Genomic DNA, 461373 nt, shown 5'->3' with positions numbered 1-461373 from the left:
AGATGGTTTTGTTCATCGAATACGTCCAGCCATTGCAGTAACTGACGTCCGGCAGCCAGCGCCGGAGCCGGTGGTTTATCCAGCAACAACAGATCTTCCGGAGCACTGCCCCACAGAGCAGCCTCCAGTAACAGGGAGGCGAGATCACTGCGCAGAATTTCCGCCGGTGATTGTTCATCCAGCCGATCCTGCTGTTCTTCGTTCCAGAGCCGGTAACAGACCCCCGGCCCCAGACGCCCGGCACGTCCGGCGCGCTGTGTAGCCGATGCTTTGGCAATCTGGCGGGTCTCCAGCCGGGTGACGCCACTTTTCAGATCAAAGCTGCTGCGCCGCTCCAGACCAGAATCAATGACGACATGAATACCTTCAATCGTCAGCGAGGTTTCCGCCACATTGGTCGTCAGTACAATTTTCCGTTTGCCTGCCGTGCAGGGCAAAATAGCGCGTTGCTGCTCAGCAAAAGGTAAGCGGCCATACAGCGGTAATACGGCAATTTCAGCCGGCAAACGTGATTGCAACCATTCTGCAAGACGATCAATCTCGCCCGCACCGGGCAGAAACACTAACAGACTGCCGTTTTCATTTTGCACGGCATCCAGCACCACCGAACCCCATTGTGGCACCAGCGGTTGCTGACGATTCACCGGCCGGTAATGATAGGAGATGGGATACGCGCGTCCGGGACAACTGAGCAACGCCGCTTCCGGCAACAGTTGCTGCAGCGGTAACCCTTCTAGCGTGGCTGACATCACCAGAATTGTCAGATCCGGACGTAATGCCGCCTGACTTTCCAGCGCAAACGCCAGTGCCGTATCTGCCTGCAGACTGCGCTCATGGAATTCATCAAAGATCAGCAAATCAATGCCGGAGAGCTCCGGATCGTGCTGCAGCATCCGCGTCAGAATACCTTCGGTGACGATCTCCAGTCGTGTGGCTTTGCTGGTTTTTTGCTCGCCGCGCACCCGGTAGCCCACCTGCTGTCCGACCGGCTCACCGAGTTGCTGCGCCAGATAAAGCGCGATATTCCGGGCTGCCAGCCGACGCGGTTCCAGCATAATGATACGGCCGGAACCAGACAGCTGTTGCAGTAAAAACAGCGGAACAACCGTAGATTTCCCCGCTCCCGGCGACGCCTGCAGGATCAGCTGGCCAGAGGTCTGACAGGCCTGCGCTATCTGCGGTAACAGCTCATGGATTGGCAGCTGGGACAAAATGATTCTCCGTTACAGTGAGTGGCAGCATTGTGCCAAAGGCGGAGCAGAAATGAAAAGCGAAAGAAAAAGAGAAAGCCCGGAGCCGGGCTTTCATTGAACGGAATATACCTGATGAATCAGAGCAAACCTTCAGCTTCCAGAGCTGCATGTACGGCAGGGCGTGTAGCAACGACCTCGCGGAAACGTTCGAGATGCGGCCACTTTTTAAGCGGAATATTCATATGACCAAACCAGCCGGTGACAACAAACAGATAAATATCAGCCACACTGAACTCGGTTCCCAGCAGATAGCGACCTGTCGACAGGGTATGCTCCACTGTATCCAGACGGGCAGAGAGACGTTCAATGATCGGTTTGCGCTGTTCTTCCGTGATGGCCGGAGAAAACAATGGTGAACAGGTTTTATGCAGCTCGGTAGCGATAAAATTCAGCCAGCCGATACCCCGGTAGCGGGCGATGCCTTCAGTCGGTAACAATCCTGCGGCCGGTGCGTGATCAGCAATAAACTGCATGATCGCCGGCCCTTCCGTGAGCACGTCACCATTATCGAGTTGTAAGGCCGGCACATACCCCTGTGGATTGATCTGACGATAATCTTCGCCGGAAGCGGTGACCTTCTTGCGTAAATCGACTCTCTCTAACTGAAAATCCAGACCGGCTTCGCGTAATGCAATATGGGAAGCCTGAGAACAGGCACCAGGAGCGTAATACAATTTCATTGAATCTCCTTAATGGAAGGCAAATTACCCCAACACTGCCGATAATGAAATGGTTAGCTTCCGGCGTCAATCACTGCACGAATCACGGTACCGACTTTGATTATCTAAATACGGATCTGTCATAACGAGGATGCATCTATTAGTAAAAATGATTATATTTAGTCAATTAATCCAAAAAAATGATAACAGTATGAATATTACCTTACGACAATTAGAGGTCTTTCTGGCCGTTATCGACACGCAATCCACCACCCGGGGCGCAGAAAAACTCGCGTTATCGCAGTCAGCCGTCAGCAGCGCTCTGGCCGATCTTGAAAATCAGTTAGGTGTGCAGTTGTTTGAACGTGCCGGTAAGCGACTGATAGTTAATGAGAATGCCCGATTACTGTTTCCCCGTGCACAGGCACTGCTGGAACAGGCGCAGGAACTGGAAAACCTGTTTTCTGACGGACGGAGCATACTGCGGATCGGTGCCAGTACGACGATCGGCAACTATCTGCTACCCGCCGTAATCGCACGTTATCGCGAAAAGTTTCCCGGCATACAGTTGGAACTACGCGTGGCCAACAGTGCCGATATTGCAGAGGCCGTGGCAAATTTTAACGTAGACATTGGTTTTATCGAAGGCCCCTGCCACCGGATGGATCTGGAGAGTCAGCTCTGGCGACAGGATGAAATGCTGTTGTTTTGTGCCGCCCATCATCCACTGGCCGGAAAAACGGTCAGCGCAGAAGAACTGGCTGCATGTCAGTGGATTTTACGTGAAAGCGGCTCCGGTACACGCGAAGTCGTGGAACAGCTCTTGCTGCCACAACTGCACCAGTTAAATCTGGTCATGGAACTGGGTAACTCCGAAGCAATCAAACACGCAGTCAGCCATAGTCTGACGGTCAGCTGCTTATCCAGCGTCGTCATTTCCGAACAGCTGGACAGTGGTCGTCTGGCCACACTGCAACTGAAAGGCATGGACAGAATGATGCGGCCGCTCTATCTGATCCGGCACAAACAGAAACACATCTCGCGCAGTCTGAAAGTGTTTCTGGAAGTGGAACAGCAGGTAGCCGCGGAATTAAAGTCCTAACGCATACCGCAGCGCTTTTTGTTTCAGCCAGCCGGCATTTTCAGCGGCCAGCAGCGCGATATTGCGCAGTACTTTAACTGGCGTGTGCTGCAGGCTGAAACCGGCATAAAACAGATCCATCGCTGACTGCATGAGGGTGTTATCACACAGGCGCGCACGCTCATACTGCTTCAGATGTTCAACGCTGAACGATTGCTGTTTTTGCTGTGCTGTCTGCCACAGATTGACCAGACAGGCGACATCCTTAAAGCCTAAGTTCACCCCCTGTCCGGCCAGAGGATGAATCGTATGTGCCGCATCGCCCAGCAAGATCACCCGTCCCTGATAATACTGCTGTGCATGCCGGCGCGTCAGCGGAAAACTGCCGCTGTGCGTGACCTTGCAAGCCGGTAGCTGCTCCGGAAAATGGCGCTTAACTTCCTTATCCAGCAACGCCGGTGGCATCGCCGCCAACTGGGCTATCCGCGCCGGTTTGTCATACCACACCAGTGACGCTTTGTTACCAGCTAACGGCAAAAAGGCCCGGGGACCATCCGGATAAAACTGTTGCCAGGTAATAGCCGGAGCCTCATCGTCTAAATCGACATTGATCAGCAAACAATCCTGACGATAGTCCCAGCGGTTGATGCCGATTTTTGCCAGAGTGCGAAGTTTGGAATTAGCTCCGTCTGCCGCCAGCAGCCAGGATGCCGTAATAATCCGGCCATCACTCAGTGTGATAGCGGCATTCGTCTCACTTTGTGACAACGCCGTGACTTGTGCCGGACAAAACAGCTGCACATTCGGTAACGACTGCAATTTCTGCCACAACGCCAGCTGGATCAGCCGGTTCTCAACAATAAACCCCAGTTCGGAGACACCCGCTTCTTCTGCTCTGAAGTGGGTTTCCAGTCCGGGCACTTCCCAGGTAGCCAGTTCCGTATACGCGCGCAGACGCATCGTGGTGACCGCCTCCCAGACCTCTGCCTGCTGCAATACTCTCACCGATGCCGGACTGATCGCCGATACCCGCAAATCCATCGCCTGATCCGGGGCATAGCTTTCCGGCTCCGCCTGCTCAACCACTGCTATCCGCCAGCCTTGCTGTGCCAGTAAACAGGCGGCAGCCGCGCCGACCATGCCACCACCAACCACCGTGATATCGAAATGCGTTTTATTCTGTTCCACGCGTAACCCTGTCTTTAAAGACGTCATAACCTATCTTAACGATAACCTTAGATAACGTCATGGGATAACACTGACCTTCCGGCGCGATATCTGCTAACATGCGCGGCAATTTCGCTTTCTGTTTTGCTCCGGTTTTTTCACCATGAAAGATCAATTGTTCGCCGCCCCTATCGATCAGCTGGGCGATTTTTGCTTTGACGAAAAAGTCGTCGAAGTCTTCCCCGATATGATCCAGCGCTCCGTGCCGGGCTATTCCAATATTTTATCCGCCATCGGCATGATGACCGCCCGCTTCGCACAACCCGGTTCCAATCTGTATGACCTGGGCTGTTCACTCGGTGCCGCCACCCAGATGATGCGGCGCAATGTGCCACACACCGATTGCCAGATCATCGGTATTGATAATTCAGCGCCGATGGTAGAACGCTGCCGTCAGCATCTGGCGGCCTACAAAAGTAGCGTGTCAGTTGAAATACGCCAGGATGACATTCAGAACGTTGCTATCGAAAATGCATCGGTGGTCGTGCTGAACTTTACCCTGCAATTTATTGAACCGGCAGAACGGCTGACACTGCTGAAACGTATTTATAACGGATTACGTCCGGGCGGAATTCTGATCCTGAGTGAGAAATTCCGTTTCGAAGATGCCGAAGTCAGCGACCTGCTGGTTGAACTGCATCTCGATTTCAAACGTGCCAATGGTTACAGCGAACTGGAAATCAGCCAGAAACGGACCATGCTGGAAAACGTACTGCGTGCCGACAGCATTGAATTGCATAAACAGCGCCTGCAACAGGCCGGATTTGAACATATCGATCTCTGGTTCCAATGCTTTAATTTCGGTTCCATCGTCGCCATCAAAGATAAGGAAGCAAACGCATGATCGATTTTGCCTCTTTCTATCAGGTGATTGCCAAAAGCCGCCTCAGCCACTGGCTGCACACCCTGCCAGCACAATTGAATGCCTGGGAAAACAGTGAACGGCATGGCAACCTGCCGAAATGGCAGCGGGTACTGACCAAACTGGAACATTACCAAAGCAGCCATGTTAATTTGAGTGATCGGGTAGAAATCGGTCAGCCGGGCGAAATCAGCGCTGGCGAAACCAGAAAACTGGAAAACCTGCTGCAGCATTTCCATCCATGGCGCAAAGGCCCGTTCTACCTGTTCGGCATTCACATTGATACCGAATGGCGTTCTGACTGGAAATGGGATCGCGTGCTGCCGCATATCAGTCCACTCAAAGACCGTTATGTGCTGGATGTCGGTTGTGGCAGTGGCTATCACCTGTGGCGTATGCGCGGTGAAGGCGCAGAACTGGCTGTTGGGATCGACCCGGCTGCATTGTTTCTTTGTCAGTTCACCGCAGTGAAACAATTAGGTGGTAATGATCCGCAGGTTCATTTTTTACCATTGGGTATTCAGGAACTGCCGCCACTGCGCGCATTTGATACGGTGTTTTCGATGGGCGTGCTGTATCACCGCCGTTCTCCGATCGATCATATCTATCAGTTAAAAGATCAGCTGCGCGATGGCGGTGAACTGGTGCTGGAAACCCTGATTGTCGATGGTGATGAAAACACGGTTCTGGTACCGGACGATCGCTATGCACAGATGAACAATGTCTGGTTCCTGCCATCGCCGGCGGCCATGATCAAGTGGCTGAAAAAATGCGGTTTTCAGGATGTACGTATGGTGGATGAAGATGTCACGACCACTGATGAACAACGTAAAACCGAGTGGATGCAAAATGATTCTCTTGCGCAATACCTGATGCCGGATGATCCAACCCGCACCATTGAAGGCTATCCGGCCCCGAAACGCGCCGTTTTTGTTGCGACCAGAGGCTCAGAGGACTAGTCCCCTGATCGTTATCTGATATAAACTTACAGCAAATTTTTGTTAACCAGATCGAACCTATACCATGATTACAAAAGCGTTACCGGGTTTAGCCCTGCTCACCATGAGTCTGTTTTCTGGATATGTGTTAGCTGATGAAGCTAGCAGCGCCAGTTGTGAAGCTGCCGTACAACAACTATTAAAACAACAAGCTGAAACGAATAACCAGCTGAATACCCGTTTGAGCATCCTGCTTGATCAGCAAGGGCACAGTGCTAAACAACTGAACGACATTAAAAATCTGCAACAGCAGCTTGGTAAACAGGTAACCCCTCCGGCACAGCCTCCGGTTTTCAAAAAATCATCGAAAAAAGACGCCTCTAATTTATGTATTCCGGCAGAACCGGGCAAAACCACACCTGATGGCAAAATGATCCTCGGTGAAACGGAATGGATTTACGTTGAAGAAGCCAACGGCAACTTTATGAGCCGTGTGGATACCGGTGCTACCACCTCCTCTATCAGCGCACAGGACGTCACCGTATTTGAACGTGAAGGTCGCCGCTGGGTTAAATTCGTAATGCCGGTTGATGGCGGACAGGAAGTGCATGTTGAAGCACCTTTCGTTAAATATATCCGTATCCGTCAGGCCAACGGGATGGAAGACCGTCCGATTGTCCGCATGACTATCCGTCTGGGAAGCGTCATCGAAAAAGCCGATTTCAGCTTGACCGATCGTTCCAATATGGATTTTCCGGTACTGTTAGGTCGTGAATTCATTAAAGATGTGGCCGTGGTAGACGTAGCCCGTGAAAATGTACAGGGTAAGTCAAAAGTAGAAGGTGCGGTTCAGGCATCGGAACAACAAAAAACCAGCAAAACGGTTACTAACGGTAAAAATGGCAAAAAAGAAACCTCTGCACCTGCTCAGGAATCCAAAACCATAAAGAAAGTACCAGTTAAAGATGAAACCAAGCCAGCAGTACAACCCACTGCTGATTTGGCAAAACCAGTCAAACAAGAAGTAAAAACCGCCACCCCGGCAGATGTAGAGCCTGTTAAGACAGGTTCCGCGGCCGAGGCAACTTCAGATAATAACAAGGATAAGTAGTCATTATCATGGTCTCACGCCGCCCGTTTTATATCGTAGTTGCGTTGCTCTATATCCTGGGCATCGCACTAGTTGTGTACCGTCATGTTGCGTTTGATGTTCCTATGTGGCCGGGAGAATATCGCAACGTCTGGTCTGCCGAAGCAAAAGTCGAATTTGATGCGAATGGCGGTCCGGTCATGGCATCGCTGGCATTGCCTGATACCCAGGAAGGCTTCACGCATGTTGACGAAAATGCCGCCAGCCCGGGATATGGTCTTTCTTTCATTACCAAAGACGGAGTAACCCGTGCCGAATGGTCGATCAGCAGTGCGACCGGTCATCAGGAGCTTTACTATCGTACCGATATGCTGAGCGACCCGTATGCCAAGGCATTGCCGGTCACCATACCGACTATTGATAAATCGCTGGAAAAAGAGCCGATTGCTTCCGCGATTAATCAGATCCTAGCTTCAGCAAAAACCCGTTCCGCCGATGCATTTACGCTGACTCGCGAAATTCTTAAAGAATTCAAGAATCAGGAACAGAATGCGGCGCTGCTGGCCAAATATAAAAAACCGGCTTATCTGCTGGTGGAAATTCTGAATCAGGCTGACATTCCGGCCCGTGTGGTACGCGCTCTGAACCTGGAAGACGGGCGTCGTCGTCAGCGGGTAATTGATTATGTTCAGGTCTTTAACGGCGACAAATACGATCTGTTCGATCCGAATACCGGGGTGCAGGGTCGTCCGGAAAATCTGCTGCTGTGGGAATACAACACCACTCCGCTGCTGGATGTGGCTGGTGCCAGTAACTCTCAGGTAACGTTCTCGGTTATCAAGAAGCTGGTACCTGTCAACAAAGCGCTGCAGGCAAAATTTGAACATACAGATATGCTGAACTTCTCGGTAGATATGCTGCCGGTAGAAGAGCAATCACTGTTCAAAGGCATCCTGCTGATCCCGATTGGGGTGATGGTTGTGGTGTTCCTGCGTGTCATCTGCGGTCTGAAAACCTCTGGTACCTTTATGCCGGTATTGATCGCGGTTGCGTTCCTGCAGACTCAATTACTCACTGGTCTGGTTGGATTCCTCAGTATTGTCGGGGTCGGTCTGGTCATCCGTTCATGGCTGTCGAAACTCAACCTGCTGCTGGTCGCCCGTATATCAGCCATCATCATTACCGTTATCTGCATCATCGGCGGTTTGTCAGTGCTGACCTATAAACTGGGTATCACGCAGGGTATGCGGATCACCTTCTTCCCGATGATTATTCTCTCCTGGACTATCGAACGTATGTCGATCCTGTGGGAAGAAGAAGGTCCGAAAGAAGTCGTCAAGCAAGGTGGTGGCTCACTGCTGGTAGCCGTAATCGCTTATCTGGCGATGAGCAGTGGTATGGTTCAGCATCTGACCTTCAATTTCCTCGGGTTGCAGCTGATCATTATGGCAACCGTGTTGGTGATGGGTAACTACACCGGCTATCGTCTGTCTGAGCTGAAACGGTTCAAACCGTTAGCTGACGAACTGCATAAGAAGTAATGCCATGTGGCTTTTAGAGAAGTACACCTCACCCTTTAAGCTGGCTCAGCTCGGCATCATGGGCATGAATCAGCGAAACGTAAGTTATATCGGGCGCTATAATCCGCGCTCGCTATATCCGTTAGTCGATAACAAGCTGAAAACCAAACGCATTGCGGTTGATGCGGGTGTTACGGTGCCGAAACTGATCGGCACCATACAACATCAGCATGAAGTGACCAAGATTGCCGAGATGGTTAAGGATTGGCCGGGATTTTGTATCAAACCGGCACGGGGTTCCGGTGGTAAAGGGATCCTGGTCATCATGCGCCATGCAGATGGCCTGTATTACAAACCGAATGGCAGTGGCTGCACCGCAAACGATCTGGAACGTCATATCACGAACATTCTGGCCGGGCTGTTCTCGCTGGGCGGTAAACCCGACTTCGTACTGGTGGAAGATCTGATCCAGTTTGATGACGTGTTTGACGGTTACTCCTATGAAGGCGTTCCGGATACCCGCGTGATCATCTTCAAAGGTTTTCCGGTGATGGCCATGATGCGTCTCTCGACGGCATCATCAGACGGTAAAGCGAACCTGCACCAGGGCGCCGTCGGTGTCGGTATCTGCCTGCGTACGGGTAAAGCTCTCCGTGCGGTGCAGTACAATGCCCCGATGCGTTATCATCCGGATACCGGCCGCGATCTGTATGAACTGCAGGTTCCGCACTGGGAAAAGCTGCTGAACCTCTCCGCCGCTTGTTACGAGATGTCAGGTCTGGGCTATATCGGTACTGATATCGTGCTGGATAAAAAACGTGGTCCACTGTTGCTGGAACTGAATGCCCGTCCGGGACTTTCGATCCAGATCGCTAACGGCGCCGGCTTATTGCCCCGCCTGCGGAAAGTCGAAAAGATGACTGAGAGTGAGATCAAGAAAATGTCTGTGGCAGAACGGGTAAAATTCGCCATGGATAACTTCGGCGTTTTTTAAACACCGGGTTTACATTTCAAATAATTGGAAGTGAGGCAGCTCTGATGAGCTGCCTTTATTTTATAGACTATTCTTTGAGACGGTATAAGCGGGGCAAATCAGCAGATACCGGCTGATAGGCTTCGTTGATGTAATTGTAATAAGCAATAAATGACGGCGTGCTGTCTCTGTCTTTACCACCCAGCACCTTCTCCATCCGCGTCAGTTTTACGATGATGAATTTGGGTTTATTCCGTTTCAGATCATCCATCATCCGGGCCCGGACATCATACGGCGGCGTCACGTTATCAAAGAACAGATAAGCCGATGCCGGACGACGCTCAGTCCAGACATAATATTGCGGAATAATGCCATCCACCCAAATCAGGTCATCATAGCTGGTGTTTGCGTTGATATGTTCCACCATCTGTTCTGACACCTCATCAAACGGGCGCCCTTTGGTCAGCCCGCGCTCCAGCGGTAACAGCACCATCAGCACAGACAGTACGACGAGCAATGACATCGCCGGCAGATATAACCGGTGGCTTCGGGTCACCAACCAGATCCCCACCAGAATAGCCGTCGTAATGACGCTTGCTGTCAGACTGACCAGCAACTCATATGTGAGTTTCGGCATCGGTGATTCAAAGCGTGACCAGGTAAAGATGATGTGCTGTGCCAGCAAATAACCGACCACCAGCAACAGCGTTAAAATACCGGCCCGTTGTATATGACGGCAGCCTATCTGTCCTGTCAACCCACCACTGCGCGCAGCCTGAATAACAACAGGCAGCATCAGTATTGCGGAGGTAAAGAACAGAATTTCGTAATGTTCATAGGTGTGACCAGAAACGGAGTTTGCCACAATTCCCATGACGATTCCGGTCAGTTGGGTTGCCAGCAAGATGCCCCATGGACGGGTATTATCAGCTGAGCGCTGTTGTTGCCAGACAACGGCAATAAACGCCGGCAACAATAACAGCAGACCGGTTCTGGCCAGGCCGAGGAAACCCACCATCAGTGAGTGACCGCTGCCGTAGCTGCTGCCGAAGAAAATGCCGAATGAATAGAACCAGAAATCACTCAGCACACCATGCCAGACAAAATAAGCCAGCAGTGGCAGAGCAATCACCAGTAAACCGGCAACCCCGCTGATCGTCAGCTTAAGCGCATCCTGCCAGCGACGCTGCCATGCCCAGTAAACAAACAGTGCCAGATAGTAACCACACCACATCGCTGCGTTATTCATGCGCAACATGGCAATCAGCCCGAATGTCACCGCCGGAATGACTGCATCCTGCCAGCGGAAACGTTCTGCCAGCAACATCCGCACAAAATGATACTGCGCGATTAATCCCAGACAGAAAGTGTAATCCTCTGTCATGTTGCCGTAGTAATAACGATAGGCATACAGGAATAACCAGGCCAGCATACCGGCAAGCCGGCTTAAGGGCGCAATCCCCCACAGGGCAAGGGTGCGGTATAACGCGTTGAGCCCCCAGATCAGCAGTACTGTTTCCAGCAGCCAGATCCCCTGAAAACCGCCGATGGCATAACCAATCGCATCCAGCAGGAAGATGACCGGCCCCTTAATATCGATCATGTCGCGATAGAGCACAGCTCCGTCCGCCCACATCTTGCCCATGGTAGCAAACAGCGAGGCGTCATAAGCCGGCGCCATACCGTAAAGCAGCGGGTTCTGCAGCGCAAATAACAGACCAAGCAAAGTGGGCAGTAACCAGGCCTGCCAGTTATATACTTTATCTTTCTGCTGCAGCGTGTTTTCTGCAGCCAGCAGACTATCACTCCAGTCCGCGAGATATTGGCTGACTTGCTGCCAGCGTTGCATCAATTGCGTCTTCATCATTCCACCCGGTGGTTATTATTCTGTTTGCTGACGGGTCAGCCAGACCGACTCAATACGATGAGCCCGGATATCAGTCACAGTAAGCTGCCAGCCTTCATACTCGATGACTTCATCGGTAGTTGGCAGGCGTTGCAGCCACTCCAGCAACCAGCCAGCCAGCGTATGATAATGCTCCGTTGCTGCGGCAGGAAATGCCAGTTCCCGCTGCAAATCACTCAGCAGCATGTCACCACTGACACGAAAGCTGCCCGGCGCCAGCATGACATATTCAGACTCTTCTTCGCCTGTTTCCGGCAGCTTACCGGCAATTTCTTCCATAATGTCACGGATAGAAACCAGCCCTTCAAAGTTACCAAACTCATCAACCACAAAGGCCAGATAAGTCTTGGCCTGACGGAACTGTTCCAGTGCATTCAACACCGAAATAGTTTCCGGCAGACATAATGCCGGCTGAATCAGCGAGTCCATATGCAGACTCTTATCTTCCAGCAGCTGAGCAAGTACATCCCGCTTACGAATAATTCCCAGCGGGGCATCACGATTGTTATCGCGGGTGACCACCAGTCTGGAGTGCGGGGTTTGAGCCAGAAGTTGCAAGGCTTCTTGCTGCGGCGCTGTCAGATCCAGCATGTCAATATCACGGCGTACCGTCATTACTGCCCGGATAGGCAACGACGAAAGCTGTAATACCCGGGACACCATATCTTTTTCTTCTTCGCTGAAGACGGCGACCTGCGACTGCGGCACTTTGACTGATTCATCATCGCGATGCTGCGGCATTTCCTGCTTAACACCGAGCAGACTCATCACCATCTCAGCGGTACGCTCGCGGCGACGCAGTTTTCCCTTAAACAGTTTTTCCTGATTCGCACGGGCCAGCTGATTAAAGAACTCGATCAGGATAGAGAAACCAATTGCGACATAGAGGTAACCTTTCGGTACATGGAAACCCAAACCATCCGCCATCAGGCTGAAACCGATCATCAGCAGGAAACCAAGACACAGGATCACTAATGTCGGATGACGATTGATAAACAACGTCAGTGGTTTGCTGGCCCACATCATGATCAGAATGGCGATCGATACCGCAATCATCATCACCGTCAGATGATCGGACATACCGACGGCGGTGATCACGGCATCCAGTGAGAATACCGCATCCAGCACGACGATCTGTGTCACGACAACCCAGAAGCCCAGATAGACTTTTTTCTGTTCATCACTGTGTAAGGCACCTTCTATTCGCCCATGCAATTCACGGGTTGCCTTAAACAGCAAAAAGAAACCACCGGTCAGCAGGATCAGATCCCGGCCGGAAAGTGGTAATGACCAAAGAGTGAATAGCGGCTGCGTAAAACTGACCAGATGCGACAGACTGGCCAGCAGACCAAAACGCATCAACAACGCCAGTGCCAAACCATAGTAACGGGCGCGGTCACGTTGTTCAGGCGGCAGTTTTTCTGCCAATATGGCGATAAAAAGCAGGTTGTCGATGCCGAGAATTATTTCCAGTACAACCAGTGTCAGTAAACCCAGCCATGCGGTGGGATCGACCATCCATTCAAACATTTTGCTCCTCCGGATCAACAGAGTAAGCATTCTGTTTTACAGGCAAATGATCAATATCTGACATTATTTCAGCCTTTGTGGCTGAAGCTTCTGAATAATGGGAAAGAAAATTTAAAACGCGGAAATTAGCTGAATAGTAGTCAGAGTGGCGACTGCTATCGTCCATATAGGGCCTCATTGGTTAACCAGACGGCACTAGCGTATTGATAGAACAGGCTTGGGTCAAGCAAGAGAAGGAGCATCCACTGACGGATGCTCCAAAATATGCGTTAAATCAGATCATATTGCTCAGAATCAGGGTGCCAGCCAGTCCGCAAACCGCAATCAGGGTTTCCAGAATTGACCAGGATTTGAAAGTTTCCGGAATTGACAGGTTGAAATACTCTTTGAAGATCCAGAATCCCGGATCGTTTACATGAGAGAAAATCACACTGCCCGCACCGGTTGCAATCACCATCAGTTCAGGGCTGACACCGGTGGTCGCAATGATTGGTGCCACAATACCGGCTGTAGTCATGGCTGCAACCGTTGCAGAACCCAACGCCAGACGTAATGCCGAAGCAACACCCCATGCCAGCACCAGCGGCGAAATACCACTGCCATTCATCATCCCGGCAATGTATTTATCCACACCACTATCAACCAGCACTTGTTTGAACGCACCACCGCCGCCGATGATCAGGATAATCATCGCAATGGCACTGATTGATTCAGCAATCGTACCCATGACCTCTTTCATCTCTTTGCCACGTTGCAGGCCAAAAGTGAAGATAGCAACCAATACTGACAACATGGTCGCAATGACCGGGTCACCGAAAAAGCCGGTATATCCCAGAATTGCTGAACCAGCCGGCAGTGTCATTTTAGCAATTGCCTGAACAGCCATCAGAATAACCGGGATCAGTGCAGTGAATACGCTCACACCAAAACCAGGCATTTCTTCTTCTGTGAATACTTTCGGGTTATATAAACCAGCAGGGATTGGTTTATCCATTTTCTTTAATGTCATCGCAAACAGCGGACCGGAGATAATCACGGTCGGAACTGCCAGAATGATACCGTACAGCAGGGTTTTACCCATATCAGCGCCATAAATACCGGCAATCGCGGTTGGGCCAGGATGTGGTGGCAAGAAGCCGTGCGTTACGGATAGTGCCGCTGCCATCGGGACACCGATATACAGCAGTGGAATACGTGCTGATGCCGCGATGGTAAATACCAGTGGGATCATCAGAACAAAGCCAACTTCATAGAACAGTGCGAAACCCACCACAAAGCCGGTAATCACCACTGCCCACTGAATCCGCTTAACACCAAACAAGGCAATCAATGTGGTCGCTATACGTTGCGCACCACCACAGTCAGCCATCAATTTACCCAGCATGGCACCAAATGCCAGAACCAGTGCCAGACTACCTAACGTGCCACCCACACCGGCTTTCACCGATTTCATCACGTCCGCAATAGGCATGCCTTCCATCAAACCAACGGCCAGAGCAACCAGGATCAATGACAAAAAGCCATTCAATTTAAAACGCAACATCAACAAGAGCAGCAGTGCCACCCCAACAGCAACAATAATTAACGGCATGATTGAACTCCTGTAAAAGCGCTGGACACACACACTGAAAATGAGCTCAGGATGCACGGTGGCGGCGATATTGGCATAATGACGGTCTCTGCAAACATAGTTGTCTCTCGTATTGGTGATGGTTCATTTTGAATTTGTGGCGCGCTTCACAAATCAACTTGTTACCGGTAACATGATACCGGTAACATGCTAAGGTACAAGCCATCATCCACGTGCAATTATCAAATTTGAGACTGAGGTCAAATTATGGCAGGACATAGCATCATCCTGATGGGAGTATCTGGTTGCGGTAAATCATCTGTAGGCGCCGCTTTGAGTAGAGCATTAAACGCCAAGTTTATTGATGGTGACGATCTGCATCCCCGCGCCAATATACAAAAGATGGCTGGCGGTTCACCGCTGAATGATGACGACCGGGCACCATGGCTGGAACGTCTTAGTGATGCGGCTTATAGCCTGTGCCACAAAAACGAAACCGGCATCATTGTCTGTTCAGCACTGAAACGCCGTTATCGCGATCGTCTGCGTGAAGGTAATCCGACCATGCGTTTCATTTACCTTCATGGCAGCTATGAGTTGATTGAAGCCCGCATGAAAGCCCGCGCAGGTCATTTTATGCCCACCGGCTTACTAAAAAGCCAGTTTGAAGCGCTGGAAATGCCGGACGAGACAGAACCAGATGTCTTACACGTCAGTATTGATGGCGATTTAACCACTGTGGTCAACCGTTGCGTGGCCGCATTACAAGGGGAATTAACATGCACCCAGTGATTCAGCAGGTAACAGAACGCATTCGCGAACGTAGCGCTGCCTTACGTGCAGACTATGTCGCACGTATGCAGGCACAAGCCGCAGCCGGACGGCCACGCGGCACTCTGGCCTGTGGCAATCTGGCGCATGTGCTGGCAGCCTGCTCACATGCTCAGAAAAACACACTGATGGACATGACCCGCGTCAACGTCGCTATCGTTACTGCTTATAACGATATGCTGAGTGCCCATCAGCCTTATCAGCAATATCCTGATCAAATAAAAGCAGTGCTGGCGGCAGAAGGTCACAGTGCGCAGGTCGCCGGTGGCGTTCCGGCCATGTGTGATGGCGTCACACAGGGTCAGGCCGGTATGGATCTGTCGCTGTTTTCCCGTGATGTGATTGCACAGTCCACGGCTGTTTCCCTGAGCCACAATGCGTTTGATGCAACACTGCTGCTGGGGATCTGTGACAAAATCGCACCCGGTCAGCTGATTGGCGCGCTCTCTTTCGGACATCTGCCAACCGCATTTGTACCAGCCGGACCGATGAGCACGGGTATCAGTAATGATGAGAAAGTGCGGATCCGTCAGAAATACGCAGCCGGCGAATTAGGTAAAGACGCACTGCTGGAAATGGAAAATCAGGCTTATCACAGCCCGGGTACCTGTACTTTCTACGGTACCGCCAACACCAATCAGCTAGTGTTTGAAGCAATGGGGCTGATGCTGCCGGGTTCTGCGTTTGTGTCACCGGACTCTGAATTACGGCATGCACTGACCAATGAAGTAGCCGCGCTGCTGCCAAGTCTGGTTTCCGGCTCAACCAACTATCGTCCGCTGTATCAGCTGGTGGATGAAAAATCACTGGTGAATGGTCTGGTTGCACTGCTGGCTTCCGGTGGCAGTACCAACCATACCATGCACATGGTCGCTGTCGCCCGTGCCGCTGGTCTGATTCTGACGTGGGATGATTTCCGCGATCTGTCCGATGCCGTACCTTTGCTGGCGAAAGTGTATCCGAACGGCCCGGCTGATATTAACGCCTTCCACCAGGCTGGCGGTGTACCGCTGTTGTTACGTGGTCTGGCTAATCGTGGTCTGCTGCATATGGATGCTACCCCGCTGACTGGCAATATGCAGGACTATCTGCAACATCCGCTACTTGATAATGACAAGCTAAGCTGGCACCCCGTCACCGAGTCGAAAGATCCGGCAGTGTTATCCGACAGCGAAGCGGTCTTCAATCAGACTGGTGGCCTGAAAGTGCTTTCCGGCAACCTGGGTCGCTGTGTCATTAAAGTCAGTGCGGTCGCAGAACAGTATCACTACATCGAAGCAGACGCTGTGGTCTTCGACTCTCAGCATGATGTCGAAAAAGCCTATAAAGCGGGTGAACTGAACCGTGATGCCATCATCGTCGTACGCTTTAACGGCCCGGCAGCAAACGGAATGCCGGAACTGCATAAACTGATGCCGATACTGGGTAATCTGCAAAAAGCCGGTCATAAAGTGGCGCTGGTCACTGACGGCCGTTTATCCGGCGCATCCGGCAAGATCCCTGCTGCTATCCATATCACTCCGGAAGCAGCAAAAGGCGGCCCGCTGGCACAACTGCAGACAGGAGACCGTATCCGTCTTGATGCCACTAACGGCACACTGCATGTACTTGATGATGTTCGTCCGCGTCCGCTGGCTAAAGCCAATCTGACAGCACAGCACTATGGCCTGGGCCGTGAACTGTTTGGTGCCTTCCGTCATGTGGTTACCAGTGCGGAACAAGGTGCTTCAATTTTATTTTCTGATAACGATTTTTAATGAAAGGATGACTTCAACATGAACTGGACACTTTCTCCTGCTACCGTATTCGCCGCATCACCGGTCGTACCGGTCATGGTCATTGATAATGTTGCCGATGCAGTGCCAATGGCAAAAGCATTGTCAGCGGGTGGTATTAATGTATTTGAAATCACACTGCGTACTGCCGCGGCACTGGATGCCATCCGCGCTATTCGCGAAGCGATGCCGGAAGCACTGGTAGGTGCAGGTACTATTCTGAACCCGGAACAATATGATCAGGCGGTTGCGGCAGGCGCGCAATTCATCATTTCTCCGGGCTTTACCGACAAACTGCTGGCTCATGCCGCCGCAAATGCTGTGCCACTGATTCCGGGTGTGAGCACACCATCAGAAATCATGACAGCTCTGGATATGGGTTACACCCATCTGAAATTCTTCCCGGCAGAAGCCAACGGCGGCGCACCAGCGTTAGCCGCGATCTCCGCTCCGTTGCCGCAGATCAAATTCTGCCCGACTGGCGGTGTCAGTCCGAAAAACGTAGCTGCTTATCTGGCACTGAAATGTGTCGCGACTGTAGGTGGTTCCTGGATGATCCCTGCTGACAAAGTAAAAGCCGGTAATTGGGATGAAATCACCAAGCTGTCTGCTGAAGCGGTAGCGCTGATTAAAGGCTTACAAGGCTAATTAGGCCAAAGACTGCCGGAAGTAAAACGCAGACACGCGGTGAATCCATCCCTGGACGCTCGACGGCGGCATCCATGCCGCCGACGGTCTGCTAATTTACTCCCGGCAATCTTCTTTATAGCGAGCGCTAAAACCAGCCAGCGTGTCCGTGTTTTATTACCTACAGCTGGCTTTAAACAAAAAACTAAATACTCTGCCCCGCCGACAACTCAAACCCCAAATCAATAACCGGCTCGGTTAATTCAGCACCATTAATCCGCGCTAATAATTGTTCCGCCGCAACGCGTCCCATCGCTTCACGCGGTGTGATCACACTCGCCAGTTTCGGCACCATTGCCTGACCGATATCATGACCATGGAAACCTGCAATACCTATCTCTTCCGGGATCGCAATCCCCTGCCGCTGACATTCAAAAATAGCGCCAACCGCCAGGTCATCGTTAGTACAGATAATACCGTCCATATCCGGATAACGAGCCCGCGCATCCAACAGTAATCTGGCACCCAGTGAAAATGAAGATGCGGCATCTGTTGCCATACTGAGCGGTTCCAGCCCATGCGCCTGCATTGCTGCGGCATACCCCTCCATCTTCAGTCTGGTCCGCACGTCCATCCGCGCGCCGAAATAGACAATCCGGCGATAACCTTTCTGCAGCATCAATTCGGTCATCGCATAACTGGCCGCCGCGTTATCAAAGCCAACAGCTTGTTCAATCACCGGGGAACGCGAATCCATGATTTCCACCACCGGAATACCCGCCGTCTGGATCATGCGCAGCGTACGTTCTGAATGATAACTTTCAGAAAGGATCAACCCATCGACATGGTAAGAAAGCAGAGAGGCAATGCGCTCCTGTTCAACTTCCGAGCTGTAACCATAATGCGCCAGCATAGTCTGATAGCCCGCAGGCTCTGTTATCGCTTCAACACCACGGATCACTTCGGCAAATACCTGGTTAGTCAATGAAGGCAGTAATACGCCGATGGCTTTGCTTTTCGCATTCGACAGCAGATCCGGAGCACGGTTAGGTATGTAGCCCAGTTCATCCAGCGCAGCAGCAATTTTTTCCTGCGCGGCAGCAGAAACCAATGCAGGATCCTTTAAATAGCGGCTTACCGTCATTTTGGTAATACCTACGCGATCAGCAACATCCTGTAACGTGGGACGGCGGTGTTTCTGGCTCATTCTCTTCAATCCGGCATTTCAATGTTACAGTAACATAGCAAATTCCGGTGTTTGCTACCACGGGATTCAAATAAATCATCCACAGGTTGTTTTTTTGTTACAAAACATTAACAACATAAGCTTATTGTGGTTATATTGTGATCCAAAGCACAAACAACGGCCGGAACATAATATGCGACCAATAAATAATCTGATCAAAACAGCACTGGAGTGGATGCAGGATATCGGACTGGTAATCATTGCCATCGCCAGTATTTTCGCTATCGGCACAGAAGTATTATCGATGATCAGTCTGCAAAAAGTCGCGCTGGCTGACTTGTTACTGATGTTCATCTATCTGGAAGTACTGGCAATGGTGTCGATGTATCTGGAATCAGGAAAAATGCCGATCCGGATCCCACTCTATATCGCGATTGTCGCTCTGGCGCGTTATCTGATTCTGGATATGAAATCGATGGATGCCTGGCAACTGGTTGGTGTCTCTGCCAGTGCTTTCCTGATGGCGGTCACCGTTCTGGTGATACGTTATGGCCATTTGAAGTTTCCTTACGAATCTGATGGCAAAGATAAAAACTCCTGACACTGAACGATCTTCCGTTGCGGTAACCGCCAATATTCTTTCTGTCGGTTACCGCAATTAACCTGTCTATTGATAGGTTATTCCTATTAAAAGATTCCGTGTTATCAATTGGATATGCTGCTGGTTTCTGCCTACTATGTATACATAGCAAAGGCTATAACCTATAAATGATTTGAAAAATCAAATGCAACCAAGGAGCACATCATGCCACATCAACCTATTAATATTGGTATTGCTGAAAATGATCGTCTGGAGATTGCGGCCGGCCTCGCCCGCTTTCTGGCTGACAGCTACACGCTTTATCTGAAAACGCATTACTACCACTGGAACGTTACCGGTCCAATGTTCAATACATTGCATCTGATGTTTGAAACCCAGTATACCGAACTGTCACTGGCTGTTGATTTAATCGCAGAACGTATCCGTGCGCTGGGTGTTTTTGCTCCGGGGACCTACCAGGAATTTGCCAAACTGACGGTGATCCCGGAAGACAACCATGTGCCTAAAGCTCAGGATATGATTAAAAATCTGGTAGCTGGCCAGGAAGCTGTCGTACGCACCGCCCGTTCCCTGTTCCCGTTAATTGAAAAAGCCGGTGACGAAGCCTCTGCTGATCTGCTGACCCAGCGAATCCAGCTGCATGAAAAAACAGCGTGGATGCTGCGCAGCTTGCTGGAATAACAGGTAAGAAAAACGTAAACGGCCTGAATAAACCGATTCAACAGGAGTATGAATGAATCAAGCTATCTGGGCCGGATTACTGGCCAGTTTTATCGCCGGCGGGATCGGTACTGCTGCCGGCGCCGGTGGCGTTTTTATCTTCCGCCAACTCTCCGCCAGACTGGAAGATGCATTACTGAGTGTCGCAGCCGGGATCATGTTGGCTGCCACTTTTTTCTCGCTGTTATTGCCGGCACTGGAACATGCTGAAGCACTGCTCCAGTCCCGGTTTCCCGCTGTATTGCTGGTGAGTAGCGGTATATTGCTCGGGGCTGTTGGCCTGTGGTTTTTACATCAGCATCTGCCGCATGAACATTTTATTATCGGCAACGATAATCAGATGAAAACAAAAATCCGGAAAATCTGGCTGTTTATCATGGCTATCACACTGCATAACTTTCCGGAAGGTATGGCGGTAGGCGTTGCGTTTGCAGGCAGTGACCCGGCAAATGCGATCACGCTGGCAACCGGTATCGGTTTACAAAATATCCCGGAAGGATTAGCCGTAGCGGCTTCTCTGCTGTCAATCAATCATAGCCGGCTGTCCGCGTTTGTTATTGCGGCATTAACCGGTATGGTTGAACCGATTGGCGGATTAATTGGTGCATCATTAGGGATCGTTTCAGTTGCCATGCTGCCCTGTATGCTCGGACTGGCAGCGGGAGCCATGCTGTTTGTTATCAGCCATGAAATTATTCCGGAGACTCATCGGCGGGGTTATGAACATTTGGCGACGTTCTCTCTGATTGCCGGATTTATCGTGATGATGATACTGGATGCCTCTCTCGGCTAACGCAGTTTTAACTGGCACAAATTACGCAATAACCCGGTGTAATCATGTGCCAGCCTCTCTTTGTTATATTTGAATTGTTACTTTTACTGCATTTTTACTGAGATGCGACAATTCACATATCATCCGCTGGCAATTCCTTTCCCATTCATCAGAGGAATGACCTATGCCTTGCAGTTGTAAACAGAAAAAAGCGACACCATCCGATATCACTACAGATCGGTATATTACTTTTGATGGCATTGATTGTGATGGCAATGCGCGCATCTTAATGTCTTATATCCATAAACATATCGATGATCCACAAAAGACCAATAAGTTCTGGGACTATTTCAGGAAAAAGGCAGAAGGCGGGAATGGTCCGAAACCGGATGATCTGTTTCTAATCCACAGCAATCTGAATCAGATCCGGGAATTGTTTGAATTATATGAAGACAGTGAAGCGCTGGCACTGCTGGATGTTGTCGAAATAGAGTGTTGCTGAAATAACAGAGCCCCTTTACGGGGCTCTGTTTACTCATCAATTTTCGCCGTTATACAGCTCTAAATCGGCGGTGGCTTCACTCCACTCCCGATCGGCTTTGGCATCGTCATTCCGCAGGTTATTCAGGAACGCCAGGTAATCATCATTGATATCGCCGGTAATGTATTTGCCATTAAATACGGAGGTTTCAAATTGTTTGATTTCCGGGTTACATTCACGAACAGCCGCTTCAAGATCGTTCAGATCCTGGAAAATCAGGCCATCGGCACGGATCAGCTGACAGATTTCATCAACTTCGCGACCATAAGCAATCAGTTCGCTGGCTACTGGCATATCGATACCGTAGACGTTCGGGAAACGAATTTCCGGTGCTGCTGAGGCGAAGTAAACTTTCTCGGCACCCGCTTCACGCGCCATATCTACGATCTGAGCAGACGTGGTACCACGAACGATAGAGTCATCCACCAGCAGAACGCGTTTACCCTTGAATTCAGAAGAGATCGCATTCAGCTTGTTACGTACTGATTTCTTACGCTGGGTCTGACCCGGCATAATAAAGGTACGGCCGATATAGCGGTTTTTCACAAAACCCTGACGGTATGGCTTATTCAGGATCTGCGCAATTTCCAGTGCGATATCACAGGATGTTTCCGGGATCGGAATAACCACATCGATATCCAGATCTTTCCACTGACGGGCAATTTTAGCACCCAGTTTCTGTCCCATATGCACACGTGCAGCATAGACAGACACTTTGTCGATGAACGAGTCAGGACGGGCAAAATAAACGTATTCGAAGATACATGGGCAGTGATTGGCTGTAGCGCATTGCTGAGTAAACAATTCACCCGCAGAAGAGATATATACCGCTTCACCCGGTGCCACATCACGCAGGATTTCAAAACCCTGTACATCCAGAGCAACACTTTCTGAAGCTACCATGTACTCATAGCGATCAGCGCGATCTTCTGCTTTACGACGACCTAAAACCAGCGGACGAATACCATTCGGATCGCGGAATGCCAGCAGACCATGACCAATAATGACCGCAACCACCGCATACGCACCACGGATCTGTGCATGAACGCGGCTTACTGCTGCGAAAATCTCATCAGCAGAGAGATCCGTTCCTTCTGTTTTATCCAGTTCATAAGCGAATGTATTCAGCAGAACTTCGGAGTCAGAAGTGGTATTGATATGACGGCGGGTTTGTCTGGTTTGCAGATCACGCAGTTCTTTAGCGTTGGTCAGGTTACCGTTGTGAGCCAGTGCAATACCGAACGGGGAGTTAACATAAAACGGTTGTGCTTCCGCGGCACTGGAACTGCCGGCAGTCGGATAGCGCACATGACCGATACCGATATTGCCTTTCAGACGTTGCATGTGACGTGTCTCGAACACATCTTTCACAAGACCATTGGCTTTACGCTGCTTGAACGTGTTATCACTGATAGTCACGATCCCTGCGGCGTCCTGCCCGCGGTGTTGTAACACCGTCAGTGAATCATATAAGGCCTGGTTGACAGGACCTGTGCCAACAATGCCGACAATACCACACATCTCTTTTCTTCCTCGAAATGCCAATAATCACTTAATAAAACTTGATGAGTGTTTCATGAACTCAAAGAACCAGTTCACCACTACACCAAATTCTGGAATAAGTATGGATTGTTTCCACCAGATTGCATCGTGTGCACTGGTGAAAGTATCCATAAAAAACAGCAACGCACTAACAATCAATACGCCACGAATTGCACCGAAACAGACACCTAAAACCCGATCTGTTCCGGATAAACCGGTTTTGTTCACCAAGACACTGACGACATAGTTAACAATGGCACCAACGACCAGCGTTGCAACAAACAACACGGCTATCGCCATGCCATTACGAACCATGCTATCGGAAACGGAAGTGAAGAATACGGCCAGATCACCAAAAAAACGGCTGGCGACAAAGAATGCGGCAAACCAGGTGACGAGAGAAAGGGCTTCTTTGACGAAACCACGGATCAGACTGATCAGGGATGACAAACCAATCACCGCCAGAATTGCATAATCAATCCAGACCACATGAACTCCCAGTATCCACTAAACTGGCGCGCATTTTAACAGAGAGGCCATAGCATTGCTTGCAAAAAAACGGGCTGTTCACGACGACAGGCATCCCTCAACATGAGGAATGCCTGTTTGGGAGATGACGCCCCTTAACGGGTACGTGATCCACCGGTTTGCGGACGTTTAGCCGAAGGCCGGGCTGCAGCAGATTTCCCGTTCGCCGACGGTTTGCCATGTGCTGGTTTTCCGGCGTCCGGTTTTGCCAGCACCGGTTTTTTATTCGATGCCGGACGTGCCTTACCCGCCGCACTCCTGGCCTTTCCGCCTTCTGCCGGTGAACGCTTTTGCTGTTCCATCGGTAAATGCCGGGTTAACGCGATCTGTCCGGTTTTCTGCATCGTTGCGACTTTACGCTGTCTGCTCGGTGTTTTGCTCTCTTCCGGCACCAGACAGCCAGGACCTTTACCAATCAGGTGTCCCCAGCCGCGCTCCAGAAACGCTTCGCGCAATTTCGGCCAGTTGGCCGGATCGTGATAACGCAGCACCGCTTTGTGGAAACGGCGACGGATCTCACCTTTAGCGACGAACATTTTTTCCGACTTGTAATCCACCTTATGCAACGGATCCAGTTCGGTGTAATACATGGTTGTCGCATTCGCCAGCGGCGACGGATAGAAGTTCTGTACCTGATCCAGACGGAAGTTATTTTGTTTCAGCCACAGCGCCAGATTCACCATGTCTTCATCGGTGGTGCCCGGATGTGCAGAAATAAAATACGGGATCAGAAACTGCTCTTTTCCTGCCTCTTTCGAGTACTTATCAAACAGCTCTTTAAATTTGTAATAGCTGCCCATACCCGGCTTCATCATCTTGGATAACGGGCCTTCTTCGGTATGTTCCGGAGCAATCTTCAGATAACCACCGACATGGTGTTTCACCAATTCACGCACATAACGCGGATCCTGCACCGCCAGATCGTAACGCACACCGGATGCAATCAGGATCTTCTTGATACCTTTCAGATCACGTGCCTTACGGTACAACTCAATGGTTGGCGTATGGTCAGTATCCATATGCGGGCAAATACTCGGGAACACGCAAGAGGCACGGCGACAGGTTTCCTCTGCACGCGGACTCTTACAGCGCAGTTTATACATATTCGCGGTCGGGCCACCCAGATCGGAAATGACACCAGTAAAACCGGGCACTTTATCGCGGATCTCTTCAATCTCAGTCAGGATCGACTCATGCGAACGACTCTGGATCTGACGACCTTCATGTTCGGTAATCGAACAGAAAGAACAGCCGCCAAAGCAACCGCGCATGATGTTAACCGAGGTTTTGATCATGTCGTAGGCGGGAATCTTCGCGCCTTTATAGGCTGGATGCGGCACACGCTGGAATGGCAAGGCAAAGACCCAGTCCATCTCTTCGGTGCTCAATGGCAGTGCGGGCGGATTCACCCATACGGTCTTATCGCCGTGCTGCTGCACCAGCGCACGGGCACAACCCGGATTCGTTTCATGATGTAAAATACGTGACGTGTGTGCATACAGCACCCGGTCAGCTTTCACTTTTTCATAGGAAGGCAACAGCACATAGGTCTTTTCCCATGGCTTTGGTTTCGCTGGCTGCACGACCACCGCTTTCGGTGTTTCAGGCTCGGCAGTAGCATCTGTCGCGCAGGGCGCACCTTCCATATATGGATTCGGGATCGGATCAATATGACCAATCTGATCCAGACGGGATGAATCTACGCCTTTCCAGCCCGGAAGAGGACCTTTGCGCATCACCGCTGTACCACGGATATCCTGCATTTCTGCAATAGTTTCACCACGGGCAAAGCGATGCGCAATTTCAGTCAGCGGACGTTCCCCGTTACCGAATACCAGAATGTCGGCTTTCGCATCCACCAGCACCGAGCGGCGGATAGTTTCCGACCAGTAATCGTAATGGCCGATACGACGCAGTGAGGCTTCAATCCCCCCGAGTACGACCGGCACATCTTTATAGGCTTCTTTACAACGCTGAGAATAAACCAGCGTGGCACGATCCGGACGCTTCCCGCCTTCATTATTCGGGGTATAAGCATCATCGTGGCGTAATTTTTTATCTGCGGTGTAGCGGTTGATCATCGAATCCATGTTGCCGGCACTCACGCCGAAAAACAGGTTCGGTTTACCCAGCTTCATGAAATCGTTTTTGTTGTTCCAGTCCGGCTGACAGATCAGACCGACACGGAAACCCTGCGCTTCCAGAAAACGGCCGACGATCGCCATACCGAAACTCGGATGATCCACATACGCATCACCACAGATAATAATGATGTCACAACTATCCCATCCAAGTTGATCCATCTCACTGCGGGACATCGGCAGAAAGGGCGCAGGCCCAAAACATTCAGCCCAATATTTCGGATAATCAAACAGTAAGGTTTCTGGTTGGATCATAGTATGTATTACATCACTGATAAAAATGGCGGCGGATTATAGCCCGTGTGGCCTGCCTTGGCGATGGTTATTTTTTAACCATACCAGGCAGATGGATATTATGAACGCATCAGCGAACCGGATTTTTCACTACAGAAAATTCGGCCCACAGCGGATTATGGTCAGAGCTGTGTGTGCTCTTGCTTTCGCTCTGTTGTAAATTCAGTTTGCGGTAAAAAATATGATCTACCGGCTCAGAAAGTACCCGCAGCCGTACATCAGGCGCAGGGATCACTTCGTCAAAACCACTCTGTTGCGCCAGCTGTAACAAATAATGACTCCGCTTATTACCCCAGGCCGCAAAATCCCCCGCCAGAACCGTGGGTCCCGGATAACGTTTTGCCAGGTGGAATAAACGTGTCATCTGACGACGATAAGCTGCCATTCCCAGTTCAAAATTAACGCCGTGAACATTAACCACCAGCAAAGGATAACTGCTGCCATCCAGTGGATAGAGCGTCAGCAGCGTGGATTTCGGGAGCCGGCTGACGGGTTCAGGTTCCCGCAAGGAGCAATTATATAACGCCGCTGCCGGTGCAGCATTCACCACACCGGTCGCCTCGCCTTCCAGCCGGAACGCCTGTAACTGCAGCCAGTTAAAATGTGATTGTTGCAGCAGCTGATGCAGCGCGGGCCGTTCCATTGCTTCCTGAAGCAACAACAGATCACTGCGCTTTGCCCACGCATTCAGTTCCTGCTGCCAGCCAGCACGCTGGAATTTATTCATATTCCAGCTGGTGATACGGAAGGTTGTTTTTAAATCCCCTCCCTGCTGCCGGATTGCCGGTACCACCTCCGGACAATGATCCACCAGCCGGGTTCCTTCATTGGTCGACAGAGTTTCCTGCGGCGGGATCTCCAGACATCCGCTTAATAACACAGCCGTAATGACGCTAAAGAAAGTAAGGAATCTCATCATTCACCTGCTGTTGTTTGTTGCAACCACTGTAGAAGATCACGAACCTGATATTGATAACCCGGTACTGATTCAATTTTGCCGGCATCAATCTGCTTGCCATCATCACTCATATCACTGAACAGTGGCAAAGGTAACCCGGCCAACTGACAGGCCAGGTTATAAAACACCGCCCGGGCAGGATGATCAGGCGCCGCCAGATTAAAGATGTCACTGCGGGGATGAGTCAGTAATGCCATGATGGCGCCAATCACATCACATTGATGGACCAGATTAACCACCCGGCCACCACTCTCCAGTGTTTTACCGCTAAGAAAACGTCCGGGATAACGACCCGGGCCAAATAATCCGGATGGCCGCAGAATATGCCAGCAGGGAAAACCCGCGCTCTGCACCAGTTGTTCAACCTGTATCAGTGTTGCTGCCTGCGCTGTTTCCGGCATCAGCGGTGAAAACTCGTCACAGCGCCCCGTTCCGCCATACACCGATGTCGAACTGATATAAATCAGATGGTTGACACCACCTTGCCGGGCCTGAGAAATCAGCATCTGCAGTGCCGCAAAGTAATGACTGAGCTTCCCCGGCGGAATGGTAATGATCATAACCGGCGCGAGTAATGACGCCGGTAGTTGCGCCTGCTCTCCGGCCTGCCAGCATTGCACATCAATGGCCGGCATCTCTGTGATCAGCTGCTGTTGTTTCGCTGCTGTCGTGACAGAACCGGTCACCTGATAACCATTAGCCACCAGGTGTTTTGCCAGAGGCCACCCCAGCCAGCCGAGACCAATAATCGAAATATCGTTCGTCGTCATGCCGGCTCCGGATAGTTAGTAACGCAGGCGACGTTCGCTGTCTGTCAGGAAATTAACCGGTCGGTTAAGTCGATCCTGATAGATGGCATTAAACACCAGAACGTTCTGTACATAATTCCGCGTCTCTTTATACGGAATATTTTCAACCCACAGATCTACCGGCTGACCACTACTTTCTCTGCGCCATTTACGTACCCTGCCAGGTCCGGCATTGTAAGCGGCGGTAGCCAGCACCCGGTTACCGTCATATTGATCGAGCAGCCCTTTAATATAGGCACTGCCCAGACGCACGTTGGTTTCAGCATTCGTCAGCGCATTCGGTGATGGCGGGATTTCACCTAATTTTTGTGCCGTATCGGCTGCCGTTGCCGGCATCAGTTGCATCAGACCCGAGGCACCGACAGGCGACTGTGCCCGCTCATACATCGCGCTTTCCTGACGTGCCAGTGCATACAGCAAGCTGACATCCATATCGCGCGCTTTGGCATAACGACTGAATACCGCTTTTTTTGGCGTCGGGAAACGCAAAGCCAGTACATCTTTCGCTTTCGCCCGGATACTGGCCTGAATACCTAAATGTGCCCAGCCACGTTGTTGTGCTACCAGCCCCAACTGCAGTTTGCTGTCATATTTTGACTGATCCAGCAGATATAACCATTCGCTGCGCGCCATAGCGGTTTCATCCAGCGCAATCAGCTCTTCAATACGCTGTAATGCCGGCCACATACGCACGGCTTCTTTCCATTTGTATTCCGGCTGCAATACGTCTTCCGTGATACGAATAGGCATGCCGGACTGAATTGCCGCCATAAAACCGTAATAACTACGATCGTAGCTGGCCTGCTGGAACAGCGCTTTGGCATGACTCTTATTACCTAACTGCTGTTCAGCACGGGCCAGCCAGTAGGACCAGTGAATATCATCCCGTCCGGATCTTGGCATCAGGTTGATCCATCTTTTGATACCGCGCCAGTCCATTTCAGCCAGTGCAAGACGAACACGTAATTCCAGCAATGAATTATCACGTGACTGCAGCAAGGTGTTATCCAGCCACACACGGGATGTTTTGATCCGCTCCAGCATCATATCCCGGGCAATCTCGGCCTTCACCGGCACCAGATCCGCCTCGCTCAACTGATAACGGGCTTTAATTGCCAGATAGCGCGCCAGAACGGCTTCTGTATCTTTATCAGCCCAGCGTTGTAACGCCAGACCGGCAATCTTGCGGGTTCGGTCATCACTGGTAACCGGCAACAGGGTTTCAAGATTTTCCGGTTGCGAGTAAACAGAAATCAGCTTGCTGGCATGATAAATACCATTAGAGCTGGTCATCTGTTGCAACAGATGATTCATTAAACGAGGATCGTCCGCGTTGAAAGCCAGTACCATGCGCTTCCAGATATCATTTTCTGTCAGACCGCCAGCCTGCTTCCACAACGAGAATAACCCGTCACAGGTTGCCGGACGGGAATGACCATAAAACCAGATTTTGCGTGCAAAACTGACCGCTTTATCCGTTTTTCCGGTCTCGTATTGCGCCATATGCCAGGCACAACGCAGTGTCATGGATTGCGGTTCATCGGGTTGTAGCTGCAAATACTCCCGCCACATATTGTTCTGCATCAGCAGATAGGCATAACGCTCTGTCAGACGACTGGCCAGATAGCTTTTCGGATATTGCGCAACAAACCGCTGAACCGCATTAAGACGATTAATGTCCGGCTGATATGAGAGTGCGTAATAATCCAGATAAGGTAGCAGAGGATAATCATCCAGCTCATCTTTCGCAGAGGCCATCGAGCTGAAATTACCGTCTTTAATTTGTTGCGTTACAGCAATAAAACGGGCGCGCTGAGACGATAAAGATGATGCCGCTGTATTGAATGCCATCAATCCACTGAGTAATAGCACAACTATTCGCGTTTTCATGAAAATGCAATCCATTCTGGGTATAACAAGACGACAGCACCACTCCGGCTGTAACCTGAGAATTATAAACACAGCTTGGCGGTGCTGACAGCGAATTTACCGCTCAGCACAACAACTAACACATTCTTTGTATGTTTATAAGACAACCCGCCGGAGCGGCGCAAGCGAATAGAATGTTCGCATAATGACCTGTTGCGCACAGGGATCACACATTGATAAATACTGAAATGTCTCTCTTTTATTAAGGTGATCCCGGTCGCAAATTTACTTTATCAAAACAGTATTCTTAATTCGTGGGTTGTAGAAAACAAAGCAGGAGGATGCGACTATGCTGATCGAAATTACCAGCAAAATTATTGATGTAACCCCATCCATCCGCGAGTATGTGGTATCCAAGTTTGAGAAACTGGAACGCATGCAGGTACCGATGATTTCTCCACATGTATATGTTGGCAAGGAAGGTGAACGTTACGTTATCGAAGCAAAAATTCAGATCCCGTTTGGCAAATTATTTGCCGAAGCTGAACATGAAGATCTGCACGCGGCAATCAATGCATTAGAGCAAAAACTGGAACGTCAGATCATCAGACATATTCATCGTCCGGATGCTCGTCGCCACAGAGATGTGCAACGCCAGAATTCTATGACAGCCATGTTCTGATACTATATCCTTATTCTCAGGCGCGTCTTAATGACGCGCTTTTTGTTTCCGCTTTTTCTACGCCGGACTGTCTGATACCTGACTGCCCAGTACAGACAAATACAATTCCTGCCGTAGCGTTTCATAGCGTGCATCCGGCCGCAGCAACAGCATCTTTTCACACCACAACAGACTCACCATGTCCACCACCGGCAACATCTGCATAACCCGCGCAGCGTCACAATCACCACCGGCCGACTGATAAGCCGCCACCAGCTGGTGCCGCTGACTGTCATTAAACTGTCCGGCACGGCAGATCACCGCCAGTTCAAAGGCAGCATCGCCCATCGCGGCATATTCCCAGTCAATCAGCCAGGGTTTTGTCCCCAGCAGATTGGCCGGATTTATATCGTTATGACAGAGCACCAGAGGTCTTGCCGGTAAAGCCTTCAGCATCATTTGCAGACGGCAGACATGACGGCATAAATCTGCCGGGAGTGAAGGCAGGCTATTAATGAAACGTTGCAGGTAATCTGAGAGATCCAGGACTTTTAATCTGGCCGGAAACGCATGCACCCGGGAGACCAGTTGCCCCAGCAGTGAAATGCCGGCAGATGAGGAAAAACAGGCCGGACTCCACGATGGCTCATCACACCATGCAAGCACCAGCTGCTGTCCGTCAGCGGAGTGGTAATGAATTTGGGGATGCAATCCCGCGGCTTCCGCGATCGACAGCGCCTGACGTTCCTGCTGACGATCGATAAACAGTGTTTCAGGCTGCGCGATACCCTGACGCCAGAAATAACGTTTACCCTGAAGTTGCAGACGGTAAGCGCTGTTGGTTAACCCCTGCCCCAACAGCGTTACGTCTGCCTGATCATACGGTGCCGGTAACGCAGGCGTGATCATTTACGTACAGATTGTTTATCACTAAACAGCAGTTCGCCTGATTTCAGCTCCATCAGATGCGTCGTCAGTTGATAGGTATTACTCTTTTTGATCCGGCTGACATTGCCGTAAAGAATCAGATCAGCCCCGGTCTGTTTTCCTAACTGCACAGCAGTAGAAGGGTTCATTGAGCCTTCGCTTTGCTGATAATCCAGTGATTGCTGATACGCCGCATTTTTCTCCAGCGGGATCAGCTGAAAACGACCGGAACGGGCCAGTTCCTTATGTAATACCGACGTGATTTTTGCAGTATCCTGTGGACGCCCCGTGCTGTTACGCAGCATATCCACATATAAGGTTGGCTTTTTACCCAGATCGAACGCAGCACTGCGCTTTATCACCGATTTGGCGGTGCGTTTGGCCAGCGGCTGCAGATCAACCGGCTTGACCTGTTGCGGTTGTGCTGTACCTGTGCCTGTTGTCACGGTCTGCCCAGATGGACGAGTCCCGGAGGATTTATACATCGTGGTATTACAACCCGTCAGTACAAATGCCGTCAGCCATAGCAGCCAGTGATAACGGGCCATGCGGGGAAAAGTCAGTACTGTCATTATGCGTCTGCCTGAACCAGACGACCGATCCGTTTTCCGCCCAGCAAATGCATATGCAGGTGGAATACTTCCTGACCGCCATCGCGGTTACAATTTACAACCAGACGATAGCCTGACTCATCAATCCCCTCTTCTGCGGCCAGTTTCCGGGCGACGGTAAACAAACGACCCAGTGCAACTTCATCTTCCGTCGTCACATCGTTCACGGTTGGGATCACTTTGTTCGGCACAATCAGAATATGCGTTGGTGCCTGAGGATGAATATCGCGGAAGGCGCTGACCAGATCATCCTGATACAGTAATTTCGCGGGAATTTCCTGACGGATGATTTTGCTGAAAATAGTTTCTTCGGCCATGATGCTTCCTTAGTTCAACAGATAGACAAAAAGAAAAAGCTGCACCTATTCTGGCACAGCCCTTTTTTCAGTTCAGCCCCAAAAATCGTTTATCGGGTTAAAGAACTTCAATCGCGCCTTTACCCACACCTTCATAAGCCACCACTTTCAGCTCTTTTTCACCTAATTGCGGTTTGAGCTGGGCAGCAATATAAGAAGCCAGCAATTCAACGGTGGTATCGGTATCAATGATTTCACAGCTTTCTTTCGGAATTGCCAGCTGGAAATCACCCTGCGCCGAGGTATAGCGGAAACAATAATGCTGCTGGTCACTGACCAGTTCCTGTCCGGTTTCGCTCAGTTCCAGTTCAGCCACAGAGACCAGATCCTCTTCCGTACCCAGATAGATATCCTGCCAGCGGGTTGCCCAGTATTGTTCCAGAGCATGATCACGCGCACCATCGACCCACAGTTCAATCATCGAACGATGACCATGCGCAATACGCTGACAGTTGCCATCGTGCTTTTTCAGACCATGCGTATAGTGATAGTTCGGTGTCGGAATATGTTCATGACGCAATGTGATTTTCAGACCATCAATGTTGCCGGGCAACTGATGACGGATCAGCGTCAGCAGATAATCGGTGACGGTTTCGGTACTGATCTCAGCCGCCGGAATGACCGCAAACGCCTGCTCCGGACAGTTCAGATGAATGGTATGTTCTTCGGAAAGAAAATCGACAAACAGATAACCGGCTGCAGCGGGTTCAATCATGGTTTCTGATGCTTTTTGCGGGATAAGCAGGCGGTGATCGACTTCAGCATCAATAATGGCTTTCAGCTGTTTTTTTACCCGGGAAAAGTCGAACAGCATACTCATTTCATTGAGTTCACCGGTTAGCTCGACATCGACCAGCCAGCTTTCACCCACCACACCGCGGTGAGGACATAGATAAGCAGCATCAATTACAGTGAGATCGCGAACAAATAATATCATATGAAAAACCTTATAAATCCTGTGTATCTGACTGGCATATTTGCGTTTATTATTACTACAACATTCCTGCAAATAAGTATGTGACTTCCATGGACAGACTGTTAATCAAAAATGCCACCCTGGTCAATGAAGATCGTCAACAACAGGCCGATGTATTGATCGTCGGGCAGCGCATCGAAAAAATTGCTGCTGATATTCCTCATGATGGTCAGTCCCGGTTGCTGGATGCCACAGGTCTGCATCTGCTACCCGGCATGATCGATGATCAGGTGCATTTTCGTGAACCAGGTTTAACACACAAAGGCACCCTGGCCAGCGAATCGCGCGCAGCCGTTGCCGGCGGTACGACCAGTTTTATGGAAATGCCAAACACCACGCCGCAAACAGTAACAGTGGAAGCGCTGGAAGCCAAATATGAACTGGCCAGCCAGAAGGCCATTGCCAACCACAGTTTCTATTTCGGTGCTACGAATGACAACCTCGAACAGATCAAACTGCTGGATGCCAACCAGACCTGTGGTATCAAAGTGTTTATGGGCGCATCCACCGGTAATATGCTGGTAGATAACACCGACACACTGGCTGCGATCTTCCGTGAAGCGCCGATGCTGATTGCCACGCACTGCGAAAACACACCGATGATCAAAGTATTGGAAGACGCGGCGCGTGAAAAATACGGTGAAGATGTACCAGCCCGTGAACATGCCAATATCCGTTCTGCGGATGCCTGTTATGCCTCTTCCAGTATGGCAGTTGAACTGGCGAAAAAATACAACGCCAAGCTGCATGTATTGCACATTACTACCGCCAAAGAGCTGGAACTGTTTACCGCCAGTAAAGATCTCAGTGAACTCGCTGGCAAAAATATTACCGCTGAAGTCTGCGCGCATCATCTGTTCTTCAATCAGGCTGATTACGACCGTCTGGGTCACTTAATCAAATGCAACCCGTCGATTAAAACGGCCGCGGATCAACAAGCCTTACTGGCCGCCGTCAACAGCGGTGTGATTGATATCATTGCGACTGACCATGCACCACACACCTGGCAGGAAAAGCAAAATACCTATTTCAAGGCGCCGTCTGGCCTGCCACTTTGTCAGCACGCGTTAGTTTCACTGCTGGAACATTACCACAACGGTATTTTCTCGCTGGAAACGATCGTAAAACGCACCTCACATGCCGTTGCTGAACGCTATCAGATCAGTGAACGTGGCTATATCCGTGAAGGCTATTTTGCGGATCTGGTGCTGGTGGATCTGAACAGCCCTTATCTGGTAACACCGGAAAACACGCTGTATCTGTGTGGCTGGTCACCGTTCGAGGGATATCAGTTCCGCAGCCGCATTCACACCACGCTGGTTAACGGCACGATTGCTTATCAGAATGGTCAGATCCAGACTGCACAGTTTGGTCATCGCCTGCAGTTTAAACGGACTTAACTGTGCGGAACGTCATCAATTGATGACAGGCTAAACAGACACGGTTGACAGGGTCAAAGGCGGCACATAGACTCTGCAACCGTTAAGCAATGATTTTGTTTAATAATCCGGCGCGTAGCGCAGCCTGGTAGCGCACTGTCATGGGGTGTCAGGGGTCGGAGGTTCAAATCCTCTCGCGCCGACCAAATTCCTCCGAAAAGCCTGGAAATATTTCCAGGCTTTTTTGTTTTCTGACTCTTAAACTTTCCTGCCGTGAGGTTACGCTGATGGGCTATTTAGTGATTGTAACTGTAGCCCGCCGCGAAAATTGTCATAAGCATTCGCCGATATTGTCACAAGCCGGAATATAGAAAGCTGACAGTTTAAGTGACACGCAAATGACAGTTTAAGTGGCATAAAAATTACACGTCGATTTCATAAACCGGAAGGTTAGGTGCAGTCCCTTCAAGTAAGCCCCCCTTAAAGAACGCCTTATCACCTATCGCAACACCAGTACCGACAACAACGATAGAACCACCGCCAAATGTAGAAAGCGTTGTGGTGTTAGCCGTTGCATTAACAGCTATCACCTCCCCTATGTTTCGTTGGTCCCTTTCTGGCAATAACGCTACAAACTGTTTAAACAGATTAGGCATAAACACTCCTTAAACAATTAATGGCCGCTCAATCTCAATGCTCTGACGAACGACCATTTTATGATCGCTGTTCTTTTGCGCGGTGGCTTTAAACCCTCTGGCATACGATTTCCCATCAGGGATATCCAATATCATGCCGGGTAGTATTAAGCCGGTGTCGGTGCTGGAAATTGGCAGCTCAATGGTATCGAGGCTTCGGTTCAAACTCTCGGCCAGCAGTTTGGTGCCTAATGCTCTGGCACCATCAACATGGGTCATTAGTGCATTATTGGTGTCAGCCAGCAGTCGTTCTGCTCCGCTGCCTGTGCGTTTCACTCGCGCGGTGATCCCTGCATTCCCGCCAGTTAACCAAACCCCATTCGCATTCGTACCATATTCCCGCTTACGACCACGGTTGATCATGATGTCTGCCGGTATTTGAACATCGGCCAATACCCCATCTAAATGCCAAGGTGCGGTCTTATATTTTGGTAAAATGGTCATGTGACGATTTACGCGATCTGGCATCACAAAGGCCCCTGCCGCTTCGGCCAGTTCGGTGATGATATCCATTGGTGCTTTGTTGCTGTAACTCCATGCACCACCCGGCACTAACCAATCAGCCGCCTGCCAGTCTATCGTCCAACCGGTGATCAGCTCCTGTTCGGCAAGCTGGATAATGGTGCGATCTTGTGTTTCTGCATAACTGGCAGGAAGCAGGATGGAACTGGACAGCTCTTTCGTCCGACTACGGCCTGTGACTGTCGCACTTTGACTGTTCCAAGCCTTGTTATCGCTCCAGCCATCGACTGACATGCGCCATTCATAACCATTGATAGTGATGATCACCTCTTCGCCGTCCAGTGCTTCAGCAATGGAAATCAGCGGCACGGTGGCCGAGAACTGCCATGCCCAGCTATCATCGTCGTAATCGATGCTGACGCTGGTTGATGGAATTTCTAATCCGTCGCGGGCTCTGACGATAGATGCCGTGTTACTCACCAGATATACCCTCCGGATTGGAATGATGCGGGCAGCACCGATATCGATCCAGAATTCCAGATCGGTATTTAACTGACGTTCGCGGTAAAAATTGAGGTTAACATCGCCAATATTAAGCGGTAGCGTGATGGGTGGCAGTGTATGGTCACTGACACCGGGCAATGGCCATACAGCTTCTTCATACAGCGCGAATGATTGTTTTGCTATCCAGCGCCCTTTGCGGATCAACTGACGTTGCAATGACACATCCAGCCAGCCCGGCGCTTGCGATTGTTCTGTTCTATCTCGGTGGTTTCGTGGCAATAACAGCCAGAACGGAGCAGATGCTGAGTGACCACAACTAATGGCTTCTGCGTGTTTCTCTATCCGACTTTTATGCGCTTTTGGCAAGTCGCGATATAACCATTCTGGCCGCAACTCAGATCGCGCGGCTTCGGCATAGCGCTCGGTTTTTTGCGACTGCGCTCTGGGTATTAAACCAAACGGATAAGCCGATTTGGCATTGATGCTGCTGGCTTCCTGCCATTCAACTGGCTTATCCGATGGCGTTCTGGCACCCATGTGCCAATCACTAATGCCCGGCTCATGGTGAGCAGGTTCCGCCTGTTTTGCCCAGACATTGCCGCCGTAACCGGCGGGGTCACGATAGACATTGATGTCGTAATTACCACTGCCATGAAAATGCATCTGGTTCGAATCAGTCGATATAGCACCGGTAATAATGTAATCAGCAGGAAGATGACCGGAGACCGAATTACTATGAGCACTAACCGTTGAGGTTAGAATTAAGTCAGGATTGAGATCAGCCTGTGGGGCTGCACTATTGCCAGATAGGTTCGCACTAAGGATGATGGTGCCAGCAATAGCCGTTACCGATGGGCTTGACCCTGCTGCGATTAAACCGCCATAAATGACAGTGGCATTGATATCAGCAGATGCCGGCTGATTGGTTGCGGCAATAGTCGCGACATAGATTGTTGCGACATCAGGGCTGGCCCCTAAATCAAGGTTAACCGGCCCCTGTTCTGCGGCAGATTGCCATAGGTCGAGATTGACCGGTTCAGACATGAATTAGGCCTCGCTGATTTGCCCTGCCGTGATACGAACGTAACTGCCCTGAATGAGAGAAACAGTCGGCAATTCAATATCAGCACCGCTGCCTGCCAGCCCCACCGACATATCAGCAATGGCTACACCATCCCCATTTTTCAATCGTGCCCAGGCGGCTTGTCCAGTCGCTTGCACCATCTGTTCAGTAATGTTGGCCAGCGTCAGAGTGCCGTTCGCAATCGTTGCCGAACATGGCTTTTGCAATTGCATTGCTACTAAGGCTGTCTGCGTTGTTATAGCGCCAACCCCAACAGGTGCGGACCCAGTAAAAATAGTCAGTGAACCGGCAGAACTACTGGCATCAATCTGGTTCGCCAATGCCTGTGCGCGGGCGTTCTTCACCGCCACCGTGTAAGTCATGGTCATGGGTATGCCTCCGGTGTGCGGCGGTCAGCACCAACCGGTGCATATTTGTATTCGTTATTGTCATAGGCATGAATGGCATAAAGCCCATTGATGGGTAAGCTATCAAAACGATAATACCCACTGGAACCGGATAACGTTTCAGCAACCAGATTGAAACGGTCATCGAGGCAAATGACATGCTGACCAACAGCGGGTGCTGTTTTACGGGTGATAACACCTTCAATAAATCCGAAATCTTTACGCAGGGGTGGTGAATTCAGCATGGCGGCAGTAGTTACGCCATAGGCTTTTTCGGCAGTTTGTGAATCGAGTTGTTTACAGCTGTTTTCTCCAGGCCAAGCCTTGTCTTTGGTTTCACCATTTGCAAACGTCAGTCGCATTGGTAGTGATTTTGAATATATATTTAATCCATCTATTTGATACGAAATGGAATGTACATTAATAGAACCTTGGTGCGAGAAAATGCCTGGCAATGACAAGCGATATGATGCATTTGTAATATCAGCTACTAATGAATCATTCACATAGAACTTGTAATTATCAGCTGTTTTTATACATTTAACTCTTCTGCGCTCTCCGACGTTAAACGATGGATTGGATAACTGAGTGAAAGAACGCACAACCTGAGAACTCATACCGGAAAATTCCATCACTTGCCAGCCACTATATAGGTGTGCAAATCGCAACCCATATAGTCCTTCACCGTTAGTAACTATAAAAATACCTGTATGTTTTAGATTCATTGGATCACTAACTAATTCAATGTCTGCCTCAAAAGTCATCACATAGCTATTATCAGCAATCGGTAATCCAGTAAATATCCATGCAATGGTTTGACTAGTTGGGGAGGTTATAGTGACAGCGCCTAATGATTGGCTAAAAACTACACTAGCGTTATTTGAAAACTCGCAAATGGTAGTAGTTACAATAGATGGGGCGTCATTAAAACTATCTAAATATTCGTAACTCATCGCCATGGCCCCTTGATATCGAAGCCAATTAAGCGAGGATTTCCGCCAGCCTCTTCACGATTAACCAATAACAGACGAATTAATTTTCCTGTCAACCCAGGTAAATTATTCAGATTAGTTTTGTCATAAGCTGACGGTGATGCATAAGGAACAACGATGCCGGGTAGATTCCCACGATATGAAAGATCATCATACACAGGCACGGGGTCAGTGCTGACATAGAAACCATTATCAGCAGGGTTAGGGAATGACATCCCTTCACCAAAATAAGTGTTTAATCCTTTCCAATATGCCGCAACGCTACCCGGCATCTGGTGATAACTTCGTGCGATATGTTTATGGTTTGAATTTGAAAATGACAAAGCCTGATTATGAAATGTATAACCACCATTTTGCCAATAACGATCATTGGTCAGCACGGGATACCGTGTCATTAAACAGAAGTAATTATCTCCGGGTCGAGTGCTGTTGCCATCTCCGAACATATAAAAACCCCGGTTGTTATTCACAGCATAGGCAGGGAGGAAATAAATCATCCGGCTGTCACCAATTAATTCCCAGCGTGGTGTTGCATAGCTGTGCGAACAAGGCCATCGATAATCATTTACTACGGTAAATGTGTTGATATCTGCAGGGTTTTCAATCATCTGCACTTTAGCCAGATAACCGTTGTAATTATTCCAGCCACTCCAAGCACTGTTATCGATATACATCCGTAATGGCGTTGATGCAGGGGCCGTACGTTTAAAAATGATTTTATAGTTAGCCGCATCTTCAAATTCAACCGCCCATCCCAGTGACGGTATTTTCATGCTGAGCGTACCGGTCGCATTGGCTGCTGATGGCGTGCCGTTATCTAACCCCATGACCACATTCGTACTGGTTATCGACAACACGCGGAATTCACCGTTAAAGCCTGATTCGTTGGCGCCCGATAATTCAACTACTTGATCGACTAAATATTTATGCCCAGCAGCCACCGTAGCCGTAATGGTTTGCGTTGCACTGCTATAAACCAACGATGACACTGATTTAATACCAAACCCTGTGACTAACACCGATTTCAATAAGGCAATCAGCGAACCGGCAACTGTGGTATGGGCAGCGCCAGCCGCACCGGATGACAAGAAAGCAGCACCTTCCATATCAGAGGAATACCATTTAACGGGAAACGTCATTATGTTCTCCTGTGCTTATGCAGCACTTGTTTGATGTTGTTCAGTCAGAATGGTTAGTGCAGATTGAATTTCCGGCGTAGTAATTGCGTGTTCACCGTAAAGCCGGCGCTGTTCCTGCAATAACCACAACTCAAAATCTCGCCCTAACCACCATCCGTCATGGCCGGTATGAACCATGTATCCGATGGCGATCAGCTTCTCGTACATGCCCATGACCGGCTCCGGTTAATCTTTATTTATGTTGCCGCGCAGCTGCAGGGCAAACTCATCGCTGTCCACCGCCGCTTCCGATTGCAAAATGGTGCGGGCTATCCAGAACGGCGCGTTTGCGCCATGCAGGTTAAAACGCAATACGTTGCCATTACTCCATCCAGCACCCCACGCCAGCGGATTGATACTGAAATAGGGTGTCTGGGTGTTTGGATTTATCGGGGCGCAAATTTCATTGATAGAGCCGATAGCAATCAGGCCAAGGTGCTCACCGATCACGTTAAAGCCGGTGCTGCTGGTGAAAATCAGCGCGAACCGCTCTGTAATAGCACCTCGATTTTTAACGGTGATTGGATAATCAGTGGCATTGAATTGCGCAGTAGACTGGCTACCAATAAGTGTGTCACTCCAGACACTTGTCCAGGTTTGTTGGTCAAACACATCACTGATACGTGCCCACAAATCATCGATAATGAGCGCGGAACTGACGTAGGTATCTGCCGGGTCGTAGTTATGCGATAACGGTCTAGCCAGTGTGAGGCGACCACTGATTTCCACATCGGTGATCATGCTCATGTCTTCGACACGGTGAACGGCTTCCAGCGGTTGTGCATAGCCGGTTAAATCCAGCGGTGTTGCCAGCGTGACCTTGCCATGATCCAGATCGACACTGTATTTGCTGGTTGGCACGGTCAGGCCGTTGGCATCTTCCAGCCAGCATTTCGCCAGACGAGTACGGCCCACATCCAGCAAATAACCGGCAGTGACATTGTTTGGAAATGGGGTGCGCTTGGTGCTGTGAATGATACCAATGCCGCCTTTGCGCAGGATGGGCACTTTCCCATCAGTCGGCAGACGCACTGGGTCAAGTTTGATGATGTCAGCATCAAGCGGCAGGTAAGAGTAGGTCACACAGTTAAAGCGCAGGCTATCCGCTTTAACCTGCAACGGCATCCAGATATTGCCGTTCACATCGACCAAGTCTTGATCGTACCATTCCGCCGTCAGGTTCTCTGACGCCTTCACCAGATAACCGAATTTGATGTATGCAACACCAATTTCCGCGTCGAATGTTCCCTCAAAAATATCTGAGTTTATCCGGCCATCTGCGGGCACTGTGACATCATGCAAAACACCAGCCGCATCCAGACACTGGATATACAGTGAGCCGGCACGAACCGGTGCGCCCGGTGTGCGGAAGGTAATATCCGAAACGGTATGATCATCGAGATAAGTCAGCATCGATTGCACGACCACATTGGTATTGGTCGCGCCAGCCGTCCATGCGGTTATTTTGGCAATACCGTTGTTGTAATCAAACGTGCCGGACTGCTCACCACTGCCGGTCAGTGGGTCGATGTTGCTGTAGAGATAACCCAGACGGTCAATATAGGTTCGACCACCAAAGGCCAGTCGCACCGAGCCGGTCGCCACGGTTTCACGGCTGTTCGGTGTAAAATCAAAAGTCAGGTCATCCAGCGAAACAGTCAGATCATGCTGGTTTTCATAACGAATGGACAGATAAGCACATTTGGTTAATCCGGGAGCGCGCACACTGCAGGCATGGTTTTCGGTGGCGGTTGATGTCCAGACCCACGTCCATGATCCGCTATCGCGCTGATAGTCGGTGCCCGTCCAGCGATATTCGTATTTTTTAACACGGAATGCGGCAGACGTAGGCGCATTGATCACAAACGCACCGGTGCTGTAATTGATAGTGCCGAGCTGTGCTTTCGTCACTGAATTAAGCAGGTGACCATTACTATCATCAATCAGGCTGATCGTTACCGGATTGACTATATCAACCCCATCACCCACATCAAGGATCAGTGTAAATACCGCTTGCCCAGGAATAAGCGGCACATCGGGAATAATACCGCTCACGGTATTACCGACCACGGATAGAGAAATATTGCTCAGATCGGCGATGGTCTTATCACCGACCTTGATCCACTGATAGCGGATAGGCGTACCAACCGGCGGCAACAGCTTCGGAAACATGGAAAATCGACCAGTGACATGATCAACGTTGCCGGTTGCATCGCCACTGAATACCCCATTCACATCCGCTGCCGCTGTTTTAGTGACAGCATCAACCACCCATGAGGCAGTGACGGAGCCTGCAACAATCGACCCCTGCTTGGTTATCGTCATTTATAAAATCCTTACGCAGATATAGCCAGCAGCGGCCATTCGTTAAAGGTGATGCCGTCGCCCAATACGCCGGACACCCCCGCTTGTGTTGTTGGTGTGTTCGCTCGATTAAACGAGGTGGTTGGGCTGCCCCAGGCAAACAGAATGGATGAACCGGTATCGGGTAATGCGCCCAAGGTCATCATGAGAGAGCCGGTCGAGAAGCTGATGGTGCCAGAGCCGTAAGATGCATCGGCGCCGTACAATTCCCCTTTCCCGTTATCAACCAGGTCGTACCATTTCCCCTGCGCCATGAAGCTAACAATCAGTGAGCCCGGATCGGGTATAGGTCTCAGCGTGGCGGTGTAGGCATAACCACGCGTGTTCTCATTGATGGGAATATTCATGGTGTCGCTGATGCGCGACACGCTGCCGGCGGGTTTGAAGGCAATCGTTTTGGTAGCGGTGCCGTAATCAGGACATTGAGAGTTGAACGACACGACGCCGCGCTGATATTCAATGCTGCCGACGACTGTGCCGCCCAATACCATCTCGCCACCGGAATCTTTTATGGTGGCCGAACCAATGACAAAACTGACACTGCCCGGTTGTGCGGCATTGCCGAGATACCATGATTTGTTTGGGCCAATGGCTACTACAGTCTGGGTGGTCACCACGCCGTTATCGGATGGCGTCAGCGTACTGCTCTGCCCGCCGGCCGTCAGATCAATAGCTGGCGTTTCGGTGCGGGAAGATGGCACCAGTTGGGTAAAAATCGTTTCGGCATAACACTGCATGCTGCCAAATGCCGCTGCTGATTTTAATGGCACCGTGCCGAAGTATTCCGCCGCATCGGCAACCACAGTTTCTCGGAAACCCGTTTTCTGGGCTTCGTTGTCATACGGCGTTGGCGTGTTACCTTCAAACGTAAAGCGCAATGGATCAGAGATTTCAGCAGTAACGACAGTGCGAACAAAGGACTGACCGTAACCGGACACCAAAAATTCACGCTCTTCTGAACTGACTTTGGTGATGCGAACATATTGCTCAAACTCGGTCGATTTACCTTCATCTCCGACCAGATCTAGCGTCTCACCAACTTCCGGAAGGCGTTGTTGTTTGCGCTGAAAGAAACGGATCGCACGCTGACCTTTAATTTGCGTGTCATACAAATAACCCTGCCAGCGCGGCCCGCGCGCCAGATAGCGCTCCATAAAATCACGTGCAGCAGCCCGTTCGTCAAAGTGGTCTTCGGTAGAAAACAATGTGATCGCCACATTGGGATCAGCCGGCGGTTTCAACACGGCGACATACGAACCGTAATAGACATCAACATTATCGGTATCAATATCCAGAAAGGCTTTACGCAGATTGACGCGACCATATGAGCGATCGAGGTCGGAGATATCAGGAAACAGACTGTTATGCTGACCGGTCACGACTTCCGTGCCAGTCATGCGCCCACCGCCGTCATCGGTATCGGCTAATCGTTCAGAGGCAAGGAGCTTGATGTCGCCTTCAAGGATAGTCATACCGCAACCTCCATGAGGTTCAACGTAAACTCATACGGATCATTAATATCCGGGTCGGATACGTCGCCAATTAACGAATTTGCGGAAACACCAGGGCGTTTAAAAATGACGGTCTTAGTCTGTCCATCAGATAAAACCAGCGGCATTTGATGATTAATCAGCGCTTCAGTTGTTTTTAACTGTTTAACCAAAGCAAGAGTTGCGATCCCTTTCAACGTTATTGGGCGGCCAGCCGGCACTGCGTTTTCTTCAACAATAATCGCGCCAGTCAGCGTTGGGGTTATTGTCTGAGCAACAGGCGAAAAATCTAATTCATCAGTCCAGACAACATCGTCCGGCAGGATTAAATTATCTAAAGTTGGTGTCGTCACAATAAAACTCTGGTGAACATATTTGCTCACTAGTTTGCTCGCGGGCGCGCGTGGTTCGTGTTTATGCTGGGTTACATATAAATCATCTTGTTCTCATTCCATGCTGTTTAATTAAATTTAAAAGGGCATTTAAATCAGATTCACTATTTACACTAACCTCTGCATTTCCAGCTGCACTGGTTAATTCAACGGTTATCTTTTTATTTGATTCAGATGTGGAAGAGCTGGCAGTATTTGAATTATTTGATGAAGTCGTATTATTTGAAGCCGCATTTCCCGCAGCTGCTGCTTTCTCGGCAGAAATGGTTGCCAGCTTCTGGTTGTGGATTTGCTGCGCCAGCTGCAGTGCTTCTCTCATATCTGCGATAGATTTTGAGTCTTTTAGCGCGCGAGCTTCTTCCAATTTAGCGTTCAGATCTGCGACTTGTGCCTGGTAACGTCGGTTTTCGATAGATACCTGGTTGTTGCTCATTTGGTCCATTTCATCACGCAAACTGTTCAGCGTGGATTGGACGGATGAATTCAGGCTATCCATCTGCGATCTGGCAGCAGAGATAGCAGAACGCAGTCCAGACAGATTTTGCTCACCAAGTTCTTTGTATTTTTTGACTGCGCCTTCAGCTCTGTTTATCAGAGTTTCTGAAGGGTTTGAAGCTAATGCTGTTTGCAGTTTTTTAATCTCAATGGTTCCACGAGCTGCATTCTCATAAAACTTATATGTTTCTATGGATGCTTTATTAATTGACAGCATCCATTGTCCAAAGGAATCAGGGATCACGCCAACAGTGTGTCGCAGCCTTTGAATTGTCGCGTCCTGCTTGTTAACTTCTTTATTCAAATCCGAAATTGACATGCCCATATATGTAGACGCTTTACCGGCGTCAATCATCTCTGATTTAAATAATGCCGTTTTAGCCGTAGCAGTTGTGACAGCAGTTGATGCCCCTTCAGCGTTACGCTTGGTGTCGTAAGCAAAAACATCTTGCTGTTTAGCTGCGGTTTCTGCTGCCGCGCCAGTTTTATTTAAATCACTTTTTAATTTTTCGAGCGCACCACTTAAACCCACCGCCGCCGCTTTTGATGCCAGCAATGGATCTGGCAATTTGCCTGCGGCATTAGTTGCATTTAAAGACGCAGCCGCGTACTTCATGAACGCAGCTTGTTGCTGCTCTAGCGATGCATCACCAGAGTTTGCTATTTGGTCATAGGCTGCTTTGGCTTCTGCTTCCATTTTTTCAAATGCAGCGGTTGATGTGATACCCAGCTTATTAAACGCATCTTCCAAGTTGTTAGACTGAAGTTTGTTTGCTTCGAGCGTTTTGAGGGTTTTATTAAGTTCTGTATTTACCTCACCGACTTTAACGGCGTACTTTTCAAGACCGGTTGTTCTGTATAAATCCTCATATGCTGCTTTCTGCTGATTCAATAAATCAACATACATTTTCATGCCATCGGCATTTGTCGTTGATAGTTTCTTTGCAGCGTCTGTGGCTTTGCCTAATGATTCAGCATATGCATCACCAACCAGTTGTCCGGCAGAATGCATTTTTTCCATGTCTGCCAGTAACAGTTCTATTTCTGCTTTGTTCTTTGAGCTGCTGAATCCCTTTGATAAAGCTTCAGCAATGGCAGAACCCGCAACATTCCCCTTTTCCATGACTAAATTTAAACCATCATGAATTTCAGTTACCGCGGTCCCCACTCTTCCAGACGCTTGTTCAGCATCAATACCTAGTTTTGAAAAAAACTCGCCGACCTTATCTGTAGAACCAGCCGCCGCGTCTTGAACGTCATTTGAATTACTTATTATTTTTTGGGATGTTTGATCTGACTTGTCACTAGCATCCTGCATTGAGTCTTTCATGGCATTAGTCGCGGTTTTATGTTCCCCGGCTAATTTCGACGATGCGTCCGCAATGTCTCCCATATCTTCTTTTGCTGCTGCAGCAAATGCATCAAACTCAGCTTTGATCGCGCCCGAGGCGAATCGTAACTTTCCCGCCAGACCATCTAAATGAAGCGCCTCGGCAGCGGCAGCCATACCATCCAGCATTTTGGCAAAGCCCAACAAGGGAACCATAGCCGCCGTGGCCGCAGCTTTAATCGACAAAGTAAAGGTATTAAATAGGATCCTTAAACCTTGAATAGTAAAAGTAGTGGCATTAATTAACCCATCAAAGCTGCCACCGATATTTAATATGAACCCTTTGGTGCTCTCGCCCGTTTTTACTAAGAAATCGGAAATCTGCTTTGCATATTTATCAAGGCGACCATCATCAACCATTTTCTGAACTTCGTTGTTCAGAGAAGATAACTGATCTTTCAGCCAATCTAACGCGCCAGATTCGGCCACCTTTCGGTAGAAAAGGTCAATGTTATCTCTAGCATTTGAGACCAAACCAGACAGAGTTCCCATATTGGCTGCTGCGGAACCTGCAGCCCCTTTCCCAATTTCATCCATGAGCTGCTTGATAACATCACGGCCTAGAGCCCCCTGCTCTGACAATCGCTGCAACTCATACGTGTTTTTACCGGTAGCTTTAGAAAGCAAATCCCATGCAGGAACGCCGGCTTCAACTAATTGCAGAATTTCATCACCCTGCAGTTTTTGTTTTGCCCACGCTTGTCCCAATGCAAGCGATACCTGTTGAACACCTTCGAAACCTTTACCGAGCTTATATGATTGGTCAACTACGGCCTGCAGCGAACCATCCATAGGATCAAGGCCAAACGCTTTCAGCCTGGTAAATGTTTGTGTCACTTCATCCAATTGAAGCGGTGTTTTACGGGCAAATTCCTGGATCCATTTTGTTGCAGCTTCGCCAGACTCTATGCTTCCCATCACTGCATTCATCTGTGTTTGCAGTAATTCAGCTTTATCACCCTGGCTGAACATTTCCTTAATACTTTCGGTGATTTTATTAATACCGAAATAAGCTCCAGCCATCGCCAGCAAACGGGTGGTTATGCTTGCCACCTTACCGCCAAATGTTTCAGCCGATGAGCTGACGCCGGTCATGCGCTGACCGAGCTGAGCCGTTCTATCTACTGTCTGATTGATTTCCAATTGCAGACGATTTTGCTCAGATGCCAGACTACTTACATTGATATTATTTTGGCGGAGTGCCGTGTCCAGTTTGGTATGTGTTGCGGATTGCCGCATCAGCTGAGACTCCAGCTGCTTCACTTCACCGGCCAGCATCCGTTCTTTTTCAGCGAATTGATCAGAGGCCGTTCCGGCACTATCTTCACTTTGCTTTAGTGCATCAAGCTTAGCTTTGCTTGCTGCAGTAGCCACTTCAAGCAGTCGCAGAGCAGCTGCTGACTTATTGAAGTTATCAATCAAGTCACGCTTCGACGATAACTCATCCAGCTTTTCAGCCAAGACATTAGCTTTCTGGCTCACTTTTTCAGAGACCGGGCCAATATTACTGACCTCTTTGGTCATTGCTGAAATATCGTCTCGACCAGAAACTTTAGCCGCGATTTCTAAGGCTAATTTTAAATTCTGATTACTCATTGAATGCTCGATAAACGGGGTTTACCGCCAATTTAACGAACGTTTAAAAGTGGGTGGGGTTATGGTGGCTGATACAAAAAAACCCGCCGAAGCGGGTTAAAAGTTCACACGGGATAAAGCTGTGTGGCAGTAGTTTATGCAGCAGCCTCAGGCTGATCAACATAAAACGGTGCAGTTTCACCTGGAACAATCAGCAGTTCACCTTCCAGGGTGACTTCAATCGGGTTGTCAGACATAAAATCGACACTGGATGTTGGCGATAAAGACGCCATTGGCACGGTCAGCAAAGTTTTTTTGCCATCCACCAGGCTTTCACCGTCCAGAATCAGCTTAGCTTTAACTTCCGGTTTGATGTTGCCATTAAAGCGTGTGCCGGTTACTGCGTTATACGTTGCAGTAACAGTAATTGCACCGCCATCAGCAATAGCAGCACCAGCTTTAGCGCGGATCAAGCCCAACGCATAATTGATTTCAAAGTCAGTACCAAGCACCAGCGGCGTGACGCCTTCGGTAACAGTCAGCCCGGTTGTTGCGATATTAGTTTTACCAAGCGGTGCCCACTTTGGATATGCCGGCAATGTCACCGCAACCTCGGTCAGTGTGCCACTGCCCTGGGTGATAGTGCCAACGTCGGCCATAAACGCGATGGCTAACATCACCGGCGGGATCTCAGTTGTCTTGATACTGATGGTAGCAGCTTTAGCTGTGAAATAGGTTTCGCGCGTCTGACCATACTGACCACGACGTTTTGATGGGACAGTGATTTTATTGCTGTCTGGTTTAACTTCCAGCGAATCAACATCGATGGGGCCGATGATCCCACTTGATACGCCGTTTACGAACGGCTCAAGATAGAAGTCACCTGATAGATGGATAGTGTCACTCATTGCCGCTCTCCTTTAACTTTAACAGTAATTTCAAAAGCCAGCGGCAGATAAACAAAGCCGCCTGAATATCCCGGAGCAACGGGGGCCGTTACTCGTCTGAATGTTGTGTCGCCGTGCGTTTGGCCTGCAACGGCTGAGATAATCTTTGCCAGCAACACACCGGCGGTTTGTTGATTTGGCTGCGACCGATGGATCAGTATCAGCAGCCATGTCTGCGTTGATTTAGTGACTCGCCCCGATTGCGTGTTTTCGTCAAGCCGGTCACCCCGGTACATAATGTGCACTGCCGGAGCAACCTGGCTTTGCTGTTTGGCATTATCAACATCAGTGGCTATAAACACTTCTCGCAACCCCTGCGATTTCAGAGGCTCCAGCAGTGCTTTCAGCCGGTTACCTGCGGATAAATAATCGAGTTCTTCACTCATATAAACCCGCCTGAACTTCTGCCAAACACACGACCATCAGAGGTCAACTGAGCCAGATTCTGACTCTCCAGCGTTTCCCCATCTGCCGCCAACCCCAGCGCCAGTTCGCCTTTACCAACTGATTTCAGAAATGCCAGGGCGGCGTCATAGCGTTTTGCAATTTGCTCCGGCGCTTGCTCGCCATACAAGCGATGGCGGGCAATATCGCAGCAGATCGGCACCAACGCTGTTGGCACATGCAGCAAAGGCAATGGATAACGCCCAGCCAGATAACCATCAATCAGCGCACTGGCATCATCCAGTGCAACGTTACAAGCGGCAGTATCAACCACACCAGAACCGGTTAAATCAGTCAGGCGTAGTAGTTCCGGCTCCCCGTAACGTAATGTCAGATCAGTAGCTTCGGCGTATCGCATTAGCGTTTACCACCCTTTTTAGGCTTTTCAACATCTGTTGGTTCAGGTTCGGGTTCTTGAACAGCGTCTGTCACGCTGCCTGATACCAACTCTGACACCACGTCCCCACTCGTATCACCACATGTATCTGCCGTTTCGGGTTGTACGTCAGATACGGAAATGATCGTAATTCTGGGGTCGGCTTCCAGCTGCGCGAGTTCGGCAGCAGTGACTTCAACCATTTGCTCACCTTTAACCAAACAGCGTTTAGCTCGTAAATAACCGTCATGAGCAGTGTTGAGTAATCGAACGCTAAATAACGACATCGCATAACTCCTCCATAGCCCTCATTGCGAGGGCTATCCGTTACAGGTAATCGCCGACAACCAGTTCCAGGCGACCTTTCAGCTCGTTCGAGCTGTTGCTGTCCAGTTCGCGTTCAAGCAGGCGCGTTGCCAGTTTTTCCAGCGATGGAGGCACAACCAGCATGGTCGGTGCGATACCAAGTTTGCGGCCACCGTCTGACTCAAACTGGCGCATCTTCTGAATACAATCCCAGAGGTTATCTGCATTCAGCTCGCGCTTGTTCGCGTAAGCCATCTGCCAGAAGCCATAGCCAGCAGCATCACGGCAATCGACGCCATAACGGAACTGCTTGGAGGTGAACACGGCTTCATCGTCAGTTTTGGTCATTGCGACCAGCTCTGGCTTTTTGCGTTCTTGGAAGATGAATGGCTTCAGTGCTTTTTTGCAGTCCAGCACATACCACGGTTCGCCGGTATATAAGCCATCGACCACTACGTTCGCGGTTGAAACAGCGGTGCCGGTGCCATCAGCGTTTGGATAAACCGGATGGTCGGTATCAAAAAAATACTGGCCGTCATAGCATGCAGTCGTAAAGCCAGCCGGCAACAACGCGAAGACGCTTTCATCAGGATGGATGGCGGCAGCGCGGCCCATCTCAGCAAAAATCGGCGAGTAAATCCCGATCTCATCATCTTCGATGTCGGTACGATCAACACCGACGGTTGATTCATAATCTTCGTTGACGATGTTGTAGCCGTGCGCTGCCATGGAATTAATGACACGATCACCAATCCATTTACGCAGAGACGGGAACTTGCCTAACCAGCCGTAAGTGTTGCTTTTGGTGGTGGACTGAATGACAGTCGCGATCTTTGTGTACTGGCTCGGCGCTTCCGACTTGCCGTCCTCAAAGTTCTTCTTGAAGCCTGTAAACAATGCCTGCACTAATGCAGCGGTTACCATAGCCATTATTTAGTCTCCTTTAATTTTGCGAAGTCAGCGTGAGCGATCCCCAACTGGTCGGCGGCATACTTGTCTTCGGCAGTAAGAACGGCCAGACCTTTATCCTGGTCAGGTTGTTTTACCGTATCGGTTTGACGGGCGGTCAGTGCAGCAATCGCCGGGCGGGCATCCAGCAGGGCTTTCAGTGCAGCGACGCCTTTTTGCTGGGCAAACTGGTGCAAATAACTTTCTTCAGCGGCCAGCACCTTGCCCTGGCCTTTAGCATCTTTCAGCAGCGTGGCTGCATCCGTGGTTTCCACTTTTGCACTTAATGCTGCAACCTGAGTCACCACTGCGTTGTAGGTTTCGACGGGCACGTATTTAGCCAGGTCAATTTGCTTTTCATTAACCTGGGCAGTCAGCGCCGCAACAGACTGTTCCAGTTCCGGTGCTTTCTTTGATTTGTTCAGTGCTTCATCCAGCGCATCGAGCGCTTGCTTAGCCTGGTCTTCTGATACCTGACCGTTTTCAGGCGCAGAAATACCCAGCTTCGCCAGCAATTTGGCAAGCAGTTCATTCATTGGGTTTATATCCTCTGGTTCAGTTTGCGGGGTGGAAGTTAATTCGGCAGAAAGTGCCGCTAACGCCTGCATCCCAACGACACCGGGGTCGTTGGTGATTGCAGCCATTCGGAGTTCAAGCGGGGTGCCATTTTCGTCATACGGAAAGACGGCTGACATGAATCGGTATTCGCCATTGGCAACCAATGCGGCTGCGCGGGCAGTCCAGCGGGGTTTAATGAACAGCCCTTCGTCATTACGCCACTGGATTTCATCAGCATTGAACCAGCCAGCGGCAGGTGCGGGTTGGCCGTTCTGGTCGGTGCGTAATGTCTGATGGTCATAATCGATCAGGATGTCCTGCCCTAGCCCCTTTGCCTTAGCAATGAGCGCGGCAGCAATCTGACCGTCCAGTTTCCAGGTGTGTTCAGGTACATCAAAAGGGCGGCCATCTCTGGCGGCAAATGCACCAGCAGGTAAAAGCTGCTGCCAACCATCGGCAGCGAAGGCCAATTCCGCATCAAGTACGGCAATTCGCGGCTGCTCAATAGCAGTCAGGGCTTGCAGGAGAGCCAGCCCCTGCGGCTGTGAGTTGGTGCGATTTAATGTTTTCATACCGCCAGTGTGTGGCGGAGTGAATGAAGTGCGGGTTTATGGTGTATTACAGAAAAATGAGAGGGGATTTAGCCAGAAAACAAAATACACACGAGCAGCAATGCTCACAATCATTTAAACCGCGTTTAAAAACGACGGTAGGTGTTTAAGAATATCACAACAATACATCGCCAGCTTAGAAGCGACCAGAATCCATTACAGGCGGTCTGAGCTGATGTTAGATCTTCATGCCAGATAACCGCTGATAATAGAGAGAACGTCCTCAGAATCCTGATCGCTAAGGCCAAGATAAGGACGGGCAGGAAGGTTAATGTCATCACGACCAAACTGATGTGCCGCCCCGTACTCTAGCGGAGTCCCGAAATAGAGCGCCAACGGATCAGCATGGTAATTCAGGGTATCGCGCAAATCGTCATTCAGCCGGAGGATTTCATCAGCATGGCGCTGCTTTCTGGACTGATAGCCCGGAGACAACGGAGCCCATGCCGCGCCATCCGGCGATTGTTGATCACTCCACCGGTCACGGTGAGTTAACAACAAGTGCTCGCCAACATCAGCGAGTGGTTCACTGAGATCGCCGGTTTTCTCATAGAGATTTTGAAGTATGGAATACGCATCCTTTATTCCCTGATGCGTAATAACAACGAAGCTTCCCGCCATTAGATAGCGTCATCCTGTAGTTTTTTCAGTAGCGATTCATCCGCCAGTGCATAGACGGCTTCCCATAACTCAGCGATCAGTTCAGCTTCGTCACCTGACGCCTGAGCCTCAAGACGCTGCAGTTCTCTGACGTCATCAATACTGAGGCTGTCAGTGTTGAGTAACGCCTGAGCTTGTTCCAGTAACGTGACCATTACACTTTCTCCTGTGACTTAATGGCATCTGCAATAATAGCTTCTATCCGTTCAACCAACTTTGGATTAAACAGCGCCACTTCATCACGCGCTAACGCCCAGGCTGAAAACCATTCCGCGAAAGATTCCAGCTTATTGGTTGCACCATACCGTGATACTAACCCCATCGCGGATATATCCGGCGAGCCGGCATAGAAATGGATCTGATGACCAATCTCATGCAACCAGGTTGATAACCGCCTGGCTGACTCGCCCGCCTTTTCTTCTACGTTCGCAGATATACTCCAGTGCCGGTTTAGTTGTTCACCACTTGTGCCTCTTGGCGACCAGCTGCGGGGGCCGGAATTGTTCTTTGCATCACGAACAACTTCACTTGCGGCCAGCTGCACTTTTTGAATATCTACTTCTTTAAGCTTATCACTGGCCTTCACTTTTACCACAACGTGGTCCCAGCTTTTCGAGGTAAACCCATTCGAGGTGCTGGCCTTCCGATGATAGTAACAATACCGCGCCTCAGTTGCGTCTTTCCCCAGGTAGTCACCCACGGCTTCGGCAATTTTTGCACCAGCTGCGGTATTCCCCATCTCAGTCTGTTTAATAAACAGCGTCTTTGGTTTATGAGCTACCAGGAACTTGGCGATAGGCTCTTTTTGTACGGCTGGTAACTGTGACAATAAGTCGCTCAATCCCTGTGCCGTTACGCCCTTCGACGTTGAAAGTGCACTATCCACCATTCGGCCTGGTAAGCGTTCTGCCAGTGGCAGCTTTGCCGCTTCCAGCTTTTCGACCTGTGCAGTTAACTGCTTTGGCGTAGCTGGCCGGTAATCAAATCCGGGGTCGATCCCTTTTGGTATTTCATGAACTTCCCCTGTCTTTTTATCAACCCAATCATATGTGCCATCGTCAGGGGCGGTTCCCACTTCCAGCCCACGACGTTTAACATCATCCTCTGACAACAGAAACTTCTTACATTTGCAGCCATAGCCATTAGCCGGTGAATGTGTTTCCCACCATGGGTCATCGACCGGCAACACCATGTTGTTCCACTTTAAATGCAACTCTCTGGGGTGCTCAGAATCACCATGGCGATATAAGGCAAATGGCCGTTTATGCTTTATCTTCTCGATCTGTTCTTCACGGCCAGCGTTATAGCTTTGACGTAAATTAGTTTCAAAAATCACTTCGCTCCGCCAGCTGGCGGGGCCGGTATGCTCCCAGCCATGCTTGGCGACAATATTTTTAAACTCTGTTTTAAACCAGTTTAAAGATTTCCCTTCACTGATTGCCTTATCAACTGCGCCTCTCAGATCGCCCAGTAAATCGGTCTTTGTTGCACCAGCAACCATGAATGCCCTGTTATGGGCGTCACGCCACAAATCATCCCAGTGTTCAGCCGGCATATTCAGCTTCTGCCGGAAAAACAGAATCTGCTCTTTAAACGGTAACGAACCATAACGGACAGGCATCAACGGCCCTCCTGCACTTCCAGCATGCCCAGCAACTCACTGGCAGTGATAGCCTGAGCCAGCAGCTCACCAAGTTCATCAGGGCTGATATCCGGTTCAATCTCCAGTAAGCCATCTCTGATTTCATCCAGGCTGGTCGCATTCATTACAAGCTGCTGTACCTGCTTTGTCATGCCAGATAAAACCGTGCTGGCCTGTTTCGATAACTGCAGTATTTGCAGATCTGTATTGTCGGGCTGAGCCGCAGACAACGCGGCTATACCTTTGACCCGCGCTTTCAGCATTGCCTCATTCTGATTGTTCTGACCGTCAACGATTTTTAAAACCTCGTCAGTATCCTTGGCTTTAGGAATTTGCAGTTTTTCCTGAACCCAATATGCCGGGATCTTCATTCCCATAGAAACCAGAGAACGTAACGGATAGGCCAGATCACGCATATCTTCCGGCTCTGTCGTATCAAATTCGATACGGGGCAACCGGCGGGTACTCTGGAACGATTTGCCGTTTAACGCATACAACGGATAAATCAGATCACGGGTTAACGTGGCGGCCAACTGGTGTAAGTCAGAATCTCGCACTTCCATGCGGACCTCATTATGAACATTGCCCAGGGCATTGGTGCTGCTCTTGCCATCCGCCTGGCTGGTGAGCGTGCCACCAAGAATGGCTTTACTCATTGAGCGTTCGCACCAATCCATCATCACCACAAACGGATCAGCCTGCCCCGATGCGGCATTCTGGAATTCAATTTCCATTCCACGCGGAATAATACCGCCCGCGTTATGGCCGATAGACAGCACGGCGTTGAGTAATGTGGTTTTCTCTTTATCCGTCGCCCCTTCCGGGTATTTACCCAGGCGAACCGGTAACCCGTAGATTTCCAGAAACTCAGCCAAATCACGCACGCTGTAGTTCTTAAACAAAAACGGCCAGACCAGCGTTCGTATTAAACCCGTCCTGGCCAGATAGCCGGATTTAGACTTGGCATTATGAACAACCCAACCGAACGGGTTTAACACAGCCCCTTCGTAGGTGCCATCACGTAATCGCAGCTGATTGCGATCATCCGGGTGAGTTTGAAACCATGCTGGGTCTCGCCACTCCAAACCTTTTGGCAGCATCAGACCTTCTACCTGTTCCCAGCCCGTGAACTCCTGAGCCGAAAACCCCTTCAGGATTGCGTCGGTTGCATCAAAGATACAATCCTCGAACCAGGTGAAGTCTTCCAGCAGTTCCGTCAGCAGATCAGCATCACGCTGTTCCTCGGCACTGGGGTTGCGCGGTGGCTTAATTGTCCAGGGCACAGATAACAGGGAACGGCGGCGCTTCCCAAGTTCGCTTTGCAGGTGTGCGTCTTTCTCTTCCATGTCTTCCGCCAGCTCGCACTGGGAAATCATGTTCCCCAGTTCAGCTTCCAGCAGTGCCGCAGCCGCCTTGCCCGGAGTTAAACCGACCGTTGGATGCTCAGAATAGTGACGACGCAACAGCCCGAGCATACTGTCATTTTCAGTTTGTGGTTCCCGTTCCAGACGAATTGGGGATCCGTGAATATCTACGATTGACATTACCAGCCGCCTCGCTCAAATCTGTGATAGTTATCGTCATCGGCAGGATGTGTTCCACGCTTGCCGGGTAACGGGGTGAACTCAATAGCGCCACCGTCCATCCAGCTGGCGCGGATCGCCATGACCAGCGAGACCGCAAAATCTCCGTGGCGCTGTTGGCCTGTTTGACCAGTGGTTCTGCCCTTGTCGATTTTAGGAATACCGTTCACAACCTGAATACGCCCCAAGTCATCCTGAATATCCGCATGACGAGGAATGCGGATATTGCCGTCTTCAAATTCAGCCTTCAGCTTTGGCATCCATTCCCGATACCACGGGTCATTCAGCATTACGCATTCAATCATGCTAGCCCCGTATTTAAGCCGTGCGGCTTCAGCCAGATAGCCGCCGTTACCGGTCGCATCGAACGAGGCAGCACTAAATCGTGGCAATCCGGCAAGCAGATAAAACAGGATCTGGCGCTGTGCCTCATAGGGCGCGTTCGCCAGCTCGACAACAAACGGGGTTTGCTTTGTCAGATTTGATGCAATCGCCAGCGGCGTAAAAACAGACAAGTCGCCTTTGCGGGCAAAGTCCTCACCCAACACATGACGGCAAGCTGTGTCACACTGCTCCAGCCATGGTTTCAGATTGTCTGAACACCAGTCATCAACATACGCTTTGCGCTGCTCATCACTTTGCAATTCAAAGTCTTTAGGGGCAGTAAAGCGCACAATCGGGATATCCGCTTCCATAGCCCGGTCAACCAGAGTTCGTTTGATGTAGACGCCACCGCCCTGTTTAGGTACGCAGAAATATTCTTCCAGTGCATCTTCTTCAGTGGCCGTAGCTTTTAACAGGGCCGCCTTCCATTCGTCTTCTGCCTGCTGGGTCCAGTTCGACCCTTTGATTTGGCAGATGCGGCGATAAAGCCCCTGACGACAAGCATCGTCGAGCGTGATCGTGTGAACGCTGTAATCTTTTTTGCGTGCCCGGCTATCATTAACAAGCTGGTTAAACAGGTTATCAACACCATTATGTGTGCTGATAATTCGGATCTTGGCACCCCACATGGTGAGTGCTGTTGCAGCTTTTAGCACCTCGGCTAATCGCTCGTGAAATGCGGCCTCGTCGATGGTAACATTGCCTTGCATACCACGCAGGTTAGACGGGTTACTCGATAACGCCTGTACCTTAAAGCCACTTGAGAAATAGACGACAAAGGTCAGAATGGATTTATCTTCATCTTCAAAAACCTCTTCCTGTATTTCTCCTGCAGCCTTATTAAAGGCTTTGGCCCACATGGCAACAGCGTCGATAAATTCCCGCGCCATCTCTTTGTTTGAACCAACATAAAAGTGATGACAGCCACCCGCTGATTTCTGCAGTGAACAGGTCAACGCAGCATCAGCAGCTTCTGCCCAGGTAAGCCCCGTCCGCCGGCTTTTTTCAGCGATTTTTAATTGTGAATCATCGGCCATCCAGCGGCGCTGATAAGGAAGCAGTACCTCTTTTTCGTCATAAATATCGGATATCTGAGCGAAGGCAGTCATTATGCGATCCCCAATATTTCACGGCGGATCTGTGCTGCGGTGTCTTTTGTTAACCCTGCTTGCGTCACAATCTGCTCCGCCTTGGCAGCAACTTCTTCTGCAAACGCCTGTCGGATTTCTTTTTCCCGCTTATGGCTTGCCATAGCTGTAGCTTCAAGGCGTTGAGCAGACAGCATCGCCTCTTTCAAAAAGCCGATATCCACTTCTGCTTCAGGGTCTTCCGCCTGCTTCATAAAGGCTTTGAACAGCTGGGACCGGGCCAACTCAAGAATGATTTTTGTAGTTTCGCCCTGAGGCTTATCACCCAGTTGAGCTGTTAGCGCGCTACTCATTTCACGCATTTCACGCAAATGAGTGCCGACTTTTTCAACTTTGCTGGCGTAGCGATTCAGGCCTGAGCGGGATAACTTCAAATCATCCTCAAGCCCATGTTCATCTATCAGCGCATTTATCGACTCAAGAATTTCCTGCTGCGTGATTTGCTTATCGCGCAACATTTCATGAAGCTGTGAGCGGATGTTTTCCGGCAGCAAGTCGACTTTACTGGCTCTGCCGCGAGTTGGTTTGTCGTCCACATTGTTCTCCTGCAAAGCTGTAGCCGGTGCCGATAGTGTCAACCGCATAAAGGAATAAAACGGTTATATAAGCCAGGATCAAAAATTTCATACTCACCCCCGAGGCCGAGGCTTTTTCACACCAGGAACAGCTGATCGGCCCTCAGATACGTCCTGTCCACGCCCTGTCAGATTTGCGACCATATAGCTGCCAATGTTTTCGATAACAACCAAACCTTGCTCTGCCAGCCAGGTGATATGAGTACGAACCTGATCACGGCTGACCCGATGCCCAAAAACATCCAGGCAATCCTGCAGAATTGATTCATTGGCTTCACCACCGGCATCAACCAGAGAACGCAGGATCACAAGGCGCTGGTCAGCATCCAGTAAATCTTTCATCATGATTTTTCCTTCAGTTCATTTTCCAACAGCAAATCACTGAGACGTCGCAGCTGTGCCAACTCCGGGCGAACCTCTCTTAACTCACCGCGCAGCTCACTGATTTCCAGTTGAAGTTTGTGTAAGTCGCCTTCACTGGGCAGCCCGGATATCTTCTGCTCCGCCGAAGTCATTCTGTTTTGCAGCAGAATCACGTCTTCACGTTTGGCGTAGGTCTTAACCAGCAATGTCTGAATAACCAGTGACAAAAGCGACACGGCGGCAGCAATCAGAGGCCAGAATGTTTTAACGACGTCCAGCACGGATGGCCTCCTGCTCTTCAAATAACGCCTGGCATTCAACACATCGTTTCGCAGACTGAATTGATGCAAGACGTTCGGCAGGGATCGGCTGTTCGCAATCGAAACAAAACCGATGGATCACTAATGGCTTCTCTACATCCCGATGTCGCCGGGCCATCTCATCATCCAGCCGTTGCTGAACCAGATCGTTTGCTCTATCAACCACATCAGACATCAGCGGCCCACCTTATGCTGGGCCTGTAAACGGCCAATGATTGCCAGCAAACCGCCGACCCCACCACCTAACACACACAAGACTTCAACCAGCCCCTGTTGTGTTGCCGGGTCGAGCGGCAAACCAAACACACCACCAATCGCAGCACCAACCGCAACCGCACCACCCCAGATGGTTTTTGACTGATACCAGGGTTTACTTTCAGTAAATGCAGTGGTTGTGGTGGATACAGCATTGGCTACCGTTGCCGCTGTTTTCATGATTTCTTTAGTGTCCATGTTCCTGCTCCTTCTGTTTCTGACGGCGGCGGAGCAGGTCGATTTCAGTCACACTGTTCCACCCTTTGGTGAAAAGGGATTGCCGGGTTTTGTCGTGGCTATATAACGGAATGGCATCGGCTGATTCGGCAACAAACCGCGCCTTTCTGCCGGAAATAAAACAATCGAGGTAATACTGATTCTTCAGTTCCGGAACGTTAAAATGAATAGCGTATTCAGCAGGCGTTGGCATATCAGCCTTCCTGCTTCACTGAGAGAATGAATTTACTGAGGTCGCCTAAACGTTTAAGCCAGCCGCGTAGAAAGCGGCTTTGTGATGGGTTATTGACGACGATGGCACGATAATATGATTCCCGGACATCAAGCAGAATGCCCGCCAGAACGTCACCACGTAGCGCAATAACACCGATGGTTTTCGGGCCGATCACGCCGTCTTCTTTGACCTTAGCTGCTCGTTGCAGTAATCGTTTTGCTGTGACAACGCCATGATTAACAGCAGCATCCATCATCACGATCGCCAATTTTGGGGCAGCAACAGCTATTTCATCGCAATGAGCCGCCAACCAATAATCGCGGTAATAAATCTTCTCTGCCTGCTGTTTAGTCAGCTGTTTAATAGCCGTATCAGGCCGGCAATCACCATCAACATCGGTCAGGCCATCTGCCAGACCATCACGTTTATCTGATATGCCGTATTTTGTTTCACCACCACGGTCTATTGAGTCGTTCCCATAGCCGCCTTCGGCACTAAACAGGAAATCCATTGCTGACTGAAACATAAAAAAGCCCCCGATACGCTCGATAGTGACAGCGTAACCGGGGGCTTGATTTGGGCGGGTTTATGGCGGGTTACATGAATTTTTTAATTCCAGCCGGTAACAACACCGTTAGTAACATAAACATATTGTCGGCCGTTTGGTGTGAAATATACCCATTGCTGACTTGAGCCAGCATTAGTTACTGTTTCATTAATATGGTCAGGGCTCCCCCACGATTTAATAACATCGCTTTTGGTCATCCCCATAACAATTTGATTATTCCTAACTGCTTTTATCGACTTCGTATATTGATAAGATGCGGCTCTGGATTTTTCAGCTGCGGCTACTTCTGCATCATAACGAGCCTTAATATCCGCGTCTGTTTGTTGTTCTAATTTATTTAGCTCTTCCTGTTTGGCCTTAATTTCTTCTTCTGACATTTTTTCAGGCTCATACTCGCCAACGACTTTCGCGGGGGCAGATCCCGCACAAGGTCTATCCTGAAATGAATTACCACACTGATATATTTGACCCGCTGATACAGGTAATGACAAAAGAGCTAACGCGAACAAATACACTTTCATATTCAATCATCCATAACTGAGTGCAAATTAATGTAAGTTTTATTCGCTATTGGATAAAAAATAAACCCCGCCGTAGCAGGGTTTGATGTTCATTTGACACGGATCATTATTCGAACATATCTGGCTGGTGCCGTTTACGATGCAACACCCGCTGTTCGGCAATAATGGCATAGATCTGCGGGTTGCTCAGACCATATTTACGTGAAAGGTCATCAATATTATTCCCCTTCCACTCGTTATAAATCGCATTGTTACGCAATGCCTGGAAGAGCGTGTCACCCGTCGGCAGATAAACAGCACGGCCGCCCATGTAATGGGCCAGCGCCGCCGCCAGTTTACCGGCCAATAATCCGGCCTCATCCTTGGTGTGTTTCTGCCTGATAAGTTCATGGGCCAGCACATCACATAATTCAGCCAGGCTCTTCGGCCACTTTGCCTTTAGTTCAGGCGTTGGGATCTGCCCCATCTGATCCAGCAACTGACTCACCGAATCATGGTCATGAGCAAATAAATCGTTTTGTGTATTCATCTCCGCACCTCACTGATCTTTTATACAGTCAGTGAGCACATTATAAACAAAATCCCGCGTAAAAGCGGGATTGAAGTTATGACAGTAAGGTTTAGTTAATGCGTTCGTGACAGTTCAATAATCATCACATCATAGACATCGCAGATTTGCTCATAGCCTCCTGCTCGTCTCTTTATTGGGTCAAATGGGATCGCTCTGCCAGCAGATTTGATAGCGTCAATCATTAACCGGCGGTGCCAGTTTTTAAGCGATTCCAGAACCTTTACGGCCAAATAGCTATTTAGCCAGGCGACATCATCAACACCGGCACCATTGTTTAATTGAATGGTCATCCGTTTAACGTAGCTGTTTAAAGCGGATTCACTCCCATCACGCAATAATTTCTGTTTAAACATAGTTATCCAGACAGCCCTGATTTTGCTGATCTCATCCGTTTTAACCCGGGTGTCGCCTTTAGGGCTTAAACGTTTTTGATTGCGCTTTAACTGGTGTTTAAATCCTGCATTTTTCAATACGGTCATTACGGCTTCCAGCTCTTTCAGATTCATATCTGCGCTGCTTTCCTTGCCGTTCGCCGCACCAGCCAGCGCAGCACGATACGCATCATCAGTCAGTTTTAATTCCCGCTTGGCGACATGGATCAGCCGGATAAGCTGCTGACGTTTCTCACTCAATGTCATTGTCATCAGGCACAATCTCTATCTGGTTAACAGTCACGACCGCAGGTGCCGGGCCAAGGTGTTCTTTGGCGTAGGCAACTGACTGCTCTTTGTTAAATCCGCAATACATTTTCATATACGCGTGAAAAGCATGATGTTCTTCCCATGTGCTGGGAACTTGGCGGACATAACTTCCGCGATCTACTACCTGGGCCATATATCAGCCCTCAATTCGATATTCTGTTTCATCCTGGTTGTCTCCTATTTCCGGATGGAGAACAACACGGCCGTGGCTGCTCATCAGTGCCCGATCACCACATCGGGCAGACCGCCTTTTCAGGCGGTTTCGCGGATCAATCTTTCCAGGCTAACTCCTCTTCAAGCGAAGAAATCCTTTCCTCCAACTTCGCGTTTTCTTCAGATAAGTCACTGAATGAAGCAGATACTATTTTCCCATCTAAGTAGGTCATCCCTGCACTGATTGATGGTTCCTGACCATCAGGATAATCAAATACAAACGTCATCTTGCTCATGAATGGCTCCCAATTTTTATTTGCTCACAACCAGAAACACCTGCATTCAATCTAACTTGCCGACCCGCCTTATACCCATCAGCAACAGCGCCGGTATCTCTGGATGTTCCATTGGCTTCACGAACCTTGCCCGTTTCAAGATTTGGGATTTTTTGCTCTTTAAACAGCCGAATTAATTCCCGCTCTTTTTCATTAGGTGATAAATCGGTCACCTGCTGATATACGCCGCTCACCCAACCTTCACAAAACAAATCTGCACGAGCTGTTTTAGTGCTGGCTTTCAATCGTTTATTCAGGCTTCCTGAGTATTCACGACGCGCTTTAAGCAGCTGTCTTGATAAAACTGTGTAGCAATATGCTGCTATCTCAACGTTGGTATTCAAACCAATGAAATTGCAGCGACAACCATCAAAAATATCGTGACGCATATAAGCTTCAACACCAAATGCCCGACAAATTAGTGTTGTCAGCATTACGCTCCACTTCGGCTGTTTAATGCTTTTATTTGCCATCTTGGCGCCATGTTCTGCAATTGAACTTAAATCAACATCTGACTGTGAAAGCTGATGTTCATTCATCAATGCCTGAGCCTTACGCATCGCATTAGCTGCTTCATGTGGGTTGCTGCTATTAGCCAGCGCCATGAGTTTTTTAATTTTGTCTAAGATCCGTTGATTACTCATGCTGCCTCCTTCATTCCGATGTACTCTTTCAGTCCTTGTTGAACTGCGACAATGATTCGACACAGATAGACGTATGATGGATTTAGCTTCTGGGGGAAGCTTATTTCATACCAAGGTCCTTCAAATAACTTCTGGCAAACATCAAAATCAACCATGGATAAGCCATCCTTAAGCATCTCAATGGATGCGTTTTCCCAGATTTCTCTGGCATCAAATTCACTGATATCACCATTGCGACGAGATTTAAGAACGGCTTTCCAAATCATTTCCTGCACAGCATCTTCATCATCAATATGGCTTTGCATACTCTGAAGATTGTTAGCTAAATAATCTTCACCACAGTCAATGAAGAACTGCTCAACACTGCGACCGGACATGGCAGGCCAAAATGATGACCAGCTTTTACCGTAACATTCGATGATTATTTTCCCTTTCCCGGGCTCATAATTTTCGAGAATTACGGTTATTGGATCTAATTTGTCCAGCTCAGATAGGCGTACCTTTGTGACCGTTGATTTTTCAACTTTCATGCTGCAGCTCCAAACCGATGGCACAGAACCTGATGCCAGAGCGGGTTGTGAGTTCTCAATAAATGCTGAACACTCCCGTCTGATACCCCAATTGCCGGCTGTTCATCACTCCCTTTGCGTACCACGATTTTCGGTGCGCGGGGATAGATTGCAAAACACCGGTAATACGTGACCATCGGGACCCCTTTTGTATAGGTCGGATTCGGCATCGGCTTGCTGTCAATGTCGAACCGTGGGTCATGTACCACATACGACATGACGGATTGCACCATGCGTTTATGAACCCCGATCACCTCAGCTATTTCAACTGCGGACATCCAACGCCCAGCGTCTAACAGCGTTTGGGCTATCAGCGCTTTCTTCGTTACTTTCTTAGTTAATATCTCCATAATCACCTCGTACTTTTGACTGCTTGCTAGGCTGCTCATCAGTACCGGAGCACCACCTCCGGCAGACAGGCCCTCCGGGGCCTGTTTCGCTTATTCGTTTACTGCATCAGCCAGGGCTTTAGCCGCCTTGAACTTCACCGTCTTCTTAGCCGCAATCTCAACGGTTTCACCGGTTTGCGGGTTACGCCCCAAACGTGCCGCTTTATTCAGGATGGAGAACGTTCCGATACCTGGTATCAATAACGGCTCACCCGCTACCAGCTGGCGCTGCAGCACTTTACCCAGCGCAAATAGCGCCTCATCGGCAATGTGTTTAGCGGTATTCATTTCTGTAGCAACGGCATTGATTAACTCTGCTTTTTTCATGGTTTAACTCCTGTTTAAATTTCTTTTGGTGGTCTTGGTTTACTGCAAAAATCGGCACGGTTAATTGCCCATGTCCGGTTAACTTCACTGGCGGTGGCATCAGCTGCAAGCAACCAGAATTTACGAGCCCACTGATAGTATTCATCGCGTTCAAACTGAGCGGCTTGCTCAGCTAACTCTCTGTATTCCTGGCTCATGGCTACACCTTCGCTGAATCAAGGGGGATCTGGACATAGCGCCCGTCCTGCTGACGTTCATACAACCGCAGATATTGGCTGGTTCCGGTGATCTGAATCGCGTCTGCAATGGCATCCATCGCGGATTTCCAATCTGGATCGTCGATGCTGATCTGGCGTAATGACAGCACCTGATTCACATCAATATGCCCTTGTTTACTGACGCGAAACGCATGCTCTACCAAGGCTTTCAGCTCTGACTGAGCGCCTTCCGACCACTTAGCGATGCATTCATCAATCAGTGTCTTTGCAGCCTGGATCCGTTCATCAAAAACACGGTGCTCACCGACCGCGCGGATTAGTTTGTAACGGCCATCGAATGACATCATGGTCACGTTGCCTTTAACACCACCCCATTCGACGCCATATTCAGCCGCGGAAAGGTCGCAGAAATCGGCAATTTTCTGCATGGATTGCAGCTTGAATGAAGCCAGTGCATTACGTTGTTCGATAGCCTTGGCAATGATGTCGCGCACGACGTCATCACGCAGTTTGTCTACCGGAGAAATCAGGTCTTCCGGAACCAGATGGCCAGCCGAATTAACCCGGTGACCGGCTGGGATGCTTGCTTGTAAATTCATCGTTTTATCCTCGTTAATTAAGTAACTGACCAACCGGAACGGCGGCACTTGGCGGTTCAAGAAGTTCAACACCAGCCTGTTCCGCTGCCTGCTCAATCAACCCTGGCAACAGAGCAGCCAGATTCGTTTTCAACATAACTCCCAGATCGTTCCAGGTATCGTCGCCATCATGTCTTGATGAGATCAGAACCCCTTCGCCATCCGGGCAATCTCCCAGGAGAATGCGAATTTCATATGCCATTACATGTCCCTCCATTTCACGCAAACACCCGCCATCCGAGCCGCATAGGTTGTGCGCCATAAGCCGTTAACGCGCTCATGAACCATGACAGCCTCATCAACCAATCCAGACACAGGTCGGTCAACAGTGATAACCGGTGTCGGAGCCAAAAACTTAGATACAATGTTTGCCCCCTGGCTTTTGATGAACAGGAGCACTTCGGCAAATTGAACTTTTTCAGCTGTTGTCATTTCCCGTCCCTCTGCAGTTGTTTCAGTAAGCGGTTGTATCTGACTGCCATGGCATCAAGTTCAGACTTAAGCAGGTCATTCATAATCTTTTGCACAGAACCACTGGTCCCTGCATCTGAATTGGCCTGCCGCTCAAGACGGCGAATAACCGCTGATGCGTCATATAATGCGACGGCTGCTTTTTGCTCCCCAACATCAGCGACATGAAGCCGGATCGGCTGGCGTAACAACTCTGTTTCATCAATCTGGCTATAAGGGCATCCGGAACGGCATGCCTTATAAAGCTTTATTGCCATCGGGTTATCACCCAATTCACCAGCCTGCTTTTTCTGGTGAGCCATGCACAAGTGCTGTGGAATTTCACCGAGGATCGGGCAGTTAACCTTTGCCCCCATGAAAACGCTTTCCACTACCTGGCGAACACGTTCTAAATCGCCGGGATATTTGTCGTTACAGGTCTGACTAATAAGAGTTCTTGATAAACCCGTCTTGTCAGCGACTTTTTGCAGTGAGGTTTTTTTGACCTCGGAGCGCAACACTTCAAGCCACGCGCTGCTCATCACCTGCCCCCTTAGTAAATGGATAAAGGACCAGTTCATTTTGATCCCAACATCCTGTCTTTCGGACAATGGGTGACATCCGTCCGGTATCTCGGGTCAACCTGTAACTGCTTGATTGACCTTTGACTTCATCGTTTGGTTTTCTGGTATCAACCCTTTTAACAGCAGACACATAACCAGCAGCGACCAGTTTCCTGATAAATTCATCCGCTGTTTTTTTGCATACGCCAGCTGTTATACACAGGCTGTCAGCCGTAAAAACCCGTGAGATTTTCATGGAGTTCCACATTTTCTGACGTCCGGTTTTTGTCTTCTGATTTCGAATCAAATCACCGGGATTCCCGCCTTTGCCAATTCGAGGTTGGCTACCAGGCACCATTGCAAATCTTTTAGGTCGCCCTGGAACACCAGGGCTTCCGATATGTCGCAAATAGTTCTGTTTAACCCAGCGATTAACTGTTGTTCTGCATTGCTCCAGATCCATTTCAATTGCGTTGGATAACTCTGGAACTGTGAACTGCGGATGAGCCTGGATAAACCGCCAGGCATCTGCCCTTTTGTTGTTTTGTTCTTCCGTCATTACCAGTTTCCCCGTTGCTTTTGTTTTTAATTACTGGCGAACACGACGAACGTCGTGGAACAATTCACGTTCATCAACATCACCAATACCGATGATGTCGACATCCGATGCCATTGCCATTTTTTCAATCTTGTCGAGAGCGCTGACGATGGTACGTACCATGCCGTTGGAACGACGACGGATCAGATCCAACAGTTCCTCATCAATATTGACTGGCACTTCCAGCATTTCTTTGGCAATCAAAGCAACGTCATCCAGATCAGCTGGTTTAAATTCAATCCATTGCGAGATCCGGTTAAACAGCTGTTTGCGTTGACTTATACGGCGGGCGATTTCCTCCATCCCGACCAGGACAAGAGGTTGTTCTGTGGCGTCATAAATATCGCGCAATGTTTCAAGAATGCGGGAGTTACCGACGATGTAATCGGCCTCATCAATGAACAGGCACATCTGATCACGACGAACAACTTCCACAATTCCGTCAACCATGCTGCGCAATGTATGACGTGGCGTAATGCCAATTTCACGGCAAATCTGTTCCAGCAGTGAAGTTACGGTGTCCGTTCTGTAGCAACGGATGTAGATCCCATTCACCTCATCCTGGTTAAACAAATATTCGACCGCGGTGGTTTTACCAAACCCACTAGGACCGTGGATCAAACCGATACCAGGTACCATGGTTGAACGGTTTAAAAGACTGTCCAACAGATGCTCTGTTCTGAGCATATTTTTGACTTCAACAATTTTGTGTTTCATGATGTTTATCTCCTGTTTAAAGGGGTTGCGCGCCGGTTATCCATTAGCCTTGGACTGGCGCGCTGTTTTCAGCTCGTCCAAATGACGTGTGATCCGTTTAGCCATTAATTTGTGGCTTCTCATGTATTTGTTTAACCATTGTTTTTCGCGTTCAGGCAGTGGTTGATCCAACTCCTTCTCAGCAAGAATCAATGCCTGTTCATACTCTGTTTTAAGCACCTTCGATTCCTGACCTGCTTTCAATTCCTGCTCAGCCTGTTTAGCCAAACGGCGAGCCTCCAGCGCAGCCAGCTCCTCATCGCTAAATGCTTTTTGTTGGTCAATGGCAGGGATAGCATTTGTTAATGCTGATAACGCTGGGTTATCCAATTCGATATCGCTTTGTTTGAACTGGAGAGTGTCTTTAGCCTGTTCCACAAAGTGGTTGATAACGTCCTGGTGCAAGGTATCGACACCCCATGTTTTAGCCAGGTTGCGCATTTCACGACGAAACGAGGCCAGTGCTTTTGCATCCGCTTTTTTCGCAGCACGGAATGCATCCGGACTAACACCATTTCCAAGAAGATCGAGATTGATAGCTTCAACCCGTTCACTCCAATCACCGGCGCGGTACAGAACGGCACGACCAACATCACTTGGGTCGAGGAATACACTGACTCGCTGTGCTTTCCATGAGTGTTCCATCAATTCAGGCGCTGAATACTTAACACCACCTGCTTTAATAAACCCTTTAGATACCGTGGCTTCTCCAATGTGATTCAGCAGCAGATCAAGTGCTGACTCGTCAACAATGGCTGACCGTTGATAGCGGGCATCCTGATATTTCTCGTTAGGGGTTTTACCCAGAGTGCTGTGCTTTTTGTTGTGATAACGGGCATCCAGCCAGTTATCGAGCAATTCCTGCAGCTCACCCGCAGTCATTGCAAGTTGATAGACATCGCGTTGATCATCAGGCTTGCGTTTATCAGCCAGGCGTTCAGCAAAACTTTTTCTGGCTTCAATCACTGATCGATCTGCAACGCAGTGACCGATATAGCTCGGAAGTAACTCAATCATTCCGTGTGATAGCGTTCTGAAAAAACGCTCGATATGGGGTTTTTCCCAACCCGAATAAGCGTTGGATCTGCTGACGTTGATATCCAATAAACTGCAAATAGACATCACTCGTTTACTGACATAATCAGATCCATTGTCAGTTCGCATAACGCCATTAGGATTAATGGTTCCCCAGGCAAGAAAAGTCTTTCTCAATAAGAGGCAAATGCCTTCACTGCTACTTGATTTGGCGACTAACAAGCGGACACGGCGAGTGAATACGTCGATGACAGCAATGATTGAATGACGACCATCAATCAACATTGCATCAACAGGCGTTGAGTCGAATTCCCAAACGTCATTTGGCTGACTCATCCACTGATACATGGTTTCAACAGCAGTACGATACTGGTTGTTATAGGCATCAGGATTGGTGACATAAGTGAATGCAGCTTTGTTATCACTTAACCAGCGGGTTAAATAACGACGCAGGCTGGACGCACTAGGCACGTCCCAATCAAGCTGATTCATTGACTTATATTCAGTAGCCAACTCATGCAGCGTGCTCCATTTATTTGCCAGGTGAGGTTTGCTGGTTACAACAGCAATCAGGAACTGTGCTAATGACTGATTCCTGTCCAGCTTGGTTTCGCGTTTCCCCTGGTAGTTACCTGCCAGAGAAGCAGGGCCAACGCTATCCAGAGAGTCCTGCCAACGCATCAATGTTCTGTAACTGAACGAACGTTGCTGGTCATAAACTGAGTCTGGAAGCTGTATCTGACGAGCAGCATAAGCTTCGCAAAACAACCGACGACCGACGTCGAGCTGGTTACATGCGCGGTAAGACGACAGAAACACATCAGCGACCTGCAGGATCAGCAGTCTGGAATCAGCGCGTTTCCGTTGTTCTGGCTTGAGAGCAATCAGCTTGCGGCCGTTCTCTATTTTCGCCTGGACAGATACCGCGCTTTTATCAGCAAGAGCCGCCATCGCAACCCCAGCCTTGGCATGATCCTGAATAGCTGAAGCCGTTTCAGATGCCATGGTTTTAGCCAGATAAGCGCGCGTTTCAGAAGGTAGTGAACTTATATGGTATTCAAGACCTTTCCCTGATTCTCGTTTTCTGTTTTTCCAATCCTCACGATCAGCTTTTTTACGTACACCATCTTGGTATTGCGGCAACCCAACCAATCCAGCCAATTCAGATGAGATAAACCATTCTTTCATTGGTCACCTCCAAGCAAATCGACTCCAATAGATTTTGATAAAGCGGACATAATTGTGCGCGCCTCCATTCTTTTTGGACTTACACCATTAGATGGGGCATAGCGTTTTATGCAACGTTGTACAGCGCGGGGATGGAACTTGTTTTCACGAGCCCAAGAGGCTTGTGAATAACCAAGCTTCATAAGCTCTGCTCTAATCCATTCCTGAGTTTTGACTGACATATAAACCACCTTTTGGTATCTTTAAGTGTCGCAAAGCGAACAAACACACATTCACAAAAGAATGATTTAACGTCGCACCGCGTCACATAAGAATGATTGATCAACACTAAAAGAATGGCAAGTCTTTTTGTGCTGGTATTTTTTCTATTTATCATTCTTGAAAGACGCAAAATCAGAGAAATGTAGATATGTCAGATAGTTACGATGAAAAAATACTGGCAATCAAAAAAGATACTAAGGAATCTTTTCAGGCTGATGGAATAGATACCATTCATATAAGGCTGGAAGAGCTTAAGGGTGACTTAAGTTATAAAGATTTCGGCGGCAAAGTAGGGATAAGCGAATCAGGGGTAAGGAAATATTTCCCGCCTTACTTTTCAATGCCAGCGATCGACAAGTTCATACAAATAGCGAACGCCCACAACGTAAACCTTGATTGGCTTGCTACTGGTGTCGGCCCAAAGTACCGAGGGGATGATTATCCTATTGCGGTAACAAGCGCTAAGCACAGCTGCGTTTGCAAAGATGAATTCGACGAAGAATATGCGTTGATACCTGGTTACCACATTAATGTCAGTACCGGCCCCGGCAGTGCCCTGGAAAATGAAACTGTAAAGCGGCACCTGGCATTCCGTCGCAAATGGCTGAAGTTCCGAGGCTTAGATATAGCCAGGCTGGCTGTGGTGTTTGCCAAGGGTGATTCTATGGAACCTACGATACATAGCGGAGACAGCATCCTGATTGATACAGGGCACAATCAGATAGAGGATGGGAGTATCTTCGTGCTTCGCCTGGGCGACGACCTTTACGCTAAGCGACTGCAGAAGAACTACGACGGCAGCATCACCATCATTAGTGATAACAAGGCAGACTATCAGCCCCAGGTTGTCCCGGCTGACCATCTATATAACCTGGCAGTGATTGGCAAAGTGGTCTGGGTTGGCCACGACATTCATTAACCCCGGCCGGTTAACTAATTGTTAGCGTTTAAACAGTCACTGACTTATCCAGGCGGTAATTTTAAATGCCTGGATAAACGTTTCTTGGATATGACATTTTAAATGACCCCGCGGCATTCAATGCTTTCGATGTGACATTTTAGACGGATCTCTCGGATCGCATTATTTTAAGCCCCAATCTGCCCTCAAACCCTTGCCACTGCAGAGTTTTTCCCATATGTTCCCGTTTAATATCTAGTGATCCCGGTTATGACAGATTGAGTGACTGGTTACACTTTCAGCCTGATTGGTGAATATCTGGCTGGTCAGGTTGACTCTTATTTTGCCGTGCTGACACGTACCTTCTTAGCCGCACTGGTGTTTCTTCCCTTTTTACGACGTCGCTGGCTGAACTGGAAATTGGCAATACAACTGATGCTGATTGGTGCGATCCAGTTAGGCGTGATGTATATCTTTTACTACCGGTCATTTCTGTTATTAACCGTGCCGGAAGTGCTGATTTTTACTATTTTCACGCCGATTTATATCACGCTGTATTATGACTGGCTCGCACGCCGGTTCTCGCCTTATTACCTGCTAACCGCCGTGCTCTCGGTGATCGGCGCAGCGCTGATCCGGTACGATGCCTTGACCAGTGACTATCTGCTGGGCTTCCTTGTGGTACAAGGCGCAAATATCTGTTTTGCCATAGGGCAAGTCGCGTATAAACAATTGCTCGCCAAACAGACCGAACAACCGCCCCATCTGGCAATTTTTGGCTGTTTTCATCTTGGTGCACTGCTGGTATCGGTGCTTAGCTGGTTCTTGTTCGGTAAAGCGCACTATCCTGAGCACCCGACTCAGTGGGCGATATTGATCTGGCTGGGCGCCGGGGCTTCGGGGTTAGGTTATTTCCTGTGGAATAAAGGTGCCACGCTGGTTAATGCCGGTGCTTTGGCCATCATGAATAATGCGTTGATTCCGGCTGGTCTGATAGTAAACCTGCTGATTTGGAACCGGGACACCAATTTGCTGAAATTACTCACCGGCGGCGGTGTGATCCTGCTATCGCTCTATCTGAATGAGCGCTACACCCGGCGCAGAAAACCTTAACGCACCGCACTTTATTCAGGCATTTGATCCAGATCATACGATTTGGAGCAGTTCCATTTGCCAATAATGTCCTTCATCCCGTAACCTGTGCTAATCAGAGGTAGTCACTGATAATTCTATCTGTAAAAATTTTGTTATTTCATAGAATTAAAGCCATTTAAGGAGTTTGGGGTGTCAGGAAAATATTCGGTAAAACTCTATGATGTTGTCATTGGCTACACCCAACTGGAGAAGGCTGATCCGCCACTGGGTCTGGTGTCAGGTAAAATAGAATTACAGAACCTTGATTCGGGCTATGATTTTTTCTCTGTGTACTGCAAAGAAACAGAAGCTCAAATCAACGTTGATTATCCTGATTTTAAGTTCATTGACGCAGAGTCAATCCGTGGGCTTGGCATCTTTAATAGCCTGGACATCCCCATCAATGGCACAACCACGACAATTCGTGGATTTGACAGTGATAGTTTTGAAATCGAAGTCACTGGTATTCCTAAAACGGAATATGAAACATTATTCCCTGAACACAATGCAGCGTATGAGAATCAGTTTAAAGCCCAGTTGCGCAGTGAATAAACGCTGGAATTGATCCATATCATTTCATTACAGCGGTTCCGTTTGCAAATCAACAATGACATCCAGTAACCTGTTCTCTATGAAACGCAAGGATTTGCACATCAGCAGAGGGAACAGGCCAGTGGTGCTATCAACCAAGGGCGGTAGCGTTGCTTTACAAATCAGAAAACGGACTGCGTACACCGTTCGCTCCATGCTGTAATACATGCGTGTAGATCTGAGTCGTTTTTACATCACTGTGTCCTAATTGCTCTTGTACTGTCCGAATGTCAGTACCTCTGGCCAGCAAATGTGTCGCAAATGAATGTCTTAAATTGCCACAACATGGATTTCGGTGCCGCAGGCATTTTTTGCGCTAATGCAAAAGGCATCCAGACTCCGGCATAATCTGGATGTTCAACATCTTGTTTGTGATAAAACGTAACCTGACGAATTTGCTCACGTAGTGCAGGTACTAATTCCGGCGCTAATGTCACCCTACGATGTTTTCCACCTTTGCCATTCCAGATCATCAAAGATAAATAATGGAAATCAATATCCTGTATGCGCAGTCGCATTGCCTCCATCAAACGCAATCCACTGCCATACATAAGTTGAGCTGGTAAACGCAAATGAGCTGGTAATACTGAGAGTAAATCCCGAATTTCTGCAGGAGTTAACACGGTAGGTAATTTCCTTATATAAAAACACCAATGCATTTAACGCCAGAGATTGTGTCTTTACTGCGACACTTCGTTCATTCGCCAGGAATGACAGAAACTGTTCAACCTCAATATTGCCCATCTGAGCAGGATGCTGATTACGGTGAAAACGAATAAACCAGCGGATCCAATAGATATAAGCTTCGATTGTACTTTTGGCATAATGCCGAACAACCATAAACTCAAAAACCGATGCTAAAAAAGGAGAAGAAGGTTTTTGCATTCAACATGAATCCTGTATGTAAAAACAGTATTTTGATACTACTATAACTTTTACAAACTATATGGATTTTCTCTGCCTTTGCTTTTTGATAAAACAAAATAACAGCATGATTTTATTGAAGTTTAACGGTTTTTTGTGAAAAGTTACAGGTAGATTTTATGGAACGCTCACACAGAGAAATGTGGCGTTAATCGGTAGAATAAATTGTTATGTATTTAAATCAACCACACATTAAATATGAATAGAAATCAATTTGAATTAATTTACTCGTTATCCAAGAAACAACCTTGGTTAGAGTACAAGTACGATGAGCTAATTTCATTGCTTTTCGAAGAATGTGATAGCATTGAAAAACGTGAGCTTATCGTAGAGCTATTATCTCGCTTTGTTTATATTTCTAATGATGATTACTTGAAATGTTTAGATGCTCTAGTAGATAAAATTACTAATACAGAAAATATCAGTGATGATACTACCCAAATAGTTGCACTCACAGCAGATGCTAATGCAGATAGTGCACAATATTTACTATACGGACTCAAAAGCAAGCTTGCAAAGGCAGGCTGGAATAACTGCAAACTTGTAAATACATTTGGAAGAGCATATCGTACTTATACAGACAATAAAAATAAGCATAAAAATATAATTTTTATAGATGAGTTTATTGGTTCAGGTCAAACAGTGCTTAGTCGTGTCGCCGAAACTAGAAGAGTATTTGAAAATAAAAACATAAATGACATTAATATTCATGTATATACATTAGCTGCCACCACTATTGGTTTGAAAAAAATCAGAGATAAAAATATCCACGTAGAAACAATTAGAGAGATTTCTCGAGGCATATCTGATCATTATGATGAGAAAACTAAAGAAACTAAAATAAATTTAATGTTAAGCCTTGAAAGCATCTTATTGAATAGAATATCAAACAGAGATATTCAAGAATTTTCCCTTGGTTATGGCCAATGTGAATCATTATATTGCAGAGAAGAAGGGAATACGCCAAATAACGTATTTCCTATTTTTTGGTGGCCGAAATTAATTGATTCTACAGATAGACCACACCTTTTAACAAGGTTCATGGATGATAATTGATGAAACTAAATAATATTGAAAAACTATTCATTAGTACATTATTCAATAGCAATAAGAAACTAGACCCGTTTACTATATTTAAACGAATGAAGGTTAGCTTCCCAGAGTATACAAAAACATATAATAATTTAATAGAAAAACAACTTATTGAAGAGTCTAATGATAAAATTTCTCTTTCCAAAAAAGGTATGGATGCAGCATTAATAAATGCAAACGCCCTTAGTCGACACTGGCGGGATACCCCAAAAAAATATTTAATTGATAAGCCATCAAGTGCAGATCCGTACATTCCAAATATTAATCTGCTAGACAAATTTAACTTCCCTACAGCAAAAAAACATATAGAATAGGAGCTGGCTTACAGAAGCTAGTACGTTAGAGTGTAGTCGCTCTCCGGGATAAGGCTCCCGTTAACCAACGTACAATAACTATTCAAAAAGCGAATAGTTATTGTACCGTACCAAAAGGACTCCGTCCTTTGTGGTAGCTCTTAAGTTAAGAAAATATTGCGTGTCGCAATATTTTCTTACTTGAAGAGGGGTTGCAAGTAAAGAAGGTAGCTTCTGTAAGCTTTTTATATGAAAAAAAACAACACAATAGAATACTGGATTTCATACTTAATAAGTCACGGTGTATCTTTAGATATTATTGAAGAATACACTCCATACATTACGAATTTAGTCGATAAAAATCTTCCTGTAATTTTCGAGCTTGAACACCTTTCGTTATTGATAGGCATAAAATATCTAGAGCTTTTAAAAATGATCCACTCTCCAGACTCATTTTATAGAGAGTTCGATATCCCCAAGAAAAAAGGTGGTGTTAGACATATTGTATCTCCATATCCGTCCCTATTATCTTGTCAAAAATGGATTTACAATAATATTCTGAAAAAAATATCAATTCATCCTGCTGCACATGGATTTAATCTCAATCATTCGATTGTAACTAATGCTCAATCTCATCTAAATAAAAAATGTTTATTACAAATGGATGTTAAAGATTTTTTCCCATCACTGCCAATAAATTGGGTTATAAATCTGTTTAGCTCTTTAGGATATTCTCATAATGTTTCATTTAATTTAGCGTCACTGTGTTGTTTAAATGACAAATTACCACAAGGAGCAGCCACAAGCCCATATTTATCAAATATTCTATTGGTGGGGTTAGATAAAAGATTGTCATTGTTGTCTACATCTTATCAGTTAACATACACAAGATATGCTGATGATCTCTGTTTTTCAGGTGAGTATATTCCTCACGAATTAATACAAACAATAGAATCTATAATTATTGATTACAATTTAACACCAAATAAAAATAAAACCAGATTACAACTAAATAACAACAAAAGAATAGTAACTGGCATATCAGTATCTGGCCCCAAAGCAACAATACCTCGGCAACTTAAACGTGAATTAAAACAAGAACTTTACTACATACAAAAACATGGTTATTTATCACATGTAACCAAAATGAAGATTTCAAACCCTAAATGTCTGCAATCCTTAGAAGGTAAATTTTCTTTTTGGTTACAAGTTGAACCAGATAATGATTTTGCAAAGAAATCATTAATGTTTTTAATCAAATTAAGAAAAGAAAATACATAACAAAAACTTGAAACTGGACGTGGACTTCACCCACTTTTTCGGACACGCATTGATAACTAATCCAGAGGTCATCAATGCCCGCTTATACCAATGCTAAACGTATTTTTAAGTACTCTGACGAGTTCAAAATGAAAGCCGTTCAATGGAGTTTTGACCCTCAGCGATCAGTAAAGGATGTCGCTGCTGCACTGGACATTCATCCTTTTATGTTGTCTCGTTGGCGTAAAGAATTTCGTGAAGGGAAATATGGTCCGATGAAGCCCACAACCAAACCTTCTGAGCCCAATGCCCAGCTCAAAGAGCAGGATGAGCTTAAAAAACTCAGAAAACGTATTGCTGAACTTGAAGAGGAAAATGACATCCTAAAAAAGTGGCAACGCTTTCTGGCCGAGGAACGACGGAAGCATTCCAATTCATAAAAAAGCATGCTTCTCGCCTCTCTGTGAAACGTCTTTGCCAACGCGTAGTGGCTATTATGACTGGCTAAAGCGCACTCCCAGTGTTCACACGCAACAGGATGCTGTGTTACTGACGCACATTAAGCGCGTCTTCAAGGCATCGGCGGAACGATACGGCAGTCCTAAAATTTATCAGGCATTACGCGCTGAAAGCATTGTCATCAGCCGCAAACGTGTTGCCAGATTGATGAGAGAAAATGGTTTAAAAGCCCGTGTTGAGCGGGTTTATAAGCGATTAAGTAAGCTTCGGGCTGAATTAAAAGTTCTGCCTAATTACAGGCTACAGGCTCCAAAACCAACGGGGCCGAACCAGCAATGGTCCAGCGATGTGACTTATATCCGCCATGGCCGTCGGCACGTATTCCTGGCCGTGATTGTCGATCTCTGGTCGCGAAAAATTATTGGCTGGTCGCTTCAAGAGAAGCTCAATGCGGAATTCTCGGTTGCCGCCTTGTATCAAGCATTGAAGCAACGCAAACCCAAAGCGGGATTAATTTTACATACTGATCGTGGTGTTGAGTTCAGAGCACAAGCCATGCAAATCTGGCTCAATAAATTTGGGATCCGACATAGTATGAACCGGCCAGGTCAGTGCACCGATAACGCTGAAGTTGAATCGTTTTTTAAGACGTTAAAGTCTGAACTGATTTACGAAAATTATTTTCCGACTGTATCTGCACTGAGAGATCAGATCAGCAGATACATCCGGAATTTTTATAATAAGGTGCGGCTGCACAGTAGCCTCAATTATGTATCTCCGATACAGTTTGAACATGCTGCTTAATAAACGCGTGTCCGTTTTATCGGGTGAACATCAACGGCATTGCATGCCGCCATTTAAGTAAAAGTTATACATATTGCGACATTATCAATATTTGAGGAAAATTTAGTGCCTAAAATTACCTTTCAAGTCGACACTCGATTAGCAAAGTTATTAGCCGAAAACTATCGTTCCTCAGAAAGAGCATTAAAAGAATTAATTGATAATGGTTGGGATGCTGATGCTGAACATATAAATATAAGTTTACCAGAACCATTAACAAGTGATCCGGTTATTGTATGTGATAATGGTTCTGGAATGACAGAACATGAACTGCTTAAAGAGTATTTATATATCGCTAGTGATCGCAGGCAAAGAAGAGGTGAACTGACAAGTCAAAAAAAGCGCAAAGTTAAAGGGAAGAAAGGAATTGGAAAATTTGCTGGTCTCATGATTGCAAACGCGATGCAAGTGGAGACATGGACAAGAGGTAAAAAGTGTACCTTTTCTTTAACAACCGCAGATTTAGAAAATGCAAATGATATCGAAGATTTGTCAGTAAACTTAAACATTGTTGATATTCCAGATTCTAAAAGCCATGGCACTAAGATAACATTATCAAATTTGGTTCAAAACCTATCATTCCCAAGCCCCGATAAATTAAGACAACTTTTACTACAAGAATATGGCAGAAGTGATGATATAGAAATCACAGTCAACGATAAAAAATTAGGTATTGATGATATACAAGGTAGTTATACTCAGTTAAAACACAATCTCCCTAATGTCGGCGAATTAAATATCCGATTTACAGTTTCAAACCAAAAAGGGAAATTAAAACAACCAGGAATATCAATTCGCGTAGGTGGAAAAATAGTAGGTTCCCCTACCTTCTTTGGTTTAGATAGAGAAGAAGATTTCCCAACAAAATTATTAGATAAAATCTATGGTGAAATCGAAGCTGATGGCTTATTTGACCATGTTACGGCCGATTGGGGAGCATTAATTGAAAACAGTGAACTATTCACTGAAATTCAAGAATTCATAAAACCATTACTCAAAGAAAAAGTAAAAGAAGAATATGGCAGAGAAATGAGTTTAGCTCAAGCTAGACTAACAAGAAAAATAAATGAAAGATTATCTGCCTTACCTGAATATAAACGTGTATATGCAGATAAAGCCATAAAATCCATTCTAGGTAGATATTATGGAGAGCCTGAATCAAAAGTCGAACCAATTGTAAGCGTGTTACTTGATGCCGTAGAAAAAACTGATTACAGAGCAATACTAGATTATATTCACGCGGCAGAACATTCTGAGATATCAAAATTAGCAGAAGCCCTTAGTGAATTCGGATTAGCAGAATTAGCAATAGTTGGTGAGCAAGCAAAAAGCCGATTAGAGTTTCTAGACCGATTTGAAGAGCTTTGTCAAAAAGAAGAAACAGAAGAATATGTTGTTCACTCAGCTTTAGAAAAGTGTTTGTGGGTGTTTGGTGCTAATTATTCAGTATTTAGCAGCAATAGAACCCTTAAAAGACAAGTTGAAGATTTTCTTAATAAAAACTATATTGGTGAGCGAGCTAATAAACGACCTGACTTGCTTTTAAATGTAAACTTTGCTAATGAATATTTACTTATCGAATTTAAACGCCCAAGTCATTCTTTGCAATATAAAGACTATCAACAAGCAACAGCCTATAGAAATGATTTTGTTCCATACACATCATCAAAAATTACTGTGATATTGATCGGTGGTAAACGAGGAATTGATTTGCCACCATCTCACCACATGGAGCCTAACACTAATGTTTTTATATTCGATGAAATAATTGCTAGTGCTCGACACCAATTAAATTGGTTATTAAAAGAGCTTGGTGGTGAGCAACACGCATAGAAAATATGTATAACAAAAACTTAAATTTGGACGGCACTACGTGCCGCCAATTAAGTTGAAGTTAGCCGCTTTAAGCGGTGATTTATTCAAGACTGGCGCGAATATCAGCAATTGTAAGAAACAGCTTATTAGTTGAATCTTGAAATGGCGTAAATCCAAACTTTTCATAAAAGCCAATTGCACCATCTTTCGCATCAACAATAACGACCGGAAAAGCCACGGTTTCACTGGCTTGCAGTAATCGGCTCAAAGCATCAATCAGCAACCACTCTCCGTGACCTTGTTTTGCATAGCGTTTATCTATAGCTAAACGAGCAATCAGTCCGCCTGAACTGGCATTGTGATGCTTTTTTTGCAATTTATCGGGTAATGCACTGAGGTCTATTGGTGTCATGGTTAACGTGTAATAACCAATCACCCGTTCTGAATTTTGCTCTTCTACGAGCACAAATGTTCGCGTGTTATCTTTCTGTGATTGCTGGTTGGCCATCACTTTCAAATAGTTATTCAGGCTTTCTACACCACAATCAAAATGCTGTCGGTCATGCGTTGCTTTATCCAGCTTCACCGTCATCATTATGTTTTAGCCTTGTAGCGTTCTGCGGCCTGTTGCAATCTGGCATTCGGTTTTGTTGGTGCGTCCAGCGCATCAGCTAACATCATGGCATCACGTTGAGACAGTTTTAGCGCTCTTTCACGTTCCATGATTTGTTTTGCTTTATCGATGGCTGCATTAAGTACAAATGAGTTGATACTCGTCATACCAGCAATCGCTGCCGCTTGAGCAAGTAAATCTTGTGTTTCTGCGTCAACACGCGCAGTGATACGAGGTAATGCGGTTGCCATAATCAATCTCCAATGTGTGTCATTGTGGCACAACATGATTATGGCACTTTATTAACGATTAGCCAATATGTGTCAATCTGGCACCTAGCGGCTAACAAAACTAAATGTGGGACGGCTTTCAGCCACCGTACAATTCGAAGTTAGCCCCCAAGCGAATTCACTCTCCCGCAAGGAAGTTTTCACAATGGACATCCCACGAATATTCAACATCACTGAAAGTGCTCACCGCATCCATAACCCGTTCACACCCGATAAGTTCGCCACTCTCGGCATGGCGTTGCATCTGGAGCCTGGGGCACGAGTGCTCGACCTCGGCAGTGGTTCGGGGGAAATGCTATGCACCTGGGCACGCGATCACGGCATCGTCGGCACTGGCATCGACATGAGTCAGTTGTTCACCGAGCAAGCGAAACTTCGTGCTGAAGAACTCGGCGTTGCCCATCAGGTTAAGTTCATTCATGGCGATGCAGCGGGTTACGTCTCTGATGAGAAGGTCGACGTGGCCGCCTGCGTTGGCGCAACCTGGATCGCCAGAGGAGTCGCCGGCACTATCGCGCTTCTGGCGCGAAGCCTGCGCACCGGAGGGATCATTCTCATCGGCGAGCCCTACTGGCGGCAATTGCCGCCAACAGAAGATATTGCCAAGCGATGTCTTGCCAACTCAATCGCTGACTTCCTCGTGCTTCCAGAATTTATTTCGTCTTTCGGCCACCTCGGCTACGACGTTGTTGAAATGGTTCTGGCCAACCAAGACGGTTGGGACAGATACGAAGCGGCCAAATGGCTCACTATGCGCCGGTGGCTTGAAGCCAATCCCGACGACGAGTTAGCCAACGAGGTTCGAGCCCAACTGACCTCGGAACCCGAGCGTTACGCCGCTTACACGCGTGAATACCTGGGCTGGGGTGTGTTCGCGCTGATGAGGCGGTGATGAGTTGGGGCATCCGGGATGCGGGCTTTCGTGATTTTGCCCTGCGTCAAGGCATGAGGATTCTTTAGTCTGGTACAACGTTCTTGTTTATTTGGAAATGGATGCAATGACATTACTAAGAACCAGTGCGACACATCCGCTGCAAATCGCAGAGGTGCGAGCCAATGAACATTTTGGCTTTATTGGAATTACCTTTTGTCCGGGTAAATACGATCGTTATGCGGTAACAGGAATTTGGGAAAGAGATCTTCAGGCAGATTTAGATGTTATAGAAGCATGGAATGCCAGTGTCGTTTTAACCCTGCTGGAATCTGAAGAATTTCATACTCTAAAGGTCACGGAGTTAGGCCAAGAGGTGACAAAACGCGGCATGCTTTGGATCCATCTGCCAATCAAAGATTTTTCAGTGCCCGATCAGCAATTCGAAACGCGTTGGCAGGACGAGGGAAAAGTCATTCGGCAGCGGTTGCGTGCCAGAGAAAACATACTGGTGCACTGTAAAGGCGGGTTGGGTCGGGCCGGGATGATCGCCAGTCGTCTTTTGGTGGAATTGGGAATGGATCCAGCAGAAGCAATCCGCCTGGTGAGACACCGACGTCAAGGTGCGATAGAAACACCGGGACAACTTTCTGTGGTTCGGGCAACAAAGGCCATCATGGATGAATGACCAGATTGAAAGGCCGATAGACACCACAACCATGATACGGGTTGGCGGCCAGCTTGGCAGCAATTGCGCTGGAATTTACGAAGACAATAATGGGCAACGTTATTACGTAAAAGAGTTGGAATCACCCATGCTTGCGAAGAACGAATGGATCGCGGCTCAGCTTTATCAACTCGCCGGTGCGCCAACTCTCACCTATATTCCAACCGTTAATTCGCATCAGGTCGCGACTCGGTGGGAAAAGCTGGATAAACAAAGCCTCGCTCAATTTTCTGACGACGAACGCCGGCAAGCTCAGCAATGGTTTGCCGTTCATGCGTGGATGGCCAATTGGGATGCCGTCGGATTACACGGTGATAATCAGGGTGTACTGAATGGACAAGTGATCACCATCGATGTTGGTGGTGCGTTGCTATTTCGAGCCTATGGCGATCCAAAAGGCAAGGCCTTTGGCAACGATGTCTATGAAATCATCACGTTAAGAACAAATCAAGACAATCGCCGTGCATACGATCTTTTTGGTTCAATGAGTAAATTACAGTTGATTGACGCTTTATCGCGCGTCAGCCGGCTTTCGGACGACGCTATCATTCACACCATTCAACAACATGGCGGTAGTGACAAGTTGGCCATCAAGATGGTGAATCGCAAACACTCCATCACCACTCAATTAACAACATTAATGCAGCACAGTAATGATGATTAATAAAATCTAAGCACCTGTAATACAAAGGAAACACCTGACAACGGACTGGAGCAACTTCGAATGGTTGCACGATGAGGCTAAGAGGGCTTGCTGATATGCTAACGACTCCTTTAACACCAGTGAAACCAAACCTGACTCGCTATGTTGATGCACAGATGGGTATCTTCGATTCCGCATTGGCAGAGTTGAAACGGGGCAAAAAAACCGGGCATTGGATGTGGTTCATATTCCCCCAAATTAAAGGCTTAGGCTCTAGCGCAACAAGTGAATATTTTGGAATACATGGCCGTGAAGAAGCGGAAGACTACTTATCTGATCCTATCCTTGGTAAAAGATTGATCGAATGCGCGAACACTCTGGTATCTATTGACGGAGTCACAGCGGAGGATATTTTCGGATACCCCGATGTATTAAAACTCCGCTCATCCATGACTTTGTTTGAAAGTGTATCCTGCGAGAATAATGTATTTTCACAAGTGCTCGAGAAGTATTATCAGGGCCAGAGAGATGAAAGAACGCTTGAGTTACTGGACAGGACGGTTTTCAACCGCCATTTAGCCGGAGGTTAAACTCCCGGAGGTGCTTGATGAATATTTCATCTCAAGAACTAAAATTCCACAGGATGTTGTTCTATACAATGCCAACAGTTTTATTCAACATATTGCGTCTCTTTGTGGTGTAGAAACCGGTGCTGTGATGATTTTGATGCGGGATCACCTGGAGTATCTGTTCGGACAATATGCTGAAATTTCAATGGGAAGGCCAGCCAGAGATTCGGAAACCGATACAACGCCGTTATTTTATGCGCAGTTGCTTATCTTCAGAGAATTCATGCATCATATGAAATTCCCATCATTAAAGATCATCAATTCTGCGAAATGAGAATTTAAGGATGTTTCATGTCTGGTTACAAACTCAAGGCTGGTTGTCATTGCGGTAATATCACTGCAATGGTTGAACTCACCTCCCCGCCTTCGACTCTGAATCCGAGAGCCTGTGATTGTGATTTTTGCCGTAAACACGGCGCGGCTTATGTTTCTGATCCCAAAGGCAAACTCACAATATCAGTAAGAGAACCAGAATTATTGGGCAAATATCATCAAGGCAGCGGTACTGCTGATTTTCTCTTCTGTCGTCAGTGTGGTGTATTAGTTGGTGTTTCGTTCCAACAGGAACAGAATATGTACGCCACAATTAATGCCCGTATCATTGAGAATGCTGTTTTCGGTGATACCTGCTCTGCATCGCCAAAGAAATTATCAACAGCCGAAAAAATTGCCCGTTGGCAGACGGTTTGGTTTTCTCACGTTAGTATTAACGCATAGTGTTTTTTCCCATTTAGTTAGCATTATTTTATTGTTCAGTTTGGAAAATTAAGATGTTTAAGAAAATTAGTGAAGGTTTCGGATTTGGTTTAGGTTTTTCTCTTGCAGCGCTTATCGTTTCGGGCATCGCATGGTCTGGTTATATTCAGCCTCAGGTAATGAAACACAATGCTGAACTGACTACACAAATGGAGCACTCATCGGCTCAACGAGCAGATACGCCAACAGTTTTAACTAAAAGCGACTTACAACAAAAAGAATGTAGTTTATTGATTCTTCTGTATGGCGACACACAAGATACTGAAATTGCAAATTCAATAAAAAAACTTTGCCGTTAGTAATAGTTAACAAAGATTCAAACTCGTTCGCGTTCGTTCACAGGGCAATATCACATACCACCGTTTAACTAGAAGTTAACTTCTCAGGAGAATTACGATGCTTAAAGGTAGTTGTTTGTGTAACGCCATTCAGTATGAAATTCATGGTGAATTGGGCCCGACAATGATGTGTCATTGTTCTAAATGCCGGAAAGCCAATGGCTCTGCTTATGCTGTCAATGCTGTGGTCAAAACGGATGAATTCCATTTTGTGAAAGGCAAAGAGTTTGTCGCAGAGTTTGAATCGACGCCCGGTGTATTCCGTTCATTCTGCAAACAATGTGGTTCTCCCCTGTACAGCCGCCGTCCTTCACAACCGGATGTACTACGACTCCGTATCGGCACCCTGGACACACCGGTCGATGTCAAACCACTCGCTCATATCTTTGTGGGTTCGAAAGCTTCATGGGATGAAATCCATGATGATATTCCGCAATATGAAGAACGACCTTAACAGCGAGTTGTGATAGCGTGACGACAATTTCTTGCTGATATTTCAGGTCTTATGTTTATTGTCATTTTTTATTTCATCATCAGTGTCGTCACCTACATCACTTACGCAATAGATAAGTCTGCTGCTGAACAGAACCGCTGGCGAATCCAGGAAAACACACTGCATATGCTTGCTTTAGTCGGCGGCTGGCCTGGCGCGTTGATAGCGCAGAGAACGCTGCGGCATAAAACGCAGAAAATATCGTTCCAGATAGTTTACTGGGCAACCGTGGGTTTCAATCTGGCCGGGTTGGTCTGGATCATCTCAAACCCGGAACTGATGTTTTAATCAGACTCATTGAATGAGTGTCATATGTAACGCTGTATTTGTCTTTCCTGCAACAAGGTATAATGCCGGATTACTTTCCCTTGGCTGGACACGCTCATGAATGATGAGAACAATTATAAAAATAACCCGCTGCACGGTGTTAGCTTAAAAACCCTGTTGAATGAAATGGTGGAACACTACGGTTTCGAGATCCTTTTTGCCTATTTAAATATCAATTGTTTTAAGACCAATCCGAGCATTGATTCCAGTGTGAAGTTTCTTAAAAAAACGGATTGGGCGCGGGAAAAAGTTGAAGCTTTCTATTTATATCAATTTAAAAGCCTGCCACGGGCGTCTGCTGAACAGTTTGAATTGCCACCCAGAGATCGTATTGTGCCTCAGGGGCAAATGCCGGGTGAGCCAGCCGAGTTGAGTCTGGAAGATGCTGAGCGTTTGCGTGAAAAACGAGCGCAAAAAACAGCGGCGCGAAGCCAGAATACGGGCTATCGCTCAAGCGCGGGTACGAGCTTTAACTCTCCGCGAGGTAGCGGGTATTCGGACAATCGGGCGAGTGATTCAGCTGATCCATGGGCGAAGTGGCGAAAGTAACCAGACTACGAAGGAGATACACATTAATGAAAGAAATCGAAATTAACAAAGAACCTGTTGAACTCTACAAGATATTGAAATTTGAAAGCATTGTATCCAGTGGTGGTGAAGCCAAAGCGGTAATTGATGATGGTCAGGTTTTGGTAAATGGCGAAGTTGAAACCAGAAAACGAAAGAAAATCGTTGCCGGCGATATCATTGAATTTATGAATGAAAAATTCAAAATCGTATTAAATAAAGACATGCAAGTCTGAATCAGATTTATAGAGACGGCGTTATTTTGTCCTTTCCTTAAACATGGTAATATTATGTGCATGTAAAGCAAAACCACTTATCAGACGGCAGACATGCTGTCAGGTAAGCTATTCAGTTAATCAGGAAAAGGTGCAGAATGAGCGGATTACCACAATGTCCGAAATGTAATTCGGAATACACTTACGAAGATGGCAACATGTATGTTTGCCCTGAGTGTGCCAATGAATGGTCAAAAGATGCCGCTGAAAGCACAGAAGAAACCAAAGTCTTCCGCGATGCGCACGGCAACGAACTTCAGGATGGCGATACCGTCACGGTGATCAAAGATCTGAAGGTAAAAGGCTCTTCATTAGTGGTTAAAATCGGCACTAAAGTAAAAAATATCCGTCTGATCGATGGTGATCATGACATCGACTGCAAAATCGATGGCATCGGTGCCATGCAGCTGAAAACGGAATTCGTTAAAAAAGCATAAGACCAAATCGCCTGCTACAGTGCCGGAATGCCGCCAAAAGGCTGTTTTCCGGCATTGTCTGGTGTGTCTTGTGACAAGACCGGATGGCCCTCATCCGGTTGTCTGTAAAAAACACAAATCTAACTGACAGCAACCACGCGAATATCTGTTAAAATTCCCTGACATTTTAGCAGTGGGTCAAGGTGACACTACTGCGGTTTAAATCAGGACATGTTTGTGACCAATAATGATATTCTGCGCCGTCTCCGCTATACCTTTGACTTTAACGATTCCAAAATGATCGCTGTGTTTGGCCTGGCTGATCATCAGGTAACCCGGGCGCAAGTCAGCAGTTGGTTAAAAAACGACTCCGATCCAGATTATCAATCATGTAATGACGCCACCTTTGCTCTGTTCCTGAACGGTTTGATTAATGAAAAACGCGGGAAAAGAGAAGGCGCACAACCTGCACCAGAGCAATCGTTAACCAATAACATCATCTTCCGCAAATTGAAGATCGCGTTAGATATGAAAGACGATGACATCCTGGCCATCATGGAGCTGGCTGATTTACGGATCAGCAAACACGAACTGAGTGCATTCTTCCGCAAGGCAGATCATAAGCATTACCGTGAGTGTAAAGATCAGATACTGCGGAACTTCCTGAAAGGTATTCAGCTTAAATACCGTCCTGGCGATCAATCTGAGACCTTCGAGTAATACTGATATCCTGCTTGCCACAGCGCATCCGCAAAGGAGATTGTGGCAAGCAGGATAGAAAAAGTCCGCTCATCCCCCTTCCGAAAACTCTGCCACTGCGTTTGAAGCTCTTCAGATAGTGTGTTGTCTATACTAAACAGATGACTACTACCAGCATTCCCACCATCCTGTTTGGTGCCTTTGATCGCCATAATTTTGGTGATCTGCTGTTTCCCCATATAGCCGCTGCATTGCTGCCAGATACTCCTGTGCTTTTTGCCGGACTGGCCGCGGTGGATTTACGCCAATATGGCGGTCATCAGGTTCAGTCTCTCCCGCAACTTGCCGCTGAGTGGGGTAAAAGCCCGGTCAATCTGATGCATGTGGGCGGTGAAATCCTGACATGTGATGCCTGGCTGACCGCAGTTATGCTGTTACCTCAGCAACAGGTGCAGCCTGTGATTGCCCGCTTTGATCGCCAACCGGCGGAAAGATTAGCTTGGGCACAACAGCAGTTGAGGCTTGCCGGATTAGCCCCCTATTGCGCAGATCGGGCGTTATTCCCGCAGATGCACCGCATGATTTACAACGGCGTGGGTGGGGTGGATTTTAATGATTACCCGGCTGATTTTCGGGCGGAAGTTATCCGCAAACTGAAAGCAGCAGAGGTAGTCAGTGTCAGAGATCGGCAGACATTCTCACAGCTGAAATCTTACGGTATCGACGCACAGCTCATCCCGGATCCGGCGGTGATGGTGGAGGATCTGTTCACCCCGAAAATCCGGCAACATGCTAAATCAGCTGAAATAGCCCAGATAAAAAAGACCTGCCCGCAAGGCTATATAGCCGTGCAGTTCAGTGCTGATTTCGGCGATGATATGACGCTTGCAACCATCGCCGCACAGCTGGATAAAGTCGTTGCCGGAACCGGTTATGCTGTCGTCCTCTTCCGCGCCGGGGCCGCCCCCTGGCATGATAATTTGGCTTGTTATCAGCGCGTCGCATCCCGTATGTCAGCACCAGCGGTCATCCTTTTCGAATCACTTAATATCTGGGATATCTGTGCACTGATTGCTGACAGCCGGCTCTATTGCGGCAGTAGCCTGCACGGTCGCATCATCGCGATGGCTTTTGCCCTGCCCCGCGTGAATTTGTGCCATGCTGAACAGAGAGCGTGCGTAACGAAACAAGCGGCGTTCGCGGCGACATGGGATCTCTCAGCTCTGCCAGCGACGGTGGCGCCGGAAGAGATGGCACAAGGGATCGTTGATGTGCTGGCGGTCGATCGGGACGCGTTACAGCAGAAAGCCCGCGAACTGGTGCGACGTTATCGTCAGGGGTTCACCGCTCTCTGTGCCGGACTGAAATAATAACCTCAGGGGAGACGCAGCATCATGTTAGTTTCGTCACCCACAGAACTGACCACCAGCCTCACTGATGTCATGCTGGCGATTGAAAGCATCGGTATTCTTCTGGCCTTTCGGGAGCATCGCTGGCACCACCAGATCTGGCGCTGGATATTTGGTCTGCTGGCTTTTTCTTCTCTGCTGGGAAGCATTGCCCACGGACTGGAAATGCCGGAAAACCTCCGTGAACTGCTCTGGAAACCACTCTATCTAAGCCTGGGAATTATGATGGCGCTGTTTCTGGTCGCAGCCATTGCAGACGGGGCTGACATTGCGACCGCAAAACGCCTGATCCCGTACAGTATCGCTGTCGGTATTGTCTTTTTTGCCTTAACGGAACTGTTTAACGGCATCTTTATCGTCTTCATCCTGTATGAAGCCATTGTCATGCTGAGCGCGCTGCTGATTTATGCTTTTCTTGCCTGTTCTCACCACCAGCCAGGGGCCGCCGTTATCTCGGTCGCTATTCTGATCAACCTGCTTGCGGCTGGTGTACAGAGCAGCGATTTATCCATCACCTTGCTGCTGCCGTTTGATCACAATGGTCTGTTCCATCTGATCCAGATTGTGGGCATTGGCTTATTAGCCCTTGGCGCATACCGCATCGCAGAAAACAAAAAACAGCAGAATCAGGAGGCGTATGTTGCATGACTCTGTCACCAAAATAGCCTTGGCTGTTACAGGCATTATCCTGATTGCCATTGCCCTGTGCTGGTTGCTGTTGCAACCCGGTGGTGATATCGGGAACTATAAAAACTACTACATCAATGATGCCGCAGCACCTCATCCCGGCGCGGTGAAAATTACCTTTCTTGGCGCCGCGTCACTGTTAATTGATGATGGTGAAACGCAGCTGATGGTTGATGGTTTCATCTCGCGAAAACCGCTCTGGCAGGTCGCCACCTCTCAATTATCCACCGATAAAGCAGCCACCGATGCACTACTCAGCAAACTGCAGGTGAACAGACTGCAGGCGGTGTTTGCCAGTCATTCCCATTATGATCACGCCCTGGATATTGCTTATATCGCACAGCGCACCGGGGCCAAGCTGTATGGCTCATCTTCAACACTGAATATCGGTAAAGGTGCAGGTTTGCCTTCCGGACAAATGCAGCTTTATACGCCGGATAAAGCACTGCAAATCGGCCAATTCAGCATCACCGTAATGCCATCCCGGCACACGCCGCCTATCGCGTATATCAACGATGATATCGGTGAAGAGATCACCGCGCCCCTGTCACAACCGGCCAGAGTCAGTGCGTATAAAGAAGGCGGTTCTTATGACTTTCTGATCCGGCATGGAACAATCAGTTTTTTTATTAAACCAGATACCAATTTCATCACCGGTAAATTAGATAAGATCCAGGCTGATGTCCTGTTTCTGGGAACCGCCATGTTCGGAAAACAAAAGCCGGAATTTCAGCAGGCCTTCTATGATGAAACCGTCGGGAAAGTGCGGCCAAAACGGGTCATTCCAATCCATTGGGATAACTTCTTCCAGCCGTTATCGGATCATTTAGAAGCCATGCCGCAGGTGGTGGATAATTTAGAGCAGGGCTTTGATTTTCTTATTTCCAGAACAAAAAACGACAATATCGAATTCAGCATTCTGCAGGGTTATCAGAGCCTGATAATCAGCCCGACCGGACAACCGCCGGCATAACAATTTGCAGGCCTATGAACTGCAGGACAGCATCGAACAGCCGGGTTTGTGCCGCGCCCAATCCGGCCGTTTTTGGGCATAAGCCTCTTTGCCGGACTGTTCAGTATAAGGCTGCCGCAGCACCTCCAGCAGCTCGGCGATCGGCTGATAATTTCCCTGCTCTGCGGCATCAATAACCTGTTGAGCCAGATAATTACGCAACACATAAACGGGGTTAACCTGATTCATCCGGGCAGCCCGCTCTGCCGGCAAAACACCTTCGCTTAAGACCCGCTGACTGTAATTAGTCAGCCACTGCGTAAAGGCTGGCTGATGCTGACAAAACAGATCATCCCGGTAAAAAGCATCCGCAAGCACGGTCAGATCCGGAGCCGAAACATCCACTAGAGCTAACCGGCGGAAGAACAGCGTCATATCAACTTCAGCTTGCTGCAACAAATCAAACAGCCGGTTGACCAGCTCGCTGTCTTCCGGCAACCATTGCTGCCAACCCAATTTAGCGGCCAGCATCGCCGCCATTTCCTGAGCAAACGTCTCATCAAACATCTCGATGCCCTGCGCCAGAATAGCGTGATCGGTCATCACAGTGCCTAAGGCTTCCGCCAGCCGCTCCAGATTCCAGCGCGCAATCGCCGGTTGCCGGCCAAAGCAGTAACGCAACCCTTCCGCATCGGTGGTGTTCGGCGTCCAGTTCAGATCGAAATTATCCACCCAGCCATACGGGCCGTAATCAATCGTCAGCCCGAGAATCGACATGTTGTCGGTGTTCATGACCCCATGCACGAAACCAACCCGCGTCCATTCCACCATCAGCTTTGCCGTGGTGATGCACACTTCGCTGAACCACACCCCCCGGCGCACGGTTGCTGGTTGGGCAGACAAATGCGGAAAATCACGATCAATGGTGAAATCGATCAGCTGATTCAGTAAGTCTGATTCACCACGCATCGCAGGCAGCTGAAAATGACCAAAACGGATAAAGGAAGGTGCAACCCGGCAGACAATCGCGCCCGGTTCCTGTTGCGGATTGCCGTCATAAAACATATCCCGCCAGATCTGCTCACCGGTCAGCACCAGGCTCAGTGCCCGTGTGGTCGGCACCCCGAGATGGAACATCGCTTCGCTGCACAGAAATTCCCGGATCGAAGAACGCAGCACTGCTTTGCCGTCACCACGGCGGGAATACGGAGTGACACCCGCGCCTTTGAGCTGCAGCTCCCAGCGCAGATCGTTATGGATCAGTTCACCAAGACTGATGGCCCGCCCATCACCGAGTTGTCCGGCCCAGTTACCAAACTGATGACCGCCGTAACAGGTCGCAAACGGTGACATTCCGTCCAGTAAACCATTGCCCGACAACGCGGCCACCCACGCTGGCTGCTGTAACTCAGCCAATGAAATACCAAGTAAAGCAGCAACTTCCGCTGAGCTGGCGATCAGTTGCGGTTGCGGCACCGGTGCCGGTGTGACCGCTGACCAAAAAGCCGCATGTACCTGACGAGGCTGGTTCAGTGTCAGCGGATCCCCCGGTAGTTCCCGGATAAAGCGGTTATCAAAATGCAGAAATGCCATGCAGCAGGCTCTTATGGCTGATTGTTGACTATAATCAGCAGTACGCAGTTCTCAGCTGAGCGATCAATTCATCGTGCCACTCTGCTCATTTTCAGAATGAGCCGCAGCATCGGCATCATCCTACTTGTTGCGATCAATTGATAAAAATGCGCAATTAAATATCAATAAATGGCACATTAACGCTATTATTCATCAAAAATAAAGAAAGTCATGCACGAGGTGTTTGACAAGTTTCGATAAAAAGCGTACACATAATCTAACAGTTCAAAAAGGACACGTTTATGCGCTTAATTTCTCTGCTCCTACTTCTTCTTATCGCGGACTTTCGCGCGGGAATGTAGCAGCCGGAATTAAGGCCTGAACATAAGAACCCGTGCACACAGCGCGGGTTTTTTTATACCGCCAGCGCACGAAACCAGTTACCGAGGATAAAGATATGTCAGATCGCGTCATCATATTCGATACCACCTTGCGGGATGGCGAACAGGCATTGCCAGCCAGCTTAACAGTACGTGAGAAATTGCAGATCGCGCTGGCACTGGAACGGCTGGGTGTTGACGTGATGGAAGTTGGTTTCCCGGTATCCTCCCCCGGTGATTTTGAATCCGTCCAGACTATCGCCCGTCAGATCAAAAACAGCCGCGTCTGTGCATTGTCCCGCGCCTTGCAGAAAGACATTGATGCCGCTGCCGAAGCACTGAAAGTAGCGGATCAGTTCCGTATCCACACCTTCCTGGCCACCTCTACCATTCACGTTGAAAGCAAGCTGAAAAAGAGCTTCGAAGACGTGCTGGAGATGGGTATCAACGCCGTGAAATACGCGCGTCGTTTCACCGATGACGTCGAGTTTTCCTGTGAAGATGCGGGCCGTACGCCAATCGACAATCTGTGTCGTATGGTGGAAGCGGCGATCAACGCCGGTGCCCGTACCATCAACATCCCGGATACCGTCGGTTACACCATTCCGTCAGAATTTGGTGGCATCATTCATAACCTGTTCAACCGTGTACCGAACATTGATAAAGCGGTTATCTCTGTGCATTGTCATGATGATTTGGGTTTGTCCGTTGCGAACTCAATCAGTGCCGTGCAGATGGGCGCCCGTCAGGTCGAATGTACCATTAATGGTATCGGCGAACGGGCGGGTAATACCTCATTAGAAGAAGTCGCGATGATCCTGAGAACTCGTCAGGATCTGATTGGTGTGCACACCAATATCAAGCATCAGGAAATTCACCGCACCAGCCAGTTGGTCAGCCAGTTGTGCAACATGCCGGTACAGCCGAACAAAGCAATTGTCGGTGCCAACGCCTTCTCGCATAGCTCCGGTATCCATCAGGATGGCGTGCTGAAAGCCAAGAACACCTACGAAATCATCACCCCGGAAAGCGTGGGTTTGAACCAGAACACCCTGAACCTGACTTCCCGCTCTGGTCGTCATGTCATCAAGCATCGTCTGGCGTTGCTGGGTTATCCGGAAGGTTCTTATGATTTGGATCAGATTTACACCAGCTTCCTGCAATTGGCTGATAAAAAAGGCCAAGTGTTCGATTATGATTTGGAAGCCTTGTTGTTCTTCAGTCAGATCCAGGAAGAGCCTGAGCATTTCAAACTGAATTACCTGAGTGTGCAGTCCGGTGGCAGCATCATGGCGACCGCCAGTGTGCGCATGAAAGTCGGCGACGAAGAAGTCACTGAAGCCGCGACAGGTAATGGTCCGGTGGATGCAGTGTACCAATGCATCAACCGCATCACCGGCTATGAAATCAATATCAGCAAATACGATCTGAAGAGCAAAGGCATTGGTAAAGATGCGCTGGGTCAGGTGGATATCGTGGCGGAATTCAAAGGTCGTAAATTCCACGGCATGGGCTTGGCCACTGACATCGTGGAATCGTCTGCGCAAGCCTTGGTGCATGTGATCAATAATATTTATCGTGCTTTGCAGGTCGCAGAGCATAAAGAACGTTTCGCACAAAAAACAGTCATGGAGACTCTGTAATGGCAAGTTACCAAATCGCGGTGTTGCCCGGTGATGGCATCGGTCCGGAAGTAATGGCCGAAGCGATCAAGGTACTGGACAAGGTTCAGTCCGTTTTTGGCATCGAATTCAAATTCAGTCAGCATGATGTCGGTGGGATCGCTATCGACAATCACGGCTGCCCGCTGCCAGCAAGCACACTGCAAGCCTGTGAAGCCGCTGATGCGGTACTGTTCGGCTCAGTTGGCGGCCCGAAATGGGAACACCTGCCACCGAACGAACAACCGGAACGTGGTGCATTGCTGCCATTACGTGGTCATTTCAAACTGTTCTGTAACCTGCGCCCGGCTCAGATCCACAAAGGTCTGAATGCGCTGTCACCACTGCGTGCTGATATCTCAGATCGCGGTTTCGACATCGTTTGTGTGCGTGAACTGACCGGTGGTATCTATTTCGGTCAGCCGAAAGGCCGTGAAGGCGCTGGCGATATGGAAAAAGCGTTTGATACCGAGGTGTATCACCGCTATGAAATCGAACGTATCGCCAAGATCGCGTTTGAATCAGCCCGTGTTCGTCGCCACAAAGTAACCTCTATCGACAAAGCCAACGTACTGCAGAGTTCTATTCTGTGGCGTCAGGTGGTAACTGAAGTCGCGAAAGATTATCCGGATGTGGAACTGAACCACATGTATATCGATAACGCGACCATGCAGCTGGTGAAAGATCCATCCCAGTTCGACATTCTGCTGTGCTCTAACCTGTTCGGCGACATCCTGTCTGACGAATGCGCGATGATCACCGGTTCTATGGGCATGCTGCCTTCTGCCAGCCTGAATGCCGACGGCTTTGGTCTGTATGAGCCAGCTGGTGGTTCTGCACCAGACATCGCCGGTAAAGGCATTGCCAACCCGGTTGCGCAGATCCTGTCTGCCGCACTGATGCTGCGTTACAGCTTCAAAGAAGAAAACGCAGCCCTTGCGATTGAACGCGCAATTGCCGAAACACTGGCTGATGGTTACTTCACCGGTGACCTGACACAAGGCGCAGGCAAACATCCGGTGCAGAGCACCAGCGATATGGGTTCACAGATTGCCGCACGCATCCGGGAGATCTAAGCATGGCTAAGACGCTTTATCAGAAAGTATTTGAAGCGCATGTGGTGTATGAAGCCGCAGGCGAAACTCCGATCATTTATATCGATCGTCATCTGGTGCATGAAGTAACCAGCCCGCAGGCGTTTGATGGTCTGCGTGAAAAAGGCCGTAAAGTCCGTCGTACTGACCGTACCTGGGCGACCATGGATCACAACGTATCGACCACCAGCAACGACATCAACGCTTCCGGCGAGATGGCGCGTGTGCAGATGCAGACCCTGATGAAAAACACCGACGATTTCGGTGTGCCTTTGTATGGTCTGAACCACAAGTGGCAAGGTATCGTGCACGTCATGGGCCCGGAAATCGGCCTGACACTGCCGGGTACCACCATCGTTTGTGGTGACTCCCACACTGCGACTCACGGTGCATTTGGTGCGCTGGCGTTCGGTATCGGTACTTCTGAAGTTGAGCACGTATTGGCAACTCAGACACTGAAACAGAGCCGCGCCAAAACGATGAAAATCGAAGTGACCGGTAAAGTTGGTCCGGGTGTGACTGCGAAAGACATCGTACTGGCCATTATCGGTAAAACCGGCACTGCCGGTGGTACTGGTTACGTAGTTGAATTCTGTGGTACTGCCATTCAGGCACTGACCATGGAAGAACGTATGACCGTCTGTAACATGGCGATCGAACTGGGTGCCAAAGCCGGTATGGTTGCTGCAGACCAGACGACTTTCGATTATCTGAAAGGCCGTCCGTTTGCACCGAAAGGCGCCGACTGGGATGCCGCTGTTGAATACTGGTCAACCCTGAAAACCGACGCAGGTGCCAAGTTTGATGCCGAACTGGTACTGGATGGTGCGGCGATCGAACCACAAGTGACCTGGGGTACTAACCCAGGCCAGGTGATCAGCATCAACACGCCGATCCCGGCACCGGAAGATTTTGCTGACCCGGTAGCCCGTAGTTCCGCGCAAAAAGCGCTGGAATACATGGCACTGACTGCCGGTCAGAAACTGTCTGACGTGAAAATCGACAAAGCCTTTATCGGTTCCTGCACCAATGGCCGTATCGAAGATATTCGTGCCGCTGCTGCCGTCGCGAAAGGCCGTAAAGTGGCGCCGGGTGTACAGGCACTGGTTGTTCCTGGTTCACAGCAGGTGAAAGCGCAGGCTGAAGCGGAAGGTCTGGACAAGATCCTGACCGAAGCCGGTTTTGAATGGCGTCTGCCAGGTTGCTCTATGTGTCTGGCGATGAACAACGACCGTCTGGAACCGGGCGAGCGTTGTGCTGCCACCAGCAACCGTAACTTCGAAGGCCGTCAGGGCCGTGGTGGTCGTACTCACCTGGTCAGCCCTGCCATGGCTGCGGCTGCCGCGATTACCGGTCATTTCGTTGACGTTCGTGAACTGTAAGGAGCACCGCCATGCAAGAGTTTAAACAACATACCGGTCTGGCTGTACCTCTCGACAGTGCCAACGTTGATACTGACCAGATCATTCCGAAACAGTTTTTACAACGCGTTTCCAAACTGGGTTTTGGTCAGAATCTGTTTCACGACTGGCGTTTTCTGGATGAGGCTGGCACTCAGCCAAACCCGGAATTCGTGCTGAACTTTCCGCGCTACAAGGGTGCTTCCATCCTGCTGGCTCGTGAAAACTTCGGTAACGGTTCGAGCCGTGAACATGCGCCATGGGCGCTGGCGGATTACGGTCTGAAAGCGGTGATCGCACCAAGTTTTGCTGACATTTTCTACGGCAACTCACTGAACAACGGTCTGCTGGTTGTGCGTCTGAAAGACGACGAAGTGGATGCACTGTTCAAGCTGGTGGAAGCCAACGAAGGTCAGAACATCACAGTGGATCTGGAAGCCAAAGAAGTACGCGCTGCCGATTACTGCTTCAAGTTTGAAATCGATGACTTCCGCCGTTACTGCATCATGAATGGTCTGGATAACATCGGTCTGACGCTGCAACACGCTGATGCGATTGATGCCTATGAAGCAAAACAACCGGTCTGGTTGTAATTGATCATTGCATAAATAGTTATGCCTGAAGGGAAGCCATCGAGCTTCCCTTTTCTTTTCTCTTTCTTTTTCCTCTCTTTTTTATTCTCTGTTCTCCCGGCAACACGCTTCCTGCTGACATTCTCTTGCATATCTTTTTAATTTTTACTTGAGAAGAAGACTCGTTATCCTTATCATTTATTGAGAATAATTATCAATACCACCGAAAACTCTCAACTGGAAGAGACTCATAATGCAGCAGCAATCAAAACAGATCCTGACCCGTACTCTCCTCGCTTCCTCATTATCTTTAGCTTTCTTTGGAGGACAAACCGCACTGGCTGAAGAAGCCGTGAATGAACTGGATAACATTGAAGTCACCGCCGATAAAGAAAAAGCGGTCACCGCAAAACAGCTGGAACAAAAGCAAGCGGCCTCATTGCAGGAAATATTCAAAGACAAAACCGACTTTACTGTCGGCGGCGGTTCGCTGCCTGCGGCGCAGAAACTGTATGCTCGTGGTCTGGAAGATACCATGATGAATGTGTCTATCGATGGTGCCCAACAGACAGGTTATCTGTTCCATCATCAGGGACGCGTCGGGGTTGATCCCGATATCATCAAAGCCGTTGAAGCAGATGCCGGCACTGGCGCGGCGACTGCAGGGCCGGGTGCACTGGCGGGCTCCGTCAACGTGGAAACCAAAGATGCGACTGACATTCTGCGCAAAGATGAGAAAGCCGGTGCGATAGTGAAAAGTACCTATCACAGTAACGGCAAAGGATTTAAAAATACCGGTACCGCATTCGGACGTATCGGCGAAAACAGCGGTCTGCTGGTCAGTGCCTCACAGTTAGATACAGACAGCTACCAGGACGGAAATGGCGATACCGTCAAAAACACCGACATCAAGCAGGAAGATTTTTTCACCAAGCTGAGCGGTGATATCAATGAAAAACACTACGCCAGTCTGAGTCATGAAAACCGGGTGGATGAAGGTAACCGCAACCTGCGCGCGCACATGATTGCCTCGGATTGGAATCCGGAAACCGAGCAGAAAAACGCCCGCTCGACCACCACGTTCAACCATAAATATAAATCCGGTAACCCGCTGTTTAATACCAAAACCACGGTGTATCACACCGATGCCAGCCTGGACATTACCAACGATGGTTCCCAGAGTGGTGCCGGTGTTGAGACGTGGGGCAGCGATCTGCGCAATACCATGGATCTGGACAAAGCCGATATCACCTTCGGTACCGACTACCGTCATGACCGCGCTTACCAGACTGGCGCTGGTACAGCCGGGGATGAAGATCTGACCGTGCTGGGACTTTATCTGCAGAGTGATTACCGTTTTGCACCCGACTGGATGTTATCCGCGGGTGCCCGCTTTGATCACTACGACTACAACGACAACATCGGTCAGAACTTCAGCAGTGAAGGGCTCAGCCCGAATGTGGGTCTGACCTGGTTTGTCACCGATGAGGTGAATCTGTTTGCCCGCCACTCCCGGGCATTGCGTGGCGTCGGGACGAAAGAAGTGTATGTCATGGCTCGCACCACCAATGACAGCGATATTGATCCGGAACGTGCTCATACCACGGAGTTCGGCACCGAATACGAACACGGTAACCTGCATGCCAAAGTCCAGGGCTTCAGCCAGCGGATTGAAAACTTCATCCCTAACTCAACCGGCACCCGTGACAACGAAGGTACGGTCCGGGTCTGGGGTTATTCTGCGGATGCCGGTTATCGCTGGGGGCAGCTGGATAGCCGTGTCGGTGTGACGTTAAGCCGTCCGACGCTGAACAATGAGCCGCTGAGTGACAGCAACATGTCGCTGGGCACCTCGACCGGCCGCACCTGGACAACCGGACTCGATTATCACTTTACCGAACAACGCGTTGATATCGGCTGGACTGGCCGGGTGACTGAGCGTCTGACCGAAGTGCCGTCCGGTTCAAAAGAGAAACCGGGTTATGCCGTGCATGATGCTTATGTCAGCTGGCGCCCAATGGCAAACACCGATTTTGACCTGAAATTCGCGGTCATTAACCTGTTTGATAAACAGTTTCTGGATCAGGCCAGCTATGGCTACACCTCCCGTTACAACATGTGGGCGGGTGTGCCGGAAGCAGGTCGCGACTTCCGCCTGACGGCCTCCATGCGTTTCTAAACAATACCCCCCGGAGCAATCCGGGGGCCTGTTCTTACCGTTTAGTGAGTATCCATTATGTTCCGGAAAAACAAGTTTAAAGCCTTCATCGCGGCATGGAGTTTTGCGTGGCTGTTAACCGCGGCATCAACCGTGTTCGCGGCCCCCGTCACCGTCAAACATCACATGGGGGAAATGACCCTGGCTGAAACCCCGAAGCGGGTCGTGGTGCTGGGTCACGCCAGTCTGGATTTACTGGATAAGCTGGGTATTGAGCCGGTGGGTGTGGTGAAAACACTGCTGCCTGATTACCTGAAGAAATATCAGGATGAGAAATACCAGGCGGCAGGCTCCAATCTGGAGCCGGATTTTGAAGCGATTTATATGCTGAAACCGGATCTGATTATTGCCGAGTCGCGGGTCATGCCGGTCTACGACAAACTGGCGGCTATCGCCCCGACTTATATGTTTTACATCGAAAATGGCCAGTACTGGCAGGATACTCAGCAGAACTGGCTGAATCTCGGCAAGATCTTCAATAAAAACGAGGTGACCAAGCCACTGATCGCCGAGCTGGATAAACAGATTGCGACGGTGCATGCCAAGGCAGAAAAGAGCGGCCAGTTTGCGCTGACCGTGATGAATAACGGTAGTAATCTGGCCAGTTTTGGTGCTGACAGCCGGTTCTCGCATATCTACCATGAATTCGGTCTGAAACCGTCAGTGGCCCGCAATATCAAAGCCAAAGCCGGTAAACACGGCAACCTAATCTCTTTTGAATATATCGCCGATGCGCAGCCCGATGTGCTGTTTGTCCTGGATCGGGAACAGGCCATTGGCCGCAGCACAGGCCGGGCTCAGACACTGTTCAGTAATCCGCTGGTGGCATCCACCCCGGCATTCAAAAACAAGCGTCTGATCTTTATCAATTCAGCCGCCTGGTATCTGACAGCCGGTGGTGTCACCGCCACCCGGATCATGCTGGATGATGTCAATCAGGCACTGAACTAAGATCATGCAACATGTCCGGGTTATCCTGTCTGTCGCCGTGCTGCTGATAATGGCCGGAGCCTCCTTGCTGATCGGTGTGGCGGATATCAGCGCAGACAGGCTGCTGTCCGCCGATCCGCAGGCGATGTCCGTGCTGCTCACCAGCCGTATCCCCCGCCTGCTGGCCATCTGTCTGGCGGGGGCCGGTTTAAGCATTGCCGGCCTGATCATGCAGCAGATCGTACAGAACCGCTTTGCCGCACCCTCCACTACCGGCACGATTGATTGTGCCCTGCTGGGTTACATTGTCAGTCTGGTGGCTTTTTCAGAGCTGAGTGAATGGGCGCATCTCAGCGTGATTTTTTTCTTCTCGGTGGCCGGAACGCTGCTGTTTATCCGTTTCCTGCAACGGCTGAAGTTTAAAAATACGGCTCTGGTGCCGCTGATCGGCATCATGTACGGCAACGTCGTCTCGTCGTTAACCACGTTTATTGCCTATAAATACGATCTGGTTCAGACCATGTCATCGTGGCGGATCGCGAATTTTGCTTCCGTCTTACAGGGCAATTACGAGTTCCTGTATCTGGCCATTCCGGCCTCGGCACTGGCTTATTACTATGCCAGCCAGTTCAGTGCCGCCAGTATCGGTGAGAGCTTTGCCCGCAACATCGGGCTGGATTATCAGAAAATCGTTCTGTTTGGCGTCATTCTGGTGGCCGTTCTCTCCTCTGCCGTGGTGATGATTGTCGGCGTGATCCCGTTTCTGGGCCTGATTGTGCCGAATCTGGTCGCCATCTTTATGGGTGACAATATCAGACGCAATCTACCCTGGACCGCGTACTGGGGCACGGTGCTGGTGTTGTCCTGTGATGTGTTGGGCCGCCTGATTATCTTCCCGTATGAAATCCCCATTTCGATGATCATCAGTGTTCTGGGCGGTATGGTTTTCATTGCACTGGTACTCAGGGATAAATCGAATGCGTGATTCCGTCAAAATGTGGCTCTTACTGTTCGCAGGTATCGCCTTTACCGCCTATTTTCTGGGAAAAGGTCTGACGGCGGATAACTATTCGTTTTTTCTGGCGAACCGCATTCCGAAAGTACTGGCGATCATGATTGCCTCGGTGGCTATCGCGACGTCATCGCTGGTTTTTCAGACCATCACCAATAACCAGATCCTGACACCGTCGATTCTCGGATTCGATGCGCTGTACGTGATGATTCAGTCCATCATTCTGATCATTTTCGGCAGTAGCAGTTATCTGCTCATTAACCCGCTGCTGAACTTCAGCGTCGCCACCGCCATTATGGTGAGCTTATCGATGGGGTTATTCCTGCTCTATTTTCAGCGTAAAAACACCAATCTGTTTTCCCTGCTGCTGATCGGGATTGTCTGCGGCAGTTTATTCAGCAGCATGACGAACTTCTTCACCCTGATCGTGGACCCCGCCGAGTTCAGCACCGTACAGCGGGCGATGTTTGCCAGCTTTAATAATGTCAACGGCGAGCTGGTCTACTGGTCGCTGATCCCACTGCTACTGGCCGTCGGTTATCTCTGGCGTCTGGCGGCAAGACTGGATGTGCTGTGGCTGGGGATCGATAACGCCCGAAGTCTCGGCATAGATACCCGTAAAGTGATGATGCAGGTGATGCTGCTGATCAGTGTTTTGATTTCGGTCGCCACGGCACTGGTCGGGCCGGTCCTGTTTCTGGGTCTGATCGTGGTCAGCCTGACCCGGCAGCTCTTCCGCAGTTATCACCACCGTTTTCTGATGCTGGCGTCCACGCTGTTATCCGTCGTGCTACTGACCGGCGGTCAGTGGTTTATTGAAAGCATGCTGGATCTGGAAACCACCATCAGTGTGATTATCAACTTCATCGGCGGCAGCTATTTCCTCCTGCTGCTGATGCGTAATAAAGTGCAGTAACCGTCATGATTAAATTAACCGGATTATCGAAAAAATATGGCAATACGTATGTGGTACAGAATGCCAGTGCGCTGTTTCCCCGCGGTGAAGTAACCTCGATCATCGGGCCGAACGGCGCCGGGAAAAGTACGTTACTGTCGATGGCCAGCCGTTTAACCAACACCGATGCCGGTGAGATCCTGATTGCCGGAAAACCGCTGGCACAATGGGGTACGCAGGAACTGGCGACCCGTCTGGCAGTATTACGTCAGTCGAACAATATCAACATGCGGTTTACCGTGCGGGAACTCGTCGCATTTGGCCGCTTCCCCTATTCACAGGGACGTTTAACCGGAGAAGATCAGCAGATCATTGATCAGGCGCTGGGTTATCTGGATATCACGCCGATTCAGGATCGCTATCTCGATCAGCTCAGTGGCGGACAGCGGCAGATGGCCTTTATCGCCATGGTCGTCGCGCAGGATACCGATTACGTGTTTCTTGATGAGCCGCTGAATAATCTGGATATCCGGCACTCGGTCGACATCATGTCGACGTTACGCATGCTGGCGCATGAAACGCATAAAGCCGTGGTCACGGTGGTGCACGATATCAATTTTGCATCCTGCTATTCCGACAACATTATCGCAATGAAAAAAGGGGCAGTGATAAAGAGCGGCAAGGTTGCAGACGTGATTGATGCAACGATTCTGAGTGAGATCTATGAGATCCCGTTTTCCATCCGCGAGATCGATGGGCAGCGCATCTGTCTGTATTACGGAATGCCCGCAAATACATAAGCCCTCCGGTCATTACAAACCGATACATGACATCTGATTGATTTCCCTGCTCACTCTGGCAACATGAGGCGCAATATGATGTTGTAGCGGGAGTAATACTAATGACACCTACCCCACCGGTCAGACACCTGTGGCGCAACTTCTGGATGCTGTTAAAGCCATTCTGGGCATCCAAAGAAGGTAAGACCAAGGGCCTGTTACTGTTGGTTGTTGTTCTGGCACTGACGGCAGGTTCGGTCTATCTGCAGAAAGTACTGAACAACTGGCATAACCAGTTCTACAACTCGATCCAGAGTTATGATTTTCCTGAATTCAAAAGCCTGCTGCTGACGTTCTGCTGGCTGGCGGCGATTTGGGTGCTGGTCGGTGTCCACCGGACTTACTTCAATCAGATGCTGCAGATTGTCTGGCGCCGCTGGCTGACCCAGAACCGGATCGTGCACTGGCTGGAAAATAACAACTTCTACCGGCTGCAGCTGACTGACCGGCAAACCGATAACCCCGATCAGCGTATCGCGGAAGATATCAACGAGTTTGTCGGTTCAACCCTGAGCCTCTCGATTGGCTATCTGCGTGAGCTCGCTACTCTGTTCACGTTTCTCGGTGTGTTATGGACACTCTCCAAACCCTCCGAGCTGACTATCGGTAACACCACCTTTCAGCTGGCACAGGGCTACATGGTCTGGGCGGCGCTGGCTTATGCCATTTTCGGTACGATACTGACCTTCTGGATTGGTCGCCCGCTGGTACGGCTCAACTTCAATCAGCAGCGTTATGAAGCCGATTTCCGTTTCTCGCTGGTGCGGATGCGGGAAAACGCCGAATCCATCGCCCTGTATCAGGGGGCACAGGAAGAAGGCGGCTATCTGCGCAGCCGGTTCCTGCAGGTGGTCGATAACTTCTATGCGCTGATGAAACGACAGAAAATGCTGGGCTTCTTTACGCTGGGCTTTAACCAGACCGCCGTTATCTTCCCGGTTGTGTTAGGCGCCCCGCTCTATTTCGCCAAACAGATCACGCTGGGCGATCTGATGCAGACGCTCTCCGCCTTCGGCATTGTGCAGGGTTCGATGTCAATTCTGGTTGACAGCTATACCGATCTGGCCCGCTGGAAATCGGTGGTGGATCGTCTGGCTACCTTTGAGCAGGGTTTACAACACGCCGAACAACTACCACGGCTGGAACCCGAGAAAGCCGGTGTTGCGCTGCAGTTGCAGCAGGTCAGCATCTCGCATCCGGATGGTTTCAGCCTGATGAACGATGCCAACTGGCAGCTGACTGCCGGTGACTCGCTCCTGATCCAGGGGCCGTCAGGTTGTGGCAAATCGACACTGTTGCGTACGCTGGCCGGCTTATGGCCTTTTGCCAGCGGTAAGGTGACTTATCCGGCAGACAGCCAATCGCTGTTCCTGTCGCAGAAACCTTATCTGCCACTCGGCAGTCTGCGTCAGGCCATGAGCTATCCGTTACCGGAAGTCAGTAATGCGGAAGCAATTAAAGCATTGCAGGCGGTGGGTCTGGAGAAACTGGCACCAAGACTGGATGACGTGGAATTGTGGGGACAGATGCTGAGCCTGGGTGAGCAGCAACGGGTCGCTTTCGCCCGCATCCTGCTGGTGAAACCGGATGTGCTGTTTTTAGATGAAGCCACTTCCGCGCTGGATGAACAGAGTGAAGCCCAGCTGTACCGGTTACTGCGCGCAGAATTGCCGCAGACCATCATGGTCAGTGTCGGTCATCGCAGCACCCTGCATCCGTTCCATGAGAAGAAGCTGTTATGGCAGGAAAACGGGCAATGGCAGTTCGCCTGATCCCGCTGTTTGGTTTCGCACTGGTAGTACTGTCCGGTACTGCCAGTGCGCAGCAGCAAGCTTTCGCCCGCGGCGAAGAGCAGCAACTGCATTATGTCTGGAAGCACGATACGGCATCCACCCAGGCGTTCACCCTGATCCTGCCCGCCCAAACGGCATTACCGGTGTGGACTGCCTGGCACTCCGCGCAGGCAGAAAGCGCTGTCTTCCAGCAACTCATCCGGAACGCCCAGGAACAGTTTCCGGAAGTCAGCTTCCGCGTCCGTAAAACCGCGGATGGCACCACCATTGATTATCAGGCAGCGGATCAGCAACGTTTACAACAGGCAGGCAGCTGGCTGGCACAGCAACAAAAGGCATTATTTAATACCTATCTGGAGCAGCACTATTACAAACGGCATGGTGATGACAACAGTCATCTGATCCGGCCGGATCATGTCCGCATAGCCGCCGATAGCAGTGCCGAACTGCTGGAGCTCGCCCGGACATTACAGCGCGTCATTGTTTCTTCCGCATCAGCGGAGCAGAAGCAGCGTTATCAGAATGATGAACGGTTACTGGTCGTAGCCGGGTTATTAAATTTTGTGCAGTCGATCCCGTATGATCCGTTGGTATCTGCAGATGGACAACGTGGCATTACCTTCCTGATGCCGGAACAGGTACTGGTACAAAACCGCGGGGACTGTGACAGCAAGAGTGTGCTGATGATGACATTGCTGACGGCACTCTATCCTGATTTACCGCAAGCGATTGTCTATGTGCCGGATCATGCCTTGCTGGCTGTCGCTTTACCCCGGCAGACAGGTAATGAGGAAATGATCCGCATAAACGGAAAAGCTTTTCTGCCACTGGAAGTTGCCGGACCGGCGGAAATCCCGCCCGGCGTCACAGGGGAAAAAAGCCGGTTATCTATCCGTAATAACCAATATCAATATGATCTGCTTCAGCTGGCAGAGATAAACTCCACACCTAACTGACCCAGGTTATTGTTCTTTTCTACACGGACCACTTTTGCGTCGGCAACAAACGGCGGTAACGCATTGCTGTTCGTAGACAAACTGATTTTCAGTTTTTCACCCACAACAAAGTGACTGCTGCTTTCAACTTCAATCGCCATGCCATTGGCAGCAAGCTCACGGCAGGTAGCGATCATATGTTCGGAACCGCGGACCAGAGTAACAGGCGCATCGATCACCATACGCATGAAAGTGCGTCGTTCCCGGGTGGTAGTCAGCATGGAGTTCTCCTAGACATTGTTGAAAAATAAGGTAACAACTTATATAAACTCAACCGGATACCGTTCAAACCTAACATCACTCAGCGGTGACGTCACTGGTTTTACTACAATTTCGTAACTAAAATAACAATGTTTCTCAAACGAGGTACGGGCGTCGGCTGAGATCATACTGTTGATTCAATCCGGTTCAGCAGAACCATTCAGACCCTTTATGGAGTTCAGCATGCGTCATTCCTGGTCATTTTCTCTGGCAGCCGCTTTACTGGCCGTATCTGCATTCACGCAGGCTGCGACACAGAAACCGGTATTAACCGTCTATACCTATGACTCGTTCGCCGGTGAATGGGGACCGGGTGCCAAAATCAAACTCGCGTTTGAAGCGGTATGTGATTGCGAACTGAAATGGGTGGCACTGGAAGATGGCGTGGCCATTCTGAACCGGCTGAAACTGGAAGGCGCACACAGCAAAGCGGATGTCGCGCTCGGCATGGATGAAGTCATGCTGGCGGCGGCACATGACAGCAACCTGTTTGTGCCGCATAACGTCGATCTGCAAAGTTTAACCCTGCCCGGCGGCTGGCAGGACAATACCTTCCTGCCGTTTGACTACGGCTATTTCGCTTTTGTCTATGACAGCAGCAAGCTGAAACAGCCCCCGCAAAGTCTGAAAGAACTGGTGGAACGCAACGATCTGAAAATCATTTATGAAGATCCCCGTACCAGCACGCCCGGCCAGGGTTTGCTGCTGTGGGTGAAACAGGTGTACGGCGATAAAGCCCCTGCCGCATGGGAACAGCTGGCGAAAAAAACCGTCACCGTAACCAAAGGCTGGAGCGAAGCCTATGGCATGTTCCTGAAAGGTCAGTCTGATCTGGTGCTCTCATACACCACATCCCCCGCCTATCACCGTCTGGCCGAGGACAAACAGCAATACCGTGCCGCCATGTTCAGTGAAGGCCATCTGCGTCAGGTGGAAGTCGCGGCACAACTGAAGAATGCACCACACCCGGAGCTGGCACAGCGCTTTATGCAATTCATAGTATATGAGCACTTTCAGAATCAGATCCCGGAAGGGAACTGGATGTATCCGGTCACCAGCGTGAAATTGCCCGAAGGTTTTAATCAGAATGAAACCCCGGCACAGACACTGCAGGTTGACACGCAACAGATCGCGACTCAGCGTAAAGTCTGGGTGAAAGAGTGGTTACAGGCAGTCAGCCACTGATGCAGCGTCGTTTCTGGTGGTGTTCGGGCGGTCTGGTGGCCGCCCTGATTTTATCGGCCACACTCGGTCCGCTGGCGGCATTGTTAAGCCAACCCGGCACAACCACGGTACTGCTCTGGCAGGATAGTTATCTGACGCATGTTGCCTGGTTCAGTCTCAAACAGGCGGCACTCTCCACGCTGTTCAGTTTATTGCTGGCGGTGCCGCTGGCGCGGGCGCTGTTTCACCGGCAGTTTCCCGGCAAGACACTGTTACTGCATCTGTTCGGCCTGTCGCAGGTGCTACCCGTCATTATCGCCCTGTTCGGGCTGGTCGCCGTGCATGGCGCACAGGGCTGGCTGACGCAATTAACCCGACTCGCCGGGATCACATTACCGGATTATCTGTTTGGTCTGTCCGGTATTCTGCTGGCGCATGTGTTTTTTAACATGCCACTCGCGACCCGCTGGCTGGTGCAGGCACTGGAACAAATTCCGCCAAATCACTGGCGACAAGCGGCACAACTGGACATGCCGGAGTGGAGCCGCTTCTGTTTACTGGAATGGCCGGCTATGCGCCGGTTGTTGCCGGGACTGGCCAGTCTGATATTCATGCTCTGTTTTACCAGCTTTACGATTGTGATGGCGCTGGGTGGCGGACCGCAGGCAACCACACTGGAAGTCGCAATTTATCAGGCGCTGCGCTTTGATTTTGATCTGGCCTCCGCAGGACAACTGGCCTGCTGGCAATTACTGCTCGGTACGCTGATCGTTGCCAGTTACGGCTGGCTGAAACCGGCTGCCGCTTCTTTATCATCTGCCAGCGGACAAGCCAGCCCGCGTTATCAGCCACGTGCGCTGCTTCCTGATCTGCTCGCGTTGTTACCCGGCTTAGCTCTGTTTCTGCCGCCGCTGCTGGCGATTGTCTGGTATGGCCTGCAGGCATTGTTCAATCTGGCATGGCAACAGTCGATGCTGTTACATACCACACTGCAGTCATTACAAATTGCCACCAGTGCCGGCATGCTGTCGTTAGGTCTGAGTGTCGGTTTACTGCTGAGCAGCCGCCATCTGAGCATCCGTTGTCATGCGCCGCGTGCCGGGCAATTGCTCTCCGGCACCGGCTCGCTGATCCTGCTGCTCCCGACCTCGGTACTCAGCACCGGCCTGTTTATTCTGCTGCAGGAAAAGGTCGATCTGTTTGCGCATGGCTTCTGGCTGGTCGTGCTGCTGAATGCGCTGGCGGCGCTGCCCTATACACTGCGCGCGTTGCAGGAACCAATGCAGGATCTGCTGGTCCGCTATGACCGTCTGGCCGACAGCCTGGGGCTGTATGGATTGTCGCGCCTGCGCTGGCTGGAGTGGCCATTACTCTGTCGCCCTGCAGGCCGGGCGCTGGCACTGGGTATGATCTTTTCACTCGGCGATCTGGCGGCCATTGCCATGTTTGGCAGTGATGAATTACAAACCCTGCCCTGGCTGCTGTATCAGCAACTCGGCCATTATCAGATGGATGCCGCATCAGCAACTGCGCTGGTGTTACTGCTGATCTGCATCACCCTGCTCTGGCTGATAGAATGGCTGGCAAGCCGGAATGAACATCGCGAACCGCCTTCACTACTGGAATAACAATGCTATTGGCTGAGAAGTTGCAAACCCGTCGTCAGGGGCGGTTATTTGAGTTTTCCCTGCAGTTGCAGCCGGGTGAAATCGGCTTGTTGCTGGGGCGCTCCGGCAGCGGCAAATCTACCCTGCTGGAAATGCTGGCCGGATTCCTGCCCATCAGTGGCGGGACGCTGTTAGCGGATGGGCAGAATATTGCGGCGCAGCCTCCGGCACAGCGTCCGTTTACCATGCTGTTTCAGCAAAATAACCTGTTTGAGCATCTGACCGTACGCCAGAATATCGGCCTTGGCCTGCAGCCCAATCTTAAGCTTTCGAAACCGGAGCAACAGGCATTGTTGCAGGCCGCAGAGCGGTTACAGATCAGTGAGCTGCTCGACCGGCTGCCAACCTCGCTGTCCGGCGGACAACAACAACGCGTCGCCCTGGCGCGTTGTCTGGTACGCCGTAAACCCTATCTGCTGCTGGATGAACCCTTCTCCGCGCTTGATCCGGCACTGCGTCAGGAGATGATGCAGGAAGTGCGGCAACTGGCGACCGAACATAACATCGGCGTGCTGCTGGTTTCACATCAGCCGCAGGAGGCGAAAGATCAGGCTGACTGGCTGGGCTTTGTTGAGGATGGCCGGTTGACATTCACCGCACCGATGAGCGCGCTGACACAACCGCCAAGCGAGGAATTTGCCGCTTATCTGGGGATGTAATTAAACATTTGCGCTACCGACAACCCCCGGATAAGACCGGGGGCTGAGCGGCTTAATCTTACAAATTCTCTTCGGCAAACGAGGCCAGTCGACTGCGGACCACGCCATTCAGGAAAATATTGGCGCTGCCTTCGAAGTCTTTGAAACGTTCCACGATATAGGTCAGACCGGATGTCACCGGGGTCAGATAGTTCGAATCAATCTGCGCCAGGTTACCGGAGCAGACAATTTTGGTGCCTTCGCCGCAGCGGGTAATGATGGTTTTCAGCTGGGAGGCGGTCAGGTTCTGACACTCATCCAGCAGGACAAGGGTATTCTGGAAACTGCGGCCACGCATAAAGTTCACCGATTTAAACTGGATGTTGGCCTGTTCCATGATGTATTGCAGCGAAGTTTCCCGGCTTTCATCATGTTTGTGTAACACTTCCAGCGTGTCCGTTACCGCAGCCAGCCACGGCAGCATTTTTTCCTCTTCGGTGCCGGGCAAAAAGCCGATGCTTTCGGCAATTTCAGGCGTATTGCGGGTCACGATGATGCGCTCATAAATCCCCCGCTCAATCACCAGCTCCAGCGCTGCTGCCACCGCCAGCAAGGTTTTACCGCAACCCGCCGGGCCGGTCAGAATGACCAGATCCAGCGTGGGATCAAGCAGTGCATCCAGTGCCATCGCCTGATAGATATTCTTCGGATGCACACCCCAGGCGTGGCGGTTCATCATGCGTTCATAGCCAATATCCTTGATGAACAACGAGCCCTGTTCCCGCTTCTGCACCCGGCCGGCAAAGCTTGCCGCCTCATCGATCAGATACTGGTTGATATGCGTCCCCTGCAGCACGGATTCATCCATACGATGAAACACATCACGGCCGTGCGATTCGGTTTCGCACTGCCCGACTTTATCCCAGAATGCGCCTTCGATTTTCTGGAAGCCTTTGGCCAGCAGACGGATATCATCAATCAGCTGGTCGGTACGGTAATCTTCAACCTTCGACAGCCCGGCCCCTTTGGCTTTCAGGCGCATGTTGATGTCTTTGGTCACCAGCACAACCAGACGATCTTTACGGAAACTCTGCAGATAAAGCGCCAGATTGATGATGCGGTTATCCGCTTCTTTGTTGGTAAAGACTTCTTCACCACCGGGCAGATGATGATCAGCGACAATGGAAATCAGCCCGCTGCAACCACCACCGGAAGTGTCTTTCAGACAGATGCCACTGGTAATTTGTTCTGGTGTCGCATCACGAAACAGATCTTCCAGCGTACGGATAGCCACCCGCGCTTCACGGCTGACATCTTTCTGACGATCTTTGATGTTGTCGAGTTCTTCGAGCACCGTCATCGGGATGACGATATCGTGTTCCTGAAAGGAGTAGATGGAGAGAGGTTCATGTAACAGCACGTTGGTATCAAGGATGAATAACTTACGTTCATCGCTATCCATAGGCAGCCTCCTTTGGCCTGATGCACCGGATGACAAATTCATGTCAGTGACAACACACTAAATGACTAACTACATATAACTATATGATAAATATTATATTTTTATTAAATAAAATCATTCATTTTTGTGTTTTGTGATACACCGTTAAATCTGTATAGCGAGTTTGAGCTATCAGCCTTGCCAGATCCTCAAGTTATCAGGGGCCAAACAGTGCCATACATTCAGCCATTTAATCTAACTATTACTTAGATTGCTCTGGCAAGCAAATGGAGAATGACGGGCAAAGCGGGGAAGATTTTGTGCCATGACAACGTGTTGATAGAATCACCTTTTATCTACATAACCAAGAAACATGTTTATCACATCAACATGACTTGAGTATGTGTTGATAAAGAAAAGGGTTTCTTGGATATATCTAGGTTTTGTTTCTACCCGTCTCGTTGTTAAACACCAATCATAGTAGTAGATTGAATCTAGTCTTTCCGTAAAAACGCCGTACAAAGCTTACTATGCGGAATTGTTCAACTTAATAAGCTGTTAGGCATCAAGAGGAATCTGAGAGTTGAGTAATAATCAATCGATTGAAGTAGCTTCGAATACAATCCGTAGAATGTGGGAAACGCACGGAATCAAAGAGCCAATGAGGTTTTTAGGTTTCTGCCTTAGTATGCTTCCAATTCCCGGCATTCAGCAGGCTGGCGCAGCATTGGATCGTCATCTTGGCGATAAAGCTTTTGAAGCTAAGCTAGAGGAGCTTTGGTCTGAAATCTCAGCAGCGAATGAGCTCGTCAGTAAAGTCGCAACACTCGAAGAAGCGATTCAAGAAATTGCTAAAACAATTGAAGCATCACCAAGTCTAGAAAACAAAGCCAACCAATTTATTGCTTCACTCAGTACAAGCCAACAAGAGTTCTCTGTCTTAACTGAAAACCAAAGCTATCAAGAGTTACGCAACAGTATAATTCATGCAGATATCTCGGCCTTCATCGCAAAATCTGGGAGCACAAATGTAATCCAAGGTTCCACCGTGAACTCAGAGAGAACACATTTGCATGCAACTGATAACAGTAAGAACTTCGTCGATGGCACTACGTTTCAGGGTGCTAGTGGCGCGGTATCAATGAAAGGAATAACAACACAAGGGCCAATCTCAGTACAAGGCAGTGGGATAGGCTTTGGCGCTGGCGGTTCAATCACTTTTGGCGGCAACCCTAATCTCGTTTCCGGAAACTGTCCAATTTGCAACGAGCTACTACAGGTGGATAAACGAGAACTTGCTAAATATAGCCAGATTCAATGCCACAGGTGCAAAACTGTTATTCCCTTTAAACTACCCAATGCCTAACAAATCAATCAACTTCGCGCCTACGGCGCCAGACGCAGCAAAGCTGCGCCGGTTATTGAGGCGTTAGACCGCAAGATTAGGATTAGTGGGAGCATGGAACGATTCGTATCACCGTCAATTGAGCACTTAGAGAGTCTTCGCCAGCCCCTTACGGCTGGTGAGCGGCTGGTATTCAATTTTTTCAACGAGACCCTAGCGCCTGACTGGGAAATTTACATTCAGCCACATCTGAATGGTTTACGGCCAGATTTTGTCCTGCTTAATCCGAATGTTGGTATCGCGGTGTTCGAGGTAAAGGACTGGAATCTCCAGGCGATGCGGTACTCGGTTGAGGAAAGACCTGGAAAGGTACCCAAGCTTTGTGCGAGTGATGGGATAAAATCGTTTTCAATTCAAAACCAAAACCCAGTAGAGAAAATATATAGATACAAGCAGGAAATACATGATCTTTATTGTCCAAGATTGGATGGAAAGGCTGGCTTTGCAACTATCACTGCTGGCGTGATTTTTCCGTTCGCCAAGCAGACAGAAATCAACGCTATGCTAAAGCCCTGCTTGGCCTATAGAGGAATGCTAGATTGGCCTCAATACAATCCAATTTCTGGCGCTGAGGCGATAGCAGAAAACAGAGTTGATTTGGTGTTTCCTGAAAGTCGTCGAGCCGCGTCAAAATTTATGAGTAATGAGCAGGCTGACGACATGAGGAACTGGCTTATTGAGCCGGATTACGCCACTGTTCAGCGGAAACCTATTGAGTTGGATTCAACGCAAAGATCTTATGTAACCTCGCGTACTCAATCGGGTTATAGACGAATAAAAGGACCAGCGGGCTCTGGAAAGTCTCTAATTCTTGCAGCTCGGGCGGCGCAACTACTTGGCGAAGGGAAAGAAGTCCTCGTTGTGACTTTCAATATCACCTTGCTTCACTATCTGATGGATGTGGCCGTAAGATGGCCCAATGCTCACGGCCGGACAAGGCAAGGAATCACTTGGCTTAACTTTCATGCTTGGTGTAAGCGGGTCTGCGTAGACTCGGATCACGAACAAGAGTATCTCGACCTTTGGCGAGGTAGCGAAGATCAGCAAGGTTCTGAACATCAAGTCTTAAGTACACGGCTTCCAGCAGTTGTCGCAAGTTGTATAGAAGGAGACGTTGACGAAGTCATACAGCGATACGACGCCGTGCTCGTTGACGAGGGTCAGGATTTTCTTCCAACTTGGTGGAATGTGTTGCGAAAAATATGTCGCAAGGATGGCGAAATGTTACTCGTCGCTGATGCGACACAGGATGTTTACGGAACTGCCCGATCTTGGACAGACGAAGCTATGACCGGTGCGGGATTTCCTGGTGGTAGGTGGGCGGAGCTTCAGACATGCTACCGGCTTCCGCCATCGGCTTTGGAAACCGCACGGAATTTTGCGAGTCAGTATTTACCCAGTGATACAGTGGATTTACCCAACAGCCCTCAGGGAGAGCTTGATCTCTATCCTTGCCACTTGCGGTGGGTACAAATATCCGCTGAAAAAGGCACGCAAGTCTGTGCGGAGGAAATTCTACAAATGGCCCCTAGAGCTAGTGATGACATACTGGCAATTACAGATATTACATTCCTGACGGGCAACCAAAGGATGGGGGCAGCTGTCGTTAACGCTCTCGAGTCCAAAGGTGTCAACGCAGTCCATACGTATAGCTCCGACAAAAAGGAATCGCGTCGGCGGAAGATGGGGTTCTATATGGGGGACGCCAGAGTCAAGGCAACAACGCTTCATAGCTTCAAAGGTTGGGAATCCCGCGCGATTGTTCTATTCGTGGGGGAAAATATTGATAATCAAGCCTGCGCACTGATTTATACAGGCCTGACTCGGCTGAAACGACATGAAAAGGGTAGTTATCTAACGGTTGTTTCGTGCGCAAGTACTCTTGCCGAATTTGGAAAAACATGGACGAACTACGAAGAAAGATAGCGTATTTGAGTTGCAGTCTAATAAGCTGTTAGCTGGTAATGAATCACCCAAAAGTTTGGCTGATAACTTGGTTGAAGTGGGTGGCTCAGTAATTCGAAAAAACGAACAACAACTTTGTAGTGTGCAGCACTGGTAAGGAGATTACTTATGGAATTTTTATTGTTTGCTTTTATAGGTTGGGTTATTTGGCTGCTACTCAAGTCAAAAATGACAGCCAAGGCTACTCAGACGGAGCAGAACGCCAGCAATGGAAGTGAAATCCGCACGATGGCCCTTGAGATGGGTATCCCTGAAAAAGAGTATAACAATATCGTTATCAACCAAATGGATAAGGCTAAAGAGATGGCCATGCAATTGGATGAGCCAGGTATGCCATATCACAACAAGCCATGGAACATCCGACTAGCCGTTGCGATTAATGATTTATACCAGGCTCAGGCAGCGCATGGAACACCACTGGCACAAGAACTGAATAGGGCAGTAATTACCACATTTCAAAAAATGCGTAATAATGACTGGGGACCTCACATCTACGATCTGCCAGCGCATGAGTGTTGGCAGTTTGCCTTGAGAAATGGTGGTCGGGATTTCTATACTGCACCTGATGGTGAAGAGCGGTCTGTTGCCTACCGAATTGGCTTTCAGGATCAGGATCAGGATCAGGTGATGATGCTAGAGGCAGAGCTAGCCAATTATGCTAGCACAGGCGTGATCACGGATGAGGGTGATCTTGAAACCCGACTATTGCCGCCTCACAAGATTTCCATTCGAGTATCGATTATCTAATGAGTCTATCGTCAACTAGTTGAGCGCCCAGAGTAGCGTTTGGTGATTCAGATCAAAAATGCGGAATTTGAAGTTGCTCTGTATGACAATCCATCGACGGAAAAGGTGGTTTCAGCGTTGCCGGTCGATCCCGGCAATCAGCCATCAAACGGATCTTATTGCAGAAGGTGAAGTTGCCTTATGGCCCACCGGTAACTGATTTTGTATCTTCTTCGGCCTGACACCTTCCACTTCAAATGAACCCCATTACAAACCCAATCGATCAGTCATGCCAATTTATTGGCTACGGCGCTGACAAATGCCTTATACAAAGTTGTTCAAATTTTGACTAATCAGCAAATTTGTCGAACACTATCCTCCTATTCATTTTGCACAGAAAAATGAGCCTGAAAATGCACAGAATCTTAGCGGAACACACGGTAAGTATGACTGAGCTGCGCAAAAATCCGGCGCAGTATTTCACCGATGAACCCATCGCAGTTTTATCGAACAATAAACCTGCCGGGTATATGCTTAGTGCCAGCTTGTTTGAAGCGATGATAGATCTGTTAGAGAAACAGCAAGCCAATCAGCAATTCACCGCAAAATTTCGCCCGACAGCAGAGCAATTGAAAGCCATTGCATTACATGGACAGGCGCTCATCGAACAGGCAACGGACGAAGACCTGAGTGAGTTCAGTGAATGATCCGGATTTTTAAAAGTCCGATCATTCTCCGACAGCTGATCTTCAGACAATCCCACAATCACCCTTAGTCATTCCGCCGATAGCAGTCACGTCAGCCATTTCTAAGATAAGCAGACGGAAATGGGTAAAAAGCGGGAAGCATAGAACGGACAAATAAAAAAGCCTGCAGAACAAATGCAGGCTTTAAGTCAAAGGAACAACGGATCAGGCATACGCCGGGGCAAACTCGCCCATCTTCTCCAGATCGGGTTTATTCTGCACCCAGTACGGTGACAGTGAACGCAGACGTTCAATCACCGGCGGCAGTTTTTCCAGCACGTAGTCGATCTCTTTCTGGCGGGTATAACGCGACAGCGAGAAGCGCACGCTGCCATGCGCGGCAGTATAAGGGATGCTCATCGCGCGCATCACATGTGATGGTTCCAGCGAGCCGGAGGTACAGGCGCTACCGCTGGAGGCGGCAATGCCCAGCTGATTCAGCATCAGCAGGATCGCTTCACCTTCGATAAATTCAAACGCGATATTCAGCGTATTCGGTGTACGGCTATCCACATCGCCGGTGACGATAGAACACGGTACTTTTTCCAGTAAACCGGCCTGCAGTTCATCACGCAGTTCTGCCAGATGCGACATCATCGGCATATGCACTTCCGCCAGTTCACACGCCATGCCCAAACCGACAATCCCGGCGGCGTTTTCAGTACCGGCACGACGACCGCGTTCCTGATGACCACCGCGCAGCAGCGGACGAAAACGGGTACCGCGTTTGACATACAGCGCGCCCACCCCTTTCGGTGCATGAATTTTGTGGCCGGAAAAAGAGAGCATATCGATATCGCTGCTCGCCAGATTGATCGGGAATTTGCCGACTGCCTGCACACCATCGGTGTGGAACAGAATGCCCTTCTCTTTTGCCATGGTGGCCATGGTTTGTACCGGGAAAACGGTGCCGGTTTCGTTATTCGCCCACATCACGCTCACCAGCGCCACATTGTCGCTGAGCAGTGACTGGTAGTGATCCAGATCCAGACGTCCCTGGGTATCAACCGGCAGACGATGAATAGTGTAACCACGACGTTCCAGATGTTCGCACACTTCCAGAATCGCCGGATGTTCCACTACAGAAGTAATGATCTCTTTGCGTTCCGGCAACGCTTCCACTGCCGACAGAATGGCGGTGCTGTTGGCTTCGGTAGCGCAGGAGGTAAAAATGATTTCGCTGTCGTGCGCGGCGCCTAATAAACCGGCCACCTGTTCACGGGCGCGCTCAATACCTTTGCGCACCGGTTCGCCGAAACCATGAATTGATGATGGATTACCGTAGTTTTCGGTCATAAACGGCATCATCGCTTCCAGCACCATCGGATCGAGACGGGTGGTGGCATTATTATCCAGATAGATCGCTTTCATGTTCCGTCTCCTTAAACCAGCGCGGTTTCAGCCTGAGTGATACTGACCACCTGAATATAACGACCCATTTTTTCCATCAGGGTCTGCTGGATCCAGGCAATCGTCATGTCGGTCATCATGCAGCCTAAGCAGCTGCCTGACAGCGCCACTTCCACTTTGCTTTCAGTCACACTGATCAGGGTGACATCACCACCATCGGCCTGCAGACGCGGACGCATCTCTTCCAGCACGGCAGCCACAGTACGCCAGTTTTCATCTTTCTTCGCCAGATCGACATGCGGCGCAACTTTGCTGCGTTCCATGCTGGTTGTTGCGATACGCGCTTCGTTACAAGGCTGGGTTGCCAGTACTTTCTGTAACGCCTGTTCAATCTTCTCATGACAGGCGCCGCAACCGCCGCCGGCTTTGGTGTAGTTGATGACATCGGCAATCGAGGTCAGACCGTTCTCTTTCACTGCCTTGATGATTTTGACTTCATCCACGGCAAAGCATTTACAGATCAGCGCGCCTTCTTCATGGTCGTCATGCCATTCTTCGCCACGGAAATTGGCAATCGCGGCTTGCAAGGCTTCCTGCCCCATCACCGAACAGTGCATTTTTTCCGGTGGCAGACCATCCAGATAATCGGCGATATCCATGTTGCTGATCTTCAGGGCATCATCCAGCGTTTTGCCGATCACCATCTCGGTCAGGGCAGAAGAAGACGCAATTGCGCTGCCACAGCCGAAGGTCTGGAAACCGGCATCTTCGATAATTTCGCTCTCTGCGTTGACTTGCAACATCAGACGTAACGCATCACCGCAGCTGATAGAGCCAACGTCACCGACAGCGTTCGCATCGGCAATTACTTTGGCATTGCGTGGATTAAAGAAGTGATCCTTAACCTTTTCTGAATAGTTCCACATGACTCGTCTCCTTTGCGCGTATTTTTAATTCACACTGGCGGTTGATGGGCAATTGGTTGATTTTGCTGCCGGACTGCAACTGCCGCAATTAGCAGGCTGCGGCTGAATGTTGAATCCGGGTTGCCCCTGACGTTCTGCCAGTGAGATCTGACAATCTTTTAATAAGGGCCACTGACGGCGATCGGCCAGAAAAACCAGACCACTCTGACGATACAAGACGTCGTCAGGCTGTTGCGTGGCAGTCCAGCCCATATCTACTTTGATCCCGGAGCAGGGATCACCTTTGGCAATCAGACGCAAACCGATACATTCCTGCACCAGTTGTTGCTGCAGACGTTGTAGTTGCGTCAGTGCGCTTTCTTCGATTTGAATCATGGCATTTCTCCCTGTGACCGTGATCACAAAGCTGCAAATGAAGTGCCACATACAAAATCATTATTTTTCAATTAGATGGGTGCAAGACAGCACTGTTTTGTCTGACAACGCAGCAGGCTTTGTCGGCTTTTGTCGCAGTTGAGACAGGATGTCTGATCCGGACAGAACAGACGACATATCGGATTGAATGTTACAATTCAGCTTCTTGCCCGGTATGACTGACAAACGGAGAACATGGTGGCGGCATCAGCAACAAAACAGGTAGCGATCATCGGTGGCGGTCCGGCCGGACTCATCGCGGCAGAAGTATTAAGCCAGCACAATATCCGGGTCGATCTGTTTGATGCGATGCCCTCGGTGGGACGCAAGTTTCTGCAGGCCGGCAAAGGCGGCATGAACCTGACCCATTCCGAGGCATTTCCTGATTTTGTAAATCGCTATCGGCATCGTCAGCAAGAGATGTTGCCGCTGCTGCAAGCCTTTGGGGCCGACCAGCTTCGTCAATGGGCTCACGATCTCGGTTTTGACACCTTTGTCGGCAGTTCCGGCCGGGTGTTTCCGACCGATATGCGCGCCGCGCCTCTGCTGCGGACCTGGTTACAGCGTTTACGCGAAGCCGGGGTAAAGTTTCATGTCCGTCATCGCTGGATCGGCTGGGATCAGCAACAGCAGTTAGTGTTCGCTACCCCGGAAGGTGAAACCACAGTCAAAGCGGATGCTGTCTTACTGGCATTAGGTGGCGGCAGTTGGTCACGCCTCGGCTCGGATGGTGCCTGGGTACCGCAGCTACAACAAAAGGGCATTGCAGTGGCTCCGCTGAAAGCGGCGAATTGTGGTTTTGAGTGTGACTGGTCGGCGGATTTCCGCAGCCGTTTTGCCGGGTCTCCGGTAAAAAACGTGGTTGCCAGTCTGACTGACAGTGATGGCAACCGGACAGAGCGACAGGGCGAGTTTGTTATCACCGAACGCGGTATTGAAGGCAGTCTGATTTATGTGTTCGCCGCTGAATTGCGGGATCAGCTGGAACAAGCTGGCAAAAGCACGCTGACGCTGGATCTGCTGCCGCATAAAACCGCAGAGCGCATTGAGCAGGAACTGCGTTCCCGCGGCGCAAAATCACTCTCTACACAGCTGAAAAGTAAAATCGGCATTGATGGCGTCAAAGCCGGTCTGCTGCGGGAATGTCTGTCGAAAGAAACCTTCACCAGTGAGCGCTTACTGGCACAGGCGATTAAACAGTTTCCGCTGCAGGTTTTGCGCACAACGCCGATGGATGAAGCCATCAGCACCGCCGGTGGCGTCTGTTTTTCTGCCTTAAATGAGCAACTGATGCTGCAGACTTTGCCGGGCGTGTTCTGTGCCGGAGAGATGCTGGACTGGGAAGCGCCGACCGGGGGTTATCTGCTGACCGGCTGCTTTGCCAGCGGCTTTACCGCCGGTCACGGCATTCTGCAGTGGCTGAATGCACAAGCGTAACGAGAAAATAAAAAAGCCCGGGTCACCCCGGGCAAAACGCATTCGGGTGTTGCCACCCAAGATTGCAAAGGACTCTTTTAATTACGCAGACATCGAAGCATGAGAATGACAGTTTTTCGGGCAAACCCGTGAGCAGGCGCCGCAGCCGATACAATCGTCCGCATTCGCCACTGTCATCACCATCATGGCATCATCTTCTTCATCATCCAGATCGTCATCCAGCACATCGGCTCGGTCGACCAGATTGAACACATCACGGGAACACACTTTGTAGCAACGGCCACAGCCGATACAGGTGTGTGCGTCTACCGCGGTAACAAATTCCGGTGTCCAGGCAGCGCCGCCACGAGTAATACCGGTAATAAATCCACTCATATATCTCTCCTCTGAGCTAAGTTTTTTTGTGTTGCTATCGATAATTACTCGTCCCAGCCTGCTTCTTCCAGCTGGTTAGCCAGACTGTCGGCGGATGTGGTTTTCTTCTGCTGTTTTTGCGGGATCCGCTGCGGCCACTGTTCCTGTAAGGCCTGGATCAGGCTGGTAATAGTGGTGCCCGCTTCAACACGGATAGCTCTGATCCCGTGCGCCATTAACTGACGGAACACCGCTTCTCCCACCGCATTGCAATACACCGCAAAACAGCCATCAATCACATCAATCCGGCTGGTCACTTTCGCCGGCAGATGCCCTTCGATGACCTGAAACTCGGCCGCCTGCAGCAATTCATAACCATCCGGTTCTACGCCATACACCAGCAGACTTTCACAGGAGCCAAAATGCTGATTCACGGTCTTCATATCGGAACTGGCAAACGCCACTTTCAGATGGGACATATGTTCATCACTGACACGTAAGTGTCTTTGCAAATGGATCATGCAAATGCCTCCTCAGCACCCAGTGGTGCCTGTGCAAAAGGTTGTTTCAGCGGCGAGTGATACACCGGCCGGCCATGGCAGGCCTGTTGCTGATAGTTGGCGATCTCGAACAGATTATCGCGGATACCGGCGTAACCCTGACGTACCCGGCGGAACTCACCAAAACAATCGAAGATCGGGAAACCAATCCGCATCAGCGGCAGTTTCAGTTGCTCAGCCATTACCGCGCCATGGGAATTTGCCAGCAGCAGATCACAGCCCCGCTCTTCCGCCTGTTGTTGCAGATCTTCCAGATCACCTATCAATACTTTGTCGACTGACAACGCAGCCAGACAGGGCTGATTGACCGGCGCCACGACCGATACCGGCTGCATGCCCACACTTTCGGCAAACGCCAGCCAGGCCACCAGCAGATCGGCCTCGGCACCAATCGCCACACGGGTATCGTTTACCCAGGTATGCGTATCGATCATGGTGTCGGTCACCTGCCCGCGCTGCCGGTCGATCCACTCCGGTACCTGACGATCTGAAACCTGCTGCAGGGTCTGGATAAAACGATCCATCTCCGCCAGGGTCATCAGATGCGGGAAATAAACACTCTCCACCCCGCTGCGGGAACTTAACAATTGTCCGGCACGTTGCATGGAAGGACCCACTACCAGTGTCAGACTGCTCTGACCTAACTGGCGCAGCATATTGACGTCCGTCCCACCTTGGCTGACCGAGAGATAATCCTGTTTTACCAGATGACCATCCATGGAGCGGGACAGATCCGGCACCAGGATCGGCTGCAGACCAAACGCTTCGGCATACTGACGGATCAGCTCGATATCGCCCGGTGTCAGCATGTGACTCAGCAGCAGATTGATACGTTTTTTACGGATACTGCGGATCTTCTGTTCCGGCACCAGTTGCGAAATCAGACTTTCCACCAGTGCGCTGTAACCATTTTCCAGCGAACCGTAGAAATCCGGTGTATTCACCGTGACGATCTCATTACGCTCAAATTTCGGATATTGCCGGCGAAACTCTTTCAGCGCGCGGTTCATGTCTGTGCCTTGCGCTTCCGACAAGCCGGAACTCAGCAACACCACCAGCCGCGGATTACTTTTCTCGCACAGATGCGCCAGCGCCTGGATGATATTCTCATCCGATCCCATCACCGTGGTGATCGGATCCATCGCGGTCGATTGCAGCGGGATCGGCTCACTGAAATGCTGAATAAAGAATATTTTTGCGAACGCACTGCAACCCTGAGCACCGTGGATCAACGGAATGCAGCGATCAATACCAAGGCTCGCCAGAATTGCACCCAGCGGTTGTCCGCTCTTAATGGGTTGGGTCGCCAGTGGTTTATGTGTTTTGATAATCTGAGCCATAGGGGGGTCTCCTGCGTTACTGCCACGGGGCGCGTTGTTTTACCTGCGTCCAGATTGGACTTTCCAGTGAGCGGCAGATCTGACGCGCCAGCTCGACCATGCCGTCATAACCGGCATACGCATGTTCACGTTCCTGATTGATATCGAGGAATGGCAGACGGGCCTTGTAAGCGGTAAACATGTTACGGCCACCGGCGATCATCAGGTCGGCACGATACTGGTAAGCCACGTCCAGCAGATTGCGGGCGTTGCCGTCTTCCAGCATCAGGGCGTTATCCCCCATCAGCTCACGGATACGGGCTTTGTCTTCTTCGGTCGATTTACGCGTGCCGCTGGCCACCACTTCCATGCCCAGATCCTGCAACGCCGCCACCACCGACCAGGATTTCACGCCACCGGTATACAGCAGCACCCGTTTGCCTTTCAGACGGGCCCGGAACGGCGCCAGCTGGGCTTCGGTTTCGGCTTCTTTGCGGGCAATCAGCGCTTTGGTGCGGGTGATCAGATCGGGATCGCCCAGCATCTCTGCAACCGTTAACAGGGATTTCGAGGTATCGCTCACACCATAGAAACTGCCTTCAAACCATGGCGTGCCGTATTTGGTTTCCAGTTTGCGCGCCACGTTGATCAATGCGCGGGAGCAAACCAGCATATTGAGTTCAGCGCGGTGGATGGTCTGTACTTCATGGAAACGGGCGTCCCCTGACAGTGTGCAGAGAATACGCACACCGAGTTCATCAAACAGTGGCTGAACGTTCCAGAATTCCCCGGCAATGTTGAATTCACCAATCAGGGAAATATCATGGCCCTGTTCTGCCGGAACAGAATAATCCGCAGGCCACGGTGCCGGTTCCGCCGTACCCACCACCTTATCAACCATCACCTCACCGGCGATACGGTTACCCAGATTTTTACTGCCGTAGAAACCAGCCGCATCCACCGGGATCACCGGTACACCGACTTTGATTTCTGCTGCTTTACAAATCGCAATAATGTCGTCGCCTTCCATCGCCGGCACACAGGTGTTGTACACAAACACCGCCGCGGGATGGTAACGTTCCACAATATGTTTTACCGCGTGATAGAGACGGCGTTCACCGCGCCCCATGATCACATCCTGTTCATTTAAATCAGTGGTAAACCCCATCCGGTAAAGTGCCGGACCTGAACTGCGGGCGCCCCGGTTGTCCCATGAACTGCCGGTACAACCGATTGGACCATGCACCAGATGCGCAACATCTGCGATGGGTAACAGCGTGATTTGTGCACCATCAAAAGCGCAACCACCTGCGGTAGCACCCGGTTTCGGGGCACTGCAGCCGGATTTGGCTTTACTGTTATGGCCACAGGCGGGTTCATCCATCAATGCCGCTATTTCGTTGCCTTTCATCGCTCCCTCCTGAAATGTGCGCGAGCTCTCATTTTTGAGTGGTGCAAGGAGCAGTCCAGTTGTAACCTATTGATTTAAATGGTTTTGTAATTGTCGTGATCGCAACAAACACGACAGAACAGGACGCTATCACCCCTGCTGATTTCACCCCCCAGCCAAATCAGCAAGGGTGATAGCTTTGATACCTGATGCTTATTGCCAGCCCGCGGATGAATTATTCCAGCTCGGACAATTCATCACTGAAACGTTTGCCCAGATCATCTTTGCGTCCCAGCGCCTTCGCCAGCCATGGCGGTAACTGCCCCTGCATCAGTTCCTGCAGAGCATCCAGCTGGGTGCTGATGCGGTTATCTTTCTTGATTTTTACCGGATGAATACCATGACGGATGATGCGCGCTGCTGCCGGGCCACCAATCGCCTCACAGAACAGCAAATGACAGCTGTGCAGTAAACGGGCGCGGGTTTCGTTATCTTCCTGGGTGTCATCAGGTACAAAATGGCGGATATCAATCAGCTGTGAGCCTTTCTCTGTCACCTGGTAAATGAAGAACAGATGACAGTTACCGAAATGACCATTCACGGTTAATCCATCATTGGAAGAAAACGCCACGCGCAGTGCATCCGCTTCTGCAACCGCCGGTTTCGGATCGAGATGTACCGGTAACTGCCCTTGCAGACATTCCAGCAACACCTGCCAGCGGGCATTACTTAAACCGGCCAATTCCGCCGGCGCTGACGCTTTCAGTGCTTCCAGCGTGAGTTTTTCCATCTGAGCAATGCTCAGCGGGCCTTGCAACGCCCCACTCACCCAGTCGAACAACACGGATTGTCCGACTTCCGGCACTGCCTGTGCTAAGGCGATGAGACGCCAGTAAACCTGACTTTCTAACAGAGTTTTCATCACAGCCTCCCGTAACCTGACTGAGTTATTCGCCTGCGCGCTTCAGACGCAGTGTGATTGGCAATGAAGGTTTTACCTGCGGTTCCAGGAAATAAGCTTCGCCATTGTCGAGATCAACCCGGCCACCCCAGTTGTCATCCTGCTCGAATTGCAGTTGAGCCACTTTGGCTTCCAAGTCACGTTTGGCGATGTAGCAGTACAAACCATCGTCGTGCTGACGGAACATAATGTTAGGCATGTGACAACCCTTCCCTTTGCAATCGATTGAATTTCTTATGATTGAAACAAATAAGCCCGGAACTGCAGCAAGTACGGTTCCGGGCTTATGAAGGGGCAGACCAGCTGCCCCTGATTACAGTATCGATTAACGAACCAAATCGAAGTTGTAATCTGTTTTGCCCAGTTCCATGGTTTCGCTGTCAATTTTTTCCATCACGGCGTTAACCAGTGTGGTCAGCATGTACATGGCACCTTCGTAACCGAGGGTAGTCATGCGATGCAGGTGATGACGGTCGAAAATCGGGAAGCCCAGACGGATCAATGGAACTTCAAACGCTTTGCCTTTAGCCAGGGTGTCGCGCTGAATGAATTTGCCGTATGAGTTACCAATCATGAAATCTGGTTTGTTCGTGAACATCAGTGAACGGAAGTGCCACAGATCGTGACCCACGTACACTTCGCTGCCCTGACCGTATGGTGAATCAGCCAGCATTTTCTCCATGGATTTTTTCCATTTCTTGCTGCCGTTATTACACAGGATCACGTTTGGTTCACAGCCCAGTTCGAGCAGGAATTTAACCAGACCTTCGACGAAATCAGGGTCACCGTAGACACCGAATTTCTTGCCGTGCAGCCAGGTGTGGGAGTCGGTGATCATGTCAACCAGACGGCCACGTTCCAGTTCCAGTGAAGCAGGGATCGCTTTACCAGTCAGTGCAGAGACTTTCATCAGGAAGTCATCTGTCCATTCCAGACCCATCGGGATGCTCAGATCAGTCGCTGGCTGGCCCCAAGTTTCTTTGACCATTTTCTTAGTTTTCACTAAGTGCCAAGGTTGCAGCATCAGGGTGTCGATGGCGTTAGGCGCATCTTTCATTTCGTCCTGAGTCGTGCCACCGGCATACATGCGGTATTGACCATCAGATGGGGTGTCTAATACTTCTGACGGGTCAGACAGCATAGCGAATGGCACACCCATTTCGGTCAGCATGCGTTTGATAACGCGGTAGTTACCCAGATAAGTTTCAAAGCCGGTAACGATGTTCAGTTTGCCGTTACTGCCTACTTTGTAGTCAGCTTTGTCAGCAGTGAAGGTGTTGCAGAAACCTTCGAACATGTTGTCCCAACCAGTAATGTGGCTGCCCACGAAACTTGGGGTATGTGCATAAGGCACCGGGAAATCTTTCGGTACAAAACCATCTTTCTTGGCGTTGTTAGTGAAGGCCTGCAGGTCGTCACCGATAACTTCTGCCATACAGGTGGTAGAAACCGCGATCATTTCTGGTTTGTAGAGCGCCAGGGCGTTCTGCAGACCGTCGTTCATGTTGGCGTGGCCACCGAATACAGCCGCATCTTCAGTCATGGAGTCAGATACGCAAGCTACTGGCTCACGGAAATGACGGTTGAAGTAAGTACGGAAGTAAGCCACACAACCTTGTGAACCATGCACGTAAGGCAATGTTTTCTCGAAACCCAGTGAACACAGAACTGCGCCCAATGGCTGACAAGCTTTTGCCGGGTCAATGGTTAATGCTTCACGGCTGAAGTTCAGATCTTTGTATTCCTGAGTGGTAGTCCACTCGAACACTTCACGAACTTTCTCATCGCCATGCGCTTCTTCATATTTAGCGTGTTTATCAGCGAACAGATTCTGATATTCATCCTGTTCAAACAGCGGATAACAGGATTTGATGTTCTCTATATTTTGACTCATACAACTCTCCTTCCCGCGCCACTCATCTGTGAACTAACGGGGTAATGGAATCAAATACCGGGGCCATTACGCGCTTTTTTTCCATGGCGCAGTCTGTTTTGACCAGCACGGATTGTTCAGGGTCATATCCATATCACGGGCGAAGATGGCGAAGCCGTCAAAACCGTGGTACGGGCCTGAGTAATCCCAGGAGTGCATCTGACGGAATGGGATACCCATTTTCTGGAAGATGAATTTTTCTTTGATACCAGAACCGATCAGGTCAGGTTTAACTGCCTTCACGAACTCTTCAAATTCATAACCAGTCACGTCATCAAACAACAGTGTTGCTTCAGGTAATTCTTGCAGAGTACGGTCGTAGTCATCGTTATGCGCGAATTCATAACCGGCACCGACGATTTCCATGCCCAGATCTTCATAAGCACCGATCACGTGACGTGGACGCAGACCACCGACGTACAGCATGACTTTTTTGCCTTGCAGACGTGGTTTGTACTTGGCGATAACTGCAGCAGTCTGCGCTTCGTATTTGGCGATAACTTCTTCCGCTTTTTTCTGGATAGTTTCGTCAAACTGAGCCGCGATTTTGCGCAGTGATTCAGCAATTTTGGTCGGACCGAAGAAGTTGTATTCCATCCATGGGATGTCGTACTTCTCTTCCATATGACGAGAGATGTAGTTCATTGAACGGTAGCAGTGCACCAGGTTCAATTTAACTTTCGGTGTGTTTTCCATTTCAGCCAGGGTACCGTCACCAGACCACTGAGCTACCACACGCAGACCGATCTCTTCCAGCAGGATACGGGAGGACCATGCATCACCACCGATGTTATAGTCACCGATGATAGCGACATCGTATGGTGTACCAGCGAATTCAACTTCATCACGGTTACCCAGGATCCAGTCACGAACTACGTCGTTCGCAATATGGTGACCAAGAGACTGAGACACACCGCGGAAGCCTTCACAACGTACTGGTACGACTGTCTTACCGGTTGACACTTTCGCCTGTTTGGCGACAGCTTCAATATCGTCACCGATCAGACCAACAGGACATTCGGACTGGATAGTGATGCCTTTAGACAGCGGGAACAGCATTTCCATTTCATCGATGATTTTGGTCAGCTTTTTGTCGCCGCCGAATACGATGTCTTTTTCCTGGAAATCAGACGTAAAGTTCATGGTGCCGAAGCTGTTTACACCAGTCAGACCAGTGTAGTAGTTACGACGACCAGCACGGGAATATTGACCACAACCAACAGGACCATGTGACAAATGGATCATGTCTTTGATTGGGCCGAATACTACCCCTTTAGAACCGGCGTAAGCACAACCACGGATGGTCATAACGCCCGGCAGAGACTTACGGTTAGAAGTAATACATTTGCTGGCTTTTTCCAGCGTTGGGTCGTTCACAGTTAAGTGCTTGGCACGATCCTTACGCGCTTTTTCTGGATAGGCTTCGAGCACTTCCTGAATTAACGCCAGATTCTCTTCACGAGTTCTGTTAGTCATAGCAGTAATTCCTTGAATGGGCGGACAATCCGGGCTGGCAGCATCCCTGCCAGCCGCCGGGTTAAGACCTTAAGCTGTAGCTGCAGCTTCTTCTGCTGCGGTCTTACCGATGATGGTTTCGTCTTCAACATCCATGATGCCGAATTCCATCAACAGCTCTTCCAACTCATCCATGGTTACTGGTGTTGGAACAACGAACAGTTTGTTGTTAACGACTTTGTTCGCCAGCGTGCGGTATTCGTTCGCTTGCTTACAGGTTGGGTCGTATTCGATTACAGTCATACGACGGATTTCTGCGCGCTGAACGATGTTGTCACGTGGTACAAAGTGGATCATCTGAGTGCCCAGTTTGTCAGCCAGTGCGATGATCAATTCATCTTCACGGTCAGTTTGACGTGAGTTACAGATCAGACCAGCCAGACGAACAGAACCAGATTTCGCGTATTTCACGATACCTTTGGAGATGTTGTTCGCAGCGTACATTGCCATCATTTCGCCGGAGCAAACGATGTAGATTTCCTGAGCTTTGTTTTCACGGATTGGCATAGCGAAACCGCCACACACTACGTCACCCAGTACGTCGTAGAATACGAAGTCTAAATCTTCTTCGTACGCGCCTTCTTCTTCCAGGAAGTTGATAGCAGTGATAACACCACGACCTGCACAACCAACTCCTGGCTCTGGGCCACCAGACTCAGCACAACGAACTCCGCCGTAACCGATCTGTAATACGTCTTCCAGTTCCAGATCTTCAACAGAACCAACTTCTGCTGCCATTTCCATGATGGTATTCTGGGCTTTTGCGTGCAGGATCAAACGAGTAGAATCCGCTTTCGGGTCACAACCGATGATCATCACTTTTTTACCCATTTCTGCTAATGCAGAAACCAGGTTCTGAGTGGTAGTAGATTTACCGATACCACCTTTACCGTAGATTGCACATTGACGTAAGGCCATGTCGTTTCTCCTCTGAATGACGTTGACGTATATATATATGCACGTCACATACCAATCAGGCCAAACAATTCAACACATTGAAATATAACGATTATTTTTAAAATAGTGATTTATGTCGCAGAAACGATCGATACAAACACGGACGTTTTGTATGGAAATGGACAAGGGAATGTCAGCTTTGTGAAGTGGCTCAAACTTATGGGCCAACCTCAAAGCCATAACGCGATCCAGCGCAACATTCTCTTTTCTCTCCACCTCACTGCTCCTCCGGCTAAAAACTCATCAGGGATGAGGCTGATTTAATAACCACAGGCAGACTGGATTGACCCCAATCTGTTTCTTTGCCTGAGGACACATAATGAAACGTCTCGCTTTGCCGTTGTTATTCCTGCTATCGCCTGCTGCATCAGCGCAGTGGACGCTCCCCGGTGTTCCGGTCTTTAAAGAGAACCCGGACGGCATCTTCACCAGCGTCGCAACACTGAAAAAAGGTGCTTATCCACTGCGTTTTGAAACTGACAATCAATGCTGGCAGCCGGCAAGCGCACCGAAACTGAACCAGATGTTGTCGCTGCAACCCTGTGGCTCACAATCCGCTATCGATTGGCGCTTGTATCGCGATGGTGAATATCAGATAAAAATCGACACCCGCAGCGGCACGCCGACGGTATTACTCAGTGTAAAAGTACCCGCTGTCAGTAACAGTACAAACCTGACACAGACTTGTCCGCAGTCAGATGGCAAGCCGCTCACTGTCGATGTCAGTAAAACGTTTAAGGATGGAGAAACGCTCCGGGATTATTACAGCGGCCAGACCGCCACCGTGCAGCAAGGCAAAATTACCCTGCAACCATCCAGAGAAAGCAGCGGCCTGCTTCTGCTTGAGCCGGTAAGCACTACAGAGAAAGCCCCTTTCAACTGGCACAACGCCACCGTTTATTTCGCACTGACCGACCGCTTCGCCAATGGCAACCCGGCGAATGATCACAGCTATGACCGTAAAAATGATGGTCAGCAGGAAATCGCCACTTTTCATGGCGGCGATCTGGCCGGCCTCACCGGCAAACTCGATTATCTGCAACAACTCGGCGTCAATGCCCTGTGGATCAGCTCACCACTGGAACAAATTCACGGCTGGATCGGTGGTGGCACCAACGGTGATTTCCCGCATTATGCTTATCATGGTTACTACGCGCTGGACTGGACCAAACTCGATGCCAACATGGGCACCGAGCAAGAGCTGCATACGCTGGTAGAACAGGCGCACAAACGCGGCATCCGTATATTGTTTGATGTGGTAATGAATCATGTGGGGTATGCGACATTGGCTGACATGCAGGAATTTCAGTTCGGCGCACTGCATCTGAAAGCCGATGAACAAAAGCAACTGCTCGGTGAACGCTGGACCAACTGGCAACCCGGCAAAGGCGAAAACTGGCACAGCTTCAACAACTTCATCAATTTCAGTGAGGGTACTGCCTGGGAAAACTGGTGGGGCAAAAAATGGATCCGCTCCGGCATCGGGAATTACGATAACCCCGGTTATGACGATCTGACCATGTCACTTGCCTTCCTGCCTGATGTGAAAACCGAAGCCACCCAGGCCAGCGGGTTACCTAATTTCTATCGTTATAAAAAGGATACCAACGCCAAAGAAATTGCCGGCTACGCGCCACGGGATTACATCACGCATTGGCTGAGTCAGTGGGTGCGCGACTATGGCATCGATGGTTTTCGCGTTGACACTGCCAAACATGTCGAAAAACCAGCCTGGGATCAGTTAAAGACCCAAGCCACCCAGGCATTAGCGGAATGGAAAAAAGCGCACCCGCAGGAAGCACTGGATAACGCGCCATTCTGGATGACCGGCGAATCGTGGGGACATGGCGTCATGAAGAGCGATTATTTTCAGCATGGTTTTGACAGCATGATCAATTTTGATTTTCAGGATCAGGCAAAACAGTCGTTGGAATGCTACGCCAACATTGATGGCACTTATCGTCAGATGGCAGAAAAGCTACAAGACATGAATGTGCTGAGTTATCTCTCGTCACACGATACCCGACTGTTCTTCCATGACGATGCGAAAAACGACATAGCAAAACAGAAACTGGCTGGCAGCCTGTTATTGCTGGCGCCCGGAGCCGTGCAGATCTACTACGGTGATGAAAGTGGCCGCCAGTTTGGTGCGACCGGTTCTGATCCGATACAAGGCACCCGTTCAGATATGAACTGGAATGAGCTGAAAGATGACAAAGCTGCATTGCTCACCCACTGGCAGAAAATCAGTCAGTTCCGCGCCCGTCATCCGGCAATCGGTGCCGGTCAGCAAACTACGCTGCCAGCCAGCGGTTATTACGCCTTTAGCCGTCAGTACCAGCAAGATAAGGTAATGGTGGTGTGGGGCGGCACGCCGGCTCATTGATCTTTGTTGTCCAACCGATGACGGCCCTACTGTGGCCGTCATTTTTTCTGCTCCTGAATTTCCGGCGTTTCATTTAAAACCAAATATACTTGTTGAATATCTGTTAAATCGGTTACATTTAGTTGTTAGCAATTATATTGCGCACAATCAATAATCCCTACATGCAAGGAGATAGTGACATGGCAACTGTAACTCTGGCTGGTAACCCGGTAACTGTTAACGGCGACTTCCCGAAAGCCGGTACAACCGCCAAGCCTTTTTCACTGGTCAACAAAGAACTGGCTGATGTCACCCTGGCCTCTTTCGCTGGCAAACGTAAAGTGCTGAACATCTTCCCAAGCGTGGACACCTCCGTGTGTGCGGCATCTGTGCGCCACTTCAATGAAGCTGCCGGCAAGCTGGAAAACACCGTAGTGCTGTGTATTTCTGCTGATCTGCCATTTGCTCTGGCGCGTTTTTGCGGTGCGGAAGGTCTGGATAATGTAATCACGCTGTCTACCCTGCGTGGCGCAGAATTCAAACAGGCTTATGGTGTGGATATCGCTGACGGCGTTCTGGCCGGCCTGACGGCCCGTGCAGTAGTGGTGCTGGATGAAGCAGATAAAGTGCTGCACGCCGAGCTGGTTGATGAAATCACCCATGAACCCAATTACGATGCAGCACTGAAAGCGCTGGCTTAAAACCGATAACCTACTGGCACCATGATGCTGTGTCAGTAGGTATATTCTGACTCGCTGTAAAGTTAAAGCGCTTAATGACCACTTCTACTTCCTGACCATCCGTCGGTGCCAGACCCTGTCGTAACCATAAGTTGATATGCAGCGGCATCGTTATCTGCGGGATCGCTTTCCTGTAGTTTTTGGGTGCGAATTGCCAGCTGGCAATGTTGTCACTGAGTGCAGGTTCATCACTGCCGTTATCATTGAACATCTGGAAGCAAACCGCATTACTACGCCAGCTGTAACGCTGGATCGTGTCTGTTCCGGTTGGCAGCACAGCAAAGCTCTGCGTATTTAATGGCAGCGTTGACGACGCAGGATAGACCGTAAAATTGCCGAGTGGTGCCGCAGCATCACCCCATCTGGACATTTCAATATCGATTTCATTCTGACCATCCGGCCCTGCATAATGAAACAGCCCCAGTACTACATTGGCATCCAGCTGATCAAGCTGACCGCTGACACGCCATTCATAATTACCAAAGCCTTTATTGGTCAGCTGATACACTTCCGCGCTGTACCAGGTGCCGTTCAGATAAGAGATCTTTAAATGTAACTGGCCGAGTTCATCAACCCACGCGTTATCTTCACTCCAGTTATTCGGGCCCGGTGCCGCAATGCCGTTTTTTACCTCCCATTGCTCACCGGCAAACGTCAGTGTTTTCGCAACTACGTTCCCCGCCGAACAACACAACCCGGCAAACAGCCCTAACCATCGGTATTTTTTTTCTATCAGCATTCTTATTGCCTCCGTGCATTGTCGTGAAATATGAAATTATCCGGCCATCTCATCAGAATATATTGCGGATATGCGACCAGACATTGTTTCTGGTGTAATGAAAACGAACCGATACCGATAAGCCTTCAATAACCTGTACCGGCATGTGCTCCAGTTTTAACACTACTTTTAATGCTGCTTTGTTGTTATCAAACGGGCCAGCCAGTTGTGCCGGTACCCGCTCGGTAATTTTAGTGGGTTCACTCACCGTCGCCGCTATCGTTTCACCGCCGGGCAATGTCACTGTGGCCTGTTGTCCGATACCGGAAAATTGCCCGTCAGAGGGGGTTAAATAGGCGACCACTACAGGTTGAGAACGAATGGCATACAACATTAACGGTTCACCGCTACGGACCGTCATCCCCCGCTGTACCAGTACATCTTTTACCTCTCCATCCATCGGGGCTACAACCTGCAACTCCGATTGTCTGGCTTTCAGAAGTTGTAAACGTAATTTGAGCTCATTCAGATACTGCGCCGCACTACCGCTGATCTTATCCTGATTCAGGGCGTACAGATTGCGGTTACTTTCCAGCAATAACAATTCGGCATTCATCTTCAGCTGACTAACATTGGCCCATTGTTCTAACTGCAACAATCCGTTCTGATTAAAACTCATGTATTTTTGATACAAAGTACTTTTTTCTTTCAGATCCGCAGCAGCAATATCAATTTTCTGTTTCAACAACGTTTCCTGTTTTACCCAGTCCCCGGTTAATGTTTTTTCCAATAACGAAATATTATTTTCCAGTTGCTTTATTTCTGCCTGCAGAACGGGTTTATCCAAAGCAATAAGGATATTACCCTGTTTCGCCGGTTGGCCTTGTTTGATATTTACCGCCGAAATAACAGCATCCTGACTCGCCTGAATTTTTAGTGGTTCAGTGGTCAGCAAACCAGGTGACTCCACAATTACTTTGTCTTTGGTGATATACCAGACAAAAATAAGCACCGGACTTATAATTAAGAACAAAATCAGATACCAGCGCAAACGAAATGCTATTCGTTTTCCCGCACCATAATTGATTTTTACACCGCCATGCTGTGCAGGATTTTTTTGCTTATCGAGATGAAATTTAATTTTCATATCAGAAACGTTTTCCTCTTTTCAACACCCACCACGGTGCCATGTTACTTTCTTCATGACTACGTCGAATTTGTTCATTTAATACAGCAATAGCATTCACTATGCGCATAATAAAACCGTATATCGGATAAAATGGTAACCATTTAAAATAATGGATATCTTTTGTCGGGTGCTTGGAAACAGCGATCAAAAAAACCATAAAATGTAATACAGTAAAAAACAAATAACATAAATACTGAATGGCAAATCCGGCACACACGACCTGTGCAGGATAATTAAAGAAAACCCATATGGTATAAAAAACGACCAGATATGGCAGAAGAATATTCTGAACAACACCATATAACACAGTCGAGATATAATTTCTCCAACCTAATAACCGGGGAGAAAGCCCCTGCTTATGTTTTCGGAGATAAAGAAAATAGAGATCGCCATCCCAGCGAATTCTCTGCATAAACAAAGACTTAACCGTAGTTGGCACATCCGTATAGCCCATGGCATGCGCTGCAAAAGGAATTCTTAAATCGGGGTGTCTGGCCATATACTGCTTGATACGTAACGTAATATCCAAATCTTCGCCCGAATGCGTATCCCATCCACCGATTTGCCGAACAAATTTCGTACGAAATGCACCAAAAGCACCTGAAATACTATTGATTACATTCCATTCCGCCAGCCCGGTTTTGGCTCCCTGCAGTGAAATCATATATTCCAGAGCCTGCATACGGGAAACCAGACTTACGTTGTCATTTCTGACCCGTAATGAACCGCCAACAGCAGGAACATTAGGATCGGTAAATTCCTGTACTATCTGACTGACCGTATCATTATCAAATGAAGTGTCCGCATCTAAAGCGAAAAACAACTCGCCTTTCGCAATATTCAACGCCGCATTCGACGACGAAACCCGTCCCCCACGCTGCCATTTCGGTAAAATGATTAACTTCCGGCGAGCATAACGCGCCACGATCTCCCGGCATTCTAAAGCGGCCTGATAGGTGGATTTATTAATGCTGGCGCCATCAATCACAACAATAATTTCAATATGACCACTGTATACCTGTTCGCACAGGGTCAGAATGGTCTTTTTTATATCTTCACCTTCGCTGTAACAGGTGACGCCACAGGTAACCAGCGGACTGTAATACGGTTTTTCCTGCTCATGATGTTTACGCCAGAACCAGCGGCCTATGCCCAATAGCACCATCAGACTCAGCGGCACATCAAATATCAGAAACATCGGCAGAAATAACGCAACAGCCGAAAGATCCGATAATAACGTATGTTTAAACTGCAGAAAAAAATAACTGATGATCAGCAGCTGATCACTCACGAAGTAAATTCCCCGAGTAACTGCTGGATCCAGATTGCCGCATCATCATCTAACTGTGGATCAGGCAAAGCACGCAGTCTGAAATCAAGCTGCAGATTATGCGTTATCTGCTCTTCACCTAATGATTTGAGTTTATTTGTAATCACACTCTCGTGATCCGCCGGTGTATTGGGTAAAAAGAACAGCAACACATCATCCCGGTAGTGACAACAAACATCCGTGTGCCGCATTACCGACTGCAAACGCTGAGTCAGTGCATCAATACGGGTGATGGCTTCTGCCTCGCCAAGTTGATAAATCACAGCACCTAACTCCGTAAAACGAAGTGCTGCGACCAGATGCGAGTTCCGATGACGTAACGCAAGTTTGTTTTGCCATAGCAATAACCAGTAAAAATGTTCTTCTGCGACGTGACCGCCAACCCATTCCGGGATCAGATTCCGCAGCGCACCATTACGCATATACATCACACCACTGTCTGTCAGCTTGTAATGCCGGATGGCACGCATAATCAACTGTTCAGGTGTTTGCTCATGCCCGCCTTCCAGACAGCGGACCTTCACGACACCATCTGTAAATAACGCATCACAACTATGGCAGCGATAGTTTTCCAGCGGACGATCATAATCCACACCAATATGCCGCAACTGACTCAGGCAATTAGGACAGGAAAGATGCCCGGCGTGTAAAAAATCAGCCTGAGTAGCAACATGCCCGCAAGCAAAACAATGCAAGGCCGATTCAGCCGCCACATCAATACTCCCGCACTCCGGGCAGGATTCGACATAATTCAGATGGCCGCTGTGACAAACAGAACAATAACGAACCCGATCAACCAGCGTCGCTCCTTCGATGAGTCCTTCACGTTCCAGCGAATGGAGCCAGGGGAACAGTTCGTTATCCTGATCAACCCAGAGCGCGGCCAGCGGATAATCATATAGCCGGGCACTCTCAGGGTGTGGTTTGGCACTCAGCGAACGCCCCTGCCATAGCCAGAGATAGGTCAGTAAACGTTCGGTGATCCCCTTTTCCGGATCAACCTTTAATATCTGATATCGCTGTGCAAATTGTTCTATCCTGATCTGGAGATCATCCGGGATATTGCCATCCGATAAATACGCAGACAGCTGACTTGGCTGAACGGTGAAAACCGGAAAAGCAAACCAGCGGGGGTGCTTCCTGATCTGTACTAATAACTGATCCTGCTGCGCCGGATCATCCAGATTGAGGATGAAGCAAGATGGCTCATCAACTGCATCAGGTAATGAAGAGAGATGAGACATAGCCGGCAAGCGATTCAGAATAGGATTTGACGTCTGACGTCCCAGCAGAAACAACTTCATTTTCACCTAATATAAAAGATAGATTTAAGAAACCATTAAATATATCAATAAAGGTCATTAGGAATACATTAAATATGTAAAATCATGAATGAAACTGTCGTGATGGTTATGTTTTTATAATTCAATTGATTACCCGATCATGAGGATCAGTCCATGCTCTATCTCTACTCTCCTGAGCAACAGGATCATTATCACCATCTGCTGCAAGAAGCGCTGCCTGATTGGTCAATTGCCTGCTGGCCACAAGAGATCAATGCCGAAGCGGTGACACATGTCGTTGCCTGGAAACCACCGGTCAATTTCTTCCGTCGCTTTCCTAATCTGCAGGTTATTTTTACGCTGGGTGCAGGAGTAGATAAATTTCTGCAACGGGATGACATCCCGGAACATGTCACTATTATCCGGCTGACCGATGCCGGTATGGCACAGCAGATGACCGAATATGCGCTCTATGGTTTGCTGCACTATCAGCGGCAGATGGATATTTATCGCCGGCAGCAGCAGGCCGGAGTCTGGCAGCCACAACCCACCCGTCTGGCGAAAGACACCCGGGTCACCATTCTGGGGCTGGGTCAGCTGGGTATGCAGGTCGCGCAGAATCTGGCGCAACTGGGTTATCCGGTCAGCGGCTGGAGCCGGCAACCAAGAACGATCGACAATGTCCGTTGTGTGCATGGTTGTGCCGCGCTGGATGCTTTGCTGCAGGAAACCGATGTCCTGTTCAGTGTCTTGCCTTCCACCACTGAAACACAGCACCTGCTGAATGCACAGCGTCTGGCCTTACTGCCCAAAGATGCCGCGCTGATCAATGCCGGACGCGGTACACTGATCGATCAGGATGCCCTGCTTGATTTACTGAATCAGCAGCATCTGCGCTTTGTGCTGCTGGATGTGTTTGCGGAAGAGCCGTTACCGGCAGCGCATCCATTCTGGCAGCATCCGTCCGTACTGATCACACCCCATGTCGCCGCGGATACCATCCCCGGAGAAGCGGTGGCACAAATTGCCGCCAATATGCAGGCACTGGCCAGCGGAAATCCGGTGGCAGGCAAAGTCGATCGCCACCGCGGATACTGATCCAGCAGGACAACAGCATAGAGACCACGGTGAAAATACTTTATATTCCACCGTAGTCTGATTGCACCAATCCCCCCGACCCTATTTACCGGAGAAAACAAGATGGAAAATCAATGGGCAATTTGCCACGTTGACAGCTCATTTGACGCTTCATTGCTGGGTAACAGAGGTAGCCAGTGGCATTGGTTTCATAGCCGCGATGACCTGATCGAATATTTACTGAATGAATATATCTATCTGCTGGCAGATGCCGGTGAACTGGATGAAGAGCAGGCTGAAAGTGCCCGGGAACGCTTTGAGCTGCTGATAGAACAAAGTCACGATGACACCGTTCTGGCAGAACAGTTAAACGATCTCACCGACAGCCTGCGTCGCATTGTCTGGTTCGGCACACTGGCACAACTGGCAGAAATCGATGACGAGTTTGCCAACGCACTGCGCAGCTATTTCTGGAACGACTACGGTGATAACGAAGATGATCCTGAAGCGGCGGTGCCGGAAGAGTTATGGCCTGAATTTGCCGATACTATTGATGAGTTTCTGATTGAAGGCGAATACTGCTGATATTCTGCCGATAGCCATGTTGATTAATGGCTAAGACGCTGCCCGGACGTGTTCTTGTCCGGGCAGCAAATTAAGCAGAAATTAACGAATAGCACCGGTGGCCAGGTTAACCGTACCATTCTTCCACACAGGAATGTTTGGCAGGAAAGCGCCAACATCGACCGATGCTTTCACCGCATACGGCACTTCCTGCTGCAGCGGATTGCTCAGCAGAGCATTGGCCAGCGACAGTCCATTCATCAGATCAGCCACTGCTTCGATTTCCACATCCTGCTCGCCATGAGCCGGAATAGTCGGCTGATTCTGGCTGTTACCGGATACCACCTGCTGACCAGACAAGGCCACGGTGTAATTCACACCACGGATCGGCAGTGGGATCGCATTCGGGTTCTGTACATGCAGACCAATCAGAAAACGCATATTCAGCCCCTGCCCCGGCAGTACCTTCACTGAATTCACTGCCACGGTCGGCGTTTCCAGTTTCGGCTGCAATGCGGCACAGCCCGCAAGCGTTAACGCTACTCCGGCCAGCACATATCGGCACCACTTCAACATACCACTACTCCTGTTATTACAACTTTGTTTTTTTGTTTACAACATCCCGGCCTGACTGTCACACCCGTCATGCCAGTGCTTTTGCGACCAGCGCTTTCTGCTCATCCGGCAACGGCAAACTCAGCGCTGCCTCGTGACCTGCATCTGACATTTTACGCCAGGTTTTCTGCAGAATATCAATCAGTTTGGCTTCATCATGCGCCTTGGTAAATTCAGCGAAATAATACTGCAGGAAAACCAGACAAATCACATCTTCCAGTGTCTGGCTCTCCTCATCGCTTTTCATCTTCTCTTTTTTCAGTAATGCCGCCACCCGTTCACACATCGCGGAGTCATACCCTTCCGCCAGCATGATTTCGGTTGCCCGGGCAGCATGGCGTAATTTCAGATCGCTGCGCCATTGCAGATACCCTTTGCGATCGAGCGAATAGTGATCACGGGGCAAGCTCCAGCGTTCGATATGCTGACTGCGGGCTGCCAGCTGTAATGCTTCTGATGCCTGCGGACAAAACGCCTGCAACATCCGGCTCATACGGCTGGCATATAAGACTTCGTAAGCAACGGTCTGACCGTTTTCGTCTGATTCCTGACGCGGATCATGCGCATTGGCCTGATCAAAGGCGGCGATAGTGCGCTTAAACCGTAAATCCGTATTCATTTCAGCAGACATAATAGCCTCTCATCCAACTATAAGAACCCATCTAAATAATAACGTATCTTGTTTACTTCACCTACCGGCACATGCGCCCGATGAATTCCGGATGATTACGGGATTTTTCGCTGATATGCCGATCGTTTTATGGCATAGTATTGCGCCATTATTGGTCGCGACCCTTTTCCAAGGAATACCCGGGGATGAAACGTAAGATCCTTCTGACTGACTGCCCTGATGCTCAGGGTCTGATCGCAAAAATTACTTATATCTGCTACAAGCACCAGCTGAACATCATTAAAAACGACGAGTTCGTGGATCATGTGGAAGGACGTTTCTTCATGCGTACAGAGCTCGAAGGACGTTTTAATGACGAAACGTTGCTGGGAGATCTGGACGATGCTCTGCCACCGGGTTCCAAACGCCGTTTAGTTCCGGCCGGTAAAAAACGTGTCGTGATCATGGTGACCAAAGAGGCTCATTGCCTGGGTGACATTCTGATGAAATGTTACGAAGGCGCGCTGAACCTTGATGTGGTTGCAGTCATTGGTAACTACAATGTGCTGGCCGACCTGACCGGCAAATTCAATATTCCGTTCCATCACGTCGGCCACGAAGGTCTGAGCCGTGAAGAACATGAAGCCAAAATGCGCGTCATTATTGACGAATATGCACCGGAATATGTCGTGCTGGCTAAATATATGCGCGTACTGACACCCGGTTTTGTGGCGTCATACCCATACCGTATCATCAACATCCATCACTCATTCCTGCCAGCCTTTATCGGTGCCCGTCCTTACCAGCAGGCATTTGATCGGGGTGTGAAAATCATCGGGGCAACCGCCCACTTTGTAACGAATGATCTGGATGAAGGTCCGATCATTGAACAAGGCGTGATCCGGGTTGACCACAACTTCTCCGCTGAAGATATGGCGAAAGCCGGTCGTGATGGTGAACGTTCCGTGCTGAATCAGGCATTAACATCCGTATCCGAAGAACGTGTCTTTGTTTACGGTAACCGGACTGTCGTCTTCAAATAAAAAACAACGGCGGAGTTCAAGCTCCGCCGTTTTGTTTCTGCAGCTCCCGATCAATAAGGCACTGCTACCCCATTCGCTGACAGCTTACCGTTTACCATGCGGATCTTCGTTGAGATATGCCCTGCCATATCCTGTTCCAGATACCCGTCAGAGAGTAAATCCGGCAATGTACCGGCAACGGAAGTAAACTGCTGCGCCAGTGTCTGCGCTATTTCTACCGATAGATCACCCTGCAGCAGCGAGCGCATCGACGCCACCTCATGCACCTGCGAAATATCAAATGGCCGGGTCGTCAATTCGCCATGAATTTTAACCGGCTGGCGATTCAGTTGCAGATTAAAGGGGTCTAACCGAAAATGAACACCACTGCGGGTAATCAGATTAAGTCCGGCTTTCCACTTCGCGATATTGTCTGCATCCAGCCCTGAATTCATCAGTAAAGCTTCAACCCCCTCGCGGTTAACGCCCCCCAGGGCAAACCCGGTTTTAAGCTCACTGAGCTGATAATCATTCTGCGGGCTGCTATAAGACAGGCTTTGAATATCCGAGTGACTATTCACATCAACCACACTCAGCAGGCCATCACGATTTTCCCGGATATCCGCCAGCCAGTGCCACTGTTTCAGCTGCAACTGACGATCGGGCTGACGTAACTCCAGCTGTTCCAGATCCAGTTTTGCCTGCGGCATCAGCCACAGGCCATCATTGACCGTCAGTTTGCTTTCCAGTGTCAGATTCGACAGCTTGCCTTGCTCGCTGTTTCTGTCGTCGCGCCATTCCATGCCCTGCCATACCACAGCAAGATCGATCTGTTCTGTGCCGGAGAGCTTTGCCTGTATATTCAGCGGAGAAACCAGCCAAGTCTGTTCATCACGCAACCAGTTCCACTGCTCCATATTCAGGCCGGCAACGATATCACCGGTATAGCTGTTAATTTTCCAATAGATATCATGAGGAATATTCAGTTTTTCAGGAAGATTAGCAAACGAGCCGCGTTGCATATTGATACGGGCTTTCCCCTGAATAAAACCAGGGAAAATCGAATGCTGCAATTCGATATACAACTCCAGAGTACCCTGTTGTTGTAACCAGTTCCGGAGCTGATTATCGCCGTTCAGAGAGGGGGAAATAGTGAGTAACTGCGCGGGTTCGGCAATCAGCAGATGCAGCTCCGCCTTGCGTGTGAAAAGACTCTTTTCCTGATCAAACCAGCTGGTCGCAATGCCTGGCGTTTTACCGGCACTCACCAACCAATCAGCTAACCGGCGATCAACCTGATAGCCCGTAAACCAGGTCATTGCCAGCAGGAATAACAGAGCGCCGCCAACCGGCAGAAACATCCATTTGAGGTATTTATGCATGTGCACTTCCTTTATGATGCAGAGCCAGACAACTCTTGCCCGGCAGCACCATAAAGGAGTGATATTACAAAGCTATGACATTGAGACTAAAGTCTGAAAGTTATTCACTCTGAGTCCGGAGGTCTTGCAACGGGATAACCTGACCGTTAGCCGTCAGTTCCCCGCCGCGTAACTGCATATTACTGCTCAGGCCGGTACTGGCTGTGCTGATAAATCCCTGCTGCTGGTATGTGGCCAACTGCTGGCGCATCTCTGCCGGCAAGGCAAGTACGGCCTTCGACTCAGCCGCAATAGTCAAATCACCCTGCAGCATATATCTGAGCGGATTGGGCGTATCCGCTGCACTGGCCCGCATCAGCTGTTCGACTTCAAACGGCAGTGACTCCAGTTTACCGCTGGCGGTGACCATCCCGTTATTGAGCTTCATACTGCTCGGGGCAAGTTCAAGCCGCATCGTTTTGGTCGTGATCTTATTGAGACTCGCCATCATTTTAATAAAATCCGGGGTTTCGGCCTGAGCCAGCTGAGCAAGTTCTTCCATCCCCTGCTTGTTCAATCCGGAAAAATTCAGTCCCAGCGAAAAATCATCAATATTGAAGCGTTCCTGCTGCGTATCAAGATAAAGCTTGGACAGCGAAATCCGTTGCTTCATGTTCAGCGTGATGCCAGTTTCGGAAGGTGATTCATCCATAACGGTATCAAACCGTAACTGTCCCATTTCTACTTTACCATCGGCACCAGAAGAACGTATGCCATTCAGCTGCATATGCCCCTCCGGCGAAATCCAGATGCCGGAAAAATTACGTAACAATGCAATGCCATCCAGCGGCATGATCTCCAGCTCACTCTGTCCCGGCTGTTTACTGGTGGCGGTTACCCCCTCCCAGGCATAATTGAGCTCCAGCTCTTCACGCATGTCGCCATCCAGCGATACTTCGGCAGCCCCCACATTTACGTTCTGTTCCGGCTGTGTGACAGACCAGCGATCCATACTAAGCTGCAGATTAAAATCCTGATTATAGGCTTTGTATATCCAGGTCATCGAAATAGGTAATGAAACCGGAACCGCCTTCCGTTGCACTAATTCACTTGCGGTACCACGGGACATATCCAGCGTGGCTTCACCTTTGACAATGAACGGAAACATGCTGTTGGAAACATTAATGAACAGATCCAGCGGTTTCTGTTTTTCTTCTGGCAGTGGCTCGGCCATCTGTTCCTGCACTCGCTGCAACGATTCAGGATCACCACTATCCACCGGTCCGGCTTTCAGATTTTCCTGCATTTGCTCATTGAGGACGACCAGATGCAAGACGCCACCACGGGAAAACGGCAGCGATGATTTCGGATACCAGCTGGCACGCATCACATGACTGCGGTTGATGTGCTCAACACCGGCCTGAACATATTCATCCAGTTTCTGAGCGGTATACCAGCTGGATGCCGCCGCCGCTACGCATCCGGCGACAGCCACCCCCACAACGGTAAGTATAATTTTTGAACTCATGAAGTGATCCCTCTTTTTATTTTTTCCACGATCCCAGTCTCTCTCACAGCCCCGCAAATATCACAGCAGCGGACTAAATAAATAGAAAACATTTTCCAGCATACGTTGTATCCATGACCGCTCACGCCACTCCGTCAGACGCAGCCGTTTTCCTTGTTGAATATAATCCTGTTGCAGCCCTTTTAGCATAGTTGCAAATGAGTAATCATCTATCAATAAAGTTGATTCAAAATTAAGCCACAGGCTACGACGATCAAGATTTACGGTGCCAATCAGAGCGATCTCATCATCTACCAGCACACTTTTGGTATGCAATAACCCTTTACGAAAACGGTATATTTCGACACCCGCGGCGAGTAATTCCTCCAGAAATGCATTACAGGCAAAACTGACCATACGGGAATCATTACGCTCAGGAATAATCAGCTGCACTAAAACTCCGCGGGCCGCAGCAGACTGCAATGCAGCCACCAGCGGATCATCCGGCACAAAATAAGGCGTGGTCAGAACCAGACTGTGTTCAGCCTGATAGATCGCCTGCAGCAGGATCTGCTGGATACAATCCCCGCCGACAAAAGGGCCCGACGGTATCAGTTGCACATGATGCCCTTTCTCAACCCAGTATTCAGGCTCATGCGGCCGGGCATCCAGCAACCGTTCACCCGTTTCCATTTCCCAGTCACGCACAAACAGAGACCACATAACCGAGACGACAGGCCCCATCACACGGACCATGACATCGATCCATTGCCCGACACCGCTGGACTGTTTAAACAGTTCCGGATCCACCAGATTCATTGAACCGGTATAAGCAATCTGCTCATCAATAATCACCAGCTTGCGGTGCATACGCAGATCCTGGCGATGCAGCGGCATCCGCCATGTTTTTACTGGTAACACTTCCACAATCCTGACACCGGCATCACGCAAACGTCGCGGCCAGCCGGTATCGAAAAATTCGGCACTCCCGACTGAATCCAGCAAAATCCGGCAATCTACCCCGCGCCGTACAGCCTGGATCAGTGCCTCTGCCACCGCATCAGCACGTCCGCCTTCCTGCCAGATATAGAATTCCAGATAACAGGAGATCGTTGCCTGCTGAATATCCGCTATCAGCTGATCCAGTATCGTTTCCGGCTCTGAAAGTAAGGTGACACGATTGCCGCCCAGCAGTGGCATCCCAAGCCGGGACTGAATCAACGCAACCAGAGGATTCGCTTTAGGTGACGGAATGACCGGCTGATGCGGGAAACCAGCGACCAGATTCTGCAGCCAGCTGATATAAGGGCGGTACATAGCCTGAGCCAGCTTAGCCCTGCGCCGGCCTAAGCGTATCTCTCCCAGGATCAGGTAGGCGGAGACCCCCACGACCGGTATCGCCAGAATGAGTGCCAGCCAGGCCAGCGAGACACCGATCGGACGTCGTTTCATGATAACCCGGAGCACGACACCAACGACCAGCAAGGCATAAAAACCAAACACCAGAAAACCGAATAAGTTATACAACACATCCAGCAAGGTCATCTGTGGCCGCATTTAATTATCCTTATATTTCCCGCTCTGGTATGACGTGCAACGAATGCTATGATGAGCCCGCACTTAAGTTATTTTATAAGGCGATATCATGTTGCATGCTCTTCTTTTGACTCTGTCCCTCAGCAGCCAGACCGGCGGCCCTATCGATATTACAGAACAAGAACTTACCCGGTATGTAAATCAAAAAGCCAAATATGAACAGCAATATGGCCTGCCTGGCCTGTTTGATGTCGATGTCAATATCGACACCATGCAAGTTCGTCTTGGCCGGCAAAAAGCCGGGATGGCCCAGGTGCAGGGTAATGGCCGCTTTACTCTTAGTTTACCCGGTAAACCGGCAGTAGATGGAACGATACGTGCCGATTTTGAGGCAAAGCCACGATATCATTTACAAAATGGTGCTATCTATCTCGACAATTTCACACTGACCAGCTATGAAATTAAACCAGCAGAAGTTCAGCAACAGTTTGCCCCCCTGGTTGGCTATCTGGTGCAGGGATTACAAAGCCGGTTAGAACAACAGCCAGCCTATCAGCTTAATACTCAGGATAAGGAACAGCTCTGGCTGAAACAGCATGTCACCCGGTTTGAACTTCTGCCGGGCAAATTACGACTCCACACCGATAACGCAGGATCAGTTGAATGAATCCACCGCACCACCCTCCGGCACCGTTTCTGCTGCTCTGGCTGATGTTGTCCGCGTTGCTGCTGGCAGGTTGTCAGAGTCAGATATCCGAACCTTACTCATCCGGACTGAGCGACCCGGCCTATGCACGCTCAGCACTGTATGAGCAATATCAGGAATGGAAAGGTGTTCCCTACCGGGATGGCGGGGAAAGTCGTTGGGGGGTTGATTGTTCTGGTTTTGTTCAGCTCACTTTTCGTGAACAGTTCGCCATGCAGCTGCCGCGGGATACCGGCAGTCAGGCACAGCTCGGACGTTCCATTTCCACCCGTCAGTTGCGCCCCGGTGATCTGGTCTTTTTTCATATCGGGAAACGAACCCGTCATGTCGGGGTAATGGTGGAAAAAAATAAATTCCTGCATGCATCAACCAGCAAAGGGGTGATGATTTCCGATCTGAACCAGCCGTACTGGCAACGCTATTACTGGCAGGCCCGCCGCCTGGCTCAGTAGTGATAAAAACGATCACTGCCTCCCTTCTCAGGCGGTGATTTTCAAACGAAAAAAAAGCCGCTCCAAAAGAGCGGCTTTTTCCTGGCGTGGATATACGGATTACCCGATAAACACACGTGCGTTACGGAACATACGTAACCATGGGCTGTTTTCACCCCATTCGTCTGGATGCCATGAGTTCGCAACGGTACGCATTACACGCTCCGGATGCGGCATCATGATCGTCACGCGGCCATCTGTCGTGGTCAGACCAGTAATACCCGCAGGTGAACCGTTCGGGTTCAGCGGATAACGTTCAGTCGGCACACCGTAGTGATCGACAAACTTCACCGCAACAGTACCACTGTTCTGCAATGCAGACAGGTGATCCGCATCGCGCAGTTCAACACGGCCTTCGCCATGAGAAACCGCGATCGGCATACGTGAACCGGCCATACCCTGGAAGAATACCGAAGGTGAAGGCTGAACTTCCACCAGACTGAAACGCGCTTCAAAACGTTCGGATTCGTTACGTACAAAACGAGGCCACAGCTCAGCGCCCGGGATCAGATCATGCAGGTTAGACATCATCTGGCAACCGTTACAGATCCCCAGTGCAAAGGTGTCATTGCGATGGAAGAAGCTCTGGAACGCATCACGTGCACGGCTGTTGAACAGGACAGACTTCGCCCAGCCTTCACCAGCACCCAGTACGTCACCGTAAGAGAAACCACCACAGGCAGCCAGACCCTGGAATTCAGCCAGATCAAGACGACCTTCCAGAATGTCACTCATGTGCACGTCAATCGCACTGAAACCGGCACGGTCAAATGCCGCCGCCATTTCGCTTTGCGAGTTCACACCCTGCTCACGCAGAATAGCTACTTTCGGATAAGCACGTTTCGCGATAAACGGTGCAGCCACATCCTGATTCAGATCGAAAGTCAGTTTCACGTTCAGACCCGGATCATTCACATCCAGTTTCGCCTGATGTTCAGTGTCAGCACAGGCTGGGTTATCACGCATACGTTGCATCAGATGCGTGGTTTCCGCCCAGATCTTACGGAAGTGAACACGCGGTTCAGACATCACGATGTGATCATTACGGACAAAGCACAGTGTGTCTTTCTGGTTCAGCGTACCGATCACGAAAGAGTTTGCCGCCAGACCATGACCCGCCAGCGTATTCAGCACGGCTTCTTTGTCTGCACGGGTAACCTGAATGACAGCACCCAGCTCTTCGTTAAACAGCACAGCCAAATCATCAGAAGCCAACTGATCCAGTTGTACGCTGATACCGGTTTTACCGGTAAACGCCATTTCAGCCAGAGTCACAAACAGACCACCGTCAGAACGGTCGTGGTAAGCCAGCAGCTTGCGTTCAGCAACCAGTGCCTGCATCGCATTGAAGAAGCCTTTCAGCTGAGCAGGACAATCCACATCCGGCGCTTTGTCACCCAGTTGCTTGTAAACCTGAGCCAGACAGGAAGCACCCAGACGGTTCTTACCGTTACCCAGATCGATAAAGATCAGGTCGGTTTCACCTTTGTCAGTGCGCAGCTGTGGGGTCACGGTATTACGTACGTCATCCACACGGGCAAAGGCAGTAATGATCAGCGACAGCGGTGCAATGACCTCTCTCTGCTCATTACCCTGCTGCCAGCGGGTCTTCATCGACATAGAGTCTTTACCGACCGGTACAGTCAGCTCCAGCTCAGGACACAGTTCTTCGCCCACCGCTTTCACGGCGGCATACAAACCGGCATCTTCACCTGGGTGACCTGCTGCAGCCATCCAGTTAGCGGACAGCTTGACGCGTTTCAGTTCACCAATTTGTGCAGAGGCAATGTTGGTCAGTGACTCAGCAACCGCCATACGGCCAGAAGCGGCATGGTCCAGCAACGCCAGCGGAGAACGTTCACCCATTGACATCGCTTCACCGGCATAGGTGTCGTAAGAAGCGGCAGTCACCGCACAATCCGCTACCGGGATCTGCCAAGGGCCAACCATCTGATCACGGGTTACCAGACCGGTTACGGTACGGTCACCAATGGTGATCAGGAAAGTTTTTTCCGCCACTGTCGGCAGGCGCAGAATACGTTCAGCCGCATCCTGTACCGTCACGCCGGAAAGATCCAGCGCTTTACCCTGTGCCTGCTGAGTCGTCACATCACGATGCATTTTAGGTGCTTTACCCAGCAATACATCCAGTGGCATATCAATCGGATTGTTGTCGAAATGGCTGTCATGCAACGTCAGATGCGGTGCTTCGGTTGCTTCACCAATCACGGCATACTGAGCACGTTCACGACGGCACAACTCTTCAAACAGCGGCAGCTGATCAGCAGCCACAGCCAGAACATAACGTTCCTGCGATTCGTTACACCAGATCTCCAGTGGCGTCATGCCCGGTTCATCATTCGGGATCGCGCGCAGCGAGAAGTTACCGCCACGGCCACCGTCATTCACCAGTTCAGGCATCGCATTCGACAGACCACCTGCACCCACGTCGTGGATAAACAGGATTGGGTTGTGTTCACCCATCTGCCAGCAACGATCGATCACTTCCTGACAACGGCGTTCCATTTCAGGGTTTTCACGTTGTACAGAAGCAAAATCCAGATCTTCAGCAGATTGACCGGAAGTCATCGAGGACGCAGCACCGCCACCCAGACCGATGTTCATCGCCGGGCCGCCCAGTACTACCAGTTTCGCACCAACAGAAATTTCGCCTTTCTGCACGTGCTCGCCACGAATGTTGCCTAAACCACCCGCCAGCATGATTGGCTTGTGATAGCCACGGATCTCTTCTCCGTTATGGCTTGGCACTTTTTCTTCATAGGTACGGAAGTAACCCAGAATATTCGGACGACCGAATTCGTTATTGAAAGCGGCACTGCCCAGTGGACCATCAAGCATGATGTCCAGTGCGCTGACGATACGGCTTGGCTTGCCGAAATCCGTTTCCCACGGCTGATGATGACCCGGGATCTGCAGGTTAGAAACAGTGAAACCACTCAGACCTGCTTTTGGCTTGGAACCACGACCGGTTGCGCCTTCATCACGGATTTCACCACCGGAACCGGTAGCAGCACCCGGGAACGGAGAAATCGCGGTTGGATGGTTATGCGTTTCCACTTTCATCAGGATGTGGATCGGTTCCTGATGATATTGATATTCGCCGGTTTCCGGGCTCGGGAAGAAACGACCCGCTTCGCTACCTTCCATCACAGCCGCGTTGTCTTTATAAGCAGACAGCACGTAATCGCCATGTTGTTCGAAGGTATTTTTGATCATCTTGAACAGTGATTTATTTTGCTTCTCACCGTCGATGGTCCAGTCGGCATTAAAAATCTTATGACGGCAGTGCTCAGAGTTAGCCTGCGCGAACATATACAACTCGATATCGTTCGGGTTACGACCAAGTTTTTTGAAGCTTTCCAGCAGATAGTCAATTTCATCTTCTGCCAGTGCCAGACCCAGCTCAATGTTGGCTTTCACCAACGCATCACGGCCACCAGTCAGTACATCAACCGTAGTCAGCTGACGAGGTTCATGATGTGCAAACAGTGCAGTTGCCGCATCCAGCTCGGCAAACACAGTTTCCATCATCCGGTCATGCAACAGCGCAGCGATAGTTTTTTGCTGTTCTGCAGTCAATGCATCCGCAGTAACATAGTAGGCGATACCACGTTCCAGACGGTTGATTTGCTTCAGACCGCAGTTATGCGCAATGTTTGTTGCTTTGGATGACCAGGGGGAGATGGTGCCAGGGCGGGGAGTAACCAGAACTAACAAACCTGTTGGTGTGTGTTCCGCGATGGTCGGACCATACGTTAACAATTTTTCCAGTATTACCCGTTCCGCCTCCGCAAGGGGGGCCGAGACATCGGCAAAGTGCATATATTCAGCATAAACATCATGCACAGGTAAGGATTTTTCAGCAAATGCATCCTTCAATTTGCTGATACGAAACTCGGATAGCGCAGGCGCACCTCGTAAGATTTCCATGTTGCCAGTTCTCTCACTAAGTAATAGAGGGGGGAAATTGCAGTTGGCGTATTATAGGAAGGCGGGTGGGTTTCTGTCGACCGAAAAGCAGCGTTCTGTCACGGAACAACACGATTAAATGTCAGATCGCCACTTAAACGATGTAACAAGCTGCGCTTTTCTCTTTTCATTCACATATTGGATGTGTTATCACTAATCAAATAACAACAAGACAACAATGAAAGAGGGGGAAGCCCTATGTTAACCAGACGAAGAATTCGTTTACGTAAAACTCCAAGACTGCACAGCGGCGTTAGACGTCTCGTAGCCCGTATTGCCCGGCACCGGAAGACATTACACCGCCACCGTTCGTTCTTTCTGATCTGCGAACAAGTTTGAATTCAGCAAACGCCGTTTGTCGTTAGAACAAACGGCATATCCGCTCTCTCAATCAAGGTTTAACTGGCAATACAATCCCCGTCGGATCCTGCAATAAAGCAACCAGTTCATCTTCGCCCCAGACTGGTACACCCAGTTGCTGTGCTTTTTCCAGTTTGGAACCCGCAGCTTCGCCGGCGATGACCAAATCGGTTTTTGCCGATACAGAACCCGCTACTTTAGCTCCCAGCGCCTGCAAGGCCTGTTTAGCTGCATCACGGTTTAATTGTGACAACGTACCGGTTAATACCAGCGTTTTACCATTAAGCGGTAATGCATCCACAGCCACTCTGGCTACAGGCTGCCAGCTGATCCCTGCCCCACCTTCACTGATCGGCGCCAGTAATCGCTGGATCACTTCCAGATTATGTTCCTGCCGGAAGAAGTAATAGATGTGTTTTGCCATGACTTCACCGACATCCGAGACCTTCAGCAAAGTTTCAACAGATGCATCCTGCAGCGCAGGAAGATCAGAAAAATGCTGCGCCAAAGTCTGAGCGGTGGTTTCACCGATTTCACGGATCCCCAGAGCAAACAGAAAACGGGCAAATGTGGTTTCACGTGCACTCTGTAATGCGTTCAGCAACTTATCAGCCGACTTCTCCCCCATCCGCTCCAGACCCAGTAACTGAGCCTTAGTCAGAGCAAACAGATCTGCAGGCGTGTGCACCAGTTCATGATCGACCAATTGTTCAATCAGCTTATCGCCAATGCCGTCAATATCCATTGCCCGGCGGGAAACGAAATGCTTCAGCGCTTCTTTACGTTGCGCCGCACAATATAAGCCGCCGGAACAACGGGCTACCGCTTCCCCGGGCAGACGCTCTACCTGCGAATCACATACCGGACAGCGCTCAGGAAAATCAATATCCCGGCAGGATGCATCACGTCGATCCAGCACCACATTAACGATTTGCGGAATAACATCCCCGGCACGACGCACGACAACCCAGTCACCAATTTTCACGCCCAGCCGCGTAATTTCATCCGCGTTATGCAAAGTTGCGTTGGATACTGTCACACCACCGACCTGCACCGGTTCTAACCGCGCCACAGGAGTGATCGCGCCGGTACGGCCAACCTGAAACTCAACATCATTCAGGCGGGTCAGCTCTTCCTGAGCCGGGAATTTATGTGCGACCGCCCACCGGGGCGCGCGGGAAACAAAACCCAGCATCTGTTGTTGTGCAATGGTATCAACCTTGAATACCACACCATCAATTTCAAATGGCAAAGCATCCCGTTTAGCCAATATGTCATCGTGATAAATCTGGCAACCTTCCACACCCACTACCTGACGAATTTCATCACACACCGGCAGACCGAATTGTTTCAGATATTGCATACGGGCATAGTGCGAATCAGGAAGTTCCGTCGCCTCATCTACCACACCAATAGCATAGGCATAAAAAGCCAACGGACGCTGCGCGGTGATCGCAGGATCCAGCTGACGCAGGCTACCTGCCGCGGCGTTACGCGGATTAGCAAACACTTTATCACCCCGTACCAGTGCCTGCTCATTCCAGCGTTCAAAACCCGCCTTCGGCATAAATACCTCGCCACGGACTTCAATCCGTGCCGGAATATTATCCCCGCTCAGTCGCAATGGAATAACCCGGATAGTACGGACATTCCGGGTAATATCTTCGCCGGTGACCCCATCACCCCGCGTTGCAGCGCGTACCAGTTCACCCTGTTCATACAGAATACTGACCGCTAAACCGTCCAGTTTCGGTTCACAACAGAATGTAATCGCGTCATTGCTTAATAACCGCTCCTGCACCCGCCGGCCAAAAGCGGCCAGGTCTTCCGCATTGAATACGTTATCCAGTGATAGCATCGGTTGCTCATGCTGAACTGATCCGAATGAAGTCAGAGCAACACCACCCACTCTCTGCGTGGGTGAATTTACATCCAGCCACTGCGGATTAGCTGCTTCGAGCTCCCGCAGCTCATTCATCAGCCGATCATATTCCGCATCCGGTACAGAAGGCTCATCATGCAGGTAATACTCGGTGTTATAGCGCTCAAGTAACTGTTGCAGCGCATGCATACGTGACTGGATTTCATTCATACTGGTTCGTCTCAAATTTGCAGACAACTTAAATTCACAGAAAAAAAATGCGGCCAAAGCCGCACTCAGATATAAATCAGGTAGTTATCTTATTGATGATCGTAAGCTTTCAGCTCATCACGGCACTGTGTCAGATAATATTCGCTCAGTGGCTGATGAGAAGTATCCAGCAGAATGCCGTCAACTTCACTGGCTAGCTTATCAGCCGCTTTCAGCATCAGATCAAAATGCGCCAGACCACGGCCGATGCCAGGTAATTGCATAAACAGAGAAACACCCGGCGTCATCATCCGATCCATTTGGCTTGGCTCAAACGTGCCGGGTTTAACCATATTGATCAGACTGAACAACACTTCGCCCTGCCCATCCATTTCCAGATGACGGTGATAAATATCCATCTCACCAAAACGGAAACCCAGAATACGCAACGCGTGTTTTAAATCACGGCCATAAATATAGGAACCTTCACGGGCAGAGATATTGATGACATACACATCTTTCCAATCCCCTCTGAATGATTCCTGCTGTGCTTCTTCAAATGGTTCCTGCTGTGATTCGGCTGATATCGCATCTTGTCCCGGCAATACGTCATCTTCATCACCGGCAGAGAATTGCGGTACAGAAGATATAACGGGATCATTATCCCGCACCGGAGAACCATTACGGGGTACAACCCGGACCTTGCCGATGCCATCAGCATCAAATCCATCGACATCCCGGGATTCAGAGCTCCGTTTTGCTGCTACTGCTTTCGGGGCTGTATTTTTTTGTTGCGCCCGTTTGTTACGTTGATTTGTCCACAAGCCATGAAGCACCAGTGCCGCAATTGCCAGTGCACCCACAATAACCAGTACTATTCGCAAATCCTGCATTTGTCGTTGCTCTATTATGTAATTGGTTGTCGAACTTCCCTTTATCAGTGCCGGTGCCCGCAACTGCAATGTCCCGCAGCCCGGTAAACGCACCATGGTGTCAAACACACTGATAAGAAACCATGTCAATCAATCCTGAAAAATCGATCTAAGACAGATTGAGCTGCTTTCTCCGACCTGTTCAATTATAACCCAGTTGTCATAAACGATAAGTACTTGTTCCTGATTCACATTATCCGTTTTGCGATGCTGGCTGACAACGCTTATTCACAGATAATCGCGTATTTCAATAAAATCTGTTATCTCTGACTCTACCAAAGTAACAGGCTATCTGTAATAGTCGCAATCAGTATCACCGCAGGGAAAATAATAATGGTAAATATTCAACCTCTTAGTGCTTTCGGGTATCTGCTTCGGGGATTGCACCTGATGACCCAGCCCGGAATACGACGTTATGTATGGTTTCCTTTATTAATCAATATATTACTTTTTTCTATCGGCTTTTATCTGTTATTTCAGCGTTTTGATATCGCAATGAATGCCTTAACCGCCTGGCTGCCTGACTGGCTAGACTGGCTTACATTTCTGCTCTGGCCACTTGCAGTATTAATTATTTTATTCACGTTCAGCTTTATATTCGGCATGGTGACTAACTGGCTAGCGGCCCCTTTTAACGGCATGCTGGCCTCCCGCGTAGAACAGTATCTGGTCTCTGATCTCCACCGGGTTGATGAACGCCCCTTGTGGCAAGAGATTCATCATGCATTTCGCCGGGAATGGCAGAAACTCAAATACTGGCTTCCCCGCATGCTGCTTTGTGCCATTCTGTTTTTTATTCCGGTTGCCGGTCAGTTTTTGGCGCCGTGGATATGGCTGCTGTTTTCAGCCTGGATGATGGCCATTCAGTACTGCGACTACCCATACGATAACCATCAGGTTGCCTTTCCTGATATGCGCCGGCAACTCACCCGGCACCGCTGGCGGCATCTCTCGTTCGGAGGACTGGTCATGTTGCTGGGTTCTATTCCGCTGCTGAATTTATTCCTGATGCCAATGGCTATTTGTGCCAGTACCGCCATGTGGGTTGACGATCAAAAAGCACAATAAATACGGAAGACACAATAAAAACGGGGGACATCTGGTCCCCCGTTTTTATTGTATCGGACAATCTTTAACTGTGACCAACCAGACTGTTTATCACAGCCGTGTTTGCCATTCTGGCATCATCCTCAAACTGATAGATGTCATCACGGAACTGTAGCTGGCCCTGTTTATCCACCCAACTGCGCCAATAGACGGTATATACCGGTACAGGATCCGTCATTGACAGCCATTTGGTTGTATCCTCTTTAAGCATCTGATCCAGCTTATTAATGTTCCATTTTGAATCTTTTAACAGCAGACGGGCAAAATCATCCGCCTCCTCGACCCGTACGCAGCCTGAACTCAGCGCTCTTAAATCACGTTTAAAATAGCCTGGCGATGAGGTTGAGTGTAAATAAATGGCATCGTTATTCGGCAAATAAAACTTATACCGGCCCAGAGCATTGTGATCACCCGGTTTCTGACGCAGCTGATAAGGAAAATTCTCTTCCGTTCCGTCCCACACCATGGCAGCCGGATCAACAGTTATGCCTTGTGAATCCACCAGTTCAAACTGTCCTTTATCCAGAAAGTGTTTGTCTTTCGCCAGTTTAGGCACCAAATCCTTCTGCAGGATACTGGCTGGTACATGCCAGGCAGGATTAACAACGATGCTCGATATTTCACTGGATAAAATGGGTGTCTGACGTTTTATCTGCCCGACTATGACCCGGCTGGAGAAAATCTCCTGCTTTTTATCCAGCACCCGCAGACGAAACTCAGGAATATTGACCAGTACGTAACGTCGGGAAGACATATTCTGTGGCAGATCACTGCGCAAAATACTACGAGCGAGAATCACAGCCCGCACCTGAGGCGGCAGACGCAGCCAGTTCAAGGTCCGGCGCCCAATAACACCGTCTGCATCAAGTCCGTGCCGCTGCTGAAAATGTTCAACAGCCTGAACTGTTTGCACATCATACGTTGTCAACTGCATCTGCTGCGGAGTCAGTGTATTCGCTTGTAAATCGCCGCTACGCAATAAAATATTACGGATGACCGGCAACGCGTCATGACTATCCCCAGGCCTGACTTTTAATGCCGGTAATGCAGGCCATGGTGCCTTTCTGGACTCGCTGAGCAGAGAAAGCAACACGCGGCGATTCGTCAGATAGTTTTCTGTCTGCGGACGTAATTTATTGATCGCGCTATCAGGATCAGTGCGCTGTAACAGTTCATCATAAGCATGACGGCCTGTTGCAGACGTGGAAGGGTTGAAACTTTTCAGATGAAAACGCTCACGCGAGTCCCAGTCCAGAGCATGCCATTCACGGCGGAACTGCTGTAATAAGCTATAAATCCGGTAGTAAGTTTCCGGATCCTGAGCCAGCTCCGGTTCGTTACTCAGTTGCAGCCAGGTATCAGCAAAAACCGGATGGATACCTGTCATTGCGATTTCCATCAGTTGCTGGGTCAATTCCGACCGTACGGTGACAGATGGTAACGGCAATACAGTTTTCACGTCATAACCCGATGCTGATGATATAGCGCTGTGCCCGGTATTGACGGCGAAACAATTACTGTTCCATGCCAGCAGAAGCATTACAGCTGTCGGCATAAATTTGCCACGCATCTACTTCCTCCCCATCCCTGCATTCACATCTGCAAAATTACAAGGGTAAGTAATAATCTTATTGTTCTGATTACGTTAATTATGCCTAAAACCATTCGGCATGTTCGGATTATTTTTAACAGTAGATAAATCTCATTTATCACTAAATGGGCTATATCTTGTTATTACATATGGTTATAACAAAACGGCATTTCCTATCCTGACATTTAAGATTAACCTACATCCAACAAAGACCTACCCCGCAGGAGCGAACATGAGCAAAATCTATGCAGATAACTCACTGACCATTGGTAACACCCCTCTGGTTCGCCTGAACCGCGTAAGTAAAGGCAACGTATTAGCTAAAGTTGAAAGCCGTAATCCCAGCTTCAGCGTAAAATGCCGTATCGGCGCAAATTTGATTTGGGATGCCGAGAAAAAAGGCATTCTGAAACCAGGTAAAGAAATTATCGAACCAACCAGCGGTAACACCGGTATTGCGCTGGCATTTGTAGCTGCTTCCCGCGGTTATGGCATTACTTTGACTATGCCTGCAACCATGAGTATTGAGCGTCGCAAACTGCTGAAAGCGCTGGGTGCAAATCTGGTGCTGACTGAAGGCCCGCTGGGCATGAAGGGCGCAATTGCCAAAGCAGAAGAACTGGTTAATTCCGATCCGGAAAAATACGTTCTGCTGCAACAGTTTGAAAACCCGGCCAACCCGGAAATTCACGAAAAAACGACAGGCCCTGAAATCTGGAATGACACTGACGGTCAGGTTGATGTGGTTGTGGCCGGTGTGGGTACTGGCGGTACGATTACTGGTATCTCCCGGTATATCAAGAAAACACAGGGTAAACAGATCACCAGCGTGGCTGTAGAACCTGCTGAATCACCGGTAATCAGCCAGAAACTGGCCGGCGAAGAGATCAAGCCTGGCCCGCATAAAATTCAGGGTATCGGCGCAGGCTTCATTCCGGGCAACCTCGATCTGTCACTGCTGGATCGCGTAGAAAAAGTGACCAGTGATGATGCGATTGCCATGGCGCGCCGTCTGATGGAAGAAGAAGGTATCCTTGCCGGTATCAGTTCTGGTGCTGCAGTTGTTGCGGCAAACCGTCTGGCGGAGTTACCTGAATTTGCCGATAAGACGATTGTTGTTATTTTGCCAAGCTCCGGCGAACGATATTTATCGACAGCGCTGTTCCAGGGACTGTTCACCGAACAAGAACTGCAATCCTGAGTTCAGACATAATCTGATTCACATTAAAAGCACGCTCCGGCGTGCTTTTTTCATTCCGTTCGACCTCACTTTTGCCCATAGCAGCATATTACTGCCGCCACAGGCCTGAAATAGTAACTTTTACGTTAACGAAGCAGTCGTTGTCATACTACAACTCTTTATTTTATCAATAACAACTCGGTAACAATCCATAAAAAGTCACGTTTTAATATGCAAAATCGTTTATCTCCGCTGCAGGTCGATGGTATCCTTAGCTGGCTCGACAATATGGATTTATTTAATTTGGGGTGAACAAATGTACGAGAAGTCTGTACTGATTACTGCTGAAAACGGCCTGCACACACGTCCTGCTGCTCAGTTCGTTAAAGAAGCTAAAGAATTTCAAAGCGAAGTAACCGTGATCAGCGGTGGCAAAACTGCCAGCGCCAAGAGCTTGTTCAAACTGCAAACTCTGGGTCTGACCAAAGGTACTTCCATCACTATCCGCGCTGAAGGCAGTGATGAACAGCAAGCTGTAGATAAACTGGTTGCGCTGATGGCAGAGCTGGAATAATCCGGCTCTTTCTGTTTTTGCACTTTTTTTATCCCTATTAACACAACATAGGTACGGCTATGATCTCTGGTATCCTGGCATCGCCTGGCGTTGCATTTGCCAAGGCCCTGGTGCTGAAAGAACAACACATTGTTATCAATCAGGCTCCGATTTACACTTCTCAGATTGATAGCGAAGTAGCTCGTTTTTACGACGCTCGCACCAAGTCTGCACAACAATTAGAAGCCATCAAAGAAATGGCTGGCAAGACTTTCGGTGAAGAGAAAGAGGCTATTTTCGAAGGCCATATTATGCTGCTCGAGGACGAAGAACTCGAACAGGATATTCTTACCCTGATCCGTGATGAACTGTTTAGTGCAGATCGTGCTATCCACCAGGCTATCGAGCAATATGCTTCTATGATGGCTGAACTGGATGACCCATACCTGCGTGAACGTGCTACCGATTTCCGTGATATCGGTAATCGTCTGATTAAAAACGTTCTGGGTATGGAAATTATTAACCTGAGCACTATCGATGAAGAAGTGATCCTGGTTGCTAATGACCTGACACCATCAGAGACAGCTCAGATTAACCTGAACTACGTGCGTGGTTTCGTAACAGATATCGGCGGCCGTACCTCTCATACCTCCATCATGGCGCGTTCACTGGAACTGCCAGCGATTGTGGGTACTAACGATATTACCAAACAAGTACAGAGCGGTGATTTCCTGATCCTGGATGCTATCCACAATCAGGTTCATATCAACCCGACTGACGAAGTTATTACCAAAACCAAAAATGCACAGGCTAAATTCCTGGCAGAGAAAGCTGAACTGGCTAAACTGCGTGAATTGCCTGCGACTACTACCGATGGTCATCAGGTAGAAGTCTGCTCTAACATCGGCACCGTGAAAGATATGGATGGTGCACACCGTAATGGTGCTGAAGGTGTTGGTCTGTACCGTACCGAATTCCTCTTCATGGATCGTGATGCTCTGCCTACCGAGCAGGAACAGTTCCAGGCTTATAAAGAAGTGGCTGAAGCCATGCCTGACAAGCCAATCATTGTCCGCACCATGGATATCGGTGGCGACAAAGAACTGCCTTACATGAAGTTCCCTAAAGAAATGAACCCGTTCCTGGGCTGGCGTGCAGTGCGTATCTTCTTCGATCGCAAAGACATCATGCACACCCAGTTACGCGCGATTCTGCGTGCTTCCGTTTTCGGTAAGCTGCGTATCATGTTCCCAATGATCATCTCAGTTGAAGAGTTCCGTTCACTGAAAGCTGAACTGGAAGAGCTGAAAGCAGATCTGCGTGCTGAAGGTATTCCATTCGATGAAAATATCGAAGTGGGTATCATGGTTGAAACTCCAGCTGCAGCTGTAATGGCTCGTCATCTGGCGAAAGAAGCCGACTTCTTCAGTATCGGTACTAACGACCTGACTCAGTACACTCTGGCCGTTGACCGTGGTAACGAGATGATCTCCCGTCTGTATAACCCACTGTCACCAGCGGTTCTGAACCTGATCAAACAGGTTATCGACGCTTCTCATGCTGAAGGTAAATGGACCGGCATGTGTGGTGAGTTAGCCGGTGATGACCGTGCTACCGTTCTGTTGCTGGGTATGGGTCTGGATGAGTTCTCTATGAGCGCCATTTCAATCCCACGCGTGAAACAACTGGTTCGCAATACCAGCTTTGCTGATGCGAAAGCACTGGCAGATCGCGCACTGGCAGCGGCAACAGCTGCTGAAGTTGAAGCGATTGTAGACGAGTATTTTGTGAAGAACTAAGCCGTCTGATAGAATCGTATTGATCAACATTATAATTCAGGAGCTAAACCATGGGCTTTTTTGATTTTTTGAAGAAGATGGTCTCTTCTGACAACAGTGCAACTGATACCGCTGGTATCGAAATTTTTGCACCGTTGTCTGGTGAGATTGTACCGATTGAAGATGTACCGGACGTGGTTTTCGCAGAGAAAATCGTCGGTGACGGTATTGCTATCAAGCCAACCGGCAACAAGATGGTTGCTCCATGCGATGGCGTGATTGGCAAGATCTTCGAAACTAACCACGCATTCTCTCTGGAATCAGATACAGGTATCGAACTGTTTGTTCACTTCGGTATTGATACTGTAGAACTGAAAGGCCAGGGCTTTACCCGCATCGCGCAGGAAGGCCAGCAGGTTAAGAAAGGCGATACCATTATTGAGTTCGACCTGGCATTCCTGCAGAGCAATGCAAAATCAACTCTGACTCCAGTTGTTATTTCTAACATGGATGACGTGAAATCACTGACCAAAATGTCTGGTCCTGTGACTCTGGGTGAAACTCCAGTACTGCGCATCAAGAAATAATAACCTTTCAGGTTGCTGAAAAGCCGGCTTTTAGAAGCCGGCTTTTTTATTCGCGCAATTCCCGCTTGTTTATATCCCCTGCCCGCTGTTTACAGTGTTTGTTTACAGTTTTCGCAGAGAGTGCAGATACAAAAAAACCCTCCGGAGAGGGTTTTGGATAACAATCAACAATAAAGCTTAAGCCATCAGGTATTCACGCAGCTTGGCGAAATCTGCCGGCATGAAGGTTGACAACAATGGAAGATCGGCGCGATCAGCCAGTGCTTTTGGCAGCGGCAGTTCGATCTGAAGAATATCTTCCACGCTTTCTTTGAATTTCGCCGGATGAGCGGTACACAGGAAAATACCCGTCTCATCAGCAGCCAGCTGCGATTGCAATACATCCCACGCGATAACACCGTGTGGTTCGCACAGATAGCCTTCAGCATTCAGTTTCTTCAGACTGGCACGGGTTTCTTCATCCGTACGTGCAGCGTAACCCAGCTCTTTCAGATCCCAGCCTTTTACCTTGAACAGCTCTTCAACACGAGGCCAGTTGTTCGGGCGGCTGACATCCATCGCATTCGACAGCGTTGGCACTGTTTCTTTAGGATCCCAGGTACCTTCTGCCAGATAACGTGGCACGGTATCGTTAGCGTTGGTTGCAACAATAAAACGCTTCACTGGTAAACCCAGAGCTTTAGCGATCAGACCGGCGGTCAGGTTACCGAAGTTACCGGACGGAACTGCAATCACTGCCTGTTCACGCTGTGCTTTTGGCAACTGGGCAATCGCTTCAAAGTAGTAGCAGACCTGCGCAACCAGACGGCTGATATTAATGGAGTTTGCAGAATTCAGACCAATCGCTTTTTTCAGCTCTTCATCATCAAATGCATTTTTTACCATCGCCTGACAATCATCAAAGGTGCCTTTGATAGCGATAGTACGGATATTACCACCCAGTGTGCAGAACAGCTTTTCCTGCAGCGGGCTGATCTTGCCTTCCGGATAGAGGATCACAACTTCAATATTTGGCAGACCATAGAAAGCATGCGCTACAGCGGCACCGGTATCACCGGAAGTGGCTGTCAGGATAGTGATCTTCTCGCCCGTACTGAACGCAGTCAGACATTGCGCCATGAAACGGCCGCCAAAATCCTTGAATGCCAGTGTCGGACCATGGAACAGTTCCAGTGCATAGCAGTTGTCCGCTACTTTCGCCAGCGGAGCCGGGAAAGAGAAAGCAGTCCCAACCATCTGCTGCAATTGTTCCTGCGACAGTTCATCACCGATCAAATGCTTCAGAATGGCAACTGAACGCGCAACCAAAGGCTTGTCCAGCAGCGCATCCACATCGGCTAACGGTGCGATCTGTTCCGGGAAGAACAGACCCTGACCGCGACCCAGCCCCTGTTTCACGGCCTGAGCAAAGCTGACCTGTTCTGAATGATCTTTGATGTTGTAAAGCTTCATAGTCCTTGTCCTGTAATTTGTGTTCCCTGACGATCAATTTTGCAGACATGGCAGAAACCGTCTTCATTCTGGATGAAGTTAGCTTCCAGCCAATCTTTCATACGTAATGCCTGTTGCTTATCAGTCATAGCAACAAATACGGTCGGGCCTGAACCGGAGATGCCGGTTGCCAGTGCACCAGACATAGCAGCATGCTGACGTACTTCGTTAAATTTCGGAATCAGTGCCTGACGATATGGTTCAGCAATGACATCTTTCAGCATGGCTGAGGCCAGCTTTTCCTGACCGGTATGGCTGGCATGCACAAAGGCTGCCAGACGACGACCATAAGTCAGGCAGTCACTGCGACGATATTGTGCCGGCAGAATGGCGCGTGCTTCCGCTGTGGAGATGCTGATCCCCGGATAGCAGGAAACCCAGTACCAGCTATCAAAAGTCGGGATTGACTGACTGATGACGCCTTCTTCTTCGATCATCAGCTGCAGACCGCCCAGATAACATGGCGCCACGTTATCATAGTGAACTGAACCGGAGATCTGACCTTCCAGTTCGCCCATCAGCAATAATGCTTCGGTCTGATCCAGCGCATAATCATGGAATGCGTTCAATGCGGCCAAAGCGGCAACAATACTGGAAGCACTGGAACCCAGACCGGAACCAATCGGCAGGTTTTTTTCCAGCACCATGCGCAGAGGTTTAATGCTTAATCCACGTTTTTTCAGTGCTGCGGCATAACCCAGATAGCAGTCATAAACGATGTTCTTTTCTGCTTCCGCCGGTAATTTATGGGCAAAACGGCCCTGACAACTCAGAGCGAACGGTGCATCGTGATCAGCTACTTCAACACGGTCACCCAGTAAAGCGCCATCAATAGGTGCCAGTGCGGCACCTAATACGTCAAAACCAACACTGACATTACCAATCGAGGCCGGAGCGTATGCTACTACGGTCATGAATTATACCTCTTGCTTCCAGTTCAGGGTGCGCAGCAGATCAGCGAAGACCCCTGCCGCTGTTACTTCAGTACCCGCACCGTAACCGCGCAAGACCAAAGGAATCGGTTGATAGTAAGTAGAGAAGAACGCCAATGCGTTTTCACCATCTTTTACTTTGTATAACGGATCGTTCTCGTCCACTTCTTTGATGGCCACTTTGCACTGACCATTTTCGATGCTGCCGACGTAACGGAGCACTTTGCCTTCTGCTTTCGCAGCTGCAACGCGCTCACTGAACCAGGCATCAGCTTCTGGCAGACGTTTGATGAACTCGTCAGTAGAACCGGTGGCATCAAATCCTGGTGGCAGAGCCTGTTCCACAATCACATCGCTCAGTTCCAGTGGCATACCGGCTTCACGTGCGAGGATCAGCAGCTTACGCGCTACGTCCATACCGCTTAAGTCATCACGCGGATCCGGCTCGGTAAAACCGTTGCCTTTGGCAGTCAAAGTCGCTTCAGAGAAGCTGCAGCCTTCATCCAACTTACCAAAGATGAATGACAATGAACCAGACAGAATACCGTTAAAGGCCTGTAGTTTATCACCGGCTTTGATCAGATTCTGCAGGTTTTCGATAACCGGCAGGCCAGCACCTACGTTAGTTTCGTACAGGAACTTACGACGGGTTGCCTGTGCAGTACGGCGCAGTTCACGGTAGTACTGAATAGAACTGGTATTGGCTTTCTTATTCGGGGTAACCACATGGAAACCAGCAGCCAGGAAGTCAGCATACTGACCAGAGATGGTTTCATCAGAAGTACAATCGACAATGACCGGGTTGATCAGATGGCTGTCATCCACCAGCTGTTTGATGGCCTGCAGATTGAAACGCTCAGTGGCTTTTTCTAACGCTTCTTGCCAGTTGTTCAGATCCAGCCCGTCTTTAGACAGGGCCATTTTACGGGAGTTAGCCAGGCCAACTACACGCAGACCGATACCCTGCTTGCTCAGTACTGCCTGCTGACGGCGGATTTGCTGCAGCAATGCACCACCAACGCCGCCCAGACCAACCAGGATGATATCGATGAATTGCTGGGTACCAAACAGGTTCTGGTGACACGCTTTGATCGCTTCGGTCACTTTTTTGTTGCCAACCACCGCAGAGATAGAGCGTTCGCTGGAACCCTGAGAAATCGCAACGATATTGATCGCAGCCTGAGCCAGTGATGTGAAGAAACGGGCCGCGATACCTTTCATGGTACGCATGCCATCACCGACCAGCGACAGGATCGCCAGATCATGACGGATCTCAATTTCTTCCAGCAGGTTAGCCTGTAATTCCAGCTCAAATTCCTGATTCAGCACTTTCAGTGCTTTTTCTGCATCATAAGTATGGATACAGAAACTGATGCTGTATTCAGAAGAAGCCTGAGTGATCAACACCACGGACACACCAGCACGGGATACAGCAGTAAACATACGGCCAGCCATACCAACCATGCCTTTCATGCCCGGACCACTGACGTTGATCATGGAGATACCGGACAGATCGGAGATCCCTTTGACCGGGTATTGATCATCACCGTGATCGGCACTGATCAAGGTGCCTTCACCCTGAGGATTGAAGGTGTTTTTGATCAGGCAAGGAATATGGAAGCGGGCAATCGGCGCGATGGTACGCGGGTGCAGCACTTTGGCACCAAAGTAAGACAGTTCCATCGCTTCTTTATAGGACATGCGCTTCAGCAGTACGGCATCCGGCACCAGACGTGGATCGCAACTGTAAACACCATCTACGTCAGTCCAGATCTCACAGCAGTCAGCATTCACGCAGGCAGCCAATACCGCCGCTGAATAATCGGAACCGTTACGACCCAGCAGAACCAGTTCGCCTTTCGCGTTACCGCCGGTAAAACCAGCCATCAGGTAAATGTGGCCTTCATTAACAGGTTTTGCGGCAAAGCGGGCACGGGAGGCATCGATATCGACATGCGACTCCAGGAAATTACCTTCCGCCAGCAGCATTTCCACCGGATTGATCATGGTGACCTTTTCACCACGTGACAGCAGCAATTGTTCCATGCAAGCGATAGATAGCGCTTCACCACGGCTTAAGATCAACGCCTGAACGCTGTCAGGGCACTGATTCAGTAATTGAATACCCTGCATTTTGCTACGGATGGTACCCAATTCCTGCTGCAAACGCTGCATCAGCAATTCATCAGCAAAATTGGCATAACGTGCTTTCAGTCCGGTGATCAGACGAGTGAAAATACTTTCAATTTCAGCCAATGTTGCACTGGCATCTTCACCTTTGCTGGTCTGAGCAACCAGCGCCACCAGCAGGTTAGTTACTTTGGCTGGTGCGGACAACACCAATGCCACCTGAACCTGTTGCTGATTGTTCACAACGATGTCAGAAACCCGCAGGAATCTTTCCGCATCAGCGAGTGAAGAACCACCAAACTTAAGAACACGCATATACATCTCCCTGTAACGAAAAAGCCCGTACCTGGTTAGGGGACGGGCTTCATGAATTTTTTCTGTTATTCGTGCATCAGCCCGCGCCAGTACCACCAATTGTGGTGCCGGTAATGATAATAATTGTGCGGGTAGCAATAATAGACAGCATAATCGGACTTCGAATAAAAAGTGACATAGCAATACCGGATAAGGCACATGGCTGTCAACAAAATTCTGTCACAACCCCTGCTTTCGCGTTGTTCACACAGCGGATCCGGAACCTCATTTATGCATATCGGCATGTATTGTTAATAACATTGAAAAAACAGATCTACTGTCATATGAATGCAGCGAATATGTTAAAATCAGTGCAATTTCATTTACCACAGAGAATTTCCATGCAAACACCACAGATCTTGATCGTTGAGGACGAGCTTGTTACACGGAATACGCTGAAAAGTATCTTTGAAGCAGAAGGCTATCATGTACTGGAGGCTAATAATGGTGATGAGATGCACCATACCCTGGCGAACCAGCGCGTCGATCTGGTGATCATGGATATTAACCTTCCAGGTAAAAACGGCCTGCTGCTGGCACGTGAAATTCGTGAAAAAGGCGAAATGGGTCTGATCTTCCTGACTGGCCGCGATAATGATGTTGATCGTATTCTGGGCCTGGAAATCGGCGCTGATGACTACATCACCAAGCCATTCAATCCACGTGAGCTGACTATCCGTGCCCGTAACCTGCTGGGACGCACCCGCCGCGGTGATCCGGTAGAAGAGCCCGTTGCCGGTAACGTATCAGCTTATCGTTTCAATGGCTGGACACTGGATATCAACAGCCGTTCGCTGATCAATCCATCCAATGTTGCCTACCGCCTGCCGCGTTCTGAATTCCGTGCATTGCTGCACTTCTGTGAGAATCCGGGACAGATCCAGACTCGAGCTGATCTGCTGCTGAAAATGACTGGTCGTGAACTGAAGCCTCATGATCGTACTGTGGATGTCACCATTCGCCGTATTCGTAAACATTTTGAGGATTATCCGGACACCCCGGAACTGATCACCACTATCCATGGTGAAGGGTATCGTTTCTGTGCCGATTTAGAGCAAGAAACCAACGCTTAGTTAATTTTTGTTAAGCTAACAGCTAAAAAGGCCAACCTGTGTTGGCCTTTTTATTTTCTGCACGCTAGATTGAGCAGGTTTATAGGATTAGAAGATTGGTTTCCGGACCGATTGCTGTACTGTGGTTCACCTGAGAGCACAATAAAAATAGGAGCCAGCATGAAGCACTGGTATCTGGCTTACTGTCGTCCGAAAGAAGAAGAACGGGCGAAGTTGCACCTGCGCAATCAGGGGGTGGATAGTTATTATCCGCTGGTACTGACGCGTAAAATCATACGCGGTAAAGCGATGGAAAAAATTGAACCGATGTTTCCCCGCTATCTGTTCGTGCATATGGATATAGAGGAATTTTCACCGCTCAAGGTTCGTTCTACCCGCGGGATCCACCACATCGTGGGACATGGATCGACCTGGGATAAAGTACCGGCAGAACTTGTCTATCAACTCATGCGCAATGAAGACAGTGATGAATCAAGAGACGTTGTCAGCCGCTTACCAAAAACAGGCCAGATGGTGATTTTTAATGAAGGACCATTTGAGGGGTTGCAGGCGATCTATCAGGAACCGGATGGCAATCAGCGCGCTTTTCTGCTGCTGTCCATACTGAATCAGGACATCTGCAGCAGCTTTGATAACAAAAGCTTCCGTTGCATTACCGGTTAGCCCCCGTCCCTTGTATGTGTTGCGCTGACAATGCGGTGCAACACATCATACCCAGCCATTCAGTAAACGATATTCTTCCAGTACATAGGTATCTGTCATGCCGCTGATAAAATCGAGTAATAATCTGACGCGGTAATACCACTCCTGTTCAGCCGGACGCTGAAAGAAAGGATCCGGGGTTTCCGTTGCTTTCTGGTAGGCAACCACATGTCGGCGCGATAAGCGGTGACAGAGACGCAGAGCATGCTGATACCGGTGATGACCTTCCCCGCTCAGTAATTGACGGAAAATCGCTGCCGGCAGCGCCAGCAATACACTGTACGTTAACAACACGCCCCGCACGGCAGCATAGCCGGAGAGCTCCAGACTTTCGACTTCGCGCTGGCCGAATATCGACTGGCGGGCCAGTCGTTTCAGCGCATTAAGCACATTGAGCGCCGGATGTTCCCGTTCAAGCAGATGTCCGACGAAATGCCCTGCCAGAATATCTTTTTTATGCTGCAAGTATGATTCTGCCGCCAGTTGCACCCAGTCATTGGTCAGCAGATAGCGTAAATGTGGGAAAAATCCCTGCTCATCCAGCAACGCGGCATCCAGCAAGGGCTGCAAATATGCGCGGGTATCATCATCAACCTGCTGCGTCAGAAACCGGATCACTTCATCTACCGTCAGCAGATGCCGATCCACCGCATCATCGACATCAGCAATACAGTAAGAAATATCGTCCGCCGCTTCCATGATAAACACCAGCGGGTGGCGGACTCCGGCAGGGAGTTGTAATACATCCCGGATACGCGCGATCAGGTGACGCTCACTGATAAACACGCCGATTTTGCTGTCAGTGGCGATGACCGATTCATCAATCACCCGCGGATATTTAATGATGCAGGCTAACTGGCTTAAAGTCAGGTTGAGCTTCTGCAGCGAGTGTACCAGCCGCAGACTCTGTGCATTGCCATCAAAGCTGCAGAGATCCGGTGCCAGTATTTTTTGCCATTGCTCACTGGCGGATGTAGCCAGCGAGGCTATATACAAACTGTCCAGTTCATCATGCAACCATTCACGCAGTACCGCTTCGCCAAAATGACCAAAGGGCGGATTACCCACATCGTGCAGCAGGCAGGACATCTCGATCAGATTGATGACAACCTGTTCCGGCCAGTCCGAAGGTTTCATCTGCCGGATAGCGAAGATGATCTGCCGGCCGGCTTGCTGCACTTCCAGCGAATGTGTCAGCCGGCTACGGACCGAGGCTTTTACATCCAGCGGAAAAACCTGCGTTTTCTGCTGCAGACGCCGGACCGGGGCACTCTGTACGATCCGGGTCCGGTCCACCTCGGTGGCCGCCAGTAATGATTGCGGCTCTGCCGGATAGAAACGTTCAGGCTGAAGCAAATGCTGATAATGCAACATAAACCGGTTCCTTCAGTAATGGCGGTTATCCCTGCAGACCATCCACCTGAGAGCGTTGCAATTGCAACCATTCACGCAGACGTTCCAGATCCCCCTGATACTCTGCACTGATACTATCCACCCAGTCGTGAATATTTTCCTGCCATGCCGGCAAATCAGGCGATTGCGCCTGTTGCGCCAGCTGATAAATACGTTTCAGACCAACGGCCCCGGCAGCACTTTTGATTTTATGCGCTTCTTCCACAATGCCCTGTTTATCTTTGGCCATCAGCGCGCTGCTGAGTATATTCAGATATTCCGGCATGGATTGTTCAAACAGATCAATCGCGGAGGCCATCACATCACAACCCACGACGCTGGTGAAATCCTGCAGAAAGGTTATATCCAGCAAATGCTTTTCCTGCGTATCCACAACCGGCGCGATTGGTAACGCGCAACCAACAAACAGTTCATTCAGGGTTTTACGCAGATTGCCCAGAGCCAGTGGTTTGCCAATCACGGACTGCATTCCATGTTGCCGATACTGCCGCGGATCATTGACCAGATTAGCGGTCAGAGCGACCAGTGGTGGTAGCTGTTCCGGATAACGCCGGTGCAGTTCATCCGCAATATCAAACCCAGTCATATCCGGCAGTTGGATATCCAGCAAGACCAGATCGTAACGATCAGGCATGAATTTATCCAAAGCCTCGGCGCCGCACATCGCAACATCAACCTGATGCCCCAGTTTATTGAGCATAGCCGTTGCTACGGTGACGTTCAGGGCAATATCTTCAACCAGAAGAATTCGTAAGACCGGCAGTTCCTGCGCCAGTAACTCTTCTGTTTCATCAATCTGGTCATCCGGTAAAACAGCCACATCCAGTTCAATCGTGAAACAGGAACCATGCCCCAGCTCACTATCCACATGGATCATACCGTCCATCGCGTCCACCAGCTGCTTGGTGATTGCCAGACCGATGCCGGTGCCGACAGCCCGTCTGGTCCCGGGAACCTGATAGTACATCGCAAAGATATTTTCCTGCTCATGCTCGGGAATGCCGATACCGGTATCTTCAATATCAAAGCGCAGATGCACTTTATTTTCTGCTGACGGAGAGACCTGTACGCCAAAAGTGATCCCGCCTTCAGCCGTGAATTTGACCGCATTGCTCAGTACGTTCCACAGGATTTGCCGCAGGCGGGTACCGTCCGCCACAATCCAGTGCGGAACATCGCCATCAATATCAAAATGCAGATACAGTCCTTTGGCTTCCACCATTAACGTGCTCAGCGTCTGCAGGTCGGAGAGCAACAACCGCAGATCGATTTTACTGTTGGCAATTTTCAGCCGGCGACGTTCAATCTTATCCAGATCGATAATATCGTTAAAAATATTACCCAGCGTGACCGCACTTAAGTGAATGGTATTCAGATACTGACGCTGCAGATCATTCAGTGGGGTATCCAGCAGAATATGACTTAAACCAACCACACCATTCAGTGGTGTGCGCAGTTCGTGGCTGATGGTGGAAATGAAGGTCGTTTTATCCTGACTGGCTTTTTCCAGCTCATCCTGATAGCGCTTATGTTCGGTGATATCACGGCCAAATCCGACCAGACCGAGCCGTTCGCCATTGGCGGCGAAAAACGGAACCTGACGCATTTCAAAACACGCACGGCGACCATCCGGATAGGGAAACCATAACTCATAAGTCACAGGCTGGTTCGTTTCGAATACGTCACGATCACGGCTGATGATTTGCTCCGCCATTTGCGGTTCATAAAGACCATAAGGGGTACGGCCAATGATTTCATTGCGTCCCCGCCCAAGCATGGTTTCCAGTGCCTTGTTGCAGCTTAAAAACTCTTCCCGTTCATTGCGGTAAAACACCAGATCGGGTGAACTGTCGAGGAATGAACGTAGCAGCACGCTCTGCTCTTCCAGTTCTTTCTGCGCTTTTTCGCGCTGAATAGCTTCCGCTTCCAGCTCGCTCAGCACGCGCAGCCTGGCCGCTTCCGCCCGCCGGGTTTCTTCAATCTGATTATTTAACTGACTGATATTGCTCCGCAGACGCAGGTTCAACGCCTGATCACGCTCCCGCATCACCTGCAGCTTATGCACCATGTCTGTCAGACGACGCCGGGAATCCTCCAGCTCATCAATCACCGCCGTCAGGAAATAGGCCGCCCAGGGGGTCACCAGTAAACCAAAGAAAACGGAACGCACCAGATCGACGACATCGACAACCCCGCGTAACAACAGCGTAATGGTGCCCTGAATGACGACCGCGATGGAAATAATGCAGAAGGCCAGCAGCAGACTGAACCGGATGATACCGATACGGGTGATCCAGTCTACATACAGCTGTACCCAGGTTTTGATTTGACGCATTGCCTTATCCTGTGGCGAAAAAACCAAGCAGGATCAGCATAACGGGTAATCGGGGTGCTTCCTAGCCCGGAAACTGAAAGGGTTGACCTAATGCACTGCCCTGCGGACCAAGTTGTTCCAAATGACGATAAATATCGAGCATGACACCCCAGCGACGTTCACACCATTCCGGTGCCAGCAATGTCGGCCGGCGGGCGGTCGCTGTCACCCGGTGATAAACCACCTCCGGTGGCGTATGCCGGATCATGTTCGCCGCGATTTCGGCATATTCTTTCTGCGATAAGGTCTGTAACCGTCCGGCCCGCCAGGCTTTGGCCATGGTACTGCCTTCAACCACATGCAGCGGATGCAGCTTAATACCATCCGTACCGGTTGCGACCACCTGCTGCAGGGTAGACAGACACTCATCGTTCCCTTCTTCCGGTAATCCGACAATGAGGTGGGTACAGATCTTCAGATTTCTTGCTCTGGCCCGCTCAACCGCATCGGCATAGGCGCTGTAATCGTGCCCGCGGTTGATGCGTTTCAGGGTAGCAGCGTGCGCACTCTGCAAGCCCAGTTCCAGCCAGATCTCCAGCCCCTGCTGCTGATAACTGCTCAGCAGATCGAGCACCGCATCCGGCACGCAATCCGGACGGGTACCCACGCATAAACCAACCATGTCGGCCACCTGCAATGCTTCTTCATACATTTTTTGCAGATAAGCCACTTCGGCATAGGTACTGGTATACGCCTGAAAATAGGCCAGATAACGCCGGGCCCGGGTGATCTCATCTTTACGGGCGGCCAGTTGCTCCCCAATCGATAATTGCTGAGTACCTTCATCAGCAAAAGACGCCACATTGCAGAAGGTACATCCCCCCTTCCCCAGCGTACCGTCACGATTCGGACAGGTAAAAGAGCCGTGCAAGGTCAGTTTATGGATCTTCTCGCCATAGCGATGTAACAGATCCTGACCGAAGGTATTCACTAAAAGATGTATTTGCATGACGGCTCCCGAAATTAAGCGGCGCCATTGTAAAGGAAATGCCGGGCAGCCGCATCGCTGCGACTCGTCACCAAGCATGGATATTGCTATGATCATACTTAATATTTCTTTGCCAGACCGAATGGCGAACTCTTCGAGGTAGTGATGAAAATAGGAATCATCGGCGCAATGGAGCCGGAAGTTGCCATTTTACGTGAACAAATCAGCAACATGGAAACCCTGAGTATTGCTGGTTGCGAGTTTTATCGTGGCGAACTGGCCGGACATGACGTGATCCTGACCCGTTCCGGAATCGGCAAGGTAGCAGCCAGCATCGCAACGACCATCCTGCTGGATCGTTACGCGCCGGATTGTGTTATCAATACCGGTTCTGCCGGTGGTTTTGATCCGGAACTGCGTGTCGGTGACGTGGTTATTTCGGATGAAGTGCGTCACCACGATGTGAATGTCACCGCATTCGGTTATGAGCCAGGTCAGTTACCGCAACAACCGGCGGCATTCATCTCTGATAGCAAGCTGATTGAAGTGGCAACCCAGGTGATGCATCAGCTGCCGGAATTACAGAGCCGTATCGGTCTGATCTGTACTGGTGATCAGTTCATGTGCGATCCTGACCATATTGAGCAGGTGCGTCAGACGTTCCCGGCGATGATGGCTGCAGAGATGGAAGCTGCCGCAATTGCCCAGGTATGTCACCAGTTCAAAGTACCATTTGTGGTGATCCGCTCACTGTCCGATATCGCTGGTACTGAATCGCCAAGCACCTTCGAAGAGTATCTGGAAGTCGCGGCGAAAAACTCTTCAGCCATGATCGTTGCGATGCTGAAACAGCTCTGATGACACCCCAATCTGGCCAGGGTTGCCGGCTGACATTAATTACACTTTACGGATGGAACGCGTATGTCAATCTGGCGTAATTGTCTGCTGCCCTGGCTGGCGTTACTGCTACCGGTGTCTGCGCTGGCGGCGCCACAGCGTATCGTCAGTCTGACTCCGCACATCACGGAAATGCTCTACGCTATCGGCGCCGGCTCGCAGGTCGTTGCCACCGATCAGGCCAGTGACTATCCCGACATCGTCAAAACCTTGCCTAAGGTCGCTAACTACCAGAGCCTGAATAGCGAAAGCTTACTGATGGTAAAGCCGGATCTGGTGATTGTCTGGGGTTCAACCCAGACAATGATGCAGCAGCAAGTCAAAGCATTAGGGATCCCGCTGTTATTACTGAAATCGCAACAGCTGGATGATTTGCCGCAGGAGTTACGCTTGCTGGGTGAGAAAACCGGTCATACAGAACAGGCCAATCTTCTGGCGGCGCAAATCGCGGATAAATTTGCCTTTTATCGTCAGCGAAGCCAGCAGCATCCCAGAATAAAAGCATTTTATCAGCTCTGGTATCCGCCGCTGACCACCGTTGCGAACGGCTCCTATATTCAGGAAATCATGACCATGTGTGGTGCTGAGAATCCTTTTGCTGACAGCAAGGCCCCCTATCCGCAACTCAGTGAAGAAGCCGTATTAGCGGCAGACCCACAAGTTATCTTTGCTACCCAGCATGGCAGTGATCTGCAGCACTGGCTGAAGTGGCCGCAACTTGCTGCGGTAAAACAAAAACATTTGTACCTGCTGAAAGCCGACTGGTTGCACCGTTTATCACCACGGGTATTACTGGGTATCGAACAGATGTGCGGCAAAATAGACGCTGTAGTAAAAAATTCGGAAATAACATCGCCGGTTAATTGAGTAGTATTAACATACTATTTACAATCGCAGCCCTTAAATCATTGTCAGCTGAGAGCATCATGCAGCCTTTGTTTATTGATAATCTGATCTATTTTATCGACCTGTTAGGAACAGTTGTTTTTGCTTTTTCCGGTGTACTGGTCGCCGGCCGGCTGAAAATGGATATTATCGGTGTATTAGTATTAGCTGCGGTCACTTCCATCGGCGGCGGTACGATCCGTGATTTATTAATCGGCGCCACGCCGGTGTTCTGGATCAAGGACTCGCACTATCTGCTGACCATCGCGCTGACTGCCGTTGCCGGTATGGGGATTGCCCGTGTTCAGCACCGCTTCCCCTGGTACCTGTTACCGCTGCTGGATGCCGTCGGGCTGGCCCTGTTCGTCGTGATCGGTGCGCAAAAAGCGCTGAGCTATGGCACTTCTGGCATCATTGCCGTGATTATGGGTTGTATTACCGGCGTCGCCGGTGGTGTGGTTCGCGATATTCTGGCCGGAGAAATTCCGATGGTGCTGCGCAAAGAGGTCTATGTCACCGCCTGCCTTCTGAGCGGTTCCATCTATGTGATATTACTTGATGTAGGTCTGGGTCATGTTGCGTCGATGTTTGTCAGCATGCTCAGTCTGCTGTGTGTGCGGGTACCGGCGATTTTTCTGCATCTCTCTCTGCCAACCTTTCATCTCGGCAAAGACGATTAGCCGTTATTCTGCTCTGAACAGAGCCGTTTTATTAAACCGCAGACAGTAAAAAGGCCCGTCTCATTGAGACGGGCCTTTTTATTTGGTGGAGCTACGCGGGATCGAACCGCGGACCTCTTGCATGCCATGCAAGCGCTCTCCCAGCTGAGCTATAACCCCGATATTCGGTATTTTATCTGATCTGAAATCAGAATTTGGTGGAGCTACGCGGGATCGAACCGCGGACCTCTTGCATGCCATGCAAGCGCTCTCCCAGCTGAGCTATAACCCCACAATGCTGGATGCATCCATGTACTGGAAGCGACACGAATCATAGGGATAGCCGGCAACGCTGTCAATAGTAATTAAGACATAGTCAGACTAAGTGATGAACAAATCGCCAAAAGAAAACGGCCTCGATATGAGGCCGCTTTTATATCGTTTTACCAATCAATCAGGCATGCAGCGAACGATCACCGCGGGCGATACCGCAGACGCCGCTACGCACGACTTCGACAATGTCAGTCACCTGCGCCAGCGTATGCAGGAACGCATCCAGCTTATCACTGCTGCCGACCAGCTGAACGGTATACAGTTCCGGGGTGACATCCACGATCTGGCCGCGATAAATCTCAGCCATCCGCATTACTTCATCACGGGAACCACCGGCACAGCGGGTCTTGACCAGCATCACTTCACGCTCGACATGCGCGCCTTCAGTGATGTCGCAAACCTTCAGTACATCGACCAGTTTGTGCAATTGCTTGGTGATCTGTTCAATGATCTGAATTTCACCGCTGGTAACAATCGTCATACGGGACAAAGTGGCATCTTCGGTAGGCGCTACCGTCAATGACTCAATGTTATAAGCACGCTGCGAAAACAGACCGACGACACGACTCAGAGCACCGGCTTCGTTTTCCAGCAGGACAGAAATAATATGTCGCATCAGGTACGCTCCGTTTTACTCAGCCACATTTCGTTCATCGCACCGAATTTGATCTGCATCGGATAAACATGCTCATCCGGATCAACCGCGATATCCATAAACACCAGGCGATCTTTCAGTGCGAAACACTGTTCCAGTGCTCCTTCCAGATCATCCGGATGATCAACGCGGATACCCACGTGACCATATGACTCAGCCAGTTTGACAAAATCAGGCAGCGAGTCCATGTACGAATGGCTTTGACGACCACCATAGAACATTTTCTGCCACTGTTTCACCATACCCAGCGAACGGTTGTTCAGTGCAATGATCTTGACCGGAATACCGTATTGCAGACAGGTCGACAGTTCCTGGATATTCATCTGAATGGAACCGTCACCGGTCACACAGCAGACGACCTGATCCGGATATGCCAGCTTGGCACCGATAGCCGCCGGGAAGCCAAAGCCCATAGTGCCGAGGCCACCCGAATTGATCCACTGACGCGGACGGTTAAACGGATAATACAGTGCCGCGAACATCTGGTGCTGACCTACGTCTGACGCCACAATCGCATTACCGTCAGTGACTTTATACAACGCTTCAATCACTTGTTGCGGCTTGATCACTGCAGTTTCTGTCTTGTAGCTCAGGCAACGCTGGGCACGCCAGCCGTCAATCTGTTCCCACCAATCAGCCAGACCGTCATTATCGGTATCCAGCTCCATCTCATTAATAGCATCCAGCATCTGCTCCAGCACGGTATCAACTGCACCGACAATCGGCACATCAACCGGTATGATTTTGGCGATCGAAGTTGGATCGATATCAATGTGGATGATTTTGGCATCCGGGCAGAACTTGGCGATATTGTTGGTCACACGATCGTCAAAACGTGCACCTACCGCCAGGATCAAATCGGAATGATGCATCGCATTGTTCGATTCAAAAGTACCGTGCATACCCAGCATGCCGATAAACTGATGATGTGAACATGGGAATGCGCCCAATCCCATCAGTGTTGAAGTTACCGGCAAACTGAACAGTTCGGCAATACGCATCAACTGGTCGCTGGCATTGGCGGCAATGGCGCCACCACCGATATACATCACCGGTTTGCGTGCATCAGCCAGTAATTTGGCTGCACGCTTGATCTGACCTTTATGGCCGGATTTTGTCGGGTTGTATGAACGTAAGCTGACAGATTCCGGATAGACATACGGTACTTTGATAGCCGGATTCTGCACATCTTTCGGCAGATCGACGACCACCGGGCCCGGACGGCCGGTTGACGCAATATAAAATGCTTTCTTGATCGCCTGAGGAATATCAGCTGCCTCTTTACACAGGAAGCTGTGTTTCACCACCGGACGGGAAATCCCGATCATGTCGGTTTCCTGAAACGCATCATTACCAATCAGGCTGGTTGCGACCTGACCGGACAGAACCACTAACGGGACTGAATCCATATAAGCAGTTGCAATACCAGTGATACAGTTGGTCGCTCCCGGACCAGAAGTCACCAGCACCGCTCCGACTTTACCGGTTGCACGTGCATAACCGTCCGCCATATGAACCGCTGCCTGCTCATGACGAACCAGAATATGCTCGATCTTGCTATTCTCGAAAAGGGCATCATAAATATCGAGCACAGACCCGCCAGGATATCCGAAAATATGCTCTATCCCTTCGTCTTCGAGCGCTCGTACTACCATTTCCGCGCCTGATAACATCTCCATGCTAAGCCCTCCCAGGCTTGTCTCGATTACTTGAAGTTTGCTCGCGCTGCCGCCTGAAGCGGACTTTATGCCACGCTGTTCATCCGTAACAGGTAACTAACGGGCTGCGGAGGCTCCTGGTAGCCTGTCTCTGGTCCTGCGCTACGACCCGCCTGACAGAGCAATCAGCTACCTATTCGGGTGGAAGAGATCATCCGCTTGCCGCAATAGAGTTTCTATCCTAACGATTCTTTGCCGCTACGCCAACAGGCAACGCATCTTCAGAACAGTTTCACTATATATCCAAGTGCGGCTCAGGGATCAGACAGGGCTTAAAAACGCGGGATATGTCATGAAAAAAAGCGCGGACTGAACAGACTCACCGTCAGGCACGCATCAGTTGTCCGTTGGATAAATCGGCACCCAGCCCCAACTCATGGATACGCTCCATCACCGGTTCCGGGAAAATGACCTGCCGCCATAATCTTTCAGCCAGATCAGGCACTGATTCGCTACGTCCCTTAGCCAGCCACTCAGCAATCGCCGTCGCCACATCCGGATAGTGAACCTGTCCGGCTTTTTCTGCATTCAGCCAATGCCTTACCTGACCCGGATCGAGTCGCTGCATGACATGCGCCAGACCAAGCAACTCAAGTGTCATCGCATTCGATGCCTGTTCAAATTGTCCCTGCACTGGTTTCAGCAAGAGTCGCTTACCCAGTGTCAATGCTTCAGATGCCAGTTCAAAACCGGCATTACAGATCACGCCATTACAACCGCGTAATGCTTTCACAAAGCTGTCTCTGCCCAGCGGCATAAAACACAGGTTATTCTGTTCTACCGGAATGGTGAACTGTGGATGGAAACAGATAAACCGCGCCGATTTAAAACGGGACAGCAACTCAAAAATCGCAGCAGGTGCTTCAAATGGCAGATAAACCAGAATATCGCCGCTGTCATTATCCGGCTGCAACGTTTCAATCACCGGCGGCAGGATCGGATAGCCAAAGTGATACCAGTGTAAACCCACCGCATGATGGACCGGGGCAAAATGCCGCATCGTCAGACGCGCGAACAAATTATTGCCGGTTTGCGGTATTCCGTAACGAAAAGAGGCCTGATGACTGATCCCCAGACTCGGTATGTTCTGTCTTTTGGCTGCCCATGCGGTAACCGGCTCAAAATCACTGATAATAAAATCATAATCCTGCAGCGATAACTGGCGGATATCGCGGAATAAACGCAGGGGCTGACTACGGCCGACGGTCGCCAGCAAATCAATAGCACCATTGCGGGTGACAAAAGTCAGCCCCGGCACAGCACGGTAATCGCCGAATTCCTGCATATCAAAATAGGCATGCGCCTCTCTGCCACTCAGCACATAATCAACGTCTACCCCTTCCGCCTGCAGTGCTTTCGCAATTAACCTGCAGCGGGAGATATGTCCGTTTCCCGTACCCTGTACACCATATAAAATCCGCATTCTTAATACCCTTAAGGCAGCACACACCACGCGGCAAACAGACCCAGTCCTGCTCCGGCAATCAGATCAGTCAGATAATGCACGCCAAGTAACAAACGAGAAGCGCCGATAAACCCGGCCCAGATAAACGCGATCCACAACATCATGGGATAAAATACGGCTACCGTTTCCGCCATTAAAAAAGCAGCGGCAGTATGACCTGATGGCAGACTGTAACGATCAGACGGTGTAATAAAGACCGGCAGATTACGTGGCCGTTCACGTTTAAAACTATTTTTGAGAACCCAGTACACGGGCAGTTCGACAGCGAAAGCCATCAGTGCATACAGGAAAAAATCCTGTCCACGGACACCATCACACCAGGCAAGAGTAATACCCAGTAACAGATAAAACGGGCCATCCCCGGTGCGGGAAATACAGCGACTGATTTTTGCCTGAAACTGGTTATAACAGTGAGATAAGAAGAGCTGGCTGGTTTTTTGATCCCAACGCTGAATAAATTGCATATTCTTCTCCGCCCGCAAGGTCTTACCCACCAAGGTAGAGGTAAAGAATGACAATTCGTTTAAGAAGGGATAACAGAATAGTGACAGAAGAGAGATCCGGCATTTATCGCTGATAAATGCCGGTGAAACTTACGTTATTCGGCGGATAATGCAGATTGTTCCGGTAAGCGCCACAGCAAGCTGACCACGATAGCCGCCAGTGTTGGCAGTAACCATGCCAGCCCCAGATCAAACAGTGGCAGGAAACTCAGCACACTAAGATCAACGCCTGCGGCTTTAATACCATCAAAACAGCCAAACAGCAGTGCAACACCCAGCACCAGCCGGAATGCCATACCCTGATTAAAAAACCATTCGCGCATAAAGGTCACTGCGACGAGAGCGACCACTACCGGATAAATAGCGACCAGCACCGGAATAGAAATCACCAGCAGTTGTGTCAGGCCAACATTAGCCACAATCGCGCATAAAACCGCAATCGCTGCTGCACACTGTTTATAACTGAAACGCGGCCACAGGGTATGGAAAAAATCCGCACAGGCAGAAGTCAGACCGACCGAGGTTGTCAGACAGGCCAGACCCACGATACCGGCCAGCACCACCGAACCCATCGGGCCAAACAGCATGGCAACATACGCCGCAACCAACTCACCACCATTTTGCGGGTTAGTCATCACACCACCGGCGGTCCCCCCCAATTGGAATAACGCGATATACACCAGCGCCAGTCCGCTTGCAGCAATCACGCTGGCAACTGCCAGATAACGGGTCTGCTGGATAACATTGCTGACACCACGTGATTTCAGGACATCAATGATCAGCATACCGAACATCAGAGCACCGAAGGTATCCATGGTGTTGTAACCTTCCAGCAAGCCTTTCACTACCGGATGGCCCAGATATTCAGGCGCAACAGACGGTACCGAACCCTGCGGTGCAACCAGTACCGCGATGCCTAATACAGCCAGTAATAATACCAGGATTGGCGTCAGCACTTTGCCGACGGCATCCAGCAGTTTGCCCTGATTCAGAGAGAGAAACAGTGTCAGCGCAAAATAAGCCACACTAAACAGCGTCAGCATTAACTGACCATCAAACGAACCGATGAACGGTTTTACCGCCATCTCATAAGTCACCAGACCCGTACGCGGTGTCGCAAAAGCCGGGCCAATGATGATGTAAGTTGCGATCGCAATGGATGTGCCAGCCCATGCCGGTAACATCCGGGTCATCGTGAGCAATCCGCCACCGGCAAATGCAACTGAAAGAAGAGTCGCCAATGGCAACCCCACTGCGGTGATCAGAAAGCCCAGCATCGCAAAACTCATGTTTTCGCCAGCCAGGTAACCTGCCATCGGAGGGAAAATAATATTGCCTGCCCCCAGAAAGAAGGCAAAGGTCATAAAGCCGAGACCAAGCAAGTCGGCCCGCGTCATGGTTTGTTTCAAAATTAACTCCACTTACAACGGCTTGTCAGCTCTGACTTCCTGTCAGATAACAAACCATGCCGGAGCGCATGAACCATCCATGGCAGCGAACAACATAAAGACCTGAAAAAGGGGTGCAAGCATACGTGAGCTTTAAGGCAGAATAAAGCACAGAATATGCAAAAATGGTCACATCGGAGCCATTACCGACCACAATCCGATATTTTATGCTAATAAGAAGCGAAATCAGGCAAAGAAAACCAAGGGAAACAGCAGCACCTTTCCCCGGAAATCAGTTCATCTTTGCGTCAGTGCCAGCTTTACGGCCAGAGCAGCGAAGACACTGCCCGCAATCCGGTTCATAACAACCTCGGCTTTCGGGCTCTGACTGAACCAGCTGCCCAGTTTCCCGGCCAGAACACTGATCAGACCAAAGACCAGCAAGGTACAAACAATAAATACCGCCCCCAGCTCGAGCAACTGAAGTGTCAGATGACCACTGGCCGGATTGGTAAATTGCGGCAAAAACGCCAGAAAGAAGATGGAGACTTTTGGATTGGTGATATTCATGACAATACCACGCCGGTAGAGTGCCAGCTTATCCAGTGATACCGCATTCACTGTACCCAGCCCACTGGCACCGGCCCGGAATGCACCCCACGCCAGATAAAGCAGATATGCAGCGCCGCAAAGTTTGAGAATGGTAAATGCCAGCAGCGACTCTTGAAAAATGACCGCAACCCCCAGTGCCACCGCCGACGTGTGCACCAGCAACCCCGTGCATAATCCCAGCGTCACCAGGATGCCGGATGCCGTGCCACGGAGCATTGCCTGCGTAAGCACAAAAATATTATCCGGGCCAGGTGCGAGGCAAAGCAGTAAAGAGGCAGTAAGAAATAACAGAAAGGTATCCGGACTCAGCATCACTATCTCCGTGAAATCAGAAAACTGAGTCCGATTCTAGCACTACTTTCACTCTTCCGGCGCAAAACACCCCTCGCGCTCCACACACTCATCACAACTGGGTGAGCGGCAAACATAGTTTCCACCCAGAGCACATTGCTGACGATAGAAGAATTTTTTCCAGCGCATATTCTGGCTGTTCATCTGCACTAAATCAGGAAAACAACATTGCATCAGTTCACGCAGACTTTGCCGTGTGTCCAGCCCCAGATCCTGCCACAAGTGGTTGTACCCCATGCTCGCTACCGCAATGATCCGGGCCATCGGCGCGGCATCAGGCAGCAGATAATCAGATAACCACTGTTCCAGTTCCTGACACTCCTGCTCACGCATCGCTAACAGTTCAGAAAGCAACGTCTGTCGCTGGTGCTGTAATAAACCAATCACCGCAGACGGAACATTACAGGTGACTAACAGTTGCTGATACGGCTCAGCACCTAATCCCATATATCTGGGTAGCTGACTGATCCCTGTCTGAAACCGCCAGACCAACTGCGTCAGCCATTCCTGCGGTGAACAGGGTGCTGCAGCAGTCAGTAATGAAGCCTGTAACGGCATATCACTCCGGATGGCCTGGTTCATAATAAATTGCTCCTTCAACCGGACAGATCTGGATACAACGCGGTCCGACAGTATGTCCTTTGCATTCATTGCAGCGTTTAGCCGAGATCGTAAATATTCTGTCCTGTTCACGGATCGCCCGTTTCGGACAAACCTCAATGCAGCTGAAACAGCCGACACATTTTTCCGTGATCGCGCAGCTCATTACGCCACTCCGCGTACGTGTAATTTCACCTCACTCCGGCCTTTCGGCTGTTGCTGCCACCATGCAGACAAGGCTTCACGGATTGGCTGCCAGGCATAATCCACTACCGGCTGAACCCCGGCCGTTTCCAGTTTTTGCCATGGGCCCAGTCCTAACCGGGAGCAGAATACGGCATCCATATCGGCCAGCAAATTCAGTGTGTCCGCCATCACATCGTCGTGATCATCACATTCCGTCTGACCCTGACAATATTGCGCGACATGCCGTTCACCAACCAGCGTCACACCTTCACTGCTGATACTGTAGATATGGAATCGTTTCGCATGACCAAAATGCTGATCAATCACCTGCCCTTGCTGAGTTGCGACGGCAACCAGACGGGCATCGTCATCATCAGACGCACCGGCACTGGCAATTGCAGCCTGCACTTTAGTACGTTGCTGCATCACTGCCGAATAATCCTTTTTCTGCTCTGACAATGAGCTGAGGTTAAATTCCTGACTGCGATCTTCGCCCAGCATCCCTACCGCATCAGCGCGACATTGCTGACAGTGCGCCATCTGCGGCATGAACACACCACTGCGTTCACGCACCTGGGCGACTTCTTCAGGCGTCGGTTCACGCTGACCACTCAAACCGTAATGCGTACCATGCTCCGGTTTAGAAATTAACGGCATAATATTGTGCAGGAATGCGCCCATATCACGGATCGCATGACTGACTTCCGACAGATGCAAATCGTTAACACCGGGGATCAATACCGAATTGATCTTTACCAGCACGCCGTTTTCCATCAGCTTACGCATCCCTTCGATCTGCTGATCGATCAGGATCTGCGCGCCTTCTTTACCGCGGTAACGTACGCCATCAAAATAGATCCAGTCGTAGATCCCGGCAGACACATGCGCATCAATCGCATTCATGGTGATGGTGACATGATCCACACCCAGTTCAACCAGTGAATCGACCGACTGCGGCAACGCCAGACCATTGGTCGATACACACAACTTCACATCGGGTAATGCAGAACGTAACCCTTCCAGCGTATCAAAAGTACGGGTCTGGTTAGCCAGTGGATCGCCGGGGCCGGCAATGCCAATCACTGAAAGTTGCGGGATCGCGGCAGCCACGGCACGGGCTTTCTGCAACGCCTGTTCTACATTCAGCAATTCAGAAACCACCCCCGGACGGGATTCATTAGAACAATCGTATTTACGGTTACAGTAATGACACTGCACATTGCAGGCCGGTGCTACCGCCAGATGCATACGGGCATATTTGTGATGAGCACTGGGTGAATAGCAAGGATGGTGAGCTACCTTTTCCGCCTGTGCCATGGAAAAACCAGCCGCATTGTGTGATCCACCACAACCATGTCCTTTCTGTTGGCTGTCACACTTCTGTTGCATTACCAGTTTATTATCCGTCATGTTATATCTGCCTTATCTCACCCAGTCTTTGTACTGAATGATGCAAACATCACTCCGGAGATCACATTTAATTTAATTCATTGAAAAACAAGGTTTTTTAATCAACAAAGACTGTAGCAAGATACGACAGATATGCCACACACAAACGACAATGTGATAAAGCGCACATAATTCAGTAGGATCTTCAGATTAGCTAATTCGGTTTAGCCAAATTTCAGGGCATTTGCTCAGATCTATTGTGTTAGATCAGGAAAACACTGAAAAATCGTTTCAGACATCATCAAATGTCATTATTCCCTGTATAATGCGCGCAACTTATCGTTATACCCGTTTTATATCCCTGAACTGTTGGAGTTATCCTTCCATGAAAAAAACCAAGATCGTATGTACCATCGGTCCTAAGTCTGAGCCAAAAGCTGTAATGGCTAAAATGATTGAAGCAGGCATGAACGTAATGCGTCTGAACTTCTCTCACGGTGACTTTGAAGAGCACGGTGGTCGTATCAAGACTGTACGTGAAATCTGTGCTGAAACTGGCAAAAAAGTAGCTATCCTGCTGGACACCAAAGGCCCGGAAATCCGTACTATCAAACTGGAAGGCGGTAACGACGTATCTCTGGTTGCTGGCCAGACCTTCACTTTCACTACAGACAAAACTGTAGTTGGTAACACTGAACGTGTTGCTGTGACTTACGAAGGCTTCGCTAAAGACCTGGTTGCTGGTAACACTGTACTGGTTGACGACGGTCTGATCGGTATGGAAGTTATCTCTACTACTGATACCGAAGTAGTATGTAAAGTGATGAACAACGGCGACCTGGGTGAAAACAAAGGTGTTAACCTGCCAGGCGTTTCTATCAAACTGCCAGCACTGGCTGAAAAAGACAAAGCTGACCTGGTATTCGGTTGCGAACAAGGCGTTGACTTCATCGCTGCTTCTTTCATCCGTAAGAAAGAAGACGTTCTGGCTATCCGTGACCACCTGAAAGCACACGGTGGCGAAAACATCCAGATCATCTCTAAAATCGAAAACCAGGAAGGTCTGGACAACTTCGACGAAATCCTGGAAGTTTCTGACGGTATCATGGTTGCCCGTGGCGACCTGGGCGTAGAAATCCCGGTTGAAGAAGTTATCTTCGCTCAGAAGATGATGATCCAGAAATGTAACAAAGCACGCAAACCAGTTATCACTGCAACTCAGATGCTGGACTCCATGATCAAAAACCCACGTCCTACCCGCGCTGAAGCTGGTGACGTTGCGAACGCGATCCTGGACGGTACCGATGCAGTTATGCTGTCAGGTGAATCAGCTAAGGGTAAATTCCCACTGAACGCTGTTTCTATCATGGCAACTATCTGTGGCCGTACTGACCCGGTTATGCCTTCTAACCTGGCTATCGAAAACGCTAACGATCGTAAGAGCATCACCGAAGCAGTATGCCGCGGTGCAGTAGAAACTACCGAGAAACTGGAAGCTCCACTGATCGTTGTTGCTACTGAAGGTGGTAAATCAGCGCGCGCAGTTCGTAAATACTTCCCTAAAGCGAACATCCTGGCACTGACTTCTAACGCTAAAACTGCTCAGCAGCTGGTTCTGTCTAAAGGCGTAACTCCGGTTCTGGTTGAAAAACTGGACTCTACCGACGCTTTCTATGTACAGGGTAAAGAACTGGCACTGCAGTCAGGTCTGGCAGCTAAAGGTGACATCGTAGTGATGGTTTCCGGCGCTCTGGTACCAAGCGGCACAACCAACACTTCTTCTGTTCACGTTCTGTAATTCATCAGACCGAAACAGTAAAATCGAACGCCGGTTCCCTTGGGGAGCCGGCGTTTTTTTATCAGCTTTTTTGTGCGTCAGCTCCCGTTTTGCTATATCCTCTCGCTGATTAAGTGCAAGCTGCTTACCTCTTGCCAACATTGACACAACACATAACTAACGGTGAACACAGCATATGCAGAAACAGCGAATTCTCCGCACTCTGTTATCCGGATTGCTTCTTCTGACCAGTACTGCACTCTTTGCTGCCGAGCAAACAGAGTTACCATCAAAAACCAGTCTGGACAACAAACTGGCCAGCCTGAATAAACGCGATACGCTGACCGTTGCAGAAAAAGCACAGAAAGACGATATCGAACAAACCATTTCCCTTCTGGACGCCATTGATAAAGAAAAGATCAAAGTAAAAGATCAGGATCAATCGCTCACCAGAACACCGGCCAGACTGAAAGAATTCAGCCGTCGGCTTGAACTCCTGCAGAAAAATGATGTTCAGGATACTGAACAGCTGAAAGCAGAGATCAGCCGTTTATCACAAACCCAGCTGGACAGCCGTCTTACCGATCTGCTGAATCAGCTGCAGAGTGCACAGAACGATCTTGGCAATGCCAACAGTCAGTTAACCTTCCTGCAAACGCTGCCGGAACGCGCTCAGTCAACGATGAGTCAGGATTACCAGCGCATGCAGGATATCCGCAATCGTCTGAGTGGTCTGAAACAAAACGGGGAAATCACACCGTCACTGCGTGTGAAACTGAATACCGAACTGGCGCTGTTGCAACTGCAGCAGGAACAACGTCAGAAAGATCTGGATAACAATACCAGTCAGCAGGATCTCTACAATAAGCAGCGTGATTACCTCACCGCCCAGATTGCGCAACTGAATAACTGGGTACAGCTACTGCAACAGCAGGTCAGCAATAAACGTCTGACACTGACCGAAAAAACCGTAGAAGAAAGCGGCACTGCGCAGACTGACGATTCCCAAATACTGCCCTCCTTTATTCAAAAAGAGCAGAGACTGAATCAGCAACTCAGTCAGCAATTAATTGATGCGACTCAGGGCGTTAACTCGCTGGTACAGGAAAACATCAAAGTTAAAAACTGGCTGGATCGCACCACCCAGACAGAACAAAACCTGAATGAACAGATCTCCGTACTGAAAGGCAGCCTGCTGCTTTCCAAGATCCTCTATCAGCAACGTCAGATGCTGCCGGACTCGGATCTGGTACGCGGTTCCGAAGAACAGATCGCCGATCTGCGTCTGGCCCAGTTCGATGTGAACCAGCTGCGTGATCAGTTGTATCAGCGTAATGATTACATTCAGAAACTGCTGGAAAAAAATACCAGCGATATACTGACTGCAGAGCAGATGACCATACTGAATGAAACACTGGATGGTCGTCGCGAATTACTGGAACAATTGAATAAACAGCTCGGTCAGCAGCTGAATTTATCCATCAATCTGCAACTCAACCAGCAACAACTGGAACGCGTCAGTAAATCGCTGCAATCCACATTACAGCAGCAGATCTTCTGGGTCAGCAGTAACAAACCTCTCGATATGGCGTGGCTGAGTGCGCTGCCGGGTGCGTTAATGGCACAGTGGCAAGCCGTCAGTATCAGTGCCAACCTGAACAACTGGCTGCAGAATTCGCTGAAAGTATTACCCGCTATTTTGCTGATGCTGATTATCGCAGGCATCATGCTCTGGAAACGCCAGACGATACAATCCCGCTTTGAAACACTGGCCAAAGATGTCGGCCAGTTACGCAAAGATACGCATAGTCACACCCCGAAAGCGATTCTGTTAGTCCTCCTGCGTACCATCCCAGGCGCACTGTTGATCATGAGTGCCGGTCTGGCTCTGGTCTTCAGCGGTCTGTCATCACCATTGATTATCTGGGAACTGTCTTTCCGGATGGCGCTGGCCTATATGGCTTTCGGCTCGATGCGCCGTATGCTGAAACCGGATGGACTGGCACAAAAACATTTTGGTCATGATGCCCTGACGGTTGCGCATCTGCGTAAAGCATTACGCAATATCTGGTATACCCTGCTGCCGCTGATTTTTATCGCAACGCTGGGTGAGTTAGACCCGTCCCGCTTAGCCAACGATGTGCTCGGACAAATCATCTGTCTGGTCAGCTTGCTGCTGTTATCTTTCGAACTGTTTACCACTGTGCGTAAACGGCCAAATAACCAGCAAACCAGTTTATGGCGTAATATTTCTGCACTGGCCTTTGGCGCTGTACCTCTGATACTGATCGGTTTACTGGTATTTGGTTACTACTACACCGCGCTGAAACTGAGTGCCCGTCTGATCGACAGTTTCTATCTGGTTTCAGTCTGGGTGTTACTGTACGAAACAGCACTACGCGGCCTGTCAGTTGCCGCCCGTCGCCTGGCTTATCGCCGTGCACTGGCTAAACGTCAGAATCAGCAACGCAACGAAAATGCCGAAGGTGTTGAAGTCAGCGATGACAAACCTATTACGCTGGAACAGATCAACGAACAGACTCTGCGTCTGGTCACTGTTACCCTGACGTTGGTATTCGCTGGTGCCTTCTACTGGTTGTGGTCTGACCTGGTGGCGGTCATTGCCTATATGGACAGTATCACGCTCTGGCACCATACCGTGGGTACAGACGGCGGTGCTGTACTGGAAGCGGTCAGCCTGCGGGATCTGTTGGGTGCCGTCCTCATTGCGGTCGTGACCTATATCCTGACCCGCAACTTACCCGGTTTGCTGGAAGTACTGGTATTGTCACGCCTGCAGCTGGCACAAGGGACCTCATACGCGGTTACCACGATGTTGTCCTATCTGCTGACAGCGACCGGTACCATTGCCACGCTTTCCACCATCGGTATGGAGTGGAATAAATTACAATGGCTGGTTGCTGCGTTATCTGTGGGCCTGGGTTTCGGTTTACAGGAGATCTTCGCTAACTTCGTATCCGGTCTGATCATTCTGTTCGAACGTCCGGTTCGTATTGGCGACACTATTACCGTTTCCGGTTTCTCCGGTACGGTAAACAAGATCCGTATCCGCGCCACAACGATCACCGACTTTGACCGAAAAGAAGTGATCATTCCAAACCGCGCATTTGTGACCGAGCGTCTGATCAACTGGTCTTTGAGTGATACAGTCACCCGTGTGGTATTAAGGATTGGCGTTTCTTATGGTTCCGATCTGGATCTGACCCGCCGCTTGTTATTACAGGCTGCCGCAGAGAACCCGCGCGTCATGAAAGAGCCGGAACCAACCGTCTTTTTCCTCGCGTTCGGAGCCAGCACGCTGGATCATGAAATGCGCTTCTTTGTCCGTGAACTGGGCGATCGTAACCCGGCACTCGACGAGCTGAACCGCCGCATCGACCAACTGTTTACTGAACACGGCATCAATATCGCGTTCAATCAGGTCGAGGTCACGTTGAAAAATGCACGGGGTGATGTTGTCAGCATTGATCCGGTAACTGCAGGCACTGCTGCCGGTGCAGCCGCTGCTGCGACGCTGGAAAATATTGCCGCTGCAGAAGCAGCTGCATTAGTGGCTCAGCAAGCGAAAGAACAAGAACAGAAACAAAAATAAATGCAGGCGCGAGGGATTTTAAATCCCTTGAGTCCCGAAACTAAAAAGCCCTCAGATATTTTAGAGGGCTTTTCTATTTAAAGATAACTAACTATCCCAGGTTAGGGAGCCAGACGATCAATATGCCAGAGGCTACCTTCACGCTGATACAGGAAACGGTCGTGTAAACGATGTGCTCCGCCCTGCCAGAATTCGATGCTATCAAAGCGAATACGGTATCCACCCCAGAAACTCGGCACCGGAATTTCACCATTGGCAAATTTGGCCTTTATCTCCATGAATTTGCTTTCCAGCATGCTGCGTGCAGAAATACGGCTGGATTGCTGACTCACCCATGCTGCGATCTGACTGTCTTTCGGGCGGGAATGGAAATATTTCACCACATCCAACGGAGAAAGCTGTTCCGCAACACCGGTGATATGTACTTGTCGTTCTAAAGTATGCCAGGGGAATAACAGACTAACGTGATTATTTTGTTTGATCTGTTGCGCCTTCCGGCTGCCAAGGTTGGTATAAAATACAAACCCGTTTGCATCGTAGTGTTTCAGCAACACCATCCGCTGGAATGGTTGTCCGTTGGCATCAACCGTGGCGACACTCATCGCTGTCGGATCAGGTAATTTGGCATCACACGCCTGACGCAACCATTTCTCAAACAAATCCATCGGATCATTCGGCAGCTCATCGCGATGCAAGCCCCCTTTCAGGTATTCACGACGTAAATCCGCAATTTCCATTTTTCTATTCTTCCCATCAATGCTTATCGTTCCATTGTGCGCTGCATAGATGCTGATCTCAAGTCTGTGATATTGGCTGCAAAGCGGTAATGTTGCTTGTCTCTGCGCTGATGACCTTCTATGATCTTCTCATTCAAATTATTCAGGTTTTATCATGCGCACCTATGCCCTCACTCCGCTGGAATGCGGTTCCGTACAAGCTATTCTGTCTGCCGTATTAAATGAAAAATCGCCGGTTGATCGCGCGACAGCACAGGAGTTCAAAATGGAACCGATGCCGGAAGCGGCACAGATCCATGTTATTGGTGCCGTCGGTGATATATTGCGCCATCTCAATCTGCTGGCGTTCCTCGCTGATGTGCCGATGGCGCAGGCCGGTATCGCGGTGCAATCTCTGATTTGCCAGTGGCACCTGTTGCGTAACCGTCAGTTGCCTAATCTGCGGGCGGCCGATCTTTGTGATGTAAAAATGTTTGAAGCTCGCCGTGAACTGGCTCAGCAACAACCTGCATTGTGGGATGGTTGTCCGGAATGGCTGGAACAGCTGGGACAAGAGCAGCTGGGTGAACAGTGGCCGGCAGAGCGTGAAGCACTGACCCATGCCGCCAAACGCTATATCCGCGTGAATACACTGAAATGCAATGAAACCCAGCTGCAACATCGCCTGCAGCAGGAACATATTGAAACCCGTGCCGTACCTGACGTCCCCGGTGCATTGGAAGTTACCTCCAATGGTTCTCTGTTCCGCACTCCGGCCTTCAAAGATGGCTGGTTTGAACAGCAGGATGCCGGCTCACAACACATTGCCCCTTTCCTTGGCGTTGAACCCGGTATGCGCGTGATTGATGCCTGTGCCGGTACTGGCGGCAAAACACTGCATCTCGCCGCTCTGATGGCAGGAAAAGGCCGTCTGCTGGCGATGGATGTGGAACAGTGGAAAGTAGACAACCTGCGTCTGCGTGCCCGCCGCGCCGGTGCCCACAATATTGAACCGCGTCTGATTGAGAGCAGCAAAACCATCAAACGTCTGAAAGAGAGTGCAGATCGGGTATTACTGGATGTGCCTTGCTCTGGTTTGGGCGTTCTGAAACGCAACCCTGACACCAAATGGCGTGATACCGCAGAACGTTTACCAGTATTGCTGGAACTGCAAGCCGATATTCTGCGCCGTTACAGCAAAATGGTAAAAGTGGGTGGTCAGCTTGTTTATGCAACCTGCAGTCTGTTGCCGGCAGAAAACCAGGATCAGGTCGCCAGATTCATCAATGAATGTGATGGCCAGTTCACCCTGTTGCGGGAACAGACAATCAGCCCGGCAGAAACCGGTTTTGATGGTTTCTATATGGCATTGTTACAACGGAACTAATCCGGAATCATCACGTAAAAGGGGCGCTGTTGATAGCGCCCCTTTTTTATATCTTAAATTGCTCTCGCCATTCAGCAGACGAAAAAAAACCGCATCAGCAAGCTGTGCGGTTTTTCATTTCATTCATTCAACTCAGCGCGAATTAACGGTCGCGGCGGAATTTACCACCTGCGCCACCATCACGGTGCTGCGGACGATCACCACCACGGTTGTCACCATGGCTGCTGCGGCTGTTGAATGGACGATCACCACGGAATTCGCCACGACCTTCAGTACGAGCGCCATCAGCGCGAGGTGGACGACGATCACCGAAGGATGGACGTGCACGACGAGCAGATTCCGGAACTTCACCAGAGAACAATTCAATATCCAGCGGACGCTGACAAACACGCGCTTTTTTCAGCGTATTCATCACTTCTGTTGGCATACCTTCCGGCAGATCAACGGTAGTGAAATCGTTATAGATCTCAATGTGACCGATGAATTTGCTGTCAATTCCGGCTTCGTTAGCAATCGCACCAACGATCTGGCCTGGTTTAACACCATGCTCATGACCGACATGCAGTTTATAACGGGCAGTCGGGCCTTCCGGTGCGCGTGAACGACGTTCGCTACGCTCAGGACGATCACCACCACGCTCGAAACGGTCACCACCACGGTCGTTGCGATCACGACGGGCACCACGGTCACGGTCAAAACGATCACCGCCACGCTCTTCCATACGCTGGCTTGGTTCCGGCTCATTTTCATTCATGAACAGTGGCTCGTCACCCTGAACCATCTTGGCCAGAGCAGCACACAGATCCAATGGATCAGTGCTTTCGTCTTCCAGGAACTCATTGATGATCTGCTGGAATGGCTGTAAATCTTCTTCAGAATCCAGAGTTTCACGGATCTGCAGTTTAAAGCGTTCCAGACGATGTTTGTTGATATCTTTGGCTGTTGGCATCTGCATCGGCTCGATTGGCTGACGGGTAGCCTGTTCAATCATGCGCAGCATACGACGTTCACGTGGCGCCACAAACAGGATTGCATCACCGGTACGACCAGCACGGCCAGTACGACCGATACGGTGTACATAAGACTCTGTATCGTAAGGAATATCGTAGTTTACAACGTGAGTGATACGTTCTACGTCCAGACCACGAGCCGCAACGTCAGTTGCGATCAGAATATCAATCTGGCCTGCTTTCAGTTTTTCTACAGTGCGTTCACGCAGTTTCTGCGGGATATCACCGTGCAACGCTTCACATGAGTGACCACGTGCAGACAGTTTGCTGGTCAGCTCTTCAGCGGCAGTTTTGGTACGAACGAATACCAGCAGAGCATCGTACTGTTCAACTTCCAGCATACGAGTCATCGCGTCCAGCTTATGCAGGCCGGAAACTAACCAGTAACGCTGACGAATGTTGGCCGCGGTGCTGGTTTTTGATGCAATCTTGATTTCCACAGGGGTTTTCAGATGGCGATGCGCGATACGGCGGATCTGTTCTGGCATAGTGGCAGAGAACAGCGCGATCTGACGATCCAGCGGACATTGTTCGATAACCCATTCCACGTCATCGATAAAGCCCATGCGCAGCATTTCGTCTGCTTCGTCCAGCACCAGTGTTTTCAGTGCAGACAGGTCCAGCTTGCCACGGCGCATCATGTCCATAACACGGCCCGGAGTACCTACAACGACCTGAGCGCCACGACGCAGAGCACGCAGCTGTGAATCGTAAGATGAACCACCATAGATAGGCAGTACATGGAAATCAGGGATAAATTGTGCGTAGCTCTGGCAAGCTTCAGCAACCTGAATAGCCAGTTCACGCGTTGGTGCCAGAATCAGCACCTGAGTGTCCATCTGAGTCAAATTCAGACGGGACAGGATTGGCAGGGCAAACGCGCCTGTTTTACCTGTACCGGTTTGTGCCTGTCCTAACAGGTCACGGCCTTCCAGCAACGGCGGAATTGCCGCAGCCTGGATTGGCGAAGGATCTTCGTACCCCACAGCGGCTACGGCCTTCAGAATAGGCGCAGCTAACCCCAGCTCGCTAAAGCTTGGCAATTTTTCAGTATCAGTCATATTTATTTTCACTACTCTACAAGGATGGGCACTTAGCGAGGGAGACGCTGCTGGCCCGACAAAGAAATGGGTGGCGATTATACACATTCAGCGAGATATGTCGCCAAAAATGTGATAGTTATCGCAGCAATTTCAGAAGTTTTCAGACGGGTGGGCTTACACGGTCTCTTACTCTACTCTCTGTTACGCTGGTTATTATACAACCAATTTACAACTTATGCTCGTAACTATTGTCTTACAGTTCTTTTTTTCTGTGAAAGTACCGCCAGAGTTAACCGGCTGGTGCATAACAAATGCTCACGTTCATCCTGCAGATTGATCTGCCAGACTTGCGTGGTGGCGCCCAGATGGATTGGCCGGGCAATCCCGGTCACGATGCCATTACGTTTAGCGCGCAGATGATTGGCATTGATATCCAGCCCGACACAGCAATGCGTGCGGGGAACACACATATTCCCCGCGACAGAACCTAATGTTTCTGCCAGCACCACAGACGCGCCGCCATGCAGTAATCCCATTGGCTGGTGGGTACGGCTATCCACCGGCATGGTCGCCTGCAGATAGTCGTCACCAATAACGGTGTATTCGATACCGAGATGTGCGACCAGTGTATTTACAGAGCCTGCATTTAAACTCGCCAGCGTAAAATCCCGTTGCCAAATCATCGTTATTACCTCGCCATTCGCTTTAAGATCACAGTAATGCCAGCAACGCCTGTACCGGATGCTTCAGCTTATTACCATCAATACGTTTGACCTGACTGCGGCAGGAATAACCGGTTGCCAGTGCATACGCTGCCGGTAATTTGGCTAACGCGGGTTGCCAGCTGTTTTTGTAGATCTGGCGTGAATCATCCAGATGCTTACTATCATGACCATAAGTGCCGGCCATGCCACAGCAGCCCACAGCGACCGGCTGTAATTTAGCGCCCAGACGGGTAAAGACCTTCGCCCAGTCACCATTACTGCCTGGCTCTGCCGTTTTTTCGGTGCAGTGCCCCATCAGATAGAAGGTTTCACTACCGGCTTCTTTTTGCGGTAACAAATCCAGCACTGACAACAACCACTCCTGTGGTAACTGTACTTTGAAGTCGCCGCGGGCGTCACCCAGCGCACGTACATACTCGTCACGGTAGCAGAGCACCATCGCCGGATCCGGGCCCACCATCGGGATACCCAGCTTATGCAGACGATTGAAGAACTGTGCACTATCCGCTGCGGTGCGGGCAAAACTGCGCAGGAAGCCTTTAATGTGCTGCGGCTTACCATTCGGCTTGAATGGCAGCAACAACGGACGATAACCCAGTTTTTCGATCAACAGGATCAGATCGCGCACCACATCCGCATCATAGAACGAGGTAAACGGATCCTGCACGACCAGCACGACTTTACTGCGGGCATCCGGCGACATGGCTTCCAGTTTTTCCAGCTGGAACAGTAATGCTTCGTGACCCGCCAGTTGCTGTTTCAGTGTCGGCTGACTGAGGATTGGTACATCCACCATACCGATGGTTTTTTCTGTGAGTTTCTGTACCCATTGTTTTTTCAGGAAGAAATTCACGGCACCCGGTGTTTTAGCCATCAGAGGTGCATAAGTCTCTACCGTCGCGACAAAATAATCTTTTGCCGGACGCAGGTAACGCTGATGGTACAGTTGCATAAAGCGGGAACGGAACGCAGGCACATCTACCTTGATCGGACACTGGCTTGAGCAGGCTTTACAAGCCAGACAGCTTTGCATCGCATCCATCACTTCATGCGAGAAATCATATTCCCCGCGGGCTTTCGCGAACGTATTCAGTGCACGATCAACCAGATCTTTCCAGCGGAAGACGCCATGTTCAACCGCCCCTTCTTCGCTCAGTACATCCACACCCTGTGATTCCAGCTGACGCAGCCACTCACGCATCAGACCGGCACGGCCTTTCGGTGATTCACGACGATCGCCGCTTAATTTAAAGGAAGGACACATCGGTGAGGTGGTTTCAAAGGTAAAGCACAAGCCATTACCGTTACATTCCAGCGCCTCTTTAAACGAGTCACGGATCCGGACCGGGATCTGACGATCATAAGCACCGCGTTTGGTCGCATCGACTGAAACCAGCGGATCGTTTGAATTCAGCGGGGTACAAATCTTGCCCGGATTCAGCCGGTTATCCGGGTCAAACGCGCCTTTGATCCGGCGCAGTTCAACAAACAGATCGCCGAAGAATTCAGGACCGTATTCTGAACGGAAACCACGGCCGTGTTCACCCCACATCAGGCCGCCATATTTCGCGGTCAGCTTCACGACCTGATCAGAGATCTTGCGCAGCGTCACTTCCTGTTCCGGATCGCACATATCCAGTGCCGGGCGCACATGCAGAACCCCCGCATCAACGTGACCGAACATACCGTAGGTCAGTTGATGGTCGTCCAGCAAAGCGCGGAATTCCATAATAAAATCAGCCAGTTTTTCCGGCGGAACCGCCGTATCTTCGGTAAATGCCACCGGCTTTTTACGCCCTGGTGCATTACCCAGCAGACCTACGGCTTTTTTACGCATGGCATAAATAGCTTCGACACTGGCCAGATCTTCTGTGATCTGATAGCCAATGATACCGGCTTTACCGGCAGCCATCAGTTCATCCAGTTTCTTGCACAGAGCCTGCATTTTAGGCTGCTGGTCACTCGCGTCGGCACCGGCATATTCGACAATGTTTAATCCCATCATCTCTTTATCCGGTACATCGGTGATCAGGCTTTTCACCGAATGCCAGACGATATCGGAACGCGCCAGATCAAGTACGCGGGAATCAACTGTTTCAACCGACAGCGCTTCAGCTTCCACCATCAGCGGGGCGTTACGCAATGCTGATTCAAAGCTGTCATATTTGATATTTACCAATGCGCGGTAAGTCGGGATCGGCGTTAAATCCAGCACCGCTTCGGTAATAAAAGCCAGCGTGCCTTCGGAACCGCACAGCAAGCGGCTCAGATCCAGCGTTTCAGTGGCTGGATCGTAAACGTGTGTTAAATCATAGCCGGTGAGGAAACGGTTCAGTTTCGGGAAAGTGGCTTCGATGTCAGCACGTTTGCCACGTGCGATATCCCACACCAGACGATAGATTTCCCCTTCACGATCCTGCTGTTCAAGCTTCGCCTGCAAGGCATCACCCTGTAATGGCGCTGCGTCAATCACCGAGCCATCCATCAGCACTGCACGTACACCGACGACATGCGCAGAGGTTTTACCGTATTTCAGAGAGCCCTGACCGGAAGCATCGGTATTGACCATCCCGCCGATCGTGGCGCGGTTACTGGTAGAAAGCTCCGGAGAGAAAAACAGACCGTGCGGTTTCAGCGTGAGGTTCAGCTTATCTTTCACCAACCCCGCCTGCACTCTGACCTGACGGGCTGCCACATCCAGTTCCAGCACCGATGTCATATATAAAGACAGATCCACCATGATGCCATCATTCAAGGACTGCCCGTTGGTGCCGGTACCACCCCCACGCGGAGAGAAAGTGATTTGACGATACACCGGCTCTGAGGCCAGTTTGAGCATCAGCGCAATATCTTCCGTTGTTTTCGGATGCAGCACCGCTTGCGGTAGCCATTGATACACACTGTTATCTGTGGCGACTGCCAGACGGCTGGAATAGGAAGAATCAATATTGCCGGTGAAACCAGCGCGCGTTAACGCGGCCAGAAAAGCAATATAAGGTTGTTTCAGGCTTTCTTGGGGTGTCAGTCTCGGGATCATGCTGTGTTCCTGATCATGGTGCTGATATCAAAAAATTGAGTATCCAAGCGACGAGAGTGGATATATATGCATATTACACCATTCCATGGTGTAAACGGAAAACGAAATGGTACGCAAGCCCGCCATCGCGATCAATGAATAGCGTAACTAAAAAACGAAACAATTGGTTAATACGAGGGAAATGAGGGAAAGAGATCAGGCTCACAGATCATTTTTGCCCAAAAACAGAGATTGCCAGCTGGGTCACAAAACAACAACGCCAATGGCTTGCGCATTTGCACGGCTGTCTCTAGTTAGATATGTTCAATTCAAGAAAAGTTCCCAAGAAATTAAAAAAAACTTTTCAGAGACTAACCAAGCCTGAGGTAAATCAGGCATCCCTCATAACAAGGAAAGATGACGATGAAAAAAACCTTGAATGTATTAGTACCTAGCGTACTGGCACTGTTCGTAGCTTCTGCCGCTCACGCTGGTGCAACTTTCGATACCCCTCAGGGTAAACTGAACATCGGTGGCGATGTTGAGTATGATTTGACCGCTGATAGCTTCAGCGAAGGCGCTAAAACATACAATGATAAAGGTGTTTTAATTGCTGATGCGACTGACACTCAAGCTCTGGGTGGTCGTATCCTGCTGGACATCAACGGTGAACGCGTTCTGGCTAACGGCAACTTCGCTGGTTTCAAAATCAACCCAGTATACAGCCCGAACGGTAACTACGGTAACGGTGAAGATTCATGGTTCGCTTTCGGTGTGAAAAACGACTGGGCTGTGAAAATGGGTCACTATGAAGCGTATGATCTGTCTCCTGCTGGTCAGGACACCTACGTAGTAGGTTACGGTGACAAACTGTACCGCGCTAAAGCAGCTCGTGGCCGTGCCAACTCTGGTAGCCAGGCAATGTTCAGCAAAGAAGCTGGCCAATGGCACATGGAAGTATCTACCCTGTTCGGTGACGACAACGGTATGTATGACAACATGACTGGCGTAGTTAAGAACAAAGACCCGCTGCTGGCTCGCCCAGTTGTAGCCTGGACTGGTGACACTGTAACTGTAGCTGTTGGTGCAGAACTGAACCTGATCACTGACGCTTATGTTGATGCTGCTGGCGAAGACGTTTCTGACTGGACTGGTTACGGTGCAACTGCAACTGTTAAAGCCTCTGACGACCTGAGCTTCTCTCTGCGTGGCGCATACAAAGCTGCTGACGAAGGTGACGGCTACAGCGTTGGCCCAGGCATGCAATACCAGAACTTCTATGCTGCCTACCTGTATGGTCAAAACGAAAATTCAGCTACTGACGAAGATACTGAATACAACGTAGTTTACGCTTCTTACAAAATCCCGGCAGTTATGGGTATTGACAACTTTGACATGTACCTGGGTGCTTCATGGGGTGATGAGCAAGCTGAAGGTGCTGCTGATACCAATGAACAACTGGGCGGTCGCGTACGCTTCAAATACTTCTTCTAATCTGCCTGTGCAGATGGCGTAAGCCAGAAGTAAATGCCTATTGGACCCTCGCTTCGGCGGGGGTTTTTTGTTTTGACGGGTATAGTCAGTCAGATTTGATTGCACCCCATCTTTAAAGCTTTGATAATCTGATCACCCATCTGCCGCGAAAACAGAAACAGCGCCTATGACTTTTTCACGAATTCTCCGTTTCATGTTGCTGGTGACCTCAGGGTTATTCAGCCTCCAGAGTAATGCCAGCACCGATAACTATGCGCAACAGGCTCAGCAAACCTGCCAGACGCTGGTGGCTTATCGCATGGGCTCATTGCTGGATATTCAGGTTACCAGCGTCAAACCACTGGCTGTCGCAAATAAATGGCTGGTCACCGGAGAGGTGAAAAAACAAAAACCGGCGGTTACTTTCGCCTGTCTGTTAACCCAGAAAAACAACAAGATGGAGTTGGAAAAGCTGGAGCTGTTTCAGGTGCAACAGCAAAACAAATGAATCTGCTTATTTTTAATTCATCCGAATGAATGAACTATAATCAATACAGAAAACGGAAATACCGCCTGATGACGGGAGGGGTGTTCCATGAGTATTTTTTCATTTTCACGCCGCAGTCTCTTTTTCTTCTTACTCTGCATTCTGGCCGGATCGGCAGCCTACTGGTATTACCAGCAACCCACCGCAACCTATTCCGATCTGGTTTATGGCAACGGCCGGCTGGAAGCGACCGAGGTGGATGTCGCCACCAAAATCGCCGGACGGCTGTCCTCTATTGAGGTACAGGAAGGCGATGATCTGCAGGTAAAGCAAAAGATTGCAGAGATTGAAGCAACCGAACTGCAGGCTCAGTTACGGGCAGCGGAAGCGCAGGTACAGCAAGCGCTGGAAAATACACAAGAAGTCATTGCCGGTGTGGCCAGTGCGGAAAGTCAATATAACCTGGCCCGGATCACACTGGCGCGCTCGGATAAGCTGATGAGCAAGAACTTTATCAGTAAAGATCAACTGGATCAGGATCGGAGTGCGTTACAGGTCGCGCAGGCAGGTTTAACTGCCGCCCGGACGCGGGTAAAAGCCGCCAATGCTGCCGTTGCTACCGCCAAAGCGAATGCGGAGGTACTGCAAAGCACACTGCAGGATACTACGCTGACAGCGCCCATTGCCGGACGTGTACTCTACCGTCTGGCAGAACCCGGTGAAGTTCTCGCTGCCGGGGGCAAGGTGGTAACCTTGCTGGATCTGAACGATGTCACCATGTCCGTTTACCTTTCTGCAGCAGAAGCCGGTCAGGTCACACTGGGGGCACCGGCACACATCATGCTGGATGCACTGGCCGATCCCGTTCCGGCCAAAGTCGTGTATGTGGCCCCCCGCGCTCAATTTACCCCGAAAGAAGTCGAGACCCGTAACGAGCGGGAAAAGCTGATGTTCCGCATCAAAGTCAGAGTTGATCCGGCCTGGCTGGCAACACACGCAACGTTGGCAAAACCCGGTATGCCCGGCGTGGCCTACATCAAACTGTCTGCAGATACTGACTGGCCGGCACAGTTGCCCGTGAGGTAACGCTATGACTGAACGTACAGTGGCACAGCTTTCTGCCGTTAGTCTGACTTATGGCATGCTGAAAGCACTCGATCAGATAAACGTGACGATCCCGGCCGGTGGCATGGTGGGCCTGATTGGCCCGGATGGCGTCGGCAAGTCCTCGCTGCTGGCACTGATCGCCGGTGCCCGGAAAATTCAGCAGGGGCAGATTGCAGTGCTGGATACCGATATCGCTAATCGCCGTTTACGTGAAACGTTGCTACCGCGCATCGCCTATATGCCACAGGGGCTAGGGCGGAATCTTTACCCGACACTATCTGTTACCGAAAATGTTGATTTCTTCGCCCGGCTGTTTGGTCTGAATCGTCGCGCCCGTGCAGCGCGCATCAACGAATTACTGATCGCCACCGGACTGGCCGCATTCCACGATCGACCGGCAGCAAAATTATCCGGTGGCATGAAACAGAAACTCGGACTCTGCTGTGCGCTGATCCACGATCCGGATCTGCTGATTCTGGATGAACCCACCACCGGGGTCGATCCCCTCTCCCGCCGTCAGTTCTGGGAGCTGATCCAGCGTATCCGGATACGTCATCCGGCGATGACGGTTCTGGTTGCCACGGCCTATATGGAAGAGGCGGAGCATTTTGACTGGCTGATTGCGATGGATGCCGGAAAGATCATCGGCACCGGTTCCGCTGCCGAGCTGAAAAGAGAGACGAACAGCCAGACATTAGAGGAAGCCTTTATCCGGCTGTTACCCCCGGAGCGGCAGCAAGGTCATCACGCGCTGGTTATTCCGCCAAGAGACCTCAATCACCATCAATGGGCAATCGAAGCGCAAGGATTAACGCAGCGATTCGGGGATTTCACGGCGGTCGATAATGTGAGTTTTGCCATCGGTAAAGGCGAGATTTTTGGTTTTCTCGGCTCTAATGGCTGCGGTAAAACCACCACCATGAAGATGCTGACCGGTTTACTTCCGCCGACTGAGGGTTCCGCTCGTCTGTTCGGCGCACCGGTGGATGCCGATAATGTGGCAACCCGCAGTCAGGTTGGTTATATGTCGCAGGCCTTCTCACTGTATGGTGAATTGACCGTATTACAGAATCTGGAACTGCATGCCCGGTTATTCCATTTACCGGAGGAGAAAGTAGCAGCCCGGGTAGAAAACCTGCTGACCCGGTTTGAGCTGAAACCTTATGTCAGTATCCCGGCTGCTGGTCTGCCGCTTGGGATCCGGCAGCGGTTATCACTGGCTGTGGCCGTCGTGCATGAACCGAGCTTGCTGATTCTGGATGAACCCACCTCGGGGGTTGATCCGATCGCCCGCGATCAATTCTGGGAACTGCTGGTGGAACTTTCTCGCCAGCAAGGTGTGACCATCTTTATTTCCACCCATTTTATGAACGAAGCGGAACGCTGTGACCGGATCTCGCTCATGCATGCCGGACAGGTTCTGGCCAGCGATACACCGGAAGCGCTGCGGGCAAGCAAAAAGGCGCCGACGCTGGAGGCTGCCTTCATTGCTTATCTCGAAGACGCCACCGCTACTGATGACGCACCACCAGCGGTGACTGAACCCGCGATGATGAACGGCAATAATCATGCGACCCGGCAGGCATTCAGTCTGTACCGGCTTCTGGCCTATGCCTATCGTGAAGCACTGGAATTAAAACGCGACACAATCCGCCTGGCTTTCGCTCTGCTGGGATCGGTATTGATGATGTCTGTGCTCGGTTATGGCATTTCGATGGATGTGGAGAATCTGCGGTTTGCGGTGCTGGATCAGGATCAATCGCCCGAGTCGCGCGATTATATCCAAAACTTTGCGGGCTCCCGTTACTTCCAGCTGCGCCCGCCTATTGCTACTGCGGCAGAAATGGAACAACGCATGCACAGTGGCGAACTCTCTTTGGCGTTAGAGATCCCGCCCCGGTTTGGTCATGATCTGCGACTTAACCGTCAGCCGGAAATAGCGGCCTGGATCGATGGCGCATTGCCCTATCGCGGAGAAATGACGCTCGGTTATGTTCAGGGGTTGCATCAGCAATATCTGGTTGATTTGATCACCGAAGCAACCGGTTCAGCACCACAGTTACTGCCAACCGATATGGCTTTGCGTTACCGTTACAATCAGGATTTCCGCAGCATTTACGCCATGGTTCCCGCCGTCATTCCGTTATTGCTGGTCTTTATCCCCGCCATTCTGATGGCATTGGGTGTCGTGCGGGAAAAAGAACTGGGCTCGATCACCAATCTTTATGTCACCCCGGTCACCCGGCTTGAGTTTCTGCTGGGCAAACAACTGCCCTACATCGTTGTGTCCATGCTGAGTTATGTCTTGCTGGTCATCCAGGCTATCTGGATGTTTGACGTGCCAATCAAGGGAAGTCTGGCCACGCTGACATTGGGGGCCCTGATTTTCGTTACCGTGACCACCGGGTTAGGTCTGCTGATATCGACGTTTACCCGGACACAGATTGCCGCATTGTTCGGTACCGCCATACTGACCATGTTACCGACGGTCCAGTTTTCCGGTCTGACGACCCCGGTCGACTCGCTCATCGGCATGGCGTACGGCATCGGGCAATGTTCACCGGCAACCTATTTTCTGGTGATCAGCCGGGGCGTATTCACTAAAGCGCTCGGTTTTTATGATCTGTTAGAACCGTTATTAAAACTCGCAGCATTTATTCCTGTGCTGACCTTGCTCTCGCTTGTCCTGCTGCCCAAACAGGAAAGGTAGGCCATGATGAATACACATATCAGCAATATCTGGCGCCTTGGCATCAAAGAGTTACGGAGTCTGTGGGCTGATCGGGTGTTACTGGTGCTGATTGTCTGGGCGTTCACCGGGGGGATCTACAGTGCAGCGATCGGTGTTTCACAAGAACTGAATCATGCTCCCGTGGCGATTGTCGATGAGGATCTGTCGCCCTTATCCATGCGTCTTAGCCGGGCTTTAACGCCACCTTTTTTTAATCCGCCGGAAAATATCGCTCTGCAACAGATGGATCCGACAATGGATCAGGGACGCTATACGTTTGCGATTGTCATACCGGCAAATTTTCAGCGGGATCTGAACGCCGGCCACAGACCCACGATTCAAATCAACATCGATGCCACGGTCATGAGTCAGTCGTTTATCGGCGCCAGTTATATTCAGCAGATTTTTGCTGCCGAACTGAATGAATATCTGACGGGGAAACGAGATACATCCAGTCTTCCGATCAAACTAGTCAGCCGGGTACGGTTTAATCCCAATCTGACCGGCTACTGGTTTGGTGGTGTGATGGAGGTCATTAACAACATTAATATGCTGACCATTATTCTGGTTGGTGCCGCGTTTATCCGCGAGCGGGAACACGGAACACTGGAGCATTTGCTGGTGATGCCGCTGACACCGTTTGAAATTATGATGGCTAAAATCTGGGCCAACAGTCTGGCGGTATTGTTAGGCACGACCGTCGCATTGACGGTGGTCATCCAGGGAGTATTGGAAGTACCGATTGCCGGCTCATTACCGCTGTTTCTGTTCAGTGCGGTGATCTATCTGTTTTCTGCCGCTTCCATCGGTATTTTTCTCGGCACGATTGCCCGCTCCATGCCGCAACTGGGCCTGTTAATCATTCTGACCATAGTGCCACTGGAGATGTTGTCCGGTGGCGTCACGCCGCGCGAAAGTATGCCGGAGCTGGTGCAGCAGATCATGCTGGCAGCGCCAAGCACCTATTTTGTCCGGCTGGCTCAGGCGATTTTATACCGGGGCGCAGGTATGGATATCATCTGGCCGGATCTGCTGGCGATGATAGGACTTGGAGCTATTTTCTTTCTGGTCGCACTGGTGCGGTTCCGCCGTGCCGTTACTCAGACGCAACTCTGAGGAGGTGTATGATGCTGATCCCCTCTCTGACCGATCCCCGCAGTGAAGCTACGCGGCAACGGCTGATTGATACCGGACTGGAGCTGTTCGGTCGTTATGGGTTTGATGGCGTAACCACCCGTCAGCTGGCGAATGCCGCGCAGGTGAATCAGGCCGCTATCCCGTATCATTTTGGTGGTAAGGAAGGCGTTTATCTGGCTGTGGCAGAACAAATCGCGGCCAATATCGGCCCTCAGATCCGTGAGTTACAGACACAGGCAGAATCACGGCTCAGTGCTGAATCGCCGCAGTCACTGCTACTGGAGATGACCTTAAAACTGGCGGAGATTGCCTTCGCGCCGGAACATCAGAAGAGCTGGTTTATCCTTCTGACCCGGGAACAATTTCACCCAACCGCGGCATCTGAAATTTTATATACCGGATTTATGCAGCCCGCGCATGACATGATAGGAAAACTGATTGCCCGTATCACGTCGGACGAAGCGGAGTCAGAGGATAATATCCTGCTGGCGCACGCCTATCTCGGCCAGCTGATTGGCTTTGCGATAGGGAAAGCCACGCTGAGTCGTCGCCTTGACTGGCCGCTTGAATTTACCCCCGCAGAATGGCAACAGGTCAAGGCAACCATCGCACGTTTCAGTCGTGCCACGATTGCCGGTATGACGCCAGGTGCAGATTGATCTCAGTGCGGGGCATCATGCTGACAGCACGGACTGTCTGACTGCGCCAGTTCATTGAGGATCGGACAATCCGGGTTGTCATCGCCCTGACAATGGCTGACCAGCGTTTCCAGCCCCGCCTTCATCTGGGTCAGTTCTGCAATTTTCTGCTCCAGTACAGCGATATGTTCCTGCGCCAGTTGTTTGACCTTACTGCTGGGTCGTTGTTCGTCATGCCATAACGAAAGTAACTCACCGATTTGCGGTAATGAAAAACCAAGCTCTCTGGCCTGCCGGATAAAGCGCAGTTGCTGCACATCCTGATCCCGGTAATGCCGGTATCCGGCTTCACTGCGGATTGCCGGCGGCAGCAGACCTAAACTTTCATAATGACGGATCATCTTAGCCGTCAGACCACTGCGTTTTGCCATCTCACCAATGGTCAGAAAAATTGCAGACATAACTATGACTCCCTGATAACTGCCCATGCCGGATGCCAGCGGGTCAGCCATAATGCATTCGTCACCACACTCACCGAACTGAATGCCATCGCAGCACCAGCCAGCATCGGATCCAGAAATCCCATCACCGCTAACGGTAATGCCACTAAATTGTAAATAAATGCCCAGAACAGATTTTGCCGGATCTTGCGGCTGGTCAGCCGGGCGATCATCAGCGCATCGGCGACGGCCCGCGGATCGTTACGCATCAGCGTCATGGCAGCACTGGCCATCGCGACATCGGTGCCGGAACCCATGGCGATACCGAGATCGGATTCCGCCAGTGCCGGCGCATCATTGATGCCATCACCGACCATTGCGACCGTAAACCCCTGCTTCTGCCAGCGGACAACCGCTTCGGCTTTCTGTTCCGGTAATACCTGTGCCGCCATCTCATCAATGCCAAGCAGACTGGCTATCTGCTGTACACTTTGCTGATTATCACCACTCAGCAGTGCGACCTTGATCCCTTGCTGCTGCAGCGTTTTGATGGCTGCTGCCGCTTCCGGTTTCGGTGGATCCTGAAAGGCAAACCAGGCCACCACCTGCTCCGCAGCGATCAGCCAGGAGACGGTACGCCCCTGCTGATACTGCTGTTCCGCACCGGCCTGCAATGCCGCATCCGGCGTGAGCTGACGCTGAATTAATCCCTGACCACCGACCAGCGCATAATCCAGATCCTGCCATTTCCCCTGCACACCAATACCGGCTACGGTACGGATTTCTGATAACAGCGGTAAAGCCAGCCCCTGATGCTCCGCGGCCTGCTGCAGCGCAATACCCAGCGGATGAGCACTCCCCTGTTGTAACGCCGCGGCGATCTGTAATGCCTGCTGTTCGCTGATACCGATCACCTGTTGCGCGCTTAATGCCGGATGCCCCTGTGTCAGCGTGCCGGTTTTATCAAACACCACCATGTTAATTTTTTCAGCTTTCTCCAACACTTCCGCATCCCGGATCAGAATACCGTGCCGGGCAGCAGTGCCGGTTCCCGCCATAATCGCCGCCGGTGTAGCCAAACCCAAAGCACACGGACAAGCGATGACCAATACAGAAACAGCATGAATTAAAGCCGCTTCACCTTGTCCGGTGAAAACATACCAGCCGGTAACAGTTAACAACGCCAGAACTAGCACCACCGGCACAAATACCGCACTGATTTGGTCAACTTTTTTCTGGATCGGCGGTTTTGCCATCTGCGCCTGTTCAACACGGGCGATGATCCGTGCCAGCAGGGTGTCCTCACCTAAGGCGGAAGTTCGCAGCCACAGCAAACCTTCACCGTTCATGGCACCGGTACTCACTTTGTCTCCGGCTTGCTTGCTGACCGGCAGACTCTCGCCCGTCAGTAATGATTCATCCAGATGGCTGGAACCTTCAATGATTTCACCATCCACCGGGATCCGTTCACCGGCCCGCACCCGGACCCGATCGCCCAGCCGGATCATCGCCAGCAATAACCATTGTTCCACGCCATCACGCTCGACCCAGGCCTGCTCCGGACGCAGCGCCTGCAATGCCCGGATGGCTTCGCTGGTCTGACGTTTGGCGCGCTGTTCCAGCCATTTGCCAAACCAGACCAGCGTGATCACTGTGGCAGACGATTCAAAATAGAGATGCGCGTGGTGAGCCTGCAACAGCCACTGATAGAGCGACAAGCCATAAGCCGCCGTGGTACCCAGCGCCACCAGTACATCCATATTACTGCTGCCAACCCGCAAGGCAGCCCAGGCTCCGCGGTAGAAACGCCAGCCCAGACCGAACTGCACGATCGACGCCAGCAAAAACTGCCAGAACACCGGCAGCAGGACTTGAGCGCCCCATAATCCGGCAATCATCGGCAGCAGCAGTGGTAAGGTGCAGAGTGCGCCAACGATCAGCCAGTCACGATCAGTATCGCGCTTCGGCTGCTCCGCCGCATTTGACGTGCTATCCGGAACAATACCTTCGTAACCGGCTTTGGCTATCGCCTGCAGCAGTTGCGTATCAGCCACATCAGGTAATACCTGAATCCGGGCTTTCTCACTGGCCAGATTAACCACGGCGGAAATCACACCGGGCTCCCGGTTTAATACTTTTTCCAGCCGCTGCTGACAGGCAGCACAATGCATTCCCTTGATCTGTAACGTCACGGTGCGTTGCGGCACCGTAAAGCCGGCTTTTTCCACTGCCGAAATGAATGCAGCCGGCGCTATTTTCGCGTCACTTTCTATCTGCGCCTTTTCACTGGCCAGATTCACACTGGCATGACTGACCCCCGCCACTTTGGATAACACCTTTTCCAGACGTGTCGCACAGGCGGCGCAGTACATCCCCTGAATCGGCAACATCAGCCGTTCTGTTTTCTGTCCAGTCATGATTCTGCTCTCACTTGGTTCGCTATAGTAATAGCTTCAGCCTTGACATCATGGCAAGGTCAAGGTGGATATTTAAACAATTTTTTTATTACGACCTCTTGACCTTCCAATAGAGGGAAGGTGCAAAGTAATGACAAAATCAGCGGAGGAAATACCTATGACAACACTGCACGTACCCGATATGACCTGCCAGCACTGCGTGGCGACTATCACTAAATTAGTTCAGCAGGCCGACCCGCAGGCACAGATCCAGATTGATTTAAGCCAGCATAGAGTGGCGGTGGAAGGAAAGCTGAACAACGCCGAGTTGATCAGCTTATTGGAAGATGCCGGTTATACCCCGGCTGAGCAATAGTCATATCCTGCCATAGTCTCAGGATGACATCCCCTCTTTCGGCAAGAGGGGATTGAAACAGCGCATCAGAGCTGGCGTGCAAACGCCTCCATCTCCGCCAGTTCGCGTTTCAGCTGATTCGCCAAAATCGGGAAACGGCGATAGGTTTTCGGATCGGCACTGTCAGCTTCAATATGGAAACTGGCCGCAATGCGTTCACGTTTCCACTGGTTGCGGCAATAAAGACCGAAGTAACGTTTGATCCATGCGACCAGTTGTTCCTTGGAATACATCTGCGCATATTCGCCACGCAGCAACACCTGCAGCACCCCTTTCGGCGTGACGTTCTGCGTCTGATTAATCCGGCGGATCGCATCCATCACCGGATACGGCATCAGGTCGGCTTCGTCAGTCTGTTCCACCGGGCGCAATTCTGCAGTCGGCGCCTGATTCACGATCGCTTCCATCGCCGCTAATGCCAGACGTGGCAAGTCCGGACTGTCCTGCAGCGGAATGCCCTGCTCCATGATGTAGCGGTTGATCTGCAGCACGCGGGATTTACTGACCCCGCCAATCGGTGACAGCACACCGGAGGTATCGCCATCCATGGTGCAGTAACCAACACTGGCTTCCGACAGGTTGGATGTGGCCATCAGCAGCTTGTTCTGCCGGTTGGCAATCAGCCAGATCCCCGGTGAACGCACCCGCGCCTGAATATTCTGCAGTGCCAGATCGTCGCGTTCCCAGGTCATCGGATCATCCGGTGTCAGATCGTTGACCAGCTTCAGATAACCGGCCACCAGCTCGGCAATCGACCAGTCATAGTGCAATGCACCCATCTCATCCGCCAGACCGGCAGCGGCATTACGGGTCACATTACCGCTATGCGCCGAACCCTGATAAACCGTGGTCAGCACATTTGGCATCACATCATCGTGGATCCACGCCAGCAGTGGCTTATCACCACGCAGAGCAACATTGATCCGGCCCTGCGCCAGCGTCTGAGCATACGCTTCCTCACCTAACGTCAGCACCGCCTGTACCTGCGCAAACCAGACCAGCGTACCGCACAGGGCGGAATCAGCACCGCCACTTAAGCTTAAGGCATAGCCGCTGGTGTAGGTTTTACGCTGCCAGTCCCACAGCCCCAGTGCAATGGCACGACAGGCAGCGGCATGCGGATCTTCATCGGCAAACGTCGTTTGTGGTGATAATGCGCGATGGTAATCTTCCTCTTGCCAGTCAAATGGCACAATCACAATACCGCGCTGTTCTGCCGGCTGCAGACGCTGACTGCTGATCATGCGTTGTGAACGGTTCAGGCCGATATCCACGGTTGCCGACTGCACCCGCCATGGCGCAAAACTTAAACGGTCTGAACTCATCACCAGCTCACCATTACTGGCGATCATCGCATCGCCGTCATACACCGCACGCCCGGCTTCACAGCCCAGCAGGTTGGTATAGACATACACAGCACCGTAAGCACGGGAACCTTCACAGACAAACTGACGGCGGACCTTCTGTTTACCCAGCGCGAAATGGCTGGCGGAAGGATTCATGATCACGTCGACCTGACGTTCATACAGACTGCGACCCGGCCGTGATGCGACCCAGGAGTCTTCACAGATCTCAAAGCCCAGACGAATGCCTTCGACTTCAAACACGATATCGCCGACCGGCACATGCTGACCGGCCAGTTCCAGCGTCATCACTTCACCTGCCGGCCAGGGCGTAAACCAGCGTGGTTCATAGTGAATACCATTACGCGCCAGATGCTGTTTACAGACCACACCGTGGACTTGATACTGACTCAGCAGCGCCACCGCATTAAAAACCTGTCCGCCGGTGATCAGTAACGGGAAACCGACTGCCACCATCATCGACGGCGGTAATGTCTCAGCCAGCTGACTCAGATAGGCCGGTACTCCCGACACCCAGTCAGCGGAAAAAAACATATCCTCGCAACCGTAACCGGTCAGAGCCAGCTCCGGTAACAAGAGTACATCGGCCTGCTGTTGTACCGCATCAGCGACGGCGGCGCGGATTAATGCCAGATTTCCGTCCAGATCTAACGGAGTCGTATTAATACTGGCGGTGGCGATTGTCAGTGTTTGACGCATGATTCGTTATACTCCCTGTCCGGCGCTGAGCAAGATATGCTCGCGAACGCCGGCATCAACTGCAAAGACTTCCATTAAGTAGGTCAGGAACGCCCGGTCATGGCACATCGTTTTACCGGGGCTATCAGAAATTTTCGCCACCGGTTGTCCGCCGAGACTGACCATTTTCATGACCACATTCAGTGGTTTGTTCACTTCAAAGTCGGCCATTAACCAGGTACCGATACCAAACGACGTTTGTATCCGGCCTTGAAAGTGCTTATAAATTTGTACTGCCCGGGCAAAATCGAGCCCGTCAGAGAACACCAGCGTTTTGCGGATAGGATCAACACGCAGTTCTTCCAGACGGCGGATGATTTTCTCACCCCAGACGATAGGATCGCCACTGTCATGACGAAAACCATCATACAGTTTGGCGAAATAGCGATCCAAATCGCGGCAAAAAGCATCGACACCAATCACATCGGTCAAAGCAACACCGAGATCGCCCCGGTATTCCCGCACCCAGTTTTCCAGCGCCGCCTTCTGACTGTCGACCAGACGGTAATTCAAGCCCTGATGTGTCTGCAACCATTCATGTGCCATGGTGCCCAGAAACGGCAGGTGGAGTTCCTGCGCCAGATGAATATTGCTGGTGCCGCCAAACTGTTGCGGTAACGCCTGTTTCAGCATATCAGTGACAATATACTGCGCCCGGTAGCTGAAACGACGACGGGTACCAAAATCAAAGAAACGGAAATCACTCAGGTCAACACTGTCACCGAATTGTTCCAACTGCTGAATTTTATGCCGGGTACTTTTGCGGATTTGCTCTTCATCCACTTCGGGATAAAGAGTCCTGTTGCGGATCTCGCTGACCGTTGCCATTACCGGAATTTCAAAGGGAGAGACATGCAGCTGCGGCCCCTGCACCTTGATTGCCAGACAGCCCTTTTCTATACCGACATTCAGTTGAGCCATGTTGAAACGGAACAGTCGCAGAAAAGCGAGGTAATCATCTTTCAGATAAGGTGCCCGGCTGCGCAGATAGGTGAGCTGATCTTCGGTCACACGCAGATCAGCCAGCGCAGCCAGTTGCTCGCGAATTTCAGCCACATAGGGCGTCAGATCTTCATCGGTACGACAGCGGAATTCCCAGACACCCTCGGCATTCGGTAACTGATGCAGATAGGCTTGTTGCATGGTGAGTTTATAAAAATCGGTGTCGATCAGGCTTTGAACACAGAGAGTGTCCGGCATACAGCAGCTCCCATTTTCACGCGGATTGAGCGCTTAAATACAATTTCAGTTCATCCGTACCGGTTATTTTCATTCTCAGCACGCAGAATTGGTTCCTTTAAGATACCAATGAGAGAAAAGGTATTGCAGAGGAACCAATATGTCAATTATTATTTCGGAGTAGCAAAACAAGTAAGGTTTACCGATGTCCCGAATCGCTGTGATGGGTTCCGCTTTTAATCCGCCTTCTCTGGGCCACAAAGATGTGGTCGAGCAAGCACTGACGCAGTGCGATCAGGTTTGGCTGGTGCCAGCCTTCCGTCACGCATGGGGAAAAAACATGGCGCCCTATGAATATCGCTGTCAGATGGTGAAACTCTTTACGCAGGATCTGGCGGATCCCCGTGTCAGCATGCACGCCATCGAACATAAAATTGCGACCGATAAACCGGTCTACAGCTTTGATCTGCTGGAAGCACTGCAAGCACAGCTCCGGCCGGAAGATCAGCTGTTTCTGGTGATCGGTCCGGATAACGCGGCCGCTTTTGACAAATTTTACCGGGCCGATGACATTCGCCACCGCTGGCAGCTACTGGTCGTGAAAGAGCGGGTTTCGGTGCGCAGCACCAAAATCCGGGCGGCATTACAGCATCACAAACCGGTTTCGGCCATGACCACGCCGGGCGTCGCCGCTTTTTTAGCAACACATCCTATGTACGGTGAAGCCAGCTCATGATCAGCACGATAGATACGGTATTGCTGCGGATTGCCGATAACGAACTGCAGGTTCTGCTCTGGCAACGGCCGCAGGATAGCCGGGCTTATCCCGATGCCTGGGCGCTGCCCGGCGGCTGGGTATCGGAAGAGCAGGATCAGACACTGGAACTGGCCACCTGCCGGATACTGGAACAGAAAGCGGGTCTGAAACCCGATTATATTGAACAGGTTGCCACGATAGGCAACAGAACACGCGATCCTGACGGCTGGTCAATGACGGTACTGCATCTGGCGTTGATCCGTTTCAGTTGTTCTGAATCCACGCAAACGAATACCCGCTGGATTTCGGTGGATGCGGTACGCAATAAAGCGCTGACGCTGGCATTTGATCATGCGGAACTGCTGGATAAAGCACTGGAACGGCTGAGCACCAAGGCCCGTTACAGTACGCTGCCGCTTTATCTGGCCGAACAGGAACTGAAACTGCCGGAATTACAGCGCATCTACGAGGTTGTACTGGGGAATCCGTTACATAAACGTGCTTTCCGCGAACGGATTTTAAGTGCGGAGGTACTGGAAGATACCGGCATCCGCATTCAGGGAAGAGGTTCCCCGGCGACTATTTACCGCTATCAGCCCGACTGCGCAGTGCGCCTGTTTGACCGGATGATGCAGGGCGCGATGGGCGAGTCGATCAGTGAATGAGCAGGCAAAAAAAATCCCGCCAGCCGGCGGGATTCAAGCAAACATAATTCGGCTTATGCCACAGTAATACGGGCAAATTTACGCTTACCGACCTGCCATACGGCAGTGCCAGCAGTGACCAGCAATTTACCATCTGCCACGACCTCACCATCACGCTTAACAGCATTCTGTTTGATCATACGCAGCGCTTCAGACGTGGTTTCCACCAGAGCCGCTTCTTTCAGCAGGTTACCGACAGCAATACCTTCAGCCGGTGCAGCTACGGTCACTTCCGGCATCTCATCCGGGATCGCATTTTTAGAAAAACGCTGCGTGAAATCGTTATGTGCCGCTTCTGCTGCCGCTTCATCGTGGTAACGGGCAATCAGTTCTTTCGCCAGCCAGATTTTCACATCACGCGGGTTCAGCTTGTTCGCGGCAATATCGGCTTTAAACTGAGTGATTTCCGCCAGTGGACGAGTAGACAGCAGCTCGTAGTAGCTCCACATCAGCTCATCCGAGATCGACATGATCTTACCGAACATATCGTTTGGTGCATCGTGCACGCCGATGTAGTTGCCGGACGATTTGGACATTTTCTTCACGCCATCCAGACCCACCAGCAGCGGCATCATCAGTACACACTGTGCCGGCTGACCTGCATCTTTCTGCAGCTCACGGCCCATCAGCAGGTTGAACTTCTGGTCAGTACCACCCAGTTCCACATCCGCTTTCAGAGCTACTGAATCATAGCCCTGCAACAATGGGTAAAGGAATTCGTGGATCGCGATTGACTGGCCATTGGCATAACGTTTTTTGAAATCATCACGTTCCAGCATACGGGCGACAGTCTGTTTCGCTGCCAGCTTGATCATGCCGGTCGCACCCAGCTCTTTCAGCCAGGTAGAGTTATATTCGATACGGGTACGGGCCGGATCCAGAATTTTGAACGCCTGCTCTGCGTAAGTCAGCGCATTGATTTTGATCGCTTCTTCCGACAACGGAGGACGGGTCGCATTTTTACCTGACGGGTCACCTACCAGCGCAGTGAAGTCACCGATCAACAGGATCACTTCATGTCCCAGATCCTGAAAAGTACGCAGCTTGTTCAGGATAACAGTATGCCCAAGGTGAATATCCGGTGCAGTCGGGTCCATCCCCAGTTTAATACGCAGTGGACGACCTTCCTTTAATTTCGCAATCAGCTCTTCTTCCACCAGGATTTCTTCAGCACCGCGCTTGATTTCAGCTAATGCGGTTTCCAACTCGGACATGCTATTACTCCAGATTATTTCAGCAAATTAGACACAGTTTACGAAATGGCTGCGCACATGAAAAGGAAGTAAACTGCTGGCAGTCGAATTCACAAGCGAAGATAACCGTTATGGCGCTTTATATTGGTCTGATGTCCGGCACCAGCATGGATGGAATTGATGCGGCATTGGTCGAGTTTTCCACTGAGAGTGACCAGCCAGATCTGGTGACAACGCATGCCCGTGCCTGGCCGGAAGATCTGGTGCAGCAACTGCACGCCATCTGCACGCCGGGTGAAAATGAAATCGACCGTATGGGCTGGCTGGATCAGCGGGTGGCGGAAGAGTTCGCCGCAGCAGTTGCTGATTTATTGCATCAGGCCGGCGTCAGCACCGATCAAATCTCTGCCATCGGTTCGCATGGTCAAACGATACGCCACCGGCCGGAATCCGGTTTTACCTTGCAGATTGGCAACGGTGCGCGACTGGCGGCCATCTCCGGTATTGATGTTGTTTGTGATTTCCGCATGAAGGATATTGCTCTCGGCGGACAAGGCGCCCCGCTGGTACCGGCATTTCATCAGGCCGTATTTGGTCAGGAAAACGAACCCCGTTTTATTCTCAATATCGGCGGCATCAGTAATGTGTCGGTGTTGCCCGGTCATGCCGAGCAGGTGTTTGGGTTTGATACCGGCCCCGGAAATACGCTGCTGGATGCCTGGTATCGTCAGCATCACAGCGGCAGTTATGATGCCGGTGGAGAATGGGCTACCAGCGGGCAGATACATCAACCGCTGCTGGCTGATCTGCTGAGCCACCCCTATTTCGCACTGCCGTATCCGAAAAGTACCGGCCGGGAAACCTTTACCTTCGGCTGGTTGTTGCAGCAACTGGCAACGTATCCGGACATTATTCCGGCAGACGTACAACGTACCCTGCTGGAATTTACGGCGCTCACCGTGCGCGATGCACTGCAACCACTGACGACACCAGCCAGTCTGTATCTCTGTGGTGGTGGTGCGCATAATCCCTTGTTATGCCAGCGTATCGCATCCTTAATGCCCGGCTGGCAGGTTGATTCAACACAGAAACTGGGCATGCACCCTGATTGGGTGGAAGCGATTGCTTTTGCCTGGCTGGCGCACTGCTTTTGTGAACGTCGTCCGGGAAACCTGCCTGCCGTGACAGGCGCCAGCAGAAAAGCCGTTCTGGGCGCGTTTTATCCGGCGAAATAACAAATAAACATAATCTATAACTATTTTCAGATGCACTATTGAGAGGCAATCAAACCTAAGCGTACAATGAGGCTCTGTGGTTTGTGATAGAATTCACAAGTCACAGATTATAAGTGACACTGGGAATATAATTCTATCTGAGGATACCAAGATGAAAAAAGCGCTGATCCTGGCTGGTTTGATTGCTGTAGCTCTGACTGCTTGTGGTAAAAAAGAAGAAGCTGCTGCTCCTGCACCAGCTGCACAACCAGCTGCTGAAGCACCAGCCGCTGCAGCTCCTGCTGCTGAAGCCGCTCCTGCTGCTACTTCAGAAGCTGCTGCTACTTCTGCTGCTGAAGCAACTAAGTAAGAAGTTATCTGATAAACCAGTCCGGCTCTCTGAGCCGGACTGGTTTATTCCAAACAAAGATCAGACAGAAAAACTTGAACCACAGCCGCACGTAGTCGTGGCATTCGGGTTAGTTACTGTAAAGCGCGAACCTTCCAGCCCGTCGATATAATCCACCACGCCGCCCACCAGATACTGCAAGCTCATACCATCCACCACCATGATGACACCGTCTTTTTCTACCACGGTATCACCCTCGTTGATCTTTTCATCAAAGGTAAAGCCATACTGAAAACCGGAACAACCACCACCCGTGATATAGACCCGCAGTTTCAGCTCCGGATTTTCCTCTTCGGTGATCAACGTTTTTACTTTCGCCGCCGCCGCATCGGTCATCTCAATGGGAAACTGCACTGCTACGTCACTCATAACTACCTCACTCGGCCTGCGGCCAAAAACGACTCTGTAAACTTATCGGTTAATTTAGCAAATTATGTAATACCTGACTAAACAGTTCAAGTATTACCCAACCCGCATCTCGCCATAATGTATCATCGGTAGATCTTTTCTGCTTTATCTGCTTTTGCGCTATAGTCGTTTGATTATTTCACAGTGAAATACGGACTGACATTTCATGGCTTACAGCACACAACGTTCCGAACAACTCTTTACTGCGGCACAACAATCGATCCCCGGCGGTGTCAACTCACCCGTTCGCGCCTTTAACGGCGTTGGCGGCACACCCCGTTTTATCGCTAAAGCAGACGGCGCATATCTATTCGATGTGGATGGTAATCGCTATATCGACTATGTCGGTTCATGGGGGCCGATGCTGTTAGGTCACAACCATCCGGCAATCAAAGCGGCGGTGCTGGCCGCCGTCGAAAATGGTTTAAGTTATGGCGCACCAACGGAAAGCGAAGTACTGATGGCCGAAATGATCCGTCAGATCATGCCGGATATGGAAATGGTCCGCATGGTGAACTCCGGTACGGAAGCCACCATGAGCGCAATTCGTCTGGCGCGTGGTTATACCGGTCGCGACAAGATCGTAAAATTTGAAGGCTGTTATCACGGCCATGCTGACTGTCTGCTGGTAAAAGCCGGTTCCGGCGCACTGACGCTGGGCCAGCCTAACTCTCCCGGTGTACCCGCTGATTTTGCCAAACATACCCTGACCTGTACCTATAATGATCTTGCCTCGGTTGAAGCAACCTTTGCCAGTTATGGCAGTGAGATCGCCTGTATCATCGTGGAGCCTGTCGCTGGCAACATGAACTGCATTCCGCCGGTTCCCGGTTTCCTTGAAGGTCTGCGCGCTATCTGCGATAAATATGGCGCACTGCTGATCATTGACGAAGTCATGACCGGCTTCCGGGTCAGCCTGCAGGGGGCTCAGGGTTACTACGGGATTACGCCGGATCTGACGACGCTGGGCAAGATCATCGGCGGCGGTATGCCGGTCGGTGCCTTCGGTGGCAAGAAAGAGATCATGGCCTATATCGCGCCGACTGGTCCGGTGTATCAGGCCGGGACGTTATCCGGTAATCCGGTGGCAATGGCGGCCGGTTTAGCCATGTTAAAAGCGATACAGCAGCCCGGTCTGTATGACACGCTGGCAGAGAAAACCAGACAAGTCGCTGAAGGTTTAAAAGCTGCAGCAGCAAAACAGGGTATTCCGCTGACGGTGAACTATGTCGGTGCCATGTTCGGTTTCTTCTTTACGGATGAGCCGGAAATCACCCGTTTTGAACAGGTCAGCCGCTGTGACATTGACGCATTCAGACGTTTCTACCATCTGATGCTGCAGGAAGGCGTTTATCTGGCCCCATCGGCTTATGAAGCCGGCTTTCTCTCGCTGGCACACAGCGAGGCGGATATTGCAGAAACGCTGGCTGCCGCAGAGCGTTGTTTTGCGCAGATGAAATAATATTTCACGCTGTATCAGCAATAAAGGCGTGGGCAACCACGTCTTTATTGTTCCGGATCACCACACCTGCCTGACCTTATAAATCCCGCCTAAAACCATATATTCGTGTTCACCATTTAATCCGCGCGGTAACAAGGTATCAAAACAGACTATTTTGCTCAGCGGGACCTGCAGTTCGACAACTTTCGGACCGAACCGGTAGGCCTCGTCCACATCACTGCTGCAGGAGCTGAGATTATTCAGCAATAAAACCGGCTGCTGTTCATGATAATAACGCGGAGCATCATTGCTGCCCCGGTACAACGTTAAATGCTGCTGCATCGGGTAAAGATGCGCCAGCTGATACTGACAAAAGCAATACAACAGATCCAGCTGCCCGGCCAGATCATTGGTTTGATAAGTCGCCCGGACACAAGCCCGCATATAGCGCAGATAAGCGTCTGAATCCTGAGGTGGAATCAGTTCGTGATGATAAATGGTTCTTAAGCCAAAGCGGGATTCGACCCACTGCCGCCAGGCGGCACCGGCATCACTGTCAGAATCAAACAGCCAGCCCAGCAACAGTTTCCGGTAATTACTCTGCGGACGGGGAACCGGATCGGCATCCGGACGAAGAGCAAGCCGGGCCTCAGGTAAACGAAAACGCACCGCCATGTAGTCGCTGAAAATACTCATCCGTTGCCGGGGATCGCGGCAGGCAACTAAGCGATCAAATAACTCCGGATAAAACGTTTCGATACCATCCAGTTGCAGTGAAACCGGATATTGCTGATAGGCCAGACTGGCCAGTACCGGTGCCGGAACATTGCAGCGATTGAGCGGTAGGGTCAGTTGTGCCAGTAAAGTGCGTTCTTCAGGTAATGGCGGCATCAGGCCACTCCGGTGTCAGTTCTTCACTCGCGGGTTGCAGGTGATAAAGACGCTCCGCCAGCGCACAGATCTCATCATGCCAGTAGAGATGCTGCAGCCAGTCTTTCCGGATCCCCCGATAACCGTAGTACGCCCCCGCCAGCTGCCCGGCGACAGCGGCCGTAGTGTCGGCATCATCACCAAGATTGGCAGCCGCCAGAATACAATCGGCATAACAATGCGTATGCCAGAAACACCATAATGCGGCCTCCAGGCTTTCCAGCACATAGCCGGTACCTTTCAGATCGCGGTAATTTTTATCCAGAAATTCAAACTGCTGTAATGTGGCAATTGCCTCAGTTTGTGGCGGATAAGACACATGCAACACACTTTCTTTATCCCCGCCCTGCAGCAGATTCAGCAGATGTGCCGACAGCCAGCCGCACGCATCCAGACAGAGCGGTGCCGCATGCGTGGTACGCGAGCTTTGTTTGGCAAAATGAATGGCCTGTTCAGGAGCTTGTAAATAAGCGATCGGGATCGGAGCCAGACGCATGATAGAACCATTGCCGGATGTCCAGCGGGCAGTCATCCCGGAGAACGGATTACCGCTTTTCTGAAAACGGCGCAGCGCACTGGAAACCGTCGTCCCGATATCAAAACAGTTGCCGATACTGCTGAGATAGCCGTTATCGTACCAGTCGCAATAGCGGTTCATCTGATCCGCTGCGTCAAATCCGCCACGATCCAGCAGACTGTGCGCCATGCAAAGCGCCATGGAGGTATCGTCTGTCCAATAACCTTTCTGCAGACAAAAATGACCGCCACCCACCATATCGGTCAGTGGCTTGAATGAACCTCTTGGCCTGAACTCCAGCGTGGTACCGACGGCATCACCAACGGCCAAGCCAACCAGACAACCCAGCGCACGATCTAATTCGCTGTTCATGCCATCCTCCGGTGTAACTCTCACTTAAGCCAAAGCTTATGCAAGGTTTAAACCATCGGAATAATAAAGCTGAGGGGGATTATCTGACACAACGAACAGATTCCCGTTGTATTAGTGCGGGCTCAAGCATAATAAGCCTTGGAGCATCATCCGCGCCCTGGATCCGATCCAGTAGAGTATCTACCGCCTGCCGGCAGAGATCTTCCTGCGGTTGATGAATGGTTGTCAGCGGCGGTGTCAGATAACGGGCCAGCTCAATATCATCGTAGCCGACAACGGACATATCCTGCGGCACCTGCAAGCCTGCCCGGTACAACGCCCGATAGACTCCGACAGCGGACACATCATTACCGGCAAAGACAGCAGTCGGCGGTTCCGCCAGCGCCAATAACTGATGCATGCCGGCGATTCCGCCGGCGAACTCAAAATCACCTTCAACGACATATTCCGGCCGGAATAAAATTCCCGCTTCTTCTAACGCGCGCCGGTAACCCTCCAGCCGGGATTGTGCCGGCAGCTTATCTAATGGTCCGGTGATAAGCCCTATCTTGCGATGCCCCTGTTCGAGCAGATGACGGGTAGCCAGATAGCCGCCCTGCGCGGAATTATCCTGAATGCGATCCACTTTGCTATCCAGTGGCCCCCAGTCCATCACGACAATCGGGATGGCCGGACGTTGGCCGAAAACTTCCGCAGAAGCAGAGTGAGATTCGGTGCACATCAGCAGCAGACCATCAATCCGCTTCTGCAGCAGCACTTCCAGATTGTGCCTTAGACGTTCGGGATCACCTTCCGTATTGCACAATACCAGGGTGTATCCCCGCTGATAGCAGATCCGTTCCACACCGGCGACCACTTCGGCAAAGAACGGGTTATTGGAGGTTGTGACTATCATGCCCAGTGTGCGGGTCTGATTCAGTTTCAGGCTGCGGGCTAACGCAGAAGGTGAATAGTTCAGTTCGGCCACCGCTTTCAGAATGCGCTCACGAATTTCGTCACTGACAAAACGCGTGTTGTTCACCACATGTGAAACCGTGGAGGTTGAAACACCCGCTAACCGGGCGACATCTTTCATGGTGGCCAAAATTGCTAACTCCTTGCTGCCAGAAACGCATCCACCTCAGATCTTACCGGAATCGAAGGTTGTGCGCCGGAACGGGTCACGGAAATCGCCGCAGCTGCATGCGCAAAACGAATCGCCTGGCGTAATGGCAACCCTTCCAGCTCTGCCGTGACCAAAGCGCCGTTAAAGGTATCGCCCGCCGCCGTGGTATCCAGCGCCTGTACCCGGAAACCAGGGATCAGTTCACCTTTGCCCTGTTCACTCACCCAAACCCCTCTGGCACCTAACGTAATTAACACCGTACTTATGCCATAGGTATGCAGGACATCCGCCGCTTTTTGTGCGTCCTGTTCGGTGTCAACGACCACGCCCGTCAGCGCCTGCGCTTCTGTTTCATTGGGGGTGATGACATCGACCAGCCGTAACAGTGATTCCGGTAATGCCTGGGCCGGAGCCGGATTCAGGATCACTTTTGTTCCCGCAATTCTTGCCGTCTGTGCGGCCGCTTCCACCGTGCTTAGCGGACTTTCCAGCTGCATCAGCAACACATCCGCATCAGCGATCAATGGCAGATGCGGTTGCAGGCGGGCGGGCGTTAGTTCTGCATTGGCACCGGCAGAAATACCGATGCAGTTTTCTCCATCCGCGGAAACCCAGATCATGGCAACGCCGGTGGTGGTGCCTTCTATCGCCATCACCGCCTGAGTATCAATACCGTCTGCCGCAAACTGCTCCCGCATGCGGGCACCGATATCATCACTGCCCACACAGGCAATGAAAGCAATATCGGCGCCAGTACGGCCAGCCGCGACGGCCTGATTCGCCCCCTTGCCGCCATAAGCAATGTGATAACCGCTTCCGACCAGCGTTTCACCTGGTTTCGGAAAGCGGGGTACAGATAATACGTGGTCGGCATTCACGCTGCCGAGAACGACCAGTTTTTTGCTCATCTTCTGCTCCGGCAAAAAAAAAGTACCCGCACAAAGGCGGGTACAGACTGACATTATTTAGAAATTACTTTCAGTGGTACCGGAATATTGGCCGGAACAGTCTCACCTTTCAGTACTTTATCGGCTGTTTCGACACCAATCGCACCAATCTGATCCGGTTGCTGCGCAATGGTTGCGGCCATCATGCCTTTCTCCACAGCTTTCATACCGTCATCGGTACCATCAAATCCGACCACCAGCACTTTATCTTTACCGGCAGCCTGCAGTGCACGAACAGCACCTAATGCCATTTCATCATTCTGGGCAAAGACAGCCTGCACATCCCCATTACCAGACAGCAGGTTTTCCATGACGTTCAGGCCTTTGGTGCGATCAAAATCTGCGGGTTGGCTGGCCAGGATGTCGAAACTATGCGCATCCGCAGCTTGTTTGAATCCGGCGCCACGATCACGGGCCGCCGAAGTTCCGGCAATCCCTTCCAGCTGGATAATTTTGGCTTTTTCACCCAGTTTAGTAGCAATGAAGTCACCCGCCATTTTACCGCCCGCGATATTATCGGAAGCGATATGGCTCACGACGGTGCCTTTATTAGCGCCACGATCCAGTGTCAAGACCGGCAATTTCGCTTTGTTCGCCATGGCAATCGCATTACCGACGGCATCCGAATCAGTCGGGTTAATCAGTAATATTTTCACCCCACGAACGGTTAAATCTTCCACATTAGCCAGCTCTTTGGCAGGGTCATTCTGAGAATCCAGTACCAGCAGGTCGTAACCCAGCTCTTTGGCCTTGGCTTCCGCACCGTCTTTCAGTGTCACAAAGAACGGGTTGTTCAGTGTGGAAACCACCAGTGCCATTGTATCTTTCGCCATCGCGGAGACGGATACTGAACTACTCAACACCACAGCAGAAACCAGAGTTGCTAACTTTTTCATATTCATAGCTTTTTCCTCGATTCAGGGGTTATTTACTGCTCTTGTGATCAATCAGTACTGCCAGCAGAATTACTGTCGCTTTGACAATCATCTGGTAGTAAGAAGAAACATCGAGCAGGTTCAGAGCATTGTTTAGAAAGCCGATAATGAAAGCACCGATCAGGGTTCCCGAGATCCGTCCTTTACCACCAGCGAGACTGGTACCGCCCAGAACAACGGCAGCGATAGCATCCAGTTCATAGCCTGTGCCGGCAGTGGGTTGTGCAGATGACAAACGGGAGGTCACGATGATCCCGGCCAGCGCAGACAAGAAACCACAAGCGGCATAGACAATGATTTTGATCCGGTCGACATTAATACCGGAGAGACTGGTCGCCGCTTCATTGCCGCCCAGGGCATAAATGTAGCGACCAATACGAGTATGATTCAGCAGATACCAGGCTGTCGCGAATACCACCACCATCAGCCAGACAGGAACCGGAATACCGAACAGATAGCCGGTACCAAACCAGGCAAAAGCATCGGATGCATCAGAGAAACCGGTGCTGATCGGACGACCATCGGTAAATACCAAAGTAGCGCCACGCAGCAAAGTCATAGTGACCAAAGTGGCAATAAATGCCTGCACCCGGCCTTTCGCGATGATCACACCACTGACCCCGCCGAGCAGTGCACCCGCCAGTAACACAACCGGTACGGTCACAAAGATCGGTAACTCGTGCCCCAGCATCGCAGCGGCAAATGCGCCACACAATGCCAGCACCGAGCCCACCGACAAATCAATACCGGCCGTCAGGATCACCAGCGTCATGCCGACCGCCATGATGGCGTTGACCGACGTCTGACGCAGAATATTCAGCAGGTTATCGACGGTAAAGAAGTTAGGGTTTAATGCGGAAACTACCGCGATCAGAATCAAAAGGGCAATCAGAGCTTTCTGTTCTAACCACCATTGTTTACTGAACCAGCGGGATGAATCAGAGTTAGATTTAGCGTTCATGGTTTGAGTACTCATGCTGCGTGTTGTCCTACCGTTTTACCAACGGCACAGGCCATCAGTCGTTCCTGGGTCGCTTCAGCGCGATCAAATTCACCACAAATTTTCCCTTCGTGCATCACCAGTATCCGATCACTCATGCCCAGCACTTCCGGCATTTCGGATGAGACCAGAATGATGCTTAAGCCTTCCTGCTTAAATTGATTGATCAGCTGGTAAATCTCTTTCTTGGCACCGACATCCACGCCACGGGTCGGTTCATCCAGAATCAGCACTTTTGGCCGGGTCATCAATCCGCGGGCAATCGCCACCTTCTGCTGATTACCACCGGATAACAGGCGGATCGGCTGCTGCATACCGGGAGTTTTGATATTGAACAGACGGATGAAATCATTCACCGCCTGTTGCTCAGCGGCATGTTTCAGCCCCCAGAACGAACTGAAATACTGCAGTGCCGGCAGTGTCATGTTTTCCTTCACCGACATCCCCAATACCAGCCCGTCCCCTTTGCGATCTTCGGAGATATAAACAATGCCGTTATCCAGTGCATCCTGCGTTGAACGGATACTCAGCGGTTCACCATCAAGAACCAGTTCCCCTTCGGTTTTGGCATACGCGCCATAAATCAGCTTCATCAGTTCGGTGCGTCCGGCCCCCATCAGACCGCAAACGCCCAGGATTTCACTGCTGTACAGCACGAAAGACGCTTCTTTTACACCGGCACCGGAGAACTCATTGACTTGCAGACGCAGTTCACCGTGCGGAATATTAAGGCGCGGATATTGTTCTTCCAGCCGGCGCCCCACCATCATTTCAATCAAGGCATCCTCATCCAGCGAAGCGACGGTACGCTCGGCAATGAACTGGCCATCACGCAGTACCGTGACATCATCACAGATCTCAAAAATCTCTTTCAGACGATGCGAGATATAAACAATGCCACGCCCTTCGGCTCTTAACTCTCTGATAACAGAGAATAATGCTTCCGTTTCGGTATCGGTCAGCGCATCAGTCGGTTCATCCATGATGATGACACGGGAGGAAAAACTGAGTGCTTTGGCGATTTCCACCATCTGCTGTGTGCCAATGGAAAGCTCACCCACCAGCTTGCGGCTGGAGTGTGGCACCTTCAGACGAGCCAGCAATTTATCGGCTTCGTCGTACATTTTTTTCCAGTCAATCCGGCCGAAAGGTGTAACAAATTCCCGGCCTAAAAAGATGTTTTCCGCAATGGTCAATCCGGGGATCAGATTTAATTCCTGATGAATAATACTGATCCCGGCTTCCTGTGACTGTTTCGGACCATTGAATGTGACTTCTTGATCCTGATAATTAATCGAACCAGCGTCCTTGCTGTAAATTCCGGTTAACACCTTCATCAGGGTCGATTTTCCGGCCCCGTTTTCTCCCAGCAAGGCCATGACACGGCCAGAGTAAACACTGAGTGAAGCACCGGATAACGCTTTCACCCCAGGGAATTGCTTATCGATGTTCTGCATTTGGAGCAAGGGCTGCATACTGCCTCCTAGAACACTACGCCAGAGACAAAAATCACATTCGCATAAGGTGTACATTCACCGGTACGCACGACAGCCTTGCTTAAATGTGTGATTTGTTTGAATTCTTCATGGCTGACATAGTCAAAAAGAATGGGTTTGCCTTGTGTTTCGGCAACATCATCCAGATGCGCCAGCAAGTCAGAATGTAAAGCCGGACTCACCTCAGCGAACTCTTGTGCCATGATCACCCGTTCGATCTGCATCTCTTCCGTTACGGCCTGTACCACATCCATAAAATGCGGAATACCCCGGCTTACCGCCAGATCAATCCGTTCCGGTGCCGCAGGGATCGGTAATCCGGCATCACAAACCACCAGTTGATCGGTATGCCCCATGGTGGCAATCACATGGGACAGTGGCGCATTCAGCAAAGCATGTTTTTTCATGATCTGGATTCTCCAGATAAGTTAACAAAAGAAAGAAAAGCAACGAGGTCATGTACTGCATAAACAGTCTTAGCCAGAACAAAATGCTTTTCCAGATCCCTCTCTTATAATTGTGATCACCATCGAAACGTTTCGATGGTTAAATTCAGGTGAATCGAGTTAGCAAAATGTAACCTCTATTTAAAGTGCAATAAAAAACAGGATGCGTGATATGACTCAGATGAAAAACAGGAAGAAATACATCACGTTAATGGTGTCAGGTGAGAATTGAAATGATGCCTGCCGCAGCGAACAGGCATCGGTAACGAGACAACTAATTTATACGGTTTGTTGCTGCAGAAATGCATCCACCTCCTGCCGATCCGGTACGGAGGGTTGTGCACCGGCACGGGTAACCGAAATTGCCGCTGCGGCATGGGCGAACCGGATCGCCTCGCGGATGGGTTTTCCTTCCAGCCAGCGGGTAACCAGCGCACCATTAAAGGTATCACCGGCAGCGGTCGTATCTACCGCTTTCACCTTGAATCCGGGGATAAGTTCCCCCACCCCATTCTCACTCAGCCAGACGCCCCGGGCACCCAATGTGATCAACACCACTTTGATGCCATACGCATGCAACTGATCCGCCGCGCGCTGAGCATCCAGCTCGGTATTCACCGCGACACCGGTTAATGCTTCGGCTTCAGTTTCATTTGGCGTGATCACATCCACCAGCTTCAGCAACGAAACCGGTAATGTCGCGGCTGGCGCCGGATTCAGCACCACCAGCGTACCATGCGCTTTGGCATGCCGCGCAGCCGCTTCAACCGCGGCTAGTGGTGTTTCAAGCTGCATCAGCAACATCTGCGCATCAGCAATAAGAGCAAGATGCGGTTCCACTCTGTCCACCGTTAACGCGGCGTTTGCACCGGCGGCAATGCCGATACAATTCTCCCCGCTATCGGCGACCCAGATCATAGCCACGCCAGTACTCATGCCCGGCACAGACATCACTGCCTGCGTATCAATACCATCAAAGGTAAATTGAGTCCGCATCCGCTGACCCAAATCATCATCACCCACGCAGGCAATAAAAGAGACATCCGCGCCGGAACGGCCGGCAGCAACCGCCTGGTTAGCACCTTTACCACCAAACACCACCTGATAATCCTGTCCTTTCAGGGTTTCACCGGGATGGGGAAAACGGGGAACAGAAAGAATATGATCCGCATTCACACTGCCAAGCACTACCAGCTTTTTATTCATGCCCGCTCCTTTTAAAACACCACGCCGGAAACGAAAATCACGTTGGCATACGCCGTACATTCACCGGTACGTACTACCGCACGGCTCAGATGCGTCATTTCCTTGAACTCATCATGACTGACATAGTCAAAACTGATCGCCCGCCCCTGCTCTTGCGCAAGATGTTCCAGATGTGCAACCAGCTCAATATGTAACGCCGGACTGGTTTCAGCAAACTCATGCGCCATGATCACCCGCTCTATCTGCATTTCAGCCGTCACCGCTTGCACGACATCCATAAATTTAGGCACGCCGCGGCTCACCGCCAGATCAATCCGCTCCGGTGCCGCCGGGATCGGTAATCCGGCATCACAAATCACCAGTTGATCGGTGTGCCCCATAGTGGCAATAACGTGAGATAACGGCGCATTCAGCAATACATGTTTTTTCATAAGAGAGTCCTTGCAAGAGAACAGCATTAAAAATCGGAGTCAGTTACTGAAGGGTGTAGCATTTGAAGCAGATTGGTTCTGTGATCATTCTCGAAGGGTTTTAAGAGGAATTCTTTTTCAATCAATAAACCGGAAACAGGATTAACGCGTAGAATCAAAAAATCGTATCACCAACAGAAATCAAGATGAATCAGGATAATCAGCCCCTTCTCAATGACTGGCAGCAACAACTGGAAAACTGGCTGGAACAACACCATACCGAAACTGATGGTGCCCATGATATTGCGCATTTTCGCCGGGTATGGAAAACAGCCCGTGCGTTAAATCAGACCGAAGGTTTGCCAGGTGATGAACTGGTATTGCTGGCAGCCGCGTATCTGCACGATATTGTCAGTCTGCCGAAAAACCATCCGGAACGGCATTTAAGTTCTCGTTTAGCGGCTCACGAAGCTTGTACCATTTTACAGGAGATGGATTTCCCGCAGGAAAAACTAATCGCAGTTGCTCATGCCATTGAGGCGCATAGCTTTTCAGCGAATCTGCCGGCAGAAACAATAGAAGCAAAATTATTACAGGATGCGGATCGTATGGAAGCGTTAGGCGCTATCGGGCTGGCGCGGGTATTTTACACTTCCGGCCGGATGGAGCGGGAAATGTTTGATCCTTATGACCCATTAGCAAAGCACCGGCCATTAGATGATCTGCAATACGCGCTCGATCATTTCTTTGTGAAACTTTATAAAGTTGCAGATAGCATGCAAACAGCTGCCGGACTAGAAATGGCTAAAAAACGCAGGAAATATCTGGAAGGTTATGTGAAGCAATTATTACGTGAACTTTAATTTTTCCAATAAAAAAACCTGCCGCAGCAGGTTTTTTTGTGACGTAAAAATATTACGTCAGTATCAGTTAGCGAACAGTTACGTTCACAGCTGATGGGCCGCGTTGACCTTCTTCGATATCGAAAGATACCGCTTGGCCTTCAGCCAGGGTTTTGAAACCGGTAGAAGCGATAGCTGAGAAGTGAACGAACACGTCTTTGCCACCGTTGTCCTGAGACAGGAAGCCAAAACCTTTAGTTTCGTTGAACCACTTAACTGAACCGTTAACTTTAGACATAACATTTTCCTAAGAAATAAATTTTTGTGCCACAAAGGCAATAATGGCCGGATTTATCTATCGATACTTATGGGGCACTGAGAAAATATTATTACAACGGCACAATCGGTAAGAATTGGCAGGGGTCTTAACTTCAATCAAAATGTCTTTCATAAATAGGTCTGATGTACAGGCCGAGGAAGATTAGACCACACGCAGTTATTAATAGCGAGTTAATTCGCAAAATATTTTTATATCGCTGAAAAAAGATAAATAAACGCCATCCAAAAAGAAAAAGCCCGTACACCAAATGATGTACAGGCTTTGATTTTATTAGATTTTTTACGCTTTAGGTGCAGAGGAACGGATCAGGTAATCAAACGCGCCTAAAGACGCTTTGGCACCCTCACCCATCGCAATGATGATTTGTTTGAAAGGCACAATAGTCGCGTCACCTGCAGCAAATACCCCTTCCATCGACGTATTGCCATGTGCGCCAACAATGATCTCACCACGATTACTCAGTTCAACTTCACTGCCTTTCAGCCAGTCGGTATTAGGCAGCAGGCCGATTTGAACAAAAATACCTTCCAGGTCGATTTTGTGACCTTCATTGGTTGCTCTGTCAGTGTAAGTTAACCCGGTCACCTTGTTACCATCACCCAGCACTTCCGTAGATAATGCTTCAGTAATAATAGTGACGTTCGGCAGACTGCGCAGTTTGCTCTGTAATACCGCATCAGCACGCAACTTGCTGTCAAACTCCAGCAAGGTGACATGAGCTACGATACCGGCCAGATCGATAGCCGCTTCAACACCGGAGTTACCACCACCGATAACCGCAACGCGTTTCCCTTTAAACAGCGGACCATCACAGTGCGGACAGTAGGCCACACCTTTGGTGCGGTACTCTTGCTCACCTGGTACATTCATTTCGCGCCAGCGGGCGCCGGTTGCCAGAATAACGGATTTACTCTTCAGTACGGCGCCACTTTGCAGTTTGACTTCAACATACTCCGGCCCACGAACCAGCTCGGCAGCACGCTGCAGATTCATGATATCCACGTCATATTCTTTAACGTGTTGCTCCAGCGCCATGGCCAGTTTAGGACCTTCGGTTTCTTTCACAGAAATGAAGTTTTCGATACTCATGGTATCCAGCACCTGACCGCCGAAACGTTCAGCAACCACACCGGTACGGATACCTTTACGGGCCGCATAGATCGCAGCAGCCGCGCCAGCCGGACCACCACCGACGACCAGAACATCAAACGGCGTTTTTTCATTCAGTTTTGCCGCCGCACGCGCTGACGAACCGGTGTCTAACTTGGCGACAATCTCTTCCAGGCCCATACGTCCCTGGCCAAAGACTTCGCCATTCAGATAGACAGTTGGTACAGCCATGATCTGACGTGCATTCACCTCATCCTGAAACAGGGAGCCATCGATCATCACATGACGAATTTTGGGGTTAACTACTGACATCAGATTCAATGCCTGAACGACATCCGGGCAGTTCTGACAGGTCAGCGAAATATAGGTTTCAAAGTTGTATTCGCCCGGCAAATTGCGGATCTGCTCCAGCAATTCGGCATCTGCTTTCGGCGGATGGCCACCGACTTGCAGTAACGCCAGTACCAGCGATGTAAATTCGTGTCCCATCGGCAAACCGGCAAAGGCAACGCCCATATCAGCACCCACACGGTTTATGGCAAAAGAAGGCTTGCGTGTGGTTGGGTCATCGGATTGACGAAGAGAAATCTTGTCGGATTGTTCAACAATATCATTTAAGAGCGATTGCAACTCGCGAGATGAATCACTGTCATCGGTTGACGCGATGATCTCGATGGGATGAGTCACATTGGCCAGATAGCCTTTTAATTGAGTTTTTACATTTGCGTCTAACATAATGAGTCTCGTCTCGTGAATGAATGCAGAGAAAAAAATGCCGGGCGAACCCGGCAATTTTTGACGCAGGATTAGATCTTGCCAACCAGATCAAAAGATGGAGCCAGAGTGGCTGCACCCGGAGTCCATTTAGCCGGGCAAACTTCACCTGGGTGGTTAGCTACATATTGAGCAGCCTGTACTTTACGCAGCAGCTCTTTGGCATCACGGCCAATGCCGTTGTCATGGATTTCGCACAGTTTGATCTGGCCTTCCGGATTGATAACGAAAGTACCGCGCAGTGCCAGACCTTCTTCTTCAATCATAACGTCGAAGTTACGGGAAATAACGCCTGTTGGGTCAGCCAGCATTGGATACTGGATTTTTTTGATGGTATCAGAAGTATCGTGCCATGCTTTGTGGGTGAAATGAGTGTCAGTAGACACACTGTAAATTTCAACACCCAGTTTCTGGAATTCAGCATAGTTGTCAGCCAGGTCACCCAGTTCAGTTGGGCATACGAACGTGAAATCGGCTGGGTAGAAGAATACAACTGACCATTTGCCTTTCAGATCATCGCTGGTTACAGGAACAAATTTGCCATTGTGGTAAGCGTTGGTTGCAAATGTTTTAACTTCGGTATTAATCAAAGACATGTGGAACTCCTTCATTGGGTTGTTGGTTACAAACGAGTGCTTGGCTACCCGATGTGTCTATACTGGCCCAAAATTGTCTTCCTATCCAATAGTTGTGAACTATTTGTTTAATAGGTTTTACCTATGTAACAACTGTGATTGAAAACTTAAATCTTTGTGTAGGGTATTGTTGGCAGAAATAGTAAACTCCCGCCTTTAGCGGGAGTCGTTCGTTATCGACATACAGCATCTGCAGTTAGTTACTCGTTGTATTAACCGAAACGGGTAATGTCTCTTCCGCTTCGTCACCCGCAAAGTACTCTTTCGTCAGTTTCAGAATCACCGGGCTCAGCAACAACAGAGACAGCAGGTTAGGAATTGCCATCATGCCATTTAAGGTATCGGCCACTAACCAGGCGAAATCCAGTTGCGATATCGCACCGAACGGTACAGCCACAACCCAGAGGACACGGAACGGCAGAACGGCTTTGGTGCCAACCAGATAGATCCAGCATTTCTCGCCGTAGTAGCTCCAGCCCAGAATCGTGGTGAAAGCAAAGATCACCAGCGCAATAGTCAGCACTATCCCGCCAAATCCCGGCATGGCCGCTTCAAAAGCAGCTGCAGATAAGGCTGCACCACTCTGACCATTCGTCCAGACACCGGAAGTGATAATAGACAGACCGGTAACGGAACACACAATCAGAGTATCAATGAAGGTTCCCAGCATGCCAATCAGACCGGAACGTACCGCACTCTTAGTGGTACCGGCTGCCTGCGCAATACCGGCAGTACCCAAGCCTGCTTCGTTAGAAAAGACACCTCGCGCTACGCCGTAACGGATGGACATCAGCACGACCGAACCGGCAAAACCGCCTGTTGCCGCTACCGGCGTAAACGCATAGGTAAAGATCAGTTCAAATGCATGCGGGATCTCAGCGGCATTAACAGTCAGCACGACCAGACCACAGATCACGTAAGCCACACACATAAACGGCACCAGTGCTTCCGCAACTTTCCCGATACGCTTCACACCGCCGAGTGTCACCATAGCAACAATGATCGTTGTCACCACACCGGTCACCCAGGTGGGTACCTGCAACGTGCTTTCCAGTGCCAGCGCCATACTGTTGACCTGCACCATGTTGCCGATACCGAATCCGGCCAGCCCGCCAAAGACAGCAAAGGCCGAGCCTAACCAGACCCAGCGCTTACCGAGACCATTTTTGATGGCATACATCGGGCCGCCGATATACTCACCGCTTTTATCTTTTTCGCGATAATGTACCGCCAGCACGACTTCTGAATATTTGGTGGCCATGCCGACCAGTGCGGTGCACCACATCCAGAACAGCGCACCAGGGCCGCCCATAAAAATAGCGGTTGCGACACCGGCGATATTACCGGTCCCCACCGTTGCAGCCAGACAGGTCATCAGTGCCTGAAACGGACTGATCTCACCGCTTTCGTCGTCAGCTTTGGTACGCCCCTGCCACAACAGCGCAAACCCGGCACCAATCTTGCGCAACGGTATAAATCGAAGCAGAAACATCAGGAACAGGCCGGTACCCAGGATCATCACCAGCATAGGGGCGCCCCAGACTATCCCATTGAGCTCATTAAATGTATTAAGTAGGTATTCCATATGATTAATCTCCATTGATTAAAGGGATGTCTCTTCACCTGCTTATTTTTTACTCGTCGATGGTACTGCTTTTTTAAAATGAATAATTATTATTGATAAATCAAAACAGTATATTCAGTCAGCAGGTGGTAAAAACTGACTGAATACATTCATAAATCAGGCCACTTCTGCTTTAGCCAGTTCCACATAGATATCACGCAAACGCAAAGAGATCGGGCCGGGTTTGCCATCACCCACCGGTTTGCCATCAATACTGACCACCGGCCAGACAAAGGTGGTTGCCGAACTGATAAACGCTTCTTTGGCATGATAGGCTTCATCAGGCGTAAACAGACGTTCTTCTACCTTGATGCCATCCCGTGCCGCCAGTACCAGCAGCGCTTTACGGGTAATACCATGCAGGATGTCGTTGCTTAACGGACGAGTCACAATGGTGTTATCCGCCAGTACAATGTAAGCATTGCTGGAGCTGCCTTCAGTGATAAAACCATTTTCCACCAGGAAGGCGTCGTCTGCATCATTGGCATGGGCATATTCTTTCGCCAGACAAGGTGCCAGCAAACCGACGGTTTTGATATCACGGCGATGCCAGCGGATATCCGGCATGGTGACTACTTTGATACCGGTTTTGACTTTCGGGCTGTCGATCACCGGGCGGGACTGTGTGAACAGCACCAGCGTTGGTTTAACTTCGGCACCGGGAAAAGCAAAATCACGATCACCGGCATTACCACGGCTGATCTGCAGATAAATACCGCCTTCCACCAGATTGTTCTTTTTGATCAGTTCTTCATGAATAGTTTTTAACTGGGCAGGTGCCACCGGCATGGTCAGTGATAATTCACGGCATGAACGCTGTAACCGTTCCAGATGACCGGCAAACTCCACCAGCTTGCTATTCAATACGGCGGTAACTTCATACACGGCATCGGCGAACAGAAAACCGCGGTCAAACACAGAAATTTTGGCATCAGCTTCATTTACATACTGACCATCAACATAGACGATACGACTCATGATTCACTCCTTAAATTTTTCTGGATCCGGCGCCTAGCCCCACAATGCCGCATCGGGTGCATGCATCAGGTTGCCGGAATAATCAAAACCGGGTTTACGATCTTTTTGCAGCAATAACGGGCCATCCAGATCAACGACCTGCGCGCCTTGCGCCACCACAAATGCCGGTGCCATTGCCAGTGACGAGGCCAGCATGCAACCGACCATGATCTTCAGACCCGCAGCTTCCGCTTGTTCACGTAAAATCAGCGCTTCCGTCAGACCGCCGGTTTTATCCAGTTTGATATTGATCATGTCATAACGGCCAATCAGCTCATTTAATGTCGAGCTGTCATGACAAGATTCGTCGGCACAAATCGGGATCGGGCGAGGTAAAGAAGCCAGAATGGCGTCCTCACCTGCTGGCAGTGGCTGTTCAATCATTTCCACTCCCAGCTTTTGCAATTCAGGGATCAGCTCACGATAAAGCTGCTCGTTCCAGCCTTCATTGGCATCGACGATGATCCGGGCGGAAGGTGAACCTTTACGCACCGCAGCAACCCGCGCCAGATCACCGGCACCAGCCAGCTTCAGTTTCAGCAGTGGGCGGAATGCGTTTTCTTCGGCAGCCTTCTGCATGTTTTCCGGCGTATCCAGCGACAATGTGTAAGCCGTCAGTAACGCCTGGGGTTCTGTTTTATTCAGGCGTTGCCAGATGCGTTGCCGGTGTTGTTTGCTTTCCAGATCCCAGAATGCGCAATCAATGGCATTACGAGCCGCACCGGCCACCAGCGCCGATTGCAATCCCTCGCGATCTAAACCATCGCGAATAGCTGGGATCAGCGTTTCGATCTGGGCAATCACGCCCTGCACTGATTCGCCGTAACGGGCATACGGTACACATTCCCCGCGCCCGGTGACGCCCTGCTGCGTGAGTTCCACCACCACCACTTCGGCGGCAGTCTTGCTGCCGCGCGAGATGGTGAATGAGCCTCGGATCGGCCAGCTTTCGCTAAATACCCGGATTTCCATACTCATTCCACCCTGCTGGATTACAGTTGATCGACGATGCGGCTCATACCCTGACGGAATGGATCAACCGTTGGCAGACCGTATTTCTCTTCGATATCGGCCATCAGCGCGATCGCTTCTTTTTCAGATAATTTAGCGGTGTTCACGGAAATGCCAACAAAACGGGCCTTTGGATTGGTCAGTTTTGCCATCGCCAGATTCAGCGCCATACACTCGCCCAGATCCACGATTGGGTAATCCACACCACGCATGGTAGTACGGGTTGGTTCGTGACACAGCACCAGCGCATCAGCTTGCGCACCGTGAATAATACCGGTAGTCACACCGGCAAAGGATGGGTGGAACAGGGAGCCCTGGCCTTCAATGACATCCCAATGATCAGCATCGTTCGCTGGCGCCAGCACTTCTACCGCACCAGCGACGAAATCAGAAACCACCGCATCAATACTCACACCAGCACCGCTGATCAGAATGCCGGTCTGACCAGTCGCGCGGAATGTCGCTTTCATGCCACGTTCCAGCATCTCTTTTTCAATAGCCAGTGCAGTGTACATTTTGCCGCAGGAGCAGTCAGTGCCCACTGGCAGCAGACGTTTACCTTCACGTTTTTTACCATTTGCTACAGGGAAGGTTTGGGTTGGATGACGCACGTCAAACAGTTTACGACCCAGTTTGTCCGCCAGCGCTTTTAATTCCGGCACGTCAGTCAGACGATTGTGCAGACCAGACGCCAGATCCATACCGGCTTCGAGTGCTTCAGTCAGAATGGAAATCCATTTGTCAGAGATGATGCCACCCCGGTTTGCGACACCAATCACCAGTGTTTTCGCACCGGCCGCTTTCGCTGCGGCAATATCCATATCCGGCAGATCACAATCTGCATGACACTCTTCCATGCGGTATTGACCGACACAATATTCCGGATGCCACTGCTTAATACCAATCGCTACTTTAGCGGCCAGAATGTCATGTGCATCGCCTAAGAACAGCAGGTAAGGTTTTTGAATTTCCATATTTATCATCCTCATAAAGAAATATTATTAACTGACAAAGCGATGCCATACCGGCAAATATATTGCTGGCTAAAAACAAGAAAGAACTTTGTTGTACAGATAATAGATATATCAAAACAATATTGTCAATAAACGAAAAAACAAAGGATATACAACCAAAGAAAAACACAAACACCAGAACATAAATCCACAGATAAATCAAAAAACGAAACATAAAGCCAGTTTTCGCTAATAAATTTTATACAAATAGATTTTTATCATGCACAAAAAATCAAACACAAACCAAACATTTGATTTTTAACGATTTATAGCAATATCATTACTTTGGGTTTTTTCTTTATATTTTGAATCAAATAAGTGCAATCTAATTATTTTAGATCGCCAAAAAGATGCAAAACAGAAATTAAACAGCGCGTCATAAAATATGATTTTATTCAAAAAATCTGAAAAAATGAGTAATCCGATATTTTTATTCGTCAAATATAAAATAAAACACCATGGCCGGTTTATTATCTTTTATTTAAAGACAAAGCAACATATAACTCTGACAATAAACAAAAATAAGGATTATTTGACAAATAAAAAGCAAAACTGCAAGCATATACAACTACTATTGCTGATTTTATCAGTCAGAGCATGAGCTAAGGTGACATGATGTTAACTGCAAGGATTCAAATTAATCTCAAAGCCTTACAACACAACTTTGAGAAAATTAAGAAGTGCAGCCCCAAAAGCAAAATCATTGCAGTAATAAAAGGAAATGCTTACGGGCATGATGCAGTGCTGGTCGCTAAAACGCTGCAACAAGCGGATGCTTTTGCTGTCGCCCGTATAGAAGAGGCGGTGGTGCTGCGTCAGGCAGGCATTGAGCGCCCGATCGTATTACTGGAAGGATGTTTTTGTGCAAAAGATCTGCTGATTGCCGCGCACTATCAATTCCAACCCGTGATCCATCATGCCGGACAATTAGCCGATATTCTCTCCGCATCGTTGCCAACGCCAGTAAAAGTCTGGCTTAAGATTGATACCGGCATGCATCGCATTGGGATTATGCCGGAGCAGGTAGCGCATTATGTTACCCAGCTTTCCAACTCCGCCAACGTCAGCGGGCATGTAGGCTTTGTCAGCCATTTCTACAGAGCGGATGAACTCAGTGCATCAACTACGCACGAACAGCTGGCCTGCTTCATTCAGGCAACAGCGCCCTACCCTGGCGAAAAAAGTCTTTCTAACTCTGCAGGGGTGCTCTATTGGTCTGATGCCCATTTCGACTGGGTACGCCCCGGCATTGCCCTTTACGGCATCTCACCACGCGCTGACAGCACCGGAATCGCTGAGGGTTTACAACCCGTGATGACGCTGAAAAGCACGCTGATTTCAGTTCGGGAACATAAAGCCGGTGAAAGCATTGGTTATGGCGGTCACTGGATCGCCGATCAGGACACCCGCATTGGCGTGATCGCCATGGGCTATGGTGATGGTTACCCACGCATGGCGCCTGCTGGAACGCCGGTATTAGTCAATGGCCGGAAAGTCGCACTGGCCGGCCGGGTATCCATGGACATGATGACCGTTGATCTAGGACCGGAAAGTCAGGATCAGATCGGTGATGAAGTAACATTGTGGGGCAACGGCTTGCCCGCTGAAGAGGTGGCCCGCCATATCGGCACCATTGCGTATGAACTGGTGATCAAAATCACCAGCCGTGTACAACGGCAGATCATTTGAATTCAGGCACGATGGATAACACAGACATGACCATGCTGACCGGATTACCACCATCCCGACTCTGGAATTTCTTCGCGCAGATCTGTCAGATCCCGCATCCTTCCAAACGGGAAGAAGCATTACGAAACTGGATTGCCAATCTGGCTACCGCGGAAAAACTCAGGCTGAAAAAAGATCAGAAAGGTAATCTGCTGATCCGCAAACCAGCGTCAGCAGGCATGGAGTCGTGCCAGCCGGTGATCCTGCAGGCACATCTGGATATGGTGCCGCAAGCCAATGCCGACAGCGGCCATGATTTCTCCCGCGATCCGATCCTGCCTTATATTGATGGTGACTGGGTAAGAGCCCGCGGCACGACACTGGGCGCGGATAACGGTATTGGTGTCGCTGCCTGTCTGGCCGTATTGACTGATCCAACGGTAAAACATGGCCCGCTGGAGGTCTTGTTTACGGTTGATGAAGAGGCCGGAATGGGCGGCGCTTTCGCACTGCAGCCCAACTGGCTGGAAGGGAAAATACTGATCAATACCGATGCCGAACAGGACGGCGATATCTACATGGGTTGTGCCGGCGGACTGGAAGCCCGGCTGAATTTCACGCTTGATTTTGAAGCGCTGCCTGAGGGCTATCAGACTTACCAGTTGCAGCTCAGCGGCTTACAGGGCGGCCATTCCGGTCTGGATATCCATGAAGATCGCGGCAATGCCAATCAGGTATTGTGCCGGACACTCTTCCGGCTGCAGCAACACTTCCCGTTAAAAATCAGCGCGCTGAATGGCGGAACGCTGCGCAATGCGATTCCGCGCGAAGCCAGTGCGGTGGTTGCGCTGCCACTCAGTCAGCGGGCGGAATTTGCGGCGTGGTGTGATGATGAAGCGCAACGGCTGAAGCAGGAATACAGGCATATTGACCCGGCAGTACAACTCACCGGCTCACCCTGTCCGCAGGCAGAACAGGTACTGACCGCAGCAACACAGCATCAGTTACTGGCAGGATTAACGGCGATCCCCAATGGTGTCATCCGGATGAGTCATGCCATCAAAGGTGTGGTGGAAACGTCAACCAATCTGGGTGTGATCAAGATCGACGGGGAACAGCTGAGCGCGGTTTCGTTTGTCCGTTCACTGACCGATGAAGGCCGCTTGCATCTGCGTTCAGTCTTTGCGGCTATCGCAGCGCTAAGTCATGCTGAAGCGGTTTTTTCCGGCGACTATTCCGGCTGGGCACCGGATCCTGACTCCTCCGTCATGCAGATCGTCCGGCAACAACATCAGCGTCTGTTTGGTCATCAAGCCAATATCATGGTGATCCATGCCGGGCTGGAATGCGGACTGTTCAAAAAGGCTTATCCGGATCTGGATATGGTCTCTGTCGGCCCGACCATCAAAGGGGCGCATTCGCCGGATGAGCGGGTGTCGGTTTCATCAACAGAACGTTTCTGGCAATTACTGACCGCAACACTGGCCGCGATTCCGCAGCACCAGCGCTGATATTGGCTCATCATGATCCTGCGCTTCAACGCAGGATCTTTTTCAGGCATGGATCTTCAGGCAGGGATCAGCGAACTAAAGCCAGTTCATTCGGACGTAAATCAAACAACAGCACTTCGGCCTGCTCCCCATTCTGTAATGCGATCTGCTGTTCCTGGCGGATGCGGATACCATCACCGGCGGACAAACGTTCGCCGTTTACGTCAATACTACCCCGGGCAATATGCACATAGGCGTACCGATTTTCCGGCAACATGAAAGTCTGGGATTCTTCGCCATCCAACAGTCCGGCATAAACCCGGGCATCCTGATACACCGATAAAGAACCTTCCGCACCATCGGGTGAAATGATCAGTCGTAACTTGCCACGCTTCTCGGCAGCAGAAAAATGTTGTTGCTGGTAACGTGGCTCAACACCTTTCCGGTTTGGCACAATCCAGATCTGCAGAAAATGGACTAATTCTTCGCGGGAATGATTGTATTCGCTGTGCCGGATACCGGAACCGGCACTCATCATCTGTACATCACCCGGGCGGATCACCGAGCCCGTTCCCATAGAATCTCTATGTTCCAGCGCACCTTCGAGCACATAGGAAAAGATCTCCATATCGCGGTGCCCGTGCGTGTCAAAGCCTTTTCCCGGCTTCACCTGATCTTCGTTGATCACTAACAGATCTGAAAATCCAAGCTGTTCCGGGTCGTAATAACTACCGAAGGAAAAGCTATGCTGAGACTGTAACCAGCCAAAATTTGCATTTCCACGTTGTGCTGACGGTCTGAGTTCCAACATATAAATTACTCCGATAATAGTAATTAAGATGAAAGCGGCACCGGATGCCTTTGTACCACTCAGCTCACTGAGCTGACATCCGGCGAACCGCGCTGTCGGGTATTACTGCTTGATCGCTTCCACAGCGATATCAATGGTGACGTCATCACCTACATTCGGTGCGTATTTGCCGGCATTGAAATCAGTACGTTTGATGACAGTGGTCGCATTCGCACCAATGGCATCTTTCTGCAGCATCGGATGCGGCATCGCCACAAAGGAAGTCACGGTCAGTGTCACTGGTTTGGTCACACCTTTAATCGTCAGATCACCCTGTACTTCCGTTGGTGCATCACCTTTGAATACCACTTTGGTCGATTTGAAGGTGGCGGTCGGAAACGCGGTGGTATCCAGGAAATCCGCACCCTGAATGTGTCCGTTAAATACCGGGAAGCCAGTATCCACGGAAGTGGTATCAATCACGATATCCACCGAACCGGTTTTGGCTTCTTTATCCAGCACGATGGTGCCGCTGGTTTTATCAAAACGGCTCAGCTGTTTTGACAAACCAAAATGGCTGTAAGAGAAACGCGGGAAGGTATGGGAACCGTCAATGACATACGTTTCCGGGGCCGCAAACGCCGGTGCAGAAACTGCAGTTGCCAGTGCCAGCACAGCAGATAATTTAACGAATTTATTCATGATGTAACTCCTGATTTGAATAGATGGTTAATCACTGCTGGTTTGCAGTAATAGTGAATTTGACCTGAATATCATTGGCAACAATGTCAAAGGTCGACCAGCTGCCTTCCCCAATCGCAAAATCACCGCGACGGATGGTGAAACTACCTGCAAAAATGCCCTTTTCACCCTCTTCTTTAAAAGAGGACGGCACCACTACATCAATGGTTTTACCTTTAATGGTCAGCTTGCCGCTTACTTCAAATTTGTTATCACCCAGTGCCTTGATAGCACCCGATTCAAAATGTGCCTGTGGAAACGCGGCCGTGTTAAACCAGTCCTTGCCCGCGACTTCACCATTGGCTTCTTCGGTGCCGGCATCAATGCTGGCCAGCGCCACATCAAATACCGCCTTACCCTCAGCCGGTTTCGCCGGATCAAACTTCAGCGTGCTGGTGAACTCGTTGAATTTGCCATCCATCGCAACACCCATCTGCTGGTAGCTGAAATTGATCGCACTTTGTTTAACATCAACCTGGGTGTATTCCGCCGCCTGGGTTGCCAGTGGCAGCAATGCAGCAAGTACGCTTATACGAAATAGTGTCTTCATCATCATTTGTCCTTTGCTGAACCAGGCAACATCCGGGTCAGGATGTCATCTTTATCAATAAAATGGTGTTTCAGTGCCGCGCCGATATGGCCGACCAGTACGGCAATAAACAGATAATTCAGGCTGACATGCACAATTAGCAGCAGGTCACCCAACTCTTTGTTTTTCTCTAACAAATCCGGGATAGGCAGAATGCCGAACCAGACCGTCTGAAATCCTTTCGCCGAACTCATCAGCCAGCCGGAAAGCGGAATCAGAAACATCAGCATATAAAGCATGTGGTGACCGGCATGCGCCGCGACCTGCATCAGACGTGGCATACTTTGCGGCAATGCCGGCGGCTGATGCGTTACCCGCCACGCCAGACGGATTAACGCCAGCAGAAACACCGTGACACCTGTCCACTTATGCCAGGAATAGAGCTTCAGTTTCTCCGGTGATAACGGCAGCCCCTGCATGTAAAAACCGAGACCCAACATGCCAAAAAATAAAATTGCCATTAGCCAGTGCAGACTTTTTGCTGTCTTGGTGTAATGTGAACTCATGGTGGCATCCCCGTTCCGTCTGAAACGAATGTTATTAATTTGTAACAAGACTATACCCTTTCAGATTGATGCCAAATAGAGGGTAATTTCGAATTATCTATTGCTGGAATAGCAACAATGAACCGACTTGATGCCATGCACTTATTTGTGCGAATTGCTGAATTAGGTAGTTTTACCGCCGTCGCCGAGCAGATGGACCTGGCTCGTTCCGTCGTGACCCGTCAGATCGCGGCTCTGGAAGAACATCTCGGTGTCAAACTGATGGTGCGGAATACCCGCCGCCTGTCACTGACTTCTGCGGGAAGTGCTTATCTGGAAAAATGCCGGGTAATTCTGGATCTGGTGGAAGCAGCCGAAGCCAGTGTGATGGAAGAGCGTCTGACGCCACGCGGCAACATCCGGATTGGCCTGCCGCTCAGTTTTGGTCTGAAGACACTTTCCCCTTTGTTACTGAAATTCTCCGGTTTGTATCCGGACATTGATCTGGAGATGGATTTTGATGATCACCAGATGAACCTGATCGAAGAGGGTATGGATATCGCCATCCGCATCGCCGGACAACTGGCACCCGGTGATATCGTACGTAAACTGGGTACCTGTAAACTACTGGCTGTCGCCTCTCCGGATTACCTGAAACAACATGGCAAACCGCAGCATCCGTCTGAACTCATTAACCATGCATGTCTGGGATATACTCTGACAGCGGGGGGTTCCAGCTGGACTTTTATGGTCGACGGACGTCACGAAACGTTTTACATCAAAACTCATATCAAAGCGAATAACGGGGATGCGCTGACCGAAGCCGCCGCCAATGGGCTGGGGCTTACCCTGCAACCCGACTTTATCGTCAATGATTACCTGCAATCCGGACGGGTCGAAACCATACTGGATGAATTTACCCCGGCAGAATTAGGCATTTACGCCATTTTACCGAGTAACCGCTATGTGCCGCACCGGGTCCGGGTATTGCTCGATTTTCTGGCTAATCAACTGGATAAAAAAAAGCGCTGAATTATCAGCGCTTTTTTATCAACGAACCATCAACCGCATCACCGGTTACAGTGACTTGATGGTTTCCTGCTGTTCTTTCAGCTTGGTCAGCTGGCTCTGATAATCAGTCAGCTTCTCACGCTCTTTGATGATCACCGCTTCCGGTGCCTTGGCAACAAACGCTTCGTTACCCAGCTTGCCTTCGATACGGCCACACTCTTTTTCCAGCTTCTCAACTTCTTTCGCCAGACGTGCCAGCTCAGCTTCTTTGTCGATCAGACCAGCCATCGGGATCAGCAGCTCAGTGTTACCGATCAGTTTCTTCACAGATAACGGCTCTTCGTCGCCAGCCGCCAGTACAGTGATGGTTTCCAGCTTCGCCAGTGACTTCAGGAACGCTGCGTTGTCCGCTGCGCGTTTGCTGTCTGCCGCATCGGCTTTCAGCAATACATTCAGCGGTACACTTGGCGCCACGTTCATCTCAGCACGAATGTTACGTACACTAACGATGAACTGTTTCACCCATTCCTGATCCGCCAGTGCCACTTCATCCACTTTCGCCGCATCAAATTCCGGGTAAGCCTGCAGCATCAGTGTGTCAGCATGGATGCCGGCCAGCGGTGCGACAGATTTCCAGATTGATTCGGTCATGAACGGCATGATCGGATGCGCCAGACGCAGCAGACTTTCCAGCACAGTCACCAGTGTATGACGGGTCGCGCGCTGTTCTGCTTCGCTGCCGTGCCACAGCACCGGCTTGGTCAGCTCCAGATACCAGTCACAGAACTGGTTCCAGATAAACTCATACAGCACACCGGCCGCCTGGTCGAAGCGATAGGTATCCATCGCATGACGCAGTTCCTGGATGGTCAGTTGCAGCTGAGAGGTGATCCAGCGATCCGCCAGACTGAACTGCATTTCGCCACCGGAAAAACCACAATCCTGCTCTTCAGTGTTCATCAGCACATAACGGCTGGCGTTCCACAGTTTGTTACAGAAGTTGCGGTAACCATCCAGACGTTTCATGTCCCAGTTGATGTCACGACCGGTAGAGGCCAGTGCCGCCAGCGTAAAGCGCAATGCATCGGTACCATGCGCTTCAATCCCGTCCGGGAACTGCTTCTCGGTACGCTTGCCAATCTTCTCGGCCAGCTGCGGCTGCATCATGTTGCCGGTGCGTTTTTCCAGCAGATCCGGCAGCGAAATACCGTCGATCATATCCAGCGGGTCAAGTACGTTACCCTTGGACTTCGACATCTTCTGACCTTCTTCATCACGGATCAGACCAGTCACATACACAGTTTTGAACGGTACCTGCGGAGTGCCGTCTTCGTTTTTCACGAAGTGCATGGTCATCATGATCATGCGCGCAACCCAGAAGAATATGATGTCAAAGCCGGTCACCAGCACATCGGTCGGATGGAAGGTTTTCAGCTCAGGCGTTTGTTCCGGCCAGCCCAGCGTGGAGAACGTCCACAGCGCGGAACTGAACCAGGTATCCAGCACGTCTTCGTCCTGACGCAGCGCCACATCAGCAGCCAGACTGTAATTCGCACGTACTTCTGCTTCATTACGGCCAACATACACTTTACCGTTGTTGTCATACCATGCAGGAATACGGTGACCCCACCACAACTGACGGGAGATACACCAGTCCTGAATATCGCGCATCCAGGAGAAGTACATGTTTTCGTACTGTTTCGGTACGAACTGAATACGGCCATCTTCCACCGCTTCAATCGCCGGTTTCGCCAGCACATCCGCACGCACATACCACTGGTCGGTCAGCATCGGTTCGATCGGTACACCACCACGGTCGCCGTAAGGCTGCTGCAGCACGTGATCCTTGATCTCGTCCATCAGACCTTTCGCTTCCAGCGCAGCCACAATCGCTTTACGCGCGGCATAACGCTCCAGACCAGCGAACTCAGCCGGCATGGCAGCAGGATACGCATCGTTTGGATTGCCTTTGCTGTCATACACTTCTGCTTCGGCACGGATATGCGCGTCCAGCGTGAAAATGTTGATCATTGGCAGGTGCTGACGTTTACCCACTTCATGGTCATTGAAATCGTGCGCCGGGGTGATCTTCACACAACCGGTACCTTTTTCCATGTCCGCATGTTCGTCAGCTACGATAGGAATACGACGGCCTACCAGCGGCAGTTCGATAAACTTGCCAATCAGCGCCTTGTAACGCGGATCTTCCGGATTCACCGCCACTGCGGTATCACCCAGCATGGTTTCCGGACGCGTGGTCGCCACGATCAGGTAATCTTTACCTTCTGCGGTCTTCTCGCCATCCGCCAGCGGATAGCGCAGATGCCACATGTTGCCTTTAACTTCTTTGTTCTCAACTTCCAGATCAGAGATCGCGGTGTGCAGTTTCGGATCCCAGTTCACCAGACGCTTGCCGCGATAGATCAGATCCTGTTCATACAGACGTACGAACACTTCCTGTACCGCATGTGACAAAGCCGGGTCCATGGTGAACGCTTCACGATCCCAGTCTACCGAAGCCGCCAGACGGCGCATCTGACGGGTGATGGTGCCGCCGGATTCTTCCTTCCACTGCCAGATCTTGTCGATGAAGGCTTCACGGCCATAATCGTGACGGGTCTTACCTTCTTCAGCGGCGATCTTACGTTCCACCACCATCTGGGTTGCGATACCCGCATGGTCAGTACCTACTTGCCACAGGGTGTTTTTACCCAGCATGCGCTGATAACGGATCAGGGCATCCATGATGGTCTGCTGGAAAGCATGGCCCATGTGCAGGCTACCGGTGACGTTTGGCGGCGGGATCACGATGCAGTAATTGCCGTTGCTGCTGTCGCCACTCGGTTTGAAATAGCCCTGGCTTTCCCAGTGCTGGTACATCGCCTGTTCAATGGCGTTCGGATTAAACGTCTTTTCCATCTGTCTTCATCTGTCTGATTATGGGAGTTGCGGTGCAGGCACCGTCTCCAGCGTGAAACCCAGCGCCCGATACTGCTTGTAGCGTTCGCGCGCCTGTTGTTTTTGAATTTCGTCAGCAGGGACGAAATCAATGATCTGAGCAAAACGTCCGGCAAAAGCCGGGATCCCGTCAGCTAAATTGATCAGCACCTGCCGGCTGCGTTTAGGCATACCGGTACCGATCTCGACAGGAGCCTGAGTCACTGTCGCTTCGTCTGACAGGCCGTGTGGCACAAAACTATGCGGATCCTGCTGCCACAACATTTCGTCTAGCTGCTCCGCCTGCACTTGTGTCTGCGTCAGCAAAAACAGCGTCTGATTCTGGCGGAAACGTTCTGTCGTCAGCTGGCAGGCTAACACAGCGACGACATGGCTTAAGCCATCACAAATCTGTGTCGGCGATGCCTCATCCGGCAGTAAATAAAAAGTGACCTGTGGCATGAAGTAAAGGGACGTCACCGCCCCATCCTGTTAGTCTTCGACTTCTACACCGGCGCGGTTTAATAAAAACTGCGTCAGCAATGGTACCGGACGACCGGTAGAACCTTTCTCTTTACCTGACTTCCAGGCGGTTCCGGCGATATCCAGATGTGCCCAGTTGTATTTTTTGGTGAAACGGCTGAGGAATGCACCTGCCGTAATCGCCCCGGCAGGACGGCCACCGGTGTTTACCATATCAGCAAACGGACTTTCAATCTGTTCCTGATACTCATCCCACAACGGCAAACGCCAGGCTTTGTCGCCCGATAACTCTGACGCGTTCAGCAACTCATGCGCCAGCGGGTTATGATTCGACATCAGACCGCTGGCATGGCTGCCCAGTGCAATCACACAGGCGCCGGTCAGGGTCGCGATATCCACCACCGATTCCGGTTCAAAACGCTCAACGTAAGTCAGCACATCGCACAATACCAGACGCCCTTCCGCATCGGTATTCAGCACTTCAATGGTCTGGCCTGACATGGAGGTCAGAATATCACCGGGCCGGTAAGCTTTACCATCCGGCATGTTCTCTGCACCGGCCAGCACACCAATCACATTGATTGGCGGTTTCAGTTCCGCCAGTGCCGTCATGGTACCTAATACCGACGCTGCACCGCCCATGTCGTATTTCATCTCATCCATGCCTTCAGCAGGTTTGATGGAAATACCACCCGAGTCAAAGGTCAGCCCTTTGCCCACCAGCACAATCGGCTTGGCATCCGGGTGCCCTTTATACTCCATTACCGACATCATGGCTTCATTAGATGAACCTTTGGCCACCGCCAGATAAGCATTCATGCCCAGCTCCGCCATCTGCTGTTCACCAATCACTTTCGTGGTGATGTACTGGCAGCTGTCCGCCAGACGACGCGCCTGTGATGCCAGATAAGCCGGTGTACAGATATTTGGCGGCATATTGGCCACATCACGGCAGATTTTCATGCCGTTCGAAATCGCCAGACCATGGGCAATGGCTTTCTCACCAATCGACAATTCACGACGGGTCGCCACATTAAAGACCAGTTTCCGTAACGGACGGCGTAATTCCGCTTTATTGGTCTTGAATTGATCAAAAGTATAAAGACTGTTTTGCGCGGTTTCGACCGCTTGTCTTACCTTCCAGTAGGCATCCCGTCCTTTGACATGCAATTCTGTCAAAAAGCAGACCGCTTCCATCGATCCGGTTTCATTCAATGTACTGATCGTTTTCTGAATGATCTGTTTGAACTGACGCTCATCCAGCTCACGTTCTTTCCCGCAACCGACCAGCAGTACACGCTCACTCAGCACCCCGGGAACCTGATGCAACAGCAGCATCTGACCGGTTTTACCCTCCAGATCACCACGACGCAGCAAAGAGCTCAGATACCCGTCACTGACGCGATCCAGTTGTTCAGCTACGGCAGATAAACGACGTGGTTCGAATACACCGACCACGATACAGGCACTGCGCTGCTTCTCCGGGCTGCCACTTTTAACGCCGAATTCCATGAGGACTCCTTGCAACTAAAGACAAAGCCCACCGATTGGTCGATAATAGGGGCCGACCCACCTGCTCAGGATGAACAGGTTCGGTACGCAAAACATCATAAAATGGAAGTAAGGCAACTATTTTTTAGCGATTCGCCAGTAATTACAAGTTTTCCCGAGGCCTGCGTGATAGTTTTCCGTTATATATTTAAAGAAACACTCAAAACTCAGCTGTCAATCCTGCTGATCCTGCTGCTGATTTTTACCAGTCAGCAATTTATCCGGATCCTGGCAAGAGCGGCCGATGGTTCTATACCCTCTTCACTGATCGGCCAGATGATGCTGCTTAACATTCCTTATATGGGATTGTTACTACTGCCTATCAGCCTGTTTATCGCGATTTTGTTTGCTCATGGCCGGCTGTATGCCGACAGTGAAATGACCGTACTGCGTGCGATTGGTGTCGGCCCATCCTATATCATGCGCATCAGTCTGGTGCTGGCATTGCTCACCACCGTAGTCGCTACCGTGAACACCATGTGGTTAGCGCCGATGGCCAGAGAGAAACAATCCCAGCTGCTAGACGCCGCGAAAGCAGATCCCTTGTCGATCCCGTTAGAAAGCGGCCGCTTTCTGAGTCTGGATGGCGGACATCTTACCGCTTATGTGGAGGATGTTCAGGACTCCGGCCGCAGTTTGCAACGAATCTTTCTGTTACAGCGCAGCCCCGATCCGGCAGAAGCCGCCATTATCGTTGCGGCCAGCGGTCACCTGACGAATGATGCACAGGGAACGCCCTGGGTAACACTGGCGAATGGCAAACGCTATGCAGGCACGCCACCTTCAACCCAGTTCAGTATTGCCAACTTTGCGGAATACAAAGCGCAACTGCAACGTAAGGATATTGAACCCTCTACCCCTAAAGCCAGAGCACTGCCGTCATCGGCGCTCTATAACAGCACCGACAAGAAACAGATCGCCGAATGGCAATGGCGGGTGGTATTACCCCTTTCCATTCCGTTAATGACGCTGATAGCGGTGCCTCTGGCAGTCGTTAACCCGCGTCAGGGGCGATATGCCAAACTGCTTCCGGCAGTCATGCTTTATCTCAGTTACTTCCTGCTGCTGAGTGCCGGTCAGTCAGCCATCGAGCGCGGGCAACTGCCGGAGATGCCGGGTTTGTATATCATCCCTGTTCTGTTCACGCTGCTGTTTGCTGTTCCGATGAATATTAAAAGCACCCGATTGTGGCAGCGTCTGCGTATTTACTGGCATAAGGAAAAATGCTGATGTTTGGTATTCTCGACCGCTATGTCGGGCGCACCGTGATAATGGCGATCCTGATGTGCACCGTCATGCTGGTAGGCCTGTCATCACTGATCAAATTTGTGGATCAATTACAGAACGTTGGTGAAGGTTCATTCACCACCTTCCATGCGATATTACGGGTGCTCTATGCCATACCGGGCGACACCGTGCTGTTTTTCCCCATGGCGGCCTTACTGGGTGGTGTGATTGGCCTTGGCCAGCTGGCCAGCAGCAGTGAACTGGTGGTATTGCAGGCGGCAGGTCTTTCCCGGGCGAAAATTGTTATTTCTGCGCTGAAAACAGTCATACCGGTGATGTTTCTGATCATGCTGCTTGGTGAATATGTAGCCCCGATAGCCGAACAGAAAGCGCACGATATCAAAACCAGCGCCATCAGTGGCGGCAAAATTACCGCTTCAACCTATGGTATCTGGGTTAAAGAAGGTCATGATTTTATCAGTATTGATACCCTGTTCCGTGATGGCAGTCTGCGCGGCGTCACCCTGTACCGTTTTAATCTGAACGGTGAATTACAGGAAGTTATCCGTTCTGCGATGGCCGTTTATCAGCAACAGGCATGGCACCTGAAAGATATTGTGATCACGCAATTACAGGATAAACAGCAGATAAAATTTAAAAACCTGACGGATTGGGTGTGGAAAACCAACCTGACCCCTGACAAATTAGGTGTGGTCTCGGTATCCCCGGATGAGCTCTCTGCACAAGGGCTATATAACTACATCAGCTATATGAAGAGTAACGGACAACAGGTCGATGACTACGAACTGGAGTTCTGGCGTAAACTGCTGGCACCTGTCAGCGTCATCGCCATGCTGCTGCTGGCTGCGTCCACTATTTTTGGTCCGTTACGTTCAGTGAGTATGGGTGCCCGGCTGATTTCCGGGGTGATGATGGGTTTTGCCTTCTTTGTCGCCAATCAGGTATTGGGCCCGTTCAGCCTGGTGTATAACGTTCCCCCTGTCATTGGGGCCAGCGTGCCCAGCCTGATCTTCATGGGTGTTGCCATTTATATGCTGCAACGCCGCACCTGAAAATGAATGCCGGCATCTGTAATCACGGATGCCGGATAAACCTCAGTGCCCCGCACCCGGTGCAGTCACCACCACTTCGCAATTAGCCCAGTAATCCTGAAATGCCAGAAACTCGCGGCGATCAAAAATCACCATCAGATTACCTAAGCCAAACGCAGAAGTTCCCAGACGCACCAGCGCCTGACCGATGCTCAGCAACGTAGAATCGGTATTTTGGACCCGGATCTCAAAACGGCGCATCCCCGGCGTTTGCCCTTCCCGGCACCAGAACCAGACAAAATAGCTGCACAACACGCCAGCCAGCCAGAGGCTGAACCACAACTGATGCGCCAGCCAGTTACTCGCGGTGACACCTTCCTCTAATGACAATAATCCGCTGATAACCAGCAAATAGCTCAAACCATACGCCAGATAACCCGCAAGAGTCAGTAACGGGATCACCAGCAAGGTATCAATAGCCCAGGCACCTAACCGGCGACGAAAACCAGCCCGCGGAATCGAACTAAAGGCAGTCAGTGGCTTAGCAGACACCGGACGGGTGCGGGAACGGGGTGTTTTACTCATAATTCATGTATACCAGTAATCAGGGAAACCCATTCTAACCGAGTCAGACAGCGAGATGCGACTCATCAACCGGGCATTTATTCAGCATCTGAGACAGATCACGCGAAAAACAATTTGCGCTCACGCCTTAGCTTTGTATAATGCGACCCCGTAAGACAAGCTAACTGATTTATCAGGAAGTTAAACTCTTGCATTGTGTGCCCAGGTGGCGAAATCGGTAGACGCAGCGGATTCAAAATCCGCCGGTGAATAACTGTGTCGGTTCGAGTCCGACCCTGGGCACCAAATCAAACCCGCTGATGCGGGTTTTTTTATTTCTGCTGAATGCTGTTCATTGATCTTTTCCCTGTCAAATCCATGCTCTAAACTATCCACCATCCGTAATGACCAAGAGAACACCATGGCGCAATTTATTTACACCATGAATCGCGTGGGCAAAGTCGTACCGCCTAAGCGTCATATCTTAAAAAATATCTCCCTCTCGTTCTTCCCGGGCGCCAAGATCGGTGTACTCGGTCTGAATGGTGCTGGTAAATCAACCCTGCTGCGCATCATGGCCGGCATTGATACCGAAATCGAAGGCGAAGCCCGTCCGCAACCCGGTATCAAGATCGGTTACCTGCCGCAGGAGCCTAAGCTCGATCCGGAGCAGACCGTTCGTGAAGCGGTTGAAGAAGCCATGGGTGATCTGAAACGGGCCATGACGCGTCTGGACGAAGTCTATGCCGCCTATGCCGAACCCGATGCCGATTTCGACAAACTGGCTAAAGAACAAGGTGAACTGGAAGCAATCATCCAGTCTCACGATGGTCACAACATGGAAAACCAGCTGGAACGCGCTGCCGATGCACTCCGTCTGCCTGCGTGGGATGCGCAAATTAAAGTTCTCTCCGGTGGTGAACGTCGCCGCGTTGCGCTGTGCCGTCTGCTGCTGGAAAAACCAGACATGCTGCTGTTGGACGAACCAACTAACCACTTAGACGCCGAATCAGTTGCCTGGCTGGAACGCTTCCTGCACGACTACGAAGGCACCGTTGTGGCGATCACCCATGACCGTTACTTCCTCGATAACGTAGCAGGCTGGATCCTGGAGCTGGACCGCGGCGAAGGTATCCCGTGGGAAGGTAACTACTCCTCTTGGCTGGAGCAAAAAGATGCTCGTCTGGCGCAGGAAGCTTCTACTGAAGCCGCTCGTCGTAAATCGATCGAGAAAGAGCTGGAGTGGGTACGTCAGAATCCGAAAGGTCGTCAGGCCAAGAGCAAAGCCCGTCTGTCTCGTTTTGAAGAGCTTAATGGTCAGGATTACCAGAAACGTAACGAGACCAACGAACTCTTTATTCCGCCAGGACCACGTCTGGGCGATAAAGTGATCGAAGTGGAAGGTCTGAGCAAGTCTTACGGTGATCGTCAGCTGATCGACAACCTGTCATTCAGCATTCCGAAAGGCGCGATTGTCGGTATTATCGGCCCGAACGGTGCGGGTAAATCAACCCTGTTCCGTATGCTGAGCGGTAAGGAACAACCGGATTCCGGCACCATCACTTTAGGTGAAACAGTCGTTCTGGCCTCGGTCGATCAGTTCCGTGACAGCATGGATGACAAGAAAACCGTCTTTGATGAAGTGGCCAATGGTCAGGACATCCTGAAGATCGGTAATTTTGAGATCCCAAGTCGTGCCTATGTCGGCCGCTTTAACTTCAAAGGCGTCGATCAGCAAAAACGCGTCGGTGAACTCTCCGGTGGTGAACGCGGCCGTCTGCATCTGGCAAAACTGCTGCAGACCGGCGGTAACGTACTGTTACTCGACGAACCAACCAACGATCTGGACATTGAAACGCTGCGTGCGCTGGAAAATGCCCTGCTGGAATTCCCCGGCTGTGCGATGGTGATTTCGCATGACCGCTGGTTCCTTGACCGTATCGCGACCCATATTCTGGATTACAGCGATGAAGGTAACGTCCGCTTCTTCGAAGGTAACTTTACCGATTACGAAGAGTGGAAAAAGAAAACCTTAGGTGCCGAGGCGTTACAGCCACACCGCATCAAATATAAGAAAATCGCCAAATAAGCTGCACAAAAAAGGGTCTGCAATGCAGACCCCTCTCTTTGGTAATGATGATTACCTTGTGTTGGCAGCGGTAACTGGATCCAGTCCATCTGAGCGTCCGGTAAGCCGTCAGACGTTGCGGCAAGCTTCCTCCGGTAAGAGTACCTTGCAAAATTTAGTCGTAGTGTTCGTTCCACCCGAACGAGATAAATAATACGTCATCCGCTTTAGAATGTGATTGCGAAAATTGCATTAAAAGCTGGTTTTTGCGCACGAATTCACCAATAATACTCAAATCTATAATCAGTTATTGCTGAATAATTGGAATTTATGAAATTAGACCGTTTAGACAAAAAAATTCTGAACCTGATGCAGAAAGATGCCCGCATCAGCAATCTGGATCTCGCCGAACAAGTCGGGTTATCCCCTTCACCCTGTTCACGCCGTATCAAGGCACTGGAAGAATCAGGGCTGATTTTAAAGCATGTTACCCTGCTTAACCCGGAAAAACTGAATTTAAAACTGATCGCTTACATCCATATCAACATGGACAAGCACACCCCGGAGCGCCTGAATAACTTCAATCAATCGGTATCCGAAATGCCGGAAGTGATGGAATGCGCCCTGATCACCGGTAACGATGCCGACTACCAGCTCAAAGTAGTAGTACCCGATATGGAATACTACCAGCATTTCCTGCTGGAAAAACTGACCCGCATCGACGGCGTCACCGGCGTACGCTCCAGCTTCGTCCTGCAACAGGTCAAACAGTTCACCTCGCTGCCGCTCGATCATCTGGAATAAGCAGTAAAGAGCTTAATCCGTCACCTGTCCGGCTAAAGGGAGCAACTTCAGAGACCCTCCGCGCCAGGGATGGCGCGGCGGAGCCCCCATGGACGGGTTCATGGCGTGTCGGCGAAGCTGCTTCCTTTGGCCGTCCTCACAGAAGATGACCCGGCAGACAAAGGGAGCAACTTCAGAGACCCTCCGCGCCAGGGATGGCGCGGTGGAGCCCCCATGGATGGGTTCACGGCGTGTCGGCGAAGTTGCTCCCTTTGGCCGGTTTCACCATGGAAGACTCGGTAGAATTGTGAACTTAACGCCCGCTGGCCGTATTATAAATATCCGAATTTTCGCGCTTACCAACGGCGATCACACTGACAACCACTTCATCATCGAACACCTGATAAACCAACCGATAGCCAGCTGACCGCAACTTGATTTTATAACGATCAGCATGACCACTGAGCTTGGCACTCGGAACACGAGGATTTTTCAGGCGCTCGGCCAGCTTCTTTTTAAACTGATCTCTGACCGGATGACCTAGCTTCTCCCACTCTTTCCAGGCTCTTTTCTCAAATTTCAGTCTATAGGTCATCAATACTGATCTCGATAAACTCAGGATTATTCATTCGTTCATCAGCGATCCGATTCAATTCAGCATCCTCAGCTAACTCCTGAAAATAGCCAAACAATGCAGGCGGGACGATATAAAAAGCCGGTTCATTGCGATTCAGAATAGCGACCGGCTGACCTTCCCCCTCCATTGCCGTTCCCATCGGATTTTTCTTCAGCTCAGTGATGCTGGCTGCAACAGATGTCAGAATTTGATATGCCATATTCGATACTCCTATGCTTACGTTTTCATTATAGCACTATTAAAAGCACCCTTAAAAACACTTTAAATACTCCAAATATAAGACTTGCTATAATTCACACAGCAGACAAAGGGAACAACTTCAGAGACCCTCCGCGCCAGGGAAGGCGCGGTGGAGCCCCCAAGGACGGGTTCACGGCGTGTCGGCGAAGTTGCTTCCTTTGGCCGGTTTCGCAGGGGAAGGTGCAACAGCGGAGCCCCCACGGATGGGTTCACGGCGTGTCGGGTGAAGTTGCTCCCTTTGGCCGGTTTCACCAGGGAAGGTTCGAGTCCAATTGGATTGATTCACGACATGCCAGGGAAGTTGCAGCAATAAAAATCCTACCATCCCCGCTTTTGGTGTAAAATACGCCCCCGAAAACAGGATGCAGCCCATGCTGAATCCTGACTCTTCCGTGAACCAATTTTGAGGACAAAGTAGAGATGGAAAACGCTCGCCCAATCCGCCGTGCCCTGCTCAGCGTTTCAGACAAAACCGGTATCGTCGAGTTCGCCCGTGCCCTGCAACAACGCGGAGTAGAACTGCTCTCCACCGGCGGCACTGCGCGCCTGCTCGCGGATGCTGGCCTGGCTGTAACCGAAGTTTCGGATTACACCGGCTTCCCGGAAATGATGGATGGTCGAGTTAAAACCCTGCACCCGAAAGTTCACGGTGGCATCCTGGGTCGTCGCAATACCGACGACGCCATCATGACCCAGCATGGCATCAAACCAATCGATCTGGTCGCAGTTAACCTCTACCCGTTTGCCGCTACCGTCGCAAATCCAGACTGTGCATTAGAAGACGCCATCGAAAACATCGATATCGGCGGCCCGACCATGGTGCGCTCTGCGGCGAAAAACCACAAAGACGTCACCATCGTCGTGAATGCGAAAGATTACACCCGTGTTCTGGCTGAAATGGATGCCAACGCTAACTCACTGACCTACACCACCCGTTTCGATCTGGCGATTGCCGCGTTCGAACACACCGCTGCTTACGACGGCATGATCGCCAACTACTTTGGTACCAAAGTGCCAACTTACGGTGTACAGGACGAAGCCAGCGCAGATTCCAAATTCCCGCGCACCATCAACTTCCAGTTCATCAAAAAGCAGGATATGCGCTACGGCGAAAACAGCCATCAGGCCGCTGCTTTCTATGTTGAAGCGGATGTGAAAGAAGCCTCTGTTTCTACCGCGACCCAGTTGCAGGGCAAAGCACTCTCCTACAACAACATCGCAGATACTGACGCGGCGCTGGAATGCGTGAAAGAATTTGCCGAACCAGCCTGTGTGATCGTAAAACACGCCAATCCATGTGGCGTTGCGCTGGGTAACGATATTCTCGAAGCCTACAACCGCGCTTACCAGACCGACCCGACTTCCGCTTTCGGCGGCATCATCGCCTTCAACCGTGAACTGGATGCAGCCACTGCAGAAGCCATCGTCAGCCGTCAGTTCGTTGAAGTGATCATTGCGCCTGTGGTCAGTGAAGAAGCCAAAGCTGTAGTCGCGAAAAAAGCCAACGTCCGTCTGCTGGAATGCGGTCAGTGGCAGGGTAAAGCTAACGGTTTCGATGTGAAACGCGTGAACGGCGGCCTGCTGGTGCAGGATCGCGATCAGGGCATGGTGACTCTGACCGATCTGAAAGTCGTGACCAAACGTCAGCCTACTGAACAGGAACTGAAAGATCTGCTGTTCTGCTGGAAAGTCGGCAAATTCGTGAAATCTAACGCCATTGTCTACGCTAAAGACAGCATGACCATCGGCGTCGGTGCCGGTCAGATGAGCCGTGTTTACTCCGCGAAAATCGCCGGTATCAAAGCCGCCGATGAAGGTCTGGAAGTAAAAGGTTCCGTCATGGCCTCTGACGCTTTCTTCCCGTTCCGCGACGGTATCGACGCCGCTGCCGAAGCCGGTATCACCTGTGTCATTCAGCCGGGCGGTTCAATGCGCGATCAGGAAGTGATCGACGCCGCTGATGAACACGGCATGGCGATGGTGTTTACGAATATGCGTCATTTCCGCCATTAATCTTTTCTCGTGCTGCCCTGGCGGGCAGTATGCTTCGTTGCAGGCCGGAATGTGCATCCTCATTGACCATCAGTCAACTGCGGTGCCCCTCCTGGCCAGCGCCTCGCCTCCTATCCCGCCAGAACAGCACTTTATAATGAGAAATTAATGACTCACTGCCACAGGCATTGATATCCGGATGGAAGACAACTGCTCCGCTTTGCGACCCTCTGCGCCATGGATGGCGCAGCGGAGTCCCCATGGATGGGTTCACGACGAGTCGCAAAGTGGAGCGGTTGGCTGCAACGATACTGGAAAAAAGACACCGGAATTAACGAATTACGTTATCACTGAAACACGAAACTCAGTGCAGGAGAATACAGGATGAATGTTTTAATTATCGGTAATGGCGGTCGTGAACATGCACTGGCATGGAAAGCCGCTCAATCACCGCTGGCAGACAAAGTATTTGTCGCACCGGGTAACACAGGCTCAGCGCGTGAAGCCAAAGTCGAAAACGTAAATATCAGTGCCACTGATGTTCCGGCTTTACTGGCCTTCGCCAAACAACAGAATATCGGCCTCACCATCGTAGGCCCCGAAGCCCCGCTGGTGATTGGTGTGGTTGATGCATTCCGCGCCGCAGGCCTGAAAATTTTCGGCCCGACTGAAGCAGCAGCACAACTGGAAGGCTCCAAAGCCTTCACCAAAGATTTTCTGGCGCGCCACAACATCCCGACTGCTGATTATCAGAATTTCACTGAAATCGAACCGGCTCTGGCCTACCTGAAAGAAAAAGGCGCCCCGATCGTCATCAAAGCTGATGGTCTGGCAGCCGGTAAAGGCGTAATTGTCGCCATGACGCTGGAAGAAGCCGAAGAAGCCGTACGCGATATGCTCTCCGGCAATGCCTTCGGTGACGCTGGCAGCCGTGTGGTGATCGAAGAATTTCTCGACGGTGAAGAAGCCTCTTTCATCGTCATGGTTGATGGCAAAAATGTACTGCCAATGGCCACCAGTCAGGATCACAAACGCATCGGCGACGGTGATACCGGCCCGAATACCGGCGGTATGGGTGCTTACTCCCCGGCACCAGTCGTGACACAGGAAGTCCATGACAAAGTCATGCAACTGGTGATCTGGCCAACCGTACAAGGCATGGCCGCCGAAGGTAATCCTTATACCGGTTTCCTGTATGCCGGTCTGATGATCGATCCGCAGGGCAACCCGAAAGTGATCGAATTCAACTGCCGCTTCGGTGATCCGGAAACCCAGCCGATCATGCTGCGTATGCGCTCTGATCTGGTTGAGTTATGTCTGGCTGCCTGTGCCGGTGAACTGGATCAGAAAACCGCGGATTACGATCCACGCCCTGCGGTGGGTATTGTGCTGGCTGCTGCCGGTTACCCGGCTGAAGTGCAGAAAGGTGACGTGATCTCCGGCCTGCCAACGTCTGAGCCGGATACCGCCAAAGTATTCCACGCCGGCACCGCAGAACAGGATGGCAACATCATCACCGCCGGTGGTCGTGTGCTCTGTGCCACCGCGCTGGGCGCTACTGTCGCGGAAGCACAGAAAAATGCTTACGCGTTAGCGGAAACCATCAGCTGGAACGGCATCTACTACCGTAAAGATATCGCCTGGCGCGCTATCGCCCGCGAACAGAAATAATGGATCAGGTGCAAAGTGAAACATCAATTCACTTTGCACTTTTTTACGCAGCTCATCACAAAAAAATAACCCTATAAATCAATTTTATAGGGTTATTCCGCTTTAAAAATATCATCACCTTGTCACAAATTTGTCATTAGATATCGGTTAGACTCAATAGAGTGTGGACGCTTTTTGCAAGAGCGGCTACACTTTGATTTGTGCGCGATATTGATTCGGATGTATGCAATCGATATTGAGTATCTGCTCTCTCAACCTATAAACAGGAATACAGTCTAACTGTAAGGAAACTACAAATGAAAAAACAATCCGGTTTTACCCTTATTGAATTGATGATCGTCGTGGCGATTATTGCTATTTTGGCTGCGATTGCACTGCCTGCATACCAGAACTATACCCGTGAAGCTCGTTACTCAGAGCTGGTTACTGCCGCTGATGGCCTGAAAACATCAATGACCGTTTGTTATGCTAAAAATGGTGACTTAGCTGATTGTGATACACTTGGTGAATTAGGTCTGCCTGACTTTGCATTAACAGACAATATGTTAGCCACAACTGCCCCAATCGGGACTATCGCAGCGAATGGTACTGCTATCAAAATTACACTTAATGGTACCCCAGCGACAGGAAGCAAATCTTGTATCGTAGACGGTACTCTTGATAATACTACAGGCAAAATCACTTGGGATTTTGCCACTGGATGTGAATATGATGCAGCTGCAGATGTTCCTGCAGCCTAACAAAGATTTATATTTAGCTGATATTTGATCTACTCATGGCAGGTAATAACTTGCCATGAGTTTTTACCGGATAATAATAATGAATGCTTCCGCCAATGGTTTGTTAGTCAGTCTGATTCGAGCTGGACTCATTCAGGATGGTCAGTCCGGACTATTGCAGGAAAAAGCCCGTAACGAAAAGAAAACCCTCGTTACTTATCTGATCGATAACAATATTATCAGCAGCAGTCAGCTGGCAGAGCTCTGTGAGCTGGAGTATGGCATCCCGCTGCTGGATCTGGATGCCTTTGAATTAAGCGAAATCCCGCAGAAATACCTCAATGCCAAGTTAATCGAAAAACACCACGCCTTACCAATTTATACTCAGGGTAACACCCTCTATATTGCGCTTTCTGATCCGACCAATATCACCGCGCTGGAAGATTTTGGTTTCAACTTCAATCTGCACACCGAAGCCCTGCTGGTTGATGAACGTAAACTGCAAAATGCCATTCAGCGCATTCTCGAACCCACTGCCGATGCATTTTCCAAATCGATAGCGGATGACCATATCGCGGATTTTGATACCGGTGATATGGATGAAGCCCGGTTACAGGAATCACTCGAAACCAACAGTGACGACGATGCGCCGATTGTTAAATATATTAACAAGGTGCTGCTCGATGCCGTACGCCGCGGCGCCTCTGACTTGCATTTTGAACCGTATGAGAAAACATACCGCATCCGTTTCCGCATCGACGGTATTTTGTATGAAATCGCCACGCCGCCGGTCAACCTGGCCAACCGCTTTTCTGCCCGCCTCAAGGTGATGTCACGACTGGATATCGCCGAGCGCCGCTTACCGCAGGATGGCCGTATAAAACTACGCCTGGCGAAAAACCGTTCAGTCGATCTGCGAGTCAGTACTTTGCCCACCATGTGGGGCGAAAAAGTGGTATTGCGTATCCTCGATTCTTCTGCCGCCAGCCTGAATATTGACATGCTCGGTTTTGATGACAAGCAGAAACAGCTTTATCTGGATACGCTGGCGAAACCACAGGGCATGATCCTGGTCACCGGTCCTACTGGTTCGGGTAAAACCGTATCGCTCTATACCGGCCTGAACATTCTCAACACCAGTGAACTGAATATCTCCACTGCGGAAGACCCGATAGAAATCAACCTGGCCGGTATTAATCAGGTACAGGTCAATCCCAAAGCCGGTCTCACCTTTGCCAACGCCCTGCGCTCTTTCCTGCGTCAGGATCCGGATGTCGTGATGGTCGGCGAAATCCGTGACCTCGAAACGGCGGAAATCGCCATTAAAGCCGCACAAACTGGTCATCTAGTGCTATCCACCCTGCACACTAACTCCGCAGCCGAAACCCTGACCCGTTTGCTGAATATGGGCGTACCGGCCTTTAACGTCGCCTCGTCGGTGACCCTAATCATGGCACAGCGGCTGGCCCGTCGCCTCTGTCCGCATTGTAAAAAGCCGCATCATATCCCGGAGCATGAGCTGTTGGGGATGGGCTATACTCCGGATGAAGTCACCGCCGGCATCACCCTCTACCAACCCGTGGGTTGCGAGGAATGTTCCAACGGCTATAAAGGCCGTGTCGGTATTTATGAGATGCTGCCGATGTCTGAAAACATCGCCAATCTGATCATGGAAGGCGGTAACTCATTACAAATCGCCGAAACGGCGGTCAATGAAGGCATGGTGACGCTCTACCGTTCCGGTCTGGAGAAAGCACGGGCCGGCGTCACCAGTCTGGCCGAAGTCAACCGCGTGACCTGCATATAATTTTAAGGAAGAATCATTATGGCCGTGGCTCAACAATCCTCCGCCGCTGCAACGGCAAACAAACCTAAGGTCTATCACGCATTTGTCTGGCGCGGTGTGAACCGCCGTGGTCAGAAAGTGTCCGGTGAGATGAAAGGGGAAACGCTGGCTCAGGTCAAAGCCGATCTGATCCGCCAGGGAGTCGTAGTTCAGAAAATAAGCAAACATCAGGAATCCATTGTCACCCGCTATACGCAAACCATCAAAGCAATGGATATTGCGGTATTAACCCGCCAGATTGCCACCATGCTCACTGCCGGGGTACCACTCGTGCAGACACTGCGCTTGCTCGCCAGCAGCCATGAAAAACGCCCGATGCGGGAAATGCTGTCCACGATCTGTGCGGATATTGAAACCGGCACTCCGCCATCCAAGGCATTACGTCAGTTCCCGCGTTATTTTGATGATCTCTATTGTGATCTGGTGGCATCCGGTGAACAGTCCGGCGCGCTGGATGCAATATTTGACCGGATTGCCATCTACCGGGAAAAAGCCGAAGCCCTGAAATCCAAAATCAAAAAAGCCATGTTTTATCCGGCAACCGTTATCTTTGTCGCACTGGTGGTTTCGGCTATTCTTTTGATCTTTGTGATACCTGAATTCGATAAGATTTTCAAAAGCTTTGGCGCTGAACTCCCCGCGTTTACCCGCATGGTTATTACACTGTCCAATATATTGCAGAGCTACTGGTACTATGTTTTTGGTGGCCTGGTCGCCCTGATTTTTGTCTATGTTCACTCCTACCGGCGCATGGAGTCCGTCCGTGATGCTACCGATAAGTTCATCCTGAAACTGCCGATTGTCGGCATTATTTTGCAAAAAGCCGCACTGGCCCGTTATGCCCGGACCCTTTCCACCACTTTCGCTGCAGGCCTGCCACTGATTGACGGCCTAATCGCCGCCGCCGGTTCCTCCGGCAATGCGGTATACCGTCACGCCATCATGAGTGTCCGTAACGAGGTGATGTCAGGTATGCAGATGAACGTTGCCATGCGCACCACCAACGTGTTTCCGGAAATGGTGATCCAGATGATCATGATCGGTGAGGAATCGGGCTCGCTGGATGATATGCTCTCCAAAGTCGCCGGTATCTATGAACAGCAGGTGGATGATGCAGTGGATGCCCTCTCCAGCCTGATTGAACCGTTACTCATGGTGGTATTGGGTGTTTTGGTCGGCGGTATGGTTATCGCCATGTATCTGCCTATCTTTAAACTTGGCAGCGTTATTAAATAATTTAGTGGTTATTCATGGATCTGATTTTTATGCTTTATAGCCAGTACGCCTGGCTATATTTTTTCCTGCTGGGTCTGTTTTCATTGCTGGTTGGCAGCTTTCTGAATGTACTGATCCATCGTCTGCCCATCATGCTGGAACGCAGCTGGCGACAGGAATATCAGGATTATTTTGCAGAAGGTGACAATCCCCCGGCACAAACTGAACCTTATAACCTGTTTCTGCCGCGTTCCGCCTGCCCGCATTGCGGCCATCAGATCACGGCACTGGAAAATATCCCGTTACTGAGCTGGTTATTTCTCAAAGGCCGCTGCAGTTCATGCCAGCACCCCATCAGCGCCCGCTACCCGCTGGTAGAGCTGCTGTGTGCACTGGCGTCCGTCACGGTCGCTTTCTATTATCCGCCCGGCTGGGCACTGGCCGGCGCACTGCTGCTGACCTGGATTTTGCTGGCACTCACTTTTATCGACTTCGATAAGTTATTGCTGCCGGATCAATTAACCCTCCCCCTGCTCTGGGTAGGTTTATTACTCAATCTGTCACACCAGTTTGTACCGCTCGCCGATGCCGTGATCGGTGCCATCGCCGGTTATATGGTGTTGTGGTCCATTTACTGGGCGTTCAAACTGCTCACCGGTAAAGAAGGCATGGGCTATGGCGATTTCAAATTACTCGCCGCACTCGGTGCCTGGCTGGGCTGGCAATCGCTGCCTCTCATCCTGATCCTCTCCTCCTGCGTCGGCGCAATACTGGGTATCACACTGGTGGTTATGCGACGTCATCAGCAGAGCAAACCAATGCCGTTCGGCCCCTATCTGGCCATTGCCGGCTGGATCGCCTTACTCTGGGGTGAACAGTTAACCAACTGGTATCTGGGCTTGCTCAGCTGATGTTTATCATCGGACTCACCGGCGGCATTGGCAGCGGTAAATCCACTATCGCTGAGCATTTCAGTGCGCTGGGAGTTCCCTGCATCGATGCCGACCAGACCGCCCGCGACGTGGTACAGCCCGGTGAACCAGCCTTAACTGCTATCACTCAGCATTTTGGTCCGGAAGTCATACAGCCTGACGGCACACTGGATCGCCGTCAGGTGCGGGAAAAAATATTTGCTGACCCGGCAGCCAGAGAATGGCTGAACAATCTGCTGCACCCGCTGATCCGCCAGCGCATGGTGCAGCAATGTCAGCAAGCTCAGGGCCCCTACTGCATTCTGATGGTACCGCTGTTATTTGAAAATCACCTGCAATCACTGGTGCACCGCACCCTGGTTATCGATATCGACGAAGCAACCCAAATCCGGCGTACCATGCTGCGCGATAACACGACTGAAGAGCAGGTCAAGGCCATCATCGCCGCGCAATGCCCGCGCCAGCAGCGATTAGCACTGGCCGATGATGTTATTCAAAACGGGGATGAGGTTACTGCAACACAACGCCAGCAGGCCGTTTATGCCTTGCATCAGACTTACCTGCAATTAGCAGCACAACACCAGTCACACGGATGATGTGATATAATCGCGTCATCGTTGCTATCAGATGTGTGTCAGTAAGAAATGAGCCTGAAAGTTGATTGTCCGACCTGCGGAACCCCGGTCGAGTGGAGCCCGCTTAGCCAGTTTCGCCCTTTTTGCAGCGACCGCTGCCGTTTGATCGACCTCGGCGAATGGTTCAGCGAAGAACGCAGTATCGCCGGTGAAGAACACACCCCATCATCAGATACCGCCAGACCACAACTCTCAGCAGAAGATCTGGCATTACTGGAGCAGGATTAATTTCCTGCTCTCGTTTTCAACGCCTCAATAATCGGTAAATTCGCTTCCGGAAAATCCAGCTGATCCAGCTCGGTTAGCTGAACCCAGCGATTCTCCAGCCCTTCCAGACTCTGCGCCGTACCATTAAATGCAGTGACCAGCCAGACATCGAGTTTCACCGCTTTATCGCTGTAGGTATGCTCAATCACCAGTAAAGGTTCTGCAGCGCTGACATCAATGCCAATCTCTTCCTGCAATTCCCTTTTTAATGCCTGCTGAACAGTTTCGCCCGCTTCAACCTTCCCGCCCGGAAACTCCCACTTCCCGCCCTGATGCTGATGTGTTGCCCGGCGGCAGATAAAATATCCCAGCAGAGGATCATAAATAACCCCGACTGCGACCCACACTTGCTTCATACTTTTTTCCTGCTAACAAAAAGGCGACCGAAGCCGCCTTGTATAATTATTTCATGAGCAAAAATGGATCAATCCAGTTTGCCATGGCAGTGCTTGTATTTTTTGCCTGACCCACAAGGGCAAGGATCATTACGCCCGATTTTGGCACCATCACGAACAAATGGTTCCACCGCCTGACCATCCACAGATTCCGCTTCATCCTCAGCCAGCGCATTGATCTCTTCATGGCTGTAAGTACGAACCTGGGCTGAGTCTGACTGACGGCGTTGTTCTTCAATGGCGTCCACATCCGGCTCCTGCACCTGAATACGGCACAGAACACTCACCACCTGTTGTTTCAGCGCTTCCAACATCTGAGTGAATAACTCAAAGGCTTCACGCTTATATTCCTGCTTCGGATTCTTCTGGGCGTAACCACGCAGATGGATACCCTGACGCAGGTGATCCATCGCCGCCAGATGTTCTTTCCACAGATTATCCAGCGTCTGCAGCATCACTGATTTTTCAAACTGACGCAGAACGTCATGTCCGGCCAGCTCTTCTTTATGTGCATAGCTGGCTTCGATTTCGCTGATGATACGTTCACGAATTTTCTCTTCGTATAACTTGTCATCTTCCTTGATCCACTGAGCAATCGGCAGATCAATGGCAAAATCAGTGCGCAAACGCAGTTCCAGACCGGCAATATCCCAGCTTTCATCTAATGAATGCGGCGCAATATATTGATCAATAACGCGATCAAGCACGTCAGTCCGGATCAGTTTGATGGTTTCTGAAATATCCGCACTTTCCAGCAGTTCATTACGTTGTTCGTAAACTACCTTACGCTGGTCATTGGCTACGTCATCAAATTCCAGCAGGTTCTTACGGATATCGAAGTTACGGCCTTCCACTTTACGCTGTGCATTTTCAATCGCTTTACTGACCCATGGATGTTCAATGGCTTCGCCATGTTCCATGCCCAGTTTTTTCATCATGCCACTGACACGATCAGACGCGAAAATACGCATCAGGCTGTCTTCCATCGACAGATAGAAACGGGATGAACCCGGATCCCCCTGACGACCGGAACGACCACGCAGCTGGTTATCAATACGACGTGATTCATGACGCTCAGTACCGATAATATGCAGACCACCGGAAGTGATCACCGCGTCATGACGTACTTGCCATTCACTCTTGATGGTTGCGATCTGCTCTGCAGTCGGATTTTCCAGCGCATCAATTTCAGCCTGCCAGCTACCACCCAGCACGATGTCAGTACCACGACCCGCCATGTTAGTAGCGATAGTCACTGCACTTGGACGACCGGCCTGAGCAACAATTTGCGCTTCCTGAGCGTGGAATTTGGCATTCAGTACTTTGTGTTCAATACCTTCTTTCGTCAGGATATTGGACAGCAACTCTGAGTTCTCAATAGAGATAGTACCTACCAGCACCGGACGCTGTTCAGCGACACGGATCTTGATATCCTCAATAATTGCGTCGTATTTTTCCTGTTCGGTAAGGTAAACCAGATCGCCCATATCATCACGGATCATCGGACGGTTGGTTGGCAGAACCACAGTTTCCAGACCATAGATCTGCTGGAACTCATATGCTTCAGTATCCGCAGTCCCGGTCATACCAGCCAGTTTTTCGTATAAACGGAAATAGTTCTGGAAAGTAATAGAAGCCAGGGTCTGGTTTTCGTTACGGATTTTTGCGCCTTCTTTGGCTTCAATCGCCTGATGCAAACCTTCAGACCAGCGACGTCCGGCCATGGTACGGCCCGTATGTTCATCAACAATAATCACTTCATCGTCTTTAACGATGTAGTCAACATCACGCTCAAACAGGGTATTGGCGCGTAATGCAGCATTCACATGATGCAGTAAAGTAATGTTGGCAACCGAGAATAAAGAGTCATCTTCACCCATTAAACCCTGCTGTTTTAACCAGCCTTCAACAAAAATCTGACCATTTTCAGTCAGATAAGCCTGACGGGCTTTCTCATCGACGGTGTAATGGCCGTTCCCCTGATACTCTTCAGAGTCTTCTTTATCCTGCTTCTGCAGCAACGGCACCAGTGTATTGATTTTGATATAGAGTTCAGAACTGTCTTCGGCAGCACCGGAAATGATCAGCGGAGTACGTGCTTCATCAATCAGCACCGAATCCACTTCATCCACTAATGCATAATACAGCGGACGCTGCACACGCTGTTCTGCCGCAAACGCCATGTTGTCGCGCAGATAATCGAAACCAAACTCGTTGTTCGTGCCATAGGTAATGTCACAGGCATAAGCCGCCTGTTTTTCTTCATGACTCATACCTGACAGGTTGCAGCCAACGGTCATCCCCAGGAAAGCGAACAGCGGACGGCTCCATTCTGCATCACGACGTGCCAGATAATCGTTCACTGTGACGATATGCACGCCCTGACCAGTCAGCGCATTCAGATAGGCTGGCAATGTCGCGGTCAGTGTTTTACCTTCACCGGTCTTCATTTCGGCGATCTGGTTATTATTCAGCACAATGCCGCCCATCATCTGGACATCAAAGTGACGCATAGCGAATACACGTTTTGATGCTTCACGGACAGTCGCAAAGGCTTCAGGTAACAGCGAATCGAGCTCTTCACCTTTTTCCAGACGCTGACGGAATTCGACTGTCTTCGCCTGTAAATCCACATCAGCCAGAGAGGCAAACTGGGGTTCCAGTTCATTGATTTGTTTTACGATCTTTTTTAATGCTTTTACGGTGCGATCATTGCGACTACCAATGATCTTGGTAAATAGTTTGGTGATCATTATTACCCAACTCTCAGGCTATTGATTATTGTCTGTCCTGACGGACAGCGATTCTGAATATGTAATGTCATTACGCGATATATGGGGACGAAAAATCTGGGATTCAAGGAAAGAATATCTGGAATGCCCCAACTTGCGGTAGGGAAAGATTACCATAATCAGACTTATGAGTCTGCTATTGTCGCAGGCAGAAACAACAAAGCACCGGGCGGAGAACCGGTGCTTTGTGAACTATTCAGTATTGATCAGGTTTAAGCTAAAACAAGCTTGGTACCAAAGTAGGCAATCGGAGATTTTGCAGCTTCCTCTTCAAAGGTCACCATCTCCCAGGCTTCAGCATCAGCCAGCAAAGCGCGCAGCAGTTTGTTGTTTATTGCATGGCCGGTTTTATAGGCTGTAAACTGACCAAGGATGCTGTGATTGCACATATACAAATCACCAATTGCATCCAGCAGCTTATGTTTCACGAATTCATCTTCATAACGCAGCCCTTCTTCATTCAGCACGCGATAGTCATCCAGTACAACTGCGTTGTCCAGACTGCCACCCAATGCCAGATTCTGCGAGTGCAGATATTCAATATCTTTCATGAAACCAAATGTTCTTGCCCGGCTGATTTCTTTGGCAAATTTACTGCCGGAGAAATCAAAGACCAGATGCTGGTTTTGTTTATCAAAAACCGGATGACGGAAGTCAATTTGCAAATCCATACGGAAACCACGGCGATAAGGCGCAAACTCAGCCCATTTGTCACCGTCTTCTACCCGGATTTTCTTCTTAATACGGATAAATTGTTTTGGCAGGGATTGTTCTTCGATACCGCCTGATTGCAGCAGGTAAATAAACGGATGAGCACTGCCATCCATTACCGGCACTTCAGGTGCATCAACTTCGACATACAGGTTATCGATACCCAATGAAGCCAGGGCAGCGGATAAGTGTTCAACGGTAGAGATACGCACACCCTGTTCGTTCACCAGTGCTGTACACAGCACGGTATCACGCACAAATTGCGCATCGGCCCGCAGTTCAACTTCAGGCTGCAGATCGGTTCTGACATAGACGATACCGGTATTCACCGGTGCTGGACGAAACGTCAGCGACACCTTGCGGCCCGAGTGCAAACCAACTCCGGTAGCATGAACCAGTTGCTTAAGTGTACGTTGTCTAATCATAAATATCCTCACCACAGACTTTCTGAGCCATAGCCCGTCCGCGCCAATGTAACATAGCTGCAATATTGATGCTAATTTTTGTGCATGCTATACATTCAGCATAGCATGCACAATCTGTTTAGCTTTGCCCGACAGATTAGTCTGCTTGCTTGCGCAGGAACGCAGGGATATCCAGATAATCTGGTTCACTGCGTGGTTGCGGCTCAGCATTCACAGTCTGCTGCATTACGCGATCATCGTAACGCGGAGCATGAGTCTCATGCATCATTGGACGCATTGGGCGCTCAATCGCTGCTTTCTGTGCATTTTTAACCAGAGTAATGTCAGGTTTACGTTCATTACCGATACCAGTTGCTACCACAGTCACGCGTAATTCATCTTCCAGAGAAGGATCGATTACCGCACCAACAACCACGGTTGCATTTTCAGAAGCGAATGCTTTGACTGCGTTACCGACAGTTTCAAACTCTTCCATGGTGACATCCAGACCAGCTGTGATGTTAACCAGAATACCCTTGGCACCTGCCAAATCGATATCTTCCAGCAGTGGGCTGGAGATCGCTTTTTCTGCGGCTTCTTCAGCACGATCGTCACCACGTGCAGAACCGGTACCCATCATGGCAGTACCCATCTCACGCATAACAGTACGTACGTCAGCGAAGTCAACGTTGATCAAACCAGGACGGGTAATCAGTTCGGCAATGCCTTGTACTGCACCCATTAATACGTTGTTAGCCGCTTTGAACGCATCCAGCAGACTGACACCACGACCCAGAACTTTCAGCAATTTGTCGTTAGGGATAGTGATCAACGAGTCAACATGCTTCGACAGTTCATCGATACCCTGCAGCGCATAGCTCATGCGCTTTTTACCTTCAAAGTTGAAAGGCTTGGTAACGACTGCAACGGTCAGAATGCCCAGTTCTTTCGCCACTTCGGCAATCACCGGCGCAGCACCAGTACCAGTACCGCCACCCATACCGGCAGAAATAAATACCATGTCAGAACCTGTCAGCATTTGACGGATTTCATCACGATTTTCCAGTGCCGCTTCACGGCCTACATCTGGATTTGCGCCGGCACCCAACCCTTTGGTGATATTGGCACCAATCTGAATCGTGGTTTCAGCACCTGAATTACGTAATGCCTGAGCATCTGTATTCACTACAACGAAGTGAACACCTTCAATACTTTCGCGCAACATGTGTTCAACAGCATTACCGCCACCGCCACCGACGCCGATTACTTTAATAAGTGCATCATCACCCTGACTGCCAACCGGTTCAAATGTAAACATGATTATCTCTCCGCCTTGCTTGGTTTCGCTTCCGCAAAAACTAGAATTCGCCTTTTAACCAGTTAGTGACACGTTTGAACCAACCAGTCACACTGGCTTTTTCACGTACATCCACCACGGTTTGTCCCTGATGCAATTTACCGTATTGCAATAACCCTACTGCTGTTGCGTAAGCAGGTGCTTCCACATAATCAGTAAGGCCCCGAATATTGGTTGGGTGACCAATCCGAACCTGGCACTGGAACACCTGTTCGGCACACTCAACGATACCTTCTATTTCCGCTGCACCGCCAGTTAAAACAACACCGGCGGCCAACTGATGTTTAATGCCCTGAGATCTGAGCTCAGACTGAACGCGCATGATTTCATCATGCACCATGCCGAGTAATTCGGTATAACGCGGCTCAATCACTTCAGCCAGCGTCTGACGCTGTAAGCTGCGGGCAGGACGACCGCCCACACTAGGCACTTCAATAGTGTCTTCTTTACTGACCAGACGGCCTAGTGCACAGCCATAGCGCATTTTAATCGCTTCAGCATCTACCGGTGGTGTACCGAACGCATAAGCGATATCGCTGGTTACAGCCTGACCGGCATAAGGAATCACCTTGCTGTAACGTAACGCACCGCCGGTAAATATAGCAATATCCATGGTTCCGCCGCCGATATCGACGACGCAAACACCTAATTCTTTTTCATCATCGGTTAATACTGCATAACTGGATGCCAGTGCAGAGAAGATGATCTGATCAACCTTTAGTCCGACCCGCTCAACACATTTCTCAATGTTGCGCGCCATGTCATTATGACAGGTAATCAGGTGCACTTTCGCACCCATACGGACACCAGACAGGCCAATCGGATTTTTTATCCCTTCCTGATAATCGATAGAATATTCCTGCGGGATGACATGCAGCACCCGGTGTTCTTCCGGCAAACGCACGGACTTCGCCGTATGAATAACATTATCCACGTCATCCTGCGTTACTTCTTCGTCGGAAATAGGCACGATGCCTTTTTCATTCCGGCATTCGATATGCTTTCCGGAGATACCAAGAAATACCGATGAAATATGGCACTGAGCCATCATTTCGGCTTCTTCTACTGCGCGCTGTAAAGATTTGACGACCGACTCGAGATCGTTGACGCCACCTTTATCCATACCTTTGGCAGCATGGGTTCCCAGACCAACAATATTGACCTCTCCATCAGGCAGTACTTCACCGACCAAAACCGCGATTTTGGTTGTACCTATATCAAGTCCGACTATCAGATTTCTGTCTGGGGTTTTGGTCATCACCACTCCCTTCTTGTTGTTTCCAGCTGACTGCTACCCCAGTGTCATAGCGAAGATCGATATAATCAATCATTTCTCTATTTTCCAGTTGCGGATAGACATCAATAAATTGTTGTAATTTCACCAGCATTTCATTACGACCGAGGATCAATTTCAGCCCTGATGCCAGTTTAATCTCCCACGAATGGCGGTTAGTCATATGAACCGACGTCACGTGGTATCCGTTTAATGCCAGCACTCGTTCAAATTGCTGGTATTGATCCCAAATCATTCCGGCCATGTCATCAGGACCGGACAGTTGCACCAGTGGCTTCTTCAGTCTGTCGCGTGGCGCCTTAAAAATAGCACCACGAATACTGAGCAACCGATCATCCCCCCACAGGGCGCACGGTGTTTGCTCAACGACATAAACATACAGCAACGCGGGCCAGCGTTTACGCACAGAAGACTGATAAACCCACGGTAACTCTTCAACCGCTTTTTGCAGCTGATTTACATCCAGCTTGAAAAAATTGTTAGTTTGAGGGTTAACCGCCAATACCTGACGGATCTCATCCGTCTTGACATACTCCAGCTCACCCTGCACAACCAATCCGCTAACCGGAATTTTATCTTCATCAAACAACCAGCGACGAATATCTGCAGCCGTTGACCATACACCGATGACAACTGAAACAAAAAAAACCAGCCCGAATATAAATTCACCGCGGGTACGGTTTGTTGTTTCTGTCATCTGTCTGCGACCTCCAACCGGCGCTGAATCCTGCTCATCGGAGGTTAATCGCGCCTGTCGCACATCTTCACCTTAACCAATATTCATATCCAGGTTGATGCTGCATTATAACGGTCCGTCATGATCGGTCAAAACCATAAGGACCTGTTCAGCACCAAATTTACCAGTTAATATGATTAAATTGCCGTTTTCATCGCATTAATGCTTAATTTCAATTCTGCCAGTTTACGGGACAGCTGTCCGACGTTACCGGCACCTTGTGTCAGCACGACATCGCCATCCTTTAATACATCCGCCAGAACACCCGGAACTTCCGCCGGTGTAGCGACAAAAATCGGATCCAATGTGCCACGTTGTCTGATTGATCTGCACAGACTGCGGCCATCCGCACCAGGAATCGGATCTTCACCCGCTGCATACACATCCAGCATGATCAGCACATCTACTTTTGCCAGCACTTCAGCAAAATCATCGTATAAATCACGGGTACGGGTATAACGATGTGGCTGGAAAACCAGTACCAGACGACGTTCCGGCCAGGCAGCCCGGGTAGCGGCTAATGTGGCACGAACTTCCGTCGGATGATGACCATAATCATCGACCAGTAAGACTTTACCGGCACCCGTATCAAATTCACCGTATTGCTGAAAACGACGACCAACACCGGCAAATTGTGCCAACGCATCCACAATAGCATCAGTCGGAATATGATCTTCCAATGCAACGGCAACGGTTGCCGCCGCATTCAGTGCATTATGGCGACCTGGCAAGTTAAGACGCAGCGGTAAGAATGAACCATCCTGCAAACGTAAGCGGAATTGACTCTGACTGCCTTCCTGTACAAATTCCTGTACCTGAACGTCGGCATCCTCGCTGTAACCATAAGTGATCGTTGCACGGCCGATTTCCGGTAATAATTCACGGATAACCGGATCATCAATACAAACGACGGCCAGTCCGTAGAAAGGCAGGTTGTGCAGGAATTCAAGGAAAGTAGCCCGGAGCTTAGTAAAGTCGCCGCCATACGTATCCATATGATCTGCTTCGATATTAGTAACAATAGCGACCATTGGCTGTAAATGCAGGAAAGATGCATCACTTTCATCGGCTTCTGCGATCAGATAGCGGCTGGTTCCCAGACGGGCATTGGTACCGGCACTGTTTAACAGGCCGCCGATAACAAAGGTAGGGTCAGCACCGGCCTGTGCATAAACGCTGGCGATCAGGCTGGTAGTCGTCGTTTTACCATGAGTACCGGCAATAGCGATGCCATGACGGTAACGCATCAGTTCAGCCAGCATCTCAGCGCGGCGCACAACCGGAATACGTAATTCCCGGGCCGCCATCACTTCCGGATTATCACCATGAATGGCGGTAGAAACCACAACGACACTGGCACCATGCACATTTTCAGGTTTATGGCCGATTTGAATTTCAGCGCCTAATGATGCCAGATGTTCGGTTACCCGATTATTTGCGATGTCAGAACCACTGATCTGGTAGCCTTCGTTAGCCAGAACTTCAGCAATACCGCCCATTCCGGCGCCACCGATACCAATAAAATGAATACGGCGTACACGGCGCATTTCCGGAATCATGGTTCTTAATTTGGCTAACTCAACCTTTGTCATCTGCGTTTTGTTCTCTTATTAAATTAGTGCTTTGCATTCACTTACCACACGGTCAGTAGCATCAAGAATTGCTGCTGCTCGGGAAAGCTGAGCTATTTTTTGTAACTGTCGTGGATCCACCTGCCATTGCGCTATCAATTCAGCCAGCTTATCGGCGGTCATCTCTTTTTGGGGCATCAGCACAGCTGCGCCTCGCCGGGTTAAGCTCTCGGCATTCCTGGTCTGATGATCATCCACGGCATGCGGTAAAGGCACAAACACAGCCGGAATACCGGCAGCAGCAACTTCCGCGACGGTTAATGCACCGGCACGGCAAATCAGCAAATCAGCCCATTCATAAGCCGCAGCCATGTCAGTGATAAATTCGGTAACTGTGACTGTAGTAACGCCCAGCGACTGATACAGATCACTGACGGCCGACGCATTACCTTTACCACTCTGATGACGGACATCAATGTTATTCAGTTTTGCCAGCGCATGCGGCACGATCTGATTTAACGGTCTGGCGCCAAGGCTGCCACCCACGATCAGAATTTTCAGCGGATTACCGGTGTGGTACTTTTTAAGTGGTTTCTGAGCCAGTTGCAGAAATTCATCCCTGACCGGATTACCGACCACCCGGGAGCGTTCAGTCAACGGAAAAGCGCCTTCAAACCCCATCAGAATGCGGGTTGCAATCTTTGCCAGCAGGCGGTTAGTCAATCCGGCAGCCGCATTCTGCTCATGCAGCACCACGGGAATACCCAGTAATTTAGCCGCCACACCACCCGGACCGGCAGCATAGCCACCCATGCCCAGCACAACATCAGGTCTGATGCGTCGCAGGATCATGAACGCCTGTAATACAGCCTTACAGATTTGAAACGGTGCCAGCAGCTTGCGAACCAGACCATGGTTGCGCAAACCGCGAATATTAATAAACTCTATCGGAAAACCATGCGCCGGCACCAAATCAGCTTCCATACGATCCGGCGTACCCAGCCAGTGGATATTCCAGCCATCGGCCTGCAGGCGATGCGCAACAGCCAGACCAGGAAAGACATGCCCGCCGGTACCACCAGCCATAATAACCATTGTACGACTCATGCAGCCTCCCGCTGGATGACATGACTGGTATCCAGCCGACGCTCAAAATCAATGCGCAGCAAAATGGCAACGGCCATAGTGATTGCAATCAGGCTGGAACCACCGTAACTGACCAGCGGCAGCGTTAACCCTTTGGTTGGTAACATACCGGCGGCAGCACCCACGTTAACGACGGTCTGGAAGCTGAACCAGATACCAATACCACAGGCCATGTAGCCTTCAAAAAATTTACTCCGCAGCAAAGCGGTACGCCCGATTTGTAATGCCTTCATTGCCAGTAACAACTGAAGAAACAAGACGACCAGAACACCAAAATAACCTAATTCTTCACCCAGAATGGCGAATACAAAGTCGGTGTGCGCTTCCGGCAAATAGGATAATTTCTGGACTGAATTTCCCAGGCCCTGACCAAAGAATCCGCCGCGGCCAAAAGCCATTAATGACTGAGTCAGCTGGTAGCCACTGCCGAATGGATCAGCCCAGGGATCAAGAAATGATGTCACGCGTCGCAAACGGTAAGGCTCATAAATAATCAGCCCGGCCAGTGCAGAAAGGCCGGCAACGATAATGGCGATGAACTGCACGAGCTTCGCACCACCGATAAACAGCAATCCGAATGTACAGACAAACAGTACGACCACCGACCCCAGATCAGGTTGTGCCAGCAGCATAATAGCCAGCAAAAATACGACCGCCAGTGGTTTCACAAAACCAGCAATATTACCCCGGACCTCGTCACTGCGTCGCACCAGATAACTGGCAATAAACACGATCAGCGCCAGTTTGGCTAATTCAGCAGGCTGAATATTGAAAAAACCAAAGCCGATCCAGCGTTTTGCGCCATTTACGGTACGCCCTACGGCCAGCACAGCAAACAGTAGACCCAGCGCACCAACCAGTAACCGGCCACTCCATTCTCTCCAGCGTTCTAATGGCAGATACAGGGTTCCGACTCCAATACCGAGGCAGACAAACAAAAAGATCAGATGTCGTTTGGTGAAATAAAACATATCACCACCCGGGCCTTCTTTAATCGACGCCGACGCGACCATCATCAGGCCAATGCCCATCAGGGAAAACGTCAGCGCCAAAAGGCCGCGATCGTAGAAAGAGGGCCGTTCAGGAACAAACCAGCGCCACACAGCCGCCATCATTGTCCGCAGAAGCTGTTTCATAAGGCATTCACCAGATCGGCGAACCGCTGGCCGCGTTGTTCGAAATTACGGAACTGATCCAGACTGGCACAAGCCGGAGCCAGTAACACCCAGTCCCCCGGCTGAACTTCTGCCGCTACACTACGCACCGCTTCATCCAAATCAGCAACACGCTGTGTGTTGTCCGCCAGTTCCATCAGGATACCGGCATCCTGACCAAAGCAGACCATACGATAAATCTGATTAGCCAGTAACGGCTGCAACGGAGAAAAATCCTGTCCTTTCCCCTGACCACCAGCCAGTAACCACAGACGCCCCTGCACACTTTCACCAACACCGGCAACAGCGGCCAGCGTAGAGCCAACATTGGTGGCTTTGGAATCGTTGATCCAGCGGACGCCATTCACGTCACGGACAAACTGACAACGATGGGATAAACCCGTGAATGAGCGCAATACCGTCAGCTGTGCTGCTTGCGGGATCCCGACAGCATCGGCCAGTGCCATGGCTGCCAGCGCATTCATCTGATTATGCGCACCAACGATATTGAGCTCAGCAACAGATAAGACCGGTTTGCCATCGACACTCAGCCATAACCCATCATCTTGCTGAACCCGGCCGTAAGACTCGCTGTTCAGACCAAAACTCTGCCAGTAAGCGTGTTGCGGCGGCAAAGTGGCCGCATCATCACGGTTAACTACAATATGTTTCGCATTGGCAAAAATACGTTGCTTGGCAGCCAGATAACCGGCCATACCATCGTAACGATCTAGATGGTCTTCACTCAGATTGAGGATCACGGCGGCGGCAGGTTGTAACGAAGAGGTGGTTTCCAGCTGAAAACTGGATAATTCCAGTACGTATAAATCTGCCGGTTGCAGCAACAAATCCAGCGCCGGCGTTCCGATATTACCACCGATACCCACTTTGAATCCGGCTTGTTCAGCCATCAGACCAACCAGCGTGGTCACGGTACTTTTACCGTTCGAACCGGTAATTGCGACTACTGGGGCTTTGGCTTCACGGGCAAACAGTTCGATATCACCGACGATTTCCACACCTGCCATCTGCGCAGCCTGCAGTGCCGGTGTTGCCAGCGCAATACCGGGACTTGCCACAATCAGCGATGCAGAACATAAAACTTCAGCATCCAGCGGACCTGTGATCAGGCGGCAATCAGCAGGCAAAGACTCTTTTCCCGGCGGATTTTCACGGGTATCCATAACCAGTGGAGTAATACCGCGCTGACGAAAATACGTGACGCAGGAAAGCCCTGTTTTGCCCAGACCGATGATGACAACCTGTTTCATCCGTGACTACCTCAGTTTCAGAGTGACCAGACCCAGTAACACCAATACCAGCGTGATGATCCAGAAGCGGACAATCACACGAGGTTCCGGCCAACCTTTTAGTTCGTAATGATGATGTATCGGTGCCATACGGAAAATACGCTGGCCACGCAATTTATAAGAGCCTACCTGCAGGATCACCGACATCGTTTCCATCACAAAAACACCGCCCATAATGAACAGCAGGAATTCCTGACGAACAAGTACAGCAATGATCCCCAATATCGCACCCAGAGCCAATGAACCAACATCGCCCATAAAGACCTGTGCCGGATAGGTGTTAAACCAGAGGAAGCCGAGACCGGCACCGATGATAGCGGTACAAATCACCATCAGTTCAGAGGCATTCGCGACATAAGGAATATGCAGATAGTTGGCGAAGTTGACGTTACCGGTCGCCCAGGCAATCAGAGCGAAACCTGCAGCCACCATAACGGTCGGCATGATAGCCAGACCATCCAGACCATCGGTCAGATTCACGGCATTGGAAGCACCGACAATGACAAAATAGGTCATCAGAATGAACAGCAAACCTAACTGCGGCATGATGTCTTTAAAGAACGGCACCACCAGGACGGTTTGTGCATCTGTCGTCGCCGTAGCGTAGAGGAAAAAGGCAACCACCAGCGCCGCGGCGGACTGCCAGAAATATTTCCAGCGCGCTATCAGGCCATCCGGGTTCTTACGGATCACTTTACGGTAATCATCAATAAACCCGATAGTGCCGAAACTAACCAGTACAAACAACACAACCCAGACATAGGGATTACTGAGACGGGCCCACAAAATCACGGACAGGAAGATAGACAGCAGGATCATGATCCCGCCCATCGTCGGCGTACCTGCCTTGCTGAAATGAGATTCCGGGCCGTCGTTACGGACAACCTGTCCGATCTGCAGCAATTGCAGACGACGAATAAGGCGAGGCCCGATCCACAAAGCAAAACCGAGCCCGGTCAGGATAGACATTATGGCCCGGAAAGTCAGATACGAGACCACATGAAAAAAGGATAAATGGGGCGTTAACCACTCCGCCAGCCATACTAACATGCTTGTTCCTCACAGGATTTAACAAAAGCGACTACCTCTTCCATACGGGCGCTGCGCGCACCTTTGGCCAGAATAGTCATGGGTCGTTGGTGTTGCATAAGCGTTTGCAGAGCCTGATACAGGCTGTCTTTATTCGCGAAATGTTGTCCGCTGGCAGCGGCAGCTTCTGCTGTGTGGCGTGACAATTCACCCACTGTGAATACCGCATCAAGCTTTTTCAGCCGGGCATGTTCACCGATCTGACGATGCAAATCAGCGGCATCAGCACCCAGTTCACCCATATCACCAAAAGCGAGTACCCGGTAGCCGGGCATAACAGCCAGTGTATCGATCGCGGCCATGACAGACTGCACGCTGGCATTGTAGGTATCATCAATCAGCGTTAAATCATCAGATAATTTCTGTACACAGAATCGTCCTTTCACCGGCAGCATATTTGCCAGTCCGGACTGAACCTGTACCAGAGATAAACCCAGCGATGTGGTAACTGCTGCCGCCGCCAGTGCATTACTGACATTGTGCAGTCCGGGAATAGGCAACTGAATATCAATCTGTCCCAGTGGGGATATCAGGGTAAAAGCGGCAATGCCCTGCTCATCCTGAGTAATATTCTCTGCACGAAAATCTGCTTTCGGATTTTCAACCCCAAAGCTGAAAGTACGGACTGATAAAATTTCACGCCACCAGTCGTAGAATTCGCTGTCAGCATTAATAACCGCCGTACCACTATCCGATAGTCCGGAGAAAATCTCGGTTTTTGCTACTGCAACACCGCGTAATGAACCGAAACCCGCCAGATGAGCGGCGGCAACGTTATTGATTACGGCAACATCAGGTTTCACCAGCGAGGTCGTCCAGGCAATTTCACCCGGATGATTCGCACCCAGCTCAACGACCGCATAACGGTCATCCGGTGTTAAGCGTAGCAACGTCTGGGGTACGCCGATTTCATTGTTCAGATTACCTTGTGTCGCCAAAACCGGTGCAGCCTGCTGCAATATAGCGGCACACATCTCTTTCAGGGTGGTTTTGCCACAACTGCCGGTAATCGCTACGATTTGCAAATCAAGCTGTGCCCGTACCCAGGCCGCAATCTGACCAAGGGCGATACGAGTATCAGCAACCAGGATTTGCGGAATAGAAACATCGGCCAGAGGACGGGAAACAACCGCCGCAACAGCGCCTTTGGCAACTGCCTGGGCAACAAACTGGTGAGCATCAAAGCGTTCACCCTGCAAGGCCAGAAACAGTGCACCGGCTGCAACAGTACGGGTATCAGTGCTGATATGACTGACCGTTTGCGTTGCATCCGGACAGTTCAGCAACTGCCCATCCGTCACTTGTGCTATTTGTGCTAACGACATAGGTATCACTGCATTACTCCCAGTAGTTGCATGACTGTTTCGCGATCACTGTAATGGTGTTTTTCTTTTCCAATGATCTGGTAATCCTCATGGCCTTTTCCGGCCAGAAGAATAATGTCACCGGGAACAGCCTGAGCCAGTGCCAGCTGAATAGCTTTTGGTCGCGAATGTTCGATATGTGCCTGTTCCGGTTTCTGCAAACCGGCACACATATCTGCAATAATGGCTGCAGGATCTTCAGTACGAGGATTATCATCAGTCAGGATCAGGGTATCTGCCCATTGTTCAGCTATTGCCGCCATTTGAGGTCGTTTGCCCCGATCACGGTCTCCGCCACAGCCAAACAGGCAGAACAGATGACCATGACAATGCTGTCTGGCTGCCTGTAAGGCTTTTTCCAGACCATCTGGCGTATGCGCATAATCAACCACAACCAGTGGCTGATCCTGATTCCCAAAACACTCCATGCGACCAGTAACTGGCTGCAGGCGCGAAGCCGTCTGACACAGCGTTTCAAAGTCGTACTGCAAAACCAACATTACCGCTAACGCCGCCAGCAAATTAGATACATTAAACTTCCCGAGAAGGGGCGCAGATAATACACCATCCCCCCATGAAGAGTGAATGCTGATAGTAATACCCTGCGGGTGATATTTTACATCGGTCGCGTAAACAAATGGTCCCGGATGTTCCGGCAGTTGCTGATCAATGCCATACACCACAGCTTGCGGCATCTGCAGCAACCATTCACGTGCAGTAGCATCATCAGCGTTCAGAATGCAGCATTCTGGGGTTGTCTGTTTAAATATCAGGCGCTTAGCTTCAGCATATGCCTGCATGGTGTGATGATAATCGAGATGATCGCGGCTCAGATTGGTAAATACTGCCGCAGCAAACTGCAGCGCCGACACACGGTGCTGAACCAGACCATGAGAAGAGACTTCCATCGCGGCAACATCAACTTTTTCAGCAACAAACCGGGCTAACTCCTGCTGAATGGAGATCGCACTGCCCGTGGTGTTTTCTGTTGCATGCAATTGACCAAACAAACCATTGCCCAGCGTCCCCAGTACACCACCACGCTGCCCGAATAATTCTGTCCAGTTAGCAATCAGCTGGGTACAGGTACTTTTGCCATTTGTACCGGTAACCCCGACCAGATCCAGCTTTTGTGCCGGAGAGTCATAGAACAGTCCGGCCAGTTCACTGACCTTTTCCGCCAGCGCCGGCACAGGGATACAGGGAATACTCAGTTCCGATGGTACAAAACCGTCGCTGTTATCAAACAATATTGCAGCTGCGCCTTTTTGTTCCGCCTGCTGCATAAACATACGGCCATCGGTTGCATGGCCTTTCAGCGCCAGAAACAATGAGCCCGGCTGTAATAGCCGGGTATCTAACTGCATATCACACAGTGCAATCTCAGGTGCCTGAATATTCAGACCCGCCATCAGTTGCTTAAGAGCGAGTGGCACTTTTCTTCACCTCGCTACGTTGAGCCGTATTCAGTTCTTCTTTTGGTTCCTGTGGTGCATCAGGCGGTACATTATACAGTTGCAATGCACTGCTCATTACTTCCGCAAAAGTCGGGCCGGCAACCGAACCGCCATAGTATGAAGTACCATGCGGCTCGTTAATAATCACGACCATAGCAAAACGTGGGTTACTGACCGGTGCAAATCCGACAAACGTACCGACATAATCCTTCCCGTAACCACCGGCAGTCGCTACTTTAGCTGTACCGGTTTTGCCTGCAATACGATATCCGGGAACAGCCGCTTTGCCGCCGGTACCACCTTCCTCAACCACACTTTCTAATGCATGAATGACTTGCTCTGCAATTAAAGGATCAATAATACGTTCACCTTTTGGTGATTGTGATACTTTCAGAACAGATACTGGTTTACGGATACCTTTATTGGCTAACGCGGCATACGCTGCGGTTAACTGCAGTGGTGTTACACGCAACCCATAACCGAAGCCCAGTGTGGCAAGTTCAATTTTTGACCAGCGGCTGCGTAGCGGGATCATGCCTGAGCTTTCACCCATTAAGCCGGTTCCGGAATCCTGTCCGAGACCAAACTCCTCAAACTTGCTGGTGATCCATTGCGGTTGCATACGCAACGCCAGATGTGCCATGCCGATATTTGATGAATACTTGAGAATGTCAAATAATCCGCCGGAAGCCATCCGGTGACTGTCAGTAACCACCTTGCCGCCGATAGAGAACGGACGGGTATCCAGTACCTCTTTCCAGCTCGTCACGCCATGTTCCAGTGCGCTCATGGCAACGATAGGCTTCACCGTCGAGCCCGGTTCATAGGTATCTGTTACGGCACGGTTCCGCGCCCGGAAGCTCTGGTATTGTTCACGGTTATTCGGGTTGTAAGAGGGTGTATTTACCATTGCCAGCACTTCGCCGGTCACCACATCCATCAGCACCAGTGAACCGGAAGTTGCCTTATTGACTTCAGTCGCATACTTCAGTGAGCGATAGGCTATAGATTGCAGACGCTGATCAATACTGAGTACCAGATCATTGGCTTTTTTGCCTTCTTTAACGATCCCGATATTCTCGATCACCCGCCCCTGCCGATCTTTGCGGATCTTGTATTCAGACGGCGTCGAGCTCAGCCAGTCATTGAATGCGCGTTCAACCCCTTCAATGCCTGAACCATCAATGTTGGTATTGCCAACCAGATGTGCACTGATTTCACCACTCGGATAATAACGGCGGGTTTCGCGGCGCAGATGCACACCAGGAAGTTTTAATTTCACAATGTAATCGGCAACTGCCGGGGTGATCTGACGCTGCAGATAAACAAACCGGCGCTTAGGATCGGCCACACTGGAGGTCAGTTTCCGCATATCCAGCCCCAGCACATCGGCCAGCGCCATCCAGGCTGCGGTATTTTTCAGACCATCCGCCGCATGGATCTCTTTCGGATCTGCCCAGACTGCCTGCACTGGCACCGATACCGCCAGTTGCTCACCATTGCGATCAGTTACCATGCCGCGATCAGAAGGATCTGCCGTTGTCCGCAGCGAACGCATATCGCCTTCCTGACGCAAGCGATCAGGCTGAATAATCTGGATCCAGGCTGTGCGGGCAACCAAGCCGGTAAAACCAACCAGAATGAATCCGAGCAGCAGCATGAAACGCCACGGAGCCACTGCGGAATCATGTTTCTTGTTGTTTTTCTTTGTATTTGTTCTCATGGCAGGCTAACCATCTTTTCTTCTAAAGGTTTAGGCCGAGTCATTGCCAGTTTGACCCTGGCAATGTCCGAAACGCGCGAATGTTCCGCCAGCGCATTTTGTTCTAAAACCAGATGTCGCCATTCAACTTCCAAATCATCACTCTTACTCTGAACCTTGTTCAACTCGGCCGTCACCGAGCGGGTATCGTCAGTCACCACTATGGTAGTGAGCGCGGAACCCAGAATCGCTAATCCCAGAATGCCCTGAAAAAGATGCCGCTTCAGATCCAGCATGATCAGAAGGGCAAGATTAAGCCGGCGCTCCATGCTCAGCCTCCCAGACGCTCAGCCACACGCAGTACAGAACTGCGTGAGCGAACGTTATCAGAAACTTCACTGTCTGCTGGCTTGATCGCTTTACCTACTGAATGCAAGGTCTGCGTTTTACGGATTTGATCTTCAGTGATCGGTAAACCTCTGGGTGGCTGAATGCCTTTTTCCTGCTGACGGATAAATTGCTTAACAATACGATCTTCCAGTGAATGGAAGCTGATCACCGCCAGACGTCCGCCGGGAGCCAGAACCGATAATGAGGCTTTCAGGGTTTCTTCGATCTCTTTCAGCTCTTGGTTTACATGAATGCGTAACGCCTGAAAGCTGCGGGTTGCCGGATGTTTATGTTTTTCTTTGTTTGGCACGACGCGGGCAATCATTTCAGCCAGCTGCCGGGTGCGGGTATACGGTGTAGTGACACGATCAGCGACAATGGCACGTGCAATGCGGTTGGCAAAACGTTCTTCGCCATAGGTACGCAATACCCAGGCGATATCATCGACATCGGCGTGCAACAGCCATTCCGCTGCGCTTTCACCGTGCAACGGGTCCATACGCATATCGAGCGGGCCATCGTTCATAAAGCTGAAACCACGTTCAGCTTCATCCAGTTGCGGTGAGGAAACGCCCAGATCCAGCAATAAACCGTCTACTTTACCCAGCAGACCACGTTCTGCCATGTATTCATGCAGTGAAGAAAACGGACCGGAAATGATTTCAAAACGGGGGTCCTGCCACTCTTTGGCTACAGCAACAGCCTGAGGATCGCGGTCAATAGCATACAGCCGGCCTTGCGGGCCAAGCTGCTGCAGGATCAGACGGGAATGTCCGCCACGTCCGAATGTACCGTCCACATAGATGCCGTCCGGGCGAATAGCCAGCCCATCCACCGCTTCCTGTAACAGTACAGTGATATGTTCCATTAGTTTTTATCCCCAGTGCTAGAGTGAAAAATCACGCAACTTATCCGAAATAGTCCAGTCCATTTCCGGCAGTGCCTGAATGTCCTCATCAACTTGCTGTAACCAGCGAGTTTCACTCCAGATTTCAAATTTATTTAATTGACCCACTAACATGACCTGCTTATCCAGCCCGGCATGCTGACGTAATGGTGCTGATAACAGTAAACGGCCGTTACCATCCAGCTCACATTCGCTGGCATACCCCAGCAGCAGACGCTGTAAACGGCGTTCTACCGGATTCATGCCAGAAAGGGATTTAAGCTTTTTCTCTATCTCTTCCCATTCGCAAAGCGGGTATAAAAGCAGACAGGGATTGGCAATATCGATAGTGCAGACAAGCTGGCCCTCGCACTCTTCGCGAAGCCAGTCTCGGTACCTGGTCGGAACTGCTAACCGCCCTTTGGTATCCAGGGCAATTGCGTGTGCTCCACGTAGCATGCTGCACCTTGCTGTTTGGTTGTATCCTGCCAGCCAGAGAATACTGCAAGTTATGCAATATAACTCCACATTATCCCACTTTTTTCCACCTAAGAAGTGTAAGGATGCCTATGAACCTTTGCAAGGGTCTGCCGGACAGGATTCGGAGGAACAATCAGGGATTTTTTCCATCCATCACTAAAGCGACTGATTTTTCAACAAAATGGCAATTAATTAAAATTAATCAGTTTGCGAAGCCGGTCACTTTTATGCGTCAGTTTTGCAGGATATTTGGCTATTCCGGGCAAACCCCTTATGCTGCGTGCACATGAATTACCTCTGTCAGAGTGACGGCAATGAAAACCAACCTCATTACCCGCGCCGGATGGCAAAAACTCGAAGATGAACTCAAATATCTGTGGAAAGTGAAACGTCCGGAGGTTACTCAGGCTGTTTCCGAAGCGGCCGCCCTCGGTGATCGCAGTGAAAATGCAGAATATAAAGAGGGAAAACGGGAGCTGCGTTCAATTGATCGCCGGCTTCGTTTTCTGACTAAACGACTGGATGCCCTCAAGATCGTAGAGTACTCCCCGCAACAGGAAGGAAAGGTCTATTTCGGGGCATGGGTGGAACTTGAAAACGATCAGGGCGATATAGTCCACTACCGCATTGTCGGCACCGACGAAATTGATACCAAAAACAACTATATCACGATTGATTCCCCGATGGCCCGTGCACTGATTGGCAAGCAGGTTGATGACGAAGTGCGCGTGAACACCCCATCCGGGGAAAAAGAGTGGTTTATTAATAAAATACAATATCAGCCGTTTTCCGTGAAATAACGGCGTTTAATACGAGGACAAACATGCCTTCAATTAATCAGATCATTGCTGATGAATTAAATGCCCGCAATGAGCAGGTGGCCGCAGCAGTACAGTTACTGGATGACGGCGCAACCGTCCCTTTTATCGCCCGCTATCGTAAAGAGGCAACCGGCGGATTAGATGACACCCAATTACGTTATTTAGAGCAACGCTTAAGTTATTTGCGGGAAATGGAAGACCGACGTCAGACTATCCTTTCATCTATCAGTGAACAGGGAAAACTCACTGATGAATTAAAAGCCGATATTCTGGCGGCAGATACCAAGACCCGGCTGGAAGATCTGTACCTGCCTTACAAACCGAAACGTCGCACCAAAGGACAGATCGCGATTGAAGCCGGTCTGGAGCCTTTGGCCGAGCGTTTATTTGCCAATCCGGAATTAAATCCGGAGCAGGAAGCACTGCAATATCTCAATCCGGAATATCAGATCAATGACAGCAAAGCCGCGCTGGATGGTGCCCGTTATATTCTGATGGAACGTTTTGCCGAAGAAGCCGGCCTGCTGGAGAAACTGCGTAGTTATCTGTGGCATTCCGCCTTACTGCGCTCGCAGGTCATTGAAGGCAAACAGGCTGAAGGCGCCAAATTCAGCGACTACTTCGATCATCAGGAACCGATCGCTAAAGTCCCGTCTCACCGCACACTGGCTATGCTGCGCGGTCGTAACGAAGGCTTTCTGGCGTTGAATCTGCAGGTGGAACAGACGGGGGATATTCACCCCTGTGAACAGATGGTTGCCAGCCACTTTGAATTAACGTTCCGTGGCCGTCCTGCCGATAAATGGCTGCAGAGCGTGGTGAACTGGACCTGGAAAATCAAACTTTCATTGCAGATGGAAACCGAGCTGATTGGTCGTCTGCGTGATGCAGCCGAAACAGAGGCAATCCGTGTCTTTGCCAGTAACCTGAAAGATCTGCTGATGGCGGCACCGGCCGGTATGAAAGCAACCATGGGACTGGATCCGGGGATCCGTACCGGGGTCAAAGTCGCTGTCGTTGATGAAACCAGTAAAGTAGTGGCAGTGCATACCGTTTATCCGTTTGAACCGAAGCGTCAGTATGATCAGGCGATCGAAATTCTGTATGCCCTGTGTGAGCAATTTAAGGTTGGGTTGATCAGTATCGGTAACGGCACGGCATCACGGGAAACCGATCGTCTGGTCGCTGATATGCTGCACCGCCACCCGACCTGCAAAGCGCAGAAAGTGGTGGTCAGTGAAGCCGGCGCCTCTGTCTATTCAGCTTCAGAATTAGCAGCACTGGAATTCCCGCAGCTGGATGTGTCGCTGCGCGGTGCGGTTTCGATTGCCCGTCGTCTGCAAGATCCGTTGGCCGAGCTGGTAAAAATCGAGCCGAAGGCCATCGGGGTCGGACAATACCAGCATGATGTCAGTCAGAATCAGCTGGCTCACAATCTCGATACCGTTGTAGAGGATTGCGTTAACGCCGTCGGTGTGGACGTCAATACCGCATCGGTGCCACTGCTGACACGTGTTTCCGGTTTAAGTAAAACACTGGCGCAGAATATCGTCAGCTATCGTGATGAAAACGGTGCATTTCAGGAACGTCGCGAGTTACTGAAGGTTGCCCGGCTGGGCCCGAAAGCCTATGAGCAGTGCGCCGGCTTCCTGCGTATCCGCGACGGTAAAAATCCGCTGGATGCTTCGTCTGTTCACCCGGAAGCCTACCCGGTTGTGGAAAAGATCATCCGGCAACTGCACAAACCCGTCGCCGAACTGATCGGTAACAGCAGCTTGCTGAGAGCACTGAAACCGGCGGATTACACCGATGACCATTTCGGTATTCCGACAGTGACCGATATTCTGCAGGAGCTGGATAAACCGGGACGCGATCCACGGCCGGAATTCAAAACAGCCACCTTCCGTGAAGGTGTCGAAGAGTTGAAAGACCTCAAGCCCGATATGATTCTGGAAGGTGTTGTTACAAACGTCACCAATTTTGGTGCATTTGTCGACATTGGCGTACATCAGGATGGTTTGGTACATATTTCCGCCATCACGAACCGCTACATTTCTGATCCGCGGGAAGTCGTTAAAGCCGGTGATATCGTGAAAGTGAAAGTGCTGGAAGTGGATATTCCGCGCAAGCGCATTGCACTGACCATGCGTCTGGATGATGAAGCAAGCAGAGACAAACCACATCATCCGAAAGAGCAGCATGAACCGCATCGCAAACCGGCTCACCGGCATACTCATGACAAAAAACCTGCCGATAGTGGCAATAACGCCTTTGCTGCAGCGTTTGCCAATGCAAAGCGCAAATAAGCGGCTGAAGCGGGTAATTCGTTAAAGATCGCGCAACAAAGCAATTTATGGCCGTCGGCTTCTGCTGACGGCCATATGATAAATAACGCTTCAGTCCCGCTGAATTTCGTTTTGCTCTAAAAACTGCCGTAATGCTTCGCTGAATTGCTGCGGATGAGAAATAAATGGTGCATGCGCCGCCTGAGCGAAAACCACGGAACGGCTACCGGTGATCAGCTTTTCGATCGGATCCACTGCAGCGGCCGGAACCAGACTATCCTGACGACCATATATCCCCAATACCGGACATCTCAGCTGAGACAGCTCGGTCCGCAGATCGACAGATGACAGTAAAGCCAGACCCGCACTCAGCGCGGCTGGTGCGGCATCAGGACGTTGTTGCAGCCAGCTTTTCAGCCGTTTGACATCCTCTTTCACCGATTCGCTCCCCATTGACTGAATTGCCAGAAAACGCTCGATGGTTTTGCGTGGATTCTGTTGCAGTGCGCAGTTAAAACCAGAAAGGACATCCGGATGAATACCTGGCCAGTTATCCTGCCGCAGAAAACAAGGTGAACTGCCGGTCAGAATCAGCCGATTGATACGGGAAGGGTGATCCAGTGCCATGCGCAGGGCAATTAACCCGCCCATCGACCAGCCCAGCAAATCGAAACGGGCTGGCAATTCCGCTAATACCGTCTCACTCCACGTTGCCAGACGACTATCCGGCATAATCACATCCCGGCTGTAGCCAAATCCAGGCAAATCGACCAGATGTAACCGGTAATACGGCTGCAGTAACGGCACAATCTCCTGCCAGACTGCACCATTAAGTCCCCAACCATGCAGTAAAACCAGATCCGGTCCCTGACCTATCCGTTCGATATACATATTCATATTTAACCTGTCAGTACCCACTATGCGCCTGATATAGCTGCATGATACTGAGCCTGTTCCGTTAACGCGACCATCGGTCCGGTTATCAACCATAATTAACCAGAGCTTTGTTTATTTTTTGCGCACCAAATAAGTACACAATAATCCATCAACGCCTCAAAGATGTGCGTCATCTGCACCATTTTGCCCACAGGAGAGGCAGGAACGATTATTTTGAGCCATTTTTAATGCGATCAAGGTTGGCATAATTCCTGCGAAGGAAATATCAGGTTAGTGACATCCTAGTCCGGCCAACGAGTTCTCAGACCTCCGATTGTCGAGATCAGGACACGGTATTATCAGGGAGATATTTACAATGAAACGATTGTTTGCAATCTTGGCACTGGTGGGGGCTTTCGGGCTGGCAACACCAGTATGGAGTGAGGAAGCAACTCCAGCTCCGACTACATCAACTGAAGTAGCAGCTCCGGCTGCAGAAGCAACTCCGGTGGCAGCACCTGCTGAAGCGGCGCCGGCACCTGTAATGACCGTCAATAAAGGTGACAACGCCTGGCTGATGGTTTCTGCGACCTTTGTTATTCTGATGTCTATTCCTGGCATCGCGTTATTCTACGGTGGTCTTGTTCGTACCAAAAACATGCTGTCTGTACTGATCCAGGTTCTGGTGGTGTTCAGTCTGGCAACCATTCTGTGGGTCAGCTACGGCTACAGTCTGGCGTTCACCGAAGGTAACGCCTTCTTCGGCACGCTGGATAAAGCGTTCCTCAGTGGCATTACACCGGATTCTATCGCAGCAACCTTTAACAAAGGTATCGGCGTATCAGAGTTCATCTATGTGGCTTTCCAGGGGGCGTTTGCCTGTATCACCTGCTGCCTGATTCTGGGTGCCTTCGCTGAGCGCATCCGTTTCTCTGCCGTGCTGCTGTTCATGGTGTTCTGGTTCACTCTGTCTTACATCCCTATGGCACACATGGTGTGGTACTGGGCTGGTCCTGATGCATACACTGATGCAGATGCAGCGGCTAAAGCCGGTGCAACAGCGGGCTGGTTATTCCAGCACGGTGCTCTGGACTTCGCGGGTGGTACTGTAGTTCACATTAACGCGGCGATCGCGGGTCTGGTTGGTGCTTACTTTATCGGTAAACGTGTTGGTTTCGGTCGTGAGTCCATGGCGCCGCACAGCCTGACCATGACGATGATTGGTGCATCTTTACTGTGGTTCGGCTGGTTCGGTTTCAACGCCGGTTCCTCTCTGGAAGCGAACGGTATTGCAGCTCTGGCTCTGGTTAACACCTGGGCAGCAACTGCAGCCGCAACCCTGACCTGGACTTTTGCTGAATGGGCACTGAAAGGTAAACCATCTATGCTGGGTGCCGCTTCCGGCGCGGTAGCAGGTCTGGTAGCCATCACTCCGGCAGCAGGTTTTGTCGGTGTCATGGGCGGTATCGTGATTGGTGGTCTGGCAGGCGTAATCTGTCTGTGGGGTGTACATGGTCTGAAACGCATGCTGAATGTGGATGACTCACTGGACGTATTCGGTGTGCATGGTATCGGCGGTATCCTCGGTGCCATCCTGACCGGCGTATTTGCCTCTCCGGATCTGGGTGGTACAGGTGTATGGGATTACGTTGCTAACGCCGTAGCTCCTGACTACTCCATCGCTGGCCAGGTTAAAATTCAGGCGATTGGTGTCATCACCACTATCATCTGGTCTGGTCTGGTTTCTATCGTTGGTTACTTCATCATCGATAAACTGGTAGGCCTGCGTGTACCGGTAGAAGCAGAACGCGAAGGTCTGGATCTGACTTCTCACGGCGAACGTGCGTACAACAATTAATTTTCTCAAAGATCTGTCAGGGCGCCTCAGGGCGCCCTTTTTATTACAGTGATGGCACCATTTCTTTCCATTCTGCAGACCTATGTTCTCCGCGCTGTACCGTATATTCTCATCAGCCCTTTACCCTGCCTGTCAGGGCATTTGCCTGTTTTGCCGTCAACCCACCCACCAGCCTTTGCTTTGTCATCACTGCGCGGAAGAGCTGCCGTTACTGGATCACCACTGCCGGTTATGCGGCTCCCCCATGGCAGGCAAAGAGGATATTTGCGGGCACTGCCTGCTACAGCCGCCGGAGTGGGATTTTCTGCATATTCTGGCTGACTATCAGTTCCCGCTAACCGGCTTGATTCATCAGCTGAAATATCAGCATAAAACACTCCCCGCTGCGCTGTTCGGCCGGATGCTGGCTGAACTTTACCCGCCGGATGAGCCCAAACCTGAGGTCATCCTGCCGGTGCCGCTGCACTGGCGGCGCCAATGGCAACGTAACTATAATCAGGCACAGGAACTGGCCCGCCCTATCTCGAAACGGCTCTGTATCCCTTGTGATAACCGCTTACTGAAACGATCACGGGCAACCAAAGTACAGGCCGGATTATCCAGAGAATTACGCCAGACAAACCTGAGTAATGCATTTATAGTTAATCCGCATACCTACCGGCATGTGGCAGTGCTGGATGACGTGGTGACCACCGGGGTAACTGCCACAACATTGGTACGGCTTTTGAAAGAAAGTGGTTGCCAGCGGGTCGATGTCTGGGCAATCTGCAGAACACAGCTGCACGATGAATAAGTGTTGTTAGGTATACGCATTGCGGCGTATGATAATACCCTAGTTATTTAGTCAGGATTAGAGGATGGCGATGATCACGATCTCCGAAAGCGCTCAGGCTCATTTCCGTAAACTGCTGGAAAAGCAGGCGGAAAACACCAACATCCGCGTATTTGTTATGAATCCGGGCACCCCGAATGCGGAGTGTGGCGTCTCTTACTGTCCGCCGGATGCGGTTGAACCGGAAGACAGTCGCCAGCCATTTGATGGTTTTGATGCCATTATTGACCCGAATAGCGCACCATTTCTGGAAGAAGCCGCGATTGACTTCATCAGTGATCAAATGGGTTCGCAACTCACGCTGAAAGCACCAAACGCCAAAATGCGGAAGGTGGATGACAATGCATCACTGGCTGAGCGGGTCGAATATGTCCTGCAGTCTCAGGTTAATCCATCTCTGGCAGCACATGGCGGCCGGGTGACACTGACTGAGATCACGGATGACGGCGTAGCAATCCTGCAATTTGGCGGCGGTTGTAACGGTTGTTCCATGGTGGACGTGACGCTGAAAGAAGGCATTGAAAAGCAGTTACTGGAGCTTTTCCCCGGTGAACTGACCGGCGCGAAAGATGCTACTGAACATGCCCGTGGTGAGCATTCTTTCTATTAAGATCGCTGCGGTTCCGGTTCAGATACAACAACGCCAGCAATAGCTGGCGTTATTTTTATCCGGCAGATAGCGATTATTCGCCTTTCTGATCCCGGCCCAGTAATGCCAGGGCTGCGTCCTGTGCCGATTTACCCTGATACAGGATCTGATAAATCTGTTCACAGATAGGCATTTCCACGTTCTGACGAGCCGCCAGCACATGGACTTCCTTGGTATTACGGTAACCTTCAACTACCTGACCAATTTCCGTCATCGCCTGCTCAACGGTTTTCCCCTGCCCCAAGGCAAGACCGAACCGCCGGTTACGCGATTGGTTATCGGTACAGGTCAGCACCAGATCACCCAGTCCCGCCATTCCCATGAAGGTTTTAGCATCCGCACCGAGAGATAAACCAAGACGCTGCAGCTCAACCAATCCACGTGTGATCAGCGCGGTTCTGGCATTGGCACCAAAACCCAGACCATCCGAAAGTCCGGCCCCGATCGCGATGACGTTTTTTACTGCGCCACCGATTTGCAGACCAATAAAATCCGGATTGGTATAAACGCGGAGCGATTTACCACAGTGCATCAGTGCTGACATATCGCTGGTGAATTGCTCATCGGTACCCGCAATGGCGATGGCTGTCGGCATGCCGGCTGCCAGTTCACGGGCAAAGGTCGGACCGGATAAAACCGCCAGCGGGATCTGCTCGCCTAAAATCTCTTTCGCGACGTCACCCAGCAAACGGCCATGTTCCGGTTCCAGCCCTTTTGTCGCCCATGCCACACGGGTATCCGGACGCATAAAAGGTTTGATACGGAGCAGTACTTCACCAAACACATGACTTGGAACCACCACCAGCAAATCACGGCTGGCAGAAACGGCATACGCCAGATCATCGGTCATTTGCAGTGAATCAGGGAATGGTACGTCTGGCAGAAATTCCTGATTACAGCGATCCTGCTGTAAACGGGCAACCTGCTGTGGATCATGTCCCCAGAGCAGTACCGGCTGGCCTTGACGGGCCAGAGAAATGGCAAGGGCGGTGCCATAAGACCCCGCCCCCAGAACACTTAGTGCTACTGCTGAATCCATTACTGAACGCCTGCTTTCGCCTGCTCTGCTTCCAGCTGTGCAATATGAGAAGCGAACAACGCATCAAAGTTAACCGGTGCCAGATTCAGTTGCGGGAATGAACCACGACTGACCAGACCAGCAACAGTTTCACGAGCATAAGGGAACAGAATATTCGGGCAGAATGCGCCCAGGCAATGCGCCAGATTTTGTGCATCTAGATTCGCAGCAGTGAAAATACCGGCTTGTTTCACTTCACACAGGAAAGCGGTCTCTTCACCCAGTTTGCAGGTTACAGTCAGTGTCAGAGCCACTTCGTATACATCCTGACCCAGAACCTGAGTCTGAGTGTCCATATCCAGTTTGATTTCCGGCTGCCACTCTTTCTGGAAAACGACCGGAGTGTTCGGTGCTTCAAAAGAAACATCTTTTACATAGATACGCTGGATCTGGAATTCTGGCTGTGCCGGGGTGCTATTTGCTGCTTCTGTCATTTTAATGCCCTTTATTAGAATTGCCTTATGGCGGCTAGTGCAAAGTTAGATTAACGTTTTTTCGTGACCGGTAAGTTACTGGAACGCCATTGAGTCAGACCACCACGTAACAAATAAACTTGCTGGAAACCGGCTTTTACCAGTTTGGAACCGGCTGTTTCAGCACGGGCACCCGTTTCACAGACTACGATGACCGGCTTTTCTTTATGCTTATCAATTTCAGTGGTGTTGCCCTGCTCAATCTGTGCCAATGGCATATGATGAGAACCGGCGATGTGACCACGGGCAAACTCGTCCTGTGTACGAACATCAACGACAACCGCATCCTGTTTATTGATCAGAGCAACTGCGGTCTGGTTATCAATCTGTTTTACCGGAGAAAGACGGGCTTTAACCGCTGAAGCTATAACTGCTGTCGCCAGACCAACCCAGGCCAGAACCAGGAGCTCGTGACGCATGGCAAAATCAATATATTCCTGCATTTTGTTTCCCAACAACTCTGAAAATAATCGCAACAGTATTACATGTGAACCGGCAGATTTACAGTATTCCCCCGGCAATGAAAATTCCTTCCGTGAAATGCGTTGTGAAATGTGGTGAAAAGGTGACTAATCCCACAGATATTGTAGAATTGAACACAGTCGAACTTGTTTTCGTAAATTCCAAAAAAGAGGCCACACACAATGTCTACAGCTAAAAAGCCACTGGCACTGATCATCATGGATGGTTGGGGTTACAGCGAGAAAAAAGAAGGTAACGCCGTTGCCGCCGCTAACACACCAAATCTGAATGCTCTGTGCGCTAAATACGCCAATACCCTGATCTCCGGTTCTGGTATGGACGTAGGTCTGCCAGACGGTCAGATGGGTAACTCTGAAGTGGGTCACGTCAACATCGGTGCCGGCCGTGTGGTTTATCAGGAACTGACCCGTGTAACCAAAGAGATCCGCGATGGCGATTTCTTCAAAAACGAAGCCCTGTGTAAAGCGGTTGATACTGCTGTTAGCACTGGCAAAGCGGTTCACGTAATGGGTCTGATGTCACCAGGTGGTGTTCACAGCCATGAAGACCACATCATTGGTATGCTGGAACTGGCTGCTCAGCGCGGTGCTGACAAACTGTATTTCCATGCATTCCTGGATGGCCGTGACGTAGCGCCACGTTCAGCACAAGAATCTATCGAAAAATTCGATGCTGCATTCAAGAAACTGGGTAAAGGCCGTATCGCCTCTATGGTTGGTCGTTACTATGCAATGGACCGCGACAACCGTTGGGATCGCGTTCAGGAAGCTTACGATCTGCTGTGTGAAGGCAAATCAGAATTTGCTAACTATGCTGATGCAACTGCAGCACTGGCAGCAGCTTACGAACGTGGTGAAAACGACGAATTCGTTAAAGCCAGCGTGATCGGCGCTGAAGCAGCTCCATTGAATGATGGTGACGTGCTGGTATTCATGAACTTCCGTGCTGACCGTGCGCGTGAAATCACCCGTACTTTTGTCGGTGAAGGTTTCGACGGTTTCGTGCGCAACAAACAGCCTAAACTGGCTGACTTTGTCATGCTGACCGAATATGCCGCAGACATCAAAACCTCTTGTGCTTACCCACCAACAGCACTGACCAACACGCTGGGCGAATGGCTGGCTAAACACGACAAAACTCAGCTGCGTATTTCTGAAACTGAAAAATATGCACACGTTACTTTCTTCTTCAACGGTGGTGAAGAAACCTCTTTCCCAGGCGAAGATCGTGAACTGATCGCCAGCCCGAAAGTAGCTACTTATGACATGCAGCCGGAAATGAGCTCCGGTGAACTGACTGACAAACTGGTTGCTGCAATCAAGAGCGGTAAATACGACGTAATCATCTGTAACTACCCGAACGGCGACATGGTAGGTCACACCGGTGATTTCGCTGCCGCAGTTAAAGCTTGCGAAGCTGTTGATGCTTCTGTCGGCAAAGTAGTTGCAGCACTGCAGGAAGTTGGCGGTGAATGTCTGATCACTGCTGACCACGGTAATGCTGAACAGATGACCAACGAAGAAACTGGTCAGGCGCACACTGCTCACACCAGCCTGCCAGTTCCGCTGATCTATGTGGGTCGCGAAGCAACTGCACTGGAAGGTGGCAAACTGTCTGATCTGGCACCAACCATGCTGACCCTGATGGGCATGGAAGTTCCGGCCGAAATGACTGGTAAGCCTCTGATGGTTCTGAAATAATTCTCGCCCATGTGGGCAGAGCAGTTGTTTCCTATGAAATACAATCGCGTCGGCCTGTTGGTCGGCGCGTTTTTTTTTAGCGCCGTCATACAGGCGGAAGAGTCAAAAAACGTCAACTCATCGCTATCGAGCGTACGAGAACAAATCCAGCAAAAACAGCAAGCTATCCAGGTTCAGAAAAAGGATCTGGCTTCGCTGCAGCAACAGCTGAAAGCCGATGAAGAGGCCATTGCAGCTGCGAATCAAAAATTACAGAACTCCCAGAGCCAGCTCGATAAAGTGCGCAGTAAACTGCAGCGTCTTGAAGCGCAACGCGCAAAACTGGAAGCGCAATCCCGGCAGCAGGAACGTTTACTGGCCGAACAGTTCGATGAAGCCTATCGCATGGGTCAGCACGACTATCTCAAACTGCTGCTTAATCAGCAGGATCCAGCCGCCGTTGATCGCACCATGGCCTATTACGGTTACATGAATCAGGCGCGGCTGAAGGTATTAAAACGACTGGATGCCACCAAAGCGGAACTGTTAGAGAATAAGCAGGAAACCAGCACCAGCAGTCAGGAACTGCGTGCACTGATTGATGGTCAGAAGCAGGATCAGTTAACGCTGCAGCAAACACAGCAGCAGCGCGAAAAGACGGCACAGAATATCAACGAATCACTGCAATCGGATCAACAGCAGCTGACAAAATTGCAACTGGCAGAAAAAGCCATGCTGCAAAAAATTGAAGAACAACGTAAACGCCTGGAAGCTGAACGCGCCCGCAAGAAAAAAGAAGCCTTGGCACTGGCCCGGGCTAAAGCGAAAAAAGAAGGTAAATCACAAGCAGCCGCAGAGCGTAAAGCGGCTGCCAAGCTGGCTGAAACTGACTTAAAAGGGCTGGGTAAATCGGGACGCATGAGCTGGCCGGTACGCGGCACCGTCATTCGCAAATTTGGTGAAACCCGGACAGGTGAAGTTGCCTGGAAAGGCATTTTGATTAAAGCCGGTCAGGGTGCGCCGGTAAAAGCCGCCGGCAGTGGTGATGTGGTATTTGCTGACTGGCTGGATGGCTTTGGCAACGTACTGGTTATCGACCATGGTCGCGGCTATCTCAGTCTGTATGGCAATAACCAAAGCCTGAGTAAACAGGTCGGTCAGCATGTAAACAGCGGTGAAGTCATTGCCAGCGCAGGTAACAGCGGCAACACAGGAGCGACCGGTGTTTACTTTGAGATCCGCCGGGCCGGTAAGCCGGTTAACCCGGTATTACTACTCGGAAGATAAGCTGAGTCAGAATAACTCACGCAGTCATAAAGACACAGCCCGTGGGCTGTGTCTTTTTATCTCACACCTCTATCAAAAAACAAATAAACCCATATAAATCAAATAGATAAAATATTGGCACATCCCTTGATATAGCTATGTCCATACCGGCTAATCAAATCAAGGAATTACCAATGTTTTGTATTCAGTGTGAACAGACTATCTCTACCCCAACCACGAAAGGTTGCAGCTACACCATGGGCATGTGCGGTAAAACTGCTGAAGTGTCAGATCTGCAGGATGTGCTGATTTATCTGCTGCAGGGCGTTTCTGATTATGCCGTGAAAGCCCGCTCTGTTGGCATCGTTGATCAAGCGATCGATGCCTATGTCTGTCAGGCACTGTTCTCTACCCTCACCAACGTGAACTTCGATGCGGCTCGTATCATTGCCTTCATCAACGAAGCTCAACAAAACCGTGATTCGCTGAAATCCCGTTATGAAGCCGCTTGCCTGCTGGCAGGTAAAGCACCGGAAGCTGCGACTGGTCCGGCAGCGTTGATCCTGACTGCAGATAAAGCTGAACTGCTGGCATGGGCACCGAATGCGGCGGTGAATCGTAACTACAAAGAAATCGGCGAAGATATTCTGGGTCTGCGTTTGCTGTGTCTGTATGGCCTGAAAGGCGCCGCTGCCTATATGGAACACGCGCGCGTGTTAGGTCAGCAGGATGATGAAGTTGGTGCTGAATTCCACCAAATCATGATGTTCCTGGGCACTGAACCAACTGAAATGCAGCCACTGATTGATTGTGCGATGCAGATCGGCCAGATGAACTTCAAAGTCATGGCATTGCTGGATAAAGGTGAAACTGAAACCTTCGGCCATCCGGAACCAACCCGCGTCAACATGAAGCCGGTAGCTGGTAAGGCAATTCTGGTTTCCGGTCACGATCTGCACGATCTGGAAAAAATCCTGCAACAGACTGAAGGCAAAGGCATCAACGTATTCACTAACGGTGAAATGTTACCGGCCCACGCCTACCCGGCTTTCAAAAAATACCCGCACTTAGTGGGTAACTATGGTTCCGCCTGGCAGAACCAGCAGAAAGAGTTCGCCGCCTTCCCGGGTGCAGTGGTGATGACCTCTAACTGCATTATCAACCCGAACGTCGGTAAATACGCGGATCGCATCTATACCCGCAGCATCGTCGGCTGGCCGGGAGTGACTCACATTGAAGGTGATGATTTCAGTACCGTGATTGAAAAAGCACTGTCACTGGACGGTTTCCCATACGATGAAATTCCGCATTACACCATGACTGGTTTTGCCCGTAATGCGCTGATGGCTGCAGCACCTGCCGTGATCGATCAGGTGAAAGCCGGCAACATCAAACACTTCTTCCTGATCGGCGGTTGTGACGGTGATAAACAAGAACGTGGTTATTACACTGAAATGGCGAAAGCCGTACCACAAGACAGCCTGATCCTGACGCTGGCGTGTGGCAAATTCAAATTCAACGATCTGGAATTCGGCGACATCAACGGTATCCCGCGTCTGCTGGATGTCGGTCAGTGTAACGATGCCTACTCAGCTATTCAGCTGGCGCTGGCACTGGCTGAAGCGTTTGAATGTGGCGTAAATGATCTGCCACTGTCGCTGGTGCTGTCTTGGTTTGAACAGAAAGCGATTGTGATTCTGCTGACGCTGCTGTCACTGGGTGTGAAAGGTATCCGTGTTGGCCCGTCCGTACCAGGCTTCCTGACACCAAACCTGCTGAACTTCCTGAATGAGACTTTTGATCTGAGACCAATCACTACCGTGGAACAAGATCTGAAAGATATTCTCGCAGCATAATCGCTGAGGCGCTTCGCGGTCATTATTGGCGGTGAAGCGCCTGTCATTCAGTGCAAAATCAGACAGGACTAGTGCATGACCCAATCCCCCCAAGTATGGCAACAAGGGGCTCAAACCCTGTGTTGTATTGAACGCCGGCAGGAAACTGCTGATGCCGTAACGTTAGTTTTTCGCCCGTTACAAGCACTGGCTGTCAGTTATCAGCCAGGACAATTTTTACTGCTGACTGTTGAAATTGATGGTCAGTCACATAGCCGCGCTTATTCACTTTCTTCTTCACCTTCCCGCTCTGCCTATCTGGCTGTCACCGTCAAACGTGTGGCGGGCGGGCTGGTTTCTAACTGGTTGCTGGATCATTTCCACACTGGCGATACGCTAAGCGCATTGGCACCGACAGGGGCGTTCTTCCTGCCTGCGGATTACAGTGCCGGTAAAATTTTGCTGTGCAGTGCCGGTAGCGGCATTACCCCGATGATGTCGATGGCACACTGGTTACTGGATAACCAGCGCGAAACTGAGATCCTGTTCCTGCATAGCGCTCGTCATGCCGAAGACATTATCTTCCGCGATGAGCTGATGGCGCTGGCGGCAAAATACCCGCAGTTCAAACTGTCGCTGATCCTCGACAACACCACTGATGCCTTTGTTTGTTATCAGGGCTTCCTGAATCCGGTGTTGTTTGATCAGTTAGTACCAGATCTGAGCGACTGCCATGCCTTCATGTGTGGCCCGACGCCGTATATGGATTCATTGGAAAGCTGCTTGCGTGATCGCCAGTTTCCGATGCACAACAGCCACAAAGAATCATTCACCCCTGCAGTTCCGCTGAACACAACCACTGAGGCTGAAAGCCAGTTCCGTCTGGAAGTTCCTGGTTTTGGCGCCAGCAGCGAGATCACTAACCAGCAAACCGTGCTGGAAGCGCTGGAAGCATTACAATTACCTATTATAGGTGCCTGCCGTTCCGGCATCTGTGGTTCCTGCAAATGCAAAGTGGTCAGCGGCAGCGTGGAAGACATCAGCACGCAACCCGGTCCGTTGACCGAAGAAGAGCAGCAGCAAGGTTATATTCTGGCGTGCAGCAGCCGCGCCAGCTCAGATTTAGAACTGGAGCTTTGATCTATGCAGAAACATCGGATTATCGTCGTTGGTAACGGCATGGTTGGCCACCGCTATCTGGAAGAGTTGGTGGATAAAGCCGACCTCAGCCAGTATGAAGTGACCGTATTTGGCGCTGAACCGCGCGAAGCGTATGACCGTGTGCATTTGTCTTCCTATTTTTCGCACCACACGGCGGCGGAACTGAGTCTGGTGAAACCGGGCTTTTATGAAAAACATGGCATCAAGTTATTCCTTAATGAAGCCGTGAAACGCATCGACCGCGCACAAAAAGTCATTGAAACCAATCAGGGGCAAACCCTGCCTTATGACACACTGGTGCTGGCGACCGGCTCTTACCCTTGGGTGCCAAATATCGCCGGTAGTGCGCATCACGAATGTTTTGTTTACCGCACCATTGAAGATCTGAAAGCGATCCGCGAAGCGGCGAAACAAGGCAAAAGCGGTGTCGTCGTCGGTGGTGGTCTGCTGGGTCTGGAAGCCGCTGGTGCACTGAAAGCACTGGGGCTGGAAACGCACGTTATTGAATTTGCACCAGTACTGATGGCCGAACAGCTGGATCGTCAGGGTGGCGAAATGCTACGCCGTAAGATCGAAAGCCTCGGTGTCACGGTACATACCAGCAAAAACACCCGTGAAATCGCCCACTATCAGGGTAAGCAAGGTCATCACCAACTGCGTTTTGCCGATGATAGCGTGCTGGATGTCGATCTGGTGGTGTTCTCAACCGGTATTCGCCCGCAAGATACGCTGGCACGTTACTCCGATCTGCCGATTGCGGAACGTGGTGGTGTTGAAATTAATGACCACTGCCTGACTGCCGATGAACACATCTATGCGATCGGTGAATGTGCCGCCTGGCATGGTCGTTTCTTTGGTCTGGTAGCCCCTGGCTACAAGATGGCGCAGGTAGCCGTTGATCACCTGTTAGGTAATGACAACGCCTTCACTGGTGCCGATATGAGCGCCAAGCTGAAACTGCTGGGTGTGGAAGTGGGCAGTATCGGTGATGCGCAAGGCCGTACACCGGAAAGCCTGAGCTACGTCTATCAGGACGACGCAGCCGGCATCTATAAAAAAATTGTGGTCAGCAGTGATGGTTCTAAACTGCTGGGTGCGGTGCTGGTCGGTGATACCACCGATTACGGCAATCTGCTGCAGTTGAAACTCAATGACATGCCGCTGCCAGCGCACCCTGATACGCTGATTTTGCCTGCGCATGCGGGTGCCAAACCAACGCTGGGTGTTGATGCCCTGCCCGACAGCGCACAGATCTGTTCCTGCTTCGACGTCACTAAAGGCCGCATCGCGCAAGCCGTTGCTGCCGGTTGCCACACTGTTGCGGCGATCAAAGCAGAAACCAAAGCCGGTACCGGTTGTGGTGGTTGCGTGCCGTTGATCTCGCAGGTGCTGAATGCAGAATTGTCCCGTCAGGGCATTGAAGTGAAAAATCACCTGTGTGAACACTTCGCATTCTCCCGTCAGGAACTGTTCCATCTGGTCAAAGTCGGTCAGCTGAAAACCTTTGAAGAAGTATTAAGCAAACACGGCCACGGTTATGGCTGTGAAGTCTGTAAACCAACGGTGGGCTCAATTCTGGCCTCTTGCTGGGGCGAATATGTGCTGAAATCAGCACACACACCGCTGCAAGATACCAACGATACCTTCCTCGGTAACATGCAAAAAGATGGCACTTATTCCGTGATCCCGCGTATGCCGGGCGGAGAAGTAACACCGGAAGGTCTGATGGAAGTCGCTGCAGTCGCACGCGATTATAAGCTTTACACCAAGATCACCGGCGCACAGCGTATCGGTTTGTTTGGTGCGCATAAAGACGACTTGCCAACCATCTGGGAGCGTCTGATCAAAGCGGGCTTTGAAACCGGTCATGCGTATGCCAAATCACTGCGTATGGTGAAAACCTGTGTCGGCAGCACTTGGTGTCGTTTCGGCGTGCAGGACAGCGTGGGCTTGGGTGTTGAGTTGGAACATCGCTACAAAGGCATTCGTTCCCCGCACAAAATGAAATTCGGCGTTTCCGGTTGTACCCGTGAATGTGCGGAAGCGCAGGGTAAAGATGTCGGCATCATCGCCACCGATAAAGGCTGGAACCTGTATGTCTGCGGTAACGGCGGCATGAAACCACGCCATGCTGATCTGCTGGCAGCGGATTTAGATAAAGAGACGCTGATCCGTTATGTCGATCGTTTCCTGATGTTCTATGTGCGCACGGCTGACAAGCTGCAACGTACTGCCAGCTGGCTGGACAATCTTGAAGGTGGTTTGGATTACCTGAAGTCGGTCATCATCGACGACAAACTGGGGATCGGTGCGGAACTGGAACAGGAAATGGACGCGATCCGCAGTCAGTATCATTGCGAATGGCAGGAAACACTGGGTGATGAACAACAGAAACTGCGTTTCCGTCACTTCATCAACAGCGCACAGCCTGATCCGTTGGTGCAATTCGTCAGTGAACGTCATCAGCATCGTCCGGCGAAACCGGAAGAACGCATTCCGACTTACAACATTTCACTGGAGGAACCGGTATGAGCTGGACCGATATCTGCGCGGTAAACGACATTATTCCCGGCACCGGCGTGTGTGCGCTGCTGGGGCAACATCAGGTGGCGGTCTTCCGCCCCTATGCTGACGAACAACTGTTTGCACTCGACAACATAGATCCGTTCTATCAGTCCAGCGTGCTCTCCCGCGGCATTCTGGCGGAATTACACGGTGAGTTGTACATCACCAGTCCGCTGAAAAAACAGCATTTCCGCCTGAAAGATGGTGTGTGTCTGGAGAACGCTGATTTCTCAATTGCTGCCTATGCAGTACGGGTGAACAACGGACGCATTGAACTCAAGGAGCCAGTGTAACTATGTATCAGGATACGATTGAGAAATGCGCCGCGGTCGCGACGCGCATCAAAAATACCTCGGCGAATAACCCGCTGAGTTTCTGGATCGGTAGTCTGATGGCAGGCGCCTATGTCGGTCTGGGCATCATCCTGATTTTCACACTGGGTAATCTGGTTGATCCGGCAATCCGTCCGCTGGTCATGGGTGCCACCTTCGGTATCGCACTGACGCTGGTGATCATCGCCGGTGCCGAGCTCTATACCGGTCACACCATGTTTCTGACCTTCGGTATCAAAACCGGCAGACTGAACACCATTCAGGCAACAGGCATTCTGGCGCAATCCTGGACCGGTAACCTGCTGGGCTCCATCGTGGTCGCTTACCTGTTTTATCTGGGTGGCGGCGGTCAGATCCTGCCGGTTGACAGCAGTCTGGTACATAAAGTCGCACTGGCGAAAACCACCGCACCGGCACTGGCATTGTTTGCCAAAGGCATACTGTGTAACTGGCTGGTTTGTCTGGCGATCTGGATGTGTCAGCGCGTGGATGGCGCCGCTAAATTCATCGCTATCTGGTGGTGTCTGCTGGCGTTTATCGCTTCCGGTTACGAACACTCGATTGCCAATATGACACTGTTCGCCCTGTCCTGGTTTGGTGCGCATACACCAGAATATACACTGGGCGGTATCGGCTATAACCTGCTGTGGGTGACACTGGGCAACACCGTTTCCGGCGTATTGTTCATGGGTCTGGGCTACTGGTATGCCACCCCACGCGCGCAACGTCCTGCTGTAGCAACCGAGACTAAAGCCGGCGTTCATCATCACGCCTGATCGCGGTTAAACCGTCCACGCATTGCCGTGGACGGTCCTCTCTGGGTGATTCCCGCTGCTGTTCCGGAAAATTGTTTTCTCATCCTGCTTTAACTGAATCTATGCTTTAAGAAGAACCTGCTATCTGTTCTTGTCGCCTCATCGGTCGTCTGTGATGAAGAAGAAACAGAGTAAAATTCCTCACAGAACAAGGAGCTGGCTATGACCCATGCCATTACAAACTATGTTGGAAAAATCGTTCTGGTTAAATTTATACCCGGTTATGTAGAAAGTGCGCAAACACTGATCCAGCCGAATGATCCGGATTGTTCAGAATTCTATGTGCGATTAGCCGGTGTCGAAAACGCCGGTATCTGGGTAGATAACAAGCAATGGCAGACGCAGGATTTCTTCTCTACGCCACCGGATATTTATCACGCCGCAGTACTGATCCCATGGCATCAGATTGAATCACTGGTCGCTTTCCCCGAACGGGAATTCAGCCATAATGAAGAACCCTATCGCGAAAAAGATATTGGCTTCCTGGCCGCAAAGTAAAACCGGATGACCAGATGGCACCACGAGGGAAACTGACTGTGGTGCCTTTTTTATATATTAAATCTGAACCTGCCAGTTGAAGGCTTGCAATTGCTGCTGCCAGCGCTCATCCAGCGAAGCCCGGATTGTCAGTAATTCATTGCTGTGAGGATGACGGAAGCTGAGCTGATGATGATGCAGCATCAGGCGGTCACAACTGAACTGGTCGCGGAAAAAGCGGTTATGCCGTCCGTCACCATGCGAGGTATCCCCCACAATCGGATGCCGTAAATGCGCCAGATGACGGCGCAACTGATGCTTGCGGCCAGTCAGCGGCAGTAATTTCACCAGACTGTAACGACTGCTCGGATGCCGCGGAGATACCGCAAACGGTAACTCGACCCGCCCCAGACAACGGATATGCGTTTTGGCCGGTTGTGCCGGTTTATCCTGATCGGCAAACTTATCCGCAATCCGATCCAGCTCTTCTTTCAGCGGATAATCGAGAAATTTTTGCAGCGGTGCCCAGCCCCGGACCAGCGCCAGATATTCTTTCTGCATCCGGTGTCCGGCAAAGGCATCCGTCAGCAACCGGGCCGTATCCGGATCCAGCGCAAACAACAGGATGCCGGAAGTCGGACGATCCAGACGATGCACGGTATACACATGCTGACCAATCTGATCACGTGTCATCTGCATCGCAAATTGCGTTTCGCCCTTATCCAGCCAGCTGCGATGTACCAGTAATCCGGCCGGTTTGTTAATCGCGACCAGATGTTCATCCTGATAAAGGATCTCTAATTTCATTGCAATCGATCTGCCGGCTTACCACTGAGTGCTTCATCCAGACGGGCCAGTACATCCAGCAACAAAGCATGCTCTTTCAGTTTTTTCTTATACACTTCAGTTGCCATCGGATAGATTGCCACCGACGATGGTAATGGCTGATTATCCGTCAGCATGAAACGTAACCGTTCCAGAAAAATAAACTGTAACCACTGATGAAACTCCAGTGTATCCAGTGCAAACGGCTGTGTACTGGCTAACGCTTCCGCAGAAGGTGCCTCGTCCTGCCATAACTGCAGACGCTGTAACGTCAGTTCCAGCTCTTTTAGCAAAAACACAACTTGTCGCGACATAACACACCGATTTCCTGTTACGCTTAAATTCCGGCTAATATACCATCCCCGTCGATTTTTTACTGAGTAGAGATGCTATGACTGATCTGTTGCTGTTGTTTTTGATCTGTCTGATTGGAGCAGAGGCCTGGCTGCGTCGTCAGCAATCAGAACTGGCAGAACGTTTGATCCGGCATTATTGCCAGAGTGCAGATTTGCAACTACTCAGTGTGGCCCGGCAATCCTTTGGTATTCCGTTATTTCTGGCGCGGATAACACAGAAAGCGAATGCCTTTGTTTTTGAATTCAGCCGCGATGGTGTCAGTACAGAAGAAGGTGAACTTTATCTGGTGGGGCTGCATCAGCCGGTTTTTCGCGTTAATCCGCCTAAACAGAGCCACAGTCACAGCAATGAGACCAGCGGCATTGTCGTGAATATGCCCGCACATGACGAGAACCATGATTCACCACCAGTGAAATCAGACAAGAACAATGTCATCCCGTTCCCACGGCAGCGTCACTGAAACCATCGTTTATTTCATGGAGCATTAATTCTGATGGACGAAATATTCCGCATCGCGAATCAACTGGCCGCTAACGGTCAGCCCCCCAGCACCGCACTGGTCAAAGCACGTCTGCGCCAGCCCGTACCGATGGCGACCCTGATCACCGCCATCCAGCGCTGGAAGCAGGATCCGGAAGCGTATAAATCACTGGGTTTTCCCGGTACTGCTGATGCTGAAAGCAGTGCGGCCCCTCAACCGGCAAGCCCCGAAGATCAGCTGGAAATGCTGCAACGGCAGGTGGAACAGTTGCAGCAGCAAGTAACCATGCTCGCTAAGCGGGTAAGTTTACTGGAACAGCTGGGGTAACTGCCGTTTGAGCTAAAGGGGAAAGCCGCTGCAAAAATGCCGGTAACGAATCTGCCAGCACCCAGCGCTTTTTCTTACCTAATTGCTCCAGCACCACCTCGCCGGTTTCATTATCCAGACTGATCACCCGTGATTCATCAGACACCGTTGCCAGAAACAGGGTTATGGGTAACTTAAGCCGGCGCAGCATTAAGACATGTGCAACCAGATTCTGCTGTAAGCGCTCAAAATCCTCTTCATTCCAGGGTTGTACCAGTGTCACCGCCAGCCCCTTGAACGAAGCCGTAATTTGTCCGGCATAACCATGGCCGTAATACGCATGAATCGCCGGATGAAAAACACACTCCAGCGCGGAAGCAATGTTCTGCAGATCGCTCATCTCCGGTCGTGACCAGGGCTTCCATCGCTCCGGATGTTGCGCATCATAACGACAAGGCGACGGCCGCAGTTCATCCTCAGGACAGCAAACCTGGATCCCCCGCTGCTGCTGGTAGGCGAACCAGCGTGCAAATACATCAGATAATGCGCAAATAACTTGATCAGCCACGGTTTTTCCCGACAATTAAAGATACTTGGATTTTAACTGAGCGAACCTCTCATGTCTCATGCATCCCCTTACGAAAATAACCCGTTGCTGGCTAACCTGACTTTAGGTCAGAAAACAGACTATATCGCAGAGTATAGCCCGCAACTGCTGCAACCAGTGCCAAGACAGTTAAACCGGGATGCATTGAATCTGGCCGGAAATTTACCTTTCCATGGTGAGGATCTGTGGACTTTGTATGAGATCTCCTGGCTGAACAACAAAGGAAAACCTGTTGTTGCCATCGGTGAGGCAAGAATTGATGCCGGAAGCATCAATCTGATCGAATCCAAATCATTTAAACTGTATCTGAACAGTTTTAATCAGACCCGGTTCGCTGATTTGGCGACCGTGCGTCACACGCTGGAACAGGATCTCAGTAAATGTGCGGAAGGCGCAATCAAAGTGGCGCTCTATCCATTATCCGAAGCCGCACATCATATTGGCACCTTCCCCGGCGAGTGTATTGACGATCTGGATATCGTGATTGATGAATATCACTTCTCCAGCGACTGGCTGGAACAGGCCGGTGACAATCACACGATTGTCGAAGAAACGCTGCACAGTCATCTGCTGAAATCAAATTGTCTGGTCACCGGACAACCTGACTGGGGCAGTGTTGTTATTCACTATAAAGGCCCCCGCATTAACCGCGAAAAAATGCTGCGTTATCTGATCTCTTTCCGTCAGCACAATGAATTTCATGAGCAATGCGTTGAGCGGATTTTTGTTGATCTGCAGCGTCACTGCCAGCCGGAAAAACTGACGGTCTATGCCCGTTATACCCGGCGGGGCGGACTGGATATCAATCCGTTCCGCAGTAACTGGGAAACTGCACCGGCAAATATGCGACTGATCAGACAGTAATTCACTGATAATCAGTAAGATATACCGCATAATCAGAATATGAAAACCAACAGAAATCTGATGAAAAGATGAATCTATGACGTTATTGCCTCTGGTTTTTCTGTTGAACGGGCTCAGTGTGCCTGTACCGGAGATAGATCCGGCCGATCTGTCTGACACGTTACAGCAGGCGCAGCAAATTGCTGTTTCCAACCCGGAACAATGTATCCAGCTGACAGAGTCCGTGCAGTTGCTGCAGGAGAATCCGTTATTACCCGGCAGAAGCATCAGAAGCAATTCGTCAGGGCGATTACGGGATCGGGTTCTGCTGCGCAACAGCCGGCAGCAAATCCAGGCACTGATTATTAACGGCTCCTGCTATGCCCTGCAGGAGCGCTACACCGAAGCACTGGCCGCATTAGACAATGCCGAACAAATCGCTAACCGGCAGCATTTCGATGATTTAGCCGGTATCAGTCTGTATCGTCAGATCATTATTCTGGGTCTGGATCTCAACAAACCGATTCCGGCACACCACGCCTGGCGACGTCTGAATGTGCTGTTACAAAACAACGACCTGACTAACAGTGAGCTGCCGGTCTATGTCGGTTTGCTTAACAGCGCGCTGGCTATTCACCGGCAACTGCCGGAACTGGCGAGAGAAATGCTGTCACAGGTGCGGACACTGCTGGTAACCCGTCCAGACCCGCAACTGGCCATCTGGGCTGAAATGCTTGAAGGCGACCTGCTGCATATCACCAATCAGGACGAACACAGCCTGCTCTCTTATCATGAGACACTGGAACAGGCGCAAAAAAATAATCAGCTGCTGCTGCAACTCCAGCTGACAACCCGGATCAGTCAGTTATTTGCGCAAAAACAGGATCTGGCCAATGCGATCATCTATGCCGAACAGGCACTGGAACTCACCCAGCAATTCGCCAACGAGAGCTGGCAGGCAGATGCTATCATCCATCTGGCGCAACTGAAACGGGAAGCCCGCGATACCAATCTGGCACTGGCTTTACTGCTCAATGCCTCCGGGGTCTACAAGCACTCGACCCGCCCGCAGGATCTGGCCCGTCTGCATCTGGAAATTGGCAAAACCTACCAGCAGCTACACCGCTACAACGAAGCGCAAACCTACCTGACCGCGGCTTATGAGCTGTTTCAGCGTGAACGTCTGCCCTATTACGAACGCTTATCCCTGTTATCTCTGGCCGAGCTTTACACACAGCAGGATAACCCGACCCAGGCGATAGTTCTGCTGGAACAGATGCTGAACACCCCGATCCCGGAACAGAAAAATCTGGAAACAGAGATGTACCGTCTGTTGTCCATTGCTTATGAAAATAATCAGCAATTCGATCAGGCATTGCTGAACTACAAACTGTTTACCAACAGCCAGCATGAATCCGCGACCACCGAAGAGCCGCCACAAAGTGATTTTTTCGCCAATTATACCCGGCTGGATCAATCACAACGTCTGCAGGAGCTGGATAACGAAAAACGCCGCCTCGACAGAGAATTGAGCTGGTACTTTAAAGTCGGTATCAGTGCCGCGTTGCTGATGACCATACTCGGCATTGCCTTGTTATGGCATATCCGCAAAATCCGCCGGCTCAGACAAGAGCAGCAACTGCTGCGACAACTCATCGATTACGATGCAGTAACCAATATGGGCACATCGTTACTGCTGCAGAAAGAGCTAGGCAAACAACAGACATCCATCTGGCAACCCGACGGTACAGCCGGCGGGCATCCCGCAACCACAATGCTCTTATTCAGAGCCAGCGGATTAACCGATCTGGAATGCCGCGTCGGACTGAAAAAAGCACAATCGATTCTCCGGCAAGTTTCTCATGCCATTCGTCAGCGAATGCCGGAACAATGTCGCTACTACCTGCTTTCCGACCGCTTATTACTCTGCACTCTCCCGGAAGATACCGCCGCGCAATATAACGAAATTATTGTGCGTATAGAAAATCGCCTGGGTGTGATTATGCGCAAATATGGGCTCAATGAACGCGTTATTTGCGGCAAAGTACAGTATCCTTTCTTAAGTAAGTCAGTAAATGCACTGAAACCCGTACAGACACTGGAAGTTTGTGGCATCGCTCTCGCAGGCGCCATGCAGTTATCGGAAAAACTGGGCAAAAATGTCTGGGTTGAACTATTTGCTATTGATTATCAACAAGCTGCATTTTTTAACGGTGAATTAAGAACCAAAACTATAGAAGCCATCACCAAAGGACTGGTAAAGGTAAACAGCTCTGAAATGCAGGTCAGCATTGACTGGAATGCACTGCTCTTACCGGCTCAGGGAAAAACAGAGACCCGATAAATAAAATATCTGGATTGCACCGTCATAACTCTTAACTTTCGGATACAGCCATGATCACCTATGTAAACCCTGTCGGCAGTATGGAGCTTCTCTCCCAGCTGGAAGTTGACAGCCTTCAGCAAGCAGCAGCAGGAGAGATTTATCAGCTTTACCGCAACTGTTCCCTGGCGGTACTGAACAGTGGCAGTAAAACTGACTCATCCAAAGAAATTCTGGAAAAATATCAGAACTTTGCAGTCAATATTATCAGCCGTGAACGCGGCGTGAAGCTGGAGTTATTCAATGCCCCGGCTTCCGCGTTCGTGGATGGTGAAATTATTCGCGGTCTGCAGGAGCACCTGTTCGCGGTACTACGCGATGTTTTATATGTCAGCAGACTCGAAGCTGAAATCGGTCTCAATCTGACCAGCTCCAACCATATCACCAATCTTGTCTTTTCCATTCTGCGTAACGCCCGTACCGTACGAACCGGTGAAATACCGAATATGGTGGTTTGCTGGGGCGGACACTCCATCAATGATGACGAATATCATTATGCCCGCGAAGTCGGCTATCACCTGGGTGTGCGGGAACTGAACATCTGTACTGGCTGCGGGCCGGGTGCAATGGAAGGCCCGATGAAAGGCGCCGCTGTCGGGCATGCCAACCAGCGTTACGCAAACCACCGTTATGTCGGTTTGTCTGAGCCGTCAATTATCGCCGCCGAGCCGCCCAATCCGATTGTGACTGAGCTGGTCATTCTGCCGGATATTGAAAAACGACTGGAAGCGTTCGTTCGCCTCGGTCACGGCATCATCATCTTCCCCGGTGGGGTTGGTACGGCAGAAGAGTTGCTGTACATCCTGGGCATTCTGATGAATCCGGCCAACCAGCATCACCCGTTACCGCTGGTACTGAGCGGGCCGAAATGCAGTGAACCTTATTTCCGTTCATTAGATGCCTTTGTCAGAGCGACACTGGGTGACGCAGCCGCCCGTCACTATGAAATTATCATCGGTGATGCTGAAGCCGTGGGTCAGTCCATGAAAGCATCAATGGAACACGTCCGTGATTTCCGCAAAGCAATTGGGGATGCCTACTCTTTCAACTGGGCACTGCACATTGAACCGGACTTCCAGTTACCGTTTGAGCCAACGCATGAAAACATGGCCCAGCTCAATCTGCACCTGGAACAACCCGCCGAGCAACTGGCGTGTAACTTGCGTAAAGCCTTCTCGGGCATTGTCGCCGGTAATGTGAAAGACAAAGGCATCAAAGCCATCGAACAACACGGGCCGTTCAAATTATCCGGGGATAAAAAACTGATGTCGCTGATAGATCAGCTACTGCAGGATTTTGTATCCCAGCACCGGATGAAATTACCGGGCAGCACTTATGTTCCCTGCTACGAGATTCAACTTTAGTCTATGGCTCACCTGCTGATACTGGATGCGCTGAATCTGATCCGGCGCATCCACTCCGTACAAAGTAAACAGCATCCTGATGATGTAGCGGCGCAACTGGCCGCTACCGACATCACCATGCAGCGGGCCGTCAATACCATCCTGCAGGAAGCGACGCCCAGCCACGTGATTGCAGTCTTTGACAGCGAAGCCCCCGGCTGGCGTAAAGCCAAATATGCTGCCTATAAGGAAGGCCGGACGGCAATGCCCGACGCACTGCGACAAGGCCTTGGCCAGTTACAGGATTCGCTGCTCCGGCTGGGCATTGACTCGCTGGTATCGGAAACGGATGAAGCCGATGATCTGATTGCCACCTTGGTCAAACCACTGGTCGCGAACGATCATCAGGTCACGCTGATCTCCACCGATAAAGGCTTTTGTCAGTTGCTGGACAGCGGTCTGCAGATCCGCGATTACTTTAATAAACGCTGGCTGGATCATGCTTTCGTGCAGCAACAGTACGGCCTGCAACCCTCACAATTAGTGGATTTCTGGGCACTGACCGGCATCAGTGGCATGAACATCAAAGGTGTTCCGGGGATCGGGGAAAAAACGGCACAACAGCTGTTATCGGAATACGGCACATTAACGCAGTTACTGGATGCGGATGCCACAGATAACAAAAAACTGCAGTTGGTACAGCAACACCGTGAGGTCTGTCTGCTGGCACAGGAGTTAGTGCGTCTGAAAGATGATATTCCGCTCGGATTTAATCTGAAGGATTTACGCTACACGCCACCGGCGTAATGATTACGGCCAGGATCAGGAAGGGCGCAAATTATGCGCCCTTCATTTTATCTGCCTGCAGTGCGATTAGTTAAACGCACCGGAACGACGGCGTGCTAATTTGCGTTCGTCATAAACATGCACGGTGATCTCTTCACGATCGTGGTACAACTGTTTTGCCTGAATCACATACTCGCCATCGATCTCTGCCAGCCATTCTTTCAGTACTGCCAGATTGTGTTCTACTTCTGCATAGCGCTTTTTCATCGGCAGCTTCAGGTTGAAAATCGCTTCCTGACAGCAGCCTTCACGGAACCACTGCGCAATCAGATGCGTAATACGCGCCGGTTTTTCTACCATGTCGCATACCAGCCAGTACGGATTTTTCTTGGTCGGACGATAAGTAAAACCATCTGCCATGATGTGTTTCACCTGACCGCTTTCCATCAGTGATTCTGCCATCGGACCGTTATCAATCGCTGACACCATCATGCCACGACGTACCAGCTGATAAGTCCAGCCGCCCGGGCTTGCACCGAGATCGACCGCCGTTAAGCCAGAGCACAAGCGAATCTCATCATCTTCAGGCGGAATAAACATATAAAACGCCTCTTCCAGTTTCAGCGTCGAACGACTTGGCGCATCGGACGGGAAACGCAGACGTGGAATACCCATATGGAAAGGCGAATTGTTATTCGGATAGGAATAACCGATCCAGACTGAATCATTCTTCAGGAAAAACAGATGCAGCACCGGGCGACGCGGATCTACATCCGGCGTTAACTTACCGGCAGCACGCAGCGCCTGACGCAGTGGCACACTGAATTTGCGACAGAACGTAGAAAGCTCTTTCGCTTCATTGGTGTCGGCTGTTTCAACACGCAGTTCACCGAATTGCGGCATTTTTTGCACGGCTTCAACGATGGGTGTGATGCGGTCTTTCAGATCCAAACCATTTAATTGCTCGATCACCACCAGCATCTGGCGGGCAAAAATCAGTTCACGGAATGGCAGACGACGTGCCAGTCGCTCCGCATCCTGCTCGCCATAACACTCGAACAACACAAAACCGCAATTGTCAGCGACACGGGAAAAGCCGAAACACTCCAGTGCCACTGCCTTATCCTGGATCTCCGCGGCCATATCTTTTTCAAATCCCGGACGACAATAGAACATCAGGTGGTTCATTTATGCTTCTCCCCTCACTCACCTTGAAAAGTGCGACACCATACACTGAAGCAGACAAAGATGCTGCTTTTTTAACGAGCAATCATAGCGCTGAATCAAACTCAGCTTCTTCCTGCTGCACCAATGCCACGATCCAATCCCGAAATGCCGCTACTTTACCCAACGTATCATGCCCTGGTGCCATCACCAGATAATAGGCATTATGACTGACCAGTGTTTGCGGCAGCGGACAGATCAGGCGTCCGGCACGGATCTCCGGACGCGCCAGCAGACTGTGTCCGAGTGCCACCCCCTGCCCCAGAACCGCAGCCTGCAGCACCATGGCCGAATGACTAAAGATCGGTCCCTGGCCGGCATTAGGAATAGACACACCGGTATCATGTAGCCAGCGGCCCCAGTCACGGCGGGAACCATCATGCAGCAGCGTAAACCCGGCCAGATCTTCCGGTACCTGCAGTGTTTTGCCCTGTAATAAGGATGGCGCACAAACCGGGATGCGGTATTCCGAATGGAGTTTATAAAGTTGCAGTTCCGGCCAGTGACCATCACCGTAATAAATGGCGATATCCACATCATCAACCAGCGTACCATCATCCTGATCGACCGCTTTGATCCGCACATCAATTTCCGGATGCAACTGACTGAACAGCATCAGCCGTGGCACCAGCCACTGAATGGCAAAACTCGGCTGCATAGTCACGGTCAGCGTCCCTTTGGCACTCCGGGCAATCAGACGTTCTGTGGCTTCACATACCGCACTGAATATCGACCGGATATCCTGATAATATCCCTGGCCTTCTTCTGTCAGCAATAAACTGCGGTTACGGCGCAGGAACAGTTTCAGACCGAGAAACTCCTCCAGCGTTTTGATTTGGTGGCTGATAGCCGCCTGCGTGACGAATAGTTCTTCGGCCGCTCTGGTAAAGCTCAGATGACGGGCAGCTGCTTCAAATGCTTTCAGCGCATTCAGCGGTGGAAGTCGGCGCGACATACGGAATCAACATCCTTTTCCTTCAGAAACAGCTTTTATTATATAAAGTACCGCCTGCGATGCAGAAGCGAATAACATTATATATTGAATAGTTATTACGCGTGATCAATGATTCCTATTCTTAATAGTCAGACGCTATTTTTGTTACAAGTTAATTACATCATTATAAAGGCACAAAACAGGTGAATATTTATGCATTTTCGCACTCAACAGATGCAAACTCTGAAATGAGACAAATGTTAAGCATATTTATCCATAAGAATGCATAAAGTCATCTATACTCACAATGAAATGCAATCCGTTCGTGCAATATAAAAATCTTTTGCCCCATTTTGGTGATTGTTTTTATATTCATGATTAATAAGTGATTTTACACAAAAAAGAACCATGTGAGCCCTAATTCTATTGCCTTGAATTGGGGCGGAAATCACAGTATATTTTTCGGTTACGAGCCCTCAGAGTTAAAACGATAAAGCTGGCCCCCTAAGCCAGCTTTTTTTAACGACTGCGGATGGACGCGTATCTACAGAGAGGATTAATAACGTGATGGAACCGGCGGTGCCCCAACGACAAGGGATGTATGACCCCGTAAACGAACATGATGCGTGCGGTGTCGGATTTGTGGCCCACATGAAGGGTCAAAAAAGTCATAGCATTGTCGAACAGGGTTTGTTGATCCTGAAGAACCTCGATCACCGTGGCGCAGTAGGTGCAGATCCGCTGCAAGGTGATGGCGCTGGTATTCTGATCCAAATTCCTGATCAACTGTATCGCGAAGAGCTGGCCAAGCAAGGTATTGCCCTGCCGGTTACTGGCGAATACGGTGTTGGTATGGTGTTCCTGCCGCAGGAAGCGGCATCTCGTCTGGCGTGCCAGGAAGAGATCGAACGTGCGGTACGCGGTGAAGGTCAGATCGTTCTGGGCTGGCGCGATGTGCCGGTGAACCGTGATATGCCAATGTCTCCGGCAGTAAGAGCGAAAGAACCGGTTATCCGTCAGATTTTCGTTGCCCGCGGCCCGGATGTACTGGTGACCGATGCGCTGGAACGTAAACTGTACATCATTCGCAAACGCGCATCTCATGCCATTCGTGCTCTGAAACTCAAACACTGTAACGAATTCTACGTGCCGTCATTCTCTGCACGTACAGTGAACTATAAAGGTCTGTTGCTGGCCGATCAGGTTGGCGTTTATTACAACGACCTGGCCGATCCACGCTGTGTATCTGCACTGGCAATGGTGCACCAGCGTTTCTCCACCAACACATTCCCAACCTGGGATCTGGCACATCCATTCCGCATGATCGCGCACAACGGTGAAATTAACACCGTCCGTGGTAACGTAAACTGGATGCGTGCACGTGAACGTTCAGTTACTTCACCGGTACTGGGTGCAGATCTGGATAAAGTGTGGCCACTGATTTATCCGGGTCAGTCAGACTCTGCGTCTTTTGATAACGCATTGGAACTGCTGATCATGGGTGGTTATTCCATGGCACACGCGGTGATGATGATGATCCCGGAAGCGTGGGAAAAACATTCACTGATGGACGAAAACCGTCGCGCTTTCTACGAATACCATGCAGCAATGATGGAACCGTGGGATGGCCCGGCAGCTGTTGCCTTCACGGATGGTCGTCAGATCGGTGCCACACTGGACCGTAACGGTCTGCGTCCTGCCCGCTATCTGGTCACTAAAGATGATCTGGTGGTTATGGCTTCCGAGTCTGGCGTACTGCCAATCGAAGATTCCCGTATCGCTAAAAAATGGCGTCTGCAACCAGGTAAAATGTTCCTGATCGACCTGGAACAGGGCCGCATCATCGATGATAAAGAACTGAAAGACTCTCTGGCTAACTCCAAACCATACCGTGAGTGGCTGAGCAAAGTTCGCATCAATATCGACGAAATCCCGGGTGAAGCACAGCCTTTCGAGAAGAAAGCATCGCTGCTGGATTACCAGCAGGCGTTCGGCTACACCATGGAAGACGCAAAAATGTTGCTGGAACCTATGGCAATAAATGGCGAAGAAGCCATCGGCTCCATGGGTAACGATTCAGCACTGCCAGTACTGTCCAGCAAAAATAAAACGCTGTACAACTACTTCCGTCAGCTGTTCGCACAGGTAACCAACCCACCGATCGATCCGATCCGTGAAGAGATGGTTATGTCGCTGGTGTCTTTCATCGGCCCACGTCCGAATCTGCTGAACAACGCTGACATCAACCCGCCAATCCGTCTGGAAGTGGCACAGCCGATCCTGAATGCAGCCAAGATCGAGAAGATCCGCAACATTCAGCAATACACCAACGGCAAATTCCGTTCGCACGAACTGAATATCTGCTACCCGTTAGCGTGGGGCAAAGAAGGTGTGGAAGCACGTCTGGCTTCGCTGGCGGCGGAAGCGGAAGATGCGGTACGTGGCGGCGCGAACATTCTGTTGATCTCCGATCGTAACATCGACCGTGACCATATCGCGATCCCGGCCCTGCTGGCGACCTCCACCGTGCATCTGCACCTGGTGAAAAAAGGTCTGCGTACCAACACTGGTCTGGTAGTGGAAACCGGTTCTGCCCGTGAAACACATCAGTTTGCTCTGCTGGCTGGTTACGGTGCGGAAGCTATCCACCCATGGCTGGCAATGGAAACAATGCGTGAAATGGCCAATGGCGATGCCGCGAAAGAAGAGAAATATGTCTCTAACTTCGTGAAAGCAGTCGGGAAAGGTCTGTGTAAAGTCATGTCCAAGATGGGTATCTCCACTTACATGTCTTACACCGGCGCGCAAATTTTCGAAGTGGTTGGTCTGAAGAAAGCGTTCGTCGACAAATACTTCTCCGGCACGCCTTCCAAAATTGAAGGTATCGGCCTGTTTGAAGTAGCGGAAGAAACTATCCGCATGCACGAAGCTGCATTCTCTGCTGATCCTGTGCTCATCGATGCGCTGGATGCCGGTGGTGAATATGCGTTCCGTACCCGTGGTGAAGACCACATGTGGACGCCGGATGCGATCGCCAAACTGCAGCACTCTACCCGTAGCGGCAAATACGAAAGCTACAAAGAGTACGCGAAGATCATCAACGACCAGACTAAACGTCATCTGACGTTGCGCGGTCTGTTTGACATCAAGAAAGCAGCTGAACCTGTTCCGCTGGAAGAAGTTGAATCAGCAAAAGATATCGTTAAACGCTTCGCAACAGGCGCGATGTCTCTGGGTTCTATTTCAACTGAAGCACACACCACACTGGCTGTTGCGATGAACCGTATCGGCGGTAAATCAAACACCGGTGAAGGTGGTGAAGATGCGAACCGTTTCATTCCGGTAAGCCAGCCAACACTGCTGTCTGAAATTATCGGTAAATCACGTATTGAACGTGATCTGGAACTGCAAGCCGGTGACAGTCTGCGCTCTGCGATCAAACAGGTTGCATCAGGTCGTTTCGGTGTTACTACCGAATATCTGGTTAACGCTGATCAGATCCAGATCAAGATGGCACAGGGTGCTAAACCAGGTGAAGGTGGTCAGTTGCCAGGTCACAAGGTATCTGAATACATCGGTTTCCTGCGTCACTCGGTACCGGGTGTAGGTCTGATTTCTCCGCCACCGCACCACGACATCTACTCGATCGAAGATTTGGCACAGCTGATCCACGATCTGAAAAACGCCAACCCATCAGCATCCGTTTCTGTGAAACTGGTATCTGAAGTCGGTGTGGGTACCGTTGCTGCCGGTGTATCCAAAGCGAAAGCGGATCACGTGGTCATCGCCGGTCACGATGGCGGTACTGGTGCATCTCCGCTATCTTCTATCAAGTACGCTGGTTCTCCATGGGAACTGGGTCTGGCAGAAACACAACAGACACTGGTAATGAACCGTCTGCGTGGCCGTATCCGTGTGCAGGTTGATGGTCAGATCAAAACTGGTCGTGACGTTATCATCGGTGCTCTGCTGGGTGCTGACGAATTCGGTTTCGCGACCGCGCCACTGGTAGTTGAAGGTTGTATCATGATGCGCAAATGCCATCTGAACACCTGCCCGGTTGGTGTTGCAACCCAGGATCCGGAACTGCGTAAACGCTTCTCCGGTCAGCCTGAACACGTGGTGAACTACTTCTTCTTCGTAGCTGAAGAAGTGCGTGAACTGATGGCTGAGATGGGTATCCGTAAGTTTGAAGATCTGATCGGTCGTTCTGATCTGCTGGACAAACGTGCCGGTGTTGAACACTGGAAAGCACAGGGTCTGGACTTCAGCAATGTGTTCTATCAACCAGTGATTGGTGCTGATGAACCTCGTCTGCATGCCGGTACTCAGGACCACGCGCTGGATAAGGCACTGGATCAGGAACTGATCAAGCAAGCAATGCCTGCGCTGGAAAACCGTCAGCCAGTCCGTATTGAACTGCCGGTGAAAAACATCAACCGAACCGTGGGTACTATGCTGTCCGGTGAAGTGGCTAAACGTTTTGGTGGTGCAGGTCTGCCTGATGACACCATTCACGTGACCCTGAACGGTACTGCTGGTCAGAGTTTCGCTGCGTTCCTGGCAAAAGGTATCACGCTGGATCTGGTCGGTGAAGGTAACGACTACGTAGGTAAAGGTCTGTCTGGTGGCCGTATCATCGTGCGTCCGAATGCTGACTTCACCTGTAATCCGGGTGACAACACCATCATCGGTAACACGGTAATGTACGGTGCAACGTCCGGTCATGCTTACCTGTGCGGGGTTGGTGGCGAACGTTTTGCGGTACGTAACTCTGGTGCCACAGCCATTGTTGAAGGCGTCGGTGATCACGGTTGTGAATACATGACCGGTGGTACCGTGGTTGTTCTGGGTCAGACTGGCCGTAACTTCGCAGCTGGTATGTCAGGCGGTCTTGCTTACGTACTGGACGAAGACAATACCTTCGCGACTCGTTGCAACCTGTCTATGGTGACGCTGGAGAAAGTCCTGCCAACAGCAGAACAATCCACCGCAGAACCATGGCATAACGATCAGAGCGATGAAGATCATCTGAAAGCGCTGATCTCACAACACGCTAAATACACTGGCAGCCCACGTGCGAAAACGATTCTGGCTGACTGGGATGCTTACCGTGGTAAGTTTGTAAAAGTTTATCCGAATGAGTATCGCCGTGCTCTGCAGGAAATGACTGCTGCACCGCAGGAAAAGGAGATTGCGTAATGGGTAAGCCAACCGGTTTTCTCGAATTTGACCGCGTAAAGGAACACTACGCACCTGTTGAAGAACGTGTACAGCATTACCATGAGTTTGTACCGACATTAACAGTGCAAGAAGCCTCTACCCAGGGCGCACGCTGCATGGATTGCGGTATTCCTTTCTGTAACAACGGTTGTCCGGTGAATAACATCATTCCTGACTGGAATGATCTGGTGTACCGCGGTAAAGCCGAAATGGCGATCCGCGTGCTGCACTCCACCAACAACTTCCCAGAATTCACAGGCCGGATCTGTCCGGCCCCTTGTGAATCCGCCTGTACACTGGGGATCAACGCTGATCCGGTTGGCATCAAGTCAATCGAGCGTTACACCATTGATACGGCGTGGGACAACAACTGGGTAAAACCACAACCTTCTGCGGTTAAAACCGGCAAGAAAGTGGCGGTCGTTGGTTCAGGCCCTGCGGGTCTGGCTGCAGCCCAGCAGCTGGCGCGCGTTGGTCATGACGTAACCGTGTTCGAAAAGAACACTCGCGTTGGTGGTCTGCTGCGTTACGGCATCCCTGACTTCAAACTGGATAAAGGCCTGATCGACCGCCGTGTTACCCAGATGGAAGCGGAAGGTGTGGTATTCAAAACCAGCACGCTGGTAGCTCTGGACAACAATCTGCCTGCAGGTGTCACTAACGACGCGCAGACCGTTGTTACTCCGGCTCAGCTGGATGCCGAGTTTGATGCCGTGATTCTGGCTGGCGGTTCTGAAACCCCTCGTGATCTGCCTGTTAAGGGCCGTGAACTGAGCGGTATTCATTTCGCACTGGAATTCCTGATCCCGCAGAACAAAGAAGTTGCTGGTGACGGCGTTAACCCAATCAACGTGAAAGGTAAACACGTTGTGGTTATCGGTGGTGGTGATACCGGTTCTGACTGTGTCGGTACTTCTAACCGTCACGGCGCAGCATCAGTCACTCAGCTGGAAGTGATGCCTCAGCCACCAGTACAGGAAAACAAAGAGCTGACCTGGCCATACTGGCCGCTGAAACTGCGCACCTCTTCTTCTCATGAAGAAGGTTGTGTGCGTGAGTTTGCTGTTTCTACCAAAGAATTCATTGGTGAAAACGGCAAACTGACTGGTCTGAAGCTGGTTAACGTTGAATTCAAAGACGGAAAACTGATTGAAGTTCCTGGCTCTGAGTTCGAACTGAAAGCTGACGCTGTCTTCCTGGCAATGGGCTTCACTAATCCACTGGCAAAAGTGCTGGACGCTTTTGGCGTGGAAAAAGATGCCCGCGGTAATGCGAAAGCAACAACCGAAGATGAAGGCTGCTACGCCACGTCTATACCTAAAGTATATGCTGCCGGCGACATCCGTCGTGGTCAGTCACTGGTAGTATGGGCGATCCGTGAAGGCCGTCAGTGTGCCCGTGAAGTGGATCAGTTCCTGATGGGCTCCAGCCTGTTACCTCGCTAAGCTTCTCTGCTGAGTAGCAAAAAAGCCCCGTCATGATGATGGGGCTTTTTATTTGGTGGTAAACTGTTTTTATTTATATTCGGATCATCACATGCGTTTAACTGTACACCACTCTCACGATGTTCTGCCGCTGTGGCAGGAGAGCCTCAGCAAGCTGCTGCAAACCAATCAGCTCACGATTGATACCGCCCGCACTTTAGGTGACTGGCATCTGGCTACGTTCAATGACAGAGTCGTTGGCCTTGCCATCAGTCAGGGCGCTGATTTGCGTTATTTTGCGGTACGCGATTTGACCCGCCGCCGCGGTATTGGCCGTTATTTACTGGCAGATACCCTTCGCTGGCTGATCGAACAAGGAAAACAGCAGATCACGATGGATCTCAGCAAAATTGATGAGCAGGAACTGGCTGGTTTACAGGCTTTTTTGCGGCAGGCCGGTTTTCATGCAGAAGGGAATCAGTGGACACTGAGTCTCTGATTTTCTAACTGAGCACCATCATGACAAGGTGCTCAGTTAGCTTTATGCAGTAAAATTTTCGCTTCTGAAAAAGCTCAGTTAGAAAATAATTTTCTGGATCTGCGGATCTTTACGCTGCAGATAGTGCGTTGAATGGATGCGGCGGATGGTCCGGGATTTACCGCGGATCAACAGCGTTTCAGTGGTCGCCAGCATGCCATCACTGGTAATACCTTCCAGCAGATCGCCTTTGGTAATGCCGGTAACAGAGACGATCACGTTATCGGTTTTCGCCATATCAGTCAGGGTCAGCACGGTATTCACGTCAATCCCCATTGCCTGACAACGCGCAATCTCCTGTTCACCCAGCACACGGTTTTCCGGCGTATCGCCTTTAACGGTATGACGCGGTAACAGACGACCCTGCATATCACCGTCTAATGCACGCACTGTTGCGGCAGAGATAACGCCTTCCGGCGCACCACCGATGCAATACAGCATATCGATTTCGTTATCCGGCAGGCAGGTCAGCATAGAGGCCGCCACATCACCATCCGGAATCGCAAATACACGCACGCCCATTTCCTGCATTTCTTTAATCGCAGCGTCATGACGTGGTTTGGCCAGTGTGATTACGCTTAAACGATGCAGTGGTTTATCCAGCGCACGGGCAACCGCAATAATATTTTCCGACAGCGGACGATTAAGATCGATGGCGCCTTTGGCTTTCGGACCAACAATCAGCTTTTCCATGTACATATCCGGCGCTTTCAGGAACGAGCCTTTATCACCGGCAGCCAGCACGGCCACAGCGTTGTTCTGACCCATAGCGGTCATGCGGGTACCATCGATCGGATCGACCGCAATATCAACACCATCGCCGCCACAACCGACTTTCTCACCGATATAGAGCATTGGCGCTTCGTCGATCTCGCCTTCACCGATCACGATCTCGCCATCGATTTCAATCTGGTTCAGCACAAAGCGCATCGCTTCTACAGCGGCACCGTCGGCCAGATTTTTATCACCACGCCCCAGCCACTTATAGCCAGCCAGCGCAGCCGCTTCAGTTACACGGGAAAATTCAATTGCCAGTTCACGTCTCATTGGGGGTTCCTGCAGATCAGATACGTTCAGAATTGTGGCCTCATCGCCAATGCGCGCGAGTTTATCACACTTGGTTATGGCTGCCGAGCATACAACCATGACTGGATAAATTGTGAACGCGATCAACAAAAGCTTAATTTTGCTGTAACAGAAACGTCATCCAAGCCCCCTAACCTTGCTTTCGGAATAAATCGGGAGCAACCCGACCCTCAAAAATAAATTAAGGATCGATGATGAAAAAATTAACTGCCGTGGCCATTGCTCTGCTGGTTGCCACCCAAGCCAACGCCGCTGAAGTCTATAAAAACGAAAAAGTATCGCTGGATCTGAATGGCCGTGCCTATGCTGGTCATTTCTTCGGTACCAAAGAGAAAGCCGGTGAACCAGGTGAAAAGAGTGAAAAAATCGGTGCTAACCAGTTCATCCGTTTCGGTGCGAAAGGCGATGCGGTTGTTAGCGGCACCACCAAGGCTATCGGCGTGTACGAAGCTCAGTTCAATATCGGTAACAGTGAAAAAACACTGAACGGCGACAAAACCGATACTGTATACAATACTGATGGCGATGAAATCACTGTTACAACTTCTGATTCTAACGACGGTAACCTGCGTACCCGTCTGGCGTACGGTGGTCTGAAAGATGAGACTTGGGGTCAGGCTACTTTCGGTCGTCAGAAAGGCGCTGTTTCTCTGATCAGTGACTGGACCGATAAATCACTGACTGACGGTTACGGTAACGAAGCACTGGGTGTAGCAACTGACACTTATGCGACCGGCCGTGCCGCTGACGTAGTGAAATACTCCGGCGTATTCGGTTCTAACAAAGAATTCATGCTGGATGCCAGCTACAAATTTGACGGTGACACCAAAGAAGAAACTGGTGGCAACAATAACGACAGCAAGAGTGCCGATGCTTACGGTATCGCGGCTGTTTATAACCTGCCAATGAACTTCAGCATTGGTACTGGTTACAACGTTGGTAAATTCGAAAAAGCAGGCGAAAGCACTGATGCCAAACTGTGGGTAATTGGCGCCAAGTATGATGACAAAGCTGCCTATGCTGCGGTGAACTACGCGCAAGGTACTGACTTTGTTGGCGTTGGCAAAGATCACACCGGTATTGAAGCGGTTGCTGGTTATGACTTCATCAATGGTTTTGGCCTGATGGCAATGTATAACAATCAGACTGTTGAACAATCAGGTAAAGACGACGTTGATACCGTTAAGTACTACACCCTGGGTGCTCAGTACAAATTCAACAAAAACCTGCGTGTAGCGGCTGAATACCGTATCAACGACAAAGATACTGATGCTTCTTACGATTACAAAAACGACATGCAGCTGGCCGTTCGCTACGATTTCTAATCTTTCCAGACTGCCGGGATAAACATACCAAAGCCGCCTGTTCTCAGGCGGCTTTTTTTTACAGCATGTAATTATCCGGCAAAGGAATACGGGCGACACCAGAGTCTTCCGCCGCAATGGCAACCGCTCGGGCAACACGCGGCAGCAGACGCGGATCCATTGGTTTCGGCAATACATAATTCACACCGAAGGTCAGTTCCGTTTCACCAGCAGCCAGCAATACTTCAGCCGGTACCGGCTCCTTGGCAATACTGCGGATCGCTTCCACTGCAGCTCGCTTCATGGCGCTGTTAATGCGGCTGGCGCGTACATCCAGTGCACCACGGAAAATAAACGGAAAACAGATCACGTTATTGACCTGGTTCGGATAATCCGAACGGCCAGTGCCAATAATCAGGTCATCACGGACAGTCTTGGCCAGTTCAGGACGGATTTCCGGATCAGGATTCGAGCAGGCAAAGATAACCGGCTTCGGTGCCATGCTCTTCACATGTTCAGCCGTAATGACATTCGGACCGGATACACCAACAAACACATCGGCACCATCCATCACCTGTTCCAGTGTCTTCAGGCCGGAGTCATTAACGAAGCGGCGTTTATGCTCATTGATGTCGGTACGGGCGGAGTGGATCACGCCTTTACGATCCAGCATATAAATGTTTTCCGGTTTCGCACCGCAAACAATTAACAGATCCATACAGGCAACAGCAGCAGCGCCCGCCCCCATGCATACAATCCGCACATCAGACAGATTCTTGCCCTGAATTTCCAGCGCGTTCAGCATCCCGGCCGCAGTCACAATCGCGGTGCCGTGCTGATCATCATGGAACACCGGGATATCACACAGCTCAATCAACGCTTTCTCAATTTCGAAACATTCCGGGGCTTTGATATCTTCCAGATTAATGCCACCAAACGTATCGGCAATATTAGCCACCGTACGGATAAAATCGGCGCTATCGGTATGTGTCACTTCAATATCGATCGCATCAATACCGGCAAAGCGTTTGAACAGCAGCGCTTTCCCTTCCATGACCGGTTTGGAAGCCAGAGGGCCCAGATTACCTAAACCCAGAATAGCGGTTCCATTGGTAATCACTGCAACCAGATTGGCCTTGGAAGTATAAAGGTAAGCATCTGCAGGATTAGCGGCGATTTCTCGTACCGGTTCGGCAACACCCGGGCTGTAAGCCAGCGACAGGTCATCGGCAGTTTCAGCCGGCTTGGTCAGAGCAATAGCAATTTTACCAGGGACAGGCTGAGCGTGATAATCAAGAGCGGCCTGACGAAGATCGGCGGACATAGAAACTCCCAGTGAAGAGATAATGAGACAACAGGAAACTGAACAGATAACCGGTTGAAGGTTAAATTTCTGTGATCATAGCCAGACATACGCCAATCACAAGGGCTGAACGGAACTGTTTCGGGAAATTTTTATGGCGCCAGAAAGCACAATGCCAGCCCGAAGGCTGGCATTGCTTGAAACGTAAGCGGTATAGAGGGGAAGATTAGTTCTTGCCGCCCAGTACTGCGAAACGTTTTTTGAAGCGATCGATACGACCACCAGTGTCCAGAACTTTCTGTTTACCGGTATAAAAAGGATGACACTCTGAACATACGTCCAGGTTCAGATCTTTACCAGTAGAACGGGTAACGAACACGTGACCACAAGAACACTTTGCAGTGATTTCGTGGTAGTCAGGATGAATACCTTCTTTCATGGAGAACCTCTGATTCAGGCCGTGTCGCCATCTGACCCGAAGCCAGACACCACACGAAACGTTAAACGGATATTTTCAAGGGTCAGAATGATATAGGATAGACCCCACCCCCGCAAGCATATGCGCAGAAAAAACAGACATCCGTGCCCGAATCATTAACACTTATTCAGGTCGCATTGCCGGTACCGCTTTATCGCCGCTTCGACTACCTTGCTTCTCAGCCATTACCGCCGGTTGGCTGTCGTGTACTTGTGCCTTTCGGCAGACAACAGCTGGTTGGCATTGTCGTCGCACATCCGGCAGAAAGTGAGCTGGCGTTATCGAAATTAAAACCGGTTTCGCGGCAGTTAGATGCTTCAGCGCTGTTTCCGCCGGCATTATGGAAACTCCTATTGTGGGCGGCGGATTATTATCATCATCCTCTGGGCGAAGTCTTGCATCATGCCCTGCCGGTACTATTGCGGCAGGGTGAAGCGGCAGAGCGTAAACCTATCGCCTGCTGGCAACTGAGTGATCATGCCACCCATGATGTTATTGCCACCCTGAAACGGGCACCGCGTCAGCAACAGGCCATCCAGCTGTTACAGGATGGTCCGTTACCTGCCGCAGAGTTACGGGAACAGGGTGTTGATACACCGGTATTAAAACAACTGGCGGCGAAAGAGCTGATAAAACCGTTTGACCTGCATCTGCAGGCGCGGGAATGGCTGGATCATCTGTTACTGCATGAAAATGATGCGCCTTATCTCAACACCGAACAGGCTGCGGTACTGGCCGCTATCAATCATGCCGACGATAAGCGTCCGTTTCTGCTGGAAGGTGTGACCGGTTCCGGAAAAACAGAGATTTATCTGCAGCTGATAAAAGCCATGCTGGCGCAGGGAAAACAGGTTTTAGTCTTGGTGCCGGAAATCGGACTGACTCCGCAATTACTGCGCCGTTTCCGTCGTCGTTTTCATGCGCCCATACTGACACTGCATTCCGGCATGAATGATCGTGAACGCTTGGATACCTGGCTGGCCTGCAAAGCAGGAGAAGCAGCCATTCTGATCGGCACCCGCTCTGCCATTTTCACGCCGTTTAAAACGCTCGGACTGATTGTTGTGGATGAAGAACATGACAGTTCATTCAAACAGCAGGAAGGCTTCCGCTATCACGGCCGCGATCTGGCCATCATGCGGGCTCAGCGCGAACAGATCCCGATTGTACTTGGCTCTGCGACACCGTCACTGGAAAGTCTGCATAATGCCCTGCAAGGACGTTATCACCACCTGCAGATGACACAGCGGGCCGGTGGTGCACAGGCCGCCCAACAGCATCTGCTGGATGTCAAACATCTGCCGCTGCAGGCAGGTATGGCACCGCAATTATTACAACTGATGGATGAACAGCTGGCAGCCGGCAATCAGGTCATGCTGTTTTTGAACCGCCGGGGATATGCACCAGCCCTGCTGTGTCATGATTGTGGCTGGGTGGCAGCGTGTCCGCATTGTGACGCCTTTTATACCTGGCATCAGCAGGATCGGCGATTACACTGCCATCACTGCGATGATATGCGGCCGGTGCCGCATCAATGTCCGGAATGTAATAGCCGGAATCTGGTCAGCTCCGGGGTCGGTACCGAACAGCTGGCGCAGTTTCTGGAACAGCGCTTCCCGGCGTATAAAACCATCCGTATCGATCGGGATAACACCCGGCGCAAAGGTGAACTGGAGGCGCATTTAAATGCCATCCGGCACCAGGAATATCAGATCCTGTTAGGCACACAGATGCTGGCCAAAGGGCATCATTTCCCCCATGTCACGCTGGTAGGTATTCTGGATGTGGATGGTGCGCTGTTTGCCTCTGATTTCCGCGCCACGGAACGTCTGGCACAACTCTATGTTCAGGTAGCCGGACGTGCCGGACGTGCCAGCAAATCAGGCATGGTGGTGCTACAAAGTCATCATCCGGAACATGCGCTGCTGCAGGATCTGCTGAATAATGGATATCACCATTTTGCCCGGACCTGTCTGCAGGAACGGCAGGTACTGGCGCTGCCGCCCTTCACTTATCAGGCGGTATTACGCGCGGATGCTCCGGCTCGTGAGCCACTGGAACTCTTCATGCAGCAAGCCGCGCAAATCTGCCATCACTACGGGGCGCCGGATCTGCAGTTGCTGGGGCCGCTCAGCCCGGTCATGGAACGCCGGGCCGGGCGCTATCGCATGCTATTGATGTTGCAGTGTCCGCATCGCATGCATCTGCAGCATTACCTGCAACAGTTACTGCCAGCGATTGATAATTTGCCAATTCATCACTCGTTACGCTGGCATCTGGACGTGGATCCTCTCGAGGTTTCAGGTTGAGTCGCACATGAAAAAGAAACAGAACACGCGATTACGGGAATTCGCATCTGCAAACATCGTTTTGTATTACGCCTTGTTTGCCGCACTCTGGATTGCAGTATCCGATAAACTGCTGGCCTGGCTGATCAGTGATCGCGAATGGCTGACCTTTCTTTCTATCGTCAAAGGTTTTCTGTTTGTAACCCTGACCAGTTTTCTGCTTTATCTACTGTTGAATCTGCAGCACCGCAAAACGACCAATCAGAAACAGCAGACCTCTTCACGCCGGTTATACTGGCTGTTTGCCTTCCAGATATTACTGATGCCGCTAATTCCGGCACTGCTGTATGGTATTCATGGTCAACAAATCAGGGATGACAGCCACAATACCTTGAATACGCTGGCTAAAGTAAAAGCGGAACAGGTGGAAACCTGGCTGCAGGAGCGTCTGGCTGATGGCCTGATGCTTCAAAGTGATCAGGCCTTCTCCCAAGCTGTGGCATTAGCCAATGCCGGAGGCCATGCCGCCGATGAAGCCATCCGGAATCCACTGGAATTATTAGCCCGTAACAAACATTACCAATCGCTGTTATTGCTTGATCAGCAGAATGCACCACGATTTATTGTTGGTCATGTCCCGGTGCATAAAACCGTGATTAACGCACATTCTCACCTGTCTTTAAGTTCACACGACCATCAGGCCGGACATGGATCATTAAAGACCAGCTGGTACTGGGACGAAAATAACCGGGTTTATCTGGATATTCAGGTGCCACTCATCGATACCCGGAATGATAAACGTATTGGCACGCTGATCATGAGTCAGGATCTGCAGGCTAATCTGCTACCTCTGATACAAAACTGGCCCGGTGCAACGTCTACCGGACTTATCTATCTGCTGCAACCGCATGCAGAGTGGTTATCTTATATCGCGCTGCCAGCTAACAAAGCAGACCAGACCCAGGCAACAACCAGATGGTTTACCACCGGTTCACTATCGTTGCTGAAACAGGCTCTCAGTGATCAAGCAGATATTTTTGAAGGGAAAAATGCGGAGGCAACCGATGTGGTTGCCAGCTATATTCCGGTCAGATATTCCGGCTGGCATATTCTGGTTCAGCAGGATCGGGCAGAGATCTATGCACCACTGCATAATCTCGTGTACTGGATAACGCTGGTCGTGTTCTTTGCCGGTCTGCTGGTGATCTTTGTAGTGTCATTATTGTGGCGACAGCAGCAATACACCAACCAGCTGGAACTGCAGCGGCAGACCAGTGAAAAAGATCGTCTGCTCAAACACTTCTTTGAACTGCCATTATTTGGCATGGCCATTACACATGGACAAACAGGCCACTGGATCCGATTCAACCATCAGCTAAGCGATTTGCTGGGTTACAGTCACAGTGAAATGGCAGAACATACCCTGCTTTCACTGACTGCGAATGAATATCAGGAAGCTGATATCGCGGCAATGTATCAGATGACTCAGGATCTGTGTGATGGTTACCTCTGCGAAAAACAACTGCGGCGCAAAGACGGACAACTTATTTATGTGAATGTCGATACCCGTTGTGTGAGAACAGCCGACCGGAATATCGCTTTTATCATTTCCGTTATTGAAGATATTTCCTCACAAAAAGAAAATGAAGCGATCTTAAGACAATCTGCCACGGTTTTTGATAACACCCGTGAAGGCATCATGATCACGGATAAAAATGCTCAGATCATCAGAGTCAACCCGGCCTTTGCTGAATTGTTTGGTTTTTCCCAGCATGAATTACAGGGAAAAACACCGGTCATTTTCAAATCAGGCAAGCATACACACGAGTTTTATCAGCATATCCGGGATTCGCTTAATACCTCGGCTTTCTGGCGGGGAGAGATCTGGAACCGTCGCAAAGACAATCACATCATTCCTCTTATCTGCAGCATCAGCGCCGTCAGAAATGACAAGCAACAGCTGACGCATTACGTCAGTGTCTACAGCGATATCAGTAAACTGAAAGCCAGCGAAGCCAAACTTGCACATCTGGCACATCATGACCCATTGACGCAGTTACCCAATCGTACACTGCTGACGATTAATCTCAGCCATGCCATCGATCTGGCAGTCAGAAATCATCACCGGATTGCCCTGCTGATGCTGGATCTGGATCGATTTAAAGACGTCAATGACAGTTTTGGTCATCAGATTGGTGACGCGTTATTGCAGGAGGTCGCTCGGCGATTACGCCGGCGTGTCCGCATCTCGGATACGATTTGTCGCCTGGGTGGCGATGAATTCACTGTATTAATTGAGGGAAACCCTGCACTCCACGATGTGGAACATTTCGCTGAGGACATACTGCAATTGCTGAAAGATCCCTTCTCTTTACCCAACGGCAGAGAAGTCATCATCGGCGCAAGTATTGGTATCAGCCTCTATCCGGAACACGGCCAGACTCCCAAGGAACTGCTGCAACAGGCCGATGCGGCCATGTACCGGGCGAAAGCTCATGGCCGCAGCTGTTTCCGTTACTTCTCGGATGAGCTGACGCGGGCTGCAGAACAACGTCTGGATCTGGAAGTACGTTTACAGCGGGCGCTCAGGCTGAATGAATTATGTCTCTATTTCCAGCCACAGATAGATATCAGCAGTAACCGGATTATCGGTGCCGAAGCGCTGGTTCGCTGGCAGGATCCAGCGCATGGCCTGATCTCACCGGCACAGTTTATCCCGGTGGCAGAAGAGACCGGGCTGATCAAACAACTCGGTGAATGGGTATTGCTGGAAGCATGTCGTCAGGGCAAGGAGTGGCAACAAAAAGGGCTGCCAGCCATTAATCTGGCCGTGAACATTTCTCCGGTACAGTTCCGCAACAGTAATATTCTGGAATCTGTTTTCAACGCGCTGAAGCAGACAGGCTACCCGGCATCGCTACTGGAACTGGAGCTGACAGAAAGCGCCCTGATGACCCACGAAAACGAAGCGGTGGAAATATTAAGCGCATTACGGAAATATGGCATCCGGCTGGCAATTGATGATTTCGGCACGGGTTACTCATCATTGGCTTATCTCAAACGCTTCCCGCTGGATGTGCTGAAAATCGATAAGAGCTTTGTCGATGATATTCCGCACAAGAAAGATGATATGGAAATTGCTGCCGCGATTGTCGCCATGGCGCACACCTTGCGTCTGAAGGTGTTAGCGGAAGGTGTCGAAACCGAAGAACAACTGACCTTCCTGAAAGAGCAGGGCTGCGACTGCTATCAGGGCTATCTGATGAGTCCACCGGTTCCGGCAGATCAATTTGAACAGTTGTTGCGGGCTCAGGCCGAAGATTCTGAAAAGTAACCTGACGTCACAAGAAAAGTGAAGGCACGAATATTCGTGCCTTCATTGTTTTAACCTTTCGGAATTTGCTGGGTGATGCAGTGAATGTTGCCGCCACCGAGCAGAATTTCACGGGCCGGGACACCGACTACGGTATGTTGCGGGAAAATCTGCTGCAGAATCACTTTCGCTTCATCATCCGTTTTCGGATCGAGTAACGGATACACGACACGATCATTGGTGATGAGGAAATTCACGTAAGAACCCGCCAGACGGCCACCCGCATCACGCGGCACACCTGAACCATCCACTACGCCAGCCGACTCTTCTTCGGTGCAGTACAGCGGACCCGGTTGCGGCAGCTTCCAGATCTTCAGCTTACGCCCTTTGGCATCCATCGTTTCAGACAACACCTTATACGCCGCCTGCGAACGGGCATACTGCGGATCAGTCTCATCATCCGTCCAGTGCAGGATCACTTCGCCCGGACGCGCAAAACAGCACATGTTATCAATGTGACCATCAGTCTCATCCATATACACGCCCTCTTCCAGCCAGATGAAGGTGCTGACGTTCAGATAATCGCGCAGATAATCTTCGATCTGGGCTTTGGACAGATGCGGGTTGCGGTTTTTATTCAGCAGACATTCTGCCGTGGTCATGCAGGTGCCTTCACCATCCACGTGAATAGAACCACCTTCCAGAATCAGCGGCGCTTCATAGCGATCAAAGCCATGTACCGCCAGCATTTGCCGCGCCACCAGCTCGTCTTTATCCCACGGGAAATAAAGCCCGCCATGATGTCCGCCCCAGGCATTAAACCCCCAGTCGATGCCACGGCATTCACCGTTACCGTTGATCACCACGGTCGGGCCAGTATCGCGCGCCCAGCAGTCATCACTCTCCATCACTACCAGCGTCACATCAGCCGGCATGATGGCTTTCGCCTGCGCCATGAATTGTTCCGGCACCGCCATATACACCGGCGTTGCACCAGCAATCGCTGCCGCCACTTTGGCAAACGTAGCCTGCGCGAATTTACCCGCTTCACGCCAGTTATCCGGGCGGAACGGCCAGATCATCCACACCGCCTGTTGCGGTGCCCACTCGGCTGGCATAAAAAAACCGTCCTGCTTCGGCAGGCCGGTAATTGTCTTACTTGTCATATCCTGATGTCCTTGATTGCGGCAGTTATTACCAGGAAGTTTCACCGTCAGAAGTCATGATGGTGCCGTACATGGCCGGACGACGATCACGGAACAGACCCCAGCTGATGCGCTGTTTACGGATCGCTTCCAGATCAAAGGTATGCACCAGTACGCATTCACTGGTTTTGTCCGCCTGCGCCACCAGCTCACCAGTCTGATCAGCGATGAAAGAAGAGCCGTAGAAGGTCATTTCCAGACCTTCCACAAACTTGCTCTTTTCCGTACCGATACGGTTAGAGGCAATTACCGGAATAATATTGGCAGCGGCATGACCTTGCTGCACACGAGTCCAGTGTGGCTGTGAATCGATTTCAGGATAAGCCGGTTCAGAACCAATCGCGGTTGGGAAGAAAATCACATCCGCCCCCAGCAGCGCCAGACTACGGGCGGTTTCCGGGAACCACTGATCCCAGCAGATACCCACGCCCACGTTGGCGTACTTGGTTTCCCAGACGATAAAGCCGGTATCACCCGGTGTGAAGAATTGTTTTTCCTGATACGCCGGGCCGTTCGGAATGTGGGTTTTACGATACACATCCAGCACTTCACCGTCGGCATCGATCATCACCAGTGAGTTGTAATGCGCATTACCGGCACGCTCAAAGAAAGACAACGGCAGCACCACATCCAGCTCTTTCGCCAGTGCAGAGAAATGTTGGATCAGCGGGCTCTCTTCCAGTGTTTGTGCCAGATCAAAATGCTCCGGGCTCTGATCGATACAGAAATAAGGAGTCTGGAACAGCTCCTGGATCAGAATGATCTGCGCACCTTTCGCTGCTGCTTCACGCACCAGTTTCTCGGCACGGGCTACGTTGCCGTCGATATCCCAGGTACACGCCATCTGCGTGGCTGCCACAGTAACTAATGCCATAACGAGCTCCTTCTGTGTGAAATTGTTGCCGGTGGATGGATCCACCAGTCTGGTATTAGGTATAGCTGAAATTTACTGAGTCGCAGTTTAGAAAGATGCACCATCATCCATCAAATGAATTATATTCATCTAATGATAAACAGAGCGAATAAGCATGAAACTACATCAGCTCGATCTCAATCTATTACTGGCATTTGACGCTTTGATGACCTGTCGTCACGTCACGCGGGCTGCCGGGCAATTGTTCATCAGTCAGCCGGCAATGAGCCATGCGCTGAACCGGCTACGCGAACAGTTTGCCGATCCACTGTTAGTTAAAACACCGCAAGGCATGCAACCCACTGCCCGGGCATTAAAACTGCATGCCGGAATTCAGCAGGCGTTGTATCTGCTGGAACAACAACTGGAAGAAATAGAAGAGTTCGATCCGCTGAGTTCTGACCGGCGTTTTGTCATCAGCACGACGGACTATGTGGAATGTGTGCTGATCCCGCCACTGATCCGCCGGTTAAAGGAGATCGCGCCGCAGATCCAGATTGAAATTGCCATCCTGCGCGATCAGTTACCGGAAGCCGAACTGGCAAACGGGGAGATCGATCTGGTACTGGGTTTTGATGAGTATATGGATGTGCCGCGCTATCTGTGCCGTGAAACCTGGCTGCAGGAGCCACTGGCCGGTCTGGTACAGCAGGACAATCCGCTGGCAGGAGAAAAACTGGATCTGGCTCAGCTGATCGCCCTGCCCCATGTTTTTCATTCACCATTGGGAACTCGCGAATCAATGGTCGATCGCTATCTGATGAGTCATGGCCTGCAGCGGCGGATTTCCGCCAACAGCCAGAGTTATCTTTCTGCGGCGGCAATCGTCAGTCAGACCGATCATATTCTGGTGTTACCCAAAAAAGTGGCCAGTATGCTGGCGGGCAACTGGCCTCTTCGTATGGTCGCTTTACCGGATGATATGCCCTGCTACCACTTAAACTGTGTCTGGCATCCGGCACAAGGCGAACATCCTTCCGTTATCTGGTTACGTCAGCTGATGTTGCAATTGCTTAATACAGCAACTCACCAAAATTATTCAGTAACCGCGGCAAACCCTGCGTGAACTGCACCGGTGCATCCAGCAGCGCGAAGCAGAGGCAACCCTCTTTCGACTGTGGCTGATGCGTAACCTGACTATCGCGCAGAATGAAATCACCCGGAATATACTCGCCAAACTCATCCCGGAACGCACCACTGATCGGCAGCGTCAGCTCCATGCCCTTATGCACGTGCCGGGGCACAGCAGCACCGGCGGAAAGATACATCAGGCTGGCACGACCGGTCGATTGTTCATCCAGCAGTAAACGGCTACGGCCAATATTGCCCATCTGCTGCCAGTTCTGACGGGCTAGACGGCGCAAAGCACGCGGTAACCAGAAGACCTGTCCCTGAATTTCAATCGTCGGTTCCGTCATCGGTTGCAATGCCGCTGATTCCGGCTGCTGCAGAATATACGACAGCATATCGTCGAACTGCAGTTCGTCGGCGGGAGATACCGGCGCGGCGAGCAATATATTTTCCGCCAGTTTACGTTCCAGCTCTGCCACCCGTTGTGCACAGGCAGGACAAAACTCCACATGAATGGCGACGGCCAGTGTCATCGTTAATGGCAGTGTATCCGCGGCATACGCGGCCAGCAGAGCATTATCAGGATGAAAGTTAATCATGCTCGTGCTCCTGCTCAATCTGTTCACGTAATTTAGCTAACCCTAACCGTAATCTTGATTTAATCGTACCGAGCGGAATCTGCAGCCGATCCGCAATCTCCTGCAGCGTTTGATCCTGCAGATAAACACTCCGAACCACTTCCTGCTGCGCAGCTGGTAATAAGTGCAGATAATGCGCCAGCTGACGGGTCAGAATTTCATTCTCGCCGGGATCATTTTTATCGTCTTCAACAGCCTGATATTCCAGTACTGGCCAGATATCTTCCGCCACGAGATCTTCTTTGGAAACCTGCTGACGACGCAGCATATCGAAACACTGATTACGCATGACCGTATAAATCCAGGTCGTCGGCGCACCTTTTTCCGGATGATAAAGTGCTGCTTTTTGCCATACAGCCAGCAACGTCTCCTGCACCAGTTCCATCGCCCGGGCTTCAGAACGCAAATGACGCAGACCATAATGCCGGATACGGGGAGCGAAATAGTGGAACAGCTGGCTATATGCAGCTTTACTGCGCTGCGTCGCCACCTGTAACAGTAATGCGGTGAGATCGAGGTTTGCGGTTTCCATCAACATCCTCTGCGGGGGCAGTCGATACGACTGAATAGCCGCAGTATATCCCATGTTTCCCCATCCCATACTGAAACGCCCTGACTAAATCGTATAACTGCTTATTACGCAACCAGTCAAAAGGCGGATCATTCGCAGGGATAATTCAGTTCAGTGCTGGCGCACTGCCGCATCTTCTTCCTGTACTGCCTGCAACAGGAAATGCAGGGCATCGTGATAATCATTACTGACCATCAGATTGAATTTCTCTTCGGCTTCCAGTGGTAACACCTCCAGCCAGCGTTGCACAACCCAACAGGCATCGGCCCAATGTGGCGTTGGATAGTAGGCCGCATAGTTCGGATGTTCATGAAATAGCTGCCCCAGCTTTTCCGCCAGAATATGCTGTTCCGGTTGCAACGGCGCATGTTGCCATTCAGGTAAAACCTGTACCTCTGCGCACAGCAAACCGTCTGGTTCCACCTCCATCGAGTGGATACGGAACCGCTCCACACCCTTCATGGTGACAGTGAGCAGGCCATTTGTGAGCTGATCAAAATCGATGATTTCGATCCGGGTACCAACCGTCAGCAACAGCGAAAAACCACCATCCAGCGCTTTACCCAGTAGACATAAGCCCATTCCACGCCGGGATGATTCCGCAATCATGCGTACATAGCGTGGTTCAAAAATGCACAGCGGCAACACGCCATCAGGTAATATGTTGATACGTAAAGGAAATATAGCCAGTTGCATAGCAGCCTCCTTTCTCAACCTTAACAGGAGCTCGCATCGAGACTGATTTTTGATTCCTGACTTGTCTCTGTCATCAGCAACCACAACTAACCGTTTTACCGCTGTGCTTTAATTATTCTGTTCTTCTTTTAATTGTAGCTGTATAGCGCCAACTTTCCTGAAAGCCGATTGAAAAGGTAGTCAGTGCGCGGCATTCCGAGTAAAATTTCCGGCTCAGCCGATCGGCTATCCGTATTCGAGTCAGGAACCGTCAGAAATAATGAAAGCACAGATCCAACAACTCCTTGAACAAACCGTATCCAGCCTGAAAGCTGCCGCATTAATTCCGGTTGAATTAGAACCGCGCATTCAGGTCGATAACACCAAAGACAAGGCGCATGGCGATCTGGCCACCAATCTGGCGATGCTGCTGGCGAAACCCGCCGGAAAAAATCCGCGCGAACTGGCACAACTGATCATTGAACATCTGCCGGCCTCTACCCTGGTCGCAAGAGCTGAAATCGCAGGTCCGGGCTTTATCAACTTCTTCCTGGACAGCGCCTGGCTGGCAAAACAGATCGAAGCGATCGCCGCCAGCCCGAAAGCCGAAGTGAAAGCGGCTGCTCCGGCACAAACCATTGTATTGGATTACTCAGCACCGAACGTGGCCAAAGAAATGGCCGTGCACCACATCCGTTCGACGGTGATTGGTGATGCCGTTACCCGGACGATGGAGTTTTTAGGCCATCATGTGATCCGGGCGAACCACATCGGCGACTGGGGTACCCAGTTCGGTATGCTGATCGCCTATCTGGAAAAAGTACAGAATGAGCAGGCCAGTGAACTGGAACTGTCCGATCTGGAAGCGTTCTATCGTGAAGCCAAGAAACACTATGACGAAGATGAAGTGTTTGCTGAACGTGCCCGTGGTTATGTGGTGAAGCTACAGGGCGGTGATGAATATTGCCGTGCGATGTGGAAGAAACTGGTCGACATTACCATGGCACAAAACCAGATCATCTATGATCGCCTGAATGTCAGTCTGAGCGAAAAAGATGTGATGGGTGAAAGCCTGTATAACCCGATGCTGAGAACGGTCGTTGAAGATCTTCAGGCAAAAGGGCTCGCGGTAGAAAGTGAAGGCGCACTCGTTGTTTATCTTGATGAAATCAAAGGTAAAGACGGCGAAGCAATGGCGGTTATCATACAGAAACGCGATGGCGGTTTCCTCTATGCGACAACCGATATAGCCTGTGCCAAATACCGTGTTGAAACGCTGAAAGCCGACCGCGTCCTCTATTTCATCGACTCCCGCCAGCACCAGCATCTGCAGCAAGCCTGGATGATTGCGCGTAAAGCCGGTTATGTACCGGAGCAGGTTTCTCTGGAACACCACGCCTTCGGCATGATGCTGGGTAAAGATGGCAAACCATTCAAAACCCGGACAGGCGGCACCGTTAAATTGTCAGAACTGCTGGACGAAGCAGAACTTCGCGCCGGTGCCCTGATCGCGGAAAAATCAGCTGACCTGCCGGAAGCTGAAAAAGCGAAAGTGATTCATGCGGTCGCGATGGGTGCGGTGAAATATGCCGATTTATCGAAAAACCGGACCACAGATTACATCTTCGACTGGGACAACATGCTGACCTTCGAAGGCAATACTGCGCCATATCTGCAATACGCTTACACCCGTATTCAGTCGATCTTCCGCCGTGTTGGTGATGAAGCGCAGCCAGGCCCGGTACAAATCACTGCACCAGCGGAAGAGACACTGGCGCAGAAACTGCTGCAGTTCAATGATGTCGTACATAACGTGGCCCAGAAAGGGATGCCACATCTGCTGTGTACTTACCTGTATGAACTGTCTGGTTGTTTCATGAGTTTCTACGAAGCCTGCCCAATCAACAAAGAAGGCGTAACCGCTGCAGAAAAAGGCAGCCGCCTGACTTTGTGCCAGGCTACAGCGAAAACATTAACGCTGGGTCTGTCTTTGCTGGGTATTGAGACACTGGAGCGCATGTAAACAATGACCCGGGATTATGTACGCAGCTCACGACCTGCCAAACGCAAACCGGCAAGCAGGGGCACCGGTACAGGCCGGGGAAGCAGTCATAACACCAGCGCACCATTCCCTCTGGTGCGCGCGCTGCTGGCACTGACGCTGGTCATTGGCTTTGGGGTTTTTCTGTACCATATCAGCGGTTCATCCGGTGAAACGGATACAGCAGCAAACTCACTGGCCGATGCGCAGGCACCTGTTCCGATTGAACAACAACGGCCGGCCAAAGAAGAATTTGACTACATGCAAATCCTGCAAAACAAGGAAGTGCCGGTCGAATTGCCTGATGGCCAGGTGATCAGTGATCCAAGTAAAGATCCGCAACTGTTGCAGTATCAGCAAAAAATGCAGGAAATGCTGCGGGCGCAGCAGGAACGAGCAAAACTACTGGCACAGCAACAAAATGGCCAGTTACCTGCCGGGCAGCTACCGGCTGACAGTACGGCGCTGACACAAATGGCCATGAGTCAGACACAGGCACCACCGACAGTCAGAAGCCAGACCCCGGCGAAGACAACTGCAAACGGCACCACAGCAACAACTGCCCAACGCGCCACAGATGCGCCGGCTCAGGCAGCGAATCCGCGGAAGCCACGCTCTTTTGCCGATGTGATCGCGAAGGAATCAGCCGGAAACAGCAAACCAGCCGCAGCGCCGGTCACTAAAACCGCTTCTCAGGAACGTGATGAAGCACTGGCCATGTTCGGTAAACCGCGCCCTTACGCTGCTGACAGCACCGTGACAGCAAGCCGTAATGTTGCCACAACGACCACGAACAAACGCTTTATGATGCAGTGTGGTGCTTTCCGTACTGCAGATCAGGCCAGCACGCTGCAATCGCGTATTGCCGTACAGGGTCAGAACGCACAGGTCCGTAAAGGCAGTAGTGCCGCCGGGACCTGGCATCGCGTTATCCTGGGTCCATACAGCAGCCGTGCAACCGCTGAACAGTCACTTTCCCGCCTGAAAGGTGCCGGGACTGTGCAAAGCTGCACGATCTACGCGCAATAGCTATCTACGCGCAATAACCATTTTCTGCGCGTAATAACTCTTTTCCGCATAATTCCCGCATATCTAACCTTGAAATAGGGGCTCCCCGCCCCTATCTCCTTTCTCATGAATCTTCGTCGGCACAGCCGGCTACCCGTAATCGAGGTTTATGTGACTACAATCGTTTCTGTTCGGCGCAATGGCCAGGTGGTAATTGGTGGCGATGGTCAGGTTTCTCTTGGCAACACCGTCATGAAAGGCAATGCCCGCAAAGTTCACCGTCTCTATAACGGCAAAGTACTGGCTGGTTTTGCCGGCGGTACGGCCGATGCCTTTACGCTCCTGGAGCGTTTCGAAGCCAAACTGCAGGCGCATCAGGGAAATCTGGAACGTGCTGCGGTCGCATTAGCCAAAGAGTGGCGTACCGACCGCGCATTACGCCGGCTGGAAGCACTGCTGGCTGTCGCTGATGCACAGCGCTCTTTCATCATTACCGGTAACGGCGATGTTGTGCAGCCGGAAAATGATCTGATCGCCATCGGCTCCGGCGGCGCGTTCGCGCAATCTGCCGCCCGTGCACTGTTGGAAAACACCGAGCTTTCTGCTGAAGAGATTGTAAAAAAAGCACTGACTATCGCGGGTGATATCTGTGTCTTTACGAATAGTTTCCATACTATCGAAGTACTGGAATACCCTACCGTTACACCTGTTTAACTGATTGCAGACCAAGGATACCCAGATGTCTGAAATGACTCCGAGAGAAATTGTCCACGAGCTTGATCGTCATATCATTGGTCAGGCCGAAGCCAAACGCGCCGTTGCGATTGCACTGCGTAACCGCTGGCGCCGTATGCAGCTCAGTAATGAGTTGCGTCAGGAAGTCGCACCGAAAAATATTCTGATGATTGGCCCGACCGGGGTTGGTAAAACCGAGATTGCCCGTCGTCTGGCCAAACTGGCCAATGCGCCATTTATCAAAGTCGAAGCGACCAAATTCACTGAAGTCGGTTATGTCGGTAAAGAAGTCGATACCATCATCCGTGATCTGACCGATATGGCACTGAAGATGATGCGTGAGCAGGAAATGGAGAAGGTTCGTTTCCGTGCCCATGAAGCTGCTGAAGAGCGTGTGCTGGATGTATTACTGCCACCTGCGCGTTCTAACTGGGGTGAAGCCGAGAAATCCGAAACCGGTACGCATACCCGCCAGATCTTCCGCAAAAAATTGCGTGAAGGCGAACTGGACGATAAAGAGATCGAGATTGATGTCGCGGCACCGCAGATGGGCGTAGAAATCATGGCGCCGCCGGGTATGGAAGAGATGACCAACCAGTTGCAGGGTCTGTTCCAGAATATGTCGGCTGGCAATACCCATAAACGCAAACTGAAAGTTAAAGATGCGCTGAAGCAACTGGTGGAAGAAGAAGCCGGACGTTTGCTGAACCCGGAAGAGCTGAAAGAAAAGACCATTCATGCCGTGGAAAACAACGGTATCGTCTTTATCGATGAGTTCGACAAGATCTGCAAACGCGGCGAAAGCAGCGGCCCGGATGTTTCCCGTGAAGGCGTACAACGCGATTTGCTACCGCTGATCGAAGGTTGTACCGTTAACACCAAACACGGCATGGTGCGTACTGACCATATCCTGTTTATCGCCTCCGGTGCATTCCAGATCGCGAAACCATCCGATCTGATCCCGGAACTGCAAGGTCGTCTGCCAATTCGCGTTGAGCTGAAAAACCTGACCGTCGATGATTTCGAACGCATTCTGACTGAGCCGAACGCCTCGCTGACTGAGCAATATCAGGCACTGATGGCGACCGAGCAGGTGAAAATTGAATTCACCGCGGAAGGTATTCGCAGCATTGCGGAAGCGGCCTGGCAGGTTAACGAACGCACAGAGAATATCGGTGCCCGTCGTCTGCATACCGTGCTGGAAAAGCTGATGGAAGATATTTCTTATGATGCGGCCGATAATGCCGGGCAACTGTTCAGCATTGATGCTGAATATGTTAACCGCTACCTCGGTGCATTGATCGAAGATGAAGATTTGAGTCGTTTTATTCTGTAAAGCGACGGCAACACTGAACTATCAGAGCGCTCCGCAACAGGGGCGCTCTTTTTTTATCGGAAGTTTATTCTTTAATAACTTTGATATCGTTGAAACCAAATTCCAGGAATTTGTTATCACGAAAATCTTTCACTGCACCGACTTTTTTGGTCAAAGAGGCCAGCTGCCGCTCCATCGCCAGATAAGCGCGCAGATCAACGCCCTCTTCCGCGGCAATAGCTTCATAAATATCGTGGTATTTGTCATTCGCGTATTGAATCAAACGTGGCTGACCTTTGTAGCTGTAACTAATTTTTAACGCCATGATGCCTCATTCACTGTAATTAGGATGCAGCTGATACATCCTGTTGCGCTATTGTACCCTGAAGCTAACTCAGGGTCGAAAAATGAAACACCAGCCAGCTTAATAAAATACTGATAATCACTGAAGCATTCAGCATGGCGCCGGTCATCCGGCGGTCATAACCAAAAACCACCGCGTAGGTCAGCACCATCGTCGGCAATGGTAATACACCCGCCAGCAACAAGGAGTGCCGGAATAAGGCATCATAAGGCAACAGCCAGAACAACAGGCCGCCTAAGGTACCACCAATAATATATTTGCTGCATAACGCCTGCAGCAACAGTTTGCGCTGGTCTGCCGGAAAGGAAAAATTGAGATACATGCCCAGCAAAAGCAAACTCAACGGCATGTTCGCCTTAGAGATGACACCTGTCGTTTCCAGGACCAGATCCGGCAGCGGGATCCCTAAGAGATTAATCGACAACGCCAGCAGACTGGCCATCACCGGTATGGAACGCACAACCGAATGCAGCAACTGACGCCAGCTTAAGGGCTTTTCTCCCGAGAAATAAGCACCGACGGTATAGCAGACCAAAAACACCATATACGAATTACCCAGATCGTACATGGCCATATAGGTCAGCCCCTGTTTACCCCAGATAGCCTCAACCAGAGGATAAGCAAACAAGCCGATATTCGCCCCCGCCAGTGACATCCCCATCATGCCGCGAATATTCCGCGGGTGATTGCGGAATATAAACAGAATACAGATACAGAGCACGGCATTAGCCGCAAAGCCTAATACCGGTAGTAAGGCTAACTGCGGCTGCAGTGGCAAGGTAGAAAAGACATTAATCACCAGCGCCGGCAGCGTGATATTGAATATCAGCTTGGCTATCGATTCGCCTTCTTTCTCGGTCAGATAACGGGTTCGCTTGGCGAGATAACCGAGCAAAATAATACAGATAGAAAGCAGGAACTGTTGGTTAACGTCAGCAGGTTGCATCTTTGCCTCACTGTGCAGGCAAGGCAACGGCCGTATGCCGTACCCGCCAAATCAGATAAAACGCGGGCAGAACAATCACTGCCATCACCAGAAAAACATCTTGCTGCATATGGCGGTACATGATCCCGCTCAATACCGTGAACAGCGCCAGAGACAATGACTGGCCAATCGCCGAATAGAGCGTCTGGCCGGAAATGATCGCTTCCCGCGGCAATCGTTGGGCCAGATACCGCATTGCACCCAAATGAGCCAGTGTGTAGGTGAATGCATGCAGAGCCTGCGCCGGAAACAGCAACCACAGGTCAAGCGTGGTACCAATCGTTACCCAGCGGATCACCGCCCCGATAGCCGCCCAGCAAAGCAACCGTTCCGGTGACCAGTTGGCCAGTAAACGACGGCTGGCAGCAAACATGATAATTTCAAACACCACCCCGGTGGTCCAGAGTACACTGATGGTCGAAGCAGCAAATCCCTGCGAGTGCCAGTAGATCGCACTGAAACTGTTATAAGCCGCATGGCTGCCAAAAATCAGCGCTTCGATACCCAGAAAATTCAGGAACGCTTTATTGCGCAGTAACATGCCATAGCCATGACTTTCATTCTCTTCACCGATCGTACGCGGTGCCGGACTCATCGGTGCATGAATACAAAAACCGGCCAGCAGTAAGCACAGAACAATACAGTGAAGGATCCACGCCGGCCCGAGATGTTCAATCACAAATCCGATCAGGGTTGCCCCGACGATAAACGCCGCGGAACCCCACAAACGGACATTACCGTAATCCAGATTTACCTGAATGACCATTCTGGCCGCCACTGCATCACTTAACGGTAACAATGTCGGATAAACAAAATTGATCAACAGCGTGAACAGCAGCACAACCCAGAACTGCGATGAGAGATAAAAACCAGCAAAACTGAGCAACCCGCCCCAAACCAGCAAGCGGGCAATCGGAATAAGCCGCTCAGCACGTTTAGCCTGCCGCATGATCACCAGACTACCGCACAACCGCATCGCGAATCCGATCCCCAGCAGCAGACCAATCTGTTCTGACTGCAAACCGACTGATTCCAGCCAGACGCCCCAGAACGGCGAAAAGATACCAAGAACTAAATAGATGGCTGACAAATTCAGCGCTAACCAAGGATAAGGAGACATGGAACTACTGAAGGAAAGATTAATGGCAAAGAGATTAACAAATTGCCCGTCATCTTGTCAGGGTGAGTTTACAGAATATTTGCAGGGCAGCTCACAGAGTTACCGGGAACGAACACCAAAAGAAACCGGTTTCAATCTCATTTTTAACTGAATTACCGCAAATAAAAAACATATATCAGAGGAATAAAAAACGCCCGAAGGAAACCTGCCGGGCGTTTCAGAAGCAGTGCTGAATAGCTTAAGCTTTAGACTGCGGCGCAAATTTAGCGCGGATTGCGTGAATAACCATAGGCAACAGAGACACAACGATGATACCCATCATCAGCAGGGTGAAGTTTTTACGCACAAACTCCTGCTGACCGAATTCAAATCCGGCGTAAGCAAATGACATCACCCATAACGCACCACCGATCAGATTGAACGCCATAAATCGTTTGTAGGTCATTGCGCCCATTCCCGCGACAAACGGAGAAAAGGTGCGGATGATCGGGATGAAACGGGTGATGATAATAGTTTTACCGCCGTGTTTTTCAAAAAACGCATGGGTTTTATCCAATTGATCTTTTCTGAAGATTTTGGAGTTCGGGTTCTGGAACAACTTCTCTCCAAAGAAATGCCCCACCGCATAGTTAAGGATATTACCGGTTACCGCAGCGGTGATGAGTAAGAACACCAAGACATGGATGTCCATCGATTCCGGTGTGCCCTGTGTTGCAGCAACCAGCGCCCCGGCCGCAAACAGCAGAGAATCACCTGGCAGGAACGGCGTCACAACAAAGCCGGTCTCACTGAAAATAATCAGAAAAAGAATGCCGTAGACCCAGATGCCATAGGTAGTGAAAAGTTCTTGCAGATGCACATCGATATGCAGCACAAAATCGACGATCAGATGTAACCATTCCATAAATGAGATCCCGCTCAAAAAGTTGTGCAGAGTCTAAGCGATCCGATTCGGGGCGGCAATCGCCCCGATGAGAGATTTTTACTCGGTTTTACTGAAGGGTTATTGCGGTTTTTTCACGCGGGCATCCAGATCAGCCAGTTTGGCTTCCATCAGCGCCCGGATAGTATCACTGCACTCTTTCACTGTTGCCCGGTTCCATTGCTGAGAATCCACCGGTGGCAGCATTTCAATCAGAATTTCACCGTTATCCCAGCGATTCAGATCAATTTGCCCGACATAACTGGAACAGATGATCGGTACCAGCGGCACACCCGCCTGAATAGCGGTATGGAACGCGCCGGTTTTAAACGGGATCATGCCACGACCTTGGGAACGGGTACCCTCAGGGTACATCCAGACGGAGATCCGGCGTTGCTTGATTTTAGCGACGACCTGACGGATCGTATCTACCGCGCGGCTACGACGGGCCCGATCAATCAGAATATTACCGCTCAGGTAAAACAGCTGACCAAATAGCGGTACCCACGCCAGACTCTTCTTGCCGACCGCAACCACACCCGGCATCACACAACCGGTCATGACCATGATGTCATAATTGGTCTGATGATTACCCACATAGACCGCAGACTCAATGTGCCGGCATTCATCCGGAATCACCCGTCTGACTTTAACCCCGAACACCCAGCAGCCCCAGTTCAGCATACGAGCCAGCAGGTAGACATTATTGCGATGACGCGGACGAACCAGACAAATCACTAATCCAATCACAAACCAGATCAGTACCAGCACCGCTAATACCAGAATACGTAATACTTTCAGCATTGAAATAACCTTTTAAACTGCATTATCTGAAGCAGATGCACTCTGCTCCGGTTCAACCCGATCCACGCGTTGTAAACCACGCGGTAATTTGGCGCCACGGCGACCACGCTCACCGTGATATAACACCATATCAGCCGGTTTTAACGTCAGTTTACGTTTGCCGGCATACAAGGTCACCGCCTGATCGGCCTTTACAACCGCAACGTGCGTGACAAATTCTTCCCGGCTGGCAACTTTGTCTGCCGGAATACCAATCAGTTTATTCCCTTTTCCCTTGCCTAACTGTGGCAAAGTATTCAGCGGGAACAGCAGCATGCGGCCTTCATTACTGATCACCAGACATAATGCATCATCATCCTGCTTTGCGGTCAGTTGTGGTGGCAGAACCTGCGCGCCTTCCGGCAGCGTCAGCAAAGCCTTACCGTTTTTGTTTTTACTGATCAGATCATTATATTCACACAAGAATCCGTAGCCGGCATCCGAGCAAATCAGATAACGCTCATCCTCATTCCCCAGCAGCACATAGCGGGTCTGTTCACCGGCAGTAAAACTCAGTTTACCGGTAAGCGGCTCCCCCTGACCTCGGGCTGAAGGCAATGTATGCGCTTCCAGCGAGTAGGTCCGCCCCAAGTTGGTCATAAATACTGTCTGCTGATTACTGCGCCCCTGAGCACTCACCAGATAACCATCACCGGCCTTGTAATTCAGTCCCTGCACATCAACATCATGACCTTTCGCCGCACGAACCCAGCCCATCTCTGAAACGACAACGGTAACCAGTTCACTCGGTGTCAGCTCTTTCTCGGTCAGTTGTTTCGCTTCCTGACGCTCCACCAGCGGCGAACGGCGATCATCACCGTATTTCTCTGCATCGGCCTGAATTTCTTTTTTCAGCAGATTCCCGAGTTTGCGCGCTGAACCCAGTAACGCTTCTAACTGATCACGCTCTTTCGCCAGTTCATCCTGCTCACCACGGATCTTGAACTCTTCCAGTTTGGCCAGATGCCGCAGTTTCAGATCGAGTATTGCGTCAGCCTGGATTTCTGACAGACCAAACCGGCGCATCAGTTCCTTTTTCGGCTCATCTTCATTCCGGATGATGGCAATCACTTCATCAATATTGAGATAAGCGATCAACAAACCATCCAGAATGTGTAAACGGTTCAACACTTTATCCAGCCGGAACTGCAAACGGCGACGCACCGTTTCACGACGGAAAGCGAGCCATTCAGTCAGAATGGTCAGCAGATTTTTCACCTGTGGCCGGTGATCCATCCCCAGCATATTCAGGTTAACGCGGTAACTCTTCTCCAAATCGGTGCTGGCAAACAGATGCTGCATCAGTTGCTCAACATCAATGCGGTTGGAACGCGGTATAATCACCAGCCGGGTTGGATTTTCATGGTCCGATTCATCACGCAGATCACTCACCATCGGCAATTTCTTGGCCTGCATCTGGTTGGCAATCTGTTCGATGATCTTGGCACCGGATGCCTGATGCGGCAGCGCAGTAATGACAATATCACCATCTTCCATGTGATAAACCGCACGCGCCTTGATCGAGCCTTTACCGGATTCATAGATTTTACGGATTTCTGAACGTGGCGTGATGATCTCGGCTTTGGTCGGGTAATCCGGCCCCTGCACATGCTCCAGCAAATCAGATATCGTCGCATCAGGACGCTCAAGCAGAGTGATACAAGCCTGAGCCACTTCGCGTACGTTATGCGGCGGAATATCCGTCGCCATACCCACCGCGATCCCGGTGATCCCGTTTAACAGGATATGCGGTAACCGCGCCGGCAGGATCTGCGGCTCTTGCATGGTGCCATCGAAGTTCGGCTGCCATTCAACCGTGCCCTGCTCCAGCTCACTCAGCAACAACTCAGAAAAGCGTGACAAACGAGCTTCGGTATAACGCATGGCCGCGAAGGACTTCGGATCATCCGGTGCCCCCCAGTTCCCCTGCCCATCTACCAGCGGGTAACGGTAAGAGAACGGCTGTGCCATTAACACCATCGCCTCATAACAGGCTGAATCGCCGTGCGGGTGATATTTACCGAGTACATCACCGACAGTACGTGCGGATTTTTTATGCTTCGACAGCGCCGATAAGCCCAGTTCGCTCATGGCATACACGATACGTCGCTGGACAGGTTTCAGACCGTCGGCAATATGCGGTAAAGCGCGATCCATGATCACGTACATGGAGTAGTTGAGATAAGCCTGCTCAGTGAAGGTACGCAGCGGCTGGCGCTCGACACCTTCCAGACTCAGTTCAGCATCACTCATGTTAATTATTCTCTTGGTATCTCTCTGATTACTGGTCACTAGCCTATCATAATCACTGCTTTGCAGCGCGATATTTGCAGTCACGGACCGCGACCGGCTCTCGCTACCCGCCTGCGATCGTGCTGTAATAGTGGCAATAAAAACGAGGATCCGAAATGACAGATAAGCATACGAATACCGATGAATTAATCGATCAGGCCTATGAGCTTTTTCTGGAGCTGGCTGCTGATAATCTGGATGAAGCCACCATTGCCCGCTTCAACCAGGAATTCCCGGAACACGGCGGTTTAGGTGATTGTGAGCCGGAAGCAGACTGGGAAGAAGAAATCCAGGCAGAAGTCCGTCCGGAAGAGTGGCTGGAAGTGCGTGTTGGCCTGCTCAATTCAGACGATGAATTGAATTATCTGTTTGCCCGCATGCTGATCAGCCGGGATCCGGAAAGTCAGGAATGTCATATTCTGTGGCAACCAGAATAAGCCTCTTTTGATACAGAACCCGGCGTAAAGGGGTCGCGTCGCCGTTATGCCGGGTTCATAGCACTGACTGCAGGCAAATCAGCCGGGAAGACGGGGTTTACGGCCCCGCAATGTCCGGTTTAACTGCCATTCACCCAGTGTGGCCGTAAATTCGGCTCCCAGTAACACCACCAGCCAGCTCATATACAGCCAGATCATCAGGATCGGAATGCCCGCCAGCGCACCGTAAATGGATTTATACGTACCGAAATGGGCAATGTAATAGCCAAAACCCTCTTTAGCGACTTCAAACAGCAGTGCCGCCAGTGTTGCTCCCAGCAATGCGTGTTGCCAGCGCACATAAATATTGGGCACCACTTTGTATAACAGCAGAATCCCGCCCAGCGATAACAGATAAGGCAGTAATTCCAGCAGGCCACCACCCAGTGAGGATACCAGCTCGTAATGCCACAATGCCCATCCCTGTATCTGCGAAGAAAGCAGCAGACTACCGCCAACCAGCAAGGGGACAACACCCAGCACAATACTGTACATAGTGATAGTTTTCAGCCATTTACGCTGACCACGACAACGCCAGATATGATTCATGTTTTCATCAATCGCGGCAATCAGTAACAAAGCCAGCAGCACCAGCATTAACAGACCGATGGAAGTGGTCTTGGAGGCATTTTTAACAAACAACGAGAAATGATAGCGAAACGCTATCTCTGTTTCCGGCACAAAGTTGCTGAACATAAACAGTTCAAACTGACGGCGGAAATAGGAAAAACGCGGCAACCATGACAGCACCGAAAACACCACGGCCAGCAACGGTACAATCGACAGCAGCGAAACATACGCCAGATGACCGGCCAGCACCGGCAAACGGTCGTGCCAGACCCGCCGCCAGAAAAAAGCAGAAAAACGGCGTGAGCGCAGACAAAACAAGCGACTCTTCGCCCAGCGCTGGTTACGCAACGCCAGTAATCTGCGCGGATCCTGTGTCATCTTCACCTTCTTTTCATTTCATGACATCGTTAGCATACAGCTAAAAAAAAGCCCCGCAAATGCGAGGCTCTTCCTGATAACAATGGAGATGGTAAGAATTACTCTTCTTTACCACTACCACGGTTAGCACGTTTACGATCCATCTCGGTCAGCAGTTTCTTACGGACACGGATGTTCAGTGGCGTTACTTCCACCAGTTCGTCATCGTCGATGAATTCCATCGCCTGTTCCAGCGTCATCTTGATCGGCGTTGTCAGAACGATTGCTTCGTCAGTACCGGATGCACGCATGTTGGTCAGCTGCTTACCTTTCAGACAGTTTACTGTCAGATCGTTAGAACGGCTGTGGATACCAATGATCTGACCTTCATAAACTTCGGTCGCATGTTCAATGAACAGACGGCCACGTTCCTGCAGGTTGAACAGAGCAAAGCCCAGTGCTTTACCAGTCGCGTTAGAAATCAGAACACCGTTCTGACGCTGACCGATAGCACCACCTTTGAACTCACCGTACTCTTCGAAAGTATGGTACAGCAGACCAGTACCGGAAGTCAGCGTCATGAACTCGGTCTGGAAACCGATCAGGCCACGTGCCGGGATCATATAATCCAGACGTACACGACCTTTACCATCCGGAACCATGTTACGCAGTTCAGCTTTACGCTCACCCAGCTTCTCCATGACGGAACCCTGATTCTGTTCTTCAATATCAACAGTCAGTGTTTCCATTGGTTCCATTTTAACGCCGTCGATCACACGCATGATAACTTCAGGACGGGATACCGCCAGCTCGAAGCCTTCACGACGCATGTTTTCGATCAGAATACCTAAGTGCAGTTCACCACGGCCTGATACACGGAATTTATCCGGATCTTCGGTTTCTTCAACACGCAGTGCCACGTTGTGACGCAACTCATTCTGCAGACGTTCCAGAATATTACGGGAAGTCACATACTTACCTTCTTTACCAGCAAACGGAGAAGTGTTTACCTGGAAAGTCATGGTCACAGTCGGCTCATCCACAGACAGTGGTGGCAGTGCTTCTACACAAGAGTTAGAGCAGATGGTATCGGAGATTTTCAGCTCACCCAGACCAGTAATCGCAATGATGTCACCAGCTTGCGCTTCAGCAACTTCAGTACGGTGCAAACCCAGATAACCCTGTACCTGACCGATCTTACCGGTGCGGGTTTTACCGTCAGCACCAACCACAGTCACCTGCTGGTTTGGCTTCACGCTGCCACGCACGATACGACCGATGCCGATCACGCCAACATAGGAAGAGTAGTCCAGCTGAGAAATCTGCATCTGGAACTCACCAGCCGGATCAGCTTTTGGTGGTTCAACGAAATCAACGATTGCCTGGAACAGCGGATCCATGTTGTCAGATGGCTGAGACAGATCCATGGTTGCATAGCCCTGCAGTGCAGAAGCGTACACAATCGGGAAATCCAGCTGTTCATCAGTCGCGCCCAGGTTATCGAACAGATCGAATACCTGATCGACAACCCAATCCGGACGCGCGCCAGGACGGTCAACTTTGTTGACGACAACGATTGGACGCAGACCGCGGGCAAACGCTTTCTGAGTAACAAAACGAGTCTGTGGCATCGGACCATCTACCGCATCAACCAGCAGCAGTACACAGTCAACCATAGACATAACACGCTCTACTTCACCGCCAAAGTCAGCATGGCCGGGGGTATCAACGATGTTAATACGGTAATCTTTCCAGCGAATCGCTGTGTTTTTGGCAAGAATAGTGATCCCGCGTTCTTTTTCCAGATCGTTGGAGTCCATAATGCGCTCCTGACCATCCGAAGAGCGGTCCAGGGTTCCAGACTGTTGTAACAGTTTGTCAACCAGTGTTGTTTTGCCATGGTCAACGTGCGCAATAATGGCAATATTGCGGAGATTCTCTAACATCCTCGCCTCGAGATATAAAAAGTGACTAAAAATCGGACGCTCATTCTACCCACCCCAACGTGATCTGCATAGCAAATTTGCTGTAAAAACGAAGAGCATATTTTTACAGGATCTCTGTATAATCATGTTCGGCAGATTGTGCGTGCATTGCTGCACCACAAGAGCGCACCAAATTAGTGCTTTATTGCACCATAATATTACAGCGATGCGCTGTTAAATTTGGGCAATTAGCAGTTAATCCTTATTAACTAAAGAGTTTTTAAGTTGGCGCGTTTTTTGCTCCATAGCGATGAAAGTATTTTTAATATCGCTATCTGATTTTAATGACACCGGAGGTTAGCTAGCATGTCCGCTGCAAATGTTCTGAATATGATCAAAGAAAACGAAGTTAAATTCGTTGATCTGCGTTTCACTGATACTAAAGGTAAAGAACAACACGTTTCTATTCCTTCACACCAGGTTAACGAAGACTTCTTCGAAGACGGTAAAATGTTCGATGGTTCTTCTATCGCTGGCTGGAAAGGTATCAACGAATCAGACATGGTTCTGATGCCTGATGCAACCACTGCCCTGATGGATCCGTTCACCGAAGAATCTACTCTGATCATTCGTTGTGACATCCTGGAACCTGCAACCATGAAAGGCTACGATCGTGACCCACGATCTATTGCCAAACGTGCTGAAGAATACCTGAAAGCCAGCGGTATTGCTGATACCGTACTGTTCGGACCAGAACCAGAATTCTTCATTTTTGAAGACGTTCGTTTCGAAAACACCATGAGTGGTTCTTTCTTCAAGATCGACGATCCTGAAGCTGCATGGAACTCTGGCAAGTCTTTCGAAGGTGGTAACAAAGGTCACCGTCCAGGCGTTAAAGGTGGTTACTTCCCAGTAGCTCCTGTTGACTCTTCACAAGACCTGCGTTCTGCAATGTGTCTGATCCTGGAAGAAATGGGTCAGGTAGTTGAAGCGCATCACCACGAAGTGGCAACTGCTGGTCAGAACGAAATCGCTACCCGTTTCAACACCATGACCAAGAAAGCTGACGAAGTTCAGGTGCAGAAATACGTTATCCATAACGTAGCTCACGCTTACGGCAAAACCGTAACTTTCATGCCAAAACCAATGTTTGGTGACAACGGTTCAGGTATGCACTGCCACCAGTCTCTGGGTAAAGACGGTGTGAACCTGTTCTCTGGTGACGCTTACGGCGGACTGTCAGAAATGGCACTGTTCTACATCGGCGGTATCATCAAACACGCTAAAGCAATCAACGCTTTCACTAACCCATCAACCAACTCTTACAAGCGTCTGGTTCCAGGTTATGAAGCGCCTGTAATGCTGGCTTACTCTGCACGTAACCGTTCAGCGTCAATCCGTATTCCAGTAGTACCAAGCCCGAAAGCTGCCCGTATCGAAGTTCGCTTCCCGGATCCAGCTGCTAACCCATACCTGGCGTTCACCGCTCAGTTGATGGCTGGTCTGGATGGTATCATCAACAAGATCCACCCAGGCGATGCTGCAGACAAAGATCTGTATCACCTGCCACCAGAAGAAGCGGCTCAGATCCCACAAGTTTGTGGTTCTTTAGACGAAGCTCTGAAAGCGCTGGATGCAGACCGTGAGTTCCTGACTCGTGGTGGCGTATTCTCCGAAGATTTCATCGATGCTTACATCGAACTGAAAAATATCGACGTAGATCGCCTGCGCATGACTCCGCACCCAGTTGAATACGAAATGTATTATTCTGTATAAGAGTTCATGTTTCTGAAAAAACCCGCTCCGGCGGGTTTTTTTTTGATTATGATTTAACCTGATGTTTTCATTTGTACTCTATTAATAACAACGGGCAGGGAACCGCACTATGAAAAGAATATCAGGTATATGGTTAGCGCTCGGGTTATCCTGGGCGGTGCAAGCCGCAGATGAAAATGCAAACGTCTATTACTGGACTGATGCACAGGGTGTCATGCACTTCAGTGACAGACCGGTACCCGGCAAACAAATGCAACGTATGCAGATTGAGATTGCGAATCCTCCGGCAAGCAACCCCAATCCGGTTATCGATACATCAGCGCAGGATCAAAAAGAAACTCCCCCCACCATTGCTTACAGTCTGAGTATCTCCTCCCCGCTGACAGAACAGACGATCCGCGATAATGAAGGCCGCATCACCGTACAAAATCAGCTCACACCCGCTATTCCTGAAGAGGATCCCGCAGAGCTGTTCCTCTACGTAGACGAAAACCGGTATCCGTGTGATGCTGCAAGCTTGAGTTGTCAGGTCAGTGATATCGACCGAGGTGCCCATCAGCTAAGAACTGAATTGGTATCAAAAAGCGGCAAGATACTTGCATCATCTGGAACAGTTACGGTTTATCTGTTCCGGGTCATAGCCGTCAGGTAACCTGATCCGAAGTGCCGGCACCATTCTGGTTCAGGCGCACCAGAAGATAACAAGACTAAGCACCGGATTGGTGCGATTAGTGTCTGGGAGATCAACACTTGAATAGCCGTCCTGATTTACCAAAATTGCTGCTGGATAATTTACTGACAGCCGTCATTCTGCTGGATAAGCATCTGATTGTCCGGTATGTCAATCCGGCGGCAGAGCAGCTGATGGGCGTGAGTGCCCGTCGTTTACTGGATCATGCGCTGGAGCAGGTGGTTGATTACATTTCGCTGGATCTGGAACGCTTACGGCATTGCCTGATACAAGGCCAGGGATTTACCGATAATGAGGTAACGCTGGTCGTCGAAAACGAACCGCGCAGTGTGGAAGTCAGCGTCATTGCGGTCTATGACCATCAGGAACAAATGGCACTGGTTGAGTTACGCAAAATTGACCAGCAAAAACGCATCAGCCAGGAACAGCAACAGCATTCACAGCAACTGGCAGCACGTGATCTGGTGCGCGGACTGGCGCATGAGATCAAAAACCCGCTGGGTGGTTTACGCGGTGCGGCACAGTTACTGGAAAAAGCCCTGCCGGATGAACAGCTGAAAGAATATACCGGCATTATCATCGCGCAGGCGGATCGCTTACGGAATCTGGTTGATCGCTTGCTCGGGCCCCAGCGTCCGGGACGACATCAGGTACATAATGTGCATTCCGTTCTGGAGCAGGTTCGCCGTCTGGTCGAGATGGAACTGCCGCCGGGAATAAAAATTGAACGGGATTACGACCCCAGCATTCCTGATTTCGAGATGGAACAGGAACAGCTGCAACAGGCTTTCCTGAACATAGTGCGTAATGCCGTAGAAGCCATGCACGGTCATGGCACGATCAAGTTGAAGACCCGTACCGTATTTCAGATCACGATCCACGGGAAACGTTACCGGCTGGCGGCTGAAATCCGCATTATCGATGATGGCCCGGGCATACCGGAAAACATCCGGGATACCTTGTTTTACCCGATGGTTACGGGTAAGGATGGCGGCACCGGTTTAGGACTTTCCATCGCACAGAATTTAATTGATCAGCATAAAGGCCGCATCGAATGTGTCAGCTGGCCGGGACACACTGAATTTTGCATCTATTTACCGCTTCGTAAGTAATAAGGATATACACCATGGCAGCCAAAGTCTGGATTGTCGATGATGACAGCTCTATTCGCTGGGTTCTGGAGCGAGCCCTGAGTGCAGAACATTTCGAGTGTCAGTCATTTGAGGATGGCGAAAGTCTGCTGGCGGCTCTGGATAATAACCAGACTATTCCGGACGTGATCGTATCGGATATTCGTATGCCTGGCATTGACGGACTTTCCTTATTACAGCTGATCCAGGATAAACAGCCGGATATTCCGGTCATTATTATGACCGCCCATTCGGATCTGGACAGTGCCGTAAATGCTTATCAGAGCGGGGCATTTGAATATCTGCCGAAACCGTTTGATATCGATGAAGCTGTCGCACTGGTTCAACGCGCCGAAAGTCATCTGCATGAGCAAAGAAACAAGCGTCGCGCCCGCCAGCAGGTTGCCACCACGGCACCGGAAATCATCGGTGAAGCACCGGCGATGCAGGAGGTGTTCCGTGCGATTGGTCGTCTGGCCCGCTCTTCCATTTCTGTACTGATCAATGGTCAGTCCGGTACCGGTAAAGAGCTGGTTGCCCATGCTCTGCACCGCCATAGCCCACGCGCAGCGAAACCGTTCATTGCGCTGAATATGGCTGCGATCCCGAAAGATCTGATTGAATCAGAGCTGTTCGGTCATGAAAAAGGCGCATTTACCGGCGCAAACAGTGTGCGTCAGGGGCGTTTTGAACAGGCGAACGGCGGCACGCTGTTTCTCGATGAGATCGGCGATATGCCGCTGGACGTACAGACGCGTTTGTTGCGTGTTCTGGCTGACGGCCAGTTTTATCGGGTCGGTGGTCATCAATCTATTCAGGTGGATGTGCGTATTATTGCCGCGACCCATCAGGATCTGGAAAAACGCGTAGTTGCGGGCGATTTCCGTGAAGACTTGTTCCACCGTCTGAACGTCATTCGTATTCATATTCCATCGTTGCGTGAACGCCGGGAAGACATTCCGAAGCTGGCTCAGCATTTCCTGTTGCGCGCAGCAAAAGAGCTGAATGTGGAAGCGAAAATGCTGCATCCGGATACCGAAGCCTATATCAGCCGTCTGCCATGGCCGGGAAACGTGCGTCAGCTGGAGAACGTCTGCCGCTGGTTAACAGTGATGGCTTCCGGTCAGGAAGTGCTGGTGTCTGATCTGCCGCCTGAACTGCTGAATCCGGTGGAAGAACGTCCGGTAGCTGGTAAAGAGCCGGTATCACTGCGCTGGCAAGAACAGCTGCAGCAATGGATCGCGCAGAAACTGGCGCGCGGCGAAGTGGATATTCTTTCCGAAGCATTGCCGGAATTTGAACGCATCATGCTGAATACCGCGCTGCAGCACACGCACGGCCATAAGCAGGAAGCAGCCCGCCTGCTGGGTTGGGGTCGCAATACCCTGACACGGAAACTGAAAGAACTGGACATGAACTAGTTCAAATTGCACGTTGTCTGAAAAGCGCCGTCATTCATTTGCCGGCGCTGTTTTTATTTCGGCTCCACCAAATCCCCTTTCCGGGATAGCACGGTATCAGACGGCCAGTGAAGCGATTCGAACGATTTCAGGTCAATTTGCAGATAAGCAGTATTTTATTGCGCAATTAAGCCGCTATTGAAACAATTTCCGGCGACTTGTCCTTTCATGAACGATAATAGAGATAAGGAACCAAGGAAGAACGTATCGATAAAACGATTCTGGAAGGTGTGAGATGAAACAGTTAATTCTGACTCCGCATCGGCTGCCCCCTCATCACGAGCAACAGATACGCCGTATTCTTCAGACTATTGAAAGAATGCTCAAACAGAGTGAATACGATAAAAAGCGATGACCCCCTGGCAATCGGAGAGAGCGGTCGTTATTCCATCGTTCTGACCGATTGCCTGATTATTAATTTTCCCATAAACTCGCGGGTAACATCGGAACCGCCTTCTCCGCCACCTTTAATCACATCGTCCAGCAGACGTAACAATGACTGCAGCATCTTTTCTTCCGGGACTTCAAAACCGGTGATCGCCGGGGTATAGCGTTCCCCTTCAATACCGGTCATCAAACTGATCACCGAGACTTCCTGTGGCACCTGAATGTTGTACTGCGCCAGTGTGCGGATCACTTCAATAGCCTGATGATCATCAGGCACCAGCACTGCGGTAAACGGAATATAACGATTGATCAGCATACTGATTGCAGTAGCACCATCTGCATGTTGTGCCACCATTTGTCTGTTAAATGGCAGACTACGGTTTTCCAGTGCGTGGCGGTAGCCCTGCAACATCTGTTCACCACCACTGCCTGACTCCAGTAATACCGCGATCTGGGTATGACCATGTGAATAGAGATAATTGCAGGCCAGTTCAGCGGTCAGTGCCTGATCAAACTGCACACCATCAATCTCATCCAGCGTCTGATTCATGGTTAGCAGCGGCGGCAAATCGCTGACATCCAGATCATCAAACCAGCGATGGTCGTAATTTTTGCCCAGTAACAGGATGGCATCACAATGTCGGGAGGCCAGAAAACTCAGTTTATCGGCCAGCGAGGCTGCACCATCAACCCCATTCGCCAGAATGAAACTACGTCCCTGTCCCCAGAGTGCCGAATCCAGCTGACGTAAAACCTGCCCAAGCTGACTGTCGGTCAACCCATTGGTGAGCACACCAACCGTATTACTGACTTTGGTGGCAAGTGATTGCGCCAGCTGGTTAGGGCGATAATTCAGTTGTTCAACGGCTCGCATTACCACGTCCCGGGTATCTTCTTTCACCTTGCGATTGCCGCTCAGCACCCGGGATACGGTTGCTTTAGATACATTGGCCAATCTGCATACATCGAGAATTGTGGTCATGTTCTTGCCTCTGAAAATACGGCTCACAGTATGCCAAACTATGCGCCCTGATTAAAGTTTACGCTGGAAACCGATTTCCAAATTACTCATTATTATAGCCACAAATGCAGCTTAGTAGCCTTTTTTCTGCATCATGGCGCGTTTATTTTCCAATAACATCCGTTCATGTACCTTGAAGAAGGGATAGTAAATAATCCAGGCATTCGCTAGTGCCAGTAAACTCATTAATGCGGTACGCCAGCTGCCATTGGCTGACCAGGCGGCACCAATCGGTGATGGCATCGACCAGGGCAGAATTGCGACAAACCGATCCAGCCAGCCCCATTCTGTCAGATACCACGCCAAAGTCGCATTCACCAACGGCGCCAACAAAAATGGTAATAAAAACAAGGGATTCATTATTACCGGAAAACCAAACAGGATCGGCTCATTGATGTTGAACAAGGAAGGAAATAATCCCAGTTTACCGGCGCTACGCAATTGCTGCGAACGGCTGCGCAAAGCCATAAAAGCCAGCGGCAACGTCGAGCCCACACCACCAATCAGCAGATAAAAATCCCAGAATGCATGCACATAAATGTGCGGTAACACTTGTCCGGCAGCCAGTGCCGCCTGATTGTCCAGTATGTTCGACATCCAGAAGGGGTACATGATGCCGGTGATCAACAGGGCGCCGTGGATCCCCATAAACCACAGCAGATTACACACCAGCAGGGATAACCAGACGGCCGGCAGACTGTCAGATGCCACGATCATCGGCCGGAACAGTTTTTCCACCAACTCAGGAAACACAGCACCGAAATGCTGCTGCAGTAACAGATTAATCAGCGTCAGGCTGATCAGGATAAAAAACAGCGGAATAATAAGCAGGAAGCCACTGGATGTAATTTTAGGTACTTCCTCCGGCACGCGGATCGTCCAGTTACGCTGATAGAAAAAACGAATAACTTCAATGGAATAGATTGCAGCAATGATCGCTGTGAACAACCCCATCCCACCCAGATAGCGGGCATCGACACCGCCATTCTGGTAAAACCCTGCAAGCAGCATAAAGCTGACCGAACCGGTCAAACCGGAGAGGCGTTCCGGTAAGCCATAGCTCTTGGCCAGACTCGCGGCCATACCAAACGAGACCAGCAGCGAAATAAGCCCCATGGTGATCTGATACGGGGCCAGCCAGACCACACGCAGATCCGTGGAAACATGATTCCAGAGTACTGCCAACCAATTAGTGCTGTCCGGCGGGAATGGCGGATACAGCAACGGCACGCACAGACTACCGACGATAACGAAAGGCATGGCGAGCTGGAAGCCATCCCGCAATGCGATCAGATAGCGGCTTTTTGTCAGGTAACGCGCCAGCGGTGTCATCCACTGCTCAATCGCCGATACCATTAACTGCATCCAGTAAGAACCCATTACTGCCTCTTTTTCTGCTTATTCCGCTGCAGACTAACCGCTTCGTCTCCAAAAGCAATCCTTGCTCTCTTCGGCAACCGTTTACATCTCGCAAGATCCAAGATGGATCACACTTTTATCCGGATCCTTGCCGATAACGGTGATCCAACTCACAGAGCCATAATGCAACAATGGGTAACCGGTTTCCCATTTGTTTCCTGAGGTCTATAGTTATGTCACTGGATGTTGTTGAGGAGTTAACCATGAAAAAAATTATGTTGTGTTGTTCAGCCGGAATGTCGACCAGTTTGCTGGTGAAAAAAATGCTGGCTGAAGCGGAAAAACGTCAGTTACCAGTAGAGATCAAAGCCTTTGGTGCGGCGGAGTTTGATGAACAGGTGTCCAAATATCAGGCGGTATTACTGGGCCCTCAGGTGAAATACATGCTCGCCGATTTGCAGGCGCGGGCGAAACCGTATGGCGTTCCGGTAGAACCTATCGCAATGACGGATTACGGCATGCAACGCGGGGACAAAGTGCTCGATTTCGCTTTGTCTCTGATCAAGTAAACACACGACTGGCCAAAGGATGATGCAATGAGTGCATACAACAAAATGGTGACGATGATTGAAGATACGGTCACGCCACTGGCAGCAAAACTGGGACAACAGAAATATGTCACCTCCATCCGTGACGGGTTTATCGCCGCACTGCCGTTCATGATCGTCGGTAGTTTCATGCTGGTGTTTATTTTCCCGCCATTTGATCCGGAAACAAAATGGGGCTTTGCCCGGGCGTGGCTGGATTTTGCCAAAACTTACCAGAACCAGTTGTTGCTGCCCTTCCAGCTCAGCATGGGGGTGATGACGCTGTTTATTTCCGTGGGTGTTGCAGCCAGTCTGGGACGTCACTACAAATTAGACCCGATCACGACCGGTTTGCTGTCACTGATGTCCTTCCTGTTAGTGGCCGCGCCGATTAAAGATGGCGCCATTTCCACTCAGTATTTCTCCGGTCAGGGGATCTTCACTGCGCTGATCTGTTCTATTTATGCCACTGAGGTGTATGCCTTCCTGAAGCGGAAAAATATCACCATCCGTCTGCCGGAGCAGGTACCGACCGGTGTGGCACGTTCGTTTGAAATTCTGATCCCGGTGATGGTGATCATTCTGACGCTGCATCCGCTGAATCTGTTTATTGAAAGTGAAACCGGCATGATCCTGCCGGAAGCGATCATGTCGATGGTGAAACCGCTGGTTTCTGCTTCTGACAGCCTGCCAGCCATTCTGATCTCACTGTTTATCTGTCAGATCCTGTGGTTTGCCGGTATTCACGGCGCGTTGATCGTCACCGGGATCATGAACCCGTTCTGGATGGCCAATCTGGCCGAAAACCAGGCGGCACTGGCCGCCGGCGGTGAACTCACTCATATCTATCTGCAAGGTTTCTGGGATCACTACCTGCTGATCGGCGGTGTCGGATCTACATTGCCGCTGGCCTTCCTGCTGCTGCGCAGTAAAGCGATCCACCTGCGTACCATCGGCAAAATGGGGGTGGTTCCGGGCCTGTTTAATATCAACGAGCCAATCCTGTTTGGCGCACCAATCGTGATGAACCCGGTGTTCTTCCTGCCATTCATCCTGGTACCAATGGTCAATGCCGTGTTGGCGTATGTCGCCACCAGCATGGGTCTAGTCGCTCGTGTCGTCTCCATGACGCCATGGACCAGCCCGGCGCCGCTGGGTGCCTCCTGGGCGGCCAACTGGTCATTCAGCCCGGTGGTTATGTGTTTGATTTGTATGGTGATGTCGGCAGTTATGTACTATCCGTTCCTGAAAGCTTACGAACGTACGCTACTGAAACAGGAAGAAGAAACTGCGGCTGAAGCCCATGCTGGCGAACCAGCCACTGCTTAACGCCTTGTAAAACCGTGCGGATGGCAGCCCCCCTGTCATCTGCACACCTTCTGAATTTTTGAATGAGATAATGATGATGCAGTATCGTTTTCCGGAAAATTTCTGGTGGGGCAGCGCCTCCTCTGGCCCGCAATCTGAAGGTGCCACCCTGCGGGATGGCAAGTCAGCCACCATCTGGGACAAGTGGTTTGACGAATCGCCTAATCGCTTTTTCAATCAGGTTGGCCCGCAGGATACCTCCACGTTTTACGATCACTTCCGCAGTGATATCCAACTGATGAAACAGCTGAATCACAATACCTTCCGCACCTCCATTGCCTGGGCGCGCCTGATCCCGAACGGTACCGGAGAGGTAAATCCGTTAGCAGTCAGATTTTATAACGACATGCTGGATGAGCTGCTGGCCAATGGCATCGAGCCATTCATCAACCTGTTCCACTTCGATATGCCACTGTGCATGCAGGAAAAAGGCGGCTGGGAAAGTCGTGAAGTGGTCGATGCTTACGCCGATTTTGCGGAAACCTGCTTCCGTCTGTTTGGTGGCAAAGTGAAATTCTGGTTCACCTTCAATGAACCGATTGTGCCGGTGGAAGGCGGCTATCTGTACGACTTCCATTACCCGAACGTGGTTGATTTCCGCCGCGCCGCGACTGTGGCCTATCACACTATGCTGGCACATGCCAAAGCAGTGCAACGCTACCGTGCATTGCAGCAGGAAGGCCAGATCGGCATTGTGCTGAACCTGACCCCCTCTTACCCGCGCTCACAACATCCGTCAGATCTGCAGGCATCAAAAATTGCCGATCTGTTCTTTAACCGCAGTTTCCTCGACCCGGCGGTAAAAGGCGAATATCCGGCTGAACTGGTGGAATTGCTCAAGCAATACGATCAGTTGCCGCACTGCGAAGCCGGCGATGCCGAGCTGCTGGCACAGGGAAAAGTTGATTTACTGGGCGTGAATTACTACCAGCCACGCCGCGTGAAAGCCCGCGCCAATGCAGTGAATCCGGCCAGTCCGTTCATGCCGGAATGGTTCTTTGATTATTACGAAATGCCGGGCCGCAAGATGAACCCACACCGTGGCTGGGAGATCTACGAAAAAGGCATCTACGACATTCTGATCAATCTGCGGGACAACTACGGCAACATTCCTTCTTACATTTCTGAGAACGGCATGGGTGTCGAAGGCGAAGAAAAATTTCTGGTGGAAGGTCAGATCCAGGATGACTACCGCATCAAGTTTGTTAGTGATCATCTGCAATGGCTGCATAAAGGCATCAGTGAAAATTGCGCCTGTAAGGGTTATCACCTGTGGACCTTCATCGATAACTGGTCATGGAGCAACGCCTATAAAAACCGTTATGGCTTTGTACAGCTCGATCTGGCCACCCAAAAACGCACGATTAAAAAGAGTGGCGAATGGTTCGCCGATGTCTCCCGCAATAATGGTTTTTAAGGAAAAAAGATGATGGATTTAGAAGAAGCAGTCATGGGCATCATTGTAAATGCCGGACAATCACGCAGTCTCTGCTTTGAAGCATTGCATCAGGCGAAACAAGGACAGTTCGTTGAAGCAGATTCCCTGCTAAAAGAAGCCAATACCTTTGCCCGTGAAGCGCATGCGGTACAGACCCAGCTCATCGAAGCCGATGAAGGTGAAGGCAAAACCAGGATGACACTGGTGATGGTGCATGCACAGGATCACCTGATGACCTCGATTCTGGCCAAAGAGCTGATCACGGAACTGGTTGATCTGTATAAGCAAAACGCAGCCCGGATTTAATTAAATGCGTCCTTCGGTATTCCGGTTCTATTCCCGCCGGAATACCGTCTTTTATTTCCTCTTCGGAGAACATTATGTTGCGATTAGGTCTGGATATTGGCGGTACCAAAATCGAGGCACAGTTATTAGATGACCGGGGACAATGTCTGAAAAAGCACCGCATTGCCACTCCAAATCAGCAGTACTGCGAATTTCTGAACAGCGTGACTGCATTAGTTACGCAATACCGTACCGAATTTAATCACTCTTTTTCTGTCGGTATCGGTTTGCCCGGTGCAATCAGTCCGGATACCGGCCGGATCAAAAACTCCAATATTCTGATCCTCAACGGACAGGATCTGCGCGCCGATCTGGAACAACGGCTCGGTCAGACCGTCGCACTGGCCAATGATGCCGACTGTTTTGCGTTATCAGAAGCAGTCGATGGCGCCGGCAAAGATGGTCGGACAGTATTTGGCGTCATTATAGGCACCGGCTGCGGTGGCGGCGTGGTGGTGAACAAACAGCTGCTGAGCGGTCCGAATGCCATTGCCGGTGAATGGGGGCACAATCCGCTACCCGGTCATTCACCGGAACAGGACGGCCCGGCACAACCTTGTTATTGTGGTCGCAACAATTGTCTGGAACGGTTTGTTTCCGGCACCGGTTTTACAACCCGTTTTAATCAGCGTTACGACACTCAGCTCACTGCAGCCGAGATTATTGCCGCCAAGGAAAACGGAGATATCAAAGCCGAAGAGCATTATCAGCATCTGGTCAATGCGCTTGCCCGCAGTCTTGGCAGCGTGATCAATGTAATTGATCCGCATGTGATTGTGCTGGGTGGTGGCTTGTCGAATGTCGATTCGCTGTATCGGGATCTTCCCGCTGCATTGCTGCCTTATATCTTTTCCGATCGCTGTAATACCCGGATCGTGAAAGCAAAACACGGCGATAGCAGCGGTGTCCGCGGAGCCGCCTGGTTACCCGGTCTGTAAAAACACAAAACCCGCCAGTTGGCGGGTTTAAGATAATAAGATAAGTATAAAGCAGAGATTACTGAACTGGGGTATAACCCGGTTGCACAACCACAGGGGCTGCACCAGAGTTCACGTTACTAACCAGTGCGGCTGTAGTACGACCACCGGCATCCACTAAACGCACGCGGGAACCAACCTGGAAGTTAGGGTCATTAGCCTGAACCACCGCGATGGTCTGGCCATTATCCAGACGAATTTCGACTTCCATGCCTGTGGTTTTGTTAGCCTGATTCTGGATAGCATTACCTGCCAGACCACCGGCAACTACACCACCCACGGTAGCCAGTTGCTTACCTGTGCCACCACCGACAGAATGACCTAAAATACCACCCACGACGGCACCGGCTACAGCGCCGATAGGCATATTGCTACTGTCATCCTGAATAGTAACCTGACGAATACTGGTTACAGTACCGTAACTGACGTTCTGTACGATACCGGCACGATTTCCCTGATACACGTCACCAGAATGAAGATTGGTACATCCCGCCACGACGAACATTGAAGAAACAACGCTCAACACTACACACGCTTTAAATTTCATACGAGCCCTTCCTGACATCAATTTACCATCGCACCGCAGCTAATAAAAAGTATGGTGCTTTACCACGGAAATACTGACACTTATTGCAGTTGAACTTGGAGTTCATATGATGAACGCAATATTCGCGGCAACAATATAACTTTCTCGGACAAGACGCAATCTGCGTCAAATCTGTTGCGTTACAATATGTACGCCCTTATTTGAGAATAGATCATGCAGCAGGTATTTCAGGATATTTTCAGCGTCATTACCGAAGAGGAACTCTCGGAGCACACGCATCAACTGGTGTATGCCCATGATACCTGTCCACCACCGCAATACGCTTTTCAGGTGACCTTTCCCCGTCTGGAATGGGTGTTATCCGGCAATTATCAGAACATCCTTTGTGACAGTCAGGGCGATAAAATTGAGCAACGGCTGACGACCGGGCAGTTTCTGTTTGTCCCGGCCAACTGCTGGAATAAACCGGTATGGCAGGAGGATGTCTGTGTGCTGAGCCTGCTGTTTGGCCGCCGGCAACTGGGGCTCAGTCTGGTCAGCTGGAGCCAGCAACAGCAGAATTTTATTGATGTGCAAAAACACAGTTATCCGTTGTCGGCGAAAAGTCCGGTGCACAGCATGCTGCAGGCACTCATCGATTTACAGGCCTCGGAACTGCAGACACCGCGGAGTCTGCAGCTGCAACTCATGACTGTGCTGACGTTCACACAGGAACTGCTGCATCAACCGCAGCCGGAAAAATATCAACGCGCGCAGAGTGTCTTCCAGCGGATCTGTATTTATGTGCAGGAGAATTTCCACAAGGCGATCAGCCGGGAAACCGTTGCCCGGCGTTTTAATATCAGCCCGAATCATCTCTCCCGCCTGTTCCGCCAGCAGGGACACATGAATTTTGCTGATTATATGGTGTATGTGCGGATCGATCGCGCGAAGTTTATGCTGCGTCGGTACCCGATGCATCTGGAAGAAATTGCGCATCGTTGTGGCTTTCGTGATACCAACTATTTTTGCCGGGTATTCAAGAAAAAAACCGGCAGGACACCGACCGAATACCGTTTGGAAAAATAGCGCACACGCCATGGAGTCTTACATATTTAATTCTTGCTGCAGTAATGCGCACAACGCCTGTTCATCACCTGCGGTCCGCAATTGCTGACAAAACTCCTCATACATAATGCGGCGCGCCAGCCGGGAGAAAATGCGCAAATGCTGCTCCCGCCCCAGCCGGGTGCTGAGTGTCAGCATGATCACCAGATCCACCGGCTGACCATCCAGAGATCCCCAGTCGACGGGGTGTGCTAACCGGCAGATTGAGATCGCCGGATGATCAATCGCATCTGTCATCGCATGCGGAATGGCAATCCCATGCCCAAGCCCGGTGGAATAGGCTGCTTCCCGCGCCCAGAGCGTTTCTTCCAGCTGAAGTGGCTGCGATGTCCAGCCGGTCAGCCAGAGATGATCCACCATGCCTTTCAGCACTTCTTCTTTGTTCAGCCAGTCAGCCTGCAAGATCATATTTTCCGTACTCAGAATGGGACGGGGTTCGCTGACCTGGCTGCTTGCCAGCAATGACAACACCTGCTCGCTGTTTTCACACCCGCAAACCTGCCGGAGCAACTGACGGCACCGTCCGGCATGCAGTTGCGACAGTTGCGTTTTACACTCGGTGATCCGGGCTGATGACAGACTAATTTCATCCAGTCCCAGTCCGAGCAGCAACGGCAAAAAACGCCGGTCACTGCCCAGCTCACCACAGAGCCCGATCCAGCGGCCATGTTGATGTGCCTGAATGACAACCTGTTGCAGCAATAACCACAACGCCGGATGTGCATAGTGATAGTAACGGGCAACTCGTGGATTATTGCGATCGACCGCCAGCAGATATTGCGTCAGATCGTTACTGCCAATACTGAAAAAATCGGCCAGTGCGCAGAACGTGCTGACCTGTAATGCGGCAGCCGGTACTTCCAGCATGATGCCCAGTGAAAATGAAGCATGAGGAATAAGAGCGGCATGTAACGCTGACTCTTCTTCCGTAATTAATTGCTGCACCCAGAGCAGTTCTTCCGGTTGCGATACCATCGGCAACATCACTTTCAGCGGGCCATCAGAAGCTGCGCGCAACAACGCCCGCAGTTGGGTACGAAACAGCGCCTCACAATACGGATAAAGCCGGACACCGCGCAGTCCGAGATACGGATTCCGTTCGGTGGTGAACGGCAGATAATCCAGCGGTTTATCCCCGCCGATATCAAAGGTGCGGATAATGACCGGCTTCCCCTCTGCCGCCTGCAATACAGCGCGATAAACCTGATACTGCTCTTCCTCATCCGGCGGTGCATCCCGTTCCATAAACAGCATTTCGGTACGGAACAGACCGATCCCCTCCGCGCCGGCCTGAAACGCATTTTGTGCATCAGTAACCGAGGTAATATTGGCGGCGATTTCGAGCCGCTGCTGATCGGCACTACAGCCGGCCAGCAGACTTTGCTGCTGCAACTGTTGCCAGCGCTGCTGTTTCACCTGCGCATACAATGCATAGTAACGCTCGGCGACCGCGTCAGGTTTCAGCAGACATATTCCCAGTTCAGCATCAGCAATCACAGTTTGTCCGGCCGCTTGCTGTACACGGCTGTCCGCCAGCCCGGTTAATACCGGAATATTTGCGGCTCTGGCCAGGATGATGGTATGTGAGGTTTGCCCGGCATGAGTGAGCAGTAATGCCTGCAGATAGCGTTGATCCAGCTGCAGAAACTCACTCGGTGTCAGTTCATCGGCCAGCACCACACTGGCGGTATTTAAGGTAAGTGACGCTTTCTGTGCCCATTCGGGATAAAGCAGTGCCAGCAACTGCTGACAGACATCGCGCAGATCCAGTTCACGCTCCTGCAGATAGCCACTTGCGGATGCCAGAAATTGTGTCTGAAAATGCTGCTGTACCTGCAGAATAGCCTGCGCAACGGTAGCAACCGCCGGCAACAATCGTTGCAGAGCCTGCTGAAACTCGCAGTCACTCACCAGCGACAGATGTGCCTGCAGCACCTGTGCTGTCTGCGCTTTTGCCTGCTGCAGCTGTAACAACAATTGTTGCTGCAACCGGGTCAGCGCATTCTGTAACAGCTGCTGACGCCGGCTCAGTCGTTCCGGTCGCAGATCCGCAGGCAGAACCGGCGCTATCGTATCCAGCACCACCAGTTGGCCACGACCGATACCCGGACTTACCGCTGTGCCATGGACCAGCAGACTCTGAGTCGCCCGCAGACTGCGCGGCACCCGGATGCTGCAACTCTCTGGTTCTGGTTCCGCATCCGTTTCTTCGCACATTTCATGCCGCAAAAAATGCAGCAACGCACTGGCAGCCGGGCCGGCGTCCTTACCCGACAACGTGATTTCGCACAGATCGTCATATAAGGTATCCGTGCCGAGTAACGCCAGTACGCTCTTCGCATTCGCACAACGACCGTTACGCTGATTACACCAGTCAATTGTTGAGCTGAAACGCTTACAAAAGGCTTCTAATTGTGTGGCCGGACGCGCATGCAACCCATGCAGCAGACTACAACGATATTCAATTTTGTGACTACCCATAGCATGCTCCCGGCCACCCCGGACAACGAATCATCAGTCTTCCAGTCGTTTGAATACGGCTTTCGGATCTTTCAGTACATCCTGGATCGGTACTTTCAGCACCCGCTGATTCTCAAAACGTTCCTCACCTTCGATGACGATATCAATCGCCATCAGCACCCTGTCTGCCGCTTTGATATCATGCACCGAGAGTTCATTCTCGATACCCATCGCCCCCTGTGTTTCCACCTTGATCTCATGCCCGAGCGCTTTCGCGGTAGCGAACAGTTTCTCCGCCGCCATATAGGTATGCGCAATGCCGGTCGGACAGGCTGTCACAGCAACGATTCTCATTGTTTACGTCCTCTTATCCTTATTCATGATCAGCCACGACCGGTGCGCCGGAACGGGCTTTCAGAAAATTAATCAGTAACGCAGTTACGACAACACCGACCGTGATCGCCACCAGATACATCAGCCGGTTATCGATGACTGGCAACACAATCGGGCCTCCATGCGGGGCGTGATCGGCAACACCGGACAGCATGGCAATGACACTGCCGAGTGCTGAACCAAAACAGATAGTCGGAATGACCCGCAGCGGATCGGCCGCGGCAAACGGGATCGCCCCTTCGGTGATACCAATACAGCCCATCGCCAGTGCCGCTGAACCCGCTTCCTGTTCCTGTGCCGACCAGAGTTTTTTATTCAGTTTGGTCGCCAGTCCCAGCCCCAGCGGCGGAATACAGATCGCCGTGGCTACCGCCCCCATAATGGTCGGATTGCCTTCTGCAATCATGGCAGAACCAAAGAAAAAGGCGGTTTTATTGATCGGACCGCCCATATCAAACGCCACCATCGCGCCCAGCAACGCACCTAATACCACCGCATTCGCGGTCCCCATTCCTTTCAGCCAGTCTGCGAGAAAAACCATCAGGTTTGCCAGTGGCACGCCGACCACTTCAAACATCAGCGCACCGACAATCAGTGCCGATAAAATAGGAATGATCAGGATCGGCGTCAGCGGCCGGAACGCCTTGGGTACCGGCATTTTCTTCAGTAATTCCACCACCCAGCCGGCCAGTAAACCCGCTACCAGCGCACCGATAAACCCGGCATGAATAGTGGAGGAAATTTGCCCGCCCAACATACCGGCAACCAGTGCTGGTTTACCGGCCCGTGCGTAGGCGATGTAACCGGCCAGCACCGGTAACAGCAGCGCAAAGACCTGATTGCCGATGTCCACAATCAGTTTTAATAAAGGAGAGTCGCTAAACGAAGGTCCCTGCGAGGTCATAGGAGCAAACGCCACTGCCAACGCAATCAATATCCCGCCACTGGCGATAAATGGGATCACGTAGGACACGCCGGTAAGCAGATACTGCTTATAGCGCTGCAGCTGTTCTTTCATATCTGGCTCCATTCGTGTGCGTGGTATGTTGTTATTCTTATAAACAGGTCATTATTCCAGTCTGTATCCATGAAGATATTGGAAAAAGCGCTCATCAACTGGATTTTTGTAACAAAAATAGGGCTTTGTGACTGAGATCAGCTTTCCAGTCCGGTGATTCTGTACTCACAAATTTCAGATGAGATACAGACAGGAAGCATGATCTGCCGACTTCATCAGCAGATCAAAAAATAGTGATGCTTAACATTCCGTAATATTGATCGCCAGCCCGCCGCGCGAGGTTTCCTTATATTTATCCAGCATATCCTTACCGGTATCGCGCATGGTGGCGATCACTTTATCCAGCGAAATATAATGCTGACCGTCACCGCGTAACGCCATGCTGGCCGCATTAATCGCCTTGACCGATGCCATGGCATTGCGTTCAATACAGGGAATTTGTACCAATCCGGCAACCGGATCGCAGGTTAATCCCAGATTGTGTTCCATGCCGATTTCCGCGGCATTCTCTACCTGATCCGGCGTACCGCCCAGCACGGCCGCTAATCCGGCGGCCGCCATGGCGCAGGCCGAACCGACTTCGCCCTGACACCCCACTTCGGCACCGGAAATCGACGCATTCAGCTTACACAACATACCAATCGCTGCAGCCGTCAGCAGAAATTCCTGCACTTTGGCCGCCGATGCCTGAATGCTGAACTGCGGGCAAAACTGCATGTAATAGTGCAGTACCGCCGGAATAATACCGGCAGCACCGTTAGTCGGTGCCGTCACCACCCGCCCGCCGGCCGCGTTTTCTTCATTCACCGCCAGTGCATACAGGTTCACCCACTCCATCGCATTCCAGCCCGGTGAACCGAGCTGTTTAAGCAAGCTGTCATGTAAGCGCGCCGCACGGCGGCGAACGTTCAAACCACCCGGCAGAATGCCCTGCTGCTGAATACCGCGTTGTACGCACAACTGCATGGTGTGCCAGATTTGCTCAATCCCGACGGCAATCTCCGTTTCGTTACGCCAGACTTTCTCATTCGCCAGCATCAGTTCAGCAACCGATAGCTGATGCTGATGACAGAGAGCAATCAATTCGGCAGCAGAAGTAAATGGATACGGCACACTGACAGCATCCACTGATGCGGCGTTATCTGCCTCGTCATCATCCACCACAAAACCGCCACCCACCGAGTAATAGGTTTTCGCCAGCAACGTGTTTCCGGCTGCATCAAAAGCGAATAACTGCATGCCGTTGGTATGCCGCGGCAAACATTCCCAGCGCAATAACACATCACGGGCTTCATCAAAGGCGATGGCATGCTGACCAGCCAGCTGTAATTCAGCGCCGGCCTGTAATGCCTGATAGCGGGGCGTGATCCAGTCCGGATCCACCGATTCCGGCAGTGCGCCTTCTAAGCCCAGCAACAGTGCCGGCGGCGTACCATGGCCTTTACCGGTAGCGGCCAGCGAGCCGTAGAAAATGACCTGCACCCGTGCAACATGATGTAATAACTCCAGTTGCTGTAATAACTGACTGAACAGATAACCGGCTTTCATCGGGCCGACCGTATGCGAACTGGAGGGGCCGATACCGATTTTGAAGAGATCAAACAAACTAAGCGTCATTACAGATCCTGTTATTACTTTAAATTCAGAGAAACGCGCTAAAGATAGCGCATCTGAAAGAAACAAATAACATGCCAACCGGAATAATCAGAATAATGCGTTATCAATCATAGTAATGACGCAGCATTATTCCGAATAGAAACCTGAAAGGCTGATTACGGGGAAATAACAGGCACAAAAAAGGGCAGGAATGCCCTTTTCCGGTTACCGCGTCAAATCACGCGGGAGAATTGCTGCTGCCGCGCTTTCTGGCGCAGATAGACGTCAAAACACATGCAGATATTGCGGATCAGCAAGCGCCCGGTCGCGGTCACCCGCAGACACTGCCCCTCCACCTCGACCAGACCATCATTCACAAACGGCTGCAGCAGTTTCAGATCTTCGGCGAAATATTCCGCAAACGAGATCCCGTAAATCGCTTCAATCTGTTTCGGATCCAGCGTGAAATTACAGATCAGTTGCTTGATCACATCACGGCGGATGAGATCGTCCCGCTGCAGCGCACAGCCTTTCCACTGCGCATGACCAAGCTGAGTCACCTGCTCGTAATATACCTGCAGCTCTTTCTGGTTCTGCGAATAGGCATCACCCAGCATACTGATGGCAGACACCCCTAACCCCAGCAGATCACAATCACCCTGCGTGGTATACCCCTGGAAGTTGCGGTGCAGTACACCGGCACGTTGCGCCTGCGCCAGCTCATCATCCGGTTTGGCAAAATGATCCATGCCGATATACAGATAACCCTGCGAAGTCAGGTATTCGATGGTTTCCTGCAACATCGCCAGTTTTTCTGCCGGTGACGGTAACAACTCTTCTTTGATCTTATGCTGTCCGGCAAACCGGCTCGGCAGATGCGCGTAGTTAAACACCGACAGACGATCCGGTTGTAACTCGGCGATTTGTTCCAGCGTGTGGCGGAAACTTTCGCGCGTTTGCAGCGGCAAACCGTAAATCAGATCGAGGTTGGTAGAACGGAAACCCAGTTCTTTCGCATGGCGGATCATGGCACGGATAAAGTCATTATCCTGTTCACGATTCACCACTTCCTGCACGCGTTTATCAAAATCCTGCACACCGAGGCTGATGCGGTTAAAGCCGGCCTGTTTCAGCACATCCAGCGTATCCAGCGTGATCTCGCGTGGATCAATCTCGATACTGAACTCACCTTCCTCAGCAAAGTTGAAGTTGGTTTTCAGCATGGTCATCAGACGGGCGATCTGTTCATGCGACAGATAAGTTGGTGTACCTCCGCCCCAGTGCAATTGCGTCACCGCGCGACCGGCAAACAGTTTCGCCTGCTGCCGGATCTCTTTTTCCAGATAACCAAGGTACTCCTCTGCCTTATGCCGCTGCCGGGTCACGATCTTGTTACAGGCACAGTAGTAACAAAGCTTGTGACAAAACGGGATATGCACATACAGCGACAACGGGCGCTGCGGGTATTGCTGGGCGGCACGCAGAAACTGCGGATAATCAAAGGACTCGGAAAACTCCAGTGCCGTCGGATAGGAGGTGTAGCGCGGGCCGCTGTAATTGTATTTCTGGATCAGGGCGTCATCCCAGATCACATGCTGTGTCGACATGAATGTAAGCAACCTAATTGATTGAATAGAGAGACTTAAAAAGTTAAGTCACACGCATGGTATAGCTATAGCAAAAAATCACGTATCGTGCAGATGGTTATATCCTGTGTACGCCTCACATAGGCATTAAGATCATCGCTCAGACTGTCCCTTCATTATAAAAAATGGCACCACCGGCATCCGTCACCTGTTTTTCCAGTTGAGAGTCGCTGTTTTCATACAAAATCAGATGATCAATATCTTCTGTATCCATGATTTTATATGGTGCAAATTTATCTATTTTATCCTGCGTGCATAACACTGCGATTTCACCGGCGCGATCAACCAATATGCGCTTGAATTGCGCATCCTGATAATCCACGGCAGAAAAACCGCTTTCACTGCTCCAGGAACAAACCCCGACCAATGCCAGATCAAATTTTAAAATAGCCAGTTCCTGTATCGCTTTGCTATCAACTGCACCACCGATAAGACTATTTAATTCGCCACCCAACACAATAGTTCGTATTCCTGAGCGATCTAATAAATGGGCTGCAATATTGATGCTATTGGTAACCACCGTCAGATTTTTATCTTGCGGAAGCAAATCTGCTAAAAGTAAATGCGTGGTACTGGAATCTAAAAAGATAACCTGATTATTTTTAATCAGACGTAACGCAGCAATAGCTAATGCTTTCTTTTCATCTGAACTAATTAATTTACGTTCAAGCGGCGTCGCGATTATCGCCGACTTTGCTAAAGCACCGCCATGGATGCGTTTGCATAATCCATTGTCAGATAAATACCGCAGATCCCTGCGAATGGTCGCTTCCGTCGTGTTTAACCGCGTAGCCAGATCAATCGCCAGGACTTTTCCTTCCGATTGTAATAAATCCAGAATGATTTGCTGACGCTCTTCAGGAGCCAGTTTTTCCACTTTTCGTGACCTCAATATCTAAATTCAAAAAAGCAGGTTTGGTGTTTTGTGCGGATCTATCAATCCAGATCTGTCAGTTCAGACAAGAAACAGCTAAAAACATACACAAATGAACTAAAACGATCAACGCAAACTAACACATTCGTGCATTTGTGATTGATGTCACACTCATAGTGCTTGGCTTAATAACCATACTGATACTATTATTTTCACAAGCTGAAACCGGTTTCATTTGTTCGTGTTTTTTAGATAAGAGAGATGTCTTCACCACATTTTAACGACATCATTCAGGTTATTGAGCATCAGGATAAATGAGGAGTTTAAGATGGTTAAAATGGACGATATCGCACAATTAGCGGGTGTTTCAAAAGCCTCTGTCTCCCGGGTCATAAATAATAAGGCCGTTTCACCAGCAATCAGGGAAAGGGTTGAGAAAATAATAAATGAACTGCATTATCAGCCAAACCTGATTGCTCAGTCTCTGACGACAAAAACGACGAATGTGATCGGCCTAATTATACCGAACAGAAGCAACTATTATATTAACACCTATGATTTTATTACTACCTGTATAGATTTATTGGCTGAAAGCGGAAAGGTCGCAATAGTCGTTGAAATGGATGATTCAGCATCGTCATTTATTGATTCAATAAATAAACTGATGGTTCATCAATGTGATGGCATCATCTATTACCACAGTTCGTTTATAAACGTCGATTTCAATAGCAAAAACATCAGAACTGTTCTGGATAACTTGCGTAAGCCGATAGCCATACTGAATAAAAAAGGCGAACAACAGGCAGAAAAATATTTCTGGTTTGATAACGAGAAAATCGCCTCCCTGGCGGCTGAATATCTGTTATCTAACGGACATGAAAAAATTGCTTATCTGTCAGCCCCGCTATCGGAAGAAACAGCCAGAACCCGAGTGTCAGGCGTTAAAAATACAATAGAAAAACATAACAAAGCCTTTCTGCCCACCCATTTTTCAGAGGGCACCAGAGATATTGATGGCGGCTATTCAGCTTGCAGAGATTTGTTCAGAAAAACCCGAGACTTTACCGGATTACTTTGTTTTAACGATGCCATGGCTTTGGGCGCCGTAAAATATTTATCAGAAATAAACGAAATAGCTCACAGCGATATTTCGATTGTTGGCATTGGCGCCGATCCCTTGATCAACAAGATTTATCCATCACTGGTGACTGTCTATACTCCGCTCAGGGAATTAATTGCCAATGCCGTAAGCTATGTCTTAGGGGAAAACATGGAGGTATTGGAAACTGAACTGTCAGGCACCTTGTATATCGATGAAAGGATCAAAAACAGATCCAATACCAATCTGTTTACCTGGTCGATGCACACTTGATGTGTCAATCCAAATAAATGCAGTTGCAGCATCTTACGATCAGGCAGATCTCTATTCCGGTGTTAATCATTAGACCACAATTTAGTTACCACACCGTTTTCAATGCGGAAAATGAACCCGTAAACAGAATCATCCACCCAATAATCCCCCATTCGGGCGCCGGCTTCTTTGAAGGGTGACGTAGTCAGCTGTGACTCATTAACCGGGCTGATCACAACCGCATCTAACGGATCAATTAAACTGCCTGCACTGTCATATTCGAAGTTTGCACGGATATATTTTTCTAAAAGTTCCAGCTCGCTATCCATAGTTACACCTCACTCAGCCTGGCTCAAAACGATACCGCACTGCTGATATAACCATCGGGTGATTCGCCCGGGCGGCACAGGATAGAGCCACACGGACAGTGCCGTGTGGCGGCAGACTTAATCAGTCTTCTTTATAGCGGCTGTCGAATTGGTTGGGATCAAAATCGCTTTCGATAAAGCGCTGCAGCAATTCATCCGGATCGCTGGCGACTTTTTCTTCTTCATTCAATCCCAGCAACTTCAGCAGTTCCTGATGACGGGCCAGTTTTTTATCCAGCCATTCCTGATCTTCTTCAGAAATCGGCTGTTCCAGTTCCAGTTTGTCCAGCAGTGCATTCAGACGATCGTCGTTTTCCAGCTTCTCCAGCTCGCGTTCCCACTTGGCCAGCTGTTGTTCCGGCGGCATCTGTGGTTCTGCTTTCGGTGCAGCAGGTTTCGGCGCTTTAACAACCGCCACCGGTGCTTCTGCCACCAGTGCTACAGGTTTACGGGAACCAACACGGGCATCTTTATTTTTAACGCTCTGGTTTTTCTGTTCCTGGGTTTCAGCACTGTTACGGGCACCCGGGCGCAGACCTTTACGCTTAGCCTGTTTTTTCTGTTCGCGGGCTTCTTGTGCGCTAAAGGCTGGCTTTTTCTTCTTGTTGTCCGGGCGTTTTGCATTCCCGGCTGATTTCTCTGGCTTAGTAGCCATGATTTACTCCAAAAATTCGATCAGTTATCTGATTGCCTATTCTACATAACAGCATGGACTGCGCGTAGCAACGTTTCAAGTTTCGGCATGATTCGCTCAGAAATATTATTTCCGGCCGGAAAACATACCCGGCGGTACCTGTTTTAACTTAGCGGGATGCGCCAGAGAGCAATGCTCCGGCCGCAATAAACAGTGAACCAAAGATGCGGTTCTGCGTGCGCATGCCTTTTTCGTTCTGTACCAGATGTGTCAGTGGGGCGGCCAGTGAGGCATACCCCAGCATCACAATGATATCCACCAGCACACAGGTAACGGACAAAATCAGCGCCTGCGACCACAGCGGATAATCAGCATGCAGAAACTGCGGGAACAGAGCGACCAGAAACACGATACTTTTCGGATTGGTAATATTCACGAATACCGCGGGCCAGAACAGCGCCGGACGCGGACCATCTTCCTGACCTACGCCATTTTTCATCAGTTGCGGCACTTCACGCCATTTCGTCCAGCCCAGCCAGACCAGATAAGCGACACCCAGCCATTTCAGCACGGCAAATGCAGTGGCGGATTGCGCCAGCAATGTGCCCAGCCCGACACCCACCAGCGCTAAATGAATCGACAAACCCAGCTGTAATCCGGCGATAGCCGGTACCGAACCGCGCACCCCGTAACGGATGGCATTACTGATGGTATTTACTGCACCAGAACCCGGATAAATACTGAATACAATGGTGGTCGCCAGATAAGTAAGCCAGACATGAAAATCCATTTTTCCCTCCGGTAGAACATGCTTAAAACAAATCCGAAGAAAACAGATTAGTCGAGCGCAAAACCGATAGCCAGCAATAGATTAAATAACAGGCTACTGATGGCGGTTCGTTTTAATTGCTTATCCAGCAGTACCGGATCCTGACTGGTCGCCACCACCCAGGCGGAGAGAATTAACGGTCCCCAGGCCGGAAGACAGAGCCAGGGCCAGGCGGTTTGTGCACGCAATACAATATAGACCATCGCCATCAGACCTCCGCCGAGCACCAGAAACCAGTGGTAACGGCGGGCCCAGGAACGGCCAATCCGGGCTGCAAATGTCCGCTTGCCAGTGGCAATATCGGTATCCATATCACGGATATTATTAATATTAAGCACGGCGGTGGCCAGAAAACCACAGCCTGCCGCGGGCAGGATCAACAGCGGATCAAACTGCCGGGTAAACAGATAATAGGTTCCGAGCACCCCGAGCAGACCGAAAAACAGGAATACCGACAAATCGCCTAATCCCCGGTAACCATAAGGCCGCCGGCCAACGGTATACGTCACGGCCGCTACCAGCGCCAGCGTACCAAAACCAATAAACGTCAGGATCGCCGGCCAGTCACCGGAAAACGCCGTCCATAACAGACTCAAGCCACTGACAATGGTCAACCCGGCCACCAGCGACATCGCACGCTGCATCTGCTCACGGGTAATCAGTCCGCTAACTACCGTGCGCTGCGGACCAACCCGATCCTCATTATCCGCACCGGAAACAGCATCACCGTAATCATTCGCCAGATTAGATAAAACCTGCAAACCAATCGCCGTCAGCAAACATAACACAAAAACGCTGTTCCGGAATTGATCAGCGCCGGCAGCCAGACCACTGCCCAGCAACACCGCGGCACAAGCCAGCGGCAAAGTTCGCAGACGAGCCGCCTGCAACCAGATTTTCCAACGTGGTTTATTCATCCGACCACTCATTTCCTTTCATTCCACGGCGACTATATGCCACAACTGATACAGGTGGGTTTACCCTTGGAGCGCTCAGCCCTATACTGATACGATTCTGCGGGCGGACGCCACTCCTGCAAAGGCGTACTATACCGGATGCCAACGCCTTTTGGCAGTTTCCCGCCCCTATCGCGACTGATGGCATCCTGATAATGCGATTATTCCCATGCTGGCTCAAATTCGTTTACTGGAACAACTGAACGCACTTGCTAAAACAGATCAACACGGCTTTGTTCGTCTGCGTGCACCTGTGGATGTCACCTCACTGATTGGCTGGCTGAAAGCACAGCCACTGTATCCGCGTATTTACTGGCACGCGCGTGAACGCGACCGTGAATTTGCAGTTTTAGGCGCGATCAGGGAACTGACCGATCCGGCTCAGCTGGCCGAACTGACCGGACAACAGCGCCCGAACGCCGGCAGCTATCCACGCTATTACGGCGGTCTGGCGTTTGATTATCAGCAGCCGGTGACCGGGGAATGGCAGGACTTCGGACAATGCCGTTTTGTGTTGCCACGGATCGAGCTGATCCGGCAGGGAAATCAGACGGAGCTGGTCTGTAATCTCTGGTTTGAAGGCGCTAATGCAGAACAGGAAATGGCGGCAGCACGGACAGCGCTGCAGCAGTTACAACCGGAAAAAACCCTGCGTAAATATTTACCGACGCAACGTGAACGTCAGGATACCCCCGACAAACCACGCTGGATGCAATGGCTCTCTCAGGTCCTGCAACCGGAAGCACTGAAAACGATCCCGAAAGTGGTGTTATCGCGTCGCTCAACGCTGACATTCAATGAACCGCTGGAACCCTGGTCGTTACTGGCCAGCTGGCAGTGTGCCGCACCGGCCTGCTTTCATATCGGCTTCCAGTTTTCTCCTGACAGTTGCTTTATCGCCAGCTCACCGGAGCGGCTCTACCGCCGTCAGGATCGTCAGCTGCTCAGTGAAGCACTGGCGGGCAGTACCCCGCGCACCGGCGATCCGGAGCAGGATGCCGAACTGGCTACGTTGTTATTGCAGGATGGCAAGAACCGGCTGGAAAACCGCTTCGTGCATACCGATATTCTGACCCGTCTGGACGGGTTAGCCGAGACCGCGGTTGTGTCGGATGCGCATATCCTGCCGCTGCAACATATCCAGCATATTAAACGTGAAATTGAAGCCTCTTTGCGGCCAGACACAACCGACTGGCAATTACTGAAAAGCATTCATCCGACACCGGCTGTCGGCGGTTCACCGCGCCGGAAAGCCCTCGCCCAGATCCGCGCTCTGGAACAACACCAGCGCGGCTGGTACGCCGGTGCCTGTGGCTTTATCAGTGAGGATGTGTCGGAGTTCACGGTCGCGATCCGCAGTGGCTTATGGCATGACCAGCAACTGCATCTCTATACCGGTGCAGGAATTCTGACCGGCTCTGATGCCGATACCGAATGGCAGGAGCTGGATACCAAGCTCGGCAGTATGCTCGGTGCCTGGCATGACTGAGCAGTGGCAATCACTGGATAGTCTGAATGCCCTGTGGAGTGCGTTACTGATTGAAGAGCTGGCCCGGCTGGGGATCCGCGATATCTGCATCGCCCCCGGTTCCCGTTCCACCCCGCTGACACTGGCGGCCGCGGCCAATCCGGCTATCAGCACACATCTGCATTTTGATGAACGCGGCCTGGGGTTTCTTGCGCTGGGGCTGGCGCAAGGCAGTCAGCGCCCTGTTGCGGTGATTGTTACCTCCGGCAGTGCCGTGGCAAATTTACTGCCCGCGGTGGTGGAAGCCCGTCAGTCCGGGATCCCGCTCTGGCTGCTGACGGCTGACCGGCCGGCCGAACTGCTCGGCTGTGGTGCTAATCAGGCGATCACGCAGGCGAATATCTTTGCCAATTATCCGGTTTACCAGCAGTTATTCCCCGCGCCGGATCATGACATTACACCATCCTGGCTGCTTGCCTCCGTTGATCAGGCTGCGTTTCAGCAGCAACAAACGCCGGGACCGGTACATCTGAATTGCCCGTTCCGCGAACCGCTGTATCCGGTGGCCGGTCAGCAAATACCGGGCAATGCCTTACGCGGTTTAACTCACTGGCTGCGCAGCGCTCAGCCCTGGACGCAATACCATGCCGTCCAGCCGATTTGCCAGACTCACCCGCTCTGGGCGGAAGTGCGTCAGAGCAAAGGGATTATTATCGCAGGCCGTTTGTCCCGCCAGCAGGATACCGGTGCCATTCTGAAACTGGCACAACAGACCGGCTGGCCATTACTGGCTGATATCCAGTCGCAGCTGCGTTTCCATCCGCAAGCGATGACCTATGCCGATTTGGCACTGCATCATCCGGCATTTCGTGAGGAATTAGCGCAGGCAGAAACACTGCTCCTGTTTGGCGGCCGTCTGACCTCCAAACGCCTGCAGCAATTTGCAGACGGCCACAACTGGCAGCACTGCTGGCAGATCGATGCCGGCAGCGAGCGTCTGGATAGTGGTCTGGCAGTACAGCAACGCTTCGTCACCTCACCTGAGTTATGGTGTCAGGCGCATCAGTGTGAACCGCACCGGATCCCATGGCATCAGCTGCCGCGATGGGATGGCAAACTTGCCGGACTGATTACACAGCAATTACCGGAATGGGGCGAAATCACGCTGTGCCACCAACTGAACAGCCAGCTGCAGGGGCAACTCTTTATTGGCAACAGCATGCCGATCCGTCTGCTGGACATGCTCGGTACTTCAGGTGCACAACCTTCCCATATCTACACCAACCGCGGTGCCTCCGGCATTGACGGTCTGATTGCGACGGCTGCCGGCATTGCCCGGGCCAATACCTCTCAGCCGACTACCCTGCTGCTGGGCGATAGTTCTGCGTTATATGATCTCAACAGCCTGGCGTTATTACGCGAACTGACGGCCCCGTTCGTGCTGATCATCATCAACAATGATGGCGGCAATATCTTTCATATGCTGCCGGTGCCGGAGCAGAATCAGATCCGTGAGCGGTTCTATCAACTGCCGCATGGTCTGGATTTCCGGGCCAGCGCTGAACAGTTCCGGCTCGCTTACGCCGCCCCGACGGGTGCCATCAGCTTCCGGCAGGCATATCAGCAAGCACTGTCACACCCCGGAGCCACCCTGCTGGAATGCAAAGTGGCGACCGGAGAAGCTGCCGACTGGCTGAAGAATTTCGCCCTGCAGGTGCGGAGCCTGCCTGCGTGAGCAAACCGAATATTGTTCTGCTACATGGTTTTCTTGGTGCGGCCAGTGACTGGCAACCGCTGAGCGACTTACTGCCGGAAATCAATTGTGTCGCGCTGGATCTCCCCGGTCATGGTAATGCACAAAATCAGCAATTACGGCATATGGCTGATTTCCCTGTGTGGCTGCAGCAACAGTTAACCCTGCGCGACATCCGCCAATATCATCTGCTGGGTTATTCGCTCGGCGGACGTCTGGCGTTACAGTTCGCGGCGACACATCCGGCCGGGTTGCAAAGCCTGTTACTGGAAAATGCACATCCCGGTTTAAACTCACCCGCGGAACGTCAGAACCGGGCCAAAGCCGATGCACAATGGGCCCGTCGTTTTTATCGGGAAGCGTTACCTGATGTTTTGGCGGATTGGTATCAGCAACCAGTGTTCAGTGATTTAAGCCCACAAGAACGAACACTTTTGATTGCAGAACGCAGTCAGAACACCGGCCGGTCATTAGCCCGCATGCTCTGCCGTTGTTCGCTGGCAAGGCAGGCCGACTATCAGGGCTGGATCAAAACGACCTCACTGCCAATGTTGTATCTTTGCGGTGAGCAGGATCTGAAGTTCCGGACTGTCGGCGAACAACTGGCCGCAACAAACCCGCAGTTACAGTTAACCTGTCTCGCCGGTGGTCATAACCTGCACCGCGCAACCCCCGATTCAATGGCCGCTGTCATCCGGCAGTGGCTGAACGCCTTCACCTTTTGATGAGAGAAAATTATGCAACATCATGATGACGACGCCCGCTGGTATGCCCCGGTTGAATGGCAGGATTGCAGTGCCGACTATCAGGACATCCGTTACCACAAATCCGCGGACGGTATCGCCAAAATCACCATCAACCGCCCGCAGGTGCGTAATGCGTTCCGCCCGTTAACTGTGATGGAAATGATGAAAGCACTGCAGGATGCCCGCTTCGATGCCAGCATCGGCGTGATCATTCTGACCGGTGAAGGCGAGCTGGCGTTCTGCTCTGGCGGTGACCAGAAAGTGCGTGGTGACTACGGCGGATACAAGGATGACGAAGGTACACATCATCTGAACGTGCTCGATTTCCAGCGTCAGATCCGCACCTGTCCGAAACCGATTGTCGCGATGGTTGCCGGCTATGCCATCGGTGGCGGCCATGTACTGCACATGCTGTGTGATCTGACCATTGCCGCAGACAACGCCCGCTTCGGTCAGACTGGCCCGAAAGTCGGTTCCTTCGATGGTGGCTGGGGCGCTTCCTACATGGCGCGTCTGGTCGGTCAGAAAAAAGCCCGCGAGATCTGGTTCCTCTGCCGTCAGTATGATGCACAGCAGGCGCTGGATATGGGGCTGGTAAATACCGTGGTACCACTGGCCGAGCTGGAAAAAGAAACCGTGCGCTGGTGCCGTGAAATTCTGCAGCACAGCCCGATGGCGCTGCGCTGCCTGAAAGCGGCACTCAACGCCGACTGCGATGGTCAGGCCGGTCTGCAGGAACTGGCCGGTAACGCCACTATGCTGTTCTACATGACGGAAGAAGGTCAGGAAGGACGGAATGCCTTTAACGAAAAACGTGAACCTGACTTCAATAAATTTCCGCGTAATCCGTAACACAGCAATAACAGACCGATGCAGATCTCTGCATCGGGATCTGATATATGATGATATAACAAAGTTAATTTTGCCGCGGATAAGGACAGTCCATCATGGATATCACTCTGTACCGTTATCAACTGCCCCTCACCCAGCCACTGACGTTTCATGATCAGACAATCACGCAGCGTGAAGGATTATTACTGCACTGGGGGAGTAGCTGGAGTGAGATCGCTCCCTTACCCGGATTTTCCCGCGAAACTCTGGCGGAAGCAGAACAGGAAGCCATTGCCTTTTTAACCGCCTTCAAACAGGGCAAAACCATCCCGGTTTCTTGTCCTTCGGTCCAGTTCGGTCTGGATTGTGCCCGCCGCAGCTGGCCGATACTGAAACATACGCCACTGCCACCTTATCTGCTGCTGCAAGGCTCACCCGATGACATCATCTGGAGCTGGAAAGAGTGGCTGTATGACTACCCGATCCGGATCAAGCTGAAGGTGGCTCGTTATCCGATGCGGGATGAACTGTCCATGGTTCGCGAGCTGATCCGTCTAGCGCCGAAAACCAAATTGATCCTTGATGCCAATCAGCAGTGGACCCGGGAAGAAGCCTGGACGTTCATGAATCACCTCGATCCATCACACATCGAGTATGTCGAAGATCCCTGCCCCTCCTATGCGGATATCCGTTCCGTCGCCACACATACCGGCATCGGTGTGGCACTGGATGAGATCCTCTGCTGTGAGGGCCAGTGGGACTTTTTCCCCCAGCTTAAAGGTTTGATTCTGAAACCGATGCTGATTGGTTCTCTGGAAAAATGTCATGATCTGGTGGTAAAAGCCAAAGCGAATGGCGTCAAAGTGGTGATCTCATCCAGCCATGAATCACAACTCGGCAACCGCTTGCTGGCGTTGCTGGCCACTGAATGGTCTCCGGAACAGGCTCCGGGGCTGGATACACTGCGCTATTTCAACGGCTCAGTACTGGATGATAAACAACAGGTCGACGTCTCAAAGTTACAGGTAGTATGGCAAAGTTAAATTGTCCGATCCGGCAACACGCACAACGGCAACCCGCTCAACCCGCCTTATGGAATGCCGGCGTCAGTCTCAGCTACCAGCAACTGGACGTCCGGCTCAATGCGCTGCAACAGCAACTCAGACATGCCGGACTCCGTGCAGGTGATCATCTTTTTTTCTGCAGTAAAAACAGCACAGAGCTGGTCATGCTGTTCTGGGCCTGCTGGCGTGAGCAGATCGTCTGCTGTCCGGTGAATCCGGCATTTCCTGTTGCACGACAGCAGGCGTTACAGCAGCAGGTTCATGCCACTTATTGCTGGCCCTCATCCGGATTGATCTTCGATTTTTCACAGGAAATCGCCGCATCGGGCGACTGTCAGCTGGATGAAGAACAACTGAGTGATCTGATTTTTACTTCCGGCAGCAGCGGTTCACCAAAAATCGTCGCGCACCGGTTACGGAATCATCTGGCGAACGCGCAAGGCAGTCTCGTGCCGATCACCGCACATGATGGCTGGTTATTATCCTTACCGCTTTTTCACGTGGGCGGACTGGCGATCCTGTTCCGCTGCTTTCTGGCCGGCGCCTGTGTGGTGCTGCCCGATCCTGCACTTTCACTGCCTGAACTGCTGAAAAAAGCCCCCGTCACTCATCTGTCACTGGTGCCGACGCAGCTATACCGGCTGCTGCAACAGGCGGATTTTCATTTTTCTGCCACCCGGGTACGCCACCTGCTACTGGGTGGTGCTCCACTACCAGAGAGTCTGATCGCTGCATGCCGTGAACAGCAACTGACACCGTGGGTCAGTTATGGCCTGTCCGAAATGGCTTCTCAGGTCTGCACCACACTGGCCGGTCAAGCCGGACGGGTTGGAAAGCCGCTGGCTGGCCGTGAAGTGGCAATCAAGAACAGCGAAATCTGTGTTCGGGGTGACACCCTGTTTGCCGGTTACTATCAGCCGGACGGTTCGCTGCTACTACCACTGGATGATAATGGCTGGTTTCACACAGGCGATGCCGGCTACTGGCAGGACGACTCACTGGTGATCACCGGGCGCATCGACAACCAGTTCATCAGCGGTGGTGAAAATATTCAGCCGGAACAGATCGAACAGCAATTGCTGCAACATCCTGCTGTGGCGCAGGCCATCGTAGTACCGGTAGCGGATGCGGAATGGGGTATGCGCTGTGCCTGCTTTATCGACTGGCAACAATCAGCGATCTCATTCAGTGAACTGACCGACTGGCTGCGCCAATACCTCCCCGCCTACATGCTGCCGAAACAATGGCTGGACTGGCCGGAATTACCGGCAGGACAACTTAAGATACAGCGGGCGGAATTTAAACGACTGGCAGAAACGAAAAATCCCGCCACAGTGAAGTGAACGGGATAATTAGTGGGGTTGGCCTGTAAGCCGGGTTCTGTTCCGCTTGCGCGGTGGCAGCCATTCCTCTAGGCCTGAAATCGCTCGCAGGCTCAAGCAACCTACCCGCTTCCGACGCGGGCCGCGACATGGAAGCCTATTTGGTCTTGCTCCGGGTGGAGTTTACCGTGCCACGAACTGTTGCCAGTCGCGCGGTGCGCTCTTACCGCACCCTTTCACCCTTACCTGATCCCTTGCGGGCCATCGGCGGTTTGCTCTCTGTTGCACTGGTCGTAGGCTTACGCCTCCCAGGCGTTACCTGGCACCCTGCCCTGTGGAGCCCGGACTTTCCTCCCTCCTGTTTGTCTACCCGAAGGCACAACAACAAGACGGCGACTGCCCGGCCAACCCCGCGCGCATTATAGGGAGGTTACGCCCACACAGCAAACTATCTCTCAGAATTCTGCTTTTCTAAGCCCCACGCATACAGTGCGTTCTTTTTCACACCATAGATTTCCGCCGTCAGCGCGGCCGCTTTTTTCAGCGGTAAGTCACTCATCAGCAGCGTCAGCGTACGCAATACTTCCGCCGGTAACTCATCGCTGTTGTCTGGTTTACCTGCTAGCATCAGCACAAATTCACCACGGGTACGGTTATCGTCTTCCTGCAGCCACACCAGCATTTCAGAAAGTGGCAGGCTGTGCAGGGTTTCAAAGGTTTTAGTCAGTTCGCGGGCGATGACAATCTGACGCTCGCCAAATACCTGCAGCATCGCAGTCAAGGTATCAATCACCCGGCGCGGCGATTCATAAAACACCATGGTGCGGGTTTCATCAGCCAGTGCCTGCAGGCGATCATCCTTGCCTTTTTCTTTGGCAGGCAGAAAGCCTTCAAAGACAAAGCGATCGGTAGGTAAACCGGCCGCACTCAGTGCGGTGATAGCGGCACACGGGCCTGGCAGTGGCACGACTTTAACGCCGGCATCACGACAGGCTTTCACCAGGTGATAGCCCGGATCACTAATCAGCGGCGTACCGGCATCGGAGATCAACGCAATGCTTTGCCCCTGCTGAATACGCTGGATCAGCACCCCCGCCCGCTGCTGTTCATTGTGATCATGCAACGCCAGCATCGGCACCTTTACATCCAGATGCTGCAGCAGAATACCGCTGTGCCGGGTATCTTCCGCGGCAATACAATCAACGGACTTTAAAACCTCGATGGCCCGTAACGTAATATCCGACAGGTTACCAATCGGGGTCGGTACGATATACAGACAAGGTGATATAGTCATGAAAACTCCTGTCGAAAATTTGTGTCGTTCCGGTGTGACGATTACACTAGAGGCCAGACGTTGGTAGCTTGGAGATAAATCTTGAGCCGGATTAGCAAGTTGCGCACTGTACCACATTTCTGGTGGCTGTTTGCCATTGTCCTGTTGTTGTCAGGTTGTGCTGCCGGAAATCGCGATAGTAGCGTGGATAACGCGCCGTTGTCTGCTTTCGGTCCATTAACACACGATAGTCAGTGGTATCTGTCACGTATTGATAGTGCCTCCCCCGAAGATCGCTTTGCATTACAGGTGCTTGCAACCCGCCGCCTGATTGCCGATGGCGATCGTTCCCAGGCGAATGCGGTGCAGCAACAGCTGGCCAGAGAAGCGACGACTCCGCGGCAAACAGTTGCCTTGCGCCTGTTAAATGCCTTACAGCTGGGCAAAGACGGACAGTCAAGCAAAGCGCTGAACCGGATTGCCGGGATTGACCTGCGCCCGTTAGACAGCAATACCGTGCAATTTTACTATCGCCTGCAATCTGAACTGTTGTTAAAAACCGGTCAGAAAACGGCAGCTGCGAATAGTCTGATCTCACTGGATCCTTATCTGAAGGGGGATCTTGCCAGTAAAAACCAGCAACAGATCTGGCTGTTATTGCAAGACAGCAACAGCAATACCCTGAAGAACTATGTCAGTGCAGCTAACCGCATGAAGCGGGAAAAAGCCGCAGGCTGGTTGGAGCTGACACTGATAGCAAAAGAGCCGAAAAATCAGAGCCAGTTATTTGCTGACTGGCAGAAACGTTATCCGGGACATCCGGCTGCCGCATTTTTTACCCCGGCAACCGATACTTCGGCTCAGCCAGTCATTGCTGAAAGCACGGGTATCACGCCAACCGCAGGCATTCAGAAAATTGCCGTTTTCCTGCCACTGTCCGGCAAACTGGCTGAACCGGCAAATGCACTGAAAAGCGGTTTGGAACAAGCCAATATCGCGGCAGGCAACAAGTTCACTTTCACGTATTACGATGAAAACAGCCTGTCGATGCCGGAATTAATAACCAAAGCACAGCAGAACGGTGCACAACTGGTTATCGGACCTTTGCAGAAAAATAAAGTAGAGCAGCTGTCAGCCAGCAATGTAACGGTACCGGTACTGGCGCTGAACCAGCTGGGTAATCAGCCTGCAGCCGATAACCTCTACTATTTCTCGCTGTCTCCGGAAGATGAAGCGGCCCAGATTGCACAGAAAATTCATGAAGATGGTCTGAAAAATCCGTTGTTATTACTGCCATCCAACGCGCTTGGCGATCGTACTGCCGCTGGCTTTAACAGCTACTGGCAATCGCTGGAAATCGGTGAGGCTACTGTTGCCAAATTCCGCAGCCGGGATGAACTGTTAACCTTGTTACGTCAGAAATTAGGCGGAACAGGAACAGCGCTGCAGGCCGGTCAAATCCAGTCACTGGCGGATGATCCGGCCAGCGATCCGAATCGGGTTGACGCCATTTTCATGCTGGCATCGGCATTTGAAGCATCTAACATCAAATCCAGTGTTGATATGATGCTGGGTGACTCACCGGTACGGCCGACCTACTATCTGGGTTCGAAAAGTAACAGCAGCGGTCTGAGAGCCGATGTGGCGCTGGCATTAAATGGTATGCAACTGGGTGATATGCCCTGGATGCTGAACCGTATGCCGGAGGAGTTAGCCAAAGCAACCGCCGCGCTGCCTCAGGCCAGTGGCGATCAGTTACGCTTATATGCCATGGGCTATGATGCCGGTAATCTGGTGAATCAGCTGAGTGAACTGCGCCAGAATCCGGATATGACGCTGAATGGTCTGACAGGCGTACTGCATGTCACCACCGATGGCGTCATCCTCCATGATCTGGTTTGGACTCGTTACACTAACGGGCAATTAACAACCAATGAACCAGCACTTGCTCAACCCGCCGTTCAGCAACCGGCGCAGTAAAGGTCAACACTACGAACAGCAGGCCCGATGCTTTCTTGAGCAGCAGGGGCTGCTGTTTGTCTGCGCCAACTATCACTGCCGTCAGGGCGAATTAGATTTAATCATGCGGGAACGGGACACACTGGTGTTTATTGAAGTCCGTTTCCGGGCTTCGCGTGACTATGGTGGCGCGTTATCTTCGGTCACTCCCGCCAAACAACATAAGATCCGGCATACTGCCCGTTATTATTTAATGAGTCAGCACATCAACGAAGCACATCAGGCTTGCCGTTTTGACATAGTATCGTACGATGACGGGCAATGTAGCTGGTTAAAAAACGCATTTTAGGAGAAGCGGTTTGGATCGGATCAGAGAAAATTTTACCGAAAGTATTCAGACAAAAATCGCGGCTGCCGAAGTACTTTCCGAAAGTATCCAGACGGCAGCGCAGATGCTGGCGATCTGTCTGCTGAACGGTAATAAGATCCTCGCCTGTGGTAACGGAGCCTCCGGAGCACTGGCACAAATATTTGTTTCTCACCTGATGAGTCGTTTTGAGACTGCCCGGCCGTCATTGCCAGCCATTGCGCTGACCTGCGATGGTAATCTGATGAGCTCGCTCAGTCATTACGGCAAATTTGAGGATGTCTACGCGCATCAGATCCGCGCGCTCGGTCAGCAGGGCGACATCCTGTTGCTGATCACCACTGAAGAAGACAACCGGGAATTGATTCATGCGGCAGAAGCCGCGTTATCACGCGATATGACGATGGTGATATTAAATACCGGCCATGGTGGTGAACTGGCCGGTTTACTCGGGCCGAGTGACGTTGAAATACGCTGTCCTTCCGCGAGGTTTTCCCGCATTCTGGAAGTCCATTTACTCGTCCTGAATTGTCTGAGTGATCTGATTGACCAGACGCTGTTCCCCCAATAACTGTTGAGGAATTGTTATGTTGCGTAAACTGCTCCCATTATCATTGGCCAGTTTATTACTGCTGCAAGGTTGTGTTGGTGTGTTACTGGCGGGAGGTGCCGCCACCGGTGTCGTTGTAGCCAAAGACCGACGCTCTGTGACCGCGCAGATGGATGATCAAAAGATCGAGTTAAATACCCGGAATGAGCTGTCTGATCGCACCGATATATCACGGATCAGCCACATTTCGATAAACAGCAATAACGGTATTGTGCTGCTGGTCGGACAAACGCCGTATCGCAAACACAGCGATGAAGTGAAAGCCATGGCCGAGCGTCAGAACGGTGTGCGCAAAGTTTATAACGAAATCAAGATCACTGAACCGACTGGTTATGATATCCGCACCAATGACAGCTGGATCACGTCAAAAGTCCGTACCCGACTGATTGCCGAGAAAAATTTCGATAGCAGTCATATCAAGGTAGTGACCGAAGATAGTCAGGTTTTTCTGATGGGCATGGTGACTCGTGATGAAGGCGAACTGGCAGTGGAAATTGCCCGTAATGTCTCCGGTGTCACCAAAGTCATCCGGGTGTTTGAATACGTTCAGCAGTAAAATTTATGCAATAAAAAAGGGAATCTATCGATTCCCTTTTTTATTTATTTGATTATCCGCAACGTCGGCCGGCCATCAGGGCGGGGCGATGGTGATTTATCGCCATCGGTAACATCCGTTTTTTCCGCTGGTGCAGGCTGAACTTCCTGCCATGCCTCATAGGCTGACTCTGGCGGGAAGAAAGTACCGGCACCATTTTCCCGTGAATGGATTGCCAATACGGCAGCCATCGGGATATAGAGCTGTTGTGGAACACCACCAAAACGGGCATTAAAGCTGATCGCTTCGTTGTCCATCGTGAAGGCCACCACGGCCTGCGGTGCAATGTTCAGAACAATCTGCCCGTCCCGTGCATACTGCTGCGGTACTTGTACCATTCTGGCATTGGCATCCACCAGCAGGTGCGGTGTCATGTCATTGTCCAGCAGCCATTCATAGAACGCCCTTAACAGATAAGGGCGACTGGGCGTCATGTTCGGTACCATTACAGTGGTCCGTTACGCATTTCGCGTTCAATATCAGTCAGTGAAGCCTGAAATGAATCGCGATCGAACAGGCGGGTCATATAAGCTTTCAGCTCTTTAGCACCTTTGCCCGTAAATTCAATACCCATTACCGGCAAACGCCACAGCAATGGTGCCATGTAGCAGTCTACCTGGCTGAATTCTTCGTTCATGAAGTAAGGATATTCCTGGAACAGTGGTGCCATGGCTTGCAAGCTTTCACGCAATTGCTTGCGGGCTGCTTCTGCATCCGGTGCATTGTTCAGAATCTTGTCTGCCAGTGTGTACCAGTCCAGTTCAACACGGTGCATCATCAGGCGGCAGTTACCACGAGCCACCGGATAAACCGGCATCAGCGGCGGATGTGGGAAACGCTCGTCAAGATATTCCATGATGATACGGGAGGTGTAGAGCACCAGATCACGATCAACCAGAGTAGGAACGGAGTTATACGGGTTTAACTCCAGCAGTTCTTCTGGCAGAGCGTTTACATCTACCATGCAGATATCAAAGGTCACGCCTTTCTCGGCCAGGACGATACGTACCTGGTGACTAAACATGTCATTGCCGGAGAACAGGGTCATGACGGAGCGCTTGTTGGCAGCGAAAGCCATTGTTCCCTCCATTCAGAACAAGAAAAATACGATGGCAGCGCCATCATTAATCCGGGGTGTATTACGTGGGTAACACAAGCAGGCTAGCTAGTATATCAAATTTTCAGCAGTTTGAGGATAGAACTATGTGAGTTGTTCGCCTTGATCTTCGCTTCTGGTAAACTAACCGTCACCATTATCCCCGGGAGAATGCCATGCCGGAAGCAACTGACAACAGCGCGATCCGCCTTGATAAGTGGCTCTGGGCTGCTCGTTTCTACAAAACCCGTGCATTGGCACGCAGCATGATCGAAGGTGGCAAAGTGCACTATAACGGTCAGCGCTCTAAACCGGGAAAACTGGTCGAAGTCGGTGCTATGCTCCGGATCCGTCAGGGACATGATGAAAAAGAGGTCCGGGTGCTGGCATTAAGTGTGCAGCGCTTATCCGCGGCGCAGGCACAATTACTTTATGCCGAAACGGACGAAAGTATTGTGAAGCGGGAGCGGAATGCCGAAGCTCACCGGCTGAATGCGTTATATGCACCGCACCCCGACACTAAGCCGGACAAAAAACAACGACGCGACCTGATGCGTTTTAAACAAGGCGAGTGATGCTCCGGCGTCGTTCCGAATTTAACACTGAGAATATCTGACATGAGCCAAATTCCGGATCAACTGCATCGTTTTATATTTGAAAATTATGAAGTGCGTGGCGAGCTGGTTCAGCTGAACCAGACCACTAAGGATATATTGGGTGGTCACCACTATCCGCTGGCAATCCAGCGTTTACTGAGTGAATTGCTGGTCGCCACCAGTCTGCTGACCGCGACGCTGAAATTTGAAGGATCGATTACTGTGCAACTGCAGGGCGATGGCCCGGTACGGTTTGCGGTAATTAATGGCGATCATCAGCAGCGGCTACGCGGTGTGGCCCGCTATGAAGGTGTGATTGCTGAAAATGCCGGTCTGCATGAGTTGATCGGTAAAGGTCATATGATGATCACCGTGATCCCGGATGAAGGTGAACGTTATCAGGGGATCGTCGCGCTGGATGGCGACACTCTGGCCGCCTGTCTGGAAGGTTACTTCGCACAGTCTGAACAGCTGCCAACCCGTATCTGGCTCAAAACCGGACTGAATGAAGAACAGCCGAAAGCGGCAGGTATGCTGATCCAGGCCATGCCAAACAGTAACAGCGAACAGCATGCGCTGGATTTTGAACATATCGTGACCCTGACCGATACCATCAAGAGTGAAGAACTGCTGGATCTGCCGGCCGAAGAAGTGCTCTATCGTCTGTATCACCAGGAAGAAGTCCGTCTGTTTGACCCGCAGGCCGTCAGTTTTGTCTGCACCTGTTCACGCTCACGTTGTGAAGCCGCATTACTGCAGTTAGGTAAAACGGAAGTCGATGCGTTACTGGAAGAGCATGATGAAATCAGAATGGACTGTGATTACTGCGGTACTGAATATCATTTTTCTGCCAGCGATGTAGAGAAAATCTATAACGACCAGCTGACGCCACCGGAAACATCACAAGGCGTACTGCACTAAGTATTTTTCCAGATAAATCACCGGCTAGCGTTTTTTTAACCGCTAGCCGGCTTTTCTGCTATCTGTTTTAACTGCGTATATTCCCATCTCAAATGGCTACATTCTGCCGCTCTGATCGCAAAATGCATTTAATCCCTAAAAACTGTAAGTTCATCCACAGAATTTGAAGTAACCGGCATAAATAACGGCAGAAGTCCCTAAACTGAATCCAGTGATACTGACTCCCCTACTGGTCACGCACAGGAGCAAAATTATGACGACTGCTGGTTTAGACCTGGAACGCTACGGTATTTGTAACGTAAAAGAAATTATCCGTAATCCATCATACGATCAGTTATATGAAGAAGAGCTGAATCCCAATCTGGTTGGCTATGAACGTGGTGTCGTGACCAAACTGGGTGCAGTAAAAGTGGATACCGGTGTATTTACCGGGCGTTCACCAAAAGACAAATACATTGTCATGGATGATATGACCCGCGACACCGTCTGGTGGTCAGAAGGCGGTAAGAATGACAATAAACCAATCACGCCGGTTATCTGGTCTGAACTGAAAAAACTGGTAGCAGAAGAGCTTTCCGGCAAACGGCTATTTGTGATTGATGGTTTCTGCGGCGCTAACCCCGACAGCCGTCTCAGTGTACGAATTATTACTGAGGTTGCCTGGCAGGCGCATTTTGCCAAGAATATGTTTATTCGCCCCAGTGAAGCGGAATTAGTCAATTTTGAGCCGGATTTTGTTGTTCTGAATGGTGCTGAAACTGTTAATCCGAACTGGAAAGAACAGGGCCTGAATTCAGAAAACTTCGTTGCCTTTAACTTAACCGAGAAAATGCAGGTTATCGGCGGCACCTGGTATGGCGGCGAGATGAAAAAAGGGTTGTTCTCGGTGATGAACTACCTGCTGCCGCTGAAGGGTATTGCATCCATGCACTGCTCTGCGAACGTCGGGAAAGACGGCGATGTGGCGATCTTCTTCGGCCTGTCAGGCACCGGGAAAACCACACTGTCGGCTGATCCGAAACGTCTGCTGATCGGTGATGATGAACATGGCTGGGATGATGACGGTGTCTTCAACTTTGAGGGCGGTTGTTACGCCAAGACCATCAAACTGAGCAAAGAGGCAGAGCCGGATATCTATAACGCGATCCGCCGCGATGCATTGCTGGAAAACGTGATTGTCGATGCGGAAGGTAACGTCGATTTTGATGATGGTTCACTGACTGAGAATACCCGTGTTTCTTATCCGATTTACCACATCGAGAATATTGTAAAACCGGTCTCGAAAGCTGGTCCGGCGAAAAAAGTGATCTTCCTGACCGCAGATGCCTTCGGCGTACTGCCGCCGGTATCGAAACTGACGCACGATCAGACCCAATATCACTTCCTGGCGGGTTTTACCGCCAAGCTGGCAGGCACCGAACGAGGTGTGACAGAACCAACGCCGACCTTCTCGGCCTGCTTCGGCAAGGCATTCCTGTCATTGCATCCGACACAATATAGCGAGGTGTTGGTCAAACGGATGGAAGCTGCAGGTGCCGACTGCTATCTGGTAAATACCGGCTGGAATGGTACCGGGAAACGTATCTCCATCCATGATACCCGAGCCATCATTGATGCGATTCTGGATGGCTCGATCGATAAGGCCCCCATGAAAACACTGCCAATCTTTAATCTGGCGATGCCGATCGATTTGCCGGGGGTGAATCCGCAGATCCTCGATCCTCGTGACACGTATGCGGATCCGGCGGAATGGCAACGCAAAGCGGAAGATCTGGCGCAACGTTTCATCAAAAACTTTGCGCAGTACACCGATAATGAACAAGGTAAACGGCTGATCGCGGCGGGTCCGCAATTACCCTGATCAACTATCCGGCTAAAGTAACAATTATTGTGCATCATAGAGAAGAGCCACATTGCGTGGCTCTTTTTTTGAGTATAATTTGCTGCTTTTTCTGCAGCCCTTATGCAGCAAGGGCTGCAGAATTATCAAGTATTTCCGTCACAGAAAATCACTTTTTTTTACCTGCTGCCGCGTTATCCAAATCTTCCAATTCCCTGTTTTAGATCAAAAAACCACTAACTATGTTCCTGCATAAAATCGCAATATATAGTTAAATCCACCGCAAGATGAACTATATATAGTATTACCACCACAACGACACACAATGTCGGATTAGCACGAGGGCTATAAAAAATGCAAGCAAAACCGCTGGTAATCAAACGCGACGGATGCCGCGTATCGTTTGATGGCTCACGCATATGGCAGGCAGTTGCAAAAGCTGCTGAAGCTGTAAACGTAAGAGACGACGCGTATTGCGCCTCAGTAGCTGGTCAGATCGCTTCCCTGTTAGCAGGACGCGATGAAGTCGATATCAGTGAGGTACAAACACTGGTCGAAAACCTGTTGATGGAAGGTCCGCACAAGAAGCTTGCGCGTGCTTACATCGAATATCGTCACGACCGTGATTTAGCGCGTGAAAAACAGGGACGTCTGAATAAAGAGATCCAGGGATTGATCCAGCAGACCAATGCCGAACTGCTGAATGAAAATGCCAACAAAGACAGCAAGGTGATCCCGACCCAGCGTGACTTGCTGGCCGGTATTGTGGCGAAACACTACGCCAAACAATATCTGTTACCCCGCGATGTTGTGCAGGCACATGAAAAAGGCGAAATCCATTTCCACGATCTGGATTATTCTCCTTTCTTCCCGATGTTCAACTGCATGCTGATCGATATCGAAGGTATGCTGACACACGGCTTCAAGATGGGTAACGCCGAGATTGATACACCAAAATCTATCTCTACCGCGACCGCCGTCAGCGCGCAGATCATCGCGCAGGTAGCCAGTCATATCTACGGTGGCACCACGATCAACCGCATTGATGAAGTGCTGGCCCCTTATGTGACCAAAAGCTACGAGAAACACCGTAAGGTTGCGGAAGAGTGGCAGATCCCGGATGTGGAAGCCTATGCGCATGCACGTACTGAAAAAGAGTGCTATGACGCCTTCCAGTCACTGGAATATGAAGTAAACACGCTGCATACCGCGAATGGCCAGACACCGTTTGTGACGTTCGGTTTTGGTCTGGGTGAGAGCTGGGAATCCCGCCTGATCCAGAAGTCGATCCTGCAGAACCGTATTTCCGGTTTGGGTAAAAACCACAAGACCGCGGTATTCCCGAAACTGGTATTCGCGATCCGTGATGGCCTGAATCACAAGAAAACCGATCCAAACTACGATATCAAGCAACTGGCGCTGGAATGTGCCACCAAGCGCATGTATCCGGACATTCTGAACTACGATCAGGTTGTGAAGGTAACCGGTTCATTCAAGACACCAATGGGCTGCCGCAGCTTCCTGGGTGTTTATGAAGAAGATGGTAAACAGTATCACGAAGGCCGTAATAACCTGGGTGTGGTCAGTCTGAACCTGCCGCGTATTGCACTGGAAGCCCGCGACGAAGCACACTTCCATGACCTGCTCGACAGTCGCCTGCGTCTGTGCAAGAAAGCCCTGATGGCGCGTATTGAACGCCTGAATGGTGTGAAAGCACGTGTCGCACCAATCCTGTATATGGAAGGGGCTTGTGGCGTTCGTCTGAAAGCAGATGATGATGTTTCTCAGATCTTTAAAAATGGCCGTGCCTCTATTTCACTGGGCTATATCGGCGTGCATGAAACCATCAACGCACTGTATGGCGATAAAGTGCATGTATTCGATGATGAAGTGCTGCGTCAGAAAGCGATTGGGATCGTACAGAAACTGCGTGATGCCGTGGATGCGTGGAAAGAAGAAACCGGCTACGGCTTCAGTCTCTACAGCACGCCAAGTGAAAACCTGTGCAGCCGTTTTTGTAATCTGGACACCAAAGAATTCGGTCTGGTTGATGGTGTGACGGAGAAAGGTTATTACACCAACAGCTTCCACCTGGATGTTGAGAAGAAGGTCGATCCTTACGCCAAACTCGACTTCGAGATGGCTTATCCGGCCATCGCGAACGGTGGTTTTATCTGTTACGGCGAATATCCGAACCTTCAGCATAATCCGGAAGCGCTGGAAAACGTCTGGGATTACAGCTACTCGCGGGTGCCCTACTACGGCACTAACACACCAATTGATGAATGCTATGAATGTGGCTTCACCGGCGAATTCAATTGTACCAGTAAAGGCTTTGCCTGCCCGAAATGCGGCAATCACGATTCGAACAAGGTGTCTGTGATCCGCCGTGTTTGTGGTTACCTCGGCAGCCCTGATTCCCGCCCGTTCAACGCGGGTAAACAGGAAGAAGTGAAACGCCGGGTAAAACATATCTGAGTGAGCTGAACCCTGCTAACGAAACCGCCGGATGGGAAACCTCCGGCGGTTTTTTATTTAGATGCATACCATAGTTCATTAATATGTCTTTTGGCTTCGCTTATAAACAGCAATTTTTCCTGTTCCGAACAGATATCATCAGGATCTGGTAAGTTTGGAAATAATTCATAAAGGACATATTCCGAAGTATATTCCGATATAAAAGGCAGCGCTTTTGTATTCTTGAAATGCAGAGTAGTCAGCTCGTCGGGAGCATCTTCCATGACGTAACAACCTTCCTCCCCTGAAGTAGAAAATAGCTTTCCGCCCTCAAAGAAAATAGTTATCCACTCCGGGTCATCTTTATCGGATGAGATTGTATATACGCTAAGATAGTTATCACTTTCAGAGAACTTTATCCCGGTAAAAGAGGCTCCTGGATTGCTAGAAATACAAGAAATCACATCCTCATAATTCATTATGAATTTCTCCAATCAGCGTCTGAAGCGAATGACAATCAAAGTGAATAACTATCAAAATTAACGGCCTATTAACCTAACTTTGGTCCTGCTTTTACCAACTCAGCACCAGCTGGTGTATCAGTATATTGCTCGAAGTTATTAATAAACCGGGTTGCCAAATCTTCTGCTTTCTCTTTCCAGACAGAATTATCAGCATATGTATTACGCGGGTCGAGGATATGGTTATTTATCCCGGATAACGCGACCGGCACTTCCAGATTGAAGATCGGTAAAGTGTGTGTCTCCGCTTTGGCAAGAGAACCGTCCAGAATCGCATTGATGATGGTTCGGGTATCCTTGATAGAAATGCGCTTGCCGGTGCCATTCCAGCCCGTATTTACAAGGTAGGCCTCTGCATTAACTGCTTCCATTCGTTTTATCAGTACCTCAGCATATTGCGTCGGGTGCAGAGTCAAAAATGCAGCCCCAAAACAGGCAGAAAACGTTGGAGTTGGTTCAGTTACGCCCCGCTCTGTACCTGCCAGCTTGGCGGTAAAACCAGAAAGGAAATGATACTTGGTCTGTTCTGCCGTTAAACGGGATACCGGCGGCAATACACCAAAAGCATCAGCAGTCAGGAAGATCACCTTTTTCGCCGGACCAGCTTTCGAGACCGGTTTTACAATATTCTCGATGTGATAAATCGGGTAAGAAACACGGGTATTTTCCGTTTTACTGCCATCGTCGAAATCGACCTGACCATGAGCGTCGACAGCGACATTCTCAAGCAGCGCATTGCGACAAATAGCGTTATAAATTTCGGGTTCAGCCTGCTTTGAAAGTTTAATTGTTTTGGCATAACAACCACCCTCAAAGTTGAAGACACCGTCATCATCCCAGCCATGTTCATCATCGCCAATCAGTTGACGTTTCGGATCGGTAGACAGCGTTGTTTTGCCCGTACCTGACAAACCGAAAAAGACAGCAACATCACCAGCAGCGCCGACATTTGCAGAGCAATGCATGGATGCAATATCTTTCAGCGGCAGCAGATAGTTCATCACCGAGAACAGGCCTTTTTTCATTTCTCCGCCATACCAGGTGCCGCCAATTAACTGCATTTTCTCGGTTAAGTTGAAGGCAACGAAGTTTTCAGAATTTAACCCCTGCTCCTGCCAATCAGGATTTGAGCATTTAGCACCGTTCATCACGATGAAATCAGGTTCGAAAGTAGCCAGACTTTTTTCATCAGGACGAATAAACATGTTTTTTACAAAATGGGCCTGCCAGGCGACTTCGGTAATAAAACGGACGCTTAAACGAGTTTCAGGATTTGCACCACACCAGGCATCAACCACAAATAAGCGTTTGCCGGAAAGCTGTTTCGTAACGAGAGACTTAAAGTGCCCCCAGGTTTCCTGGGATATCGGGTGGTTATCATTTTTACCTTTCCCCTGGTCACTCCACCACAACGTGTCACGCGTTAAATCATCGCGGACAATGTATTTATCTTTAGGCGAACGTCCTGTAAAAACTCCCGTATCAACCGCGATAGCGCCAGATTGCGTGACCACACCTCGTTCATATTCATCCAGACCTGGTTTTGTTTCTTCGCGTAATAACGTGTCAAAATCAGGGTTGTAAATAATCTCAGCAACATCAGTAATGCCAAGGTCACGAATATGTTTTTTAACCGATTCACTATAGGACATTTAAAAACACCCACCTAATAATCTGTGTATGAATGCGTCTATATAAAGACATTGTTTGTTATTAATAAATGAAGTCACGTTCAATCTGAATGAAACGTTTGATGTGTTTGTTTCTGGTTGTATGTTACTGAAAGCTTCATTTATACACACGAAGAGTTTATAAATTAAAATTTATTATTTTATTTAAAACTTATTTAATTACATTTGTATGGTGTTAATAAAAATAAAACTTTAAAAACCATACCGGTCAATCTCCCCATTAAACTGGGGAGACATTCATCTGTGCGCTGGTATTACGATTCTGGACTATCGGATTACTCAATCGACCAATGCCACTGATTTCAACTTCAATCAGATCGCCACTTTTCATAAACAGAGGCGGATTACGCTTTTTACCAACCCCGCCCGGTGAGCCGGTAATAATCACATCACCTGGTGATAATGGGCTGAATGCTGAAATATAGGCGATCAATTCCGGTACTGAACGTACCATATTCGCGGTATTGTCACTCTGAACCTGTTGACCATTCAAATACGTATGGATTGATAACTGCTGCGGATCTTCGATCTCATCCGTAGTAACCAGCCATGGACCGAAACCGCCGGTATTCAGCCAGTTTTTACCCGAAGTAAACCAGGAATACTGCATATCACGGACAGAACCATCCATGAAGCAGCTATACCCGGCAACATATGATAAGGCATTTTCCTTACTCACATTCATGGCTGGTTTACCAATAATGACAGCCAGCTCACCTTCATAATCAAATTCGTTTGTACTGGATGGCTTCACCAGTGGACAATCATGACCCGTTAATGTGTCGGCAAAACGAATAAACAATGTGGGCGCATTAATTGTTTCATTAAATTCATTGCGCTTTTCGAGATAATTCATGCCAACACAAATTATTTTATTCGGTCTGTCTATAACAGGTAAAAATGTTACATCATCAACCTTATAATCTGTAGGGAATGAGGAATAACGATTGATCTCTGATAGCATTCCCGCATTTAAAACTGATTTTAGATCAGAGTGTTTGGGTCCCATATGTCGCCCAAGATCAATGATCCCATGCTTATCAACTAAACCAAAACTCTTTCTATGGAATTCCGGGTGAATATAACTAGCCAACTTCATAGTATCAACTCCAAAACTATTTATAACCAGCTTTACGACTATCAAAACGAAAAGCACCATTAATCTTATTTAGCAGAAAACTTTACATCCAGCTTTCGGTTGGGCACACAAACAAACGAATAAAACGCTCTGTTAAATACACTACGTTACGGGTGAATCTGAATTTTTAACCCTTTAACATGGCCACCTATTTTATATAAGTGACCATGCCGGTTTTACTTGATGAAACGAACCTGTTTGTTTATTTCTTCAATGATTGGCAATTTAGCTTCATTGAAGAAAACTTTATTTTGCTCAAACAGATTTTTACCTTTGGTATCAATCGAAATGATTAACGGACCAAATTCTTTTACCCGGTTTACCCACAATGTTTCAGGCATACCAAGATCACGCCACTGTGCATCTTCGATTTCTTCCACCTGAGTTGCAGCCAATACAGCACAACCACCAGGGAATACAGCATGAACAGCTTTATGCTCTTTACAGCCGGCTTCGGTATTCGGCCCCATACCGCCTTTACCAACAATCAGTTTCACGCCAGTCTGTTCGATGAACTCTTTTTCGAACTTTTCCATACGCATACTGGTTGTCGGGCCGATGGAAATCATTTGGAATGAACCATCTTCCTGTTCAACAACAATTGGACCCGCATGGAAAATCGCCATGCCTTTCAGGTCAACCGGTAGTTCACGACCCAGTTCGATTAAACGTCTGTGCGCTACATCGCGGCAAGTAACTAAAGTACCGTTCAAATAAACTACATCGCCAATATTCAGAGATTCCAGATCTTCATCTTTGATTGGTGTTGTCAGAATTTTTTTCACAGCTCGGCTCCTTTGTGCGAAATGATTTCATAAGAGAGATCTGGTGCAAATTTGATAGTGCCGCGACGATGAGCCCAGCATCCTGTAGATACAGCTACACCGATGGTTGATGGATGGCGGGCTGACGATTCGATGTTGACCCCCATAACTGTTGAATTGCCTGACAGACCCTGTGGACCCAGACCAACAGCGTTCAGGCCATCTTCCAGTAAGGTTTCCATTTTGGCGGCATCATCATTTGGATGACGGGAATCCACCGGACGCAAAATGGCTTTTTTAGACAGACGTGCAGCGGTTTCAACGGATGTAGAAACACCAACGCCAACCAACAAAGGAGGACAAGCGTTTACACCGTAAGAGGTAATAACGTCAAAAACAAACTGGTTGACGCCTTCATAACCCTGGCCTGGCATCAATACCTTGGCTGCACCAGGTAAAGAACAACCACCACCGGCCATATAGACTTCAATGGTACAGTTTTCATCATCAGGAATAATTTCCCAATCCAGCCATGGGATCCGGGAACCGGTATTGGTACCAGTATTTACCTCAATAAAGGTTTCAACCGCGTTATGGCGCAGCGGCGATTTTTTGGTCGCACCCAGAGTGGCATTTTTCAGAATGCTTTCCAGCTCGCCAAGATATGGAAACTTGGCACCAGCTGTAATGAAGTACTGAATAACACCAGTATCCTGACAACATGGACGATCTAATTCGTCAGCAGCATCCAGATTCTGGAACATTGAGTCATAAACTACTTTTGCTAACGGTTTGGTTTCTTTAGCCCGTAGTTCAGTCAGCTTTTCTTTGACATCCGTAGGTAAATGTTTTCCAACATACCCGGTAAATTTGGTCATGACATCAGTTAGCGATTGTACTGCTACTTCTTTATTCACTCGAACCTCCTCTGCGCATTACACAATCGGAAAGATTTGTTTTGGTAAATCGGATCCAGAATTTTTGCTTCTGAATAATCGATGTAAGGAGTATATCCGGCTTGTCATTAATTAAAGTTCACCAGAACTTAATGAATATTTTCTTAAAAGTTATTAATGGGAAAAATGAAAATATTGTGGAACAACAAATGAGATCACGGTCACACTCATAGCAGTTGATTTTTATTTAATAAGGCTTTTGATGAATCCTGATATTTATGTTTTTCAAGCTCTGATAAATAAAATTTAAATATTTCCATTATGTTTTCTGTTGCGATTTAACATTCAAATACTTTCTGGTGTTTTTTTATGCAGTTTATTACAAGCATGCACAGATTAGATCGACTTAATACATGATATGATCACATTTCGGCTATTTGAAAGACGATATAATGACCATATAAATGGTATATCAACGGCAAGCGGGAACCCGATCATGTGTGCCACATCAGAACTAGAGTTTTTTTCAATCCTGATCAACGCCGGGAGTCTTTCTGCTGCTGCCGGAGAACTTAATTTAACACCGCCGGCTGTTAGTAAAAGGCTGGCACAGCTGGAAGCCCGTCTTGGGGTTCGCTTACTTAACCGCAGTACCCGTCATTTTAATATCACACCGGAAGGTGAGATTTACCTGAACAGATGTCGCCAGATCATTCAGGATATCAATGCGATGGAACAAGAAGTCTTAAGTTTGCGCGCCAAGCCCAAAGGTCTGTTGCGGATCAATACAACACCAGGTTTTGGTCGTAACTATATAGCGAGAGCAATATCTGCTTTTCTGAAACAGTATCCTGAGATGGAAGTTCAATTAACCTTGGACAGCAATCAGCCTGATCCTACGAGTGGTGATTTTGATATTGGTGTCCGCTTCGGGTTGCCTCCGGATTCCAATATAGTTGCACGCAAGATCATGACTAACCGACGATTTGTTTGCGCCTCGCCACTCTATTTGCGTAACAATCCACAGCCATTAGTTCCTGCTGATTTGGCCAAACATAACTGTATCGTATTAAAACAGGATGAATCTGCCAGTGGGATCTGGCGTTTTAAACGCGGCGACTCTTCCGAAACAGTTAAAGTCCGCGGCACGTTAAGCAGTAATGATGGCGAAGTTGTTGCCAATTGGGCGCTGGAAGGTCATGGGATATTGATCCGTGCTGAATGGGATGTAAATAAATACCTTCAGAGCGGTAGACTGGTTCGGTTGCTGGAAGATTATGAATTACCCGCCGCAGATATTTATGTCGTATATCCGGAGCGCCATTATCTCTCGGCAAAAGTACGTGTATTTATTGATTTTCTAGCCAATAACTTCTCTGAAATAACCCTTTCACATTCCAGTGTTGCTGCTGTAAAAGGGAAATAAACAACAAACTATAGTCAACCTTATATTTTTATATCTTTCTTAATAGAAAACGCCACCATACAACATGGTGGCGTTTTTTGTTTTTATGGCGTAATTATTTCTTGAGTTCTATACGGGAGATTTTACCCACTAGGAAAACATAACTGAATATTGCCATGAATGCAGCTACACCGACGTAGATCAAGGCACCGTTAAATGATCCTGTCGTTTTAACGATATATCCAATTACAATCGGGGTTACAATACCGGCAATATTGCCTGCCATGTTGCTTAATCCGCCACACAGACCAACAATTTCACGCGGCGCAATGTCACCCACTACAGCCCAGCCCAAAGCACCAAGTCCTTTACCAAAGAAGGCCAGTGATAAAAAGAAAACAATCATCTCTAATGAATCGACAAAAACACAGCCAATAATAGACATGGCTAATGCCATACCAAGGATGATTGGCGCTTTACGGGCGAATGTCAGGGAGAATTTCTTTCTTAACAAGAAGTCGGAGAATAAACCACCCAGGATACCACCAAGACATCCGCTGATAGCAGGAATGGTTGCGATCAGACCTACAGACGTTAATGACAGCCCCCGGCCCTGAGCCAAATAAATCGGGAACCAGGTTGTAAAAAACCAGACTAATGTAACAATACAAAACTGACCAATAAGTACACCAACCATTAAACGATTATTAAGTAATTGCTTAATATGACTGAAAGAAGATTCTTTTTTGGTGTTATCACCTACCTTGGTAGTGTAATTATCAACCAGAGCACCACCGGCTTTAATATACTCGAACTCTTCAGAAGAAATACGAGGGTGATCTTTAGGGTTATACAAAATAAAAGGCATTACCACTGCCAGAGCAATACCGAGTACACCCATCGCCCAATAAACTGACTGCCAGCCAAATTTATTAGTTAACCATCCCATGAGAGGTAAAAATATCACTAAAGCAAAATATTGTGCGGTAGTGAAAATAGCTGTAGCAGTACCACGTTCATGCGTTGGGAACCAGGAGGCAACAATCCGCGCATTAGCCGGGAAAGCGGGCGATTCACAGATTGAAAGCATAAACACCAGGGCAAAGATAGTGACAACGGCCGCAGCCCCAAGATAACCTGCAAAACCAAGTAATAAGGTACATAACGACCAGGAAAACAAACTACCGATATATACTTTGCGAGCGCCAAATCGATCAAGCAGCCATCCACCTGGTAACTGACCAAGTACATATGCCCAACCGAATGTTGACATCAGGTAACCCAGATTAACCAGATCCAGATTCAACGATTTCATCATTGCCGGACCGGCGATAGAGAATATAGCGCGATCAGCGTAATTAATTGCACCAACAACAAACAACAGGGCAATTATAATATACCTGATATTAGTCCTTTTTCGTGTTTCCACAGATTCAATAGCTACTTCAGCTTCCATAACCTTCCCCACTTGTTGTATTTGGCGTTAAAAATATTCTTCTTAATCCGGAGACTGTTTTATAAAATCCCCATTCGAGACTTTATTTTTTTATATCAGTAACCTTGGTGAAGATTATAAGGGGAGGTTTTTTAATCTAAACTCACTTACAAGCACTCATTAATTTCCTAAAAGTTAACTATAAATGTGATCTGACTCTTATTATGAAAAACTAAAAGATGCATATGCCGGCAGTGTTTAATTAACTTTTTATTAACAGTAGTTGTGATTAAGATCGCACAATCAAATAAAATTAAAGATTATTTAAACATATCACATTTAATAATCGATTTATAACAAATGTGGTTTGATAACAAATTCAGCGGATTATTTAAATCAGGCCAATGTTAACCAATAAAAGAGTCTGTCAGCTATCTGCGCATTGATGCGGATCAACCCGGCTTTAGATGTTTGTTCAACATTACGATATCATGCCGGTAATTTCTGTTCCTGTAGTAGATTCACATGAAGATCAAGCCGTTTACAAGCCTTACCCGCGCAGACTTAACCCCGATGCAATATTTTTATAACCATATGAAGTTATTGGTGCTTTTTTGTGGATTGGCTTTATATGGCTGTAGTCGCTTCGAATCGGATCAGGCCAGGGGCCATGCTCAGCAGGCATTGAAACAACTGGCATCTTCCGCGCAGAAATGTGCAAAAGATCGTGCGTGTGATTGTGAACAGGCAGCCGCTGAGGCATCCGCAAAAAAAGTATCGCCGTCTGGTCTGGTGGCTAAACTGGACGACACCTTATCGCAAACAAAAGAATTCAAAAGCTGGCCATTAAGCGGCACGGGGCGTTGTCAGCGTCAGCTCCCCTACCATTTTACGGTCATCTCGGTATCACCCCTTCTGGTGATTGGCACGCCGGTTAAATCTTTAGCGGATGCTAACTGCTCCGCCAGTGATTCCCCGCTCACCTGTTTGCGTTCGAAACGGTTTGCGGGCAATTACGAAATAGCCAATAAATTTACTCACACCCCCGGCTTGGTCTGGTTTTCACCGGAACATGGCCCCCGGTTATTCGATGTTCCTCAGCATGCAAAAAGCATGTATCTGCTGATCAACGGCAAATCGCTCAGACTTAAACGCAAGGGAAACCAGTGGATGTTTAGCCGTAAGCAGTAGCTATCTGAAGCGGGTGATATCGAACATCACCCCTTCCAGCCACAGCGGTGTGCCGGCATCATCATAAATAATACGGCCCCGCAGGTTGCCCCACAGGATCCGGTCATCCTCTCTTTTGATCCGCAGCGTAATATCAAACGCGGCCGGTCTGGTTTGTGCTTCGGTAACCGCAGCCGTAAAGCGGGCCTGATCATCCGGATGGATCACCCGATCCAGGGACAACTCTTTCATCAGGAAACGTTCCTGCGGTATACCGGTCAGCGCTTCAATGCCATGCCCGATATATTGAACCTGCCATGGGAATTCCGGTTTGACACGAAATACCGCGCCTGAAAGATGTTCTTCCAGCCGGTTAAAATTCTCGTCACTCAGCTCAAGTCTGACCGTAAGTTCACGTATCGTGTGCAGACGGTTGGTATTGATAAACAGCACAAAAAACAAGATCAGATCCAGTGCCATGCCGCCGAAGCGGATGATCAAAGGTAACCGGCTGACGGTGCTTGCCTCAAATTCAGGACTGCTGCGGAATTGAAGCGTCCAGATATGGCCATCTACTGAGAGTTCTCTTTCCGTGGCATAGCGGGTCTCCGGCCTATCCTGTGCAGATGAATAGAGCAGATTTTCCCGGACGGGTTTACCGTCGAATAAATTAATGACCACATCACGATTAACCTGTTCCGCCAGAACACTTTGCATGAATTCTGCGGCACGGAACGGAATATAGATAAAACCGCGTAATGCCCGGCGCCGGGCAGCGACTGTATCAGCTGGTTCATGCGGATTATAGATGGCCAGATACAGCACAAAATCCGGCTGTTCTTTCGCATCGGTCGTCAGCCCGGATGTAATCCGGCGTGACAGCGTGATCTGACCGCTGTCGCGCGCCTGATCCATGGCTGAACGCAGCACGGGAGCGGAATTCAGGTTATCACCAGGTGTCCCTACCCCTGCATCACCCGGCGGTTCAATGAATACCACCTTGCTGAGTGGATCCTGAACACCGAATCCACGGGTACCGGGCAGATATCTTTCAGGTTTCAGCGCTCTGACATAGTCATGCCAGTTGGCCCGGGTGACATCATCGTCAGCGGCAAAAAGTCCGGCTGCAGCATGCAGTGCCTGAATGTAATCCTGCAGTCGGTTAACGATACTGTTTTTTTGCTTGTCCACCCGGGAGTGAAAGCGATCCAGCGACTGATTAATCAGCGTTATTTCCGTGTATTGCCATAATCCGGTTGTCACGGTCAGCATGCAAATCAGTACGAACCAGGGAAAACCTTTTCCGGAGAAACAGCTGCGGAGCCACTGTAACACAGGCGTTTTGATGCCGGACATCGTCACCCCCGTAAAATCAGCCCCCATATTTGTAAGTATAAATAAGAGTTCCGAAGGCTGTAGTCCGGAGCATGATATCTGCAGGTCAGCTGTCGCAAAGTCGGCGAAAAAAGCACTGGCAGCCCTTGTATACTTCCTCCCGTGACACCATAACTAATGACAGTACCAAGTTGTTTTCCCATATCACAGGAGAGCCAGAGATGGATTGTCCGGTCTGTAAAGGTGTCAAACTGGTAATGTCTGAGCGTCAGGGCATTGAAATTGATTATTGCCCGCAATGCCGGGGCGTCTGGCTGGATCGCGGTGAACTCGACAAGATCATCGAGCGTTCAGCACAGGCTGAACCGGTCGCTTCCTCCCCCCGTATGCAGCATCACTCTCCCGAACCATCTCATTCCCATGAAGAAAAACCCCACTGGCGTCACCATGACGATGATCGCCGGCGTTATCAGGATGATGAGCACCGTCACCGGGAAGAGAGCTACCATAAAAAACGGCGGGGCGGCTTTCTGGGTGATCTGTTTGACTTTGACTGAGATACATCAAAACCGAAGGAATATCTTATGCCTCTGATTGTGACTCTCACACTGACCCCGTCACTGGACACCGCCACCAGCACAGCCAAAGTCTACCCGGAAGGAAAATTGCGCTGCCAGGCACCGGTGTTTGAACCCGGTGGTGGCGGCATCAACGTCGCCCGTGCCATCACACACCTCGGCGGACAAGCCACAGCCCTGCTCCCCTCCGGTGGCCCAACCGGTGCCCATCTGGTTGAACTGCTGCAGCAGGAAGGCGTTACCGTGGATGCACTGCAGACCCATGACTGGACCCGGCAGAACCTGCATGTGGTCTCCGACGCCACCGGTGAACAGTTCCGCTTTGTGATGCCGGGTGCGGCATTGCATGAAGATGAATGGCAGCAATTGCTGACGAAAATAGCCCAATTACCGGCCGGAACGTTACTGGTGTTGAGCGGCAGTTTGCCGCCGAATATGACGACATCCGCCGTGACGGAACTGCTGCAGTGTGCCCGGCAACAGGGGCTGCGGACGATCGTTGACAGCTCCGGTGACGCCTTAAAAGCGGCGGTCGCTTTTGGTGGTCTGGAACTGTTAAAACCCAATCAGTCCGAACTGGCAGAACTGACCGGTCAGTCGCTGGAACAGCCTGATCAGGTGGTGAATGCGGCCCGTTCGCTGATTAGTCAGGGGGCGGCAAAACGCATTGTCGTCTCGCTGGGTCCGCAGGGTGCGCTGGCTGTGGATGCGGAACAATGCATCCAGGTAGTGCCACCGCCGGTGATTAAACGCAGCACGGTCGGTGCCGGTGACAGTATGGTCGGCGCCATGGTGCTGAAACTGGCAGAAGATGCGCCACTGGCGGATATGGTGCGCTTTGGCGTTGCCGCCGGTACGGCTGCGACCATGAATCAGGGCACCAAACTGTGCAGCAAAGATGATACCGAAAAACTGTATCAGTATCTGCAACAGCAATAATTTATCCCGGCAGCCGGACAGCATGCTGTCCGGCCTGATCCGGTTATTCCGCCAATGCCTGCCGCAGCAGCGTCGCTAAATGCAGGGTTTGCCGTCCGGCGGTAACTTTGATCTGGTGCGCACAGCCGAAGCCGTTACAGACCACCAGCGCATCCGGCGCTGCCTGCAAAGCCGGCACCAGTGATTGCTGCGCCATCTGGTGCGAGTAGTCAACGTGTTCCGCCTCCAGCCCGAAAGTGCCTGCCATGCCACAGCAGGATGATTCAATAAAGCTGAACTCCAGCCCGGGCACCGTTTTCAGTACCCGCCGTACCGATTTCATCGCACCAATCGCCTTCTGATGGCAATGACCGTGGATCAGCACGGGCTGCGTGATTTTACCGGTCTGAAACGGCAGGCAGAAACCACCCCGCGTCAGTTCGGCCGCGATGAACTCTTCAAAAAGCATCGCCTGTTTTGCCAGTGCAACCGCAGGTTGCCCTAACCCCAGCGTTTTATATTCATCCCGCAACATCAGCAGACTGGAAGGCTCCAGCCCCACGACGGAGAGACCTTGCGCGACATACGGTGACAACACCGCCAGCAGCTGTTTGGCCAGTTCACGGGTTTCCGTTGCCAGCCCGAAAGTGAGCAGGGAACGGCCACTGTCCAGTACGGTTCCCGGCTGTGAATTGGGATGGATCACATGCACTGTCAATCCCGTCATACGCAACAGATAGAGCGCATCTTCGGCCTGTTGTGGTGCGAACAGCGTGGAGAAACTGTCCAGCCAGAGCACCACGGCACGGGCTTCACCGGAAGGATGAGCCACCAGCGGAGGAAAACTGGATTCCCTGGGTGAGAAAGGTTTTCTGGCCGTTTCCGGCAACGGTACTTTCGCGGCGATGCCCAGGAATTTTTCACCGGCTTTTGCCAGCAGTGCCGATTTATTTCGCCAGCGGATCAGTGACCCCAGCACCGGATACTGATTCAGCCAGAGCGGCGAATAAGCAAACAGACGACTGCGCCATGATAATGACTCTGTTTTCAGTTTTTGCGCCAGATATTCGATCTTGATCTGCGCCATATCGACATTGTTTTCGCATTCCCGTTTGCAGCCTTTACAGGCCACACAGAGATCCATCGCCTCTGCCAACTCCTGATCGGAGGTCAATGCAGCCTCATCGCTGTTCAGTGCCCGTTTCAGCAACTGCACCCGTCCACCCGGCGATAACAGCGGATTATCTGTGATCCGGAAGCTCGGGCACATCACCCCCCGGCCATGTTGTTCGCAGACGCCGCTGCGAATACACACCGCCACGGCTTTGGCGAAATCACCACCCTGTCTGGGAATATCCGCATAGGCATCGCCCATGCCGCGGTCCTGATATTCCGACCAGTCTAATTCTGTGCGCATACATCTGTCCTGCGATCCGTTTTTTAAGACCCATCAAGAAAGGTGCCGGGATTGTTTATAGAGATAACAATAAGTTAGAGATCATCAATGCGTCACAAAGCAGACAAAGCGACAACAATCAGTGCAGCATGCCGGCTTGCAGTCGTTCTGAGTTATGGTCAGAATAGCGAAAAAAGGAGCTTTGCTATGTTCGGTAAATTATTCAAATCGTTGTTTTCCGGTTCAGAAAAAACAGCCGCAAAAGTGGAACCGGTCGAATATAAAGGTTATCTGATTTACGCCGAACCGATGGATGAAGGCAGTCAGTACCGTTTGGCCGGCCGGATCTGCAAAGAAATTAACGGCGAAGTAAAAACGCACGTGTTTATCCGCTCCGATCTGTTTCCGTCCAAAGAAGATGCCAGTCAGTGGATGGTGCGCAAAGCCGAGCTGTTTATCGATCAGAGCGGCGACAGCATGTTTCAATAATTGCCGGTTTTGCAGGCCGATACTGCCATCGGCCTTGCGGATCCGCTCCGATCTATGCGGCAGCCGGATAACGTTTTGGCCGCAGCAACAGCTCCAGCAGGAGTGAGGCAAATACCGTCAATACGCCCAGCCACTGCCAGTAGCTGAGTGCCTCATGCATCAGTATGCTTCCCGCCATTACCGCTGTCAGCGGATTCAGCAACGTCATCAGCCCGAGACGGTTCAGCGGTAAATTCGCCATGCCCCACAGCCAGAGCACATATGCCAGCGCTGAATTGAGCAAAATCAGCCATAACAGACCAAACCAGTCATCCCCGGCCGGTATTGGCATCGCCCCTTCCACCCAGAAGGCCAGCGGCAGAATCATTAATCCGCCGAGCAGTAACTGCCAGCCGGTAAAACTGATCAGCTCACCATGCCACGGACGCTGCTGTAACAATAAACTGCAGATACCGATCAGCAGCACCGAAGTTAAGGCAGCACCGACACCAATCCAGTTCAGTTCAGCGCCCGGACCCAGCAACAGAATAATACCGCCCAAGCCCAGCAGCGCACAGATCAGCGCCTGACGGGAAGGTCGCTTATGCAAAAACAGCCACTGTAATCCCAGCAGCACCAGCGGCAAGGTCGCCGCTAACGTCCCGGCCACCGATCCCGGCAAGTACAGCGCGGAAATAAACAGTAGCGGGAAAAAAGCACCGATATACAGAAAGCTGATCAGAAGCAGATACGGCACCTGCCGCCAGGGTACTTTGGCCGGACGGATGGCCAGTAACAGTAATCCGGGCGGGATCGCCCGCATCACCGATAACCACAGCGCAGGCCATTCAGCCAGGTATCTTCCGGTAATAAAGTAGGTGGTGCCCCACAGGATCGGCGTCAGTGCCACGAAAATAGGAGACATATGTATCTTTCAATGAAGAATCTTAATATGAAGATATTTTGGTTTGTTTTTGCACTCTCCGTCAACTATCTTTGTGTGAAGATAAAAAGGAGGTGAATCATGCAAACGGATCATGTCGATCGCATTCTCAGTCAGTGGCAACACGAACGTCCGGAGCTGGATCCGCTGGCCATGAGTATATTCGGCCGGTTATGGCGTCTGAATGCTATCGCCAGCAAAGCCATTGAACAGGTACATCTGCAATTTGGACTGACCCAGCCGGAATTTGATGTGCTGGTGACACTGCGCCGCAGCGGTGAACCTTACACATTAAGCCCGACCGCGCTGTATACCTCGCTGCTGCTCTCTTCCGGCGCCATGACCAACCGGCTGGATAAACTCGAAGCACGCGGGCTGATCTACCGCGAACCTTCACCGGAAGACCGCCGCAGCATGCTGGTCGCGCTGACCAAAACCGGACTAGCCCTGATCAATGAAACCATGACCGCGCATGTGGCCAATGAACAGCGCTTACTGCATTCGCTGGATCGTGCCCAGCAGCAGGAACTGGCTGATTTATTAAGAACGTTGCTGCTGAATATCGGTAAAGATCCGGTAGAAACAATACAGCCGGAATAGTTGTTGCCAGGGAATGAACGGAGACGTGCCGGCTGAATGTTATCCCGCATTCAGCCGGCACTTGTTTGCTTACAACGCCAGAATATATTTAATCATCACACCCGCAGCAATGGCAGAACCGATAACGCCCGCGACATTGGGCCCCATCGCATGCATTAACAGAAAGTTCTGATGATTCGCTTCCAGCCCCAGTTTGTTTGACACCCGGGCGGCCATCGGTACGGCAGATACACCGGCAGAGCCAATCAGCGGATTGATCTTGTTTTTACTGAAGCGGTTCATCAGTTTGGCCATTAACACACCGCTGGCGGTGCCAACACCAAACGCAATCACGCCAAGTAACAGGATGCCCAGTGTCTGTGGTTGCAGAAATTTATCTGCCATCAATTTTGCACCAACTGATAATCCGAGAATGATCGTGACGATATTAATCAGTGCGTTTTGTACCGTGTCACTCAGACGATCCACCACGCCACATTCACGCATTAAATTACCGAAACAGAACATACCCAGCAGTGGTGCAGCATCCGGCAGGATCAAAGCTACCAGCAGCAGCAATATGATCGGAAACAGGATCTTTTCCCGTTTATTTACCGGACGCAACTGAGTCATCACGATTTTGCGTTCTTCTTCTGTTGTCAGCAGGCGCATGATCGGTGGCTGAATCAGCGGCACCAGTGCCATATAGGAATAAGCCGCAACTGCAATTGCCCCTAATAACTCAGGAGCCAAAATACTGGTCAGATAAATCGCCGTCGGACCATCCGCACCGCCAATAATCCCGATGGATGCCGCCTGAGCCAGTGAAAAATTCATGACTCCCAGGTAGTTAAGCCCTAATGCACCCAGTACCGTGGTAAAGATGCCAAACTGTGCAGCGGCGCCTAACATTAACGTTCGCGGATTAGCAAGCAGTGGACCAAAATCGGTCATCGCGCCTACACCCATGAAAATCACCAGCGGTGCAACACCGGAAGCAATTGCTACTTTATAGAAGATGTACTGAATTCCGTCCGTATATCCATAACCAGCCGCTATCTCTTCAATACTATGCAGTGCAGGCAGTGTTAAATCCGGCATCTGCAACTTGATTGCGGAGACATCCGGCAAACTACCGATATTTGCCGCTATTGCCGCAATAACATCCGGCTGAGCTTTATATAAGGCCATGTCCAGGGCAGAAAAAGCCAGCCCGGCATCCGGAATGTTAGCCAGCAATCCGCCGAATCCAATTGGCATCAGCAATAACGGTTCAAATTTTTTGACAATCGCCAGCCAAAGCAATAGCAAGCTGATCAGTAACATGACAGCCTGACCCACGGTCAGGCTCATGAACCCCATGCCCTGCAATAATGCACCTATACGATCCATAATTTCAGCCCTCTTATACCAGAGTCAGCATGCAATCACCGACAGCAACAGCATCACCTTCTTTCACCTGGATCGTATTCACTGTGCCGGAAAGACCTGCCCGGATCTCGGTCTCCATTTTCATGGCTTCCAGGATCACCAGCACATCCCCTTCTTTCACCGCTTGCCCTGCTTTCACGACTACCTTCCAGATATTCCCGGCTAAAGGCGCGGCAACCGGGACTGCATTCGCAGCGGAAACAGCCGGTGCCGGCACGACCGGTGAAACAGCAGAGGAAACCTCCTGCACATGTCTGACTTCGCCACCTTCGCTGACTTTCACCACATAGCTGCGGCCTTCAACCTCAATGGTATAAATTGCCGGTCCTTCCACTTTCTCCTTAGCTGCCGGAACCACGGTTGGCGGAACAACAGCAGGAGCAACTTGCGGATGAGGTTCAAAAGCGGCCGGATTGCCACGATTTTCCAGAAACTTCCAGGCAATTTGCGGGAACAATGCCACCGTCAGAACATCATCGATGATGTTTTCAGACAGTTTCACACCTTTCTGGGCTGCGCTCTCAATAACGCTTTCTTCTAACGTCTCCATTTCAGGTTTCAGGTTATCCGCCGGACGACACGTGATCGGTAATTCACCATTCAGCACACGCTGCTGCAGTTCCGCATTGACCGGTGCCGGCGTCGCACCATATTCACCTTTCAGTACACCGGCGGTTTCTTTGGCAATATTTTTGTAACGCTCACCCGTCAGCACGTTCAGTACCGCTTGTGTGCCGACGATCTGAGAGGTTGGGGTTACCAGTGGCAAAAAGCCCAAATCTTCACGCACCCGTGGGATCTCTGCCAATACCAGATCCAGTTTGTCAGCGGCATTCTGCTGCTTCAGCTGACTTTCCAGATTGGTCAGCATGCCGCCCGGCACCTGAGCAATCAGGATGCGGCTGTCGATGCCTTTCAGCTGACCTTCGAACGCAGAATATTTTTTACGGATATCACGGAAATAGGCCGCAATTTTTTCCAGTTGCATCAGATCCAGCCCGGTGTCATACGGCGTGCCCTGCAGCGCAGCAACAATAGCTTCCGTCGCCGCATGACCATAAGTACCACTCATAGACGAAATGGCGGTATCCACCCGATCCACCCCGGCTTCAATGGCTTTGAGCAGCGTCATTTCCGCCAGACCGGTCGTGGCGTGACAGTGCAGATGCAGTTCTACATCAAATTGTTCTTTGAGTTTACTGATCAGATTATAGGCAGCAGTCGGTGTCAGAATGCCGGACATATCCTTAATCGCGATCGAATCAACTCCGATTTCCAGCAACTGTTCCGCCAGATCAATCCAGGTTTGTTCGTTATGTACCGGACTGGTGGTATAGCTCAGCGTACCCTGTGCATGCGCGCCGTTTTTCTTCACTGCCTGTAATGCGCACCGCATGTTACGGGGATCATTCATCGCATCAAACACACGGAAAACATCAATACCAGTGGCCGATGCCCGCTCCACAAAACGTTCTACAACATCATCCGCATAATGACGGTACCCCAGCAAATTCTGACCACGCAATAACATTTGCTGACGGGTTTTCGGCATGGCCTTTTTAAATTCACGCAGACGATCCCACGGATCTTCACCTAAAAAACGAATGCAGGAATCAAACGTTGCGCCACCCCAGCTTTCCAGAGACCAGTAACCAACCTGATCCAGCATTTCAGCGGCGGGCAACATGTCATCAAGACGCAGACGGGTAGCAAACAAGGACTGGTGTGCATCACGCAGCACAACATCAGTAATGGCAACAGGGCGAGGAGTTACAATCATCCTTTTTCTCCATCAGTGGAAATTATTTTTTGTCATGAGTGCGGCGATGGTGGTGTAAAGCAGCAGCAATCGCGACTTTGGTTAATGCATCATCAGTCGAGGATAAGGGTTGTTCGGGCTGTGGTATGGGAATTACAGGGAGCGGTAGGTCTGGTGTGAAACGGGCAATAATTCGCGACATGAGTTGCACTGCATAAACCAGCAGCAGTAAGAAAACCATGACAAAACCCATGCCGGCGATCATCAGGTTGACGCCTTCAAGCATAAGCTCACCATTCGTCATCGTTCACCTCCATATTTCATTAATCCAGGAAAAACAAAGATAAAATCTCTGTATTGTTATGAATGGTATCGTCTGAATATTGGAGTAAAAAGGATAGTCGTTTTATATGACATGGCATGTGACACGGCAGTCACTTTAAGATATTTCTTTATTTTCAAATACAACCGGCTCCCCCCTATAACCCCACAAACAAAAACACCCCCGGAATTTCTTCGCGGGGGTGCATCAGAACTACACTCACTTAAACTGAAGTTTATGGTTCCCAGAACGATTTGTTCAGCTCTTCCTGGCGTTGCGCTTCGCTGAGGCCAATATCACGCAAATCTTCTGCGCTCAGACGGGCCAGCTGACGACGGGTCTGCCAGTTTTGCTTCCATAACAACAGCATATGTTTGATATGTGAAAATATTGAATGGCCCCGATCAGGGCGCTGTGCATACTGCGGTATTTTAGCGTGCACCAGAGAATGCTTAATCATAGTTACCTCCGCGGCTCGTAGCGTAATGCGAGGGGAATGCGCCGGAATCACCAGCAGCATATGCTGTTAATTCTAGTTTATTGCAGAGAAAGATATGGGAGCTTTGCCGCAAATCCTGCAGAAAGTCCGGCTTTTTATGTATTGCAGTGCAGGCCGGATCTTTTTTGATTTGCTTTCATGATCTGATATGCCGGAACGCGCTAGAATGCGTCAAACGGTTATCACCATATGTTAATATGATTAGTATTTGAGGTGGTTATGATTGCAATACTGGAAGCGCAGCGGGCTGGTCTGCTACGCGCCAAAAACTGGCTTCCTAATCTGGTTGCCGGGCTTATCGTCGGTGTCGTGGCATTACCTTTAGCCATGGCGTTTGCAATCGCTTCCGGCGTAAAACCGGAACAGGGGCTCTACACTGCCATGGTGGCCGGGGCAGTGGTGGCTGTGTTTGGCGGCAGCCGGTTACAGATTGCCGGTCCAACCGGTGCGTTTATCGTTATTCTGGCCGGAATCACCGCTAAATACGGCGTCAGCGGGTTACAAATCGCAACCCTGATGGCCGGTGTCATTCTGATGCTGATGGGCTTCAGCCGCCTCGGCAGTATCATCAAATTCATTCCCGCGCCGGTGATTGTCGGTTTTACCAGTGGGATTGGGGTTATCATCTGGGTCGGACAGTGGAAAGACTTCTTCGGTCTGCCCAGTGTCAGCGGTGAACACTTCCATGAAAAATTCTGGCACCTGCTGCAGCAATTACCCCATGCCAATCTGACCACCAGTGCGCTGGCACTGTGCAGTCTGGCACTGGTGCTGCTGACACCGCGTATTCCTTATCTGCGCAAGGTGCCCGGCCCGCTGATGGCGATGATCTTTTCCACCCTGATTGTCAGTCTGTTCCATCCGGAAGGCGTTGCCACCATTGGTAGTGCTTTCGGTGGCATTCCACAGAAATTACCAGATTTTGCTCTGCCAGAATTCACTTTCAGCGATATGGTGCAGTTGATTGGTCCGGCATTCACCATTGCGATGCTGGGAGCGATCGAATCATTGCTCTCTGCCGTGGTGGCCGACGGTATGGCCGGAACCCGGCATGACTCGAATCAGGAGCTGATCGGACAAGGTCTGGCGAATATCATCGCCCCTTTATTCGGTGGTTTTGCCGCGACCGGTGCCATTGCCCGTACGGCGACCAACATCCGTAATGGAGGGAACAGCCCGCTGGCCGGCATCATTCACTCTGTTGTGTTACTGATGATCCTGCTGTTTCTGGCACCGCTGGCCAACAACATTCCATTGTGCGCACTGGCGGCGATCCTGTTTGTCGTTGCCTGGAACATGAGTGAACTGCCGCATTTCGTGGAAATGGTGAAGAAGGCGCCGAAAACAGATACCGCTATCCTGCTGATCACATTCCTGCTGACGGTGTTCACGGATCTGGTAGTTGCCGTCAATATCGGGGTTATTCTGGCCGCATTCAGTTTTATGCAGCGGATGGCGGGCGCCGTCGAAATCCAGCAGCACAGCGAGGATGATCTGGAGAAAGAACTGCAAATTATCGGACATAAAAAATTACCGCCACAGGTGATGGTTTACAGCATCGACGGCCCGCTGTTTTTTGGTGCAGCAGAAACTTTCCAACGGGCACTGGCGCAAACCAATACCGAACCGAAAGCATTGGTCCTGCGACTGAACCATGTCCCGTTTATGGATTTCACTGCGCTGCAGTCGCTGGAACATGTCATCCATTTATTAGCGAAACACAACGTCACCATCCTGTTATGTGAAGCCAATAAAACGGTACAACAAAAGCTGACGAAAGCCGGTATCATCGATCTGGTGGGAGAAGGCCACAACTTCACGACCTTTGATGAAGCCTTGAATTACTGCGAATTGCGGTTTGCGGAAAACAGCGAAAAAATGGCGGTTAACGAGCGCTAATCATCTCAAAAAGAAAACCACGCCTCAGGGCGTGGTTTCGTTTTTCGCTTTGGCACCCAGTGTACTTTTCGTCGCATAGGTGACGCCATGTTCATCCAGATAATCGCGGATCATCTGACGAACCACCTGCGACGGCGTCAGATCCTGCGCCGTACAGAGATCTTCAAAGGCTTTTTTCTTTACCGGATCAATCAGTAAAGTTAACCGTGCGGTCTTTTTTTCCATCGTCGAATGCTCTGTATGTTAATGGGATTAACATGCATTATAGCGGTATGACCACACAGGCTCCAGCGGCAAAACTAACCGATATCCGCCAGATTACCCTTACTTTCGAGCCATTCGCGGCGATCACCGGAGCGCTTCTTCGCCAGCAGCATATCCATCAGCTGCATGGTTTCTTCCGTTTCATCATCCAGCGTCAGTTGTACTAAACGGCGGGTGTTCGGATCCATGGTGGTTTCACGCAGCTGTTTCGGGTTCATTTCACCCAGACCTTTAAAGCGGGTCACCTGAGGGGTGCCTCGTTTCTTCTCGGCTTTCAGGCGCTGCAGAACACCTTCTTTCTCATCTTCATCCAGCGCGTAATACACTTCTTTGCCGAGATCGATTCGGAACAGTGGCGGCATCGCGACATACACATGCCCTTTTTCCACCAGCGGACGGAAATGTTTCACAAACAGCGCACACAGCAGGGTCGCGATGTGCAGACCATCCGAATCCGCATCGGCGAGAATACAGATCTTGCCGTAACGCAGGCCACTCAGATCATCAGAGTCCGGATCCATCCCCACCGCAATCGAGATGTGATGGACTTCCTGCGATGCCAGTACTTCCGAGGCATCGACTTCCCAGGTGTTCAGGATCTTCCCACGCAGCGGCATGATGGCCTGGAATTCACGTTCCCGTGCCTGCTTGGCACTACCGCCCGCGGAATCCCCTTCCACCAGAAACAGCTCACCCTGCATCGGATCAGAACAGTTACAATCAGTCAGCTTGCCCGGCAGTGCCGGCCCTTGCGTGATCTTCTTGCGCACCACGGTTTTCGCGGCACGCAGACGACGCTGCGCGCTGTTGATGCACAGTTCCGCCAGCTGTTCCGCCAGTTCGATATTCGAGTTCAGCCACAAGCTGAACGCATCTTTCACAATGCCGGAAACAAACGCCGCACTCTGACGCGAAGACAAACGCTCTTTGGTCTGACCGGCAAATTGCGGATCCTGCATCTTGATCGACAGAATATAGGCACAACGATCCCAAATATCATCCGGCGTCAGCTTCACGCCGCGTGGCAGCAGATTACGGAATTCACAGAACTCGCGCATCGCATCCAGCAGGCCCTGACGCAGGCCGTTGACATGCGTCCCACCCTGCACCGTCGGGATCAGGTTGACATACGATTCGCTGATGAGCTCGCCGCCTTCCGGCAACCAGCACAATGCCCAGTCCACCGCTGAATTGTCCGCACTGAACTGACCGGTAAACGGTTGTTCCGGCAAACGGATGACGTCTTTCAGGTTATCCAGCAGATAGTCACGCAGACCATCCTGATAACACCAGTCATATACCTGCTGATTGACGCGGTCTTCAAAATGGATGGTTAAGCCCGGACACAATACCGCTTTGGCTTTGAGAATATGCACCAGACGGCTGGCAGAGAATTTCGGTGAATCGAAATATTTCGCGTCCGGCCAGAACTTCACCCGGGTACCGGTGTTGCGCTTGCCACAGGTGCCGGTGATGGTCAGATCAGCGACTTTATCGCCCTGTTCAAAGGCCATTTCATACACATTACCATCGCGGCGCACCGTGACTTCGACACGGCGTGACAGCGCGTTGACGACCGAGATCCCCACCCCGTGCAGACCACCGGAGAACTGATAGTTACTGTTGGAAAATTTACCGCCGGCATGCAATTTACACATGATCAGCTCAACAGCCGGCACCCCTTCTTCCGGGTGAATATCCACCGGCATACCGCGGCCATCATCGGTGACTTCCAGCGACTGATCATCATGCAGAATGACATCAATACGCCGGGCATGCCCTGCCAGCGCCTCATCGACACTGTTATCAATGACTTCCTGCCCGAGATGATTCGGACGAGAGGTATCGGTGTACATGCCGGGGCGACGACGCACCGGCTCCAGACCATTGAGGACTTCAATGGATTCAGCGGTATAAGCTTGAGTCATGGTATTCCGTGAAGACGGTTTATAACTGCAGGAATCTTACTATCTGAGCACAGTAACGTTCAAATCCTGTGAAAGCGTGAGTGCCGCCCTGCTCTACTGTAGTTCGTGCAAAATGATAAAATTGTAATGCGTGGCGATAGTCTAACACTTCATCGCCCTGTTGCTGTAATAACCATATCCGTTCCGGATGCTGCAGCTCCGGGATCCCGAGATCACGCAACTCATCAACATGATGTTGTTCCAGCAGATAATCTTCACCGGTGTAAGGATTATGCTGCGGCCCGAGCAGTTGTTGCAGCAAATGATGCGGATGGATAGCCGGATTAATCACGACCGCTTTATGCCCGTAAACTTCCGCGACTTTCGTGGCCCAGAAACCGCCCATGGAGCTGCCAACCAGACCGATCTTGCGATCACCGAGATCAGCCAGCGTCTCTTGTATCGTTTGCCAGGAGGCAGCCGGGGTATTCGGCAGTTTAGGGATACAAACCTGAATATCCGGTAGCTCAGCAGCCAGATATTCCGCGATTTGCCGGGCTTTAACCGAGTTCGGCGTTGAATTAAAACCGTGCAGATAAATCAGCGTTGGCGACATCTCAATAGCCTGTAGATTGTAAATCGGGAGCAAACTGGCCAGGTTCAAGACGCCAGACCTGTGTCGCAATACGACCATCCGGATACAGCTGCAGATAACGCCAGCCGGGAGACATGGTATCCAGTGAAAAATCTACACTCAGTGGTTGGAACTGAATGCAGGTTGATGGTGATGTCAGAAAACGTATCCCCTGATGATACTGATCATACTCCTGATGCACATGGCCGCAGAGCACCGCTTTTACCCGCGGATAGCGTGCCAGTACCGCCAGAAAGTCACTGGCATTCTTCAGATCGTGCTGATCCAGCCAGATCGAGCCAATCGGAAAGGTATGATGATGCAGACAAATCAGGACATGCTTTTCAGGATATTGCAGCAGTGCAGCTTCAAGTTGTTCCAGTTGCAGATGACTCAGCCAGCCATGCGGCGTGCCGTACACCTGACTATCCAGCAGGATCACCTGCCAGTGGTCACCGACCAGCTGCATTTCCGGACGAATACCGGAGACCTGCAGTTCATTCTGCATCAGTACCCGGTGATCATGATTACCCGGTAACCAGTGAACTGGCTTCTGCAATGTCGTGACCATGCGGGCAAAACGCTGATAGGAAGCCGCGGAGTGATCTTGCGACAGATCGCCCGTAGCGAGTACCACATCATACGTTTGCGGCAATTCAGTAATGGCATCCAGTACCGCCTGAAAACTATCCGCTGTGGCAATTCCCAGTAAATCGCGGTTTGTCTCAGCGAACAGATGCGTATCTGAAATCTGCAATAATCGAACGATACCATCGTCCGGTTTACTTAATGTGCAGGTTTCCAAAATCTCTCTCTATATACTTGCGGACAATGCCTTTCATTTACCCATCCTGCGGGCAGTCCGGGTCGTGGCATCATCTCATTATTTTTTAATATGCCAGCGCTTCAGCGCTATACCCGTGTGCCAGACAGAAACGCAGCCATTCTGCCAGAAAGTGATTACACTGTTCTTTTTCGTCCCGCTGATGCATAGCCGGATTCGGATAATCATAGCTGGGGAGTAAACGGGAAATCTGCTGACTGACACACACTTCCGCCATACGCGCGTCGTGGTATAACCGGACTTGCATGTGACTTCTCAGAAAATCAGGAAACTCGTCATTGTGCTGACAGATTTCAATCAACGTGGTGTAGCGGGTGTTTTCCAGAATCCGGACCGCGAATTGTAATGATTGCGCAATATTGTACAACCGGGCTGCGCCATCATTTGTCGAAGGTAACAGCTTCATCAGCGCCATGTAGTTGGTTTCATAGGCCCGGTGCAACTCTGGCAAATCGGGCACATGACGCCGGGCAACACACAGCGTCGTCACGATCCACCCAACCAGCGGCGTTGTAAATCGGCATGATGCAATTGCAGCCACTGCAGTGCAATGACCGTCGTGGCGTTATCAATACGCCCTTCTTCCACCCAGCGGTAAGCCTGCTCACGACTGACCACATGCACACGAATGTCTTCGCCTTCATGCGCCAGACCGTGCAGACCGTTTGCCAGTGTCGAATCGACTTTACCGACATACAGATCAATACGTTCCGTCGTACCGCCCGGGCTGACCATATAACTCAGTACGAACTCAGCACGTTGCAGTTTCAGACCAGATTCTTCTTCTGCTTCACGGTGGATCACTTCGTCAGCCTGTTCACCGGGTTCGATAATGCCCGCCACCAGCTCCAGCAACCACGGATCCTGTTTGGTTTCATACGCGCCAAGACGGAACTGTTCCAGCAGTACCACTTTATCGTTTTCGATATCGTATGGCAGAACCGCGGCCGCATGGCCCCGTTCGAACATTTCACGCTGGATAACCGGCCCCCAGCCACCGGCAAAAAGCTTATGCCGCAGGTGGTAACGGTTAATACGGAAGAAACCTTTAAAGCAGGGTTCGCACTTTATAATTTCCACATCATTACGATCGTAATGCTGATCAGCAGCTAAGAGTTGATCTGTCATGGTGACGACTCCCGTACTGGCGTTATGCCAAAGAAAGGAAGGTTACCCCGAAGCCCGCACAGGGGCAATAGTGATTCTTCGTCACAAAATAATTAGAATTTTTTTTCTAATCTCCTTGCATCTGTCTGCTTATCAGCCAATGATTAGAAAAGGTTTTCTAATGCAGAGACGACTTATGCCGGCCTTCCCCACTATTCATGATCTTGCCGCCAGTGCGCACGGCGAAGAAACGCGGCTGAAACTTATTCACGCCGCCACCCCGGAATTCATAGAACAGGGCTTCCGGGCGGCCCGGGTACAGCAGATTGCGGCGCGGGCGGGTGTGCGTCTCTCGGCAATTAATTATCACTTTGGTGGTAAGGAAGGGCTCTATCTGGCGGTGCTGCGTTACCACGGTGACCTGGCCATCACCCAGCAACCGCTGCTGAGCGACAGTGAATTACCGTTGCCGGATCGGTTCCGTTTTCTGATCCACAGCGTTTTGCTACGGATGCTGGATGAGCAACAGGGTTGCCGGATAGCCCAGCTGGTGTTGCGGGAAATGGTCAACCCGACGGCCGCACTGGATGATATTTATCATCGTTTTCAGCAGCCACAACTGCAGCAGATGCTGAGTCTGCTACAGCAAATCCTGCCGGAAGAGACGCCGGATACGCTGTTACGCTGTACGCTCAGTATGATGAGTCAGTGCATCATCTATGTGCTGGCCCGCCCACTGATTGTCCGCACCAGCCCGCATTTACTGACCGATCCCGGCTGGCTGGAAGAGATAGAAAACCACATTGTCCGTTTCAGCTGGGCCGGTCTGATGGCCTTACGGGAGGAACCTCATGCGTAAGTACATATTGTTGCTTTGTGCCTTTGGCTTAAGTGCTTGTCAGCCGAAAACCGAAAACACCCTGCCCGGCTATGTGGAAGGCGACTATGTGCGGATTGCCACGCCCGTGGCCGGTTATCTGCGGGAACTGGCCGTCACGGAAGGCCAACCGGTTCAGACTGGCCAGCCATTGTTCCGACTGGAAAGCAGTGAAGTCAGCAGCAATCAGCAAACTGCGCTCGCTACCCTGAAAAAAGCCCAGGCTCAGGCCGCTGATCTAAGTAAAGGCAAACGCAGTGAAGAGATCACTGCACTGGAAGCACAGCTCGGTGCCGCACAGGCAGCACTGCGCTTAAGTGAACAGGAGCTGAGCCGGCAGCAGCGGTTACGTCAGCAGGGTTTCAGCAATCAGGCCACGCTCGATCAGGCCGCCAGTAGCCGTTTGCAGGCACAAGGCAAGGTCCGCGATCTGAAAGCGCAACTCTCATTGGCATCGCAGGCGGCACGTAGTGATTTACGTCAGGCTGCGCAGGCCGACATTACCGCCGCAGAAGCGCAAACCGGCCATGCCGATTGGTTAGTCGCTCAAACCTCGCCACTCAGTCCGGTTACGGCAACGGTGGAAGAGACCTTATACCTGCCCGGTGAATGGATCCCGGCCGGTTCTCCGGTGGTGACACTGTTAGCTCCCGATGCGGTGAAGATCCGTTTCTATATTCCGGAAACCGCACTGGCGACGATCAAAACGGGACAAAGTGTCACCATCAGTTGTGATGGTTGCAAGGCGACGATTCCGGCGCGGATCAGTTTTATTGCCAGTAATGCGGAATACACGCCACCCGTTATCTACAGTAAAGAAAACCGCGCCAAGTTGGTGTTTATGGTGGAAGCCAAGCCACTGGATACACACGCCTTCCCGTTGCATCCCGGGCAGCCGGTTGCTGTTGCACTGTCACCAACGGAGCAATAAGCCATGAACAGTGAAAACTGGATCATCGATGTGCAGGGTTTAAACAAGAGCTTCGGTGACAAGCTGGTCGTGGATAACCTGAGCCTGCAGGTACGACGCGGCGAGATCTTCGGCTTTCTCGGGCCGAACGGCAGCGGTAAAACCACCTCGATCCGCATGATGTGTGGCCTGCTAACGCCCGACAGCGGTTCCGGTCATACACTGGGCTATGACATTGTCAGACAGGCCGCCGATATCAAACGTCATGTCGGTTATATGACGCAGCGTTTCGGCCTGTATGACGACTTGAGCCTGCGGGAAAATCTGGATTTCATTGCCCGCATTTATGGCATGCCGCAACGCAAACAACGGGTACAGCAGGCGCTGGAGCGGCTCGGTCTGCAGGCCCGGCAAAATCAGCTGGCCGGCACCTTATCCGGCGGCTGGAAACAACGGCTGGCGCTGGCCGCCTGTATGCTGCATGAACCGCAACTGCTGTTACTGGATGAGCCGACGGCGGGGGTTGATCCGAAAGCCCGCCGCGATTTCTGGGATGAGATCCATCAGCTGGCCGCAGAGGGGATGACGGTGCTGGTTTCCACCCATTACATGGATGAAGCCGAACGTTGTCATCGTCTCGGTTATATCGCCTATGGCCAGTTGCTGGCCGGTGGTACACCGAAAGAGTTGATCCAGCAGAGTCAGTTTACGACCTGGCTGGTTGAGGGCGAGGTCGATGTGCTCTTGCCGGCGCTGCAAAACCACCCCGCTGTCGCACTGATTACCCGCTTCGGTAACAGCCTGCATATCAATGGATTAGATGCCGCTGCTTTAGCAATGGCGATTGAACCATTCCGGCAACGCAACGATCTGCGCTGGCAATTGATCACGCCGCAACTGGAAGATGTGTTCATTCATCTGATGCAGCAAAGTCAGGATAATTTCCGCTAGAGGTGCTTATGAATCAGGTATTAAGCTGGCACCGGCTGCTGGCGATGATCGTGAAAGAGTTTATCCAGCTGCGCCGCGATCGGCTCACCTTCGCCATGATGCTGGGCATTCCGCTGATCCAGTTGATCCTGTTCGGGTTTGCCATCAACGGCGATCCGAAACATCTGCCCACCGTCATCGTGGCGCATGAACAAACCCCGTTTACCCGCGCAATCGTGCAGGGATTAGAAAACAGCGGTTATTTTCAGCTGGTCGCGACCGATCTGGGTGAGGCAGAAGCCGATCACTGGCTGGAAGAAGGTGATGCTCAGTTTGCAGTGGTCATTCCGGCCGGGTTTGCCAAAAAACTGCAGCGCGGAGAACGGCCACAACTGCTGGTCGCCGCCGATGCCACCGATCCTTCCGCGACCGCCAATGCCATTGGTGCCCTGCAGCAACTGAGTCAGCAATGGTTGCAACACGAACTGACCGGCACACTCAGCGCCCTGAATGGTAAAGCGCAGCCCTATGAGGTGGTGATCCAGCGGCGGTTTAATCCGGAGGGTCTGACGCAATACAACATTGTGCCCGGTCTGATGGGCGTGATCCTCACCATGACCATGATCATGATGACCGCGCTGGCCGTTACCCGCGAAGTGGAACGCGGTACGATGGAAAATCTGCTGGCAACCCCCGTGCGGCCACTGGAGGTCATGCTGGGCAAAATCCTGCCATATGTTTTGATTGGCTTTGTGCAGGTCGCGGTGATCCTGATTGTCGCCGAACTGTTATTTGAGGTGCCGTTTATTGGTCCGGGCAGTTGGTTGTTACTGGGCATTCTGGTGTTTATTGCCGCCAACCTCAGCATCGGAATCACCATTTCCAGTGTGGCCCGCAACCAGACCCAGGCCATGCAGATGACCTTTTTCTTTTTTCTGCCCTCCATGCTGCTGTCCGGTTTTATGTTCCCGTTCCGCGGCATGCCGTTCTGGGCGCAGCAGATTGGTGAGCTGTTACCGCTGACCCACTTTATTCGTCTGATCCGCGGAATTATGCTCAAAGGAAACGGAATGGCGGAAATGTGGCCGCATTTGTGGCCATTATTACTGTTTTTATTCGCTATGCTGTTAGTAGGTGTGCTGCGTTTCCGGAAAACGCTGGATTAAAACTGGAGTGTATAACCCAATGAAAAAATCATTATTGTCCGTGTTTATTCTGCTGGGGCTCTCCCCGTGGGCATATGCCGAAAGCCTGCTCGATATCTATCATCAGGCGCGGGAGAAAGATCCGCAGTTACAGGAAACACTGGCGCAACGTAACGTCGCTTTTGAAAAAATCAACGAAGCCGATGCGGCCAAACTGCCGCAGATTGGTTTAGATGCGAATGCCAACTATCTGAAATCAAACAATGATGACGCTTATACCGCCCGGACTACCGGTGCTGGCATTACGCTGACCCAGGCGTTATTCCGTCAGTCCGTCTGGATGAATTCGGATATCACCAGTAAACAGGCAATGGCCAGCGATGTCGCCCTGAATCTGGAGAAACAGGGCCTGATGCTGCGTACTGCGCAGGCTTATTTTAGTGTGCTGGCGGCACAAGATAGTCTTGAGTATGCAACGACCAATGAAAAAGCGCTGCAACGCCAGTTGGATGAAACACAGCAGCGCTTTGATGTCGGCATGACGGCCATCACCGATGTACAGGAAGCCAAAGCAGTGCATGATCTGGCCGTCGCCGACACCATCAATGCACAGAATGCCTTGTCGAACAGTTATGAAGCACTGCGCCAGTTGACCGGCACCGAACACCGTTATCTGGATGTGCTGAATATCGAACGTTTCAGCCCGACACCGATGACGCAAAGCGCCGAGCAATGGCTGAAACAGGCACAGGATCACAGCCTGGCACTGAATCAGTTGCGTATCGCTAAGGATGTAGCAAAACAACAGATTGATCTGGCCAAAGCCGGTCATTTGCCAACGCTGGATCTGAAGCTCGGGGCCAATTCCGATTACACGGATTACGAAAAAAACACCGCCTCGAGAGAGGATGGTACCGTTAACGAAGGTACGATTGGTCTGCAATTTAATCTGCCACTCTATTCCGGCGGTGCCACCCAGTCACAGGTAAAACAGGCGCAGTTTAACTATGTCGCTGCCAGCGAAAGTCTGGAAAAAACCTACCGCAGCATGCAGGCCGATCTGTATAAAAACTACAATAACGTGTTTGCCAGTATCGGTACCATCAAGGCTTACCAGCAATCGGTGATTTCCGCTGACAGCGCTCTCACTGCGACTCAGGCCGGTTATCAGGTCGGAACCCGTACCATCGTTGATGTTCTTAACTCAACCACCAAACTGTATTTCGCGAAACAAAAACTCTCGGATGCCCGCTACAACTACATCCTGAACACCCTGCAACTGAAGCAGACAGCCGGAACATTGTCGGAGCAGGATCTGCTGGATATCAATAATGGGTTAATGACAAAAAAGTGATATATTGACTACATGATTTATATCAAAAAGCCCTGTCCAGCCTGACAGGGCTTTTTGTTGCTCAGAAAAGAATAAGGAGCAAGCTACGATGACATCCAGACATATCCCCGCCTCTTTCTTCGGCATGGTGCTCGGCTTATCCGGCCTGGGGCAGGCATGGCGTATTGCCGCGCATCTCTGGCAGTTACCGGCACTGATTGGTGAAGGATTATTATTGCTGGCCGGTTGCGTCTGGGCGGTGCTGCTGCTGGGCTACCTTGCACAGGCCATCCGCCATTTTGCGCTGGTGAAAGCCGAATTTCTGCATCCGGTACAGGGCGGCACGCCGGCGTTACTGGGCGCTTCCACACTCTTAATCGTACTGGCAGTCTTGCCCTACTCCCTGACCGCTGCATGGCTGCTGACTATCGCGGGTATCAGCTGGCATCTGGTGTTTTCCCTGTGGCATACCGGCACGCTCTGGCAGGGCGGGCGCGATACGCTGGATACCGCCCCGACGCTGTATCTGCCAACTGTTGCCGGCAACTTTACCAGTGCGGCGGCTTTAGGTGCCTTAGGACATGCGGACTGGGGCTGGCTGTTTCTCGGTGCCGGTGTTTTCTCCTGGCTGGCGCTGGAGTCGCTGATCATTCAGCGCCTGTGGCATCCGAAAACCATGCCGGTCGCGCAACGCCCGCTGCTCGGCATTCAGTTTGCACCGCCGGTTGTCTGTGCCATGGCATCGCTGCTGTTAATGCCGGGCAGTACCGCGCCGTGGCTGCTGATGCTGTGGGGGTATGGATTGTTTCAGTTGCTGCTGGGGTTACGGCTGGGTGCCTGGCTGGGCGCACAGGCCTTTGCCCCTTCCTACTGGGCTTATACCTTCGGTGTTGCCGCTACCACGGTCAGCGGTCTGAAACTGGCGGCGGCCGGACTGCCTTCCGCACAATGGCTGGCGATCCCCATTTTTATTGGTGCTAACCTGTTTATTGGTTATCTGGCCTTCCGTACTGTGCAGATGCTGCTACGCGGTCAGCTATATGGAAAAGCCGCCAGATAACTGGCGGCTACCGTTCATCAACGGAAATCGAACTGTTCGTAATGCAGTTGCGAGGCAGGCACATGTTTTAACAGCATGTCCCGCATGCCTTTCGGACCGCAGAACCAGAGCCGGGTGTCTTCATCGATATCCAGACGGGATGGATCCAGAAAACCATCGGTCTCCCGATCGACGATCGTCACTTTGACGCCTGTCTGTTTGGATAACTGCTGCAGACGCTCGGCAAACAGGATCTCCTGCCGGTTGTTCACACAATAATAGAGATGGGCACCCGGCCGGTGATACCCTTCCGCTACCAGCCCTTCCAGCCAGGCAAGAAACGGCGTGATGCCAATACCACCGGCAATCCAGTACTCCTGGCCGCCCGATTCCGGCAGCACAAACCGGCCATACGGCCCTTCCACCGTGACTTCATCGCCCTCCTGCACTTGCCCGATCAGCTGGCGCGTATAATCACCTAATGCCTTGATAGCAAAAATAATACTGCCGTTCTGTACATCTTCCCGCACAATGGTAAAAGGATGCGAACCCTCCTCCTTATGCAACGTCAGCAAGGCAAACTGCCCCGGCAGATACTCATCCTGAAAATCTGTCGGCAGCACCACTTCCAGCTCCAGCACATTGCCATCATGCTCGCGGATCTCGATGATCTGTCCCGGATAACGTCGCGGCCGGCCAATCAGTCCGAAGAGACTCCACAATGCCGCCAGTGAACCCAGCACACCGGCGATAAGTGTCAGCAGACCAAACGGTGTCCAGCGGGTGGCATCAGGTAACAGATAAATACTGTGAAAGGCGGCCAGCAGAAACAGGACTGCCCCCACTTTGTGGATCTGACGGAAACGACCGTACGGCAGGACTTTAACCAGACTGACGATCATAAACAGGATCATGGCATAGAAGCAGTATTCCCCGACCTCTTTGGCTATGCCGCGCCAGACATCCGGCACATGGGCACCGGCAGGCCGCGGCCCCAGCTCAAGCAGGCCCCAGTCCACCAGCCAGCGGGGGGATTTCGTCAGCAGCCAGTGCAGCAGCACCATGGAGCCGGCCGTGATCCCGCTCCACTTATGCAACTGATAGAGATGATCCAGCCCGCCTAACCGCTGTTCCAGCCAGGCCGGACGGGTCGCCATCAGCATTAAGGCACCCATCAGGGCAAGAGCAAGAATACCGGTTAACTGAACACCCTGATTACGCCAGAACAGGAAGCCTTGCTGCATCGCATCCAAAGGCAGTGTCAGTCCCCAGCAAGAGAGAGAAATGAGAAGAAGTAAAAAGAGATAACGCATGACAAGACGTCCGTAGGAAATGGATATCCTGAAGTAAAACAAAGAGTCGTAGCAAAGCTGTGCCACAAGTGTGACAAAATGCAACACCCTGCTCCGTATGGAACAGGATGCTGATACGGATTATTTACATTCCCGCTCGATGATGGTTTTCACGATATTGCTGGTGGAACAGCCGTCTTCAAAATGCAGCACCCGCACTTCGCCACCATTGGCGGTCACTTCGGCATAACCGGCAATATCCTGCGGCTGATAGTCACCACCTTTCACCAGCAGATCCGGAAGGATCCCGGCGATCACACGCTGCGGGGTGTCTTCAGTAAACGGCACCACCCAGTCGACCGAATCCAGCGCGGCTAACACCGCCATACGTTGATCTTCCGGTACGATCGGACGTTTTTCGCCTTTCAGGCGACGCACAGAGGCATCGTCATTCACAGCAACAATCAGACGATCACCCAGTTTATGGGCGGCTTTCAGGTAAGAAACATGACCGGCATGCAGAATGTCAAAACAGCCGTTGGTCATGACGATTTTCTCGCCGCGACGGCGCGCCGCCAGCACGGCGGTTTTCAGTTCGGCTTCGTTCATGACACCGAATGCCTGTTCCACACTACTGTGTTCATGCAGTGCCTGCGCCAGTTCCTGCGGGCTCACAGTGGAAGTCCCCAGTTTCGCAACCACCACGCCGGCGGCACAATTTGCAATCGCACAAGCTTCTTCCAGCGATTTACCGGCCGACAGCGCCGTTGCCAGTGCACCGACCACGGTATCCCCGGCACCGGTCACATCGAATACCTCACGGGCCTGAGTACGCAGTGCCAGTACCGCACCACCGCGGCGTACCAGTAACATGCCGTTTTCGGAACGGGTCACCAGCAAGGCTTCCAGATCCAGCTCGTTCAGCAGATTTTTGGCTTTTTCGATCAAGTCTTCTTCGTTTTTCACTTTGCCGACGATGGTTTCAAACTCCAGCATGTTGGGTTTGATTAACGTCGCACCGCGGTATTTTTCAAAGCTGTCACCTTTCGGATCGATCAGTACCGGTACCTTGTGTTTGCGCGCCAGCGCAATGATGTCACGCACACAGGTCAGTGCACCTTTGGCATAATCCGACAGGATCAGTACATCAAAATCCGGCAGGGCAGCATCCAGTTTCGCCAGTAATGGCGCCGGATCTGCTGCTGCGAAAGAGTCTTCGAAATCCAGGCGGATCAGTTGCTGATTGCCACTGAGAATGCGCAGTTTGGTGATGGTTGGCAATTCCGCAACCTTGACCAGATCATAAGAGACCTTATGGCTAGCCAGCTTCGCTTCGAGACAATCGGCTGCTTCATCCTGACCGACAAACCCCAGCAAAGTGGTTTTACCGCCCAATGCTGCCACGTTTAACGCCACGTTGGCCGCGCCACCCGGACGATCTTCGTTCTTTTCAACCTTGACGACCGGCACCGGCGCCTCAGGGGAAATCCGGCGGGTCGGGCCACTCCAGTAGCGATCCAGCATAATGTCGCCGACCACCAGCACGCGGGCAGCAGAAAAATCAGGTAAGGTAATGCGCATAGTCATAGTGTTCACTCAATACTGACTTGAATGCGGCGCAGTTTATCACAGGCCAAACAGCTATTCGCCACCCTGACTACCATTTGCTAAACTGGCAGGGTTTTTATCTTCTTCTAACCTACTCTCTGGTCATCTGCTATGCGCGCAACACAGTTACCTGATACCGCTCCTCGTCTGACTGCCGGTCTGTTTCATCCACGCTACTGGCCACAATGGTTCGGACACGCAGTGCTGTGGCTTATCGTACAACTGCCTTATCCGGTGCTGATGCAACTGGGTGCTGCCTTAGGCTGGCTAACCATGAAGATCCTGCCGCGCCGGGTCCGGATCGCACGCACCAATCTGCAACTGGCCTTCCCGGAATGGGACGAGGAAACCAGAGAACAGCAAATCAGAGAGAATTTTGCCAATGTTGGCCGGGCTATCTTTGAAACCGGCATCGCCTGGTTCTGGCCGGATCGCCGGATCCGTAAGATCATGCAGGTGGTGGGAGCGGAACATGTCGAACAGGCGGTGGCCAATAAACAGGGCATGCTGCTGTTATCCGCGCATTTTATGACGCTGGAACTGAATGCCCGCATGTTCGGCTTACTGCGTCCGGGCGTCGGTGTGTATCGTCCGAACACCAATCCGGTGCTGGAATACGCGCAATATCATGGTCGCTGCAAGAGCAATAAATATCTGGTCAACCGTGACGATGTGAAAGGGATGATCAAAACCCTGCGGCAGGGAGAAGCGCTCTGGTACGCCCCCGATCATGACTATGGGCCGCATGCCAGTGTCTTTGTGCCGTTTCTGGGGGTCAGTGATGCCGCGACGATTACCGGCACCGCCACACTGGCCCGGGTAAAAAATACCGTGGTCCTGCCCTGCTACAACATCCGCCTGCCACAAGGTGGTTATCAGCTGATCATTGAACCACCGCTGCAGAACTACCCGACCGGCGATGATATTGCCGACGCCACCCGCAGCAATCAGGTTCTGGAAGCGGCCGTACGTAAAGCACCGGCGCAATATATGTGGCTGCACCGGCGCTTCAAATCACGCCCGGACGGCACCAAATTCCGATATAACCCCGGCGAGCAACGCTGAAAAAGTATCGCTTGAGTACATTTAGTTACAAAACCACATAGTAACTAGGGTTATACTGCAGCGCCCTCCGGGGCGCTTTTTGTTGGCCATTCGAGATAAATCAATTCGGGATCCATACAATGAAAAAGAATTTGTTTTGTGCAGCCATGCTGCTTACCTCCTTCTCTGCATTCACCGCTGAACAGCATGCCCACTGGGGCTACAGTGGTGAAACCGGCCCTGAAAACTGGGCAAAACTGACACCGGAATTCGGTGCCTGCGCCGGTAAAAACCAGACGCCGGTTAACCTGGACGGCTTTATCAAGGCAGAACTGAAACCACTGAAATTCAACTATAAAGCAGGTGGCAGCCAGATCCTGAACAACGGTCATACCGTTCAGGTCGTTTATGACGCCGGCAGTAATGTCGTGATTGATGGCGTGGAATACGCGCTGAAACAGTTCCACTTCCATGCGCCGAGTGAAAACCAGATCAAAGGTGAATCCTACCCGCTGGAAGGTCACTTCGTACATGCGGACAAGGATGGCAATCTGGCTGTCGTTACCGTGATGTTTAAAGAAGGTCATGCCAACGAAGCGCTGGAAAGCTTGTGGACACACATGCCAGCCAAAGAAGGTGACAAAATCGCGTTGTCTCCGGCAAACAATGCGCTGAAGTTTTTCCCTAAAGACCACGCCTACTATCGTTTCAACGGTTCACTGACTACCCCACCCTGCACCGAAGGTGTTCGCTGGATTGTCATGAAGAAACCAGTCTTTGTTTCGAAAGCACAGATTGACGCCTTTAAAAAGGTCATGGTGCACGCAAACAATCGTCCGCTGCAGCCAATCAATGCCCGCGAGATCCTGGGTTAAGTGATCCGGACACGCCCCTCCGACTGAAGGGGCGTTTGCTTTATCCCTGCGTTTGCTGCTTTGATTTTTCTTTTCCTGCCGAGTATGGTGTCAGCATTAATTACCGCTCAGGAGCCCGCGATGTTTTATCACCAGTATTACCCGATTGATGTGGTAAATGGCCCGGGCACCCGTTGTACGCTGTTTGTCTCCGGCTGCGAACATCAGTGCCGTGGCTGTTATAACCAGTCCACCTGGCGCACCGATTCCGGCCATCCGTTTACTCAGGAAATGGCCGACCGCATCATCGCCGATCTGAATGACACCAAAATCAAACGCCGTGGCATCACCTTCTCCGGCGGCGATCCGCTGCATCCGGCGAATCAGGCCGATGTACTGGCTCTGGTAAAACGCATCCGTGCGGAATGTCCCGGTAAAGATATCTGGATGTGGACCGGTTATCTGCTCGCCGAACTCACCCCCGACCAACAGGAAATCACCGCACTGATTGACGTGCTGGTTGATGGCAAATTTGTACAGGAGCTGGCAGACCCTTCCCTGGTCTGGCGTGGCAGCAGCAATCAGGTGATCCACTATCTGCGCCAACCCGCGGAATAATCTCCGTTCGTTACCACCTCAACTACACTAAGAGATAAAACATCCCATGATGTTGAGGTGTGTATGTCTGATGACACATCCACTACCGGTATTTTCAAGTCACAATACAAACCGCTGATCCTGCTGCTGGATATAGCGCTGCTGCTGATCCTGCTGAACTGGCTGCCGTTTGAACCCCAGATAAATAAGGGTTTATCGCTGTTCCTGTTTATTGCGGTGTTATGGCTGAGCGAGGCGATCCATGTCACCGTCACCGCCCTGCTGGTACCGATCATGGCCGTATTGCTCGGGATCTTCGGGCTGCAACCGGCGATCAGTCATTTTGCCAATCCGACTATTTATCTGTTTTTCGGGGGTTTTGCGCTGGCGGCCGCCTTACATAAACAACAGTTGGATCAATTTCTGGCGCAGCAGATCCTGGTGCTGGCCAAAGGACGATTACAGACTGCAGTGGGGTTGCTGTTCGGGATCACGGCACTGCTCTCAATGTGGATCAGTAACACCGCCACCGCAGCGATGATGTTGCCGCTGGCAATGGGTATTGCGGTGCAGTTGGATCAGGAAAAAGATCGCAGCACCCGGACCTTCATTCTGCTCGGGATGGCTTACAGTGCCAGTATCGGTGGCATCGGTACGCTGGTGGGCAGTCCGCCGAATGTCATCGCCGCCGCGCAGGCTCATATTACCTTTCTGCAATGGCTGGTCTTTGGTATTCCGATCGTGTTGATCCTGATGCCCTGTGCCATGGCAGCGCTCTATCTGGTTTTGCGTCCGCAATTAAACCAGCAATGCGCGATGCAGCAGATGGATTTTGTCTGGACCCGACAGCATAAACTGACACTGGTTATCTTCTCCTGTACGGTATTAGCCTGGATCAGCTCACAGCAACTCTCCGTCTGGCTGGGAGGCATTGATCAGCTGGATACCCTGATTGCACTGGTGGCGGCAGTGATGATTTGTATTACCGGTGTTGCCAGCTGGCGCGATGTGGAACGGCAGACGGAATGGGGCGTTCTGATGCTGTTCGGGGGCGGACTGACTTTATCTGCCGTCTTGAAAGAGACCGGCACCAGTCTGTTTATGGCGCAGCAGATCACCGCGTGGTTCAGCCATGCCCATCCGCTTCTGCTGCTACTGGCAATTGCCGCGTTTGTCGTTTTCCTGACCGAACTGGCGTCGAACACCGCCACTGCCGCACTGATGGTGCCGCTGTTTGCCAGTGTCGCCACGAATATGGGCATGTCAGTCAGCATTATGTCGATCATGATCGCAGTCTCTGCCTCCTGTGCCTTTATGCTACCTGTTGCCACACCACCGAACGCCATTGTCTATGCCAGTGGTTATGTGCCGCAGCGGGATATGATCCGGGTTGGCTTTGTACTGAACATTATGTGTACGATCCTGCTGGCATTGTTCGCTTATTACGGTGGGATCTGACGCAATCCGGTAAGTTTTTTTTGCATGAATATGGGCGTTGTATGTCCTGATCCGCGTTTTTATTCACACTGGATCACTGCATAGTCAAAGGTACTCAAAAGAGGATTTATATGACTATAAAAAAATGTTTATCGCCAGAGTAATACGCATAAAATACGCCGCGATCAGAAGGGCGCATCAGGGATACTGCCATGCTGCTGACACGAACGCGCCTGATACTGCACTGTGATTATTGTTGATTTGAACTAAGGAAATGCCATGGCAAACTGGTCCTGTCAGGACGCCCTGAAGATGTATAACGTCCCTTATTGGGGCGCGGGCTTTTTCAATATTGATGCACTGGGCCGTGTCGTTGTGACACCGGATAAAACCCGGCTGGATTGCAAGATAGCCTTAGTCGATATCATCGAACAGTTACGCAAACAGGGGTATGCCACACCGGTATTACTGCGTTTCCCGGATATTATTAAAACCCGGATCAATGCGCTGTTTGGTGCCTTTGAGCAGGCGATCCAAAGTTATGGCTACAAAGGCCGTTATCAGTGCGTTTATCCGATTAAAGTAAACCAGCAGAATCAGGTCATTGAATCGGTGACCCGTGCTTTTGCCGATAAACCGGCACTGGGTCTGGAAGCAGGTTCCAAACCGGAACTGCTGGCCGTGCTGTCACATCACCATGATCTGGGTTCAGTGATTGTCTGTAACGGTTATAAAGATCGTGAATATGTCCGTCATGCCCTGCTCGGCTCACTGCTGGGTCACCACGTCTATATCGTGGTGGAAAAACCGTCAGAGCTGGAGCTGATCCTGGATGAAGCGGCACGCCTGAATATCACCCCTCGTATCGGGGTGCGGGCCCGCCTGGCATCACAGGGTTCCGGTAAATGGCAGGCCAGTGGCGGTGAAAAATCCAAGTTCGGTCTGAATGCCGCCCAGATCCTGCGACTGGTCGAACGTCTGCGTGAAGCCGATAAACTGGATTGTCTGCAACTGGTGCATTTCCACCTGGGTTCACAGATTGCCAATATCCGCGATATTCAGGGCGGGATCCGTGAATGCGGTCGTTTCTATGCGGAACTGCGCCATCTGGGCGCCAACATCGAAGTCGTCGACGTCGGTGGCGGACTGGGTGTGGATTACGAAGGTTCCCGTTCGCAGAGCCACTGCTCGGCCAACTACAACCTGCGCGAATATGCCAACAACGTCGTGTGGGGCATCGGCGATGTCTGCGCAGAATTCGACCTGCCACATCCGATGATCATCAGTGAGTCCGGGCGCGCCATTACGGCACACCATGCGGTACTGATCTCCAATATCGTCGGCATGGAAAGTCAGTTACCGACTTCTCTGCCGGATGCACCGGATGCCGAAGCGCCGATGCTGCTGCAGAACATGTGGGATAGCTGGAAAGAGCTGCATGAGAAAGAAGATCCGGGCCTGCTGGAAATCTTCCACGACTCCGTTTCTGATCTGGCGGACGTGCACACGCAATACACGCTGGGCATGTTGTCCTTACACCAACGTGCCTGGGCAGAAGATCTGCACCTGAATCTCTGCCTGAAACTGAAGGTAATGCTGGATCCGGTTAACCGCATGCATCGTAATCTGCAGGATGAACTGAACGAGAAGCTGGCAGACAAATGCTTTGTTAACTTCTCCCTGTTCCAGTCACTGCCGGATGCCTGGGGGATTGACCAGATCTTCCCGATCATGCCACTGAGTGGTCTGGATCAGCAGCCAACCCGTCGTGGTGTGATCATGGATATCACCTGCGATTCGGATGGCATGATTAAAGAGTATGTCGATGGTGTGGGTATCGAAAATTCGCTGCCAATGCCTGAAATGCGCAACGATGAAACCAACTATATGGGCTTCTTCCTGGTCGGCGCTTATCAGGAGATCCTCGGCGATCTGCATAACCTGTTCGGCGATACCCACAGTGCGGAAGTGTGCCTGAACGATAACGGCGAACCGGTGATCACCAATATCATCAAGGGTGATAACGTGGATAACCTGCTGCGTTACGTCAATATCGACACGTCAGTGATCCGTCGTGATTACCAGAAGCTGGTCGCACACCCGTCACTTAGTGAAGAAACTCGTAAAGCATTGCTGGAAGAACTGGAAGCCGGTCTGCAGGGTTACGCCTATCTCGAAGACGAGTAACTTTTTCTCTCTCTCATAAACAAAAGGGTTCGCCACAAAGCGAACCCTTTTTATTTGCAGGTCACTCAGCAGCAGCGATTACAACTGGTAGCTGAAATCGACATAGTAACTGCGTTCCGGTGTGGCATAACCGGAAGCCAGGGCATAATCCTTATCGAACAGATTATCGATCCGGCCACCGATGCGCAGTTGCGGTAATACATGATAACCGGCAGCCGCATTCCACAGCGCATACGGTGCTAAACGGGTGGAACTGTCATAACGTTCGCTCTGGTACTGACCGGTCAGCGACGCATCCCACTTGTCCCAGTTCGCCATGCCCGTCCACTTATAGTTACGTTTTGCCCGGCGCGACAGTACGGTACCGTCTTCCAGATCACGCGCATTTTTGAAATCCGCACTGAGCTTATGCGTTAACCAACCGGTGGCAAATTCTGCTTCCAGTTCAATGCCTTTGATCCGTGCCCGGCCTACGTTACCCGGATACCAGTAACCACTGCTGTCCGGCGCCCATTCGATCATATCCTCAAGATCGTTACGGTATGCAGTCACACGCCATAACACTTCCTGTGTCGTCCCTTCCAATGCAATTTCGCTGTTTTTGGAGGTTTCCGGTTTCAAATCCGGCGAGACCGAATACGGGGTATACAGATCATTAAAGGTTGGCGCCCGGAAGGCGGTGCCATAGCGCGCGCTCAGACGATATTCCGGCAGGAAGTTCCAGCCCAGACCCGCCTGCCAGGTATTATGCCGGCCATACTGCTGGTTATCATCGGTACGGCCACTCAGTTCACCCAGCCACTGTTCCCAGCGATATTGCGATAACGCATACACACTCACGTTATTACGGTTTTTATCTTCATCAAAAAATGCGCTGCCGGAAGATTGTGAATCGGAGTGCAGTACGTCACGGCGTAAATCGACACCCGCGCCCACAGTCCAGGGATCCGTGATCTGATAGTTATTCAGCCAGCTCAGCTGATACTGACTGGTTTTATAGACTGAACTCGCTTCATCACGGGAAATCGTATCCGGGTAATAATACATGTCGTTATTGATCAGACTGGTATTCAGTTCCGTCTGATAACGATCTTTTTGGTATTTAGTGCCTAACTGATAGTGGGTATTTTCTTCCCAGGTCTCATCACGTTCATGCTGGCTGTAATCCCCATAACTATAGGAACCGTCACTTTGCATCGTGTTGCGCGTCCAGTGCATTGCACCATACACGTTCACTTCATCCGTCAGCTGATTCTGGTAATCCAGCATGGCATTACGCCCCAGGAAACCATGCTCATCACCGTCATTGACACCTTCCACCGGATGAACGTTGTACCCATCTTCCGTTTCATAACCGGCAGCCAGTTTCAGATGTTGCTGCTGATTGATATCAAAGGAAGTACTGCCGTTCAGATTCTGATAATCACGGGAACCGGCGCTGCCATTCAGCGTATGTTTGGTCTGCCCTGCCGTGCCGCGGGTGATAATATTGATCACACCACCAATTGCATCAGAACCATAAACTGATGCCCGCGCACCACGCACAAACTCAACACGTTCAACCTGATTTAATGGAATACTACTGAAATCGGTAGCGCCATTGGTGGCGCTGTTGATGCGAACGCCATCCATCAGGACCAGCGTTTCCGCTGACGTGGCGCCACGGACAATCACAGATGCCTGCTGTCCACGACCACCATTGGAAACCATTTCCACACCGGGTAATGTTTTCACGACATCGGCCAGTGAGCGGGCATGTAATTGTTCGATATCTTTGCGGGTAATAATGTTTACCGGCGCCAGTACAGAGGCAGTGGGTTCAGCAAAGCGTGTCGCCGTTACCGTGATCGGCAGGCCGGTGGATTCTTCGGCGTGTGTTGGCGCAGCAATAGCCAGCGCCGACAGCACAGAGGCAGTCAGTCGTTTTGACATTTGGGCAATCCCTAGTTCGCGTAGTGGTCCCTGTTTACCATATCGGATGATATGACTCAGATTTTGCTCTGGCAGGTCTTCGGGCTCAGGGGCTGATTCATTCCTACGGCGACGGCTTCCCGCCGGATGGCAGTGCCTGAGTTTTCACTCATTCGCTTTCGTTCCCCATTACCGCTGCGCGCCAGCTCCGGATTCACACCGGATTCCCTTTTAAGCAGGTTATTGCGCCAGAGAGTCGCGGATTATAGAGAGCACATAAGAGGCTGTATAGCGGGATTTCACCTCCATCCCACCAGCTCGCTTATCATGTTGCCGAAAACTTAAGCATAAAACTGGACAACCTCGCACAACTGCATACAATTTCCGGCCTTCCAGCAGTGACGGAGTACAACATGACAAACGCAGTCCATTCAGATGCCCTCTACCAGCAACAATTGCATGAAAAACAGCAGCGTCTGACGCAATTGCTGGCCCCGTTTCAGGCTCCTGAACCGGAAGTGTTTGCCTCCGCACCAAGTCATTACCGTATGCGTGCCGAATTCCGCATCTGGCATGAAGGCGTTGATGAGCTTTACTACGTCATGTTCAACAGCGAAACCAAACAGCGTTACTACGTGCATGAGTTTCCGACCGGCAGCCAGCTGATCAATCGCCTGATGCCGCGACTGCTGGAGCTGATCCGGGGCAATCACACGCTGAAATATAAGCTCTTCCAGATCGACTTTCTGACCACCCTGAGTGGCGAAGCGCTGATCAGCCTGCTCTATCACAAGACGCTGAACGAGGCATGGCAACCTGCCGCAACTGAACTGCGTCAGGCGTTGCGCGCTGAATTCGGTGAAGTGGATGTGGTGGGACGCGCGCACAAACAAAAAATCGTGCTGGAACGGGAATATGTGCTGGAACAGCTGCAAGTCGGCGATCGCACGCTTGAATACATGCAAGTAGAGAACAGTTTTACCCAGCCCAATGCCGGAATGAATCAGCAGATGCTGGGCTGGGCTACCGATGTTACCGCTGATTGTCAGGGTGATCTGCTGGAACTTTACTGTGGTAACGGCAACTTCTCGCTGGCGCTGGCGAAAAACTTTAACCGCGTACTGGCCACTGAAATAGCCAAACCGTCAGTGCATGCCGCACAGCATAATATTGCGGTAAACAAGATCGATAACGTACAGATCCTGCGGATGTCAGCAGAAGAGTTTACGCAGGCCATGAATGGCGAACGCGAATTTAACCGCCTGAAAGGGATCGATCTGCAAAGCTATCAGTGCAACACCATTCTGGTGGATCCACCACGCGCCGGACTGGATCCGGCCACAGTCGCCATGATCCAGGCTTATGAACAGATCCTTTATATCTCCTGCAATCCGGAAACGCTGTGCGATAACCTGAAAACCCTCTGCCAGACGCACAACATCGCCCGTTGTGCGCTGTTCGACCAGTTCCCGTTCACCCATCATATGGAATCGGGTGTCTGGCTGGTACGTAAATAACAGACAAAACAAAACGGCATGCCGGTTAATCCTGCATGCCGCTCATTTTCCACCGGTTAGTGAATTTCAATTTCAAGTGGCTTATCACCTGTCGGTGTACTCTTCATCATGTGCACATATAACATGCCATTACTGAAGTTCGCACTGATGTTTTCCGCTTTAACATCATCCGGTAACGTGAAACTGCGGCTGAAACTACCATAGTAACGTTCGATGCGATGGTGTTTTTCATCGCTCTTTTCCATCTTGCGTTCGCCGGTAATCGTCAGCATACCGTGGTTAATTTGCAGCTTAACGGCTTCACGTGGGATTTCCGGAATTTCGACTTTGAGCTGATACTCTTTGTCATCTTCCACAATATCCACAGCGGGCACCCATTCACTGCCAACCATAGATTCCCGACTCAAAGACGGAGTCAGAAAAGAACGCTGATAATTGTGGAAAATATCGTCAAGATCACGGAATGGGTTCCATTTTTCGAGACGCATATAAACCTCCTTACGGCGCAGGTGGATCAATAAATAACGATCACGCCTATCATTAGTATAGGTCTATCTGCTTAAATTTCAGCCAATACGGGAGGTCTTTTTTGTACCGATTACACCAGCGATGCGGCATGGCGTAACAATCCGAATGCAAGCAGCCACATCAGTAATCCGACGCCAGTATCAATACATTGCTGTACCCGTACCCGCTGTAATTGCGGTGCCAGCCAGCTCGCCAGCAAGGCCAGCCCAAAGAACCAGCACAGCGAGGCCGAAATACTGCCCAGTGCAAAACTGAGTTGCTGTTCGCGCGGATATTGTCCGGCCACCGCGCCCTGGATCATCACCGTATCCAGATAGACATGCGGATTCAGCAGCGTTACCGCCAGCGTCATTGTCACCGCCTGTATCCGGCTCATCCCGCCCTTTTGTTCCAGTGTTTGTGCCATTGCCCGCCAGGCCCGCTGCAGACTCGACCAGCCATAGCGCAGCAGGAATGCGGCACCGCCCAGCGTCAGCAGCAACTGCAGTAGCAGTGACTGCGCAATCACCTTTCCGGCACCACCCACACCCAGTGCAATCAGAAACGCATCGGCCAGAAAACAGAGCCCGGCCACCAGCATGGCATGATTGCGCCGGATACCCCGCTCCAGCACAAACGCGTTCTGTGCACCAATCGGGATAATCAGACTGGCGCCGACCAGCATCCCCTGCAGATAAATAGCACCGTTTAACATTAATTTTTCCGTTATTTATTCTTCACTGGCAGCAGCATAAGAAAGCACTAGAATTAAGTAAAATTCATGATTCTTATAGAAGATAAGAAAAATTAATGAACCATCTCGACTATAAATTACTGCAGGCACTGGATGTCGTGTTGCGGGAGCAGAGTTTTGAACGTGCCGCGCAGCAACTGCATCTCACGCAATCGGCCGTATCACAGCGCATCAAACAGCTGGAATTGCTGGTCGCACAGCCGGTGCTGATCCGCTCGCAACCATTACAACTCACCGCCATGGGACAACTGCTGCTGACCCATTACCAACAGGTGCAACAGCTGGAGCGGGAACTGTTACCGCATCTGTCACCCAGCGCACCGGCCAAACCGCTTCCGGTCACCATAGCGACCAATGCCGATAGCCTGGCAACCTGGCTGATCCCGGCGCTGACGCCACTGCTGCAACCCGGTTTAATCGAACTGAATCTACTGATTGAGGACGAAAACCGCACTATCGATCGGCTGCGTCGCGGCGAAGCTTTCGGTGCCATCACCACGCAGCAAGAACCGCTACCGGGGTGCCAGTCTGATCTGCTGGGGTATATGGATTATGTGCTGACCGCGTCACCGGGTTTTATCCGGCAATATTTCCCGGACGGGCTGACGGAACAGGCACTGCGCAAAGCACCAGGCGTTGCCTTTGATCAGCGGGATGATATGCATGTCAGCTTTGTGGAAAAACACTTTGGCTTACCGCCGGGCAGCTACCCCTGCCACACAGTACGTTCGTCGGAAGCGTTTGTCGCTCTGGCCAAAGCCGGAGCCGCCTATTGCCTGATCCCGAAACTGCAGATCACAACCGAACTGGCCCGCGGCGAACTGGTCGAACTGATGCCGGAAACTCCCCTATTGCAACGCGGTCTCTACTGGCAGCGCTGGGTTCTGGAACGGGGCATCTACCGGCAGATTTCACAGAATCTGCTAATCTGGAGTAGTCAGGTTTTACCCCGGCAATGAATATGTACCTGATTTATCGGCCAGTATTTGTATTGCGGAACTGGTATCCGGCATCCGATTGTCTGATAATCAGGCAATCAGGCCGACACACAATCAAGGATGAGATATGCATTGGCGTCACATCATCACCGGCGGAGTCATCTTATCAGCCTTATTCCAGTGGCCTGCACAAGCCTGCAGTGATGACAGTTGTTATCCGACGTGGGATCTGAAAAAAGACCTCCTTGATACCTGCAACAATACCCCGTTTCTTTCCCCCGCCAACGACAGCCGGATCAATCTGCAGTTATTACTGGCTGACCACAGCCATCAGCCCCTGACCGTTCCCACTGCAGATGATTATTACAAAGAACAAGGCTATGCCCTGGTGCCTTTCCCGGTGGATCTGGCGGATAGCACGGAGACCCCGGCCAGCGATGCATCACCACTGGTCACGCTCGCGGTACAGATGGGGGTCAGCAGTGACACGGCCTCCGGCTTGTTAGCACAAAGTACTATCTGGGAAGGTAGCCGCTGTGCATCCAATAACCAGCAGACTGCATTGCGCTATTTACAGCAACTGGTTCAGGCCGGTGATATCCCGGCAGAAGAACGCCGGCAGCTGGCGACAAGTCGTTTAGCTATTCTGCAAAGCTGTGCCGCTGATCCGGAGCAGCAGGCCGGTTTATTACCCGACAATATTCAGTCTGAATCCGGTCAGTTATTTGCCAACTATCTGCAAGGAGCGCTGGCGTTTTATAACGGCGATTTTACCCGGTCGATTGCGGCATTTAATGTACTCAGCCAGTCCTCACAGCCATGGCTGAAAGAAACCGCGATTTATATGCAAGGGCGGGTATTTCTGAATGCAGCGCAACAGAATGCGTTTGATGACATAGGTTACCCCAGTAACGATAAAATCGATCTGGCCGCATTGCAGGCGGCAGAATCGGCGTTTAACCGTTACCTGACGGCATATCCGCAAGGGCAGTACAGCGCCTCAGCAACAGGTTTACTGCGTCGCGTATATTGGTTAATGAACGATCAGAAACGGCTGGCGCAGGCCTACGCTTACTGGTTCGGACATCCGCTCAGCGAAGCGAATATCACCAGTAATCAGCTGGTGCAGGAGATCGATAACAAACTGCTGTTATCTTTCAGTGATACCGGCAGCATTGATGATCCGCATCTGCTGGCGATCATTGATCTGATGCTGATGCGTCAGCGCAGCAGTGATGACAGCCGGCCGCCATTTACTCTGACACAGCTGCAGGCACAACAGAGCCGCTTTGCCCGGCAGCCGGAACTTTATACCTATCTGCTGGGTGCTTACGCGCTGTATGTCGAAAAAGATGCGGATAAAACACTGACCATTCTGCCGGAATCATCTGCTGAGGAAATACCGGATTATCTGGGCTTCAGCCAGCAAACCCTGCGGGGATTCGCACTGGAAATGCAGGAGCAGTGGAGCCAAGCAGAGCAGTTATGGTTAAAAATGCTCCAACAGGTCACCCAACCAGTACAACGGCAACAGCTGGAGCTGTCATTGGCGATGAATTACGAACGCAGCCAGAAGCTTGAACAGGTCTTTGCGTCCAACTCACCGATCAAAACGCCGATGATACGCGAGATCCTGCTGCGTAATGTCGCTGCGCCGGTGTTATTACGCCAGCAGATCTCCCGCCCGCTCTCGGCACAGGAACATGATGTCGCCCTGTTTACGTTGTTATACAAAGATCTGACGCGCAGCATGTATGCTGATTTTCTTAAAGACATCAACCTGTTACCGGAAAAGGTCAGTACAGCCCCCCTGTTTATGGGCTTCACCTATAACACGCAGCAGGCACTGGCACTGTTCCAGTGGGATGGCAAAAATGCCACCGAATATCAGTGTCCGGCATTAAGCGCTGTCGTACAGACACTGCAGGATGACAGTAGCAATCCGCGCGCACTGAACTGTCTGGGTGAGTTTATCTTCCGCCATGGTCTGGATGACTTCCCGCTGAATAACCAACCTGAAAGCAATGAGTTAGGCGGCACAGAAAGCCACTTTACCGGCAAACTGTTCTCGCGCCTGGATGGCTATCAGCAAGTGATTGCCAGTCAACAGGCTGCCCGCGAGGATAAAGCCTATGCCCTCTACCGCGCCGTGAACTGTTTTGCGCCAAGTGGTTATAACAGCTGCGGTACTCAGGACATCCCGATTGCACAGCGCAAACAGTGGTTCTACACCCTGAAATCGCAATTCGGTGATACCAGCTGGGCGCAGCAACTTAAATATTACTGGTGATGGCAAAATTACGGCTGTGCATGATCCTGCTGGCAGGAATAACGCTCCTGCCGGCTCAGGCCAGAGTCAATGCGGAAGATCATCATGCTTTCTGGCTGTGGAGTGCCGTCCGTCCGCAACCGGTACTGGCGCAGGCAGAATCCATCTATATCCTGCAGGGACAAATCAGTGAGCGTCGTGGACAAACCCGGTTTATTCCGCAAGGCATTGCCACGCCACGGCTGCGCCACGGGCAGATCTGGCTCGCCTACCGGGTGGAAACACTGCAGTGGTCAGAATCCATTTACCAGAGCATTGCACAACAGATTATCCGCTGGAAAACACAGGGCAACCCGGTAACGGGTATTCAGATTGATTTTGATGCCCGCACGCTGCAAATGCAGCAATACATCACCTTTTTGCAGGAGCTGCGCCGACGGTTACCGGCACCATACGCGCTGAGTATTACCGGCCTGCTCGACTGGAGTAATCACACTTCACCTGCGCTGGTTAACCAGCTGGCCGGCATCGTCGATGAAGTCGTCGTACAAACCTATCAGGGGCGGACAACCATCAGCAACTATGCCGACTATCTGCCACGGCTGGCCCAGCTGCGCATTCCGTTTAAAGTCGGCCTGGTACAGCATGGTGACTGGCAGGCGCCGGACTATCTGGAACAAGCCGCCTTTTTCCGCGGCTATGTCGTATTTCTGCTCAACAATTAAGCCGGATGGTCAGATAAAACACCATCTTTGACCTGACGTAACAGCAACAGCAACGCCGCCACACTGCGTGCTTCATGAAATTGCGGATGTTCCAGCAACGCTTCGGCATCTTTCAGGGGCCAGGGAATCACTTCCAGTGGCTCCGGCTCATCGCCGGTTAATTGCTGCGGGAACAGATCTTCTGCCAGAAAAATCCCCATCCGGGCATTCATAAAGCCGGGCGCCAGCGAAACCTGCTTCAAAAACGTCAACTGGCGGGCCGCCATGCCGATCTCTTCCTGCAGTTCACGGTTAGCCGCTTCGGCATCCGTTTCTCCCATATCGACCAGACCTTTGGGAAAGCCGATTTCATAGGAATGGGTACCGGCCGCATATTCCCGGATCAGCATCAATGTGTCTTTATTCAGTACCGGTACTATCATTACTGCATGCCGGTTACCACCGGGAATGCGTTCATAAACCCGTTCCTCACCATTGCTGAAACGTAACTGTAAAGCTTCAACCCGGAACAGACGACTCTGCGCCACAACATCGCGTTGTAAGATTTCCGGTAAAGCACGTTCTGGCTTAACTGGCTTCTCTGACATGAAAATCACATGATGTTAAAAAACAGTAACAACAGTATATCTTCCCCCGTCAGTACTGTCTTTGCTGATATTCTGTGATTTCGGTGATGATTTATGCATCTATTCCCGCAAACAGTTGTATCGGGAGATATCACATAGCAAAATGATTTTTTCCGGCATGGGCATAACGATAAAGAGAACAACACATGCAGTTACTGACAATCCAAAACTGGTGTCTGAGTGAAAACGGGCTCAGCGCGCTGCGTCGCGCCGCAGTATTACTATTACTGGTTGGCTGCAGTTATCAGCTGGCACGGCTGAGCTGGCAGTTATTACCCGCGTCTCAGACCACCGCTCCCGCATCAGTCAGCACCAATATCCCGGCAACTCCCGGCGACCAGCAAGAGAGTCAGCAACGACTCGCTGCCATCCGTGAAGCAGCGCTGTTTGGTATCGACGTTCAGCCACAGGACCGCGGTACAACAGCGGCGCCCAAAAGCCGCTTAAATGCACAGCTGACCGGCATTATGGCCAGCAACATCGCCAGTCGCTCTATCGCTATCATTGCCCGTAACGGCCAGCAGCAGAGTTATGCTATCGGCGATGTCATTCAGGGTACCGATGCCCGCATTACCGAAATCTTTCCGGATCGCATCATCATCACCCGGCAACAGCAGGATGAAGCCTTATTTCTGGATGAAAATGCAGCAACGGCACCGCCGGCTGCCGCGCCCGCCCCAGGTAACATCACGGGTTTACGCCAGCAAATAATGAAAAACCCCGCTCAATTGCAGGATTACCTGAGCATCACGCCGGTAATGGAAAATAACCAGCTTCAGGGTTACCGGTTAAATCCGGGGCGTAACCCGGAAATATTTGGTCAGTCAGGTTTGCAGGCAAATGATTTGGCGATCAGTATCAACGGTCTTGATCTGCGCGACAAAGGTGATGCGGTACAGGCCATGCAGCAGTTGGCTCACCAGGCAGAAATGAATATCACCGTGCTCCGCAACGGCGCTGAACAGGATATTTATATTAATCTCGCTCAGCCATAATAAATGCAATCGCCGTCACCTGCTTAAATGCTGCTCCGATTATGCTGCTTCGCAGAAAATAAAAACCTTGAAGGGTCGTAAGACCCTTTTCAGCGACAGTCTGTGGTTTGCAGTTATTAATTATTGTTTGATTTGACATTTGGGTGCATATTTTTGCAATTCGGTGCACACTTATAAAAACATGACGCAGACGACAATTTTACATTTGCTTACATAGACAACTGTTAATTATATAGACGCCGCATTAAGCAAAACATAGCATCCAGATACCGATTCAGTATAAACGTAGTTTACAATCATGAATAAAAGCGTTTCTAATTTATTAGCAAAAAAGATGTTAACTCATTTGGGCTCTAAAGGATTAGATACGGATCGTATTTGTAAAGCGTGTAATATACTACCAACAGACATAACAAATCCTGGCGGAAGAATAATAGCTGCCAAGCATTATAAACTGCTGACAGAGACGATTCCGTATTTGGATTTTAACGAAAGAGTATTCAGTCAAAACCTCAGTTCACTTTATGATGACTACCCTGAGTTAATTGGATATTGTCTGAACTCAAGAAATCCGTTTGATGCAATCCATGCATACAGCAAATACAGAACCATCATTGGTAATTGCGACTCTTTTATCATCACTGAAACTGACGATAAGATGAGCATCGAGTATATCAATGAAGGCTCAAAAATATTAGGCTCATCACAGGCCATATTTAATTTTTCTTCAATCCTTAAAATAATGAAGAAATACGAAGAAAACTATTCTATTAAGATATCCCTGACGGATGGCATTGGAAAGAATTCGCCTCTGGAAGATTTTTTTGGTACCCGTTGCCAATGGAACGAAAAGAAAAACATATTAGAAATAAACAAAACAAAAACTGAAATGGCATATGAAAAATACAATTCAACGCTGGCTGACTTCCAGAAAGAAAAATTAGATAAAAAAATATCAGAACTGTCTGAAAATATCGGCTTTGCCAGTATTGTAAGCCGAATAGTACTGAATACGCTTCATAACAAAGAAAGCAGTGACGATGAGAATATTCTGGATAGTATTTGTTATAAATTAAATATGAGCCGATGGACTCTCAACAGACACCTGCATCTTGAAGGCGTCAACTTTCAATCCATATTGAAAGAAATAAGAATGAAAGAAGCTTGCCGCTTATTAAAAGAGAGTCATCTGACTTTACAGGAAATTAGTGAGATCATTGGCTTTTCATCTCAAAGTACTTTTACTCGTTTCTTTAAAGGTCAGTTTGATGTTAATCCTTCAAATTTCAGGAAAAATAACTAAATCATCAGTTGATATGGCTATTTCAAAAAATCAGTTTCGGCTATGATGAGAACCTATAAAAAAGAGATTTTGAGATCCAAACGAGATGGCAATCATGCCATTGTCTGCCAGAAGAAAGAGCCGGTGCAGAAGCTATCGGTTAAATACGGCGCGTCATCCGGAAAAATGTGACCCGTCAGACTTGCAGGCAAGCGATTTGGCTATCAATATCAAAGGAATGAATCTGCGCGAAAACAGCAAAACAGCGCAGACAATGCAGCAACTGGCCCATCAGGCAGAAAGGGATATCACAGCAGGGCACAACGGTGCTGAACAGGGTATCCATCTCAGTCTGGTACAACCATAAGCACGCGGAGTTATAAATTTAACATGAAACAATTTCTCAAACGCAGTCTGGTCATTGGTTGTCTGTGCACCCAGCTCGGAATATCGCCTGCATTGGCTGCTGAATACTCCGCCAGTTTCAAAGGGACTGATATTCAGGAATTTATTAACACCGTTGGGAAAAACCTGGGGAAGACCATCATTGTCGACCCAAGTGTGCGCGGCACTATCAATGTACGCAGCTATGATCTGCTGAATGAAGAACAGTATTATCAGTTCTTCCTGAGTGTGCTCGACGTTTACGGGTTTGCCGTCGTACCGATGCCGAACGGTATCCTGAAGGTCGTCAAGGCACAAAATGCCAAAACCTCCTCCATTCCGGTTGCTGATGAAACCCGTACCGGCAGCGGTGATGAAATGGTGACCCGTGTAGTTCCGGTCCGCAACGTATCTGTGCGTGAACTGGCACCGTTACTCCGTCAGCTCAATGACAACGCCGGTGGCGGTAATGTCGTGCATTATGAACCATCGAATGTCTTACTGCTGACCGGCCGCGCCGCCGTGGTCAACCGGCTGGTCGAAATCGTGCGCCGGGTCGACAAAGTCGGTGATGAGAACGTCGATGTTATTAAACTCAAATACGCCTCTGCCGGTGAAATGGTGCGCTTGATTACCGCGCTGACCAAAAATGATAAAAATGCACTGACCAATGTTTTAACCCCGAAAGTAGTGGCTGATGAACGCACCAATGCCGTCGTGATCAGTGGTGAAAATCAGGGGCGTCAACGCATAGTAACCATGATCCGCCAGCTGGATCGCGAACAGCAGACACAGGGCAATACCCGGGTTTTCTATCTGAAATATGCCAACGCGAAGAATCTGGTGGAAGTGCTGAGTGGTACCAGTAAAACCATCCAGAACGAAAAAAACAGCGCTTCCGGTTCAATGACGGCGACAGGCAATACAGCTGATTCTGCTTCCAGTTCCGGTTCCGGTTCCAGCAGTAGTGGTTATAACGGTAAAGATCTCAGTATTGTCGCGGATGAACAGACCAACGCGCTGGTCATCACTGCACAACCAGATGTGATGCAGGAACTGGAACGTATCATTGCCAAACTTGATATCCGCCGGGCGCAGGTACTGGTGGAAGCGATCATTGTCGAAATACAGGATGGCGATACCCTTAACTTTGGTGTGCAATGGGCGAATACCAATGGCGGCGGTACACAATTTACGGCCACAGGTTTGCCTACAACCACCGTCGCGAATGCGGCAAATGAATGGCGTAATGATGGCGAACTTTCCAGTACGTCAACGGCCGCGCTCAGCAGCTTTAACGGTTTAGTCGCCGGCTTCTATGAAGGTAACTGGGCGGGTCTGGTGACCGCGCTTTCCAGCAACACCAAGAGCAATATTCTGGCGACGCCGAGTATTGTTACGCTGGATAACAAAGAAGCAGCGTTCAATGTCGGTCAGGAAGTGCCGGTAGTGACCGGCAGTCAGTCCAGTACCGCAGGGAGTGTTTACAGTACCGTAGAACGCAAAACCGTCGGTACCAAACTCAAGGTAACCCCGCAAATCAACGAGGGTGATTCTGTGTTGCTGGAGGTTGAACAGGAAGTATCCAGTGTCGCCTCCTCCTCCTCGACGGATTCGTCTTCATCCAGTAGTAACAGCTCGCTGGGATCGACATTCAACACCCGTACCGTCAAAAACTCTGTTTTAGTAAAAAGTGGCGAAACCGTGGTGCTCGGGGGATTACTCAGCAACAACACCTCCGAATCGGTGTATAAGGTGCCCCTGCTGGGTGATATCCCGATCCTGGGTTACCTGTTCCGCTATAACGGCACATCAACCACCAAACAAAATCTGATGGTCTTTATTCATCCGACCATTTTGCGTGATCCGGTAACCTATACCGGTGTTTCCAGCAGTAAATACAACCTGTTCCGGGCTGAACAGATTGCACAGGATGAAGACGCAGATAGTTTATCACTGCCCGTAAATCGCCCGGTACTGCCGGCTTATGGCACAGAAACTACGTTGTCACCGAAAATGAAAGCGTTACTGGAACAGCAAGGTCAGGCAGGGAGTTTGCAGTAATGCCTCAGGAGTCCACGGCAACCGTGATTGAACACGAGCAACCCGTTCGTCTGAATTTTTCCTTTGCCCGCGATCATGGCGTCTTGCTGCAATGGCAACAGGCTGAACCCGTCCTGTTTTGCCGGACCGGCGTCAGTGCGCAGACGCTGCAGGAGATCCGTCGTTTGCTGCGCCGGCCTTTTCGGTTGCACTGGCTGGATGCCGATGCCTTTGAACAGCAACTGACCGATGATTATCAGCGTGACTCCTCCGAAGCACGCCAGCTGATGGAAGATATCGGCAACGAAGTGGATTTTTTCACTCTGGCCGAAGAGCTGCCGACCAGTGAGGATCTGCTGGATGCTGACGATGATGCCCCCATTATCCGTTTGATTAACGCCATGCTGAGTGAAGCCATCAAATCGGAAGCGTCGGATATTCATATTGAGACGTTTGAAAAACACCTCATCATCCGTTTCCGCATTGACGGTGTCCTGCGTGAAATTCTGCGTCCGCAACGCAAACTGGCTTCACTGCTGGTATCCCGCATTAAGGTAATGGCCAAACTGGATATCGCTGAAAAACGGGTACCACAGGATGGTCGTATCGGCCTGCGTATCGGCGGCCGCGCCGTCGATGTGCGTGTATCTACCATGCCTTCCAGCTACGGTGAACGCGTAGTGCTGCGTTTGCTGGATAAAAACAACGTCCGGCTGGAACTGAAACAGCTTGGTATGACGGATGCGAACCGCGCGCATATCGCCGATTTGATCCAGAAACCCCACGGTATCATTCTGGTCACTGGTCCGACTGGTTCCGGTAAATCCACTACGCTGTATGCTGCACTGTCGGAAATCAACACCAAGGATCGCAACATCCTGACGGTAGAAGATCCTATCGAATACGATCTGGAAGGCGTTGGTCAGACGCAGGTTAACCCCAAAGTCGACATGACGTTTGCCCGCGGGTTACGCGCAATTTTACGTCAGGATCCGGATGTCGTCATGGTGGGTGAGATCCGGGATGTGGAAACAGCACAGATCGCCGTCCAGGCCTCATTAACCGGCCATCTGGTGCTCTCTACACTGCATACGAATACCGCAATTGGTGCGATCACCCGTCTGCAGGATATGGGCGTGGAACCCTTCCTGCTTTCCACCTCCCTGCTGGCCGTATTGGCACAGCGTCTGGTGCGTACTCTTTGCCCGGTCTGTAAACAACCACAATTGCTGAGTGAAGAAGAACGTCAGCGCTACGAATTACCGGTCGGCGTCACGCATCTGTTTAAAGCCGGCGGCTGTGATGCCTGTAACTTTACCGGTTACAGAGGGCGTACCGGTATTTATGAGCTGCTGATCGTTGATGAAAAAGTCCGTGAAGCCATCCATGCCGGTGCCGGGGAATTTGCAATTGAGCATCTGATCCGATCACACACTCCCAGCATCCGGGCCGATGGTCTGCAGAAAGTCCTGAACGGGGAAACCACGCTGGAAGAAGTCATGCGTGTAACACGGGAGGATTAACATGGCCGCTTTTGCATATCAGGCACTGGATGCCAAAGGCCGGAACAAGGAAGGCATGATCGAGGCTGACTCGCCACGCCAGGCCCGGCAGGCATTGCGTGAGCAGGGATTAACCCCGGTTTCGCTGACTGAAGCCGTGGAACAGGTCAAACAGCAAAGCCTGAAACGCAGCTGGCTGCAACCCCGTATCAGCACGGCTGAACTGGCCTTGCTGACCCGGCAACTGGCCACGCTGGTCGCTGCCGCGCTACCCATAGAGGAAGCACTGAAAGCGGTCGCCCAGCAAACCGAAAAAGCCCGGTTAAGCACACTGGTCGCCGCAGTCCGGACCAAAGTACTGGAAGGGCATTCGCTGGCAGATGGTATGTCGGCCTTTCCCTCCGTATTCGATCAGCTGTACCGGGCAATGGTGGCTGCCGGCGAAAAATCCGGTCATCTGGAAATCGTGCTCAATCGGCTGGCCGACTACACCGAGCAACGTCAGCAGATGAAAAATAAACTGCTGCAGGCGATGATTTACCCCATTATCCTGACACTGGTCGCCATCAGTGTGATTTCGATCCTGCTGGCGACCGTGGTGCCGAAGGTCGTGGAACAGTTCATCCATATGAAACAGGAACTGCCGTTCAGTACCCGCTTTCTGATGGGCGCCAGTGATCTGGTGCGTGATTATGGGCTGTGGTTTGTGCTGCTGATAGCTATCGCCCTGATCCTGTGGCGCGGCTGGGTCGTGAAGCCGGCTAACCGGCGGCGTTATCATGCCATACTGTTACGTTTACCGGTGATTGGCAAGGTCAGCCGGGGGCTGAATACCGCCCGTTTCGCCCGTACCTTAAGCATCCTCAACTCCAGTGCCGTACCTTTACTGGAAGGTATGCGGATCAGTGGTGATGTACTCAGTAATGATGAGGCCAAAATCAGAGTCACCGTTGCGGCGGAACGTGTCCGGGAAGGCAGCAGCCTGCAGACGTCACTGGAACAAACCAAACTGTTTCCGCCGATGATGCTGCATATGATTGCCTCAGGCGAACGCAGTGGTGAATTAGACAACATGCTGGAACGGGCGGCTGACAATCAGGATCGCGAGTTTGAGAGTCAGGTCAACATTGCCCTGAGCATTTTTGAACCAGCACTCGTAGTCAGTATGGCCGTCATTGTGCTGTTTATCGTGCTGGCAATTTTGCAGCCTATCCTGCAACTGAATAACATGATTGGCAGATAATTTTGTTTTTATTAATCCGGGAGTCATCCATGCAACGCAGACAACAACGCGGCTTCACGCTGCTGGAAATCATGGTCGTTATCGTGATCTTAGGCATTCTGGCAAGTCTGGTCGTTCCTAACCTGATGGGCAACAAAGATCAGGCTGACCATCAGAAAGCGGTCAGTGATATTGTGGCGCTGGAGAATGCGCTGGATATGTACAAGCTGGATAACAGCCGTTATCCCACGACCGATCAGGGTCTGAATGCACTGCTCATTAAGCCGGACAGCGACCCGGTGCCGAGAAACTACAAAGATGGCGGTTATATCAAACGTCTGCCGGCTGATCCGTGGCAGAGCGAATATCAGCTGCTCAGTCCGGGTGAACACGGCACAATTGATGTTTTCTCAATGGGGCCGGATGGTCAGTCCGGAACGGAAGATGACGTCGGTAACTGGGCTCTGGATAAGCGGGATAATCAACAGTGATGCGTAAAACCATGCGTGGCTTCACGCTGATTGAAATCATGCTGGTGATCGTGATCATCGGCTGTGCCACCGGCATTATCGTGTTGTCGATCCCCGGTGGTCCAAGCCCGAAACTCGGCAACGATCTTGCTGAGGAAAGCCAGCAGCTGGCCGCCACCATTCAGGTGATGAGCGAGCAGGCCACTCAGCAGGGGCGCACGATCGGACTGCATATTTCCGACCATGGTTATCAGTTTATGATCCGGCAGCAAACCACGGCTGCCAATGATGATACTGTCACGCAGTCAACCAGCCAGGCATTAGATACTCTGCCCGACTGGGACCATCAGGTATGGCAACCTTATACGAGTGAAAAACTGCGCACCGCCGGTGAATTTGATGAAAAAGTCTCGCTGGCTCTGACGCTGGATGGCCTGCAATTGCAGGAGGAAGAAAACCGTCTGGGACGTTCCAACCCGCAATGGTTTGATACCGAAAACCAGCTTGAGGCAAAAACACCGCAAATACTGCTGTTACCCAGCGGTGAAATCACGCCATTTTCTCTGACGCTGGAAGAGCTGGGGAGCAACAGCACTCTGTATCGTCAGATCAAAGGGCAGGAAAATGGCCAGATCACCGTGCTGAACGAGCCTGAAGATAACGTCTCCGGAGGACATTCTTGAGTTGCCGCGGCATGACCTTGCTGGAAGTGATGGTGGCGATGGCAATATTTGCTGTCGCCGGCATTGCGCTGATGAAAACAGTTACCGAGCAGGTCGTCGCACTGGCTACTCTGGAAGAGAAAACCTTTGCCAGCTGGGTTGCGGATAACCAGCTGGTTACTATCCGGCTAACGGAGAAATGGCCGAATCTGAACTGGAGCAATGGCACAGAAGAGATGGCCGGACGCACTTACTACTGGCGCTGGCACGGGGTAGAAACCGCCGATCCGCAATTCAGAGCCATTGATGTTGAAGTCCGTGATGCGGAACAAGCCCCCGATCCCCGCGCGACGATGCGTAGTTATGTGTCGAAGAACTAGCCATCTATGCTGACCATACCATCCGCCAAATCACAACAAACCGGGTTTACCTTATTGGAGGTATTACTGGCACTGGTGATTTTTGCCATGCTCAGTCTCAGTGCCTATGCCGTATTACAGGGTGTGATGCGAAACGATGAAGTCTCCCGCGAGAAAATTACCCGCCTGTCAGAACTGCAACGGGCATTTGCTACCCTGGCGCGTGATTTTACACAGGTGATTCCCCGCCCGACGCGCATCAATGGTGAAACCAGCACAATATTATTTCAGGCGGAACGTTTTAAGCTGGGCAGTGAAGACGGCGCAGTGACACTTGTCCGCGCCGGCTGGTTTAATCCGGGCGGAGAGTTACGCCGTTCAGAATTACAAAAAGTGGGTTACCGCTTACGCCAGCAAACACTGGAACGACTGACCTATATCTATCCTGATGCTGTTACCGGAACCGAGCCGACGGCCACGCCACTGCTCAGCCGGGTGACGGCATTCAGTCTGCGTTTTTATAATAACGGGCAATGGCTGACACAATGGATCACACCTGATGAACTGCCAGCTGCGGTCGAAATCACTATCACAGCAGAAGATTACGGCACCATCCGGCGGCTGTTTCTGCTGACCGGAACATCCGATACTGCCAGCAGCGGGAGTCGCGAATGAAACGTCAACAGGGAATGGCTCTGCTGGTCGTCTTACTCCTGCTCGCCGTCATGGTCACCATGGCCAGCAGCATGACGCAGCGCTTCCGGATGGAATGGCAACGCACCTACAACCAGCAGTTACAGCTGCAGAATTACTGGTATCTGCTTGGCTCGGAAACGCTGATCAGCAAAGTGCTGGTACAGGATTTCAAAGACAATCCGGAAAAAAACTCACTGGCACAATACTGGGCAATAGAAGGTCAGGTTTTCCCGGTAGAAAACGCCATCCTGCAAGGTGTGGTGCGTGATTCGCAGGCCTGTTTCAATCTGAATTCGCTAACCAATGACAGCACCGATGAAACCAGCACTGCAGTTAGTGCAACCTATCGCGCGACCGTTTTTAAAGATCTGTTAATTAATCTGGGAGCGGATGATTACCGTGCGCAGCAAATCACAGCAGCGGTTCAGGATTGGCTGGATACTAATACCATCGCCCGCTCACTCGGTGCGGAAGACAGTGAATATGAAGCACTGACACCACCTTATCTGCCGGCTAACGGCTTAATGCAGGATGTCAGTGAACTGCGGGCTGTCAGAGGAATGGATGCCGCCCTCTATCGTCGTTTATTACCTCAGGTCTGTGTCATTCCGGAGAAAACACTGCAGGTCAATGCCAATACCCTGCGCACCGTTCAGGCACCATTGCTGGCAGCGCTGTTTCTGAATGATCTGAGCGTGGATGATGCCCGCAACATTCTGGAACAACGCCCGCGCGAAGGTTGGGATAGCGTTGCCGAATTTCTGGAATTAGGCGCACTGAGTAACACGGCCGCAGCCGGTGATCAGGTACAATCGGCACTGACTATAAAGAGTTTCTACTTTCTGGCGACCTTACAGGCTGAGACAGATAACTACCAGACCCGTCTGATTAGCTTGTTTCAGCGGCAGAGTGATAACCAGGTGACTGTTATCCGTCGTCACTTCGGAGGATTAGAGTGAACGAATTTTTATTAATACGACTGGGTTCCCGTCATCAGGAGCGCGTGCACTGGCTGGTATGGTCCGTTACGCAGCAAGCCGTTATTTCCAGCGGGCAGTTGGATAACGCCGCACAATTATCAGAACTGACGGAACGTGCCGGTCACCGCCCGGTATATGTTCTGGTGCCGGGTTGTGATGTTATTTTCCGTGAACTCACGCTGCCCGGGCGTCTGAACGCGCAGACGATGCGGGCATTGCCCTTCATGCTGGAAGACGAAATTGCCAGTGATGTGGAACAGCTGCATATCACGGTATTAGCCCATCAGGGACAGCAGGTGAACATTGCTGCCGTAGAACAGACACAGATGCAGCAGTGGCTATCCTGGCTGGCAGATGCCGGACTAACAGCACAACAACTGCTGCCGGATGTACTGGCACTGCCGCAACCTGAAGGAGAACAATGGTCACTGCTGCAACTGGGCGATCAGTGGCTTATCCGCCAGTCGGCATGGCAAGGCAGCGTAGTGGACAACGACTTGTTTTCTGCCTGGATGACTTGCCATCAGCCGTACCCGGCTTTGCACAGCTACACACCGCCACCGGCAGAACCGCCGGCTGAATGGATCGTTTCATTATGTGAACTGCCGATGCAGTTGCTGGCTGAGCAAGTTCCTGTGCAACGCATTGATCTGCTGCAGGGTGCATTCCGCCGGGTTTCGACGTGGAAAAAACAGTGGCTGCGCTGGCGTCTGCCGGCGGTACTGACCGGCCTCCTGTTACTGCTGTTCATGGCTAATCAGGGCATGGAATATGTGCAGTTACGTCAGCAACAGCAACAATTACAGCAGCAAATGACCGCTCTGTACCGGCAGTTGTTCCCGGAAGAAAAACGAATCGTTAATCCGCGAGCCCAGTTAAAACAACACCTGCAGGGCTTACAGCAAGCGCCTTTGACAGACAGTTTCCTGAGCCAGCTCGCGTTACTTGCTCCGTTGTTACATAAAACGCCGGAAATTGAATTACAGCAACTGCGATTTGAGGCGGATAAACAGGAATTCCGTTTACAAATCAGTGCGAAAGATTTCGGAATGCTGGATAAATTCCGTAATCAGGCCAATACCACATTTGCAACAGAAATGACCAATATGCAGGATCAGGGTGGACGAGTCAGTGGCATGCTGATCATAAGGAGCAAATCATGAAACAGTGGTGGCAGGATCGGACTACCCGCGAACGCCGGATCGTGCTGGCCGCCGCGCTGGTACTGTTGTCCATCATACTGTACTGGAATGTCTGGTCTCCGCTGCAGCAGCATCTGCAGCAACAGCGCGGTCAGGTACAGCAATTACAGCAACAATTAAGCTGGATGCAGCAGCAGGCGCCGCTGGTGCGCCAGCTGAAACAGCAATCCGCATCCCCCAGGGAATACTCCGGCGATATCGCCAGTACGCTCAGCAACAGCAGCCAGGGCTATCAGATCGTGTTAAAGCGGATCCAGCCACAGGGCACCAACGCACTGGTTGAAATGGATACCACCAGCTTTGAACAATTGGTGAGCTGGCTGAATATGTTAGAACAGCAATATGGCATAACGCCGCAACAAATTGATCTGCAGCCGGCCGAAGTTCCCGGAAAAGCACAGGTCAGACGCTTGCTGCTGGGCCGGAATAAAGAATAATTCAATGACAATAAAGAACCTGAGCCCGCGGCTCACACTGCTTTTACTATTTCTGTTCTGTTACCTGCTGTTTTTGCTGGCAACCTTTCCGGCGGCACAATTGCTGCCTCGTCTGCCGCTGCCTGCCGGAATGCAACTGCACAATATCCGCGGGACCGTCTGGCAAGGGCAGATCGGCGAACTGCGCTGGCAAAAGCGCGCGTTACATGATGTACAGTGGGAAGTGTTATTCAGCCGGTTATGGCTGGGAATGCCGACGGTGAAACTGTCGCTGCAGGATCCGGAAATCGCGATAGCCAGCGCCACGGTCGGCTGGCGCGGTGACTGGAAAATTAACGATCTGACGCTCAAAACACCGGCCAGTGTACTGCAGCAACAGATCCCCTACCCGCTACCGGCAGAAGCGTCCGGAACATTACAGCTCAACATCAGCCATCTGAGTTTTAACAACAAACAATGTCTGGCGCTGGAAGGACAAGCCGAATGGCTGCAGGCACAGTTGCTGACGCCCGCTGGCGAGCTGGTGCTGGGCAATCCGCAGGCTGAGCTGAGCTGCCGGAATAATGAACTGGAGATCAACATCCGTCAGGATTCAGCCGCATTACGCAGTCAGGCACAGCTGCAGTTGAATATGCAAGGTCTGTATAAATTGCAGGCGACGCTCTACCCGGGAAATGAGTTGCCGGCCGATCTGCGGACATCGCTTAACTGGTTAGGAACCAGTGACAGTGAAGGTGCAATCCGGATCAAAAATGAGGGCCGCTGGAACGGCTATTAAAATTCCCGGACCAGATACATAAAAATTGTGGCTGGTCGCATTTAGCCGGAAATAAAACAGGTATCATTCAGCCTCAAACGATCACATAACTATTATAAAGAACAAAGAGCAAGGATGGTGTCGTTATCATGAATAGTGCCACCGCACAGATCCCGTTGCGTACGGCAACGCGGATCATGCTGTTTTACACAGTGTTGTCCGTAGCATGGTTTTATTTCTCCGGTTATAGCCTCTCCCCCTCTGCCACAAAGGGCGCTCCGCCCTTTGATAGTCTGACGTTCTGGGTCTCCCTGACTACCTTTATTACCGGTATCACCGTCGGTGTCTTCTTTCTGCTGGTTTGGCGGCAACACTATATGCAACACCGACAGGCACTATCGCGCCGTGTCGCGGAGAAGGATCGGCTCTTACACCATTTCTTTGATTTACCGCTGCTGGGGATGGCGATCACGACCAATGCGAACGGCAGTTGGTTACGCTTTAATGATCACCTCAGCACACTGTTTAACCTCTCCCGGGATGAATTAGCAGAGCTGAACCTGCTGGCCCTGACCCATCCGGATGATCGCCCGTATGATCGGCAGGAATGGATGCGGATGCAGGATGGTGAATCACAGGGCTATCGCCGGGAAAAACGTTTTGTCCGTCCGGATGGTTCCATGTTATTTGCGCTCGTTGATACCCGCTGTATCCGGCATCCGGATGGCAGTATTGATTGTATGATCAACGTGATTGAAGATATCTCCGCCCGCAAAAACAGCGAACTCCGGTTGATTCGTCAGAATAATCTCTATGACATGCTGTCACTGACTAATCAGGCCATTGTGCGCAGTCAGGATCGTCTGGTACTGCTGCAGAATATTTGCCGTATCGCTGTCCGGAATGGGGGCTTTGTCTTTGCCTGGGTCAGCGCAACGGAGCAGGAACACAGCTCCCATGTCGCCAGTTACGGTCATGATAATGGCTTTCTGCAATTCATCAGAGATTACCAGCAACAGCACCGGCTCAGCGCCGGTAGTCACGCTCCGGTTCTGATGCCCACAGATCGAGCGATTGCGGCTGAGTCGCATGTCATTCTGAATCATTTTCTGACCGACGAATCCGTACAACCATTTCATGAAGCCGCAACCCGGGCGGGTTTTCAGTCTGCCGGTTATTTTGTGATCCGGGAAAAAGGACAGGTGATCGGTGCACTGAATCTGTATGCCGATGAGCCGGATTTCTTCTCGCCGGAAGTGCGGGCCACACTGAATGATATGGTCATGGATGTGACTTATGCCCTGGATATGCTGCTACAGGCGAAGGAGCGCGCCAACGCTCTGATAGCATTACAGAATGCGGCGGAAGTGATCGATGCCAGCCCGACAATACTGTTCCGCTGGCAACCCAATTCCAGCTGGAAAATGGAATATGTCTCCAGCAACGTACAACGCTGGGGCTATCAGGCCGACGATTTTATTAACGGCAAGCTGACGATGAGTGATCTGCTGCATCCGGAAGATCTGCAGCGGGTCTGGGCTGAAGTCATACATCACATAGAAACCCGTCACAAAGAATACATTCTGGAATGTCGCGTCCGGACGGCGGCCGGTGAATATCTATGGGTAGAAAACCATGTCACCACTTCATTTGACCGGAAAGGTAAACCGCAACGTTTCACCGGTGTCATGACCGACATTACCCAGCAAAAAAACAACGAATTGCAACTGCGTCAGGCGGCGATTGTCTTCGAAAGTACCCGGGAAGGGATTGTCATCACCGATGCTGAGCGCAACATCATCAAAGTGAACCGGGCGTTGATCGACCTGTTTGGTTATCCGGAAAATGAATTACTGGGTCAGCGACCGCGGATTTTCCATTCTGGCAAACACGATGGTCACTTTTATCAGCAGATGCTGCAGGCACTGGATGAACACGGTTTCTGGCGCGGTGAAATGTGGAATCGCAGACAAAACGGCGAACTGCTGCCGATGATGACCAGCATCAATCCGGTTTGTGACAGTAATGGTGAAATCCTCTATTACATCAGTATTTATACCGATATCAGCCAGCTGAAAGACTCTGAGGCCAGACTGGAACATATGGCACTGCACGATCCGCTGACGGGTTTGCCAAACCGGGCCATGCTGGGTCAGAAATTAGATTCCGCACTGCAGCATGCCATGCTGAACAGTACCCGGGTGGCATTGCTGATGCTGGATCTCGATCACTTTAAAAATGTAAATGACAGTTTTGGTCACCACTTCGGCGATGAACTGCTGCATCAGGTGTCCGCCCGTCTGAAACAGCAGTTAAGGGAAAGCGATGTGGTCTGTCGCTTGGGTGGCGATGAATTTACCGTGCTGTTACAAAACAATCCGTCACCGGATGATGTCTCACTGCTGGCAGAAAGAATCATTCATGCTCTGCACCAGCCATTCTTATTATCTAATGCACGCGAAGTGATGATAGGTACCAGTATTGGTATCAGCCTGTATCCGGAACATGGCAGTACAGCTGAGGAACTGATGCAGCAAGCCGATACTGCGATGTACCGCGCCAAACACGATGGCCGTGATGGCTACCGGTATTTCTCGGAAGAGCTGTTTCTCAAAGCCAAAGCACGTCTGGAACTGGAGCAAAGGCTGCACCGTGCGATTACCGGGCAAGAATTTAAGGTGTTCTATCAGCCGCAGATTTCCATTAAGACCAATCAAATCATTGGCGCGGAAGCCCTGTTGCGCTGGGATGATCCGGAGTATGGCCTGATTCCGCCATCAGAATTCATTTCCGTAGCCGAAGAGACGGGTTTGATCCAGAACATTGGTGAGTGGGTACTTTATGAAACCTGCCGTCAGGGCCGTGACTGGCTCGATCAGCACCTTCCGCCGATTAATCTGGCGGTCAATTTATCGCCGTTACAACTGCATCATGGTGATGTCCGGCAGTTGATTGGTACGATCCTGCATAACTCGGGTTTCCCGGCTCATCATCTGGAACTGGAACTGACCGAAAGTGCACTGATGGAACAGCAGGAAGAAACAGTAAAAATACTGCAGGGCTTAAGGCAGCAAGGGATCCGCATCGCGATTGATGATTTTGGTACCGGTTATTCCTCACTGGCCTATCTGAAACAGTTTCCGCTAGATGTACTGAAAATCGACAAACGTTTTGTCGAGGATATTCCGCATGAACGCGATGATATGGAAATTGCAGCAACCATCGTGGCGATGGGGCATTCACTGCGGCTCACCGTGCTGGCAGAAGGGGTGGAAACGAAAGCTCAGCTGGAATTCCTTGAACAACAGGGATGCGATTATTATCAGGGCTATCTGTACAGTATGCCTTTACCGGCAGAGGAATTTGCGCAGTTACTGAGTCAGCAAAATCCGCCTGTTACGCAGGCTCATATCGGAAAACTCAGAGAGTCAGCACAAATAGCATGACCTGACGCATCAACACCGTCAGCGCTTCTTTATCCATGGTGGGGTTATGAACACTCTTCATCAGCAGGCCATCAAACATAGCCGCGATGAGATCAGTTTTAACCTGAACATCCACAGTGGATACCGCACAGCGCTGAGCCATTTCTTTGATTAACAAATCGCTCAGGCGCTGCCGGCCTATCTGATTCGATTTCTGCACGGTTGCTGCGATTTGCGGGTTACGGGCTGATTCCGCCATAATTTCCAGCATCAAGGCGGCACAATCCGGATTTGTATTCGCTTCCACACCACAAGTAACGCCATCTAACATGGATTGGAGAATGTCATCGGATGAGTAGAATATTTCTGTCCACTCCATCATTTCTTCCATATCGCGTTCTACAATCGCAGAGATGATGGCTTCTTTATTGTCGAAATAGTGATAAATATGACCCGGACTCATTCCCGCTGTTTTGGAGATCTGTGCCATACTGGCCCCATGAAAACCATGATTCCGAAAACAGACCGCCGCTGCATCTAACACCTGATTCCGGCGTTGTGCTGCACGATCTGATTCCGGAGAAGTCACTGTCATTTCGCTCATTGAACCACCCCAATAATTAGAGAAAGATATTTTACCTTTTCCCACGATTGATAAGGTAAAAATTCTAATCTAGAATGAGCGCTCTAAATAGAATGAACGTTCAATTTTTTGCATAACTTAACGTTTCGCTAATGAATTGGTCAAAGTTCTGTGACATTTTTTGATTTAAATAGCGCGCTATATTCAAATTGTTATTACAAATCTGAGGTTACCATGCTGCATCACTCCTGCTCGTTCCGTGTAACAATTCTTGCACTACTCACCACGACCCTGCTGTTGACTGGTTGCAATCCATCAGCAGAGAATAATCAGACGGCCATGGCAACCCAGGCACCTGAAGTCAATGTTATCGCTCTGCAACCCCGGGCACTGACGCTGCATACCGAGCTCCCCGGCCGGACAAGTGCCTATCGCGTTGCTGAAGTTCGTCCTCAGGTGGGTGGCATCGTGATCAAGCGTTTGTTCCGTGAAGGCAGCGATGTCAAAGCCGGTCAGACCTTATATCAGATCGATCCGGCAACTTATGAAGC

At 50.5% G+C, this 461373-nt stretch carries 434 protein-coding genes, 4 tRNA genes, 3 other RNA genes, 1 pseudogene and 1 riboswitch (2 of these 443 cut by a window edge); of the genes and pseudogenes, 204 read left to right on the top strand and 238 right to left on the bottom strand.

Going from position 1 to position 461373, the window contains the following annotated elements:
- On the bottom strand, positions 1-1211 hold the beginning of the coding sequence (gene hrpB, locus TOLA_RS04050; RefSeq protein ID WP_012729018.1) for an ATP-dependent helicase HrpB. The gene continues 1231 nt to the left of window position 1, outside the view; 1211 of the gene's 2442 nt are visible here — the first part of the coding sequence; its start codon is at positions 1209-1211; the stop codon falls past the left edge of the window.
- 119 nt (positions 1212-1330) lie between these two features.
- The gene (gene gstA / locus TOLA_RS04045; RefSeq protein WP_012729017.1) at positions 1331-1933 is read right to left on the bottom strand and encodes a glutathione transferase GstA; all 603 of its coding nucleotides are present in this window, start codon (positions 1931-1933) and stop codon (positions 1331-1333) included.
- Between the two features lie 190 nt (positions 1934-2123).
- Here gstA and TOLA_RS04040 point away from each other — a divergent pair, with 190 nt between their 5' ends.
- A complete protein-coding gene (locus tag TOLA_RS04040) occupies positions 2124-3014 on the top strand; it encodes a LysR family transcriptional regulator (RefSeq protein WP_012729016.1) in 891 nt (296 codons plus the stop codon).
- Here TOLA_RS04040 and TOLA_RS04035 read toward each other — a convergent pair.
- On the bottom strand, positions 3003-4208 hold the full coding sequence (locus TOLA_RS04035; RefSeq protein WP_049759132.1) for an FAD-dependent oxidoreductase: 1206 nt from the start codon (positions 4206-4208) through the stop codon (positions 3003-3005). The genes TOLA_RS04040 and TOLA_RS04035 overlap by 12 nt on opposite strands.
- A 115-nt stretch (positions 4209-4323) precedes the next feature.
- Here TOLA_RS04035 and cmoA point away from each other — a divergent pair, with 115 nt between their 5' ends.
- The 5 genes from cmoA to TOLA_RS04010 all read left to right on the top strand — a co-directional run bounded on the left by cmoA (position 4324) and on the right by TOLA_RS04010 (position 9624).
- Positions 4324-5064: a carboxy-S-adenosyl-L-methionine synthase CmoA gene (gene cmoA / locus TOLA_RS04030; RefSeq protein ID WP_012729014.1), complete on the top strand. Its 741-nt coding sequence runs from the start codon at positions 4324-4326 to the stop codon at positions 5062-5064.
- On the top strand, positions 5061-6041 hold the full coding sequence (gene cmoB, locus TOLA_RS04025; RefSeq protein ID WP_012729013.1) for a tRNA 5-methoxyuridine(34)/uridine 5-oxyacetic acid(34) synthase CmoB: 981 nt from the start codon (positions 5061-5063) through the stop codon (positions 6039-6041). Before cmoA ends, cmoB begins: the two co-directional genes overlap by 4 nt.
- Before the next feature lie 64 nt (positions 6042-6105).
- Positions 6106-7131 carry an ATP-dependent zinc protease family protein gene (locus TOLA_RS04020; RefSeq protein ID WP_012729012.1) on the top strand — a complete coding sequence of 342 codons (1026 nt, stop codon included), beginning with the start codon at positions 6106-6108 and terminating at the stop codon, positions 7129-7131.
- A gap of 8 nt (positions 7132-7139) precedes the next feature.
- On the top strand, positions 7140-8651 hold the full coding sequence (locus TOLA_RS04015; RefSeq protein WP_012729011.1) for an inactive transglutaminase family protein: 1512 nt from the start codon (positions 7140-7142) through the stop codon (positions 8649-8651).
- Positions 8652-8655: 4 nt separating this feature from the next.
- The gene (locus tag TOLA_RS04010; protein WP_012729010.1) at positions 8656-9624 is read left to right on the top strand and encodes an alpha-L-glutamate ligase-like protein; all 969 of its coding nucleotides are present in this window, start codon (positions 8656-8658) and stop codon (positions 9622-9624) included.
- Positions 9625-9691: 67 nt separating this feature from the next.
- Here TOLA_RS04010 and TOLA_RS04005 read toward each other — a convergent pair whose 3' ends face one another.
- The 4 genes from TOLA_RS04005 to gntT form a co-directional block, all read right to left on the bottom strand.
- Positions 9692-11467: a hypothetical protein gene (locus tag TOLA_RS04005; RefSeq protein ID WP_012729009.1), complete on the bottom strand. Its 1776-nt coding sequence runs from the start codon at positions 11465-11467 to the stop codon at positions 9692-9694.
- An 18-nt stretch (positions 11468-11485) separates the two neighbouring features.
- Complete coding sequence (locus TOLA_RS04000; RefSeq protein WP_012729008.1) at positions 11486-13039, bottom strand: TerC family protein; 1554 nt, start codon at positions 13037-13039, stop codon at positions 11486-11488.
- Complete coding sequence (locus TOLA_RS16770) at positions 13032-13205, bottom strand: hypothetical protein (RefSeq protein WP_012729007.1); 174 nt, start codon at positions 13203-13205, stop codon at positions 13032-13034. The genes TOLA_RS04000 and TOLA_RS16770 overlap by 8 nt, the downstream gene beginning before the upstream one ends.
- Positions 13206-13313: 108 nt before the next feature.
- On the bottom strand, positions 13314-14630 hold the full coding sequence (gene gntT, locus TOLA_RS03995; RefSeq protein ID WP_012729006.1) for a gluconate transporter: 1317 nt from the start codon (positions 14628-14630) through the stop codon (positions 13314-13316).
- A gap of 246 nt (positions 14631-14876) precedes the next feature.
- On the opposite strand from gntT, the gene TOLA_RS03990 reads away from it, so the two are divergent.
- From TOLA_RS03990 to TOLA_RS03980, 3 genes are read left to right on the top strand one after another with little or no spacing between them, the layout of a single operon-like run.
- On the top strand, positions 14877-15401 hold the full coding sequence (locus TOLA_RS03990) for a gluconokinase (RefSeq protein WP_012729005.1): 525 nt from the start codon (positions 14877-14879) through the stop codon (positions 15399-15401).
- Complete coding sequence (gene edd, locus TOLA_RS03985) at positions 15389-17197, top strand: phosphogluconate dehydratase (protein WP_012729004.1); 1809 nt, start codon at positions 15389-15391, stop codon at positions 17195-17197. The genes TOLA_RS03990 and edd overlap by 13 nt, the downstream gene beginning before the upstream one ends.
- Positions 17198-17215: 18 nt before the next feature.
- Positions 17216-17863, top strand: coding sequence for a bifunctional 4-hydroxy-2-oxoglutarate aldolase/2-dehydro-3-deoxy-phosphogluconate aldolase (locus tag TOLA_RS03980; protein ID WP_012729003.1), 648 nt, complete (start codon positions 17216-17218; stop codon positions 17861-17863).
- A 184-nt stretch (positions 17864-18047) separates the two neighbouring features.
- Here TOLA_RS03980 and gntR read toward each other — a convergent pair whose 3' ends face one another.
- Positions 18048-19049, bottom strand: coding sequence for a gluconate operon transcriptional repressor GntR (gntR, locus tag TOLA_RS03975; protein WP_012729002.1), 1002 nt, complete (start codon positions 19047-19049; stop codon positions 18048-18050).
- A 172-nt stretch (positions 19050-19221) separates the two neighbouring features.
- Here gntR and TOLA_RS03970 point away from each other — a divergent pair, with 172 nt between their 5' ends.
- The 4 genes from TOLA_RS03970 (at position 19222) to cowN (ending at position 21623) form a co-directional block, all read left to right on the top strand.
- The gene (locus tag TOLA_RS03970; protein ID WP_012729001.1) at positions 19222-19629 is read left to right on the top strand and encodes a phosphate-starvation-inducible protein PsiE; all 408 of its coding nucleotides are present in this window, start codon (positions 19222-19224) and stop codon (positions 19627-19629) included.
- Positions 19630-19833: 204 nt separating this feature from the next.
- Positions 19834-20310, top strand: coding sequence for a Dps family protein (locus TOLA_RS03965; RefSeq protein WP_012729000.1), 477 nt, complete (start codon positions 19834-19836; stop codon positions 20308-20310).
- A 52-nt stretch (positions 20311-20362) separates the two neighbouring features.
- Positions 20363-21142 (top strand): ZIP family metal transporter, encoded by a 780-nt coding sequence (locus TOLA_RS03960; RefSeq protein ID WP_012728999.1) that lies wholly within the window; start codon positions 20363-20365, stop codon positions 21140-21142.
- 163 nt (positions 21143-21305) lie between these two features.
- On the top strand, positions 21306-21623 hold the full coding sequence (cowN, locus tag TOLA_RS03955) for a N(2)-fixation sustaining protein CowN (RefSeq protein WP_012728998.1): 318 nt from the start codon (positions 21306-21308) through the stop codon (positions 21621-21623).
- 36 nt (positions 21624-21659) lie between these two features.
- On the opposite strand, the gene purF is transcribed toward cowN, so the two are convergent.
- The 6 genes from purF to TOLA_RS03925 all read right to left on the bottom strand — a co-directional run bounded on the left by purF (position 21660) and on the right by TOLA_RS03925 (position 29824).
- Entirely contained in the window at positions 21660-23183 is a 1524-nt protein-coding gene (purF, locus tag TOLA_RS03950; RefSeq protein WP_012728997.1) for an amidophosphoribosyltransferase, read from the bottom strand.
- 27 nt (positions 23184-23210) lie between these two features.
- Complete coding sequence (locus tag TOLA_RS03945; protein WP_012728996.1) at positions 23211-23693, bottom strand: CvpA family protein; 483 nt, start codon at positions 23691-23693, stop codon at positions 23211-23213.
- A gap of 134 nt (positions 23694-23827) precedes the next feature.
- A complete protein-coding gene (locus TOLA_RS03940; RefSeq protein WP_041609678.1) occupies positions 23828-26125 on the bottom strand; it encodes a YgiQ family radical SAM protein in 2298 nt (765 codons plus the stop codon).
- A gap of 112 nt (positions 26126-26237) precedes the next feature.
- Entirely contained in the window at positions 26238-27086 is an 849-nt protein-coding gene (locus tag TOLA_RS03935) for an endonuclease/exonuclease/phosphatase family protein (RefSeq protein WP_083757724.1), read from the bottom strand.
- On the bottom strand, positions 27083-27895 hold the full coding sequence (locus TOLA_RS03930) for an NAD-dependent epimerase/dehydratase family protein (RefSeq protein ID WP_012728993.1): 813 nt from the start codon (positions 27893-27895) through the stop codon (positions 27083-27085). The genes TOLA_RS03935 and TOLA_RS03930 overlap by 4 nt, the downstream gene beginning before the upstream one ends.
- A gap of 15 nt (positions 27896-27910) precedes the next feature.
- Positions 27911-29824 (bottom strand): transglycosylase SLT domain-containing protein, encoded by a 1914-nt coding sequence (locus TOLA_RS03925; protein WP_012728992.1) that lies wholly within the window; start codon positions 29822-29824, stop codon positions 27911-27913.
- A gap of 328 nt (positions 29825-30152) precedes the next feature.
- Here TOLA_RS03925 and hpf point away from each other — a divergent pair, with 328 nt between their 5' ends.
- Positions 30153-30485 (top strand): ribosome hibernation-promoting factor, HPF/YfiA family, encoded by a 333-nt coding sequence (gene hpf / locus TOLA_RS03920; RefSeq protein ID WP_012728991.1) that lies wholly within the window; start codon positions 30153-30155, stop codon positions 30483-30485.
- Between the two features lie 57 nt (positions 30486-30542).
- On the opposite strand, the gene TOLA_RS03915 is transcribed toward hpf, so the two are convergent.
- The 4 genes from TOLA_RS03915 to TOLA_RS03900 form a co-directional block, all read right to left on the bottom strand.
- The gene (locus tag TOLA_RS03915; RefSeq protein WP_012728990.1) at positions 30543-31373 is read right to left on the bottom strand and encodes a phosphotransferase; all 831 of its coding nucleotides are present in this window, start codon (positions 31371-31373) and stop codon (positions 30543-30545) included.
- On the bottom strand, positions 31370-31963 hold the full coding sequence (gene lpoB / locus TOLA_RS03910) for a penicillin-binding protein activator LpoB (protein ID WP_012728989.1): 594 nt from the start codon (positions 31961-31963) through the stop codon (positions 31370-31372). The genes TOLA_RS03915 and lpoB overlap by 4 nt, the downstream gene beginning before the upstream one ends.
- On the bottom strand, positions 31963-32319 hold the full coding sequence (locus TOLA_RS03905; RefSeq protein WP_012728988.1) for an HIT domain-containing protein: 357 nt from the start codon (positions 32317-32319) through the stop codon (positions 31963-31965). Before TOLA_RS03905 ends, lpoB begins: the two co-directional genes overlap by 1 nt.
- 97 nt (positions 32320-32416) lie before the next feature.
- The gene (locus TOLA_RS03900) at positions 32417-33295 is read right to left on the bottom strand and encodes a 6-carboxytetrahydropterin synthase (RefSeq protein WP_012728987.1); all 879 of its coding nucleotides are present in this window, start codon (positions 33293-33295) and stop codon (positions 32417-32419) included.
- A gap of 89 nt (positions 33296-33384) precedes the next feature.
- On the opposite strand from TOLA_RS03900, the gene TOLA_RS03895 reads away from it, so the two are divergent.
- Positions 33385-34734: a dihydroorotase gene (locus tag TOLA_RS03895; protein ID WP_012728986.1), complete on the top strand. Its 1350-nt coding sequence runs from the start codon at positions 33385-33387 to the stop codon at positions 34732-34734.
- A gap of 108 nt (positions 34735-34842) precedes the next feature.
- Positions 34843-34919: transfer RNA gene (locus TOLA_RS03890), tRNA-Pro, on the top strand.
- Positions 34920-35135: 216 nt separating this feature from the next.
- On the opposite strand, the gene TOLA_RS03885 is transcribed toward TOLA_RS03890, so the two are convergent.
- From TOLA_RS03885 to TOLA_RS03660, 48 genes are all read right to left on the bottom strand, one after another.
- Positions 35136-35369, bottom strand: a complete 234-nt coding sequence (locus tag TOLA_RS03885) for a hypothetical protein (RefSeq protein WP_012728985.1) — start codon at positions 35367-35369, stop codon at positions 35136-35138.
- A 9-nt stretch (positions 35370-35378) separates the two neighbouring features.
- Entirely contained in the window at positions 35379-37418 is a 2040-nt protein-coding gene (locus TOLA_RS16310; protein WP_012728984.1) for a hypothetical protein, read from the bottom strand.
- A 3-nt stretch (positions 37419-37421) separates the two neighbouring features.
- A complete protein-coding gene (locus TOLA_RS03875) occupies positions 37422-37826 on the bottom strand; it encodes a hypothetical protein (RefSeq protein ID WP_012728983.1) in 405 nt (134 codons plus the stop codon).
- On the bottom strand, positions 37823-38797 hold the full coding sequence (locus TOLA_RS16615; protein ID WP_012728982.1) for a carboxypeptidase-like regulatory domain-containing protein: 975 nt from the start codon (positions 38795-38797) through the stop codon (positions 37823-37825). The genes TOLA_RS03875 and TOLA_RS16615 overlap by 4 nt, the downstream gene beginning before the upstream one ends.
- Positions 38794-39942 carry a hypothetical protein gene (locus TOLA_RS03865; RefSeq protein WP_148210415.1) on the bottom strand — a complete coding sequence of 383 codons (1149 nt, stop codon included), beginning with the start codon at positions 39940-39942 and terminating at the stop codon, positions 38794-38796. The genes TOLA_RS16615 and TOLA_RS03865 overlap by 4 nt, the downstream gene beginning before the upstream one ends.
- Before the next feature lie 48 nt (positions 39943-39990).
- Positions 39991-40188, bottom strand: a complete 198-nt coding sequence (locus TOLA_RS03860; RefSeq protein WP_012728980.1) for a hypothetical protein — start codon at positions 40186-40188, stop codon at positions 39991-39993.
- A 12-nt stretch (positions 40189-40200) separates the two neighbouring features.
- The gene (locus TOLA_RS03855; RefSeq protein ID WP_012728979.1) at positions 40201-42339 is read right to left on the bottom strand and encodes a hypothetical protein; all 2139 of its coding nucleotides are present in this window, start codon (positions 42337-42339) and stop codon (positions 40201-40203) included.
- 11 nt (positions 42340-42350) lie between these two features.
- Entirely contained in the window at positions 42351-43850 is a 1500-nt protein-coding gene (locus tag TOLA_RS03850; RefSeq protein WP_012728978.1) for a hypothetical protein, read from the bottom strand.
- Positions 43847-44221: a hypothetical protein gene (locus TOLA_RS03845; protein ID WP_148210414.1), complete on the bottom strand. Its 375-nt coding sequence runs from the start codon at positions 44219-44221 to the stop codon at positions 43847-43849. The genes TOLA_RS03850 and TOLA_RS03845 overlap by 4 nt, the downstream gene beginning before the upstream one ends.
- 82 nt (positions 44222-44303) lie before the next feature.
- Positions 44304-47741, bottom strand: coding sequence for a tape measure protein (locus TOLA_RS16305; RefSeq protein ID WP_012728976.1), 3438 nt, complete (start codon positions 47739-47741; stop codon positions 44304-44306).
- 134 nt (positions 47742-47875) lie between these two features.
- The gene (locus TOLA_RS03835) at positions 47876-48628 is read right to left on the bottom strand and encodes a phage tail tube protein (RefSeq protein ID WP_012728975.1); all 753 of its coding nucleotides are present in this window, start codon (positions 48626-48628) and stop codon (positions 47876-47878) included.
- A complete protein-coding gene (locus tag TOLA_RS03830; RefSeq protein WP_012728974.1) occupies positions 48625-49053 on the bottom strand; it encodes a phage tail terminator protein in 429 nt (142 codons plus the stop codon). The genes TOLA_RS03835 and TOLA_RS03830 overlap by 4 nt, the downstream gene beginning before the upstream one ends.
- Complete coding sequence (locus TOLA_RS03825) at positions 49050-49469, bottom strand: gp436 family protein (protein ID WP_012728973.1); 420 nt, start codon at positions 49467-49469, stop codon at positions 49050-49052. The genes TOLA_RS03830 and TOLA_RS03825 overlap by 4 nt, the downstream gene beginning before the upstream one ends.
- Positions 49469-49774 carry an HI1506-related protein gene (locus TOLA_RS03820; RefSeq protein ID WP_012728972.1) on the bottom strand — a complete coding sequence of 102 codons (306 nt, stop codon included), beginning with the start codon at positions 49772-49774 and terminating at the stop codon, positions 49469-49471. The genes TOLA_RS03825 and TOLA_RS03820 overlap by 1 nt, the downstream gene beginning before the upstream one ends.
- Before the next feature lie 40 nt (positions 49775-49814).
- Positions 49815-50723, bottom strand: coding sequence for a Mu-like prophage major head subunit gpT family protein (locus TOLA_RS03815; RefSeq protein ID WP_012728971.1), 909 nt, complete (start codon positions 50721-50723; stop codon positions 49815-49817).
- A complete protein-coding gene (locus TOLA_RS03810) occupies positions 50723-51871 on the bottom strand; it encodes a phage protease (RefSeq protein ID WP_012728970.1) in 1149 nt (382 codons plus the stop codon). Before TOLA_RS03810 ends, TOLA_RS03815 begins: the two co-directional genes overlap by 1 nt.
- Positions 51872-52096: 225 nt before the next feature.
- Entirely contained in the window at positions 52097-52531 is a 435-nt protein-coding gene (locus tag TOLA_RS03805) for a phage virion morphogenesis protein (protein ID WP_012728969.1), read from the bottom strand.
- On the bottom strand, positions 52531-52725 hold the full coding sequence (locus TOLA_RS03800; RefSeq protein ID WP_012728968.1) for a hypothetical protein: 195 nt from the start codon (positions 52723-52725) through the stop codon (positions 52531-52533). Before TOLA_RS03800 ends, TOLA_RS03805 begins: the two co-directional genes overlap by 1 nt.
- Entirely contained in the window at positions 52725-54191 is a 1467-nt protein-coding gene (locus tag TOLA_RS03795; protein ID WP_012728967.1) for a phage minor head protein, read from the bottom strand. The genes TOLA_RS03800 and TOLA_RS03795 overlap by 1 nt, the downstream gene beginning before the upstream one ends.
- Positions 54191-55756, bottom strand: coding sequence for a DUF935 domain-containing protein (locus TOLA_RS03790; protein WP_012728966.1), 1566 nt, complete (start codon positions 55754-55756; stop codon positions 54191-54193). The genes TOLA_RS03795 and TOLA_RS03790 overlap by 1 nt, the downstream gene beginning before the upstream one ends.
- The gene (locus TOLA_RS03785) at positions 55756-57288 is read right to left on the bottom strand and encodes a terminase large subunit domain-containing protein (protein ID WP_012728965.1); all 1533 of its coding nucleotides are present in this window, start codon (positions 57286-57288) and stop codon (positions 55756-55758) included. The genes TOLA_RS03790 and TOLA_RS03785 overlap by 1 nt, the downstream gene beginning before the upstream one ends.
- Positions 57288-57863: a DUF3486 family protein gene (locus tag TOLA_RS03780; protein WP_012728964.1), complete on the bottom strand. Its 576-nt coding sequence runs from the start codon at positions 57861-57863 to the stop codon at positions 57288-57290. The genes TOLA_RS03785 and TOLA_RS03780 overlap by 1 nt, the downstream gene beginning before the upstream one ends.
- 93 nt (positions 57864-57956) lie before the next feature.
- Positions 57957-58247: a VpaChn25_0724 family phage protein gene (locus TOLA_RS03775; RefSeq protein ID WP_012728963.1), complete on the bottom strand. Its 291-nt coding sequence runs from the start codon at positions 58245-58247 to the stop codon at positions 57957-57959.
- On the bottom strand, positions 58244-58546 hold the full coding sequence (locus TOLA_RS03770; RefSeq protein ID WP_012728962.1) for a DUF2730 domain-containing protein: 303 nt from the start codon (positions 58544-58546) through the stop codon (positions 58244-58246). The genes TOLA_RS03775 and TOLA_RS03770 overlap by 4 nt, the downstream gene beginning before the upstream one ends.
- Positions 58530-58760 (bottom strand): TraR/DksA C4-type zinc finger protein, encoded by a 231-nt coding sequence (locus TOLA_RS03765; protein ID WP_012728961.1) that lies wholly within the window; start codon positions 58758-58760, stop codon positions 58530-58532. Before TOLA_RS03765 ends, TOLA_RS03770 begins: the two co-directional genes overlap by 17 nt.
- Positions 58760-59038 carry a hypothetical protein gene (locus TOLA_RS03760; protein WP_012728960.1) on the bottom strand — a complete coding sequence of 93 codons (279 nt, stop codon included), beginning with the start codon at positions 59036-59038 and terminating at the stop codon, positions 58760-58762. The genes TOLA_RS03765 and TOLA_RS03760 overlap by 1 nt, the downstream gene beginning before the upstream one ends.
- On the bottom strand, positions 59028-59270 hold the full coding sequence (locus tag TOLA_RS03755) for a hypothetical protein (RefSeq protein ID WP_012728959.1): 243 nt from the start codon (positions 59268-59270) through the stop codon (positions 59028-59030). The genes TOLA_RS03760 and TOLA_RS03755 overlap by 11 nt, the downstream gene beginning before the upstream one ends.
- 1 nt (position 59271) lies before the next feature.
- A complete protein-coding gene (locus TOLA_RS03750) occupies positions 59272-59817 on the bottom strand; it encodes a glycoside hydrolase family 108 protein (protein ID WP_012728958.1) in 546 nt (181 codons plus the stop codon).
- A gap of 83 nt (positions 59818-59900) precedes the next feature.
- Entirely contained in the window at positions 59901-60380 is a 480-nt protein-coding gene (locus TOLA_RS03745) for a hypothetical protein (protein ID WP_012728957.1), read from the bottom strand.
- A gap of 106 nt (positions 60381-60486) precedes the next feature.
- Positions 60487-60909 carry a Mor transcription activator family protein gene (locus TOLA_RS03740; protein WP_012728956.1) on the bottom strand — a complete coding sequence of 141 codons (423 nt, stop codon included), beginning with the start codon at positions 60907-60909 and terminating at the stop codon, positions 60487-60489.
- 95 nt (positions 60910-61004) lie between these two features.
- Complete coding sequence (locus TOLA_RS03735) at positions 61005-61595, bottom strand: gp16 family protein (protein WP_012728955.1); 591 nt, start codon at positions 61593-61595, stop codon at positions 61005-61007.
- Positions 61576-61785 (bottom strand): hypothetical protein, encoded by a 210-nt coding sequence (locus tag TOLA_RS03730; protein WP_012728954.1) that lies wholly within the window; start codon positions 61783-61785, stop codon positions 61576-61578. The genes TOLA_RS03735 and TOLA_RS03730 overlap by 20 nt, the downstream gene beginning before the upstream one ends.
- Positions 61786-61855: 70 nt before the next feature.
- Positions 61856-61920, bottom strand: an RNA gene (locus TOLA_RS16440) — hammerhead ribozyme type II.
- A gap of 1 nt (position 61921) precedes the next feature.
- Complete coding sequence (locus TOLA_RS03725; protein ID WP_012728953.1) at positions 61922-62101, bottom strand: hypothetical protein; 180 nt, start codon at positions 62099-62101, stop codon at positions 61922-61924.
- The gene (locus TOLA_RS03720; protein WP_012728952.1) at positions 62098-62784 is read right to left on the bottom strand and encodes a DUF2786 domain-containing protein; all 687 of its coding nucleotides are present in this window, start codon (positions 62782-62784) and stop codon (positions 62098-62100) included. Before TOLA_RS03720 ends, TOLA_RS03725 begins: the two co-directional genes overlap by 4 nt.
- Positions 62781-63314, bottom strand: coding sequence for a phiTE_072 family protein (locus TOLA_RS03715; RefSeq protein ID WP_012728951.1), 534 nt, complete (start codon positions 63312-63314; stop codon positions 62781-62783). The genes TOLA_RS03720 and TOLA_RS03715 overlap by 4 nt, the downstream gene beginning before the upstream one ends.
- Positions 63311-63742, bottom strand: a complete 432-nt coding sequence (locus tag TOLA_RS03710; protein WP_041609459.1) for a hypothetical protein — start codon at positions 63740-63742, stop codon at positions 63311-63313. Before TOLA_RS03710 ends, TOLA_RS03715 begins: the two co-directional genes overlap by 4 nt.
- Positions 63729-63795, bottom strand: an RNA gene (locus TOLA_RS16435) — hammerhead ribozyme type II. The genes TOLA_RS03710 and TOLA_RS16435 overlap by 14 nt, the downstream gene beginning before the upstream one ends.
- Positions 63794-64069 carry an HU family DNA-binding protein gene (locus TOLA_RS03705; RefSeq protein ID WP_012728949.1) on the bottom strand — a complete coding sequence of 92 codons (276 nt, stop codon included), beginning with the start codon at positions 64067-64069 and terminating at the stop codon, positions 63794-63796. Before TOLA_RS03705 ends, TOLA_RS16435 begins: the two co-directional genes overlap by 2 nt.
- 14 nt (positions 64070-64083) lie before the next feature.
- Positions 64084-64266: an ANR family transcriptional regulator gene (locus TOLA_RS03700; protein WP_012728948.1), complete on the bottom strand. Its 183-nt coding sequence runs from the start codon at positions 64264-64266 to the stop codon at positions 64084-64086.
- 2 nt (positions 64267-64268) lie between these two features.
- Complete coding sequence (locus TOLA_RS03695; protein WP_012728947.1) at positions 64269-64886, bottom strand: DUF3164 family protein; 618 nt, start codon at positions 64884-64886, stop codon at positions 64269-64271.
- 13 nt (positions 64887-64899) lie between these two features.
- Positions 64900-65127: a hypothetical protein gene (locus TOLA_RS03690; RefSeq protein WP_012728946.1), complete on the bottom strand. Its 228-nt coding sequence runs from the start codon at positions 65125-65127 to the stop codon at positions 64900-64902.
- Entirely contained in the window at positions 65127-65357 is a 231-nt protein-coding gene (locus TOLA_RS03685; RefSeq protein WP_012728945.1) for a hypothetical protein, read from the bottom strand. The genes TOLA_RS03690 and TOLA_RS03685 overlap by 1 nt, the downstream gene beginning before the upstream one ends.
- Entirely contained in the window at positions 65354-65917 is a 564-nt protein-coding gene (locus TOLA_RS03680) for a hypothetical protein (protein ID WP_012728944.1), read from the bottom strand. Before TOLA_RS03680 ends, TOLA_RS03685 begins: the two co-directional genes overlap by 4 nt.
- Positions 65898-66497, bottom strand: coding sequence for a hypothetical protein (locus TOLA_RS03675; protein ID WP_012728943.1), 600 nt, complete (start codon positions 66495-66497; stop codon positions 65898-65900). The genes TOLA_RS03680 and TOLA_RS03675 overlap by 20 nt, the downstream gene beginning before the upstream one ends.
- Positions 66498-66527: 30 nt before the next feature.
- Positions 66528-67253, bottom strand: a complete 726-nt coding sequence (locus TOLA_RS03670) for an AAA family ATPase (protein ID WP_012728942.1) — start codon at positions 67251-67253, stop codon at positions 66528-66530.
- Positions 67254-67289: 36 nt separating this feature from the next.
- Complete coding sequence (locus TOLA_RS03665; RefSeq protein ID WP_012728941.1) at positions 67290-69515, bottom strand: DNA-binding protein; 2226 nt, start codon at positions 69513-69515, stop codon at positions 67290-67292.
- A complete protein-coding gene (locus tag TOLA_RS03660) occupies positions 69512-69736 on the bottom strand; it encodes a helix-turn-helix domain-containing protein (protein ID WP_012728940.1) in 225 nt (74 codons plus the stop codon). Before TOLA_RS03660 ends, TOLA_RS03665 begins: the two co-directional genes overlap by 4 nt.
- 188 nt (positions 69737-69924) lie before the next feature.
- Here TOLA_RS03660 and TOLA_RS03655 point away from each other — a divergent pair, with 188 nt between their 5' ends.
- From TOLA_RS03655 to TOLA_RS03645, 3 genes are all read left to right on the top strand, one after another.
- Positions 69925-70695: a S24 family peptidase gene (locus tag TOLA_RS03655; RefSeq protein ID WP_012728939.1), complete on the top strand. Its 771-nt coding sequence runs from the start codon at positions 69925-69927 to the stop codon at positions 70693-70695.
- 261 nt (positions 70696-70956) lie between these two features.
- Positions 70957-71787: a DMT family transporter gene (locus TOLA_RS03650; RefSeq protein WP_012728938.1), complete on the top strand. Its 831-nt coding sequence runs from the start codon at positions 70957-70959 to the stop codon at positions 71785-71787.
- A gap of 171 nt (positions 71788-71958) precedes the next feature.
- Positions 71959-72360: a hypothetical protein gene (locus tag TOLA_RS03645; RefSeq protein WP_012728937.1), complete on the top strand. Its 402-nt coding sequence runs from the start codon at positions 71959-71961 to the stop codon at positions 72358-72360.
- Positions 72361-72514: 154 nt separating this feature from the next.
- On the opposite strand, the gene TOLA_RS16955 is transcribed toward TOLA_RS03645, so the two are convergent.
- Genes TOLA_RS16955 through TOLA_RS16945 form a run of 3 tightly spaced genes read right to left on the bottom strand, consistent with a single transcriptional unit; the run spans position 72515 to position 73284 of the window.
- Positions 72515-72649, bottom strand: a complete 135-nt coding sequence (locus TOLA_RS16955; RefSeq protein WP_342606878.1) for a tyrosine-type recombinase/integrase — start codon at positions 72647-72649, stop codon at positions 72515-72517.
- Positions 72630-72971, bottom strand: coding sequence for a tyrosine-type recombinase/integrase (locus TOLA_RS16950; protein WP_281054813.1), 342 nt, complete (start codon positions 72969-72971; stop codon positions 72630-72632). Before TOLA_RS16950 ends, TOLA_RS16955 begins: the two co-directional genes overlap by 20 nt.
- Positions 72892-73284, bottom strand: coding sequence for a phage integrase N-terminal SAM-like domain-containing protein (locus TOLA_RS16945; protein ID WP_148210411.1), 393 nt, complete (start codon positions 73282-73284; stop codon positions 72892-72894). The genes TOLA_RS16950 and TOLA_RS16945 overlap by 80 nt, the downstream gene beginning before the upstream one ends.
- A 237-nt stretch (positions 73285-73521) precedes the next feature.
- Here TOLA_RS16945 and TOLA_RS03635 point away from each other — a divergent pair, with 237 nt between their 5' ends.
- From TOLA_RS03635 to TOLA_RS03610, 6 genes are all read left to right on the top strand, one after another.
- Positions 73522-74379, top strand: a complete 858-nt coding sequence (locus TOLA_RS03635) for a phosphoribosyltransferase-like protein (protein ID WP_012728935.1) — start codon at positions 73522-73524, stop codon at positions 74377-74379.
- Positions 74379-74729 (top strand): hypothetical protein, encoded by a 351-nt coding sequence (locus tag TOLA_RS03630; protein ID WP_012728934.1) that lies wholly within the window; start codon positions 74379-74381, stop codon positions 74727-74729. Before TOLA_RS03635 ends, TOLA_RS03630 begins: the two co-directional genes overlap by 1 nt.
- Before the next feature lie 228 nt (positions 74730-74957).
- Positions 74958-75989, top strand: coding sequence for a reverse transcriptase family protein (locus TOLA_RS03625; RefSeq protein WP_012728933.1), 1032 nt, complete (start codon positions 74958-74960; stop codon positions 75987-75989).
- 74 nt (positions 75990-76063) lie between these two features.
- Positions 76064-76408: a transposase gene (locus tag TOLA_RS03620; RefSeq protein ID WP_012728932.1), complete on the top strand. Its 345-nt coding sequence runs from the start codon at positions 76064-76066 to the stop codon at positions 76406-76408.
- A complete protein-coding gene (locus TOLA_RS03615) occupies positions 76395-77231 on the top strand; it encodes an IS3 family transposase (protein WP_148210410.1) in 837 nt (278 codons plus the stop codon). The genes TOLA_RS03620 and TOLA_RS03615 overlap by 14 nt, the downstream gene beginning before the upstream one ends.
- 105 nt (positions 77232-77336) lie before the next feature.
- Positions 77337-79103, top strand: a complete 1767-nt coding sequence (locus TOLA_RS03610; RefSeq protein WP_012728930.1) for an ATP-binding protein — start codon at positions 77337-77339, stop codon at positions 79101-79103.
- 82 nt (positions 79104-79185) lie between these two features.
- Here TOLA_RS03610 and TOLA_RS03605 read toward each other — a convergent pair whose 3' ends face one another.
- Together TOLA_RS03605 and TOLA_RS03600 are read right to left on the bottom strand one after the other, a co-directional pair.
- Complete coding sequence (locus tag TOLA_RS03605) at positions 79186-79680, bottom strand: GNAT family N-acetyltransferase (protein ID WP_012728929.1); 495 nt, start codon at positions 79678-79680, stop codon at positions 79186-79188.
- On the bottom strand, positions 79680-79949 hold the full coding sequence (locus TOLA_RS03600) for a type II toxin-antitoxin system TacA family antitoxin (protein ID WP_012728928.1): 270 nt from the start codon (positions 79947-79949) through the stop codon (positions 79680-79682). Before TOLA_RS03600 ends, TOLA_RS03605 begins: the two co-directional genes overlap by 1 nt.
- A gap of 184 nt (positions 79950-80133) precedes the next feature.
- Between TOLA_RS03600 and TOLA_RS03595 the strand changes: the two genes are divergently transcribed.
- The 16 genes and pseudogenes from TOLA_RS03595 to TOLA_RS03520 all read left to right on the top strand — a co-directional run bounded on the left by TOLA_RS03595 (position 80134) and on the right by TOLA_RS03520 (position 89798).
- Positions 80134-80880 (top strand): SAM-dependent methyltransferase, encoded by a 747-nt coding sequence (locus TOLA_RS03595; protein ID WP_012728927.1) that lies wholly within the window; start codon positions 80134-80136, stop codon positions 80878-80880.
- Between the two features lie 106 nt (positions 80881-80986).
- Positions 80987-81547 (top strand): cyclin-dependent kinase inhibitor 3 family protein, encoded by a 561-nt coding sequence (locus TOLA_RS03590; protein ID WP_012728926.1) that lies wholly within the window; start codon positions 80987-80989, stop codon positions 81545-81547.
- On the top strand, positions 81540-82250 hold the full coding sequence (locus TOLA_RS03585) for a hypothetical protein (protein WP_012728925.1): 711 nt from the start codon (positions 81540-81542) through the stop codon (positions 82248-82250). Before TOLA_RS03590 ends, TOLA_RS03585 begins: the two co-directional genes overlap by 8 nt.
- Before the next feature lie 95 nt (positions 82251-82345).
- Positions 82346-82819: a DUF1810 domain-containing protein gene (locus TOLA_RS03580; RefSeq protein WP_012728924.1), complete on the top strand. Its 474-nt coding sequence runs from the start codon at positions 82346-82348 to the stop codon at positions 82817-82819.
- Between the two features lie 10 nt (positions 82820-82829).
- The gene (locus TOLA_RS03575) at positions 82830-83132 is read left to right on the top strand and encodes a hypothetical protein (RefSeq protein ID WP_012728923.1); all 303 of its coding nucleotides are present in this window, start codon (positions 82830-82832) and stop codon (positions 83130-83132) included.
- Positions 83133-83149: 17 nt separating this feature from the next.
- Entirely contained in the window at positions 83150-83575 is a 426-nt protein-coding gene (locus TOLA_RS03570) for a GFA family protein (RefSeq protein WP_012728922.1), read from the top strand.
- A gap of 53 nt (positions 83576-83628) precedes the next feature.
- Positions 83629-83913, top strand: a complete 285-nt coding sequence (locus TOLA_RS03565) for a hypothetical protein (protein WP_012728921.1) — start codon at positions 83629-83631, stop codon at positions 83911-83913.
- A gap of 97 nt (positions 83914-84010) precedes the next feature.
- Positions 84011-84406, top strand: a complete 396-nt coding sequence (locus TOLA_RS03560) for a GFA family protein (RefSeq protein WP_012728920.1) — start codon at positions 84011-84013, stop codon at positions 84404-84406.
- A 51-nt stretch (positions 84407-84457) separates the two neighbouring features.
- Positions 84458-84733 carry a DUF1294 domain-containing protein gene (locus TOLA_RS03555; RefSeq protein WP_012728919.1) on the top strand — a complete coding sequence of 92 codons (276 nt, stop codon included), beginning with the start codon at positions 84458-84460 and terminating at the stop codon, positions 84731-84733.
- Between the two features lie 96 nt (positions 84734-84829).
- Positions 84830-85042: pseudogene (locus TOLA_RS16870) on the top strand (VF530 family protein); the annotation flags it as partial.
- A gap of 305 nt (positions 85043-85347) precedes the next feature.
- Positions 85348-85575: an RNA-binding S4 domain-containing protein gene (locus TOLA_RS03545; RefSeq protein WP_012728917.1), complete on the top strand. Its 228-nt coding sequence runs from the start codon at positions 85348-85350 to the stop codon at positions 85573-85575.
- Between the two features lie 137 nt (positions 85576-85712).
- A complete protein-coding gene (locus tag TOLA_RS03540; protein WP_012728916.1) occupies positions 85713-86051 on the top strand; it encodes a zinc ribbon domain-containing protein YjdM in 339 nt (112 codons plus the stop codon).
- A gap of 216 nt (positions 86052-86267) precedes the next feature.
- Positions 86268-86750, top strand: coding sequence for a YehS family protein (locus TOLA_RS03535; protein WP_012728915.1), 483 nt, complete (start codon positions 86268-86270; stop codon positions 86748-86750).
- A 140-nt stretch (positions 86751-86890) separates the two neighbouring features.
- On the top strand, positions 86891-88099 hold the full coding sequence (locus TOLA_RS03530) for a polysaccharide pyruvyl transferase family protein (protein ID WP_012728914.1): 1209 nt from the start codon (positions 86891-86893) through the stop codon (positions 88097-88099).
- 24 nt (positions 88100-88123) lie between these two features.
- Positions 88124-88786: a DUF6962 family protein gene (locus TOLA_RS03525; protein ID WP_012728913.1), complete on the top strand. Its 663-nt coding sequence runs from the start codon at positions 88124-88126 to the stop codon at positions 88784-88786.
- The gene (locus tag TOLA_RS03520; RefSeq protein WP_012728912.1) at positions 88776-89798 is read left to right on the top strand and encodes an MBL fold metallo-hydrolase; all 1023 of its coding nucleotides are present in this window, start codon (positions 88776-88778) and stop codon (positions 89796-89798) included. Before TOLA_RS03525 ends, TOLA_RS03520 begins: the two co-directional genes overlap by 11 nt.
- Before the next feature lie 12 nt (positions 89799-89810).
- Here the strand turns inward: TOLA_RS03520 and TOLA_RS03515 are convergent, their stop codons facing one another.
- Complete coding sequence (locus TOLA_RS03515) at positions 89811-91370, bottom strand: protein adenylyltransferase SelO (protein ID WP_012728911.1); 1560 nt, start codon at positions 91368-91370, stop codon at positions 89811-89813.
- 436 nt (positions 91371-91806) lie between these two features.
- Between TOLA_RS03515 and leuA the strand changes: the two genes are divergently transcribed.
- From leuA to TOLA_RS03460, 11 genes are all read left to right on the top strand, one after another.
- Positions 91807-93372, top strand: a complete 1566-nt coding sequence (gene leuA, locus TOLA_RS03510) for a 2-isopropylmalate synthase (protein ID WP_012728910.1) — start codon at positions 91807-91809, stop codon at positions 93370-93372.
- Positions 93372-94466 carry a 3-isopropylmalate dehydrogenase gene (gene leuB / locus TOLA_RS03505; protein ID WP_012728909.1) on the top strand — a complete coding sequence of 365 codons (1095 nt, stop codon included), beginning with the start codon at positions 93372-93374 and terminating at the stop codon, positions 94464-94466. The genes leuA and leuB overlap by 1 nt, the downstream gene beginning before the upstream one ends.
- Positions 94467-94468: 2 nt before the next feature.
- On the top strand, positions 94469-95866 hold the full coding sequence (gene leuC / locus TOLA_RS03500) for a 3-isopropylmalate dehydratase large subunit (RefSeq protein WP_012728908.1): 1398 nt from the start codon (positions 94469-94471) through the stop codon (positions 95864-95866).
- An 11-nt stretch (positions 95867-95877) separates the two neighbouring features.
- Positions 95878-96477, top strand: coding sequence for a 3-isopropylmalate dehydratase small subunit (gene leuD / locus TOLA_RS03495; protein WP_012728907.1), 600 nt, complete (start codon positions 95878-95880; stop codon positions 96475-96477).
- A 232-nt stretch (positions 96478-96709) separates the two neighbouring features.
- A complete protein-coding gene (locus TOLA_RS03490; RefSeq protein WP_012728906.1) occupies positions 96710-98635 on the top strand; it encodes a TonB-dependent receptor domain-containing protein in 1926 nt (641 codons plus the stop codon).
- 57 nt (positions 98636-98692) lie between these two features.
- Positions 98693-99625 (top strand): siderophore ABC transporter substrate-binding protein, encoded by a 933-nt coding sequence (locus TOLA_RS03485; RefSeq protein WP_012728905.1) that lies wholly within the window; start codon positions 98693-98695, stop codon positions 99623-99625.
- Positions 99626-99629: 4 nt separating this feature from the next.
- On the top strand, positions 99630-100589 hold the full coding sequence (locus tag TOLA_RS03480) for an ABC transporter permease (protein ID WP_012728904.1): 960 nt from the start codon (positions 99630-99632) through the stop codon (positions 100587-100589).
- The gene (locus TOLA_RS03475; RefSeq protein ID WP_012728903.1) at positions 100582-101532 is read left to right on the top strand and encodes an iron chelate uptake ABC transporter family permease subunit; all 951 of its coding nucleotides are present in this window, start codon (positions 100582-100584) and stop codon (positions 101530-101532) included. Before TOLA_RS03480 ends, TOLA_RS03475 begins: the two co-directional genes overlap by 8 nt.
- Positions 101533-101537: 5 nt before the next feature.
- Positions 101538-102311, top strand: coding sequence for an iron ABC transporter ATP-binding protein (locus TOLA_RS03470; RefSeq protein WP_012728902.1), 774 nt, complete (start codon positions 101538-101540; stop codon positions 102309-102311).
- A 101-nt stretch (positions 102312-102412) separates the two neighbouring features.
- Complete coding sequence (locus TOLA_RS03465) at positions 102413-104122, top strand: ABC transporter ATP-binding protein/permease (RefSeq protein ID WP_012728901.1); 1710 nt, start codon at positions 102413-102415, stop codon at positions 104120-104122.
- Positions 104089-105099, top strand: coding sequence for a hypothetical protein (locus tag TOLA_RS03460; protein ID WP_148210408.1), 1011 nt, complete (start codon positions 104089-104091; stop codon positions 105097-105099). Before TOLA_RS03465 ends, TOLA_RS03460 begins: the two co-directional genes overlap by 34 nt.
- Here TOLA_RS03460 and TOLA_RS03455 read toward each other — a convergent pair.
- Entirely contained in the window at positions 105066-105359 is a 294-nt protein-coding gene (locus TOLA_RS03455; RefSeq protein WP_012728899.1) for a PilZ domain-containing protein, read from the bottom strand. The two genes, TOLA_RS03460 and TOLA_RS03455, sit on opposite strands and share 34 nt — an antisense overlap.
- 223 nt (positions 105360-105582) lie before the next feature.
- On the opposite strand from TOLA_RS03455, the gene thiB reads away from it, so the two are divergent.
- Genes thiB through thiQ form a run of 3 tightly spaced genes read left to right on the top strand, consistent with a single transcriptional unit; the run spans position 105583 to position 108889 of the window.
- The gene (thiB, locus tag TOLA_RS03450; protein WP_012728898.1) at positions 105583-106584 is read left to right on the top strand and encodes a thiamine ABC transporter substrate binding subunit; all 1002 of its coding nucleotides are present in this window, start codon (positions 105583-105585) and stop codon (positions 106582-106584) included.
- Complete coding sequence (gene thiP, locus TOLA_RS03445; RefSeq protein WP_012728897.1) at positions 106584-108191, top strand: thiamine/thiamine pyrophosphate ABC transporter permease; 1608 nt, start codon at positions 106584-106586, stop codon at positions 108189-108191. The genes thiB and thiP overlap by 1 nt, the downstream gene beginning before the upstream one ends.
- 2 nt (positions 108192-108193) lie before the next feature.
- Positions 108194-108889 carry a thiamine ABC transporter ATP-binding protein gene (gene thiQ / locus TOLA_RS03440; RefSeq protein WP_012728896.1) on the top strand — a complete coding sequence of 232 codons (696 nt, stop codon included), beginning with the start codon at positions 108194-108196 and terminating at the stop codon, positions 108887-108889.
- Between the two features lie 58 nt (positions 108890-108947).
- Here the strand turns inward: thiQ and TOLA_RS03435 are convergent, their stop codons facing one another.
- Positions 108948-110330, bottom strand: coding sequence for a PhoH family protein (locus tag TOLA_RS03435; protein ID WP_012728895.1), 1383 nt, complete (start codon positions 110328-110330; stop codon positions 108948-108950).
- Between the two features lie 562 nt (positions 110331-110892).
- Between TOLA_RS03435 and TOLA_RS03430 the strand changes: the two genes are divergently transcribed.
- The 4 genes from TOLA_RS03430 (at position 110893) to yafN (ending at position 115112) form a co-directional block, all read left to right on the top strand.
- Positions 110893-111675 carry a hypothetical protein gene (locus TOLA_RS03430; RefSeq protein WP_012728894.1) on the top strand — a complete coding sequence of 261 codons (783 nt, stop codon included), beginning with the start codon at positions 110893-110895 and terminating at the stop codon, positions 111673-111675.
- Positions 111676-111768: 93 nt separating this feature from the next.
- A complete protein-coding gene (locus TOLA_RS03425; RefSeq protein WP_012728893.1) occupies positions 111769-113640 on the top strand; it encodes a UvrD-helicase domain-containing protein in 1872 nt (623 codons plus the stop codon).
- Between the two features lie 147 nt (positions 113641-113787).
- Entirely contained in the window at positions 113788-114426 is a 639-nt protein-coding gene (locus tag TOLA_RS03420; RefSeq protein WP_012728892.1) for a hypothetical protein, read from the top strand.
- 392 nt (positions 114427-114818) lie between these two features.
- Positions 114819-115112, top strand: coding sequence for a type I toxin-antitoxin system antitoxin YafN (gene yafN / locus TOLA_RS03415; RefSeq protein WP_012728891.1), 294 nt, complete (start codon positions 114819-114821; stop codon positions 115110-115112).
- Positions 115113-115316: 204 nt separating this feature from the next.
- Here yafN and nifS read toward each other — a convergent pair whose 3' ends face one another.
- From nifS to TOLA_RS03400, 3 genes are read right to left on the bottom strand one after another with little or no spacing between them, the layout of a single operon-like run.
- Entirely contained in the window at positions 115317-116522 is a 1206-nt protein-coding gene (gene nifS, locus TOLA_RS03410; RefSeq protein ID WP_012728890.1) for a cysteine desulfurase NifS, read from the bottom strand.
- Between the two features lie 11 nt (positions 116523-116533).
- Positions 116534-117427: a Fe-S cluster assembly protein NifU gene (gene nifU / locus TOLA_RS03405; RefSeq protein ID WP_012728889.1), complete on the bottom strand. Its 894-nt coding sequence runs from the start codon at positions 117425-117427 to the stop codon at positions 116534-116536.
- A gap of 24 nt (positions 117428-117451) precedes the next feature.
- Positions 117452-117802, bottom strand: coding sequence for a HesB/IscA family protein (locus tag TOLA_RS03400; RefSeq protein ID WP_012728888.1), 351 nt, complete (start codon positions 117800-117802; stop codon positions 117452-117454).
- 234 nt (positions 117803-118036) lie between these two features.
- Between TOLA_RS03400 and TOLA_RS03395 the strand changes: the two genes are divergently transcribed.
- Entirely contained in the window at positions 118037-119278 is a 1242-nt protein-coding gene (locus TOLA_RS03395) for a TIGR03862 family flavoprotein (protein ID WP_041609458.1), read from the top strand.
- 81 nt (positions 119279-119359) lie between these two features.
- Here TOLA_RS03395 and fdxB read toward each other — a convergent pair whose 3' ends face one another.
- The 9 genes from fdxB to nifH all read right to left on the bottom strand — a co-directional run bounded on the left by fdxB (position 119360) and on the right by nifH (position 128228).
- Entirely contained in the window at positions 119360-119653 is a 294-nt protein-coding gene (fdxB, locus tag TOLA_RS03390; protein WP_012728886.1) for a ferredoxin III, nif-specific, read from the bottom strand.
- A 44-nt stretch (positions 119654-119697) separates the two neighbouring features.
- Positions 119698-120153 (bottom strand): NifB/NifX family molybdenum-iron cluster-binding protein, encoded by a 456-nt coding sequence (locus tag TOLA_RS03385; RefSeq protein WP_012728885.1) that lies wholly within the window; start codon positions 120151-120153, stop codon positions 119698-119700.
- A complete protein-coding gene (gene nifN / locus TOLA_RS03380) occupies positions 120150-121532 on the bottom strand; it encodes a nitrogenase iron-molybdenum cofactor biosynthesis protein NifN (protein ID WP_012728884.1) in 1383 nt (460 codons plus the stop codon). Before nifN ends, TOLA_RS03385 begins: the two co-directional genes overlap by 4 nt.
- 16 nt (positions 121533-121548) lie before the next feature.
- Positions 121549-122922: a nitrogenase iron-molybdenum cofactor biosynthesis protein NifE gene (gene nifE / locus TOLA_RS03375; protein ID WP_012728883.1), complete on the bottom strand. Its 1374-nt coding sequence runs from the start codon at positions 122920-122922 to the stop codon at positions 121549-121551.
- 214 nt (positions 122923-123136) lie between these two features.
- Positions 123137-123823, bottom strand: coding sequence for a NifB/NifX family molybdenum-iron cluster-binding protein (locus TOLA_RS03370; RefSeq protein WP_012728882.1), 687 nt, complete (start codon positions 123821-123823; stop codon positions 123137-123139).
- 25 nt (positions 123824-123848) lie between these two features.
- Positions 123849-124061: a putative nitrogen fixation protein NifT gene (gene nifT, locus TOLA_RS03365; RefSeq protein WP_012728881.1), complete on the bottom strand. Its 213-nt coding sequence runs from the start codon at positions 124059-124061 to the stop codon at positions 123849-123851.
- A 126-nt stretch (positions 124062-124187) separates the two neighbouring features.
- The gene (nifK, locus tag TOLA_RS03360) at positions 124188-125756 is read right to left on the bottom strand and encodes a nitrogenase molybdenum-iron protein subunit beta (RefSeq protein ID WP_012728880.1); all 1569 of its coding nucleotides are present in this window, start codon (positions 125754-125756) and stop codon (positions 124188-124190) included.
- Positions 125757-125822: 66 nt separating this feature from the next.
- The gene (nifD, locus tag TOLA_RS03355) at positions 125823-127271 is read right to left on the bottom strand and encodes a nitrogenase molybdenum-iron protein alpha chain (RefSeq protein ID WP_012728879.1); all 1449 of its coding nucleotides are present in this window, start codon (positions 127269-127271) and stop codon (positions 125823-125825) included.
- A gap of 69 nt (positions 127272-127340) precedes the next feature.
- Complete coding sequence (gene nifH, locus TOLA_RS03350) at positions 127341-128228, bottom strand: nitrogenase iron protein (RefSeq protein ID WP_012728878.1); 888 nt, start codon at positions 128226-128228, stop codon at positions 127341-127343.
- 358 nt (positions 128229-128586) lie between these two features.
- On the opposite strand from nifH, the gene TOLA_RS03345 reads away from it, so the two are divergent.
- Positions 128587-130653, top strand: coding sequence for an alpha-amylase (locus TOLA_RS03345; RefSeq protein WP_012728876.1), 2067 nt, complete (start codon positions 128587-128589; stop codon positions 130651-130653).
- Between the two features lie 179 nt (positions 130654-130832).
- A complete protein-coding gene (gene tpx / locus TOLA_RS03340) occupies positions 130833-131333 on the top strand; it encodes a thiol peroxidase (protein ID WP_012728875.1) in 501 nt (166 codons plus the stop codon).
- A gap of 10 nt (positions 131334-131343) precedes the next feature.
- On the opposite strand, the gene TOLA_RS03335 is transcribed toward tpx, so the two are convergent.
- Genes TOLA_RS03335 through TOLA_RS03320 form a run of 4 tightly spaced genes read right to left on the bottom strand, consistent with a single transcriptional unit; the run spans position 131344 to position 135913 of the window.
- The gene (locus TOLA_RS03335; RefSeq protein ID WP_012728874.1) at positions 131344-132111 is read right to left on the bottom strand and encodes a LamG domain-containing protein; all 768 of its coding nucleotides are present in this window, start codon (positions 132109-132111) and stop codon (positions 131344-131346) included.
- Positions 132112-132163: 52 nt separating this feature from the next.
- Complete coding sequence (locus tag TOLA_RS03330) at positions 132164-133237, bottom strand: HlyD family secretion protein (protein WP_012728873.1); 1074 nt, start codon at positions 133235-133237, stop codon at positions 132164-132166.
- Between the two features lies 1 nt (position 133238).
- A complete protein-coding gene (locus tag TOLA_RS03325; protein ID WP_012728872.1) occupies positions 133239-134570 on the bottom strand; it encodes a glycosyltransferase family 2 protein in 1332 nt (443 codons plus the stop codon).
- A complete protein-coding gene (locus tag TOLA_RS03320) occupies positions 134567-135913 on the bottom strand; it encodes a TackOD1 domain-containing metal-binding protein (protein ID WP_012728871.1) in 1347 nt (448 codons plus the stop codon). The genes TOLA_RS03325 and TOLA_RS03320 overlap by 4 nt, the downstream gene beginning before the upstream one ends.
- Positions 135914-136066: 153 nt before the next feature.
- Between TOLA_RS03320 and TOLA_RS03315 the strand changes: the two genes are divergently transcribed.
- Together TOLA_RS03315 and TOLA_RS03310 are read left to right on the top strand one after the other, a co-directional pair.
- Positions 136067-136990 carry a 2-hydroxyacid dehydrogenase gene (locus tag TOLA_RS03315; RefSeq protein WP_012728870.1) on the top strand — a complete coding sequence of 308 codons (924 nt, stop codon included), beginning with the start codon at positions 136067-136069 and terminating at the stop codon, positions 136988-136990.
- A 102-nt stretch (positions 136991-137092) separates the two neighbouring features.
- Complete coding sequence (locus tag TOLA_RS03310) at positions 137093-137554, top strand: hypothetical protein (protein WP_012728869.1); 462 nt, start codon at positions 137093-137095, stop codon at positions 137552-137554.
- 81 nt (positions 137555-137635) lie between these two features.
- Here the strand turns inward: TOLA_RS03310 and TOLA_RS03305 are convergent, their stop codons facing one another.
- On the bottom strand, positions 137636-138109 hold the full coding sequence (locus TOLA_RS03305; RefSeq protein WP_012728868.1) for an LEA/WHy family protein: 474 nt from the start codon (positions 138107-138109) through the stop codon (positions 137636-137638).
- Between the two features lie 67 nt (positions 138110-138176).
- The gene (locus tag TOLA_RS03300) at positions 138177-138779 is read right to left on the bottom strand and encodes a DUF4202 domain-containing protein (protein WP_012728867.1); all 603 of its coding nucleotides are present in this window, start codon (positions 138777-138779) and stop codon (positions 138177-138179) included.
- Between the two features lie 185 nt (positions 138780-138964).
- Between TOLA_RS03300 and purU the strand changes: the two genes are divergently transcribed.
- On the top strand, positions 138965-139801 hold the full coding sequence (gene purU / locus TOLA_RS03295; RefSeq protein WP_012728866.1) for a formyltetrahydrofolate deformylase: 837 nt from the start codon (positions 138965-138967) through the stop codon (positions 139799-139801).
- A 50-nt stretch (positions 139802-139851) separates the two neighbouring features.
- Here purU and TOLA_RS03290 read toward each other — a convergent pair whose 3' ends face one another.
- The 3 genes from TOLA_RS03290 to cls all read right to left on the bottom strand — a co-directional run bounded on the left by TOLA_RS03290 (position 139852) and on the right by cls (position 144205).
- Positions 139852-141162 (bottom strand): DUF945 family protein, encoded by a 1311-nt coding sequence (locus TOLA_RS03290; protein WP_012728865.1) that lies wholly within the window; start codon positions 141160-141162, stop codon positions 139852-139854.
- Between the two features lie 100 nt (positions 141163-141262).
- Positions 141263-142669, bottom strand: a complete 1407-nt coding sequence (locus TOLA_RS03285) for a DUF945 family protein (RefSeq protein ID WP_012728864.1) — start codon at positions 142667-142669, stop codon at positions 141263-141265.
- A gap of 60 nt (positions 142670-142729) precedes the next feature.
- Positions 142730-144205 carry a cardiolipin synthase gene (cls, locus tag TOLA_RS03280; RefSeq protein ID WP_148210407.1) on the bottom strand — a complete coding sequence of 492 codons (1476 nt, stop codon included), beginning with the start codon at positions 144203-144205 and terminating at the stop codon, positions 142730-142732.
- Between the two features lie 88 nt (positions 144206-144293).
- On the opposite strand from cls, the gene TOLA_RS03275 reads away from it, so the two are divergent.
- Positions 144294-144851, top strand: a complete 558-nt coding sequence (locus TOLA_RS03275) for a YceB family lipoprotein (RefSeq protein WP_012728862.1) — start codon at positions 144294-144296, stop codon at positions 144849-144851.
- A complete protein-coding gene (locus TOLA_RS03270; protein WP_012728861.1) occupies positions 144848-145342 on the top strand; it encodes an NlpC/P60 family protein in 495 nt (164 codons plus the stop codon). Before TOLA_RS03275 ends, TOLA_RS03270 begins: the two co-directional genes overlap by 4 nt.
- Positions 145343-145441: 99 nt before the next feature.
- Here TOLA_RS03270 and purL read toward each other — a convergent pair whose 3' ends face one another.
- From purL to zipA, 3 genes are all read right to left on the bottom strand, one after another.
- Entirely contained in the window at positions 145442-149332 is a 3891-nt protein-coding gene (purL, locus tag TOLA_RS03265) for a phosphoribosylformylglycinamidine synthase (protein ID WP_012728860.1), read from the bottom strand.
- 430 nt (positions 149333-149762) lie between these two features.
- Entirely contained in the window at positions 149763-151823 is a 2061-nt protein-coding gene (gene ligA / locus TOLA_RS03260; RefSeq protein ID WP_012728859.1) for an NAD-dependent DNA ligase LigA, read from the bottom strand.
- Between the two features lie 89 nt (positions 151824-151912).
- Positions 151913-152824, bottom strand: a complete 912-nt coding sequence (gene zipA, locus TOLA_RS03255) for a cell division protein ZipA (RefSeq protein WP_148210406.1) — start codon at positions 152822-152824, stop codon at positions 151913-151915.
- Between the two features lie 243 nt (positions 152825-153067).
- Here zipA and cysZ point away from each other — a divergent pair, with 243 nt between their 5' ends.
- On the top strand, positions 153068-153802 hold the full coding sequence (gene cysZ, locus TOLA_RS03250) for a sulfate transporter CysZ (protein WP_012728857.1): 735 nt from the start codon (positions 153068-153070) through the stop codon (positions 153800-153802).
- A 64-nt stretch (positions 153803-153866) separates the two neighbouring features.
- Here the strand turns inward: cysZ and TOLA_RS03245 are convergent, their stop codons facing one another.
- Positions 153867-155411, bottom strand: a complete 1545-nt coding sequence (locus TOLA_RS03245) for a L,D-transpeptidase family protein (RefSeq protein ID WP_012728856.1) — start codon at positions 155409-155411, stop codon at positions 153867-153869.
- 253 nt (positions 155412-155664) lie between these two features.
- On the opposite strand from TOLA_RS03245, the gene cysK reads away from it, so the two are divergent.
- The 4 genes from cysK to crr all read left to right on the top strand — a co-directional run bounded on the left by cysK (position 155665) and on the right by crr (position 159530).
- Positions 155665-156633: a cysteine synthase A gene (gene cysK / locus TOLA_RS03240; protein WP_012728855.1), complete on the top strand. Its 969-nt coding sequence runs from the start codon at positions 155665-155667 to the stop codon at positions 156631-156633.
- Between the two features lie 295 nt (positions 156634-156928).
- A complete protein-coding gene (locus tag TOLA_RS03235) occupies positions 156929-157186 on the top strand; it encodes an HPr family phosphocarrier protein (RefSeq protein WP_041609457.1) in 258 nt (85 codons plus the stop codon).
- A gap of 59 nt (positions 157187-157245) precedes the next feature.
- Positions 157246-158964 (top strand): phosphoenolpyruvate-protein phosphotransferase PtsI, encoded by a 1719-nt coding sequence (ptsI, locus tag TOLA_RS03230; protein ID WP_012728853.1) that lies wholly within the window; start codon positions 157246-157248, stop codon positions 158962-158964.
- Positions 158965-159014: 50 nt separating this feature from the next.
- A complete protein-coding gene (gene crr / locus TOLA_RS03225; RefSeq protein ID WP_012728852.1) occupies positions 159015-159530 on the top strand; it encodes a PTS glucose transporter subunit IIA in 516 nt (171 codons plus the stop codon).
- Between the two features lie 177 nt (positions 159531-159707).
- On the opposite strand, the gene thrC is transcribed toward crr, so the two are convergent.
- The 3 genes from thrC to thrA are packed head-to-tail and all read right to left on the bottom strand — an operon-like array spanning position 159708 to position 164398.
- A complete protein-coding gene (thrC, locus tag TOLA_RS03220; RefSeq protein WP_012728851.1) occupies positions 159708-160982 on the bottom strand; it encodes a threonine synthase in 1275 nt (424 codons plus the stop codon).
- Positions 160979-161935 (bottom strand): homoserine kinase, encoded by a 957-nt coding sequence (gene thrB / locus TOLA_RS03215; RefSeq protein ID WP_012728850.1) that lies wholly within the window; start codon positions 161933-161935, stop codon positions 160979-160981. Before thrB ends, thrC begins: the two co-directional genes overlap by 4 nt.
- A 3-nt stretch (positions 161936-161938) precedes the next feature.
- Positions 161939-164398 (bottom strand): bifunctional aspartate kinase/homoserine dehydrogenase I, encoded by a 2460-nt coding sequence (gene thrA / locus TOLA_RS03210; RefSeq protein WP_012728849.1) that lies wholly within the window; start codon positions 164396-164398, stop codon positions 161939-161941.
- 380 nt (positions 164399-164778) lie between these two features.
- Here thrA and arcA point away from each other — a divergent pair, with 380 nt between their 5' ends.
- Both arcA and rfaH read left to right on the top strand, forming a co-directional pair.
- Entirely contained in the window at positions 164779-165510 is a 732-nt protein-coding gene (arcA, locus tag TOLA_RS03205) for a two-component system response regulator ArcA (RefSeq protein WP_012728848.1), read from the top strand.
- Between the two features lie 159 nt (positions 165511-165669).
- Positions 165670-166173: a transcription/translation regulatory transformer protein RfaH gene (rfaH, locus tag TOLA_RS03200; RefSeq protein WP_012728847.1), complete on the top strand. Its 504-nt coding sequence runs from the start codon at positions 165670-165672 to the stop codon at positions 166171-166173.
- 45 nt (positions 166174-166218) lie between these two features.
- On the opposite strand, the gene dgt is transcribed toward rfaH, so the two are convergent.
- The 3 genes from dgt to mnmL all read right to left on the bottom strand — a co-directional run bounded on the left by dgt (position 166219) and on the right by mnmL (position 170948).
- Positions 166219-167586, bottom strand: coding sequence for a dGTPase (gene dgt, locus TOLA_RS03195; RefSeq protein WP_012728846.1), 1368 nt, complete (start codon positions 167584-167586; stop codon positions 166219-166221).
- Positions 167587-167611: 25 nt separating this feature from the next.
- Positions 167612-169960, bottom strand: a complete 2349-nt coding sequence (arcB, locus tag TOLA_RS03190) for an aerobic respiration two-component sensor histidine kinase ArcB (protein WP_012728845.1) — start codon at positions 169958-169960, stop codon at positions 167612-167614.
- Positions 169961-170021: 61 nt separating this feature from the next.
- Positions 170022-170948, bottom strand: coding sequence for a tRNA modification radical SAM protein MnmL/YtqA (gene mnmL / locus TOLA_RS03185; RefSeq protein WP_012728844.1), 927 nt, complete (start codon positions 170946-170948; stop codon positions 170022-170024).
- A gap of 144 nt (positions 170949-171092) precedes the next feature.
- On the opposite strand from mnmL, the gene mtnN reads away from it, so the two are divergent.
- The 3 genes from mtnN to TOLA_RS03170 all read left to right on the top strand — a co-directional run bounded on the left by mtnN (position 171093) and on the right by TOLA_RS03170 (position 173389).
- Complete coding sequence (mtnN, locus tag TOLA_RS03180) at positions 171093-171785, top strand: 5'-methylthioadenosine/S-adenosylhomocysteine nucleosidase (protein WP_012728843.1); 693 nt, start codon at positions 171093-171095, stop codon at positions 171783-171785.
- Between the two features lie 63 nt (positions 171786-171848).
- Positions 171849-172691, top strand: coding sequence for a cobalamin-binding protein (locus TOLA_RS03175; RefSeq protein ID WP_012728842.1), 843 nt, complete (start codon positions 171849-171851; stop codon positions 172689-172691).
- Between the two features lie 59 nt (positions 172692-172750).
- Positions 172751-173389 carry a trimeric intracellular cation channel family protein gene (locus TOLA_RS03170; protein ID WP_012728841.1) on the top strand — a complete coding sequence of 213 codons (639 nt, stop codon included), beginning with the start codon at positions 172751-172753 and terminating at the stop codon, positions 173387-173389.
- 83 nt (positions 173390-173472) lie between these two features.
- On the opposite strand, the gene TOLA_RS03165 is transcribed toward TOLA_RS03170, so the two are convergent.
- The 11 genes from TOLA_RS03165 to nifB form a co-directional block, all read right to left on the bottom strand.
- A tRNA-Ala gene (locus TOLA_RS03165) sits at positions 173473-173548 on the bottom strand.
- 36 nt (positions 173549-173584) lie between these two features.
- Positions 173585-173660, bottom strand: a tRNA-Ala gene (locus TOLA_RS03160).
- Between the two features lie 162 nt (positions 173661-173822).
- On the bottom strand, positions 173823-174317 hold the full coding sequence (ilvN, locus tag TOLA_RS03155) for an acetolactate synthase small subunit (RefSeq protein ID WP_012728840.1): 495 nt from the start codon (positions 174315-174317) through the stop codon (positions 173823-173825).
- Positions 174317-176035 carry an acetolactate synthase 3 large subunit gene (locus tag TOLA_RS03150; protein ID WP_012728839.1) on the bottom strand — a complete coding sequence of 573 codons (1719 nt, stop codon included), beginning with the start codon at positions 176033-176035 and terminating at the stop codon, positions 174317-174319. Before TOLA_RS03150 ends, ilvN begins: the two co-directional genes overlap by 1 nt.
- A 364-nt stretch (positions 176036-176399) precedes the next feature.
- The gene (locus TOLA_RS03145) at positions 176400-177497 is read right to left on the bottom strand and encodes an MJ1255/VC2487 family glycosyltransferase (RefSeq protein WP_012728838.1); all 1098 of its coding nucleotides are present in this window, start codon (positions 177495-177497) and stop codon (positions 176400-176402) included.
- An 11-nt stretch (positions 177498-177508) separates the two neighbouring features.
- Positions 177509-178003 carry a phosphatase PAP2 family protein gene (locus TOLA_RS03140; RefSeq protein ID WP_012728837.1) on the bottom strand — a complete coding sequence of 165 codons (495 nt, stop codon included), beginning with the start codon at positions 178001-178003 and terminating at the stop codon, positions 177509-177511.
- A gap of 134 nt (positions 178004-178137) precedes the next feature.
- Positions 178138-179451: a branched-chain amino acid transport system II carrier protein gene (brnQ, locus tag TOLA_RS03135; protein ID WP_012728836.1), complete on the bottom strand. Its 1314-nt coding sequence runs from the start codon at positions 179449-179451 to the stop codon at positions 178138-178140.
- A gap of 276 nt (positions 179452-179727) precedes the next feature.
- A complete protein-coding gene (locus TOLA_RS03130; protein WP_012728835.1) occupies positions 179728-180354 on the bottom strand; it encodes a LysE family translocator in 627 nt (208 codons plus the stop codon).
- A 48-nt stretch (positions 180355-180402) separates the two neighbouring features.
- On the bottom strand, positions 180403-180975 hold the full coding sequence (locus TOLA_RS03125) for a nitrogen fixation protein NifQ (RefSeq protein WP_012728834.1): 573 nt from the start codon (positions 180973-180975) through the stop codon (positions 180403-180405).
- Positions 180953-181159 (bottom strand): 4Fe-4S dicluster domain-containing protein, encoded by a 207-nt coding sequence (locus TOLA_RS17045; RefSeq protein ID WP_012728833.1) that lies wholly within the window; start codon positions 181157-181159, stop codon positions 180953-180955. Before TOLA_RS17045 ends, TOLA_RS03125 begins: the two co-directional genes overlap by 23 nt.
- Positions 181159-182589, bottom strand: a complete 1431-nt coding sequence (gene nifB, locus TOLA_RS03115) for a nitrogenase cofactor biosynthesis protein NifB (RefSeq protein WP_012728832.1) — start codon at positions 182587-182589, stop codon at positions 181159-181161. Before nifB ends, TOLA_RS17045 begins: the two co-directional genes overlap by 1 nt.
- Before the next feature lie 364 nt (positions 182590-182953).
- Between nifB and pykF the strand changes: the two genes are divergently transcribed.
- Both pykF and mscK read left to right on the top strand, forming a co-directional pair.
- Positions 182954-184366 (top strand): pyruvate kinase PykF, encoded by a 1413-nt coding sequence (gene pykF / locus TOLA_RS03110; RefSeq protein WP_012728831.1) that lies wholly within the window; start codon positions 182954-182956, stop codon positions 184364-184366.
- A 175-nt stretch (positions 184367-184541) separates the two neighbouring features.
- A complete protein-coding gene (gene mscK / locus TOLA_RS03105) occupies positions 184542-187958 on the top strand; it encodes a mechanosensitive channel MscK (protein ID WP_012728830.1) in 3417 nt (1138 codons plus the stop codon).
- A gap of 101 nt (positions 187959-188059) precedes the next feature.
- Here mscK and pdxH read toward each other — a convergent pair whose 3' ends face one another.
- Positions 188060-188695 (bottom strand): pyridoxamine 5'-phosphate oxidase, encoded by a 636-nt coding sequence (gene pdxH, locus TOLA_RS03100; RefSeq protein WP_012728829.1) that lies wholly within the window; start codon positions 188693-188695, stop codon positions 188060-188062.
- 154 nt (positions 188696-188849) lie between these two features.
- On the opposite strand from pdxH, the gene TOLA_RS03095 reads away from it, so the two are divergent.
- Entirely contained in the window at positions 188850-190061 is a 1212-nt protein-coding gene (locus TOLA_RS03095; RefSeq protein WP_012728828.1) for an RsmB/NOP family class I SAM-dependent RNA methyltransferase, read from the top strand.
- 142 nt (positions 190062-190203) lie between these two features.
- Here the strand turns inward: TOLA_RS03095 and TOLA_RS03090 are convergent, their stop codons facing one another.
- The 3 genes from TOLA_RS03090 to ydiJ all read right to left on the bottom strand — a co-directional run bounded on the left by TOLA_RS03090 (position 190204) and on the right by ydiJ (position 195876).
- The gene (locus TOLA_RS03090) at positions 190204-192132 is read right to left on the bottom strand and encodes a DEAD/DEAH box helicase (RefSeq protein WP_012728827.1); all 1929 of its coding nucleotides are present in this window, start codon (positions 192130-192132) and stop codon (positions 190204-190206) included.
- Positions 192133-192359: 227 nt separating this feature from the next.
- The gene (locus TOLA_RS03085; protein WP_012728826.1) at positions 192360-192797 is read right to left on the bottom strand and encodes a hotdog fold thioesterase; all 438 of its coding nucleotides are present in this window, start codon (positions 192795-192797) and stop codon (positions 192360-192362) included.
- 28 nt (positions 192798-192825) lie between these two features.
- Positions 192826-195876, bottom strand: a complete 3051-nt coding sequence (gene ydiJ / locus TOLA_RS03080; RefSeq protein ID WP_012728825.1) for a D-2-hydroxyglutarate dehydrogenase YdiJ — start codon at positions 195874-195876, stop codon at positions 192826-192828.
- Between the two features lie 402 nt (positions 195877-196278).
- Between ydiJ and TOLA_RS03075 the strand changes: the two genes are divergently transcribed.
- The 6 genes from TOLA_RS03075 to TOLA_RS03050 all read left to right on the top strand — a co-directional run bounded on the left by TOLA_RS03075 (position 196279) and on the right by TOLA_RS03050 (position 203449).
- Positions 196279-197349, top strand: coding sequence for a carbohydrate porin (locus TOLA_RS03075; RefSeq protein ID WP_012728824.1), 1071 nt, complete (start codon positions 196279-196281; stop codon positions 197347-197349).
- A gap of 166 nt (positions 197350-197515) precedes the next feature.
- Positions 197516-197836 (top strand): hypothetical protein, encoded by a 321-nt coding sequence (locus tag TOLA_RS03070; protein ID WP_012728823.1) that lies wholly within the window; start codon positions 197516-197518, stop codon positions 197834-197836.
- A gap of 87 nt (positions 197837-197923) precedes the next feature.
- The gene (locus TOLA_RS03065; RefSeq protein WP_012728822.1) at positions 197924-198901 is read left to right on the top strand and encodes an HlyD family secretion protein; all 978 of its coding nucleotides are present in this window, start codon (positions 197924-197926) and stop codon (positions 198899-198901) included.
- 4 nt (positions 198902-198905) lie between these two features.
- Entirely contained in the window at positions 198906-201632 is a 2727-nt protein-coding gene (gene rbbA / locus TOLA_RS03060; protein ID WP_012728821.1) for a ribosome-associated ATPase/putative transporter RbbA, read from the top strand.
- Between the two features lie 3 nt (positions 201633-201635).
- Entirely contained in the window at positions 201636-202769 is a 1134-nt protein-coding gene (locus tag TOLA_RS03055; RefSeq protein ID WP_012728820.1) for an ABC transporter permease, read from the top strand.
- Between the two features lie 8 nt (positions 202770-202777).
- A complete protein-coding gene (locus tag TOLA_RS03050) occupies positions 202778-203449 on the top strand; it encodes a CerR family C-terminal domain-containing protein (protein ID WP_218916114.1) in 672 nt (223 codons plus the stop codon).
- A 2-nt stretch (positions 203450-203451) separates the two neighbouring features.
- On the opposite strand, the gene cueR is transcribed toward TOLA_RS03050, so the two are convergent.
- Together cueR and TOLA_RS03040 are read right to left on the bottom strand one after the other, a co-directional pair.
- Positions 203452-203889: a Cu(I)-responsive transcriptional regulator gene (gene cueR, locus TOLA_RS03045; protein WP_012728818.1), complete on the bottom strand. Its 438-nt coding sequence runs from the start codon at positions 203887-203889 to the stop codon at positions 203452-203454.
- Between the two features lie 2 nt (positions 203890-203891).
- On the bottom strand, positions 203892-206285 hold the full coding sequence (locus TOLA_RS03040; protein ID WP_012728817.1) for a heavy metal translocating P-type ATPase: 2394 nt from the start codon (positions 206283-206285) through the stop codon (positions 203892-203894).
- Between the two features lie 157 nt (positions 206286-206442).
- On the opposite strand from TOLA_RS03040, the gene TOLA_RS03035 reads away from it, so the two are divergent.
- The gene (locus tag TOLA_RS03035; RefSeq protein WP_012728816.1) at positions 206443-206640 is read left to right on the top strand and encodes a heavy-metal-associated domain-containing protein; all 198 of its coding nucleotides are present in this window, start codon (positions 206443-206445) and stop codon (positions 206638-206640) included.
- A 65-nt stretch (positions 206641-206705) separates the two neighbouring features.
- Here TOLA_RS03035 and nadE read toward each other — a convergent pair whose 3' ends face one another.
- Both nadE and pncB read right to left on the bottom strand, forming a co-directional pair.
- Positions 206706-208742 carry an NAD(+) synthase gene (gene nadE, locus TOLA_RS03030; protein ID WP_012728815.1) on the bottom strand — a complete coding sequence of 679 codons (2037 nt, stop codon included), beginning with the start codon at positions 208740-208742 and terminating at the stop codon, positions 206706-206708.
- A gap of 6 nt (positions 208743-208748) precedes the next feature.
- Positions 208749-209981 (bottom strand): nicotinate phosphoribosyltransferase, encoded by a 1233-nt coding sequence (gene pncB / locus TOLA_RS03025; RefSeq protein WP_012728814.1) that lies wholly within the window; start codon positions 209979-209981, stop codon positions 208749-208751.
- Between the two features lie 184 nt (positions 209982-210165).
- On the opposite strand from pncB, the gene TOLA_RS03020 reads away from it, so the two are divergent.
- Together TOLA_RS03020 and TOLA_RS03015 are read left to right on the top strand one after the other, a co-directional pair.
- Positions 210166-210696 (top strand): nicotinate-nicotinamide nucleotide adenylyltransferase, encoded by a 531-nt coding sequence (locus tag TOLA_RS03020; RefSeq protein WP_012728813.1) that lies wholly within the window; start codon positions 210166-210168, stop codon positions 210694-210696.
- On the top strand, positions 210693-211382 hold the full coding sequence (locus tag TOLA_RS03015; protein WP_012728812.1) for an NUDIX hydrolase: 690 nt from the start codon (positions 210693-210695) through the stop codon (positions 211380-211382). Before TOLA_RS03020 ends, TOLA_RS03015 begins: the two co-directional genes overlap by 4 nt.
- 53 nt (positions 211383-211435) lie before the next feature.
- Here the strand turns inward: TOLA_RS03015 and tyrS are convergent, their stop codons facing one another.
- Positions 211436-212635, bottom strand: a complete 1200-nt coding sequence (gene tyrS / locus TOLA_RS03010; RefSeq protein WP_012728811.1) for a tyrosine--tRNA ligase — start codon at positions 212633-212635, stop codon at positions 211436-211438.
- 110 nt (positions 212636-212745) lie between these two features.
- On the opposite strand from tyrS, the gene TOLA_RS03005 reads away from it, so the two are divergent.
- Both TOLA_RS03005 and TOLA_RS03000 read left to right on the top strand, forming a co-directional pair.
- A complete protein-coding gene (locus TOLA_RS03005; RefSeq protein WP_012728810.1) occupies positions 212746-213849 on the top strand; it encodes an anhydro-N-acetylmuramic acid kinase in 1104 nt (367 codons plus the stop codon).
- Positions 213850-214000: 151 nt separating this feature from the next.
- Entirely contained in the window at positions 214001-214198 is a 198-nt protein-coding gene (locus tag TOLA_RS03000) for a hypothetical protein (RefSeq protein ID WP_012728809.1), read from the top strand.
- Between the two features lie 60 nt (positions 214199-214258).
- Here the strand turns inward: TOLA_RS03000 and erpA are convergent, their stop codons facing one another.
- Positions 214259-214606, bottom strand: a complete 348-nt coding sequence (gene erpA / locus TOLA_RS02995) for an iron-sulfur cluster insertion protein ErpA (protein WP_012728808.1) — start codon at positions 214604-214606, stop codon at positions 214259-214261.
- Positions 214607-214811: 205 nt separating this feature from the next.
- Here erpA and hemL point away from each other — a divergent pair, with 205 nt between their 5' ends.
- Positions 214812-216107: a glutamate-1-semialdehyde 2,1-aminomutase gene (gene hemL / locus TOLA_RS02990; RefSeq protein WP_012728807.1), complete on the top strand. Its 1296-nt coding sequence runs from the start codon at positions 214812-214814 to the stop codon at positions 216105-216107.
- 57 nt (positions 216108-216164) lie between these two features.
- Here hemL and TOLA_RS02985 read toward each other — a convergent pair whose 3' ends face one another.
- The 10 genes from TOLA_RS02985 to rbsD (TOLA_RS02940) form a co-directional block, all read right to left on the bottom strand.
- Positions 216165-216977: an NAD(+)--dinitrogen-reductase ADP-D-ribosyltransferase gene (locus TOLA_RS02985; protein ID WP_012728806.1), complete on the bottom strand. Its 813-nt coding sequence runs from the start codon at positions 216975-216977 to the stop codon at positions 216165-216167.
- A complete protein-coding gene (locus tag TOLA_RS02980) occupies positions 216961-217905 on the bottom strand; it encodes an ADP-ribosylglycohydrolase family protein (protein WP_012728805.1) in 945 nt (314 codons plus the stop codon). The genes TOLA_RS02985 and TOLA_RS02980 overlap by 17 nt, the downstream gene beginning before the upstream one ends.
- A gap of 79 nt (positions 217906-217984) precedes the next feature.
- Positions 217985-218989, bottom strand: coding sequence for a substrate-binding domain-containing protein (locus TOLA_RS02975; RefSeq protein ID WP_012728804.1), 1005 nt, complete (start codon positions 218987-218989; stop codon positions 217985-217987).
- Between the two features lie 5 nt (positions 218990-218994).
- On the bottom strand, positions 218995-219918 hold the full coding sequence (gene rbsK, locus TOLA_RS02970) for a ribokinase (protein ID WP_012728803.1): 924 nt from the start codon (positions 219916-219918) through the stop codon (positions 218995-218997).
- Positions 219919-219971: 53 nt separating this feature from the next.
- Positions 219972-220853 carry a ribose ABC transporter substrate-binding protein RbsB gene (rbsB, locus tag TOLA_RS02965; RefSeq protein ID WP_218916132.1) on the bottom strand — a complete coding sequence of 294 codons (882 nt, stop codon included), beginning with the start codon at positions 220851-220853 and terminating at the stop codon, positions 219972-219974.
- Between the two features lie 28 nt (positions 220854-220881).
- The gene (rbsC, locus tag TOLA_RS02960; RefSeq protein ID WP_012728801.1) at positions 220882-221868 is read right to left on the bottom strand and encodes a ribose ABC transporter permease; all 987 of its coding nucleotides are present in this window, start codon (positions 221866-221868) and stop codon (positions 220882-220884) included.
- Positions 221865-223367, bottom strand: a complete 1503-nt coding sequence (rbsA, locus tag TOLA_RS02955) for a ribose ABC transporter ATP-binding protein RbsA (RefSeq protein ID WP_012728800.1) — start codon at positions 223365-223367, stop codon at positions 221865-221867. Before rbsA ends, rbsC begins: the two co-directional genes overlap by 4 nt.
- Before the next feature lie 8 nt (positions 223368-223375).
- A complete protein-coding gene (rbsD, locus tag TOLA_RS02950) occupies positions 223376-223795 on the bottom strand; it encodes a D-ribose pyranase (RefSeq protein WP_012728799.1) in 420 nt (139 codons plus the stop codon).
- 318 nt (positions 223796-224113) lie between these two features.
- Complete coding sequence (rbsK, locus tag TOLA_RS02945; protein WP_012728798.1) at positions 224114-225040, bottom strand: ribokinase; 927 nt, start codon at positions 225038-225040, stop codon at positions 224114-224116.
- 11 nt (positions 225041-225051) lie between these two features.
- Positions 225052-225471, bottom strand: coding sequence for a D-ribose pyranase (gene rbsD, locus TOLA_RS02940; protein WP_012728797.1), 420 nt, complete (start codon positions 225469-225471; stop codon positions 225052-225054).
- A 185-nt stretch (positions 225472-225656) separates the two neighbouring features.
- On the opposite strand from rbsD (TOLA_RS02940), the gene TOLA_RS02935 reads away from it, so the two are divergent.
- On the top strand, positions 225657-226313 hold the full coding sequence (locus tag TOLA_RS02935) for a phosphohydrolase (protein ID WP_012728796.1): 657 nt from the start codon (positions 225657-225659) through the stop codon (positions 226311-226313).
- Positions 226314-226380: 67 nt separating this feature from the next.
- On the opposite strand, the gene cspE is transcribed toward TOLA_RS02935, so the two are convergent.
- The 7 genes from cspE to dgcN all read right to left on the bottom strand — a co-directional run bounded on the left by cspE (position 226381) and on the right by dgcN (position 233777).
- Positions 226381-226590: a transcription antiterminator/RNA stability regulator CspE gene (gene cspE, locus TOLA_RS02930; RefSeq protein WP_012728795.1), complete on the bottom strand. Its 210-nt coding sequence runs from the start codon at positions 226588-226590 to the stop codon at positions 226381-226383.
- 321 nt (positions 226591-226911) lie between these two features.
- Entirely contained in the window at positions 226912-228477 is a 1566-nt protein-coding gene (ahpF, locus tag TOLA_RS02925; protein WP_012728794.1) for an alkyl hydroperoxide reductase subunit F, read from the bottom strand.
- A gap of 71 nt (positions 228478-228548) precedes the next feature.
- A complete protein-coding gene (gene ahpC, locus TOLA_RS02920; protein ID WP_012728793.1) occupies positions 228549-229112 on the bottom strand; it encodes an alkyl hydroperoxide reductase subunit C in 564 nt (187 codons plus the stop codon).
- A 235-nt stretch (positions 229113-229347) separates the two neighbouring features.
- Positions 229348-230736, bottom strand: a complete 1389-nt coding sequence (locus tag TOLA_RS02915) for an alanine/glycine:cation symporter family protein (RefSeq protein ID WP_012728792.1) — start codon at positions 230734-230736, stop codon at positions 229348-229350.
- Positions 230737-230892: 156 nt separating this feature from the next.
- Complete coding sequence (locus TOLA_RS02910) at positions 230893-231753, bottom strand: D-amino-acid transaminase (protein ID WP_012728791.1); 861 nt, start codon at positions 231751-231753, stop codon at positions 230893-230895.
- Positions 231754-231786: 33 nt separating this feature from the next.
- Complete coding sequence (dgcA, locus tag TOLA_RS02905) at positions 231787-232770, bottom strand: N-acetyl-D-Glu racemase DgcA (RefSeq protein ID WP_012728790.1); 984 nt, start codon at positions 232768-232770, stop codon at positions 231787-231789.
- Between the two features lie 14 nt (positions 232771-232784).
- Positions 232785-233777 carry an N-acetyltransferase DgcN gene (gene dgcN / locus TOLA_RS02900; protein WP_012728789.1) on the bottom strand — a complete coding sequence of 331 codons (993 nt, stop codon included), beginning with the start codon at positions 233775-233777 and terminating at the stop codon, positions 232785-232787.
- 654 nt (positions 233778-234431) lie between these two features.
- Here dgcN and alr point away from each other — a divergent pair.
- Together alr and TOLA_RS02885 are read left to right on the top strand one after the other, a co-directional pair.
- Complete coding sequence (gene alr / locus TOLA_RS02890) at positions 234432-235505, top strand: alanine racemase (RefSeq protein WP_041609455.1); 1074 nt, start codon at positions 234432-234434, stop codon at positions 235503-235505.
- A 26-nt stretch (positions 235506-235531) separates the two neighbouring features.
- The gene (locus TOLA_RS02885) at positions 235532-236995 is read left to right on the top strand and encodes an aminoacyl-histidine dipeptidase (protein ID WP_012728787.1); all 1464 of its coding nucleotides are present in this window, start codon (positions 235532-235534) and stop codon (positions 236993-236995) included.
- Positions 236996-237062: 67 nt separating this feature from the next.
- Here the strand turns inward: TOLA_RS02885 and TOLA_RS02880 are convergent, their stop codons facing one another.
- The 4 genes from TOLA_RS02880 to TOLA_RS02865 form a co-directional block, all read right to left on the bottom strand.
- Positions 237063-237785 (bottom strand): pirin family protein, encoded by a 723-nt coding sequence (locus TOLA_RS02880; protein ID WP_012728786.1) that lies wholly within the window; start codon positions 237783-237785, stop codon positions 237063-237065.
- Positions 237786-237887: 102 nt separating this feature from the next.
- Entirely contained in the window at positions 237888-238466 is a 579-nt protein-coding gene (locus tag TOLA_RS02875) for a YceI family protein (protein ID WP_012728785.1), read from the bottom strand.
- A 31-nt stretch (positions 238467-238497) separates the two neighbouring features.
- Positions 238498-239055: a YceI family protein gene (locus tag TOLA_RS02870; RefSeq protein ID WP_041609642.1), complete on the bottom strand. Its 558-nt coding sequence runs from the start codon at positions 239053-239055 to the stop codon at positions 238498-238500.
- Between the two features lie 2 nt (positions 239056-239057).
- The gene (locus TOLA_RS02865) at positions 239058-239600 is read right to left on the bottom strand and encodes a cytochrome b (RefSeq protein WP_012728783.1); all 543 of its coding nucleotides are present in this window, start codon (positions 239598-239600) and stop codon (positions 239058-239060) included.
- Positions 239601-239717: 117 nt separating this feature from the next.
- On the opposite strand from TOLA_RS02865, the gene TOLA_RS02860 reads away from it, so the two are divergent.
- Positions 239718-240611 (top strand): LysR family transcriptional regulator, encoded by an 894-nt coding sequence (locus tag TOLA_RS02860; protein ID WP_012728782.1) that lies wholly within the window; start codon positions 239718-239720, stop codon positions 240609-240611.
- A gap of 45 nt (positions 240612-240656) precedes the next feature.
- Here TOLA_RS02860 and TOLA_RS02855 read toward each other — a convergent pair whose 3' ends face one another.
- The 3 genes from TOLA_RS02855 to pepA are packed head-to-tail and all read right to left on the bottom strand — an operon-like array spanning position 240657 to position 245522.
- Positions 240657-243509: a valine--tRNA ligase gene (locus TOLA_RS02855; RefSeq protein ID WP_012728781.1), complete on the bottom strand. Its 2853-nt coding sequence runs from the start codon at positions 243507-243509 to the stop codon at positions 240657-240659.
- A gap of 18 nt (positions 243510-243527) precedes the next feature.
- Complete coding sequence (locus tag TOLA_RS02850; protein WP_041609454.1) at positions 243528-243989, bottom strand: DNA polymerase III subunit chi; 462 nt, start codon at positions 243987-243989, stop codon at positions 243528-243530.
- A 30-nt stretch (positions 243990-244019) separates the two neighbouring features.
- Positions 244020-245522 (bottom strand): leucyl aminopeptidase, encoded by a 1503-nt coding sequence (gene pepA / locus TOLA_RS02845; protein WP_012728779.1) that lies wholly within the window; start codon positions 245520-245522, stop codon positions 244020-244022.
- Positions 245523-245687: 165 nt separating this feature from the next.
- On the opposite strand from pepA, the gene lptF reads away from it, so the two are divergent.
- Positions 245688-246791, top strand: a complete 1104-nt coding sequence (gene lptF, locus TOLA_RS02840) for an LPS export ABC transporter permease LptF (RefSeq protein WP_012728778.1) — start codon at positions 245688-245690, stop codon at positions 246789-246791.
- Positions 246791-247861, top strand: coding sequence for an LPS export ABC transporter permease LptG (lptG, locus tag TOLA_RS02835; RefSeq protein ID WP_012728777.1), 1071 nt, complete (start codon positions 246791-246793; stop codon positions 247859-247861). The genes lptF and lptG overlap by 1 nt, the downstream gene beginning before the upstream one ends.
- A 42-nt stretch (positions 247862-247903) precedes the next feature.
- Here the strand turns inward: lptG and TOLA_RS02830 are convergent, their stop codons facing one another.
- Positions 247904-248425, bottom strand: coding sequence for an RDD family protein (locus TOLA_RS02830; protein WP_012728776.1), 522 nt, complete (start codon positions 248423-248425; stop codon positions 247904-247906).
- A gap of 199 nt (positions 248426-248624) precedes the next feature.
- On the opposite strand from TOLA_RS02830, the gene TOLA_RS02825 reads away from it, so the two are divergent.
- The 3 genes from TOLA_RS02825 (at position 248625) to TOLA_RS02815 (ending at position 251276) form a co-directional block, all read left to right on the top strand.
- Positions 248625-248710: transfer RNA gene (locus TOLA_RS02825), tRNA-Leu, on the top strand.
- A gap of 115 nt (positions 248711-248825) precedes the next feature.
- The gene (ettA, locus tag TOLA_RS02820) at positions 248826-250493 is read left to right on the top strand and encodes an energy-dependent translational throttle protein EttA (protein ID WP_012728775.1); all 1668 of its coding nucleotides are present in this window, start codon (positions 248826-248828) and stop codon (positions 250491-250493) included.
- Between the two features lie 309 nt (positions 250494-250802).
- Positions 250803-251276, top strand: a complete 474-nt coding sequence (locus TOLA_RS02815; RefSeq protein WP_012728773.1) for an Lrp/AsnC family transcriptional regulator — start codon at positions 250803-250805, stop codon at positions 251274-251276.
- Between the two features lie 292 nt (positions 251277-251568).
- On the opposite strand, the gene TOLA_RS02810 is transcribed toward TOLA_RS02815, so the two are convergent.
- Both TOLA_RS02810 and TOLA_RS02805 read right to left on the bottom strand, forming a co-directional pair.
- Positions 251569-251850, bottom strand: coding sequence for a type II toxin-antitoxin system RelE family toxin (locus TOLA_RS02810; RefSeq protein WP_012728772.1), 282 nt, complete (start codon positions 251848-251850; stop codon positions 251569-251571).
- Positions 251840-252091, bottom strand: coding sequence for a type II toxin-antitoxin system Phd/YefM family antitoxin (locus TOLA_RS02805; protein ID WP_012728771.1), 252 nt, complete (start codon positions 252089-252091; stop codon positions 251840-251842). Before TOLA_RS02805 ends, TOLA_RS02810 begins: the two co-directional genes overlap by 11 nt.
- 461 nt (positions 252092-252552) lie before the next feature.
- Between TOLA_RS02805 and purH the strand changes: the two genes are divergently transcribed.
- From purH to yacG, 8 genes are all read left to right on the top strand, one after another.
- Entirely contained in the window at positions 252553-254145 is a 1593-nt protein-coding gene (gene purH, locus TOLA_RS02795) for a bifunctional phosphoribosylaminoimidazolecarboxamide formyltransferase/IMP cyclohydrolase (RefSeq protein ID WP_012728769.1), read from the top strand.
- 363 nt (positions 254146-254508) lie between these two features.
- Positions 254509-255795, top strand: a complete 1287-nt coding sequence (gene purD / locus TOLA_RS02790; RefSeq protein ID WP_012728768.1) for a phosphoribosylamine--glycine ligase — start codon at positions 254509-254511, stop codon at positions 255793-255795.
- A 296-nt stretch (positions 255796-256091) separates the two neighbouring features.
- Positions 256092-256535, top strand: coding sequence for a pilin (locus TOLA_RS16995; protein ID WP_012728767.1), 444 nt, complete (start codon positions 256092-256094; stop codon positions 256533-256535).
- A gap of 79 nt (positions 256536-256614) precedes the next feature.
- Positions 256615-258321 carry a type IV-A pilus assembly ATPase PilB gene (gene pilB / locus TOLA_RS02780; RefSeq protein ID WP_012728766.1) on the top strand — a complete coding sequence of 569 codons (1707 nt, stop codon included), beginning with the start codon at positions 256615-256617 and terminating at the stop codon, positions 258319-258321.
- Positions 258322-258339: 18 nt separating this feature from the next.
- Positions 258340-259596, top strand: a complete 1257-nt coding sequence (locus TOLA_RS02775) for a type II secretion system F family protein (protein WP_012728765.1) — start codon at positions 258340-258342, stop codon at positions 259594-259596.
- A gap of 14 nt (positions 259597-259610) precedes the next feature.
- Positions 259611-260486, top strand: coding sequence for a prepilin peptidase (locus tag TOLA_RS02770; RefSeq protein WP_041609453.1), 876 nt, complete (start codon positions 259611-259613; stop codon positions 260484-260486).
- Positions 260486-261103, top strand: coding sequence for a dephospho-CoA kinase (gene coaE, locus TOLA_RS02765; protein WP_012728763.1), 618 nt, complete (start codon positions 260486-260488; stop codon positions 261101-261103). The genes TOLA_RS02770 and coaE overlap by 1 nt, the downstream gene beginning before the upstream one ends.
- A 48-nt stretch (positions 261104-261151) precedes the next feature.
- Positions 261152-261370 carry a DNA gyrase inhibitor YacG gene (gene yacG, locus TOLA_RS02760; RefSeq protein WP_012728762.1) on the top strand — a complete coding sequence of 73 codons (219 nt, stop codon included), beginning with the start codon at positions 261152-261154 and terminating at the stop codon, positions 261368-261370.
- Here yacG and mutT read toward each other — a convergent pair.
- Positions 261367-261765 (bottom strand): 8-oxo-dGTP diphosphatase MutT, encoded by a 399-nt coding sequence (gene mutT, locus TOLA_RS02755; protein ID WP_012728761.1) that lies wholly within the window; start codon positions 261763-261765, stop codon positions 261367-261369. The two genes, yacG and mutT, sit on opposite strands and share 4 nt — an antisense overlap.
- 68 nt (positions 261766-261833) lie before the next feature.
- A complete protein-coding gene (gene secA / locus TOLA_RS02750) occupies positions 261834-264557 on the bottom strand; it encodes a preprotein translocase subunit SecA (protein WP_012728760.1) in 2724 nt (907 codons plus the stop codon).
- A gap of 123 nt (positions 264558-264680) precedes the next feature.
- Here secA and TOLA_RS16940 point away from each other — a divergent pair, with 123 nt between their 5' ends.
- Positions 264681-264812, top strand: coding sequence for a hypothetical protein (locus tag TOLA_RS16940; protein ID WP_012728759.1), 132 nt, complete (start codon positions 264681-264683; stop codon positions 264810-264812).
- On the opposite strand, the gene lpxC is transcribed toward TOLA_RS16940, so the two are convergent.
- The 15 genes from lpxC to mraZ form a co-directional block, all read right to left on the bottom strand.
- On the bottom strand, positions 264809-265732 hold the full coding sequence (gene lpxC, locus TOLA_RS02745) for a UDP-3-O-acyl-N-acetylglucosamine deacetylase (RefSeq protein ID WP_012728758.1): 924 nt from the start codon (positions 265730-265732) through the stop codon (positions 264809-264811). The two genes, TOLA_RS16940 and lpxC, sit on opposite strands and share 4 nt — an antisense overlap.
- 136 nt (positions 265733-265868) lie before the next feature.
- Positions 265869-267029 (bottom strand): cell division protein FtsZ, encoded by a 1161-nt coding sequence (ftsZ, locus tag TOLA_RS02740; RefSeq protein WP_012728757.1) that lies wholly within the window; start codon positions 267027-267029, stop codon positions 265869-265871.
- Between the two features lie 40 nt (positions 267030-267069).
- Positions 267070-268326 (bottom strand): cell division protein FtsA, encoded by a 1257-nt coding sequence (gene ftsA, locus TOLA_RS02735; RefSeq protein WP_012728756.1) that lies wholly within the window; start codon positions 268324-268326, stop codon positions 267070-267072.
- On the bottom strand, positions 268286-269059 hold the full coding sequence (locus TOLA_RS02730; RefSeq protein ID WP_012728755.1) for a cell division protein FtsQ/DivIB: 774 nt from the start codon (positions 269057-269059) through the stop codon (positions 268286-268288). The genes ftsA and TOLA_RS02730 overlap by 41 nt, the downstream gene beginning before the upstream one ends.
- Before the next feature lie 176 nt (positions 269060-269235).
- On the bottom strand, positions 269236-270690 hold the full coding sequence (murC, locus tag TOLA_RS02725) for a UDP-N-acetylmuramate--L-alanine ligase (protein WP_012728754.1): 1455 nt from the start codon (positions 270688-270690) through the stop codon (positions 269236-269238).
- 18 nt (positions 270691-270708) lie between these two features.
- Positions 270709-271776, bottom strand: coding sequence for an undecaprenyldiphospho-muramoylpentapeptide beta-N-acetylglucosaminyltransferase (gene murG, locus TOLA_RS02720; RefSeq protein ID WP_012728753.1), 1068 nt, complete (start codon positions 271774-271776; stop codon positions 270709-270711).
- Entirely contained in the window at positions 271773-272951 is a 1179-nt protein-coding gene (gene ftsW, locus TOLA_RS02715) for a cell division protein FtsW (RefSeq protein WP_041609452.1), read from the bottom strand. The genes murG and ftsW overlap by 4 nt, the downstream gene beginning before the upstream one ends.
- Positions 272948-274240 (bottom strand): UDP-N-acetylmuramoyl-L-alanine--D-glutamate ligase, encoded by a 1293-nt coding sequence (murD, locus tag TOLA_RS02710; RefSeq protein WP_012728751.1) that lies wholly within the window; start codon positions 274238-274240, stop codon positions 272948-272950. Before murD ends, ftsW begins: the two co-directional genes overlap by 4 nt.
- A gap of 6 nt (positions 274241-274246) precedes the next feature.
- Entirely contained in the window at positions 274247-275329 is a 1083-nt protein-coding gene (mraY, locus tag TOLA_RS02705) for a phospho-N-acetylmuramoyl-pentapeptide-transferase (protein WP_012728750.1), read from the bottom strand.
- Positions 275323-276702: a UDP-N-acetylmuramoyl-tripeptide--D-alanyl-D-alanine ligase gene (murF, locus tag TOLA_RS02700; protein ID WP_012728749.1), complete on the bottom strand. Its 1380-nt coding sequence runs from the start codon at positions 276700-276702 to the stop codon at positions 275323-275325. The genes mraY and murF overlap by 7 nt, the downstream gene beginning before the upstream one ends.
- Positions 276699-278144, bottom strand: coding sequence for a UDP-N-acetylmuramoyl-L-alanyl-D-glutamate--2,6-diaminopimelate ligase (gene murE, locus TOLA_RS02695; RefSeq protein ID WP_041609451.1), 1446 nt, complete (start codon positions 278142-278144; stop codon positions 276699-276701). Before murE ends, murF begins: the two co-directional genes overlap by 4 nt.
- 7 nt (positions 278145-278151) lie before the next feature.
- Positions 278152-279912 carry a peptidoglycan glycosyltransferase FtsI gene (locus TOLA_RS02690; RefSeq protein ID WP_012728747.1) on the bottom strand — a complete coding sequence of 587 codons (1761 nt, stop codon included), beginning with the start codon at positions 279910-279912 and terminating at the stop codon, positions 278152-278154.
- The gene (gene ftsL, locus TOLA_RS02685) at positions 279909-280220 is read right to left on the bottom strand and encodes a cell division protein FtsL (protein WP_012728746.1); all 312 of its coding nucleotides are present in this window, start codon (positions 280218-280220) and stop codon (positions 279909-279911) included. Before ftsL ends, TOLA_RS02690 begins: the two co-directional genes overlap by 4 nt.
- Before the next feature lie 2 nt (positions 280221-280222).
- A complete protein-coding gene (rsmH, locus tag TOLA_RS02680) occupies positions 280223-281149 on the bottom strand; it encodes a 16S rRNA (cytosine(1402)-N(4))-methyltransferase RsmH (RefSeq protein WP_012728745.1) in 927 nt (308 codons plus the stop codon).
- Between the two features lie 18 nt (positions 281150-281167).
- The gene (mraZ, locus tag TOLA_RS02675) at positions 281168-281626 is read right to left on the bottom strand and encodes a division/cell wall cluster transcriptional repressor MraZ (protein WP_012728744.1); all 459 of its coding nucleotides are present in this window, start codon (positions 281624-281626) and stop codon (positions 281168-281170) included.
- A 335-nt stretch (positions 281627-281961) separates the two neighbouring features.
- On the opposite strand from mraZ, the gene greB reads away from it, so the two are divergent.
- Together greB and TOLA_RS02660 are read left to right on the top strand one after the other, a co-directional pair.
- Positions 281962-282447 (top strand): transcription elongation factor GreB, encoded by a 486-nt coding sequence (gene greB / locus TOLA_RS02665; protein ID WP_012728743.1) that lies wholly within the window; start codon positions 281962-281964, stop codon positions 282445-282447.
- A gap of 23 nt (positions 282448-282470) precedes the next feature.
- The gene (locus TOLA_RS02660; protein WP_012728742.1) at positions 282471-284774 is read left to right on the top strand and encodes a Tex family protein; all 2304 of its coding nucleotides are present in this window, start codon (positions 282471-282473) and stop codon (positions 284772-284774) included.
- Positions 284775-284864: 90 nt separating this feature from the next.
- Here the strand turns inward: TOLA_RS02660 and bioH are convergent, their stop codons facing one another.
- A complete protein-coding gene (bioH, locus tag TOLA_RS02655) occupies positions 284865-285650 on the bottom strand; it encodes a pimeloyl-ACP methyl ester esterase BioH (protein WP_012728741.1) in 786 nt (261 codons plus the stop codon).
- A 355-nt stretch (positions 285651-286005) separates the two neighbouring features.
- Here bioH and amt point away from each other — a divergent pair, with 355 nt between their 5' ends.
- The 3 genes from amt (at position 286006) to nfuA (ending at position 288929) form a co-directional block, all read left to right on the top strand.
- Positions 286006-287487 carry an ammonium transporter gene (gene amt / locus TOLA_RS02650; protein WP_012728740.1) on the top strand — a complete coding sequence of 494 codons (1482 nt, stop codon included), beginning with the start codon at positions 286006-286008 and terminating at the stop codon, positions 287485-287487.
- Between the two features lie 82 nt (positions 287488-287569).
- Positions 287570-288280, top strand: coding sequence for a ComF family protein (locus TOLA_RS02645; RefSeq protein WP_012728739.1), 711 nt, complete (start codon positions 287570-287572; stop codon positions 288278-288280).
- A gap of 70 nt (positions 288281-288350) precedes the next feature.
- On the top strand, positions 288351-288929 hold the full coding sequence (nfuA, locus tag TOLA_RS02640; protein WP_012728738.1) for a Fe-S biogenesis protein NfuA: 579 nt from the start codon (positions 288351-288353) through the stop codon (positions 288927-288929).
- A gap of 73 nt (positions 288930-289002) precedes the next feature.
- Here nfuA and gpsA read toward each other — a convergent pair whose 3' ends face one another.
- Genes gpsA through TOLA_RS02625 form a run of 3 tightly spaced genes read right to left on the bottom strand, consistent with a single transcriptional unit; the run spans position 289003 to position 290962 of the window.
- The gene (gpsA, locus tag TOLA_RS02635; protein ID WP_012728737.1) at positions 289003-290007 is read right to left on the bottom strand and encodes an NAD(P)H-dependent glycerol-3-phosphate dehydrogenase; all 1005 of its coding nucleotides are present in this window, start codon (positions 290005-290007) and stop codon (positions 289003-289005) included.
- A complete protein-coding gene (secB, locus tag TOLA_RS02630; protein ID WP_012728736.1) occupies positions 290007-290480 on the bottom strand; it encodes a protein-export chaperone SecB in 474 nt (157 codons plus the stop codon). The genes gpsA and secB overlap by 1 nt, the downstream gene beginning before the upstream one ends.
- Before the next feature lie 50 nt (positions 290481-290530).
- The gene (locus TOLA_RS02625; RefSeq protein ID WP_012728735.1) at positions 290531-290962 is read right to left on the bottom strand and encodes a rhodanese-like domain-containing protein; all 432 of its coding nucleotides are present in this window, start codon (positions 290960-290962) and stop codon (positions 290531-290533) included.
- A gap of 201 nt (positions 290963-291163) precedes the next feature.
- Here TOLA_RS02625 and gpmM point away from each other — a divergent pair, with 201 nt between their 5' ends.
- The 8 genes from gpmM (at position 291164) to TOLA_RS02585 (ending at position 301153) form a co-directional block, all read left to right on the top strand.
- On the top strand, positions 291164-292702 hold the full coding sequence (gpmM, locus tag TOLA_RS02620; RefSeq protein WP_012728734.1) for a 2,3-bisphosphoglycerate-independent phosphoglycerate mutase: 1539 nt from the start codon (positions 291164-291166) through the stop codon (positions 292700-292702).
- Positions 292703-292735: 33 nt separating this feature from the next.
- Positions 292736-293968 (top strand): murein hydrolase activator EnvC, encoded by a 1233-nt coding sequence (envC, locus tag TOLA_RS02615; protein ID WP_012728733.1) that lies wholly within the window; start codon positions 292736-292738, stop codon positions 293966-293968.
- 173 nt (positions 293969-294141) lie between these two features.
- Positions 294142-295803 (top strand): hydroxylamine reductase, encoded by a 1662-nt coding sequence (gene hcp, locus TOLA_RS02610; RefSeq protein ID WP_012728732.1) that lies wholly within the window; start codon positions 294142-294144, stop codon positions 295801-295803.
- 75 nt (positions 295804-295878) lie between these two features.
- Entirely contained in the window at positions 295879-296922 is a 1044-nt protein-coding gene (locus TOLA_RS02605) for an FAD-binding oxidoreductase (RefSeq protein ID WP_012728731.1), read from the top strand.
- Positions 296923-296925: 3 nt separating this feature from the next.
- Positions 296926-299475 carry a nitrite reductase large subunit NirB gene (gene nirB / locus TOLA_RS02600; protein ID WP_012728730.1) on the top strand — a complete coding sequence of 850 codons (2550 nt, stop codon included), beginning with the start codon at positions 296926-296928 and terminating at the stop codon, positions 299473-299475.
- The gene (nirD, locus tag TOLA_RS02595; RefSeq protein ID WP_012728729.1) at positions 299472-299801 is read left to right on the top strand and encodes a nitrite reductase small subunit NirD; all 330 of its coding nucleotides are present in this window, start codon (positions 299472-299474) and stop codon (positions 299799-299801) included. The genes nirB and nirD overlap by 4 nt, the downstream gene beginning before the upstream one ends.
- 2 nt (positions 299802-299803) lie before the next feature.
- Entirely contained in the window at positions 299804-300616 is an 813-nt protein-coding gene (gene nirC, locus TOLA_RS02590; RefSeq protein ID WP_012728728.1) for a nitrite transporter NirC, read from the top strand.
- 201 nt (positions 300617-300817) lie between these two features.
- The gene (locus tag TOLA_RS02585) at positions 300818-301153 is read left to right on the top strand and encodes a hypothetical protein (protein WP_012728727.1); all 336 of its coding nucleotides are present in this window, start codon (positions 300818-300820) and stop codon (positions 301151-301153) included.
- Positions 301154-301210: 57 nt separating this feature from the next.
- On the opposite strand, the gene truC is transcribed toward TOLA_RS02585, so the two are convergent.
- Together truC and TOLA_RS02575 are read right to left on the bottom strand one after the other, a co-directional pair.
- Positions 301211-301939: a tRNA pseudouridine(65) synthase TruC gene (gene truC, locus TOLA_RS02580; protein WP_012728726.1), complete on the bottom strand. Its 729-nt coding sequence runs from the start codon at positions 301937-301939 to the stop codon at positions 301211-301213.
- Complete coding sequence (locus tag TOLA_RS02575) at positions 301936-302271, bottom strand: YqcC family protein (RefSeq protein ID WP_012728725.1); 336 nt, start codon at positions 302269-302271, stop codon at positions 301936-301938. Before TOLA_RS02575 ends, truC begins: the two co-directional genes overlap by 4 nt.
- A 77-nt stretch (positions 302272-302348) precedes the next feature.
- On the opposite strand from TOLA_RS02575, the gene TOLA_RS16300 reads away from it, so the two are divergent.
- Positions 302349-302774: a DUF3301 domain-containing protein gene (locus tag TOLA_RS16300; protein ID WP_012728724.1), complete on the top strand. Its 426-nt coding sequence runs from the start codon at positions 302349-302351 to the stop codon at positions 302772-302774.
- 33 nt (positions 302775-302807) lie between these two features.
- The gene (locus TOLA_RS02565) at positions 302808-303122 is read left to right on the top strand and encodes a hypothetical protein (protein ID WP_012728723.1); all 315 of its coding nucleotides are present in this window, start codon (positions 302808-302810) and stop codon (positions 303120-303122) included.
- On the opposite strand, the gene syd is transcribed toward TOLA_RS02565, so the two are convergent.
- Positions 303088-303669, bottom strand: coding sequence for a SecY-interacting protein (gene syd, locus TOLA_RS02560; protein ID WP_012728722.1), 582 nt, complete (start codon positions 303667-303669; stop codon positions 303088-303090). The genes TOLA_RS02565 and syd overlap by 35 nt on opposite strands.
- Positions 303670-303720: 51 nt before the next feature.
- On the opposite strand from syd, the gene queF reads away from it, so the two are divergent.
- From queF to xni, 4 genes are all read left to right on the top strand, one after another.
- Positions 303721-304572 (top strand): NADPH-dependent 7-cyano-7-deazaguanine reductase QueF, encoded by an 852-nt coding sequence (gene queF, locus TOLA_RS02555; RefSeq protein WP_012728721.1) that lies wholly within the window; start codon positions 303721-303723, stop codon positions 304570-304572.
- A gap of 76 nt (positions 304573-304648) precedes the next feature.
- Positions 304649-306895: a tetratricopeptide repeat protein gene (locus TOLA_RS02550; protein ID WP_012728720.1), complete on the top strand. Its 2247-nt coding sequence runs from the start codon at positions 304649-304651 to the stop codon at positions 306893-306895.
- Between the two features lie 50 nt (positions 306896-306945).
- On the top strand, positions 306946-308298 hold the full coding sequence (ppnN, locus tag TOLA_RS02545) for a nucleotide 5'-monophosphate nucleosidase PpnN (protein WP_012728719.1): 1353 nt from the start codon (positions 306946-306948) through the stop codon (positions 308296-308298).
- A 3-nt stretch (positions 308299-308301) separates the two neighbouring features.
- Positions 308302-309084 (top strand): flap endonuclease Xni, encoded by a 783-nt coding sequence (gene xni, locus TOLA_RS02540; RefSeq protein ID WP_012728718.1) that lies wholly within the window; start codon positions 308302-308304, stop codon positions 309082-309084.
- A 66-nt stretch (positions 309085-309150) separates the two neighbouring features.
- On the opposite strand, the gene rlmM is transcribed toward xni, so the two are convergent.
- Positions 309151-310251, bottom strand: a complete 1101-nt coding sequence (rlmM, locus tag TOLA_RS02535) for a 23S rRNA (cytidine(2498)-2'-O)-methyltransferase RlmM (protein WP_012728717.1) — start codon at positions 310249-310251, stop codon at positions 309151-309153.
- Between the two features lie 82 nt (positions 310252-310333).
- A complete protein-coding gene (locus TOLA_RS02530) occupies positions 310334-311242 on the bottom strand; it encodes a transcriptional regulator GcvA (protein WP_012728716.1) in 909 nt (302 codons plus the stop codon).
- Between the two features lie 546 nt (positions 311243-311788).
- On the opposite strand from TOLA_RS02530, the gene TOLA_RS02525 reads away from it, so the two are divergent.
- From TOLA_RS02525 to TOLA_RS02515, 3 genes are all read left to right on the top strand, one after another.
- On the top strand, positions 311789-316423 hold the full coding sequence (locus TOLA_RS02525; RefSeq protein WP_012728715.1) for a glutamate synthase-related protein: 4635 nt from the start codon (positions 311789-311791) through the stop codon (positions 316421-316423).
- Entirely contained in the window at positions 316423-317889 is a 1467-nt protein-coding gene (locus TOLA_RS02520; protein ID WP_012728714.1) for a glutamate synthase subunit beta, read from the top strand. The genes TOLA_RS02525 and TOLA_RS02520 overlap by 1 nt, the downstream gene beginning before the upstream one ends.
- A 91-nt stretch (positions 317890-317980) precedes the next feature.
- Positions 317981-318367 (top strand): acetyl-CoA sensor PanZ family protein, encoded by a 387-nt coding sequence (locus tag TOLA_RS02515; protein ID WP_012728713.1) that lies wholly within the window; start codon positions 317981-317983, stop codon positions 318365-318367.
- 78 nt (positions 318368-318445) lie between these two features.
- Here the strand turns inward: TOLA_RS02515 and glpX are convergent, their stop codons facing one another.
- Positions 318446-319453, bottom strand: coding sequence for a class II fructose-bisphosphatase (glpX, locus tag TOLA_RS02510; RefSeq protein ID WP_012728712.1), 1008 nt, complete (start codon positions 319451-319453; stop codon positions 318446-318448).
- Between the two features lie 233 nt (positions 319454-319686).
- Between glpX and TOLA_RS02505 the strand changes: the two genes are divergently transcribed.
- Positions 319687-320817 (top strand): porin, encoded by a 1131-nt coding sequence (locus TOLA_RS02505; RefSeq protein WP_012728711.1) that lies wholly within the window; start codon positions 319687-319689, stop codon positions 320815-320817.
- A 58-nt stretch (positions 320818-320875) separates the two neighbouring features.
- Here TOLA_RS02505 and TOLA_RS02500 read toward each other — a convergent pair whose 3' ends face one another.
- Together TOLA_RS02500 and rpmE are read right to left on the bottom strand one after the other, a co-directional pair.
- Positions 320876-322120, bottom strand: a complete 1245-nt coding sequence (locus TOLA_RS02500; protein ID WP_012728710.1) for a malic enzyme-like NAD(P)-binding protein — start codon at positions 322118-322120, stop codon at positions 320876-320878.
- A gap of 205 nt (positions 322121-322325) precedes the next feature.
- Complete coding sequence (gene rpmE, locus TOLA_RS02495) at positions 322326-322538, bottom strand: 50S ribosomal protein L31 (RefSeq protein ID WP_012728709.1); 213 nt, start codon at positions 322536-322538, stop codon at positions 322326-322328.
- A gap of 143 nt (positions 322539-322681) precedes the next feature.
- Here rpmE and priA point away from each other — a divergent pair, with 143 nt between their 5' ends.
- Both priA and TOLA_RS02485 read left to right on the top strand, forming a co-directional pair.
- Positions 322682-324886 carry a primosomal protein N' gene (gene priA / locus TOLA_RS02490; RefSeq protein WP_012728708.1) on the top strand — a complete coding sequence of 735 codons (2205 nt, stop codon included), beginning with the start codon at positions 322682-322684 and terminating at the stop codon, positions 324884-324886.
- A gap of 7 nt (positions 324887-324893) precedes the next feature.
- Positions 324894-328199 (top strand): bifunctional diguanylate cyclase/phosphodiesterase, encoded by a 3306-nt coding sequence (locus tag TOLA_RS02485; protein WP_012728707.1) that lies wholly within the window; start codon positions 324894-324896, stop codon positions 328197-328199.
- Between the two features lie 50 nt (positions 328200-328249).
- Here the strand turns inward: TOLA_RS02485 and aguA are convergent, their stop codons facing one another.
- Both aguA and aguB read right to left on the bottom strand, forming a co-directional pair.
- Positions 328250-329344: an agmatine deiminase gene (gene aguA, locus TOLA_RS02480; protein WP_012728706.1), complete on the bottom strand. Its 1095-nt coding sequence runs from the start codon at positions 329342-329344 to the stop codon at positions 328250-328252.
- 28 nt (positions 329345-329372) lie between these two features.
- Positions 329373-330257, bottom strand: coding sequence for an N-carbamoylputrescine amidase (gene aguB / locus TOLA_RS02475; RefSeq protein WP_012728705.1), 885 nt, complete (start codon positions 330255-330257; stop codon positions 329373-329375).
- A 154-nt stretch (positions 330258-330411) separates the two neighbouring features.
- Between aguB and TOLA_RS02470 the strand changes: the two genes are divergently transcribed.
- Entirely contained in the window at positions 330412-331362 is a 951-nt protein-coding gene (locus TOLA_RS02470; RefSeq protein WP_012728704.1) for a LysR family transcriptional regulator, read from the top strand.
- Here the strand turns inward: TOLA_RS02470 and TOLA_RS02465 are convergent.
- The 3 genes from TOLA_RS02465 to TOLA_RS02455 form a co-directional block, all read right to left on the bottom strand.
- A complete protein-coding gene (locus TOLA_RS02465; RefSeq protein WP_012728703.1) occupies positions 331310-331966 on the bottom strand; it encodes a ChrR family anti-sigma-E factor in 657 nt (218 codons plus the stop codon). The two genes, TOLA_RS02470 and TOLA_RS02465, sit on opposite strands and share 53 nt — an antisense overlap.
- Positions 331959-332537, bottom strand: a complete 579-nt coding sequence (locus TOLA_RS02460) for a sigma-70 family RNA polymerase sigma factor (protein ID WP_012728702.1) — start codon at positions 332535-332537, stop codon at positions 331959-331961. Before TOLA_RS02460 ends, TOLA_RS02465 begins: the two co-directional genes overlap by 8 nt.
- A gap of 150 nt (positions 332538-332687) precedes the next feature.
- Positions 332688-333272, bottom strand: a complete 585-nt coding sequence (locus TOLA_RS02455) for an LON peptidase substrate-binding domain-containing protein (RefSeq protein ID WP_012728701.1) — start codon at positions 333270-333272, stop codon at positions 332688-332690.
- Positions 333273-333531: 259 nt separating this feature from the next.
- Here TOLA_RS02455 and argS point away from each other — a divergent pair, with 259 nt between their 5' ends.
- The 4 genes from argS (at position 333532) to hslU (ending at position 338371) form a co-directional block, all read left to right on the top strand.
- Positions 333532-335274, top strand: a complete 1743-nt coding sequence (argS, locus tag TOLA_RS02450; protein ID WP_012728700.1) for an arginine--tRNA ligase — start codon at positions 333532-333534, stop codon at positions 335272-335274.
- Between the two features lie 3 nt (positions 335275-335277).
- Positions 335278-336321, top strand: coding sequence for an SPOR domain-containing protein (locus TOLA_RS02445; RefSeq protein ID WP_012728699.1), 1044 nt, complete (start codon positions 335278-335280; stop codon positions 336319-336321).
- A 150-nt stretch (positions 336322-336471) separates the two neighbouring features.
- On the top strand, positions 336472-337014 hold the full coding sequence (gene hslV / locus TOLA_RS02440; RefSeq protein WP_012728698.1) for an ATP-dependent protease subunit HslV: 543 nt from the start codon (positions 336472-336474) through the stop codon (positions 337012-337014).
- A gap of 25 nt (positions 337015-337039) precedes the next feature.
- Entirely contained in the window at positions 337040-338371 is a 1332-nt protein-coding gene (gene hslU / locus TOLA_RS02435; RefSeq protein WP_012728697.1) for an ATP-dependent protease ATPase subunit HslU, read from the top strand.
- A 64-nt stretch (positions 338372-338435) separates the two neighbouring features.
- Here the strand turns inward: hslU and TOLA_RS02430 are convergent, their stop codons facing one another.
- From TOLA_RS02430 to parC, 6 genes are all read right to left on the bottom strand, one after another.
- Positions 338436-338675, bottom strand: coding sequence for a DUF2960 domain-containing protein (locus TOLA_RS02430; RefSeq protein ID WP_012728696.1), 240 nt, complete (start codon positions 338673-338675; stop codon positions 338436-338438).
- Between the two features lie 64 nt (positions 338676-338739).
- A complete protein-coding gene (locus TOLA_RS02425; RefSeq protein ID WP_012728695.1) occupies positions 338740-339660 on the bottom strand; it encodes an AEC family transporter in 921 nt (306 codons plus the stop codon).
- A gap of 7 nt (positions 339661-339667) precedes the next feature.
- Positions 339668-340819, bottom strand: coding sequence for a 3-phenylpropionate MFS transporter (locus TOLA_RS02420; protein ID WP_012728694.1), 1152 nt, complete (start codon positions 340817-340819; stop codon positions 339668-339670).
- A gap of 238 nt (positions 340820-341057) precedes the next feature.
- Positions 341058-341723, bottom strand: coding sequence for a DedA family protein (locus TOLA_RS02415; protein ID WP_012728693.1), 666 nt, complete (start codon positions 341721-341723; stop codon positions 341058-341060).
- A gap of 99 nt (positions 341724-341822) precedes the next feature.
- Positions 341823-342545, bottom strand: a complete 723-nt coding sequence (locus TOLA_RS02410; RefSeq protein WP_012728692.1) for a 1-acylglycerol-3-phosphate O-acyltransferase — start codon at positions 342543-342545, stop codon at positions 341823-341825.
- A 12-nt stretch (positions 342546-342557) separates the two neighbouring features.
- A complete protein-coding gene (gene parC / locus TOLA_RS02405; protein WP_012728691.1) occupies positions 342558-344837 on the bottom strand; it encodes a DNA topoisomerase IV subunit A in 2280 nt (759 codons plus the stop codon).
- Positions 344838-344992: 155 nt separating this feature from the next.
- On the opposite strand from parC, the gene TOLA_RS02400 reads away from it, so the two are divergent.
- Entirely contained in the window at positions 344993-345313 is a 321-nt protein-coding gene (locus tag TOLA_RS02400; protein WP_012728690.1) for an HI1450 family dsDNA-mimic protein, read from the top strand.
- A 78-nt stretch (positions 345314-345391) separates the two neighbouring features.
- Here the strand turns inward: TOLA_RS02400 and TOLA_RS02395 are convergent, their stop codons facing one another.
- Positions 345392-346300, bottom strand: coding sequence for a YihY family inner membrane protein (locus TOLA_RS02395; protein WP_012728689.1), 909 nt, complete (start codon positions 346298-346300; stop codon positions 345392-345394).
- Positions 346301-346398: 98 nt separating this feature from the next.
- The gene (gene typA, locus TOLA_RS02390; RefSeq protein ID WP_012728688.1) at positions 346399-348225 is read right to left on the bottom strand and encodes a translational GTPase TypA; all 1827 of its coding nucleotides are present in this window, start codon (positions 348223-348225) and stop codon (positions 346399-346401) included.
- A gap of 345 nt (positions 348226-348570) precedes the next feature.
- Here typA and glnA point away from each other — a divergent pair, with 345 nt between their 5' ends.
- From glnA to glnG, 4 genes are all read left to right on the top strand, one after another.
- The gene (gene glnA / locus TOLA_RS02385; RefSeq protein WP_012728687.1) at positions 348571-349980 is read left to right on the top strand and encodes a glutamate--ammonia ligase; all 1410 of its coding nucleotides are present in this window, start codon (positions 348571-348573) and stop codon (positions 349978-349980) included.
- A gap of 109 nt (positions 349981-350089) precedes the next feature.
- Entirely contained in the window at positions 350090-350632 is a 543-nt protein-coding gene (locus TOLA_RS16295) for a DUF4124 domain-containing protein (protein ID WP_012728686.1), read from the top strand.
- 98 nt (positions 350633-350730) lie between these two features.
- Positions 350731-351783: a nitrogen regulation protein NR(II) gene (glnL, locus tag TOLA_RS02375; protein ID WP_012728685.1), complete on the top strand. Its 1053-nt coding sequence runs from the start codon at positions 350731-350733 to the stop codon at positions 351781-351783.
- Positions 351784-351797: 14 nt separating this feature from the next.
- Complete coding sequence (gene glnG / locus TOLA_RS02370; RefSeq protein ID WP_012728684.1) at positions 351798-353222, top strand: nitrogen regulation protein NR(I); 1425 nt, start codon at positions 351798-351800, stop codon at positions 353220-353222.
- A 421-nt stretch (positions 353223-353643) separates the two neighbouring features.
- Here glnG and TOLA_RS02365 read toward each other — a convergent pair whose 3' ends face one another.
- Positions 353644-354630 carry a LacI family DNA-binding transcriptional regulator gene (locus TOLA_RS02365; protein WP_012728682.1) on the bottom strand — a complete coding sequence of 329 codons (987 nt, stop codon included), beginning with the start codon at positions 354628-354630 and terminating at the stop codon, positions 353644-353646.
- 111 nt (positions 354631-354741) lie between these two features.
- Entirely contained in the window at positions 354742-356049 is a 1308-nt protein-coding gene (locus tag TOLA_RS02360; RefSeq protein WP_012728681.1) for a PTS cellobiose transporter subunit IIC, read from the bottom strand.
- A gap of 242 nt (positions 356050-356291) precedes the next feature.
- On the opposite strand from TOLA_RS02360, the gene TOLA_RS02355 reads away from it, so the two are divergent.
- The 5 genes from TOLA_RS02355 (at position 356292) to TOLA_RS02335 (ending at position 360704) form a co-directional block, all read left to right on the top strand.
- Positions 356292-356597 (top strand): PTS sugar transporter subunit IIB, encoded by a 306-nt coding sequence (locus TOLA_RS02355; RefSeq protein ID WP_012728680.1) that lies wholly within the window; start codon positions 356292-356294, stop codon positions 356595-356597.
- Between the two features lie 27 nt (positions 356598-356624).
- On the top strand, positions 356625-357944 hold the full coding sequence (locus TOLA_RS02350) for a PTS cellobiose transporter subunit IIC (protein WP_012728679.1): 1320 nt from the start codon (positions 356625-356627) through the stop codon (positions 357942-357944).
- A 76-nt stretch (positions 357945-358020) separates the two neighbouring features.
- Entirely contained in the window at positions 358021-359400 is a 1380-nt protein-coding gene (locus TOLA_RS02345; protein WP_041609629.1) for a glycoside hydrolase family 1 protein, read from the top strand.
- 9 nt (positions 359401-359409) lie between these two features.
- Positions 359410-359727: a PTS lactose/cellobiose transporter subunit IIA gene (locus tag TOLA_RS02340; protein ID WP_012728677.1), complete on the top strand. Its 318-nt coding sequence runs from the start codon at positions 359410-359412 to the stop codon at positions 359725-359727.
- 74 nt (positions 359728-359801) lie between these two features.
- Positions 359802-360704, top strand: coding sequence for an ROK family protein (locus TOLA_RS02335; RefSeq protein WP_012728676.1), 903 nt, complete (start codon positions 359802-359804; stop codon positions 360702-360704).
- Between the two features lie 58 nt (positions 360705-360762).
- Here the strand turns inward: TOLA_RS02335 and TOLA_RS02330 are convergent, their stop codons facing one another.
- Complete coding sequence (locus tag TOLA_RS02330; RefSeq protein WP_012728675.1) at positions 360763-361290, bottom strand: outer membrane lipoprotein; 528 nt, start codon at positions 361288-361290, stop codon at positions 360763-360765.
- A 213-nt stretch (positions 361291-361503) separates the two neighbouring features.
- Between TOLA_RS02330 and TOLA_RS02325 the strand changes: the two genes are divergently transcribed.
- Positions 361504-362358, top strand: coding sequence for an AraC family transcriptional regulator (locus TOLA_RS02325; RefSeq protein ID WP_012728674.1), 855 nt, complete (start codon positions 361504-361506; stop codon positions 362356-362358).
- 18 nt (positions 362359-362376) lie between these two features.
- On the opposite strand, the gene ptsP is transcribed toward TOLA_RS02325, so the two are convergent.
- From ptsP to TOLA_RS02295, 6 genes are all read right to left on the bottom strand, one after another.
- Positions 362377-364878, bottom strand: a complete 2502-nt coding sequence (ptsP, locus tag TOLA_RS02320; protein ID WP_012728673.1) for a phosphoenolpyruvate--protein phosphotransferase — start codon at positions 364876-364878, stop codon at positions 362377-362379.
- A 33-nt stretch (positions 364879-364911) separates the two neighbouring features.
- On the bottom strand, positions 364912-365211 hold the full coding sequence (locus TOLA_RS02315) for a PTS fructose transporter subunit IIB (RefSeq protein ID WP_012728672.1): 300 nt from the start codon (positions 365209-365211) through the stop codon (positions 364912-364914).
- A 19-nt stretch (positions 365212-365230) separates the two neighbouring features.
- Positions 365231-366268, bottom strand: a complete 1038-nt coding sequence (locus TOLA_RS02310; RefSeq protein WP_012728671.1) for a PTS fructose transporter subunit IIC — start codon at positions 366266-366268, stop codon at positions 365231-365233.
- 240 nt (positions 366269-366508) lie between these two features.
- The gene (locus tag TOLA_RS02305; RefSeq protein WP_012728670.1) at positions 366509-367885 is read right to left on the bottom strand and encodes an L-serine ammonia-lyase; all 1377 of its coding nucleotides are present in this window, start codon (positions 367883-367885) and stop codon (positions 366509-366511) included.
- Between the two features lie 212 nt (positions 367886-368097).
- Entirely contained in the window at positions 368098-369471 is a 1374-nt protein-coding gene (hemN, locus tag TOLA_RS02300) for an oxygen-independent coproporphyrinogen III oxidase (RefSeq protein WP_012728669.1), read from the bottom strand.
- A gap of 139 nt (positions 369472-369610) precedes the next feature.
- Positions 369611-370387 carry a DeoR/GlpR family DNA-binding transcription regulator gene (locus TOLA_RS02295; protein WP_012728668.1) on the bottom strand — a complete coding sequence of 259 codons (777 nt, stop codon included), beginning with the start codon at positions 370385-370387 and terminating at the stop codon, positions 369611-369613.
- Positions 370388-370712: 325 nt separating this feature from the next.
- Between TOLA_RS02295 and TOLA_RS02290 the strand changes: the two genes are divergently transcribed.
- The gene (locus TOLA_RS02290; RefSeq protein ID WP_012728667.1) at positions 370713-371756 is read left to right on the top strand and encodes a LacI family DNA-binding transcriptional regulator; all 1044 of its coding nucleotides are present in this window, start codon (positions 370713-370715) and stop codon (positions 371754-371756) included.
- Positions 371757-371818: 62 nt separating this feature from the next.
- On the opposite strand, the gene TOLA_RS02285 is transcribed toward TOLA_RS02290, so the two are convergent.
- The 4 genes from TOLA_RS02285 to TOLA_RS02270 form a co-directional block, all read right to left on the bottom strand.
- Positions 371819-372064 (bottom strand): hypothetical protein, encoded by a 246-nt coding sequence (locus tag TOLA_RS02285; protein ID WP_012728666.1) that lies wholly within the window; start codon positions 372062-372064, stop codon positions 371819-371821.
- Between the two features lie 121 nt (positions 372065-372185).
- Positions 372186-372758 carry a Der GTPase-activating protein YihI gene (yihI, locus tag TOLA_RS02280; RefSeq protein WP_012728665.1) on the bottom strand — a complete coding sequence of 191 codons (573 nt, stop codon included), beginning with the start codon at positions 372756-372758 and terminating at the stop codon, positions 372186-372188.
- A gap of 148 nt (positions 372759-372906) precedes the next feature.
- A complete protein-coding gene (gene rhtB, locus TOLA_RS02275; protein WP_012728664.1) occupies positions 372907-373527 on the bottom strand; it encodes a homoserine/homoserine lactone efflux protein in 621 nt (206 codons plus the stop codon).
- A 47-nt stretch (positions 373528-373574) separates the two neighbouring features.
- The gene (locus TOLA_RS02270) at positions 373575-374483 is read right to left on the bottom strand and encodes a 1,4-dihydroxy-2-naphthoate polyprenyltransferase (RefSeq protein ID WP_245534223.1); all 909 of its coding nucleotides are present in this window, start codon (positions 374481-374483) and stop codon (positions 373575-373577) included.
- A 208-nt stretch (positions 374484-374691) separates the two neighbouring features.
- Between TOLA_RS02270 and TOLA_RS02265 the strand changes: the two genes are divergently transcribed.
- The 6 genes from TOLA_RS02265 to menE all read left to right on the top strand — a co-directional run bounded on the left by TOLA_RS02265 (position 374692) and on the right by menE (position 381727).
- A complete protein-coding gene (locus TOLA_RS02265) occupies positions 374692-376011 on the top strand; it encodes an isochorismate synthase (RefSeq protein ID WP_012728662.1) in 1320 nt (439 codons plus the stop codon).
- Positions 376004-377725, top strand: coding sequence for a 2-succinyl-5-enolpyruvyl-6-hydroxy-3-cyclohexene-1-carboxylic-acid synthase (gene menD / locus TOLA_RS02260; RefSeq protein WP_012728661.1), 1722 nt, complete (start codon positions 376004-376006; stop codon positions 377723-377725). Before TOLA_RS02265 ends, menD begins: the two co-directional genes overlap by 8 nt.
- The gene (menH, locus tag TOLA_RS02255; RefSeq protein WP_012728660.1) at positions 377722-378468 is read left to right on the top strand and encodes a 2-succinyl-6-hydroxy-2,4-cyclohexadiene-1-carboxylate synthase; all 747 of its coding nucleotides are present in this window, start codon (positions 377722-377724) and stop codon (positions 378466-378468) included. The genes menD and menH overlap by 4 nt, the downstream gene beginning before the upstream one ends.
- Before the next feature lie 12 nt (positions 378469-378480).
- Positions 378481-379341: a 1,4-dihydroxy-2-naphthoyl-CoA synthase gene (gene menB / locus TOLA_RS02250; protein ID WP_012728659.1), complete on the top strand. Its 861-nt coding sequence runs from the start codon at positions 378481-378483 to the stop codon at positions 379339-379341.
- Between the two features lie 95 nt (positions 379342-379436).
- Complete coding sequence (menC, locus tag TOLA_RS02245; RefSeq protein WP_012728658.1) at positions 379437-380363, top strand: o-succinylbenzoate synthase; 927 nt, start codon at positions 379437-379439, stop codon at positions 380361-380363.
- Positions 380351-381727, top strand: a complete 1377-nt coding sequence (gene menE, locus TOLA_RS02240) for an o-succinylbenzoate--CoA ligase (RefSeq protein WP_012728657.1) — start codon at positions 380351-380353, stop codon at positions 381725-381727. Before menC ends, menE begins: the two co-directional genes overlap by 13 nt.
- 10 nt (positions 381728-381737) lie before the next feature.
- On the opposite strand, the gene rnpB is transcribed toward menE, so the two are convergent.
- Positions 381738-382118: RNase P RNA component class A (gene rnpB, locus TOLA_RS16420), an RNA gene on the bottom strand.
- Positions 382119-382154: 36 nt separating this feature from the next.
- Positions 382155-383000 carry a 16S rRNA (cytidine(1402)-2'-O)-methyltransferase gene (gene rsmI / locus TOLA_RS02235; RefSeq protein ID WP_012728656.1) on the bottom strand — a complete coding sequence of 282 codons (846 nt, stop codon included), beginning with the start codon at positions 382998-383000 and terminating at the stop codon, positions 382155-382157.
- A gap of 99 nt (positions 383001-383099) precedes the next feature.
- Here rsmI and TOLA_RS02230 point away from each other — a divergent pair, with 99 nt between their 5' ends.
- From TOLA_RS02230 to dolP, 4 genes are read left to right on the top strand one after another with little or no spacing between them, the layout of a single operon-like run.
- Entirely contained in the window at positions 383100-384959 is a 1860-nt protein-coding gene (locus tag TOLA_RS02230; protein ID WP_041609448.1) for a penicillin-binding protein activator, read from the top strand.
- Positions 384913-385287, top strand: a complete 375-nt coding sequence (locus TOLA_RS02225; protein ID WP_012728654.1) for a YraN family protein — start codon at positions 384913-384915, stop codon at positions 385285-385287. The genes TOLA_RS02230 and TOLA_RS02225 overlap by 47 nt, the downstream gene beginning before the upstream one ends.
- A 10-nt stretch (positions 385288-385297) precedes the next feature.
- Entirely contained in the window at positions 385298-385876 is a 579-nt protein-coding gene (locus TOLA_RS02220) for an SIS domain-containing protein (RefSeq protein ID WP_012728653.1), read from the top strand.
- Between the two features lie 16 nt (positions 385877-385892).
- The gene (gene dolP, locus TOLA_RS02215; protein WP_012728652.1) at positions 385893-386471 is read left to right on the top strand and encodes a division/outer membrane stress-associated lipid-binding lipoprotein; all 579 of its coding nucleotides are present in this window, start codon (positions 385893-385895) and stop codon (positions 386469-386471) included.
- Between the two features lie 44 nt (positions 386472-386515).
- Here the strand turns inward: dolP and TOLA_RS02210 are convergent, their stop codons facing one another.
- Together TOLA_RS02210 and sspA are read right to left on the bottom strand one after the other, a co-directional pair.
- Positions 386516-386944 (bottom strand): ClpXP protease specificity-enhancing factor, encoded by a 429-nt coding sequence (locus TOLA_RS02210; RefSeq protein ID WP_041609625.1) that lies wholly within the window; start codon positions 386942-386944, stop codon positions 386516-386518.
- A gap of 11 nt (positions 386945-386955) precedes the next feature.
- Positions 386956-387588, bottom strand: a complete 633-nt coding sequence (gene sspA, locus TOLA_RS02205) for a stringent starvation protein SspA (protein WP_012728650.1) — start codon at positions 387586-387588, stop codon at positions 386956-386958.
- A gap of 194 nt (positions 387589-387782) precedes the next feature.
- Between sspA and hslR the strand changes: the two genes are divergently transcribed.
- The 4 genes from hslR (at position 387783) to nrdD (ending at position 393441) form a co-directional block, all read left to right on the top strand.
- Entirely contained in the window at positions 387783-388181 is a 399-nt protein-coding gene (hslR, locus tag TOLA_RS02200; protein ID WP_012728649.1) for a ribosome-associated heat shock protein Hsp15, read from the top strand.
- 42 nt (positions 388182-388223) lie between these two features.
- Positions 388224-389123, top strand: a complete 900-nt coding sequence (gene hslO / locus TOLA_RS02195; RefSeq protein WP_012728648.1) for an Hsp33 family molecular chaperone HslO — start codon at positions 388224-388226, stop codon at positions 389121-389123.
- A 253-nt stretch (positions 389124-389376) separates the two neighbouring features.
- Positions 389377-390984, top strand: coding sequence for a phosphoenolpyruvate carboxykinase (ATP) (gene pckA / locus TOLA_RS02190; RefSeq protein ID WP_012728647.1), 1608 nt, complete (start codon positions 389377-389379; stop codon positions 390982-390984).
- A gap of 333 nt (positions 390985-391317) precedes the next feature.
- Positions 391318-393441, top strand: a complete 2124-nt coding sequence (gene nrdD, locus TOLA_RS02185) for an anaerobic ribonucleoside-triphosphate reductase (RefSeq protein ID WP_012728646.1) — start codon at positions 391318-391320, stop codon at positions 393439-393441.
- A gap of 53 nt (positions 393442-393494) precedes the next feature.
- Here nrdD and TOLA_RS02180 read toward each other — a convergent pair whose 3' ends face one another.
- The 5 genes from TOLA_RS02180 to ttdA form a co-directional block, all read right to left on the bottom strand.
- A complete protein-coding gene (locus tag TOLA_RS02180) occupies positions 393495-393899 on the bottom strand; it encodes a hypothetical protein (RefSeq protein ID WP_012728645.1) in 405 nt (134 codons plus the stop codon).
- 71 nt (positions 393900-393970) lie between these two features.
- Entirely contained in the window at positions 393971-395593 is a 1623-nt protein-coding gene (gene pckA / locus TOLA_RS02175; RefSeq protein WP_012728644.1) for a phosphoenolpyruvate carboxykinase (ATP), read from the bottom strand.
- Between the two features lie 259 nt (positions 395594-395852).
- Positions 395853-396596 (bottom strand): fumarylacetoacetate hydrolase family protein, encoded by a 744-nt coding sequence (locus tag TOLA_RS02170; RefSeq protein ID WP_281054817.1) that lies wholly within the window; start codon positions 396594-396596, stop codon positions 395853-395855.
- 350 nt (positions 396597-396946) lie between these two features.
- A complete protein-coding gene (gene ttdB / locus TOLA_RS02165) occupies positions 396947-397555 on the bottom strand; it encodes a L(+)-tartrate dehydratase subunit beta (RefSeq protein WP_012728642.1) in 609 nt (202 codons plus the stop codon).
- Positions 397552-398451, bottom strand: coding sequence for a L(+)-tartrate dehydratase subunit alpha (gene ttdA, locus TOLA_RS02160; protein WP_012728641.1), 900 nt, complete (start codon positions 398449-398451; stop codon positions 397552-397554). Before ttdA ends, ttdB begins: the two co-directional genes overlap by 4 nt.
- Before the next feature lie 475 nt (positions 398452-398926).
- Between ttdA and TOLA_RS02155 the strand changes: the two genes are divergently transcribed.
- The gene (locus TOLA_RS02155) at positions 398927-399856 is read left to right on the top strand and encodes a LysR family transcriptional regulator (RefSeq protein ID WP_012728640.1); all 930 of its coding nucleotides are present in this window, start codon (positions 398927-398929) and stop codon (positions 399854-399856) included.
- A gap of 94 nt (positions 399857-399950) precedes the next feature.
- Here TOLA_RS02155 and TOLA_RS02150 read toward each other — a convergent pair whose 3' ends face one another.
- On the bottom strand, positions 399951-401291 hold the full coding sequence (locus tag TOLA_RS02150) for an MFS transporter (protein WP_012728639.1): 1341 nt from the start codon (positions 401289-401291) through the stop codon (positions 399951-399953).
- A gap of 504 nt (positions 401292-401795) precedes the next feature.
- On the opposite strand from TOLA_RS02150, the gene TOLA_RS02145 reads away from it, so the two are divergent.
- A complete protein-coding gene (locus TOLA_RS02145; RefSeq protein ID WP_012728638.1) occupies positions 401796-402461 on the top strand; it encodes a hypothetical protein in 666 nt (221 codons plus the stop codon).
- On the opposite strand, the gene TOLA_RS02140 is transcribed toward TOLA_RS02145, so the two are convergent.
- The gene (locus TOLA_RS02140) at positions 402462-403796 is read right to left on the bottom strand and encodes a CHASE domain-containing protein (protein WP_041609447.1); all 1335 of its coding nucleotides are present in this window, start codon (positions 403794-403796) and stop codon (positions 402462-402464) included.
- Between the two features lie 200 nt (positions 403797-403996).
- On the opposite strand from TOLA_RS02140, the gene TOLA_RS02135 reads away from it, so the two are divergent.
- Together TOLA_RS02135 and pfkB are read left to right on the top strand one after the other, a co-directional pair.
- Positions 403997-404332 carry a TFIIB-type zinc ribbon-containing protein gene (locus tag TOLA_RS02135; RefSeq protein WP_012728636.1) on the top strand — a complete coding sequence of 112 codons (336 nt, stop codon included), beginning with the start codon at positions 403997-403999 and terminating at the stop codon, positions 404330-404332.
- A 27-nt stretch (positions 404333-404359) separates the two neighbouring features.
- A complete protein-coding gene (gene pfkB, locus TOLA_RS02130; RefSeq protein ID WP_012728635.1) occupies positions 404360-405292 on the top strand; it encodes a 6-phosphofructokinase II in 933 nt (310 codons plus the stop codon).
- 43 nt (positions 405293-405335) lie between these two features.
- Here the strand turns inward: pfkB and TOLA_RS02125 are convergent, their stop codons facing one another.
- Positions 405336-406688 (bottom strand): (Fe-S)-binding protein, encoded by a 1353-nt coding sequence (locus TOLA_RS02125; protein ID WP_012728634.1) that lies wholly within the window; start codon positions 406686-406688, stop codon positions 405336-405338.
- A 186-nt stretch (positions 406689-406874) separates the two neighbouring features.
- Between TOLA_RS02125 and TOLA_RS02120 the strand changes: the two genes are divergently transcribed.
- Positions 406875-407156 carry an HlyU family transcriptional regulator gene (locus TOLA_RS02120; protein ID WP_012728633.1) on the top strand — a complete coding sequence of 94 codons (282 nt, stop codon included), beginning with the start codon at positions 406875-406877 and terminating at the stop codon, positions 407154-407156.
- 52 nt (positions 407157-407208) lie between these two features.
- Here TOLA_RS02120 and TOLA_RS02115 read toward each other — a convergent pair whose 3' ends face one another.
- A complete protein-coding gene (locus TOLA_RS02115) occupies positions 407209-408060 on the bottom strand; it encodes a DMT family transporter (protein WP_012728632.1) in 852 nt (283 codons plus the stop codon).
- A gap of 99 nt (positions 408061-408159) precedes the next feature.
- Here TOLA_RS02115 and TOLA_RS02110 point away from each other — a divergent pair, with 99 nt between their 5' ends.
- Positions 408160-408678 (top strand): MarR family winged helix-turn-helix transcriptional regulator, encoded by a 519-nt coding sequence (locus TOLA_RS02110; RefSeq protein ID WP_012728631.1) that lies wholly within the window; start codon positions 408160-408162, stop codon positions 408676-408678.
- Positions 408679-408747: 69 nt separating this feature from the next.
- Here the strand turns inward: TOLA_RS02110 and TOLA_RS02105 are convergent, their stop codons facing one another.
- From TOLA_RS02105 to TOLA_RS16860, 4 genes are all read right to left on the bottom strand, one after another.
- Positions 408748-410049, bottom strand: a complete 1302-nt coding sequence (locus tag TOLA_RS02105) for a sodium ion-translocating decarboxylase subunit beta (RefSeq protein WP_012728630.1) — start codon at positions 410047-410049, stop codon at positions 408748-408750.
- Between the two features lie 13 nt (positions 410050-410062).
- On the bottom strand, positions 410063-411868 hold the full coding sequence (gene oadA / locus TOLA_RS02100; RefSeq protein WP_012728629.1) for a sodium-extruding oxaloacetate decarboxylase subunit alpha: 1806 nt from the start codon (positions 411866-411868) through the stop codon (positions 410063-410065).
- A 22-nt stretch (positions 411869-411890) separates the two neighbouring features.
- Positions 411891-412151: an OadG family protein gene (locus TOLA_RS02095; protein ID WP_012728628.1), complete on the bottom strand. Its 261-nt coding sequence runs from the start codon at positions 412149-412151 to the stop codon at positions 411891-411893.
- A 253-nt stretch (positions 412152-412404) separates the two neighbouring features.
- Entirely contained in the window at positions 412405-412629 is a 225-nt protein-coding gene (locus TOLA_RS16860) for a DUF1127 domain-containing protein (protein ID WP_012728627.1), read from the bottom strand.
- A gap of 258 nt (positions 412630-412887) precedes the next feature.
- Between TOLA_RS16860 and TOLA_RS02085 the strand changes: the two genes are divergently transcribed.
- On the top strand, positions 412888-414567 hold the full coding sequence (locus TOLA_RS02085) for a SulP family inorganic anion transporter (protein WP_012728626.1): 1680 nt from the start codon (positions 412888-412890) through the stop codon (positions 414565-414567).
- A gap of 24 nt (positions 414568-414591) precedes the next feature.
- On the opposite strand, the gene TOLA_RS02080 is transcribed toward TOLA_RS02085, so the two are convergent.
- From TOLA_RS02080 to nudF, 6 genes are all read right to left on the bottom strand, one after another.
- On the bottom strand, positions 414592-414792 hold the full coding sequence (locus TOLA_RS02080; RefSeq protein WP_012728625.1) for a hypothetical protein: 201 nt from the start codon (positions 414790-414792) through the stop codon (positions 414592-414594).
- A 74-nt stretch (positions 414793-414866) separates the two neighbouring features.
- Positions 414867-416759: a DNA topoisomerase IV subunit B gene (gene parE / locus TOLA_RS02075; RefSeq protein WP_012728624.1), complete on the bottom strand. Its 1893-nt coding sequence runs from the start codon at positions 416757-416759 to the stop codon at positions 414867-414869.
- A 19-nt stretch (positions 416760-416778) separates the two neighbouring features.
- On the bottom strand, positions 416779-417354 hold the full coding sequence (locus TOLA_RS02070) for a YqiA/YcfP family alpha/beta fold hydrolase (RefSeq protein WP_012728623.1): 576 nt from the start codon (positions 417352-417354) through the stop codon (positions 416779-416781).
- Between the two features lies 1 nt (position 417355).
- On the bottom strand, positions 417356-418177 hold the full coding sequence (gene cpdA / locus TOLA_RS02065) for a 3',5'-cyclic-AMP phosphodiesterase (protein WP_012728622.1): 822 nt from the start codon (positions 418175-418177) through the stop codon (positions 417356-417358).
- Positions 418178-418262: 85 nt separating this feature from the next.
- Positions 418263-418631, bottom strand: a complete 369-nt coding sequence (locus tag TOLA_RS02060; RefSeq protein ID WP_083757789.1) for a DUF1249 domain-containing protein — start codon at positions 418629-418631, stop codon at positions 418263-418265.
- A 71-nt stretch (positions 418632-418702) separates the two neighbouring features.
- A complete protein-coding gene (nudF, locus tag TOLA_RS02055; RefSeq protein ID WP_012728620.1) occupies positions 418703-419344 on the bottom strand; it encodes an ADP-ribose diphosphatase in 642 nt (213 codons plus the stop codon).
- 160 nt (positions 419345-419504) lie between these two features.
- On the opposite strand from nudF, the gene TOLA_RS16290 reads away from it, so the two are divergent.
- From TOLA_RS16290 to tehA, 6 genes are all read left to right on the top strand, one after another.
- Positions 419505-420182: a CerR family C-terminal domain-containing protein gene (locus TOLA_RS16290; protein ID WP_171804898.1), complete on the top strand. Its 678-nt coding sequence runs from the start codon at positions 419505-419507 to the stop codon at positions 420180-420182.
- A complete protein-coding gene (locus tag TOLA_RS02045; protein ID WP_012728618.1) occupies positions 420175-421131 on the top strand; it encodes an HlyD family secretion protein in 957 nt (318 codons plus the stop codon). The genes TOLA_RS16290 and TOLA_RS02045 overlap by 8 nt, the downstream gene beginning before the upstream one ends.
- Positions 421132-421134: 3 nt before the next feature.
- Positions 421135-422061, top strand: a complete 927-nt coding sequence (locus TOLA_RS02040) for an ABC transporter ATP-binding protein (RefSeq protein ID WP_012728617.1) — start codon at positions 421135-421137, stop codon at positions 422059-422061.
- An 8-nt stretch (positions 422062-422069) separates the two neighbouring features.
- Positions 422070-423206 (top strand): ABC transporter permease, encoded by a 1137-nt coding sequence (locus TOLA_RS02035; RefSeq protein ID WP_012728616.1) that lies wholly within the window; start codon positions 422070-422072, stop codon positions 423204-423206.
- A 19-nt stretch (positions 423207-423225) separates the two neighbouring features.
- Positions 423226-424539 carry an outer membrane channel protein TolC gene (gene tolC / locus TOLA_RS02030; protein ID WP_012728615.1) on the top strand — a complete coding sequence of 438 codons (1314 nt, stop codon included), beginning with the start codon at positions 423226-423228 and terminating at the stop codon, positions 424537-424539.
- Between the two features lie 88 nt (positions 424540-424627).
- Positions 424628-425578, top strand: coding sequence for a dicarboxylate transporter/tellurite-resistance protein TehA (gene tehA / locus TOLA_RS02025; RefSeq protein ID WP_012728614.1), 951 nt, complete (start codon positions 424628-424630; stop codon positions 425576-425578).
- 17 nt (positions 425579-425595) lie between these two features.
- Here tehA and TOLA_RS02020 read toward each other — a convergent pair whose 3' ends face one another.
- Together TOLA_RS02020 and hldE are read right to left on the bottom strand one after the other, a co-directional pair.
- Positions 425596-426870, bottom strand: a complete 1275-nt coding sequence (locus TOLA_RS02020) for a ferredoxin reductase family protein (protein ID WP_012728613.1) — start codon at positions 426868-426870, stop codon at positions 425596-425598.
- 120 nt (positions 426871-426990) lie between these two features.
- A complete protein-coding gene (gene hldE / locus TOLA_RS02015) occupies positions 426991-428430 on the bottom strand; it encodes a bifunctional D-glycero-beta-D-manno-heptose-7-phosphate kinase/D-glycero-beta-D-manno-heptose 1-phosphate adenylyltransferase HldE (protein WP_041609620.1) in 1440 nt (479 codons plus the stop codon).
- A 138-nt stretch (positions 428431-428568) separates the two neighbouring features.
- Here hldE and lpxL point away from each other — a divergent pair, with 138 nt between their 5' ends.
- The 5 genes from lpxL to speA all read left to right on the top strand — a co-directional run bounded on the left by lpxL (position 428569) and on the right by speA (position 434576).
- A complete protein-coding gene (gene lpxL, locus TOLA_RS02010) occupies positions 428569-429522 on the top strand; it encodes an LpxL/LpxP family Kdo(2)-lipid IV(A) lauroyl/palmitoleoyl acyltransferase (RefSeq protein WP_012728611.1) in 954 nt (317 codons plus the stop codon).
- A gap of 119 nt (positions 429523-429641) precedes the next feature.
- Complete coding sequence (locus TOLA_RS02005) at positions 429642-430376, top strand: carbonic anhydrase (RefSeq protein ID WP_012728610.1); 735 nt, start codon at positions 429642-429644, stop codon at positions 430374-430376.
- A gap of 120 nt (positions 430377-430496) precedes the next feature.
- Positions 430497-430973: an anaerobic ribonucleoside-triphosphate reductase-activating protein gene (gene nrdG, locus TOLA_RS02000; RefSeq protein ID WP_012728609.1), complete on the top strand. Its 477-nt coding sequence runs from the start codon at positions 430497-430499 to the stop codon at positions 430971-430973.
- Positions 430974-431036: 63 nt separating this feature from the next.
- Positions 431037-432410 (top strand): SLC13 family permease, encoded by a 1374-nt coding sequence (locus tag TOLA_RS01995; protein WP_012728608.1) that lies wholly within the window; start codon positions 431037-431039, stop codon positions 432408-432410.
- A gap of 258 nt (positions 432411-432668) precedes the next feature.
- On the top strand, positions 432669-434576 hold the full coding sequence (gene speA, locus TOLA_RS01990; protein ID WP_012728607.1) for a biosynthetic arginine decarboxylase: 1908 nt from the start codon (positions 432669-432671) through the stop codon (positions 434574-434576).
- A gap of 78 nt (positions 434577-434654) precedes the next feature.
- Here speA and TOLA_RS01985 read toward each other — a convergent pair whose 3' ends face one another.
- On the bottom strand, positions 434655-436508 hold the full coding sequence (locus TOLA_RS01985; RefSeq protein WP_012728606.1) for a TonB-dependent receptor domain-containing protein: 1854 nt from the start codon (positions 436506-436508) through the stop codon (positions 434655-434657).
- A gap of 53 nt (positions 436509-436561) precedes the next feature.
- A riboswitch (cobalamin riboswitch) is annotated at positions 436562-436755 on the bottom strand.
- A gap of 145 nt (positions 436756-436900) precedes the next feature.
- Between TOLA_RS01985 and trmA the strand changes: the two genes are divergently transcribed.
- The gene (trmA, locus tag TOLA_RS01980; protein WP_012728605.1) at positions 436901-438004 is read left to right on the top strand and encodes a tRNA (uridine(54)-C5)-methyltransferase TrmA; all 1104 of its coding nucleotides are present in this window, start codon (positions 436901-436903) and stop codon (positions 438002-438004) included.
- 56 nt (positions 438005-438060) lie between these two features.
- Here trmA and TOLA_RS01975 read toward each other — a convergent pair whose 3' ends face one another.
- On the bottom strand, positions 438061-438492 hold the full coding sequence (locus TOLA_RS01975) for an Hsp20/alpha crystallin family protein (RefSeq protein ID WP_012728604.1): 432 nt from the start codon (positions 438490-438492) through the stop codon (positions 438061-438063).
- A 110-nt stretch (positions 438493-438602) separates the two neighbouring features.
- On the bottom strand, positions 438603-439226 hold the full coding sequence (locus TOLA_RS01970) for a LysE/ArgO family amino acid transporter (protein WP_012728603.1): 624 nt from the start codon (positions 439224-439226) through the stop codon (positions 438603-438605).
- A 95-nt stretch (positions 439227-439321) separates the two neighbouring features.
- On the opposite strand from TOLA_RS01970, the gene TOLA_RS01965 reads away from it, so the two are divergent.
- The 3 genes from TOLA_RS01965 (at position 439322) to TOLA_RS01955 (ending at position 443197) form a co-directional block, all read left to right on the top strand.
- Positions 439322-440224, top strand: coding sequence for a LysR family transcriptional regulator ArgP (locus tag TOLA_RS01965; RefSeq protein WP_012728602.1), 903 nt, complete (start codon positions 439322-439324; stop codon positions 440222-440224).
- Between the two features lie 106 nt (positions 440225-440330).
- Positions 440331-442493: a PA5441 family protein gene (locus tag TOLA_RS01960; RefSeq protein WP_012728601.1), complete on the top strand. Its 2163-nt coding sequence runs from the start codon at positions 440331-440333 to the stop codon at positions 442491-442493.
- Positions 442493-443197 carry a DUF3142 domain-containing protein gene (locus TOLA_RS01955; RefSeq protein ID WP_012728600.1) on the top strand — a complete coding sequence of 235 codons (705 nt, stop codon included), beginning with the start codon at positions 442493-442495 and terminating at the stop codon, positions 443195-443197. Before TOLA_RS01960 ends, TOLA_RS01955 begins: the two co-directional genes overlap by 1 nt.
- Here TOLA_RS01955 and nudE read toward each other — a convergent pair.
- Positions 443194-443784 carry an ADP compounds hydrolase NudE gene (gene nudE, locus TOLA_RS01950; protein ID WP_012728599.1) on the bottom strand — a complete coding sequence of 197 codons (591 nt, stop codon included), beginning with the start codon at positions 443782-443784 and terminating at the stop codon, positions 443194-443196. The two genes, TOLA_RS01955 and nudE, sit on opposite strands and share 4 nt — an antisense overlap.
- 185 nt (positions 443785-443969) lie before the next feature.
- Here nudE and gspC point away from each other — a divergent pair, with 185 nt between their 5' ends.
- The 15 genes from gspC (at position 443970) to TOLA_RS16285 (ending at position 460260) form a co-directional block, all read left to right on the top strand.
- Positions 443970-444818: a type II secretion system protein GspC gene (gspC, locus tag TOLA_RS01945; protein WP_012728598.1), complete on the top strand. Its 849-nt coding sequence runs from the start codon at positions 443970-443972 to the stop codon at positions 444816-444818.
- A gap of 298 nt (positions 444819-445116) precedes the next feature.
- Positions 445117-446121 carry a helix-turn-helix domain-containing protein gene (locus TOLA_RS01940; RefSeq protein ID WP_012728597.1) on the top strand — a complete coding sequence of 335 codons (1005 nt, stop codon included), beginning with the start codon at positions 445117-445119 and terminating at the stop codon, positions 446119-446121.
- Between the two features lie 196 nt (positions 446122-446317).
- On the top strand, positions 446318-446467 hold the full coding sequence (locus TOLA_RS16755; protein ID WP_171804897.1) for a hypothetical protein: 150 nt from the start codon (positions 446318-446320) through the stop codon (positions 446465-446467).
- A gap of 23 nt (positions 446468-446490) precedes the next feature.
- Positions 446491-448548 (top strand): type II secretion system secretin GspD, encoded by a 2058-nt coding sequence (gene gspD / locus TOLA_RS01935; protein ID WP_012728596.1) that lies wholly within the window; start codon positions 446491-446493, stop codon positions 448546-448548.
- Positions 448548-450050 (top strand): type II secretion system ATPase GspE, encoded by a 1503-nt coding sequence (gene gspE / locus TOLA_RS01930; protein ID WP_012728595.1) that lies wholly within the window; start codon positions 448548-448550, stop codon positions 450048-450050. Before gspD ends, gspE begins: the two co-directional genes overlap by 1 nt.
- A 1-nt stretch (position 450051) precedes the next feature.
- Positions 450052-451272 carry a type II secretion system inner membrane protein GspF gene (gspF, locus tag TOLA_RS01925; protein ID WP_012728594.1) on the top strand — a complete coding sequence of 407 codons (1221 nt, stop codon included), beginning with the start codon at positions 450052-450054 and terminating at the stop codon, positions 451270-451272.
- A 29-nt stretch (positions 451273-451301) separates the two neighbouring features.
- On the top strand, positions 451302-451742 hold the full coding sequence (gene gspG, locus TOLA_RS01920) for a type II secretion system major pseudopilin GspG (RefSeq protein WP_012728593.1): 441 nt from the start codon (positions 451302-451304) through the stop codon (positions 451740-451742).
- The gene (gene gspH, locus TOLA_RS01915) at positions 451742-452404 is read left to right on the top strand and encodes a type II secretion system minor pseudopilin GspH (RefSeq protein WP_012728592.1); all 663 of its coding nucleotides are present in this window, start codon (positions 451742-451744) and stop codon (positions 452402-452404) included. Before gspG ends, gspH begins: the two co-directional genes overlap by 1 nt.
- The gene (gene gspI, locus TOLA_RS01910) at positions 452401-452763 is read left to right on the top strand and encodes a type II secretion system minor pseudopilin GspI (RefSeq protein WP_171804896.1); all 363 of its coding nucleotides are present in this window, start codon (positions 452401-452403) and stop codon (positions 452761-452763) included. The genes gspH and gspI overlap by 4 nt, the downstream gene beginning before the upstream one ends.
- 6 nt (positions 452764-452769) lie before the next feature.
- A complete protein-coding gene (gene gspJ / locus TOLA_RS01905; protein WP_012728590.1) occupies positions 452770-453417 on the top strand; it encodes a type II secretion system minor pseudopilin GspJ in 648 nt (215 codons plus the stop codon).
- Complete coding sequence (gene gspK, locus TOLA_RS01900) at positions 453414-454397, top strand: type II secretion system minor pseudopilin GspK (RefSeq protein WP_012728589.1); 984 nt, start codon at positions 453414-453416, stop codon at positions 454395-454397. The genes gspJ and gspK overlap by 4 nt, the downstream gene beginning before the upstream one ends.
- Positions 454394-455581, top strand: coding sequence for a type II secretion system protein GspL (gspL, locus tag TOLA_RS01895; RefSeq protein ID WP_012728588.1), 1188 nt, complete (start codon positions 454394-454396; stop codon positions 455579-455581). The genes gspK and gspL overlap by 4 nt, the downstream gene beginning before the upstream one ends.
- Entirely contained in the window at positions 455578-456057 is a 480-nt protein-coding gene (gene gspM, locus TOLA_RS01890) for a type II secretion system protein GspM (RefSeq protein WP_012728587.1), read from the top strand. The genes gspL and gspM overlap by 4 nt, the downstream gene beginning before the upstream one ends.
- Before the next feature lie 4 nt (positions 456058-456061).
- The gene (locus tag TOLA_RS01885) at positions 456062-456835 is read left to right on the top strand and encodes a type II secretion system protein N (protein ID WP_012728586.1); all 774 of its coding nucleotides are present in this window, start codon (positions 456062-456064) and stop codon (positions 456833-456835) included.
- 128 nt (positions 456836-456963) lie between these two features.
- Complete coding sequence (locus TOLA_RS16285; protein ID WP_012728585.1) at positions 456964-460260, top strand: EAL domain-containing protein; 3297 nt, start codon at positions 456964-456966, stop codon at positions 460258-460260.
- On the opposite strand, the gene TOLA_RS01875 is transcribed toward TOLA_RS16285, so the two are convergent.
- Positions 460235-460843 (bottom strand): TetR/AcrR family transcriptional regulator, encoded by a 609-nt coding sequence (locus tag TOLA_RS01875; RefSeq protein WP_012728584.1) that lies wholly within the window; start codon positions 460841-460843, stop codon positions 460235-460237. The two genes, TOLA_RS16285 and TOLA_RS01875, sit on opposite strands and share 26 nt — an antisense overlap.
- 216 nt (positions 460844-461059) lie before the next feature.
- Here TOLA_RS01875 and TOLA_RS01870 point away from each other — a divergent pair, with 216 nt between their 5' ends.
- Positions 461060-461373: the 5' portion of an efflux RND transporter periplasmic adaptor subunit gene (locus TOLA_RS01870; protein WP_425358055.1), read on the top strand. 874 nt of this gene lie beyond the right edge of the window; 314 of the gene's 1188 nt are visible here — the first part of the coding sequence; it begins with the start codon at positions 461060-461062; its stop codon lies beyond the right edge, outside the window.

The organism is Tolumonas auensis DSM 9187 (assembly GCF_000023065.1).
In the GTDB taxonomy this organism is placed as follows: Bacteria; Pseudomonadota; Gammaproteobacteria; order Enterobacterales; family Aeromonadaceae; genus Tolumonas; species Tolumonas auensis.
The sequence above is the reverse complement of the archived record's forward strand: the minus strand, read 5'-3'. Positions and strand labels throughout refer to the sequence as shown.

What these genes read in the sequence shown, in the direction of transcription:
- gstA (WP_012729017.1), bottom strand. Translation starts at nt 1,933, where the DNA reads ATGAAATTGTATTACGCTCCTGGTGCCTGTTCTCAGGCTTCCCATATT.
- TOLA_RS04040 (WP_012729016.1), top strand. Translation starts at nt 2,124, where the DNA reads ATGAATATTACCTTACGACAATTAGAGGTCTTTCTGGCCGTTATCGAC.
- TOLA_RS04035 (WP_049759132.1), bottom strand. Translation starts at nt 4,208, where the DNA reads ATGACGTCTTTAAAGACAGGGTTACGCGTGGAACAGAATAAAACGCAT.
- cmoA (WP_012729014.1), top strand. Translation starts at nt 4,324, where the DNA reads ATGAAAGATCAATTGTTCGCCGCCCCTATCGATCAGCTGGGCGATTTT.
- cmoB (WP_012729013.1), top strand. Translation starts at nt 5,061, where the DNA reads ATGATCGATTTTGCCTCTTTCTATCAGGTGATTGCCAAAAGCCGCCTC.
- TOLA_RS04020 (WP_012729012.1), top strand. Translation starts at nt 6,106, where the DNA reads ATGATTACAAAAGCGTTACCGGGTTTAGCCCTGCTCACCATGAGTCTG.
- TOLA_RS04015 (WP_012729011.1), top strand. Translation starts at nt 7,140, where the DNA reads ATGGTCTCACGCCGCCCGTTTTATATCGTAGTTGCGTTGCTCTATATC.
- TOLA_RS04010 (WP_012729010.1), top strand. Translation starts at nt 8,656, where the DNA reads ATGTGGCTTTTAGAGAAGTACACCTCACCCTTTAAGCTGGCTCAGCTC.
- TOLA_RS04005 (WP_012729009.1), bottom strand. Translation starts at nt 11,467, where the DNA reads ATGAAGACGCAATTGATGCAACGCTGGCAGCAAGTCAGCCAATATCTC.
- TOLA_RS04000 (WP_012729008.1), bottom strand. Translation starts at nt 13,039, where the DNA reads ATGTTTGAATGGATGGTCGATCCCACCGCATGGCTGGGTTTACTGACA.
- TOLA_RS16770 (WP_012729007.1), bottom strand. Translation starts at nt 13,205, where the DNA reads ATGGACGATAGCAGTCGCCACTCTGACTACTATTCAGCTAATTTCCGC.
- gntT (WP_012729006.1), bottom strand. Translation starts at nt 14,630, where the DNA reads ATGCCGTTAATTATTGTTGCTGTTGGGGTGGCACTGCTGCTCTTGTTG.
- TOLA_RS03990 (WP_012729005.1), top strand. Translation starts at nt 14,877, where the DNA reads ATGGCAGGACATAGCATCATCCTGATGGGAGTATCTGGTTGCGGTAAA.
- edd (WP_012729004.1), top strand. Translation starts at nt 15,389, where the DNA reads ATGCACCCAGTGATTCAGCAGGTAACAGAACGCATTCGCGAACGTAGC.
- TOLA_RS03980 (WP_012729003.1), top strand. Translation starts at nt 17,216, where the DNA reads ATGAACTGGACACTTTCTCCTGCTACCGTATTCGCCGCATCACCGGTC.
- gntR (WP_012729002.1), bottom strand. Translation starts at nt 19,049, where the DNA reads ATGAGCCAGAAACACCGCCGTCCCACGTTACAGGATGTTGCTGATCGC.
- TOLA_RS03970 (WP_012729001.1), top strand. Translation starts at nt 19,222, where the DNA reads ATGCGACCAATAAATAATCTGATCAAAACAGCACTGGAGTGGATGCAG.
- TOLA_RS03965 (WP_012729000.1), top strand. Translation starts at nt 19,834, where the DNA reads ATGCCACATCAACCTATTAATATTGGTATTGCTGAAAATGATCGTCTG.
- TOLA_RS03960 (WP_012728999.1), top strand. Translation starts at nt 20,363, where the DNA reads ATGAATCAAGCTATCTGGGCCGGATTACTGGCCAGTTTTATCGCCGGC.
- cowN (WP_012728998.1), top strand. Translation starts at nt 21,306, where the DNA reads ATGCCTTGCAGTTGTAAACAGAAAAAAGCGACACCATCCGATATCACT.
- purF (WP_012728997.1), bottom strand. Translation starts at nt 23,183, where the DNA reads ATGTGTGGTATTGTCGGCATTGTTGGCACAGGTCCTGTCAACCAGGCC.
- TOLA_RS03935 (WP_083757724.1), bottom strand. Translation starts at nt 27,086, where the DNA reads ATGATGAGATTCCTTACTTTCTTTAGCGTCATTACGGCTGTGTTATTA.
- TOLA_RS03930 (WP_012728993.1), bottom strand. Translation starts at nt 27,895, where the DNA reads ATGACGACGAACGATATTTCGATTATTGGTCTCGGCTGGCTGGGGTGG.
- TOLA_RS03925 (WP_012728992.1), bottom strand. Translation starts at nt 29,824, where the DNA reads ATGAAAACGCGAATAGTTGTGCTATTACTCAGTGGATTGATGGCATTC.
- hpf (WP_012728991.1), top strand. Translation starts at nt 30,153, where the DNA reads ATGCTGATCGAAATTACCAGCAAAATTATTGATGTAACCCCATCCATC.
- TOLA_RS03915 (WP_012728990.1), bottom strand. Translation starts at nt 31,373, where the DNA reads ATGATCACGCCTGCGTTACCGGCACCGTATGATCAGGCAGACGTAACG.
- lpoB (WP_012728989.1), bottom strand. Translation starts at nt 31,963, where the DNA reads ATGACAGTACTGACTTTTCCCCGCATGGCCCGTTATCACTGGCTGCTA.
- TOLA_RS03905 (WP_012728988.1), bottom strand. Translation starts at nt 32,319, where the DNA reads ATGGCCGAAGAAACTATTTTCAGCAAAATCATCCGTCAGGAAATTCCC.
- TOLA_RS03900 (WP_012728987.1), bottom strand. Translation starts at nt 33,295, where the DNA reads ATGATATTATTTGTTCGCGATCTCACTGTAATTGATGCTGCTTATCTA.
- TOLA_RS03895 (WP_012728986.1), top strand. Translation starts at nt 33,385, where the DNA reads ATGGACAGACTGTTAATCAAAAATGCCACCCTGGTCAATGAAGATCGT.
- TOLA_RS03885 (WP_012728985.1), bottom strand. Translation starts at nt 35,369, where the DNA reads ATGCCTAATCTGTTTAAACAGTTTGTAGCGTTATTGCCAGAAAGGGAC.
- TOLA_RS16310 (WP_012728984.1), bottom strand. Translation starts at nt 37,418, where the DNA reads ATGTCTGAACCGGTCAATCTCGACCTATGGCAATCTGCCGCAGAACAG.
- TOLA_RS03875 (WP_012728983.1), bottom strand. Translation starts at nt 37,826, where the DNA reads ATGACCATGACTTACACGGTGGCGGTGAAGAACGCCCGCGCACAGGCA.
- TOLA_RS16615 (WP_012728982.1), bottom strand. Translation starts at nt 38,797, where the DNA reads ATGAGTTACGAATATTTAGATAGTTTTAATGACGCCCCATCTATTGTA.
- TOLA_RS03865 (WP_148210415.1), bottom strand. Translation starts at nt 39,942, where the DNA reads ATGGAAGGTGCTGCTTTCTTGTCATCCGGTGCGGCTGGCGCTGCCCAT.
- TOLA_RS03860 (WP_012728980.1), bottom strand. Translation starts at nt 40,188, where the DNA reads ATGGGCATGTACGAGAAGCTGATCGCCATCGGATACATGGTTCATACC.
- TOLA_RS03855 (WP_012728979.1), bottom strand. Translation starts at nt 42,339, where the DNA reads ATGACGATAACCAAGCAGGGGTCGATTGTTGCAGGCTCCGTCACTGCC.
- TOLA_RS03850 (WP_012728978.1), bottom strand. Translation starts at nt 43,850, where the DNA reads ATGACTATCCTTGAAGGCGACATCAAGCTCCTTGCCTCTGAACGATTA.
- TOLA_RS16305 (WP_012728976.1), bottom strand. Translation starts at nt 47,741, where the DNA reads ATGAGTAATCAGAATTTAAAATTAGCCTTAGAAATCGCGGCTAAAGTT.
- TOLA_RS03835 (WP_012728975.1), bottom strand. Translation starts at nt 48,628, where the DNA reads ATGAGTGACACTATCCATCTATCAGGTGACTTCTATCTTGAGCCGTTC.
- TOLA_RS03830 (WP_012728974.1), bottom strand. Translation starts at nt 49,053, where the DNA reads ATGAGTGAAGAACTCGATTATTTATCCGCAGGTAACCGGCTGAAAGCA.
- TOLA_RS03825 (WP_012728973.1), bottom strand. Translation starts at nt 49,469, where the DNA reads ATGCGATACGCCGAAGCTACTGATCTGACATTACGTTACGGGGAGCCG.
- TOLA_RS03820 (WP_012728972.1), bottom strand. Translation starts at nt 49,774, where the DNA reads ATGTCGTTATTTAGCGTTCGATTACTCAACACTGCTCATGACGGTTAT.
- TOLA_RS03815 (WP_012728971.1), bottom strand. Translation starts at nt 50,723, where the DNA reads ATGGCTATGGTAACCGCTGCATTAGTGCAGGCATTGTTTACAGGCTTC.
- TOLA_RS03810 (WP_012728970.1), bottom strand. Translation starts at nt 51,871, where the DNA reads ATGAAAACATTAAATCGCACCAACTCACAGCCGCAGGGGCTGGCTCTC.
- TOLA_RS03805 (WP_012728969.1), bottom strand. Translation starts at nt 52,531, where the DNA reads ATGGCGGGAAGCTTCGTTGTTATTACGCATCAGGGAATAAAGGATGCG.
- TOLA_RS03800 (WP_012728968.1), bottom strand. Translation starts at nt 52,725, where the DNA reads ATGGTCACGTTACTGGAACAAGCTCAGGCGTTACTCAACACTGACAGC.
- TOLA_RS03795 (WP_012728967.1), bottom strand. Translation starts at nt 54,191, where the DNA reads ATGCCTGTCCGTTATGGTTCGTTACCGTTTAAAGAGCAGATTCTGTTT.
- TOLA_RS03790 (WP_012728966.1), bottom strand. Translation starts at nt 55,756, where the DNA reads ATGTCAATCGTAGATATTCACGGATCCCCAATTCGTCTGGAACGGGAA.
- TOLA_RS03785 (WP_012728965.1), bottom strand. Translation starts at nt 57,288, where the DNA reads ATGACTGCCTTCGCTCAGATATCCGATATTTATGACGAAAAAGAGGTA.
- TOLA_RS03775 (WP_012728963.1), bottom strand. Translation starts at nt 58,247, where the DNA reads ATGATGAAAGATTTACTGGATGCTGACCAGCGCCTTGTGATCCTGCGT.
- TOLA_RS03765 (WP_012728961.1), bottom strand. Translation starts at nt 58,760, where the DNA reads ATGTCTGATGTGGTTGATAGAGCAAACGATCTGGTTCAGCAACGGCTG.
- TOLA_RS03760 (WP_012728960.1), bottom strand. Translation starts at nt 59,038, where the DNA reads ATGGACACTAAAGAAATCATGAAAACAGCGGCAACGGTAGCCAATGCT.
- TOLA_RS03755 (WP_012728959.1), bottom strand. Translation starts at nt 59,270, where the DNA reads ATGCCAACGCCTGCTGAATACGCTATTCATTTTAACGTTCCGGAACTG.
- TOLA_RS03750 (WP_012728958.1), bottom strand. Translation starts at nt 59,817, where the DNA reads ATGTTTCAGTCAGCAATGGATTTCCTGTTTAGTGCCGAAGGCGGCTAT.
- TOLA_RS03745 (WP_012728957.1), bottom strand. Translation starts at nt 60,380, where the DNA reads ATGAAAGTGTATTTGTTCGCGTTAGCTCTTTTGTCATTACCTGTATCA.
- TOLA_RS03740 (WP_012728956.1), bottom strand. Translation starts at nt 60,909, where the DNA reads ATGAATACACAAAACGATTTATTTGCTCATGACCATGATTCGGTGAGT.
- TOLA_RS03735 (WP_012728955.1), bottom strand. Translation starts at nt 61,595, where the DNA reads ATGACAATGACATTGAGTGAGAAACGTCAGCAGCTTATCCGGCTGATC.
- TOLA_RS03730 (WP_012728954.1), bottom strand. Translation starts at nt 61,785, where the DNA reads ATGGCCCAGGTAGTAGATCGCGGAAGTTATGTCCGCCAAGTTCCCAGC.
- TOLA_RS03725 (WP_012728953.1), bottom strand. Translation starts at nt 62,101, where the DNA reads ATGAGCAAGATGACGTTTGTATTTGATTATCCTGATGGTCAGGAACCA.
- TOLA_RS03720 (WP_012728952.1), bottom strand. Translation starts at nt 62,784, where the DNA reads ATGAGTAATCAACGGATCTTAGACAAAATTAAAAAACTCATGGCGCTG.
- TOLA_RS03715 (WP_012728951.1), bottom strand. Translation starts at nt 63,314, where the DNA reads ATGAAAGTTGAAAAATCAACGGTCACAAAGGTACGCCTATCTGAGCTG.
- TOLA_RS03710 (WP_041609459.1), bottom strand. Translation starts at nt 63,742, where the DNA reads ATGAGCAGCCTAGCAAGCAGTCAAAAGTACGAGGTGATTATGGAGATA.
- TOLA_RS03705 (WP_012728949.1), bottom strand. Translation starts at nt 64,069, where the DNA reads ATGAAAAAAGCAGAGTTAATCAATGCCGTTGCTACAGAAATGAATACC.
- TOLA_RS03700 (WP_012728948.1), bottom strand. Translation starts at nt 64,266, where the DNA reads ATGAGCCAGGAATACAGAGAGTTAGCTGAGCAAGCCGCTCAGTTTGAA.
- TOLA_RS03695 (WP_012728947.1), bottom strand. Translation starts at nt 64,886, where the DNA reads ATGAATTTACAAGCAAGCATCCCAGCCGGTCACCGGGTTAATTCGGCT.
- TOLA_RS03690 (WP_012728946.1), bottom strand. Translation starts at nt 65,127, where the DNA reads ATGGCATATGAAATTCGCATTCTCCTGGGAGATTGCCCGGATGGCGAA.
- TOLA_RS03685 (WP_012728945.1), bottom strand. Translation starts at nt 65,357, where the DNA reads ATGACAACAGCTGAAAAAGTTCAATTTGCCGAAGTGCTCCTGTTCATC.
- TOLA_RS03680 (WP_012728944.1), bottom strand. Translation starts at nt 65,917, where the DNA reads ATGAGCAGCGCGTGGCTTGAAGTGTTGCGCTCCGAGGTCAAAAAAACC.
- TOLA_RS03675 (WP_012728943.1), bottom strand. Translation starts at nt 66,497, where the DNA reads ATGACGGAAGAACAAAACAACAAAAGGGCAGATGCCTGGCGGTTTATC.
- TOLA_RS03670 (WP_012728942.1), bottom strand. Translation starts at nt 67,253, where the DNA reads ATGAAACACAAAATTGTTGAAGTCAAAAATATGCTCAGAACAGAGCAT.
- TOLA_RS03665 (WP_012728941.1), bottom strand. Translation starts at nt 69,515, where the DNA reads ATGAAAGAATGGTTTATCTCATCTGAATTGGCTGGATTGGTTGGGTTG.
- TOLA_RS03660 (WP_012728940.1), bottom strand. Translation starts at nt 69,736, where the DNA reads ATGTCAGTCAAAACTCAGGAATGGATTAGAGCAGAGCTTATGAAGCTT.
- TOLA_RS03655 (WP_012728939.1), top strand. Translation starts at nt 69,925, where the DNA reads ATGTCAGATAGTTACGATGAAAAAATACTGGCAATCAAAAAAGATACT.
- TOLA_RS16945 (WP_148210411.1), bottom strand. Translation starts at nt 73,284, where the DNA reads ATGCAAAAACCTTCTTCTCCTTTTTTAGCATCGGTTTTTGAGTTTATG.
- TOLA_RS03635 (WP_012728935.1), top strand. Translation starts at nt 73,522, where the DNA reads ATGAATAGAAATCAATTTGAATTAATTTACTCGTTATCCAAGAAACAA.
- TOLA_RS03630 (WP_012728934.1), top strand. Translation starts at nt 74,379, where the DNA reads ATGAAACTAAATAATATTGAAAAACTATTCATTAGTACATTATTCAAT.
- TOLA_RS03625 (WP_012728933.1), top strand. Translation starts at nt 74,958, where the DNA reads ATGAAAAAAAACAACACAATAGAATACTGGATTTCATACTTAATAAGT.
- TOLA_RS03620 (WP_012728932.1), top strand. Translation starts at nt 76,064, where the DNA reads ATGCCCGCTTATACCAATGCTAAACGTATTTTTAAGTACTCTGACGAG.
- TOLA_RS03605 (WP_012728929.1), bottom strand. Translation starts at nt 79,680, where the DNA reads ATGATGACGGTGAAGCTGGATAAAGCAACGCATGACCGACAGCATTTT.
- TOLA_RS03600 (WP_012728928.1), bottom strand. Translation starts at nt 79,949, where the DNA reads ATGGCAACCGCATTACCTCGTATCACTGCGCGTGTTGACGCAGAAACA.
- TOLA_RS03595 (WP_012728927.1), top strand. Translation starts at nt 80,134, where the DNA reads ATGGACATCCCACGAATATTCAACATCACTGAAAGTGCTCACCGCATC.
- TOLA_RS03590 (WP_012728926.1), top strand. Translation starts at nt 80,987, where the DNA reads ATGACATTACTAAGAACCAGTGCGACACATCCGCTGCAAATCGCAGAG.
- TOLA_RS03585 (WP_012728925.1), top strand. Translation starts at nt 81,540, where the DNA reads ATGAATGACCAGATTGAAAGGCCGATAGACACCACAACCATGATACGG.
- TOLA_RS03580 (WP_012728924.1), top strand. Translation starts at nt 82,346, where the DNA reads ATGCTAACGACTCCTTTAACACCAGTGAAACCAAACCTGACTCGCTAT.
- TOLA_RS03570 (WP_012728922.1), top strand. Translation starts at nt 83,150, where the DNA reads ATGTCTGGTTACAAACTCAAGGCTGGTTGTCATTGCGGTAATATCACT.
- TOLA_RS03565 (WP_012728921.1), top strand. Translation starts at nt 83,629, where the DNA reads ATGTTTAAGAAAATTAGTGAAGGTTTCGGATTTGGTTTAGGTTTTTCT.
- TOLA_RS03560 (WP_012728920.1), top strand. Translation starts at nt 84,011, where the DNA reads ATGCTTAAAGGTAGTTGTTTGTGTAACGCCATTCAGTATGAAATTCAT.
- TOLA_RS03555 (WP_012728919.1), top strand. Translation starts at nt 84,458, where the DNA reads ATGTTTATTGTCATTTTTTATTTCATCATCAGTGTCGTCACCTACATC.
- TOLA_RS03545 (WP_012728917.1), top strand. Translation starts at nt 85,348, where the DNA reads ATGAAAGAAATCGAAATTAACAAAGAACCTGTTGAACTCTACAAGATA.
- TOLA_RS03540 (WP_012728916.1), top strand. Translation starts at nt 85,713, where the DNA reads ATGAGCGGATTACCACAATGTCCGAAATGTAATTCGGAATACACTTAC.
- TOLA_RS03530 (WP_012728914.1), top strand. Translation starts at nt 86,891, where the DNA reads ATGACTACTACCAGCATTCCCACCATCCTGTTTGGTGCCTTTGATCGC.
- TOLA_RS03525 (WP_012728913.1), top strand. Translation starts at nt 88,124, where the DNA reads ATGTTAGTTTCGTCACCCACAGAACTGACCACCAGCCTCACTGATGTC.
- TOLA_RS03520 (WP_012728912.1), top strand. Translation starts at nt 88,776, where the DNA reads ATGTTGCATGACTCTGTCACCAAAATAGCCTTGGCTGTTACAGGCATT.
- TOLA_RS03515 (WP_012728911.1), bottom strand. Translation starts at nt 91,370, where the DNA reads ATGGCATTTCTGCATTTTGATAACCGCTTTATCCGGGAACTACCGGGG.
- leuA (WP_012728910.1), top strand. Translation starts at nt 91,807, where the DNA reads ATGTCAGATCGCGTCATCATATTCGATACCACCTTGCGGGATGGCGAA.
- leuB (WP_012728909.1), top strand. Translation starts at nt 93,372, where the DNA reads ATGGCAAGTTACCAAATCGCGGTGTTGCCCGGTGATGGCATCGGTCCG.
- leuC (WP_012728908.1), top strand. Translation starts at nt 94,469, where the DNA reads ATGGCTAAGACGCTTTATCAGAAAGTATTTGAAGCGCATGTGGTGTAT.
- leuD (WP_012728907.1), top strand. Translation starts at nt 95,878, where the DNA reads ATGCAAGAGTTTAAACAACATACCGGTCTGGCTGTACCTCTCGACAGT.
- TOLA_RS03490 (WP_012728906.1), top strand. Translation starts at nt 96,710, where the DNA reads ATGCAGCAGCAATCAAAACAGATCCTGACCCGTACTCTCCTCGCTTCC.
- TOLA_RS03485 (WP_012728905.1), top strand. Translation starts at nt 98,693, where the DNA reads ATGTTCCGGAAAAACAAGTTTAAAGCCTTCATCGCGGCATGGAGTTTT.
- TOLA_RS03480 (WP_012728904.1), top strand. Translation starts at nt 99,630, where the DNA reads ATGCAACATGTCCGGGTTATCCTGTCTGTCGCCGTGCTGCTGATAATG.
- TOLA_RS03475 (WP_012728903.1), top strand. Translation starts at nt 100,582, where the DNA reads ATGCGTGATTCCGTCAAAATGTGGCTCTTACTGTTCGCAGGTATCGCC.
- TOLA_RS03470 (WP_012728902.1), top strand. Translation starts at nt 101,538, where the DNA reads ATGATTAAATTAACCGGATTATCGAAAAAATATGGCAATACGTATGTG.
- TOLA_RS03465 (WP_012728901.1), top strand. Translation starts at nt 102,413, where the DNA reads ATGACACCTACCCCACCGGTCAGACACCTGTGGCGCAACTTCTGGATG.
- TOLA_RS03460 (WP_148210408.1), top strand. Translation starts at nt 104,089, where the DNA reads ATGGCAGGAAAACGGGCAATGGCAGTTCGCCTGATCCCGCTGTTTGGT.
- TOLA_RS03455 (WP_012728899.1), bottom strand. Translation starts at nt 105,359, where the DNA reads ATGCTGACTACCACCCGGGAACGACGCACTTTCATGCGTATGGTGATC.
- thiB (WP_012728898.1), top strand. Translation starts at nt 105,583, where the DNA reads ATGCGTCATTCCTGGTCATTTTCTCTGGCAGCCGCTTTACTGGCCGTA.
- thiP (WP_012728897.1), top strand. Translation starts at nt 106,584, where the DNA reads ATGCAGCGTCGTTTCTGGTGGTGTTCGGGCGGTCTGGTGGCCGCCCTG.
- thiQ (WP_012728896.1), top strand. Translation starts at nt 108,194, where the DNA reads ATGCTATTGGCTGAGAAGTTGCAAACCCGTCGTCAGGGGCGGTTATTT.
- TOLA_RS03435 (WP_012728895.1), bottom strand. Translation starts at nt 110,330, where the DNA reads ATGGATAGCGATGAACGTAAGTTATTCATCCTTGATACCAACGTGCTG.
- TOLA_RS03425 (WP_012728893.1), top strand. Translation starts at nt 111,769, where the DNA reads ATGGAACGATTCGTATCACCGTCAATTGAGCACTTAGAGAGTCTTCGC.
- TOLA_RS03420 (WP_012728892.1), top strand. Translation starts at nt 113,788, where the DNA reads ATGGAATTTTTATTGTTTGCTTTTATAGGTTGGGTTATTTGGCTGCTA.
- yafN (WP_012728891.1), top strand. Translation starts at nt 114,819, where the DNA reads ATGCACAGAATCTTAGCGGAACACACGGTAAGTATGACTGAGCTGCGC.
- nifS (WP_012728890.1), bottom strand. Translation starts at nt 116,522, where the DNA reads ATGAAAGCGATCTATCTGGATAATAATGCCACCACCCGTCTCGATCCG.
- nifU (WP_012728889.1), bottom strand. Translation starts at nt 117,427, where the DNA reads ATGTGGAACTATTCAGAAAAGGTTAAGGATCACTTCTTTAATCCACGC.
- TOLA_RS03400 (WP_012728888.1), bottom strand. Translation starts at nt 117,802, where the DNA reads ATGATTCAAATCGAAGAAAGCGCACTGACGCAACTACAACGTCTGCAG.
- TOLA_RS03395 (WP_041609458.1), top strand. Translation starts at nt 118,037, where the DNA reads ATGGTGGCGGCATCAGCAACAAAACAGGTAGCGATCATCGGTGGCGGT.
- fdxB (WP_012728886.1), bottom strand. Translation starts at nt 119,653, where the DNA reads ATGAGTGGATTTATTACCGGTATTACTCGTGGCGGCGCTGCCTGGACA.
- TOLA_RS03385 (WP_012728885.1), bottom strand. Translation starts at nt 120,153, where the DNA reads ATGATCCATTTGCAAAGACACTTACGTGTCAGTGATGAACATATGTCC.
- nifN (WP_012728884.1), bottom strand. Translation starts at nt 121,532, where the DNA reads ATGGCTCAGATTATCAAAACACATAAACCACTGGCGACCCAACCCATT.
- nifE (WP_012728883.1), bottom strand. Translation starts at nt 122,922, where the DNA reads ATGAAAGGCAACGAAATAGCGGCATTGATGGATGAACCCGCCTGTGGC.
- TOLA_RS03370 (WP_012728882.1), bottom strand. Translation starts at nt 123,823, where the DNA reads ATGAAAACTCTGTTAGAAAGTCAGGTTTACTGGCGTCTCATCGCCTTA.
- nifT (WP_012728881.1), bottom strand. Translation starts at nt 124,061, where the DNA reads ATGCCTAACATTATGTTCCGTCAGCACGACGATGGTTTGTACTGCTAC.
- nifK (WP_012728880.1), bottom strand. Translation starts at nt 125,756, where the DNA reads ATGAGTCAAAATATAGAGAACATCAAATCCTGTTATCCGCTGTTTGAA.
- nifD (WP_012728879.1), bottom strand. Translation starts at nt 127,271, where the DNA reads ATGACTAACAGAACTCGTGAAGAGAATCTGGCGTTAATTCAGGAAGTG.
- nifH (WP_012728878.1), bottom strand. Translation starts at nt 128,228, where the DNA reads ATGGCCTTACGTCAATGTGCAATCTACGGTAAAGGTGGTATCGGTAAA.
- TOLA_RS03345 (WP_012728876.1), top strand. Translation starts at nt 128,587, where the DNA reads ATGAAACGTCTCGCTTTGCCGTTGTTATTCCTGCTATCGCCTGCTGCA.
- tpx (WP_012728875.1), top strand. Translation starts at nt 130,833, where the DNA reads ATGGCAACTGTAACTCTGGCTGGTAACCCGGTAACTGTTAACGGCGAC.
- TOLA_RS03335 (WP_012728874.1), bottom strand. Translation starts at nt 132,111, where the DNA reads ATGCTGATAGAAAAAAAATACCGATGGTTAGGGCTGTTTGCCGGGTTG.
- TOLA_RS03330 (WP_012728873.1), bottom strand. Translation starts at nt 133,237, where the DNA reads ATGAAAATTAAATTTCATCTCGATAAGCAAAAAAATCCTGCACAGCAT.
- TOLA_RS03320 (WP_012728871.1), bottom strand. Translation starts at nt 135,913, where the DNA reads ATGAAGTTGTTTCTGCTGGGACGTCAGACGTCAAATCCTATTCTGAAT.
- TOLA_RS03315 (WP_012728870.1), top strand. Translation starts at nt 136,067, where the DNA reads ATGCTCTATCTCTACTCTCCTGAGCAACAGGATCATTATCACCATCTG.
- TOLA_RS03310 (WP_012728869.1), top strand. Translation starts at nt 137,093, where the DNA reads ATGGAAAATCAATGGGCAATTTGCCACGTTGACAGCTCATTTGACGCT.
- TOLA_RS03305 (WP_012728868.1), bottom strand. Translation starts at nt 138,109, where the DNA reads ATGTTGAAGTGGTGCCGATATGTGCTGGCCGGAGTAGCGTTAACGCTT.
- TOLA_RS03300 (WP_012728867.1), bottom strand. Translation starts at nt 138,779, where the DNA reads ATGTCTGCTGAAATGAATACGGATTTACGGTTTAAGCGCACTATCGCC.
- purU (WP_012728866.1), top strand. Translation starts at nt 138,965, where the DNA reads ATGAAACGTAAGATCCTTCTGACTGACTGCCCTGATGCTCAGGGTCTG.
- TOLA_RS03290 (WP_012728865.1), bottom strand. Translation starts at nt 141,162, where the DNA reads ATGCATAAATACCTCAAATGGATGTTTCTGCCGGTTGGCGGCGCTCTG.
- TOLA_RS03285 (WP_012728864.1), bottom strand. Translation starts at nt 142,669, where the DNA reads ATGAGTTCAAAAATTATACTTACCGTTGTGGGGGTGGCTGTCGCCGGA.
- cls (WP_148210407.1), bottom strand. Translation starts at nt 144,205, where the DNA reads ATGCGGCCACAGATGACCTTGCTGGATGTGTTGTATAACTTATTCGGT.
- TOLA_RS03275 (WP_012728862.1), top strand. Translation starts at nt 144,294, where the DNA reads ATGTTGCATGCTCTTCTTTTGACTCTGTCCCTCAGCAGCCAGACCGGC.
- TOLA_RS03270 (WP_012728861.1), top strand. Translation starts at nt 144,848, where the DNA reads ATGAATCCACCGCACCACCCTCCGGCACCGTTTCTGCTGCTCTGGCTG.
- purL (WP_012728860.1), bottom strand. Translation starts at nt 149,332, where the DNA reads ATGGAAATCTTACGAGGTGCGCCTGCGCTATCCGAGTTTCGTATCAGC.
- ligA (WP_012728859.1), bottom strand. Translation starts at nt 151,823, where the DNA reads ATGAATGAAATCCAGTCACGTATGCATGCGCTGCAACAGTTACTTGAG.
- cysZ (WP_012728857.1), top strand. Translation starts at nt 153,068, where the DNA reads ATGGTAAATATTCAACCTCTTAGTGCTTTCGGGTATCTGCTTCGGGGA.
- TOLA_RS03245 (WP_012728856.1), bottom strand. Translation starts at nt 155,411, where the DNA reads ATGCGTGGCAAATTTATGCCGACAGCTGTAATGCTTCTGCTGGCATGG.
- cysK (WP_012728855.1), top strand. Translation starts at nt 155,665, where the DNA reads ATGAGCAAAATCTATGCAGATAACTCACTGACCATTGGTAACACCCCT.
- TOLA_RS03235 (WP_041609457.1), top strand. Translation starts at nt 156,929, where the DNA reads ATGTACGAGAAGTCTGTACTGATTACTGCTGAAAACGGCCTGCACACA.
- ptsI (WP_012728853.1), top strand. Translation starts at nt 157,246, where the DNA reads ATGATCTCTGGTATCCTGGCATCGCCTGGCGTTGCATTTGCCAAGGCC.
- crr (WP_012728852.1), top strand. Translation starts at nt 159,015, where the DNA reads ATGGGCTTTTTTGATTTTTTGAAGAAGATGGTCTCTTCTGACAACAGT.
- thrC (WP_012728851.1), bottom strand. Translation starts at nt 160,982, where the DNA reads ATGAAGCTTTACAACATCAAAGATCATTCAGAACAGGTCAGCTTTGCT.
- thrB (WP_012728850.1), bottom strand. Translation starts at nt 161,935, where the DNA reads ATGACCGTAGTAGCATACGCTCCGGCCTCGATTGGTAATGTCAGTGTT.
- thrA (WP_012728849.1), bottom strand. Translation starts at nt 164,398, where the DNA reads ATGCGTGTTCTTAAGTTTGGTGGTTCTTCACTCGCTGATGCGGAAAGA.
- arcA (WP_012728848.1), top strand. Translation starts at nt 164,779, where the DNA reads ATGCAAACACCACAGATCTTGATCGTTGAGGACGAGCTTGTTACACGG.
- rfaH (WP_012728847.1), top strand. Translation starts at nt 165,670, where the DNA reads ATGAAGCACTGGTATCTGGCTTACTGTCGTCCGAAAGAAGAAGAACGG.
- dgt (WP_012728846.1), bottom strand. Translation starts at nt 167,586, where the DNA reads ATGTTGCATTATCAGCATTTGCTTCAGCCTGAACGTTTCTATCCGGCA.
- arcB (WP_012728845.1), bottom strand. Translation starts at nt 169,960, where the DNA reads ATGCGTCAAATCAAAACCTGGGTACAGCTGTATGTAGACTGGATCACC.
- mnmL (WP_012728844.1), bottom strand. Translation starts at nt 170,948, where the DNA reads ATGCAAATACATCTTTTAGTGAATACCTTCGGTCAGGATCTGTTACAT.
- mtnN (WP_012728843.1), top strand. Translation starts at nt 171,093, where the DNA reads ATGAAAATAGGAATCATCGGCGCAATGGAGCCGGAAGTTGCCATTTTA.
- TOLA_RS03175 (WP_012728842.1), top strand. Translation starts at nt 171,849, where the DNA reads ATGTCAATCTGGCGTAATTGTCTGCTGCCCTGGCTGGCGTTACTGCTA.
- TOLA_RS03170 (WP_012728841.1), top strand. Translation starts at nt 172,751, where the DNA reads ATGCAGCCTTTGTTTATTGATAATCTGATCTATTTTATCGACCTGTTA.
- ilvN (WP_012728840.1), bottom strand. Translation starts at nt 174,317, where the DNA reads ATGCGACATATTATTTCTGTCCTGCTGGAAAACGAAGCCGGTGCTCTG.
- TOLA_RS03150 (WP_012728839.1), bottom strand. Translation starts at nt 176,035, where the DNA reads ATGGAGATGTTATCAGGCGCGGAAATGGTAGTACGAGCGCTCGAAGAC.
- TOLA_RS03145 (WP_012728838.1), bottom strand. Translation starts at nt 177,497, where the DNA reads ATGCGGATTTTATATGGTGTACAGGGTACGGGAAACGGACATATCTCC.
- TOLA_RS03140 (WP_012728837.1), bottom strand. Translation starts at nt 178,003, where the DNA reads ATGCAATTTATTCAGCGTTGGGATCAAAAAACCAGCCAGCTCTTCTTA.
- TOLA_RS03130 (WP_012728835.1), bottom strand. Translation starts at nt 180,354, where the DNA reads ATGCTGAGTCCGGATACCTTTCTGTTATTTCTTACTGCCTCTTTACTG.
- TOLA_RS03125 (WP_012728834.1), bottom strand. Translation starts at nt 180,975, where the DNA reads ATGAACCAGGCCATCCGGAGTGATATGCCGTTACAGGCTTCATTACTG.
- TOLA_RS17045 (WP_012728833.1), bottom strand. Translation starts at nt 181,159, where the DNA reads ATGAGCTGCGCGATCACGGAAAAATGTGTCGGCTGTTTCAGCTGCATT.
- nifB (WP_012728832.1), bottom strand. Translation starts at nt 182,589, where the DNA reads ATGACGGATAATAAACTGGTAATGCAACAGAAGTGTGACAGCCAACAG.
- pykF (WP_012728831.1), top strand. Translation starts at nt 182,954, where the DNA reads ATGAAAAAAACCAAGATCGTATGTACCATCGGTCCTAAGTCTGAGCCA.
- mscK (WP_012728830.1), top strand. Translation starts at nt 184,542, where the DNA reads ATGCAGAAACAGCGAATTCTCCGCACTCTGTTATCCGGATTGCTTCTT.
- pdxH (WP_012728829.1), bottom strand. Translation starts at nt 188,695, where the DNA reads ATGGAAATTGCGGATTTACGTCGTGAATACCTGAAAGGGGGCTTGCAT.
- TOLA_RS03095 (WP_012728828.1), top strand. Translation starts at nt 188,850, where the DNA reads ATGCGCACCTATGCCCTCACTCCGCTGGAATGCGGTTCCGTACAAGCT.
- TOLA_RS03090 (WP_012728827.1), bottom strand. Translation starts at nt 192,132, where the DNA reads ATGACTGATACTGAAAAATTGCCAAGCTTTAGCGAGCTGGGGTTAGCT.
- TOLA_RS03085 (WP_012728826.1), bottom strand. Translation starts at nt 192,797, where the DNA reads ATGATTTGGCAACGGGATTTTACGCTGGCGAGTTTAAATGCAGGCTCT.
- ydiJ (WP_012728825.1), bottom strand. Translation starts at nt 195,876, where the DNA reads ATGATCCCGAGACTGACACCCCAAGAAAGCCTGAAACAACCTTATATT.
- TOLA_RS03075 (WP_012728824.1), top strand. Translation starts at nt 196,279, where the DNA reads ATGAAAAAAACCTTGAATGTATTAGTACCTAGCGTACTGGCACTGTTC.
- TOLA_RS03070 (WP_012728823.1), top strand. Translation starts at nt 197,516, where the DNA reads ATGACTTTTTCACGAATTCTCCGTTTCATGTTGCTGGTGACCTCAGGG.
- TOLA_RS03065 (WP_012728822.1), top strand. Translation starts at nt 197,924, where the DNA reads ATGAGTATTTTTTCATTTTCACGCCGCAGTCTCTTTTTCTTCTTACTC.
- rbbA (WP_012728821.1), top strand. Translation starts at nt 198,906, where the DNA reads ATGACTGAACGTACAGTGGCACAGCTTTCTGCCGTTAGTCTGACTTAT.
- TOLA_RS03055 (WP_012728820.1), top strand. Translation starts at nt 201,636, where the DNA reads ATGATGAATACACATATCAGCAATATCTGGCGCCTTGGCATCAAAGAG.
- TOLA_RS03050 (WP_218916114.1), top strand. Translation starts at nt 202,778, where the DNA reads ATGATGCTGATCCCCTCTCTGACCGATCCCCGCAGTGAAGCTACGCGG.
- cueR (WP_012728818.1), bottom strand. Translation starts at nt 203,889, where the DNA reads ATGTCTGCAATTTTTCTGACCATTGGTGAGATGGCAAAACGCAGTGGT.
- TOLA_RS03040 (WP_012728817.1), bottom strand. Translation starts at nt 206,285, where the DNA reads ATGACTGGACAGAAAACAGAACGGCTGATGTTGCCGATTCAGGGGATG.
- TOLA_RS03035 (WP_012728816.1), top strand. Translation starts at nt 206,443, where the DNA reads ATGACAACACTGCACGTACCCGATATGACCTGCCAGCACTGCGTGGCG.
- nadE (WP_012728815.1), bottom strand. Translation starts at nt 208,742, where the DNA reads ATGCGTCAAACACTGACAATCGCCACCGCCAGTATTAATACGACTCCG.
- pncB (WP_012728814.1), bottom strand. Translation starts at nt 209,981, where the DNA reads ATGCCGGACACTCTCTGTGTTCAAAGCCTGATCGACACCGATTTTTAT.
- TOLA_RS03020 (WP_012728813.1), top strand. Translation starts at nt 210,166, where the DNA reads ATGTCCCGAATCGCTGTGATGGGTTCCGCTTTTAATCCGCCTTCTCTG.
- TOLA_RS03015 (WP_012728812.1), top strand. Translation starts at nt 210,693, where the DNA reads ATGATCAGCACGATAGATACGGTATTGCTGCGGATTGCCGATAACGAA.
- tyrS (WP_012728811.1), bottom strand. Translation starts at nt 212,635, where the DNA reads ATGTCCGAGTTGGAAACCGCATTAGCTGAAATCAAGCGCGGTGCTGAA.
- TOLA_RS03005 (WP_012728810.1), top strand. Translation starts at nt 212,746, where the DNA reads ATGGCGCTTTATATTGGTCTGATGTCCGGCACCAGCATGGATGGAATT.
- TOLA_RS03000 (WP_012728809.1), top strand. Translation starts at nt 214,001, where the DNA reads ATGAAAAAAGCGCTGATCCTGGCTGGTTTGATTGCTGTAGCTCTGACT.
- erpA (WP_012728808.1), bottom strand. Translation starts at nt 214,606, where the DNA reads ATGAGTGACGTAGCAGTGCAGTTTCCCATTGAGATGACCGATGCGGCG.
- hemL (WP_012728807.1), top strand. Translation starts at nt 214,812, where the DNA reads ATGGCTTACAGCACACAACGTTCCGAACAACTCTTTACTGCGGCACAA.
- TOLA_RS02985 (WP_012728806.1), bottom strand. Translation starts at nt 216,977, where the DNA reads ATGCCGCCATTACCTGAAGAACGCACTTTACTGGCACAACTGACCCTA.
- TOLA_RS02980 (WP_012728805.1), bottom strand. Translation starts at nt 217,905, where the DNA reads ATGAACAGCGAATTAGATCGTGCGCTGGGTTGTCTGGTTGGCTTGGCC.
- rbsK (WP_012728803.1), bottom strand. Translation starts at nt 219,918, where the DNA reads ATGAGCAAAAAACTGGTCGTTCTCGGCAGCGTGAATGCCGACCACGTA.
- rbsB (WP_218916132.1), bottom strand. Translation starts at nt 220,853, where the DNA reads ATGAAAAAGTTAGCAACTCTGGTTTCTGCTGTGGTGTTGAGTAGTTCA.
- rbsC (WP_012728801.1), bottom strand. Translation starts at nt 221,868, where the DNA reads ATGAGTACTCAAACCATGAACGCTAAATCTAACTCTGATTCATCCCGC.
- rbsA (WP_012728800.1), bottom strand. Translation starts at nt 223,367, where the DNA reads ATGCAGCCCTTGCTCCAAATGCAGAACATCGATAAGCAATTCCCTGGG.
- rbsD (WP_012728799.1), bottom strand. Translation starts at nt 223,795, where the DNA reads ATGAAAAAACATGCTTTGCTGAATGCGCCACTGTCCCATGTGATTGCC.
- rbsK (WP_012728798.1), bottom strand. Translation starts at nt 225,040, where the DNA reads ATGAATAAAAAGCTGGTAGTGCTTGGCAGTGTGAATGCGGATCATATT.
- rbsD (WP_012728797.1), bottom strand. Translation starts at nt 225,471, where the DNA reads ATGAAAAAACATGTATTGCTGAATGCGCCGTTATCTCACGTTATTGCC.
- TOLA_RS02935 (WP_012728796.1), top strand. Translation starts at nt 225,657, where the DNA reads ATGAATCAGGATAATCAGCCCCTTCTCAATGACTGGCAGCAACAACTG.
- cspE (WP_012728795.1), bottom strand. Translation starts at nt 226,590, where the DNA reads ATGTCTAAAGTTAACGGTTCAGTTAAGTGGTTCAACGAAACTAAAGGT.
- ahpF (WP_012728794.1), bottom strand. Translation starts at nt 228,477, where the DNA reads ATGTTAGACGCAAATGTAAAAACTCAATTAAAAGGCTATCTGGCCAAT.
- ahpC (WP_012728793.1), bottom strand. Translation starts at nt 229,112, where the DNA reads ATGTCTTTGATTAATACCGAAGTTAAAACATTTGCAACCAACGCTTAC.
- TOLA_RS02915 (WP_012728792.1), bottom strand. Translation starts at nt 230,736, where the DNA reads ATGGAATACCTACTTAATACATTTAATGAGCTCAATGGGATAGTCTGG.
- TOLA_RS02910 (WP_012728791.1), bottom strand. Translation starts at nt 231,753, where the DNA reads ATGAGTCGTATCGTCTATGTTGATGGTCAGTATGTAAATGAAGCTGAT.
- dgcA (WP_012728790.1), bottom strand. Translation starts at nt 232,770, where the DNA reads ATGAGTATGGAAATCCGGGTATTTAGCGAAAGCTGGCCGATCCGAGGC.
- dgcN (WP_012728789.1), bottom strand. Translation starts at nt 233,777, where the DNA reads ATGGAAATTCAAAAACCTTACCTGCTGTTCTTAGGCGATGCACATGAC.
- alr (WP_041609455.1), top strand. Translation starts at nt 234,432, where the DNA reads ATGTTAACTGCAAGGATTCAAATTAATCTCAAAGCCTTACAACACAAC.
- TOLA_RS02885 (WP_012728787.1), top strand. Translation starts at nt 235,532, where the DNA reads ATGACCATGCTGACCGGATTACCACCATCCCGACTCTGGAATTTCTTC.
- TOLA_RS02880 (WP_012728786.1), bottom strand. Translation starts at nt 237,785, where the DNA reads ATGTTGGAACTCAGACCGTCAGCACAACGTGGAAATGCAAATTTTGGC.
- TOLA_RS02875 (WP_012728785.1), bottom strand. Translation starts at nt 238,466, where the DNA reads ATGAATAAATTCGTTAAATTATCTGCTGTGCTGGCACTGGCAACTGCA.
- TOLA_RS02870 (WP_041609642.1), bottom strand. Translation starts at nt 239,055, where the DNA reads ATGAAGACACTATTTCGTATAAGCGTACTTGCTGCATTGCTGCCACTG.
- TOLA_RS02865 (WP_012728783.1), bottom strand. Translation starts at nt 239,600, where the DNA reads ATGAGTTCACATTACACCAAGACAGCAAAAAGTCTGCACTGGCTAATG.
- TOLA_RS02860 (WP_012728782.1), top strand. Translation starts at nt 239,718, where the DNA reads ATGAACCGACTTGATGCCATGCACTTATTTGTGCGAATTGCTGAATTA.
- TOLA_RS02855 (WP_012728781.1), bottom strand. Translation starts at nt 243,509, where the DNA reads ATGGAAAAGACGTTTAATCCGAACGCCATTGAACAGGCGATGTACCAG.
- TOLA_RS02850 (WP_041609454.1), bottom strand. Translation starts at nt 243,989, where the DNA reads ATGCCACAGGTCACTTTTTATTTACTGCCGGATGAGGCATCGCCGACA.
- pepA (WP_012728779.1), bottom strand. Translation starts at nt 245,522, where the DNA reads ATGGAATTCGGCGTTAAAAGTGGCAGCCCGGAGAAGCAGCGCAGTGCC.
- lptG (WP_012728777.1), top strand. Translation starts at nt 246,791, where the DNA reads ATGTTTGGTATTCTCGACCGCTATGTCGGGCGCACCGTGATAATGGCG.
- TOLA_RS02830 (WP_012728776.1), bottom strand. Translation starts at nt 248,425, where the DNA reads ATGAGTAAAACACCCCGTTCCCGCACCCGTCCGGTGTCTGCTAAGCCA.
- ettA (WP_012728775.1), top strand. Translation starts at nt 248,826, where the DNA reads ATGGCGCAATTTATTTACACCATGAATCGCGTGGGCAAAGTCGTACCG.
- TOLA_RS02815 (WP_012728773.1), top strand. Translation starts at nt 250,803, where the DNA reads ATGAAATTAGACCGTTTAGACAAAAAAATTCTGAACCTGATGCAGAAA.
- TOLA_RS02810 (WP_012728772.1), bottom strand. Translation starts at nt 251,850, where the DNA reads ATGACCTATAGACTGAAATTTGAGAAAAGAGCCTGGAAAGAGTGGGAG.
- TOLA_RS02805 (WP_012728771.1), bottom strand. Translation starts at nt 252,091, where the DNA reads ATGGCATATCAAATTCTGACATCTGTTGCAGCCAGCATCACTGAGCTG.
- purH (WP_012728769.1), top strand. Translation starts at nt 252,553, where the DNA reads ATGGAAAACGCTCGCCCAATCCGCCGTGCCCTGCTCAGCGTTTCAGAC.
- purD (WP_012728768.1), top strand. Translation starts at nt 254,509, where the DNA reads ATGAATGTTTTAATTATCGGTAATGGCGGTCGTGAACATGCACTGGCA.
- TOLA_RS16995 (WP_012728767.1), top strand. Translation starts at nt 256,092, where the DNA reads ATGAAAAAACAATCCGGTTTTACCCTTATTGAATTGATGATCGTCGTG.
- pilB (WP_012728766.1), top strand. Translation starts at nt 256,615, where the DNA reads ATGAATGCTTCCGCCAATGGTTTGTTAGTCAGTCTGATTCGAGCTGGA.
- TOLA_RS02775 (WP_012728765.1), top strand. Translation starts at nt 258,340, where the DNA reads ATGGCCGTGGCTCAACAATCCTCCGCCGCTGCAACGGCAAACAAACCT.
- TOLA_RS02770 (WP_041609453.1), top strand. Translation starts at nt 259,611, where the DNA reads ATGGATCTGATTTTTATGCTTTATAGCCAGTACGCCTGGCTATATTTT.
- coaE (WP_012728763.1), top strand. Translation starts at nt 260,486, where the DNA reads ATGTTTATCATCGGACTCACCGGCGGCATTGGCAGCGGTAAATCCACT.
- yacG (WP_012728762.1), top strand. Translation starts at nt 261,152, where the DNA reads ATGAGCCTGAAAGTTGATTGTCCGACCTGCGGAACCCCGGTCGAGTGG.
- mutT (WP_012728761.1), bottom strand. Translation starts at nt 261,765, where the DNA reads ATGAAGCAAGTGTGGGTCGCAGTCGGGGTTATTTATGATCCTCTGCTG.
- secA (WP_012728760.1), bottom strand. Translation starts at nt 264,557, where the DNA reads ATGATCACCAAACTATTTACCAAGATCATTGGTAGTCGCAATGATCGC.
- TOLA_RS16940 (WP_012728759.1), top strand. Translation starts at nt 264,681, where the DNA reads ATGCCCCAACTTGCGGTAGGGAAAGATTACCATAATCAGACTTATGAG.
- lpxC (WP_012728758.1), bottom strand. Translation starts at nt 265,732, where the DNA reads ATGATTAGACAACGTACACTTAAGCAACTGGTTCATGCTACCGGAGTT.
- ftsZ (WP_012728757.1), bottom strand. Translation starts at nt 267,029, where the DNA reads ATGTTTACATTTGAACCGGTTGGCAGTCAGGGTGATGATGCACTTATT.
- ftsA (WP_012728756.1), bottom strand. Translation starts at nt 268,326, where the DNA reads ATGACCAAAACCCCAGACAGAAATCTGATAGTCGGACTTGATATAGGT.
- TOLA_RS02730 (WP_012728755.1), bottom strand. Translation starts at nt 269,059, where the DNA reads ATGACAGAAACAACAAACCGTACCCGCGGTGAATTTATATTCGGGCTG.
- murC (WP_012728754.1), bottom strand. Translation starts at nt 270,690, where the DNA reads ATGACAAAGGTTGAGTTAGCCAAATTAAGAACCATGATTCCGGAAATG.
- murG (WP_012728753.1), bottom strand. Translation starts at nt 271,776, where the DNA reads ATGAGTCGTACAATGGTTATTATGGCTGGTGGTACCGGCGGGCATGTC.
- ftsW (WP_041609452.1), bottom strand. Translation starts at nt 272,951, where the DNA reads ATGAAACAGCTTCTGCGGACAATGATGGCGGCTGTGTGGCGCTGGTTT.
- murD (WP_012728751.1), bottom strand. Translation starts at nt 274,240, where the DNA reads ATGAAACAGGTTGTCATCATCGGTCTGGGCAAAACAGGGCTTTCCTGC.
- mraY (WP_012728750.1), bottom strand. Translation starts at nt 275,329, where the DNA reads ATGTTAGTATGGCTGGCGGAGTGGTTAACGCCCCATTTATCCTTTTTT.
- murE (WP_041609451.1), bottom strand. Translation starts at nt 278,144, where the DNA reads ATGGCGGGTCTGAATATTCAGGCACCTGAGATTGCACTGTGTGATATG.
- TOLA_RS02690 (WP_012728747.1), bottom strand. Translation starts at nt 279,912, where the DNA reads ATGAGAACAAATACAAAGAAAAACAACAAGAAACATGATTCCGCAGTG.
- ftsL (WP_012728746.1), bottom strand. Translation starts at nt 280,220, where the DNA reads ATGGAGCGCCGGCTTAATCTTGCCCTTCTGATCATGCTGGATCTGAAG.
- rsmH (WP_012728745.1), bottom strand. Translation starts at nt 281,149, where the DNA reads ATGGAACATATCACTGTACTGTTACAGGAAGCGGTGGATGGGCTGGCT.
- mraZ (WP_012728744.1), bottom strand. Translation starts at nt 281,626, where the DNA reads ATGCTACGTGGAGCACACGCAATTGCCCTGGATACCAAAGGGCGGTTA.
- greB (WP_012728743.1), top strand. Translation starts at nt 281,962, where the DNA reads ATGAAAACCAACCTCATTACCCGCGCCGGATGGCAAAAACTCGAAGAT.
- TOLA_RS02660 (WP_012728742.1), top strand. Translation starts at nt 282,471, where the DNA reads ATGCCTTCAATTAATCAGATCATTGCTGATGAATTAAATGCCCGCAAT.
- bioH (WP_012728741.1), bottom strand. Translation starts at nt 285,650, where the DNA reads ATGAATATGTATATCGAACGGATAGGTCAGGGACCGGATCTGGTTTTA.
- amt (WP_012728740.1), top strand. Translation starts at nt 286,006, where the DNA reads ATGAAACGATTGTTTGCAATCTTGGCACTGGTGGGGGCTTTCGGGCTG.
- TOLA_RS02645 (WP_012728739.1), top strand. Translation starts at nt 287,570, where the DNA reads ATGTTCTCCGCGCTGTACCGTATATTCTCATCAGCCCTTTACCCTGCC.
- nfuA (WP_012728738.1), top strand. Translation starts at nt 288,351, where the DNA reads ATGATCACGATCTCCGAAAGCGCTCAGGCTCATTTCCGTAAACTGCTG.
- gpsA (WP_012728737.1), bottom strand. Translation starts at nt 290,007, where the DNA reads ATGGATTCAGCAGTAGCACTAAGTGTTCTGGGGGCGGGGTCTTATGGC.
- secB (WP_012728736.1), bottom strand. Translation starts at nt 290,480, where the DNA reads ATGACAGAAGCAGCAAATAGCACCCCGGCACAGCCAGAATTCCAGATC.
- TOLA_RS02625 (WP_012728735.1), bottom strand. Translation starts at nt 290,962, where the DNA reads ATGCAGGAATATATTGATTTTGCCATGCGTCACGAGCTCCTGGTTCTG.
- gpmM (WP_012728734.1), top strand. Translation starts at nt 291,164, where the DNA reads ATGTCTACAGCTAAAAAGCCACTGGCACTGATCATCATGGATGGTTGG.
- envC (WP_012728733.1), top strand. Translation starts at nt 292,736, where the DNA reads ATGAAATACAATCGCGTCGGCCTGTTGGTCGGCGCGTTTTTTTTTAGC.
- hcp (WP_012728732.1), top strand. Translation starts at nt 294,142, where the DNA reads ATGTTTTGTATTCAGTGTGAACAGACTATCTCTACCCCAACCACGAAA.
- TOLA_RS02605 (WP_012728731.1), top strand. Translation starts at nt 295,879, where the DNA reads ATGACCCAATCCCCCCAAGTATGGCAACAAGGGGCTCAAACCCTGTGT.
- nirB (WP_012728730.1), top strand. Translation starts at nt 296,926, where the DNA reads ATGCAGAAACATCGGATTATCGTCGTTGGTAACGGCATGGTTGGCCAC.
- nirD (WP_012728729.1), top strand. Translation starts at nt 299,472, where the DNA reads ATGAGCTGGACCGATATCTGCGCGGTAAACGACATTATTCCCGGCACC.
- nirC (WP_012728728.1), top strand. Translation starts at nt 299,804, where the DNA reads ATGTATCAGGATACGATTGAGAAATGCGCCGCGGTCGCGACGCGCATC.
- TOLA_RS02585 (WP_012728727.1), top strand. Translation starts at nt 300,818, where the DNA reads ATGACCCATGCCATTACAAACTATGTTGGAAAAATCGTTCTGGTTAAA.
- truC (WP_012728726.1), bottom strand. Translation starts at nt 301,939, where the DNA reads ATGAAATTAGAGATCCTTTATCAGGATGAACATCTGGTCGCGATTAAC.
- TOLA_RS02575 (WP_012728725.1), bottom strand. Translation starts at nt 302,271, where the DNA reads ATGTCGCGACAAGTTGTGTTTTTGCTAAAAGAGCTGGAACTGACGTTA.
- TOLA_RS16300 (WP_012728724.1), top strand. Translation starts at nt 302,349, where the DNA reads ATGACTGATCTGTTGCTGTTGTTTTTGATCTGTCTGATTGGAGCAGAG.
- TOLA_RS02565 (WP_012728723.1), top strand. Translation starts at nt 302,808, where the DNA reads ATGGACGAAATATTCCGCATCGCGAATCAACTGGCCGCTAACGGTCAG.
- queF (WP_012728721.1), top strand. Translation starts at nt 303,721, where the DNA reads ATGTCTCATGCATCCCCTTACGAAAATAACCCGTTGCTGGCTAACCTG.
- TOLA_RS02550 (WP_012728720.1), top strand. Translation starts at nt 304,649, where the DNA reads ATGACGTTATTGCCTCTGGTTTTTCTGTTGAACGGGCTCAGTGTGCCT.
- ppnN (WP_012728719.1), top strand. Translation starts at nt 306,946, where the DNA reads ATGATCACCTATGTAAACCCTGTCGGCAGTATGGAGCTTCTCTCCCAG.
- xni (WP_012728718.1), top strand. Translation starts at nt 308,302, where the DNA reads ATGGCTCACCTGCTGATACTGGATGCGCTGAATCTGATCCGGCGCATC.
- rlmM (WP_012728717.1), bottom strand. Translation starts at nt 310,251, where the DNA reads ATGAACCACCTGATGTTCTATTGTCGTCCGGGATTTGAAAAAGATATG.
- TOLA_RS02530 (WP_012728716.1), bottom strand. Translation starts at nt 311,242, where the DNA reads ATGTCGCGCCGACTTCCACCGCTGAATGCGCTGAAAGCATTTGAAGCA.
- TOLA_RS02525 (WP_012728715.1), top strand. Translation starts at nt 311,789, where the DNA reads ATGGAACCGGCGGTGCCCCAACGACAAGGGATGTATGACCCCGTAAAC.
- TOLA_RS02520 (WP_012728714.1), top strand. Translation starts at nt 316,423, where the DNA reads ATGGGTAAGCCAACCGGTTTTCTCGAATTTGACCGCGTAAAGGAACAC.
- TOLA_RS02515 (WP_012728713.1), top strand. Translation starts at nt 317,981, where the DNA reads ATGCGTTTAACTGTACACCACTCTCACGATGTTCTGCCGCTGTGGCAG.
- glpX (WP_012728712.1), bottom strand. Translation starts at nt 319,453, where the DNA reads ATGAGACGTGAACTGGCAATTGAATTTTCCCGTGTAACTGAAGCGGCT.
- TOLA_RS02505 (WP_012728711.1), top strand. Translation starts at nt 319,687, where the DNA reads ATGAAAAAATTAACTGCCGTGGCCATTGCTCTGCTGGTTGCCACCCAA.
- TOLA_RS02500 (WP_012728710.1), bottom strand. Translation starts at nt 322,120, where the DNA reads ATGTCCGCCGATCTTCGTCAGGCCGCTCTTGATTATCACGCTCAGCCT.
- rpmE (WP_012728709.1), bottom strand. Translation starts at nt 322,538, where the DNA reads ATGAAAGAAGGTATTCATCCTGACTACCACGAAATCACTGCAAAGTGT.
- TOLA_RS02485 (WP_012728707.1), top strand. Translation starts at nt 324,894, where the DNA reads ATGAAAAAGAAACAGAACACGCGATTACGGGAATTCGCATCTGCAAAC.
- aguA (WP_012728706.1), bottom strand. Translation starts at nt 329,344, where the DNA reads ATGACAAGTAAGACAATTACCGGCCTGCCGAAGCAGGACGGTTTTTTT.
- aguB (WP_012728705.1), bottom strand. Translation starts at nt 330,257, where the DNA reads ATGGCATTAGTTACTGTGGCAGCCACGCAGATGGCGTGTACCTGGGAT.
- TOLA_RS02470 (WP_012728704.1), top strand. Translation starts at nt 330,412, where the DNA reads ATGAAACTACATCAGCTCGATCTCAATCTATTACTGGCATTTGACGCT.
- TOLA_RS02465 (WP_012728703.1), bottom strand. Translation starts at nt 331,966, where the DNA reads ATGATTAACTTTCATCCTGATAATGCTCTGCTGGCCGCGTATGCCGCG.
- TOLA_RS02460 (WP_012728702.1), bottom strand. Translation starts at nt 332,537, where the DNA reads ATGGAAACCGCAAACCTCGATCTCACCGCATTACTGTTACAGGTGGCG.
- TOLA_RS02455 (WP_012728701.1), bottom strand. Translation starts at nt 333,272, where the DNA reads ATGCAACTGGCTATATTTCCTTTACGTATCAACATATTACCTGATGGC.
- argS (WP_012728700.1), top strand. Translation starts at nt 333,532, where the DNA reads ATGAAAGCACAGATCCAACAACTCCTTGAACAAACCGTATCCAGCCTG.
- TOLA_RS02445 (WP_012728699.1), top strand. Translation starts at nt 335,278, where the DNA reads ATGACCCGGGATTATGTACGCAGCTCACGACCTGCCAAACGCAAACCG.
- hslU (WP_012728697.1), top strand. Translation starts at nt 337,040, where the DNA reads ATGTCTGAAATGACTCCGAGAGAAATTGTCCACGAGCTTGATCGTCAT.
- TOLA_RS02430 (WP_012728696.1), bottom strand. Translation starts at nt 338,675, where the DNA reads ATGGCGTTAAAAATTAGTTACAGCTACAAAGGTCAGCCACGTTTGATT.
- TOLA_RS02425 (WP_012728695.1), bottom strand. Translation starts at nt 339,660, where the DNA reads ATGCAACCTGCTGACGTTAACCAACAGTTCCTGCTTTCTATCTGTATT.
- TOLA_RS02420 (WP_012728694.1), bottom strand. Translation starts at nt 340,819, where the DNA reads ATGTCTCCTTATCCTTGGTTAGCGCTGAATTTGTCAGCCATCTATTTA.
- TOLA_RS02415 (WP_012728693.1), bottom strand. Translation starts at nt 341,723, where the DNA reads ATGGAATGGTTACATCTGATCGTCGATTTTGTGCTGCATATCGATGTG.
- TOLA_RS02410 (WP_012728692.1), bottom strand. Translation starts at nt 342,545, where the DNA reads ATGCTGAAAGTATTACGTATTCTGGTATTAGCGGTGCTGGTACTGATC.
- parC (WP_012728691.1), bottom strand. Translation starts at nt 344,837, where the DNA reads ATGAGTGATGCTGAACTGAGTCTGGAAGGTGTCGAGCGCCAGCCGCTG.
- TOLA_RS02400 (WP_012728690.1), top strand. Translation starts at nt 344,993, where the DNA reads ATGACAGATAAGCATACGAATACCGATGAATTAATCGATCAGGCCTAT.
- TOLA_RS02395 (WP_012728689.1), bottom strand. Translation starts at nt 346,300, where the DNA reads ATGACACAGGATCCGCGCAGATTACTGGCGTTGCGTAACCAGCGCTGG.
- typA (WP_012728688.1), bottom strand. Translation starts at nt 348,225, where the DNA reads ATGTTAGAGAATCTCCGCAATATTGCCATTATTGCGCACGTTGACCAT.
- glnA (WP_012728687.1), top strand. Translation starts at nt 348,571, where the DNA reads ATGTCCGCTGCAAATGTTCTGAATATGATCAAAGAAAACGAAGTTAAA.
- TOLA_RS16295 (WP_012728686.1), top strand. Translation starts at nt 350,090, where the DNA reads ATGAAAAGAATATCAGGTATATGGTTAGCGCTCGGGTTATCCTGGGCG.
- glnG (WP_012728684.1), top strand. Translation starts at nt 351,798, where the DNA reads ATGGCAGCCAAAGTCTGGATTGTCGATGATGACAGCTCTATTCGCTGG.
- TOLA_RS02365 (WP_012728682.1), bottom strand. Translation starts at nt 354,630, where the DNA reads ATGACCACAATTCTCGATGTATGCAGATTGGCCAATGTATCTAAAGCA.
- TOLA_RS02360 (WP_012728681.1), bottom strand. Translation starts at nt 356,049, where the DNA reads ATGGGTTCTTACTGGATGCAGTTAATGGTATCGGCGATTGAGCAGTGG.
- TOLA_RS02355 (WP_012728680.1), top strand. Translation starts at nt 356,292, where the DNA reads ATGAAAAAAATTATGTTGTGTTGTTCAGCCGGAATGTCGACCAGTTTG.
- TOLA_RS02350 (WP_012728679.1), top strand. Translation starts at nt 356,625, where the DNA reads ATGAGTGCATACAACAAAATGGTGACGATGATTGAAGATACGGTCACG.
- TOLA_RS02345 (WP_041609629.1), top strand. Translation starts at nt 358,021, where the DNA reads ATGCAGTATCGTTTTCCGGAAAATTTCTGGTGGGGCAGCGCCTCCTCT.
- TOLA_RS02340 (WP_012728677.1), top strand. Translation starts at nt 359,410, where the DNA reads ATGATGGATTTAGAAGAAGCAGTCATGGGCATCATTGTAAATGCCGGA.
- TOLA_RS02335 (WP_012728676.1), top strand. Translation starts at nt 359,802, where the DNA reads ATGTTGCGATTAGGTCTGGATATTGGCGGTACCAAAATCGAGGCACAG.
- TOLA_RS02330 (WP_012728675.1), bottom strand. Translation starts at nt 361,290, where the DNA reads ATGAAATTTAAAGCGTGTGTAGTGTTGAGCGTTGTTTCTTCAATGTTC.
- TOLA_RS02325 (WP_012728674.1), top strand. Translation starts at nt 361,504, where the DNA reads ATGCAGCAGGTATTTCAGGATATTTTCAGCGTCATTACCGAAGAGGAA.
- ptsP (WP_012728673.1), bottom strand. Translation starts at nt 364,878, where the DNA reads ATGGGTAGTCACAAAATTGAATATCGTTGTAGTCTGCTGCATGGGTTG.
- TOLA_RS02315 (WP_012728672.1), bottom strand. Translation starts at nt 365,211, where the DNA reads ATGAGAATCGTTGCTGTGACAGCCTGTCCGACCGGCATTGCGCATACC.
- TOLA_RS02310 (WP_012728671.1), bottom strand. Translation starts at nt 366,268, where the DNA reads ATGAAAGAACAGCTGCAGCGCTATAAGCAGTATCTGCTTACCGGCGTG.
- TOLA_RS02305 (WP_012728670.1), bottom strand. Translation starts at nt 367,885, where the DNA reads ATGACGCTTAGTTTGTTTGATCTCTTCAAAATCGGTATCGGCCCCTCC.
- hemN (WP_012728669.1), bottom strand. Translation starts at nt 369,471, where the DNA reads ATGTCGACACAGCATGTGATCTGGGATGACGCCCTGATCCAGAAATAC.
- TOLA_RS02290 (WP_012728667.1), top strand. Translation starts at nt 370,713, where the DNA reads ATGGTTAAAATGGACGATATCGCACAATTAGCGGGTGTTTCAAAAGCC.
- TOLA_RS02285 (WP_012728666.1), bottom strand. Translation starts at nt 372,064, where the DNA reads ATGGATAGCGAGCTGGAACTTTTAGAAAAATATATCCGTGCAAACTTC.
- yihI (WP_012728665.1), bottom strand. Translation starts at nt 372,758, where the DNA reads ATGGCTACTAAGCCAGAGAAATCAGCCGGGAATGCAAAACGCCCGGAC.
- rhtB (WP_012728664.1), bottom strand. Translation starts at nt 373,527, where the DNA reads ATGGATTTTCATGTCTGGCTTACTTATCTGGCGACCACCATTGTATTC.
- TOLA_RS02270 (WP_245534223.1), bottom strand. Translation starts at nt 374,483, where the DNA reads ATGAATAAACCACGTTGGAAAATCTGGTTGCAGGCGGCTCGTCTGCGA.
- TOLA_RS02265 (WP_012728662.1), top strand. Translation starts at nt 374,692, where the DNA reads ATGCTGGCTCAAATTCGTTTACTGGAACAACTGAACGCACTTGCTAAA.
- menD (WP_012728661.1), top strand. Translation starts at nt 376,004, where the DNA reads ATGACTGAGCAGTGGCAATCACTGGATAGTCTGAATGCCCTGTGGAGT.
- menB (WP_012728659.1), top strand. Translation starts at nt 378,481, where the DNA reads ATGCAACATCATGATGACGACGCCCGCTGGTATGCCCCGGTTGAATGG.
- menC (WP_012728658.1), top strand. Translation starts at nt 379,437, where the DNA reads ATGGATATCACTCTGTACCGTTATCAACTGCCCCTCACCCAGCCACTG.
- menE (WP_012728657.1), top strand. Translation starts at nt 380,351, where the DNA reads ATGGCAAAGTTAAATTGTCCGATCCGGCAACACGCACAACGGCAACCC.
- rsmI (WP_012728656.1), bottom strand. Translation starts at nt 383,000, where the DNA reads ATGACTATATCACCTTGTCTGTATATCGTACCGACCCCGATTGGTAAC.
- TOLA_RS02225 (WP_012728654.1), top strand. Translation starts at nt 384,913, where the DNA reads ATGAACCAGCACTTGCTCAACCCGCCGTTCAGCAACCGGCGCAGTAAA.
- dolP (WP_012728652.1), top strand. Translation starts at nt 385,893, where the DNA reads ATGTTGCGTAAACTGCTCCCATTATCATTGGCCAGTTTATTACTGCTG.
- TOLA_RS02210 (WP_041609625.1), bottom strand. Translation starts at nt 386,944, where the DNA reads ATGACGCCCAGTCGCCCTTATCTGTTAAGGGCGTTCTATGAATGGCTG.
- sspA (WP_012728650.1), bottom strand. Translation starts at nt 387,588, where the DNA reads ATGGCTTTCGCTGCCAACAAGCGCTCCGTCATGACCCTGTTCTCCGGC.
- hslR (WP_012728649.1), top strand. Translation starts at nt 387,783, where the DNA reads ATGCCGGAAGCAACTGACAACAGCGCGATCCGCCTTGATAAGTGGCTC.
- hslO (WP_012728648.1), top strand. Translation starts at nt 388,224, where the DNA reads ATGAGCCAAATTCCGGATCAACTGCATCGTTTTATATTTGAAAATTAT.
- pckA (WP_012728647.1), top strand. Translation starts at nt 389,377, where the DNA reads ATGACGACTGCTGGTTTAGACCTGGAACGCTACGGTATTTGTAACGTA.
- nrdD (WP_012728646.1), top strand. Translation starts at nt 391,318, where the DNA reads ATGCAAGCAAAACCGCTGGTAATCAAACGCGACGGATGCCGCGTATCG.
- TOLA_RS02180 (WP_012728645.1), bottom strand. Translation starts at nt 393,899, where the DNA reads ATGAATTATGAGGATGTGATTTCTTGTATTTCTAGCAATCCAGGAGCC.
- pckA (WP_012728644.1), bottom strand. Translation starts at nt 395,593, where the DNA reads ATGTCCTATAGTGAATCGGTTAAAAAACATATTCGTGACCTTGGCATT.
- TOLA_RS02170 (WP_281054817.1), bottom strand. Translation starts at nt 396,596, where the DNA reads ATGCTATCAGAGATCAATCGTTATTCCTCATTCCCTACAGATTATAAG.
- TOLA_RS02155 (WP_012728640.1), top strand. Translation starts at nt 398,927, where the DNA reads ATGTGTGCCACATCAGAACTAGAGTTTTTTTCAATCCTGATCAACGCC.
- TOLA_RS02150 (WP_012728639.1), bottom strand. Translation starts at nt 401,291, where the DNA reads ATGGAAGCTGAAGTAGCTATTGAATCTGTGGAAACACGAAAAAGGACT.
- TOLA_RS02145 (WP_012728638.1), top strand. Translation starts at nt 401,796, where the DNA reads ATGAAGATCAAGCCGTTTACAAGCCTTACCCGCGCAGACTTAACCCCG.
- TOLA_RS02140 (WP_041609447.1), bottom strand. Translation starts at nt 403,796, where the DNA reads ATGTCCGGCATCAAAACGCCTGTGTTACAGTGGCTCCGCAGCTGTTTC.
- TOLA_RS02135 (WP_012728636.1), top strand. Translation starts at nt 403,997, where the DNA reads ATGGATTGTCCGGTCTGTAAAGGTGTCAAACTGGTAATGTCTGAGCGT.
- pfkB (WP_012728635.1), top strand. Translation starts at nt 404,360, where the DNA reads ATGCCTCTGATTGTGACTCTCACACTGACCCCGTCACTGGACACCGCC.
- TOLA_RS02125 (WP_012728634.1), bottom strand. Translation starts at nt 406,688, where the DNA reads ATGCGCACAGAATTAGACTGGTCGGAATATCAGGACCGCGGCATGGGC.
- TOLA_RS02120 (WP_012728633.1), top strand. Translation starts at nt 406,875, where the DNA reads ATGTTCGGTAAATTATTCAAATCGTTGTTTTCCGGTTCAGAAAAAACA.
- TOLA_RS02115 (WP_012728632.1), bottom strand. Translation starts at nt 408,060, where the DNA reads ATGTCTCCTATTTTCGTGGCACTGACGCCGATCCTGTGGGGCACCACC.
- TOLA_RS02110 (WP_012728631.1), top strand. Translation starts at nt 408,160, where the DNA reads ATGCAAACGGATCATGTCGATCGCATTCTCAGTCAGTGGCAACACGAA.
- TOLA_RS02105 (WP_012728630.1), bottom strand. Translation starts at nt 410,049, where the DNA reads ATGGATCGTATAGGTGCATTATTGCAGGGCATGGGGTTCATGAGCCTG.
- oadA (WP_012728629.1), bottom strand. Translation starts at nt 411,868, where the DNA reads ATGATTGTAACTCCTCGCCCTGTTGCCATTACTGATGTTGTGCTGCGT.
- TOLA_RS02095 (WP_012728628.1), bottom strand. Translation starts at nt 412,151, where the DNA reads ATGACGAATGGTGAGCTTATGCTTGAAGGCGTCAACCTGATGATCGCC.
- TOLA_RS16860 (WP_012728627.1), bottom strand. Translation starts at nt 412,629, where the DNA reads ATGATTAAGCATTCTCTGGTGCACGCTAAAATACCGCAGTATGCACAG.
- TOLA_RS02085 (WP_012728626.1), top strand. Translation starts at nt 412,888, where the DNA reads ATGATTGCAATACTGGAAGCGCAGCGGGCTGGTCTGCTACGCGCCAAA.
- TOLA_RS02080 (WP_012728625.1), bottom strand. Translation starts at nt 414,792, where the DNA reads ATGGAAAAAAAGACCGCACGGTTAACTTTACTGATTGATCCGGTAAAG.
- parE (WP_012728624.1), bottom strand. Translation starts at nt 416,759, where the DNA reads ATGACTCAAGCTTATACCGCTGAATCCATTGAAGTCCTCAATGGTCTG.
- TOLA_RS02070 (WP_012728623.1), bottom strand. Translation starts at nt 417,354, where the DNA reads ATGTCGCCAACGCTGATTTATCTGCACGGTTTTAATTCAACGCCGAAC.
- TOLA_RS02060 (WP_083757789.1), bottom strand. Translation starts at nt 418,631, where the DNA reads ATGGCGCTGATGAAGCTGTTACCTTCGACAAATGATGGCGCAGCCCGG.
- nudF (WP_012728620.1), bottom strand. Translation starts at nt 419,344, where the DNA reads ATGACAGATCAACTCTTAGCTGCTGATCAGCATTACGATCGTAATGAT.
- TOLA_RS16290 (WP_171804898.1), top strand. Translation starts at nt 419,505, where the DNA reads ATGCAGAGACGACTTATGCCGGCCTTCCCCACTATTCATGATCTTGCC.
- TOLA_RS02045 (WP_012728618.1), top strand. Translation starts at nt 420,175, where the DNA reads ATGCGTAAGTACATATTGTTGCTTTGTGCCTTTGGCTTAAGTGCTTGT.
- TOLA_RS02040 (WP_012728617.1), top strand. Translation starts at nt 421,135, where the DNA reads ATGAACAGTGAAAACTGGATCATCGATGTGCAGGGTTTAAACAAGAGC.
- TOLA_RS02035 (WP_012728616.1), top strand. Translation starts at nt 422,070, where the DNA reads ATGAATCAGGTATTAAGCTGGCACCGGCTGCTGGCGATGATCGTGAAA.
- tolC (WP_012728615.1), top strand. Translation starts at nt 423,226, where the DNA reads ATGAAAAAATCATTATTGTCCGTGTTTATTCTGCTGGGGCTCTCCCCG.
- tehA (WP_012728614.1), top strand. Translation starts at nt 424,628, where the DNA reads ATGACATCCAGACATATCCCCGCCTCTTTCTTCGGCATGGTGCTCGGC.
- TOLA_RS02020 (WP_012728613.1), bottom strand. Translation starts at nt 426,870, where the DNA reads ATGCGTTATCTCTTTTTACTTCTTCTCATTTCTCTCTCTTGCTGGGGA.
- hldE (WP_041609620.1), bottom strand. Translation starts at nt 428,430, where the DNA reads ATGCGCATTACCTTACCTGATTTTTCTGCTGCCCGCGTGCTGGTGGTC.
- lpxL (WP_012728611.1), top strand. Translation starts at nt 428,569, where the DNA reads ATGCGCGCAACACAGTTACCTGATACCGCTCCTCGTCTGACTGCCGGT.
- TOLA_RS02005 (WP_012728610.1), top strand. Translation starts at nt 429,642, where the DNA reads ATGAAAAAGAATTTGTTTTGTGCAGCCATGCTGCTTACCTCCTTCTCT.
- nrdG (WP_012728609.1), top strand. Translation starts at nt 430,497, where the DNA reads ATGTTTTATCACCAGTATTACCCGATTGATGTGGTAAATGGCCCGGGC.
- TOLA_RS01995 (WP_012728608.1), top strand. Translation starts at nt 431,037, where the DNA reads ATGTCTGATGACACATCCACTACCGGTATTTTCAAGTCACAATACAAA.
- speA (WP_012728607.1), top strand. Translation starts at nt 432,669, where the DNA reads ATGGCAAACTGGTCCTGTCAGGACGCCCTGAAGATGTATAACGTCCCT.
- TOLA_RS01985 (WP_012728606.1), bottom strand. Translation starts at nt 436,508, where the DNA reads ATGTCAAAACGACTGACTGCCTCTGTGCTGTCGGCGCTGGCTATTGCT.
- trmA (WP_012728605.1), top strand. Translation starts at nt 436,901, where the DNA reads ATGACAAACGCAGTCCATTCAGATGCCCTCTACCAGCAACAATTGCAT.
- TOLA_RS01975 (WP_012728604.1), bottom strand. Translation starts at nt 438,492, where the DNA reads ATGCGTCTCGAAAAATGGAACCCATTCCGTGATCTTGACGATATTTTC.
- TOLA_RS01970 (WP_012728603.1), bottom strand. Translation starts at nt 439,226, where the DNA reads ATGTTAAACGGTGCTATTTATCTGCAGGGGATGCTGGTCGGCGCCAGT.
- TOLA_RS01965 (WP_012728602.1), top strand. Translation starts at nt 439,322, where the DNA reads ATGAACCATCTCGACTATAAATTACTGCAGGCACTGGATGTCGTGTTG.
- TOLA_RS01960 (WP_012728601.1), top strand. Translation starts at nt 440,331, where the DNA reads ATGCATTGGCGTCACATCATCACCGGCGGAGTCATCTTATCAGCCTTA.
- TOLA_RS01955 (WP_012728600.1), top strand. Translation starts at nt 442,493, where the DNA reads ATGGCAAAATTACGGCTGTGCATGATCCTGCTGGCAGGAATAACGCTC.
- nudE (WP_012728599.1), bottom strand. Translation starts at nt 443,784, where the DNA reads ATGTCAGAGAAGCCAGTTAAGCCAGAACGTGCTTTACCGGAAATCTTA.
- gspC (WP_012728598.1), top strand. Translation starts at nt 443,970, where the DNA reads ATGCAGTTACTGACAATCCAAAACTGGTGTCTGAGTGAAAACGGGCTC.
- TOLA_RS01940 (WP_012728597.1), top strand. Translation starts at nt 445,117, where the DNA reads ATGAATAAAAGCGTTTCTAATTTATTAGCAAAAAAGATGTTAACTCAT.
- gspD (WP_012728596.1), top strand. Translation starts at nt 446,491, where the DNA reads ATGAAACAATTTCTCAAACGCAGTCTGGTCATTGGTTGTCTGTGCACC.
- gspE (WP_012728595.1), top strand. Translation starts at nt 448,548, where the DNA reads ATGCCTCAGGAGTCCACGGCAACCGTGATTGAACACGAGCAACCCGTT.
- gspF (WP_012728594.1), top strand. Translation starts at nt 450,052, where the DNA reads ATGGCCGCTTTTGCATATCAGGCACTGGATGCCAAAGGCCGGAACAAG.
- gspG (WP_012728593.1), top strand. Translation starts at nt 451,302, where the DNA reads ATGCAACGCAGACAACAACGCGGCTTCACGCTGCTGGAAATCATGGTC.
- gspH (WP_012728592.1), top strand. Translation starts at nt 451,742, where the DNA reads ATGCGTAAAACCATGCGTGGCTTCACGCTGATTGAAATCATGCTGGTG.
- gspJ (WP_012728590.1), top strand. Translation starts at nt 452,770, where the DNA reads ATGCTGACCATACCATCCGCCAAATCACAACAAACCGGGTTTACCTTA.
- gspK (WP_012728589.1), top strand. Translation starts at nt 453,414, where the DNA reads ATGAAACGTCAACAGGGAATGGCTCTGCTGGTCGTCTTACTCCTGCTC.
- gspM (WP_012728587.1), top strand. Translation starts at nt 455,578, where the DNA reads ATGAAACAGTGGTGGCAGGATCGGACTACCCGCGAACGCCGGATCGTG.
- TOLA_RS01885 (WP_012728586.1), top strand. Translation starts at nt 456,062, where the DNA reads ATGACAATAAAGAACCTGAGCCCGCGGCTCACACTGCTTTTACTATTT.
- TOLA_RS16285 (WP_012728585.1), top strand. Translation starts at nt 456,964, where the DNA reads ATGAATAGTGCCACCGCACAGATCCCGTTGCGTACGGCAACGCGGATC.
- TOLA_RS01875 (WP_012728584.1), bottom strand. Translation starts at nt 460,843, where the DNA reads ATGAGCGAAATGACAGTGACTTCTCCGGAATCAGATCGTGCAGCACAA.